The sequence below is a fragment of the Planctomonas deserti genome (assembly GCF_003067705.1).
Taxonomy (GTDB): domain Bacteria; phylum Actinomycetota; class Actinomycetes; order Actinomycetales; family Microbacteriaceae; genus Planctomonas; species Planctomonas deserti.
The window spans coordinates 167,178-574,845 of the sequence record NZ_QANL01000003.1 but is presented as its reverse complement, the minus strand read 5'-3'; the positions used below and the strand labels follow the sequence as shown (position 1 = coordinate 574,845).

Genomic DNA, 407,668 nt, shown 5'->3' with positions numbered 1-407,668 from the left:
ACACCTTCCCGTCGGTGACAGCGCGCGCGATCGGCGCGTGCCAGGGAATCTGCGGCGCGGGGAGTTCGGGGTGCTCGCGCTGTAGGGTCTCGACCGCATCGGTCTCGGCGAGCATCTTGCCAACCTCCACGATGGACACAGCGCCACCCTTCGTCGTTCCGGTGATCGCCTCGACCATCGCCTGCGGGGTGCGATAGCCCTCCTGCTGCGCCAACCCGGCCGAGCCGAGGTCAGGCAGCGAACGCTGGTTCAGCTCGCCCGCGATCCAGGCGGAGAAGGTGTCGCAGGACTGTCGCAGGTCGGCGATAGCGTGCAGCGCGTCGAGGAGGTCCTGCTTCTGCAGGGTCACGAACGCCGCTGGCGAGGAACCGAGGCGCGCGACGGTGTCCGCTGTGCGGAGGAGCGTCGCTGCCGGGGTTCTCACAGCACAGATTCTAACACATCGAAAGTTTCTTCGACATAGAACTTCTGACCTGTGGAGAACTTTCACGAGCCCGATCAACGGAGCGGCCAGCGTCCCTTCGACAAGCTCAGGGACCGTAGCGGTGCTCTCTCCGGGTCCGGCTGGCGTCCCTTCGTCAAGCTCGGGGACCGTAGCGGTGTTTCCTCGGAGTCTGGCCGGCGCCTCTGCGGCGACCCCAGAGATCGCGCACCTGCGGTCGCCCTACGGCGTCGCCACGCTGCGATCGCGGCGGGCGGACGTTGCGCGGACCACGATCGTCGACACCACGACGAGCACGACGCCGACGACGGCAGCCGCCGCCAGGACGGCGTAGCCGCCTCCGCCGGACGAGATGGCCACTCCCACGAGCGCGTAGCAGGAGGCCACCGCGTACCAGGCGGAGCCGCGGCTGGCGAAAACGAACGCGATAGCGGCGCCGGCGGCGGCCGCGACCACCAGGAGCTGCCAGGTCGTGCCCCACGTTCCATCGATGGGCGCGCCGGTGCCCTGCACCACCGTGGCGATGTTGACGAAGAAGGCCATCGATGTCCATCCCGCGTACAGCCCCTGGGAGACGTAGAGCACGACCCGGTCGATTGGCTTCCACTGCGCGGTCTCCTCGCGGGCCGCCGAGATGCGCCGCCACGCCACGTAGTGCGCGCCCACCATAACGACGAAGACCACGAGCGTGAGGGGCGACTGCTGCCCCAGGGACGCTGCGGCCAGCCACAGCGCGAAAGTGGCGTAGACGATGGCGAGCGGCACGACCAGGCGATCGCGCAGCCCCGCCTGCTGCGCCGAGGGGCGGACCTGCAGGATCGCCCACAGCACGCTGACCGTGATGATGGCGGCCCAGATCGAGAACATCGGTCCCGGCGGAATTAGGGGTGAGAACTCGGTGCCGGACTGCAGGTCCCGTGGGGACCAGAGCGTGAACATCAGGTTCGACACGAGCTGACCGAGGGCAAGGATCAGCACGACCGCCCGGCCGGCGAAGGAGTTCGTCGACGGGGCAGTAGACGAATGGGCAGCGGCTGTGCTCATCTTTCCCTCCGGACAGGACAGTTAGAACTTCGGATTGCTAGAACTTCTAATGAAAATAGCACTAGGATGGGAGCTGTGCAAGAAGCCGCCGCTCAGGAAAGCGCTCCGGCGGGGGAGCGGAACGACCGTCGCCCCCCGTTCCGTGACGCGACGATGCTCCTGCAGGACTTCCTGCAGTTGAGCGACCAGTTCGCGCGTCGGCTCGGCGGCGAACTCGACGTCAACGCCACGGACTACCGCGCCATGGAGCATCTCCTTCGAGCGGGTCCGCTCGCGCCGGGCGAGCTCGCTCGTCGGCTCGGGATCACGAGCGCCGCCGTCACGACCTCGGTCGACCGGCTGGTCAGCCGTGGCCACGTGACCCGCGAGCCCGATCCGGGCGACCGCCGGCGCATCCGGGTGATCCCCGCGCAGGCCTCGTCGGAGCGGGCGTCCGCCATCGTCTCGCCCATGGTTCGTGCTCTCGATGCCGAGCTCGACCGTTTCACGACCGCAGAGCAGGATGCGATAACCGAGTACCTCCGGCGTGTGGTCGAAACCATGCGCGTCCACTCGTCGGGCGAGGCTAGTGATGCGGACGGCGCGGGCAATACGGGCGACGCGCCTGGCGTTCAGCCGGTCCCCTGAGTCGACCTCGACCTTCCGCGGCCAAATTCGCCCCGAACGCCCGGTCGCGCCGCCGGTGAGATCCGGACGCCCCGCATCACTGAGCGCGACGCCGGCCGTCAGCGACCCACGGGCAGCACCGAGCGATTCTGCAGGTGCTCGTACACGATGGACGTGCGGACATCGGCCACCTCGCGCCGCAGGGTCAGCTCGTCGATGACGAAGGCGTACAGGTCGTCGTTGCTGCCCACCGCGACATGGAGGATGAAGTCCTCCGATCCGCTCGTCACGAACACCCCGAGGGTCTGGGGGAGTGCGGCCGCCCAGTCCCGGAACGACTCGATCACGTCTCGTGACGGGGGCCGGATGCGGACCGCGACGAGGGCCTGCACACCTCGTCCGATGGCGGCGAGATCGAGGTCGAGCCTGGCGCCGCGGATGACACCGCGAGCGCGAAGGGCACGTGTGCGCTCCAGCGCGGTCGTGGGGGAGATCCCCACGGCGGCTGCTACGTCGCGGTTCGTCTTCCGCGCATCCGACTGCAGTTCCCGCAGGATCGCCGCATCAAGTTCGTCCATGACCGGAACACTAGCCCCTGAGCCGGATGAAGTTCGGATGTCAAGCAGGGCCGCCGTACGTCGTCGTAGCGTTCTCCCATCGAACCGGATGATTCGCAAGGAGAGCGAGAATGAGCATGACCGTCGACCAGCCCGTCGGATTTGCCGCGGAGGAGGTGGATACGTCCGCGCCCACGCGTTCGGCGCGGTTGAAGTGGGTCGTCGTCGTTGACGCGAATCTCCCGAGCGGGCGCGCGGTGAACGCAGCCGTGTGTGTTGCCGCCGCAACGGCGGACGCCGTCACGGGGGTGCTCGGCCCCGGCGCCACCGACGCGGACGGAAGCGCTCACCCCGGGCTGCCCTGGGCGGGCTGCACCATCCTCACAGCCGACGCCGCGACCCTCCGCACCATCCGCACGAAGGCTGCCGCGCATCCCGGCACGTTCGTGGCTGACATGCCGGCCGCGGCGCAGGCCACCCGCGTCTACGACGAGTACATCGACGCGGTTGCTGGTACTCGGGGGGAGGAGCTCGAGTACCTGGCGGTCAGCATCATCGGACCGAGAAACAGGGTGGACAAGATCGTGGGCAGAGTCCCGTTGATGGCGTGAGAGAATCGCCAACCCCGTCGCGCTGCACCCCGTACTGTGGCAGCCGTGACCCTGACGCTGATGTGCGGACTCTCGTTCTCCGGCAAGTCCACGCTGGCGCGCGGCCTCGCGGAGGAGCTCGACGCACACCTGGTCAGCCTGGACGCGATTAACCACGAGCGCGGCCTGCGCGGGGGAGAGGGCATCCCTCTCGACGAGTGGGCGACGACCAATGGCATCGCCCACGAGCGGGCCGGGGCGCTGCTTGCGGCCAGGAGGGAAGTGGTGGTCGACGACACGGGTTCGCCGCGATTCATCCGCAATGAGTGGCGCGAGACGGCGAAACGAGCGGACATGCCTCTGTTGATCGTGTGGGTGCAGATCGACCCGGATCTGCAGCGGGAACGCGTCCGCGCAAATCGAGCCGATGGACACCGGGACGACGTCACTGATGCTGTCCTCACGGACCACGCCGCGCACTTCGAGCCACCCACCGAGGACGAGCGTCCGATACTCGTCGACGTGCGGGAGACGACGGATCCCGTCCGCATCCGTGCCATCGCCGCTGCCATCCGGGCGGCCTGACACGGTTGAGGGGTTACTACCCTCCGAACACGTTATGTCAAGTAGCAAGGGTCGTACTGTGGGCCTGTGATCGTCGAGGTGACCGTGGGCGGGTGGGAGCACGAGTGCTGCGGGTCGGAGGTCGTGCGCGGGCTGCTCGTGGATTGGACGTGTCGAGACGCCGACGGGACGCTTGAGGAGACGCATCACGACCTAGGCGGGTCGCACCAGTCGAGCGTCTCCGGGGTCGTGACGGACGTCTTCGCGTTGACGCCCGACGGCGATCGGGTCCGTGTCAGCCGAATCCCAGCTGGCGCCGCGCTGTGCGGAAACGATCCCGACGACGCCGGCGACGTCGAGGACCTGGACACCGGGGTGTCGGTGCAGCCGGTGCCTGAGTGGTTTCTCGTCCACGTCGCCGCGCAGGATCCCGTGTCGCGCTCGTGACGAGAACAAGGGCTTCGCGTCACTCCTGCTGACGCCCCACGCGACATCCGATAATGCACATTATGTCAAGTAGCAGGCGGAAGACGAGTGAGGATCTCCTCCTCGACCTCACGTAGCACCTGGTCCAGGTCCGTGAGATCCCGCCATTCCCGCCACTGCTCACCACGGGTCCCGGTGGAGAGCGAGATGTCACGGTCGAGGCCATCGAACCAGATCCGCACGACGAGCGCGCACTCGCCGGTCGAGGTGATCGCTGTCCCCCACCCGTACACGGACTCCCGCCCATTCTCCGAGCTCCAGAAGCGGTCCTCGTGACCGCACCGCAACCGGCCGCCACTTTGCAGCGCCATGGCGTCCAACCGATGACGCAACGCCCTCTGCTCCGGAGGCATTTCGGGCGGAGTCAGGTCAGGCACGGGGAAACACCAGTTCGGGGATGGACCTAGGAAATCGAGGCGACGAGAGCGAGCCACCGACCTCACATCGTGAAGAGGTGAGGGCTCACCGTCTACAGGACGAAGTGGCCGAGCGCGGCGGCGGCCGGCAGGCTCTCCGCGTTCTCCAGAGCGGTTTGGAACACGGTGAAGAAGAAGATCGCGGCGACGATGCTGCAGACCAGTCCGACGATCGACAGGATCAGCCCGGCGATGGCCATGCCGCGCCCGCCGGTGTGATTCTTCTTGATGCGGGAAAGCGCCATCGGGCTGATGATCAAGCCAGCGGGCCAGAAGAGCAGGCCCGTGATGAGCGCGGCGATGGCGAGGCCTTCGGTCGGCGCGGCCTGGTGCTGCTGGAAGTTCTGCTGCGGGTATCGGGTGTCGGTGCTCGACATGGAACGGCTCCTGAGCTGTGGTGTTGTAGGCGCGCCGATCGGGTATCAGCGGGCGAGCCTCACCGTATGTCAGAAAGACGTCGCGGCGGCGCCCCAGGTTCGGCAGACTCCGCGCCCCCGCCGTCCTGGATCCATCACGCCGAGCACGAACGACACGACACGATCGACCCCGCCCTCCCCCGCCGCCCGAACTGGGGTCATTGGCGAGGTGACCGGCGGCACAGGGCCGCCGATAGTTCGGTGCACAGTGTTGTTCGACCGACCAGCACCCCAGGCGGGATGCGGCGTTCAACCACACGTCCAGCACGCGATCACTGACGGGACGAGAACATGAACTTCGTAACTGACGTCATCAACGACGACGTTGCTGTCATCCGGGGCGACGGCCGCATGAACATGCTTGCTGCATCCGGCCTCCGAAGGACAATCCAGTCGGCGATGAGCAAGGGTGCCTCGAGACTCGTCCTTGACCTGTCGGCGGTGGAGTTCCTCGACACGACGAGCCTCGGTTCGATCGTCGCCGGGATGAAGGCCGCCCGTGATGCCGGCGGCGACCTGCGCATCACGGCGCCCCGCCCCCAGCCTGCGCTGCTGCTGGAGATGTCCCGGCTGAATCGGGTCCTGCTGTCCAGCGTCGACGCCCGTTCGGCCTACAGCGGCTGAAGCAAGCGGGGCGAAGCCGCCTCGCCGGGCGCTGCCCAGGCCGACCTCGGAAGGCGCGGTAGCGGCGTCAGTCGTCGTACGTGTCGGTCCACGAAGCGATGTCCACGCCGTGGTTGTCGGGTGACGCGAGCGACCACCACGCGGGAGCGTGGGTACCGTCGGCGAGCCGCCCTCCCGCGGCGAGCGCCGCGTCCACCCGCGTCTGGGCCTGATCGGCCGGCACGAAGACGTCGACGTGGGTCCGCCCTCTCGAGGGCGAGTCCCCGGTGATCGGATTGAAGGCCAGTTGCGGACCGCAGCGCAGCGGGTCCACAGCATCCGTGTCGCCGAGCGGCTCGTAGCCGAGGGCGGCCACGAAGAACGGGCGCACATCGGCGCGCGAGTGCTGGGCGACGTAGATGCCGATCGACTGGGCGAGCGAGGGCTCGGGCGTCAACGCCAGTTCGCTGGCCGCCCGGGACACCAGGGCCGCGAAGGGCGCGGCGGCCGCGGGGATCCCCTCTGGGCCGCGGATCGGGACGCGCACGACCACCGCCTCCGGGCGCAGGTCGACATCCGGCAATACGCGGTGTCGCTCCGCCGCATCCACAATCGGCTGCACCAGTCTCGCCGCGTGTGCGAGGGAGGTCGCGGAGAAGACCGCCTGCGGCCCCGTGCCGGTGACGCGCCAGTCCGTGACACCCGGGAACCGGTGAAAAGCCGCCGGGGAGACCCATCCCGATGCACTGGCAGACTCACCCATGAGCGCTCCTTCGGAGAGGTGGAGTCCAGCCGCCGATGGCGGGACTTACGCGGGACACACGCTACTAGGGATATAAGGGGGCGCACGGAGGGCGCGTCCGCAGCCCATCGGGATGCGGGCTGGGGGTCGCGCGCCTGCGCCGAGTCAGCGAGGAGGGGACGCTCACGGGCCCTCTTCCACCTCCGCGCCGGCGGCCCGAGAAGCCCCCGGACAGAGCTCTGGGCCCCTCGCTGTTGCGAGGAGCCCAGAGCGCGGTTCGGCCGGAGCCGTGGCGACGCGAGTCGCGGTGCCGGCGTTAGAGCAGGTTGCCGGATGCGCGACCGTCGTTGCCGCGGTCGAGCGTCGGGTCCTCGTCGACGGCGAGTTCGCCATCGATGGCCGGGTCACCGGTGAGGGTGGAGCCGGTCGCCCCGGTCGTGGTGGTGGGGAGCGACGTGTCGTAGTCGGCGGCCGTCGTGCTCACGCCGGCCGTCTCCGTCGTCTCGACGGGGGTGTAGGTCTCCGTCGGCGTCACCGCGATGGAGGCATCCTCCGGCGTGGTGTCCTCGGTGTCCTTGCTCTTGCTGACGGCGGCGATACCGGCAGCGGCGGCTGCGACCGCAGCGACACCGGCGGCGGCAGCCACCTTGCCGGATACGCCGGCCTTGCCGGAGTCGCCGCGCGATGCGTCGGCGTGCTCGACACCGGGCGCGCCGGCCGTGGCGCCCTCGTTGATCGTGCCGCGCCAGGCGCCGGTCGCGTAGCCCTCGGCCTCGATGAACGCCTTGAAGCGCTCGAGGTCGCCCTCGGTCTGGTTGTCGACGACGTTGAGCTTGTCACCGATCTTCTCGACGAGGCCCTCGGGCTCGTACTCGAGGCTCAGGTTGACGCGGGTCTGGCCGCCACCGAGGTCCTCGAAGGTGACCTCACCGGCGTTCGTGGCGCCCTCGGTCGCAGCCCACGCCACCTTGCGGTCGGGCACCTGCTCGAGGACCTTGGCCTCCCACTGGCGCTTGACGCCGGCGAGCTCGGCGACCCACTCGAGGCGGTTGTCGCTGAGCTGGGTGACCTTCTTGATGCCGTTCATGAAGTGCGGGAAGTCTTCGAACTGAGTCCACTGGTTGTACGCCACGCTGACCGGGACGTTGACCAGGATGCTCTTTTCAACTCTCGTGCTCACGGAATTTCTCCTTCACATCGTTAGAACCGGCGGCCGACATTCTCCGCCGTTGATGCGATGCTACTGACGGCGATGGCTGCACGTGGAGCTCCCAAGGAATTCCCACCTGGCTTCCGGTTGGAGGTGCACCGGGGTATTAGGGCCAGGTGTGCGCGAGGCGGTCGAACACCTCCGGATCGGAGTGCACCGGGATCACGCAGACGAGCTGACCGCCCGGCACACGGAGGGTGTGGCAGTCCAACCACCGGTTGATCTCGACGGCGCCGAGGGCCACCAGGCGCGCGGTCTCGGCGTTGTGATCGTCCGTCTCGATGTCCACGTGGTATCGCGGCGCATCGTCGACGCCTTGCACGGCGAAGACGAGATCGGGATGGACGCCCGGCAGCGACGTGAACTGGGGCTCGTCGGGCACCGGGCTCGCCGGCACGCCGAGCGCGGCCGACCAGAACGCCGCCGAGCGTGCCGCCTCTGCGGCGGGCGTGTCGATCAGGAACGTGGACAGGCGGCTCCGATGCACGACGCCGACGCTACTCCCCCGCTGCGGATGGACTGAAGGCGGACGCGCCGCGGCCACGACACCGGGCACACTGAGTGCGTGACCAGAACCACGCGCAGCGTCCGCTCTACCCTGATCCGCCCCGCGATCACTTTGCTCGGCTACCAGCGCGAGTTCCGGTCCGGCGAGAGGACCCTCGGCGGCGCGATGGACCGCGTCGTGCGCCCTGAGCCGTTCGCACCGCCGCGGTTCCTGGACCGATCGGTGCGGATCTCCGCCCGCCGGGTGCAGGGCTGGCCGGTGTACACCGTGACCCCGAAGGCGGGCCGGACGCATCGACGGGCGGTGTACGCGCACGGTGGCGCCTGGGTGCACGAGATCTCCTTCTGGCACTGGCGACTTGTGGCGGAGCTCGCCAGGGCGACGGGCACGGAGTTCGTGGTGCCCATCTATCCCCTGGTTCCGCTCGGCACCGCCGGGAGCGTGGTGCCGGTCTTCGCCGACCTCGCGGAGGAGCTGGTCGACGAGGTCGGCGGGGAGTACGTCGCCCTGCTGGGCGACTCGGCCGGCGGCACCATCGCGCTCGCCACGGCGATGCTGCTGCGCGATCGTGGCGTTCCGGCGCCCCGGGACGTCGTCCTCATCGCCCCCGCGCTCGACCTGAGCTTCACCGACCCGCTCATCCCCCGCATCCAGCCCACCGATCCGTGGCTCGCGGTACCCGGCGGTCGCGCGGCGGCTGAGCGCTGGCGAGGCGAGCTGCCCCTCTCCGACCCGCTGGTGAGCCCCATTCACGGATCGCTCGACGGGCTCGGGCGGATCACGCTGTTCAGTGGCACCCACGACATTCTCAATGCGGACGCCCTGGCGCTCGACCGAAAGGCGCGGGAACGACGGCATCCGCTGGACTTCCACCAGGTGCCGAACATGCTGCACGTCTACCCGCTGCTGCCCATCCCGGAGGGAGCCGCGGCGCGTCGAGCCATCGCCGCCGTGCTCACCCACTGAGCCGCGTCGGCGCGATCGCCCGCCACGTCAGCGTCCGGGGTGCGTCCACTCCAGCAGACGGTCGACCGGCCACGTGGTGATGATGCGGTCGACGGGCACGCCGTTCGCCTCGGCTCGCTCGGCGCCGTAGGCGAGGAAGTCGAGTTGGCCGGGTGCGTGCGCGTCCGTGTCGATGCTGAACAGGCAACCGGCATCGAGTGCCATCTTGATGAGGCGGCCGGGCGGATCCTGACGCTCGGGTCTCGAGTTGATCTCCACCGCCACATCGTGCTCCGCGCAGGCGGCGAACACGCGCTCCGCGTCGAACTCCGACTCCGGGCGCGTGCCCCGCGACCCGGTGACGAGCCGGCCCGTGCAGTGCCCCAGCACGTTCGTGTGCGGGTTCGCGATGCCGGCGAGCATCCGCTGGGTCATCGTGTCCCGGTCCGACCGCAGCTTGGAGTGCACGCTGGCGACGACGACGTCGAGGCGGTCGAGCATCTCGGGGGTCTGGTCGAGCTCGCCGGTCTCGAGGATGTCCACCTCGATGCCGCTGAGCAGCCGGAAGTCGCCGTCCCCGGCGGCGTTGATGTCCGCGACGACGTCGAGCTGCCGCTCCAGCCGCTCCACGCTCAGGCCGTTGGCGATGGTCAGGTTCGGCGAGTGGTCGGTCAGCGCCTGGTACTCGCGTCCCAGGGCGCGGGCCGCCTCCACCATGAGCTCGATGGGCGACCCGCCGTCGGACCACTCGCTGTGGCTGTGCAGGTCGCCGCGCAGGGCCGCCCGGATCTCCCCGCCTCCCTCGGCGAGCGGCTTCGCCCCGCGCTCGCGGAGGTTCTGCAGGTAGTCGGGCACGATGCCGGTGAGGGCCTGCTGAATCACCTCGAGCGAGCGCGCCCCGATCCCCTTCGTTCGCTTCAGCCGCCCGTCGGCGGCCCGCTCCCGCAGCTCCTCGGTCGGCACACCGGCGATCGCGGCGGCGGCCTTGCGGAACGCCTGCACCTTGAAGGTCGGGGCGAGCTCCCGCTCGAGCCAGAAGGCGATCTCGTTCAGGGCGTCGACGGAGTGCATGCCCCCATCCTGCCGCGGACGTGGGGGCGACGCGTGACGCCCCGACCAGTCGGGTCAGACGTCGATGCGATCGCGCGATAGCCCGGAGGAGCCCTGGACGATGAAGTCCTTGCGCGGGGCGACGTCGTTGCCCATGAGCAGCTCGAACACCGTCTCCGCCGCGGAGGCGTCCGCGACGTTGACGCGGCGCAGGGTGCGGTGTGCGCGGTCCATGGTCGTGCTCGCCAGCTGGTCCGCGTCCATCTCGCCGAGGCCCTTGTAGCGCTGGATCGGGTCCTGGTAGCGGCGGTTGCTGCGCTTGAGGCTCGCCAGGAGCGTGTTCAGCTCGTTCTCCGAGTAGGTGTACACCGTCTCGTTCGGGCGCGATCCCGGGTTCTGAATCACGACACGGTGCAGCGGGGGTACCGCGGCGAACACGCGCCCGTCCTCGATCATGGGGCGCATGTAGCGGAAGAACAGCGTGAGCAGCAGGGTGCGGATGTGGGCGCCGTCCACGTCCGCGTCGCTCATGAGGATGACCTTGCCGTAGCGGGCGGCCGAGAGGTCGAAAGTGCGACCGGATCCGGCGCCGATGACCTGGATGATCGAGGCGCACTCGGCGTTCGAGAGCATGTCCGAGATGGACGCCTTCTGCACATTCAGGATCTTGCCGCGCAGGGGCAGCAGCGCCTGGTACTCGCTGTCCCGCGCGAGCTTCGCGGTGCCGAGCGCGGAGTCTCCCTCGACGAGGAAGAGCTCGCTCATGGCCACGTCGCTCGACCGGCAGTCGACCAGCTTCGCCGGCAGCGTCGAGTTCTCGAGCGCGTTCTTGCGGCGCTGCGTCTCCTTGTGCGTGCGGGCCGAGATGCGCGACTTCATCTCGGCGACGATCTTGTCGAGCACGACGGCGGTCTGCGCCTTGTCCTCGCGCCGGGTGGACGCGAAGCGCTCGGCCATCCGGTCCGCGACGACCTTGGACACGATGGCGCGCACAGCCGGGGTGCCGAGGATCTCCTTCGTCTGGCCCTCGAACTGCGGCTCGGGCAGGCGCACCGTCAGGACGGCGGTGAGGCCGGCCAGCATGTCGTCCTTCTCGAGCTTGTCGTTGCCGGCCTTGAGGCGCCTGGCGTTGAGCTCGACCTGCTGGCGGAGGAACTTGAGCAGCCCCGCCTCGAAGCCGGCCTGGTGGGTGCCGCCCTTCGGTGTGGCGATGATGTTCACGAAGCTCTTGAAGGTGGTCTCGTACCCGGTGCCCCAGCGGAGCGCGATGTCGACGTCGCACTCGCGCGACACCTCGGTCGGCACCATGGCGCCGCCCGGGGACAGCACGGGAACGGTCTCGGTGAAGGTGCCGCTGCCCTGCAGGCGCCAGGTGTCGGTGAGCGGGGCGTCGGTGGAGAGGTGCTCGACGAACTCGGCGATGCCGCCGTCGAACTGGAACGAGTCGCCCTTCGGCTCCTCGCCCCGCTCGTCCTGGATGTCGATGCGCAGGCCGGGGATAAGGAACGCCGTCTGCCGCGCACGGTCGAACAGTTCCTCGGTGCGGAACTCGGCGCCCTTGGTGAAGATCTGGCGGTCAGCCCAGTAGCGCACGCGCGTGCCGGTGACGCCCTTCGCGACCTTGCCGACGACGCGCAGCTCACTGCCGGACACGAACGGCGTGAACGGTGCGTCCGGGGTCGGCTCGCCCTCGTCGGCGAAGATGCCCGGCTCGCCCCGGTGGAACGACATGGCCCAGGTCTTGCCCCCGCGGTCGACCTCGACGTCGAGGCGCTCGGACAGGGCGTTCACGACGCTCGCGCCGACGCCGTGCAGTCCGCCCGATGCGGCGTAGGACCCGTTGCCGAACTTGCCGCCGGCGTGCAGCTTGGTGAACACGACCTCGACGCCGCTGAGACCGGTCTTGGGCTCGATGTCGACGGGGATGCCGCGGGCGCGGTCGCGCACCGCGACGCTGCCGTCGGCGTGCAGACGCACGGAGATCTCGTTGCCGTGGCCGCCGAGCGCCTCGTCCACCGAGTTGTCGATGATCTCCCAAAGGCAGTGCATGAGGCCGCGGGAGTCGGTGGAGCCGATGTACATGCCGGGCCGCTTGCGGACGGCTTCGAGCCCCTCGAGCACCGAGAGGTGTCTGGCCGAATAGTCCGAGACCGCCACGAACGCTCCTTATCTTGCGGGGCCGACGCCCCACCGGCGGAAGCCCCGCACAAGCGTAAGCCGCGCCGCCGACACCGGACGTCAGCAACTCGCTCCCCGGCCGCTCCTCTACGCGCAAAGCGAAATGCCAGGCAATACCGGGTCACCTGCGGTGCAAGCATGCTTTGATGGAGCGAGTTCAGATAGAACGCCTACCGAGGGGAGCATCACATGTCACCGATCGCTACCGAGAACAGTGCCGTGGATGAGCTCGAACCTCACAACCACCAGCTCACCGCGGCCGACCGCTGCGACAGCTGCGGAGCCCAGGCTTACGTCCGCGTCGTCGTGAACAACAGCGAACTTCTCTTCTGCGCCCACCACGGCAAGAAGTACCAGGAGAAGCTCTCGACCATCGCGACCAGCTGGCACGACGAGTCCAGCCGCCTGTTCGACGAGCAGCGCGCCTAACAGCAGCGCAGCGAAGAACGAGAAAAGGGCGTGACCGTAGCGGTCACGCCCTTTCTCGTGCCCACGGCACGGGAGCCGTACGGTCCCTGAGTCTGTCGAACGGCCGCGTCGGGTGCGGGTCGCGTCGCGTCGCTTCGACGAGCTCAGCGACCGTGGGGTCGGCGGTCGCGGTCGCGGCACCGTACGGTCCCTGAGCCTGTCGAAGGGACGGGACGGGTGCGGTCGCGTCGCTTTGACGAACTCAGCGACCGTGTACCGGCCCTGCGCCGACACGGCACCACTCGGTCCCTGAGCCCGTCGAAGGGACGTCCCTCAGTAAGAGGAGGGGTGCGCGGCCACGGTCTCGCGGGCGAGACGGGCCCACTCGTCGATCCGCCCGATTGTCTCGTCCGCGCTCGCGCCGAGCGCTCCACCGCGACGGGCGATCGCGGCGGTGAGCAGCTCGTCCGCCAGTGCCGGATTCAGGGCGAGCACGGGACCTCCGAGGTGCGTGCCGATCGCGGAGCCGACGCGGACGCCTTCTCCCCCGCCGGCGCCGCCGTTCCCGAAGCCGCTGCGGACCGTGCCGAGCGGTTTCGCGCCGCCCTCGAGCGTGACGAGCGATCCGTGGTTCTCGTAGCCCACGAGGGTGCCTGCCGGGGTCTCGACGACGAGGTCGCCCACGGAGCGCTTCGCGGTGAGCACCGAGCGGAGAGGCAGCACGCCCGCGCCCTCGAGCACCGTGCCGTCCTCCAGTTCGATCTTTGCGCCGAGAAGGTGCATGCCGCCGGACACGGCGAGGAGCGCCGCGCCCCCGGACACGAGGTCCCGCAGCCGCGCCGCGTGTGAGAGGAGGTCGGCATGCACCGAGCGCATGGCCGACAGGGGTCCGGAGCCGACGACGATGATGTCGGCGTCCGGCAGCTCGCCGGATCCGGGAGAGTGCTCGACGACGGTCGCGTCGATCCCCCGCCAGCCGGCCCGGCGGGCGAGCACGGTCACGTTGCCGCGGTCGCCGTTGATGCCGAGCTCGCGCGGGTAGAGGTGGAGGATGGTGAGCCCGGTCATGACTGCCCGCCCTCGAGGTCGGTGTAGCCGAGGATTTTGCGGATGAGCATCATCTGCTCGTAGTTCACGATCATGGTCTTCCGTCCCGTCGCCGGGCGCCGCAGGGCGAGGAAGCGGCGCACGGCGGCGCGCAGCTCGGGCTCGACGACGCCGACGGGCAGTCCGTCGTAGGCGAGCCGCACGGCGAGCTGGTAGCCCTTGGTGCCCGAGATGACGTCGGCGTGCGAGAGCCGCGACAGGTCGATGTCGTACAGCCAGGACGGGTCGGGCGTGCCGTTGTCCACGGCCAGGAACACCTGCTCCGGCGTCGTGCCGAGCGAGTCCAGGTTCAGCTGCAGGCTCGCCGGATTCTTCATCATGATGATCTCGATGTCCTCGCCGTTGGCGGACAGCGTCTCGCCGCGGCCGTAGACCGTCTCGAGCTCGGCGAGGGCCGATGCCGCGGTGGCGGCGGAGAACCGCTCCCCCAGCGCCGCGCGCGCGGCGGCGACCGCGGCGGCGGCGTCGACCGCGTAGTGCACGCCGCGGGCGGGCAACCGCACGCTGGTCGGCACGCCGTCCACCTCGATGGTCGCCTCGCGGCCGTCGAGCGCGGTGGCGACGACGTCCGGGGTGGTCGCGGTCGCGGTTGCGGCCGAGCCGAAACGCGGCGCGGACAGCATTCCCTGAGACACTGCGCCGAGCAGTTCGGGAGCGGTCGCGAAGTAGGACACCCGGGCGGAAGTCCCGGCAGGCAGTGCCTCGCCGAGGCCGACGAGGTGCTCGTCGTCCGCGTTCAGCACGAGCGCGCCGGTCGCGGTCGACGCGATCTTCGCGAGCATGCCGGCCACCCGGTCCGGCTCGAAGAATCGGTTCAGCTGGTCGATCTGCACGTTCAGGAGGAGGACGGTGCGCGGCTTCAGCAGCTGCGAGAGCTGCACGCCGTACGCCTCGTCGATCTCGAGCACGGCGACGTCCGCGGCGAGGCGGCCGGAGCCGGACGCGTCGGCGAGCACCGCCGACGCGATGCCCTGCGGCAGGTTACCGCCGGACGGGTTCGTGAACACGCGCAGCCCGTGGGCGCGCAGGATCGCGGACACCATGTTCGTGGTCGTCGACTTCCCGTTCGAGCCGGAGACCGCGACCACCCCGAGGGGGAGGTCGGCGATCGTCCGCTCGAGGAAGTCCGGCGCGATCTTCATCGCCACGAGTCCGGGGAAGGCCGAACCACCGCCGCGCCTGCGCGCGGCCCATCTCACCAGTCGTCCGGCGCCAACCGCCAGGCGAACCCGCACCTGTGCGGGCCTACTCGAGGTAGTCGCGCAGCGACTGCGACCGGGACGGGTGGCGCAGCTTGGCCATCGTCTTGGACTCGATCTGACGGATCCGCTCGCGCGTCACGCCGAAGGTGTCGCCGATCTGGTCGAGGGTCTTCGGCATGCCGTCGCCCAGGCCGAAGCGCATGCGGATGACGCCTGCCTCGCGCTCGGACAGGGAGTCGAGCAGCGACTCTAGCTGCTTCTGGAGCATGGTGAAGCCCACCGCGTCCGCGGGCACGACCGCCTCGGTGTCCTCGATGAGATCGCCGAACTCGCTGTCGCCGTCCTCGCCGAGCGGGGTGTGCAGGGAGATCGGCTCGCGACCGTACTTCTGCACCTCGACGACCTTCTCGGGCGTCATGTCGAGCTCGCGCGACAGCTCCTCGGGCGTGGGCTCACGGCCCAGGTCCTGGAGCATCTGGCGCTGCACGCGGGCGAGCTTGTTGATGACCTCGACCATGTGCACGGGGATGCGGATGGTGCGGGCCTGGTCCGCCATGGCGCGGGTGATGGCCTGACGGATCCACCAGGTCGCGTACGTGGAGAACTTGAAGCCCTTGGTGTAGTCGAACTTCTCGACGGCGCGGATCAGACCGAGGTTGCCCTCCTGGATCAGGTCCAGGAACTGCATGCCGCGGCCCGTGTAGCGCTTGGCGAGGCTGACCACGAGGCGGAGGTTCGCGCCGAGCAGGTGGCTCTTCGCGCGCTGGCCGTCGCGGGCGACCCAGCGCAGCTCGCGCTCGGCCTCCTTCGACAGGTTCGGCGTGTTCGCGAGCTTGTCCTCGGCGAACAGGCCGGCCTCGATGCGCATGGCCAGCTCGACCTCTTCGGCCGCGTTGAGCAGCGCGACCTTGCCGATCTGCTTCAGGTAGTCCTTGACCGGGTCGGCGGTGGCGCCGGTTATGGCCTGGGAGTAGACGGGGATGTCGTCCTCGTCGTCCACGGCCCGCAGCACGAGAGCACCGGTGGGCAGCGGCTCAGCGACGGCCTCGGGCTTGCCCTCCTCCGTCTCGTCCTTGGCGTCGGTCGACTCCTCGTCGGTCTCGGGCGTCTCGACGTCGTCCTTGACGTCCTCCACCACGACCTCGTCCTCGTCGGTCACGTCGACGGGCTCGTCGACCTCGGTCTCGTCGACAGCGCCGGCAGCCTTAGCCGACGCCTTCTTGGCGGCGGGCTTCTTGGCGGCGGCGGTCTTGGCGCCTGCGGCGGTCTTCGCAGCGGGCTTGGCGGCGGCCTTGGTACCGGCTGCCTTCTTCGCGGGGGCACGCTTGGCGGGCGCCGCTGCGGTCGACTCGTCGACGGCAGCGTTCGCCTGGTCCGCCTCTAGAGTGGCGGACTTGGTCGGAGTGGAAGCCATTCGAACACCTTTCACACCCGCGGCCGGTAAGGGTGCATCGCGATCGTTCGGGGATCGGCGATACCGGCGGAGGGTCCGGGTTGAAAATTGACATTACTAAGACCCATGTCAAGTCCGGGCTGCGGCTTCGCGAAAGGAAGGTACGCCTCAGGGACAGGAACGGGTCTCTGTATTGATTATTGCACGGAAACTGCCACGCACTGGCCATTCACCCCTTGCGCCGGGCGCGTGCTTCTACTAATGCAACCCAGAGGGGCCCCACCTGTATTCCCTCATCCTCGGCGAGGCGGCGACGGGTGCGTCGGCGGCTGACGAACAACATGATCACGCCGAGCCCGACGACCACGTACTGCACCAGGAATGCGAGCCGGAAGGAGTCGAGAGCGTAGAGCTCGCTGGGCGCTCCGCCCGCGATCCGGGCGGCGTTCGTGGCGTCCAACACGACGCCGATGAGGAACATCATGACGAAGCTCGCGAGGAACCCGCCGACGTTCACGAAGCCCGTGGCCGAGCCGAGACCGCGCCGCGGATTGAAGGTGCGGGCGAAGTCGAAGCCGATCTGCGAACCCGGGCCGCCGACACCGAGGGTCATGAGCAGCAGGACCACGAGCCACAGGGGCGGCTGGCCCGGCCACGCGAGCACGGCGGCCCACGCGACCCCCATGGCCACGACGATGGCGATCACCAGGTTCGAGCGGCGGAACGGGTAGCGGGCGGTGAGCACGCCGAGCACGGGCCCGGCCACCATGCCGGACAGCACGATCACGATGATGAGGGTCGACGCGAGTCCGGGGTCGTAGCCGAGGGCGGACACCATGAAGGGGTACCCCCAGAGCAGCGTGAACACCACGCCGGACGACTGGGTGACGTAGTGGGACCAGAAGCCCAGCTGGGTGCCGGGGCGGCGCAGGCTTCGACGCAGCTCCTTGAAGGCGTCCGACCATGACTCGACCCGCTCGGACTCCGCGCCGCCTCCCGCGCTCGCGTCCGAGATGGCCACGACGATGAGCACGAGGGCGACGGCCGACGCCGCGGCGGCGCTCACGAAGGCGGGCGACCAGCCGAAGTCGTGCAGCACGAGGGCGAACGGCAGCGCGGACATCACCTGACCCAGCTGACCGATGTTGCCGAACCACTGGGCGAGCAGCGGCACCTGGCGTCCGGCGAACCACGTGTTGATGAGGCGGATGACCGAGACGAACGCCGTGGCGTCCCCCGCGCCGACGAGCACCCGGCCGAGGATCGCGATCCCGATCGTCGGGGCGAAGGCCAGCGTCAGCTGGCCGATGGTCATGAGGGCCGCGCCGGCGATGAGCAGCCAGCGCGCGCCGACCCGGTCGAGGATCACGCCGATCGGGATCTGCAGACCGGCGTACACGATGAGTTGCACGACGGCCAGGCTGGAGAGCACGGACGCCGAGATGTCGAACCGCTCGGTGGCCATGACGCCCGCCACGCCCAGCGTCGTCCGCTGGGTCACCGCGATGAGATAGGCGAACGTGCCGACCGCGTAGATGACCCACGAGCGACGGCTGTTCACCCCTCAACGGTACCCGCGCGGCGGCGCGGGCTTCCCCGCGGGCCGGATCGGGCGGGGTCAGGGGCGGCTGCGCGCGTCCGCTGCCGTGATGAAGGCGGAGAGGCCGTCACGCAGCGTCTCGAGCTCGGCGAGCTCGAGACCGAGGGTCTCGACGACCCGGCCCGGAACCTCGAGCGCGCGCTCACGGAGCGCCGTGCCCTCGGCGGTGAGCGACACCACGACGACGCGCTCGTCCTCGACCGAACGGGCGCGCCGCACCAGGCCCGCCGCCTCCAGCCGCTTGAGCAGCGGCGAGAGCGTGGCGGAGTCGAGCCGCAGCGCCGTGCCGAGGTCCCGCACCGAGCTGCCCCCGTTCTCCCACAGCACGAGCATCACGAGGTACTGGGGATGCGTCAGCCCGAGCGGTTCGAGGATCGGGCGGTAGACGCCGAGCACACTGCGCGCGGCGACGGCGACCTGGAAGCAGACCTGGTTCTGCAGGGCGAGCGGGTTCTCGACCATCGTCGTCATCCGGCGTCCCTTGAGATTGTGTAGCGCACGATTGAATAGTACGCTGCTGGTATGCGAAAGCGCACCCCTGCCGACCGAGTGAGCAGCTTCGTCAACGGACTGAACCGCTCCCTGCGCCCCTTCATGGGCCCGGCTCAGCTCGGCGACCCGAACGAGCCGCTCGCTCCCCCGCCGCCCCGCGGCGGTGCCTGCCCGCTCTGCGGCCTTCCGATGGACGAGCACGTCGTCGACCGCTCGGGTCCGCGCACGTACATGAGCTGCCCGAGGCCGCAGGCCGGCTAGACCGGAGGCCCTCTGAGCGGGCTCTGAGCGGGACCGGACGCTCCGCGATTCAAGACGGACGCGCTTAGGAGCGCGGCTGCTCGTCGTCGCCGGTGCGCCGGTGGGCCAGGAACTTCTCGAGCTCCGCCGCGATCTCGTCCGCGCTCGGCAGCAGGCCGTCCTCGTCCGTGAGCGGCGAGCGCAGCGGGGAGTCCTCCATATAGCTGTCGTGACGCTGCTCGAGCGTCGAGACGAGCCGCCCGAGCTCCTGGTTGGTCGCCACCTGCTCGTCGATCTTCGCGATGAAGTCGCGGCCCTCCTCGCGCAGCCGGTCCGTGGGGAAGATGAGCCCCGTCGCCGCACTGATGCTCTCGAGGGACGCGACCGCGGCCGACGGGTACTCGGTGTCCGCGAGGTAGTGCGGGATGAGGAGCACGAACCCGGTCACCGGGTGACCCAGGTGGTGCAGCCGGAACTCCACGAGGTGCAGCGCGTTCGCGGGCACCTGGGTGTGCGGCTTCCACACCGAGAGCGAGTCGATGAGCTCGGTGCGGTTGCCGCTCACTGTGACGCTGATGGGGCGCGTGTGCGGAACCGGCATCGGGATCGCGTGCACCCACGTGGTGGTCGAGACCTGGAAGCGGTCGACGAGCCCGAGCACGGCGGCGGTGAACCGCTCCCACTGGAAGTCGGGCTCGAAGCCCGCGAGAAGCAGGAACTGCTGACCGAGCTCGTCACGGGCGAGGTAGAGGTTCAGCTTCGCCGGCCGGTAGTCGGTCAGGTGGTCCTGGTCGAAGTACATGGTGGGACGACGGGCGCGGTAGTCCAGCAGCGTGTCGACGTCGAAGGACGCGACGACGCGGTGCTCCAGGGTGTCGAGCAGGTACTCGGTGAACTGGGTGACCGCGGAACCCGCATCGGCGAAGCCTGTGAGACCGGCAACGAGGTGCAGCCCGGCGGGCACGTCATGCGCCGCGGGGTCGAGGTCGTACAGATCCGACGGGTCCATGCGCTCAACTCTAAACCGCGGGCGTCTGGGCATCCCCCCGGACGCCGCCATACCGGTGGTGCCATCAGCGAACACTCGGCCCTCTCCTCGAGGTCGACGTTGGCCCCGGCCCAGGACGGCCCCGACGCCCGGTCTAGGCTTTTCCCCATGCCGTTCTCCTCCGTGTCGCTCTCGTCCGCCTCCCCCTCCGATGTCGAAGCAGACGTCCTCGTGCTCGCCGTCGCACCGGACGGCGCGGGCGTGTCGCTGCTCGGACCCGGCGGCTCGGACGACTTCGCCGGCCTGGCGGGCGCATTGTCCGCTCTCGGCGTCCGCGGCGGCGAGGACGAGCTCACCCGCGTGCAGGCCGACGGCATCGCAGCGTCGAGCATCGCGCTCATCGGTCTCGGCTCCGCGCCGGTCACGCCGGACACTCTGCGCTACGCCGCGGGCTCGGCCGTGCGCCAGCTGACCGGCGTCGAGTCGGTGGCGCTCGCGCTGCCCACCGACGCCGACGGTGCCCTCGGCGCCGTGCTCGAGGGCGCGGCCATCGCCGGCTACTCCTACACCGACTACCGCGGCACGTCGAAGAGCTCGACGAAGACCCCCGCGCCCCACATCACGGTGGTCGGCGGTGCCGACGGCGAGGCTGCGGACGCCCTGCTCGCCCGCACCGCGGCCGTCGCTGGCGCGGTGCACGCCATCCGCGACCTCGTGAACACTCCCCCGCGGGACCTTCCGCCCGCCGCGCTCGCCGACGCCGCCCGTGCGCACGCGGCCGGCCTTCCCGTCGAGGTCCGGGTGTGGGACGAGGAGGAGCTCGCGGCCGAGGGCTTCGGCGGCATCCTCGGCGTCGGCGCCGGCTCCGCCCGGCCGCCGCGGCTGGTCAAGGTCAGCTACTCCCCCGAGGGCGCGACGAAGCACCTCGCGCTGGTCGGCAAGGGCATCACCTTCGACTCCGGCGGCCTGTCGCTGAAGCCGGCGGTGCCGATGATCGGCATGAAGTTCGACATGACGGGTGCGGCGACCGTGCTCGAGGTCGCGCTCGCCGTCGCCCGCCTCGGTCTCCCGCTGCGGGTCACCGCGTGGCTCTGCGTCGCCGAGAACATGCCCTCCGGCACGGCGATGCGCGTCGACGACGTGCTGACCATCCGCGGCGGGAAGACCGTCGAGGTGCTCAACACCGATGCGGAGGGGCGGCTCGTGCTCGCCGACGGGCTGGTGGCCGCGAGCGAGGAGCGCCCCGACTACATCGTCGACGTCGCCACCCTCACCGGCGCCCAGATCGTCGCGCTCGGCTACCGCACGACGGGCGCCATGGGCGACGAGGCCTTCGTCTCCCAGGTCGCCGAGGCCGGACGCCGCTCGGGCGAGGCGATCTGGCCCCTCCCGCTCCCCGGGGAGTTCCGCGCGCTGCTCAACTCCGATGTCGCGGACCTCGCCAACGCGAAGCCCGGCAACACCGCGGGCGGCATGCTGCTCGCCGGCACCTTCCTCAAGGAGTTCATCGGCACGACGGGTGACGGCGAGGACGCTCCGCGCATCCCGTGGGCGCACCTCGACATCGCCGGCCCGTCGAACAACGTCGGGTCGCCCTACGGCTTCACCGGGAAGGGCCCGACGGGAGTCACCGTGCGGTCCCTGATCACCCTGGCCGAGGACATTTCACGCGCGTAGTAGGCTCGTAACCGGCTCAAAAATCACGGGTCGAATGACGCGCCAGCGGTGGCGCCAGACGCATGCACAACCTGATGCAGACAAGGGAGTAACTCAAGTGTCGGAACAGAATTTTGACATTGTGGTGCTCGGCGGAGGAAGTGGTGGCTACGCGGCAGCGCTGCGCGCGAGCCAGCTCGGATTCACTGTCGGACTGATCGAGAAGAACAAGCTGGGCGGCACCTGTCTGCACTGGGGTTGCGTCCCCACCAAGGCACTCCTGCACGCGGCCGAATTGGCCGACGGCGCCCGCGACTCCGCGAAGTACGGCATCACCGCCTCGTTCGACGGCGTCGACATGCCGGCTCTCAGCGCGTACCGCACGGGCATCATCACGAGCAAGTTCAAAGGCCTGGTCGGGCTCATCAAGGCGCGCGGCATCACCGTCATCGAGGGTGAGGGCAAGCTCGTCGCGCCGAACACCGTCCAGGTCGGCGAGGACCGCATCGTCGGCAAGAACATCATCCTGGCGACGGGCTCGTACTCCCGCTCGCTCCCCGGCCTCGAGCTGGGCGGCCGCGTCATCACCTCCGAGCAGGCGCTCGAGCTCGACTACGTGCCCAAGCGCGTGGCGGTGCTCGGCGGCGGCGTCATCGGCGTCGAGTTCGCGAGCGTGTGGAAGTCCTTCGGCGCCGAGGTGACCATCATCGAGGCTCTCCCCCACCTCGTGCCGAATGAGGAGGAGAGCATCAGCAAGCAGCTGGAGCGGGCCTTCCGCAAGCGCGGCATCAACTTCTCCACCGGCGTCCGCTTCCAGGGTGTCACGCAGGACGACAACGGCGTCGTCGTGACGCTGGAAAACGGCAAGACCGTCGAGGCGGAGCTCCTCCTCGTGGCGGTCGGGCGCGGCCCCGCCACCGCCGGCCTCGGCTTCGAGGAGGTCGGGGTACAGATGGACCGCGGGTTCGTCCTCACCAACGAGCGCCTGGCCACCAACGTGCCCGGCGTCTACGCCGTCGGCGACATCGTCCCCGGCCTGCAGCTGGCCCACCGCGGGTTCCAGCAGGGCATCTTCGTGGCCGAGGAGATCGCGGGCCACAACCCGCAGATCGTCGAGGACGTCAACATTCCCAAGGTCACCTACTGCGACCCGGAGATCGCCTCCGTCGGCTACACCGAGGCGAAGGCCGCGGCGAAGTACGGGGCCGACAAGGTCTCCACCTACGAGTACAACCTCGGCGGCAACGCCCGCAGCTCCATCATCGGCACGGCCGGCTTCGTCAAGGTCGTCCGGGTCAACGACGGCCCGGTCGTCGGAGTGCACATGATCGGCGCCCGCATGGGCGAGCAGATCGGCGAGGCGCAGCTCATCGTGAACTGGGAGGCGTACCCCGAGGACGTCGCGAGCCTGATCCACGCTCACCCCACTCAGAACGAGACGCTGGGTGAGGCGCACCTCGCGCTGTCCGGCTTCCCCCTGCACGCGCTGTAATCCAGAAGTCGAGACAGACCCAACACGAACGACAGTCGCGCACGACGCGTCTAGAGGAGACATAACCAATGAGCGAATCCGTCAACCTTCCCGCACTCGGCGAGAGTGTCACCGAGGGTACGGTCACCCGCTGGCTCAAGAACGTGGGCGACTCCGTCGAGGTCGACGAGCCCCTGCTCGAGGTGTCGACGGACAAGGTGGACACCGAGATCCCGTCGCCCGTCGCCGGCGTGATCGAGGAGATCCTCGTGCAGGAGGACGAGACCGTGGAGGTCGGCACCGCCCTCGTGCGCATCGGTGACGGATCCGGTGCCGCGGCCGAGGAGCCCGCCCCCGCGGCCGAGGAGCCCGCCCCCGCCGCGGAGCCCGCGCCCGCCACGGAGGAGACGCCCGCTCAGGAGACGCCCGCCGCCGAGGAGGAGCCGGAGGAGGCCGTCGTGCCCTCCAACTACGCGGAGCCCGGCGACCCGGTGCCCGCCCCCGCCGAGCCCGAGCCTGCCCCCGCCGCCGAGCAGGAGCAGCCCGCCGCGTCCGAGCAGCCCATGCCCGCCGCCCCGGCCGCGCCCGCCGCTCCCCCGGCACCGGCTGCGGCCCCTGCCGCGCCCACTCCGGCCGCGGCTCCCGCCGCTTCCACCGAGGCCCCGTCGGGCGGCTCCAACGCCGGTTACGTCACCCCGCTGGTCCGCAAGCTCGCGCACGAGAAGGGCGTCGACCTCTCCGGCATCACCGGAACGGGCGTCGGCGGCCGCATCCGCAAGGAGGACGTGCTCGCCGCGGCCGAGAAGGCCGCCACCCCGGCCGCTGCCGCCCCCACCGAGGCCAAGCCCGCCGTCGTCGAGATCTCGCCCCTGCGCGGAACGACCGTCAAGATGTCCCGCCTGCGCAAGGTCGTGGCGGACCGTGCGGTCAAGTCGATGCAGGCCTCGGCGCAGCTCACCTCGGTCGTCGAGGTGGACGTGACGAAGGTCGCGGAGTTCCGCAACTCGGTGAAGGACCGCTTCGCCAAGGAGACCGGCTCCAAGCTGTCGTTCCTGCCGTTCTTCGCTCTCGCGGCGACGGAGGCGCTGAAGTCCTACCCGATCGTCAACGCCACGATCGACGTCGAGAACAGCAGCATCGTCTACCCGGACCACGAGAACATCAGCATCGCCGTCGACACCGAGCGTGGCCTGCTGACCCCCGTGGTGAAGAACGCCGGCGACAAGAACCTCGCCGACTTCGCCAGGGAGATCGCGGACCTCGCGGCACGCACGCGGGACAACAAGCTGACCCCGGACGAGCTTGCCGGCGGCACCTTCACGCTGACCAACACCGGATCGCGTGGCGCGCTGTTCGACACGCCCGTCGTCTTCCTGCCGCAGGTCGCCATCCTCGGCACCGGAACGGTCGTGAAGCGGCCCGTGGTGATCTCGCAGGGCGGCGTCGACGCGATCGCCGTGCGCTCCATGGTGTACCTGGCCCTGTCCTACGACCACCGCATCGTGGACGGCGCGGACGCCGCCCGCTTCCTGGTGCAGGTGAAGAACCGCCTCGAGGCGGGCGACTTCGCCGCCGACCTGGGCATCTAACTCCGCCCGCACGCAGGGACCGGGACACCGGGTCTCACAGCACGTCGCGGATGCGCCATCCGGCCTCGCTCCTGATCAGCAGGAGCGAGGCCGGTGGCGTATCCGGCGTGGAGTCGCCGAGCGACGAGGCGGGAACCGACACGATCGCCGTGCCGCCCAGTCGTTCGACGAGGACAGGCGCATCCGCGGGCTCGGCGGCGTCGGTGCTCGTCTGCAAGTCCGTTTCCGCGCCGGCACCCGGCCTGTCGAGTCGCTCCAGTTCCGCCAGGTCCGCCGCCAGCGCGACCGACCCGGGTTGATCCACGCCACGCAGGCAGGCCGCGGACCGCACCCGCAGGCACTCCGCGCGCAACCGCAGCAGGGCGGACGCCGCAACGACGGGATCCTCGCCGGCGATCGCCGACTCCAGTGCCGCTGTGTCCATCTCCTCCTGCGACGGAGGCGTCGTGGGTGACATCGGCCCCGGCGTCGACCGGCGCGGTGGCTCCGCCGGAAGCGGGCCGGCAGCCGCCGTACCTCCCGGCGCCGGGGCGCCCGAGGGCACGGCGGGCGGCCCGCCGCTTAGGAGCGAGAGGGTGGCCGCGAGGACTGCGGCCATCACGGCCAGACCCGCCGCGAGCCAGACCCGCCTCCGCACCGACCGCACCGCGACGCGGATCCTCTCGAGGACCGCGGGCGCCGCCCCCTCCGTGGGCGCGCCGGGGGTGCGCCGGTGGCGACCGGTGGCTTGACTGCCCGACCCCGGGCGTGACGGTGGGCGGGACACCCGCGACGAAGGGCCAACGCCACTACCGCTCCGGTCGGGCGGCACGAACTGAACGGGGAGCGGCTCGGCGAAGTCGAACAGGGCGTCGGACAGCCGGCCTTCGGTGTCGGAGTCCGGCCGCGCGGTGAGCTCCCGCACGGTGGCGGCAAGGCGGCTTCCGCCCTCGACCTGCGCGAGCACGGCGTCCGCGACGGCCGCAAACCGGCGCAGGTCCTCGGCCACGGCCGGCGTCGCCGCGAGGCGCTCCAGCCCCGGCGGCCGCCCCCGGTCGTCCCGCAGCGAGACGCCGTGCCCCCACCCGACCACCACCGGGGCTCCCGAACCATCGAAGAGCACGGACGGCAGCCGGAGCGCGCCGTGGGTGAAGCCGGCACGGTGCATGCAGGCGAGGGCCTCGAGGATGGGCGCGAGCACGGTCACGGCCTCCCCCGCGGTGATGCTTCGGCGCCGCTCGAGCAGAGCGGGAAGGGAACCGCCGTCGCAGCGGGCCAGCACGAGGCAGACCGGCCCGTCGGCCACCCGCGCGACGTCGAGCAGACGGACGACGTGGCGCGAGGGAGCCGCCGACAGCGTCGCGAACTCGCGATCGATGCTCTCGGCGGACGCCTCTGATCGGAAGACCTTCAGTGCCACCTCCACCGGCAGGCCGTACGTGTGGCGCCTTTCGTCCGCGCCCTGCGCCAGTCCCTCGTCGGCCTCGGAGCGGCGTGCGGCAGGCTCAGGCCACGTCGGCAGCCGGCCGAGGTACACGTCGGCCCGGCTGCCCCTGCCGAGCAGTCGCAGGACGCGGTAGCCGCCGATGGTGCGGGCGTCGTCCTCGCCGCCGAGCCGGAAGGGATCGTGCGGTGGTCCGGGAAGCGGGCGTGTCGCGAGCTCGGTCAGCGTCTCCGCGGCGCTGTGGTCGTCTCGGCCGTGCTCGTGCTCCGCCCGCCGCCTCCGTCGCGATCCCCGCATGCGGCCAGTCAACTGCTCCAGCACGGCCTTCCGCGGGAACGCTTCGCACCGGTGCAACCGACGCCGTGACCGCCGGGTGGGAGCGAGAGGCGAGCCTCAGCGAGCGCCCTAGGCGCGGTCCGAGGCGGGGTCGTCGACCGGTATCCTGGAGCCATGGCACGTGCCCAAGCCTCCCCCGCCTCTCCCGCCAAGGAACCCGGCCGCATCAAGCAGATGCTGCAGGTGTTCCAGATGACCCGCCGCTACGACAAGTCGTCGGTCTGGTGGATGGCCCTCGGCTTCTTCGGCCCCATCATCGTGGCCGTGCTGCTGTCGATCTTCGTCGGCGGCGGCGTGCTCGCGATCATCCTGTACATCATCACCGGCATCCTCGCCGGCATGCTGCTGTTCCTCATCATCCTCGGCCGGAAGGCCGAGAAGGCGGCGTACTCGCAGCTGAAGGGCCAGCCGGGCGCCGTCGGCGTCGTGCTTCGCAGCTCCCTCAAGCGCGGGTGGCGCGGCAGCGAGATGCCGGTGGCGGTCAACGGCAGGACCCAGGACGCGGTCTACCGCGCCGTCGGTCGTGGTGGCGTCGTGCTCATCGGTGAGGGACCCAAGAGCCGCACGAAGCGCATGCTCGAAGACGAGCGGCGTAAGGTGCAGCGCGTGCTCCCCAATGTGCCCGTCGGCTTCGTGACCGTCGGCCCCGACCCGGACTCCGTCGAGCTGCACAAGCTGGCGGGATCACTGCGTCGCTTCAAGAAGACGCTCACCAAGACAGAGATCCTCGCCGTCAGCAACCGTCTGGACAGCCTCGGACAGAGCTCGATGCCCATCCCCAAGGGTGTCGATCCGTTCAAGGTCCGCGCCCAGCGACCGCGGTGATCTGACCCGCGAGCCGTGCCATGACGCGCGAGCAGGCGGCCGAACTCCTCGGGCTGGGCGATGCCGCCTCACGCTCGGACATCCTGCACGCCTTCTCGCGGAACGCGAGGCTGACCCACCCGGACCTGCTCGCGGATCCCACCCCCGAGGCCATCCGCGCGGCCAACGAGCGCTTCATCCAGCTCACGACGGCACGTGACCTCCTCCTCTCGGCGCCCGCCCCCGGTGGGTCGACCACCTCTGCTGCACGAGCGGCCTCGACCGCCCCGGACGCCGAGGACGCGCAGCCGGACGACGCCGAGGAGCCCGAGCGGTCCCCACGGGTCGCCTACGCCTACCAGGGGCCGGGCCGGAGGAAGCCCCACGGCATGGGGTCGTCGATCGCCACCGTGATCGCGCTGGCGCTCGTGCTCGTGTCGGTCGTGAGCTGGCAGGACGCCTGGCGCATCGACCTCCTCGGCGCCGCAGAGCGCGACCTCACCGCCGAGACGGTCGTCACCGCCGTGACCGACCCGCTCGCCGACCGCGCGGGGTGCGCCGACAGCGGCGCCTGCGTCGTGCTCGACCTCACGACCCCCGAGGACTGCGTGAGCGCGTCCGCACGCTTCGAGGTGACGCCGACGGGATCCGGCGAGCCGACCACGGAGACCCGCGAGCTCAGCGGTGTGCGGGCTGGCGTGCCCGTCGTGGTCGCGTTCCCCGGGCGCCGCGCCGAGCTGCTGTTCCTCGGCTGCGGCGAGTAGCGCCGACGGTCCGCGTCCTGTCGCGTTGCCGGGCGCGCAGTGCTGCCGCGTGCGGAGTGCCGTCGGCGGGCGTCAGCGGCGGACCAGCACCGTGCCGGAGAAGACGTCGTGCAGGCCGCGCTGGTCGCTGTTCCAGATGAGTGCAGGGATCAGGAGGCAGAGCAGGGCGGTGCGCAGGATCGGGCGCCACACGCCGCAGTGCTCCCCCTGCAGGGTCACGAGGCGCATGCCCAGCAGGAGGTGCCCGACGCCGCCGCCGAGAGTGATCAGCAGGACGATCTGCTCGACCGCGAAGATCGCGAGGGAGGCGAACTCCACCCCGAAGAAGAAGACCCACGAGATGATCGCGCAGAGCAGCAGATCGATCGAGATGGCCGCAATTCGCCGCCCCGCCCGGGCCACCGATCCCCGGCCCTCCTGGGGCAGACCGAGTCGCCACCCGGGCCAGAGATTGCCGGCCGGATCGCCGTGGGGGACTGAGGACGGGGTCGCTGCGGGCACCAGGAGAGTCTAGATCGGCACGCCGCCCGTAACATGGCGGAAACATGAGGGAAAGAACGGGGTAACCGGGCCTCGATAAGGTCGGATCCGGCTGTGTACGACAGTCGCCCCGTTCTACAACCCCTTTGGAGCTCATCACATGTTCAGTGATTCATCCGAGGTGCTCGCGTTCATCAAGGACACCGACGTCAAGTTCCTTGATATCCGGTTCACCGACCTCCCCGGTGTTCAGCAGCACTTCAACATCCCCGCTTCGACGGTCGATGAGGAGTTCTTCTCCGTCGGTCAGCTGTTCGACGGGTCTTCCATCCGGGGTTTCGCCTCGATCCACGAATCCGACATGCAGCTGATCCCGGATGTCACCACGGCGTACATCGACCCCTTCCGGGCCGAGCGCACGCTCATCATGGTGTTCGACATCTACAACCCGCGCAACGGTGAGATCTACGGCCGCGACCCGCGCCAGGTTGCCAAGAAGGCTGAGAAGTACCTCGCCTCAACCGGCATCGCCGACACCGCGTTCTTCGCCCCCGAGGCCGAGTTCTACATCTTCGACGACGTGCGTTACGAGGTGAACCAGCACCGCAGCTTCTACTCCGTCGACTCCGAGGAGGGTGCCTGGAACTCCGGCCGCGAGGAGGAGGGCGGCAACCTCGCCAACAAGACCCCCTACAAGGGCGGCTACTTCCCCGTCAGCCCCGTCGACAAGCAGGCCGACCTGCGCGACGACATCAGCCTCAAGCTGATCGAAGCCGGCCTCATCCTCGAGCGTGCGCACCACGAGGTGGGCACCGGCGGCCAGGCCGAGATCAACTACCGCTTCGACACCATGGTGCACGCGGCCGACGACATCCTGAAGTTCAAGTACATCGTCAAGAACACCGCTGATCAGTGGGGCAAGACGGCGACGTTCATGCCCAAGCCCCTCTTCGGCGACAACGGCTCGGGCATGCACACCCACCAGTCGCTCTGGAACGACGGCAAGCCGCTGTTCTACGACGAGGCCGGCTACGGCGGCCTCTCCGACCTCGCCCGCTGGTACATCGGCGGCCTCCTCAAGCATGCGCCCGCCGTGCTCGCCTTCACGAACCCGACGGTGAACTCGTACCACCGCCTGGTCCCCGGCTTCGAGGCCCCCGTCAACCTGGTCTACTCGGCCGGCAACCGTTCCGCCTCGATCCGCATCCCGATCACGGGCACCAACCCGAAGGCCAAGCGCATCGAGTTCCGCGCGCCCGACGCCTCCGGCAACCCGTACCTCGCGTTCGCGGCCCAGCTCATGGCCGGCCTCGACGGCATCCGCAACCGCATCGAGCCGCACGAGCCCGTGGACAAGGACCTCTACGAGCTGCCGCCCGAGGAGGCGAAGAACATCCCCCAGGTTCCGTCGTCGCTCGAGGGCGCGCTTGCCGCGCTCGAGGCCGACCACGAGTTCCTGACGGCGGGCAACGTGTTCACCGAGGACCTCATCGAGACGTGGATCGAGTACAAGCGCGAGAAGGAGATCAAGCCCCTCGCGCAGCGCCCGCACCCGTTCGAGTTCGAGCTCTACTACGGCGTCTAGTCGTCGCCGGTCCCGGTTCCCGGGATGAGAAGGGCCCCGTCGCACCCGCGGCGGGGCCCTTTCCCGTTCTCCGGGCCCGATGCGGCGCCGGATGCGGGGTGTGGTGCCGCCGGATGGGGGGTGCGACCTGGCGCCCCTGCCCAGGCAGAAGGCTCCTGCCCAGCTTCAAGCTGCGCAGGATCCTCCTGCCTGGGCAGGAGCGACCCACCCACCGCCGCGTCCGGGCCGGGCCCGGGCGATCACGTCGCGAGGTCACTCACGGCGCGAGGCGGTCAGGCGCGCGACGGGGACTCGATCGCGCGCCGGATCTCCTCACCGAGCATCGGTGCGAGGGAGGTGACGTACAGCCCGGTGAGGTGGTTGGCGTCGCGGTACACGAGCACCTGACCGATGACCGTCTGGCACTCGTCGCCCGGGCAGAGGAGGCGGGTGGAGTCGATGAATGTGGCCCCCGATCGCCGTGCCGCCTCGGCAAGCGGGTCGTCCGCCATCGCCAGGTCGCGCTCGAACGCACAGGCGGATGCGCCTCGCAGCTCGACGCACTCCGGCGGGGCGACGATGCCCGCGGACGACGGGGACGGGGTGTCACCCAGGACGATGACGTGAGCGCCGGCCTCCTGCAGGAGCCTCCACGCTTCCACGTACCCCGCCACGGCCTCTTCCGTGCCGCCCGCGAAGTCCGTCGACGACAGGGCGGAGACGATCACCACGTCGAACTCGCCCTGCAGGCGGTCGCGGACGGCCTCCACCCACGCGGCGCAACTCCAGTGCCCCTGGGGCACGGCGTTGAGCGGGCAGACCGACTTGAAGTAGGTGGAGACGCTCCAGTCGTCGTCCTTGGCGATCTCGAGGATGGCCGGCATCCACTGGTTGGCGTGGGAGTCGCCGACCACCGCGACCTTCAGGGCGCCCGGGGATCGAGCCCCGTGCGTGCACTCGAGCGGCTCCGGAAGACTCGCCCTCTGCTGACAGCCCTGGGCCACCACGTTCGTTGCGGCGATCACCGGGTCCGGGTGGATCTCCTGTCCGTCGCCGCACGACCGGACGAAGGACGCCGCGCCGAAGCAGTCGCTGGACGACGCGAACGAGACGAGCGACGCCTCCGCGTCCGACATGCGCTGAGTGACGGACGTGGTGATCGCCGAGCCGGTGGCGAGCACGACGACCATCGCCGCAGCGATGCCGATGAGCGCCCGGCGAGGCCGCACGCCGGGGGAACGCCGCAACCCGTCGCGGAACCGGTCCTCGACGTATCGCTTGCTCAGCCAGGCGACGAGGAAGGCGAGCGTCGCGGCGGCCAGCTTCAGGGGAATGGTCAGTCCGGCGACCGATCCGTGGATGAGGACGGGCAGCAGGATGATGATCGGCCAGTGCCAGAGGTAGAGCGAGTACGAGATGTCGCCGGTGAACTGCACGGGCCGCAACCGGTAGATCCAGCTGGGCGACCATCGCGAGTCGGGTGCGCCGGCGTAGATGACGAGTGCGGTCGACAGCACAGGCAGCAGGGCGGCGTATCCGGGGAACGGGGTGTTGCCGGTGAAGGTCACGACCGACACCGCGATCCCGAGCAGGCCCACCCAGGCCAGGAGGGCCTTCAGAGCGGCGCGGCCACGGGTGGCGCTCGGGGCGAACAGGGCGAGCAGGCCGCCCGCCGCGAACTCCCACATCCGCGTCGGCGTCACGAAGTACGCGACGGACGGGTCGCGGCTGGTCTCGTACACCGAGTAGGCCAGCGAGAGGGCGAACACCGACGCCATGCAGATCGCGAGATTCCTCCGCCGGTCCCGCCCCCGTGCCGCCCGGTACGTCGCCGCGATCAGGAGGAGGGGCCACACGAGGTAGAACTGCTCCTCGACGCTGAGCGACCAGAAGTGCTGGACCAGGCTGCCGTCGATTCCGGTCGTGAGGTAGTTGGTCGACAGGGCGGCCAGCAACCAGTTCTGGACGTAGAAGGAGGATGCGATCAGCTGCGCCCCCGACGAGCTCCACAGGGTCTGAGGTACGGCGACGATCGTGACGATCGCGACGACGACCAGGACGAGCATCGAAGCCGGAAGGAGACGCAGTGCCCGTCGGAGATAGAACTCACGCAGGCTCAGGCCCGACCTCCCCTCGAGCCGGCGCACGAGGTGCGACGTGATGAGGAAGCCCGAGATCACGAAGAAGACGTCCACGCCGACGTACCCGCCCTCCACCTGCCTGGGCCACAGGTGGTAGAGCACGACCGCGATGACGGCAAACGCCCGCAGTGCCTGGACCTCGAGGCGTACCTTCGGATCCGGCTTGACGAAGAGCGATTTCGGCACACTGCACCTCGAGCCATCGGAGTGTTCGCGACGGGCGACGGGCGAGGACCCGCTACGGCGCGGACGGTGCAGTCAGCCTAGGGTAAAGATGAGTAATGCTCACAGACAATTAGGTGTCCAGCGGATGAACTCCGGCTGTGGACGCGGGCTACACCGCCGTGGGTGTCGGGCGGTCCTGCTGGCCATAGAAGCCGCGCTCGAAGACCGCGCGGGCCCGGCGCGTGACGCCGAGGTAGTCCTCCTCGAGCTGGGTCGCGGAGCGCGGCGGGTAGGCCATCAGGCGTGCGATGCCGTCGAGCTGCTGCCGGTCGGTCGGCAGCACGTCGGCCGTGCGGTTGCTCCACAGCGTCATCGCCGATCGCGCACGGGACGCGAAGATCCACGCGGCCCGCAGGCGCGCGGCGTCAGCGGCGGGCACCAGGTCGGCGGCGACAGCGGCGTCGAGCGCCCCGAGGGTGGACGTCGTCCGGAGTCCGGGCACGCGGTGGGCGTGCTCGAGCTGGAGCAGTTGCACGAACCACTCGACGTCGCTGAGGGAGCCGCGGCCGAGCTTGAGGTGCCGCGCCGGGTCGGCGCCCTGCGGCAGCCGCTCGTTCTCCACGCGCGCCTTGATGCGCTTGATCTCGCGCACGTCCGCCTCGGGCACCTGCACCGGGTAGCGGTAGGAGTTCGCGAGCTCCATGAAGGCGTTCACGAGGCCGAGGTCGCCCACGACCCCTCGGGCGCGGAGCAGGGCCTGCGCCTCCCAGGTCAGCGACCAGCGCTCGTAGTACGCGCGGTACGACGCGAGCGACCGCACCACGGGGCCGTTCTTGCCCTCCGGCCGGAGTCCCGCGTCGAGGTCGAGCGGCAGGCGGTTGTCCTCGGTCAGTCGATTCAGCTCGGAGACGATGAACTGCGCTCGCCGGTGGGCGAGGTCGGGGTCCATGCCGGCGATGGGTCGGTACACGTACATGACATCGGCATCCGAGCCGAAGCCGAGCTCCCCTCCCCCGTATCGCCCCATGGCGATGATCGCGAACTCGGGCCACGGGCCCTCCTCGCGCCGGATGCCCCTCACGACCCCGCGCAGGATCGCCGTGGTGATGTCGGACAGCCCACGGCCGAGCTCCTCGACCGTGAGCATGCCGATGATGCCGCTGATCGCGAGCCGCAGCACCTCGCGGCGTCGCGCCGTGCGCAGCGCGGTCGCGGCCGCCTCCAGGGTGGAGTGCCGGTTGACCGTGGCCACCGCCTCCTCCTCGAGCGCCCGCCAGGACCGCGGCCGCAGTTCCTCGTCCTCGTCGAACCAGGCGGCGGCCTCCGGGATGCGCTCGAGCAGGTCGCCGACGAAGCGCGACCCGGACAGCACCTGGGTGAGGCGGTGCGCGGCGCCCGACGAGTCCCGCAGCATGCGCAGGAACCAGCTCCGGTCGCCGAGCGCCTCGCTCAGGCGGCGGAACGTGAGGAGGCCGTGGTCGGGATCCGCTCCGTCGGCGAACCACTGCAGCATGATCGGCAGCAGGTTGCGCTGGATCGTCGCGCGCCGGGACACGCCCTGGGTGAGTGCGCCGATGTGGGCGAGCGCGCCGCGGGCGTCGGTGAACCCGATCGCGGCGAGGCGGGCGGCGGCCTGGGCGCTGGTGAGGGCGAAGTCCTCCTCGGGCAACTGGGCCACGGCGGCGAGCAGCGGGCGGTAGAACAGGCGCTCGTGCAGGGAGCGCACTGCGGTCTTCGTGGCGCTCCAGCGCTGGGTCAGCTCGGCGGCGCTGGTGGCGAGCCCGGTCGCGCGCGCGAGGATCCGCAGGTCGTTCTCGTCCCGCGGCATGAGGTGGGTGCGCCGCAGCTTCTGCATCTGCAGCCGGTGCTCGAGCAGCCGCAGGAAGCGGTACTCCTCCGCGAACTCGGCGGCCTCCCGCCGGCCGATGTAGCCCTGCTCGGCCAGCGCATCCAGCGCCCGCAGCGTGCCGGCCTGTCGCACGGTGTCGTCGTTCTGCCCGTGCACGAGCTGCAGCAGCTGCACGGTGAACTCCACGTCGCGAAGGCCGCCGGGCCCGAGCTTCAGCTGGATGTCGACGTCCGAGGGTGGGATGTTCTCGGTCACGCGGCCGCGCATCTGCTGCACGGACTCGACGAAGTTCTCCCGGCTCGCGCTGCTCCACACGCGGGGCGCGACACCGGCGACGTAGCGTGCGCCGAGGCCCGGGTCGCCCGCCAGGGGCCGCGCCTTGAGCAGAGCCTGGAACTCCCACCCCTTGGCCCAGCGGTCGTAGTAGGTGAAGTGGGAGTCGAGCGTGCGCACCAGGGCGCCCGCCTTGCCCTCCGGGCGGAGGTTCGCGTCCACCTCCCACAGTCCCGGCTCGATCCCGGGCTCGTCGATGCCGCGCATCGTGAGCACGGCCAGCCGGGTGGCGACCTCGATCGCCCGTCCCGTGCCGAGCTCGCTCCCCTCCGCGGGCTCGCCGACGAAGATCACGTCGACGTCGCTCACGTAGTTGAGCTCGCGGGCACCGGCCTTGCCCATGCCGATGATGGCGAAGCGCGTGGCCTCGACCTCCTCGCGCGGGAACCGGCCGGGACCGCGCCCCCCGGCCGACACCTGCGCGCGGGCGACGGCGAGGGACGCCTCGAGCGCGGCGCCGGCGAGGTCGGCGAGGAAGGCCGTCACGTCGGCGACGGCGGCCAGGGGCTCGGGGCGAGACAGGTCGTACGCGGCGAGGCGGGTCAGGTGCCGGCGATAGCGCACCCGGAGGGCTTTGCGACCGGCGTCCTCGCTGAGCGCGGCGAACCCGTCGACCGCGCCGACGGCATCGAGCAGGTCGGCGCGGAGCATCGCCGCGTCGGGCAGCCCCTCCAGCGGCTCGGCGAGTGCGGCGAGCTCGTCCGGGTGACGCTGCAGGAAGTCCGCGAGGCCGATCGAGGCCCCGAGCACCGACACCAGGCGGCGCGCGGCGTCGGCGTCCGCGAGCAGCGCGCGCACGGGCTGACCCCGCATCCGCAGCAGCGCCGACAGGGCGCGCAGGGCGCCGTCCGGATCCGCCGCCCGCGCGAACAGGGGAAGGAGGTCCTCCATCGGCAGCCCGGACAGCTCTGCCGCCTCGCCGAGCCCCTCGCGCGCGCCGCTCAGGTCGGCGAAGCCGGCCTTCGCGAGCTCACTGAGCCCCGTGGAGTCGCGCCGCATCACCGTGCTCGGAACGGGATCGTCAGAGCATCTCGAGGTTCGAGCGCAGTTCGAACGGCGTCACCTGGGCGCGGTAGTCGCGCCACTCCTGCCGCTTGTTGAGCAGCACGTAGTTGAACACCTGCTCTCCCAGCGTTTCGGCGACGAGCTCGGACTCCTCCATGATCTGCACGGCGTGATCGAGGCTCGCGGGCAGGGGGTTGTACCCCAGCGCGCGACGCTCCGAGTCGCTGAGCGTCCACACGTTGTCCTCGGCCTCCGCCGGGAGGTCGTAGCCCTCCTCGATGCCCTTAAGGCCCGCCGCGAGCAGCAGCGAGAAGGAGAGGTACGGGTTCGCCGCGGAGTCCATGGCGCGGTACTCGACGCGCGAGCTCTGGCCCTTGCGTGGCTTGTAGAGCGGCACGCGCACGAGCGCCGAGCGGTTGTTGTGGCCCCAGGTGACGAAGCTCGGAGCCTCGCCGCCGCCCCAGAGGCGCTTGTACGAGTTCACGAACTGATTGGTGACCGCGGTGATCTCGGGAGCGTGCCGGAGCAGGCCGGCGATGAACTGGCGGCCGATCTTCGAGAGCTGGTACTGCGCGCCCGCCTCGTAGAAGGCGTTGGTGTCGCCCTCGAACAGGGACATGTGGGTGTGCATGCCGCTGCCGGGCTTGTCGGAGAACGGCTTCGGCATGAACGTGGCGTAGACGCCCTGCTCGATGGCCACCTCCTTCACCACGGTGCGGAAGGTCATGATGTTGTCCGCCGTCGTCAGCGCGTCCGCGTAGCGGAGATCGATCTCGTTCTGACCGGGGCCCGCCTCGTGGTGGCTGAACTCCACCGAGATGCCGAGGTCCTCGAGCATCCGCACGGACCGGCGGCGGAAGTCGTGCGCCGTTCCACCGGGAACGTTGTCGAAGTAGCCCGCCGAATCGACCGGCTGGGGGCCCTCGGCGCCGAAGCGCGAGGACTTGAGCAGGTAGAACTCGATCTCGGGGTGCGTGTAGAACGTGAAGCCGCGGTCGGCGGCCTTCGCGAGCGTCCGCTTCAGCACGTTGCGCGGGTCCGCCACGGCGGGCTGGCCGTCGGGCGTTGTTATGTCGCAGAACATGCGCGCGGTCGGGTCGATCTCGCCGCGCCAGGGCAGGATCTGGAACGTCGTAGGGTCCGGGTGCGCGAGCATGTCCGCCTCGAACGACCGGGTCAGGCCCTCGATGGCCGAGCCGTCGAAACCGAGGCCCTCGCTGAAGGCCCCCTCGACCTCTGCCGGGGCGATGGCCACCGACTTGAGCGTGCCCGTGACGTCGGTGAACCAGAGGCGGATGAACTTGATCCCGCGCTCCTCGATCGTGCGAAGAACGAAGTCCCGCTGCTTGTCCATTCCTACCCTTTCTGTCCCCTCACACAGGCTAGTGGTTAGCCCGTCGCTTCCGGTGCCGCGGGCCGTCCGCGGCGGGCGGCGGCGCCCCGGCCCGGCCGGGGAGGCCGCAATAGACTGGCGCCATGCCTGAGCAGCCGGTCATCAAGCGCGTGCGCACCCGCCACTTCCAGAGCGCGAAGGAGCAGGGCATCAAGATCACCGGGCTCACCAGCTACGACACGCTGACGGCCGGGATCTTCGACGAGTCTGGCATCGACTTTCTGCTCGTCGGAGACTCCGCGGGCAATGCGGTGCTCGGCTACGAGACCACCGTGCCCGTGACCGTCGACGAGCTCATCCCGCTGGCCCGCGCCGTCGCCACCACCGTGCGCCGCGCCTTCGTCGTGGCCGACATGCCGTTCGGGTCGTACGAGTCGGGTCCCGAGGAGGCGCTGCACACCGCGTTCCGTTTCATGAAGGAGGCGCAGGCGCACGCGGTGAAGCTCGAGGGCGGCACGCGCAGCGCGGAGCAGATCCGGCGCATCGTCGAGGCCGGCATCCCCGTGATGGCGCACATCGGCTTCACCCCGCAGAGCGAGCACGGGCTCGGCGGACACATGATCCAGGGCCGTGGCGCCGGGTTCGAGCAGCTGATCGCGGACGCGCGGGCGGTCGAGCAGGCCGGCGCGTTCGCCGTGGTGCTCGAGATGGTGCCCGCGGATGCCGCTGCCAAGGTCACGGCCGAGCTGCGCATCCCAACGATCGGCGTGGGCGCCGGCCCGGACGTCGACGGCCAACTGCTCGTGTGGACCGACTTCGCCGGCTTCACGGCCGGGCGCATCCCCAAGTTCGTGCGGCAGTACGCGGACCTCCGCGGCGTGCTGGCGGACGCGGTCACGGCCTTCCGCGCCGACGTCTCCTCGGGCAGCTACCCGAACGCGGACGAGTCCTACTCCTAGCGCTCCGGCAGGCGGCGGCGGGACCTGGTCAGTCGCGCCAGTTGTCGTTGCGCGCCTCCTCGGCCGCCCAGCGGGCCGAGCGCTCGCGCACGACGTCCATGGCATGAGCCGCCTCCTCGCGGGTGGCGAAGGGGCCGATCCGGTCAGGCGCCGGTGAGATCGCGCCCTGCTCCACTGCGCCGGTGCGGGAGTTGTACCAGAACTGCGTGTCTTCCTTGTCGCTCATGGGGTCAAGATTAGGCCTCGTCCCCTTCCTCGGTAGGGTCTACTCATGACTGAGCCAGCCACGACGGCAATCGGAATCGACATCGGTGGAACGGGTATCAAGGGCGCCATCGTCGACGTCCTCTCCGGTGAGCTGCTGACCGAACGCATCAAGAAGGCGACCCCCGAGGGCGGCGAGCCCGACGACATCGTCTCGACCGTCAAGGAGCTCATCGCCGAGCTCGGAGACGTGCCGGAGGGCACCCCGGTGGGCGTCTGCTTCCCCGCCGTGGTCGAGCACGGGCGCACCATGTCGGCCGCGAACGTGTCGAAGAACTGGATCGGGCTCGAGGCGGAGAAGCTGTTCGAGCAGCACCTCGGCGTGGACATCACCTTCGTGAACGACGCGGATGCCGCGGGCGTCGCCGAGGCGCACTTCGGCGCGGCGAAGGATGTGAAGGGACTCGTCATCATGACGACGCTCGGCACGGGCATCGGCTCCGCCCTCATCTACGACGGCGTGCTCGTGCCGAACTCCGAGCTCGGCCACATGGACATCGGCGGGCGACGCGACTTCGAGAAGCGCGCGTCCTTCGCCGCAAAGGAGCGAGGCAAGCTGAGCTGGACCCGCTGGACGGTGCGCCTGCAGGCGTTCTACTCGCAGCTGGAGAAGCTGCTCTGGCCGGACCTGTTCATCGTCGGCGGCGGCGTGTCGAAGCATCACAAGCAGTTCCTGCCGCTCTTGAACCTGCGCACGCCGATCGTGCCGGCCATGCTGCGGAACAACGCGGGCATCCTGGGTGCCGCCGCCCTCGCGGCGCATGCGGCCAGGAACACGGGCGACCGCACGACGGGCGATCTGCTCGCGAAGACCGAGGACCGGTGACCGTCTCGCCCCCTCCCTCGGGAGGGGGCGAGACCGTTACGCGTCAGGGCGAATGGGCCGACTGATACGCCGGGTTCTGTCCGGGCACTCTGTCGAGTGCCGTGGACGGCCATCTATCTACGGGATGCGTTGCCGCAGCCCTCTAGCGGTCTACCCGAAGACTCGGCGAGCAGCCTCAGCGTCTTCTGTCTGACCTTGCTCCGGGCGAGGTTTACCGAGCCGGCCAGGTCACCCTGGCCGCTGGTGGTCTCTTACACCACCGTTTCACCCTTACCCGTCGCCGAGGCGGCGGGCGGTCTGTTCTCTGTGGCACTGTCTCGCGGGTTGCCCCGGGTGGGTGTTACCCACCGCCCTGCTCTTTGGAGCCCGGACGTTCCTCGGCGCCCGCGGTTTCCTTGCGGACCTGCCGGGCGACGCGACCGTCTTGTCGACCCATTCGCTTGGCTCGATTCTACCGGCACCGGTGAGCGGCCCGATCGACGGGTGGCACCGACGGCGGAAGCGGCGCCGCGCTCGGCCGCCTGCGGCCGCGCCGGCGGATCAGAGGCCGGACTCGTCCGTTCGCACGAGGATGGCGCTGCTGTCCGGGCAGATCACCACGTCGTCCGGCGCGGCGCGGCGCACGGCCTCGAGGTCGGATCCGGTGAGCCGCACGTTGCTCGCCAGGGACACTCCGCCGCGCAGGAGCGCGGCGCCAATGCCGTAGCGGGCGCGCTGACGCTCGTACAGCTCGAGCAGTTCGCGGGAGAACGCGTCGGAGAGACGGCTTCGCTCGCCCGCCACCTCGTCGCGGTCGGCACGGAGACGGGCGAGGGCGGCATCCCGGGCGGCGGCGGCCTCGCTGATCTGCGCGTCCACCGCGTCCCGCTCGGCGACGGTCTCGGCGTGCGCGGCCTCCAGCTCCTCCACGCGCTCCATGACGGTGAGCTCGATGTCCTCGAGGTCGCTGCGTCGCTTGCGCAGCGAGGCGAGCTCCTGCTCCAGCGCCTGCACGTCCTTCATCGAGCTGGTCGCGGCGACGCGCTGCTGATCCCGCGCGATGCGTGCCTCGACAACGGCGACGTCGGACTCGATGCGCTTCAGTTCCGTGCGTGCGTCCTCCAGCGCGCCGGTGCGCACGGCGAGGCGCTGCCGGATGGGCGACAGCTGCGCCTCGAGCGCGGCGATCGCCTTGATCTCGGGCAGGGTCTTCGCGGCGTGGTCCAGCTGCTGCAGCCGGGTGTCCATGCTCTGCAGCCGGAGCAGCTCCTTCTGGGTCTCGGGAGTGGCTTTCATGGTCTCCTGGTCTCTCGTATGTGTTGCGCGTCGGTCACTGGGTGACGACGAAGTCCCACGGGTCGGTGCGCAGTTCGCTGACGGTAACGGTCAGCTCGGGCAGGGCGGATCGCAGGGCGGCCGCCGCGGCATCGAGCCACAGCCACTCGCTCGCCCAGTGCGAGACGTCGATGAGGTACGGGGTGCCGTTCCCGTGCAGGGCGGCCTCGCGGGCCTCGGAGGCGGGATGGTGGCGGAGGTCCGACGTGATGTAGACGTCCGCGGAGGTCACAGCCGGTGCCGCGAGCAGCGAGTCGCCGGCGCCGCCGCAGAGCGCGACCGTCGACACTGATCCCTCGTAGTCCCCGGACACGCGCACCCCGGTGGCGGTGGCCGGCAGGATGCGCGCGAGCTCGGCGGCGAGGCGCCCGAGCGTCGTCGGCGCCGGAAGCACGCCCACCCGGCCGATGCCCTGCCCGGGCTGGCCCTGCTCCTCGATGGGGCGCTGGTCGCGCAGGCCGAGGAGGTCGGCGAGCACGGCGGACGTGCCCTGCTCGACGACGTCGGCGTTGGTGTGCGCCGCGACCAGCGCGCAGTTCGCGCGGATCAGGGTGGCGATGAGAGCGCCCTTGTAGCGGTCCTCCGCCACGGAGGTCACGCCGCGCAGCAGGAGTGGATGATGCACGATCAGCAGGTCCGCGCCCGCCTCGGTCGCCTCGGCCACGGTGTTCATTACGGCATCCACCGCGAGGTGCACGGACGACACGGCGGCCCGGGGGTCACCCACGAGCAGCCCGGGTGCGTCCCACGGCGAGGCGCCACCCATGGGCCAGAGCGACTCGATGGCGTCGTTCACGTCGGCGAGGGAGTACGGCACCGCACCAGCCTACTTCGCGGCCGACCGCGCCCATCCCCGCTCGGCAACCGTCAGGGGGCTCACGGGACCCGCGTGAGGAGGTCCTGGAACCGTACGTCGAGGGCGGCCGGAGCCCCGCCCGTGAGGTATGTCCCGACCGCCGTGGTGCCCGAGCCCTGAAGGCCGGTCGTCGCGTCCTGGGCGGTCTGCAGCCACCCGGGCTCGACGGTGCCGGACAGCCAGGCCCGGGTGCGCACCGTCGTGGGCGCGGATCCGGTCGCCTCGACTCGGACCTGGACCTGTTCCCCGCCGCGCAGCGGCGCCGTCGCGACGGGAACGGGCGTGCCCAGCGCCGTCTCCGCCCCGGTCGCGCCCGTGCGGACGAGCTGCACCGTGGTGGCCTCGCCGGGCGCCACGCGGAGCTTGGCCCAGTAGCCGCCCGTGCCGGGCACGAACTTGGGCGAGGTCGACACGTACAGGCGGCTGCCGCTGGCGACGCTCGGCACCGTGACGCTGCTGGTCAGCATGGCCTGCGGGGCGAACGCGTTCGACAGGTACGCGTCGGGGCTCCTCCCCGGGGGTGTGAGGACAACGCCCTCCGTGCCCGCGGTCGAGAACCGGGTGTCGGAGTCCGTCGTCCAGGTACCACCGGCGTCGGCCGTGCCCCAGCCGGTCGCCGTGGTCCGAGCGAAGTCGTCGGCCGCGATGGTCGCGGTCGCGCGGGTCGGCACGTTCATGGTCCGGGAGGTCGTCGCCGTGGCGCCGTCGTCGTCCGTGACCCGGAGGCTGACGCGGTGGTCGCCGCGCGGGAAGACGTGCGCGACGCTCGGTCCGGTCGCCGTCGTGCCGTCACCGAACGTCCAGTCGTACGACCGGATGCTGCCGTCGCTGTCGCGCGAGGACGAGGCGTTGAACGAGCAGCTGAGGAGCGGGCAGCTCGCGCTGAAGGCGGCCGTGGGTGCCGCGTTCACGGGTTCCGGGGCCGGTGGCGGCGGGGTGCTCTCCTCATCCTCGGCCCGCAGCACGAACCCGTCGGAGAACGTGCCGCCGGAGGCGCGTACGAACCGGGCGGAGAGCTCGCTCTCCGACACCGTCACGTCGAGCACGCCGTGCGTCGGCGTCGCGTTCATGCCGGACCAGGCGGCGTGGTAGCGCGCCTCGGCGTCGGCGGGGTACACGTCGCGGAGTCCGACACCGCCGGTGCCGACGGTCGTGAACACCGTGCCGTCGCCCTTGTCCATGGTGGAGTCGCCGTCGGCGACGCAGTCGGGATCGAACGATCCCTGCACGATGCGCGCGCAGCCATCGGCGAGCGCGAGCTGGTGGGTGCGCTGGTAGATGTGTTCATGACCGCCCAGCACGAGGTCCACCCGCTTCTCGACCAGGAGGTTCATGATGTCCGGTCCGGCGGCGCAGCCGTACCGGCCGACGGACAGGCAGGGATTGTGCATGCCGACGACCACCCAGGGGATGTCGGACTCGCGTGCGCCGTCGATGGCGCGCTCCGTCCAGTCGTATCGCGGCGTGCCGGCCGCGTAGGACCACTGCCCGTCCGGGTAGTAGATGCCGGGCGAGATCATCACGTACCGGACGAGGGGGTTCTCCGCCGGGACGTCCACGTAGTACTGACGGGCGTAGGTGCCCTCCATGCCCGGCAGGCGGTTCGGGAGGCACTTGGCGAACTCGTCGATGAAGCCGTTGCGGCCGTCGCTCTCGTGGTTGCCGGCCAGCAGCTCGAAGGGCAGGTCGTCCCCGACGATGCCGGTGACGAGATCGCACCAGGCGGGCTCGGCTCCCGGTGCGCCGTAGGACAGGTCCCCGAGGGCGATGTGCAGGTCAGGGTCGAGCGAGGCGATGCTCCTGAGCACGGCCTCCGCGTCGGACGACGTCGAGTAGTCCCCCGCTGCCGTGAAGTGCACCGTCCGATCAGAGGGATACCCCGGATTCTCGGCGGACGCCGCCGCGGATGCGGCCCAGCCCGGCAGCAGTGCAATGGCGGCAACGGCCGCGATGATGGCTCGCCTGGATCTCATTGAGAACACCCCCGTGTCAATGCGGACCGCTCCCGTCGCGGATCCCCCTCCTGCAACTTAGCGTGACGCGGGGCGCGGCCGGGACCGTTTTTCCTCGGTGGTCGATGACCGCGCCTCGTCCGCACGGTCCACGCGGTTCGCACCGGAACGAGCGCGTGCCCGCCGGGTCGCGCCGCGCGACGTCAGCAGCGCGAGCGCGATGCCGATGAGCACCATGCCCGTCCAGCCGAGCGGTGCGAGCCGCTCCCCCACCACCAGGACGGCCAGCAGCGTCGCCACCACGGGCTCGAGGAGGGTGAGGGTCGTCGCGCTGCTGCTCCGCACGTGCCGGAGGCCCGCGCCGAAGAGCAGATAGGCGAGGAACATCGGACCGACGGCCAGGTACCCCGCGATGGCGAGGGATCCGGCGGACTCCGTGAGCGGCGCCCCCGACGCGATCAGGACAGGCAGGAGCAGAACGGCGCCCACGCCGAACACGGCGCCCATGGCGGCTCGGGATCCGCAGCCGAGCTGCATCGCCCGGCGCGAGCAGTACGTGTAGCCGGCGTAGCTCGCGCCCGCGACGAGGCCGAGCGCCAGTCCCGCCGTCGCCTCCGCCCCGCCTGCCGTGCCCCCGCTGCCGGAGTGAGCGGGTCCGGCGAGCGCAAGCAGCACGATGCCCGCGACGGCCAGACCCGTCGTCGCCCACCACTCGGGCCGCAGGCGGTGCCGCTCGATGGCCCGTTCCAGCACTGCCGCGAACACGGGCGCCGACCCCAGGGAGACGACGTTCCCCACCGCGACGCCGGCGAGGGACATCGAGCTGTAGAACGCCAGCGGGTAGGCGACGACGCACGCTCCGCCCGCGAGCAGCCATCTGCGGGCGGCCCGGTCGCGGAGCGCCGCCCACGAGGTCCGAGGGCTCACGGTGAAGAGCAGCAGGCCGCCGATCGCCATCGTCGCGGCGCCCGTGGCGACCGGCGGGACCCCGGGCGGAAGGAAGCTGGCCGCCGTGCCGGTCGTGCCCCACAGCACGGCGGCGACGAGGATGGCGAGCATGGCTGGCAACCCTACCGAACGCGCCGCCCCCACATCGCCGGGCCCGGCTCGGCCGGGTGGCGGAGTCAGTCGCCCTTCACGTTGATGATCTGCCGCAGCGTGTGCCTCACCCGCACGAGGTCCGCCGCGTCGGCCATCACCCGGTCGATGTCCTTATACGCCTGCGGGATCTCGTCGAGGAAGGCATCGGAGTGCCGCCACTCGATGCCGTGCATCGCCTCGTTGAGCTGCCGGCGCGTGAAGGTGCGGCGCGCGGCGTTGCGGGAGTACTCGCGACCCGCGCCGTGCGGCGAGGAGTTGAGCGAAAGCGGGTTCCCCAGGCCTTCGACCACGTAGGACGCCGTGCCCATCGAACCGGGAATGAGTCCGGGTCGGCCCGCCGAGGCGTCGATCGCGCCCTTGCGCGAGAGCCACACGTCGCGACCGAAGTGATGCTCCTTCTCCGTGAAGTTGTGGTGGCAGTTGATGCGCTCGCGTTCCTCGACGGGGCCGCCCACCCAGTCCGCGAAGGCCGCCGCGACGCGGTCCATCATCTCCTCGCGGTTAAGCAGGGCGAAGCGCTGGGCCCAGCGCAGCTCGGCGATGTACCGGTCGAACTCCGCCGTGCCTTCGACGAGATAGGCCAGGTCCATGTCGGGCAGGGGCACCGAGGTACGCCGCGCATACTCCTGGGCAGCTCGGATGTGGCGCTGGGCGATCTTGTTGCCGACGCCCCGGCTGCCCGAGTGGAGGAACAGCCAGACGCGTCCCCGCTCGTCGAGGCTCACCTCGATGAAGTGGTTGCCGGATCCCAGGGAGCCGAGCTGCTCGCGCCAGTTCGCCGCGTAGGACGCGGGGTCGAAGCCGGCGACGCTGGCCGCGCGTTCCAGCTCGGCGATGCGGGTGGCCGCGGTCGCCGTGATCGAGCGGTTGTACTTGCCGGCGGACAGGGGCACCGCCCGCTCGACGGCCTCGCGCATGGGCCGCCGATTCGCCGGGAGGTCCGCGGCGTCGTACTGCGTGCGCACGGCGATCATGCCGCAGCCGATGTCCACCCCGACCGCGGCGGGGATGATCGCCTCAAGGGTGGGGATCACGGAGCCCACGGTCGCGCCCTTGCCGAGATGCGCGTCCGGCATGAGGGCCAGGTGAGGATGGATGAAGGGCAGCTCCGAGGTGCGTCGAGCCTGCGCGAGTGCGCCCTCGTCGAGGATCGATGCCCAGTTGATCAGTCGGTCGGTGATCCGTTGCACCGTGTCCCCCTTAGGTCCCGCGCCACGGGGTTCGAGGAGAACGTGCCGACGAGCGCGGGTTTCCATCCTTCTCCGCGCTCGGCATGAATTCCAGCTCGCTCCGCCGATGCCCCGCAGCGCGGGCGCGACGGCAGCTTCCGTTCCGCTCGGCCCCGAAATGGGGGCGTTGAGCGCCCCCGTTCTCGCGCCCCCGAAATCACACGGATCCCCGAATGTCAAGGCGCCTATAAATCCTTGAGTTTCGCTCAGTACGTCGGCTACGGTCGCCGAGACACCGAGGGACGATCGCGCCCTGGAGCTCTCCGCACGGTGTATCAGCGAAGGTGACATAGAGCATGAGCATGCGACCCAAGCTTCCCGCCCAGCACGACCCCCGTCAGGACCGTCCGGCCGAATCCCTCGGCCGTCGACTCCCGCGGGTAGCCTCAGCCGCCGGGCTGGCTATCGCCCTGGCTGCCGGGCCCCTGCTCGTCGCGTCGCCCGCGAGCGCAGCCACGACCCAGACTCGCGCGGTCGAGTCCCTCGCCGTTCAGCAGCTGGTGACCCGGTGGGACGACAGGGGCAACGACCGCGGACGAGGCTGGGACGACGACAACGGTCGTGGGAACGGCCGTGACCGCGACGGCCGCGGCAACGGGTGGCGCGACGATGACGACGACCGCCGCGGCGGCGGATGGGACGACGACCGGGACCGCGACGATCGATGGGACGACGGGCGGGACGACGACGACCGCCCGGAGCCGCAGCCGGCGCCCGCACCCCCGCCTGCCCCGCGCCCCGAACCCGCTCCGCGCCCGGAACCGGCACCGGCACCGCGTCCACAGCCTGCACCGGCACCGCGTCCCGAGCCGGCACCGGCACCGCGTCCTCAGCCGGCGCCCGCTCCGCGCCCCCAGCCCGCACCCGCTCCACGCCCCCAGCCGGCGCCCGCGCCTGCCCCGGCGCCCGCCCCCGCACCGGCATCGCGGCCCATCCCTGCCCCGGCGCCGGCTCAGGCCCCCGCGCCGGCGCCCGCCGTCCAGCCGGCGCCCGCAGCGGGCCCGGTCACGGCTCCCGCACCCGCGGCGGCCCCTCCGACCGCTCCGGCGGCAGAGCCGGGAGCGGCCGTCGTGCCGCAGCCCGCCACGGGCGCGGCCACCGGCCCCGCGAGTTCGGCGGGAAGGACCGCGGCCATCGTGTCAATCCCGACTCTCACGAGCGCCAGCCCCATGGCGGGCAGCACGGACGGCGGCACGCGCGTCCGCATCATCGGGACCGGATTCGCCGGCGCCACCCAGGTGCAGTTCGGCGGTGTGCCCGGGACGGATCTGACGGTTCTCTCGAACACCGAGCTCGAGGTCACGGCGCCCGTGCGCAGCGAGACGGGCACGGTCAACGTCCGTGTCTTCACGACGACCGGCCGCAGCGCCGGCAACTCCCCCGTCGACTTCCGCTACGTCCGCACGCCGCTTCTCACGAGCATCACCCCGGCGACCGGATCGGACGCGGGCGGCATGCTCGTGGCCGTCCACGGCAACTACCTGGAGGGCACGTCCGAGGTCACCTTCGGCGGCACCCCCGGTGAGATCGTCACCGTCGGCCAGACCCTGGTGCGCGTGATCGCCCCGCCCCGCGAGGGCGCCGGGCCGGTGGACGTGCGGCTCACGACGCCGGGCGGCACGACCGCGGTCATCCCCGACGCGAGCTTCACCTACGCCGCCACCCCCGGCATCACGAGCATCAGCCCGAGCACCGGCTCCACCGACGGTGGCACCGAGGTCCGGATGCTCGGCACCCACCTCGCCGACGTCACCTACGTGGGCTTCGGCGACCGTGAGGCGACGAAGCTGACGGTCGTGTCCGACCGCGAGCTGATCGCCGTCGCCCCCGAGCGCACCGCTGTCGGCGAGATCTTCCTCACGGTGCGCACCGCGGCCGGCATCACCGCCGAGATGCCCGCGTCAGTACGGTTCGAGTACCTGCCGCCGGAGCCCGTCGAGCAGGCCTCCGTGCACAGCTACTGGCCGCTCGGCGTCATCGGGATCCTGTCCTGGTCCGTCTGGTTCATCCGGCGTTACCTGTCCCGGCACCGCTACCGCCCGGTTGAAAACGACTTCCGCACTACCACCTCCATCGTCGTCCCGGTGTACCGGGAGGACCCGGACGTGCTGGAGCGCTGCCTACGCACGTGGCTGCGCGAGGACCCGGATGAGGTCATCCTGGTCGTCGACGACCGCGACGACGCTCTGCTCGGACACCTGCGTCGGCTCGACCTTCCCCGCGTCCGGATCCTCGAGTGGCGGCACACCGGCAAGCGCGGTGCGCTCGGAGCGGGCGTCCGCGAGGCGACCGGCGAGGTCGTGGTGTTCGCCGACTCCGACACCGAGTGGCGTCCCGGCATGCTGGCATCGCTGCAGATGCCGTTCGTCGACCCCCAGGTCGGCGGCGTCGGCAGCCGGCAGCACGTCTACCTGCCGCAGACCAACCTCTGGCGCCGGGTCGCGTACTGGATGCTCAACACGCGCTACCTCGACTACGTGCCGGCCATGTCGCGCCGCGGCGGCGTCGCCTGCCTGTCCGGGCGCACGGCCGCCTACCGGCGGTCTGTGATCACCCCGCTGATGCCGGCGCTCGAGCGCGAGATCTTCCTCGGCCGCGAGTGCGTGGCCGGCGACGACGGCCGGCTCACCTGGCTCGTGCTCGCATCCGGACACCGCACCGTGCACCAGGAGACCGCGCAGGCCGACTCGATGTTCCCGGCCGACCTCGGCGCATTCATGCGTCAGCGGGTGCGCTGGAGCCGCAACTCGTACCGCTGCTACCTCACAGCACTGGCCAACGGGTGGCTGTGGCGTCAGCCCTTCATCACCCAGGTGACCGTCATGCAGGTCCTGCTGACGCCGCTGTCCATGGGCGCGGCCGTCTGGTACGGGAGCACCTGGATCCGCGAGGGCGGCTGGATCGCGGCTCTGATCGTGCTCGGCTGGGCGGTCATCGGTCGTGCCCTGCGCGCCACCTCGCACCTGATGGAGAACCCGCGCGAGATCGTGCTGGCGCCGCTCATGGCCCTCGTGATCGCGTTCATCGCCCTGCCCATCAAGCTCTGGGCCGGCGTCACGATGAACCGCCAGGGCTGGCTCACCCGCCAGGAGGGCCAGCGCGTGCAGGGCCAGCAGGAGATCACGACGCCGACGATCCGGACGGAGGTGCCCCTGCATGCGGGTCAGGGCTGAGCTCACCAGGGGACGACTCGTCGTCGCCCTGCTTCTCGTGGCGATCCTGCCCGCCCTCCTGGCGTTCGGCGCGGTGCTGTACGACCGGCCGGCCCCACCGCCTGGACCGCCGGCCTACAACCCGGTTCCGCTCGCCCGGCAGGGCCTGCTCACCGCTCTCCAATCCCGTGAGCTGGCGCGGAGCAGGAGGGTCACCACCGACGCCGCGCTGCAGCAGACCCCGTGGCTCGAGCCGCCGCGGTTCCCGGAACGGCTGCCCACCATCGGGCTGACCGCGCGGCCCACCCCGTACACGCTGCCCGAGCTCGCGACACTGTTCCCGACCGCGATCGACGCGAGCGGACCGGCGGTGCTGGTGTCGGCGAGCATCGAGGTGGCCAACGGTGCGCAGCTCGCGATCGACGGCACGACGCCGGACGTGCGCCTCCTCAGCGCCCCTGACGGTTTCGCCGCCATCATCGCTCGTGGCGGCGGCATCTCCATCACCGGTGACAGCCGCGAGCAGGTGCGTCTTTCCTCCTGGGATCCGGCACGCAGCAGCGTCGACAGCGACCCCTCCGATGGGCGGTCCTTCCTCCTCACCATCGGTGGACGGATGGACATCGCGAACGCGGACATCGGGCACCTCGGGTTCGGCACCGGATCGAGTTCCGGTGCCGCCTGGCGCGGCGGGCACCACACGCCCGGCCTGCCTCCGGCCCCCGCGGAAGGAGACGTCACGGACTCCGTGCTCCATCACAACTGGTTCGGGGCCTACACGTTCGAGGCCGAGAAGATGCAGTGGGTGGGCAATACCTTCGCGAACAACTCCGCCTACGGGTTCGACCCGCACGACCTGAGCAACGACTTCCTCGTCGAGGACAACATCGCCCACGGCAACGGCCGGCACGGCTTCATCTTCTCCCGGGGCTGCGAGCGCAACGTCCTGCGGAACAACATCGCCTACGACAACCGCGGGCACGGCTTCATGATCGATGACGGACGCTCGGTCGACAGCCCGACCGCCGAGGCGGCGCGCCTCCCCTCGAACGACAACCTGCTTGTCGGCAACCACGCGCACGACAACGACGGCACGGGCATCGAGCTCGAGGGCGGCACGGGCACGGTCGTCGAGGACAACCTGCTCGAGCGCAATCACGTGGGCATCCGGGTGAAGGACCAGGCGGCGGCACGCGTGAGTGGCAACACCATGATCGACAACGCGCTAGCGGGCATCGACGTCCTCGCCGGCGTCGACAGCGTGCAACTGACCGAGAACACGATCGAGGGCGGCTGGGCGGGAATCGCGCTCGGCGAGAGGAACGCGGCTCGCCTGACGGGCAACGAGATCAGCGGCTCGTCGACGGTGCTGGCCGTCGAGGGCGAGGCGGAGCGCGAGGAGAGCATCGCCGACGTGGTCGGCCGGGTCTTCCGATGGAATCCGATGCTCGTGCTCTGGGTCGCGATCCTCGGCGTGCCAACGGTCGTGGGCGTGCGCGGCATCGTCCGGGCCGTCGGCAGGCGACGCACCACCGCGGCCGCCTCATAGCCGGGACGCCCTCGGGCGGACGGGCTAGATGAGGCGGCGCAGTAGGTCCTCGGGACTGCTGCCCACGGCGCGGGAGCGCAGCAGCAGCCGCGCGTACTCCTCGTCGGTCAGCTGCAGCGTCACCTCGTGCAGCGAGGACTCCTCGGGCTCTGCTTCATCGTCCAGGTCGAACAGGGTGGCCACTCCCCCGGGCGCGCGCGTCTCCGCGGGCAGAACATCCGCAAGGGGCGGCACGGAGGCGCGCACCAGCGCCGGATGGCGCTCCCCGGCCGCGCTCTCGCTCGCACCGGTGTCGGCGCCGTCGACTCCCCCGAAGCCCGGACCGGTGGGCACCTCTCGGCCCCGCTGGTAGGCCTCCGCGGCCGCACGCGCACGGGAGTCCGCCGCCTCGTTCAGCACGTGACCAACGTGGCCCTTCACCCATTCGAAGCGGTAGCGACGGCCCACGATCGCCTCGTCGATCTCCTGGAGCAGGTCGAGGTTCATCACGGGCTTGCCGTCGCCCTTGCGCCAGCCCTTCCGCTTCCAGCCGGGCATCCACTTCGTCACGCAGTTGATGACGTACTGGCTGTCGCAGAGGATCAGGAGGTCGTCGTCCACGTCCTGGGTAGCACGGAAGAGCTCGAGCACCGCCTTCAGCTCGCCCATGTTGTTGGTGCCGTGCTTCCAGCCCCCGGCCGCCCACCGGTCGTCGTCGATGTACCAGGCCCACCCGGCGGGACCGGGGTTGCCCAGGGCGGACCCGTCGGCGGCTGCTGTGATCGTCACCGGTCCATCGTAGGGAACGGCGGCGACACGCTAGACCTGGAAGCGCCGCACGTAGTGCTTGTGCCCGTGCACGCGGTGGTAGAGCGGCGCCGCGGCGAGGACGATGATCGCGAGCACGAGGTACATGCCACGGAACCCCGCGAACGGGATGAGCACGCCCAGCAGCAGCGGCCCCAGGCCCGTGCCCGCGTCGAGGAGCAGGTAGAAGGTGGACGTCGCCGTGCCGACCCGGGGAGCCGGGGCCTCCGTCACGGCGATGGCCTGGGTGCTGGGCAGAAGGGCGCCGAAGCCGAACCCGACGAAGGCGCCGGCGACCAGGACGCCCAGCGCGGACGGTGCCACGGCCAGCAGGAGCAGGCCGAACGCGAAGGACAGCAGCGTCGGGTACACCACGGCGTTGTCCCCGCGGCTGTCCTGGATCCTGCCCATCACCAGGCGGGAGAGCAGCACCACGACCGCGTAGACGAGGAAGAACCCGCCCGCCGCCGTGGACAGGTCCTCGGACGCGGCGTAGGACCCGAGGAAGGTGAGCACGCCCGAGTAAGCGAATCCGGCGACGAGCATGAGGGTGGCGATCGGCAGCGCCGCGGGATCCACCATGTCCGACAGCCGGAGCCGCCACATCCGTTCACGCTCCTCGGGGGTCGGGGTGCGCTCGGGCAGGCGGAGGAAGAGCGCCAGGATCAGCCCGACCAGCGAGCAGGCGGCGCTGAACCAGAACAGGGCGCTGTAGTCGGCGCGGTCGGCGAGCAGCACGGCGAGGAACGGTCCCGCCGCCGTGGACAGGGTGGAGGAGATCCCGAAGTAGCCGATGCCCTCGCTGCGCCGGGCGGCGGGGATCAGCCGGATCACCGAGGCGGTGATCGCGGTGTTGCCGGTGCCGAACGCCACGCCGTGCACGAAGCGCACGAGGATGAGCAGCGTCAGGTCGCCCACGGGCAGGTACAGCGCCGACATCAGCACGAACACGGCGAGACTCAGCGCGAGCGTGCGTCGGCGACCCACGAAGTCGAGGAACTTCCCCGCGAAGATGCGGGCGACCAGAGCGCCGATGAGGAAGGAGCTGGAGGCGAGGCCCGCGGTGCTGTCCGACGCGGAGAATCGGTCCACGGCGTAGAGTGCCATGGAGGTCATCAGCAGGTAGAAGACCATCGACATGCAGAGGTTGGTGACGATGGCGAGCACGAAGCTGCCGCTCCAGAGCCTCCGTGAGTCCTCACCGCTGTCGATCGTCACGCCGTCTCCGTTCCGCGACCGGGCTGCGACCGCGTCGGGTCGCTCCGGCGCCGAACAAGCTTAGGGGCGCCGGACGAGGCAGCGGCACTTTGTGGAGTGTCCTCGGGCCGCAGAGGCGTCGGTAGGGTGAGCACTCGTGAGCGGACGAGTGAGTTGGCGCGGCGTGATCCCCTGGTGGTACGTCGGCGGCGCGGTCGTCACGCTCGTCGTGGGGGTGTTCCTGCACGACTCCCTCAACGTCTCGACGAGTCCGGTGCTCATGTGGGGACCGATGATCGGGATGGAGGTGCGCCAACGGCGGCTCGCCGCTAAGACCGATCAGACCAGCCGGCGGTCGCCCGCAGCGATGCCTCAACGGGCGGAGGCGATCTTCGCCGGACTCTTCACCTCGCTCGCCCTGGGCGTGGGAATCCTGCTCGGGTTCCTGTTCTCTCTTGACGACGCAAGGCCGGGGGACGGAAGGGCCGCAGTGGCGGGCACAGTGTTGGTGCTCATTCCCCTGATCGTGGTCGCCGGCATCCTCGCCAGGCGCCGGATGACTTCGTGAAGCGTGCCTCCGAGGGAATGATCCGGGACTCGCTCGAGGGGAAGGAAGCAATCCGGAACCTAGCGTGTCAACGGAGAAGGTGGAATGGTGACCTCTGAGCATCCGTTCCCGAGTGAGGTGGGTGGGCAAGTGACCCGGTTCGTCGTCGACTCCGGGGCGGTGCTGCAGCTCGTGAGCGGTCCGTACGAGGTGGGGGCGGAGCACGAGATCCTCGCGCCGACGCTGCTCCGGTCGCAGGCCCTCTCGGCGCTGCACGAGGCAGTGGCGCGCGGAGAGCTGACCGCCGACGTCGCCCGCGAGCGGCTCGACCGGATCCGCCGCCTGCCGATCCGGCTCCTCGGTGACGCCGTGCTCCGGCGTCGCGCTTGGGACCTCGCCGATGAACTGGGGTGGGCGAGTACCTACGACGCCGAGTACGTCGCGCTGACCCAACTGCAGGCGGACGCGCTGGTGACGCTGGACCCGGCGCTCGCCGCGGCCGTCGCCGGCGTCGTGGTCACCGCGAGCCTCGAGGATCTCGGCTGAAGCGATCGGTCGGCCACGTCGGTATCGCCCATTGCGACCTCCCGGGGCGTCGCCCGCCCTCGTGCTACCAGCGGAGATCGAGGTAGGCGTCCCGCGAGTCGGCGAGAAGCCGGAGCGCGGTGCCCGGCGGGGGCTCACCGTCGAGGAAGCTGAGCTGGCAGCGTGCGTTGTACGCGAGGGTCCACGCGGTGGCTGCGGCCGCCTGCCGCTGTTCGGCCGGGTCGAAGGGCGACTCCCGTGCGCTGTCGTAGTTGACGAGGAAGTCCAGGACCTCCTCCGGCCGCGGCAGGTCCTGCACGTCCGTGCCGCCGTCGGTGAATGCAGCGGCCGCGAAACCCGCGATGTGCGGCTCGGGCGCCGCGACGAGATCCCAGTCGAAGGTGCCGACCAGGGCGCCGTCGCTGAACCGGGCGTTGCCGACGTACCAGTCGGCGTGCCCGACGGCACGATGCTGCGGATCCGCCTCACGCAGTCTCGACGCCGCCTCCGCCGCGTACTCGTCGAGCCACTCGAAACCGGGAGGCGTGTCGGTGAAGTCGAAGATGGAGTCGTGCGGCTCCGGCCACGGCCCGTCCTGGTACCGGCACCACGCCGGTCCCGGGCCGGCCGCCGCCCCGATCTCGGGCATCGTCCGCAGGATGGCGACGTGCGAGGCGAGCCCCTCGGCGAGCGAGCGACGGACGGCGGGCACGCGGCCGTCGCCCCGTGAGCCGGCCGTAACGAGTTCCTCGGTGGTGAGGACGAGTCCCTCGAACTCGGTGGTGTCGCAGAGCGGGCGCGGTGCGGGGAACCCCGCGTCGGCGAGAACCCGCTGCGCCTGGACGGTGGCGAGCCGCGCGGCAAGGTCCGCCGGCTGCCGATGCGCCTTGATGAGCACCGAGCGATGGTCACCCAACGTCACGGCCCACACGGCGTCGATGCGACCCGCGCGGAAGATGACGTCCGCCAGCCCTGACCCGAGACGCGTCTGCGCGTACCGGTCCAGCACTCCCCGGATCTGGTCGGCATCACCGGTCGAGAAGATGACCTGTTCAGTCCCCGATACCCCGCCAACGGCCATGCTTCAAACTAGACCTCGCCGGGCGCCGGTGAGCAGGAGGGCTCGCGCCCCCGTTTCGTTGACCAGCGAGACCTGATTCTCTGCCCATCGATAACCTCCACTCATGATTGAACGGCGGCGCGACGCAACGGGAGTCCACAGGCCTGGACAACCCCTTTCTCGTTTCGATCCTCGACCGGAAGACGTGCTGCGTGTCGCTCGGATCCAGGTCGCTTCAGTACTCGGCTTCGGGCTGCATGGAGTCCTACTCATCTACGCTCTCGAAGCGCCGGGCGACGGGTGGCGATGGTTCTTCTATGGCGGGTACGTGCTTGTTTTCGTCGCGGCGTTGATCACGGCGACGCGGCGAGAGCGACGATTCAGACGTGAGCGCGAGGAGCGTGAAGAGCGCGAGCGCGCGGCATGGAGGACCGGCAGGACGGAGTGATCGCCACGCCACTCATGCCGGAAGCTGCGTGAGGAACCGATGAACGCGAATACGCGCACCGCCCTGCTCCGGGCGGAGATGATGCGCCGCATGAATGACGGCTGGGTCGTGGTCGAGCGGAACGCGTTCGACCTGGTCATGGTCCACCCTGTGCCTCCGCCTTGGTGGAGGATCGTGCTGGAGGCCCTCAACCCCTTCGTCTGGGTCGGCGGCATGACGCCGCTGTTCGACCGCGTCGAGCGTCGGCTGCACGTCTCGGTCGACGAGGACGGCGCCTTGTTCCGCGTGACCGTAGGAGAGGTGCCTCCGTCGTGGCGGCGCCGCTTCTCCTGGGAGGTTGCGGACGGTAGGTCAGGTGGAGGTAATTTCTAAGTGCTCGTCGGACCCGGACCCGGATTATCTCGGTGCCGGTCCGACGGATTCCACTCGAACGAAGTAGGGCTCGTCCTCGCCCACGACGGTGAAGCGCAGTGTCGACCCAACCCCGTAGCGGTTCCTCAGCTCACGCGGTGCTATCTGCGTGACCTTCATCACGACGTCCGCAGGGAAGGGCCCCGCACCACAGCCGAAGGTGGGCTCCACCCTTGTGTTCTCCCGACTGGCGACGAGCTGCACACAGCCGCCGTCGTTCGCCTGCGAGGTGGAATCGGGACGCAGGTAGATTGCAGTCAGACCATGGAAGTCCTCCGTCACCAGCACGTCTCGATAGAACTCCGACTGGTGGGCCGGCAGTTCCTGATCCTCGCTGAGGGAGAGCATCGCGACCTCGGAGCCCGGAGAGGCGTGCAGCCATGAGATCACCACGGCGGTGACGAGCACAGCGACGAGAACGGACACGACCCACAGCACACGTAGCCGACGACTCGGAGCATGAGGAGGCCGTTCGGTGTTGGGCAGAGCCGCTCTCTCCGGCGCCTCACGCGGGCTCGCACCATCTTCCGCACCGGCGCTCGCACCGCCACCGGCGCCGGCGTCGGGCTCCGGCGCTGCTGGAGTCGCGCTCCCCGGTTGGCCTCGACCTCGGCCCGCCTGTACTTCGTGCAGCTGCCTTAGACGAGCCACAGCGGCCGGGTCACCGATAAGGTCCCCGCCCCGGCCGTAGACCCGTCGCCGCAGGTCGGAGAGCTCGTCATGCCGCGTGTCGCCCGGCAGGGCGTCGTCGTCCGCGTGAGTCATAGCCCGTGGCGACGGCGGATCTCCGCGTCGCTTCCCGCGCCCACGCCGTGCTCGCGCTCGAGTTCCGCGACATCTCGACGGTGCTTACGAATGGCGTGTATCCCGGTGGCGATCTGGAGTATGGCGAGGCACCCGACGGTCCAGGACCACACCGCGGACGGATCTTCGACGACTCTGACCGCGGACACCGCGGCGAGAAGAACCCCGATGACGAGCATGGAGACGCCGAAGGTCCGCTCCTGACCGATGGCCAGCCGCCGCTGCACGGGTGAGGTCATGGGCTACGGGGCGAGAAACAGGTTGAGGACGGTGATCGCGACGAGGCTCCCGCCTAGCGAGCCGGTGATCACTGCCGCTAGCCACGGCCCGCTCATCACCCGCATGCCACCCCGCCTGCGCAGTCGAAGGCTCATGGCGAGCCCGACTAGGAAAAGCCCTATGCCGATGATCAACGTGAGCATCGGCGCGGCGTACATGACGCCGATCCTAGGGTGATGTCGGGCCTGGTCCGCCGGATGGGACGCCCCAGTACGCTGACCCCGTGACTGCGAAGGACCGGTTGATCGGGAAGCCCCGCACGTCACGTCGCCTGGCGCTGTTCTCGACAATCGGCGGTGGCGTCGTGATGCTGCTCGCGCTCGGCCTCGCGGTAGTCGCTTTCAATCAGCCCGCGAGCTGGCTTCCGCCGTTGCTCGTCACGCAGCCCCCGTTCTGGCTGGGCGTGCGGACCCTGCGGGACCAGCAGCGGAGGAAGCGCGGCGAGGCGAGCCCGAAGGCCTGACGCCGCTAGCCACGCAACGCATCGTTGGGCGTCGGGATCGTCGGATTCGTCGCGGCGAAGGCGCCGCTCTCCCACGGTCCTCCTCTGCGCCGTCGGTGTGACGTTCCGTGCCTGCTGATGTCGGCGGCACCGCTCGATACGCTGAGCACGTGAGCAGCAGGGATCGACTGATCGGCCCTCCGTACAGGTCGCGGGGCATGGCCCTCTTCGTCACGATTACCGGCGGCGTGCTGATGCTGCTCGCCCTCGTCGTCGCGGTCGTCGCGTTCGATCGACCCGGGGCGTGGTTGCCGCTGCTGGTCATCATGCAACTCCCGTTCTGGGGCGGCATTTGGAGTCTGCGCGAGCAGCGGCGTTCCAAAGGTTCCAACAGCGCGAGCGAGCCGGGGCTGTGAACGAAAACACCATCGGTTTCATCATCGGCATCATCGGCATCGTCGGGATGGTGGTGATCGCGCCGTTCGCCCTGCGCTCCTTCAACCAGCAGCGGAAGAAGTTCGGCGCCATACATCGCGAACGTGCCCGCACGCAGCAGTAGTGCCCCGGGTGGCCTGCGACCTGACCACCGATCGGTACGCTGAGCCGGTGCGTTGGGATCGCATTCTGGGGCCGCCGCTTCGAACGCGACGACGGGCATGGTTCATAACCCTGTTCGCCGGATCCGCCACGCTTCTTGCGGCCGTGTTCGCCGTAACGAGGTTCGACCAGCCGATGCTGTGGGCGCCGTTGCTGATCATCCCCCAGCATCCGCTCTGGCACGGTGTCTACTCGCTGCGCGTCCACCAGCAGCAAAGCGGATCGATGGACTCGGGATCCCGGTGAGCGAGCGCGCTGAGCGGAAGGGACTGGTCGCCGCCCAGTTCGAGGCGCTCCAGTTCTTCCGCGGTGCCGGCGGGGCACTCATGAGCGCCGACGACCGCGCGCAGTACGAGCAGATGCGTGCGTGCGTCGATGTCGCCGAAGCGCGCCTCCGTGCTGCTCTGGAGACCGACTGACACAGAACCAAGCCACGCGAGACGGCGGTAGTCTGCCGACCCGAGGACCTCGATGCTCGAGTGCCGTGACAACGACGGAAGCACGGCCACCGCCCGGGGGTGCGGTTGGAAGACTTCGGCTCGTGACGCACGTTGCGTCGTGATGGAGGCGGACCGGAGGCCTAGCGCCGCCAGGCGGGGAACGCGTCGTTCGCCGCATGATTGGTCAGGTTCGTCGTGGCCAGTGTGTCCAGGTCCACGACAGCGATCTCACCCACCCGATCCACCCCATCAGCCGTGAAGGCGATCTGGGTGCCGTCGGGCGACCATGACGGAGGCCAATGATCGTGTCCCGGCAACGTTGTGAGCCTGCGGTGAGGACCGCCTTCGGCGGGCATCACGTAGATGTCCTCTCGAGTGCGGGACATGACGAAAGCGATCGTCAGCCCATCGGGGGACCAAGATGGCTCCGTCATCTCGGTCGAGTCTTCTGCCAATAGCTTTCGATCACTGCCGTCCCTATTCATCACCCACAGGTCCTGACCGGTGTCGCTCCCCCGGGGCGTGCTGTAGACGATGCGCTCGCCATCCGGCGACCAGCTCGGCCAGTTGCCGTTGTCGGTGAGGAGTCGCTTGTCCTGACCATCGCTCGTCATCGTGAAGATCTTGTTCGACGTGTCCTCCCACACCCCGTACGCGATGCGCTCGCCATCCGGAGACCAGACCGGGGTCGTCTCATAACGGTCGGCGGTGCTAGTGAGATTCCGCAGGCCCGTGCCATCGGCGTTGATCACGCAGATGTCACCTTTGCTCTCCAGGTCGGCTGCCGCCATGAATGCGAGCTGGGCGCCACTAGGAGACCAGGTCGGCAAGCCCTCGGCCTCGTCGTCGCGCGTTAGTCGAACTGGATCCGAACCGTCAGCAGCCATCAACCAGAGGTCGAAGCTGCCGGCGCGATCGGAGGTGAACGCGATCGGGCGGGCCTCTGGATTCTCGACCGTCGGAGAACTCGCGGGCGTGGCACACAGCCCGGACCCAGCAGGGGCGCAGCCGCTAGCCCCGAGAAGCACGACCGCGACCAGGGCCCCGGTCGCCAGTGACCTTCGCATGCCCGCTCCGTCGCCGTGGTGCAATCACTCGTTCGGCAGGGCAGGCCGAGCACCGGCCGCAGCCCCGACCCACCTCATGCTCGTCCTGCCGCCCGCGCGCTTGCAAGGGCCGGCGGAGGTAAACCGCGCTACCGGTGTAGCGGTCGTCGATACTCAACACGGCGGGCGCGACTCTGCGAGCGAGTGAGCGGGGACATCCCTTCGTCAGAGAGGCGGCGCTCCGCGGCGCCGTTCGATGAACCCGAGGACGATCATCATCCCTCCGCCGAAGATACTGGTCACGGAGATGAACCCCACGCCCTGCGCGGCGGAGAGTACGGCGATGAGGAGAATCGATCCGCCGAGCACCCAGAACCAGCGGTACGGGATTTTCCCGGGCGAGTTCAGGTCAGGCTCCCTCATCTGCTGATTCTCACCCGCCTGCCGCGGGAGGAACAACCGATGCCTGCTCGGCGGCATGCCTCCGCAACGCTGCGAGCACCGCCGACCGGATCACGAAGTAGAGCAGGGCTGCTATGAGCGCGACCGGGAGGATGAAGATCGCAGCGATGACGAGCAGGTTCGAGACGTCCATGGGCTCACCCTAGGGCCGTCCCCGAAACCACCTCGGCACCTGCAGGCCGCCCGCCCACCACGGGCAAGGCGTACTGACGCGGGCGTCACGGGCTGATTCTGAAGCTCGAATTCCCCCACACGTTGAGCCCGAAAGCATCAGGGACTCGCGAGCGAGCAGCGGCGTTCACAGGGCAGGTAGCGGTCAGACGCGCGTGATCGGGTGAGGCGCAACGAGCCGACGTCGACCCCTTCTGGGGGTCTCGCCCCGAGGGCGCCCGCGGCTAAGCTGACGCCGCCGGGTCGCCAGGGATCACCCGTGCCCGGCACCCGCTGTGCGGCACGTTCCCGGTCCCACCCCGAATCGATCGACCGGACCGCCCATGCCCTTCCCTCTGCGCCGCCGTCAGCGGGAGCTCAAGCATGCGGCAGGCTCCGGCGGCGAACCTCTGTCTGCGGTCCTTCCATGTGGCAGCTGACGCCGGCTGATCTCCCCGAGCTTCCCGCGCCAGGGCTGCCGTGGTGGGGCATCGCCGGGATCATCACGCTCCCAGTGTTGATCCTTCTGAGCGTGTTCAGCGGACCAGTACAGGCCGACACAGCCGGGACGTACGTGTGGAGCCGCGGCCGTCACCGAATGTTCCGAGTCGCCGTGTGCCTGTTGGTCGCTGCGGCTCTCAGCATCCTGTCCAGCTTCATAGTTTGGGTAATTGCGAACTCCAACAGCGGCGAGATCAGCGCCCGGGTACAGAAGTGGATAGTCGAGGACTACGGGCTCGAGGCCGGTGAGTTCGAGGCGCGTGCCATCGTCCCGGACGAGCGGAGCGTCCGGAGACCCAGCTTCTTCCGTGACGAGGTGGGAGGCGAACTTGTCAGCATCTACATGAAGCTGGACCACGATACTGGCGAGTACTACCTCGAGACACGCGACGGGAACGTCATCCCACCGCTGCCGGAGCCCTCGTGATGCCAACACTCTCCCCCGCCGACCTTCCGTCCGTGCCCATGCCGGTGATGACCGTCGTCGGTGTGGCGGTCGTACTGATCGGTGCCGTGCTCATGGCGGTGACCGTCGGTATCTATCGATTCACCGACACCCCCGTCACTCGACGAGGCTTCCTGGCGTTTTGCTCGGGCCTGGCGACCCTCATTCTCGGCTTCACCGTCGCGACAGTCGCCGATGCTCCCGCCGAGAAGGCGGAGGGTGAGTTGTACGAATCCATCGTTCGGTCATGGCTCGCCGCGGACTACGGGGTCAGGGTCACCGGATCGACGGCCAGAACGCTCATCGAGGAGTCCGATTGCGGCATCCCCGGACGCGATGAGGACGGCGATCGATGCGGCGCGTTCTTCATGGCGGAGGTGAACGGCGAATCCCGGCATGTGGCCGTCCACCTCGACGAGGAGCACGGCAGGTACGTGCTCCGCGAGATCGACGGGACCCTGGTGCCCCCGCGCTCTGATGCGACGGAGCCGGATGAGTGACGCGCCGCCAGAAATCTCAGCTGGCGGCTCGAACGGTGCGGAGGGTGGGCCCTGCCGGGCTCGAACCGACGACATCCACGGTGTAAACGTGGCGCTCTACCAACTGAGCTAAAGGCCCCTCGCGCGCCGAGCGCGCGGCACCCATGCTACAGGCTGTGCGGCGCCGGTCCGCGGCGGCTCCTCGTGCTCAATACCCGCCCAGCGGTACGCAGTACAGGCTCCGCGGGACTTGCGCTCGGCCGGATCCTCGACTGGTGCCGGCCACTCCTGTGAGGGAGCCTGTGTTGGGAACACGGGAGCGACGGAGCGTGCCGAGCGAGGCGCGCCGTGCCCGGGTCGCGTCCCTTCGACACGCTCAGGGACCGTGTGGGTCCGGGTCGCGTCCCTTCGACAAGCTCAGGGACCGTACGGCCGGGCCCGCTACCGGGCCCCAGCCGCTACGCCGCGACCGGCGCGCGGAGCTCGCGCAGGGCGCTCTCGTAGGCCTCGATCGAACGGGCCTCGCCCGGAGCCGTGACGAAGCTTCCGCGGATCACGCCGGCCTTGTCGATGAGGAAGGTCGCCCGGGTTGCGAAGCCCTTCTCCTCGAGGAACACGCCGTACTCCTTCGCGACGCCACCGTGCGGCCAGAAGTCGGCCAGCAGATCGAAGTCGTAGCCCTGCGACTCCGCCCACGCCCGGAGCGTGTGCTTGGAGTCGACGGAGATGCCGAGCAGCTCGACGTCGTGGCGGACGAACATGTCGAGGTTGTCGCGCAGCGCGCACAGCTCGCCGGTGCAGGTGCCCGAGAACGCGAGCGGGAAGAATACGAGGGCCACCGCGCGGCGGCCGCGGAACTCGCTGAGTCGGATCCGCTCACCGAACTGGTTGGCGAGCTCGAAATCCGGAGCCAGCGTGTAGTTCTCCAGAGGCATGATGCCTGACGTCCTTTCAACGCCGGACCGAGGCGGCCCGGCACACACGACTGCTGATCATACGCTCGCCTGAGGCAAGCGGGCCCTCTGTTCTCTCGGGGCGTTGCGCTCCCGTTCGCACCTCCCGTCTGTGGAGGAACGACCGCCCGGGCTGGCAGGCCTTTGGAGAAACCGACCAATAGAATTAGTAGGCTCGTCAGGTTGCCGAACCCGTCGCCCCCACCCTGGGCGCTCACGGATGGCGCGAGACGAATCTGTCCAAAACAGAAAGAGGTCGAGGGTGACTGTCAACGATCAGGACCCGTACTCGGTGCACGCGGACGACATGGATCCGCAGGAGACCGCCGAGTGGAATGAGTCCCTCGATGCGCTTGTCGCGGCCCGCGGTCACGGGCGTGCGCGCGAGATCATGCTGAGCCTGCTGAAGCGCTCGAAGGATCTGCACCTCGGCGTGCCGATGGTCCCGACGACGGACTACATCAACACCATCGCCTCGGAGAACGAGCCCCAGTTCCCGGGCAACGAGGACCTCGAGCGCCGCTACCGCGCGTGGATCCGCTGGAACGCCGCCATCACGGTGCACCGCGCCCAGCGTCCCGGCATCGCGGTCGGCGGGCACATCGCCACCTACGCGTCGTCCGCGGCGCTGTACGAGGTCGGCTACAACCACTTCTTCCGCGGCCAGGACCACCCGGGCGGCGGCGACCAGGTCTTCGTGCAGGGCCACGCCTCCCCCGGCATCTACGCGCGCGCCTTCCTCGAGGGACGCCTCTCGACCGAGCAGCTCGACGGTTTCCGCCAGGAGAAGTCGCAGGCGCCGCACGGCATCCCGTCGTACCCGCACCCGCGCCTCATGCCGGTTTTCTGGCAGTTCCCCACCGTCTCCATGGGCCTCGGCCCGATCAACGCCATTTACCAGGCGCAGGTCAACCGCTACCTCACCAACCGCGGCATCAAGGATGCGTCGGACCAGCACGTCTGGGCGTTCCTCGGCGACGGCGAGATGGACGAGGTCGAGAGCCGCGGCCAGCTCCAGGTCGCCGCGAACGAGGGCCTCGACAACCTCACCTTCGTCATCAACTGCAACCTCCAGCGCCTCGACGGCCCGGTGCGCGGCAACGGCAAGATCATCCAGGAGCTCGAGAGCTTCTTCCGCGGCGCCGGCTGGAACGTCATCAAGGTCGTCTGGGGCCGCGAGTGGGACGACCTGCTCTCCCGGGACAGCGAGGGCGCCCTGCTCGACCTCATGAACCGCACGCCCGACGGCGACTACCAGACCTACAAGGCCGAGAGCGGCGCCTACATCCGCGAGAACTTCTTCGGCCGCGACCCGCGCGCCCTCGAGCTCGTGAAGGACTACTCGGACGACCAGATCTGGAACCTGAAGCGCGGCGGGCACGACTACCGCAAGGTCTACGCGGCGTTCAAGGCGGCGTCCGAGCACAAGGGCCAGCCCACGGTCATCCTCGCGAAGACGGTCAAGGGCTACGGCCTCGGCCCGTCGTTCGAGGGCCGCAACGCGACCCACCAGATGAAGAAGCTCACGCTCGACAACCTGAAGCAGTTCCGCGACGAGATGCGCATCCCGATCACGGACGCTCAGCTCGAGGAGAACCCGTACCAGCCGCCCTACTACCACCCGGGCGAGAACGACGAGGCGATCCAGTACCTGCAGGAGCGCCGGCGCGCGCTCGGCGGCTACTCCCCCGAACGTCGCACGAAGCACACGTCGGTCACCCTGCCCGACGACTCCGCCTACGCGATCATGAAGAAGGGCTCCGGCACGCAGGAGATCGCCACCACCATGGCGTTCGTGCGACTGCTCAAGGACCTCACGCGCAGCAAGGGCTTCGGCAACCGCATCGTGCCGATCATCCCGGACGAGGCGCGCACCTTCGGCATCGATGCCTTCTTCCCGACGGCGAAGATCTACAACCCGAACGGCCAGCACTACACGTCGGTCGACCGCGAGTTGCTGCTCTCCTACAAGGAGAGCCCGCAGGGCCAGATCCTGCACGTCGGCATCAACGAGGCGGGCGCCCTCGCGGCGTTCACCAACGTCGGCACGTCGTACTCGACGCAGGGCGAGCCGCTGATCCCGATCTACGTCTTCTACTCGATGTTCGGCTTCCAGCGCACGGGCGACGCCCTGTGGGCGGCGGGCGACCAGATGGCGCGCGGCTTCCTCATCGGCGCCACCGCCGGTCGCACGACGCTGACCGGTGAGGGTCTGCAGCACGCGGACGGCCACTCGCCGCTCCTCGCCGCCACCAACCCGGCCGTGGTCAGCTACGACCCCGCGTTCGGCTACGAGATCGGGCACATCGTGCGCGCCGGCCTCGAGCGGATGTACGGCGGCAACCACGCCGACCCGAACGTCATGTACTACATCACCGTGTACAACGAGCCGCTCGTGCAGCCGAAGGAGCCCGAGGGTGTCGACGTCGACGGCATCGTGCGCGGCATCTACCACCTGAAGACGGCGGAGATCGAGGGCCCCCGCGCCCAGCTCCTCGCGTCGGGCGTCGCCGTGCCGTGGGCGCTCGAGGCGCAGAAGCTGCTCGCCGAGGACTGGGGCGTGTCCGCGGACGTCTGGTCCGTCACGTCGTGGAGCGAGCTGCAGCGCGACGGTCTCGCGGCGGAGGAGCACAACTTCCTGAACCCCGACGACGAGCCTCGCGTGTCCTACGTGTCGAACAAGCTGTCGGGTTCCGACGGCCCGTTCATCGCGGTGAGCGACTTCTCGCACGCGCTGCCGGAGATGATCCGTCCGTTCGTGCCGGGTGACTACGCGACGCTCGGCGCCGACGGCTTCGGCTTCTCGGACACGCGTCCCGCGGCCCGCCGCTTCTTCAAGATCGACGGCCCGAGCATGGTCGTCCGCACCCTCGAGTCGCTCGTCAAGCGCGGTCTCGTCGACGCGGGTGCCCCGGCCCGGGCGATCGAGAAGTACCGCCTTCACGACGTGAGCGCGGGCACGACCGGATCGGCGGGCGGCGAGAGCTAGGGCTCTCCCGCCGGCCGCGCGGACGAGAGGACGAGACGCCTTCGTGCCCAAGACCAAGGAGCAGACGCTCGCCTGGCTGCGCTCGCTCTCGGGCGAGCTGGCCACGGCGACGCTCAAGCGACTCGAGGACACGCTGCCCTGGTACGGCGACATGCCGCCGGGGCGGCGGTCCGCGGTCGGTCTCGTGGCGCAGGCGGGCATCACCTCGTTCATCAGCTGGTACGAGGATCCCCGCGCCACGCCGTGGATCGCGGCCGACGTCTTCGGCGCCGCGCCCCGCGAGCTGCTGCGGTCGGTGAGCCTGCAGCAGACCCTGCAGCTCATCCGCGTCACTGTCGAGGTGGTCGAGGAGCGCATCAAGAACGGCGATGCGACGCTGCGGGAGTCAATCCTGCTGTACTCCCGGGAGATCGCCTTCGCCGCCGCCGACGTCTACGCCCGCGCGGCGGAGGCTCGAGGGCTGTGGGACGCCCGGCTCGAGGCGCTCGTGGTCGACTCGATCCTGAGTGGCGAGTACGACGACGAGCTCCCGTCCCGCATCGCGGCACTCGGCTGGCACGGCCACGGCGAGGTGAGCGTGCTCGTCGGCACCGCCCCGAAGATGCTCGACGTCGACCAGCTGCGCCGCACGGCCAGGCACTCGCTCTCGGACGTGCTCATCGGCGTGCAGGGCAACCGGCTCGTCCTCGTGATCGGACGCGCGCGCCCCCGGCCCGGCGACGGCGAGGAGCCCGGCGAGACCGAGGTGCTCAGCTTCCTCGACATCGCGCGCCAGCTGGAGCCCGGCTTCGGCCCCGGTCACCTCGTGCTCGGGCCCGAGGTGCCGAGCCTGGTGGACGCGTCGCGCAGCGCACGCGCCGCCCTCGCCGGGTTCGCCGTGGCGCGCTCGTGGCGCAACGCGCCCCGGCCGCTGCTGGCGGACGACCTGCTCCCCGAGCGCGCGCTGGCCGGTGACCCGCTCGCCCGGGCCACTCTCATCAATCGCGTCTACCGGCCGCTGCAGGACCACTCGACCGAGCTGCTTGCGACGCTCTGGTGCTACCTCGACAACGGGCGCTCCCTCGAGGGGACCGCGCGGGAGCTGTTCGTGCACCCGAACACCGTGCGCTACCGCCTGAAGCGGGTCTCCGAGGTCATCGGCTGGGACGCCACAGGGGCGCGCGAGGCGCTCATCCTGCAGGCGGCCCTGATCCTCGGCTCGATCGCGGAGCCGGGGCACGGCGATGTCCGCATCCCGGTTCCCCGCCCGAAGCGACACCGCGACCCGCAACGCTGACGCTGCCGGTGGTCGCGCAGTCCCGCCGAGGAGCGGTTCCGCGGCCGGGTATGGTCCCTGCGCCGGGTACCGTCCCTGAGCCTGTCGAAGGGGCGCGCGCTCCTACGGATCCGTCACGTCGCTTCGACAAGCTCAGCGACCATGGGAGGAGCCCAGCGACCGTGGGAGGACGCAGCGACCGTGGGAGGACGCAGCGACCGTGGGGAGACCTCCGCGACCTCTAAAGGGTCCGGCGACGCACGACGGCGACGACCCGGACACTGTGGCACTCTCACAAAGCTCTTCGCGGATCTTGGTCGTGTCACAACACAGGAGCGGCACGGGAACCGGGCAGGATTGGACGGTGATCGTTCTCGCCTGCCCGGGACAGGGCTCCCAGACCCCCGGCTTCCTCTCCCCCTGGCTCGAGCACGACGAGTACCGCGGCATGGTCGAGCGCTTCAGTGAGGCGTCGGGCGTGGACATCGCCCGCCACGGCACGGAGTCGGACGCCGACACCATCCGGGACACCGCGGTCGCGCAGCCGCTCATCGTCGCCGCCGGCCTGTTGGCCCTCGAGGCCCTGCTCGCGGACGGCCGCAGGGACCGCATCGCGGGCATCGCCGGCCACTCCGTCGGCGAGATCACGGCCGCGGCCGGCGCGGGCATCCTCGGCCACACCGAGGCGATGACGCTGGTGAGCGAGCGCGCCCGGGCCATGGCGGAGGCGGCCGCCCTGGAGCCGACCGGCATGAGCGCGGTCCTCGGTGCGGACGAGGAAACCCTTCTGGCCCGCCTCGCGGAGCTGGGGCTCGAGCCCGCGAACTTCAACGGCGGCGGCCAGATCGTCGTCGCCGGCGCCCTCGACGCCCTCGAGGCGCTGAAGGCGGAACCGCTGCCCGGCAGCCGCGTCATCCCGCTCCAGGTGGCCGGTGCCTTCCACACCCGCTACATGGAGCCCGCCAAGGAGGCCCTGGCCGCCGCCGCGGCACGGGTGCAGCCGGGCACGCCGGACACCACGATCTGGACCAACAGGGACGGATCCGTCGTCGACGACGGCCAGCGGTTCCTCGACCTCGTGGTGGGCCAGGTGTCCTCGCCGGTACGGTGGGATCGCTGCATGGAGGCGTTCGCCGCCGCCGGGGTCACCGGCATCGTGGAGCTCGCCCCCGCCGGGGCGCTCGTCGGGCTCGCCCGGCGCGGGCTCAAGGGCCTGCCGACCGTCGCCGTGAAGACGCCGGACGACATCCCCGCGGCGCTCGACCTCATCGACCAGCACGCCTAGCCCGCCCGCGTCATCCCACTCCCCCTCGCCAGCCCGCACGATAGCTCGTCACACGACAGACAGGGTTCCATGACTCTTCCCACCCTCACCCAGGCCACCGGTCCCGCGTTCACGCGGATCCTCGGGCTCGGCGCCTCCCGTGGCGACCTCGTCGTGCCGAACGAGGACATCGTGGCGCCCATGAATTCCTCCGACGAGTGGATCCGTCAGCGGACGGGCGTGATCGAGCGGCGCCGCGCGAGCAAGGAGCGCGGCGTGATCGACATGTCCGTGGAGGCGGCGAACGAGGCGATCGAGAAGTCGGGCATCGACGCGTCCCGGATCGGCGCGGTGATCGTGTCCACGGTGAGCAACACGGTCACGACGCCCTCGGTCGCCGCGATGCTCGCGGACCGGGTGGGCGCCACCCCCGCGGCCGCCTATGACATCTCCGCCGCCTGCGCCGGCTACACCTACGCGATCGCGCAGGCCGACTCCCTGGTGCGCACCGGCCTGGCCGAGTACGTGCTCGTCGTCGGGGCGGAGAAGCTCTCGATGTTCGCGAAGCCCACCGACCGCACGATCTCCTTCCTCCTCGCCGACGGCGCGGGCGCGGCCATCGTCGGTCCCAGCGAGACGCCGGGCATCTCCAAGACGGTCTGGGGCTCTGACGGTTCCAAGTGGGATGCCGTCGGCATGGACGCCACCTACGAGCAGTACCGCGACGGCGAGGCCGAGTGGCCCATGATGCGCCAGGAGGGCCCCACGGTCTTCCGCTGGGCGGTCTGGGAGATGGCGAAGGTCGCGAAGCAGGCGCTGGAGGCCGCGGGCGTCACCGCTGACCAGCTTGCCGCGTTCATCCCCCACCAGGCGAACATGCGCATCATCGACGAGCTCGCGAAGCAGCTGGGCCTCCCGGAGAGCGTCGTGATCGCCCGGGACATCGCCACGACGGGCAACACGTCCGCCGCGTCGATCCCGCTCGCGACCCACCGGCTGCTCGAGGAGAATCCCGAGGTCAGCGGCGGCTTGGCCCTGCAGATCGGCTTCGGGGCCGGGCTCGTCTTCGGCGCCCAAGTGGTCGTCCTGCCCTAAACTGTCCCACGGTCACTCGACACCCCAAGGAGAAAACACATGGCATTGTCCACCGAAGAAGTCCTCGCCGGCCTGGCCGAGCTCGTCAACGATGAGACCGGCATCGCCGCCGACACGGTCGAGATGGACAAGTCGTTCACGGACGACCTCGACATCGACTCGATCTCGATGATGACGATCGTCGTCAACGCCGAGGAGAAGTTCGACGTCAAGATTCCGGACGAAGAGGTCAAGAACCTGAAGACCGTCGGCGACGCAGTGCGGTACATCACCGCGGCGCAGAGCTAGAAGCTTCTAGCCGATGGCCGGCCCCTCGCTCGCGACGGGCCGGCCTTCTTCGTATCAGCCCGCACCACCCCCAGGGAGTCGCCGCACATGACCAAGACCATCGTCGTCACCGGAATCGGTGCAACGTCGCCGCTCGGCGGCACCGCCGAGGAGACCTGGCAGGCGCTCCTCGCGGGCCAGTCGGGCGCCCGTCCGCTCGAGCAGGAGTGGGTGGCGAAGTGGGACATCCCGATCACCTTCGCCGCGCAGGCGAAGGTGCCGTCCTCCGAGGTGCTCGAGCGCATCGAGACCAAGCGCCTCGATCCCTCGAGCCAGTTCGCCCTCACCGCCGCGCGTGAGGCCTGGGCCGACGCGGGAGCGCCCGAGGTCGAGCCCGAGCGTTTCGGCGTGGACTGGGCCACCGGCATCGGCGGCGTGTGGACCCTGCTCGACGCGTGGGACACCCTGCGCGAGCGCGGCCCGCGGCGCGTGCTGCCCATGACCGTGCCCATGCTCATGCCGAACGGCCCCGCGGCCGCGATCGAGATGAGCCTCGGCGCCCGCGCCGGCGCGCGCACGGTCGTCTCGGCGTGCGCATCCAGCACCGAGTCGATCGCCAACGCCTACGACCACCTCCAGGCGGGCCTGGCGGACATCATCATCGCCGGCGGATCCGAGGCGGCCATCCACCCGCTGCCCATCGCGTCCTTCGCCGCGATGCAGGCGCTCTCGAAGCGCAACGACGAGCCGGCCACGGCCTCGCGCCCCTACGACGTCACCCGTGACGGCTTCGTGCTCGGCGAGGGCGGCGCCGCCGTCGTGCTCGAGACCGAGGAGCACGCCAAGGCGCGCGGCGCGAAGATCTATGCCGTGCTGCTCGGCGGTGCCGTGACCAGCGACGCGTACCACATCACCGCTCCGGACCCCGAGGGCTCAGCGGCCGCGCGCGCGATGATCGGCGCCGTCAAGGCGGCGGGCGCCGACCTGTCGGACGTCGCCCACATCAACGCGCACGCCACGAGCACGCCCGTCGGCGACATCGCCGAGTACCACGCGCTCCGCCGCGTCTTCGGCGACGACGTCGAGGGCATCCCGGTGTCGGCCACCAAGGCGTCGACCGGTCACCTCCTCGGTGGCGCCGGCGGCATCGAGGCGATCTTCACGATCAAGGCCCTGGCCGAGCGCGTCGCCCCGCCGACGATCAACCTCACCGAGCAGGACCCGGAGGTGCGCCTCGACGTCGTGACGTCTCCGCGCAAGCTCGGCGACGGCACGCTGCTCGCGATCAGCAACTCCTTCGGCTTCGGCGGCCACAACGCCGTCGTCGCCTTCGCGACCGCCTAGGCCCGACCGCCCCTCGTCGCGGCCGTTTAGCACCTCGCGCCCCTGCCCAGGCAGGAGGATCCTGCGCAGCTAAAAGCTGGGCACGATCCTCCTGCCTGGGCAGGGGCAGCTCGAATGCGCGGGTGGGAGGCACGGTTCCTGAGCTCGTCGAAGGGATCACAGGAGGATCGGTCGCGTCCCTTCGACAGGCTCAGGGACCGTAACCGGCCGGCGCCGTTGTAGGGCGCGGTGGGGAGCGGCGGGGTCAGCCGACCTTGTGCAGCCAGACCACCGAGTTGAGGTCGCTCGCGTGGCGGAACGGCTCCAGCTCGTCGTCCCACGCCTGGCCGAGCGCGAGGCGCAGCTCGCGGTGCAGCTCGAGCGTGTTCGAGCCGGCCACCTCGATGGCGTAACGGATGCGGTCCTCGGGCACGACGGTGTTGCCGGCCGTGTCGGTCTGCGCGAAGAAGATGCCGAGATCGGGCGTGTGCATCCAACGGCCGCCATCGGTGCCGAGCCCCGCATCCTCGGTGACCTCGAAGCGCAGGTGCTCCCACCCGCGCAGCGCGGACGCCAGAGCGGCACCGGAGCCCTGCGGGCCCTCCCAGTAGAACTCCGTGCGCTGGGCGCCCTTCAGCACCGGCTGCTCGATCCAGTCGAAGTTCACGGCAGCACCGAGAGCGCGACCTGCTGCCCACTCGACGTGGGGGCAGAGCGCGCGGGGGCTGGAGTGCACGAACAGCACTCCCCGTGCCTTCAGTTGTGATCCGCTTCCCGCGACCATGCTTCCTCCGTTCGATCAGGTACGTCTTCCCCAACGACCTACTGAACGGATGAACCGGTGGTCCCGGTACATCGGTGGTGATGCCGACATTGCTGCCGTTGATTGAATTATGCCCAGGCTAGGGGCGAATGACAAACGTGTGATGCGCGGGAGGCGGCGTGTCCTCCGCCGGGGAGCGCTCGACCGGACGCACTATCTCTGTACAGGGGAAACCCCGGTGGTCCAGGAAGGGGGTGCACGATGTCGGTGCGCCAGAGCCTCCTCGCGATCCTCGACCAGGGTCCCTGCTACGGCTATCAGCTGCGTGCGGAGTTCGACCGGCGCACGGGCGGCACCTGGCCCCTCAATGTCGGCCAGATCTACAACACGCTGGATCGACTCGAGCGGGACGGCCTCGTCGTCAAGGGTGATTCGGATGACGAGGGCCACGTCTACTACGCCATCACGGACGACGGCCGGGCCGAGGCCGGCGAGTGGCTGTCCACGCCGGTCGACCGCTCGGCCGCGGCCCGGGACGAGCTCGCGATCAAGCTGGCCCTCGCCGCCACCCTGCCCGGCGTAGACGTGCGCGTGCTCATCGCTCAGCAGCGGGCGGCATCCCTCGCCCGGCTCGAGGCCCTCGTCGCCGAGCGGGCCGTTCCGTCCGGCCCCGCGGGCAGCACGACCGCGCCGGTCGGACGCGTCACGGTCGGTGCCGGTGCGGGAACCGTCGCCCCTGATGGCATGGCGGAGGATCTGGCGGCGGCGCTCGTGTCCGACGCGCTCGTGGAGCACGCCAAGGCCGAGGTGCGCTGGCTCGACAGCGCTGCGGCGCGACTGGAGCGCAGCGGCCCGGGTGCCGCCGCCGTGCCGCTCCTCAGCACGCCGCCCCGCCGCGGCCGCCCTGTCCGCGACGCCGCCGCCTCCTGACCCGCGCCGCCCGTTTCTGAGCTCAGAGGCAGACGGATTCCGGGTCTAGTGAAGCAGCTCGCCGGAGCGGGCGAGCACGTTCTTCTCCCCCGCCTCGATCGGCACCGCGAATCGGTTCTGCTTCGGCGGGATCGGGCAGTTGAAGTGGTAGCTGAAGGCACACGGCGGCAGGTACGCGCGGTTGAAGTCGAGGGTGATCGTGCCGTCGTCGTTCGGCAGCACCTTGAGGAAGCGGCCGACGCCGTACGTGCTGTCGCCGTTGGTGGCATCGCCGAACACGAGCAGCAGCTTCTGCTCGTCCCAGTAGGCGGCGAGCGTGTATGAGACGCCGTCCTTCTCGAAGCTGATGTCCGCCGGGATTACGCGCTCGCGGGTCCGGCCGTCGTCCTTGACGTGCTCGAAGCCGACCGCCCTCACCTCGTCGAGGGGCGTGAACGTGGCCCGTACGACCCAGTCCGGGTTGTACGGGAAGGCGTCGATGCCGCCGAAGTCGCGGATCGCCTCGGACTCCGCGTCCCACACCCGGAGGGCGTAGCCGCCGTCCTCCCCCGCGATGACGAAGCCGGTGACGGTGTCGCTGAACCGTACCTCCGACGGGTTCTCGTCGTCCCGGCCGCGCACGACCACCTCGCCCTGGGCGAGACGCCCGTCGACGAGGATGTCGTCCGCGAGTTCTGCGGTGAGCAGAAGGCCCGACTCGCCCTGTTCGCGCGGTGCCCAGAGACCCGGGACGCCCCAGATCGGCTGCCCGACTCCCGACTCCCCGGTGATCCACTGGGTGTTCACGAGGGCGAGGACGCCCTGCGGCTGACGGACCGTGCGCTCGCGAGCCTCGCGGTAGGCGGCGAGGCTGCGCGCCGCGGTGTCGGTGTCGGTGTCGGTGCCGGTCATGGGATGTGCTCCTGCCCTCGTGTCGCGTCCGTGCACCCCAACGTCCGGCCCCTCGGCTTTATGCCGCCCCGCCGGCCGTCAGGCGGCCTCGCCGGCGGGCACGTGGCCGGGTCACTTGGCATCTGCATAGGAGTCCACGACCGCGGTGGTGACGGCGAATTCGATCGGGAAGCCGCCGAAGAGCAGGCGGCCGGCCTCGGCCGCCGCATCGAGCACCGCGCTCCGCACCTGCTCCGCCTGGTCGACGGGCGCGTGGACGATGACCTCGTCATGCAGGAAGAACACGAGGTGAGGTCGCCGCTCGCCGTCGGCCATCGCCGCCAACCGACCGCGTAACCCGGCCATCCAGCACAGCGCCCACTCGGCGGCGCTGCCCTGCACGACGAAGTTCCGGGTGAATCGTCCCCACTCCCGCGCCTCGCCGCGGGCGCGCTGCGCGTCGGCCGGTGCCGCGTCCTCCGCCGCCGCCCTTCCCTGCGTCGCCAGCCACCCCTCGCCCGGCCGCGGCGAGCTGCGCCCGAGCCGCGTGGTGACCTTAAGGCCGCGCTCCCCCGCCCGCGCCGCGTCCTCGACGAGGCCGATGGCCCGCGGATACGCGCGTGCGAGCCGCGGCATCAGCCGTCCGGCCTCGCCCTGGGTCGCGCCGTACATCGCGCCGAGCATCGCGCTCTTGGCGTGCGCCCGGCTGTCCACGACCCCGCGGTCGACCAGCCCCTGATAGATGTCCGTTCCGCGACCCGCCTCCGCCAGGGCGAGGTCGCCCGATAGCGCTGCGAGCACCCGGGGTTCCAGCTGGGCCGCGTCGGCGACCACGAGCGTCCATCCGGGGTCGGGCACGACGGCGCCGCGCACCTGGCGCGGCAGCTGCAGAGCGCCACCGCCGCGCGTCGCCCACCGCCCGGTCACCACCCCGCCGGGCACGTAGTCCGGCCGGAATCGGCCGTCGTGGATCCAGGCGTCCATCCAGGCCCAGCCGTTGGCCTGGAGCAGCCGACTCAGCCGCTTGTACTCAAGCAACGGCTCGATGGCCGGGTGCCGGAGCTCCTTCAGCTCCCATTTGCGGGTCGACGTGACAGTGAGCCCGACCCGGCGGAGCGCGCGCAGCACGTCGGCGGGCGAGTCGGGATTCAGCTCCGGGGCGCCGAGCGCGGAGCGCACGGACTCCGCGAGCTGCTCGAGCTTGCGCGGACGCTCGCCGAACCGCGGCCGCGGGCCGAGGAGTTCCGTCAGCACCCGGTCGTGCACCTCGGCGCTCCAGGGCAGCCCGTCGTACGTCATCTCGGCGGCGATGAGGGCGCCGGCGGACTCCGCCGCGAGAAGCAGCCGGATGCGTCCGGGCTGCTCGGTGCCGGCGACGGCAGCCAGCTGGGCGCTGAGCTCCTCCCGCATCTCCTCCGGTCGGGCCCGGTCCTCGGAGCCGAGCGCGTCCGGAGCCGCGAACAGGGCGAGGCCCTCGTCCGCGGCGGCGGCGGACGGCTCCGCCGCGTCGTCCCAGGGACCCCGCGGTGCCGCCGCCAGCCGTGACTCTGCCGTGAGTTCCGACTGGCGCAGGATCGCGTGGCAGAGCCGGAGGTCGTGGCACCGGTCCACCCGCACCCCTGCGGCGAGCAGAGGCGGATACCACCCCGCCGTGTCGTCCCAGACCCACCGTGGGCGCTCTCGGGACTCCAGGTCCCGCACGACGGCCGGCAGCTCCGCGCGGGCCACTACCCGGGCGTCCGACAGGGCTGCGCCGTCATCCCCGAGCAGATCGAGGCATGCCCCGTCCGGGACACGGGACAACACGGCGTACACCGTTCCATTGTCGCCGCACCCACCGTCATCGCCGCCCACCGGGGACTAGCGCGGGCCGCAGCGGACCGGGACAGCACCGGATTCGGGAGTCCGTTGAAGCTTCCGGAAGGCCGGTGTGCGACTCGCCAGAAAATGTGCATACCGCGCGGCCCCCTGTCTGGGCTATCCTCAACGAAGTAGTTGTTGTGTCTCGCACGTCTTGAATGCTTGCGGCCATGGCCTGAGCGCCTAGTCCCCGTCGGGGTCTGGCGACGAGCACCGCGACGAGCGGCTCCGGGAAAACGGGACCGATCTAACTTCCTTGGAGGAAAAAGAAAAATGACAACAGGCACCGTCAAGTGGTTCAACGCCGAAAAGGGCTTCGGCTTCATCGCCCCCGAGGACGGCAGCGCTGACGTGTTCGCCCACTACTCGGCCATCAACTCGAGCGGCTACAAGTCGCTCGACGAGAACCAGCGCGTCGAGTTCGACATCGCCCAGGGCCCCAAGGGACCCCAGGCCGAGAACATCCGCCCGCTCTAAGCGCGCAGGACTCGCCGATTCCTCACTGATGTGAGGAATCACGAACGGCGGGTGACCGGGTTCCAACCCGGTCACCCGCCGTTCGGCGGTTAAGCGCTCGCCGCACGAATAGTCTCTGCGCGAGCACTCAGTAGACGAAGAAGTCGAGCCACTGCCGGTTATGGGCGTGGACGAGCACGAGGAACAGCACGAGATCGAACAGCAGGTGCACGCTGACGACGTAGGTGAGCGACTTCGTGCGCTTGAACGTATAGCCCTGCAGCAGGGCGAACGGATACGTGAGCAGCGGCCCCCAGGCGTGATAGCCGAGCTCCCACAGGAACGACGAGAACACGAAGGCCTGCAGCACGTTCGCCAGCCAGTCGGGGAAGTGCCGCCTGAGCAGCGTGAACGTCGTGCAGACGAAGAAGAGCTCGTCCCAGATGCCGACGGCGTTGACGCCGATGAAGAGGCGGATCATCGCGTCCGGCTCCGACACGTTCGGCCAGTTCTGGTACACCCCGGTGCTGATCATGTAGAACGGCAGGATCGCGTAGCCGAGCGCGACGATGAACACCAGGTACAGGCGCTCCGCCCGGCTCCAGCGCTGCCCCGTGTTCACCGGGAACCGCACCGCGTGATCGTGATAGACCCAGCGGGAGACCGCATACGGCACGAGGACGGCCAGCGCGAGGGCAGACCCCATCTGCGCCATGTGGCCGATGCTGATGTCGGAGTCGAGCGGCACGGCGCTGATGATGATCATGCCGGCGGCGATCAGCACGAGGTCCTTGAAGAGCCGGCGGTCGATCACGGCGGCGGTCACCAGGGCCGCGGCCAGCGCGCCGTACCCGCCGAGGTCCGTGCCGAAGCCGTAGAGCAGCACACCGGACACGGACAGGAGCACACCGGGCAGCAACCGCCACGACAGGGCCTGGCGCCGGTCCCGTTCCGGGATCGCGACCGGCTGCGCGGTCATCCGGCGTCCGTGGACGCGTGCGCAGCCTCAGCGCTCGGCAGGAGGGGCGTGCCGCGCTGAGCAAGATCCCGCACCCGCGCATCGCCCGGGTCGTCGAGGAGCACCTCGACGGACGCGTCGAGCAGATCCTCCACCTCGACGGCGAAGCCGCTGAGGTCATGGGGCGCGGCCGATGGGGCGAGGGACACGATGAGGACGGGATCCCCGCCGGGCTCGGGCTCCGCGACGAGCACCCGCGTGACGGAGTGCCGCCTGCCGATCGCGGCGATGCGCTCGGTGTTCTGGTGCAGCACGGCGCCCGGCCGCGGCTTGGCCGCGCGGAGTATCCGCTCGGCCACGTCGTCGTTCGGGCGCACGATGCCGCGCTCGTACAGGCTGATCTGCGCCTGGTTGACGCCGCCTGCCGCGGCGGCCAGCGCCTCCTGCGTCAGTCCGCTGCGCTCACGGGCAGCACGTAACTTCTGAGCGATGGAGATCATCGCAGCCTCCCGTTCGGATCCGGTGCACTCGTAAAGATATCCGAGAGCCGACCATCAGCGGGTCCTTTCCCGTGTCCTGTGGGCTGCGGATAGGGGCGGCGACATGGGAACGAGGAGCGGCCGGTGCACTTCGTGAGGTGCACCGGCCGCCCAGTCAGGATGCCGCTGCGACGAATCTCAGCCGCGGCGGTGGGACCACGTCACTCGGTCTCGGCCTCGCTCTCCGTCTCAGCCGAGGCGCTGTCCTCGTCCGAGAACGAGTGGTAACCGCCTCCCCGGTACTTCTCCTTCAGGGGCACGATGACCACCTCTCCGGCGTCGGGGGCGAACACGTTGGTCGTGACGTACAGCTTGCCCTTGCGCAGCTCGATGGCGGCGGGGCTCGGCAGCGCGATCAGCGGCGTCGGGGTGGTCGAACCGCGGGTCAGCACGGACACCTGCCCCGCGCCTCCCTCTCCCCCGAACAGCTCGGCGACGTAGATGTTGCCGGTCCGGGTGGAGACGGCGAGGTTCGTCGCGCCCACGAAGCCGGTGGCAACGGTGACCACCTCTCCGCTCCAGGGGTTCACCTTGAGCACGGAGCCGCGGGCGCCGAGGCTGGCGTCCTCCGGACCGCCCGGGAGGGAGGTGACGTAGAGCCAGCCGTCCGGACCCCACTCGACGTCCGTGGGCACCGGCTCCGCCGTGAAGGTGCTGCCGACGACGCAGTCGGGCAGCTCCTGAGAGGTCGCGATCTCGGCCGTAACCGTGACGGGCGCGAGCGCGGGAAGCACCGCCACCGTCGACACGGTGCCGTCGTGCTGCACCCTGAGGATGGCGTTGGCGCCCGCATCGGCGACGAAGATGCCGCGGCGGGTCGGCAGCGTGGCGAACGGGTGCGAGTCGATCCTGCCCTCGTACGGCTCGGCCACGGCGGCGAACTGCGGGTTGACCTCACTCACCTGGGCGACGCACTCCTCCGTGAGCCCATCGAACCCGTACGTGTTGACCTGGTCCGGGTTCGACTCCGTCTCGTAGGCGAAGATGTCGGCGACCTCGCGCGGTTCGCCGTCCCCCTCGAGCGCCATGAGCGCGGAGGCGGTGTAGCCCTCCGGACCGCCCGTGAGCTGTGCGTAGTAGACCGTGCCGCGGCTCGACGACACTGCGGAGATCTCTTCTCCCGGCGCGCTGACCTTCGTGGTGACGCTGCCGTCGCGGCCGATCCGGGACAGCTCGCCGGCGAAGTTCTCGGTGACGAACGAGACGCGACGCCCGTCGACCTCGAGGCTGAGTGGTCCGTTCAGACCGGTCGCGATGGTCTCGGGCTCGCCGGCCTTCGGGGGCCGGGGTTCATAGTCCCCGTGCGCCGTGGCCGGCGCTGCGACGGAGACGGATGCGAGGAGGGTTCCGCAGGCGAGCGCGGTGAGGATCCGGTGTTTCACTATTGCTCCTTTGTCCATGACGACGATGTCGGGAGGAGGTCAGTGCGTGCAGAGAAGGTCGTGGCTGTGGACGTCGGCGAACCGACCGCGACGAAAAGTGCAGGAGCACAGATCTCGCCAGGTGTCGGCACAGTGCCGACGTGCCGAACGCTAGCGGTATTCCCACCGACTTGTCGAGAGTTTTTCATGTTCATGGATCGGAACCGGCCGCCGGGGCGCGCGCGCATCCGGGTTGGGCCCTCGGACGCGCGAAACGGGGGCACCGGTCGCGCGGTGCCCCCGTTCCCTGCCCAGTCGCCTAAGCGGCGGGCTTTGCGGTGAGGTCGTCGATGGTGACGATGAGGGGGCTGATGGTTCCGCCGCTGCTGAAGTAGCTGTGGACGCCGATGGATCCGGCGGCCTGCAGTGCGGCGGTGGTGTCGGTCCTGGTGATCTGCCAGGCGGCCGGCTCGGTGGTTCCTGCCTTCCAGACCTTCGCCCGCAGGGTCGTGGGCGAGGTGCCGGTGACCTGCATGCGGAACACCAGGCTGTCGCCGGTGTTGTAGGTCAGGCCGGGGATCGTCGCGGACTGCAGTGTCGTGCCGGTGTTCTGCACCTGCAGCTGGACGGTGCCGGTGGAGCCGATGACCGCGCGGGTGCGGTAGTCGACGGATCCGACCCGGCGTCCGATCAGCCCGACGTAGGCGCTGCCGCTGGTCGGTCGGGTGAACGAGGCCGTCGCCTGCACGTCGGTGTCGCTGGACGAGACCGCGTTCAGGAACGCGGTCCGAGAGCTGCCCTGTGCGGTGGAGAGGCGAGCGGCCCCGTTGGTGACGGAGTAGTTCGCCGCCGTGCCCGAGACCGTCCACGCACCACCGGTCTCGGCGCTGCCGAGCCCGTTCGACGCCGTGCGACCGAACGCATCCGCCGCGAACACCGAACCCGCAGGAGGCGTCACGACGCTGCCCGTGGGCTTTGCGGTGAGGTCGTCGATGGTGACGATGAGGGGGCTGATGGTTCCGCCGCTGCTGAAGTAGCTGTGGACGCCGATGGATCCGGCGGCCTGCAGTGCGGCGGTGGTGTCGGTCCTGGTGATCTGCCAGGCGGCCGGCTCGGTGGTTCCTGCCTTCCAGACCTTCGCCCGCAGGGTCGTGGGCGAGGTGCCGGTGACCTGCATGCGGAACACCAGGCTGTCGCCGGTGTTGTAGGTCAGGCCGGGGATCGTCGCGGACTGCAGTGTCGTGCCGGTGTTCTGCACCTGCAGCTGGACGGTGCCGGTGGAGCCGATGACCGCGCGGGTGCGGTAGTCGACGGATCCGACCCGGCGTCCGATCAGCCCGACGTAGGCGCTGCCGCTGGTCGGTCGGGTGAACGAGGCCGTCGCCTGCACGTCGGTGTCGCTGGACGAGACCGCGTTCAGGAACGCGGTCCGAGAGCTGCCCTGTGCGGTGGAGAGGCGAGCGGCCCCGTTGGTGACGGAGTAGTTCGCCGCCGTGCCCGAGACCGTCCACGCACCACCGGTCTCGGCGCTGCCGAGCCCGTTCGACGCCGTGCGACCGAACGCATCCGCCGCGAACACCGAACCCGCAGGAGGTGTCACAGGAGGCGTCACGACCGCTCCGGTGTTGCCGACACCGGGGGTGCCCCCGGTGGTGGACGTCGCCCGCCAGTTCGCCGGATCCGCGTTGTCCGCGGTCGGTGAGGTGAGCTCGAGCGACGGGCCCGTGCCCGCCGCGGCTGCGGGCCACGGTGCCGTGGCGGAATAGGTCACCGTGTCGACGACACGGTCGCCGTCTCGCACGGTCACAGTCTCACCCGCGTCGTCGAGGGAGCCGGTGAACTGGCCACCCACCAGTCGGTTGGCGCCCGGGTAGGCCTGACGGAAGGCGGTGTCCGCGCTGACGAACACGACGCTGCCGCCCGCCGGGATCACGGTGCCCGGCTGGATGGTGAGGTCGACCGCGTCGATGGCCCATCCCGAGACGTCGACCGACGACGAGGAGGGGTTCGTGAGCTCGATGAACTCACCGCCCGATCCGGCGGGCTGGTACTGCAGCTCGTTGATCACGACGGACGCGTTCGCCGACTGCGACGCCGGGACGGGCTTGCCCGCGCCCGTGTTGTTGGCGATCACGTTGCGGCGGTCAGCCAGGCCGGCGAGGAACGCGGTGCGCCCCGAGGTCGGGGTGTAGCCGCCCCACCGGGCCCGGTCCTGGTTCCAGTCGGACAGCGTGCGGGCCGTGATCGCGTCCCACTGGGCCTCCATCTTGCCGGGGGTCAGGAACTCGTCGGCCAGCGTGCGCAGACGACGGAAGTACATCTCCCTGATCGAGGGGTAGTTGAGCATCGCGACGTGGAAGCGGTTGTTGGAGTCCGGCGTGAGGTACTCCCCCTTGCCGTCCTTCTCCGGGGTGGTGAAGGTCAGGTCGAGGTCCCAGAACCACATCTCCCAGCGCTGCGTCCCCTCGGTGTCACGCGCGACGTACCAGTTGTGCCAGCCGCTGTCCGCGTGCCGGATGAGCGAGTTGATCGCCAGATAGTTGACCATCTCCGGAACGTTGACGTTCTGGTAGATCCACGCCTCCTGAGCGGCCGAGGCCGGAGCGTCGATGGCGTTGGTGAGGTTCCACACGTCGGTGAAGTCCTCGTCCTCGCGCGTCTTCTTGTCCAGCCAGAGCGAGTCCTCGTACGCCTGGGCGGAGGGAAGCCGCCCCACCCGCCCGCCGTCGCCCTTGTAGATGGCCCAGTCGTCCACGCCCTGGTCGTCGCGCCACGTGCCGTCCTGGGTCTCCATGATGCGGCCGAGGCTCCAGAAGGCACCGTTGCGCTCGGTCCGGACCGGCTGGATGCCGAGGCCGCGGGCTCCCGCCGACAGTACGGTGGCCCAGGAGACGTCGGCGAAGTTGTGATTGAAGTTCTGAAGGGCGAACTCGTCGAGGGGGTACGGCATGCGGCCGCCGAGATCGAACGTGTACCCCTTGGGGAACTCGACCTTCCAGTTCACCTTGGCGGCCTCCCGGGAGACGCCTCCGCGCACGTTCATGAGCACGCCGTCGACCACGTTGCCGTCGAAGGCCCACACGGCCTCGCCCTGGAAGTCGTCCTGGCGGTGGTTGGCGAGGATGTCGTTGTAGACCGCGTCGTCCATGAACCACTGCACGGTGGGCAGCTGACTCGTACCCGCCGCCGGGACTACAACCCCGCGGTAGCGCACGGAGTCCCCCTCCGCGGGCGCCGAGTACTGCACGCCACCCGAGGTCGCGTCGATCCGGTACCGGGTCAGCGTGCCGGCCGGCTGGCCGGGAAGGGTGGCCGCGTAGACGCCGTCACCGGCGCCACCGGGGCTGGCCGCGTCATCGAGGAACGGAATGGCGACGTCCTGACCGAACATGACCTTGTAGGACAGCGTCGCTGTCGATCCTCGAATAAGGCGTGCAGACACCACGACCGACTCGTTCGCGGCGGGGCGTGCAGGAGCGGCCGCCAGATCCGTGATCACGGGTGCGACGGCGGTGCCGTTGAGGGAGTTGACGGCGTTCGGCGTTCCACCCGTGACGGTGCTCGCCCCCCAGTTCTCGGCGACGCTGTTGTCGGACATCAGGTCACGGAGTTCGAGAGTGGGGCCGCCCGCGTCCGGGCTCGTCGGCCAGGGCGGGAGGTCGGCGTACGTGACGGTGTCGACGACATTGGCGGCCGCGTCGACGAGCGTCACGGTCTCTCCGCCATTGCTGAGGTTGCCCCCGTAGAGCGCGTTCGGGGCGAACCGGTTGGTCGCCTCGAAGCGGACCGCCTCCTTGGCGACGACGAAACGACCGCCGGCGGGGACGACGCTTCCAGCCGGCAGAATGCCGCTGACCCCGGAGGTGAATGACCAACCCGACATGTCGATTGCGGTCGTGCCCGTGTTGGTGAGTTCGAGGAAGTCGTCCTCGTCGAGGTCCGAGACGGCGTGGTAATTGAGTTCGGATAGGACTATTCCGCCGGGTTCAGCAGAGGCGGATGCTGCGCCGAGAACAACTGTTCCCGATGTTGCAAGTGTCGTAAGGACCAGGGTCGCGACGACCCGCGACCTACATCTGGGCAGAATGGAATGACCGGTTTCGGGATTCAACGAGGATTCCTTCGTCTTCGGAGGAGACGCGGAAAGCTCGACGGGGGGAAAGAGCTTTCCGCCACTGTGGGGGGCAGTGTTGCGTCACCTTATCGCGCGCTTATCGAATGACAACGCCCCCCGAACAGGGGTCATCACGGAATTGAATCGGAAAAGTGCCACACGGCAAGAAGATGTGCCGTCAGGCCCAGATTCCGGCGCTTCTGCGTGGTCATTAGAGAATCGCGCAGGCGCTTCCGAATAAGGGTTGTCACGGGACGCGGGTCGGAGTGGGGCGGGTGATTGGGGCGTCGCGTGAGGCGCCGGCCGCCCCGGTGCTTGCCCGGGGGACGTTCAGCTCGGGCATCCGCGTCCGCACCACCTGGATACGCGACGACGACCGCGGTATTGTCGCGCTTTCGCTTCCTCCCCCTAGGACCGCGGGCTGCCCTGCGATTGACTTCGCGCATGGAAACCACCGATGACGCTGGCACCACTCAAGAGCCGACCGGAGAAAATACCGACGCCGACCGGGAACGGATTCTTGATGCGGCTCTCGACGCTCTCGCGGACGCCGGCCCCCATGACGACGTCTACGGCGAGGTCACCCGCGCCGCAGGCGTGAGCAGGGATGCCGTCAGGGAAGCGTTCCCCGCGGAGCACGATCTGCTCCTCGCCGTGCTCGATTTGCGTGACGCGCGAGCCGAGCGGCTCATGGCCGGACCCGACGACCCCGGGGTCGATCAACTGCGCGGGGTGGTTCGGCTCGTCGAGCACAACGCGACCACTCCCGGTCTCGTCGCTTTGCACTGTCGGCTCTCGGCGGAGGCCACCGTTGGGGACCATCCCGCACACGCCTATTACGCGGAGCGCTACCCGGCGGTCATCTCCGGCACGGCGGAGATTCTCCAGCAGATGGCGGACGACGGAGAACTCGCAGACGGGGTGGAGCCGACGGCCGCAGCGCACGCCCTCATCGCGGTGCTCGACGGCATCCAGCTGCAGTGGCTGATCAACCCGGCACACGTCGACATGGCGGCGGTTGTCCGCAACTACATGGCGACCCTGCTGCCGGCCGGTACGTCGCTGTGACCGGTGCGAAGCGTGGCGCAGTGCCTGGTGCGTCGCTCCGGCGCGCGGACCGCCGCATCCCGGCGTCAGCGCGTGGGAGTTCCGGCTACTCGGTGGAGCCGGTTCCCGGCCACTCCCCGTAGTGCTCGGTCACGGGATCCTGATCCTCGATCTGGGGGTTGGGCGGACGTAGCCGGGCGATGTTCGTGCGGATGGTGGCCACGACCTCCGCATCCTCAAGGTCGACCGCGCGGTCCAGGGCGGGGGCCGCGAACAGCTGACTGGCCGGCCCGAGCAACAGGGTGGTCTGCCCGCGGGCGCCCTCGTCCGAGAGGGCGGGGACCTCGACGACGTCGGACTTCCCCACCTCCGCGAGGGCGTGGGCATAGTCGAGCACGGCGGCGCACACCGTGTCACTCAGGATCACGAATCCGCTCGCGTAGTAAAGCTTTCGCATCCCGCCTGTCTAGCACGCCGCCTTGATTGTGAGGCGACCCCGGCGGACCCGAGGACAGGCGGATGGTGATCGGGGCGCTGTCGTCCGGTCGTCTATAGGCTTGTTGTCTATGCGCGCCCGGCCCAGCACCAGTTCCGAAACCGCCGAGACGCAGAACGTGCACCTCGGCACCGGTCTTCGGTCCTACGGCCGACTGCTGGCTCACGGCCCCGCCTCGCGCCCGTTCGTCTGCGCCGCGCTTGCCCGGCTCACCCTGGCCATGATCCCCCTCGGCATCCTGATCCTTGTCGAGCAGGAACGGCACTCCTATGTGATCGCCGGAGTCGTCAGCGGGGCGTACGCGGTCGGTGCGGCCATCGGCACCCCGGTGTGGGGACGTTTGATGGACAGGGTCGGCCAGGTACCGGTTCTGCTGCCCACCTCGCTCGCGAGCGGTTTGCTGCTGGTCGCGCTCGCCCTGGTCACCCCCACCTCTGCGCCGGACTACGTGCTCGTCGCCCTTGCGGTGGGCGTGGGCCTCGCGTACCCCGCCATCAGCCCGGCCCTGCGCTCCAGCTTCCGCATCGTGCTTCCCGATCCGGAGTCGCGGCGGGTCGCCTTCGCACTCGACGCGACGTCGGTCGAGCTCGCCTTCGTCTGCGGGCCGCTGCTGCTGTCGGTCCTGCTGCTGCCCGGCATCCCGGTCCTGCCACTGTTCGTCACGGCCGGGCTGCTGGCTGCCGGCGGCGTGGGCTACTGCCTCACCGGCGTGGCTAGGCGCGCCACCCCCGCCCGCCAGCGGGAAGCGTCCGGACACACCGGGGCGACGACCGGGGCACGCATCGGCCTGGTGTCGACCGGTGTGCTTGCGGTGCTCGCCGTCATGCTCATGGTCAGCATCGGTTTCGGTCAGCTCGACACCTCGATGGCCGCGACCGCCGACCTTGCCCTGGGCGGAACCGCCCAGGTGGGCATCCTCTTCGCCGCGATCGCCGGCGGCAGCACGGTCGGCGGACTCGCGTACGGCGCCCGGTCCTGGCGCTTCGCCGAAGGGAACGCGGTGCCCATCCTGCTCGCGTTCTTCGGAGGGTTCCTCGCACTGCTGGCCTGGCTGCTCGACTCGGGCGACGTGAGTCTGTTCGCGCTCCTGCCCGTGCTCTTCCTGACCGGGCTGACCATCGCCCCCACCCTGATCATGCAGCAGGCACTGCTCGACCGGGCGGCCCCGGCGCACCGGCTCAACGAGGCGCAGGCTCTGCTGTCCGCGGCGAACACCACCGGGGCGGCCATCGGCACGGCGATCGCCGGTGTGGTGATCGATGGGGCAGGTCTGTCCTGGTCCTTCGGCGGGGCCGCCCTGGGCACGCTGCTGGCAGCGGTCATCGCCCTCGCCCACGTCGGCCGCCGCCGGCCGACCGTGGTGCCCGCCGTCAGTCGCTGAGCGGGGGCCCGGCCGAGTAGGCGCCGGCCGAGCGGATGTCGGCCGACCAATCCGCCTGTGTCGCCGGCTCGTGCCGCTGTCTCGCGAACGCCGGGCACAGCCGACGCGGACTAGGGTGACGAGCGTCGCCGGGGGCAACTCCCGAACCGTGGCAGGTCAGGAGCACCCATGAGAGTCGGCATGCTCGCCCCCATCGCCTGGCGCACTCCCCCCGTGCACTACGGGCCGTGGGAACTCGTCACGAGCCTGCTCACCGAGGGTCTGGTACGCCGCGGCGTCGACGTCACCCTCTTCGCGACCGCGGACTCCGTCACGGCTGCCACCCTCGACTCGGTCGTACCGCACGGGTACGCCGAGGATCCCGAGCTCGACGGCCGCGTGTGGGAGGCCATCCACGTGGCGCACGCCCTGGAGCGGTCCGGGGAGTTCGATCTTCTGCACAACCAGCTCGACTGGCTCCCGCTCGCGTTCTCCCGGCTGTCGCGTGCACCGCTCGTCACCACCGTGCACGGGTTCTCCGGCAGCAACATCCTCCCGGCGTACGCGCGGTCCCGCTCGGCATACGTCTCGATCTCCGATTCCGACCGATCCCCGGACCTCGACTACATCGCCACCATCCATCACGGCATCGACTTCCGGGAGTTCACCGCTCGGGAGACCGCGGACGAGGACGGACACCTGGTGGCGTTCGGCCGAATGCACCCGGACAAGGGCATCGACACCGCGATCGAGATCGCCCGACGATCGGGCAGGCGGATCGTGCTGTGCGGCATCGTGCAGGACGCCGACTACTTCCGCGAGCGGGTGCTCCCCCACGTCGACGACGACCGCGTGGTCTACCTCGGCTCGGTGGGCCCGGACCAGCGCGACGAGGTGCTCGGCGGGGCGGCGGCGCTGCTCCACCCGGTGCGCTTCGCGGAGCCGTTCGGTCTGTCGGTGGTCGAGGCGATGGCGTGCGGCACGCCGGCCGTCGCTTACCGAACCGGCTCGATGCCCGAGATCATCAATGACGGCGTGACCGGCTATGTGGTGAACGATCTCGAGGAGGCGGTCGCCGCCGTTGAGCTCGCCGCGAGCCTCGACCGGGGCGCGGTGCGGGCGCGCGCGTTCGATCGCTTCGAGGTCGAACGGATGGTGGACGGCTACCTCGCCGTGTACGAGGAGCTCCTGGCGCGCACCGGTTCCTGAGGGTTGCTCCGGAAGCGGTGGTAGAGTCCGCACAACCGCGTCGCACCGGCCAGGAGGCCGCGACGCGAACCGGATCACGGCAGGGTCGACGTGCTCCCACGAGGGATGCCGGCCGGCAGACGTCTCGCCGTTGCCCGCCGCCTGCCGCCGCGGGCACAGGAAAGGTCCCCGTGACGCAATTCGGTCTCCTCAGCACGTATCCGCCCACTCGGTGCGGGCTCGCCACCTTCACCCAGTCCCTGGCCACTGCCCTGGTTCGTCCGGGGGACCCGGCCGCCAGCATCGTGCGGGTACTGGATGAGCCCGAGGCCCGCCCGGGCGCCGCCCTGGGCGCCTCCGCCGTCGTCGCCGCGGAACTGGTCGGCGGCGTCCCGTCCGATCGCGTGATGGCGGGCCAGATCCTCAACGCCAGCGATGTCGTCATCGTGCAGCACGAGTACGGCATCTACGGCGGGCCGGACGGCGACGAGGTCCTCGACCTGCTGGAGACCATCGACGCCCCCTGCATCGTGGTGCTGCACACCGTGCTCCCGAACCCCACCCCGTCCCAGCGACGCGTTCTCGACGCCGTCGGCGCCCTCGCGTCCGCCGTGGTCGTCATGACCGAGAATGCGTGCGGGATCCTGGAGTCGACGTACGGCATTCCCATGGCCAAGGTGTCGGTGATCCCCCACGGCGCTCCGGTGCGGGCACCGGCACAGAAGCACGAGCTCCGTGCCCGCCGTCGCGTGCTCACCTGGGGCCTCATCTCCCCGGGCAAGGGCATCGAGTGGGGCGTCCGCGCCATGGCGGAGCTCACCGACCTCGACCTCGAGTACGTCGTCGCCGGGCAGACCCATCCGAAGGTGCTGGCCACCGCCGGAGAGAGCTACCGCGAGAACCTGGGCGCACTCATCGAGGACCTGGGCCTCGAGGCGAGGATCTCGCTCGACGGCCGCTACCTCGACGACGACGAGCTCACGGAACTCGTGGACAGCGCCGATGTCGTCCTGCTGCCCTACGACTCCCGCGACCAGGTGACGTCCGGCGTGCTCGCGGAAGCGGTAGCGGCCGGGCTTCCGGTCGTCGCCACAGGTTTCCCGCACGCGGTCGAGCTGCTCGCCGGTGGTGCCGGCCTCATCGCCGCGCACGAGGACCCGCACTCGATGGCCGAGGCACTCCGCTCGGTCCTCACCCGGTCCGACGTGGCGGCGCAGATGCACGAGGCGGCGCTCCGGGACACCGAGAAAACGTCGTGGCCGGACGTCGCGCAGCGGTACCGGGTACTCGCGGCAGAGCTGATCGCGGCTCAGGCCGCGTGATGCCTCTCGCCGCCCCCTCGTTCCACCATCTGCTGGCGCTCTCCGACGACACAGGGATTTTCGAGCACGCGAGGCACGACGTTCCACGCCGCGAGCACGGTTACTGCGTGGACGACGTCTCGCGCGGCCTGATCGTGATCGTGCGCGAGCCGGACACGACGGCCGAGCTCGATGCGCTCGGCGAGACGTCGCTGCGGTTCCTCGAGGGTGCTCTCGCCCACGACGGATCGTCCCGCAACCGGATGGATGCGGCGGGCGCCTGGACCGACCCGCCCGCCCTGGGCGACTGGTGGGGGCGTTCGGTGTGGGCGCTGGGCACCGCCGCCGCCGGTGCCGGTGGTCCCCTGCCCCGCAAGCGCGCCCTCCGCGCCTTCCACCTCGCGGCGTCGCGGCGCTCGCCGCACCTTCGATCGATGACCTTCGCCGCCCTCGGCGCCGGGGAGGTGCTCCTCCGTCTCCCGGACGACGAGGTCGCGCACCTCCTCCTGCGCGACGCCGCCGACAGGATCATGGCCGCGTCCTCCGATGCGCCGTGGCCGTGGCCCGAGCCGCGTCTCACCTATGCGAACGCGGCGATCCCGGAAGCGCTGATCCTCGCCGGCACGGTGCTCGGTGCGCCGGAGGTGACGCTGCGCGGGCTCGCCCTGCTGGACTTCCTCCTCGAGCTGCAGTCCCAGCCCGGGCATCTCTCGGTGAGCGGAAGCGCCGGTGGAGGCCCCGGGGATCGGGGTCCGCAGTTCGACCAGCAACCCATCGAGGTCGCCGCGCTCGCCGACGCCTGCGCCCGCGCCTACGCGGCGACCGGCGACGCGTACTGGCTGGACGGCGTCCGCCTGGCGTGGGAGTGGTTCGAGGGTCGAAACGACTCGGACACGGTGATGTTCGACGCGCTGACCGGCGCAGGGTACGACGGGCTGGAACGCGAGGGCCGCAACGCCAATCGCGGGGCCGAGTCCACCCTCGCCGTGCTGAGTACGCACCAGCAGGCGCGCCGGCTGGGCGTGCTGGATCTCGTCAGGGTTGCGGGGTGATCGGGAGCGAGCACGACGCGGAGCTCCTTGCCGATCCCGGCCGAGTGGTGGCCCGTCTCTTCCTTCCGGGTGAGGGCGTCGCCTCCAGCCACTCGCGGGCAGCGGAGATCGTGCGGCGCGTGCTGGAGATCCCCTCGCCCGACGTGGAGGACCTTGCACGCGATCTGCTCGAGGTCTTCTCGGCCCGGGTCGGTGACGCCTCCGAGCTCTTCGCGAGCCATACCGAGGCCGTCAGCTCCCGCCTGCGCAGCGAGTCGACGGTCAGCCCCGCGCAGAGCGTCGTGCTGGGCGCGAGCTTTACCGCCGAGTACGCCGTCGAGGGTGCCGCCCTGTGCAACCCGAGCGCCGTGCAGCATCCGGACCAGAGCGGCCTGGAGGACGGTCAACTGCGGGTCGCCGTCGCGCTGCGCGCCATCGGCGAGGGACACATCTCCTCCATTGGCTTCGCCGAGGCCGTGATCGGTCCCGGGGAGAGGTGGGAGTTCGTCGAGCGTGTGACGCCGCTCACGACGCCGGTGATCGCTGATGGCCAGTGGGGTCGGATGCAGTTCGAGCAGGCCCTCGAACACGACCACTACCTCAACGAGCTGACGAGTGCCGTTCTGGGCCGCCTCCCGGAGCGTTTCACCCCATCCGACCTGGAGGATGCCCTGGCGGCTCTGCCGGATCAGCTCACGAGACACCGTGACAGCAGGGTCGATCGCGAGACGCTGCGGCGCATGGCCGCATCGGCCTACGTCTCGCGCTTCGACGAGGATTCGGCGCTCAGCCAGCGCATCCTGCTGCCCGTCGCCGACGAGGAGGACCACGGGATGGAGGACGCGCGTTTCGCGCGAACCACCGCGGCCGATGGTTCCACCGAGTACCGCGCCACCTACACGGCGTACGACGGGCACGCGATCGCACCCCGCCTGATCACCTCCCCCGACCTGGCCACCTTCTCGATCCACCGCCTCTCCGGGTCTGCCGCCCGGAACAAGGGCATGGCCCTGTTCCCGCGACTCATCGGCGGGGAGCACCTCGCGCTGAGCCGCACCGACGGGCAGAACATTTCCCTGGCGCGCTCCGCCGACGGGTTCGACTGGTCGGACGCCGGCATGGTGCATCGACCCGTGGAGCCGTGGGAGATGATCCAGACCGGCAACTGCGGCTCCCCCATCGAGACGGAGCGCGGCTGGCTCGCCCTCATCCACGGCGTGGGGCCCATGCGCACGTACTCGATCGGAGCGCTCCTGCTCGATCTCGACGACCCACGGAAGGTCCTGGCGCGCTCGGCTACGCCGTTCCTCGTACCGACCGGGGAGAGGCGCAACGGCTACGTGCCGAACGTGGTCTACTCCTGCGGAGGTATCGTGCATCAGAACACCCTCTGGGTGCCGTTCGGAGTCGGTGACCACCGTATCCGCGTCTTCTCGGTGACCGTCGACGAGCTGATCGAGTCTCTCACCCCCTGCTGAGACGTGCGCTCGGGCATGGGAAATGCCCGCCGTTTCGGTCGTGTGGAATCACGGCTATTCGCTTTCTGACCCCTTTTGGGGAGGCGTGACAAGACACGCGAGACGGCATTCCTGTGCCCGCGTTGTTCTTTATCGTCCTGGTGAATTCGCCTAGCGATCGTTTTCTGCGCGTTGAGAAATGACCGTATCGATCAATACGGCGGCACCGCCGCTGGGCGGCGAATGGAGGACGGCGCAGGTCGAATGGCTTCCCAGCTTGTCACTCGTCTTTGGTTCGGTCGGAGCTGCCCGACGCCCGGAATTCCGGCCTAGAAGCACGCCTCGGAGTGCCGGCGGAAGGATCGCGAAGGCGCCGATTGCTGTCGGAATTCGTCACCACAACGCATCGGGATGCCTTTCCGCTCTTTTCGAAAATACCCCCGTAAAGGGTTATTCGTTCTCCTCGATGGAGCATCACCGCCCCCATTGGGGGGATTCCCATAAGTGGGGGCACTAGCGCCCCCATACGGGGGAATGTAACCAATTGTTCACCTCGCTTATGTTTTGGATAAGACATTCCGGGGGGAATCCATAATGAAGAAGCACATTGCTTTCGCTATCGCACCGGTTATCACTGCCGCTGCTCTCACTTTCACGCTCGGCGCTGCGCCGGCTCAGGCCATCACGGAGCCGTTCACGGTCGGGGTCACCCAGCCGAGCGCATCCAACACCGGTGTCGGCATCGTCCGCGCCAAGCCGACCGCCGTGCATACCTCGACGAACTTCACCGTCACCAAGGACAACCAGGTCGTGAAGGACCTCATCGTCAACGGCATCATCGACACGAACGGCTACGACGACGTGGTCATCGAGAACGTCATCGTCAAGGGCCAGGGCGCCAACACGGGAGCGCCCTTCCTCATCAAGACGGGCAAGTCCAACCGTGTGACAATCCGCTACAGCGAGATCTACTCGTCGATCGGCTACCCGGCGATGGGCATCGGCTCCGGCAACTACAAGTCGTACCGCAACAACATCCACCACGTTTCGGATGCCCACCGGGTGAACCTCTCGGGCTCCGCGACGCCGGACGCGATGCTTGCCGTCATCGAGGGCAACTACGTGCACGACACGATCATGTGGTCCCCGGACCCCGCTCAGGCCCGCGCCGACAACAAGACGCACTCCGACGCACTCGTTCAGCTCGAGGGTGGCAAGAACATCCGCATCACGGGCAACCGCGCGACGGGTCTGCACTCGACCGACGGCACCTCCTCGGTCACCCGCACGACCACGGCCGCGCCGTTCATCCCCGTGACCTCCGGGGGCATGGCGTACGCCGTGACGACCTCCTCCATCATGGTCAGCCCTGCGGCGGACTGGACGATCTCGAACGTCACGATCGACAAGAACTGGCTCGGCGGCGGTGAGGTGACCATCAACGGCGCCGACGACCTGCTCGGCACGTCGTCGATCTCGGGCAACGTGTTCGACGCGAACTCGCTGCAGAACGTGGCCATCTGGCCGAAGAGCGTTGCGGGCCTCAGCCTCACCGGCAACATCCTCAAGACCGTCACCTACTGATCTCCGCCGCTCCCGCATCGGCCAGTTCCGAAGGCCCTCACCCGTACCGGGGCGGGGGCCTTCGTGCGTGCGGTGTGCGGGGGCGGCGTGGGGAGTGGGTGCGCATCCTGGGAGCCGGAATCGGATGAGGTCCACGCACCCGACGCTCGGGAGGACGCGCAATTCAGCAGATCCCGGGCGACACGCCGTCACGGGGCCGCGACGCGCCGGCAGGCGTCGGCGATCTGCTGAGTTGCGTCGGGTCGGGCGCGGAACCTGCCGGGTGCCGCTTCTGGTTTCAGGCATTGACCGCAATACAGGCTCACGGCACCCAACACAGGCTCTGGTGGCGAGCTCAACGCGGAGACTGGCGAGAACCCGCGGCCGCGGGTGTGAGGGAGCCTGTGTTGGGAGAGGTGCGGCCTGCGTTGCGCGCCGGCACGGGGTCCGCGACCGGGATCGAGTGCTCCCACGGTCCCTGAGCCTGTCAAGGGACGAAGGGATCGCGCTCGCTGTCCGGATGCTCGGTGCAGGTTGTGTCGCTTCGACAGACTCAGCGACCGTGTAGGCCGACCCGCGACATCTCAGCGACTTGGCGAGCGAATCGGGCTACGCCGAGGGCCGCGCATCCGTAGGGCGTGCGGCCCAAGCCCACAGTCAGCGCGCGGACGGGATCGAGTGGTTCGGTGCCGCGACCAGATGCACCCCTGGCACCGACACGGGCGAGCGCGCGCCCCGCCTTGGGCTACCCCTCGTTGCTGCGGGACTGCAGGATCTGCAGCCAGTCGCTCGGTACCCGCTCGGCGGGGCCGGGAGCGGTCTGCTCCGCGGGCCGGCTGTGCGGGGCGGCCAGCTCGGGACCCGCCAGGAACCGGGACGCCCTGAAGTCCCGGAACCAGTCCTCAGCGGGTTCGAAGCTCTGAATGACGGGATGCCCGGTGTCGCGGGCGTGGGCGGACGCGTGGCGGTTGAGCGAGTCGTCGCAGCAGCCGACGTGCCCGCACTCAGCGCATCGCCGGAGGTGCACCCACCAGCTGCCGGTCGCGTCGCACTCGACGCAGCCGGTTCCGCTGGGCGGAACGCTCGTATCGATCTCCGTCATGGTGCCTCTCCTTCTCAAGGACTCGGGTTATGGCTGCGAGGGGGGCCCTCGGGCTCTGCCTCGGGTCGGCCAGCGTCGGAATGACCGTCGCGCACAGCATCAGTATCCGGGACGAGGCCGCTACGAGTTGCCCGAGGCAGGGCGAGGCGGCGTCTCCTTCCCCTCACCGGCTCCGAGGTGGCACACGGGAAGGGGCCCCGACGCCGTGGCGGCGTCGGGGCCCCTCGAGGGTGATCGGTGGATCAGCCGTTCGCTACCGCGAACGGTCCGGCCACTCCCCCGTTGCTGGACACCACGTAGATCCGGCCCGGGTTGGTCGTGGGCACGTTGGTCCGCAGCCGGATGCTGTAGTCACCGATGCCCGGAGGTGCTGCGGCCACGACCGCGGCGGTTGCCCCGGTGATCGCCGCGCCGCGGGAGCCGTCCGCGTTGACGCGGAAGACCTGCACGCTCGCGCCCACCGTGGAGCCGGTACCGACGACCCGGAAGTCACCGGTCTTCCATTTCGCCGTGGTGATCGTGATCCGGTCCGTCGCCGTGTCGGTGGCCTTGATCAGGCGCTCCGACTCGGCGCTCGTTCCGCCGGCGTTCTTCGCCGCGACAGTGAACTGGTAGGTCGTACCTGCGGTCAGTCCGGTCACGTTCTGGCGAGGCACCGACGAGACCGGCGGCTGGGTGGCCAGCTTGGTGCCGTTCGTGTCGTACACCGTCACCTGGTAGGAGATGTCGGTGCCGGTCACCGCGTTCCAGGTCAGCGCCATGGAGTTCTGCGTCTGGGTTCCTGCCAGGCCGGTCGGCGTGGCGGGAGCCGCCACCGAGACCGGCTTGTAGTCACCGCTCTCCTGCAGGTGGTTGCCCGCCTGGTCGAAGGTCGCGATGTTGACGTGGGTCGGCGCGGTGATCGGGATCGGCCCGGTGTAGGGCTCAGCCGTCAGGCTGGGGCCGTCACCCTCGATCACGGAGCTGCCGTCGGTGGTGAAGAAGACCTCCCCGTTGCTGGCCACGGAGACGGAGTTGGCCTCGACCGCCTCCTCGGGAGTCGTACCACCGACGGGGGTGACGGTGAGGGTGGGCAGCGTCTCGTCACGGGGACCCGCGGCGGTGGCGGGACCGAACGGTACGCTCATCTTGCTTCCCGCCATCGACCGCACCTCGAAGGTGTAGGTCGCAGCCGAGTCGAGCCCGGTGAGCGTCGTGCCGGAGGCGGTCGCGCCGAGGCGAACGCCCTGGACCGTGCTGGTCGCCGAGTTGACGGCCTCGACGCTGTAGCCGGTCACCTTGTCGGCGTCGGGCAGTGCTGCCGCGGCGGTCCACTTGATGACAGCCGACGTCTTGTCCGCCGAGCGGACCACCGAGGCAGTGCCCGCGGGGGCGCCCTGCTGACCGGGACCGGAGGGGCAGCCGCCCATGCCGGGTCCGCCGAACTCGCCGTACTCGGCGATCGTCAGTCCCTGACGGTTGCCGTCGGCGTCCTCCTCCTGCCAGTACATCGCGCGCTCGCCGAGGTCCGCGGCGGCGGCGGTGGTCGCAGCCTCGAGGGTGTCGAACTGGTACGTCGCCGTGAAGGTGCGGTCGGCTCGCACCTCGAGTCCGGAGCTGTAGCCCCCCTTCGCCGCCGGGACGATGGGGCCGGGAATAGCGCGGATGTCACGCTTGCCGATCACGTCGACCAGGTCGGGGTTGATGATCCGCTGCTCCATCCGAGCCGGGTCCACCTCCGGACCGAACTTGCCCTGAACGGTGATGGTCGTGCCGTCGCGAACCATGTCTCCGGTGACGGTCGCGGATGACGTCGTGGTCTCGTCCTTCGTCCCGTCAGCGAAGCTGATGGAGACGACGTCGCCGGCCTTGATGTCCGGCGTGACGTTGAGTCCCGTGCCCGCGCCCCAGCAGACCCCACCGGGGTGGTTGACCTCGAACGCGACACCGGAGTCGGAGACCACGGCTTTCGCCGATCCCACGACCCCGACGTTCGCGCGGGTCACCTGCAGGGTCGCCGTCTCCCCGGCGTAACGCTCGTATCCCTCGACCGACACGAAGTCGCGGTCGGGGAAGACGACGACGTTGTCGGGGAATGCGGGAACGGCCGCGAATGCGGCGGGGGCGGTGACCACCAGTCCGGCGGTCGCGACGCCGAGTACAGCACCGATCCCGACGGTGCGGCGCATCCGACGGCGCCTGTCTCCTGTCCGATCTAACAACATTGTTTTGCCTCCTCATGGCCAATGGGTACCGAGCGTCGATGCGCCAGCAGCAGAGACTCCTCGATGGGAGTCACAGTCCACGGTCGGCCTTGGGAAAGTCTTGGGCTCTCCGGATCCATGACCTCGGGCGGGGTCCGGATCCGACGGGATGGTACGAGGAAGGACGGGAGGAAGGGAGGGCTGAAGAGGTCAGGCCGGCGTCACGATGTAGGTCGCCACGTGCGCGTCGCCGTCCTTCGCGACGGTGAGGACGACCCGATACGCCGAGGAGGTGAAGATGCCGAAGCCCGCGTCCGCATCAGCGCTCACCCCGGACGCGGAGTAGCCCGCGTCCTCGAGCCGGGCCTGCGCGTCGGCGAAGGCGGAGGCGTCGGCGACCCGCACCTGCGCCGCCCATCCGGCGTTCTCGGCGGCCGTGCCGCCGCGGAGAACGTCGTCCGAGACGAGGGGGACCTCCGCCGGGAATCCCAAGGGCAGTGTGCCGTCGGTCGTGAAGTCGATGCCACCGAGAGCCTCGCGCAGCTGCTCCTGCGCGCCCTCGCTGAACTGCTCCACCTGGCTGCCGACGACGCCCTGCACGACGTTGTCGGCGAGGCCGCCGCAACCGGCGAGCGACAGCACGAGTCCGGTGGAGAGCAGGGCGGCGGAGGTCAGGCGAAGCACGGGACGCATGCCGACATTCTCCCGAGGCCCGGTGCTGCGAACCTGAACGCCGACGAGGGCGCCTGTGACGGGACGCGGAGGCGCCGACCGCGGCCGGTCACTCCGACCGGCCGGCGCGCCGGTGCGCCACGCGAAGCGGCTTGCGAAGCACGGGGATGGCCCGTCGGTCCAGCCACGGCTCCGTGCTGCGTTCGGCGTGTTCGACGTCCAGCTGCGCGACCACCTGCTCGATGGCGGACAGGACGGAGCCGTGCAGCAGCCAGAGCTCGGTCTGGCCGCGCGGGTCGACGTCGAGGAGGGTGAGCTCCGTCAGCACCGCGCGGGCCTCCCGCACGGCGTCGAGGGTCCGCTCGAATGCCTCGTCGGCACGGTCCGCCTTCACCCGCCCGTACTCCGCCAGGATGAGGTCGCCGAACGCCCGGAGGCAGGTCGCGACGTCGTCGAGCACGACGGCGAAAGCCCGCCTCAGGTCGGCCTCCGACGGGCCAGAGGGCGTCAGGGCGTCGGCGGGCGCGCGTCCGCCGATGGTGATGACGAGGACGCGCTGCGCGGCGAGGGCCCGGTCGAGCCTCTCGACGGCGGACGCGAGGCCCGGGTGCACGGTCGCGGTCGTGAGCGCCCGCGGGTTCAGACGCCGGCCCTCCCGAGCCGCGTCCACGGCGGCCGACGCGGCCTGGAGCTCCGCGGCGATGTCGCCGGTCCACTCGGTCCACGCGGCCACCTCATCCGGATGCGGGGCGCGCTCGCCGAGCGTGCTCGCGATCTCGTTGAAGAGGGCGGCCTGGGACCGGGTGACCCGCCGCACCGCCTGGCTGGCCTGCGCGTTCTGGATGGCGATCGGCACGACCAGGCTGAACACGATGCCGACGACGGTGCCGATGAGCGTGTTGGCGACGCGCACCTCCGCCGCGACGCCGGGAGCCGAGACGGCCAGGATGAGCATGGCGCTGATGGGCGCCTCAAGCGTCTGGTGGCCGAGTCGCAGGAGGTTGGCGATCACGAGCGAGGCCGCGATCACGAGGGCGAGGCTCCACCAGGAGAGCCCTAGGTACGTCGTCGTCACCACGGCCACGAGCACGCCGGTCAGCACGGCGCCGACCCGGACGACACCCATGAGCAGGGTGCCCACGGTGGAGGCCTGCACGACGAGGAGCGCGGTCAGGGGTGCCGTCAGGTCGAGGATCCCCGGGAAGACGGAGTCGGCGACCACGTACGCGACGACCGCGGCGATCGTGAGCCGGGCGATGTTCCTGGCCGATGGGAGCAGGCGTTCCGGCACCTGAGCCCACGAGGCCGGAAGCTCCGGCCAGAGCCACAGCAGCAGCCGGCGTGGGTGCAGGCGCGAGGGGACGCGCCGCTGGTGAGGCCGTGCACCCATACCGGATCCTTCGACGCGGGCCGAACCTGAGGCAGTCCGCCGGGGGGCTCCTCGAAGTCGTGCCAGAAGTGCTTCTCCTCAAGTATGGGGACCGCGGAGACTGCGGGGTGGGCGGAGGAGGGAGCGGATCCGGTGGTTCGATGCCGCAGCGGGAGCGCGAGTCTCCGAACTCCCGCTGCGGACTCGACGAACCAGGCGGACTAGGCCGACTTCGGCCCGTAGTACGAGGTGATCTCGGCGAGCTCGAGCTCCGCCGTCTCTTGAATCAGCGCGAGAAGGCTCGCGTCGAGGCCGGGGGCGAACTCCTCGAGGCGCTCCGGCGCGATGAAGGACGGCACGCCCTGCGGAGCCTGCTCGGTGGCGTCGAGCGTCGTGCCGTCATTGGACGGCGACGCACCGCGGAAGATCTTGCCGGCCTCCGACTTGTCATCGAGGTCGAAGCTGTACTGCTTGCTCTGCAGGCCCAGGTCGAGCAGCTTCTTGACCTCGGGGAACTGCTCCGCATTGGTCTTCGGAATCGGCAGCAGAGTGGACCAGTTCACGCCCAGCGTCTCGAGCGCCCGCGCGTACGCGTTCTCGTGCGCCTGGTCGCGCACGATGAGGTACGCGATGGTGCTGCGCGCAGTGGGGTTGTCCGTCATCTCGTAGATGCGGCATTTCTGCAGGCGACCCGTCGACTCCAGCATGAGGTTGTACAGCAGGTCGAGCGGGAGGTTGCCGGAGTTGTAGACATAGCTGCCGCTCCACGGGTTGCCCGCGGAGTCGACGGGCAGCGCGCCCTGGGCGCCCACGAGGTAGTGGTGGATGTTGCTCGTATCGAGCGCGATGTTCAGCGGGATGGCTCCACCGGCACCGGGCGTGTCCAACGGGTCGGTGAGCTTGCCGCTGTACTCGGGCGAGCCGTCGAGCAGGCGGGAGATGGTGGTGCCGATGAGCTCGACGTGGCTGATCTCCTCCGTGCCGACGCCCTGGATCAGGTCGCGGTAGGGCTTCGCGGCGGGACCGCGGAAGTTCATGGCCTGGAAGAGGTACTGCATCATCGTACGCATCTCGCCGAACTGTCCGCCGAGCCCCTCCTGCAGAGCGTTCGCGGCTGCGGGGTCGGGCTCGCCGTCGGCGATCTCGTTGATCCAGGTCTGGGCATGGAAGTACATGGGGCCTCCTCGGCGATCCAGGCGACGGGCTGTCGCCGTGGTCAGCCTCGTCTCACGGACCGGAAACTGAGCCGGCAGGCTCCCCCTTCCCAGGAGATGGACGGGAGACCCGGGCTTCTACTCCATGTACTCGTCGAAGCTCTCGAGCGCGAACGGGGACCGCAGGTCGCCGTCGTCCCGTGGATCGTCGGCCACGGTCTCCGATTCGAAGGTGATCGGGATCCCCGGAGTCACGAGCACGTCGAGTTCCCTGTTGCCGACCACCGTCACCCTGACCATGTCGGCGCCATCGCGCGCCGCCTGGACGACGGCGCCCTTGATGCTCTCCGGGTCCTGACCCTGGGCGAGGAGGTGCGACGCTCCGTCGACGTGCATCGTGATTCGTTCCATGGTTCTCCGCCCGTCGGTTTTCCTCATTGAACACCGCCGACCCGCCAGAAGCCCGCAGGAGCCACCGCCGTGTCGGTCGAGGCGTGCGAACCTGGCTCAGCGCGCGAACGTGACGTGCAGAACTCCGCTCTCGGCGACCTCCGACGTGACGGCGTAGTCGCGATCGAGGTCCCGCAGGTCCTCCCACAGCCGGACACCCCGGCCCAGCACGACCGGGGCGATGGCGACGTGGAGGCGATCCACGAGGCGCGCCGCCAGGAAGGCCCGCGCTACTCCCGCTCCCCCGCCGACCCGGACGTCGTCCCCGCCGGCCAGATCCCGCGCCCGGCCGAGTGCCTCGCCCGGACTCGCGGTCAGGAACTCGAAGCGGGTGCCGTTGGCGAAGTCGATCGGAGCGCGCTTCTCGTGGGTCAGGACGAGCACCGGAACGCCGAACGGCGGCTCATCGCCCCACCAGCCCCGCCACTCGGGGTCGTCCGAAAATGCGTGCAGCCCGAACATCCCGGCTCCCATGATCTCCGCACCGATTCCCTCGAAGTACGCCGCGGCGTAGCGATCATCGACGCCCGTCGTGCCCCGTCCCGAGCTGTCGTGCAGCACGCGTTCCTGGAAGGTCCTCGTGGCGGCATAGTGCTCGACGAGCCTCCCCCAGTCCTCACCCATCGGGTTCTCCGGGGACTGGCCGGTCGGCATCGCGACGCCGTCGAGCGAGATGTTGAGGTCGAGGCGAACCGCCACGGGACCGTCGCCCTACTGCTCGGCCGCCGCGCCGGTCTTCTTCAGGCGCTTGCGCACGGCTCGCTCGGTCAGGATGGAAAGGTACGAGCTGACCGGCCGCCCGGACAGCGCCGAGAACTCCTCGCGCACCATGTCGTCGAGCTCCGTCCTCGAGGCGTCGGGATACCTGCCCGCCAGCTTCTCCGCCACCTGGCGCATCACGTCTTCATCGCTTGCATCGTTGACCATGGTTGGAGTGTCTCTGCCCGGAGCACCCCGAGTCAACTCGCGCTCGCGTCCACCGCGACGGCGTCGTGGACGGGGTCGTTAACGGCGGGGGCGGGCTGCGCCCGACTGTGGTGGGCGAGAAGCAGTGCAAAGGCGACCTCGAGGGAGGTCGCGTCCCTCAGGATGAGCCGCTCGGACGCATCGTCGGTCAGGGCGTAGGTCTTGTAGACCGCCTGCCCCGCGGAGCCGATGCGCGTGATCACCCCTTTCGCCGGCTGCCGCCGCGACCTCCGCGCCACCCATCGGTTCGCGTGCGTCCTCTGCAGGATCACGTTCCCTCACCCGCTTATGCCCATTGCTCCCGTGCAGTCGTTCCGAGTCTGCAGAGCGGACGTTCCGGGCGTGAAACAGGCGTGTTACAGGCAGTTGAAGAAATCGCGTAGCCGTGGCCGCGCGCTAGTCCACCGGCGGACGGAGCAGGGTCTCGAGCGCGCCGAGGATCTGCTGCAGATTCACGGAGGGCTCGAGCAACCACTGGATCTGCAGGCCGTCGGACGCCGCGACGATGAGGGCGGCGATCTGCTCGGGATCGACGTCCTGGCGGATCACGCCACGCGCCTGCTCGGCCCGCAGCCGGTCCGCGAGTCCGCGACGCACCCGGTCGAAGCGCTCGGTGAAGTACGCCCGGCTGGTGGCGTTGCCCGCCTCGAGGGCCGCCGCGACAAGGGTCGTGTACAGCACGACGAGCCCGGGAACGCGCACGTTGGCCGTCGCCGCCAGCGTCATGACGTCGACCGCGCTCTTCGGCTGAGGTGCCGCCTGGTCCGAGTTGCGGATGAGCTCGGCGTGCTCGTACACGGCGAGCAGCAGCTGCTCCCGCGAGTCGAAGTAGTGCAGCAGCGCCGCGTGGGAGACGCCGATGGCCTGGGCGATGCTGCGCAGGGATGTGCCGTACCCGCCGCGCTGGGCGAACACCTCGATCGCGCGGTCGAGGATCTCCTGCCTCCTCGCCACGCCTTTCGCGTAGGACCCGGCTCGCCCGATGACCGGATTGGCGTCGTCATGGGTCATGCCGAGAACCTACTGCACAAATACCTCCACGCGGAGCTTTCTTCTGTTAGCGTCTCCTCAGCGCCTCCTCGGACGGAGACGCTTTCGACAACGACGACGTACGAAAGAAGGCACCGTGGCCCTGCCCGAAGCATCCGTTCAGCTCTATTCGCTGGCGAAGGAGTTCTCCGCCGACATGCAGGGCTCGCTCGACAGGTTGGCGGCCGCGGGGCTCTCCAACGTCGAGGCGTTCGATTTCGTCCGGCGCGCGCCCGAACTGCGTGCCGCGCTCGACGCGAGCGGTCTATCCTCCCCCACCGGTCACGCTCCTCTGCTGTCGGACGAGCTGTGGACGCCGGACGGGTCGATCCCGACGCCCGCACCCGAGGTCGTGTTCGAGGCGGCGGCGACGGCCGGCATGCGCACGGTGATTGACCCCTTCGTCGACCCGCAGCGGTGGCTGACCGAGGACGGCGTGGCCGACATCGCGGAGCGGCTCAACTCTGCCGCCGAGGTCGCTGCCGGGTTCGGTCTCACGGTCGGCTATCACAACCACGCGCAGGAGTTCATCGCGGACTTCGACGGCGTCAGCGCGTACGAGCGCTTCGTCTCGCTCACGGATGAGCGCGTGGCCCTCGAGCTCGACCTCTTCTGGGCGATGGCCGGCGGTCAGGACGTGCCCGCCCTCGTGCAGAAGCTCGGCTCCCGCCTCGTCGCGGTGCACGTGAAGGACGGCGTCGTGCCCGCGAGCAACCCCTGGGCCCCCGGCGCCCCCGCATTCGGGTCGGACAGCCTGGACCAGCGGCACGCGGGCACCGGCGAGGTGCCCCTCGACGCCGCCCTGCGCGCCGCGTCGTCGCTGCAGTACGCCGTGATCGAGTACGACCGCGCGCCCGGCGACGTCTTCGACGACGTCGCCGCGAGCCTGGCCTTCCTGCGCGACGGCGGATACGTCAAGTGAGCGCCGTCGGAGTCGGCTTCATCGGCGTCGGGGTCATCAGCGACACCTACCTCGAGAACCTCACCTCGTTCCCCGACGTTCAGGTACTCATCCTGGGCGACATCGACACCGACCGTGCCCGCGCGCAGGCCGACAAGTACGGCGTGCCCGCATCCGGCACGGCGGAGGACGTGCTCGCTCACCCCGGTGTGGAACTCGTCGTCAACCTCACGGTGCCCGCCGTCCACGTGCAGGTGTCCGCCGCGGCCGTGGCCGCCGGCAAGCACGTCTGGACGGAGAAGCCGCTCGGTCTCGACCGGGAGAGCACCGCGGCGCTGTTGCAGGACGCCACCGCCGCGGGCGTGCGCATCGGGTCCGCCCCGGACACCGTGCTCGGGCCCGGCTTCCAGACCGCCAAGCGCGCCATCGCCGAGGGCGTCATCGGGCAGCCGCTGTTCGCGCAGACGGCGTTCCAGACGCAGGGCCCCGACCTCTGGCACCCCAACCCGGCGTTCCTCTTCGCGCACGGCGCGGGCCCGCTGCTCGACATGGGCCCGTACTACTTCTCCGCCCTGGTCAGCCTGTTCGGCCCCGTCGACAGTGTCGCGGCGCTCGGCATGAAGGCGCGCGAGGAACGGCAGATCCACGCCGGACCGAACACGGGGAACACCTTCCCCGTGCAGGTGCCATCGACCATCCAGGTGCTCACCTCGTTCGCGGCCGGGCAGCAGGCTCAGAGCCTGTTGAGCTTCGACTCGGCACTCGAGCGCCACGGCATCGTCGAGATCCACGGCACGGAGGGCAGCATCGTGCTGCCCGACCCGAACCGCTTCGAGGGACGCACCGCCTACGTCAAGCCCCTCGGGGTCCTGACCGACGGGATGTCGTTCGAGCAGCCGTGGCAGGAGGTCGAGCAGCAGGGCGTCGTCGTCGGCCGCGGCCTCGGAGTGCTCGACATGGTCCGCGCCATCGCCGAGGACCGACCCCACGTCGCGACGGGCGAGCTCGGCTACCACGTGCTCGACATCATGCTCTCCGCTCAGGAGTCGGCCGAGCACGGACAGTTCGTGGAGGTTGCGAGCACGGTCGCGCCGGTTCCTGCCGTGCCCGCCGACTTCGACCCCCACGCCAGGACGCTGTAGTCGTTCGGCGGGATCCGACCACTCGGAGTACGACCCAGTCGCGGCGAACGGAGCACACGCTCCGTGCGCCGCGACTGTGCTCCGCCCATCACGGGCATGCGCTGAGCCCCGGGCAGCGCGGGCCCGAGCGCTAAAGCCGCGCAACACTGGAGAGCGTCGTCGGTCGGCACGTTCGGAACGGGCGTCGTGTCCCCTTTTTTGGGGACCCGCCGTGTCCTCCAATATGCGGACACGGACTGTAGTGTCGAGTCATCGCCGGAACACCCCCGACCGGCGAGCAACACCGGAGCCGGCACCCCCTGATCTGCACGCCGCTCCGGAAACCCGATAGAGCGCTTGATGTCCCCCTAGCGTCGCGCTCTTCTCGGCCCAGCCTCGCTTCCCCCGGCGAGGCTGGGCCGCCCTTCTCCCTCGTCCCGAGGTCGGTGCCTCGTCGGCCTAGCTCTCCCCGCCGCGCGCACTGCGCGGCTCCCGCGCGCGGCCGCGGGGGTGTCACACGGCGAGTGCGTCCGCTGGGTCGAGCCGGTCGTCGCCCGGCAGGGGACGATTGAAGTACGACCGGGCGTCCGGGGGACGGATGTCGGCGACGGCGTCCTGGAAGATGCGCATCGGGTGCGGCGTGTACGGGTGGTCGGCGATCGCGTCGAAGTCCAGCTCGATGCCGAGCCCGACGCCCTCGGGGATCATGACGTCGCCGTCGGCCGTCAGCTGCAGGCGCTCGTCGGAGATGTCCGATCGCCAGGGCACGTCGATGGCCATGATCTCGAGGTACCGGAAGTTCGGCAGCGTCGCACCGAGTTGGAGGGTCGCCGCGGTGCTCAGGGGTCCACTCGGGTTGTGCGGCGCGAAGGGCACGTAGTGGTGGGCCGCGAGGGTGGAGATGAAGGACAGTTCCAGCAGGCCGCCCGCGTGCGTGACATCCGGCTGGACGAAGTCGACGGCGCCGCGCTCGAGCGCCGAGACGAAGCCCTGCCGGCCGTACCACCGCTCCCCCGCCGCGATCGCGACGGGAGAGTGCCGGCGGATCTCGATCATCGCGTCCACGCCCTCCGGCGGGCACGGCTCCTCGAAGAACACGGGGTTGAACTGCTCCAGCCGCCGGGCGACGCGGATGGCCGTGGGCACGTCGAACCGGCCGTGTCCCTCGATGAACAGCTCGACGTCGCTTCCGACCGCGTCCCGCACGGCCGCCACGGGCTCCAGCATGCGGTCGATGTCGCGATCGGTGAGGTGCAGGTCCGACGCCTCGAACGGGTCCCACTTGAGCCCCCGGAACCCGGACGCGACGGTCGCGACGGCGGCCTCGGCGAAGTGCTCCGGCTTGGACGCTCCCGAGAACCACCCGTTGGCGTACGCCCGGACGCGATCGCGGATGGCCCCGCCGAGCATGCGGTGAACGGGCACCCCGAGAGCGCGGGCGGAGATGTCCCAGAGGGCCATCTCGAGAGCGCTGAAGGCCGTACCCGTGACCGGCCCGCCGCGCCAGTACCCGTTGCGTGCCGTCTCGTAGATGAGCTGCGAGATGCGGGTCGGGTCCTTGCCCACCACCGCCTGCTCCAGCAGCCGGACCGCCCCGTGCACGGCGAGTTCCTGCCCCTCCAACGTCGCCTCCGCGACGCCGGTGATCCCCTCGTCCGTCCGGACCACGAGGAAGATGAGGTTGGTCCGATAGAAATCGACCGTGACGGTGTCGAGCTTGGTGATTCTCATAGGGGTTCCTATCCCTTGACGGCGCCGGCCGTCATTCCGGAGACGACGTACTTCTGAGCGAAGAGGTAGAACGCGACGGCGGGGAGCGTGAACATGAACGCCACCGCCATGATCGTCTGGATGGCTGTTCCCTGTTCGCCGACGAAGCCGGCCAGGCCCACCGACGCGGGCTGCAGGGCTTTGTTGAAGATGAACGTCACCGCGAAGACGTACTCGTTCCAGGCGTGGAAGAACGCGATCACGGCGGCGGCGGCGATCGCCGGGGCGATGATCGGAACGTTGATGCGCAGCAGCACGGTCAGCGGACGGCTCCCGTCGACCCGCGCCGCCTCCTCCAGCTCGCGCGGGACGCCGTCGATGGCGCCCTTCAGCACGAGGGCGACGATGGGCAGGACGAACGCGGTGTTCGCGAGGACGAGGCCGACGAGCGAGTCGAGCAGCTCGAACCGGCGGTACAGGGAGAACAGCGGCACGACCATGAGGGCCTCGGGCAGCATCTGCGTCATGAGGAGCAGCAGACCGACGGCGACCTTCCCCCGGAAGGAGAAGCGGGAGAGCGCGTAGGCGAGCGGGATGCCGAGGACGATGGACAGTGCGGTGGTGCCCACGGCGACGATGGTGCTGTTCCTGAGCCAGGTCAGCGTGGGGCCGTCGGCGAGAGCATCGACGAACACGCCGAACTGACCGAAGTCCGGCACCAGCCGGGGCTGGGCGGCGAACAGATCCGCGTCGCTCGACAGCGCCGTCGTGAACATCCAGTAGATCGGGAACACCGCGATCCCGAGGACGACCAGGACGCCGATCATCCGGCCGACGACGCCGATTCTGACCCGACGCATCAGGCACCTCTCTCTGCGGCCCGGCTGACCAGGCTGCTGCCGACGACGACGATCAGGGCGATGACGATGCCGACCATGCCGATGGCGGCGGCGTTGCCCAGTTGCTTGGAGTCGAACGCCTGCGAGTACAGGTCGATGACGAGAGTCCTGGTGGTGCCGAGGGGGCCGCCCCGGGTCATCAGCCAGATGAGCTCGAAACGCCGCAGGGACCAGATCGTCATCAGCAGCGCGACGAGTCCGACCGTGGGCTTGATGACTTGCCACGTCACCACACGGAACGACCACCAGCGGTTGGCCCCGTCCATCTCCGCGGCCTCGGTGAGTTCCGCGGGCACCGACTGCAGCGCCGACAGGAGCACGACGGCCACGAACGGGAACAGCTGCCAGATGGTCGTGGCGAGGATGGCGACCAGCGCCAGGTCGGGATTGTCGAGGATGCCGCTCTCACCGACGTCGACGCCGATGGCGCGGAGCACCCGGGTGATGATGCCGTACTGCGCGTTGAGCATCCAGGTCGCGATGAGGGCGGTGGCGATCCCCGGCGCCGCCCACGGCACGGTGACCAGGGCGCGCGCGATCCCTCGACCCGGGAAGCGGCCGTTGAGCAGCAGCGCGACTCCGAGACCGGAGCCGACGGCACCGACCACGCAGGCGATCACGTAGCCGAGGGTCGTGAGGAGCGTCTGCTGGAAGCCGGCGCTGGCGAAGATCTTCTCGTAGTTCTCCAGGCCGACCCAGACGCTCCGGGTCGGGTTCAGCAGATTCGTGCGGGTGAAGCTGAGGTAGATCTCCTGGACGAGCGGGATGGCCTGGAAGAGGAAGATGTAGGCGGCCGCCGGGAGCAGGAAGATGTACGGGGTCCACCTGCTCCCCAGCGGGCTGCGCCGACGTCGCCGAAGGGCGACGCCGGCGCCGGCCTGCTCAGCCGACAAGCTGCTCCGCCTCGTCCTGAGCCTTGTCCATGGCCTCCTTCATCGTCTGCTGACCCTGGAGGGCGGCGATGACCTGGGTCACGACGATCTTGCGGATGTCGGCGGTCTGCGGACCGAAGCCCACGACGATCTGCGGAGCACTGGAGTTCGTGAGCTCGTCGTAGACGGGCAGGAAGGGCGTCTCGGCCAGCTGCTCCTCGGTGCGCTCGGTCTTGGTCGCGACGCTGGACGCGCCGAGTGCTTCCTGCAGGGCGACCTGGTTCTCCTCCTCGAGCACCCAGTTGATGAAGTCCATGGCCGCGTCCTTGTGCTCGCTGTTCGCGTTGATCACGATCGGCGCCATGATCGCCCCCTGCGCACGCACGGGGAACGGGATGGGGGCGACGCTGAACTTGAGGTCGGGGTTCGTCCCGCGCGTGGCGACGAGGTAGCCGCCGTTGTTCAGTTCCATGCCGACCTTGCCCTGCGCGAACATCTTGCGGAAGGTGGCGGCGTCGGCACCCTTGGGGATGACGTTGGCGTCGTACAGCGACTGGTACGCCTCGAGGCCCTCGACGTTCTTGGGGTTGTTGAGGGTGAGCTTCTCGCCGTCCGACCACTCGCCGCCGAAGCCGTAGACGTAGTTGAAGATGTCCTGCCACACCCCGTTCTCCTCCGCCTGCGTCTGGCGGAAGGCCAGGCCGTAGACGTCGCCCTGGGTGGTGGCCTTCGCCGTCGCCATGAACTCGTCGAACGTGGTCGGCGGCTCGGGGATGAGGTCAGTGTTGTAGTACATGACGTAGTTCGAAGTGTCGAAGATCACGCCGTAGCGGGAGTCGTTCACCGTCATGTACTCGTCCGGGCCGGGCTGGAGGCCGAGCTCGTCGGCATCGATCAGGTCGTCGAGCGGCTCGAGGAGGCCGGCGTCCGCGGCCGAGGTGAACTCCGGCATGTCGAAGCGCACCAGGTCGGGTCCCTCGCCCCCACCCATCTGGGTGAGCACGGTCTGCCCGAAGGTGGGGAACGGCACCGCGGCCGGCTCGATGGTCACGACATCCTGGCTCGAGTTGTACGTGTCGATAAGGCCCTGCAGGCGCGGACCGAGACCGGGGTCTCCGAAGGTCGACGCCGCGAACGTGATGGTCGCGGGCTCGACGGCCTCGCCCTCGGAGGGCGAGTCGGAGCCGGCGGGAGACGAGCAGGCGGCGAGGACGAGACCGGATGCGAGGGCCAGAGCTACTGCTGCGCGGCGCGAGCGCAGCGACGTCGAATGTGCCATCTATTACTCCTTCGTAAGACGAGACGAGCTCGGGCGGGCTCTCTTTATAAAATACTAAGAAATGAAAACAAAGCAACCCCGCGTCGGGTTAACCGGGCGCTGCGCTAGGGTCGGACGCATGGCGGTGTACCCGGGCCGCGGCCTTCACGGAGAAGTGGTCGCCCTGCTCGGTCTGCGGATCATCCGCGGCGACTACCCGCCGGGATCGATCATCGACATCGACGGTCTCGAGCCGGAGTTCGGCGTGAGCAAGACCGTCGTGCGGGAAGCGCTGCGCGTGCTCGGCGCGAAAGGCCTCGTCGATTCCCGTCCGAAGCGCGGCACCTTCGTGCGCAGCCGTGATGCCTGGAGCCTCCTCGACAGTGACGTCATGCGGTGGCGACGAGAGGCCAGGAGGGACGACGACCGCCTCCTGGCCGACCTCTCGGAGCTCCGCGATGCCATCGAGCCGGCGGCGGCGCGGCTGGCGGCGATGCGTCGGACGGACGACGACCTGGTTGCGCTGCGATCCGCCTTCGACGCGTTCGCTGCCGCGGGGCAGGACATCGAGCGCCTCGTCGCCGCCGACCTGGAGTTCCACCTGCGCCTTCTCACGGCGACCCACAACGAGCTCTACACGCGCCTGGACGTCGTGATCACGCACGCCCTGGAGGCCCGCAACCGCATCCAGCATCACCCCGAGGCGCGGTGGATGGACCCGGTGCCGGACCACCAGGCGGTGCTGGAGGCCATCCGCGACGGCGATCCGGACGCCGCCGAGCGCACCATGCGTTACGCCCTACGCGACTCGGACGAGGACCTCCGGTCGGGCGAGCCGCCGTTCGACTCGACGGTCTGATCGGCCGGCGCGGCACGCCCTGACCCCGTACGCGGCTCGGTCATGAGGCGTCCCGCGAACGACGCAACTCAGCAGGACTGGATCAGGGACCGGCGTGTCGCGACCGCGGAGCGGCGTGTCGGCAGGGATCTGCTGAATTGCGTTCTCGACGCGTCCTCTCCGACCGCGACCCGACCGCGCCCGCGCCCGGGGCTGCCGCCTTAGAGAAGACCCCGCGATGCGAGGTTCCGCATCAGCGCTCTCGCGCCGAAGGTCCACGGCTCGCACTCCTCCGAGTGGCTGACGCGATTGGCGAGCAGTCCGAGCTCGGGCGACGAGATGCGGACGATGTCGCCCCGCTTGTGGGTGAACCCACCGCCCGGCGCGTCCCGGTCGTCGATGGGCGCGAACATCGTGCCGAGCATGAGGAGTGCACCGTCGGGGTAGGAGTGATGGTCGCCGATCAGCTGGTCCACGAGTGCCCGCGGGTCACGCGAGATCGCCGACATGTCCGACACCGCGTTCAGCTCGAAGCCATCCACGCCGTGAACCGTGAGTGCGACTTTCAGCGTGCGCACGTCGTCGAGGCCGAATCCGGGGTCGAAGAGCCGGAGGAAGGGGCCGACAGCAGCCGACGCGTTGTTGTCCTTCGCGCGACCCAGTAACAGCGCTGATCTGCCCTCGATGTCCCGAAGATTGACGTCGTTCGCCAGCGTTGCGCCCACGATCCGTCCGGTCGACTGCACGAGCAGCGCGACCTCCGGCTCCGGGTTGTTCCAGTGCGACGCGGCGAGCACGCCGACGTCCGTCGCCGGTCCGACCGTCGACAGCACCTGCGCCTTCGTGAACACCTCCGCGTCCGGCCCGATGCCGACCTCGAGGTACTGGCTCCACGTGCCCTGCCGCACCATGTGGTCCTTCATCCGTGCGGCGTCCGCCGACCCGGGCACCACGCCCGCGAGGTCGGTGCCGACGAGGGCGACGAGCTCGTTCCGGATCGCTGCCGCCGCGTCGGCATCTCCTCCGGCGCGCTCCTCGATGACCCGCTCGATCAGGGAGGCCGCGAACGTGACGCCGGCCGCCTTCACGGCCTGGAGGTCGATCGGGGACAGCAGCCACGGCAGATCCGAAGTCCGCGACTCCGGCGGGGTGTTGCGGAGGGCGTCGGCGACCGTCGCTATCCGCTCCCCCGGCGCGTTCCGAGCCGCGGCCGCGGGATCCTCCGTCTCGCAGAGGTCGCTGATCGTGGGGAAGGTCGCGCTGATGTCCCAGAGCTCGCCGTCCCGGACCACAACGGGAGAGGGGCCGCCCGAACGCGGGTCCCATATCCGGCCTACGAGCGTCGCCCTGTCGGCGCCCCGGGGCAGCACCTGCTCCGGCGTTCCCTGCCACGCGGGGGCGGCATCCTCGAGGTACTCGGGTGGCGTCGTTGTCACTGCGCTCGTCCTTCTTGTTCCGGGTGCAGCGGCGACGCCGGTCGTCGTCCGGGCTGATCTGCATCCCGAAGTAATCATAATTTATGCCCTTGCGATCGCGTCCGCTTCCTCGTGCTCAGGAGAAGCGGCGGGATGCCGGGCGAAGCAGGAGCGCGACGGCGGCCTCGACGGCTGCGGCGAGGAGGACGAACAGCCCCAACGGGATCAATGACACCTCGGCGTACGCGCCCATGACCGGCATGACCAGCCCCGCCACCGTGAAGCTGACCGTGCCGAGGATCGCCGTGACGCTTCCGGCCTCACCCGCCGGGCCCTGCAGCGAGAGGTACTGCACCGCCGGCGCGCCGATGGATCGGCCGGCCAGCGCGACGGTGAGCGCGGCCACGACGACGAGCAGGGGCGGCGTGCCTCCGAGGGCGAGCAGGACGATCCCGACTGCACCGAGGGCGGTGATCACCGAGGACAGCACCATCGCCCGCCGCGCGCCGAAGCGCGGCACGATCAGCCGGCCTGCCACCTGGCCGGACGCGATCGTCACGAGGGACGTCGCGAGGAACAGCAGGCCGTAGCCGTCGGCGTTCACGTCGTAGACGTTGGTGTACAGGAAGGGCGCGGTCGCGAGATAGCTGAAGGCGACCGCCCAGCCGGCCGCGGAGGCCGCGGAGAGGGCGAGGATCCGTGGTCGGCGGAGCAGCCCGACGGAGTTCCGCAGCGACGGCAGGAGCCCGCCCTGGTGCCGGCGCTCGGGCGGCAGCGTCTCGGGGAGGACGATCAGCGCCACCGCCGTGGCGACGGTGCCCCACACCGCCACGGCCAGGAAGGAACCCCGCCAGTCGATGACCTTCGTGAGCTGCGCTCCCACCGAGGGCACGAGGATCGGGAAGACGCTCACGATGACGGCGAGGTTCGCCAGCATGGTGATGAGTCGCTTCCCGCCGTAGAGATCGCGGACGATGGCGACGACCACCACTCCCGCCGCGGTGCATGCCGCACCCTGCACGACCCGCGCGGTAAGGAGTACGGCGGTGTCTGCGGTCGTCGCCGCGATCAGGCTCGCCGCGATGTGCAGGACGGCGGACACGCCGAGCGGCCACCTCCGTCCCACCGCGTCGCTGAGCGGGCCCGCCACGAGCTGGCCCGCGGCGAAGCCGAAGGTCGCACCCGTGATCACGAGCTGAGCGGTCGCGACCGGAATCCCCAGATCGGCCTGCAGCATCGGCAGGAAGGGCAGGACGAGGTCGATCGTCAGCGGCCCGAACCCGACGAGCATCGCGAAGACCGGGAGCAGGAGCATCGACCGGGGCACCGCGGCCTCCCGGGCGACGGCGGCGGTCATGAACGCATCGAGTCCCCGCCCGTGCTCGTCTCCACCCCGCCGACGATCACTCGCCCACCGCGCCGGCGACGGGGAAGTAGAGCGAGAACGGCTCGTCCCGGATGTCGTACAGCGGGCGGAACCGGATCGACGTCGGCTGTCCGACGGTGCGGTAGCCGGGCAGCCACTGGGTCCACTGGCGCTCGTTGTCCGGGGCGAGGAGTGCCGGCGCGTCGGACAGGTCGCCGCGGAGGCTCACCTCGCGGTCCACGAGCCCCGCGAGCACGATGGGCCCCTCCACGAACGCGACGGTGGCCGGCTCGTCCGGGATCGGCACCGCGGTGAGGACGAACGGGAACGCGATGTCCACGCTCGTCCGGCCGCCCGGGTGCGCGATGACGAGGGCACCGTCGACGCGCTCCACCCGCTGGTCCCCGGCCAGCGCCGGCTCCGCGGACGCCCACTCGGGGATGCGGACGCGCACGCGGTGGGCGACGCCATCGGCGGAGGTGATCTCGATGCGCAGTCTCAGGGCGGACGGCCGATGCGGGTCGCCCGCGTCGCCGGCGTTCGAGTCCGGGCCGACGTAGCCCGCGTTGTCGAGCACCTCGACCCTGGCCAGCACCTCCCCCGTTGGCGTCGCGATGCTCGCCCGGGCGTCGATGTACTGCGCCACGACGAGCTCGTCGTCGCCGGAGTAGAACACGAGGCCGGAGTGGCGGGCGTGCGCCTGCACGAGGGTGCCGTGGCAGCACCAGAAGTCCTCGGTCGGGGAGCCCCAGTGCTTGCGCGCGCCGCCCTCGAGCGGCAGGAAGTAGGCGACCATCCCGGTGCGCGGGTTCTGCTGAGCGAGTATGCCGTTGTACAGGTTCCGCTCGATGTAGTCGGCGTAAGAGAGGTCCCCGGTCCACCGCAGCAGCACGTCGGCGAGCCGGATCATGTTGTAGACGGTGCAGTGCTCCTGGGTCTTCTCGCCCCTGCGGGCGGCGAACTCGAACGGCGGGGTCCATATCTCGCCCGAAGTCTGTCCCCCGGTGCAGAAGGTGCCGCGATCCGTGACCGCCTGCTTCCAGTAGGCCTCGACCAGCGTGCGCCACCGGTCCTCGCCGGTGACCTCGTAGGCCCGTGCCGCCCCCAGAATCTCGGGGATCGTGGTGTTCGCGTGCATGTTGGTGAGCACGTCACGGCCCGCGAGCAGCCCGTCGAACAGGGAGCGCCGGTAGTAGCGGTCGAGCAGTTCCGAGTAGACCGGGTCGCCCGTCGCGGCGAGCAGGTCGGCCCAGACCTCGAGCATCCCACCGGTCTCGACCTCGAGGATCTTCTGGAAGGAGTCGTCGTCGAAGCCGCGCACCCAGTCGAGGATCGGAGCGGTCGCGGCTCGGGCGAGCTGCAGCGCCCGCTCGTCGACGAGGTCACGATGCACGTCGACCAGGCCCATGAGCGTCTTGTGCATGGCGTACTGCGGAGCCCAGACCGGAAGCCCCTCGGCGAGTCGGCGCAGGAAGGTCGGCGGGATCGCCCAGATCCAGCCGTTCCCGTTCTCGAGCTGGCACCGCTCGAGCCCGTCGAGCACGGTGCCGATCCGGGCGCGGAGCAGGGCGTCGCCCGTGGCCGCGACCTCGCGGGCGGCACCCGAGAGCCAGTGCCCGAGGAAGTGCCCGCGCAGGAGCGCGCCCGGCGTCTCCCAACCCCAGTGGCGCTCGAGTCCCCGCGATGCGACGGAGTCCTGCGACGGCTGCAGGTGCCAGCTCTGGTCACCGATTCCGGCTTCGAGGAGGAAGTTCTGCAGCAGGGCGTCATCCTGCAGCGAGGCGAGGTAGGCGCGGTTCAGACGACGGCGATCATCGAAGACACCAGGGTCGAGGCGGACCGTACCGAGCTCGAGCGGGGACAGCGTCATGCGACCCCCAACCCGAAGGAGTCGTAGATGCGGTTGCGCTTCTCCCGCTCGTCCGGAGGCAGACGTTGCGCGTCCGCGATCTCGTAGACGCCGAAGGTGTCGTAGAGCCGCGACGCGGGGTCCACCTCCACGAACGTGCACCAGGGCAGCCAGTGGTAATGGCTCTGCAGCGTCTGGCTCGCGAAGTTGCCGCTCTCGTGGCCGAGACCGGGCATGGCGTAGCCGATGCTGCCGTCGACGTCCGTGGACTGCCGGGTGTTGTTGTGCAGGAACTCCGCGAAGTCCAGGTAGTGCCCGTCGCCGGTGATCAGGTACAGCCGGTAGTAGGTGTAGGAGCAGGCCGCCATGTAGACGTCGGCGCCGCCGCCGATCGTGATGATGCTCTGCCCGCTGATGGAGTACCGGTTGAACGGATGCTTCGGCCAGATGGTGCGCACCGGGAAGGACCAGGCGTAGGTCCAGGTCTCCGTGTAGTCGGCGGCGCCGATCGCGCCCTCGAGCCATCGGTCGTCGCCCGTCAGGTCGTACAGGGCGAGGAATCCGAACAGGGCGTAGATGCCGGCCTCCTTGTCCTGGATGTCGGCGTTGTCGCAGGTGCCGCCCCGGTACTCCAGGTTGCGGTAGTTGTTGTCGAACGACCACTCGCCGGCCCGGACCGCGGCATCCCGGTAGCGGGGGTCGCCGGTCACGAGGAAGAACTGCACGAGGAACCGGATCACGCTCGGCGTGTTCGATTTCGAGTCCATCCGGATCGAGCCGTCGGCGTGGTAGGCCCGGTAGAAGCTGCCGTCCTCGTTCTGGGCTCCTACCAGCCAGTCGGCCGTCCGCCGGCAGAACTCGTACCAGTCGGCCCGCTCGTCCCCGATCCCGCGCAGGTCCAGGTACGCGTCGAGGATCGCCTCCACCCCGTCGGCCAGCATCCGGATGTAGTGCGGGTACGGCTCGAATCCCCCGAGGGTCGGGTTGTAGCACATGCGCGGCAGCCCGGACTCGGTCAGGGCCGACCGTGCCCAGAAGTCAATGACCCCGACGCCCTTGGCGAAGGTCTCCGGATCGTTCTCCCGGTCGCCGTAGCGGAGGAGCTGGTAGCCGATGCCCGGCTGCTGCCCCACGAACCCGAACTGGAAGGAGACGCTCGACACATCCATGTCGGGCAGCTGGCAGGCGAAGGGCAGACCGAGCGCGTCGCCGTACTGTCGGGTGTACCGATTGAGGATGGCGATGCCGTTGTGGAAGTGCCGCTCGTTGTCGACGTCGAACAGGGCGTCGCGGAGCCGCGAGTAGGTGCGGCGCCAGACGTCCCGCATCATCGGCTGGAACCCGTCGTACCGGTCGAGGGTCAGGGCGACCGCGTACCGCTGGGTGAATCCGACCGCCACGGGATGGTTCAGGCGCTGGAATGCCTTCGGCTTCTCGCTGTAGTCGAGGCCCGCATACGGGTTGTGCACGGGCAGCTGCCCCTCCGCACCCGGGTACACGTAGTCGATCGACAGGCCCGCGGCCTCCGCACCGAGCTCCTTGCGGATGCCGTAGCCGTAGTACATGTAGTTGAGCGTCTTGCCGGTCGGCCGGCTCATCCCGATGGCGCCGACCGTGCACGCCGGGTCCGTGAGGTTCTCCGACCGCACGATCTCCGTGTTCGGCAGCGTCACGTCGGCGGCCCAGCGCGACAGCGCGGCCGTCTCCCCCGATGCGATGCTCTGCATGGCGAACAGCGGCAGGGCGTAGCGGGTCTCCATGGCCCAGAAGTACTCGTTGTCGAGGTCCTTCCCCATCGCGGAGTCGGGCGCGAACTCGTTCTGCCGGTACCAGAAACCCGGCGCGAAGCAGTTGTAGTCCCGCACGTTCTCTGACTCCGTGACGCCGAAGGAGATCGTGGTGGAGAAGCCGAGGTCGTCACCCGCCGAGAGGACCTCCACGGTGCGGCTCACCCGAAAGCCCCCGTCCACGGCTTCGTAGGCGTCCGTGAAGGCGAACTCCGAGCCAGAGGGCAGCGCGATGGTGCCCCGCGCCTCGACCGCATCGCCTGCCGCGGCGATGTCGTCGTACGCGGCGTCGTGGAACTCACTGACGGCGAACGCGGTCTTCACGGTTACGAACATGGGCCGCCTGGTGAGGTAGAGCAGCCTGTCCTGCTTACGCACCTCGACGCCTCCGTCCGGGAAGGACAGGACGTAGCCGCCGGTCTCCAGTCGCACGGGTCGTGTCTCCTCCATGAGATCCTCTCGGTTCGGCGATGTCATGCGGACCACGGGGTGCGCAGCGCGCGCTCGGTGAGCAGTCGCCGCTCGCCGACGACGTCGACGTCGGTCGACACGGCGGAGTCCGCGGCGCTGGGGCCCGCGACGAGGCGCAGCGGGCCGGGATCCACGGCGAGTGCCCCCTCCTCACCGGTCGCGGCGAGCCGGGCGGCCTCGACGTGGAACCGGACCGTGATCGACTCGCCGGACCCGACGGGCACGCGGGCGTAGCCGAGCAGCTGCGCGGTCGGGCGCACCACGGGGGACGACGGGAAGGACGCGTAGAGCTGGACGACCTCGACGGTCGACACCCCGTCGTTGCGGATGGTCACCGCAACCTCGAGCGAACCCGTCGTGCTGAGGGTCGTCGGCGCGGTGATCGCCTCGTAGCTGATCGCGCCCCGGGTGAGACCGAAGCCGAAGGGGAACAGCGGCGTGTTGTCCAGCGCCGTGATGCCGGGGTTGGTGCGCCCGAGCGCCGGTTGCAGGTACGTGGTCGACGCGTAGGGGTGCCGCGGGACCTGCACGGGGAGACGCCCGGTGGGCGCGACCCGTCCGGAGAGTACGCCCGCGACGGCGGCGGCGCCGTCGGCACCCGGAAAGAACGCCTGCACAATCCCCCGCGCGTCTCCGTATGCCCCGAGGGCGTACGGGCGGCCCGACAGCACGACGAGGATGGTGGGCACTCCGGTCTCGAGCACCGCCGTGACGAGGGCATCCTGGGCGCCGGGCAGCCGGAGGTCGGCCGCGTCGCAGCCCTCCCCCGAGGTGCCGTCGCCGAACAGGCCCGCGACGTCACCGACGACCACGACGGCGACGTCGCTCTGCCGGGCGGCCTCGACCGCGGCCGGAATGGCCGAGGTGTCGGCGGTCGCGATCTCGCCGCCGGCCTCGAACCGCACGCGCTTCGCCCCGAACTCGTCGCGGATGGCGTCGAGCAGGGTCGGAATGGCGATGCCGAGGTCGTGCCCGGGGTGCTTTGAGAGCACGTGGTTCGGGAAGGCGTAGCACCCGACGAGGCTGCGGAACTGGTCCGCCGCGGGGCCGACGACCGCGATGCTGCCGGCCGCCAGAAGGGCGAGAGCGCCGTCGTCGCGCAGCAGCACGACGGACTCCTCCGCGATGCGCGATGAGATCGCCCGGTTGCGGTCGCTGTCCAGATCGACCTTCTCGGCGTCGACAGGGACGAGCGGGGCGCCGTCGAACAGTCCGGCCTCGAACTTGTGGCGGAGGTGCCGCTCGACGGAGCGATCGAGGTCGCGCTCGTCGACGATCCCCGCACGGATAAGGCGCGGCAGCTCGCCGTAGGCCGCGGTCTGCGGCAGCTCGACGTCGAGGCCCGCGCGCAGGGCGAGCCGGCCGGCGTCCGCCGTGTCGGCCGCGACATGGTGCATGACCGAGAGGAACGGCACGGCCCAGTAGTCGGCGACGACGGTCCCCTCGAACCCCCACCGGTCGCGGAGGATCGTCGTCAGCAGGTGCCGGTTGGAGCTGCTCGGCACGCCGTCGACGTCGGTGTAGGACGTCATGACGCTGCGCGCGCCCCCGTGGCGGAGCGCCGCCTCGAAGGGCGGCAGCACCGTGTCGGCGAGCTCACGCGGCCCCATGCTGACCGGCGCGTGGTTGCGCGCCCCGCGCGACGCCGCGTATCCCGCGAAGTGCTTGAGGGTCGAGATGATGCCCGAGCGCTCGAGGCCCGCGACGTAGGCGACCCCGAGCTGCGAGACCAGGTAGGGGTCCTCCCCCATGGTCTCCTCCACGCGGCCCCAGCGGTAGTCCTTCACGACATCGACGACGGGGGCGAGCCCCTGGTGGATGCCGAGGGCGCGCATGTCGGAGCCGATCGCCTCCGCCATCTCGCCGACGAGGTCCTCGTCGAAGGTGGCCGCCCAGGCGAGCGGGGTCGGGAACGCCGTCGCGCCGTAGGCCGCGAGGCCTGTGAGGCACTCCTCGTGCGCGATCGCCGGGATGCCGAGGCGGTTCGAGGCGACGACGCGCTCCTGCAGCTCGCGCAGGCGGCGCACCCCCTCCTCGACGGTGACCGGCTCGGTGCCGAAGACGCGGGTGAGCTGACCGAGGCCGTTGGCGAACGGGTCGACGGGTGTCTCTGGCCCGCCCTCGAGCTTGGGCGCGAAGTCGTCGGCCGACTCAGTGAGCCAGACCGATCCCAGCTGGGCCGCCTTCTCCTCGAGGGTCAGCTCGGCGGTGAGCAGCTGCGCCCGCTCGGCCGGGGACAGCGAGGGGTCGCGCCAGTCCCGGTCGGGGGTGGGCACGGCCTGCGTCGTGGCGGCCTGCGTTGTGGTGGAGCCGGCCACGCTCGGTGCGGCGGCTATCAGGGTGCTGGTGCGGAGATCCTGTTCCATCAGCCCTTGAACGCCCCGTCCATGATTCCGGAGACCATGCGTCGACCGACGAAGAAGAACACGATCAGCAGCGGCAGGGTGGCCATGAACGACCCGCCCATCGCGAGCGCGACGTCGATGGAGCGGTTGGCCTGCAACTGCTTCAGCGCGATCTGCACCGTGAACAGCTCGGGCGACTTCAGCACGATGAACGGCCACATGAAGTCGTTCCAGACGGACGTGAACGTGATGAGGCCGAGGACGAACGCTGCCGGGCGCACCACGGGGAAGGCGATGCCCCAGAACAGCTGCCAGGAGTTCGCGCCGTCGATGCGCGCGGCCTGGATGAGCTCGTCGCTCACGGTCGTCGCCATGTGCTGGCGCATCCAGAAGATGCCGAAGGCGCTCGCGAGGCCCGGCACGATGATCGCCTGCAGCGTGTCCACCCAGCCGAGCCCCGACACGATGAGGTACTGCGGGATCACGCTCAGCTGCGCCGGCACCGTCATCGTCAGGAGCACGATGAGGAACAGCAGGTTCCGGCCCGGGAAGTGCAGCTTGGCGAACGCGAAGCCCGCCATGGCGCAGAGGATGGCCGAGAGCACGGCCACCGACAGCGACACGAACGCGCTGTTGATCAGCGAGGCGACGAACGGAACGGTCTCGAACACCTTCGCCGCGACGGTGAAGAAGTTGCCGCCCGGGTACAGGCGCGGCGGAATCGACGTCACGGCCGTGGCTCCGACCGACGCGACGACGAGCATGTAGTAGAGCGGGAACACCGACACGAGCACGGCGATGCCGAGGAGGACGTAGACGCGCCAGCCGACTCCCCCGCCCTTACCGCGGCGCCTGGGGAGCGCGGAGCGCGTCGCAACGGGAGCCGCGACGGCCTGCGGGACGGCCTGGTCGATCACATCGGACATCAGCGGGCCTTTCTCGTGCGGGTGGAGAGGTAGAAGTTGAGGAGCGACACCACGACGACGATCACGAACAGCACGACGCCGATCGCGGAGCCGTAGCCGAACTTGAACTGACCGAAGCCCTGCTCGTAGAGGAAGAGGGCGAGCGTCTGGCACTGGCGGCCGGCCCCACAGGTGAGTCCCGACTCGGGCGACGCGAGCAGCGGCTCAGTGAAGATCTGCAGGCCGCCGATGGTGGACATGATCACGGTGAAGATGATGATCGGGCGCAGGGCGGGGATCGTGAGGTGGCGGAACTGCTGCCAGCTGGATGCGCCGTCGACGGAGGCCGCCTCGAACATCTCGCGCGGCAGCGCCTGCAGGCCGGCCAGGTAGAGCAGCGTGTTGTACCCGAACCAGCGCCACATGACCATGGCGGAGATCAGGATCCAGGAGCCGTAGTTCGTCGCCAGGAAGTTGATCGACGGCAGCCCGAACAGGCCGAGGACCCAGTTGATGAGACCGAAGTTCTTGTCGAAGATCTGCGCGAACACGATCGCGGTCGCGGCGACGGAGGTGATGTAGGGCACCAGAAGCGCCATGCGGAAGAAGTTCGCCCACCGCAGTCGCGCGTGGTTCAGCAGGTGCGCGAGGAAGAGAGCCAGGAGCAGCTGTGGAATCGTCGAGATGAGGAAGATCGCGAAGGTGTTGAGCAGCGCATTCCAGAACCGGCCGTCGGCGAACAGCGACTCGAAGTTCTTGAGGCCGACGAAGGTTTGCTCACCGATGGGGTTCCAGTCGAACAGCGAGACGTAGAACGTGAAGAGCAGGGGGAAGAGTCCGAAGACGATGAAGATGATGAAGAAGGGCGCGACGTACGCGTAGGGGGCGATCCGCTCGGCGAGCGAGTTCTGGATCCGCCTGGCCTTCTGGATCGGTGCTTTGGGTGCTTTACGGGCTTTGCCCGAACTGCGGGGGCGGGTGGCTGTCGCCGTTGACATGGGGTACCTCCGTCGGTGGGGTGGCCCGGCGCGGTCCGCGCCGGGCCACCGGGGTGGGTGGAGCGATCAGTCGCCGATGGCCTCCTTGGCCTTCTCCAGACCGGTCGTCCATGCCTTGTCGGAGGTGACGTTGCCCGCCTCGAGCTCGACGAGGGTGTTCAGCAGGGCGCCGTTGATCGGCGTCGTGTCGGGCCCGTTGTAGAACGACGGGAACTTCTCGACCGACGTGGCCATGACCTCGCCGATCTTCGAGTCGCCGAAGAACGGGTCGGTGTAGGCGCGGACGGCCTCGCTCGCCACGGCCTCGGACGCCGCCGGGAAGGTGCCCGACTTCTTGAAGTGGTCCTCCTGGCCCTCGGCCGACATCATCGTCTCGATGTACTGCCAGGCGGCCTCGGGGTTCTTGGCGCGCGCCGGGATGGCGATGACGCTGCCGCCCCAGTTGCCGCCCACCCCGGGCACCGTGGTGACGCGCCAGTTGCCGGCCGTGTCGGGGGCGTCGGTCTTGATGCCGGAGAGGATCCACGACGGGGCGACGGTCACCGCGAAGGCGCCGTTGGCGCGGCCCGGGGCCCAGCCGGAGGACCAGGCGGCGATGCCGGCGCTGATGCCGGCGTCCTTGGTGTCGACGGCGACCTGGAAGGCGTCCTTCACCTGCGGGTTCTTGTCGTACACGAGCTCACCGTCCGGCGAGTAGTACTTCTCGCTGACCTGGTTGACGGTGGAGAAGAACACGCTGGTCTCGATGTTGTCGACGAAGGGCTTGCCCGTGGCGGCGGTGTACTTCTTGCCCATCTCGATGAAGGCGTCCCAGTCGCTCCACATCGCGGCCACCTCGTCGGGCTCGGTGGGCAGACCGGCCTGCTCGAACAGGTCGGCGCGGTAGGCGAAGCCGAGTCCGCCGACGTCCGTCGGGATGCCGACGACCGAGCCGTCTTCCGCGGTTGCGGCGGACGCTGCCCAGGGCAGGTAGCCGTCGGCGACGTCGTCACCGCCGAGGGTGCGGAGGTCGACGAAGTTCGAGCTGTTCGCCACGAACTGCGGCAGGTCGTCGTTCTGGATCATGACGAGGTCCGGCACCTTGCCGCCCGCGAGGGCGGCGGTCAGGGCCGTCGCGGTCTCGGTGGTGCTGCCGACCTCGGTGAGCTTGACCTTCGCGTCGGGCTGCTTCTCGAGGTACTCCTTGACGCCGTCCTTCGCGTTGATCCCGGTGAAGGACCAGAAGGCGACCTCGGCGTTCGGGTCGTCACTCGATGCGCCGCCGCCGGATGAGCATCCGGTCAGGGCGAGGGCGATTGCTGCTGCTGCGGCGGTTACGGCCGTCACGCTTTTTTTCACGAAAATTCCTCTTCTTTGGGGACTCGCCGGGGTGTTCTCGATGATCGGGGACGCGCCCCAGAGAACGATCTCTGGCGCAAAGGTAGCCTGCAGTTCCCGCGAAACACAAGAGGACGCGGCGAAACGTTCTTATCGCGAGATGACCGCACTCTCGGCTAGGATCGTCAAAAGTTTCGCAACAACGCTGTTCCGTTCCCCGAACCGCTCCTTGTCTCGCGACAATGGGGTGGTCGACCGCCGCCCGTCCGTCCCGCCGGGGCCGAGGCCGGCGCTCCCCTCGGCGCTCTCGAGAAGGATGCACAATGACCCGACCCACGCTCGTCGATGTCGCACGCGCGGCGGGCGTCTCCCGCGCCACGGCAGCACGCGTGCTCGCGGGCGGATCGAGAGTCGACGTGCGGATGTCTGCCGCAGTCGAGGTCGCCGCCAAGCAGCTGGGATACGAGGCCAACAGCGCGGCGCGAATGCTGCGTGGGGGCCGCGCGGGAGCGATCGCGCTCATCGTCGCGTTCAACGAACTGGACAGCCTGGGCGGGACGTTCTTCACCTCGGTACTCAAGGGCGCAGCGAAGGGCCTGTACGACGGCGAGGTACAGCCCGTCCTGCTCCCGGCGGATCAGGACGACAGCGATCGCATTCCGCGGTTCCTGCGTTCCCGCGCGGTGGACGGCGCGATCATCATCCTCCAGCACGAGATCACGCACCTCGCCCAGGCGCTCGTCGACTCCCCCGTGCCGATCGCCTGGGTGGGGCGGCCGCGGATCGAGCTCGCCCCGCACGCGATCGTCGTGGACTCGGACAACTATGCCGGTGGGCGGCTTGCCGCTCGCGCCCTGGTCGAGGCGGGCCGACGCCGGCTCGCCATCATCGCCGGTCCCCACGACATGGAGCCGGCCCGGGACAGGATCCGGGGCTGGCGTGACGAGCTCGCGGAACTCGGCGTCGACCGCGGGCCCACCGCGTACGGCGAGTTCACGCTCGAGAGCGGCTCCGTCGCGATGGCGCAGCTCCTGCAGGGGCACGGCGACATCGACGGGGTCTTCGCCTCGTCCGACCTGATGGCGAACGGAGCGATCCGGGTGCTGCAGGCCTCAGGTCGCCGGGTCCCGTCGGACGTCTCCGTCATCGGCTTCGACGACGTCGTCATCGCGACGACCTCCGACCCTTCGCTGACCACGATCCGGCAGCCGCTGGAGGACATGGGCCGAGTGGCCGCCGAGACGGTCGTCGCGGTCGTGCAGGGACGCGACGTGGACCGGCAGCCCATCCTGCCGACGACGCTGGTCCGGCGGGAGTCGGTCTGACCCGGGACTGATCAGCCGGAGGATCCCCTGCGGCCCTGGGGCGGAGGTGCGACGGAGTCGCGGCGGATCAGGCGCGTCTCGAGGTCCACCCGCGTCGCGCTCGACGACACGGGACGGGTGTTCCGACGCGCCTGATGCAGCATCCGGAAGGCGGCCCCGCCCATCGCCGCCATGGGCTGCTGGACCGTGGTGAGGGGCGGCGTCGCCCAGGCCGACTCCTGCACGTCGTCGAAGCCGACGACGCTGACGTCCTCGGGGATCCGCAGTCCGGCGTTGCTCACGGCCTCGTAGACGCCCATGGCCATGAAGTCGGAGCACGCGAAGAAGGCGGTCGGCCGCTCGGTGCCGTCCGTCAGCATCGCCGTCGTCGCAGCCTTGGCTCGATCCCTGTCCCAGTCGCAGAAGGCCATCCGGTTGCGCGGCACGTCGAGCCCCGCGCCGCGCAGGGCGGTCAGGAAGCCGTCGGTGCGCGCGTTGTTGTAGAGGTGCGTCCGGGCGCCGCCCACGATCCCGATCCTCGTGTGCCCCGCAGCCAGCAGGTGCTCCGCCGCCATCCGGCCACCGTCCCAGTTGGTCGCTCCGACGCTGGAGACGTCCGCCGGAGGACGGGTGGTCGGGTCGACGACCACGACCGGGATGCCGGCGCTCGTCAGCAGATGCAGTTGCGCCGCGGTCGCCTCGACCAGGACGACGATGACACCCAGGGTCGGTCGCCGAAGGAGCCGGCTGACCCAGCCACCGTCCTGTCGGGCGACGGTGAGCACCAGGTCGACGCCTGCGACGGACGCCTCCTCCTCGATGCCGCCGAGGACCGGACCCATCCAGCTGCCGCCGATGTGACCGAGCACGACGTCGACGATGCTTGCGGCGTGCGGATCCTCGACCGCGGACTGCATCCTCGGCCGGCGGCGGTAGCCGAGCTCGTAGGCCGCCTGCATGACGCGGGCCCTCGTCGCCTCCGAGACGTCCGTGCCGCCGTTCAACACCTTCGACACGGTCGGCACGCTCGTCGCGGCACGCTCGGCGATGCGGGCCATGGTGGGCTTGCCCGGGGCACCTGCGCTCTTCACTCGACCACCGTAACGCACCGCCACTTGCGCAAGGCTTCTCCGCTCGCTCGCCCTTTCGACGCCGCTGATGCCCGTGTCACCGGCGGAGCTCACGGTCGCGGACCGGACGGGCGCCACGGACGGGATCGCAGCTTGCGCAAACGTCGCGGGCTTCCATGCGACGCCTCGGAGTGCTTCCCCGTGTCCGCGCGAGACCTGTCCGGTCAGTCCGCGTCCGGTCGGCGGACCAGGTGAACGACCACCGGTTCCGCACCGACCTCGAGGAGCGTCTCCTCCTCGGACCCCCCGGTGAACCGGAAGGAGGACCGTGCCCGGAGGCGCACGAGCTTCTCTGGGCGCAGCCAGCCGGCATCCGGGCGCCTGCGTAGCAGGGCCACGGCGCCGTCCTCGTCCCACGACAGGCGGTCGACGACGATCCCGCCTCGCGCGGCGAGTCCGGTGATGGAGCCCCTCGCACCCCAGGCGTCGGGCAGTGCGGGGAACAGGGTGACGGACTGCAGGTCGGAGGCGACGAGCATCGCCGCCACGAGCGCGGGGAAGCCGCCGCTCGCATCGAGGTTGAAGATCCGGCCTGCGTCGTGGGTCGTGGTGAGGGCGGGGCGCCAGTGCTTGACGGCGAGCCACTCTGCGCAGGTGAGGGCCGACTCCGCGTCGCCGAGCGCCGCCGCGGCGAGCCCGAGCTGCACGAGACCGAAGGCCATCTCCATGCGGCCGGGGGGTGCCGTCGGGTCCTCGGCCCGCCAGGCGATCTTCCGGGCGATGGTCGTCGCCGCAGCCTGCCGGAGGGAGCGCGCGGCCTCCGTGTCGCCGAGGAACGCGGGGTCCGGCTCGTACCAGAGCGGATACAGCTGCGAGGCGTGGCGGTGCGCGTGGTTCTCGGGCCAGGCCTCATCGATCCACTCGGCCAGGCTCCCGTCGGACGCGACGCGGTACGGCGGAAGGCCGGCGACGACCCGGTCCCATCGATCGTCCAGCCCGTGATCGCCTCGCGCGTCCGCCAGCAGGCGGGCGCACCTCGCCGCGTCGCGCAGGATGGCGACGTCCATGGTCGGGTCGCTCGTGATCGGCGACCCGTCAGGAATCGGCGCGTTCTCGGGCGAGTACCCGGGCACCAGGTGCCGTACGCCGTCGCTCACGACCGTTGCGGTCTCGGCGAACTCGAGCACCCCGGTCACGAGCGCCCACAGTTCGTCGTCCACGATGGTGCGATCGCCGGTCGTGGACACCAGATCGGCGGCGAAGCGCAGCACCCATCCCCCGCAGCCCACCCAGAAGATGTGCGGGTAGGACGGCACGAAGTGGTTCGCGCTCCCGCTGTCCGACATCCGCGCGGGCAGCAGCATGCCCTCCGCGCCGAAGATGTTCCGGGCGTTGGCTCGGTAGTCCTCCAGGTGAGGCAGCACGAGCCGGAGCAGCGATCGGGCCAGCTCGGGGGTGCCGGTGGGGATGAGGCCGGCCATGCCGCCGTTCTGCACGTTCCCGTTCATCGTGTAGTCGGCGGACCAGGCGGGCGTCCAGGTGCCCTGCCACACGCCCTGAAGGGTGGGCGGAAGCAGCCCGGTCGAGCTGATGGCGTTCGCGCGTCCCGAGAGGTAGGCGATCTCCGCGACCCTGCGCCGCAGTGCGGCGTCTCCGCGGCGGGCGCCACGCCAGATCTCGTCCGTCGTCATCGAGGACCGATCCGCGCCGAGGGTGAGCACGGAGCGACGGAGGAGCTCGCCGTGGGACGCCGCCTGGCCGGCGCGAAGGTCCTCCCAGTCCGCCCCGGTCGCCGTGGCCGGCGCGCCCGCCGCGTTCGCACTCGTGGTGGGGGTCGGGGTTGCAGTGGTCGCCGACCGGGACGCCACGGCCACCGTCGCGGTGACCAGGGCCCGCCCGCCCGCCGGCACCTGCACGACCGTCGTGAGATGTGCACCGGACTCGTGCAGCGTCCACTCTCCCCCGCTCTCGACGTCCGTCGTCGCGGAGATGGCCGCGTCCTCGCCGCCGGCCGACGCCACGACGCGACCCACCGCGCCGGGCACGAGCGAGCTCTGCACGACGCCGGAGTAGTCGGGGGCGCCGGTCACGGCGCTGGCCGCGGCCTCGTGCGAGAGGCCGAGGTCGACCGTTGCGGTGATCGCCCGCTCCGACTCCAGTGCCAGGCACACGGTCTCCCCATCCCGGGGGGCGACGGCGCGGAGCCGCACCCTGCCGCCCTCGGGGTGCTCCCACTCGACCGCTATCTCTCCGTGCTCCAGGTCGATGCTCCGGCGAACGGGCGCGTCGTCACCGGCCTCCGTCCGCACGACGAGCGTCGCGCAGATGCCGAGCGGGTTCGTCCAGATGAGGCCGTCGCCGTACCCGGACGCCGCGGCGCCCCGCATCATGAGGTCGCCGGCGCGAGATCCGTCGCCGTCGAGGACGGCGCGGCGGATCTCCTGCAGCTCCGGCGCGATCAGCGGGGCGGGCGGCGTGGGATTCGCCGGCAGGAAGAAGAGCTCGTGCGAGAGGGAGACCGTCTGCACGCCGGCGGGGCCGAAGACCAGCGCGCCGACGCGTCCGCTCCCGGTGATCGCGCCGTCCTCCCAGGTGGGCGACGGGGAGTCGGTCTCGAACGGACCGAGGAAGTCCTCGGAGGAATGCCCGGCCACCTTCTCGGGGACGGTTGCTCGGCTCGTGCCGGCGGGTGTCGAACTCATGATGCGGTGGCCCTTCCTCGGGTGCTCGTCATGGATCGTAGACGCTCGGTCGGTCGTCCCCGGAAGACGAGCTACCCCATCGCCTGCAGGATGCGTTCTCCCACGACGGGCGCGAGCGTCCGCGCGAAGGTGGCCGTCATGTGGTGGGTGTCGAAGTAGGCGACGAGCCCGCCGATGAGGGTGTGGCACTCCTGGTCGTCGCAGAACACGTCGTCGATGTCGATGGCGGTCACCGTGCCGGAGGCCGCCGCGGCGAGCAGCACGGGGTCCGCCGCCCGCGGGAGGCCCGCTCCGGCGAGCGGGGTGGCGCACGGGTCGTCCTCGTCGAGATGCTGCGCGATGCAGTCCGGAACGTTGACGTTTCCCGCGTTCGGCACGTCGCGGAGCGCGATCACCTTCTTGCCGGCCGCGTCGAGCCGGGCCCACGCCTGCTCGAAGTCGGCCGGGGTCACCGGTCGGCCGAAGCCGTTGCTCGCCGGTGCGGAGTAGCCCTGGGTGAAGTTGGTGAAGACGGCGGCCTCGATCGCGGGATCCGCCGCGACGGTGTCCAGCACGGCATTGCCCCAGCGGGCGCAGCTCTCGTTGCCCGCCGCGGTGCCGTAATCCCGGGGGCCGACCCCGCTCGCCCCGGTTCCCGCGCACCACGTCTTGACGTAGGTGAGGATCTTGACCCCGTTGTCCCGGCCGTAGAGGTCGAGCGCTTCGAGGAAGGCCCCTGCGTGGGAGTCGCCGATGAGCGCGATCGTCCGGGACGGCTCTGTGGTGTCACCGACGGTGCAGCTGAGGATGGCGGCCTCCTCGAGCGTCTGCTTGCACTCGTCCGTCATCTGCACGCCCCTGCCGATGTCGCCGGCGGCCACCATCGGATTGGTGAGCCCGTTGGGCGCGTGCGGGTCGGCGCAGCCGGAGACGACGGCCATGGCACCCGCGCACGCCCGGTCCTGCTCGAGCTGCTGCTCGGCGGCGACGGCGGCGGCGGCGATGTCCTGGCCGGTGCGCACGTATCCCGTTCCGGTGACACCGACGACCATCAGCGTCGCGGTCACGGTCGCGGTCAGCGTCACCCGCGCCGGACGGGCGGTCAGCACCCTCGCGTTGCGCACGGGATCCTCCACCAGCACCTTCGTCACCCACGCCAGCAGGAAGCTGGCCGCGAGGATCAGGAGGGAGCTGCGGAGTCCGAGGTCGTGTCCGAGCGCATAGGGAGCGATGACGAGCAGCGGCCAGTGCCACAGGTAGAGCGAGTACGAGACGTCACCCACCCACTGCACGGGACGCAGGCGCATCAGGGCGCTCGGACCCCATGCGATGCGCGGCGTTCCGGCCCAGATGACAGCCAGAGCACCCAGCACGGGCAGCAACGCGGCCCAGCCGGGGAACGGCGTCTCGGCGGTGAACGCGAGCACGGTGACGGCGAGTGCGGCGATGCCGAGCCAGCTGACGACCGCCCTGACGGCGGGCCTGTCCACGCGCTCCGCCGACGCCACGAGCGCGAGGATGCCGCCGGCGCCGAACTCCCAGGCCCGGCTCTGGGTGACGAAGTAGGCCGCCGCGGGATCGTTCGCGACGCCGGCGACCGAGGAGGCGAATGAGGCCGCGGTGAGCAGGACGAGCACCACCGCGATCGACCGCCGCGCGGGAACGGCGGGGTACCGCCGGCTGAGCGCAAGCAGGAGCACGATCACGATCGGCCAGAGGATGTAGAACTGCTCCTCGACCGAGAGGGACCAGAAGTGCTGCACGGCGGACGGATCGTTCTCCGCACCGAGATAGTCGACCGCGTCGAGGGACAGCACCCAGTTCTGCACGTACACGGCGGAAGCGGCGATCTCCTTGAACCACTGCTGCCACAGCGTGGTGGGAACCCAGAGGACGGTGGCCACGCCGGTGACCACGAGGACGACAAGGCTGGCCGGAAGCAGCCGCCTGGCCCGCTTGGCCCAGAACCGGGTCAACGAGACCCGGCCGTTGCGCTCGATGTCCCGGAGCAGGTGACCGATGATCAGGAAGCCGCTGATCGCGAAGAACACGTCCACCCCGACGTAGCCGCCGGGAAGACGGCCGGGCCAAAGGTGGTAGAGCACGACCGCAAGCACGGCGAACGCCCGGAGTGCCTGGATCTCCGCACGCATGGGCGGGCGTCCGGTGCTCGGGCGTGATGCGTCAGAAATCGGTCGCTCCTGTCGAGGTGTGCCGCCTCCACGCAGGTGTTCGACCTGGAGGATGCGGCAAGCCGGCGTGGATCCTCGAGGACCGACCGAGCGGAAAACTCGGCTCGACAGGCCCCACCAGCCCTCGAATGCCCCCGCGTCGATCCTATGCACGCCCCCGCACAGCACCGATTGACACTCCGGCGGGTGCCGAAAAGGGGTGTGCGGAATCTCCTCCGCGCGTCCGCGCTCCCCTCGCCCCGGTCAGCGCGCGAGCGTCTCGCTCGGGTGGGGTGCGCAACACAGGCCACGCGTTTCCGAACGCAGGCTCCCTGGCAGCGGCGATAGGCCGTTCCCGGCACGAGCCGCGTCCGGCGAATCACGTAAACCTGCGTTGTGTACGGGCGGAGCCTGTATTGCTACCGGCCGTACGGCGACCGGAACGCAATTCAGGAGAGATCCGGCTGCCGGGCCATCGCGACTTAGCAGAATCGGGTCACCCACCCACGCAACTCAGCAGATACGGGTCACCTGGCGACGCAACTCAGCAGAATCGGGTTACCTGCCGACGCAACTCAGCAGAATCGGGTCACCTGCCGACGCAACTCAGCAGAATCGGGCCGACCATCGGCGCGTCCTGCCCCTGGAACGGCGTGTCGCCCGGGATCCGCTGAATTGCGTCGATGCCCGTACCCCTGCCCAGGCAGGAGACGATCAGCAGTACGTCCGGCGCGCGGTCCACGTCCGTGTCGCCCGGGATCTGCTGAATCGCGTCGATGCCCGTACCCCTGCCCAGGCAGGAGACGATCAGCAACACGTCCGGCGCGCGGTTCACCTCCGTGTCGGCGGCCTCGAGATGGATGCGTGCTCGCTCGTCGAAGGGGCTGACGCAGGCGTCGGCCCGGGCGAAGCTTGACCCGGACCGACGCCCGACAAGATCGACGCCTACGGGGTCGGCGATCCGCCGTTCACGTTGAGGGTCTCCCCGATCACGTAGCTCGACTCGCCCGACGCCAGGAACACGTAGGCGGGGGCGAGCTCGGCGGGCTGACCCCAGCGGCCGAGCGGGGTGCCCGAGCCGACCTCGGGCAGGTCCTCGGGAGGCTGTCCGCCCGCGGTCTGCAGCGGCGTCCAGATCGGGCCCGGCGCGACCGCGTTCACGCGGATCCCCTTCGGGGCCAGCTGCTGAGCGAGGCCCTTCGTGAAGTTGTTGATCGCGGCCTTGGTGGAGGCGTAGTCGACGAGGGTCTCCGACGGCGCGTACGCCTGGATGGACGTGGTGTTGATGATCGCGGAGCCCGGCTGCAGGTGCGGCAGGGCGGCCTTGGTAATCCAGAACATCGCGTACACGTTGGTCTTGTACGTCTCGTCGAACTGCTCGTCGGTGATGTCGAGCAGGTCGGACTGGTTCTGCTGCTTGCCGGCGTTGTTGACGAGGATGTCCAATCCGCCCAGTCCCTCGACGGCGGCGTCGACGAGCTCCCGGCAGAATTCCGCCGAGGTGATGTCGCCGGGCAGTGCGACGGCGGTGCGGCCGGCCTCCTCGATGAGAGCGACGACCTCGCGCGCGTCCTCCTCCTCCTCAGGCAGGTAGGAGAGGGCGACATCCGCTCCCTCACGGGCGAAGGCGATCGCGACGGCCGCGCCGATGCCGGAGTCACCGCCGGTCACGAGGGCCTTGCGCCCCTCGAGGCGCCCCGCCCCGCGATACGTCTTCTCGCCGCGGTCGGCTTTTTCCTCGAGGTTCGCGTCGAGGCCCGCACCATCCTGGTACTGGACGGGCGCCTCGAAGTTCGAGTACTTCTTGCTCGGGTCTTCAAAGGTGTACTGGTCGGTGGACATGGTCTCCCTCAGGTAGTCGGTATGCCTACGTTTCGAGCCTAGGCACGGTTTCCCGTCGACGCGGGGGCTTGCCACGGCGGCGACCGCGTGAGTGAGATCCTGGACGGCTATCGGTGACCGGCGCCCGCGAGGAGGTCCGCGGAGATGGTCTGGAGGTGGGCCAGGACGGCCCGCACGCTCGCCCGCTCGAGGGCCTCGGGCCGGGCGAGGCAGTCGATGTGCCTGCCGAGTCCCGGCAGCTGCAACGGCCGGAGGACCAGCTCGGGGCGCCTGTGCAGGTCGTTCGTGTGGCGCGGCAGGAGCGCCACCCCGTTTCCGGCCGCGACGACGGCGGCGGCGACGGAGAAGTCATTGATGCGGTGGCGGATCCGCGCCTCGAGCCCGCCGATGGTGGCGATGACGCTGACGGCCTGTTCGAGCGGGAAGCCCTCGTGCACCGCGACCCAGTCCTCATCCCGCAGGTCCTCGGGAGCGATGCTCGCGCGTTCGGCCAGCGGGTGGTCGCGTCGAAGGGCGATGTCGAGAGGCTCGAAGAGGAGGGGCTCCGCCCGCACCCAGGAGGGCCACTTCCGACTGCCGGCAAGGCGGTGCGCGATGACGAGGTCGTGATCCGCGGTCAGCCCGGGGAAGTCGGTCTGCGCAACGTCGAAGTCCGTCAGCGCCACGTCCGGCTGCCGACCTTCCCAGCCTCTCGCGACGGCCGCGAGGAGCGGTCCGAACATGGCCAGCCCCGCGCTGTGGAAGGCGGCGACCGACACGGTCCCGGCCGCGCCCGCCTCGAAGTCCGCGATCGACTGCTCGGCCCGTTCGAGCGCGACCTCCACGCCGATCGCCGCCGCGGCGAGCGCGCGACCCGCCGCCGTGAGGGCTGTTCGGCGTCCGTCCCGGTACGTCAGTGGCGTGTCCGTGTGGCGTTGCAGCGCGCTGATCTGCTGGGACACCGACGAGGGCGTCACGTGCAGAGCCGCCGCGACCGCGGCGATGCTGCCCCGCTCCCCCAGCTCGCGGAGCGCTCGCAACTGCCCCAGTTCCATAAGTCATAACTTACCCGTTGAGGTAGGAATCGGTGTCTTGTCTTACCCTTCCGAGCGACCGACGATGGGCCGTGCTCACTTTCCTCGCCCGGTCCCGAGTCGATCTGCTCCTTCTTCTGGTCGCCGCGTCCTGGGGGTCCACCTACCTCGCCGCGAAGGAACTGGTGTCGGACGGCTCCGTGGTGGCACTGCTCGCTGCGCGGATGACCCTCGCCGCCGCCATCCTCGCCGTCCTCGTCGCGCTGCGGAGAAGCCGGATCACCCCCGCCGAGTGGCGCGTCGGCGGGACCCTCGGAGCCCTGCTCGCCGCAGTATTCGCGCTCGAGACGTTCGGGATCGCCCACACGTCGGCCACCAATGCCGGCCTGATCATCAGCCTGACGATCGTGTTCACCCCGCTCCTGGAGTCCGCGGTCACGAGGCGACGGCTGCCGCGCTGGTTCCTCCTGGCGTGCGCCACCGCCGTCGGAGGGGTGGCGCTGCTGGCCGGTAACGGAGCGCTCCGCCCTCCAGCGCTGGGTGACCTGCTCATCCTGGCGGCGGCGATCGTGCGCGCGGTCCACGTCACGACGATGCACAGGCTGACGGGGCGGCAGTCGATGGACTCGCTGCGTCTGACGACCGTGCAGCTCGGCACCTGCGCGGCCGTGTTCGCGGCAGCGTCGCTGTTTTACGGGGTTCCGGTGCCCGTCTATATGGCCGGTCTCGGCCTCGGCGGCGGCATGCTCTTCCTCTATCTGGTCCTGGTCTGCACCGTGTTCGCCTTCCTTGTGCAGACGTTAGCGGTGCGCCGCACCTCGCCCTCGAGGGTGAGCCTCCTCCTCGGCACCGAACCCGTGTGGGCGGCGGTGGTCGGGGTCACGCTCGCAAACGACGTCGTGACGCTCCCCGGGTACGTCGGGATCATCCTGATCCTCGCGGGGACGGCCTGGGGTCGCACCCTCGAGCAGCGCGCCTCGGAGCGCGTGGTGATCCCCGACCCTGACGGGATTCCACAGCCGGAGGCACCCGGGACCGCGAAAGTGATGTGAGGATACGAGGTACCGGATCCCTGCCGTCGTGTCCTACGCCCTCGGGTCGGTCCCGATGGCGGCGCCGACGCTGTTCTTGTTCGTGCGCACCCGCGCTACCGCTGGTCAGGCTCAGGGCCTGTCACGGCCTCCAGGAGCGTTTGAGCGGCAGGCGCCTCCTCAGTCGTGCGTCGCGACGATCGTGTAGGTGGTCGGGAGCCGGTCGCGCTCGTCCTCCGGCCAGGCCCACGAGCCGTCGCCGGTCGGTTCCATCCGCTGACTGAACCGCCACGGCAGGGTGCGGCCCTCGTCGAGGCGGCGAATGCGCAGGCCTGCGCCGAGCAGGGCGTTCACGATCTCGGACAGCGGGTGCGGCCATTCGTAGGTGCGGGGGTGTGCCACTGTTCCCTCTCCCACGTAGGTGCCGGGATCGTCCCACTCCTGCGCTGTACCGTCGGGGAAGTACCGGTATCGCGTGACCAGTTCGGCGGCATCCTCATCGAGCGCGTACAGCGCGGGGTGCCCGTCGCGGATGTAGAAGACCCCGCCCGGCCGGAGTAGCGCTGCCACCTGGGCGGCCCAGCGGTCGAGGTCGGCGAGCCAGCAGATCGTGCCGATGCTGGTGTAGACGACGTCGAAGTCGCCGGGCACCGACGCTCGCGCATCCAGCACGTCCGTCTCGACCCACGTCACCTCCAGGCCGAGCCGCTCGGCGAGCGCCGCCGCGGAGGCGAGGGCCGGGCGGGAGAAGTCGACGCCCGTCACCCGCGCCCCTTCCCGAGCGAGGGACACCGTGTCCGTGCCGATGTGGCACTGCAGGTGACAGACGTCGAGACCGGCAAGAGAGCCGCCCGGCAGCCACGGCGTGAGGGCCGGAAGGTCGTCGCGGACCACGTCCGATCGGTGGTCGGGGTCGGCGAAGGCTTCCACGCCGTAGGCGCCCTCGTGGATGGGCACCCGATCGTCCCAGTTCGCGCGGTTCGCCTCGCGCGCATGCTCCCAGTCGATGTCCACATGGTCGCTGCCCATGCGCAGGACCCTAGCGGCGCCACGGAACGGGTGGAAGTTGATCGTCCCGGGATTTCCTCTCAGTGGAATACCGGCTCACGAGTGGCCGTTCCCCAGAGGGTGCACCCACGGCACACCCCTCACGAATCGGAGACCAACGCCATGACTCACTCCATGACCTCGCTCGGCGCCTCGGAGCTGTCCGTCTTCCCGCTCAACCTCGGCGGGAACGTGTTCGGCTGGACGGCGGACCGCGACACGTCGTTCGACATCCTCGACCGGTACAGCGCGGCGGGCGGCAACTTCGTCGACACCGCGGACGGCTACTCCTCGTGGGTGCCCGGCAACACGGGTGGCGAGTCGGAGCGGATCATCGGCGAGTGGCAGCAGTCGCGGGGGAACCGGGACGGCCTCGTCATCGCGACCAAGGTGAGCCAGCACCCGGACTTCCCCGGCCTCGCCGCCGCCAACATCGCCGCGGCGGCGGACGCCTCCCTCGAGCGACTGGGCACGGACCGCATCGACCTCTACTACGCCCACTTCGACGACGCATCCGTGCCCCTCGAGGAGACGGCGACCGCGCTCTCCGCGCTCGTCGACGCCGGCAAGGTGCGCTACATCGGAATCTCCAACTACAGCGCCACCCGCATCGCCGAGTGGTTCGCGATCGTCGAGGCGAAGGGCCTGCACCGTCCCGTCGCCCTGCAGCCCCACTACAACCTGGTCGAGCGCGGGTACGAGGGTGAGCTCCGCTCCATCGCGGAGCGGGAGAACCTCGCCGTGCTCCCGTACTACTCGCTGGCCTCCGGCTTCCTCACCGGCAAGTACCGGGAGGGAGCGAGCGTCGACAGCCCGCGCGCCGGCGGTGCTCAGGCGTACCTCGCGCAGCACGCGGCGCTTCTGCCCGTGCTCGACGAGGTGGCGGCCGCGCACGGCGTCTCCGTTGCGACGGTCTCCCTCGCCTGGCTCCGCTCGCAGCCGACGGTCGTCGCCCCCATCGCGAGCGCCCGCACGGTCGAGCAGCTGCCCGACCTGATCGCCTCGGCCACGCTCGACCTGTCCGCGGACGAGTTGAGCGCGCTCTCCGACGCGTCCCTCGGCGTGCCCGCCACGGCCTAGGCCCCGCTCGGCCGGGCCGCGCCCTGCGGGGTCGGCCCGGCCCCGGAGCGCGCGGCGGGAGGAGCCGTCCTCGGCCGGCAACCTGAGAATCAGCACGGCGGGACGAATTCCGGAGCCCATAGGCTCTTGTGTCATGGACGATCCTCCCTCACACATGCCATCGCCCCTCCCGACCCTGACCGCTTCTGTGGTCGACACCGGTGAGGAGGGGCTCCATGAATGAGTGGGTTCTGCTCGCCATCGGCCTCGTCCTCACGGTGGGCACCGGATTCTTCGTCGCCAGCGAGTTCTCCCTGGTCAACCTCGACCGCAGCGATCTCGAGGCGCGCCAGTCCCGGGGCGAGAAGCGCCTCGGCCCGACGATCAAAGCTCTGCGCATCACGTCGACTCATCTGTCCGGGGCGCAGCTCGGCATCACGCTCACGACCCTGCTCACGGGGTACACCTTCGAGCCCGCGATCAGCTCACTGCTCGAGTCCCCTCTCACCGGCCTCGGCATCCCCGAGGCAGTGGTGCCCGGCATCGGTGCCGTCGCCGGCATCGCCCTGGCCACGCTGTTCTCCATGGTCATCGGTGAGCTCGTGCCCAAGAACTTCGCCCTCGCCCTGCCTCTGGCCACGGCCAAGTTCGTCGTTCCGTTCCAGGCCGCCTTCACGACCGTCTTCAAGCCTGTGATCCTGCTCTTCAACAACACCGCGAATGCGGTCATCCGGAAGATGGGGATCGAACCCAAGGAGGAGCTCTCCGGTGCGCGGTCGGCCGAGGAGCTCAGCTCGCTCGTGCGCAGGTCCGCCCTGGAGGGCCTGCTCGACGACGACCACGCGACGCTGCTCGGCCGCACGCTCGCCTTTTCCGATCACACGGCCGGCGACGTCATGACACCGAGGGTGCGGATGACGACGGTGCGCCTCACCGATTCGGCCGAGGACGTCGTCGAGACGTCGCTCGCCAGCGGCTTCTCCCGCTTCCCGGTCATCGGGGAGGACAGCGACGACGTCGCCGGCGTGGTCCACATCAAGCAGGCGTTCGCCCTCCCTCCCGAGGAGCGGGCGGGCGTGAGCGTGTCGGCCCTGGTGTCGGACGCGCGCTTCGTGCCGGAATCGATGGGCACGGACACGCTTCTCGGACTCCTGCGACGTGAGGGCTACCAGATCGCGATCGTCGCGGACGAGTTCGGCGGTACCGCCGGCCTGGTCACCCTGGAGGACCTCGTCGAGGAGCTCGTCGGCGAGCTCGAGGATGAACACGACCGGGCCCGGGTTGGAATCGTCCGCTCTAAGGGCACGGTCGTCTTCGACGCGTCGCTGCGGCCGGACGAGCTCCTTGAGCGGGCCGGGGTCCGCGTCCCCGACGAAGGCGACTACGAGACCGTCGCCGGCTTCGCCATGGAGAAGCTGGACCGCCTGCCCGAGATCGGCGACGAGGTGGGAATCGACACGGGCACCCTGCGCATCGAACGGGTCGTCGGACAGCGGGTCGAGCGCATGCGCTACATCCCGCACCCCGTCGAGCTCCCGGTCCGAGCCGCCCCCACCACCCAGCACGACCGCGTTCTGACCGCACTGAGAGGGGACCAGGCATGAGCGAGTATCTGCCCGGCATCATCTGGCTCGTCATCCTCCTGATCGTCAACGCGTTCTTCGTCGGCGCCGAGTTCGCCGTCATCTCCGCGCGACGGTCGCAGATCGAACCCCGAGCGGAGGCGGGCAGCAAGGCGGCCAAGAAGACCCTCTGGGCCATGGAGCACGCCACCCTGATGCTCGCCACGAGTCAGCTGGGCATCACCGTGTGCTCGCTCGTGATCCTCAACGTCTCGGAACCCGCGATCCACCACCTTCTCGAGATCCCGCTCGCCGCGACGCCGCTCAACCCCGAGGCCATCGGCGTGATCGCGTTCGTGATCGCCCTCGTCCTCGTCACGTTCCTGCACGTGGTCGCCGGCGAGATGATCCCGAAGAACCTGTCCTTCTCGGTACCGGACCGGGCGGCACTGCTGCTCGCGCCCCCGCTGGTGTTCGTGGCGACCGTGCTCAAGCCGGTCATCTGGGCGCTGAACGGCATCGCGAACGCGGTTCTGCGGCTGTTCCGGGTCGAGCCGAAGGACGAGGCCACGAGCACCTACACGCTCGACGAGGTGGCCACCATCGTGCGCCAATCCACCCGCGAGGGCGTGCTGAACGACGCCTCCGGCACGCTCACCGCCGCTTTCGAGTTCACGACGCGCAAGGTCAGAGACGTCGAGGTGCCCGTCGGAGACATGGTCCGGCTCCGCACGGGAGCAACACCGCGCGACATCCAGCGCGCGGTCGCCGAGCACGGGTACTCCCGGTACGTCCTGGCCGACGAGGCCGGGCAACCGACCGGCTACCTCCACCTCAAGGACGTTCTGGATCTCACGGCTCCCGAGGTTTTGGACGCGCCCGTGCCCGACAAGCGCATCCGCCGGATGGGCGCGGTACCGCACGACGCCGACCTCGAGGACGCCCTCGCCTCGATGCGCCGGTCCGGTGCCCACGTGGCTCGCGCCGTATCGGTCACGGGGGGAACCACGGGTGTTCTGTTCCTCGAGGACATCATCGAGGAACTCGTCGGCGAGGTCGACGACATCACCACGGTGTGACGGGCGCCCTCCGAAGGAGGGCGCCACGGCTATGCGGTGCACAGGATCGGCGGATCAGGGACACGTAGGATCGGCGGTTCGCGCGCGCCCCGCGTCGGGCGGAGGTCATCATGGAACTCGACGACAGGATCAGGAACGCCGCGCGGGACATCGCCGGTGAGGCGCAGGAAGCCGTCGGCGAGCACCAGAACGACCAGTACCTGACGCCCGAGGGCGAGAAGAACCAAACTCCCGCCTCAGCCGAGAAGGCCGGCGAGAAGAACACGTAGCACGCACCAACGGTGGTGGCCCGCCCGGGTAGGGCAGGCCACCACTGTCATGTCACCGACCTGTTCCACCGAACACACCGAGAGGCCCCATGAGCATCACGATCCCCACGGCACTGCTGCAGGTGCAGCCCAGCGAGGGTTACGACGGATTCGTCGGCTGGGTCCTCAGCCTCATCGAGGTGCTCGGCGAGGTGGGCGTGGGGCTGGCGGTCTTCATCGAGACGTTCGTGCCCCCGATCCCGTCCGAGGCGATCCTGCCGGTCGCGGGCTTCCTCGCTTACGAAGGGCGGATGAGCGCCTGGGGAGCGTGGCTCGCCGCGACCCTCGGAGCACTCGCCGGCGCCCTCGTCTGGTACGCGATCGGCGCCGCCCTCGGCCGCGATCGCGCCCGTCGTCTGATCGGACGCATCCCCCTGCTTGACCACGCCGACTTCGACAAGGCCGAGGCCTTCTTCGTCCGATGGGGTGGCACGGCGGTGCTCGTGGGGCGGTGCGTTCCGCTGGTGCGCTCGTTCGTGTCGATCCCCGCGGGCATCGAGCGGATGCCCCTGGGGCGGTTCTCGCTCTACACCTTCGCCGGATCCGCGGTCTGGAACGGCATCTGGGTGGGACTCGGCTTCGCATTCGGCCCGGCGATCCGGCCCATCCTCGAGGAGTGGAGCGGGTTGATCTCCTACATCGTCGTCGGCGTGATCGCGCTCCTCATGCTCTGGTTCGTCACGCACCGGGTCGTCGGCCGCCTGCGCTCCGCGTGATCCCCTCGCCGGGTCGCTCCTCGGGAAACCCGTCGACCACCCCGGCCGCGATCAGCCGGCGGCGACCGCCAGCGATCCCGCGTGAGCGGAGCTGCCGAGGTCGCTCCCCTCGAGAGCCTGCTGCGTCTCGAGAGCAGCCGTCCACGCCGCCGTCGAGGCCACGCGTGCCCAGTTGGAGTTCAGCAGGGTCATCACCGTCTCGTGCACGGTCCGTGCCTCTGCGGCGCCGGCCTCGTTGGCGAGATTGATCGCGCCGGTCGCATCCGCGAGCACCTCGGACGTGAAGCCGAGGTACTCCGCCTCCACCGCGGAGGCGAGCACGCAGTTGTTGGTCATGTAGCCGGCGAGGGTCACGGTGTCGACCGACTGCTGACGAAGCCAGTCCGCGAGGTCGGTGCCGGCGTAGACGGATCCGAACCGCTTGATGATCCCCTTCCAGGTGTCCACCGCCCGCGCCGCGACATCCGGGTGCAGGTCGAACTCCGGCGTGCCCGGAGCGAAGACGGGCGCACCCTCCCCGGACGTGTGCTTAACGGCGACGATCGGGATGCCGGCGGCCGTGGCCGCGTCGATGGCCTGCAGGATGTTCGGCAAAGACTCGTCGAGCGGCGGGTACTGGATCTCCAGCAGTCCGTCGAAGTACTGCTGCTGCACGTCGATGAGCACGAGAGCGCGGCGGGGAGGGTTAGGCATCGTGTCTGTCCTTTGGTTGGGGCGCGCCGTCGCAGGTGAGCGCGCCATCCCATCGTCGCGAGGACGCGCGGAGTGCACCAGTGGCACGGATGCCGCCTTACGATGTGTTCGGGCCAAAGGACGGGGACCGATGCGCATCGCGATCTACGCCTTCGAGGGCGTCACTCTCTTCCATCTCGCGGTGCCGCAGATGGTCTTCGACGAGGTGCGCAGACGGGGGCTCGCGGACTGGAACACCGTGGTGTTCTCGGACCGTGCCGGCGCAGTCCGCACCGTGGAGGCGTTGCGGATCGACGGCGTCGTCGGTCCCGATGGAGCCGCCGATGCGGATCTCGTGGTCGTGCCGTCCTGGTACGAGGACGGTCGGGTGCCCGGTTCCGAACTGCGGCGCGTCCTCGTGTCGGCGCGCGACAAAAGGGCGGCGATCGCGGGGCTCTGCCTCGGAGCCCTGCCGCTCGCCGATGCCGGTCTCCTGGCGGAAAGGACCGCTGTGACGCACTGGCGGGCATTCGACGCGCTCACGACGAGGCACCCCGACGTCCACCTCGACGAGAGCGTGCTGTACATCGACCACGGCGACGTACTCACCTCCGCCGGGACCGCCTCCGGCCTGGACGCCTGCCTGCACATCGTCCGCGCCAGACTCGGCGCCGATGCCGCCAATCAGGTCGCGCGGAGCCTGGTGATCGCCCCGCACCGCGAGGGCGGGCAGGCCCAGTACATCGAGCGGCCCATCGCGGTCGAGCCGTCCGATCACGCGATCGCGGCCGTCCTCGACTGGGCTCAGGCGAACCTCCGCGAGCCGCTCACGATCGACGACCTGGCCGCGCGTGCCCGGCAGAGCCGCCGCACGTTCATTCGCGCTTTCCGGGCGTCCACCGGCACCACGCCGGCCGCCTGGATCCGGTCGCGCCGGCTGGACGAGGCGCGTCGCCTGCTCGAGACGACCGACTCCTCCATCGACCGCATCGCCGCCGACTGCGGCTTCGGCAGCGCAGTCACCCTCCGGCAACGGTTCGAGGCCGAGTACGGCACCCCGCCGTCGCAGTACCGGCGGCGCTTCTCCGTCTTCTGAGCAGCGGGGTGACTCTCCGGCCGGGAAGCGAAGCGAGAGGAGCGCCGACCGGAGGAGGGGGTGGGTGGAGGAGCGGGTCGTCGTCAGGCGGTCGCGGGGAGCAGTTCCGCCAGGAGCGCCCGCACCCGGGACTTGATGTCGTCGCGGATCGGACGGACCTCGTCCAGGCTCTTGCCCTTCGGGTCGGTCAGCTCCCAGTCCTCGTAGCGCTTGCCGGGGAAGATCGGGCAGACGTCGCCGCAGCCCATGGTGATCACGACGTCGGACTCACGCACCTGGTCCGTCGTCATCAGTTGGGGAACGGCGTGGGAGATGTCGATGTCCTCCTCGGCCATCGCCGCGATCGCTACGGGGTTGATCTGGTCCCCGGGTTCGGACCCGCCGGAGAGAACCTCGACGGCACCACCGGACAGGGCACGCGCGTATCCGGCGGCCATCTGGGACCGGCCCGCGTTGTGGATGCAGACGAACAGGACGGTGGGCTTATCGGTCACGAGTGTTCCTTTCTCGAACACCAAAAACCATAGACCGCGGTCCACCGGCGTTCCGGCGCCGCCGCCGCCGCCGCCCACTGTCGGACGTTGAACGGCTCCTCACGCCGCCTGGGTGGACGCTTCGGTCGCGTCCCGCGGTGCGCGGCAGTGCGTGCCCGACGGGTTGAGCGTGTACTCGATCACCTCGTCGAGCCGGTCGCGGGCCGCCTCGAGGCCGGCGAGCTGCGCCGTGATCCGGTCGCGCTCCGACACCAGCAGCGCGAACGACTCCGCGGTCGCCTGGCCGAGGTCCACGCACGGCAGAAGCTGCGCGATCGTGCGGCTCGAGAGGCCCGCGCCGAACAGTTGCTGCACGAGGTCCACCCGCTGGATCGCCGCCGGCTCGTACACCCGCTGTCCGCTGGACGTGCGCGAGGACGCGAGCAACCCCTGCTCCTCGTAGTAGCGCAGCGACCGGACGCTGACGCCGGTCCTGCTCGCGAGGTCTCCGATGCGCATGCCCACTCCCGACTTGCCTCTGACACTGATGTGAGGTCTTAGCGTAACCGAGCGCCCGCGGGATGGACCCGCCGGCGGAAAGGAACATCATGGACATCGCCGGTTCTGTCGCCCTGGTCACCGGGGCCAATCGCGGCATCGGACGACGCTTCGTCGAGCAGCTCATCGAGCGTGGCGCGAGCAAGGTCTACGCCACCGCCCGGCGTCCGGAACTCGTGGACATCCCGGGCGTGGAGGTGCTGGCCGTGGACATCACCGACGGCGCGACGATCACGGCGGCCGCGGCTGCGGCATCGGACGTCACCCTGCTGATCAACAACGCCGGGATCGCGACCGGCGGTTCCCTTCTCACGGACGACCTCGCCGATGTGCGCCGGGAGCTGGACACGCACTTCTGGGGCACCCTCGCGATGATCCGCGCGTTCGCTCCGGTCATCGAGCACAACGGTGGCGGCGCGATCCTCAACGTGCTCTCGGCGCTCAGCTGGTTCGCCTCACCGGGGGCCGGCGGCTACTCGTCGGCCAAGGCGGCGGAGTGGAACATGACCAACGCCGTCCGGCTCGAGCTGGCGCCCAGGGGCATCAGCGTGCACGGCGTGCACGTGGGCGCCGTGGACACCGATCTCATGGCCGACTACGACGGCCCGAAGATGGATCCGACCGCCGTCGCCCGGGTGTCCCTCGACGGCGTCGAGCGCAATGCCGCGGAGATCGTCGCGGACGACTGGAGCAGGATGGTGAAGGCGTCCCTGGCCGGCGAGCCCGAGGAGTTCTACGCGCGGCTGTCGGCATAGCCGAGCGGGGGTGCGTGCCGAAGGCCGGCCGGCTTCGGCGGGCACCCCGTCCGGCCGTCGGCCCCCCGGGACAGCCGACACCACCGCGATCAGCGCTCAGCGGCTTGCGGCACTCTCGATCCGGCTCACGATCGCCTCGGTGGTTCCTGTCGCGTCGACGACGCTCCAGCCGTGAGCCGCGGCGAGCTCGAGGTAGACCGCCCGCGTGGCGCAAAGGAACGGGAGCGATTCGATGTCCTCCCCGCGGGAGCGGATGCGGTCGAACGCCACCTCGGCCGGGACGTCGAGCACGACCACCACGTGGGCGGCCAGCAGCCCATCGGCCATCTTCGGCAGCAGGCGACCCCGCGGCAGGCCGCGGACCCTCCGCAGCACCACCTGGCAGATCAGGTGGCGATCCATGATCGACACTCCGCCCGCGAGTCGAGCCCGCGCTTCGGAGGCAAGGACGTTGACGACGCGCACCACAGTCTCGAAGCGATCCGTCCATCCCAGCGAGGGCGCCAGCCCGTAGCGGGCCGATACCCGGCCGAGCCACCGCCGACCGGAGCGATTGCGGAGCACAAGGCCGGGCCGGGCCGAGCGGCCCTGGGCCCGGGCGAGCACCCGTGCCGTCGTCGTCTTGCCCGAGCCGTCGATACCGAGGAGCACGGTGGTGCGGGAAGGGTGAGCGGCGCGCGTTCCCGTTCGGGTCGGGCGTCTCCCCTCCCCCGGCGCCGCCGCCCGCCGGTCTCTCCCCGATCCTGGGCAGGCGCGGGCGGTGCGGCTCGCCGGGTCAGGCACCGAAGCTCTCGTCCGCGGGGCTGCCGGCGGCGCTGTGCGAGACACTGCTGATCACCGCGTCGTCGGCCCACTCGTGCAGTCCGATGGCGCTCGCCAGCACGATGCCGAGCACGCTGAGCGCACCGACCAGCGAGCGCCGGATGCGGGTGATCGGGGGAAGGGTCGTCATGGTGGCTGCCGTTTCTTTCGGGGTGGTCCGATTCTGTCGCGACAGCCTCGCCGTCACCCTGGCACCTCCTATGAGCCCGCTATGAGCGGCGCTTCGGAAGCGGGTCGTCGGCTTGGCGGACGCATGCCGGTCTCACGCCGCCTCCCCATGCCGTGCAGGGCGTATCGATAGTCGCGCGACCGAGGCTGCAGCAGCGCACTCAACCGGTGTGCACCCACAACAGGACAGGAATCACTCATGACGAAGCGCAGGACGAAGATGATCGCGGGGCTGTCGGTCGCGGCCGCCCTCACCGGAGGAAGTCTCGCCGTGGCCGCTCTGCCCGCCATGGCGGAGACGATCGCCTCGACGGATGCGACGACGCCGCCGACGCCCTCCAGCGAGGACGACGCCACGACCGGCGAGCACGGTCACGGTCCTCGGGGTGAGGAGCTCACCGGCGACGTCGCCGCCGAGGTCGAGGCGGCGGTGCTCGCCGAGTACCCGGATGCCACGATCGAGCGTCTGGAGACCGACCCGGACGGGGCTTACGAGGCCCATCTCACGCAGGCGGACGGTACGCGGGTGACCGTCGAGCTCGACGAGGCCTTCGCCATCACCGACACGAGGACCGGCGGACCCGGGCACGGGCCTCGGGGTGAGGAGCTCACCGGCGACGTCGCCGCCCAGGTCGAGGCGGCGGTGCTCGCCGAATACCCGGATGCCACGATCGAGCGTCTGGAAACCGACCCCGACGGGGTTTACGAAGCCCATCTCACGCAGGCGGACGGTACGCGGGTGACCGTCGAGCTCGACGAGGCCCTCGCCATCATCGACACGAGAACCGGCGGGCCCGGGCACGGGCGCGGAGGGCGCCCCGACCGGGACGCGGCGACCCCGGAGACCGAGGACTCGAGCGACTCCGACGCGGGGGGCTCCGCGGCCTCCGGCAGTTGACCGGGCGCGCGGGGTGACGGTCGGGGCGCGGCGGTCACCCCGCGTGACGCTCTTCCCCGGTGCTGGTCATGTCGCCGACCGGCGGCTCGGCTCCGACGACCCGGTAGCGCAGCTGCACGATGCCGCCGGGCGAGGTGGCGGCCGGCTCCACCAGCTCGAGGATCGCGGGGGCGGCGCCACCCGCGAACACCCTCTTACCCGCCCCGAGCAGGATCGGATGGACCCACAGCGTCATCTCGTCGACGAGACGCTCGGCCAGGAGGGTCTGCACGAGGTCCAGGCTGCCGATGACGTGGATCCGCTCGTGACGCTCCCGCAGCTCAGCGACCGCGGAGCGGAGGTCCGAGCCGAGCCGCACCGATCCCGCCCAGGGAAGAGCAACGTCGTGCCGCGACGCGACGTACTTCGGGATGCGATTGAAGAGCTGCGCGATCGCGTCGTCCTGGTGGGGCCAGTACGCGGCGAAGATGTCGTAGGTCCGCCGGCCGAGGAGCAGGGCGTCCATGCCCACCATCCCCGACTGCACCCAGCCGCCGGCGACATCGTCGAGGATCGGCGCCTGCCACCCGCCGAACGCGAAGCCGCCCTCGGGGTCCTCGTCGGGGCGGCCGGGAGACTGGGCCACGCCGTCGAGCGTGGTGAAGAGATCGATGCGGACGAAACCCATGGCGCACTCCCTCGATGGCACCCGTCACCGATGACGGGACGAACGCGACGCTGCCACATCTCCCGCGGCTGCGGCAACCGTCGACCGCCGACCGTCGACTGCGGCCGTCGACCGTCGACCGTCGACCGGTGGCGCGGAGCGGCGCCCTGCCGCCGGCCGATGAGTACCTGAGTACAGTTTCAGCGACGGCGACAGCGCCAACGCCAGCGAACGAAGGGGGAACGACGTGGATGATGAGGCTCCGGGCACCGCGGAGGTGACGACGGGCGGCACCGAGCACGACCCGTCCGAGATCACCTACGACGAGCAGCTGTACCCGGCTCGTCCGCGACGCCTGCGCCCCAGATCCAACCTGCGCGGCGGCAGCCTGCGCCGCTCGTTCGCCGACCCCCGCGCCGCGAACGGCCAGAACCCGGCGTACGTGGAGTGGCTGGTGCGGCAGTCGATGCTGAAGGACGCCGACGTGCTCAGCCGGCAGCTGTCCGGCCAGCCGAGCATGTGGCGCAACCCCTACGCGCGGCCCGACGCCCGGCGTGCGGTGTCGACCGCCGACGTCTGGTTCACCGCCTACCCGATCTCCATCATGACCCGCCCGGGCGAATCGTTCCTCGCGGCACTGGCGGAGCCCGAGCTGTGGGAGGCGTTCCAGGCCATCGGCATCAACGGCGTGCACACGGGTCCGGTCAAGCGGGCCGGCGGCATCGTCGGCTGGGCGGAGACCCCGAGCGTCGACGGACACTTCGATCGGATCAGCACCCAGATCGACCCCGCGTTCGGTGACGAGGAGACCTTCCGCAGGCTCACCGACGTCGCGGAGGAGCACGGCGGCAGCGTGATCGACGACATCGTGCCCGGTCACACGGGCAAGGGCGCGGACTTCCGGCTCGCCGAGATGGCGTTCAAGGACTACCCCGGCATCTACCACATGGTCGAGATCCCGCCGGAGGACTGGGAACTCCTCCCGACCGTGCCGCCCGGCCGCGACTCGGTGAACCTGGACGCCGACACCGAGGCGGCCCTCGCGGGTCACGGCTACATCATCGGCGAACTCCAGCGGGTGATCTTCTACTCCCCGGGCGTGAAGGAGACCAACTGGAGCGTGACGGCTCCGGTCATCGGCGTCGACGGGGTCACCCGTCGCTGGGTGTACCTGCACTACTTCAAGGAGGGTCAGCCCTCAGTCAACTGGCTCGACCCGACCTTCGCCGGGATGCGGTTGGTGATCGGTGATGCTCTGCACTCCCTCGGTGACCTCGGCACGAGTGCGCTCAGGCTCGACGCCAACGGCTTCCTCGGGGTCGAGAAGAGCGCGGAGGGCCTGCCGGCGTGGTCCGAGGGGCACCCGCTGTCGCACGCCGCGAACCACGTGATCGCAGGCATGGTGCGCAAGGTCGGCGGGTTCACCTTCCAGGAGCTAAACCTTACGGTCGAGGACATCCGGGACACCGGTGCCGTCGGCGCCGACCTCTCGTACGACTTCATCAATCGACCCGCGTACCACCACGCGCTGGCGGTCGGCGACACGGAGTTCCTGCGCCTGACCCTGCGCACCTCCCTCGAGCTCGGTGTCGAGCCGGTGAGCCTCGTGCACGGCCTGCAGAACCATGACGAGCTCACCTACGAGCTCGTGCATTGGTCCACGCTGCACAGGGACGACCCGTACACCTACCGCGGTCGCGAGGTCACGGGTGGCGAGCTCGCCGACTCGGTGCGCTCGGACCTCACGCGCGCGCTGACGGAGCCCGCCGCCGACTACAACCTCGTCTTCACGACGAACGGCATCGCCTGCACCACGGCGTCCCTGATCGCCGCCACCCGCGGCCACGCAACCCTCGACTCGATCGAGGAGTCCGACGTGGAGCCGATCCGGGACGCGCACCTCCTGCTGGCCGCGTTCAACGCCTGGCAGCCCGGGGTGTTCGCCCTGTCCGGCTGGGACCTCCTCGGCATGCTCACCCTGCCGCGTGACGAGGTCGCCGACCTCATCGCCGAGGGCGACACCCGGTGGATCGAACGAGGCGCGCACGACCTGGTCGGACTGTCGCCGGACGCCGACCGGTCGGCATCCGGGATGCCGAGGGCCCGCTCGCTGTACGGGTCGCTCCCCGACCAGCTCGCGCAGCCCGGTTCCTTCGCACAGCGCCTGCGCGCGTTGCTGGCGATCCGCGCCGAGCACGGGATCGCCACGGCGACGCAGGTCGACATCCCCGACGTCGCGCACCCGGGGATGCTGGTGATGGTGCACGAGCTCGACCCGGCGGACGACGGCGAGCTGCCCGTCGTGCAGGTCACGGTGCTGAACTTCACCGACCAGACCATCGACGGCACGGTCCACTCCGCGTCGCTGCCCGCCCGGGCAACGGTCATCGACGCGGCGGCGGCCGGCGAGGAGATCGGACACGTGGACGACCTCTGCAGTTTCCCCATCAGCCTGCCGCCCTACGCCGCGAGGTTCCTTCTGCTGCGGAGGGCGGAACAGGCTCAGCCTGCGGCGGAGTGACGGGGAGACCCGTGGGACGGACCGGCGTTCGTCCCACGGGCCCCGTAGTCACTACGCGGATCGGGCGGCGGCGACGTCGAGGATCCATGTGACGCCGAAGCCGTCGGTGAGCATCCCGAATCCCGGGCTCCACGCGGATGCGGCAAGCGGCTCCACGACCGTCGCCCCGACCGCGAGGGCGCTCCAGTAGCCCTGGACCTCCTCGAGGGAGTCGCCCCGCACCGAGACGAAGAACGGCTGATCCGTGATCGTCATACCGTGCTCCCGGCGGGTGGTGCCTGCGGTCGCCGACGCACCGGCGCTGCCAGGGACGTCGTACGCCATCACTCGGAAGCCGGCCGAGGTCTCCACGCTGCCGAACACGACGTCGTCGGCGCCCGGGGCGTCCTTCGGCATGCCGAAGTCGCCGTAGGTCGCGATGGTGGCGCTGCCGCCGAAGACCGAGGCGTAGAACTCGAGGGCCGATCGCGCGTCGCCGCCGAAGTTGAGGTGAGTGGTCGTGGTGATGCTCATGTCTGTCTGCTCCAGGGGATCGTGCCCGGGGCCTGTCCCGGGCAGCTCGAGCATGGCAACCATGTAGGTCAGAATCGGTCCTAGACGCGGAATACGATCGCAGCGTGACCACGACCACGTCCCGGCTGCTCGCTCTCCTGTCGCTGCTGCAGACGAGGCGGGACTGGCCGGGCGCCCTGCTCGCCGAGCGGCTGCAGATCAGTCACCGCACCGTCCGCCGCGACATCGACCGGCTCCGGGAGATGGGCTACACGATCCGGGCGACGATGGGGCCGGACGGTGGCTACCGCCTCGACGCCGGCACCGAACTCCCGCCGCTGCTCTTCGACGACGAGCAGGTGGTCGCCCTCGCCGTCGCCCTGCACGCGGCGAGCCAGTCCGGTGTCGGCATCGAGGAGGCCGCGGTCCGTGCGCTGACCACAGTGCGGCAGGTGATGCCCTCCCGGCTTCGCCATCGCCTTGACAGCCTCGCATTCGAGACCGTCCCGGCGCGGCCCGGCGGAAGTGCGGGCGCGAGCGTCGCTCCACAGGTGCTCGTCGCCCTGTCGACCGCCGTGCGCGCCCGGGAGGTCCTGCGCTTCGACTACGCGAGACCCGGCGGGGCGAACGCCACGCACGATGACCATGGCGACGGCGACGGCGACGGCGACGAGGCCGGCACCGGCACCGGCTCCCGCCCGGCAGACGGCAGGGCGCCCCGGCGAGTCGAGCCGCACTCGCTGGCGACCTCCCTGGGGCGCTGGTACCTCGTGGGCTGGGATCTCGACGCCGAGGACTGGCGTACCTTCCGCGCCGACCGGATCGCCCCGCGGACCCCGACGGGCCCGCGATTCCGTCCGCGCGAACTCCCGGGCGGTGTCGATGCCGCGAGCTACCTCGCGGGCCACTTCCGCGGGTCCGACCGCGCCGGCGGTTGGCCCTGCACGGGCAGGGTCGTCCTCCATCAGGCCGCAGCCGAGGTGCTCCCGTTCGCCGGTGACGGCGTCGTCGAGGACCTGGGGCCCGACCGGTGCATCCTCCAGTCCGGCTCGTGGTCCTGGATGGCACTCGCCGCGTCCCTCAACCGCTTCGACACCGACATCGACGTTCTCGACCCGCCCGAACTGAGGCAGGCATTCGCGCGGCTCGCGGCCCGCAACGCCGCCACCGGGAGTTCGGGACCGGGGCACTCCGACCCCGATCTGTGACGGCAGAACGCCAAGGAGTCACGGCTGGATCCGAGCTGGGTGAGTCCTACGCTTCGCCGCGAGGATGTTGACGCTACAACCACCTGCCGTTACCGTGTTGATTGAAGCGACAAGTAACGCCGTGGCGGTACCGGTGCTCACACCCCGGTCCCCAGCCTCCAGCCCCGACAGACAGAAAAGGATCTTCCATGTCTCCTCAGGCTCACGCCGCTCGCACCCAGTCCACCCTCGCGCTCACCGTTCTCCGCGTCGCCCTGGGCGTCGTCTTCCTCGCCCACGGCTGGCAGAAGGTCTTCGAGTTCACCATTCCCGGTACCCAGGCTGCCTTCGCAGAGATGGGCGTGCCGTCAGCGCAGCTGATCGCCCCGGCCATCGCCTTCCTCGAGCTCCTCGGCGGCGCCGCGCTCATCCTCGGCGTTCTCGTGCGTCCGGTGGCCGCGCTCCTGGCGTTTGACATGCTCGCGGCACTCTTCCTGGTGCACGCTCCCGCCGGTCTCTTCGTCGACAACGGCGGATACGAGCTCGTGCTCGTGCTTGCCGCAGGCGCGGCCGCGCTCGCCCTGGCCGGCGCCGGACGCTTCTCCCTCGACGCCCTCATCTTCGGGCGCAGCAGGAACCGCGCCCTGGCGGCGCTCGCCTGACGGGGCGCGCCGGGCACAGCCTCACCGGCTCCCTTCCGGTGGCCGTCAGTCGCGGCTGCGCCGGAACCAGCCGGCGATGCGCGCCGTCAGCCGGTCGGTGAAGTCGTTGGACAGCCGGCTGGCGGTTCCCGCGATGTCCTCGCCGTCGGCCATCGCGCTGATGTGACGGAGGGCCCGCTGTTCCTGGGTCTCCTCCTCGGGGTTCTCCGCGGGATCAGTCATGGCTCGCTCCATCGTGGATCGCGCTCCGGACCGCGTGCACCGCGGAGTGCACCGCCCGTTCGCGGGCCGCGGCGTCGTCCTGCTCCGACTCGTTCACGAACACCGTCGCGCCTCGGCGGCTGCCGCAGTAGTCGATGACGCCGTGCTCGATCTGCGTCCGCAGTGACAGCTCGTAACCGTGGCGTTCGTACAGGTCGGCGTCGTCCCCCGCGACGGGCACCAGGTGGATCGTGAGTGCGCCGAGGTTGCGGCGCATCCCCCCGCTCGCGTCCACGTCGAATGCCCAGCCGTTGACGAACACGCGATCGATCCACCCCTTGAGCAGCGCGGGCATCGACCACCAGTAGACCGGGAACACCAGCACCAGGTGCGCCGCCGCAGCCAGCCGCTGATGCTCGCGTGCCACGTCCGGGGCGAAGTCTCCGCCGACCCGGTACGTGTGCCGGTCGGCAAGCGTGAACCTCGGGTCGAATCCCTCGGCCGCGAGATCCGCGACGATGACCGTCCCGGGCTGCAGCGCGTGCTCGAGGCGGCGGGCGATGCCGCTGGTCAGCGAGTCAGGATCGGGGTGGGCCGTCACGATGAGTGTCTGCACACTCCATTCTGCCCATTCCGGCTGATCGAGCGGGTGCTCGCTAGCGCTGGTCGGTGTTCCCCTCCGCCGGCAGGCTGTGCCAGATGTCGAACGTCACCGACTCTGCTCCCTGAGCGTCGCCCGCGGCGAGGAGTTCGATCAGTTGCTCGTGCCGCTCTACGGACTCGTGCGCGTCGCCCGTGAACCGCACCAGTTCGGCCCGGCGGATCAACGGACCGAACTGTTCCAGCACGGCCTCGAGAGCGCGATTGCCGAGCGCGGCCACGGGGATCCCGTGCAACTCGTCGTCGGCGTCGAGCGCGGCGGCTACGTCGCCGGCGTCGAGCGCCTCGGCGAAGCGGCGATTGGCGTCCCGCATGCGGTCGAGCGCGTCGGCGGGAAGCCGGCCGGTGGTCTCCCGGACGGCGAGTCCGTGCAGAGCCGCGATCACGTCCCGCGCATCCCGGACCGCCCGCGGGTCGATCGTGCTCACGGCCGTCGACCGGCCGGGCACCGCCACCACGAGCCCACTCGCCCCGAGGCGCAGCAGGGCCTCGCGCACAGGCGTGCGGCTGACCCCGAGCCAGGCCGCCAGGTCGCCGTCCTTGAGCTGCTCCCCCGGCGCGAACGTGCCGTCGACGATGGCGTCCCGCAGTCGCCGGTAGATGTCGTCCCGGAGGAGGGAGCGGTCGACGGCGGCGGCGTTCGGAGGAATCGGCATGTAATACATTGCGTACAACATCGTCGGGGCTGCAAATCGACGCGCGCTCGGCCGGGTCTTCTGCGCCTCCCACTCCCCCTTGCATCCGTTGCCGATACGCAATATATTGCGTATCGGCATGCGGCGCCGCCGCCTCCACAAAACAAGTCGCGCCGCCCCGCGGCGCGAGAACGGAGAGGAACAAGCACCATGAGCAACGCTTCCGAAGACATCTCCAACGTCGTGCTCGTGCACGGCGCGTTCGCGGACGGATCGGGCTGGCGCGGCGTGTACGACGCGCTGGTGGCCCAGGGATACCACGTCACGATCGCCCAGATCCCGCTCACCTCGCTCGCGGACGACGTCGCGGCGACCACCCGGGTGCTCGACAGGCAGGACGGCGCGACGATCCTCGTCGGCCACTCCTGGGGCGGCACCGTCATCACCGAGGCCGGCGTGCATCCGAACGTCGCCGGCCTGGTCTACGTGTCGGCCCTGGCGCCCGACGCCGGTGAGACGACTGCGCAGCAGTACGAGGGCTTCGGCCCGACTCCCCACTTCGTCATCGACGTGGGCGACGACGGATTCGGCTTCCTCAACCCCGAGAAGTTCGCCATCGGCTTCGCCGCAGACCTCGGGAAAGCGGACGCGGCCTTCCTCCGGGACTCGCAGGTGCCCATCAACATGTCGGTCTTCAGTACCCCGGTGGGGAACGCGGCCTGGCGGGACAAGCCGAGCTGGGCCGTGATCGGTACGGAGGACAACGCGTTCGATCAGGCGATGCTGCAGCACATGGCCACACGGATCGGCGCGAGCATCACGACCGTGCCGGCCAGCCACGCGCTGTTCGTCTCGCAGCCCGCCGCGATCGCCGAGGTCATCGTCACCGCCGCGCGGAACGTGCCCGTCAGCGTCGGCTGACGCTCCCTCCGATGTCGCACCCCTCGGGCCGGCTCACGCTCCGTGAGCCGGCCCCGTTCGAGGAGGAACCCGCATGACCGTCACCCCGTTCTCGGTGACGCTCTGGGTCGAGCTCCTCGCCGCCGGCCTGGGCGGCCTCCAGGGCGCGCTGTTCGCCGCGGGGCTGCGAGAGCGCCGCATCGATGTGCTCGGGGTCATCGTGATCGGTCTCGCCGTGTCGCTCGGCGGCAGCGTGCTTCGCGACATCGTGCTCGATGAACGGCCCGTGGTCTTCTGGATGAACTGGTACGTGACCGTGGCCGGAGCATCCGCCATGCTCGGCATGGCCGTGCAGCCGGTGCTCGCTCGGGCGGAGTGGGGCATCACGACGCTGGACGCCGTCGTCATGGGACTGTTCGGGGCGATCGCCGCCTCGAAGGCCCTGTCTCTCGGCGTCGGCGAGGTCGGCGCCCTCGTGGTCGGCGTCATCGGGGCCATCGGCGGCGGGATGCTGCGGGACGTGCTGCTGAACCTCCCGATCTCCTTCCTCCACGTCGGTACCCTGTACGCCGTCGCCGCGGCGGCCGGCGCCGGCACCCTCATCGTGCTCGTGTCACTCGGCACGCCGGTGCCGATCGCGGGGCTGGTGTGTGTGACCGTGACCGCCGCCGTGCGCCTCGCGTCGGTCTACTTCGGCTGGACCTTTCCGGAGCAGCGCCCCCTGAGGGCGAGACGGCGGGAGGCGCCTCAGCCCTCGGACGGCACCACCTGAGGATCAGGACCGGCGGTGGTCCTCGACGTCCGGCTCAGCGCGACCGATGTCGGCGATCTCCTCCTCCGGCCGCGGGGCGACGGTCTCGTCGACCTCGAGCTCGGGGATGGCCGATTCGTCAGGGCCCGGAATGTGCTGATCCATGTCGAAACCCTAGCGAACGGTGCCGGTGGACCAGGAGTCCCCGTGACCGCGGTCTGCTCGATACCCCTACCTCCGCCACGATCAGAACGGATGACACCACCGTGCTTGCATCGCACTCCGACCCGGCCACCACCATCAGCGAGCTCACGACCTCGTCGATCGTCGCGGCCGCCCTTGCATCCGCTCTCCGTGACGGGCGAGCAGGCAGCCCTGCCGAGGCTCTCCGGGTGGACCCCGCGCGCGCCGCCGTGCTGGAGACGCTGCCCGGAGGCGCGGAAGGCGTCCTGGACGCCCTGTGGCGGGAGCGACAGCCGCGGGGGAACAACCTCGTCAGCCTTCTGAACCAGGCCGCGGCCGCGGGTGCGGGTGCGACAGAGACGTGGTCGGATCTGAGCGACGACGTTCTCGTGGCGCAGGGGCGCTCGTCCGTCCTCATGGCTCGCGTGCTGCTGTCGCGCATCGGACCGGCCTACGGGTTCCTCGAGCCCGGATCACGCGCGCGCGTGCTCGACGTCGGTACGGGCATCGGGGCGATCGCCTCCGCTCTCGCCGAGTCGCTGCCGCGGGTCGAGGTGACCGGGATCGACATCGCGGACCGGCCGCTCGAGATCGCCCGGGAGCGACTCACCGCCGCTCCGGGTGAGGTCTCGGCCCGCATCCACTACCGCCGCCAGGACGTGACCGAGCTCGACGAGCTGAAGCGCTACGACGTCGTCTGGATGCCCCTGCCGTTCCTTCCGGACGGCATCGTCGACCAGGCGGTGACGCGGGTGACCGCCGCCCTCCGACCGGCGGGCCTGCTCGTCCTCGGCACGCAGCCGGACGTCGAGGATCGGCGCGCCGCCGCGGCCGGTGCCTGGCTCGCATCGCTCACGGGCGGGGGCACGCTCACGGCGAGCGAGGTGGTGCGGCGGCTGAGCCGGCGAGGCTTCGAAGACGTGAGGCGCTTCGAGACGGTGCCGGGCGGACCGATCCTGGTCGGGGCCCTGGCGCCCTCCTGACGGCTGGCGGGAGAGGATGCCCCCATGCACCTGCAACAGATAACGTCACGGCTGCACTTCGCCAGGACGAAGCACGCGAACTGGACGATCTATCGCGGCCCGGACGGCCTGGTCCTCCTTGACTCGGGCTATCTCGGTCAACGCGCCGAGCTCGAGGAGTCGCTCGGGCGGGTGGGACGGAGCCCCGGCGATGTCGACGCGGTCCTGGTGACGCACGCACACGCGGATCACCTGGGCGGCGCCTCCTGGCTTGCCGACGAGTACGGGGTGCCCGTGTTCGGCGGGGAGCGGGAGGTGCCGCACCTGAGGCGCGAGTTCCTCGAGCAGGTCGGCCCACCCGACGTGCTGCGCAACGCGTTCCGTCCCGGGGTCCTGGCCTGGGCGGTGGAGATCCTGCCGCTTCTTCGCGGGCAGCCGGGGTTGGCGGTGCCCAGCGCTCGCGCCGTGCCCGATTGCGGCGGCAGGGTCGACGTGCCGGGCAGGCCGGCGGCGGTCGCCGCGTCCGGACACACCACCGGCAGCACGATGTTCCATTTCGAGGGCGAGGGCGCCGTCGTTGTCGGGGACGCGCTCGTGACCGGGCATCGCACCTCGCGGCGCTCCGGACCCCAACTGCTGCTCCCGATGTTCCACGCCGACACCGAAACGGCGCGACGGTCACTGGTGCACCTCGCCGCGCTCGACGCCGAGGTGCTGCTGCCGGGACACGGGCAGAGCTGGGCGGGGAAGCCCGCCGACGCGGTCGCCCGCGCGCTGGTGGCGTAACGCGCGCTCCAGCCCCGAACCGGAACGGCGGTGCCCGCATGCGTTCTATAGGGGAGGAAGGGGCTACCGGCAAGCCACTGTCCCGCCCTCCTCGACGGCGGGACAGTGGAGAAATGAGAAAGCTCTTCTACGCGGGCGATCACATCCTCGTCGGTGATCTCACGTGCAAAGCGGTCCTGCGATACTCCCGGGCGTTGGCGAACGCGGGCCAGTCCGACGTCGTGTCCATACCGATGCTCGCCGAGGGCGGCACCCCCGTTCTCGCCCATCTCATCATCGGCCCCGCGAGCCAGATCTATTCGATCCCCGTCGAGCAGCCCGCGAGCGATCTCGATGACCCGGTCATCATCGAGCGGCTCGAGGCGATGACGCGCGAGTTGGAGCCGGGTCGGCCGTCGTGGCCGGACGAGATGGAGGACGTCCCGGACCTCGACGACTTCGGCATCTTCAGCGACTACTGATCGCACCGCCCCTGCGGCGCAGACCTGTCGATGGTGGCGGATGAGGTCGAAACCGGGTCAGCTTCACGGCCGGCTGATGGGGCTGGGCTGGCAGTGGCGGGTCGCCTGGGTGGGGTCCTCCCTCGGCCCGCCGGGATCACTGCTCCCCCGGCTCCCACCGGGTCGCCCCGGTACACTGGCGACATGTTCCCGTTCACCGCATCGGTCCCGCGCGCCCGCGCGCGGGCGGCGGCGGCGTTTCCGAACCGGCTGCTGCTGACCAAGCGCGCCTCGGGCACGAACGGATGGCTGAGCTCCTGGGGCACCAACGCGCACGGCGAGATCGCCGGCTGCCCGCCGCCGCGCCGCTGATCCGCGACCGCCCCTCCTTCTGAGAGATAGCGGCCGCGCATCCCCGCGTTCGCCTCCCCTCAGGATGGATCCCCCATGTCGCATCAGCACGCCGACCTGCCCGCCGATCAAGCTCCTCACGCCCTCTGGCGCGGAATTCACCAGACGCTCCGCGAGGACACCGTGGGAGGAGCCATTCTCCTCGCGGCGACCCTGCTCGCGCTGGTCATCGCCAACAGCCCGGCCGCCGGGCTGTACGAGTCGGTCCGGGACTTCCGCTTCGGACCCGAGGCCCTGCACCTGAATCTCAGCGTCGGTGCATGGGCCGCCGATGGCCTGCTCGCCATCTTCTTCTTCGTCGTCGGCCTCGAACTCAAGGAGGAGTTCGTTGCGGGCAAGCTCCGCAACCCCCGCACGGCCATCGTGCCGATCGTCGCCGCGGTGGGCGGCGTCGTCGTGCCCGCCCTGATCTTCGTGGCGGTGAACCTGCCCCGAGGCGGCAGTGCGCTCGCCGGCTGGGCCATCCCGGCCGCGACCGACATCGCGTTCGCGGTCGCCGTCATCGCCGTCGTCGGGAAGTTCCTGCCGCCTGCGCTGCGCACGTTCCTGCTCACTCTGGCCGTGGTCGACGACCTCATCGCCATCACGATCATCGCCGTCTTCTACACCGCGGGCATCGATCTGCTGATGCTCGGTCTCGCGCTGATCCCGCTCGCCGTCTTCGCCGTGTGCGTGCAGCGGGGTGTGCGCGCCTGGTGGATCCTGATCCCCCTCGGCGTGATGACCTGGGCGCTCGTGCACGCCGCCGGCATCCACGCGACCGTCGCCGGCGTACTCCTGGGATTCGTGGTTCCGGTCATCGCCACGAAGCGGGCCCGCGTGAAGGTCGGCACGGACGGCAGCGGCCGTCCCCTCTACGACGGACTCGCTGCGCACTTCGCCGACCGGTGGAGCGTGCTCTCCACGGCGTTCGCCGTTCCCGTGTTCGCCTTCTTCTCCGCCGGCGTCACCGTCGGCGGCTTCGCCGGCCTGCTCGAGTCGTTCCAGGACTCGATCGCGGTCGGGATCATCGCCGGCCTGGTCATCGGCAAGGCGGTCGGCATCACCGGCAGCACGTTCCTCCTCACCCGCTTTCGCGGGATCGCCCTCGATCCGGCGCTCCGCTGGATCGACGTGGTCGGCATGGCGTTCGTCGCCGGCATCGGCTTCACCGTCTCCCTGCTCGTCGGGGAACTCTCCTACGGCGCCGGCAGCGCGTCCGACGATCATGTGAAAGTCGGCGTGCTCGCGGGCTCATTCCTCGCTGCGGTCATCGGAGGCACCATCCTCGCCGTCCGGAACCGTCACTACCGCAAGGTCGGCACGGGCACCGATCCGCACGCCGACGGCGTCCCGCGCACGGCGACCGGCGCCTGATCCCCGTCGTCATCACTGCGACCGGAACGGCACCCCACCGGCAGCCGTGAGCGCCGGTTCGAGACGACGGCCGTTGTCGACCGCGGGAGTGCGACCAGGAGCCAGCAGGGGCAGAATGGAGGGCAGGGGTTCACACAGCATGGGGGTGCGTGATGATCAAGGAACGCGTGAGTGACTGGGGCGGCATCGTTTCACCGGGCCGGCGGCGGTCGAGCGGGGATCCGGCGGCTGTGACCACGGCCGACTGGCAGCCGTTGCCGCGGCGGGTCGTGCGGGCTCAGGCGAACATGTGGTGGCTCGGTGTCCACGCCGGAGCCGGAGAGACCACGCTGGCGGAGTTGACGGCGGGCACGCGCGCGGCGGACCACGCGTGGCCCCTCCGATCGGTGTCCGGCGCCTCGCACGACGTGACGCTGGTGGCCCGGCTGACGGAGGAGGGGGTGGCGGCCGCTCACCGAGCCGCTCTCGAGGCGAGAGGCGACGAGCTGAGCACGCACGTGCGCCTGCACGGCGTGGTCCTCATCCCGGAGCGGCGAGAGTCTCGCGGCGCACAGGTCCGTCTGCTCGAGCGCCAGCTGGGAAAGGTGGTCTCGCGGCTCTGGGTGCTGCCGTGGATGGAGGGCTGGCAGCACGGCCAGCGGCATTTCGACGGCAAGGCGCCTGCGACGTACCGGCAGCTGTGTCGCGACCTGGCCCTCGACCTGCGGTCCGCCGCCTGAGTGACCCGGTAGCGCGTTCCTCGTGACGGGTCGCTGCTGGCCATCGCCAAGGAGTCCCGCTCGGCCGCGGAAGGCGTCCTGCCGCTCTACGCGGCGCCCGCGCTGGCGATGATCGGTCTCGCCATCGCCACCGATCTTGACGTCGTGCGGTGGCTGCACCTTCTTGCGGCCGGGTTGTCCTCCTGGCGGCCGTTCTGATGACGATCGACCACCGCCGATGGGGTGCCTTCATCGACAGGCACGACGAGGTGTTGCACCCCAACCCCGCGTGACGCAGCGGGCGGCCGGACCGATAGCGTCGGAGCACGCAGAGCTCGCTGCGCGAGGAGGAGGGCCGCGATGGACACCGTGGACCCCGTCGACACCGTGGACCCCGTCGACACCGTCGACACTGTCGTGATCGGTGCCGGCGTGGCGGGCCTGACGGCAGCCCGCCTCCTGACGAGGGCCGGCCGACGCGTCGTGGTGCTCGAGGCTCGCGACCGGGTGGGCGGGCGGGTGTGGACGGACCGCGCGGGAGGGCGTGTGACCGACCTCGGCGCGTCCTGGATCCATGGCATCGACGGCAGTCCCGTCGCTGCGGCTGCCGCGGCGTTCGGGCTGCGCACCACGGAGTTCACGGTGGGCGGGTACCAGCCGGACAGTCGCCCTATCGCCTATTACGGCCCGGATGGGCAGCCCCTCTCAGCCCCAGCGGCGCACCGGTTCGCGGAGGACATCCGCGCCGTCGACGCTCGGCTCCTCGGCGCGATCGCGGAATCGGCCCCTCACGCCTCGTACCGTGACGTCACCGAAGCGGCGCTCGGATCCACGAGCTGGGACGAGGATCGGACGGAGCGCGTCCGCGAGTTCCTTCAGCATCGCACCGAGGAGCAGTACGGCGTGTGGATCGAGGATCTCGCCGCGCACGGCCTCGACGACGATTCCATCGACGGCGACGAGGTCGTGTTCCCGGACGGGTACGACATGCTCGCCGCGCACCTGGCGACCGGACTCGACATCCGCCTCGAGCACGTCGTGTCGCGGGTGCACTGGTCGGGCGCCGGCGTCATAGTCACAACCGAGCACGGAACGCACGCTGCCGCCGGCGCCGTCATCACGGTGCCGGTCGGCGTGCTCCGGTCGGAGGACTTCGTCGTCGAACCGCCGCTGCCCGACCGCGTCGCCGGTGCCCTGGGCCGGCTGGCGATGAACGCGTTCGAGAAGGTCATCCTGCGGTTCCCATCGAAGTTCTGGGACGACGAGGTCTACGCGATCCGCCAGCAGGGCCCCGAGGGCGCCTGGTGGCACTCCTGGTACGACCTCACTCCCCTGCACGGCACGCCGACGCTCCTCACCTTCGCCGCGGGTCCGGCCGCCCTCGCGATCCGGAATTGGACCGACGAGCGCGTCGTCGAGTCGACCCTCGCGCAGCTGCGACGGCTCTATGGCGACCGCGTCGAGCACCCCGTCTCCGCGCACGTCACCGCCTGGCAGGACGATCCCTTCGCTCGCGGGTCGTACGCGTACATGACCGTCGGTTCGACCACGGAGGACCACGACGCCCTCGCTACGCCGATCGGCGGAGTGCTCCACATCGCCGGCGAGGCGACCTGGTCGGACGACCCGGCGACGGTCGCCGCCGCCATGTACTCGGGCCATCGGGCAGCATCGAACGTCCTCGGCCGACCCGTAGCACTCGACGAGATCTGGGCGAAACGCTGACCGCATGATTCGCGCGGAAGCGGCGGCGGGGCTTCTTGCGGCGTCAGCTCACGACGACGCGAACGAATCGGACCAGCGTGTCGCCGGGGTTCACGTACGCGTATCGCTGCGCGGTCGGGAAGGCGAGGTGGTCGCCGACACCGAGTTCGGTCGTGCCGCCGTGCTGCTCGATCCGGAGAGACCCGGCGGTGACGAGGATCATCTCCGACCATCCGGCCGGGTCGGGCTCGGCGTCGTACCGGTCCCCGGGCCCGAGCGTCCAGGTCCAGAGCTGGGCTTCCGAGGCGGCGGGAACGGAGGCAAGCAGCATCGCGACACTCTCCGGTCGACTCCCCCGCCAGGCGAGCTCGTTGATGTCCACGCGCCGTGCCGTCGGTGCCGCCACGAGATCCACGAACGTGACGCCCAAGGCATCGGCGAGATGATCGAGCCCGGTCAGGCTGATGTTCGCCTCGCCCGCCTCGAGCTTGAGGATCGTGCGCCGGCTGACTCCCGACCGGTCGGCGAGGGCGACCTGGCTGAGGCCCGCCTCCGCTCTGTAGCGTCGGACGTTGCCGCCGACGTGCGCCAGGACTGCCGGTGTACCCGCGGTTTGCATGTGCACTATCCTGCACCATAGAGTGTGCAGCATGTTGCACTCCCTGCCGAAGCGTCGCGTGATCTCCCGGCAGGAACTGGCCCTCGTCCTCATCACGGCCGTGTGGGGGTCGACCTTCCTCATCGTCCACATCGCCGTGCAGTACAGCGGGCCGTGGTTCTTCGTCGGCACGCGTTTCGTGACGGCCGGCATCATCAGCGCTATCCTCTTCGCCCGCGTCCTTCGAGGCATCACGGGTCGGGAGGTGCTGGCGGGAGCCGCGATCGGCGTGATGATCTACCTCGGGTACGGTCTGCAGACCGTCGGGCTGCAGACGATCAACAGCAGCACGTCGGCGTTTCTCACCGCCCTCTACGTGCCCCTCGTCCCGATTCTGCAGTGGCTCGTCTTCAAGAAACCGCCCCGGCTGTTCACCTGGATCGGTGTCGCTCTCGCTTTCATCGGTCTGCTGCTGATCGCCGATCCCGGCAGCGTCGGCTTCAGCTTCGGCGCCGGCGAGATCGCGACGATCATCAGTACCCTGCCGATCGCGGCGGAGATCATCCTCATCGGCTGGTTCGCGGGCAAAGTGCACCTCGGGCGGGTGACCGTCGTCCAGCTGTTCGTCGCCGGCCTGCTCGGATTCGTGACCGTGCCGGTCGTCGCGGAGCAGCCGCCCGCATTCTCGTGGATCTGGGTGGGAGCGGCCGTCGCCCTCGGCGCCGCCAGCTGCCTCATCCAGCTGACCATGAACTGGGCGCAGAAGTCGGTCTCCCCCACCCGGGCGACGATCATCTACGCCGCAGAGCCCGTCTGGGCGGCGTTCATCGGCCGGGCGGCGGGAGACCGACTCCCCCCGATCGCGATAGCCGGCGCGGCGTTCATCGTCGCCGGCGCCCTCGTCAGCGAGCTCAACCCACGAAAGCGCGCCCGCAGCACCGCGGCCGGCGAGCCCGATCGAGAGACCGCCGCGGGCACCACCCCCGTCCCCGTTGCGGCTCGCGCCGGAGACGGCGAGACCCACTAGGGGCGGGACCGCAATCACCTGCCCGCCGGACGGAGCGGGGATCCATATCGCGCGAACCGGCGAAACCGCATGTGGTGCGCGTAGCGTGGGATCATCGCGGCTGCTCCAACGCAGCCGCGAGGTATGGGCTTGGACTCCCGACGAACCATGCGTCTGCTCGACCGTCCGAAGACGCTGAACGGATCCACGCCGACCTCGTGCCGGCATTTCTCCCTCATTGGGGTCGCTCGTGCTGTTGCCGAAAATCATCGTCCGTCCGCTTGTCGAACTCTGGCTGGCCACCAATCCCGACTCCTGGCGCAGACAGGTCGTCGCCGGGGATTCTCCTCACGTCCACGGGCCAGGCATCACGCTCGACCGGATCCTGCTGACCGGAGACGGCGTGGCAACGGGGCGCGGCGTTCGCACGCACGACCTCGGGCTACCCGGTCACCTTGCGCGCCAACTGTCGGCTCTGACCGGCCATGCGACCGATATCGACGTGGTGGTCGACCAGGAGATGACCGTCCTCAGTTGCGAAGCTGCCATCGACGGGGTCGACCTGTCCCGATACGACGTCATCGTGTTGTCCCTGGGCCACAACGAGGCGCTCGCTCTGATGAGCGTCAGGAAGTGGGAGAGCGGGCTGAGGACGTTGCTCGCCGAGGTCGCCGAGTGCGCCTCGAGCGAGGCCAGGGTCTTCCTCCTCTCCGTCCCCTCGTTCGGTCCGCGTACCCATCTCCCCCCTGCGCTTGCGGCGGTCGTCGACCGGCACGCGGAGGCGCTCAATGCCGTGACGAGCACCGTGATCGCGGGAATCCCGCAGGTGACCCTGATCCCGGTGAGTGCCGCGAACGAGTTCGAACGGGAGACCGCGACCCTGTACAGGCGGTGGGCCGGCGGCATCGCCGCACGGATCAGTGAGGAGCTCACCCTGCATCGGGTTCCCGTTGCGGCGTTCGCAGAGCCGACGGTCGAGGCAGGCGCCGAGCACGTTCTCTGACGACCTCTGGAACGGGTGCTGACGAGCACCGCTCCGACCGAGGCTCAGGAGACCGTGATCGGCTTGAATCTGCTTGTCCGCGAGTCCGCCTGAGACGCAGACCACGATTCGTGTGGCCTGCGCCTCGGCGTCGAGCAGAGGCGCGCGAGATCAGTGCTGGTCTCGGGACGAGCCGGCGGTGATGATGTCCTTGCCCTGCGTCGACTCGTCGTCGTTCTCGCCCTGACCACCGCGGGTCTTCAGCAGACTCGCGACCGTCGCGACGGCGATCGTCGCGCCGATGAAGAGGAGCGAGAACCAGATCGGGATCTCCGGCACCCACAGCAGCGGCTCGCCTCCGTTGACGAACGGCAGCTCGTTCACGTGCAGAGCATGGAACACGAGCTTCACACCGATGAAAGCGAGGATCACGGCGAGTCCCTGCGCGAGGTACACCAGGCGCTCCAGCAGCCCGCCGATCAGGAAGAACAGCTGCCTGAGCCCCATGAGCGCGAACGCGTTCGCGGTGAACACGATGTAGGCCTCGTCCGTCAGGCCGTAGATCGCGGGAATCGAGTCGACCGCGAAGATGAGGTCGACGAATCCGATCGCGATGATTGTGAGCATCATCGGCGTGACGAAGCGCCTGCCGTCCTTCTTCACGGTGAGCTTGTCCTCGTGGTACTCGTCCGTGATGGGGAGCACACGGCGCACCCACGTCATGAATTTGCCGTCGGCCGGGTTCGAGTCGTGGCCGCCGAACGCCTGCCGGTATGCGAGCACGAGCAACAGGGCACCGAAGATGTAGAACACCCAGGAGAAGTTCTCGATGAGAGCCGCCCCGATCGCGATGAAGCCGCCCCGCAGCACGAGGGCGATGATGATGCCGATCATCAGCACCTTCTGCTGGTACACCTTGGGCACCGCGAACCCGGCCATCACGATGAGGAAGACGAAGAGGTTGTCGATCGACAACGCCTTCTCGGTCAGGTAGCCGGCGAAGTACTCCCCGCCGAAGGTCCACCCCGACGTCATTCCGATCCCCACCCCGAACAGCAGGGCAAGACCGATGTAGAAGGCGGACCAGCGCGCCGACTCGGCAATGGACGGCTCGTGGGGCTTACGGACGTGCGCGAAGAACTCGTACACGAAGAAGAGGATCGTCACGGCGATCGTGATGACCCAGATCAGGGGTGAAACCTGCATAGGGGTACTCCAAGGGGCTCAGGCGGTCGATGAACACGCCAAGGTCTTCTCCGCCCCAATGGAACCGGGACCGTTGACCCGGGACGCTTCGGTGCATCCGTACTGACGGGCCAATCACTGACGGGAGTACTCCCCTTGATGGGAACGAGGATACCGAACTCGCTTGATGCTTCCTGAGTGCTCGCCTCGACCAAGCGGGCAGTTCGTCGTGGACACTGCAGCGCATCGCGAGCACGATGAGGGCGTGGAAACCGATCTGGAGACCGTGCGCGAGGCGCTCGAATCGGCAGCGTCCGACGTCGAGGCGGACAAGATTCGCGGGCGCCTGACCGACGGCCGGACGCAGGTGATCGGCGTCCGGATGGGAACGGTGTTCGACATCGCGAAGCGCAATGCGGGGATGCCCCTTGCCGAGGTGGAGCGTCTGCTCGCCTCCGGGGTGTACGAGCTGAAGATGGTGGGGGTCAGCGTGCTCGATTTCCGCGCACGGGCCAAGGACGCCGACCGGGAAGCGCTGTACGACGTGTGGATGCGGAACCTCGACCTCATCGACACGTGGGACTACATCGACCGCGCAGCGCCGCGGGTCATCGGGACATATCTCGTCGACCGGCCACGGGACGTGCTCTTCGAGCTCGCCTCGTCAGCCGATCGATGGCACCGGCGGACGGCCATCACCGCGGCGTTCTCGATCATCCGTGCGCGAGACCTCGCCGACCCGCTCGCCCTGTGCGAGATCCTCGCCGACGATCCCGAACACCTCGTGCAGACGAATGTCGGCGTGGCGCTTCGCGAGATCGGACGTGTCGACGCCGCCGTGCTCGAGGAGTTCCTCGCTCGCCGCGGTGGCGACCTGAGTGCACACGCGCGGCGGACGGCGCGCACCGCTCTCGCCGAGTAGTGGAGGCAGGCTGAGGATGAACGATCCCGCCAGGTCCGTCGCTTCCGAGGAGACCCATGCCATGAGACCGCTCCGATACTCGATCAACGTGACGCTCGACGGCTGCTGCCATCACGAGGCAGGGCTTCCCCCTGATGCGGAGTCGATGCGCTACTGGACCGATCAGATGGAGCGGGCCGATGCCCTGCTGTTCGGGCGGGTGACCTACCAGATGATGGAGTCGGCGTGGCGGAAGCCCGCGGCCGGCACCTGGCCGGACTGGATGGACGATGCGCAGATCCCGTTCGCCGAGGCCATCGACGGGGCGAAGAAGCACGTCGTGTCGAGCACGCTGAGCACGGTCGACTGGAACGCCGAGCTCGTGCGAGAGGACGTGGGCCAGGCGGTGCGGCGGCTCAAGCAGCAGCCAGGCGAGGGCCTGTGGGTGGGGGGCGTGACGCTCCCCCTGGCGCTAGCGAATCTGGGACTGATCGACGAGTACGAGTTCGTCGTGCAGCCGGTCCTCGCCGGTCACGGTCCGACGTTGCTCGCCGGCCTGCGACAGCGCGTCCAGCTGGAGCTCGTGGGCCGCCAGGACTTCCGATCGGGAGCGATGGCGCTGCGATACCGGCCGATGGGAGCCCTGGCTTAGCTTCGATTCCGGCGTCCCCGAGTCGAACGCCTGCACCCGGTCCCGCTGCTCACGCTCCTGGTACCGCAGGATCACCCGGCCACATCGCCGGTCAGCCGCGGGCAACTGGGCCGCGCATGGGGTCGGGCCGAGTGTCCGGTCACACGCGTCAGCGCTGGTCCAGCACCTCGCGGAGTTTGGCGGCGAAAGCCTCGGGCTGCCCCGCGTAGCCGAACTCGCCACCCATGAAGCCGCCGTGGTGGCTGGGGAAGACCGTTGCCTGCTGGTCGAGTCGTTCGGCCAGCGCGATCGCGGCTCGTCCGGTGTAGACCTTCAGCGACTCCTCCCCGACGGCGACCACGATCCGGGTCGGCGCGGCCTTCAGTGCCTCGAGGTCCGGTTCGTAGAGGGGTACCGCCCAGGAACGTTCCGACAGCAGCGGGTCGTCTCGTCGGCCGTCGTCCTCGGTCGGCATGCCGAACGCCGCCGGATCCGGCGCCGGCCGGGCGAGGTGCTCCTCCGTGATCTCGCCCTCCCACGAGGTCATCGCGATGAATGCGGCCATCCCGGCGCCCCAGCCCTTGTCCTGGTACACCCGCGTGTAGGCCGCCCGGGCCCTCTGAACCGCTTCCGCGTCCGGGAGCACGCAGTCGATGGGGGGCTCGTGTGCGACGAGGGTCGACACGTCGTGCGGATGAGCGGTGACCAACGCAAGCGCGGTCACCGCGCCGCCACTGCTGGCGAGCATGTCCACCGGGCCGGCCCCGAGCGCCTCGATGATCGCGTGGACGTCCTCGGCCTGCGTTTCGGGCTCATTGGTGACACCGCCGTCCTTGCGCGTGCTCCGGCCCAGACCGCGCGGGTCGTAGGTGACGACCGTGCGGTCGGCGAACAGCTTCACCTGGGCCTGGAACCCGCTCGCGTCCATCGGCTGGCCGATCATGACCAGCGGCGGGCGTCCATCCGCGGTGGGCAGTGGTCCATGGACGTCGTAGACCAGATCGACCTCCGGTAGCTCGAGCGTGTGCTGCGTCACGGGAGGCCTCCTTTGGCATGGACGGAACTCCCCGGATGCTATGGCGCGGAGGCGGCCGTGCGCCAGAGGCTCAGCCGAGCTGACGCTGCTGGGCCTCGATCATCTCTGCATAGCCGGCCTTGAAGGTCGGGTATTGCAGGTTCCCCAGCAGTTCGAGAAGACGGGCGCCGTCGAGGACGGTGCCGGAAGGTATCCCGGGCTCGGTGCGCGGCGGCGGCTGGCGTCCGAGCAGGTGAGCGATGTACGTGACCACATCGCCGAGGGGGGTGGGGGCCTGATCGACGGCGTGAACGAGTCGTGGCGGCTCGTGCACCTGGAGCATCGTGTCGATTGCCCGGGCGAGGTCGATCTGATGGATGCGATTGGTTCGTCTCGCGTAGTCGACGGGTGTGCCGCCGACCACGGTGCGGAGCAGCATCTCCCTGCCGGGTCCGTAGATCCCCGCCGGCCGGACGATGTAGGAGTCGAGGAGCTCCCTGGCGAGGAGTTCGCCGGCGAGGACCACTCGGCCTCGTTCGGTGACCGTTGCCGGTGCATCCTCCTCGGTGAGCGGCCGTTCGTCGGTGCGTCCTTCGAAGACCCGGGTGGAGGACACGAATACCACCCGACGGGGAAGGACGGGGAGCGCGGCAGCGAGGTTTCTGATCTTCACCAGGTAGTCGTCAGGGTGGTCGGCGCTCGCCGAGGAGCTGGGGGTGAGGGTGACGACGAGTTCGTCGACCTCCGGCAATGGGGCGGGCAGCGAGATGCTGAGGTCAGCCGCCACGGGGGTGAAGATTCCCGGTAGCACAGCGGTGGTGCGGCGGAGAGCGAACACCGTCGCACCGCGTGCGACCAGCCGCTCCCCCAGGAGTATTCCGAGCTTTCCGCAACCGGCCAGCAGGATGCGGCGCTGTGAGCCCGGCTCGGCCGGTGGCGTGGTCTGCAATGTCCTAGGACCTCCCTGGTCGATCAGTCTAGGGAGGGGCTCACCAGGCCAGTGGCCCTCGGAGGTGGCGTACCTCCGGGTGGGCCGGTTTCGCATAGCCTTCGTTGAGGGACGGGCGCGTTGTGCCCCCGATCCAGTACCGCCAGTCGAGGCCGGACGCTGTTGTCGAGGCTTCTTGACCGAGGAGCACCGATGACCGAAACACATCGTGTCCTGTTCGAGGCATACCGTCCGGGCATCCCGCTCCGCCCCTGGTCGCTTCAGCCCGAGGTTGAGACGGCCATGGCGGCAGACCTCACCGTGCAGTCCGGCGGCGCGGTCGACGCCCTTCGACACCTGATCGCGGGCGATCCGTTGTCTCACGACGACCTGCTCGCGTTCGGCCGGCTCAACTTCCACGCGTTCCTGAAGGGATGGGAGCCGATGGTCGCGCTGTTCGACGAGGTCCCCATACTCGACCCGGCTGTCGGACCCCTGCTGGTGAGGCATTCGAAGCGCTTTCGGTGAGGGAATGCTGTTGTCAGGACGGCGGTGACGGTCGCGAGTGCGAGGAACCTACGCACTGACCGTTATCCGCCGGTGAAGCCCTCGGCGAAGAGCTGGTAGCCGGCTGCGTCGCAGGCCGCGGCGGGGGAAGTTGCGGTCGCATTCCATTCCGCGTCACCGATGCTGGTTGCGCCGTCCGATCCGGAAGGGATCGGAGGTGCGGCCGCTTTCAGGGCTGCGACGGCTTCGCTCACGGCGCCTTCACCTCGGGTGGGAACGCGGTCCAGGACTCGCGTCGCCAGTCTCATCCAGCCGTTGAACTCCCGCTGCGTCATGCGTCCTTCGCGAAGGGCGACCGTCCCGTTCAGAAGGATGGTCGAGACGTCGGTGAACGCCTCGCACGTTTCGACATCGGTTACGATCGGGGCGGTCGATACCGGGGCGGGCGTGGGGGCAGGCGCTCCGGCACCCGTCGTCGAGCCGGCGGAATCCGCAGCACACCCGGAGATCCCCACAACGACCGTGACGGCGCACATCGCGAGCACCGCCCGGGTCGCGAGGAATTGGGCGGAGGACGTGATCATGGCCGCAGCCTAGCGCCCGCCTGATCGTCAGTTCGGGTCCCTCACCCCCTCTCAGCAGGAGGGTCGATCTCCCTGACCACCGGGACCGACTTGCCGCGATGACACCTCTCACACCCCGTCCCTGTCCGGTGCCGCCCCCGAAGCTGGGGCGTTGTCCTGCCGGCATCGCTCCGAAAGGCTGGCTCCGACAATCCGACCCGGAGGACCGATGACCGAGGACCAGATCGCGGCGGTGATCTTCTCCCCGCTCTGCATCATCTGGGGAACCTGTTTCATCCTGTTCCGCAGGCACATCTCTGAAACAGCCCAACGGCAGATGCACGCCCGCGGGCACCATGCCTCTGCCGCGACCCAGACTCCCACCGTGATGGCTCTCGGCGGTGCGGTGTTCGTGATCGTCGGGGTCGTTCTACCGATCGCGGTCTTCACCGGGGTGTTCGAAGGCAACTGACCGGCACGGGCCGCCAACCGCGCGGGCACATCGAACGGCAGTGACGAACCGGCACTCCGCAGGAGACCGGGAGCCTGGTTAGCCTGATGGTGCGGCGTCCACCAGCTTCGGCGGATCCGACACCCGACTTCGGCAGATGAGGAACTTCATGACTGACACCACTCCGCCCGACAGCACCACCGCACCCGACGCGACCGCCCCGCTCGAGGCAGCCGCAGAATCCGAAGTGGCCGCCGCTCCGGACACGGCCAGCGTCGAGGAGGCGGTCGTACCCTCCGCTCCCGCTGCGGAGGAACCGGCCGCTCCCGCGGCTGAGGAGCCGGTCGCTCCCCCGGTCTCCGCACCGGAGGTACCCGTGGTTCCCGTGGTCCCGCCGCAGACCAGCCTGGCGTCTCGTGGGGTCAGCTACTCGGTCGACATCGTCTTCTGCATCGATGTGACGGGCAGCATGGACCCGATCCTCGACGCGGTGAAGGCAAACGCCCTCGGCTTCTACGACGACGTGCAGACCAACCTCGTCGCCAAGGGCAAGAACGTCACTCAGCTGCGGGTTCGCGTGGTCGCGTTCCGTGACCTCTACGCGGACGGCGACGCGGGCATCGAGGAGTCCCCGTTCTACGCGCTTCCCGACGACCGCGCACACTTCTCCGAGTTCGTCGGCGGGCTCACCGCCGAGGGCGGCGGCGACGCCCCCGAGTCGGGACTCGAAGCTGTGGCTCTCGCCATCAACTCGCCCTGGACCCGCGTCGGCGACCGCCGCCGCCAGGTGATCGTGGTGTGGAGCGACCAGCCCACGACTCCCCTCGACCCGTCGGTGGTGCCTGCGGACCTGTCCTCGCGCATCCCCGCGGACTTCAGCGCGCTGACGGATGCGTGGGAGGACGAGCAGGGCGTGATGGGGTCGAGCTCAAAGCGACTCATCCTCTTCGCACCCGACGGTCCCGGATGGAGCGACATCTCCGCCGCGTGGGAGAACGTCGTGCACAACCCCTCCACCGCCGGCGGCGGTCTGTCCGACGTCGACTACGGCACGATCATCGACTCCATCGGTAACTCGGTGTGAGCGACCCGCGCTCCACGGTCGAAGCGGTCACCGGACCGACGGTCTCCTTCGGGTTCAACCTCGGCAAGATCCCGGACCACGGGGAGGACTCCGACCCGATCCTGCGTGACGGGCCGGATCTCGGACTCGCCGCGGTCTTCGACGGGATGGGCGGTGCCGGCGGCACCGTCTACGACACCCCGGACGGGCAGCGGTCGGGCGCCTACCTCGCGTCCCGCATCGCGCGGGACGTGGTCGAGCGGCACATGCTCGGGCTCCTCACGCCCGATCGCGCGCTGCCGGGTGATGCCACTGCAATCGAGTTGCATGATGTCCTCGAGACCGCGTTGCAGGGCGCACTGACCGACCTGAAGGCACCGACAAGCCGGCTGCGATCAAGGCTGCTGCGTGCGCTGCCGACCACCATGGCGCTCGGTGCGCTGCAGCGCACCGACGACGCCGGCGGACGGTGGGCGTGCCACGTCTTCTGGGCGGGCGACTCCCGGGTCTACGCGCTCACGCCGGACGGCATGCATCAGCTCAGCATCGATGACCTCCGCGACCAGGGCGACGCGATGGAGAATCTGCAGCGCGACTCCGTCGTCAGCAACGCCATCTCGGCCGACACCGAATTCCACATCAACCACCGCCGGGTGACCCTGGTCGCCCCGTTCTTCCTGGTCTGCGCGACCGACGGCTGCTTCGGATACCTGCGCTCGCCCATGCACTTCGAGGAACTGGTCCTGCGCACCCTCGCTTCCGCGAGCACGGAGGAGGACTGGTCGTCGGCTCTGCAGACCGAGATCGCCGCGGTGACCGGTGACGACGCGGCCATGGCGACGATCGGGGTCGGAGCCGATCTCGAGACGTTCAAGGACCTGTTCGCACCCCGCCTCGCGGACCTGACGGAGAACTACGTCACCCCCCTGGACCGATCGCTCGAGCAGGTCGAACGAGCGGAGCAGGCCCTCGTGGAGCTGCAGCAGCAGCGTGCCGCGGACGTGTCGGCGCGCTGGCACCGATACAGCACGGGTTACGAGCGGTTCCTGCAGGACGGACCGGAACCGGAGGGCGAGGTGGAGGAGGACCGCCCGGAGAGGCGGATCTGGAATCCGCCGCGGCGCATCAGCACCGGTCCCTCCACCGTGACGGCACGCACCGGGGCGGCCTCGGCGGCCTCAGCGGCTGAGGAGGACGGGTCCGCTGACGGCGGGGCCGAAGGTGAAGCAGAACACGACACGCAGGAGGAGACGCTGTGAAGGCCGGGGAGGTTCTGAACGGATACACCCTCCTCGCCGACTTCAGCGTGGTCGGCGCGGGACTCAGCCGGTGGACCTTCGCCCGGAAGGACGGCCGGGAGTACTTCCTCAAGGAGTTCCTCAGCCCCACCTACCCGGAGGCGGATGCGCCCGGCAGCGAGAAGATCAAGGCGAAGAAGCGGGCGCGGTGCGCGGTGTTCGAGAACCAGCACCGCTCCATGCAGACCGCGCTCGCCCCGCTGTCGGCGTTCGGCGGCAACCTCATCGTCACCCACGAGTTCTTCCGCGCCGGCGCCAAGTACTACAAGACCACGGAACGGGTCGAGGCCGAGGACTTCGACGTCGCCCGCATCGCCGCGCTGCCGTTCCGGCAGCGGCTCGTCCTGTTGAAGTCCGTCGCGCACAGCCTCAAGATCCTGCACGACCTCAGGATCGTGCACGGAGACTTGAAGCCCGACAACGTGCTGATCAAGCGGACCGAGCTCGGCTACACCAGCAAGTTGATCGACTTCGACAACTCCTACATCGCCGGTCGACCGCCGGCCGCCACGGAGATCGTGGGAACGATCAACTACTACTCCCCCGAGCTCCTCAGCTACATCCAGGAGGACGGCACCGTCGCGGCGACCGACCTCGGCACCGCCGCGGACGTGTTTGCGCTCGGCCTGATCTACAGCGAGTTCCTCACCGGCCGCCTGCCGCAGTACGACCCGGCGTACGGGGAGCCGGCGGTGGCGGCACGTTCCGGCGTGGTGCTGAGTGTCGACCGGACGGGACTCGATGCAGGCCTGGCCGACCTGGTGGACCGGATGATGCTGGCCACACCCGCAGCCCGTCCGACCATCGGTGAGGTGCACGCCACCCTGATGGGCATCCGCGTCGCCGGCGAAGCCCCGGCACCGGCGGTCGCTCCTGCGCCGTCCGGGGCGCTGCGAGGAAAACTCGTGGGTGCTCCCTCCGCGCCGCCCGCCCCGTCCGCGCCGCCCGTCCCGTCCGCGCCGCCCGCCCCGTCCGTCGCACCACGAACCCCGGCCGCACCAGCCGCCGCCCCGACGAGCGGACTGAAGGGCAAGCTGATCCGGCGGCTCCGCGGCGAAGGCAGATCCTGAGATGGCGGCTGACTCCGCCGCGTGGCTGTGCCCGATCTGCGAAGGCGTGAACCACGGCAACGGCCGCGTCTGCACGACCTGCGGTGAACGTCTGCCCGACGGCTTCGTCCCGCGGAGCGCCACGAGACACGCCGTCAGGCCGGCGGCCCCGCCCGCCGTGGTGCCGGTGCCTCGGCCTCCCCGGTCGCCCACTTTCGATGATATCTTCGGCCCGTACTGATCCGTCACCGGTGCAACGGCGTGCCGCAGCAGGCGCGTCCGTGGTGACCCGACGCTCCACAGCTCGTACTGATGGCGTCGCCGGTCGCACACCCGTGGAGGGCGTCGAGTAGGTCGAGGACGGAGGCGGCGGCTCGACTGGCGGATCAGAGATGGGCAGTGACGGGAGGGCTTCAGGTGCGCGAACTGGTCTATTACGTGGCGGTGTCGCTGGACGGTTTCATCGCTGCCCCCGATGGCTCGTACGACCCGCTCATGCGTGATGGCGACCATATGGACGTGCTGACGACAACGTACGCCGACGCGATCCCCGCGCACGTCCTCACCGCGATCGGCGGGACCGCACCGGGCACGCTCTTCGACACCGTCATCCAGGGGTGGAACAGTTACGCGCACGCGTACGACGTCGGCATCACCCGCCCCTACGCCCACCTCCGCGAGTACGTCGCCACTCGGACGCGGGGCGACGCACCCGATGGCGTCACGTACACGAGCGATCCGGTCGCGACCGTTCAGGAGTTGAAGGCGCAGGACGGGCTGAACATTTACCTCTGCGGTGGCGGGGACCTCGCCGGCGCACTCCTTCCGGAGATCGACCGGCTCATCCTGAAACGCCATCCCGTGGCGATGGGAGCCGGCATCCCGCTGTTCGGCAACAGCAGCTACCAACCGCACGCCTTTCAGCGCGTCGATGAGCAGGAGTTCACCTCCGGCGTCTGCATCTCGGAGTACACCCGCGCTTGACTCCCGAGTCGCGACTCCCCTGGAGCTTCCGGACCGGTCGCGCTGTCTCCGTCGCCGAGCACGGGTTGGCGTCGGAGAACGACACCATCCTCGGGCTCCCCATGCGACTGCTCGCGCCGCGGGGCATCAGCCGCCGCCCAGCAGCCGGGCGATCTGGGCCTGGAAGGTGAGCACCGACAGCGTTCCGAACAGCAGGATCGCCCAGACCAGCATGACGAGCCGGAACCCGCGGATCCGGATGGGCCGGGGCAGGGTCTTGCGGTTGATCAGGATCAGCAGCCCGGAGTAGATGAACATCATGAAGCCACCGACCACGGCCGCGATCACCAGGAGGACGATCGGCTGGTCGAAGCCGAATAGCAGCACGAGGATGCCGACGCCGATCAGGCCCCAGACCAGGCCGGCATAGATCTTCGACTCGTTGGCCTCCCGGAGGTAGCTGGTCTTCAGCACGTCCGCGGCGAGACGACTGGTGTAGTCGACGATGCCCAGTGCGGCCGCGAACAGCGAGAACGAGCCGATGATCCAGAAAAAGTACTGGAACCAGGAGCCGACCCGCTCCCCCAGCACGTCGCCCTCGGTCCTGATGAACTCGATGCTGTTCTCCAGCCCCTCCCGGCCGAACACGGTGGAGTACGCGAGCATGGAGGTGAACACGATGGTCAGGAAGGTGATCAGCACGAAGGTGAAGATCTGCTCGAGGTTGGCGAACTTCCACCACCCCCTCCAGCGCGACAGGTTCGCCTCGGTCGGCTCGAACACGTAGCCGGTCGACGGCGCGGCCTCGGGCTGACCGGTGATCGGGCTGACGAGCCGCGGCACGTAGGCGCCCATCCCGAAGCCCTTGTCCCGGATCCAGTTGGACTGCACGAGGTTCTGCCCGCCGCCCGCCCCGGCGAACGCCAACGCCCCGAGCAGCGTCGCGATCCCGAGCTCGATGGGGATCCCCGGCCGGGTGATGATCTGGGGCGCGTCGGCCCATGCGTCGGCCCCGACCGCGACGATCGCCCCGACCACGAAGAGCAGCAGCACCGCGGCGACCTTGACCATCTGGGCACGTTCGAGGGCCACGTAGACCACGGGGGCGAGGGTCAGGATCAGGCCGATCGCCACGAGCATGCCGATCGCGATGTAGCGCGGCGTGCCCCCGAAGACGTACGACGCGAGGGTCGCGCTGCTGGTCGCCCAGCCCGGCCAGAGGTTCGCGAAGTAGGTCAGCAGCGCGAACACGAGGCCCCAGTGCCTCCAGTAGCGGCTGAAGCCGGTCAGCGCCGTCTCCCCGGTGGCGAGGGTGTACCGCTCGATCTCCAGGTTGATGAAGTACTGCGTCACGAGCCCGACCAACGCGGCCCAGACGAATACCAGGCCGACCTGAGAGGCGATGTAGGGGAAGAGGATGAACTCTCCCGACGCCAGTCCCACGCCGGCGGCGATGATGCCCGGGCCGATCAGCTTGCGGTACTTGGCGGGCGCCTCCGGCAGGTCGCGCACCTCGGGTCGTCGGAGGTGCTTGGCGGGAAAGGCGTCGGCGGCCGAGCGGCCGTTCCGGTTCTGCGTGCTGTCGTCGTTGAAAGTCACGCGCCTTTTCTTATCAGACGATGAGTGGACCACAAAGCCCTTCCCGAATGCCGGGCATCCCGAAGTCATCGATCCCTGCCTCGAACTCGTCGTCAGCCGTCGTGCCGGCCTAGTCGAATCCACTCCGGGTCATCCGTGCTCAGCGCACGGCTCAGCGGCAAGCAGGGCCCGCGCCCACGCGAGGTACAAGTCCGAGAAACCCGTGTCGCACGCTTGGTCGAGATCGGTGACGCTCTGCTCACTGAGGACCACCGTTCGTGCGCCATGGTGCGTGTCGACCACGCTTCGGGTGGCACCGTTGAGGTCTTTCGCATGCGCGGCGATGAGTCGGCGAACACATGGCGGGACGCCGGGATCGAGTTCGAGGGGCGGAATCTGGGCGACCGTGATGGTTGCCGCCGTAGGCAGACGCGAGCGCATTGTCGTCAACATCTCGTCGAGCAATCGTGTCCACGTCGCCACCGGCATCAAGCCGACCGCATCCCCGGATCCCGCAATGACAACGACCTCGTCCACTTCGCGCCAGAACCACGCGTGTGAGAGGAATTCCTTCGCCCCGTGCAGCGTGAATCCCGGGAAATGCGCGGTGGACCACTCCACACCCCGGCAATCACGACGGCTCAACAGTCGCGCGTAGTGGGCGGCGACACCGAGTTGCCGGGACACCGTGCCGTACCCCACCGCAGCCGCGTCGCCGACGAAGGCCACCCGAAGCGGATCTCGACCCGTGACCGTGCCTCGTGCTGAGTCCCGCGGGACGGGGAGATCATGCAATCGGCGCAATCGGGCGAAAGCGAGTCCTCGGGCCAAGGGCCGAGCAAGCGAGCGAGCAATACGGCTCGGCGCCGCGTGTTCATTTGTCCTCGTCCGGCGCTCGAGTTCTCGGTCACGGAAGACCGGATACGGGGATCGCCTGGGCGGCCGGAGGGCTGGTCGTCGTCCCTCGGCCTGGCGTTCGCGCATCCTCCCGATGTATCTCGCGTGCACTATGACTGCGCTGGTGTAGCCGGCGCGGGAGGGCTGGGGCGGAAGATGGTGAGTCCCCCCTCCAGCAGTGGTGCCGCCGCGGTCAGGAACTCCGCGACATGCGGCTGCGCGTTGTGCGCCTCCCAGGCCTCAGCACTTGTCCACTCCTCATGAAGCACGAACGTGCTCCACGAATCCTCGTGCCGGAAGACGGTGTAGTCGAGACAGCCGGTGTCCCGACGACTGGCGGCCTGCAGATCGGTGACGAGTCGCCTCACCTCCTCGTCGTGGCCGCGCTTGGCCTCGAGGATAGGGAGGAGGCGTACGGTTGCGGCTGGCGTCGTGCTGTGTCTGGTGTCGGTCATGACTATTCCCTCGTTGCGTTGGCGATTTCCGCTGGGAGGTGCACCGCTGCCATTGCGGTGCACCTCCCATGTCGTGCAGGCGCTAGGAGTCGATCGTCGGGACGTCGACCCAGGCGCCGGTCTCAGCCGAATCGATGATCGCGTCATCGATCAGAGCCGTCTGGTAGCCGTCCGCGAAGTTGGGGCTGACGGTGCCGCCCTCGGCGATCGCCTTGAAGAAGTCGTAGGCCTCGATGATCTTCGTTTCGCCGTAGCCGATGCCCAGAGCCGGGATCGGCCACAGTCCCTCGCCGTACGGGGTGGCGGGGCCGGTGTACACGGTGCGGAAACCGCTGCGGTCGGCCTGGTCGCCGGCGAAGGCGACCTGGAGCTCGTCGCGGCGCTCGTAGTTGAAGAGGATGCTGCCCTCGGTGCCGTGGATCTCGAAGGTGAGGAAGTTGTTCCGGCCGTGCGCGTTGCGCGTCGCCTCGATGGAGCCGATCGCGCCGTTCGCGAACTTGATCATGGTCAGTATCTCGTCGTCGACGTCGACCGCGCCGCGCGGGCCCCCTCCCCCGGAGACGGTGCCCAGCTTGTCCGCACCGCCGGACTGCACCGGGCGGTCGGCGATCCAGGTGGACATGATCGAGTTGACCGAGCCGAACTCGCCCACGAGGTAGCGGGCCAAGTCGATCACGTGGGTCCCGATGTCGCCCAGGGCACCGGATCCCGCTATCGACTTCTGGAAGCGCCACGAGAGCGGGGAGTTCGGGTCGGCGCTCCAGTCCTGGAGGTAGGTGCCGCGGAAGCTGATCACCCGGCCGATCGCACCCTCCTCGATGTACTTCTTGGCCAGGGCGACCGCGGGCGTGCGGCGGTAGTTGAACGCCACCATGTGGACGAGTTCCTTGGTCCTGACCGCGTCGTACATCCGCTTGGCCTCCTCGCCGGTTCGCGCCAGGGGCTTCTCGCAGATGATGTGCTTGCCGGCCTCGGCAGCGGCGATCGCGATCTCGGCGTGGAGGTGGTTCGGGGTGGCGATGTCGACCACGTGGATGTCCGGGTCGTCGATGATGCTTCGCCAGTCGGAGGTGGAGGTCTCGAAGCCGAAGCGGCGAGCGGCCTGAGCGGCGAGGTCGTCGGTGGCTTCCGCGATGACCTTGCGCACGGGCATGGCGGGGGCCGGCCAGAAGAACATGGGCATGGCCGCGTACGCGAGGGAGTGGGCCTTGCCCATGAAGCCGCCCCCGATGAGTCCTACGTTGAGGTTCTGCATGTGACTGTTCCTTTTCGATTAGACGCCGGAGTCGGCGAGGATCGTGTCGAGGTACTTCTTGCTGATCTCCGCGGCGGCGCGAGGATCGCCGGCATAGTCATCCAGTTCGACCATCAGCCAGCTGTCGTATCCGCTCTCCTGCACGGCGCGGAGGATGTCCGGGAGGTCGAGGTCTCCTTCGCCGAGCGGGAGGAACCGGAACGGCTCGGCTCGGAAGTCCTTGAGGTGGACGTGGCGGATGCGGTCCCGGTACCGGCGGATGGCAGCGGCCGGGTCGCCGCCACCGGCGGCGAGGTGCGCGGTGTCCGGGCAGAAGCCGATGCGCGTGCACTTCATCAGCCGATCCAGCTCGGTCGGGTTCTCGACGATGGTGGACAGGTGCGGGTGGAAGCTCGCGGTCAGGCCGAAGCTCTCCGCGATGTCGGTCACCTGGTCCAGGGCGCGGCCGAGCAGCACGTAGTCCTCGTCGGTCGTTCCGGCGGCCCGACGGGCGCCGCCGCCGACCACCAGACGCTCGGCGCCGAACGTGGCGGCGAGCTCGGCGGCGCGGGTGATGCGGTGCAGTTCTTCGGGCAGGACGTCGGCGAAGATGAAGTTGGCCCCGGAGTACACGGAGACGAGCTTCACGCCCGTCTCCGACAGCAGATCGCGGAGCTCGTCCGGGCGGTCCGCGTACTCCGCGAGGTTGCCGTCGAACATCTCCGTGCCGGTGTAGCCGGCGGACGCGATGTCCCGCACCGCCGCCTCCATGGAGCCGTTCGTCCGGTAGAAGAGGTCCTTGATGCTCGTGACCCCCGTGGCGTCGCCGACGACGCCACCCCAGGTGATGGTGTGATAACCGAGTTGCATTGCTATTTCCCTTTCCGAAGTCGGTGCGGCGTCGCCGCCCCCGATGGTTGGTGCAGTCCGGCCGACGTCCCGCACGTCGATCCAGCCGCCGGTCGCCGCCGACTCGACGGCGGCATCGGTGATGAGGACGGCCCTGAGGCCGTCGCGGAGTTCGGGCAGCCCCCCGGCCCGCGCCGCTCAGCGCGGCGCGGACGTCGGCGACGAACGCCCGAGCCTGCGCGAGGCCGGCATCACTTCTTCCGCGCCAGCGCGACGGCGAGGATGATGATCGCCCCGCGCACCACCTGCTGCTGGCTGCTGTCCAGGCCGGCGAGGATGAGGCCGTTGTTGATCAGGCCGATGAGCAGAGCGCCAAAGAGGGTTCCCACGACCGAGCCGGCCCCGCCGAAGAGGCTCGTGCCGCCGAGGATCACCGCCGCGATGGCGGAGAGCTCGTCCCCGGCGCCCCACTGGAACCGTCCCGACTCGAGCCGTCCCGCGTACAGCATGCCGGCGACGCTCGCGACCAGTCCGGAGATCAGCAGGACCTGGAACTTGATGCGCTTGGTGTTGATGCCGGTGAAGTCCGCGGCGGTCCTGTTTCCGCCGGTGGCCAGCACCTGGCGGCCGAACTTGGTGCGGGAGAGCACGACCGCACCGATCGCCACGAAGACGGCGCTCCACACGAGCAGGCCGGGAACGGGGCCGAAGTTCCCCGATCCGAAGATCATGTTGAAGGTGTCGTTCAGGATGGGCTGGGGAGCCGACGCGGTGATCCACTGCGCCACCCCGACCGCGATCCCGAGCATGCCCAGCGTGACCAGGAACGACGGAATCCCTAGGAGGCTGACGAGGGCGCCGTTGACGGATCCGACGACCAGTCCCACCGCGAGGCCCGCCAGGATGCCAGGGATGATCCCCCATTGGGAGAGGGCCATGGCGGTGCAGACACTGGACAGGCCCGCCGTCGACCCCACGCTGAGGTCGATCTCGGCACAGGCGATGACGTACGTCATCCCGACGGCGATCACGGTGATGGTCGCCGTCTGCCGGAAGATGTTCAGGAGGTTATTGGGCGACAGGAAGCCCTGGTCGCGGAGGAGGACTGCGAAGAAGGCGAAGACGACGACGAACCCGATGTAGATGACGTACCGACGCCAGTCCAGCTCGCCGAACCAGCCCCTGACCGCGGCCAGGCCGCCCGGCTCGGGCGCGATGGTGGAAATGGTCCTGTTGTTCATGATCAGACTCCCTGGACTGCGAGTTGCAGTGATTCTTCGTCGGCGATCTCGTTTCGTCCGAGTTCGCGGGTGATGGATCCATCCCTCAGAACCAGGACCCGGTCGCTCACGGCGAGCAGCTCGGGGTACTCCGAGGAGATGACGATGACGGCCTTGCCTGTGTCGGCGAGCTCTCGGATCATGGCCAGAATCTCGCTCTTGGTGCCGATGTCGACGCCGGCCGTCGGCTCATCGAGGATGAGAACGTCCGGTTCCGTGCCGAGCCACTTGGCCAGCACGACCTTCTGCTGATTCCCGCCGGACAGGAGTCGCACCGGCTTGTTCGGGTGCGCGACCTTCACCGCGAACTTCTGGATGAGCGAGTTGGACAGTTTCCTACCCGCTGCCGCGTCGAGCAGCGGACCGCGCGCGATCTTGTCCAGCAGCGGCAGCAGCAGGTTGTCCCGGACGGAATGGTCGAGCACGAGCCCCTGGTCCCGCCTGTCCTCGGGGATGAGCGCCAGTCCCGCGGCGATGGCTCGCCGGGGATTGGTGATCTGCGCCTTAGTGCCCCTGATGAGGATCTCCCCGCTGTCGAGCGGGTCGATGCCGAACAGGACCCTGGCAAGCTCGGTGCGGCCGCTTCCCATGAGCCCGGCCAGGCCGAGGATCTCGCCCGAGTGGAGGGTGAAGGAGACATCGCGCACCCGCTTGCCGGAGGTGAGGCCCCTGGCCTCGAGGATGGGCGCGGCCGAGGCTGCGTCTCTCCCCCGCTGCTGGTAGCTGAGCTGCCCCTCGATCTTCTTCCCGACGATTCCCTCAACGATCTGCTCGGGAGTGACGTCGCTCAAGGACTCGGTGAGCAACCGGCGGCCGTCGCGGAGGATGGTGATGCGATCGGCGATCCGGTACACCTCGTCCATCCGGTGGGAGATGTAGATGATGGATATCCCCCGCTTCTTGAGCCTCTCCACGAGGTCGAACAGTGCGTCCGTCTCGTGCCGGGCGAGGCTGGCAGTCGGCTCGTCCATGATCAGGACCCTCGCGTTCTGGGCCAGGGCCTTCGCGATCTCGGTCAGCTGCCAGTAGGCGGTGCCCAACGCGGAGACCTGAGCCCGTGGGTCGACCACGATCTCCATCTCCGCGAACACCTCACGGGCACGGCGCACCGCTTCCTTGTCATTGATGAGGCCGCTGCGGCCCTGCGGTTCCGCGCCCAGGAAGATGTTCTGCGCGACGGTCAGGCTCGGCACCAGGCTGAATTCCTGGAACACCATGCCGATGCCGACGGCCTTGGCGTCCTGGATCGAATTGATCTGAACCGGTCGTCCGCCGACGAGGATGGCGCCGGAGTCGGTCTGATACACGCCCTGGAGGATCTTCATCAGCGTCGACTTACCGGCGCCGTTGCCCCCGGCGAGGGCATGCACCTCTCCTGAGCGGACCTCGAAGTCCACGTCGTTCAGGACGTTGACGCCGTTGAATCCCTTGGAAATCGACCGCATCTCGACGGCTGTCTCGCTTGTGTTCATGATGAGTCCTTTTTCGGGGCCGGGGCAGGCCCTGCGGCCTGCCCGAGCCACTACTTCTTGAAGGAGTCCTTCACATCCTCGGGGGCGTCCTCGTGGTAGACCTGCTCCCACGCTTCGAGGACGTTGTCGTGCTCAACGGGCACGGCGCTCAGCGCGACGTACGGCGGCGGGGTCTTGCCCAGCAGGGCCTGTGCGGCGAGCCGCGCTTCCGTGACGCCCTGATCGAACGGCACCTGCGCACCGAGACCGACGATGAGCTGGTTCTTCGCCAGCGCGATCGCCACGTTCTTGCCCAGGTCCTCGGTCGCGATCTTCAGATCGGTGCGGCCGGCGGCGCGCGCTGCGGCCATGACCCCCTCGGCGGGAACGTCCCAGACGGCCCAGATCCCGGAGAGGTCGGCGTACTTGCTCAGCATGGCGTTCGCCGCGCCCTGTGCGTCACCGGCGAAGTCGGGACCGGCGATGCCCTTCTCCTCGACGATCTCGATGTCCGGGTACTCCGCCTCGATGGTGTCCTTGAACCCCTGGTACCGCTGCTGGGTGACGAAGAAGTCGGCCTCGTGGAAGATCATGCCGATCTTCCCCTTGCCGCCGAGCGCCTTCGCCATCAGGTGGGCGGAGACGACGCCGTTGCCGAAGTTGTCGGCCGAGACGACGGACACGTAGTCCTTGCCGGCGGTGAGCCCCTGGGGGACGTTGTCCATGAAGACGAGCTTCGCTCCGGCCTCGGCCGCCTCCTTGTACGCCGACGCGGTGGCGACGGGATCGGTGGGGATCGAGACGATCACATCGGGATCGCGGGTCATCACCGTCTCGAGGTCCGAGACCTGCTTGTCGGGCTTGAAGTTGGCGTCCGTCGTGGCGATGACCTCGACTCCGAGGCGCTCGAACTCGCTCTTCAGGCCCGCGATCTGGGCGTTGGCCCAGTCGTTGCCGCCGTAGTGCATGACGATCGCCGCGGTGGCGCCCATCTCCTTGACCTGGGCGACCTCCTCGTCGGTGAGGTCGGCTACGGAGGCGGGGGAAGGCTCCTCGCCGCCCGGTCCCTTGCTGAGGACCTGGCCCTTGATCTTGGCCAGGGCCTCATCGGCGCTGGCCGACACGCCTGTGTCCTGCGTTGCTGTGGTGCTCGTAGCCGAGCTGCACCCCGCGGTGGCGAGAGCGATCGCCGCCGCAACGGCGACCAGTGTTGTCCTTCGCATCATGACGTTCTCCAGTTCTGGTTCGAGATGTGGGCGATGAGCCCGTGAGGGTGTGGTTGAGCATCGTTCGACCCACGGGACGATCGATGCGTATGAGGTATGAGCGGCGGAAAGGATGTCAGCTGATCGAAATTGCCGCGGGAGAGGGAACCGGGAGCGGGAGGAGGCCAGCAACAGCCGAGGTCGTACGGATCGCCTCAAGCCTTCCGGAGGCGTTCCCGCCCTCGTCCGCAGCAGGTTCACCACGGTTGAGGACACGTGTGCCGAGCAGAAGATCGGCATGGATCACGAGCGCTCCGCCGCAGACTTCCCCGTGCAACCGAACCTCGTCTCTTCGTTGAGTGCTGATCTTCCGTGACCGGTCACGGAATTCCCTAATCGTGACCGGTCACGGAAACGATGTCAAGTCACGCCTGAGGAAATACCGGGGAGAAGGTTTCGCCGAGCGACGGGTCGTCAGCGGTGTCGGGCGGGGGCGGCGCTCGCGCGAGCAACCAGGGTGGGTGCGCTGGGTGCGCGGTCCACTTCGCGGCCCTCGATCGCCCCCAGGAGCACCTCTATGCTGGCGTTGGCCAGCGCGGCGAAGTCCTGCCGCACGGTGGTCAGGGGCGGAAGGAAGAACTCCGAGCCCTCCACGTCGTCGAAGCCGACGACGCTGACATCTTCGGGAACGCGGATGCCGGACTCGGAGAGGGCGCGGATGAGACCGAGGGCGGTGTGATCGCTGGCGGCGAAGATCGCCTGCGGCACCCGTCCCTCCTCGACCAGTCGGAGGCCCGTCTCATAAGCCCACCCCGGGCTCCAGTCCCCCTCGAGGCACAACCCGGGCGAGAGGCCCGCGTCGCGAAGCGCGGCCTCCCAGCCGGCCTTCCGCACCCGCCCGTCAAACCAGGCCATGGAGCCGGCGAGATGGGCGATGTCGGTGTGGCCAAGATCGATCAGGTGTTGAGTGGCCATCCGTGCACCCAGTTCCTGGTTCTCCGAATACGTGAACAGATTCGGGGTCGATGAGGCGCCGGCGGCGATCATCTCCACGGGTACCTGGATCGAGGCACTCCTGACCGCCGCCGCCATGGAGAGGAGCGGTGCGATGACGATGATGCCATCCACCTCGATCTCGTCCAGGCTGTCCAGCGCCTGCGGGATGGAGTCCGCGTACGGTTCCTCGACGGTGATGACGGTGGTGAAATAGCCCTTCTGCCGGGCGACTTTCTCGAGGGCCATGAGCGTCCCGACCGGACCGAAACGCGGCGATCCGTCGGTCAGGATGCCGATGGCGGTCGAGCGGCTCGTCGACAGGGCGGTAGCTGTCCGGCTGCGGCGGTACCCCATGTCCTTAATGATCTGCTGGATCCGCTCACGCGTTGCAGCACTCACGTCCGGGGCGTTGTTCAGCACACGGGATACGGTCTGGTAGGACACTCCCGCTGTCTGAGCAACGTCACTGATGTTCGGCTTGCGTGGCCGGGTGGGGTGGGCGGGCGCTGCTTTCGAATCATTACCTCGCGCTGATCCCGCCACCGGCTCCCCTGCCTCGCCACCACCAGCCCCTCCGCGGGGGCGGTTCCGTCCGATCAACCTTACGCGGCTGCGCCGGGTGGCTTTCGGACTGCGGGGTCGCGTCGGTCAGCAGCGCCTGTCCCGGCGCGATGAACACCGGGACAAGCGCCACAGCGCCTCACGAGCGGCTGATCCGGAGCGCTTCCTATGGCGGTGGGATGCGGACGGCCGTGCGTGGGCTTCTGCGGTCAGGGGCGGAGGACGGCCCGCACGCACCCGTCGGTCTTTTCCTTGAACATCGCATAGCCGTCGGGACCGTTCTCCAGCGGCATGATGTGCGTGGCGAGGTGCTCCGTCCTGAGCTCGTCGCGCGCCATCCGCTCCAGCAGCATCGGGATGTAGCGGTGCCCGTGCTGCTGCGCGGAGCGGAGGGTGAGCCCCTTGTTCATGACCGCACCGAGCGGGAACTTGTCGACGAACCCCCCGAACACGCCGAGGACGAAGATGCTCCCGCCCTTGCGCGCGGCGAAGACGGCCTCGCGCACCGCGGTGGGCCGGTCGGTCTGCAGTCGCAGCTGTTGCTTGAGCTGGTCGTATGCGAAGTCGGGACCGTCGTGGTGCGCCTCCATGCCGACCGCCTCGATGCACACGTCGGGCCCGCGGCCGCCGGTGATCTCGCGCAGTTCCGGGAGCACCTCGCTCGTCTCGTAGTTCATCGTCTCCGCGCCGATCACCTGCTCCACCTGGGCCAGGCGCTCCTGGTACCGGTCGATGACGATGACGCGCTCGGCGCCGAGCAGGATAGACGCTCGTGCCGCCATCTGGCCCACCCCGCCGGCGCCCCACACGGCGACGGTGTCGCCGGGCTGCACCCCGCCGAGGTCTGCTCCCATCCAGCCGGTCGGGGCGGCGTCGGACGCGAAGAGCGCCCGTTCATCGCTGACCCCGTCCGGAACAGGGAAAGCGCCCTGGTCGGCGTACGGGACCCTGATGTACTCGGCATGACTGCCGGCCCACCCGCCGAGGGCGTGCGAGTAGCCGTAGCATCCGCCCGGTGCCTGACCCCACAGCATCTCGGGGATGCCGGCGTTGGGATTGCCGTTGTCGCAGAGCGAGTACAGCTCGTTCTTGCAGTACCAGCACCGTCCGCAGCTGATGAACGAGCAGACGACCACGCGGTCGCCGACCTTGTGCTTCGTGACGGCCGACCCGACCTCGACGACCTCGCCGATGAACTCGTGACCCAGCACGTCACCGGCCCGCATGGTGGGAACGTACCCGCCGAGCAGATGCAGGTCGGATCCGCACGTGGTGCTCAGCGTCACACGGACGATCGCGTCCTGAGCGTTGACGACGACGGGGTCATCGACGTTCTCGACCGCGAGCTCGTTCACCCCCGTCCAACACAGAGCCTTCACAGCACACCCTCGCCCTTCGCCTTGTCTTCTGCCTTGTCGACTGCTGTGCCGAGCAAAGTGCTCGGCCGGTGACCGTGTGGCCGGGGAGTGGCACTGAGCACCTCTCCCGTCTCGAACAGCTCCTTCGCGTCGCGCAGCGCCTCGCGCAGCGTCCGCTCGGGGTCGTCCTCCCCCACCGTGGCCTTGAGGTCGGCCCCCTCCCGGAAGCGCGCGTGCACCTCGAACCCCTTGTCGCCGGGGGCCGGGTCCAGGCGCAGCTCCAGCGCGGGCTCGATCCGCCTGAGCGGCTCGGGGTATCCGTTCGCCGCGAACTCCGCGGGATCCCCCAGAACCGTGACCGCCTTCCAGCCGCCGGGATGCCTCCCGTCGCCGTCCGCTTCACGCTTCTCCCGGACCAGCGTTCTTGCCACCAGCCCCGCCGCCGCGACTCCGGCCGCTCCTACGACGACCGCTGCCTTCACATCCATTGCCTCTCCTCTGCTTCGGGGTCCCCGGTCATCGCCGGGGCACCCTGGGGGATCCGGACGCAGTTGTCCGACCCTGCGCCGAAGCGCATCTCTCTGGCGGTGGGCGTCCGGTGCCGCGGGATTCGCAGCATCGGACGCCGACCGAACGGCCGGCTTGCCCCCCTCGCGGAGGCGCGCGCCGGTGCCTACGTCGCGCTGGCCGCGTCGGCGGTCTGCGGTGCGCGCGAGAACTCCTGCACGATGCGTTCGCAGAACGCCGGAAGGTCGTCCGGCGACCGGCTCGTGGTGATGTTGCCGTCGGTGACGACCTGTTCGTCGACGACCTCGGCTCCCGCGTTGCGCAGGTCGGTGCGCAGGCTCGGGTACGACGTCAACCGCCTTCCTTCCACCACGCCGGCCTCCACCAGCGTCCACGGCCCGTGGCAGATCGCGGCGACCGGTTTGCCGGACCGGACGAAGTTCCGCACGAACTCGACCGCCGCCGGCTGCATGCGCAGCTGGTCGGGGTTGACCGTACCGCCCGGCAGGAGCAGCGCGTCGTACTCGTCGACCGATGCTCCGTCGACCAGCCGCCCGACCGGGAACGTGCCCGCGTCCTCCAGATCGTTCTTCCGCGCCGCGATCTCCCCCTCGTGAATCGACAGCAGCTCCGTCCGCGCCCCAGCCTCCTCGAGGGCGCCGCGGGGCTGCTCGAGCTCCACGCGCTCAACGCCGTCGGCCGCGAGGATGGCGACGCGCCGCCCGTCCAGTGCGCCGGCCATGTCAGGCCGCCTTACCCGGACGGAGGACGACCTTGGTCCAGCCGTCGTCCCGGTTGTCGAAGTGCTCGTACGCCTCCGGGGCCTGGTCCAGCGGCAGCTCGTGGCTGACGATGAACGACGGCTTCGCCTTGCCCCCGACGATCAGATCGCGCAGCTGCCGGTTGTACTTCTTCACCGGCGCCTGGCCGGTTCCCATCTTCTGGCCCTTGAACCAGAACAGCCCGAAGTCGAATGCGATCTGCCCCTGCTTGGCCAGCTCGTCCGAGGCCCCGGGGTCCTGGGGGATGAACACCCCGACCGTGCCGATCTTGCCGGTGAACCGGACCGACTGCACCAGCCTGTTCAGGGTCTCGTTCGGGTGCTCGTTCCCCTGCGGATCATGCGCTTGATACCCCACGCATTCGCAGCCGTTGTCCGCGCCCAGCCCCATGGTCTGTTCGAGCACCGCCTCGACGGGGTCGACTTTCGAGTCGTCGATGGCGATCGCCCCGATCGACTCGGCGAGCCGGAGCCGATCCGGATGGCGGTCGACGACCATGACCTTGCTCGCACCGCGGATCGTGGCCGAGAGGGCCGCCATCAATCCCACCGGACCCGCGCCGTAGATGACGGTCTGATCGCCCGGCGAGACGCCGGCCATCTCCGTGGCGTGGTAGCCGGTGGGGAAGATGTCCGCCAGCATCACGTAGTCGGTGGATCTCTCGTCGGCGTCCTCCCCGAGGCGCAGGCGGTTGAAGTCCCCCCAGGGCACCCGCAGCAGCTCGGCCTGCCCACCGGCCCAGGGTCCCATGTCCGCGAACCCGTACGCTGCGCCAGCGAACTCCTTGACCGGTTGCGCGGTGAGACAGTAGTTCGTCAGCCCGCGCTCGCAGTTCTTGCAGTGCCCGCACGCGACGTTGAACGGCAGGACCACGCGGTCGCCCACGGCGATCTTGTCGACGCCGTCGCCGACCTCGATGACCTCGCCCATGTTCTCGTGGCCGAACCATCGTCCCGTCTCGAAGCTCGTCCGGCCCTCGTACATGTGCAGGTCCGAACCGCAGATGTTCGTGGTGGTGATCCGCACCAGCACGTCCGTAGGGCGCTCGATCCGCGCGTCCGGCACATCCTTGACGCTGACCTTGTTCGGTCCCTCGTACACGACTGCCTTCATGGTCTGCTCCTCAGTTCTCGCTGATCTCGGTGGACCTGTCCGTGCACCGTTTCGGCGGGGCAGGCACCTCCATACGACGCTTTGCCGGAGCGTCGCGCCATCGGCAGGACTGCCCATCTCCGTGCACCCCTCGCGCCGCCGCCCGCGAAGGTGCTAGACCTGACCCAGGTGCAGGTCCGAGGACGCCCCCGCATCGGGCGTCCAACCCGTTAAACCCGAGGGAAGTGGATCTGCATGACCGAGAACGCCGCACTCCGTCTCGCTGACATCGCAGCGAGCCCGGCGCACGTCCGGGAACGCGCAGAGGCGCTGCTGGTCGAGCTGGGCCGGCACATCCCGTTCGACGCCTCCTGGATCGCGCTCGCCGAGCCGGACGGAGTCCGGTACACGTCCCTCGCGAGCACGTCTCTGGATGAGTCGACTCTCCGATACCTGAGCGGTCCCCGGATGGCGGCCGACATCGAGCTGTCCGGGGCTGATCGCGCGCGTCCCCCCTTCAGCGGGGCCGACCTGCCGTATCCGCTGGAGGAGTTGCAGACCTGGGCCGACTGCCTGCTTCCGGCCGGGTTCCACCAGGCGCTCTCGGTTGCGCTCTTCGGACCCGGGATGGGACGTCACGTCGGATTCGTGACGCTCCTCTTCAGGCGCGAGGAGTCGCCAACCGCCGTCGTGCGGCGCGCGCTCTCACGCCTCCTGCCGACCCTGACCCTCGGAATCGATCCGGTCAGGTCGATGGCGGCCGCGGCTCTCCTGGTGCGCGGCTCGGACGCGGGCGTAGTGCTGCTTCCGGGGCGCATCGGCATCGGCCTCATCCCCGGCCTGCCGGGCCACGCGCTGTTCGCCGCCGGCTCGGAACTGCTGAGCTCTGCTCGCGCGGTGATCGACGAGGGACAGACGTACGCATCCTTCCTGTGGCCCTGGGGAGGCCGGCACGCGCCGGGCGGCCATGTGCGTGTGACGGTGATGGGCGGCGACGACGGCCTCCGGGCCGTGCTCACCGGCATCGTCGTCCTCTCGCCGGCCGGAGACCTGCGCGGCCTCACGCCGCGGGAGCTGGAAGTGCTGGGCCTGGTCATCGACGGGCGTTCCAACAACGAGATCGCCCATGAGCTCGTCGTGGCGACGCGGACGGTTGCGGCGCACATGGAGCACATCCTGGCCAAACTGCAGGCCGGGTCACGCACCCTCGCCGCTATCCGGGCCGAGCGGGCGGGGCTGTACGTACCCGCACCGCGACCACGGCCCGCCTGAGCGACATGCCGCGGCACGAGTCAGCCAGAAGGCACGACCGACCAGCAGCGAAGGAGACCGCGTTCCCATGTCACACCTCTCACTGAAGGCAGGCGTCTCGGCGATCGTCGGCCTCCTGACCGCTCTTGTGCCGGTGTTGCTCGGTGTTCCCGAACTCGCACCCCTCATCGGCTGGGCGGTCGCCGCGGGCGTCTTCCTGACGTGGGCGTGGGCGAAGGCATGGCCCGCCGGTCCGGAGAGGACCCGCGACCTGGCGCTGCACGAGGACCGATCCCGAAGGCTGGTCGACACGCTCATCATCCTCTCGACATTCCTCAGCCTCGTCGCGGTGGTTCTTGCGCTGATCCGGAGCCAGCAGAAGGACCCCGTCGGCGCGGCAGCCGCGATCCTCGCGGTGCTCGGCGTGATCGCGGCCTGGGCGCTGGTCAACACGGTCTACGCGTTCAAGTACGCCCGCATGTACTACATCGACGAGCGCCACCGCTTCGAGTTCAATCAGGACGAGGACCCGTCGTACAGCGACTTCGCCTTCACGGCCTTTTCCATCGGCATGTCCTACAGCGCGAGCAACGTGAGTCAGTCGTCCACCCCGTCCCGCCGGATCGCCCTGGGGCACGCCCTGCTCTCTTTCTTCTTCGGGACCTTCGTGGTCGCGGTCGCCATCAATCTGATCACCAGCCTGGCCCAGGGGGGCTGACCGAGGCACCGGCTCGGGCACGTGAGGTCCCGGACGAAGCGTCGGGTCCTCGACCAGTGCACTATCCGAGCGGAGGAACGTCCACGCCGGCTGTCGTCACGACACCGACTCAGGAGACGGTGGAGGTCGCCGGTCGGTTCCGTCGACGAGGTCACCAATGCGTCCTCGGGTGACCACTTCGCCGGGCGCGGATCGGGCACGGCTGGTCTTCGGCGTCCCCTGCCGGACCGTGAGCCGTGGCACTCACGCGACGCCGCCTGTCCGTACGACGCGACGAACGATCGGGTCGTCGTGCACGGCGTCAGCGGGGTCGGGCGGTGGAGCCGCGCACGATCAGTTGCGCCTCCAGGGTCGCGGGGGTCCGCACCGCGTCGCCCGCGATGGCCTGCAGGAGCATCTCGACGCCGAGCGAGCCGCAGCGGTCGATGGCCTGCTTCACGGAGGTGAGACCGGGCTGACGGATCGACGCCATCTCGATGTCATCGATGCCCACGATGCTGAGGTCGGCCGGGCAGCTCTTGCCGAGGGGGGCGATCCCGGCCTCGATGCCGAGGGCGACCAGGTCGTTGTAGGCGATGACGGCGGTCGCTCCGCTGGCGAGCACGGTGGCCGCCGCGGCCAGGCCGCCGTGGATGGACGCGGCCTGGTTGGTCAGGCGGGTGAAGCGGATGCCGAGCGACTCGCAGGCGGCGGCGATGGCATCACCCCGGCGCGAGTCGGCCCAGGACAGTCGAGGACCCGCCGCGTAGGCGACGTGGCTGTGACCGAGGGCGGCGAGATGCTCGACGGCCTGCCGAGGCCCGCTTCCCGTCTCCATCACGACACTCGGGATGCCGTCGATGATCCTGTTGAGCACGACGACCGGTGAGTCGCCGACGAGCTCCCGGATCTCGTCGTCGGGAAGTCGCGGGGAGCACAGCAGTATCCCGTCGAGCTTCCGTGACAGCTGGATCTGTTCGCGCTCCCGATGCACGTCCTCGTCCGTGTCGAACAGCACCGGCCTGTGCCGGCCGTGCCAGGTCTGGGCGTGAATGCTCTTGAGAAGAGTCGCGTACACCGGGCTGGCCGCATCCGGAAGGATCACGCCGATGGTCTTCTCCGCGGTGGCCACGCTCGTCGCCGCGTACCCCAGCTCCCCCGCAGCGCTCAGAACGCGCTCGAGAGTGCCCCTGGCCAGGCGGTCCGGTTCTCCGAACGCACGCGACGCGGTCGCCAGGGACACCCCGGCGTGCCGGGCGACGTCGGTAAGGGTGGCGGTCACGGTCGTCCTTCTGTGGCTGGTGCTGTCCCATCATTCTGCATGAGTCGTCGTTACAACTGTTTGACAAACTTGTACAACCTGTTCACAATCATCTCATGCTGATCACTGCTGATCCGGGACTCGTCCGGCCCGACCACGACGGGGCCGCCGCATGAGCGACTCGACGCCTCGTCTCGGGGCCCACACCGTAGGGTCGGCCGGATCCGCGGCCGCAGCCGGCGTCCTGCACCTCGGGCTCGGCAACTTCCATCGCGCGCATCAGGCCGTGTACACCGCGGCAGCCCTCCGCGCCGCCGGCGGGGACTGGCGCATCGTGGGCGTCGCGTCCCAGTCCCGCTCCGTCGTCGACGCGATGCGCGCTCAGGACCTCCTGTACTCGGTCGCCGAGATCTCCCCGGACGGCACCTCCCTCAGCATTCCCGCCGTGCACAGCGACGTCTTCGTCGCCGCGGAGGAGCCCGGCCGGGTCGTCGACAGCATCGCCGCGTCAGACATCCGCGTCGTCACACTCACGGTGACCGAGAACGGCTACAGCTACTCCCCCTCGACCGGCCACCTCGATCTCGCCGACCCGCGGATCGTCGCCGACCTCGGCGGACGGCCGCCCCTGACGACGATCGGTCAGCTCGCTCGGGGCCTGCAGCGGCGCGCCGCGCGGAGCGGTGCTCCGATGACGATCCTGAGCTGCGACAACCTCACCGAGAACGGCGCTCACACCGAGCGGCTCGTCCGCGAGTTCCTCACCGAGCTGCCCCGCTCCGAAGGGGCGGAGGCCCTCGCGTTCCTCGACAACGCCGTCACGTTCCCGTCGAGCATGGTGGACCGGATCGTGCCCGCCACGACGGCGGAGCTCCGCGAGACGGTGGCGGCGCAGCTCGGAGCGTGGGACGAGGTGCCCGTGCCCGCAGAGCCGTTCACCATGTGGGCGATCGAAGACCGCTTCGCCGCGGGTCGCCCCGCCTGGGAGGCCGGCGGGGCCGTGTTCACCGACGAGGTCGGTCGGTACGAGCAGATGAAGGTCCGCCTGCTCAACGGTACCCACTCCCTCATCGCCTACCTCGGCGCGCTCCACGGTGTCGCCACGATCTCGGAGGCGATCGCGCTCCCCGACATCGAGGCGGCGGCCGTCACCGTCCTCCGTTCCGAGTACGAGCCCTCGATCACCGTGCCCTCGGGCGTCGACATCCGGGCGTACGAGCGACAGCTCTTCGAGCGCTGGGGGAACAGCGCTCTGGGCCACCGCACCGCGCAGGTGGGAACAGACGGCTCCGTCAAGCTGCGGCAGCGCATCCCGGAGCCCGCGCTCGCCTCCCTCGACGGCGGCCGGATGCCGCAGATGATCGCGCTGACCACAGCCGCCTACCTGTCGTCCATCGCTCCGCTTCCCGGGTTCGACCCGGGTCCTCACGCCCGTGCCATGGTCGATGGCGCCCGGGCGCCGCTCGCCGAGATGGCGGCCTCGGCCCGCGACGGGGCAGAGCTCGCGCGACGGGCGATCGCCGAGCTGCATCTCTTCGGCCAGGGGCTCGCGGAGAGGCCCGAATTCATCGCGCGCGTGGGCGAGCTCGTGGACACCATCACGCACCACGGCATCGACGCGGCCCTCCGCGACAGCATCTCCGCATCCAACGATCGACCCATCCCCACGAGAGGGGCCCACCGATGAAGAAGCTGGCCATCCACGGCAAGGAGGACATCCGGTGGGAGGACGCCGAACGGCCCGAGCCCCAGGAGGGTGAGGTGCGCCTGAGCGTCAAGTACGTCGGGATCTGCGGCTCCGACCTGCACTACTACTTCCACGGAGCCAACGGCGAGTACTCCATCCGTGAGCCGCTGACCCCGGGACACGAGCTGTCCGCGGTCGTCGACTTCGATCCCTCAGGGCGCCTCGCGACGGGGACGCCGGTGACGGTACACCCGGCCCGGTACGGGGCGTCCGTCCCCGGGCTCGAGGAGCGGCCGCACCTGCGCCCGGGCGGCGACTACCTCGGCAGCGCCGCGGCCTCGCCGCACCGCCAGGGCGGTGCCGCCGAGTACCTCCTCGTCGGCGCCGACATGGTCCGCGTACTTCCGGAGGGGCTGCCGCTCGAACGCGCCAGCCTGGCCGAGCCTCTTGCGGTCGCCCTGCACGCGGTCAACCTCGCCGGTGACGTCGCCGGAAAGCGCGTGCTCGTCACCGGGGCAGGACCCATCGGGCTGCTCACCATCGCCGCCGCGGCGCGGGGCGGCGCCGAATTGATCGCCGCGAGTGACGTCCGCGAGGAGGCGCTGGGCCGCACCGCGGCGCTCGGTGCGTCCGAGCAGATCCTGGTGGGCCGCGACAGCGTGGCGGACGAGTCGTACGACGTCGTGTTCGAATGCTCGGGCGCGCCGGTGGCGCTGTCCCTCGCGGTGCGGGCAGCCCGACGAGCCGGCATCGTCGTCCAGATCGGGATGCTGCCCAACACGGACATCGCCGTCAACCTCGCCCCGATGCTGGCGAAGGAGCTGACGGTGCGCGGCGCCTTCCGCTTCTCCACGGAGATCGACGACGCGATCGCACTCCTCGCCGAGTCGGACACGCTCGACGCCGTCGTGACCCATGTCATCGCCGCGAGCGACGCCGTCGAGGCGTTCACCGTCGCGCGCGACTCCGCCCGCTCTGCAAAGGTGCTCCTCGCACTCTGACGAATCCCGTCAGGTGACCGTCCGGCAGACGCCGGTCCCGCTCCCCCGCACTCACTTCCCGCACGTCCCTTTCCGCACGCCCAACCCCGGTCCGAAGGAGTACCCCATGTCACAGACTCAGGCGACGCTGGTCGCCGATCCCACATCCAAGCGCTCGGTGCGCGATCTCGTTCGCGCGGCGATCTCCGGCTGGCTCGGCACGGCTCTGGAGTTCATGGACTACCAGCTGTACTCGTTGGCCGCCGCACTCGTCTTCGCCGAGATCTTCTTCTCGGACGAGGACCCGGCGATGGCGGTCGTCGCGGCCATGGCCACCTACGGCGTCGGCTACGTCGCCCGCCCGGTGGGCGCGTTCTTCTTCGCTCGACTGGGCGACAAGACCGGACGCACGAAGGTCCTCTTCTACACGATCCTGCTGATGGGGCTGGCGACGACGCTGATCGGCGTGCTCCCCACCTACGGGCAGGTGGGCATCCTCGCCCCGATCCTCCTCGTCCTGCTGCGCATCGCGCAGGGCTTCGGCGCGGGCGCGGAGATCTCCGGCGCCGGCGTGATGCTCGCGGAGTACGCGCCGGCGCGGCGACGCGGCATCATCGCCTCCCTCGTCGCACTCGGCACGAACTGCGGCACGCTGCTGGCGTCCGGGCTGTGGGCGGTGCTCCTGCTGGTGTACAGCGAGCAGGAGGTCATCGACTGGGCGTGGCGCATCCCCTTCCTCGGCAGCGCCGTCATCATGCTCTTCGCCGTGTGGGTGCGGTTCAACCTCAAGGAGAGCCCCGTCTTCGAGGAGCGCGAGGACGTCGTGGACGGTCGTGCGCTCTCGAAGAAGGAGACGATCCAGCTCGCCACCGAGACCGGCAACATGCACGCGATCGAGGCCATCAACCGCAAGCCCATCAAGGCGTTCGCCATCGCGCTGATGCTGCGATTCGGTCAGGCCGGTAACTCCGGCATGATCCAGACCTACCTGATCAGCTACATCACGGTCGTCCTCCTGCTGGACCGCACGATCGGCGTGAACGCGGTGATCGTCTCCTCGCTCGTCGCGTTCATCACCGTGCCGCTGTCGGGTCTGCTCGGCGACCGTTTCGGCCGCAAGCGCATGTACATGGTGTGGGCGATCGTCGCCCTGATCGTGATCGTGCCGACGATCCTCATGATCAGCAGCAAGGACACCACGCAGGTGTTCATCGGATACGTCATCCTGCACAACCTCGCCGTGATGAGCTTCGCGTCGCTCGAGAACCTCACCCTGCCGGAGCTCTTCGGCTCGAGGAACCGCTACACCTACACCGCGATGGCCCGCGAGATCGCGGCGATCGTCGCCACCGGTGCCGGTCCGGTTATCGCCGCCGCGTGGGTGTCCGCCGTCACCGGATCGTTCATCCCGATCATCGTGATGCTCATGATCTTCACGCTGAGCACCCTCATCGCGTCGATCTGGATGCCGGAGGTCGCCGGCCGTGACCTCACCGACCCGCGCGACGCGATCTGACCCCCCTGCTTCCCTGCACCCCTGCACCAGGCCGAAAGGACGCCCCATTTGAGCATCGAACGCGCCGACGTCGTGATCACCAGCCCCGGTAGGAACTTCGTGACCGTCAAGGTCACCACGAGCGACGGCATCGTCGGCTGGGGCGATGCCACGCTCAATGGCCGCGAGCTCGCCGTGGCGTCCTACCTCAGCGACCACGTCGCGTCCACCCTCATCGGACGCGACGAGGACCGCATCGAGGACACGTGGCAGTACCTCTACCGCGGGCCGTACTGGCGCCGCGGGCCGGTCACGATGGCGGCGATCGCCGCCGTCGACATGGCGCTGTGGGACATCAAGGCGAAGAAGGCGGGCGTGCCGCTATACCAGCTGCTGGGCGGGGCGAGCCGTTCCGGCATCCGCACGTACGCGCACGCCTCGGGCACCGACTATCAGGCGCTGGCCAACGCCATCACCGGGTACCGGGAGCTCGGCTTCACCGCCGTGCGGGTGCAGACGGGTGTTCCCGGCCTCGGCGAGATTTACGGCGTCTCCGCGACGGGGCCCGGGGTGCGATACGACTACGAGCCCGCCAAGCGTGCGGCCGACGGGCTGGCGGCGACCGCACCGACGGAGGAGTCCTGGGACACGCAGGCGTACCTCACGCACATGCCCTCGGTCTTCGAGAAAATCCGCGAGGACTTCGGCTCGGAGCTTCGCGTGCTCCATGACGGGCATCACAGGATGTCGCCGATCGAGGCGGCACGCTTCGCGAAGGACATCGAGCCGTACAACCTGTTCTGGCTCGAGGACTGCACGCCCGGCGAGGACCAAACCGCCCTTCGGCTCGTGCGTCAGCACTCCACGACGCCGCTCGCGATCGGCGAGGTGTTCAACTCCGTCTACGACTATCAGACGCTGATCACGGAACGGCTGATCGACTACGTGCGATCCGCGGTCACCCACACGGGCGGCATCACGGCGATGAAGAAGCTCCTCGACTTCGCCGGGATCTACGGCATCAAGTCGGGCATCCACGGCCCGACCGACATCTCCCCCATCGGGATGGCCGCCGCGCTGCACCTGGACCTTGCGATCCACAACTTCGGGATTCAGGAGTACATGCCGCACAACGAGAAGACGCTGGAGGTGTTCCGCACCACCTTCACTTTCGACGAGGGCTTCCTCCACCCCGGGGAGCAGCCGGGCCTGGGCGTGGAGCTCGACGAGGAGGCCGCGGCCGCGTTCGAGTACACGAAGGCGTACCTCCCGGTGAACCGCCTCACCGACGGGACCGTCCATGACTGGTGAGTTCTCGGCGTCAACGGCGTCAACCTCGTCAACGGCGTCGCTGTTCGATCATCGGGTCGTGCCCCTGGCCTCGGTGGCTGATCCCGCGCACGTGGACGCGATCGGCGACGGCCTCGTCACCGGGGGTCTGCCGGTCGTCGAGGTTGCCCTGCGCGGCGAGCACGGGCTGGCGGCCGTGCAACGCCTCGCGGAACGCGGCGATCTGCTCGTCGGGGCGGGCACGGTGCTTACCGTCGATCAGGCGCGGCACTCGCTTGACGCCGGCGCCTCCTTCATCGTCACGCCGGGACTCGACGCGGACGTGGTGCGCTTCGTGCAGGACGCCGGCGTGCCGATCGTCCCCGGGGTGCTCACGCCGACGGAGGTGCAGGCGGCGATCGGCCTCGGCCTGTCCAGGCTCAAGCTCTTCCCCGCGGGGGTCTTCGGCGGGCTTCGCCTGCTCTCCGCCTACGCCGACGTCTATCGCGACGTCCGCTTCATGCCGTCGGGCGGCATCCGCCAGGACAACCTCGCCGAGCACCTCGCGCACCCGGCGGTCTTCGCCGCAAGCGGCAGCTGGATCACCGCACTCGCCGCCCAGGGCGCCGATGCGGTGAGCGCGGCCGCCCGGGTGGCCGTGTCCGTGGCGACGGACCGATGACCGCGATCGACGTTCTCACGATCGGTGAGAGCCTGGGCCTGCTCGTGCCCGAGCAACCCGGCCGCCTCGCACACGTGCGGGGCGTAACGCTCGGCTTCGGGGGCGCGGAGAGCAACGTCGCCATCGGCGTCGCACGGCTCGGCGGGTCCGCCGCCTGGGTGAGCCGCGTCGGATCAGACGGACTCGGTTCCCTCATCGTGCGGGAGATCCGAGCGGAGGGCGTCGAGGTCCACGCCGCGGTCGACGAGGACGCGGCGACAGCGCTCATGATCAAGGAGCGGCCGCGGCCCGGCGTCTCCCGCGTCACCTACTACCGCTCCGCCCAGGCGGGGAGCAGACTCACCGCATCGGATGTCCCGCCAGGAGTCGTGGAGCGGGCACGGATCCTGCACGTCACGGGTATCTCGGCGGGACTCGGGAGCGGGCCGCTGGCGGCGATCCACTCCGCGATCGATCGAGCGAAGGCCGCGGGCGTGCGGGTGTCCTTCGACGTCAACCATCGCAGCGCGCTGTGGCGGGACGGGCGTGACGCGGCGGCCGCCTACCGAGCGCTCGCATCGCGGGCGGACATCGTATTCGCCGGCGACGACGAAGCGGCGATCCTCACCGGTGCAACGGATGCTCGCGACCAGCTCGACGCCATCCGCGCGCTCGGAGCCGAGACCGCCGTCATCAAGCTCGGCGCGAACGGAGCCATCGCGTCGCAGGGCGACCGCGTGGTCACCCGTGGGGCGAAGCCCGTCGAGGTCGTCGACACCGTGGGCGCGGGTGACGCGTTCGTCGCCGGTTGGCTGGCCGAAAGCGCCCTGTCGTCGCCTCTGGATCGATGCATCGACGTGGCGATCTCCTGCGGAGCCCTCGCCTGCACGGTCGATGGCGACTGGGAGGCAGCACCGTCCCGGAGCGATCTGGCTGCGTTCCACTCCTCGGCCGTAGACCCGGTCCAACGCTGACGCGCGGGGCGCTCCGCTCGTCGACGCGTTGACGAGCGGACCATCGATTCTGGCGGCGATATCGCCGCGTATCCGCAGATGTCCATGGTTCGCGGCGCGGGTCGAACGTGGCGGCGGACGCAGATGACCGCGGGGAACACGTGTCCAAGCACGAGAGCGAACTGACTTCGGCCTCGCCGAGGCCAGCGTCGCACCCTAAAGGACGACGACACGCCTATCGACCGTAAGAACGCGCAGAGCCGGTTCTACTGGTGGTGGCGGTCGAATAAGTCGATCTTGTTACATCTGTGTAAATCCGTCGCGTTATACGCCCTGCGGGTCGGTGTATTTCAACTGCGTGTGGCATCTTCGAGTCAATCGCTCGCTCGTTCTCGCTTCCGTTGAGATGTCGGGCCGGGCGCATCACTCGACCGAAGGGCATGCCCATGCGCATTCAGACCTCCCCCCGTCTCGCGGCCCTCACCGGTGCCGCCGTCGCCGTACTGGCGCTCACCAGTTGCACGGCGGCAGGCACCGGCGACGCGGCTGCGAGTGACACCGAGGTGGACTCCGCCATCTCGGCTCTCGTACCGGAGGACATCGCGGCCACCGGCAAGCTGCGCGTCGCTATGGACGGCGCGAATCCCCCCTTCGAATCGCTCTCGGAGGAGGACGGCACCACGTACGTCGGCCTCGACCCGGACCTTGCTCGCGAGATGGGCGCCCTCATGGGCCTCGAGGTCGAGTTCGTGCCCACCTCGTTCGATGGCATCATTCCCGGACTTCAGGCTGGCGCCGCCGACATCGCCATGAACTCGATCGGCGACACCAAGGAGCGCGAGGAGGTCGTGGACTTCGTGACCTACTATCACAACGGGAGTGTCGCGCTCGTGGCGAGCGGCAACCCGATGGACCTGACTGCTTCGGCGCTCTGCGGCGCGAAGGTCGGGGTTCTGCGCGGCTCGTTGCAGCAGAACACCATGCTGCCGGCGCAGGCGGAGACGTGCCAGGCAGACGGGAAGGAGGCCCCCGTCGAGTCCGCGTTCCAGCAGACGCCCGACTCACTGCTCGCCTTGCAGAGCGGTCAGGTGGACGCTGTGCTTGCCGACGTTCCCACCCTCGTCAACGCGAAGAACGCCAACCCGGCCTTCGAGATCGCCGGACCCGCATTCAAGAACCCCAACCCGGGCGGCGTCGCGTTGCCGAAGGACAGCGAACTGGTCGCGGCCGTTCACGCCGCGGTCACGAAGCTCATGGAGGACGGCACCTACGACGAGCTCATCGAGAAGTACGACCTCGGTGACATCGCGATCGAGGAGTCCGTGGTGAACGGCGCGGTGAGCTGATGACCGACACGCGTTCCCGACCGGCCGTCTCCGCGCACGTGCCCGCCCCCAGCTCCGCACCGGAAGCCGATGCCAGGGATATGAAGGTCGTGTCGGTCCGGCACTATGGGCGCTGGGCGGTCGCCGCGGTGATCGTGGTCGCCCTCGCCGCCTTCGTCGAGACGCTCTTCACGAACCCCAACTACCGCTGGGACGTCGTCGGCCGCTTCTTCTTTTCGCCCCGGATCCTCGACGGGCTACTGCACACGCTCGAGCTGACCGTCATCGCCATGGTCATCGGGATCGTGCTCGGCCTTGTCGTGGCGATCATGCGGCAGTCACCGAACCCGGTGCTCTCGGGCGCGGCCGGCCTCTACATCTGGTTCTTCCGTGGCACGCCCGTCTTCGTGCAGCTGCTGTTCTGGGGCTATATCGCTGCGCTCTACCCGACGGTCAGTCTGGGCATCCCTTTCACGGGGATCGACCTCGCCTCGGCGGACACGCGCACCCTGATGACTCCGTGGCTCGCGGCGGTGCTCGGCCTCAGTCTCAACGAGGGCGCATACATGGCGGAAATCGTCCGCGGCGGGTTGAATGCGGTCGATCAAGGACAGCGAGAGGCCGGTCAGGCGCTCGGCATGAGCAAGGCCCGCATCATGCGCCGCGTTGTGCTCCCACAGGCGATGCGCGTCATCCTGCCGCCCACCGGCAATAACGTCATCTCGATGCTCAAGACCACTTCCGTGGTCAGTGTGCTCGCGTTCCCGGAGCTGCTCTATTCGGCACAGCTCATCTACGCCGTCAACTACCTGACGATCCCGCTGCTGATCGTCGCGTCCATCTGGTACCTCATCGTCACCACCGTGTTGACGGCAGGGCAGTACCAGCTCGAACGGCACTTCGGCCAGGGCCATGCGCATGCCCCCGAGGAGCCCATGTGGCGTCGCCTTACGCGGATGCAGCGGCGGACGCCCGCACGCAGCACCGCCCCGATTCCTGCGTCCGAGAAGGAGGACACCCGTGCCTGAGTCCCGAACCGTTTCGTCGCCGCAGCCTGCCGCCGCGCGCGAGGCAGCCCGGCCCATGGTCGAGCTCCGCGCCGTACGCAAGTCGTTCGGTTCGACGGAAGTGCTGTCCGGCATCGACCTCGAGGTCGCGGAGAGTGAGGTGATGTGCCTCATCGGGCCGTCCGGCTCGGGCAAGTCCACGTTGCTGCGCTGCATCAATCACATCGAGCGCCTCACGAGCGGTCGGATCTACGTCGACGGTCAGATGATCGGCTATGACGAGCGCGGCGGACGCTTTCACGAGTTGCGCGAGCGTGACATCGCCCGCCAGCGCCGCGACATCGGAATGGTGTTCCAGGGCTTCAACCTGTTCCCGCACATGACGGTCGAGCAGAACATCATCGAGGGCCCCGTCGGGGTTCGCGGAGCGACACCGGCCGCGGCGAGGGAGGAGGCGCGTGCCCTACTGGAACGGGTGGGCCTTGCCGACAAGATCCACGCGTACCCGAACCAGCTGAGCGGCGGGCAGAAGCAACGCGTCGCCATTGCCCGGGCCCTCGCAATGCACCCGAAGGTGATGCTCTTCGACGAGCCGACCTCCGCCCTCGACCCCGAGCTCGTCGGCGAGGTGCTGGAGGTGATGCGCGACCTCGCCGCAAGCGGCATGACGATGATCGTCGTCACCCACGAGATCGCGTTCGCCCGGGAGGTCGCGGACCGGGTCGTGTTCATGGCCGACGGTGACATCGTCGAGCAGGGCACACCGCGGGACGTGCTCGTGACTCCCAGCCACCCGCGGACGCGGGCCTTCCTCCGCGGCGTGCTTGTGGAGGCGAACGGGCAGGACAGGGGTAGTTCCGGTCCCGCGGTCCCGACCCACGTCGACGGTATACACGAAGGAGCAATCTCATGAGAGCAGCAGTCATCGGTGCCGGAGTTGTGGGTCTCTCGGTCGCCGCGCACCTCGCGCAGCGCGGGGTCGACGTCGTCGTACTGGAGGCGGGTGGGGTCGGATCGGGCACCACGTCGACCTCATACGCCTGGGCCAACTCGAACGGCAAGGAACCGCGCCCGTACTTCGACCTCAACCTCGCGGGGCTCGGCGAGATGCACGCGCAGGGCACCGGATCGCAGTGGTTCGTGCCGTCGGGCCACCTCGAGTGGGCGGCCGACCCGGAGCACGCGAAGAGTCTGCAGGCGAGGGTCGCACGCCTGCAGGAGCGGGACTACCCGGCCGAGTGGATCACGGCCGCGCGAGCCCGAGAGATAAGCCCGGCGCTCCGCGTGCCGGACGACGCAGACACCATCGCGTACTTCCCTACGGAGGGGTACGTGCACGCGACGCTGCTCGCGGTCGAGCTGCAACGGAGGGCGCTCGCGCACGGCGCGACGATCCTGACCCGGACGCCGGTCATCGCGATCGACGACCGCGGCTCGGGCGCGACCGTGCACGCCACGGGGATCGACCCGATCGACGTGGACGTCGTCGTGAGCTGCGTGGGCCGCTGGACCGACGAGGTCAGCGGGCTCATGGGCACCCGCATACCGATGGTGCCGATGGACGTGGTGGGCGGCGCGGGGGTCGGCTTCCTCGCGACCACCGCGCCGGTCGCCGTCGACCATCCCGCGCTCCTCAGTACGACCGTCCTCAATGCGAGGCCGGCGGGGGGCGGGCGCTTCCTTCTTCAGTCGACCGTCCTCGACGCCACCGCCGATGCGTCCCGCTCATACGCGGTGGATGCTGAGGTCGCCCGTGAGCTCCGCGACCGCTTCGGGCGGCTCTTCCTCGGAGGCGAGGATGCGCGCATCGAGTCGTTCGTGGTGGGTCAGCGTGCCATGCCCGCCGATGGCCTTTCCGTGATCGGGCACCTGGACGCGGAGTCGCGCTATGTCGTGGCCACGCACAGCGGCGTCACGATGTCGCTCGCGCTTGGGAAGTGGGTAGCAGCCGAGGTGCTCGGCGAGCGTCTGCCCCAGCTCGACGCGTTCCGCCCGGAGCGTCTGCTCGACCCGCAATTGTCCTTCGCGGCGCCAGTGCCGCGGCTCCCGGGACAGCAATGATCAATACACCCCACGCTCGGATCACCGAATCCACGACACGGAAGTCGAGAACCACCGCATGACGAAGATCGCCCTGCTCGGAGTCGGCCGCATGGGCCACGAGCTCGCCGTCCACCTGCTCGCCGCCGGACACGACCTCACGGTCTGGAACCGCACGACCTCAGGAGCGGATCGAATCGTCGCCGCCGGCGCATCCCGCGCGGTCGCGCCCGCAGCGGCCGTTCACGGTGCAGAGGTCGTGATGACCGCGCTGTTCGGACCGGACGCCGTGCGCGAGGTGGTCCTCACGGGTCTCCCCATCCCTGAGGGAGCTGTGTGGCTCGATGTGACGACCGTCTCCCCCGCCGACGCAGACGAGTTCGCAGGCTGGGCACGGGGTGCGGGCGTCCGTTACGTGCACGGGCCGGTCGTGGGATCCCTGGCCCCGGCGCGAGCAGGTGCGCTCGGTGTCCTGCTCGGCGGCGCCCCCGCCGACGTGGCCGTGGTGGAGCCGCTAGCCGCATTGTGGGCGGATCCCGAGCGACTCCGCGTCGTGGATGCTGCGCGCACGGCCGCTTCCGGCAAGTTGCTTGCGAACCTCGCCCTCGGGGTCAGCCTGCAGGGACTTGTCGAGGCACTGCGCCTCGGGAATTCCGTCGGCCTGGACACCGACACCGTGCTCTCGATGCTCCAGGGCACGGGTTTCGGCTTCATCGCCGGGATGAAGGGCCCCATGATCCGCTCCCAGGACTTCGATGACACGCAGTTCTCCGTCGATCTGCTCGCCAAGGACGCGCGGCTCGTCCTCGCGTCGACGGGCGCATCCATGCCCGCGGTCTCCGCAACGCTCGAGACGCTCGACGCCGCGCGAGCGGCCGGCCGGGGAGACAGCGACATCTCGGTGGTGGTGGAACCCGAGCTGGCGGCGCCTACGCTGTCAGTGCCCGCGAAGACGTCGGCGTAGGACCTCGAGCAGGAGGAGACCCGTGAGCATCGACGAGGTTCAGCCTCAGACGAACGTCCCGACCATGCCGGCTGAGGGCTTTCACGTGCCGCGCACCGTCGACGGCCAGCGGCTTGTGCAGATCTTCCGGGCGCTGGTCGAGCCCATCGCGCGGGCCCTGCCGTCGTCCACCGAGGTGGTGCTGCACGATCTCAGCCTCGTCCCCAACTCCATAGTCGCGATCAGCGGGAACGTCACGGGCCGCGCGGTCGGCGACCCGCCGACCGACGTGCTGCTGCGTCAGGTGAGCCAGGGCTTCGACGACTACAACCTGAACTACGAGTCGACCCTGCCGGACGGTCGGCGCATGCGGTCCTCAACCATGCTCATCCGCGACATCGACGGCAACCCGGCGGCCGCGCTGTGCATCCACACCGACCTGTCATCCTGGCTGGCGGTCGATCAGCTCGTGTCGCAAATGATTCGCGGGTCGGGCGAGGCGGAGTCAAGGCAGGCGCCGACAACGACGGCGGGTGAGGTCTTCCCCCGCGACGTTGACGAGCTTGCGGCGCACCTGATCCACGAGGCCATCGCCGACGCCGGTGTGCCGGTGGCGGCGATGAAGAAGAAGCACAAGCTCGCCGTGGTGGCGGAGCTGCAGGCGCGCGGTGTGTTCCTGCTGCGGGACGCGGTGGAAATGGTCGCGGAGTCGCTGAGCGTCTCCAAGTTCACCATCTACAACTACCTGAACGAGCTGTCCGCCGGCATGGGGAACCAGCAACCATGAGGAAGCGCTCGATCCGGGCCGCCGCCGGCTCTCCCGCTGTGCGGTTCTGAGCGGGAGACCCATCGAGTCCGAAAAACCTGCACCGGCCCCGGGTGTCGTAGCTCATTCCGAAAGCCGTGCGCCGAGGATGCGAGCCGCGTCGGCAAACGCGGCCGGATTCGGCCCTGAGTAGTTGAGACGGATGCGGGGTCCTTCCGGCTCGGCCGGGTACCACTCGTCGCCGGACGCGATGATCAGACCGTCGGCTTCGCAGTCGCGGACGAGTCGGCGAAGGTCGACCCCGTCCGGCAGTCTGACCCAGAGGTTCAACCCGCCGCGGGGAATCCCGTCGACGTGCGCGTCGGAGGCGTGCTCTCGCAGGCTGGACACCAGCAGATCACGTCGGGCGCGGAGACTGTGCCGGAGGTGACGCAGGTGTGTGCCCCACCCGGGCTGTGTCACCACGTCGAGGGCGGCCCTCTGCAGGACGCCGCTGACGTACATGCTCTCGGCCGCCCTGTCGTTGCGTATCCGCTCACGGGCCGGGCCGCGTGCGATGATTCCGGCGACCCGGATAGAGGGAGAAACGCTCTTGGTCAGGGATCGGAGGTAGACAACGTGGCCGTGTGCGTCCTGGGCCGCGAGCGGGGTGGCGTCGGTGTCGATACCGAAGTCGTGTGCCCAGTCGTCCTCGATGAGGAACGCCGACCGGGCCCGGACGATCTCGAGTATCTCCCCCGCCGCCTCCCGGGACCACTGCGCCCCGGTGGGATTGGCGAAGTTGGGCTGGGCGTAGAAGGCACGGGCGCCCGTCTCGTCGAATGCGCGCGCGACGTCGCGAGGATCCGGTCCCTGCCTGCCGCTGGGTACAGGGACCACGTCCGCGCCCGCTTGTGCGGCCGCGGAGATCGCTCCCCAGTACGTCGGCGACTCCAGAAGCACGGGCTGCCTGGGACCGACCAGCGCACGGAACACGGAGCTGAGGCCGCTCTGGCTGCCGGGAAGGACCGTCACGTCACTGGCGGCCGGCGGCGTCAGACCGGACGGCGTCGCGTCCGCCAGCTCGGAGGCGAACCACGCCTGCAGCTCGGGCAGCCCCGAGACCGGCGGCCGCGCGAAGGCTGCGTCGCTGCGCGCGGCGCGCGTGAGGGCTGACCGCACCAGTCGCTCCGGAAGCAGCTCGCGGTCCGGATAGCCGGCATGCAGGGCGATGTGATCGTTCGATACCGTTCGCATAGTCGCCGAGACGTCAATCGCTGCGGCCATGGGGGTCCGAAGCGCAGCGGTCTGCCAGCCGTAGTCGGCGGGCCGGGCCGTGCGGGTGATCCGCACGAACGTTCCGGTGCCGGGACGGCTCTCGATGAGGCCCCGCCGGGTGAGCTCACGGAGCGCCTTCTGCACGGTGACCGGGCTCGCGCCATACCGGGCGACGAGAGCACGGGTCGAGGGCAGGCGGGCACCCGGATCGGAGGTGCTGATCAACACCGTCAGGTCCTGAACGATCCTGGTGCTGCTATCGTGTTCCATGACAGGCAACAGTAGCGCTACTACCCGCGTCACCCCGGTGATACCGTCCCGCGCGGGTTTGTGGTGGGGCCTTCTCGGTGTCCTCGCCTTCTCCTTCACGGTGATCTTCACCCGCATTGCGGTCGGTGGCCTCTCGCCGCTGTTCATCGGTTCGGGACGTGCGGTCGCGGCCGCGTGTCTCGCTGCCGTGGCGCTGGCGGTGACCCGGCAGCGCTTCCCCCGCGGCGCCCAGTGCGGCCGCCTGGTGATCGTCGCCGGCGGCGTAGTCGTCGGATTCCCGCTGCTCACTTCATTCGCGTTGCAAACCGCGCCGGCCAGTCACGGCGCGGTCGTGATCGCGCTCCTGCCCGCCGCCACCGCCGTGATGGCCGTCCTTCGCGGCAGGGAACGACCGCCACTCGCCTTCTGGGTCACGGCCGTCATCGGGTCCATCGCCGCTGCTGTCTTCGGGTCGATCCAGGGCGGCGGAATCGCGGGTACCAGCTGGTCGGATCTCCTTCTCTTCGGAGCCGTGATCGCCGCGGCGGTCGGTTACGCCGAGGGTGGTCTGCTCGCCCGCGAGCTCGGCGCCTGGCAGACCGTCTCCTGGGCGCTCGTCCTCATCTCGCCGCTGATGATCCTGCTGACGATCATTGCCAGCACCCTCGAGCCGCCACGGGCCACGGCCGTGGAGTGGTCCGCGTTCGCGTACCTCGCCATCGTGAGCATGTTCCTGGGGTTCTTCGCCTGGTACAGGGGCTTGGCGATCGGCCCGATGGCACAGGTGAGTCAGGTGCAGCTCGCGCAGCCCGTGTTGAGCCTCGCCTGGGCAGCGCTCATCCTTCACGAGCACCTGACCTGGACAACCCTTGCTGGAGGCCTCGCCGTGATCCTCTGCGCCGGTGCAGCCGTCCGCACCCGTCTCAACGATCCCCGCACGCCCGTCACAGCCACCCAACCGGAGTGAGGCACGCGCGATTCAGTAGAGCGGACGGGAGTCGGACCCGTAACCGACGGCTACCTTGCAGCGCGAGTCAGTTGTCGGAGATGTGGGCGTGGGTGCGACGTCCGGTTTTCGTTGTTGCCCGGGTGCTCCGGCTGAGGGGTGCTCTGTCAGGGCATCCCATCGCGACCCGCATCCTGCCTACGCTCGGAGACGGAGAACAACACGGCGTGCCCAACAGCCGGGCGCTTCCCGTACCTCCCCGACAACGGCCGGTGTCGGCAGGCCCCCGTTCGCGCGAACGAGACCACGAGGATCACCGATGAAGAAGCGCACCCTAGGAATGAGCGGCCTGGAGGTCTCGGCCATCGGGCTCGGCTGCATGACTATGACCGGCGGCTACAGCGGACACCCCGACCGCAACGAGATGGTGGCCCTCCTCAGCGACGCCGTCGATCGTGGTGTCACCTTCTTCGACACCGCCGGGACTTACGGGCCGCACCTCACGAGGAGTGGTGCGCCGCGCTGACATTTCCTATTGTCGACTCGCGAGGAATGACCTGGAACTTACTGAGGTGTCGCCGGGGCGGCAGGCTTTCGTCCCGATTCTTGATTCGGTCGAGAAGGAAGGTCACGGCAGTCGAAGCGATCTCATCACGGCCAGCATCTACCGAAGACAGAGTGGGATGCGAATACCGCGTCTCGTCCGTGTCGTCGAAGCCGATTATGGCAACGTCCTCTGGAATCCTCAGGCCGGCATGTTGCAGGGCGCTCATGGCCCCCAGAGCGAGCGTGTCGCTGAAGGCAACTACGCCATCGAAAGCTATGTTCCGCGCGATCAGGTCGGCGATGCTTGCAGCACCATCGGCGCGGTGCCAGCTCTGTGTCGTTCCGATCAACTCAGGGTCGTGGGGTAACCCCGCCGCTTCGAGGGCGTCGAGGTAACCCCGGAAACGGAGCCCTGACGATCCAACCACTTCGCCACGTCGGGCTCCGAGAGCGACTATCCGTTTCCTCCCGATCGACAGGAGGTGCTCTGTCGCGGCCCGCGACGCTTCGACATTCTGCATGGTCACGTGATCAACAGGGGCATTGAAAATCTGTTCGCCGAGCAGAACGGTGGGTATCGAAGTATCGATGAGGTGAGCGTCGTCTTCTCCGAGAGCGAGTGCGCTGAAAAGGATGCCGTCGACCATCTTCGCTTGAGGGCCGCGGAGCACTTGTAGCTCACGATCCCGGTCGAAACCCACCGGTTCGATGAGCACGAAAACGTTGTCCAGGGCGGCGGCGTCCATCACAGAAGTGGCCAGTTCCGCGAAGTACGCATTCCGAAGGTCCGGAATAACCAGGGTGATCACACCCGTTCGGCCAAGTCGCAGGCCCCGTGCAGTGAGGTTCGGTTGGTACCCGAGCGCGGTTACCGCCTGAAGCACCCGCTCCCGAGTCGCCGGGCTGACGAAGGGGTACTGGTTCACAACATTCGATACCGTTCTGACCGACACCCCAGCAGCTCGAGCAACATCGTGCAGAGTTGTTGAAGCGGGCACGGAACTCCTCCTCTGATCGGGAACCACCCTAGACGGTGCCAGCCGTTGCACTTTCGATCGCTTGGTATCCGTCACCGTGGAGGACGACCCCGTGGTGACCGAGGTCTGGCTACGCTGACGCGTTCTGTTCTGCAGGGGCTCGTCGCGGTTGCCGCCCGGATCGACGAGCGTCCGTGGTTGCTCGAACAGGGGCGCGATGACCACCCCTCGAAAGCAGACTGTTGATTTTGCACAGGCGGCAGATTCGATTGATTGACCGCGGGGAACGAGAAAACAGTAAGACCGGCGTCGGTTCGGCACCGTCGCACTCTCCCCCACCCGGCCGCGCTGCTGCGCCTGGCCGGCCACGTGCCGCTGGAGGAGCACGACGAACGGGTGACGCGAGGTGCCTCATCGTCAGGGCGCAACGAACGAAGCCGCGACCGCCCTCCGCGAGGTGGCCGCATCCTCGGGGGGCTCGACAGCAACTCGGCTCTCGCGCGGTGAATTGGTTCGTGTACCTTGACGGCCCGCTTTCCTGCGGATTATGGTTTGCAACGTTGCAAGTCGCAGTTTTCCTGCAGTCCACGTGGAGGCCAGCGACTCACAGCTCGCTCGACACACAGCCCCGTGGACGTGGCACCCGCTCAGCGTCCGCACTCCAAGTGAGGAGAAACAATGAAGTTTCCTGCAACGAAACGCCGGCGTGCCATAGCGACTGCCATGGCAGGGGGCGCGGTTCTCGCGGTCGCCCTCACCGGTTGCGGCGGCGGTCAGGCCGCTCCCAGCGATGGCGGATCAGCTACCGAGGGCACCATCAACTGGTGGAGCTGGACACCCACCAACGACGTCGCCAAGGGTGAGATCGCCGCATTCAATGAGGCATATCCCGACATCAAGGTCATCTACAAAAAGGTGCCGATCGAAGACTACGCAGCCTCATTGAAGCCCGCGCTCGCGTCGAACGACGGTCCGGACGTCTATACCGTCTACAACAGCGGCGCGTTCGGCGCGGCAACATTCGCACCTTACGCAACCGACCTCACCCCAGCCGTCGAGAAGATGCTCGGCGAGGACTGGGAGTCGAAGGTGTATGACGGCGGCGTGAAGGCGTTCACCATCGACGACCGACTGGTCGCGGCGCAATACGCCAAGGCGGGCGCCGGGATGATGTGGATCAACCAGGGCATGTTCGACCAGTACAACCTCGAGCCGCCGAAGACGCTCGACGAGTGGGTCTCAGTGTGCAAGACCTTCCGTGCGAACGGGCTCGGTTGCTTCCGCGAGGGCATGGCGAGCAACGGCTTCGGTGCCGACACGCTGCACTCGATCATGGACAGCTTCAAGCCGGGTGCGTTTGCGGACGCACTCTCCGGCGATGGTAAGTGGTCGGACCCCACCGTGGCGCAGTCCCTGGAGATGCTGCGGACCTTCTCTGACGAGGGCATCCTCGACGAGGGCTCGGTCGGCCTCCAGCAGTATCCGGACGTCAACAACGACTTCCTCACCGGCAAGGTACCCATGATCCAGATGGGCACGTGGTACCAGCAGAACGCCAGCCTCCCCACCCTCACTGCCGCCCTTGAGGGAGCTGGCGTGCCGGCGGAGACGCCGAAGATCACCCTCATGCCCATGCCCTTCCCGGACGTGGCCGGCAAGGGCAACCCATCGACGGTGTTCGCAGACGTCGACGCGGGCAATTCGGTGAACGCCAAGTCGAAGAACATCAAGGCCGCTACCACCTTCGCAGTCTGGCTGGGCCACTCCGAGGAGGGCCAGCAGGCGGTCACGAACAGCCTGGACTCGCTGGCGACGCTCAATGGCATCACGCCGCAATGGGACAAGATCGAGCTCGTCGACCCCGAACGGCAGCAACCCGCGCTGGAGGAGGTCACGAAGCAGCTCACCACAGCGAAGGACCCGCGGTCCTTCGGAATGGATGCCGAGGTGAGTCAGGCGATAGTCGACGCGATCCAGGCGATGCTTATCAGCGACAAGTCCGGGCAAGACGCGGCGAACGACATTCAGGCGGTCGCCGAGGCTGCGAAGAACCGTTGAGTGCCTCGCTGATCATGGGGACGGATCAGTGACGACGGGAACGACGACTGCGGTGCAGAGGGCCGGCGTGAGCTCCGAAAGGGGCTCCCGCCGGCCCGGCCGAAGCTCCGAGCGGGGCTCCCGCCGGCCTGGCCGGCTCCACTCGCCTGCCGGGTTGCCGTGGATCCTGCCGGCGATGGTCGTTTCGGTCGGCCTCCTTTATTACTGCATCGCGTACACGGGATACATCTCGACTCTCAGCTGGGACGGGGCCAGCCCGCTGCAGCAGCCCGTCGGCGCCGACAACTTCACCCGCATGCTGCAAGACCCGGTCTTCTGGCGGGCGCTCGGCAACACCGTCGCGTTCTTCGTCGTCACCTTGATCGTGCAGGTGGCGCTCGGCATCCTCCTCGCTTGCCTACTGCACTCCCAGCTGTATCTCAGAACCCTGCACAAAGTACTGATCTTCATCCCGGTGGTCCTCGCTACCGCGACAACGGCGCCAGTGTTCCGTCAGATGTACGCTCCCGACGGCACCGTGAACGGCGTGCTCGAAGTCGTGGGTCTGGGCGCTTTCGCGCAGCCGTGGTTGTCGAATGGAACCGCCGCGCTGATCATCATCATGTCGGTGCAGATCTGGCAGTCGACCGGGATCGTGTTCGTGCTGTACTACGCGGCGATCGGACAGATTGACACCGAGGTTCTGGAGGCGGCGCGCCTGGACGGCGCGGGGAACTTGCGGATCATCGGCTCGATCGTCTGGCCCGGTGTGCGGGGAACGACCATTGCGATCGCGATCTTGACCGCGATCGGGTCGCTGAAGACCTTCGACATCCCATTCCTCATTACCGGAGGTGGACCTAGCTACGCGACCGAGTTCCTGGGGACCATGATCTACCGGGTCAGCGTCGCGTTCTCCCAGGTCGGCTACGGCGCCGCCATCTCGGTCGTGCTGCTCGTTCTCGCGATTGGCACAGCAATCATCATCAGAGTCTCGAGCACGGAGAGAGAAAAAGCCGATGTTTGAAACCAAGACGCTTCGTTCCCGCATCCTCCTTCAGATCTTGCTCGGCTTGATCGTTCTGCCGTTCGTCTTCCCACTCATCGCGATGGTGCAGGGGTCGCTCGCGGGCTCGGGCTGGAACAACTACCGGACGGTGCTCTCGTTGCCGCTCCTGCCAGGCTTCTTCATCAACAGTGCGCTGCTCTCAGCGGCGGTGATCCTCATCGTGCTCGTGTGCACGACGATGGCGGCATTCGGCTTCTCGAAGCTGCACATCCGGGCCAAGGAAGTCTACTTCTGGATGCTGATGGTGGCGCTCACGCTACCGGGCGTCGTGCTGATTGCACCCCTGTTCGCCACTATCACGCGAATCGGTGCCTACAACACGCTCTGGTCCGTCATCCTTCCGGTCGCGGCGCTGCAGATTCCGTTCACCGTCCTGCTCGCTCGTAACTTCGTCGACGGCATCCCGAACGAGCTCGTTGAGGCAGCTCGGGTTGATGGAGCGAACACGATACGCACCTTCCGGCACGTCATGATGCCGCTGATGAAGCCGATCATGGCCGCGGTCCTGGTGCTCGTCTTCATCAACTCGTGGAACGAGTTCTTACTCGCGCTGCTCTTTCTGCAGACGCCGGAGCAGCAGACGATCACGCTCGTGCCGCAGTTCTTCGTCGGCCAATACAACAACGATCAGACCAAGGTCCTCGCGGCTGCCGTGCTGACAGGGCTACCCGTCGTCATCGCGTACATCTTCCTCCAGCGCTTCTTCGAACGCGGCCTCGCGGCCGGTGCGCTGAAGTAACCGGACTTCAAGTCAGGTCCACCCGAGCGGGGCGGGCTCGTCAACCAGCGGACGCCTACCGGCATCCGTCCCAACGAAAGGACAACGATGCCTCACGCCCGTATCGACCTGCACAAGGTGCACGAGCCACGGTTGGCCGAATACAGCAAGGCCATCCTCGACGGGATGGTGCGCGGTTTCGACATGCCGGAGGACGATCTTTTTCAGACGTTCCGGTTGCACGAGCCGGGCGAGCTGTTCTACTCGTCGACGTTCCCCAATCAGCAGCGCGATGACATCATCTTCGTCGAGTTGGTTGCGCAGATCGGGTACACCGACGAGCAGAAGCAAGCGGCGATGAGCGCCATAGCGGACGGGCTGGCGGCTCTCGGGGTGAAACGGGACAACGTTCTGTGCGTCACTCTCGAAGTGAATGGAGCAGCCTGGTACGCGGCCGAGTCCCGGAACCCGTGACGGCCGCTCACCTCGGGAGCGATACACATCCTCCCTGCCAAACGTCAACGTCGCCTCAGCGGGGCGCATCCGGTGGCACCGCCACCTCGTAAGCAAATCACCACTCGGAAAGAGGAATACATGCTCAAGGTTCTGTTTATCGGCGGCAACGGAATCATCAGTTCGGCGTGCAGCCGACTGGCGGTTCAGCGAGGTTTCGAACTCACTCTGCTGAATAGAGGCCGCGAGACATCGCGACCTCCGATCGACGGCGTCGAGACGTTGATTGGCGACTCGACGGATGCAGGGAGTGTGCGGGACGCGGTCGGCGAAAGAACCTTCGACGTGGTGGTCAACTTCCGCGCTTTCACCCCGGATCAGGTGAAGGCAGATATCGACCTTTTCCGTGACCGAACCGGCCAGTACGTCTTCATCAGTTCCGCCTCGGCCTACCAGAAGCCCGTCACCCGGTTCCCCATCCTCGAGTCGACGCCCCTCAAGAACCCGTTCTGGCAGTACTCGAGGGACAAGATCGCATGTGAGCGAGTGCTCATGGAGGCGTTCGACGAGAACGACTTCCCGGTCACGATCGTGCGCCCGTCCCACACCTATGACCGCACCCTGGTGCCCTTGGACGGCGGATGGACGGCCATTGCACGGATGAGGGAAGGAAAATCGACGCTGGTGCACGGGGACGGCACCTCGTTGTGGACCCTCACGAACCACCGGGACGTGGCCCGCGGCCTGGTTGGACTCCTGGGCCTCGAGCGCAGTGTCGGCGATGCCATCCACATCACCAGCGATGAAATCCTCACCTGGGACATGATCGCGAATGAACTAGCGGCCGCCGCCGGCACCAAGGCGAACATCGTGCACGCCGGTTCCGATGCGGTGGCGCGGGCCTTCCCAGAGTGGGCGGACGGTATCTTGGGCGACAAAGCCCATTCTCTGATCTTCGACAACAGCAAGATCAAGAGCCTGGTTCCGGACTTCGTGGCCGGCGTGCCGTTCTCCCTCGGCGCCCGCGAGATCGTCGGCTGGTACGACGAGGACCCGAGTCGACAGGCGGTCGACCGAGATCTCGACGCTCGTATCGACAAGTTCCTGGACCAGGAGCCGATGCGCGGCTAATCCTCGTTGGCCCGCCGGAGCAACTGGCGAGTTCGGCGAGGAACGTACCGGTGCCGTCCCGACGATCGCAGACGACCCCGTGCCTGCTCACCGATTTCCCAGCCTCATCGCGGAGGCGGCCGGGCTGCAACTAGACGCTGTCCCATGACTGAAACAACCGAGACGGCACCGCCGCTACGGCAGACAGGTGAGACCTATGACAAGCTCCGACTCGACGACCAAGTCAACTGTGACGCCAGACTCATCTAACTGGATGCGACCATTCGGGAACATCGGTCTCCTAGTGTCGGCGGTAACCCTAGGGGGCAGTCCCCTCGGCAGCATGCCACGACTGTTCGGCTATGACACCCCCGAAGAGCAGGCGATTGCCCTCGTGGCGGACGTCTGTGCGAGTCCAATCCGGTCAATCGACACAGCGAACATGTATGGCGAAGGGCGAAGCGAGACGCGCATCGCCGCAGGCCTCAAGCGTGCGGGCGCTGCCGCGGACGGCATGCTCATCGCCACCAAGGTCGATGGAAAGGATGGGGACTATTCGGGCGACCGCGTCTTCGAGTCCATCAAGGAGAGCCAGGCGCGGCTGGGGATGGAGTACTTGCCGCTTGTGTACCTGCACGACCCCGAGTACGCCCCGGACGCCGGTTTCGACCGTCCCGGCGGGGCGATCGAAGCCTTGATCGAGCTCAAGAATCGCGGCGTTATCGGACACCTCGGGATCGCCGGCGGCCATGTACCCACCATGGAACGGCTCATCGATACTGGTGCATTCGAGGTCTTGCTGACCCACTCACGGGCGTCACTCGTCGACGGGAGCGCGAACGACCTCATCGACCGTGTGAAGGCGGAGGGTATGGGAGTCGCGAATGCTGCGGTGTACGGAGGCGGGCTGCTCGCTGCGCGCACAGCGCCCCCGCTCTACAGCAACTTCAAGCCCGCCCGTCCGGAGATATTGGCTGCCGCCTCAGCACTGTTCGATCTCGCCGATGTATTTGGGATCAAGCTCGCTGATGCCGCCGTGCAACACTCGCTTCGCGACCCGCGAATTGACACCACCGTTGTCGGCATCTCGAAGCCCGAACGCATCCCTCTGCTCCTCGCCGGGCTGGCGGTTCGCATCCCTGACGAGTTCTGGGAACGCGCCGCCGAGTTGATGCCTGACGAGTCTGTGTGGGTCGACGCACATGCGGAATGACCTCGACAAGCGGGCGCGGGCGGGGTCTCGCGAGTCCGTTGCGGGTGCTCTCCTCCGGTGCTGACGGAGCAGTACCGTCGTCGTATGGTCCCCCCGCCCGTTCCCAGGGTCGACGCGCACTCTCCGGGCACTGCCGACGACATCAGCCTGGTGGTCCGATCGGTCGCCTCACCGCTGGCGGTCGTGCACCTGGTCCGGACGCTCTGGTCGCTCGACGCCAGGGAGGCCGTGCTGATTCGTTCGCTCGTCAACGACGTGTGGAGAGTCACTGCTGAGGAACGGCACTTCGCGCTGAAGGTGTACCGGGCCGGCCGGTGGTCTGTGAACGAGGTGGCGTGGGAGCAGGACCTTGCTCGTCTCCTGCGTGCTGAGGGACTCACGGATGCGGAACCGGTACCGCTCGCAGACGGTCGCCTGGCCGGCACCGTGTCAGCGCCCGAGGGCGACCGGCCTGTCGTATTGACGACCTGGGCCGCTGCCGCCAAACCGCACCCGCCGTTCGACGACGCGCTGTACGCCGAGTTCGGCGCCCTGGCCGCCCGGTTCCACGACACGGCAGCCACTATGAGCAGCGTGCACGACGCCCGTGTCTTCACGCTCGAGTCGGTACTCGCTGCTCCTGCGGAGCGGGTGGGACGGGCGCTGCAGGGTTTGGGCCGGCACGCGGACGCGGTGATGGTCGGAGAGCGAGCTGACCGCGCACACCGCGAGATGCTGGGCCTGATGTCTGCGGGTCTGCGCCACGGGGTCCGGCATGGCGACGTCAGTCTCGACAACGTGCTGGTGACGGCTTCTGGCCTCACCCTGCACGACTTCGACCTCAGCGGTCACGGCTGGCCGGCCGCGGATCTCGTCGGTGCCCTGTCCACGCCGCACTCCGACGCGTTCCTCGAGGGCTACGAAACGATCCGGCCGCTGCAACCCGTCGAGCGTCGCGCGCTTCCGCACCTGAGAGTCGCAGAACTGGTCCGCAACCTCGACTTCCATCTCACCGACAAGGCCGCCATCCGGGGCGTCGAGTCGGTGGGCGAGGGCTGGGTAGACGCCGAGCTTGCAGCGCTGCGGGTGTCCGATGAGAGGTGAGAGTCGCCGTCGGTGAGGTCACGCTTCTTGTTTGTGCGTCCCGACGACGGAGAGCAATTCCAGCTTGTCGTAGCTGTCGCTGCCGGGGACCGCGGTGTAGACGAGCAGCAGGTGCGACTGCTGCGGATCCAGCAGGGTCTGGCAGTGCAGTTCTAGTCGGCCGACGGTCGGGTGCATGAAGCGTTTAGTCTCGTGCGGGCGAACCCCTACCTCGTGGGTGTCCCACAGCTGTCGCAGTTCCTCGCTCGCGGCAAGCGCGAGATCGGCGAGGTGTGCGGCGCGAGAGCCGGGGCCGCGGCGAGTGACGACCTCGCGTAAGTGCGAGGCGTAGAGGCGGGACAGGAACGCGTGGTCCTCGGGCGCGTACAGGCTCCTGGTCCCGGAGTCGGTGAACCACCGGTATCCCAGGCTCCGAGCCGGGCCGGTGTGCCGGGAGGCGTCACCGGTGAGGGCGACGCCGAGCGGGGTCTGACGGAGTGTCTCTCCGAGCTCCGTGACGATCTCCGCGGGGGTATCGATCATGCGGTCCAGGATGCGCAGCAGGCCCGGGCTGACGTGGTCGCTCCCCGCTCCCCTCGCCGGCGCGTGGTGGCCGGCGAGGCGGAAGAGGTGGTCGCGCTCGTCCAGACTCAGGTGCAGGCCCTGGGCGATCGAGGCGACCATCTGCTCCGAGGGTTGCGGGCCGCGCTCACGCTCGAGCCTCGCGTAGTAGTCCGTCGACATGTTCGCCAGGGAGGCGACCTCCTCCCGCCGCAGCCCGGCGGTGCGTCGGCGTTGACCGCGAGGGAGGCCGACGTCCTGGGGCTGCAAGGCCTCTCGCCGTTGGCGGAGGAACTGCGCCAGTCCGGTCCTGTCGATCGCCACGTCTCTCCTCCTGCTCGGTAGCCCCTTTCTACCTCGCCCTCCACCCGGTGAGCCACGACCTCCCGGTCCCCCCTTACGGATCGCGATTGCGGCAGCACGGTGGCCAAGAGGCGGATCGTCAGGCCCTGGCTACGTCTGACCCATTCGTCGACGCTCGTGTCACGGCCCCTTGACCAGGAGGAACACGTGAACCACTCATCCATCAGCCCCTCGGAAGGGCACCTGCACGACGCGTCCGACACGGCGTCGAGTGCCAGCACCAGAACCGCCGACTTCTCGGCCTCCCCGAACCGATCGGACACTCAGTGGCTCGAGCCACGGCAGAGCGGACGCTGGAACGCGTCGGCGGACCGCTCGGGCTCGCGTCCGCCGTAGCACCGACCATCGCCTTCGTGATGACCGACCTTGTCGCCGGGCTCGCACCCGCGCTCCTCGCGCTCGGAGTCACCGCCGTGGTGGCCTGTGCGCTGCGCCTGGCGCGACGAGAGTCGCCGGCGGCAGCAGTCGCCGGCCTGGTGGTCGCCGCGGTATGCGCGGTGGTCGCGGCGTTGGCCGGCGAGGCCCGCGCCTTTTTCCTGCCCAGCATGGTGCTACCCGTCCTCTTCGTCGTGGCCTACACCGTCTCGCTCATCGCGCGGCGACCCCTGATGGGCCTGATCGTCAATCCGCTCTCCGGCGCACCCCGCCGCTGGCGCACCCACGGTTCCCTCCGACGTCTGTACATCGTCAGCACGCTCGTGGGCATGGTCCTGGCCGTGGGAAACCTCGGCGCACGGATCGTCTTCTACACCGCCGATCAGCCCGGAGCCCTGGCGGTGGTCCAGGTGGCAGCCACCTCGATCTTCGCGCTCCACTTCGCCATCACGCTGGTGCTGGCCCGCCGGTACGCCGGCACTCCTGGCCTATCACCTGGCACGCCCCTCACTACCAACGCCTGACCCCCCACTGTCCGTCGACAACATCATCGAACTCAAGGAGAACGACATGCCCCGCACCCCCCACCTCACCCTCCCCGACCTGACCGGTCGCCGCGCTCTGGTCACCGGAGCCAGTGACGGCATCGGCATCGGCATCGCCCGCCAGCTCGCCGCGGCCGGGGCCGACGTGATCCTGCCCGTACGGAACCGGACTAAGGGAGAAGCGGCCCTCGATCGGATCCGCGCTCAGCATCCGTCGGCCCGGGTGTCCCTCCGCGACCTCGACCTGTCCTCGTTGGCGTCCGTTGCCGCCCTGGGCAGGCAACTGCTCAGTGAAGGAAGCCCGCTGCACCTGCTCGTGAACAACGCCGGCGTCATGACGCCGCCGGAACGGCAGACGACCGCCGACGGCATCGAGCTGCAGCTGGGCACCAACCACCTGGGACACGTCGCCCTGGTCGCACACCTGCTGCCGCTGCTACGTGTGGGAAAGGCACGGGTGACCTCGCAGATCAGCGTCGCGGCCAGGAGCGGTTCGATCAACTGGGCCGACCTGAACTGGGAGACCAGCTACCACGGCATGCGCGCGTACAGCCAGTCGAAGATCGCCTTCGGACTGTTCGGCCTCGAACTGGAACGGCGCAGTCAGGCCGAGGGATGGGGCATCACCAGCAATCTCTCCCACCCGGGCGTCGCCCCGACGAGCCTCCTCGCCGCCCGCCCGGAACTGCGGCGGGAGCGCAACACCCCGCAGATCGCCGTCATCCGCAGACTCTCCCGAGCCGGGATCCTGGTCGGCACCGTGGACAGTGCACAGCTGCCCGCCCTGTACGCCGCAACATCCCCGCACTCGCACGGCGGACGGCTCTACGGCCCCACCGGACCGGGCAATCTCGGAGGCGGCCCCGGCGAGCAGCCGCTCTACCGTCCGCTGCGCGACCTGGACGAGGCCGACCGCGTCTGGCGGGTCTCCCAGGAACTCGCCGGAGTGTCCTTCACCACCGGGTCGCTCAGCCGCGGCGAGTAGGTCCCGAAGAGTGGGTGAGCGATAATCAGCAGAATCGGAGTGGCGGACAAACACGCTTCTCGCTAGGAGGCTTGATGGCCGAACGCTTCTGAGCAAGGAGCGCCGCCGGTATCCGCTCGCGACCGTGGTGCTCATGGGCGTTGCCATGGCCCTGATGCTTCTCCTGTTCCTTGTCGTTGCTGTTCTCCCTTACCTACCGGAATTCTTCTTCCAGTACGGGGCAGTTCTCCCACTCCTGCCGCCAGTTCTGTTCTTTGTCGGCGCTCTTGTCGCTCCGTTCAGCCGGTCGGCTTCCCAGGGAGCCCAGGCTGGGTGGCTATTCGCTTCAGGAGCATGCGCGCTCCTATCCGTCGGCGTCACCTGGAGGCTCGGCGTGCTGATATTCGGGCCCTAGGTGCCCGGCAGAGCCGTACGGGCACCATCCTGCTCGATCGATCGATGAGCGGGATCGATCGCTGAGCGGGATCGCCGTGCTCCTGATCTCGCCGGTGGTGCGGGGCGTTCGACCTTAAGGCTGCTCAGTCAACGTGGTCTCGCGGATCGCTTGTGCTGTGGAGATGGGCTCCAGGCCGTGATCGGCGGCGTCGGCGAGGGTGTGCAGCTTGGCGTGGGGCAGCATCCGCACGAGCTCGTCCGCAGCGGTGGCCAGGCTCGGCCAGGTCCGCCCACCACGCATCACGACTGTCGGGGTTCGAACCGCGGCCATCGCTGGCGTGGGCACCGAGAGGGTTCCGGTGATCACCGCGTCGTAGACAACGGACTGGGCCATCGCCTGCAGTTGTGGGAAGAACGGCGCCTGTCGGATGCTGGCCACCACCTCCGGGGGCAAGCCGACACCTTCGAGTTGGAAAGTGCTGACGACGTCGGCGGTGCGTCCTTCATCCATCATCTGCTGCAGCCGATCCGGCAGATCCGCGGGCGATGCGTCATCAGTGTCGAACCTGAACGGGGGTTCGTAGAGGAACAGCCGGTCGATCGGCAACCGCTCTGCTGCGGCGCGCAGTGCAAGGACGCCGCCGGACGAGTAGCCGAAGACGGTGGCACGGCCACCGGCGACCTCGAGGATGGCCTGTAGGTCCTCGACCTCTCGCTCGACGGCATACGGCCCGGTGTCAGAGCTATCGCCGCGTGCGCGACGGTCATACGTGTAGGACGTGAAGGTATCGGCGAGTTGCGCCGCGATAGGTGCGCAGGTATCACGAAGATTGGACACCCCGGGCACGAAGATCAGCGCGGGTCCGCGGCCGACCCGGTCATAGGCCAGGGTCGTGCCGTCCGTCGAGGTGGTGGTGTCCATGATTGGTCCTGTGGTGGTGTCGTCAATCGCCGCGGTGCTGGACCCACCATGGCGGATCGGTCGGCCGTCAGCAACGAACCGGTCGAGCAAACCCTCGGTGCGAAGCGGGGCGCTCCTATCCGGGAGCGCGCCGCTCCTAAGCGGATACCTGGCTCCTAGGCTGAATTCATGAGTGATGACCTACTCGCCCGTGCAGTGATCTTCATCGTCATGGTTAGTGCCGGCGGTGTGATCCTCTGGACGGCTCAAGCAGCGGCCAGTGGGCGCCTCGGACGGAATTCGGTGAGCGGAATACGCCTGCCCGTGACTATGGCGAGTGACAGAGCCTGGCTCGTCGCGCACCAGGCGGCGAGACGCCCAACCGCGCTAGCAGGCTGGATCGCGATCGCATCCGCTGCGCCTGCTCTCCTCCCACTGCCCTTGGAGTTCGTCGTCGCCTCGATTCTGGTGGGCGCTGTGACGATGCTGATTTTAGTCCTTCACGGGGCAGCGGTCGGCGCCCGTGCCGCGTATGCCCTGGAGGACGAAGGCTAGCTCGGATCGCCGAGCCCTCCAGGCACCGGCCCCCACCCGGACACCTTCGGGCGCTGCCGCGAGCGGCTACTGCGGCGCCTGGATCTCCCGAATACCGTTGCCTGCGTCTGGGGCCTGCGTCCCGAGGTTGAACACCTGCACAGGATTACGGCGCTGAGCCTCCTGGTATCGGAGGATCAGTCCGACGGCGAGCAGGCTCGCACCGAAGGGCGGCAGCACAAGACTGAGGAATCGCAAGACGCCGCTGAAGAGCAGGAACGTCTGCTGCCCCAGAGGCGACGTAATTCCGAATTGTTCGTAGAGCATGGGGACGATGGTCGTGACGATCGCGGAGAGCAGGATGAGCGCTGCCCCGAGGATGGTGAGGCGTCTGGGCATCGGAGTCCGTTCTCGCGGTTCGGCATCCCGCACCAGCTCCGCTCGCTGGTCGGTAGAAGGCCATGTCGACCCTATTTCCCCAGTCGGCGATTTCCAATAGCCTGCTCAGCGAGGTGTCACGCTCAAGATCACCGTCGACGGCGTCCAGAACATCGTGTTGCCGTTCGTTCCAACCGAAGTGCCTGTCCGAAGGAACGCGCCCGGCGGAGCGCACGAGCTCGCGGAAGTTGCGCCGTCGTCCAGAGCGATGATCGCGCAGTAGTCGCCGTCGAGGTTCCGTGCGATCCACGCACCGGCATTAGTGCCGATTCGGCCGACATATCTGGAGCTAGCCGGTTCGATGTCTTCCAGTTCGATCGGAAGGGCGTCCTGCCCTGTCTGCTGACGTGCGAACCAGCGGTCCACCCTCGCCGGGTCTGCTGCAGTTTCGGATCCGGGTACCTGGTAGAGCGTCTCGTTGCTGCCGGTGTCGACGACTGACGTCGTCGTGCTGGACATATTGCCGCCAAGGCCGTTTCCGTTCGCATGGCCTTGATTTCCGGCCTGGTAGAAGCCGACGGTCCCCGCAATGCCAATGCCGCAGCCGATCGCCAGGGTCGCGACGAGGCGCAGCCGGTTCCCGCGCTGCACTCGGAATGTCGGCGCGACGGCTGGGTCCCCTGTTGAGTCGACCTCGCTGACGTTGGCGGGCGTCGTATCGGTAATGTGCTCCTGTGCCGGTGCGACGGTGTCGATAGAGCGTCGCTGCAATTCCTCGGACGCGGCCCGAATCTGCTCCGGCGACGACCCTCTACCGAACAAGATCCTGCGAAGCATCTCGTCGGAATTGTCAGACACCATGGTCCATCCTCACATGAGGCCGAGTAGTAGCGGCCACTACAGCGCTTCGCCTGTACAAGGGTGTCGGGTAGCACTTTTTTGATGAATGCCGGTCCGTTGCAGAGTCGCTTCTCGGACGCCGCTTCGGCCTGGCCGGATCGATCGAATGGGGCCGATCATGCCGATATATGCCCGAGCAACTGCTCCCCGTCTGGCTGGCGCGCGAATGCGATGCTCTCCTCAATGAGGGACAGCACGACGTCGAGTTCCGGCGCGCAGCGTAGACCGTAGATGAGGAACTCCGTTCCGAAATCTGCGTATTGGTGTGGGGTAGCCCAGCCGAGCTCGGTCAATTCGGCGCCGCGGGCCGCCGGAAGGCAGAGGTGGACGGAGGTGTCACCGACACCGTGGATATGAACAGGCTCGAGGCTGCCGTCGGGAGCCAGCGAGGTCCACGGCGCCACTGGCATCTGCTGGTTCCGCAGGAACAGCGCCCTTGATGAGGCCGGTGACACCTGACTGTGCCCCTCAACCACATCCGCAGCGCGAAGGCGCGGGCGACGAGGCGACCCCAGAGTTCGGGTGTCGCCCGGTCCGTGAGTTGACGCTGCGGCCCCTCGTCAGAGACGGACGGGCGGTGGCCAAGGCGCGGGGTGGAGATCACCGGCCGAACTTAGCGTTTATCGAGCCGAAGAATCGATACCCGGTCGAGCAGGACGTACTCGAGGAGCTCGCCCTCCTCACACGAAGTTGCCCTCCCGATCCGAAACGCCAGAAGGAAGACGCCCGCGACCACTGGGGCGAGTGCCAACTGGCCCTGGGCTCAGCCCGAGCGCGAGCTGTTGAGTCGGCGTGAAGATTTCGCCAATGCCCCGCTCGCAGTACGCGTAGATGGACGATTGGCCAGGCGAGCGGGGTAAGGCTTGTCCTCTTCGAAGATTCGCTCGAGGCACCCGAAACCGTTGCCGGTAGCCGGTGGCTCCCCGGACACCAAGGGCCAGGCCCGAGATCCTGCTGCACGCTGCTTCAGGCGCAGCGCGTCGTATTACCTTCGCCACCGAGATCCTTCGCCGCGCGCTGACCTCCTCATTTTCGTTGGGGTTGTTCTCTCTGCAGCCGCGTGACTTACTTCGGTCATGGCAAGAGCAGCACGCGTCTTATTCACCGTCCCATGTGCCACGGTGCTGGCGCTGGCCGGATGCGCAACAGTTGACTCTGCCAGTTCGAACTTGCAACATGTCACCGCGATCGAATACGAGTGCGTCCTGCAGTCCGACGGCGGGAAGTCGAGCCTGGAGAGACCATCTCCGTCACGCGGGGACCGGAGGGCGAATGCGACGGGTTGAACCTCGGCTCTGTGCAGACGTTCGAGCTCCGCTCCGCCCACGTCGCCGACGTGGTGAAGGCCGTCGCTGACGTCGCCGTGGCTGAGGACGGCTCCTTCTCGTTCGAGGTGCAGGTTCCGCTCGAACTGCGACTGGGCCGCGCTATCGTGCAAGCGATACCTGACACTGGCAGTTGTTTAGATCCGGAAGCGCTGGACTGCCCAGCACCGACCGTGAATCTCGACGTCCGGCATCCCGCGTCAGCGTTGCGGGACGTGAACGTGCTCTCCACCGGTCTCGCCACACCGCCGTTGCCGGCCCATGCGCTCGAGGACTGGTCCGATCCCTACTACCTGCCCGGGCCGGCCGACGGGCAACTGACTCTCGTCCTCCCAGGGAGCGGATGCGAAACGCGCCCCAACTCGTTCGTCGTTACCGCACCCTCGAAGAGACTCGAGATCGTGAGCGAGGTGCAGGGCGACGCATGTCCGGAGATCGCGATGCGCTGGACCAGCATCATCGAAGTCCCCGACGAGTACGCCGCGTTCGACTCCGTGACAGTCGACAACCTGCCGGCCAAACTCGCGGCGGCGAGCCGATGAGAGCGTTTATCAGCCTGTGGTGCCGCTAAACCTCGAGGGTCTGTGAAGGAGCGGCTACTCGGAGACCAGTCGACTGCGGACTCGAACTACCCAACCGACTACGTCGCCGTCGTGTGCTCGTGACGTCTGCAAACTCGTCACCTGATGCTGGATCGCTTCGCCAAGCTGCAACCCCTGCTCTTCCGCGGCGTGGTCGGTGGGCACCGCTTGCTGACGCGGCATTGAGACCTGATCAATGCGCGCAATGCCGCCGACCAGTCGAGTCCAGGAAGGATCGTCACTTCCTCTTGTGGCGGCGGCGTAGGTGTCGAGCTGGAGGTGGATTGCGCGACGGTTCCCGAACAAGCGTTTCGTCCACGCCTCATCCATCGGTATGAGTGCCCAGCGGACCTCTTCACCTTCTTCGAAGATGATTTCTTCCTCGGCGATCTGCCACTGGCTCAACCAGACATCCGTCTCGTGGGGACGAAGCTCAGGCACAACATCGGGAGCGTCGGCGACCATCGGCTCGGCAGGCGTCAGCGGATCGAACGAGAACGCCGAGAACGCGCGAGTGGACCCGGCAGCCACCTCTCCCCCGCCCGTCACCTCGGCCATTCGACACAATGACTCAGCACAGCCCCAGGATACGTATCCAGGGCGACCGGCTCGACCCCGGATCACCGCCTGGAGAATCCGTAACTGACGTCTCTCACGTGTCCATCGATACGCGTCCGGTGCGTCGATCCTCAACTGTGCGTCGTGTGCTGTCTTATCTCCTCGATGCTCATCTCCGGTGCGCCGCCAGCCGCGGCCGCGGGGTCCATCCAGACGAAGTCCCAGTGGTGGCCGTCGAGGTCGTCGAAGCTCTTCGAGTACATGAATCCGTGGTCCTGCTCGCCGGCTGGCGTCCCGCCCGCTGCGATGGCTTTCTCGTGAATCGCGTCGACCTCCTCTTTGCTCTCCGCGCTGAGGGCGAGTTGCACCTCGGTCGAGGTAGTGGCGTCGATGATCGACTTGCTCGTGAACTCGGCGAAGAACTCGCGCGTGAGCAACATGGCGGTGATCGTGTCGCTGATCACCACACTGACGGCGTTCTCATCGCTGAAGCCCTCGTTGATGGAGTACCCGAGAGTCTCGAAGAACGCCCGGGATCGGGCCAGATCACTGACAGCCAGGTTGACGAAGATGGTGGTGGGCATTGATGCGCCGTTTCTGTTCGGGTACCGGCGGCCCGCCGCCTCCGGTCGTGACTGAATGATGGTGAGCGCCCAGCGACAGTGTCAAGTGACTGCGGCGGCGCAACCCAAGAATTGCGAGATAGACGGGTCGAGGAGCCTTTGAACGCGTTAGTCCGGAAGGGCCTTACCCATCGCAAGCCGCTCCGGCAGTGACTCCGTGGCGCGCTCTCGTCCCATCTCTTTATGCAACGGGGAGCCATCACCTTGAAGGCCGCAAAGCCGGCGTGCGGATAGGAAGCATCGCATCAGTGGATGACCAGCTTCAGGGCGACGACGACAAGCCCAAGTATCCCGATGACGGCGCATGCGACGAGCTTCTGCCAGACGGGCACGCGGAGCCGCCGAATGGGAATCACGGTGACGACGACGAGCGTGGCGACCAGTACGAACGACGTCATATCAAGCGCCCAGGACAGGGTCACGACATCCAACGCGGCCAAAGCAAGGAGGAGCATCGGCACGAACAGAACGAGTAGCGCTCCAGCGCTGATGCTCGCCATCCGACGCACCTCTTCCCTATCGGGCAGGGCGGAGTGGACGGCGACGTGCGCGATGATGTCTGCGACGAAAGTGGCCAGTAGCGTCCCGACAACGGTCAGTGCCAGAGTCGCTGCTGTCGCGGCGACGGAATCGCTGTGCTGGCTGAGCGGAATGCTGACCGCCAGAGCAATGAACGTTGCATAGATGCGTTCCTTGAGCGCCGACGCCCGCCTCTCCGGGTCACCTCTGCCACGTTCCGGCAAGGGGTCGCTCACTGGCCACCGCCGAGCGCGTCCCGGCGCTCACTGTCCACGTCGACGTCGAGAGCGCCCATAGCCCGGTCGAGGTATTCTCCGAACGGCTCCGACTGGTCCGAGCTGAGCCACGACGCCCGGGCGGCCTGCATGCAGGCGAACGCCGCGCCGACGATAGCGGCGGGGCGCGGGTCGCTCGCCGATGCGGAGGAACCGAGGCGTGCGGCAACCCGCCCGATGAGAAGGGCCTGCACGCGCTGCAGCTTTTCGAGATACCGCGCGGTCAACTGCGGCGTACTCTGCACGATCCGGTCCATGGCGTCGTTCCGGGCACGAGCCTGGCTGTCTTGAACGTAGTCGAGGGTGATGTCGAACACCCGTCGCAGCGACTCCCACACCGGTTCGTCAGCAGGCCGCGCGTCCAACGCGTCCGCCATCCGGTCGCCGAAAAGGTCGTACTTACCGATGACGAGGTCGTCCTTGGAGGGGAAGTAGCGGAAGAACGTGCGCTTCGACATGCCGGCGGCCGCCGCGATCTGATCGACGGTGGTCTCCTCGTACCCATGCTCGAGGAAGAGATCCTGCGCGACCGTCGTCAGCTCAATCTGCGCGAGTCGCCGCGTGCGCTCACGGATCGGTGTCGGACTGCCATCGCTCATACCGTCAGCATACGCCCAAGACGCGAACATGGCACCCGGTGTCATTTAGGGCGTATGGTCTACTCACTGGCACAAAGACGCCTCAATAGAAGGAGCATCATGAGCAAGGTTTGGTTCGTCACCGGAGCATCGAAAGGCTTCGGCCGCACGTTCGTTCTGGCCGCCCTGGAGCGCGGTGACAAGGTCGCCGCGACGGCCCGGAACACCGACACCCTCAACGACCTGGTCGAGAAGTACGGCGACGCCGTCCTCCCCCTCCAGCTCGACGTCACAGACCGCGACCAGGTGTTCGCCGCCGTCAAGAGCGCCCACGAGAGCTTCGGACAGCTCGACGTCGTCATCAACAACGCCGGCTACGGCCTCTTCGGAACCGTCGAGGAGATCACCGAGCAGCAGCTCCGGGACCAGCTCGAGACGAACCTGTTCGGTGTCCTCAGCGTTACGCAGGCGGCCCTACCGATCATGCGGGAACAGGGTTCGGGTCACATCATCCAGATCTCCACGATCGGCGGCGTCGCCGCGTTCCCGAGCCTCGGCGGCTATCACGCCTCCAAGTGGGCACTCGAGGGTCTCACCGAATCTCTCGCCCAGGAGGTCGCCGGCTTCGGCATCAAGGTCACTCTGGTCGAGCCCGGCGGCTTCGCGACCGACTGGGCCGGCGCATCCGCAACCGTCGCGGACGCCCTGCCCGCCTACAAGCCGCTGCACGACGCGATGGCGGAGCGCATGAGCGGGAACACCAGCCCCAAGCCGGTCGGCTTCGGCTCTGCCATCCTCAAGGTCGTCGACGCCGACAAGGCACCCCTTCGCGTGTTCTTCGGCGAGCAGCCCACGCAGATCGCCCCGCACATCTACCAGCAGCGCCTCGCCGAGTGGGCCGAATGGGCCCCCGTCTCCCGTGAGGCCGAAGGCAAGTAGCACGCAGCACCGGCCGGGCAGGGGCGCCTTTCGAGGAACCCCTGCCCGGCGACGACCGCTCCGACTTCGTCGCCCTCGCACACCTCGAACGTGTGCGCGCGATTACCCGGGTCAGTCCGGGAGCGCAAAGGTTGCCGCGGCGTCCCGCAGCACCTGCATGACGTCTTCTTCGGGCACCTCACACGGCTTGAGGACGGAGCCCTCAGACAGCATCCATATGTTTGCGCCGAGCTGCTCCTTGTCCCCAAGGCGTCCGGCATCGAACGAAATCACTCTTCCGCCAGCACGCGTCGTTCGCGTTATGCCCCAGACGTGACCAGCGATCTGCACGCGGGTCCAGCCTTCCGGTATCGCCCTGATCAGCGCGTCAAGCTCCTGATCCGGTTCTTCATTCACGCGTCCCATTCTCACCCGCGAGTTGGGCGATCGGTTGTCCTCACCGACATCAGATCATCGGGTACCTTCTCCGGCCGCTGCGCGACCCCCTTCCGCCGGATCTTCCGCGTCCGACCGGTTGCCGTGGCCGCCGTTGGCTCCTACGTATGCCGTCTCCTGCCGTCGAGGGAGGTGACGGCGACCGCCAGAAGGGTCAGCACGATCCCGATGATGCTGGAAGCCTGCACTCCGGCCGTGGGCACCACCATCTCGAGGACCAACGCTCCGACCAGCTGTCCGGCCACCATCCCCAAGCCGAGGAGCAGCACGCCCAAGGTGTGGACGAGGATGGCTCCGACCGCGACCCCGATCGGGCCGATGACGCCGCCGATGAAGAGCCACGGCTCGGAAGGAAACGGGGACCCCGTGAGGCTTTCGGGGGCGATGATGAGCAGAAGCGCGACTATCACGGCTAGGCCGACCAGGTGATTCAGCATGCCCGCGGTGATGACGCTGCGTGCGACCGAGTGCACCCGACCCGTTACACCCGACGCCGCTGCAAGCCCGAGGCCCGCCAGGAACGCCATGGCAATGAGGCTCACGTCGATGTTCGAGTCATCCCCCGCGATGGCGCCCCAGCTGACCGCAGCTATCGCGAGCACTGCGCCGAGGACGCGGAAACGAGTGGGAGAGCGGCGCTCCCCGCCGGCGAGGCCGATCCAGTCGAAGACGAGCCCGCCGACGACCTGACCAGCTACCACGGCCATGCCGAACATCGCCAGTCCGAGCACTCCCGCGGCGGCGCCCTGCGTGACGACGAAAAACATGCCCGCCAATCCGCCAGAGAGCGCCCACCACGGCAACGAACCGGACTTCACGGCCGTCGCCACCCTGCCGAAGCCGCTCCGAGCGTGTGGGGACCCCACGAGGACCACCAGGAGGATCAGGGTGCCGGTGACGACTGTTACCCAGGCCGCACTGTAGACGTCGGACCGCTCGGCGAGGTCCGCGCTCACCCGAGCCTGAACCGAGACCAGGCAGCCGAGACCGACGGCGGCCAGCAGTTGAAGTAAGCGGGACGCCGTGCCGTCCCCCGTGTTCGTCTCGACGTCTCCTAGCTGCACGCCAGCCTCCTCCGCTCGTCTCGCGGCGAAGCTACCGAAGAGACGCCGTAAGAGCGGGGGGCTTTACAAGGGGGGCGCCCGTGCCTTAGCGCGTCGAGGATCGTGCAGTCGATTCGATAGAAGGACCCATTGCGGATCTCTTTCTGTTGGCGCTCCAGCGCACGAAGTACTGAATGCGTTCGGCTCTGCAGTCACATCCCCGAGGCGTGACAGTCGTCAGCGATCCCTGCGGGCGTGTGTTCTCGGCATCGGCGACCGGCGTGCGGCGTGTTCACCAGCAGCCCGTATTGGTCGGCGGCAGCAGTCCTCGCAGGGGTTCGTCAGTCGCGTTGTCGCTCCGGCTGTGGAACCTGGAGCTTGTCCGGTGTCGACCATGCGGCGAGCAGACGCAGGGCGTCTGCGGACGGGCTGCCGGGCTCGGCGGCGTTGACGTACATCATCAAGCCGGGCTGTCCGGGCAGTGCGAGGGTCTCGTACGTCAGCTCGAGGTCACCGACGAGGTGGTGATGGACGTGCTTTACTCCCGCCTGGTGCTCGTGGACGTCCCGGGAAGCCCAGCGGACGCGAAAGTCGGCAGAGCGGGTTGCGAGCTCGCCGATGAGGGCGGTCAGGTCCCTGTCGTAGGGGTCCTTCGCGGCGGCCACGTGGAGCATCGCCGCGCTGTTGCTCGCGATCTCGTCCCAGTCGACGTAGAAGTCCCGCGACCGCGGGTCGAGGTGGATGTAGCGGGCGTGGTTTGGCGTCGACGTCGCCCCGGCGAGTAGCTCCGAGTAGAGGGCGCGCCCCATGGCGTTCATTGCCACGATGTCGGACCGGTCGTTCTGGACGATGGCCGGCAGCTCGGTCATCTGATCGAGGACCAGCTGCAGGGTCGGCCGGATCACCCGCGACGCCGGACGTCGTCCGGCAGGTTGCACCCCGTCACCGGTGGTGCCACGCGTCAGCTGAAACAGATGGCGGCGCTCCAGCTCGTCGAGTTGCAGGGTCCGGGCGATTGCGTCGAGGACGGAGTCGGACGCGCCGACCGCGTCGCCGCGCTCGAGCCTGGTGTACCAACTGATGCTCACCCCGGCGAGGACCGCGAGCTCCTCGCGACGCAACCCCGGGACCCGGCGGCCGCCGCCTGCAGGCAGACCGGCGTCCTCGGGGCGGATCCTCGCCCGGCGGGAGACGAGGAACTCCCGCAACTCGGTCCTGGTGTCCATGCCCTCGACTCTAAGCACGTCGAGCCGGCTTAAACAGTCACTGCCAGTGACACCATCAACCCGCACTGCCGCACGCGCGGGATCGGCTGTTGCCTGGGTACATGACCACCGCACGCGCCTACGCCGCCACATCCGCCACCGACCCGCTCACCCCCACCACCATCGAGCGCCGCCCCGTCGGCCCGCACGACGTCCTCATCGACATCGCCTACTCCGGCATCTGCCACTCCGACATCAGCACCGTCCGCGGTGACTGGGGCCCCGCCGCGTACCCGCTGGTCCCTGGCCACGAAATCGTCGGCACCGTCGCCGAGATCGGCTCCGCGGTCACCCTCCACAAGGTCGGCGACCGGGTCGGAGTCGGCTGCATGGTCAACTCCTGCCGCGAATGCGCCAACTGCCTCGCCGGCCAGCAGAACTACTGCCTCAACGGCGCCACCTACACCTACGGCAGCACCGACCGCGACGGCACCACCACGCAGGGCGGATACGCCACGCAGATCGTCGTCGTCGACGACTTCGTCGTCCGCGTCCCCGACAGCATCCCCTTCGACGCTGCCGCCCCGCTGCTGTGCGCCGGCGTCACCACCTACGCGCCCCTCGCTCACTGGAACGCGGGCCCGGGCAAGAAGGTCGCCATTGTCGGCATGGGGGGCCTTGGCCACATGGCCGTCAAGTTCGCCCACGCCATGGGCGCCGAGGTCGCCGTCCTGTCGCAGACCCTCAGCAAGAAGGACGACGGCCTCCGCCTCGGCGCCGACCACTACTACGCCACCAACGACGAGTCCACCTTCGCCGACCTCTCCAACACCTTCGACCTCATCATCAACACCATCAGCGCGCCCATCGACACGTGGTCGTACCTGTCGCTGCTCACCTTCGACGGCACCATGGTCAACCTCGGCGCCCCGGCAGAGCCGCTCCCGGTGTCGGTGTTCGCCCTCATGGGCAACCGCCGCTCGCTCGCGGCGTCCGCCATCGGCAGCATCGCCGAGACCCAGGAGATGCTGGACTTCTGCGGCGAGCACGGCATCGCAGCCGACATCGAGCTCATCGACGCCGCCGACGTGAACGCCGCCTACGAGCGCGTCCTCAAGTCCGACGTCCGCTACCGGTTCGTCATCGACGCCGCCACCATCTGACACCCGACGGGAGGGGTGCCCGTCCCGGCGCCCCTCCCGTTGCCCTTCTCCAACGCACCGCGAGACGACGACCCGAGGACGACCATGCCCGTCACTGACCCGCACAGATTGACCCAGGAAGCCCGGACGATGCTCCTCGGGATTCAGTTCGCTGGCAGCTTCGGAGCACACCCGGGCGCCTGGCGGATGCCCGCCGCGGACCCGGCCGGCTACAGCGACATCGACCAGATCGTCCGGCACGCGCAAGTTGCCGACCAGGGCGGCATCCAGTACATCTTCGTGCCCGACCGGCCCCTCCTCGACGCGGATCTCGCCGAGGGCCCGCCCCGGTTCCAGATGGAACCGACCCTGCTGCTGACCGCGATCGCCCGCGCCACCACCAGGATCGGCCTGATCCCCTCGGTATCGACATCGCTCGTCGAGCCCTACACGATCGCCCGGCAGCTGAAGGCGCTCGACGTCATCAGCCACGGACGGGCGGGCTGGAACGCAATCGGCACCAACGACCCGGCCGCGTTCGCGAACTACGGCGTCCCCATGCCGCCGCGAATGGAGAAGTACGAGCGGCTACACGAGACCATCCAGATCGTCCAAGCCCTCTGGGGCAGCTGGGGGCACGACGCCGGCAGCCCCGACAAGAACGGACGCTTCGCCGACCCGACCCATGTACGGCCCATCGACCTGGCCGGTCGACACGTCGCCGCGCGTGGTCCGCTCCCGATCCCCCCGTCCGAGCAGGGGCAACCTGTGATCGTCCAGGCCGGTGGCGGAGGGCTCGGGCTCCAGGCCGCCGCCCGCTACGCCGACGTCATCGTCGGAATGGCGATGACCATTTAGGACGGCACCGCGTACCGGAACGCGATCAGGCAGGCCGTGGTCGACGCCGGCCGGGATCCCGACGACGTCAAGCTCGTCATGTTCGTCACCTTCAGCCTTGGCACCACCGTCTGCGAGGCCCTCGACCGTCGACGCGCACTCGACGCGCGCGTGGACGAGGCACCCCGGATGGCCGAGCTCGCGGCACTCCTAGGAATGCCGCTGCACCCGGACCGGCTCGAGGACCCCGTCGATGCCAGCACCCTGGGAGTTGACTCCTCGACTCGGGACCCTCGTGCCCTCGAAGCGACCCGGTTGGCGCGCGACGGCTGGTCGCCGCGCGACCTACTCGCGCACGGCGTCCTCGATCACACCCCGGGCCTTGCGGGCACCGCAACCGACGCGGCTGACTTCCTCGAGCAGTACCTCGACGCCGGCGCCGCTGACGGGTTCATCCTCTCCCTCGATGACCACACCGACGGCATCGCCGCCTTCACCGAGACCGTCATCCCTCTGCTCCGAGCACGAGGTCGCCTTCGCGACAGCGACGCCACCCTGCGTGAACGGCTTGGCGTTCCACCGCAGTACGGGCTCCGAAGCACGTCACGACCCTGACCTCAGCACCACAGCACACCACTCCCCGTACCCCACGAAGAAGCACGCACCCCACGAAGAAGGACAACATGCCCACCATCGCCATCGTCGGAGCCGGCCCCGGCCTCGGACTCCCCATCGCCCGCGAGTTCGGCTCCCACGGCTTCGACGTCGCCCTCATCAGCCGCAACCCTGACAAGCTCGCCGCCTCGAGCGCGCCCTCCGAGCCGACGGCATCACCGCTGCGTCCTTCCCGGCCGACGTCACCGACCGTGACGGGCTCACCGATGCCCTCGCGGACGCGTCCGCGCACTTCGGCGGCATCAATGTCCTCGAGTACTCCCCCGCCGCCCGGAACGCTGTCGACATCCGCGAGGTGACTCGCGCCGACGTGGCCGCCCAGCTCGACCACCACCTCTACGGCGCCATGAGCGCCGCGGACGCGGTCCTGCCGGCGATGCTCGACGCCGGAGCCGGCACACTCCTCTTCACCACGGGCATCACCAGCGTCGACCCCTGGCCCGAGTACGGGAATGTCGGTATCGGTGCCGCCGCCCTCCGCAACTGGTCCGTGAACCTCGGCAAGGGCCTGGCAGGCACCGGGGTCACCGTCGCCCACGTCGCCATCGGCGTCTGGATCGGCGATAGCGCTCCAGACGGCTATGGGCACCTCCCCGCGACCGAGATCGCGAGCCGGTTCTACGCGCTGCATCAGGCCCAGACGTCGAACGACCTGATCATCAGCTGACCGGGACGCTTAGGGGCGCTCCCACCGGTCTCAAGAGGGGGTCCTCACCCGGACGCAGTATCAGGGGTGGCGCTGAGCAGCGTGAGTCCGTCGAGATGGTTGTGGCCTAACAGCAGGCGGGCGATGCGGTCGTGGGCCATGTTGCGCACCTCAATGTCAGGATGGTGCGCGTAGATCGCGAGCTCCACGTAGATGTCGTAGAAGTTCAGCCGAGTACGCAGATGCTCGCGGTCGAACAGCTCTGGGTACGCGCCGCGCAACCAGCCGGGAACCTCGACCAGTCCGGACGCGTCGAGCCCCCGTCCGCAGGGCGTGGGCGGGAATTCCCACGCCCTCGCGCACCAGCGCAGGATCGTGTCGAGCTCCGCATCAGCGGGCTGAGCCAACGCCTCCGCGAAATCGATGAGACCGGTGACCCGCCCGTGGTCCACCATGACGTTCGACCCGTGCAGATCACCGTGGACGAGGACAGGGTCGTCCGCGGTGAACAACGGCAAGCGCTCCCGAATCCACACTGCGACGTCACCGAGGAGGCGGGCATCATGCCCAGGCGATCGCCGGGCCGCTTCAACCTGCTCGAGCGTGGCGCTCACCACCGGTGGATGGTATGCCGGCCATGATCCACCAGCAAGCGCGTCGGCAAGCCAGGGCGGCGTCAGCTGGGCTGGCACCGGAACGCGGTGAAGCGCGCGCAGGGCAGCGCCGAGACTTTCGACGATGGTATGGCGTGTGTGCACGTCTGCGTGCGGCCACACATCGTGCAGCGTTCGGCCGGGCAGACGTTCCGAGACGTACCACGACCCGTCCGGACCGGCACCGTGGGCAATGTGACGGGCGTGGGGAACATCGCTGCCGGCCAGCAAGGCGACGACTTCAGCTTCGTGACCGTACGCGTCGCGCGCTTGTCCGTTACTCAACCGAACGACGTACTCGTCACCTACCCACGCCCGGCTCGCCCAACCGCCCTTTGGAAAGAATCGGCCGGTCGCTGGCAGACCAACGGCCGCTAGCGTTCTTCGCAATAGCGGTTCGTCAACGGACGGTGCAGATCGGTCGTCCACGTACGGAGCCTCGCACACATCAACCCAAGCCGGTCTCCGGCCGAACTACTCGGATGGAATCAGCACGCTGCGTTTCAACGGACGGGTCTCTTGCCGGACGCGACACTGGTGCGGACCGTTTCGCCGCACGTTGTCAGCTAGTCGCGGCCCCCAACAGCTATCCATCCCAACAGACCCGTCCGGCAACGAGTCCGGCGAAGGAGGGCTGATCAAGACATCCCTCAGCCCGATCAGCTTGTGGTCGCTGCTGCCGATTCCGCTCGCTGGATGGTTTCGAGTCGCCGGCACAAGCTCGCTCTCGACATGTCCAGGTCGCGAGCGACCTGGGCTCGCTCGCCGGCATCAATCAGCCGCGCCGCGTTCGTGACCTGACAGTCGGTGAAGACCTGGCGCCGGTCACCAAGGTCCTTGCCGGCGTCCCGCCGCTGTGAAAGCACCAGCCGCAGTCGCTAACACCGCCTCGGGACTGCACGTGACGGATGAGGGCACGGTCACACTTCTCGAGTGAACATGCGCTGTGGGCGGTGAGAACGGCCCTGTTGCGTCCCGGGTCGCCGGAGCGAGTCTGATCGACGCTCGATAGCGCGCTCCCCCAGTCGCCGATGGCGTGTCCGTTCCCGCCGCCAGCCCTACACAGGTTGATTCGCGCCGCCGCAAGTCGTCTGCAAGGGATGGGTGGGGCGGCCAAGGTGGTGTTCGGGTTGTGCTGCAGCTTCCCAACGACGCCGGCGTTTCATGAGTCGCTGGACAGCAGCGGCGAATGGCTGTAAAGACACCGCAGGGTGTTAAGACCAGAATCGCGTGGACTCTTCGCGCACGGTTATCTGCAGCACACGGACAGCGTCATACGCCGGTGTGGACGGAGCCGGGTTGTACACCATGAATGACAGCCCAGGGTCGGCGTCCACGCGCATGTGCTCGTACGGGAGCACGAGGTCGCCAACCAGGGGGTGCCTTATCCGCTTCGCTCCCGTGGAGTGCCGGTGAACGTCGTGCCGGTTCCACCGACGATCGAACTCGGCGCTGGTCCGGAGGTCTGCGATGAGTCGAGCGTTTTCGGCGTCATTCGGGTCGACTCCGAGCTGTGCCCGCAGGATGGCGACGCCGCTGTCGGCGACCTCGTCCCAGTCGATCCAGAAGTTCCGTGACGCCGCTTCTTCCAAGAACTGGAACCGTGCGGTATTCACGAGCTCCCATTCGAGTTCGTACATGGGTGAGTAGAGTGCGCGGCCCAACTCGTTCGAGGCGACGATGTCGAGGCGGCGATTGACGACGAACGCCGGCACATCAGAGAGCGCGTCTAGGAGTCGCTGTAGCTCAGGGCGTACGACGGTCACAGCACGGACCGGACTGACGTTGGTGTCGGTGCTGGCGAGGAACAGCCGGTGGAGGTGCTCTCGTTCGATGTCGTTCAGGCGGAGCACTCGAGCAACCGCATTGATGACGGAGGGGGACGCGCCTGTTGCGTCGCCGCGTTCCAGGCGCGTGTAGTACTCGACACTGATGCCCGCGAGAAGGGCGGCTTCCTCCCGTCGGAGCCCTCTGACTCGGCGGCGACCATTGAAGACTGGAATGCCCACGTCCCCCGGCGCGATGTGCTCGCGTCGCGTGACTAGGAAGTCCCGGATCAGAGTTCGTGTGTCGCTCTCGGTGGCCATGATTCCGAGACTAGAAGGGCAACTGAAGCGGATCCAGGGCCTGTGAGTGACCCTCTTACCCCGTGCTGTGCCGTGGGGAAGGGACTTGCGTGTCAGCACTGTGGAGTGGAAGTCCCGGCTCAACCCATTTTGTCGTCAGGCGCATCAGTCGAAGCCCGTCACTCTCAGTGCCTGGATATACGACGCGGGGTGTTCTGAAACTGGTCGAGGGGAAACGACCGACGGCAGTGCGTGGTCGTCCCTCGGAACAATCGATCGGAGCGCTTTTGACAACTCGACATTCGGCCACGATGACGCCCGGGCGAACCCTGCTGTTCGCGGTTGGCACAGGGCTGGCCGTGGGGAACCTGTACTGGGCGCAGCCGTTGATTGCACAGATCGCTGCGTCACTCGAGGTGTCGCCATCCAGCGCTTCCATGCTCGTCACCGTGACGCAGATCGGATACGCGATCGGGATCTTCCTGGTCGCTCCGCTCGGCGACGTGCTGAATCGCCGTCGACTGATTCCTACGATGTTGGCACTGTCCGTGGTGGCGCTCCTCGGAGCAGCTGCCGCGCCTGACTTCTCCGTGCTCCTAGCCGCGCTCGGCGGACTTGGGCTCACCACTGTGTCTGGCCCGTTGCTCGCGCCCCTGGCGAGCGAGTTAGCCGCTCCGGGACGACGCGGGCGCGTGGTCGGCTCCGTGGCCTCCGGTGGCCTGCTCGGGGTGCTGCTTGGTCGAACGATCAGTGGCGCAGTCGCCGAGGCTTTCGGCTGGCGTGCCATCTACCTGTTCGCGGCCGTCGCAGTCGTCGTCCTCGCCATCGTCTTGCATCGCCTCATTCCGGACCTGCCCCCTCGACATCCAGTCCCGTATGGGCGGCTACTGTGCAGCGTTTTCGTCGAGGTTCGACGCCATCCTGCTGCGACGCCGACGATCGTGATCAGCGCCGCGGGATTTGCGGTTTTCTCGTTGTTCTGGACCTCGCTGACCTTTCTGCTGACGGCCCCTCCATTCTCCTTCTCGGTTGCGCAGGTCGGGCTGACTGGTCTCGCTGGCCTCGCCGGAGCGCTCGGGGCACGACGTGTCGGCGCGGCCCACGACCGCGGATGGTCAGTGCATTCGACCGGTGTTGTGTTGGTACTCATCGCCGTTTCCCTGATAGCGGCACTACTGTTCCAGCGCTCGGTCATCGGGCTGATCGTGGTGATCGTCGTGCTCGACTTCGCCGCCCAAGCCAATCTGGTTCTCAGTCAGATGCGCCTGCTTGCTTTGCCCGGATCGGCCTCGAGCCGGCTGAACACGGCAGTAGTGGTAGCGAATTTCATCGGCGGGGCGGTTGGTTCCGCCGCCGCCGGCGCGATCTGGGCCGCAGCAGGGTGGCCCGGCGTAACGGTCACCGGTGTCGGTGTCATCCTGTTCGCGCTGATCGTGTGGATCTCATTCCGCCACACCCGGCTCGCTGACCAAACCTGACACGCAGTCTCGGCGCTCGGCTAATCGTGCCGTGAACCTCTGCAGCCGGCCTATTCGGCAGGCAGAGCTTGATCGTTCCGTGGGCGAGCGCGGCGATAGCACAACCAAACTGTCGATTCCGGTCCCGTGCATGCTGCGAGCGAGGCTTGCGATCAGCACCACTGACGACGCCGGTAGAGGGGTACTCCCAGTACACCCTCTCGTCAGGGTCTGTTCCGGTCCGAGAAATCACGGTGTGCTGGGTATTGCCAGCTGGGCTACCGACGGGCGGAGCCAGCTGGTGCACCACGACTGGCGAAGGAGATGTGCAATTCGCACCCGTCGTTCTTTTGTCCTCGGCTGGGTTCACTCCGGCCCGCTGGCTGCCTATCCGTTCACGCGCCATCCCCTACAAGTTAGAAAGAGTCACCGATGAATACATCGTTCGAGAATCAGGTCGCATTCGTCACCGGAGCTGCGTCGGGGCTTGGGCTCGCCACGGCGCGAGCCTTCGCGGAGGCCGGCGCCGCAGTCGCCCTCGCGGATTTCGACGCTCACTCCGTCGAGGCGGCAGCCGCAGAACTGACCGCATCCGGGCAGCAGGCGATCGCTATCCGCTGCGACGTCGCCGACGAGGCAAGCGTCGCCGCAGCAGTGGCCCGCACAGTCGAGGTCTTCGGAAGACTCGATGTCGCGTACAACAACGCGGGCGTGCAGGCTCCCGTCAGCGAAACCGCCGACGCCGATAGCGACGAGTTCGACCGCGTCATCGCAGTAAACCTTCGCGGCGTGTGGAACAGCATGAAGTACGAGTTGCGGCAGATGCGCGAGCAGGGGACGGGAGTAATCGTGAATTGCTCCTCAACGGGCGGCGTCGTCGGGACAGCCGGGCTCGGCGCTTACAACGCGTCCAAGCATGGCGTCATAGGTCTCACCCGCAGCGCGTCTCTCGAGTACGCCGGTCAGGGAATCCGAGTGAATGCGGTCTGCCCCGGAGTCATCGAGACTCCAATGGTTACCAAGGCGATCGAGGAGGTACCTGAGCACATGGCTCGCATCATCGACAGCATCCCCATGAAGCGCGCAGGACGACCCGAAGAGATTGCGTCCGCGGTCCTATGGCTGTGCTCGGCTGGCGCCGGCTTCACCACGGGCCAAGCTATGGTAGTGGACGGTGGATTCACCGTCCTCTGATAGAGTCCTTTCGCCAGTCGGTCAGGCGATTGCGCGGCCGGCAACGTTAGCGAAACGTCGGGCTGATCATCGCCTGGCGCGGCGTGTTGCTCGCCTCGACCACCATGGCGGGGCACGCAGTGAAGGCACATGCGGACACCCTTCCGTCGCTGGCGCCAGCACCCTGCCGGGTGGCGTACGGGCGCGCCGCTACCTTCGCCTGCCGGGTCCGGCTTTGGGGAGATCGGTGTCATCCGCCTGTTCGGCGGCCGGAGCATTTTGACCACCCACCTACGCCCTTCCTGGAAGCAGTGGCGGGGTTCACGACCAACGGCGTCAAGCTTTCGCTGCTCGTGTTCCGGGTCGCTAACTTCCTCGGCACATTGAAAGCACCGGCTCTCCTGGGTCGAAGCACAAGGACCAGGACGGGTCGGCGCTCGGCGCTCGGCGCTGTAGGCAATCGTGCGTCGGGTGGACGTCACACGCCTGTTCGGAAGGTTCGGGAGCGCAGCTGAAGTCGCGCAGCATCGCTCAGCAGCCCCTCAAAGAAATTCGAGATCAGGTCGGCTGCTGACGTCGGTGCGGAATGGTAAAGGCGCTGAAGTCCTTGTCCTTTCGATTAGACAAGTAAACCTGCTCGACGTGATCCTCCAGTAGGGCGGACGGGACTTGAACCCGTGACCGACGGATTATGAGTCCGCTGCTCTAACCAGCTGAGCTACCGCCCCGAGCGCCCGCGAGAGGCGCGGCCGCCGCTACTCCTTCGCCCGGGCGGAGGAGGCATCGGTGACCGGATCCGTCACCGGCTCACCACGATACAGGCTCTCGAACGTGCGGAGAGTGCGCTGGATGTCGTGCGCCGCGACGACGTTCAACGACTCGCGCTTGAACCTCAGCAGCTCGTCGTGGGGCATCTCGAGCACCCGGCGCAGCTTGTCCGCCAGATCCTGTTCGTCGCCCGGACGGAAGAGGAAACCGTTCTCGCCGTCGTGCACCAGGTGCGGGAGCGCCATCGCGTTGGCGGCCACGACGGGGAGCCCCGAGGCCATCGCCTCCATGGTCGCGATGCTCTGCAACTCCGCGATGCTCGGCATGGCGAAGAGCGTGGACCGCGTGTAGGCGCGGCGCAGCTCCTCCTCCGACACGTAGCCCGTGAAGGTCACGTTGTCGGCGATGCCGAGGTCTATCGCGAGCTGCTCCAGGTTGCGCTTCTGGTCGCCGCCGCCCACGATGTCGAGCTTGACGTCTAGCTCGGCCGGGAGCAGTTTGACGGCCTTGAGCAGCACGTCGATCTGCTTCTCCCCCGTGACCCGCCCGACGAAGGTGATGCGGTTCTCGGTGCGCGGGCTGAAGTCGGGCGTGTAGTTGTGCGCCTCGATGCCGCAGGAGATGGCGTGCACGCCGGACAGGCCGGTGTACTGCTCGAGGAACTGCGCGGCCTTGCGGGTCGGCGTGGTCACGGCCTCGGCGCGGCCGAAGGTGCGTCGTGCGGCTCGCCAGGCCATCTGGATGGCCTTCTGCTGCATGCCCTTCGGCAGCAGCGTGTGGTCGAGCATGTTCTCGGGCATGAAGTGATTCGTGCCGATGATGCGGATGCCGCGCTTCTGCGCCTCGATGCTGAGTCCGCGGCCCGTGATGATGTGGGACTGGAAGTGCACGACGTCCGGCTGCACCGCATCCAGGATGCGCGCGCTGTTCTGGTTGATGCGCCACGGCAGCGCGAATCGCAGCCAGTCGTGGGGGTACCAGCGCCAGCTCCGCAGCCGGTGCGCGGTCATCTCCTGGCCCTCGTGCACCTCGGTCCACGTCCCGTGCTTGCGGGACGGCGCGGGCGCCATGATGTGCACCTCGTGCCCACGCTCCACCATGCCGGCCGCCAGACGCTCGGCGAACTTGGCGGCGCCGTTCACGTCCGGTGGGAAGGTGTCGGCACCGATCAGGATGCGGAGCGGCTTCGAGGCCGCCGCATCGGTGGCAGTCGAGTCGCGGAGGTCAGGCACTGATGCTTCCTAGCTACGGGGGACGGTTACGCCGATCTAACCCGGAAGGGGTTCGATCGCCTTGCTCTCCACGGTAGCGCACCCCCTCGCGGAGCCTCGGTGACTCTCCGCAGGGCGTCATTCGGGGGCAGACGCGGCCGGAACGGGGCCGTCGGCGTGCGCGGTGAGGAGACCGGTCGCCTACTTGATCTGCGGGTGGAACTTGGCGAGCTGGAAGACGCCGAAGATGGCGACAGCCGCGGAGACGACGAACGCGATGACCGCGTAGAGGGGCGCCTCGGACGCCTCGCCGAGAACGATGACCCCGATGCCCACGGCGACGAGCGGATCAACGACGGTGAGTCCCGCGATCACGAGGTCCGGCGGGCCGGATGCGTAGGCGTTCTGCACGAAGTAGGCGCCGAGGGCCGCTGCGGCGAGCAGCGCCAGAACGCACACCAGGGTGAGCAGTTCGAAGTCGCCGGTCCGGATCCGCACGATCACGACCTTGGCGAGCGTGGCCACGAACCCGTAGAGCACGCCGGCGCCGAGGATGTAGGCGATCGCCTTGAAGCGCCTCCGCAGGTAGGCGTAACCGGCGCCGAAGAGCAGGAGGACGACGGCCAAGATCACGAGGATGATCACCAGTTGCCGGTTGCTGATCGGCGTCTCTTTCGCGAACAGCGCGGCGAAGAGCACGAACAGGCCGACCCCGCCGACGCACAACGAGATCGCTCGGATGCTGAGCCGGTCGATGGGTGTCTTCGTCATCCGGGCGTTCACGACGGCGGTGATCACGAGGGCGACGGCACCGAGCGGCTGCACGACGATGAGCGGCGCGATCCCGAGACTGATCAACTGCAGCACGATGGCGAGGCCGAGCATCAGCGTGCCGGCGACCCAGGAGGGGCGCGAGAGCAGCGCGAGCAGGTGGGCGCTCGTGAGCCCACCAGATGCTTCGATCCCGGTGCGCTGCTCCACCTTGCTGACCCCGCGCGACTGGAACTGCGCGCCGAGCGCAAGGAATACAGCGCCGACCAGGGCGATCGGGATACCGAGCGCCTGGAAGGGGGTGAGCGAGATCTGATCGGTGATGTCGTTCAGGTCGGGCGGCACGCCACGACTTTACCGGCTGGCCCGCCGATATCCTGGGCGAATGGCCGTGCTCCCGATCCGGATTTCCGGAGACCCCGTTCTGCATTCCCCCGCCTCCCCCGTCACCGATTTCGGCGCCGACCTGCACAGGCTTGTAGAGGACATGTACGAGACGATGGACTTGGCTCCCGGGGTCGGACTCGCCGGGCCGCAGGTCGGCGTGCCGCTGCGGCTGTTCGTGTACTCGTACGAGACCGACGAGGGCGAGCCTCTGCGCGGCGTCGCCATCAACCCGGAGCTCTGGATCAGTCCGCCACCGGTCGGCGAGGCGGACGAGGATACCGAGTCGGAGGGCTGCCTCTCCTTCCCGGGCGAGCGGTTCCCGCTGCGGCGCTCGGAGCGTGCGCTGCTGCGGGCAGTCGACCTCGACAACCGGCCGTTCGAGATCGAGGCCGAGGGCTGGTTCGCGCGCATCTTCCAGCACGAGTACGACCACCTCGACGGCATCCTGTACACCGACCGCCTCGAGTACGGCTACACGAAGGCCGTCGCGAAGATCACCCGGCGGAGCGGCTGGGGTGTCCCGGGCGTCAGCTGGACCCCGGGCATCGACCACCTGGAGGACTAGTCCGCGGGATCGGGTGCGGCGGGGTGCGGGCCCACGATTCGGTCCCGTCACGATTCCTGAGCTTGTCGAAGGGACGCGCGGTGCGCCTGCACGATGTGCCGGTCGCGGGTCCTGAGCTGCTGATGGGGCGCGCAGTGTTCCTAGAATCGCGTCCCGTCACCGTCCCTGAGCCCGTCGAAGGGACGCGCTGCACACGGCTCCGGAGGTATCCACACCCTCCACATTGAGCAGAAAAGTGATGTCGGTGGTTCCTGGTTCACTGTCGGCATGGAAACAGCGACGTTCCCACCCAACCCGAATCCGCCCGACACCCCGCCACCGGCGGGCGCAGCCGTGATGGACACCTTTCACGCGTTGATCGACGCCGTCACGTCAGCCGAGCGGCTCGCCCGTTTCGCCCATGCCCTTCGCGCCGAGGCGATCGACCGCGCTCGCCAGTGGACCGAGGCCACCGACCTCTCCGTCCCCGCGACGGGCGGCCCGCGCTGGTCGCCCGAGGTCGCAGGCCGGCGTGTCCTCGTGACCGAGCTCGCCTGTGCGCTCCGCATCTCGGAGCGGGCGGCGGAGAACCTGGTTGCGGAGAGCGAGGCGCTGGTGCACGACCTTCCCGCCACCTGCGACGCGCTCCGGGATGGCAGGATCGGCTATCGGCACGCGCAGGTCCTCATCGACCACACGAACACCCTTCCGCCGGCCGCGGTGGCGGTGGTCGAGGAGGCGGTGCTGCCCAGAGCGGAGATGCTGCCGGTCACCAAGCTCGACAGGGCCGCACGGGAGCTGCGGGAGCGGTTGCACCCGGAGTCGATCAAGGAGCGGCACGCCACGTCGGTCGCGGATCGTCACGTCGAGACCTGTCCTGCGAAGGACGGCATGGCGTGGCTGAACGCCTACCTGCCGGCGCCCGAGGTCACGGGCATCGCGAACCGGCTGCGAGACATCGCCGAGCAGCTCAAGGGCGAGCCTGGCGAGGAGAGGACGCGGACGCAGCTGATGGCCGACGCCTTCACCGACCTGCTTCTCGACGGCACCACCACCGCAGCGCCTGTCGGTGGCGGTGATCCTGTGGAGGAGAAGTCGTCGCGCCACATCGACTCACCGATCGGCGTCGGCATCCGGCCCCGCGTGCTCGTTACAGTGCCGGTGCTCACGCTCCTCGGGAAGAGTGAGGAGCCGGGCACGCTCGAGGGTTACGGACCGATCGACGCGGACACCGCCCGCAGGATTGCAGCGAGGGCGCCGAGCTTCACCCGCATCCTGACCCAGCCCGAGACGGGAGCCGTTCTCTCAGTGGGCCGCGACCGGTACGCGGTGCCGAAGGACCTGCGCACCTGGCTGCGCGTTCGCGATGAGACGTGCCGCTTTCCCGGCTGCAACCGCAGCGCCGCCCGGGCGGACGTCGATCATGTGACGGACTGGCAGTACGGCGGAGGAACGGACTACGGCAACCTGGTGCACCTGTGTCGATCACACCATCGGGTGAAGCACCACACCGGTTGGTCCTCCACCTCAGCGGGCGGTGGGCGAGTGCGCTGGCTGGCGCCGAGCGGACACGAGTACGAGACGCACCCGGCGGTGCACATCCGGCCGTCGAAAGCGAAGCGGCTGCAGGTGCAGGGACCCGTGACGCCCACTCCGGACGACCCGCCGTTCTAGCGCCGGCGTGCTCCAGCTCGGAGGGAACGTCGAGTCGCTTCGACGAGCTCAGCGACCGTGAGGCGGGCTTCGGCGCGCCACCATACGGTCCCTGAGCTTGTCGAAGGGGCGGAAAGAATTCAGTGAATGACTGGACGTCACGTCGCTTCGACAGGCTCAGTGACCGTGTTGTCAGTTGCTTCGCGCGGCACCATACGGTCCCTGAGCTCGTCGAAGGGACGGGACGCACGCGGATCGGTCAGTACCGTTGCGTCGCTTCGACAGGCTCAGCGACCGTGTGCGGTGTCCGACGCCCCGCGCTGAGCGCGCCAGCGCCTAGGAGACCTGCTAGACGAAAGCTCGGATGGCTGCCGCCACCGCGGCGGCCGCGATCACCACGACGATGAACGGGACCCGGAGGGCGAACAGGAGGGCCGCAACGAGGAGTGCGGGGACCCGCGCATCGAGGACGATGGTCGCGGCCTGCCCGAGCGTCTGCACCGCGATGAGAGCGGAGAGCAGGGCGACCGTGAGCAGGTTCGCGATCCGCGCGGGCGCCGGCTTCTCGAGCACGGCGGGCGGAACGGCGTAGCCGATCAGCTTGATTGCCGCGCAGGCGATCGAGGCCAGCAGGACGATGTGCCAGGCCGTCACCGGTCCTCCTCCCCTGCGTGGCCGGCGCCTGTGGCGATCGATCGGTCCGTGTCGGACTCGGCGGAGCCCGACGAGTCTGGGGCCTCCGCCGCGGTACCGGCTGCAGTGTCGCGATTCCCCGCGCGAGCGTCAGCGCTGGCGGCAGCACGCAGGGTCTCCGCGGGGCGGGAGAACCAGTTGAAGGCGCCCACGAGCACCGCGACGAGCGCGGCGGCCAGGACCGGAAGGCCCGAGGGCACGACCGGGGTGAGAACGGTCGCGACAACGGCGGCACCGACCGCGACGGCGATCGGCTGCACCTCACGGAGCCGCGGCCACAGCAGCCCGAGGAACGCGGCCGCCGCAGCCGCGTCGAGGCCGTACTGCCGCACGTCGCCCAGCTGGTCGCCGATGAGCGCCCCCACGGCGGTCATCGCGTTCCAACCGACGAACACGGCGAGTCCGGTGACCCAGAAGCCCAACCGCTGCGCCCGCGGCTCCGTTTGTGCCGTCGCCACGGCTGTCGACTCGTCGATCGTGATCCACGCCGCTGCGATCCGGCGCAGCAGCCCGCTGCCGATGATCGGGGACATGCGGATGGAGTACAGCGCGTTCCGGGATCCGAGCAGCACGGCGCTCGCGATCGCGGCGGGCCCGGCGGCGAGGCCGCCCGACGCCAGCACGCCGACCAGGGCGAACTGCGAGCCGCCGGTGAACATCACCGAGCTCAGGACGACGGTCTGCCAGAAGTCGAGCCCGGCGGCGACAGAGAGCGCGCCGAACGAGATGCCGTAGGCGCCGGTCGCCACGCCGACGGCGATGCCGGCCCGCACGGCCGCCCGCTCGGCTTCGCTGCGTGCCACTCACACCACCTCGGCTGTCGGAGTTCCTCGTCGCCGCCCGCGTCGGCGGCCCACCGGACCACGCACTCGGTGATCCGCGGGACACGCCGAGACGCAACGCCAGACCCGCTGCCCGCTGGCCGACGGCGACCCGATCGACTCTAGTTGCCCTGCGCGGACGCCGTGAGCACCGGCCGGCAGCTGTCCGAATCTGGTCGGAATCCGGCGAGAACGAGGGGTGCACCCGCGGAAGCGCCGTCCCGATCGCGCTGCCGCTGCCCCGCTATCTGATGGCGCTGCCGCTGCCCCGCCTGATGGCCTAGCCGCCTGCTACCGCTCGACGTTGAGCAGGACGCCGGAGTTGGAGCCGTCCGTGACCACGAGGTTGCCCGCCGCGGCGAGCTCCTTCAGCGTGTCGAGGTAGCGCTGCTGCAGGATCTGCGGCGAGAGGGACGCGTTGAGCAGCGCGTTCGCGTCTGCCTCCGCCTGGGCGTTCACGACCTTCTGCTGCGCCTTGACCTCCTGCGCCTGCAGGTTCGCCTGCTCCTTCGTGACGTTGATCTGCGCCTCCTGGGCGGCGGCGTAGCTGGCCACGACGGACTCCGGCGGGCGGATCTCCTGCAGGGAGATGCTGTCGACCACGACGCCGTCGTCCTCCCAGCGGGCCTCGAGCGCCTCGAGCACGGCGGTCTCGACCTCGCCGCGCTTGGTCAGCAGGTCGATGGTAGAGAAGCTGTTCGGCACGAGCCGCACGACGGAGCGGACGTCCTGCTCGATGAAGGACTTCTTGAAGTTGTCCTCGTTGAGGAACTCGCGGTAGATGTCCGTGACCGCGTTGGGGCGGATGGAGTAGCGGAGGGCGATGTCGACGTTGCTCGAGACGCCGTCCCTGTCCTGCACCGTGATCTGCGGGCCGTTCGTCGCTCCGCCGGAGTTGTCGGAACCCTCGCCGTTCTTGCCAGCGAACACGACCTGCTGGTTGCGAATGTTGAACGTGACCGTCTCCACCCAGGGCGCCTTCGTTTGCAGGCCGGTGCTGTTGTTCTGTCCCACGATGTTGCCCGTGATGTCCTTCAGCACCTTCGCCTCGCCCGCGTCCTGCGTGTACAGGGACGAGCCGGCGAGGAAGATGACCGCGATGACGGCGAAGGCGGCGCCGGTGAACGCGGCGATGCGGTTCGGCTTGCGCGACGGCTCAGGTGTCTTGGACAGTCCGCCCGCCGTGGTGGTGAACTTCCCGAAGCGGGCGACGAGGAACGCCACCACCGCGAGAATCACGAAGATGAGCCCGCCGACCATTGCTACTCCCTCTGATGCTTGCCTACGTGGCTATTTCCCCACGTGCGGGGGCGCCCCTCGCACTATAGGGGCCGGAAGGAGCAGACCTCGGCCGCCCGGCGGCAGCGCGCGGCGTCGACGAAGAACTGGGGCGCGGGGGGCGAGCTGAACAGCACCACGGGGGCGCGGACCGCGCTGAACCAGAGGCCGGCGCACTGTGCAGCCCGGGCAACACCGAGGGCGTCCGGACAGCAAAAAGCCCCCAGCCGTGGAGGACTGGGGGCTTCGCTCCCCGAGTTGGACTCGAACCAACAACCTGCCGGTTAACAGCCGGCTGCTCTGCCAATTGAGCTATCGAGGATCGCTGAAACAGCTTCGCTAGTTTACCCAATTCCCCGCGCTCACCAAATCGGCGGTCCCGCTCGGCGTGCCGCCGCGGAAGGGACGGGGCGGATGCCGGCGAGCGAGCGGGGCACCGGCCGGGCGCCGAGCACGCACCGATCGGGGCACCATCCCCGCGGGTCAGGCCCGCAGCAGGTAGGTGGGCGAGGGAACGGGCTCGGCGAGCCCGAGCTGGGTCGGCACGCCCGTGGCGGGGTCGAGCCGGAACGTCGTGACGGTGCTCGAGAGCTGATTGGCAACGTGCAGCAGCTCCCCGTCGATCACGTGGTGCCGCGGCCAGTTGCCGCCGCAGGACGCGTCGTCGACGTGCACGAGCTCCGCCCCGGTGCCGAGCACCGCGAGCGTGCTGAGCCGGTTGCTGCCCCGCAGCCCGACGTGCACGAAGCGCCCGTCGTCGGTCACCGTGATCTCCGCCGCCGTGTCGTCGTCGACCGGATCGGTGGTGACGGGCGTCGAGAACAGGACCCGCACGTCGGTGCCTCTCGACTCGATCACGAACACCTCGCGGCTGTGCTCCGAGAGGAGGTAGACGAGGCCGGACGGGTGACGGCGCAGATGACGCGGGCCGGTGCCGCCCGGGAAGGCGAGCGAGTTCACCCGACTGAGGTGCCCGGTCCCGGGGTCGGTGGTGTGCACGTGCAGGCGGTCCGCACCCAGGTCCGTCGTGAGCACGATGCCGTCGTCGAGCACCAGCGACGCGTGCGCGTGCGGACCGTCCTGGGACGGGTGCGGGCCGCTTCCCTCTCCCGGAAGCGCCTGCTCGAGCGGCTGGGGCACGCCGTGCGCGTCGAGCGGGTGCACTCGCACGGAGCCGTCGCCATAGCAGGCGACGATGGCGGCGGACGCGTCCGGCCGCACGCTGATGTGGCACGGCCCGGCGCCGGAGGTCTGCTGCACGCCGAGCGGCGTGAGCGAGCCGCCGCCCCCGGCGAGGTAGGCCTCCAGCCGGCCGCTCGCCTCCCCGACCGCGTAGACGATGCGCTCGTCCCTCGGATCACGGGCCAGGAAGGAGGGCGAGTCGGTGCGAGCGGCCACGCCGATGTACTCGAGCGTGCCGTCCTCACGCCTGCGCAGTGCGCCGATCCCGTCGGCCTCGCCGCCCATGTCCTCGGTATAGGAACCGCACCAGAAGTCGGCGCCCCGGGTGTCCGTCACGATCGCTCCCCCTAGTACCCGGCCGACGGATCGACGATGCCGACGAACCGGCCGGTCCCGAGGAAGGCCTCGACATTGAGCCGGATGCGCTCGGCGAGCAGGGGCGTCGTCATCTCGGGCGTGTCCGCGGTGTGCGGCGTGATGAGGCAGTTGTCCAGCGACCAGAGCGGATGCCCGTCGGGCAGCGGCTCGGGGTCCGTCACGTCGAGCGCGGCGCCCGCGATCGTGCCGTCGGAGAGCGCAGCGACGAGCGCCTCCGTGTCGATGAGCGGACCGCGAGCGATGTTCACGATCACCGACGAGGGCTTCATCGCCGCGAGTCGCTCGGCGCCGAGGAGGTGTCGGGTGCCGTCCGTGCTCGCGGCGGCGAGCACGACGACGTCGGCGTCCGGGAGTACCTCGTCCAGGCGGTCCGACGTGACCGTGCGGTCGGCTCCCGGCAGCTCTCCGGGGCTCTTGCGGACCACCGTCACCGTGACGCGGAAGGGCTTGAGGAGGCGCAGCAGCTCGACCGCGATGCCACCGGCGCCGACGACGACCACGTTCATGCCGTACAGGGACTGCCCGTCCGACGACCCCCAGCTCGTGGCCCTGGCCCGGACGACGAGCATCCGCAGGGCCGCGAGGGCCAGCGTGAGCGCATGCTCGGCCACCGGCTCGGCGTACGCCCCCTTGGCACTCGTCCAGACCAGGTCGTCGCGGTCGTAGTCGCGCAGCGACTCCGAGAACGCGTCGACGCCGGCGAAGGGCAGCTGCACCCACTGCACCTGCGGGTTGGCGGAGAGGGCGTCCGTGAGCTCCCTCGCTCGCGAGACGGAGGTCCAGATGATGCCACGCGTGTCCTCGCCGAGCTCGGTCACCTCGCCCCCGGCCGACCGCACCGCGTCGACGAACTCGTCGAGGGGCTCCGGCAGGATCGTGATGGGTCCGGGCGTCGGCCGCCGGTCCTCGGGCAGCGCCGGGTCGGGCGCGCCCTGCACCGCCTGATGCTGACGGGTGGCGGGCCGGCGTGTGTCGGTCATGTGGCGGGTCTCCTGGGATGCGGCAGTCGGTCGGGGGCGGGGGGCCGCGGCTTCTTGGGCGGGGGCACCGGGAGCGCATCCGCCGTCGCCTGCACGGCCTCGTGCAGCCACTCGCGGTCCTCGAGGAGGTCTCCGGGCACGCGGTGGTAGTCCTTGGCGCCAGGATACGGGGGCGCAAGCTCCGTGGCGCGGAACAGCTCGGGGTCGGCTGCCGAGGGCTTGAGGTAGAAGTCGTCGTCGCAGATGAGGCCCACGACCTTGTTGTCGACGTAGACGGCGTACTCGCCGAACATCTTGCCGGTCCGGACGTCGAGCCCGGCCAGCTGGTCCTCGAGGAAGTCAGCCGTCTCCGGGCTACTCGACACGCGGCGCCTCGGGCCCGTTCCGCCGGGCAGGAGGCTCCCCGCCCGGGATGGTCTCGATCTCGCCCGTCAGGAAGCGCGAGGCGGCGAGCCCGCTCACGAACGGATGGGTCGGATTGCTGAGGACCTGCTCGACCGGGCCGAGGCCCACGAGCATGCCGCGGTGCATCACGGCGATGCGCTGCGTGATCCGCGCCGCGACGGCGAGGTCGTGCGTCACCATGAGGGCGGCGAACCCGCCGCGCCGCTGCAGGTCGCCGAGCAGGTCGAGGATGGCGCCGCGGCCGAACACGTCGACGCCGGACGTCGGCTCGTCCGCGACGAGCAGCCGGGGACCGAGCACCAGCGCCCGTGCGATGGCCACGCGCTGCCGCTGGCCGCTGCTCAGCTCGTGCGGGAACTTCTCGATCACCGTCGTGGGCAGGGCGACCGCGTCGATGAGCGTGTACACCCGCTTGCCCGCGACGTTCTGATCGAAGCGCCGGTCACGGGAGAAGATCGGCTCGGCCACGTTCTCTCCCGCCGTCAGCTGCGGGTTGAGCGTCTGCCCCGCGTCCTGCGGCAGGTAGCCGATCGAGTAGGTGAGCCGCGTGCGCTGCCTGCGGCTGATGCGCCGCAGCTGCTGCCCGAGCACCGTCGCGTCGCCCCCGGTGACGAGCGGCGATCCCGGACTCCCGTCCCCGGCGAAGCCGGCGATGGTGCGCAGCAGTGCCGACTTGCCCGAGCCGGTCTCCCCCACCAGCCCGACGATCTCGTCCGGGCCCACGTCGAAGGTCACGCCCCGGACGGCGGCGAAGGTGTCTCTCGCCGTGCGCCCCGGATACGTGATGCTGATGTCGCTGAGCGACACCGCGGGCGCCGTCGCATCGGCGCTCGCCCGGTCGGGAAATGCGGAAACCACGCTGTTCTCCGTCTCTGTTCGCGGCGGCCTGGAACGCCTACTCGGCGGCGCGCAGGCTCCGCAGCTCTTCCCTGCGGCGCTCCTGCTCGACAGGGTCCGGCACGGGCAGCGACGCGAGGAGGCGCTTCGTGTAGGGATGCTGGGGGCTGCCGAGCACGGCGCTCCCCGATCCCTCCTCGACCAGCTTGCCCTGGTACAGCACCGCGATGCGGTCCGCGAGCAGGTCGACGACGGCCAGGTCGTGGCTGATGAACAGGGCAGCGAAGCCGAACTCGCGCTGCAGCTCCGCGAAGAGCTCGAGCACGCGGGCCTGCACCGAGACGTCGAGGGCCGACGTGGGCTCGTCGGCGATCAGCAGCCGGGGCTCGAGCGCGAGGGACCGCGCGAGGCTGGCGCGCTGGCGCTGGCCACCGCTCAGCTCGTGCGGGAAGCGCTCACCGAAGGTGCGCGGCAGCTGCACCGCCTCGAGCAGCTCGTGCACGCGCGGCTTCGCGGCCGCGGCGTCGCGGGCCCGGCCGTGCACGATGAGCGGTTCGGCCACGCACTCGGCGATGGTCATGCGGGGGTTGAAGCTCGTCGCCGGGTCCTGGAACACAAAGCCGATCTCGGATCGGGCGCCGCGGAAGTCCCGCTGGCGGATGCCGAGCATCTCCCGGCCCAGCACCGTGAGCGATCCGCCGGTCACCGGCGTGAGCCCGGCGATGGCGCGGCCGATCGTGGTCTTTCCCGACCCGGACTCGCCCACGAGGCCGAGCACCTCGCCCTGGTGGATGCGCAGGTTCACGCCCTGAACGGCGTTGAAGGCGGGGCTGCCGAGGCGTCCCGGGTAGATGATGCGCAGGTCGCGCGCCTCGACCACCGGGGTCGGGTCCGCGTGGTCGGGCTGCCGGTCGCGCATCCGGTCGGACACCACCGGTGCCGCGGCCTTGCCCGCCCCGAGCTTCGGCACGGAGGCGAGCAGGTTGCGGGTGTACTCCTCGCGCGGAGCGGTGAAGAGGGTGCGCACGTCCGCCTGCTCGACGAGCCTGCTCTGGTACATCACCGCGACGCGGTCCGCCAGGTCGGCGACGACGCCCATGTTGTGGGTGATGAGCACGATCGCGGTGCCGAACTCGTCGCGGCAGCGGCGCAACAGGTCGAGGATCTCGGCCTGCACGGTGACGTCGAGGGCCGTGGTCGGCTCGTCGGCCACGATGAGGCCGGGGTCGAGCACCAGTGCCATGGCGATGACGACGCGCTGCTTCTGCCCGCCCGAGAACTGGTGCGGGTAGTAGTCGACGCGCTTCTCCGGCTCAGGGATGCCGACCCGGCGCAGGATGTCGACCGCCCGGGCCTTCGCCGCCCGCTTGCTGATCTTCTCGTGGGCGCGGATGCCCTCCGCGATCTGCCAGCCCACGGTGTACACGGGGTTCAGCGCGGTGGACGGCTCCTGGAAGACCATCGCGACGTCGCGGCCGCGCACCTCGCGCAGGCGGTCGCCGGTGAGCTGCACGACGTCGTGCGCCCCCGCGCCGTGGCGGTCGCTCAGCAGCACGGCGCCCGAGGTCATCGCCGTGTCCGGGAGCAGCCCGAGGATGGTCTTCGCCGTGACGGACTTGCCCGAGCCGCTCTCACCGACGATGGCGAGGATCTCGCCGGGCGAGACCGTGAGGCTCACGTCGTTGACGGCGGTGACGTTGCCCGCGTCCGTCGCGAAGGTCACGTCGAGATTGCGGATGTCCACGACGGTGCTCACGCGGGCACTCCCTTCGTCGGGCGCTTGCGCGTTCGCAGGCGCGGGTCGGCGATGTCGTTGATGCTCTCGCCCACCAGAGTGAGCCCGAGCCCGAGCAGCACGATGGAGATGCCCGGGAACACGCCGGTCCACCAGATGCCGCTCGCCGTGTCGGACAGGGCGCGGTTCAGGTCGTAGCCCCACTCCGCCGCGGCCGTGGGCTGGATGCCGAAGCCGAGGAAGCCGAGGCCGGCGAGGGTGAGGATGGCCTCCGACGCGTTGAGCGTGACGATGAGCGGCAGGGTCCGGGTCGAATTGCGCAGAACGTGCAGGAACATGATGCGCGCCGTGCTCGAGCCGATCACCTGCGCGGACTCGACGAACGCCTCCGCCTTCAGCCGCACGACCTCCGAGCGGATCACCCGGAAGTACTGCGGGATGAACACCACCGTGACCGCGACCGCCGCCGCGAGCACGCCGCCCCAGAGGCTGGACTCGCCGCCGGTCAGCACGATCGACACGACGATGGCGATGAGCAGCGTCGGGAACGGGTAGATGGCGTCCGCGATGACGACGAGGATGCGGTCGAGCCAGCCGCCGAGGTAGCCGGACACGAGCCCGAGCACGACGCCGGCGAAGATCGAGAGCAGCACCGAGATGATCACGACGAGGAGCGCCGTCTGGGCGCCCCAGATGACGCGCGAGAACACGTCGTAGCCGCCGACGGTCGTGCCCCAGATGTGCTCCGCCGACGGCGGCTGCTGGCGCCCGAACTGCACGCCGTCGACGCGCGACTCCGCGAAGCCGTAGGGCGCGATAACCGGCGCGAGGATCGCGGCGAACACGATGACGGCGGTGATGACCATGCCGACGACGAGCATGCCGCGCTGCAGGCCGATGCTCTGCCGCAGGTGCGAGACGAGCGGGAGCCGCTGCCAGAGCGTCGGCTTGATGGTGGGGCGGGCACTCACGGGGGTTGCCGTTCCGGCCATGATCAGTACCTCACCCTCGGGTCGATGAGCGCGGCTATGACGTCCACGACGAAGTTCGTCACCGCGACGATGACGGCGAGCAGGGCGACGATGCCCTGCACGGCCACGAAGTCGCGTGCGTTCAGGTACTGCGTCAACTGGAAGCCGAGGCCGCGCCACTCGAAGGTGGTCTCGGTGAGCACGGCGCCACCCAGCATGAGCGCGATCTGCAGGCCGATCACGGTGATGATCGGGATCAGCGCGGGCTTGTAGGCGTGCTTCGTGACGAGCCGGAACTCGCTCACGCCGCGGGAGCGGGCCGCGGTCACGTAGTCGTTGGAGAGCGTGCTGATGACGTTCGTGCGCACGAGCCGCAGGAAGACGCCGGCGGTGAGCAGGCCGAGGGCGAGCGCGGGCAGCACGGCGTGCGCGAGCACGTCGCCGATCGCGGTGGGGCTGCCGAGCCGGATTGCGTCGATCAGGTAGATGCCGGTGGGATCGTCCATCCGACCGAGCGCGAGCGCGACGCGCGTGTCCGCGCGGCCGGACAGGGGAAGCACGCCGAGCCAGACGCCGAAGACGAGCTTGAGCAACAGGCCGGCGAAGAAGACGGGCGTCGCGTAGGCGAGGATCGCGAGCACGCGCAGGATGGCGTCCGGCGTGCGGTCCTTCCGGTACGCGGCCACGAGGCCGAGCGGGATGCCGATGAGGAACGCGACGATCAGCGCGTAGATCACGAGCTCGAGGGTGGCGCTGCCGTACTGCAGCAGCACCTCGGTGATCGGCCGGTTGTCGGTGAGGGTGCGGCCGAAGTTCCCGGTGAAGATCTGGCCGATGTACTCGAAGTACTGCACGAGGATCGGGCGGTTGAAGCCCGCGGCCGTGAGCCGCTCCTCGAGCTGGGCCGGCGTGAGGCGGTCGCCGACCGACGCGGAGATGGGATCGCCCACGACGCGCATGAGGAAGAACACGAGCGTGACCAGGATGAGCACGGTGGGGAGGATCAGGACCGCGCGGATGGCGATGTACCGGCCGAGGCCGATGCCCTGCTTCGACTTCTTGGCGGAGCCGGCCGGTGGCGGGGTGATGGGGGCTTCGGCCGCGGGGAGGAGTGTCACGTCGGGTGAGACCTTTCGGGGAACAGAACGGGTGGGATGCGCCGCTCGGGCGAGCGACGCATCCCACCGGGGAGGGCCGCCGGCGAACCGGCGGCCCTCGGTGCTACTTCGTGAGCGGTGCGTAACGGAACTTGAACGACGCGTCGAGCGTTACGCCGTCGACGTCCGTGCCGGAGACCGCGACCTGGGCGCCCTGGAGCAGCGGCACGGTCGACAGGTCGGCGGCCACCTTGTCCTGGATCTCGCCGATCAGCTCCGCGCGCGCATCCTCGTCCGTCTCGGACAGCTGAGCCGTGATGAGCTCGTTGACCTCGGGGTTCGAGTAGTGGTTCAGCAGGAAGCCGCCGTCGAGGAAGAACGGAGTCAGGTAGTTGTCCGCGTCCGAGTAGTCCGGGAACCAGCCGAGCTGGTACGCCGGGTAGGCGTCGTCGACGCGCTCCGCACGGTACACGTCCCACAGCGTGGACTGCAGGTTGACGGTGAACAGGCCGGACTCCTCCAGCTGCTCCTTGACCAGCGCGTACTCGTCGCCGGAGGAGTTGCCGTAGTGGTCCGGGCTGAACTGCAGGTCGAGCGTGACCGGCGTCGTGACGCCCGCCGCGCTCAGCCGCTCGGCCGCCTTGTCGGCATCCGGGCCGCCGTCGCCGTCGCCGTAGATTCCCTCGAGGGCCGTGTTCGCGCCCGTCAGACCGTCCGGCACGTAGGAGTAGAGCGGGGTGAACGTGCCGTTGTACACCTCTTCGGACAGCGCGTCGCGGTCGACGAGGTCGGCCACGGCCTGGCGCACCGCGAGGGCCTTCGCCGGGTCGGCGTCGGGCTGCGTCGCGCCGTACGGCTGCGTGTTGAAGTTGAACACGATGTAGCGGATCTCGCCGCCGGGCCCGTCGTGCACGACGACGTTGTCGTCCTGCTTCAGGTCGGCGATGTCGGTCGGGCTGAGGCTGCGGGTGGCGACGTCGATTTCGCCCTCCTGCACGGCGAGCTTCATGCTCGTCTCGTCGGCGAAGTACTGGGCCGTGACCTCGTCGTTCTCGGCCTCGGGGAGCAGGCCCGCGTACTCGGGGTTCTTCTCGTAGCGGATGATCTCGTTCGCGGTGTAGTCCGTGATGACGTACTGACCGGCGAACGGCTTGCCCTCCACGATGTCGGCGGGGTCGGCCAGCGCGTCGGCCGGGAAGACCTCCTCGTCGACGATCGGGCCGGCGGGGCTGGAGAGCACCTGCTCGAAGGTCTGGTCGTTCTCGGTCTTCAGCGTGAAGACGACGGTCGTGTCGTCGGGCGCCTCGACGGTGTCGAGGTTGGCGAGCAGCGAGCTCGGGCCGTTGCCCTGGTCCGCGCCGTTCTCGGCGATCGTGCGCACGCGGTCGAACGTGAACTTCACGTCGCTCGCGGTCAGCTCGTTGCCGTTCGCGAAGGTCAGGCCCTCCTTGAGGGTGACGGTGAACTCGGTCGGCGAGGTGAACTCGCCGGACTCGGCGATGTCCGGCTCGACGTCGGGCGAGCCGTAGGGGCTGTTGTAGAGGAACGGGAAGACCTGGTTCTGCACGGCGAAGGAGCCGTTGTCGTACGAACCGGCCGGGTCGAGCGACGTGATCGTGTCCGTGGTGCCGACGATGATGCTGCTGCCGTTGTCGGCGAGCGGGTCGCCTCCACCATCGCCGTCACCGCCGCCGCCGGAGCACCCGGCGAGGGCGAGGGCGGAAGCCGTGAAGCCGGCTCCGGCCATGAGAACACGCCGACGGCGTGAGTGTGCGGATGTCATCCGTCTACCTCATTTCTTGGGGGCAAAGGGGTGCGCAGCGTCGATCGCACGCACGCGGGATTGCTGTGGGTTATTACTAACACACGCTCAGCCCGGCGCCGGTGCGCCGGGCGCGGCCGTAACCCCCCGGTTACATAGCCGGGGCAGGGATGAGGTGCCCGGGACACTCGGCCGGGCGTCGTCACTGCGCTCGGCCTCACCTGCGTCGAGCAGCGATCTACTCGGCCCGCAGCTCCCGGCGCTGGCGCTCGACGTCGAGCAGCTCGCGCTGGATCTCCCGGTAGCGCTCCGGCTCGGCCGCGGCATCGGTGCGCTGGAGCCGCCCGAGCAGCTCGGACTTGCGGGCGAGCAGGTCCCGGTCGATGAGGGAGGACGTGATGCCGAGCACGTAGGCGCGGAGCTTCTCCTCGGCGCCCCGGTTGGGGATGGGTGCGACGCCGAGCTGCTTCACGAGCCCGGCGAAGGGCTCGGGCACCTCGAGGGCCACGCGGGACAGCCACTCCGGCCCGCTGGCCGCGTCGATGCTGCCGACGATGCCGTCGCGCACGACCGCGAGCGAGGGGTTCGAGAAGCGCACCTGCGCGGCCCGCGCCAGCAGGTCCTTGCCGATCAGGTCGGGGTGCTGCAGCATCGCCTGCAGCGCGTCCCGCTCGAGCCGGGTGGCGATGTCCGTCGGCAGCTGCATGAGCGAGCGGTCCGGCTGCGGACCGTCGTCGAAGGAGTCGTCGCCGCCCCCGTGGTCGCCGTACCGGGGGTCTCCGCCGCCGCGGCTGTCCCCCCGGGAGTCGCCGCCCCGGTGCTCCGTCCTGTCTCCGCCGCGGCCGTCCGCGCGCCTGCCGTCGGAGCGGGAGTCCGAGTGGCGGCCCGCAGTGCGCTGGCCCGCCGCGGCGACCGCGCGACCCACCTCGGAGAGCTCCATGCCCAGCCAGCCGGCGAGCTCGCGGGAGTACCCGGGCCGGAGCGCAGGGTCGCGGATCTCTGCCACGACGGGAGCCGCGGCCCGCAGCGCCGCGACCCGGCCCTCGACCGTGTCGAGGTTGTGCGCGGCGAGGATCTGACGCAGGACGAACTCGAACATGGGCTTCTTCGTCGTGAGCAGCCGGCGCACGGCGTCGTCGCCGCGGTTGAGCCGGAGGTCGCAGGGATCGAGCCCCTCGGGCGCGACGGCGACGTAGGTCTGAGCGGCGAACCGCTGCTCCTCCGAGAAGGCGCGCATCGCGGCCTTCTGGCCCGCGGCGTCCGGGTCGAACGTGAAGACGACCTCGCCGAGCCCGCTGTCGTCGCCGAGCACGCGTCGAAGGACCTTGATGTGGTCGACGCCGAAGGACGTGCCGCAGGTCGCGACCGCGGTGGTCACCCCCGCGAGGTGGCATGCCATGACGTCGGTGTAGCCCTCGACGACCACGACCTGCCGGCTGCGGCTGACGTCGCGCTTGGCGAGGTCGAGGCCGTAGAGCACCTGCGACTTGTGGTAGATCGCGGTCTCGGGGGTGTTCAGGTACTTCGGGCCCTTGTCGTCCTCGAGCAGGCGCCGGGCGCCGAAGCCGACGGTCGATCCGGTGAGGTCGCGGATGGGCCAGACGAGGCGGCCGCGGAAGCGGTCGTAGACGCCGCGGTCGCCGGAGCTCACGAGGCCGGATGCGATGAGCTCCGCCTCGGTGAAGCCCTTGGCGCGCAGGTGCTTCGTGAGCGTGTCCCAGCTCTTCGGGGCGAAGCCGACGCCGAAGCGGGCGGCGGCGGCCTGGTCGAAGCCGCGCTCGCCCAGGAACGCGCGGCCGGGCTCGGCCTCGCTCGAGCCGAGCTGCTCGACGAAGAACTCCGCGGCGGCGGCATTGGCGCCGAGCAGGCGCACCCGGTTGCCCTGGTCCGCGGCCTCCTGGCCGCCCTCGTAGTGCAGCTGGTAGCCGACGCGGCCGGCCATGCGCTCGACGGCCTCGGCGAACGTGACGTGGTCCATCTTCTGCAGGAAGGTGTAGACGTCGCCGCCCTCACCGCAGCCGAAGCAGTGGTAGAACCCGACCTGCGGCCGCACGTGGAAGCTGGGGCTGCGCTCGTCGTGGAAGGGGCAGAGGCCCTTCAGCGAGCCGACGCCGGCACTCTTCAGCGTGACGTACTCCCCCACGACGTCCGCCAGGTTCACCCGGGAGCGCACCTCGTCGATGTCGCTCTTGCGGATGAGTCCTGCCATGGCTCGATTCTAGTTTCGGCCGGCGACAGCTCCGGACGTGTTCGCCCTCGGCACCTCGCCGCCACCGCGCTGAGGGGTGGGAGGGATGGGAGCGAGCGGACGCCGGGGTGCGCGGGCCAGGATCAGAGGGGCGTGCCGGGCACCAGGCGCTCGTACCAGGCGAGCGCCGACTGGTCGGTGAGGCTCGCCACCTGGTCCACGACGACGCGCTTGCGGGCCGTGTCGTCCTCGGCGATGTGCCAGTCCGCCGCGAAGCCGGGGTCCATCTCGCTCGGGCCCAGGTAGAAGAGCATGCCGGCCAGCGCGGTGAGGACCTCGCGCTGCTGCAGGTAGATGGGCTGACGCGTGGTGCGCGACATGACGAACGCCGCCGTGATGCCCTTGAGCACCGCGATCTCGGCCTGGACCTCGCGCGGCACGACCACGTCCGCGCCGAACCGGGTGATGCTGGTCAGCGGGTACGCGCGCCGGGTCGCGACCGTCGCGGCCCGGGCGAACCGGCCGATCAGCTCGCTGGTCAGGTTCTTCAGCCGGCCCTGCGCGGCGCGGCTGCCGTCCCAGTCGGTCAGCCAGTTCTCGAGCGACTCCAGCCGGTCGAACGCGGCGAGCAGCTCGTCGCGGCTGACCTCGCCGCCGACCCACGAGTGCATGGACTCGACGAGGGACGCGTGATCCACCCGGGCCGTCAGCGCGCGCACGTCGACGTAGCCGCCGAAGATCGCGTCCTCGAAGTCGTGCACCGAATAGGCGATGTCGTCGGAGAGGTCCATGACCTGCGCCTCGATGCAGCGGCGGCGGTCGGGCGCGCCCGCCCGCATCCACTCGAAGGCCTCGAGGTCGTCGTCGTAGAAGCCGAACTTCTGCCGGCCGCTCGGGTCGGGCACCGCCTGCTGCGACGGCCAGGGGTACTTGCAGCTCGCGTCGAGGCTGGCGCGGGTGAGGTTGAGGCCGTAGGTGCGCCCGTCCGGGCCGAACACCTTGGGCTCCAGGCGGGTGAGGATGCGGAGGGTCTGCGCGTTGCCCTCGAAGCCGCCCACGTCGGCCGCCCACTCGTTCAGGGCGCGCTCGCCGTTGTGGCCGAACGGCGGGTGGCCGAGGTCGTGCGCCAGGCACGCCGTGTCCACGACGTCGGGGGCAAGGTGCAGGCTCGTCGCGAGCTCGCGACCCACCTGCGCGACCTCGAGCGAGTGGGTGAGGCGGTTCCGGGCGAAGTCGAGCCCCGCCGTCGGGCTCAGCACCTGCGTCTTCGCCGCCAGCCGCCGCAGCGCGCTGGAGTGCAGCAGGCGGCCGCGGTCGCGCGCGAAGTCGGTGCGGCGCGAGCTGTGCTGCTCGGGCAGCCAGCGCTCCTCGTCGGCCGGGGTGTAGCCGACCTGGCGGCCGGGATCGAACGGACCGGCTCCGACGGAGTCCACCTCGAGCGCTCCCGTTCCGATCGGATCGAGGTCGGGCGACGCGACGCGGCTATCCGCCACTGGTGCTCAGCTCCGCCTCGGCGAGCTCGCCGCGATGCGTGGCGCCGAGGTCGCGGGACTCGAGCCAGCGGTCGGGAAGGGCGGGTCGCTTGGGCGATCCCGCCCTGCCGCGGGCGCCCTCGGCGGCCTCGCCCGGGTAGGGCTGGTCGACGTCGAGGGTGGCGAGCAGGTCGTCGAGCTGCTGCAGGCTGCCGACGGTCGCGAGCGCGGCTCGGAGGTCGCCGCCCACCGGGTAGCCCTTGAAGTACCAGGCGACGTGCTTGCGGATGTCGCGGCAGCCGCGGTCCTCGTCGTCGAAGAACTCGACGAGCAGCTCCGCGTGCCTGCGGAACGCCTGCGCGACCATGCCGAGAGACGGGCGGTGCAGCGCGGAGTCGTCGAGGGTCTCGCCGTTCTCCCGGGCGCGGAACGCCGCGGCCAGGTCGCCGAACAGCCACGGCCGGCCGAGGCAGCCGCGGCCGACCACGACGCCGTCGCATCCGGTCTCGTCGACCATGCGGAGCGCGTCCTGGGCGGACCAGATGTCGCCGTTGCCGAGCACGGGGACGGTCGTGACGGTCTGCTTGAGGGTGGCGATGGCCGACCAGTCCGCGGAGCCCGAGTAGAACTCGGCGGCGGTGCGGGCGTGCAACGCCATGGAGGCGACGCCCGCGCCCTCCGCGGCCTTGCCCGCCTCGAGGTAGGTCAGGTGGTCGGAGTCGATGCCCTTGCGCATCTTCACCGTGAGCGGGATCGGCCCGGCGGCGGCCACGGCGCGCTCGACGATCTCGCGGAACAGGCCGAGCTTCCAGGGCAGCGCCGCTCCCCCGCCCTTGCGGGTGACCTTGGGCACCGGGCAGCCGAAGTTCAGGTCGATGTGGTCCGCCCGGTCCTCGGCGACGAGCATCGTCACGGCCTCGGACACCGTCTTCGGGTCCACGCCGTAGAGCTGGATGGACCGGGGCGTCTCTGACTCGTGGTGCGTGATCAGCCGGAGCGACTCCGGGGTGCGCTCGACCAGGGCCCGGCTGGTGATCATCTCGCTCACGTAGAGGCCCGCGCCGAACTCGCGGCAGAGCCGGCGGAACGCCGTGTTCGTGATGCCGGCCATGGGCGCGAGCACGACGGGCACGTCGAGCGCGATGGGGCCGATCGATAGGCTGGGCGCGGCGGGAGCGAGGGTTGTCACCCCTCGATTGTCCCAGATGAGGCTGAGCCGGACGGGCACGCCTCCCCAGGAGGTGGAATGTCGTCGGTCGTAGGGCGTGAACGGGTCGTGGTGGATGCCGCGGCACGGGGTCTCGACATCGAGCTCCGCAGGCGCCCGGAGGCGGACGACCTGCCGCACGCGGCGCGGCTGCTCGGCGTCGAGCCCCGCGAGCTGGTGAAGTCGCTCGTCGTGCGACGTCACGACGGCGAGTACCTCTTCGCCCTCGTGCCCGGCGACCGGCGCATCAGCTGGCCGAAGCTCCGGGCCGTTGTGGGCGTGAACAAGCTGCGTCTGCCCGAGCCGCACCTGGCGCTCGAGGCGACGGGGTACGAGCGAGGCACCATCACCCCGCTCGGCAGCACGACGGCCTGGCCGGTGTACGCGGACGCCGGCATCGTCGGCCGCCGGATCGCGATGGGCGCGGGCGAGCACGGCTACAGCCTCTTCGTGGACGCCGACGCGCTCCTCGAGTCGCTCGGCGCCACGGTCGCGGAGATCACCGACCCGCTCTAGGCGCTTGGGGACGTGCTTCCAGGGACGCCCTACACGGTCCCTGAGCCTGTCGAAGGGACGGGAGGGGTTCGCAACTAATCGCGGCTGTCGTCCCCGGCGTTCGAGGGCACGGGGATGATGCACGCGTCGTCCACGCACACGGGCACGAACGCGTCCCCGAGCATCCGCAGTGGCGACGCGGCGACCGCGACGACCTCCGGGTCGCTCACGCGCCCGCTCCCGAGGGGACCGACGCGCCGTCGGCGCGCTCGGCCGCGACCTGATCGAGCGCCTGGGCGAACACGGCCGGGTCCTGGGCGCCCGAGATGCCGTAGCGCCCGTCGATGACGTAGAACGGCACTCCGTTGATGCCGTACGCGGCCGCCTGCGCGACGTCGGCCTTCACGGCGGCGAGGTGCTCGCCGGACTCGAGCGCCCTCACGGCGTCCTCGCGGTCGAGCCCGATCTCCGCGGCGAGGTCCGCGAGGTCCGCCACCCGCCCGACGTGCGCGCCCTCCACGAAGTAGGCGCGGAGCAGCCGCTCCTTCATCTCGGCCTGCAGCCCCTTGGACTTCGCGTGGTGCAGGAGCTGGTGAGCGAGCACCGTGTTGGTCTGGTGCACGGCGTCGAAGTCGTAGTCGAGCCCGACGCTCGCCGCGATGCCGGTCACGTGCTCGAGCATCCGGTCGACGTCCGCCGCCGGCAGCCCCTTACGCGCGCTCAGGTAGTCGCGGGTACTGCCCTCGTAGTCCACCGGGGTGTCCGGCGCGAGCTCGAAGGAGTGGTACTCGACGTCCACCGCGCCGCCGAAGCGCTCGACGCCGGCCTCGAACTTCCGCTTGCCGATGTAGCACCAGGGACACTGCACGTCGGACCAGATGTCGACCTTGATGGGCGGGTTGGCGGGGAGGGAATCGGTGCTCACGAAGGGGGCAACCGCTCTGGCCTCGACCGGTATTCCCGGCGAGGGAAAACGGGCTACGCGCGGACGCACTCCACGTTGGCCAGGCCCTCGTCGCCGCCGGTGGCCCGGTTGCTGCACTCGACGACGTTGTCGAGCACCGGGGTGAGCGCGTAGCCGAAGCCCGGTCCGTTCACGGTCGCGGTGTTGTCGCGGAAGACGTTGTCGGTGCCCCAGCCGTCCAGGATCTCGTGGGTCTGGAAGCCGTCACCCGGCGAGTTCGTGCCGGTGTTGCCCTCGATCAGCCAGCCGTTGCCCTTCACGTCGACCCAGGAGTCGGCGGCTGAGATGTCCGAGCCGTCGAACGTGTTGCCGCGGATGATGCCGCCGGTCGTGCCCTCCTTGACGTCGACGCTCTCCGCCGTGGTTCCGGAGATGCGGTTGTCCTCGACGATGTTGCGGTCGCTCAGGTCGGGGTCGCAGTCGGTGATGTCGCACCAGTTGCTCTCGGCGGAGCCGATGTAGATGCCCTCGCCCGACTTCTTCTTGCTCCGACCGGTGTCCGAGACCGTGTTGCCGCGGACGACGTTGTCCGTGCTGAAGTTGCGGAGGTGGATCGCCTCGTCGCCGATGGCGAAGACCGTGAGCCCGCGGATCACGGACCCGACGGTTCCGTCCGCCATGACGCCCTTCTGCCCGTTCGTCACGGAGAAGCCGTCGAGCACCCAGTACTGCGCGTGGTCGAGGTGGAAGACGTAGCCGTCGCCATCGTCGTCGCCGTCGAGGACCGCGTCCGCGGTGCCGCAGAGATGGATGGGCTGCTCCGGCGTGCCGGAGGCACGGGCCACGAAGTTGCCGACGTACTCCCCGGGCCGGATGCCGATGACGTCGCCCGGGCGCGCCGCCGTCAGCGCATCCTCGAGCTCGTCGGCCGTTCCCACCTCGACGGTGGGATCGGGGCACTCCTCGCCCGCGTTCGCGGGCGGGGCCGGGGAGCTCGACGCATCCGGCGAAGCCGTGCTTCCGCCCGGGGACTCCGACGGACCGGCCTCGGCCGGGCCGGGATCCGCTCCCCGGACGCGATCGACGGTCGCGACGGCAACCCAGGCGACCGTGACGACGAGCGCCCCGGCCAGGAAGGCGAGCACGACGGCGAGCCAGGGGCGGGCCTGAATTGCGTGCTTCACGTCGTCGATCCCGATTCTCCGGTGCGCCGGTTGTCGGGGAGGTCGAGGGCGGAGCGGGGCCGCCGCCCGCCCGTCGACTCCTCCGGGTTCGATTCACCTTCGCCGACGGAGGCGGGCAGCGCAAGATGCGGCCCACCTCTTCGGGCGAGCGCGCCCGGTGTGGCGGCGATCAGCGCGCGTGCACGCGCGCTGATCCGCCGCCCGGATCCGCCGTCGCCCTGTGTCAGGCGCCGAGCAGCTGCTCCGCCAGGTAGCCCTTCAGCCGGTCGAGCGAGATGCGCTCCTGGCCCATGGTGTCGCGCTCGCGCACGGTGACGGCGCGGTCGTCGAGCGAGTCGAAGTCGACCGTGACGCAGAACGGGGTGCCGATCTCGTCCTGCCGGCGGTAGCGGCGGCCGATGGCGCCCGCGTCGTCGAACTCGATGTTCCAGTGCTTGCGCAGGTCGGCGGCGACCTCCCGGGCCAGCGGGGAGAGCCGCTCGTTGCGGGACAGCGGCAGCACGGCGACCTTGACCGGGGAGAGCCTGCGGTCGAGTCGCAGCACCGTGCGCTTGTCGACGCCGCCCTTCGCGTTCGGCGCCTCGTCCTCGGAGTACGCGTCGACCAGGAACGCCATGAGCGAGCGGGTGAGGCCGGCCGCGGGCTCGATCACGTAGGGGATCCAACGCTCGTTCTTGTTCTGGTCGAAGTAGGACAGCTCAGTGCCGGAGGCGGCGCCGTGCGTGCGGAGGTCGTAGTCCGTGCGGTTCGCGATGCCCTCGAGCTCGCCCCACTCGCTGCCCTGGAAGCCGAAGCGGTACTCGATGTCCACCGTGCGCGTCGAGTAGTGCGACAGCTTCTCCGCCGGGTGCTCGAACAGGCGCAGGTTCTCGGGATCGATGCCGAGGTCGGTGTACCAGGCGAAGCGCTGGTCGATCCAGTACTGGTGCCACTCGGCGTCCGTGCCCGGCTCGACGAAGTACTCCATCTCCATCTGCTCGAACTCGCGCGTGCGGAAGATGAAGTTGCCGGGCGTGATCTCGTTGCGGAAGCTCTTGCCGATCTGGCCGATGCCGAAGGGGGGCTTCATGCGCGCCGCGCCGAGCACGTTGGCGAAGTTCACGAAGATGCCCTGCGCCGTCTCGGGGCGGAGGTAGTGCATGCCCTGCTCGTTGTCGACGGGCCCGAGGAAGGTCTTCAGAAGGCCGGAGAAGTTCTGGGGCTCGGTCCAGGCGCCCGGCTGACCCGTCTCGGGGTCGCGGATGTCGGCGAGGCCGTTGGCCGGCGGGTGGCCGTGCTTCTCCTCGTAGGCCTCGAGCAGGTGGTCGGCGCGGTAGCGCTTGTGGGTGTGCAGCGACTCGACCAGCGGGTCGGTGAAGACGTCGACGTGGCCGGACGCCTCCCAGACCTGGCGGGGCAGGATCACCGAGGAGTCGAGGCCGACGACGTCGTCGCGGCCCTGCACCATGCTCTGCCACCACTGGCGCTTGATGTTGTCCTTCAGCGCGACGCCGTGCGGCCCGTAGTCCCAGGCGGAACGCGAGCCGCCGTAGATCTCACCCGCCTGGAAGACGAATCCGCGCCGCTTGGCGAGGTTGATGACGGGATCGAGACGCGATGCGTTGGCCACGTGTGTTGCACTCCAGTTGTTTCCGCCGAGCTGGATGCCCGGCCCGAGAAAAAGTCTCGCCAAGTCTATGGGGGCGGCGTCGGCCGCCCCGACCGGGCGGACTTCCCCGCCAGCCTCCGGACCCCAGCCGCCCGCCCCCGGCCCCGTCCCCTCCCCTGCCCGTCCCCGTCCCCGTCCCGTCCCGTTCCGGATTCAGGCTGTCCTGCGACACGCCGCGTATGAAGGCCCTCAGATGCGGCGTGTCGCAATGGAACCTGAATTCGGAACGTGCTCGCGGGGCCCTGCGTCCTCGGTCAGGCCTTCGGGGCGTCGACGGCGCCGCCGAAACGGCGGGAACGCGACGCGTACAGCTGGATGGCGTCCCACAGCTGCTGGCGCGTGAAGTCCGGCCACAGGGTGTCGAGGAACACCATCTCGGCGTAGGCGCTCTGCCAGAGCAGAAAGTTGCTCGTACGCTGCTCCCCCGAGCTGCGCACGAAGAGGTCGACGTCGGGAAGCTCAGCCGTGTACAGGCGGCTCTGGATGGTCTTCTCCGTCACCCCGGACGGCTTCAGCCTGCCCGCGGCCACGTCCTCCGCGATGCCGCGCACCGCATCCGCAATCTCGGTGCGGCCGCCGTAGTTCACGCACATCGTGAGCGTCAGGGTGTCGTTGTGCTCCGTGAGGCGCTCCGCGAACTGTAGCTCCTTGATCACCGAGGACCACAGGCGCGGCGACCGCCCGGCCCAGCGCACGCGCACTCCCCACTCGTTGAGCTGGTCACGCCTGCGGTGCAGCACGTCGCGGTTGAAGCCCATAAGGAAGCGCACCTCGTCGGGCGACCGCTTCCAGTTCTCGGTCGAGAACGCGTACACGCTGAGGTGCTTCACCCCGATCTGGATGGCGCCCGCGACGACGTCGAGCAGCGACGCCTCCCCCGCGCGGTGGCCCTCGATGCGGGTGAGGCCGCGTCCGTTCGCCCACCGGCCGTTGCCGTCCATGACGATGGCCACATGCTCGGGCACCGCGCCCGCGGGCAGCTCGGGCGGGTAGATGCCGGTCCAGTCGAGCGGGCGGAAGTCGACGGCGTCGCGGTGGGTCTTGCGCACCGGGCTCACGCGGAAGCTCCCGGCGCCGGCGCCACGGGCGTCACCCCGGGGGGCTTGCTGGCACCGCCCGAGATGGGTGTCGTTGCCGAAACCCGGTTCGGAGCGGCGACCGGGAGCGCCTCCGGCACCACGACGACGGGCCCGATCACGACCGTGGGCGGCGTGGCGGCGGCGGCGGTGGCGGCGGCGGCGGAAGCAGGCGCGGCAGCGGCCGGAAGGGCGGGCCGGGCGGAGCGGTCGACATGCCCGAGCGACCGCAGGCCGCGCTCGAGGTGCCACTGCGTGTAGGCGGCGACGAGCCCGCTGGCCTTCGACCGGGTCTGCTCCCCCGCTGCGTCGACGACGGCCCAGTCGCCCGTAAGCAGTGCGGCGAGCAGCCCGATGGTCGCGGCGTCGGGCCGCGGTGATCCGGTGGGCGCGCAGGCGTTGCACACCACGCCGCCGAGCTGAACCACGATGGCGTCGTGCGGACCCGGCGCGCCGCAGCGGGCGCAGTCCGAGAAGCTGGGTGCCCAGCCCGCGAGCGACAGCGCCCGCAGGAGGTAGGAGTCGAGCGTCGCGGCCGAGCTGTGGTCGCCGCGGGCCAGGGAGCGCAGCGCGCCGACGAGCAGCAGGTACTGCTGCAGCGACCCCTCGTCCTCGGTCACGCGGTCGGCGGTCTCGACCATTGCGCTCGCGGCGGTGTAGCTGCCGTAGTCACGCGTGATCTCCGCGCCGTAGGAGCCGATCGTCTCGGCCTGCGTCACGATGTCGAGGGTGCGGCCCTCGTAGAACTGGGCGTCCGCGACCATGAACGGCTCGAGCCGGGCGCCGAACTTCGACGCGGTTCGGCGCACGCCCTTGGCGACCGCGCGGATCTTGCCGTGCTGCCGACTGAGCATCGTGACGATGCGGTCCGCCTCACCCAGCTTGTGGGTGCGCAGCACGACGACTTCATCACGATAGAGCGGCACCCCTCGATTATCCCCGGCCCACCCGGGCGTCGCGGTCAGGTGCGGCCGTTCCGACCGGCGCGGCGATTCCGCGCGCGGCGAACGCCCGGTTCAGGAGCGCGGTCAGCAGGTCGGGATAGCCCATCCCGGCGGCGGCCCACATCCGCGGGAACTGGCTGCGGCTCGTCAGGCCCGGCATGGTGTTCACCTCGTTAAGCAGCACCCGGCCGTCGGTGGTCACGAAGAAATCGATGCGCGCGAGCCCCTCGCAGCCGAGGGCCTCGAAGGCGAGCAGGGCGAGCGCGCACACCCGGTCCGCGACCGTGGTCGGCACCCGCGCCGGGATCTCGAACTCGACGGACCCCGGGCTGTACTTGCTCGCGTAGTCGAAGTACGACGCGTCCGTGCTCAGCCGCACGCGCAGCGGGGGTGCGACCGCGAGGGACCCATCTGGCCGTTGCAGCACGGCGACGTCGACCTCGTCCCCGGCCTGGAACGGCTGCAGCAGCGCCGCGTCGTCGTGGGCCAGGGCTGCGTCGACGGCGGCCGACAGGTCGGCCGGGTCCTCGACCCGGGTCGCGCCGACGCTCGAGCCGGATCGGTTCGGCTTCACGAACAGCGGGTAGCCCAGGACCGCCGCCCGGTCCACCAGCCTCTGCGCGTGCGCCCGGTTCGCGCGATCGATCACGACGGTGGGCACCGTCGGGATGCCGCTGCCGCCGAGCACCTGCTGGCACCGGAACTTGTCCATCGCGATGGCGCCGGCGAGCACGCCGTTACCCACATACGGGGTGCCGGAGAGCTCGAGCAGCCCCTGCAGAGTCCCGTCCTCGCCGAAGCGGCCGTGCAGCACGGGCAGGACCATGTCGACGCCGGCGAGGTCCGGGAGCCGTCGCCCCTCGACGGGGTTCACGGCTGCGAGGTCGCGGACGCGATCGACGCGGTGCCACCCGCCGTGCCGGTCTGCCCCGAGGAAGACGGGGTCAAAGCGACCGCGGTCGAGGTGCTCCTCGACGCTGCGCGCGGACGAGCAGGACACCTCGTGCTCCGAGTTGGCCCCGCCGAACAGCACGGCCACCGTGGGCCGGGCCGCGCTCACGCGGGCACCCCCACATGTCGGCGCACGACGCGCCGGCCGAGGCCGGTGAGGATCTCGTGCGGCAGCTCGTCGGCCAGCGCAGCCCACTCGCCGACGCCGGGCTCGCCGGCCGCCGGGTCACCGAGCAGTACGGCCTCGTCCCCGAGCTGGACAGGCGCATCGCCCACGTCCACGACGAGCTGATCCATCGACACGGCGCCGACGACCGGCCGGCGGGTGCCGCCCAGCGTCACCGTGCCCCCGGCGGACAGCGCCCGGGGCACGCCGTCCGCGTATCCGGCCGGCAGGAGCGCGAGGGTCGTCGCGCGGGGGGTCACGTAGGCGTGGTCGTAGGAGACGCCGACGCCGGCGCCCACCCGGCGCAGTTGCGTCACGCGGGTCGTCAGCCGGAGCGCGGGCCGCAGCCCGTGCGGCCGACCGGTGACCGTGTCGATGCCGTAGACGCCCGCCCCGCAGCGGGCGAGGTCGAACGCCGCCTGCGGATGCGCGAGGGTGGCGGCGGTGTTGGCGAGGTGCAGCACGGACGGCGCGAGTCCCTCGCCGCGGGCGAGCTCGACAGCCGCGACGAACGCGCGGTGCGGGCGGGCGACGGCACGCCAGCCGGGGGTGCTCGCGGAGCCGAGGTGCGACCACACCCCGGTCACCGTCACCGGGCCGAGGTACTGCACCTGGGCGGCACGCCGGCAGAGCTCCGGCCAGTCCTCCCGCGCACATCCGCCTCGAGCCATGCCCGTGTCCACCTCGAGGTGCACCTCGGCGGGCGTGCCCGTCCTGCGGACTGCGGCGAGCACGGACTCCAGCGTCGGCACGTTCGGGCAGGAAAGCGTGACGCGCGCGGCGACCGCGGCGTCGAGATCCACCCACGGGTCGACGAGCCAGGCCAGGATCGGCGCGGTGATGCCGCCGCGGCGCAGATCCAGCGCCTCGTCGACGGTCGCGACCCCGAGCCACTCGGCGCCCGCCGCCAGCGCGGTCCGCGCCACCGCGATCGCTCCGTGCCCGAAGCCGTCCGCCTTGACGACGGCGAGGAGCGGGGTGCGCGCGTGCCGCCGCAGCACGCGCAGGTTGTGCGTGATGGCCGCGTGGTCGATGCGGGCGACGATGGACGCGTCGGGCTGCACCAGGCGCAGCGGCCCCGGTACGCGTGCGGGACCGGTGTCGGCCGGGCCCGTCCGGCCGAGGAGATCGGGTCGATTCATGCTGCCGACGCTACGGCCGGCGGGGCCCCAGAATCGTCGGCCGCGGGTCGCTGCCGCCTCGTCCTCGCGATGTATCCGTGTGCTATCAAGGAGGGATGGCCGCTCCGTTCACGATCCCTCTGTGGGCGGACATCCTGGCCGTTGCGATCGGCAGCCTCCAGGGCGCCATTTTCGCCGCGGGCTTCCGCGACCGGCGGCTCGACCTGCTCGGGGTCGCGATCATCGGCACCGCGTCCGGGCTCGGCGGCGGGCTCCTGCGCGACGTCTTCGTGAACGTCACGCCCGCGGCGCTCAGCAACAACTGGCTGCTGCTGGCCGCGGTCGGCGCGGCGCTGGCGGGCATGCTGCTCGAGCGGATCTTCGTGCGCCTCGACACCGTCATCACCGTGCTCGACGCGCTGACGATCGGGTTGTTCGGCGCGATCGGGGCGACCAAGGCGCTCGCGCTCGGCATGCCCGAGGTGCCCGCCGTGTTCATCGGCGTGATCTCCGCCGTGGGCGGATCCGTCGTGCGCGACATGCTGCTCAACCTGCCGATCGCGCTCATGCACGTGGGCTCGCTCTACGCGGTCGCCGCGCTGGTCGGCACGGCGACCCTTGTGGTCGCGGTCTCCGTCGGCCTGCCCATCGAGATGGCGGCGACCATCGGCGTCGCGGTCACGACCGTGATCCGGATCCTCGCCGTGCGGTTCGGCTGGAGCCTCCCGGAGCAGCGCGCGCTCGGTCCGCTGCGCTTCCCGGTGCGGCGGCTGCCGCTGTGGCACCTGCCCACCCGCCGCCGCTAGGACGACGGTCGGGCTGGCGCACCGGTACGGTCGCTGAGCCTGCCGAAGCGACGTCCCGTGCGTCGCGTCCCTTGGACAGGCTCAGCGGCCGTGATGCCGCGTCCCTACCCGGTGCTCAGACGGAGGTGACGAGCTCGCGCTCCTGCGCCTCCGCGCGGATCGCGCGGTTGACGGCGGAGACGATGGCCTTCAGCGATGCCGTGGAGATGTCGGCGTCGATGCCGACGCCCCAGAGGCGCTTGCCGTTGACCTGCAGCTCCACGTAGGAGGCTGCGAGGGCGTCGCCGCTCGCGCTGAGAGCGTGCTCCGAGTAGTCGAAGAGCTTCACCTCGACGCCGCGCTGGGCGAGCAGGTGCAGGAACGCGTCGATCGGACCGTTGCCGTCCGCGCGCGCCTCCTCGACCCCGTCGCCGTCGCGCAGCTCGACCTCGAGCGACACGCTGCCGCCCAGGTCGCTCGCGGTGCGCGTGCGGGTGAGCTCGAACCGGCCCCACTTCTCGTCGGCGCGTTCCACGGGGGCGGGCAGGTACTCGTCCTGGAAGATCGCCCAGATCTGCGCGCTCGTGACCTCGCCGCCCTCGGCATCCGTCTTCGCCTGCACGACGCCGGAGAACTCGATCTGCAGCTTGCGGGGAAGGTCGAGAGCGTGGTCCGTCTTCAGCAGGTACGCGACGCCGCCCTTGCCGGACTGCGAGTTCACCCGGATGACCGCCTCGTACGAGTGGCCGAGGTCGCGCGGGTCCACCGGCAGGTAGGGCACCGCCCAGACCATCTCGTCGAGGCTCCTGCCGCTGGCATGCGCGTCCTCGGCCATGCGCTCGAAGCCCTTCTTGATGGCGTCCTGGTGGGACCCGCTGAACGCGGTGTAGACCAGGTCGCCCGCCCACGGGCTGCGCTCCGGCACGGGCAGCTGGTTGCAGTACTCCGCCGTGCGCTTGATCCCGTCCAGGTCGGAGAAGTCGATCTGCGGGTCGATGCCCTGGGTGAACAGGTTGATGCCCAGCGCGACGAGGTCGACGTTTCCGGTGCGCTCGCCATTACCGAACAGGCAGCCCTCGATGCGGTCGGCCCCGGCCAGGTAGCCCAGCTCCGCGGCGGCGATCGCCGTGCCGCGGTCGTTGTGCGGGTGCAGCGACAGCAGCACGTTCTCGCGGTGGTTCAGGTGTCGCGACATCCACTCGATGGAGTCGGCGTAGACGTTGGGCGTCGCCATCTCGACGGTCGCCGGCAGGTTGATGATGACGTTCCGCTCGGGCGTCGGCTCCAGGACCTCGAGCACCTGGTTGCACACGTCGAGGGCGTACTCGAGCTCCGTGCCGGTGTAGCTCTCGGGCGAGTATTCGTAGTAGACGGCCGTCTCGGGGATGGTCTTCTCGAACTCGCGGCACAGCCGGGCGCCCTCGAGGGCGATGTCGATGATGCCCTGCCTGTCCGTGCGGAAGACGACGTCGCGCTGCAGCACGCTCGTCGAGTTGTACAGGTGCACGATGGCCTGCTTGGCGCCGGCGATCGACTCGTACGTGCGGCGGATGAGGTGCTCCCGGGCCTGAGTCAGCACCTGGATGGTGACGTCGTCCGGGATCGCGTCCTCCTCGATGAGGCTGCGGACGAAGTCGAAGTCGGTCTGGCTCGCGCTCGGGAAGCCGACCTCGATCTCCTTGTAGCCCATCCGGACCAGGAGGTCGAACATGATGCGCTTGCGCTCGGGGCTCATCGGATCGATGAGGGCCTGGTTGCCGTCGCGCAGATCGACGGCGCACCAGCGGGGCGCGGTCGTGATGCGCTTCGTCGGCCACGTGCGGTCGGGCAGCTCGACCCGGATCTGCTCGTGGTACGGACGGTACCGGTGGATCGGCATGGACGAGGGGGTCTGTGTGTTCTTCATCATTGCTCCAGCTGGGAGCGAGCCTCTGCTCGCGCTACGGGGTGGTCAGCCGACGACGAACTCCGCGACGAGGGAGGCCTGAGAACTAGGACTCGTCGCGGCAGCTAAGAAGGAGCAGACCGAACAGCACGAGAACAGGGTAGCACCCGCCCCCGCTCCCGCCCCCACGCGGTGCCGGGTGCGGGGTGCCTCAGTGCCGAGTGCCGGGTGGCGGGCGTCTCACGCGCTCCTGCCCAGGCAGGAGGATCCTGCCCAGCTAAAAACTGGGCAGGATCCTTCTGCCTGGGCAGGGACTACGGGTGCGGGTCAGTCGACCGCAAGGGCCGCGACGGGTGACACGGCCGTGGCCCGCCGCGACGGCGCCAGCGCGGCGAGCCCGGCCAGCAGGGCCGCTCCGGCGACCAGGATCGCGAGCAGGCCCCAGGGCATGGTCGGCCAGACGAGTCCCGTGCCCGAGAGGCTGCCGAGCAGGGACTGCGCCGCCGCCCAGCCGTACACGATGCCGAGCGCGAGGCCCAGGCCCACCGACGCGACGCTCATCTGGGCGCTCTCCGCGAGGATCATGCCGCGCACCTGGCGCGCGGTGAAACCGAGCGCGCGCAGCAGGCCGAGCTCCCGCGTGCGCTGGAGCACGCTCAGCGAGAGGTTGTTGACCATGCCCACGGCCGCGATGACCCCGGAGAAGCCGATCAGCGCGCTGAGCACGCCGACCGTGACCGCGAGGACCCCGTCGACGTCCTCGCCGCCGAACTCGCGCAGGAGGATCGTCCGGTAGGTCGCCATGGCCACCGCGAACGTGGTCACGAGGGTCACGCCGATGACGAGGCCGACCGTCGTGCGCGTGCTCCGCTCCGGATACCGGACGGCGTTCGCCGCGGCGAGCGTCGCGGGGGCCGAGCGGCCGAGAGCGCGGCCCACCAGCCGCAGCACGGCGGGCAGGATCCAGTGCGCGCCGAGCACGACGCCCGTGAACGAGCCGACCCCGCCGAAGAAGGCGACGACGATGCCGAACGGGCTCACGAGCCCGAGCAGGATCCCGAGCGCGAGCAGGCTGGCACCGCCGACCAGGAACAGGATCGCGAACACCGTGCGCACGGGGCGCCGCACCGACTCCTCGTGGCTCCGCTCCTGCGCCGCCCCCGTCGCCTGCATCGGGGTCACGGACAGCACAGCCCTCGACCCCACGTGCGAGGCGGTCCACGTCGTCAGCACCACGAGCACGACGGGGAGCAGCACCAGCGGGTCCACCGAGCGGTAGGCGGCCTCCGGCATGACCCCGGATGCCACGCCCCAGGCGAGCGCGGCGTGGCTGACGCCGACCCCCACGATCGCGCCTCCGAGCGCGCCGACGAGTCCGACCACGAGACCCTCGCGGGCCACGTCCCGCCGCAGGGTGCGCGCGCTCGCCCCGACGAGCCGCAGCAGAGCGACGGTGCGGGCACGCCCCGCGATGATCGTGCCGAACGTGTTGGCGGTCACGATGGAGGCGACGTACAGCGCCAGGAGGATGAAGACCATCGCGACGGCCACGAGCGCGGTCTGCGTCTCGCCGCCGCCCTCCTCGTCGCGGTACAGGTCGTTGACGAACCCGGTCGCCTGGATGAGCCCGGCGCCGAACGCCGCGCTCAGCGCCGTGACGAGCAGGCTGGAGACGTGCTCCCGGCCGCGCCGGAGGGAGATGCCGGCACTCACGCGGCCGCCTCCATGCCCAGCATGAAGCGCGAGATGTCCTCGGCGCTGGAGCGAGCCCGGTCGTCGACGACGCTGCCGTCGGCGAGGAAGATCACCCGGTCCGCGGCGCTCGCAGCGAGCGGGTCGTGAGTCACCATTGCGATGCTCTGCCCGTACTCGCGCGCGGCGGTGGCGAGCAGCGCGAGCACCTCGCGGCCGCTCCTCGAGTCCAGGTTGCCGGTCGGTTCGTCCGCGAACACCAGGTGAGGGCGCGTGCCGAGCGCCCGGGCGATGGCCACGCGCTGCTGCTGGCCGCCGGAGAGCTGGTGCGGCCGGTGGCCGAGCCGGGCGGACAGGCCGAGGCTGCCGATCAGATGGTCGATCCAGTCCTGCTCCTCGCGCGTCGGCCGGCGACCGTCCAGCTCGAACGGCAGCAATATGTTGCCGCGCACGTCGAGGGTGGGCACGAGGTTGAAGGACTGGAAGACGAAGCCGACGTGACGGCGGCGCAGGAGGGTGAGGGCGCTGTCGTCGAGCCCGGTGATGTCGGTGTCGCCGAGCCACACCCGGCCCGTCGTCGGGGTGTCGAGGCCCGCCATGATGTGCATGAGGGTCGACTTCCCGGATCCGCTCGGCCCCATGACCGCGGTGAACTCGCCGGCCCGGATGCCGAGGCTGACGGAGTCGAGGGCGGTGACGGTGTTCGAGCCGACGCCGAAGGACTTGGTGACGCTGTCGACGCGGGCGACGAGCCGGGCGCCGGGAGCTGTAGTGTTCATGCCTCAACGCTAGGAAGCGGCCCCGTTTCCCCGCGTCGGCCCGGGGTCTCGCCCCGGTCATCCTGCCGACTGATTCGGCGTGCTACCCGGGGTGGGCCGGCACCGACCCGGGGTGCCGGACCGGCCCGGAACGGGCGCGGACGGAGCGCTAGGCGACGAGGCGGTGCTCGAAGGCGAAGACGACGAGCTGCACCCGGTCACGGAGGCCGAGCTTGGCCAGGATGCGGCTCACGTGAGTCTTCACCGTCGCCTCGCTGAGGAACTCGCTGCCCGCGATCTCCGAGTTGCTGAGTCCGCGTGCGGCGAGCAGGAAGATGTCCCGCTCCCGGGCGGTGAGCGTGCCGAACGCCTCGGGCTGCACGCGCGGCGGCTCGCCCGGGCCGAAGTGCTCGAGCAGCTCCTTGGTCGCCGACGCGGCGATCACGGAGTTGCCCGCATGGACGGTGCGGATCGCGGCGAGCAGGAACTCGGGATCGGCGTCCTTGAGCACGAAGCCGCTCGCGCCGCCCCGGATCGCCCGGGCCGCGCTCTCGTCGAGGTCGAACGTGGTGAGCACGACGATGCGCGGCGGGGTCGTGCCCGCGGCCTCGGCGGCGGCGAGGATGCCCTCCGTCGCGGCGATGCCGTCCATGACCGGCATCCTGATGTCCATGAGGATCACGTCCGGCCGGGCCTCCGCGGCCATCTCCATGCCCTCGACGCCGTTGCCGGCCTCGCCGACGAACTCCAGATCCGGCTGTGACGACACGAGCATGCGGATGCCCGTGCGGAAGAGGGCCTGGTCGTCGACGAGGCCGACACGGATGGCGGGGGGCGGTGTCACGGGGAGAACTCCTGGCTTGAACGGGATCGGGGGGAACGGTCGCGCGACGCGCTCGGCGTCATGCCACCGGACAGGGCGGGCGGCGTGTACGGGTGGGTGCCGCGGGGTACGGCGGGCGCGGGCGCGGACCACCCGGGCGGGGACGGGAGAGGCACGGCGCCGGTCGGCGCGTAGGGCAGGTCGGCGGCGACGACCCAGTCCTCGCCGGACCGGCCGGACTGCAGCACGCCGCCGGCCAGCTGCGCCCGTTCCCGCATCCCGGCGATGCCGTGGCCGGCGCCGACGATGGGCACGGGCGTCGTCGCCGCCTGCACGGGTCGGACCCGGTTGACGACCCGCAGGGCCAACCCGCCGCGGTGCCAGTCCAGCTCCACGCGAGCGGGGAGCGAGCGGTCGCCGTGCCGGAGCGCGTTGGTGAGCGCCTCCTGCACGATGCGGTACACCGCGAGCTGCTGCCCGCCGCCGAGAGCCGCGGGCTCGCCCGTCTCCACGAGGTCGATGGGCAGCCCGGCCGCCCGCACCTGGCCGATCAGCTTGTCGAGGTCGGCGAGCTCGGGGGCGGGCGCCGACCCCTCGCTGTGCCGCAGCTGGGTGAGCAGCACGCGGACCTCGCCCAGCGCCTCGCGCGCCGTGCCGGAGATCGTGCGCAGGGCTTCGTCGACCGCGTCCGGGTCGACGTTCTTGGCGTAGCGGGCGCCGTCCGCCTGCGCGATGACGACGGCGAGGGAGTGCGCGACGATGTCGTGCATGTCCCGGGCGATTCGGTTGCGCTCCTGCTCGATGGCGACGATCTCGAGCGCCCGTTCCTGCTCGACCTCGGCGATGCGTCTGCCGCGCTGACTCTCGACGGCGGCCCGCCGGATGCGCACGAGCTGGCCCGCCGTCCAGGACAGGCCGAGCACCGCCCAGGTGGCGACGAGCACGAACAGGAACCACAGGAGGCTGTCGAACGCCGTCGTCGAGTCGCTGGGGAAGAGCCCACCGAGGCGGTACGCCGTCAGGTAGGAGGCGGACACCAGGCCGCCGACACCGACCGAGGCGAGCCCGAACCAGCGCACGGTCCGGGTGCCGTAGGCCGCGGTGGCGTAGAGGACGGCGAGAATGGCGACGTCGTAGAGATCGGCCGACTGTCCGGCGACCATCTGCGCGAAGGCGCCGAGCCACGCCAGGGCCAGGGAGAGCGCCGGGGAGAGGCGCCGGAACGCGAGCGCGGCTCCGAGGCACAGCACCGCGAACACGACGAGACCGCCGTTCGCGCCCATGATCGCGCTGAAGAACAGGACGAAGAGCGTGGCGAGGATCGCGTCGCTCGCGAGCTGGTACCGCCCGATCCTGCGCATCACTCCCCCACCGTAACCGGCGTCCGAGCCGGGGCGCTCCCCGCGAGACCGGAATCCCTCCCGCGGCCGATCCGGATCATCCTCGCGATGTACTCCGGGCGACGGGGAGTGGGGCCGCCGATTGCCGGCCGCGGATCCGGTTCCCCCGCCGGCCGCGGTACTCGGCCGCCCCGCCGGCTCAGAAGCCGAGGCGCCCCAGCTGCTTCGGGTCGCGCTGCCAGTCGCGGGCAACCTTCACCCGAATGGACAGGAACACCTTCTTGCCCACGAGGGGCTCGATCTGGGCGCGGGCCCGCACGCCGACGTCGCGGAGGCGGCTGCCGTTGTGCCCGATGATAATGCCCTTCTGGCTGTCCCGCTCCACGAACAGGTTCGCGTAGACCTCCACGAGCTCGCGGTCGTCGCGCTCGATGATGTCGTCGATCGTCACGGCGAGGGAGTGCGGCAGCTCCTCGGTGACGCCCTCGAGCGCCGCCTCTCGGATGAACTCGCTGATCCGCGACTCGAGCAGCTCGTCGGTCACCGCGTCGGCGGGATAGAGCGGTGGCGAGACCGGAACGAGCTTCAGCAGCTCGGACACGAGCGTGTCGAGCTGGATGGAGCTCGTGGCGGAGAGCGGCACGATGGCCTCCCACTCGCGCAGCTCCGACACGGCAATGAGCTGCTCGGCCACGGTCCGGCGGGACGCCGCGTCGACCTTGGTGACGATCGCGACCTTCTTGGCCCGCGGGTAGGCGTCGAGCTGCTCGTTGATGAAACGGTCGCCCGGGCCGACCTTCTCGTTGGCGGGAACGCAGAAGCCGATGACATCGACGTCGCCGAGGGTCGACTGGACGAGCGAGTTGAGCCGCTCCCCGAGCAGTGTGCGCGGCCGGTGAATGCCGGGCGTGTCGACGAGGATCAGCTGCCCGTTCTTCTGGTGCAGGATGCCGCGGATGGCGTGCCGCGTCGTCTGCGGTTTCGGGCTGGTGATCGCGACCTTCTGGCCGACAAGAGCGTTCGTCAGCGTCGACTTGCCGACGTTCGGGCGCCCGACGAAGGACACGAAGCCCGCGCGGAACTCGCCGCCAGCACCGCCGACACCGCCGGACGCATCGCCGCCCGCCGCTCCGCCGGGCATGTCGCCGTTCGTGGGTTCAGTCTCAGCCGTCACGTTCCGTGTCCCCTCCATTGCCCGCGTCCGAGAACGCGGCCTGCGCCTCCTGCAGGGCCAGATCCCGCGTCACCAGCACGGTGCTGATGCGTCGGCGCCGGCCCTCGAAGCGGTCCGCCGTGAGCACGAGCCCGGAGACGGTCGCCTCGGAGCCTCGTACGGGCAGCCTACCGAGCGCCTTGGTCAGCAGTCCGCCGACCGAGTCCACGTCGTCGTCGTCCAGCTCGAGGTCGAACAGGTCGCCGAGCTCGTCGACCGGCAGCCGGGCGCTGACCCGGAAGGTTCCGTCGCCGAGGTCCTCGTACTCGTCGACGTCGCGGTCGTACTCGTCCGAGATGTCGCCGACGAGCTCCTCGATCAGGTCCTCGAGCGTCACGAGGCCGGCGATGCCGCCGTACTCGTCCACGACCATGGCGAGGTGGTTCGACTCCTCCTGCATCTGCCGCAGGAGCGCATCCGCCTTCTGCGACTCCGGGACGAACATCGCGGGGCGAGCGAGCTCGCTCACGCGCCGCTCCGTACCGCGGGAGGATCGCTCGTAGATCTGCCGGGCCAGGTCGCGGAGGTACAGCACGCCCTCGATCTCGTCGGAGTCCTTGCCGGTGATGGGGGCCCGGGAGATGCCCTTGCTGAGGAACAGCCCCATGCCGTCGTCGATGCTCGCTGTCGCCTCGATCGTGACCATGTCGGTGCGCGGGATCATGACCTCGCGCACCACGGTCTCGCTGAACTCGAAGATCGAGTGGATCAGCTCGCGGTCGTCCTCCTCGAGCACGTCGAGCTCGGTGGCCTCGTCCACCATGCTGAGGAGCTGCTCCTCGCTGGTGAACGTCGCGGCGGCCTTCGGCCGGCCCGGGGTCACGCGGTTGCCGAGCGCGACGAGCGCGTTGGCGATCGGGCCGATGAACACGCGGAGTCCGTGCACGATCCAGGCGGTGAAGCGCAGCATGCCTCGCGGGTGGAAGCGCCCCACGCTGCGCGGGCTCGCGCCGACGAGCACGAACGACGCGGCCGTCATGGTGAGCGCCGAGAGCAGGAGGGCCAGCCAAACCCGCTCGATCACGGAGGCGAGCGCGAGCGTGACGAGCACCGCCGCGGTCGTCTCCGCGACGATGCGCATGAAGTTCAGGGCGTTGAGGTGCGCGTCCGGTTCGCGGGAGATGGCCTCGAGCGATCGCGGCGTGCGGGATCCCTCGGCCAGCTCGTGCACGTCGGCGCGCGAGAGCGTCGAGATGGCGGCGTCCGCGGCGGCGAACAGGCCACCGAGCGCCACCAGCACGATGGCCAGGGCGAGGAAGAGAGCGAACACGCGCGCCGCCTAGGGGTGGCGCTCGCGCATGGCGTTGCCGATGAGGATGTCGCGCTGGATGGCGAACATCTCCCGCTCCTCGTCCGGCTCGGCGTGGTCGAAGCCGAGCAGGTGCAGGATGCCGTGCGCGGTGAGCAGGAGCATCTCGTCGAGCGGGCTGTGGCCCGCGGTCTCGGCCTGCGCGATGGCGACCTGCGGGCACAGCACGATGTCGCCGAGCAGTCCGGCCGGGGTCGGCTCGTCCTCCGTGCCGGGCCGCAGCTCGTCCATCGGGAAGCTGAGCACGTCGGTGGGTCCGGGCTCGTCCATCCACTGCACGTGCAGCTGCTCCATGGCGCCCTCATCGACGAGCACGATGGCGAGGTCGGCGTCCGGATGCACGTGCATCACGTCGAGGGCGTAGCTCGCGAGCCGCTGCAGCGCCGCCTCGTCGACGGGGACGGCCGACTCGTTGTTGATCTCGATGCTCAATGCGGTCCTATCGGTTCCTGGCGCGGCCGTCGCCGAAGCGTCCGGGATCCTGGGAGCGGCGCTCCGCCCGATTCTGCGGCGGCCGGTAGTCGGTGGGCGTGCGGGCCCCCTCCGGCTCGGTGCGGCGCTCCTCGCGCCGGGCGAACTCCCGCGCCTGGCGCTCGGCGTCGAACTTCGTGTAGGCGTCGACGATGCGACCGACGAGCGTGTGGCGCACGACGTCGTCGCTCGTCATCATCGCGAAGGAGATGTCGTCGATGTCGCGCAGCACGCGGGTGACCAGCTGGAGTCCGCTCGCGCCGGTGGGCAGGTCGACCTGGGTGATGTCGCCGGTGACCACCATCTTCGAGCCGAAGCCGAGGCGGGTGAGGAACATCTTCATCTGCTCGGGTGTGGTGTTCTGCGCCTCGTCGAGCACGACGAACGAGTTGTTGAGCGTGCGACCGCGCATGTAGGCGAGGGGCGCGACCTCGATGGTCGACGACGCCATGAGCTTCGGCACGAGCTCCGGGTCCATCATCTCGTTCAGCGCGTCGTACAGCGGCCGCAGGTACGGGTCGATCTTCTCGGTGAGCGAGCCCGGCAGGTAGCCCAGGCGCTCCCCCGCCTCGACGGCGGGGCGCGTGAGGATGATGCGCTCCACCTCCTTGCGCTGCAGCGCCTGCACGGCCTTCGCCATGGCGAGGTAGGTCTTGCCGGTGCCGGCGGGGCCGATGCCGAAGACGATGGTGTTCTCGTCGATCGAGTCGACGTACTGCTTCTGGCCGAGCGTCTTCGGGCGGATGCTCTTGCCGCGCGTGGTGAGGATGGCCTGGCTCAGCACCTCGGCCGGGTTGGACCGGCTGTCCTCGCCGAGCATGCGGGCGCTCGTGTTCACCTCGGCGGGGCCGAGGTCGTGGCCGTTGCGCACGATCTGCAGCAGCTCCTCGACGAGGCGGCGCGCGGCGTGCACCTGATCCGGCTCCCCGGCGAGCGTGATCTCGTTGCCGCGGACGTGCACCATGGTGCGGGGGAACTGGTTCTCGATCTGCTTCAGCAGCCGGTCCTGGGGGCCGAGCAGTCGCACCATGGCGACGCCGTCGACCTGGATGCGTACCTCGACGGAATCGCCTCCGTCGGCGGGTCCGTTCGTGGGGCGGGTGGTATCAGTGGGCAAGGGTGCCTTCCTCCAGCGAGCCCGCGAGGACGTGGGCGTGCACATGGAACACGGTCTGTCCGGCGCTCGCGCCGGTGTTGAAGATGAGTCTGAACTCGCCGTCCGCTCGTTCGGCGGCGATGTGGGAGGCGGCGGTCACCATCTCCGCAAGGAGCGCGGGGTTGCCCGCGGCGAGCTCGACGACGTTCGCGTACCGCTCGGTCTTGGGCACGACGAGCACGTGCACGGGGGCCTGGGGCGCGATGTCCTCGAACGCGAGGAGCGTTTCGGTCTCGTACACGATCGTCGCCGGGATCTCCCGCGCGATGATGCGCGAGAAGATCGACGGCTCGCGTGTGGGTTCGGTCATGGGGTCCAGCTTAATCTTCCGGGGGTTCCCGTGCCGGTCACCATCGGGCCAGGGCGACGTTGAGCACGGCGATGGCGGCGGGGCCGGCCGTCGACGTGCGCAGCACCTCGGGCCCGAGGCGGACCGCCGTCGCTCCGGCGCGCGTCAGCGTCTCGAGCTCCTCCGGCGCGATGCCGCCCTCGGGGCCAACGACCAGCACGATGTCGCGGTCGGGATCGGCCTCTGCATTACGGCCAGCACCGTCGGCGTCGGCGAGACGGAGGTCCGAGATGGCGCTCGTCGCGGTCGGCTCGAGCAGCAGCATCCGCGTGCTTCCGGCGAGCTCGGCGAGCTGCCGCGTCGTCATCAGCTCGCCGACGGTCGGCAGCCAGGGCCGGATGGACTGCTTCGCCGCCTCGCGCACGATGGCGGCCCAGCGCTCGCGACCCTTCGCCACCTTGTGGCCCTGCCAGCGCGAGATCGACCGGGCCGCAGACCACGGCAGCACTCCGTCGACGCCGAGCTCGGTCGCCGCCTGCACGGCGAGCTCGTCCCTGTCCCCCTTGGCGAGCGCCTGGGCGAGCTGGATGCGGGGCGAGCGCGGGGGGACGCGCTCGACGGACTCGACCTGGAGCACGAGCTCGGCCGCGTCGGCGCGCGTCACAATGCCGCGCGCGAGGGTTCCCGCGCCGTCACCCAGCTCCAGGGTCTCCCCCACCCGCACCCGGCTCACCGTGACGGCATGCTTGGCCTCGGCGCCGACGAGCGACACCCAGGCGCCGACGGTCCAGTCCGCTCCTCCGCCCTCGGCGAGGTAGAAATGCGCCACCCGGGGTCAGACGTTCAGGAAGCGGTCGCGCAGCTTGGCGAACAGTCCCTGCTGGAAGTGGCCGAGCGTCGGCTCCGGCTGCCTGTGCCGCTTGGCGAACTGCTTGATCAGGTCGCGCTCCTTGTGGTCGAGCCGGGTCGGGGTCACGACCTGCACACCGATCTTCAGATCGCCCCGGCCGGTGCCGCGCAGCCGGGTGACGCCGCGGGACTTGACGGTGAGGATCTCCGCGCTCTGCACCCCGGGCCGGAGCTCGAGGTCGATGTCGCCGTCCAGACCCGGGACCGTCACCGTGGTGCCGAGGATGGCGTCGGCCATCGACACCTCGAGGGTCGCGAGCAGGTCGTCACCGTTCCGGCTGAACACGTCGTGGTGGCGCACCTTGATCTCGAGGTACAGGTCGCCGTTCGGGCCGCCGGCCTGGCCGACCTCGCCGGAGCCGGGCATCTGCAGGCGCAGACCGGTCTCGACGCCCGCCGGGATGTCGACGGGAACGGTGCGGCGGGCGCGGACGCGACCCTGGCCCTGGCAGGTGGGGCACGGCGACGGGATGACCGTGCCGTAGCCGCGGCAAGTGCCGCAGGGGCTCGAGGTCATGACGTTGCCGAGCAGCGAGCGCACCTGGCGCTGGATCGAGCCGGAGCCGTGGCAGATGTCGCAGGTGACCTCGGACGTGCCCGGCGCGGTGCACGCGCCGTTGCAGGTCTCGCAGAGCACGGCCGTGTCGACCTCGAGGTCGCGGTGGGTGCCGAAGATGACCTCGTCGAGGTCGACCTCGACGCGCAGGAGCGCGTCCTGGCCGCGCTCCCGCCGGGAGCGCGGTCCGCGTCCGCCGCCGCCACCCGCGGCACCGCCGAAGAACGTCTCAAAGATGTCGCCGAAGCCGCCGAAGCCCTGGCCCCCGAAGCCCTGGCCGCCGAACCCGGCCTGCGGGCCGAGGTCGTACTGCTGGCGCTGCTGCGGGTCGGAGAGCACGTCGTAGGCGTGGGTGACGAGCTTGAAGCGCTCGGACGCGTCCGCACCCGGGTTGACGTCGGGGTGCAGCTCTCGGGCAAGCCGGCGGTAGGCCTTCTTGATCTCGTCCTGGGATGCTTCACGGCTCACGCCGAGTACTTCGTAGTGGTCAGCCACTCATGGCCTTTCGTGGAGGGTCGGGTCTCAGTTCTCGCCGAGCAGGCGTGAGAGGTAGCGGGCGACCGCGCGGACGGCGGCCATGTTGTTGGAGTAGTCCATGCGCAGCGGGCCGAGCACGCCCACCCGGGCGAGCGCGCCGCCCGAGGAACTGTAACCACTCGTCAGCACGGAAGTCTCACCCAGGCCGAACTGCGCGTTCTCCCGGCCGATGCGGGCGGCGACGCCGTGCTGATCCGCGGCCATCTCGCCGAACAGGCGCAGCAGGGCCACCTGCTCCTCGATGGCCTCGAGCACCGGGAAGATGCTGCCCGGGAAGTCCTGCTCGGTGCGGGCCAGGTTCGCGGCGCCCGCCATGACGAGGCGCTCCTGGCGGTTCGCGAAGACCTGCTCGATGAGGGTGTCCACGACGGGCGCGACGACGTCGCGGCGGTCGGCGGGGAACGCGGTCGTCATCTCGTCGAGCGCGGTGGCCGCCTGGGCGAGGCCCAGGCCGCCGAGGCTCGCGTTCAGCCGGGCGCGCAGCTCGGCGACGAACTCCTGATCCAGGTCGACGGCCGTCTCGACGACGCGCTGCTCCACGCGTCCGGAGTCGGTGATGAGCACGGTGAGGAGCCGGTTCGGCGCGAGGGGCACGAGCTCGACGTGCCGCACGTGCGAGGTGGACAGCGAGGGGTACTGCACGAGCGCAACCTGGTTGGTCAGCTGGGACAGCAGGCGCACGGTGCGGCTGAGCACGTCGTCGAGGTCGACGGACTGGCCGAGGAAGGTCTCGATCGCCTGGCGCTGGGCGGCGGTCAGCGGTCGCAGGTCGGCGAGCTGGTCGACGAACAGTCGGTAGCCCTTGTCCGTCGGCACGCGACCGGAGGACGTGTGCGGCGCGACGATGAGCTCCTCGTCCTCGAGGAGGGCCATGTCGTTGCGGATGGTCGCCGCCGACACGCCGAAGCCGTACCGCTCGACGATGGACTTGGACCCGACGGGCTCGCGCGAAGCGACGTAGTCCTTCACGATGACGCGGAGCACCTCGAGACTGCGTTCCGAAACCATGAGACACCGCCTCTCTCGTTCGATCCCGGCTTCCTGGTCCGGGTGCCATTCCGGCGATTGGCACTCGCCGGACCGGACTGCCAATTGTACCGCCCGCTCATGGGAGCGGGACGCATTGCACTCGGCGGAGAGCGAACGATACTTTGTGAACTGGTGCGAGACGCGCCCCGCCCTCCTGGCCCGTCAGGCCGTCGGCGGCTCTTCGGGCTCCGTTGGAGGACGACCATGACCGATCCGAACCCCCCTCAGTACTCCATGCAGCCCGCCCCGCCCCTCAGCCCCGCGGAGGACCGGCAGTGGGCCTCGCTCGCTCACTTCGGCGGCATCCTCGGCTGGCTGCCGCCGCTCATCCTCTGGCTCATCTTCAAGGACCGCGGCCGCCTGACGAACCAGGAGGGCAAGGAGTCCCTGAACTTCCAGATCACGGTCTCCCTGGCGGTGATCGCCCTCTACGTCGTGGGCGCCGTCCTCATGATCATCCTCATCGGTGGCCTCTTCTTCGCGCTCGCCTGGGCGGTGCAGATCGCCGGCGTCGTGTTTGCCATCATCGCGGGCGTCAAGGTCAACGCCGGCGGCTCGTACCGCTATCCGGTGGCGTTCCGCTTCATCAAGTAGCTGCGCGGGAGCGGCCGCTGCGCCCGTACGGTTTCTGAGCCTGTCGACGGGACGTTTCTTCGACGAGCGCGCCGATCGCGACCTAGTCCAGGAGCCGGCGGACCACCGCGTCGGCGAGGAGCCGGCCCTGCAGGGTGAGGACGATGGAGCCGCGCAGCGCGGCGGCCGGCTCGACCAGCCCGTCCGCGATGAGGCCGGCGACGGCGGTGCGGGCTGCCGCGGGCAGCGATGCGGTCCGCAGGCCCCCGCGCACCCGGGTCGCGAGCAGCACACGCTCCACCTCGCGCGTCTCCGCGTCGAGCGTCTCCCGCCCGGCCGCGGGCGACACGCCCGCGTGCATCCGGTCGGCGTAGGCCGCGGGGTGCTTGACGTTCCACCAGCGGACCCCGCCGACGTGGCTGTGCGCGCCGGGGCCGACGCCCCACCAGTCGTGTCCCTGCCAGTAGGCGAGGTTGTGCCGTGACACCCGACCGTCCCTGGCCCAGTTGCTGACCTCGTACCACTCGTACCCGGCGCTGCCGAGCAGCGCGTCCGCGAGCTCGTACATGTCGGCCTGCAGGTCCTCGTCGGGCTCGGCGACCTCGCCGCGCTTGATCTGCCGGGCCATCTTGGTGCCCGGCTCGACGATGAGCGAGTAGGCGGAGACGTGGTCGGGCTCCTGGGCGACCGCCTGCTCGAGCGAGGCGCGCCAGTCCTCGAGCGACTCCCCCGGCGTGCCGTAGATGAGGTCGAGACTCACCTGCAGGCCGGCCTCGCGGGCCCAGCGCACGACGTGCGGGATGCGGTCGGGGTCGTGAGTGCGCTCGAGGGTGGCCAGCACGTGCGGCACGGCCGACTGCATGCCGAAGGAGACGCGGGTGAAGCCGGCCTCGGCGAGTCGCCCGAGGTACGCGGCGTCGACGGAGTCCGGGTTCGCCTCGGTCGTGACCTCGGCGCCCGGCTCGAGGCCGAAGGTGTCGCGCACGGCGCCGAGCATGCGCGCGAGGTCGTCCGCGGGCAGGAGGGTCGGCGTGCCGCCGCCGAAGAAAACCGTGCTTGCCGGGCGCCGGGGAGCACCGGACGCCCCGAGCACACCGCCGGCCAGCGCGACCTCCGCGACGGCCTCGCTCGCGTAGTCGGACTGCTTCACGCCGCGGACCTCGGCGGCGGTGTAGGTGTTGAAGTCGCAGTATCCGCAGCGCACGCGGCAGAACGGGACGTGCAGGTAGACCCCGAGGTTCCGGGCGTCGGCGCCGTCCGCGACCGACGACGGCAGGAGACCGTCGAGCGGGGCGGGATCCGCGATGGGCAGTGCGCTGGGCATTGCCTCATTCTCCCACCGGTGGCTGCGAGCTCGGAACCGTGTGCCCGGCCGCCGCTAGCTCCTCGCCGCGGCGCGCAGCACGCGGAGGTAGTGCGCCGCGCCCAGACGCTGGGCGACGCGGAGTGCCGGGGACGCGACGCGGGAGTACCACCTGCCCGGGCGGGAGAACTGCCGGAGCGTGAACCACACCTCCCCGGTGCCGGTGCGCTCGACGACGAAGCTCTCCTCGCCGCTGATCGGATTGCCGGTCAGCGTGCCGTAGGCGAAGCCGACCCGGTCGGGCTCCTCGGTCAGGGACACGACCCGCGCGGGTGCCCGGAGCGCGAACGGGCCGAGCGGCATCAGCAGCACGATGCTCGTGCCGAGGGTGAGGGCGGGCGTGCCGTCGTCCCCCACGATCCCGCTGGGCGCGCCGGTGCCCTGACGGATGTCGGTCACCCGCAGTCCGCTGCCGCGCTGCACGCCCCATGTCAGCAGCGAGGTGACCGCGCGGCGGAAGCACTCGTCGCCGGCGCCGATGCGGCCTCGGTGCTCGGACGACCGGTAGCCGCGCGGCGGGTTGCCGAGCAGGTCGGGGGCCGACGTGCCGCCGACGGGCGCGTAGTTGAGCGGCCCGGGCTCGTGCGCGCGCCGCCCCACGGGCTACTTCTTCTCTTTGGTCTCGGTGTCACCGGAGAGCGCGGCGATGAACGCCTCCTGGGGCACCTCGACGCGGCCGACCATCTTCATGCGCTTCTTGCCCTCCTTCTGCTTCTCCAGCAGCTTCCGCTTGCGCGTGATGTCGCCGCCGTAGCACTTGGCGAGCACGTCCTTGCGCATGGCGCGGATGGACTCGCGGGCGATGATCCGCGCGCCGATCGCGGCCTGGATGGGCACCTCGAACTGCTGCCGCGGGATCAGCTTGCGGAGCCGCTCGGTCATCAGGGTGCCGTAGGCGTAGGCCTTGTCGCGGTGGACGATCGCGCTGAACGCGTCCACCTGCTCGCCCTGCAGCAGGATGTCGACCTTCACGAGGTCGGCCTCCTGCTCGCCGACGGGCTCGTAGTCGAGCGAGGCGTAGCCCTGGGTGCGGCTCTTCAGCTGGTCGAAGAAGTCGAACACGATCTCGCCGAGCGGCATCGTGTACTTGATCTCGACCCGGTCCTCGCCGAGGTACTCCATGCCGATGAGGCTGCCACGGCGCCCCTGGCAGAGCTCCATCACGGTGCCGACGTAGTCCTTGGGGGTGAGGATCGCGGCGCGGACGATCGGCTCGCTCACGCTCGAGATCTTGCCGCCGGGGAACTCGCTCGGGTTGGTGACCGTCGTGCGCTTCTTGTCCTCGGTGGTGACCTCGTAGATGACGGAGGGCGCGGTGGCGATGAGATCGAGGTTGAACTCGCGCTCCAGCCGCTCCGTGATGATCTCGAGGTGCAGCAGGCCGAGGAAGCCGCAGCGGAAGCCGAACCCGAGCGCGACGGAGGTCTCGGGCTCGTAGACGAGGGCGGCGTCGCTCAGCTTGAGCTTGTCGAGCGCCTCGCGCAGCACCGGGTAGTCGGAGCCGTCGATCGGGTAGAGCCCGGAGAACACCATGGGCTTCGGCTCGGAGTAGCCCTTGAGCGCGACGGTGGCGGGCTTCGCGGAGCTGGTGACGGTGTCACCGACCTTTGACAGGCGCACGTCCTTCACGCCCGTAATGAGGTAGCCGACCTCGCCGACGCCGAGGCCCTGGGAGGCGACGGGCTCGGGCGAGCTCACGCCGATCTCGAGCAGCTCGTGGGTGCTCTTCGTGCTCATCATCATGACCTTCTCGCGGGGCGAGAATGCGCCGTCGATCATGCGCACGTACGTGACGACGCCGCGGTAGGCGTCGTAGACGGAGTCGAAGATCATGGCGCGGGCGGGCGCGTTCGCGTCGCCGACGGGGGCCGGGATGAGCTCGGTGATGCGGTCGAGGAGCTGCTCGACGCCCTCGCCGGTCTTGCCGGACACCCGCAGCACGTCCTCGGGCCGGCCGCCGATCAGGCTCGCGAGCTCCTTGGCGTACTTCTCGGGGTCCGCGGCGGGGAGGTCGATCTTGTTCAGCACCGGGATGATCGTCAGGTCGTTGTCGAGCGCGAGGTAGAGGTTCGCGAGTGTCTGGGCCTCGATGCCCTGGGCCGCGTCGACGAGCAGGATGGCGCCCTCGCAGGCGGCGAGCGAGCGGCTGACCTCGTAGGTGAAGTCGACGTGCCCGGGGGTGTCGATCATGTTGAGCACGACGGGCGCGCCGTCGAGGCTCCACGGCATGCGGACGGCCTGGCTCTTGATCGTGATGCCGCGCTCGCGCTCGATGTCCATGCGGTCGAGGTACTGGGCCCGCATCGACCGCTCGTCGACCACGCCGGTGATCTGCAGCATCCGGTCGGCCAACGTCGACTTGCCGTGGTCGATGTGGGCGATGATGCAGAAGTTCCGGATGGCCGAGGGGTCGGTGGAGGCCGGCTGCAGGACCGTGGTTGCGCGAGGTGACATCGTGCGGCAATTCTCCCATGCTTCCGGCGCCCTTCCGGGCCAGCCCTGCGTGGGTCCCCCGGGACGGGCGGTGTGCGGTCCCTCGGGGTGTCGAGAGCGGGCTGAAACACACGGTCCCCGAGCCTGCCGAAGGGACGGGACCGGGCCCCCGAGGCACGGAGCGTCGCTTCGACAAGCTCAGCGACCGTGGCTCAGCGACCGTGGGCCGGTTCGGCGAGCGGGGTCAGCGGCGCACGATGTCCCGGATCGCCGGCTCCAGCCGCGGGTGGCGGAAGACGTAGCCCGCCTCGGTCAGCCGCTCGGGCAGCACCCACCGGCTCTTGAGCACCAGTTCGGACTCCGAGCGCAGCACGAACATGCCGAGCTCGAGCATCCAGCGGAAGGCGGGCAGGCCCACCGGACGCCGGGTGACCCGCCGCAGGATCGCCATCAGCGTGCGGTTGTCCTCCGGGTTCGGGGCCGACACGTTGACCGGCCCCTCGAGCTCCGGGTGGTCACGGACGAACCGCACGATCCCGAGCACGTCCTCGATGTGCACCCAGCTGAAGCGCTGGCGGCCGCGCGTCGGCGCGTACCGGTGGAAGGTGCCGGCCCGGCGACGGGCTCGCGTCGCGAACCAGGGACCGTCGAGCTGCGGGCCGCCGAGTCCGAACCGGGCCAGGGCGAGCAACGGCGTCAGGGCGGATCCGTTGCCGAGCACGATCGCCATCCGCAGCGCGACCCGCCGGGTGCCGGGCAGCTCGGGCTCGAAGAACGCGCGCTCCCAGCGGCGGGCGACCTCCACGGAGAAGCCGTCGCCGATCTCCCCGGTCGACTCCGTCATCGGGCGGTCGTCGGCGTGGCGGTAGATGGTCGCGGTGCTCGAGTTGATCCACAGTGCGGGCGGCGTCTCGCAGGCGGCGATCGCCTCCGCCAGTTCCCGCGTCGTCTCGAGCCGGGAGCGGAGGATCTCCGCTCGATTCCGGGCCGTGTACCGGCAGTTGACGCTCTTCCCGGCGAGATTCACGACGAGATCGACCCCGTCGAGCAGCCGGCGGATGCCCTCGGGGTCGCCCCAGCGCGCGTCCGGACCGGAGCGGCCGATGGCGAGCACCCGGTATCCCTCGGCCTCGAACTCCCGGCGCAGGTAGGAGCCGAGGAAGCCCGACGCGCCCGCCAGGACGACGCGACGCGCGGATGCCCCCGCGGACGCGCCGAGCTCGGCCGCGCTCACCGGGGCCTCAGCCGGATCAGCGGTACTCGGATCGTCGGCGTCGGTCACAGCCGGCCCTCGGCGGGCTCGGACGTGACGGTCGCCGAGGCGAATCGGCTCGAGCGCTCTACCACGGCGCCGTGGCCGTTCTCCCAGCGGTAGACCTCCGCCCCGTCGATGAAGACGAGCTCGGCGCGCGAGTTCACGTCGAGCGGGTCGCCGGACCAGATCACGACGTCGGCATCGAGGCCCTCACGCAGGGCGCCGACCCGGTCGTCGAGGCGCAGGAAGGATGCCGGGTTCACCGTGATCGCCTCGAGCGCCGTCTGGCGCGGCAGGCCCTCCTTCACGGCGAAGGACGCCTGGTGCACGAGGAAGTTGATGGGCACGACGGGCGCATCGGTCGTGATGGCGACGCGCACGCCGGCCGCGGCCATGGCCACGAGGTTCGGGATGCCGCGGTCGCGCAGCTCGACCTTCGAGCGCGAGGTGAACATGGGTCCGTAGATCACCGGGACGTCGCGCTCGGCCAGAACGTCGGCCAGCTTGTGGCCCTCCGTGCCGTGATTGATCACGAGCCGGTAGCCGAACTCGTCCGCGAGGCGCAGGGCCGTGGCGATGTCATCGTGACGGTGCGTGTGCTGGTCCCAGGCGAGCTCGCCCTCGAGCACCCGGACGAGCGTCTCCTTGGTCAGGTCGCGGGTGAAGGGCTTGCTCTCGGCGGCGGCGTGATCCCGGGCCGCGCGGTAGTCCTGGGCGGCGACGAATGCCTCGCGGAGAACGAGCGCGACGCCGAGGCGGGTGCTCGGCGTCTGCTTCTTCTCGCCGTACACGCGCTTCGGGTTCTCGCCCAGGGCCGACTTGACGCTCACCGCGTCGCTGATCACCTGCTCGTCGATGGTGCGGCCACCCCAGGTCTTGATGGCGACCGTCTGGCCGCCGATGGGGTTACCGGAGCCCGGCTTCACCACGATGGAGGTGATGCCGCCGGACAGGGCGTCGCGGAACCCCTCGTCGTCGATGTCGATCGCGTCGATCGCCCGCACGGCGGCCGTGTTGGGGTTGGTCATCTCGTTCGTGTCGTTGCCGGCGGGGCCGTTGGCCTCCTCGTGGATGCCCACGTGGCCGTGCGCCTCGACGAAGCCGGGCAGCACCCACCTTCCCGCCGCGTCGACGACCCGCGCACCCCCCGGGATCGTCACATCGGTGCCGACGGCGAGGATCCTGCCGTTCTCGAACAGCACGGTGCCGTGCTCGAGCGGAGGACCGGCGACCGGCACGACGGTTCCATGGATGATGGCGGTGAGCGGCGAGGATTTCGTCATCCCTCGAGCGTACGACCGGCTGCCCGCCCGCTCGCGCATGCCCAGCTACCGCTCGCGCATGCCCGCCGCCCGCTTGCGCGCGACACCGCCACGCGGGGAAGGGCCCCCGCCTGGTGACGGGGGCCCTTCGTTGCTCTCGCGGCGACTACAGGAACGCGACGAACGGGAGTGCCGCCAGCGCGGCCACGCCGCCGACGATCAGGGCGACGAGCCAGCCGAAGGCCATGACGAAGCCGAGCACGATGCCCCACGTCGCCCAGGTGCGGCCGCCGGGCTCGCGGTTGCGCGCCATGAAGCCCAGCACGATGGCCGCGACGGGCACGAGCACCGTGGGGCTCAGCACGACGGATGCGACGCCCAGCCAGAAGCTCACGTAGCTGAGCATTTTCTCGCCGAAGGGGGTGGGGTAGCTGCCGGGTCGCGGCTGCGGGGCGGTGTAGCCGGACTGCCCGTAACCGCCCTGCTGGTAGCCGGCGCCGGTGTAGTCGGACTGCGGGTAGCCGGTCTGCGGGTAGCCGGTCTGCCCGTAGCCCGGCTGGCCGTACCCGGACTCGGTGTAGCTGGACTGCGAGGACACCGGCTCGCCGGTGCGCTGGGAGGAGGCCTGGTCAGAGGAGGCGTCGTTGGGGCTGTAGGGGGAGGCTGTCGAGGTCATGACTACAGGCTAGGAATCGCGGGGGGCCGGGACCATGGGGCTATCCCCCGTCGGATGGGCGGGCGGGTCCCCGGATTACTCTTCGGGTCCTGTCGACCGCCGTCGGACATCCCCGCCACGACCGGATGGAACGGTCAGCGTGCGACCGCGTCCACCGCGGCCGGCACCGGCAGCCGGGAGAGCCCCGCGCGCAGGGTCTCGACGTCCGCCGCGAGGCAGATCCGGATCCACCCCTCGCCCGACCTCCCGAAGGCGCGGCCGGGCGCGACCGCCACCCGCTCGGTCAGCAGCAGGCGCTCCGCCCACGCCGACACGTCGCCGTTCGTGGCGTGGGACATGTCGATCCACAGGTAGAAGGCACCGAGCGGCTCCAGGTAGCGGATGCCCCGGTCGTCGAGCATCCGCGTGGCGAGGCGCAGGTTCTCCTCGTAGTGGCCCCTCGCCTCGGCGACGTGGGTCTGGTCGCCCTCGATCGCGGCGACGCCGGCGTACTGAGCCGGGGTGTTCACGCAGCTGATCGCCGCCTCCTGGGCGCTGCGCATGATCGGCGCGAGGCCCGGCGGGGTGACGAGGTAGCCGACCCGGGCGCCGGTGAGCGCGTACGTCTTGGACAGGGAGAAGACGCTGAAGACGCGGTCGTCGGCGTCCAGCGTGCCGACGCTGACGTGCTCGGCCGAGCCGTAGGTGAAGTACTCGTAGACCTCGTCGCTGATGATCCAGAGGTCGTGCCTCCGGGCGAGGTTCACGAGCGACTGGAGCACCTCCCGCGGGAACACGGTGCCGAGCGGGTTCGACGGCGAGTTGATGAGCAGCACCCGCGTGCGCGGAGTGATGAGCCGCTCGAGCTCGTCGAGGTCGGGAAGGAAGCCGCCCTCCGGCCGCAGCGGGTAGTAGACCGGCTCGGCCTGCAGCATCCGGGCGTTCATGGTGAATGTGGGGAAGCCGGGGTCGGGCAGCAGGATCTCGTCGCCCGCCCCGAGGGTCAGGCTCATGGCCTGGTAGAGGGCCTGCGACGCGCCGATGGTCACCCAGACCTGCTCGCGGTCCACGACGAGCCCGTTGACCCGTGCGAGCTTCTTCACGATGGCCGCGCGGAGCGGCGCGATGCCGCCGTTCGGGCCGTAGTTGGTCTCGTCGGCGGCCCACGCGTCGATGGCGGCGCGGGTGATGTGCGGCGCGACGGGCACGTCGGGCTCCCCCACGCTGAGCGCGATCACGTCGTCGAGCTCGAACGACAGCTCCAGGATGCGGCGGATGCCCGACGGGGGCACGGAGGCGATGTGCGAGGCGAGTTCCGGCATGAGAACCACAGGGTATCCGACCGGCTCTCTTGGCTACGATCGGGGGATGCCCGCCCCGGTCGTCCTCGTGCACGGCCTGCGCACGTCCGCGACCATGTGGCGATACCAGGTGGAGCGACTCACGGCCCTCGGGATCCCCGTGCGCACCGTCGAGCTGCCGGGACACGGCACCCGCATCGGGGAGCGCTTCACACTCGAGGGGGCGCTCGCCGCCATCGACGATGCGGTCCGCGAGGCCGCCGACGCGCAGGGAGCGCCGGCGTTCCTGGTCGGCTTCTCCCTCGGCGGCTACCTCTCCCTCCGCTATGCGGGCGCGGCCCACGCGCGGCCCCCGATCCGCGGCCTCCTCGCCGCCAGCTGCGGCACGTCGCCCGCCGTCGCCGTACTGGAGCCCTACCGGCTCGCCGCCAACCTCATCCATCGTCTGCCGGACCGCGGCGCCAGGCTCAACGAGTTCTTCGTGCGCGCCTTCATCCCCCGGCCGGGCGCGGACGACGTGCTCGCGGGTGGCGCGGCGCTCGACGTGATGGACGACGTGCTCCGGGCGCTGCGCGGGCTGGCGCCGACGACCAGCGTGCGCAGGATCACGGTGCCGATCTGGTTCGTGAACGGACAGTTCGACCACTTCCGCCTGCAGGAGCGTCGCTTCGTCCGCGCGGCCCGAGATGCCCGCCTCGTCCACATCCCGGGGGCGAACCACATGGTGAGCGTCACCCGCCCGGTCGAGTTCACCGACGTGCTCCTCCGCGCGCTCGCAAACACCGGGGGCGCCGTGCCGCCGCGGCCGAGCGCGCCGCAGGGACACCCGTGAGCGCGCTGATGCCGGGAGCGCGTGACCGTGATGGCGTGATGCCGTGAGGGCGTGAATGCCGACGCTCTGATGCCCTGACGCTGTGGCGCCCTGACCGACGAGGCCGATCCCCACCAGCCGCTCTGATCACACCAGCCGCCCTTGATCCCCGAACCCCCGATGCCCGAGGAGCCTCCCCGATGCCGATCCCGCCCTTCATCGTCGCCCTGCGCGAGCACATCGGTCATGCCCCGCTCTGGCTGCTGGGCACGACCGCGGTGATTCTGAACGAGGACGCGGATCGCGTGCTGCTCGCCCGGCGGGCGGACACCGGGCGGTGGGCGCCGATCAGCGGCATCGTCGAACCCGGCGAGCATCCGGGCTCGACCGCGCGGCGGGAGGCGCTGGAGGAGGCGAGCGTGCACGTCGAGGTGGAGCGCCTCGTCGAGGTGACCGTGACGGACCAGTACGAGTACCCGAACGGCGATCGTGCCCAGTACCTGAACCACACCTTCCGCTGCCGCTACCTCTCGGGCGAGCCGCGCGTCGGCGACGACGAGAACCTCGAGGTCGCCTGGTTCGACGTGCACGATCTGCCCGTCATGAACGAGGAGGGCCGCGCCCGCATCCGGGTCGCCCTGCTCGACGAGCCGGAGACCCGCTTCGTCTCCTGACGCCGCTCCCGCGTGTCCCGGTGCGCGATTGCCCGTTTCTTCCGCCGGCTGGTAATGTTGTTGGTTGGCTTGCGTGTGGATGTGTACATCCCACGATCTCGCCGCGAGGCGCCCTCTCTCGCTGAGCGGCACAGGTACTTACCCATTCACACGAACGAAAGACGATATTCACGTGGCAAACATCAAGTCGCAGATCAAGCGCATCAACACCAACAAGAAGGCTCAGGAGCGCAACAAGGCGGTCAAGAGCCAGCTGAAGACGGTCGTCCGCTCCACGCGCGAGGCCATCGCCGCCGGTGACGCCGACAAGGCCGCCAAGGCTCTCGCCCTCGCCGGCAAGCGTCTGGACAAGGCTGTCAGCAAGGGTGTCATCCACAAGAACCAGGCCGCGAACCGCAAGTCGGCCCTCGCGAAGCAGGTCGGCGCGCTCACCAAGTAGTCCGGCTCGACCGGGGCCCCGTGCCCCCGGCGAACAGAAGAAGGCCCCGCTTCGGCGGGGCCTTCTGCTTTGCGGGCGGGCTGGTCGTCAGCGACCGCGCGTCGGGCGGATGCGCCGCGTCCGGCGAGAGCACGGCGTGCTGCAGGTGCCTCGCTCAGTCGGGGGCGCCGCGCCGGGCGATGACGCTCACCATGCGCTCCAGCGCGTACACCGGATCGCGGCCCGCGCCCTTGACGCTGGCGTCCGTCTCGGCGAGAACCTCGATCGCGCGGCCGATGCCCTCGTCGCTCCACCCCGCGAGGTCGCGGCGCGCGCGGTCGACCTGCCACGGGGCCAGGCCGAGCGAGGACGCGATCTGGTTCGCGCCGCCGCGAGCGCCCGAGACCCGGGCCATCGTGCGCATCTTGGTGGCGAACGCGGCGACGACGGGAACGGGGTCCGCCCCGGTCGCGAGCGCGTGCCGCAGCAGGATGAGGGCCTCGCCCATCCTGCCGGCGAGGGCCGCATCCGCGACCTTGAACGCGTTGGTCTCGACGCGCCCGCCGTAGTACTTGTCGACGGTCGCCTCGGTGATCTCGGCGGCGGAGTCGGAGATCAGCTGCTGGCAGGCGGAGGCGAGCTCGCTGAGGTCGTCCTGGAAGGCCGCGACGACGGCGCGCAGCGCGCTCGGCGTGATCTTCCGCCTGGCCGTGCGGAACTCGGCGACGGCGAAGTCGAACTTCTCGCTGTCCTTCTTGAGCTCGGTGCACACGACCTCGATGCCACCGCCCGCTCCGCCGCGGATCGCGTCGAGCAGCTTCTTGCCCCGGACCCCGCCGTTGTGCCGGAGGATCACGTAGGTGTCCTCCGCCGGCGCCGCGACGTAGGCCAGCGCCTCGGTGAGGAAGACGTCGTTGCACTTCTCGACGTTCGTGATGCGCAGGAGCCGCGGCTCGCCGAACAGCGACGGGCTCGCGAGCGTCAGCAGCTCGCCGGGCGCGTAGTCGTCCGCGCGGATGTCGCTGACCTCGAGGCTGGGGTCCTCGGTCTTCAGGATGTCGCGCAGCTGCCGCATGGCGCGGTCCGCGAGGAAGGCCTCCGTGCCGGACACCAGCACCACGGGTGCGGGGCGCACCTGATCCCAGGGCAGCTGCGGGATGGCGACGGCCGACTTCGATGACGTTCTCGCTGCCACTGCTCTCCCGTTCCCTCGCACCGCCACCCGACGTTCCCGGGTCGACCGCACCTCCAAGGGTGCCATGCCCCACCGACCCTCCCGCACCGCGCCCGAGGCTCGGCGCCGGTCACGTCCCTTCGACGGGCTCAGGGACCGTGGAAGCGGCTCCCGCGGGCCGGGAATGGTGCCGAGACGCGAGGACCGTGAGCACACGGTCGCTGAGCCTGTCGAAGCGACGCGAGGTGAGCTCCCGTCCCTTCGACAGGCTCAGGGACCGTAGAAGGCTCAGGGAGCGAGGGGGGGCTCAGGGAGCGAGCGTAGAAGTCTCAGGGACCGTAACAAGCGCAGGGACCGCGGGGCTCAGGGAGCGTGGGAGTCCGGGCGCTCGGACCAGACTCGGATGGTGCCCGGGTCGGGGCCGGGGGCGAGGACGGTGAGGCCGCCGCGGTCGGTGCGGAGGACCGCGGTGCCCGCCGAACGCAGGATCGACAGGACCGAGTCGGTCGGGTGCCCGTACGTGTTGTCGGCACCGACCGAGATAATGCCGGCCGTCGCCCTCACGCGGTCGTACAGCCGGGCGCTCTGGTCGGCGGAGCCGTGGTGCGCGACCTTGACGACGTCGACCGGCTCCGGCGAGGCGGTCCGGAGGACGGCGTTCTGCGACTCCTCGCCTAGGTCGCCGAGAAGCAGACCGCTGAGGCAGCCGGTCGAGCAGCGCGCGGGCGCCTCGCACCGCATCGTCACGCTGCCCTCGTTGCCGGTGAGCGTGCGCTCCCCACGGTCGCGCGGCCAGAGCACGGTCCAGTCCAGCGAGCCGAGCCGGCCGAAGAGCCCCGCGGTCGCGACCGTCACATCCGCGCCGTGCGAGCGCAGCCGGTCGACGAGCCGCTTGTCCTCCCGGTTCTCCGTCGGCCCCACCAGCGCGGTGCTCACGCGCCCGAGCACGGCCGCCGCTCCCCCGACGTGGTCGAGGTCGTAGTGGGTGAGCACCAGCAGATCGATGCGGCCGATGCCGAGTCGCCTCAGGCAGGCTTCGAGGGGGTCCGGCTCCGGCCCGACGTCCACCAGGGCGACCTGGGAGCCGGACCGCACCAGGAGGGCGTCGCCCTGACCGACGTCGCAGGCGGCGTACTGCCAGTCGGGCGGCAGGCTGAGCCGGTCGCGCAGGCTCGACCCGGCCAGCGTGCCGACGTAGGCGCCGACCGCCACGACGGTGGAGGCCGCGCACAGCCGACGCACGCGGCGATGCTCGCGGCTCCCGTCGCCCAGCACGGCGACGAGGACCAGCACCGTGACCACGGCGAGCAGCAGAGCGCCGGCACCCCCGTCGAGCCAGGGCACCCGCGCCTCGGGCAGGCGCGAGATCGTGACCGCGACCGCAGAGATCCAGGCGGCCGGCGCCCAGGCCACCGACATCGCGGCCATCGCCACCGGCGGCGCGACCGGCAGGAGCGCGATGGCCAGCATCCCGACGATGGTCGCCACGGGCACGGCCGGCGCCGCGAGGATGTTCGCCGGCACGCCGTACAGGGGCAGGGTCGGGGCGAGCAGGATCAGCACGGGCTGGCACGCCGCCTGTGCCGCGATCGGCAGGGCGACGATCGCGGCGACCGGGGTGGGCAGCACCCGGCCGACGGATCGCGTGAGCGGGCCGGAGAGCACGAGGAGCCCCGCGGTGGCCAGGGCCGAGAGCGCGAAGCCGTAGCTGCGCGCCAGCCAGGGGTCGATGGTCAGCAGCACGATCACCGCGAGGGCCAGGGAGGGCACGCCGTGCAGGGGCCGCCCGGACGCGACGGCAGCCAGGGCGATGCTCGCCATAACGGCGGCGCGGAGCACACTCGGCTCCGGCGTCACGAGCACGACGAAGCCGGCCAGCGCGACGAGGCCGGTCGCGATCCGGACACCGCGGCGGCAGCCCAGCGCGGACGTGACGGCGAGCACGGCCCCGATCACGATCGCGCAGTTCGCCCCGGACACAGCCGTGAGGTGGGTGAGCGAGCTCTGCTTGAGGGCAGCATCCAGCCGCTCGTCCACGGCGGCGGTGTCGCCCACCACGAGACCAGGGAGCAGGTTCCCGCCGTCGCCCGGCAGGCGCTCGGCGGCGGACGAGAAGTCCGCGCGGAGCCGCGACGCCCAGTCGAGCCACCACGGCGGTCCCTCCACCACCTCGGCCCGTCCGCGCACGAACACGAGTAGCGACACGTCGTCCTCCGGTGCGGTGCCTCTCACCGTTCCGTGGACCCTCAGGACCGTGCCGATGGGTGGCGCCACTGTCGATGCCGCCGTCGCCTTCGCGCGGCCCGACCGCGGAGCGTCGCCTCTCCCGGCGGAGCCGAGGAGCCCGCCGGAGGAGAAGAGCAGCACGGGCACGGCCATCGACGCCACGGAGGGGCCCGGTTGGGCGGGGCGGACGGGCGCGGTCGCGAGGAAGGTCGCCCGCGTGCGCTCGCGGGCCATCAGCTCGCCCGAGAGGGATGCGCCCGTGCCGGCGTGGGGCGGACCGTCGATCCGCACGGTCAGCGCCACCGCTCCCCCGGCCTCGATCGCCTCCCGCACCGGTGGCGGACGCCGGGCGGCACCGTGCGCGACGACGGACGTGGCCGTCAGGGCGGCGACCAGCACCACGAGGCACACGATCATCCACCAGTGCCGCATCAGGGGACCGCCCGGCGCGACGAGGACCACGACGACCGCCAGCAGGATCGCAAGGAGCCACAGCCCGACGGCGGTGCCCATCCTCAGGTCGGGCGCCGCCACGAGCAGAAACGCCGTGGCCCACCCGGCCACCGCCGGAATGGCGAGCCGCAGCAGGATCACACCCTCACCCGCTCCCGCAGTCCCTCGAAGGTCCGGTCCCCTATGCCCGGTACCTCGAGCAGGTCCTCCGGCTCGCTGAACCCACCGTTCGCGCTGCGCCAATCGAGGATCCGCTGCGCCAGCCCCGGACCGATCCGAGGCAGCGTGTCCAGGTCGCCCAGGGTCGCCGTGTTGAGGTCCACCACGGCGGGTGGCGCCCCCGTGGCGGCACCGCCCGGGCCGCTCGCCGTCGCCCCGGGCGGCACGACGGCGAGCGGGATCACCTCCCCCACCGCCGGCACGTACAGCTGCTCGCCGTCGGTGACGACGCGGGCGAGGTTGAGCCGCGCCTGATCGGCTGCGGGCGCCAGTCCGCCGGCCGCAGCGACGGCATCGACGGCGCGGGCGCCGGCGCCCAGCTCGAAGAGTCCCGGCGCCGCGACGGCCCCGAGCACGTGCACCAGCACCGGCCTGGCCTGGGCATCGGTCGCCGGCGCTGCTGTGGCACCGGGATCGGCGGGGCCCGCCTCAGCCGGAGGCGTCGGCGAGCCCGGCGCGTTCGGATCCCCCTGTCGCGGTCCCGCCGGCGCCCCGCCCTCGGCCGTCGCCGCGGGCCGCTCAAGGGTCGCGCTCGCCCCCGCCGGGGTCAGCAGCGAGACGAGGACCGCCGCCGCGAGGGCGAGCAGGAGCAGCACGACGACCGCGCCCGCGCCGCGCCTCAGCCGGGCGGCGACACCCGGAGGCACCCACGAGCGATCCTCCGGTCGAGGGAGCATGGGTCGATCCGGTACGGGGTCGACCGGGACCGGGGCGGGGGAATCCATGCCGGGAGGCTAGGAGGCCCGCGCGGTGCGTCGGCGCGAGGGCGGGAGGTCCGTGCGCTGCGGCAGGGGGCGGTCCGCTGAGAGGGAGTGGTGCGTCCCTTCGACAGGCTCAGGGACCGTGGTGGCCGCCGGCCGAGCGCCTCCCGTCCCTGAGGTGGGCAGAGGCCGTGAGCGCCGCGGCGGGGAAGCTTGTGTCCCTTCGACAGGCTCAGGGACCGTAGGTGCCTCGCGTCCCTTCGACAGGCTCAGGGACCGTGGTGCCTCGCGTCCCTTCGACGGGCTCAGGGACCGTGGTGCCCCGCCCCGCTCAGAAGCGGGGCGGGGCGGGGACGGGTCAGGCGGTGGGGCGGGTCGCGATGTTGACGAGGCGCGGGGCGCGCACGATCACGTTCACGATTTCGCGGTCGCCCACCGAGCGGGTGACCGCCGCGGACGCGCGGGCCAGCGACTCGAGCTCCTCGCGGGAGATCTTCGGGCTCACCTCGAGGCGGTCGCGCACCTTGCCGTCCACCTGAACGACCGCGGTGACGCTCGTCTCCACGAGCAGCGTCGAGTCGGCCTTCCGCCAGCCGGCGTACGCCACGAAGCCGGTGCGACCGAGGCGCGCCCACATGTCCTCCGCCGTGTACGGCGCGAACAGGCTGAGCCCCACGGCTACGACCTCGACCGCCTCGCGGACGGCCGGATCCGCGCCGCCGGGGCCGGTGTCGATCGCCTTGCGCACCGCGTTTACGAGCTCCATGAGGCGCGCGACCACGACGTTGAACTTGAAGGCCTCGATGAGTCCGGGCGCATCGGCGAGGAACCGGTGCGTGTGGCGGCGGAGCGCCTCGTTCCCGGTCGCCGGGTCCGCGTCCACCGGGCTCGTCACGGCCTGGGTGAGCCGCCACGCGCGGGCGAGGAACTTGCCGGACGCGGCGGGCGAGACGTCAGCCCAGTCGATGTCGTCCTCCGGCGGACCGGCGAACGCCATCGTGAGCCGCACGGCGTCCACGCCGTGCTCGTCGAGCTGCTCGGATAGCCGCACGAGGTTGCCCTTGCTCTTCGACATGGCCGACCCGTCCATCTGCACCATGCCCTGGTTGAGCAGCGCGGAGAACGGCTCGGTGAAGGTCACGTAGCCGAGGTCGAACAGCACCTTCGTGATGAAGCGCGCGTACAGCAGGTGCAGGATCGCGTGCGTCACGCCGCCCACGTACTGGTCGACCGGGGCCCACTTCTCCGCGTCCTTCGGGTCGAACGCCTTGGTGTCGTCGCCCGGGTTGAGGAAGCGCAGGAAGTACCAGGAGCTGTCCACGAACGTGTCCATGGTGTCCGGGTCGCGCCTGGCCGGGGTGCCGTCGATCGGGTTGGGCACGTTGACCCAGTCCTCCGCGCCGCCGAGCGGCGACGAGCCCTTCGGCCGCAGGTCGAGGCCCTCCGTCGGCGGCAGCACGACGGGCAGCTGATCCTCGGGGACCGGGATCTCCTCGCCGTTCTGGCCGTGGATGATCGGGATCGGCGTGCCCCAGTAGCGCTGGCGCGAGATGAGCCAATCGCGCAGGCGGTAGTTCTTCGCCGGTCGCCCGGTGCCCTCGGCCTGCAGCGTCTCGATGATCCGCTTGATCGCGTTCTGCTTGCTCAGACCGTCGAGGCGCCCGGAGTTGATGAGCCGCCCCTCGCCGGGCAGCGCAACGCCGGTGGCGACCGGGTCGAGCTCGTCGAGCGTCGGGGCCTGCACCTCCGCGTCCGCCTGGACGATCGGGATCGCGCCGGTGGCCGGCTGCGTCGTGTCGACGACGACCCGCACCGGCAGGCCGAACGCGCGGGCGAAGTCGAGGTCGCGCTGGTCGTGCGCGGGCACGGCCATCACCGCGCCGGTGCCGTAGTCGGCCAGCACGTAGTCCGCGGCCCAGATCGGGATGCGCTCACCGTTGGCGGGGTTGATCGCGTAGCGCTCCAGTGGCACGCCGGTCTTCTCCCGGTCGGCCGTCAGGCGCTCGATGTCGTTCGACTTCTGCACGCGCTGCAGGTACTCGCCGAACGCGGCCTGCACCTCGGACGTGGATCCCGCCGCCAGTTCGGCGGCGAGGTCGGAGTCGGGCGCCACGACCATGAAGGTCGCACCGAACAGCGTGTCCGGACGCGTCGTGAACACAGTGACGGGCTCGTCGCGGCCCTCGATCACGAAGTCGACGTCCGCTCCGACCGAGCGACCGATCCAGTTGCGCTGCATGGCGATGACCTTGGAGGGCCACTTGCCCTCGAGCTGGTTCAGGTCGTCGAGCAGCCGGTCCGCGTAGTCCGTGATCTTCAGGTACCACTGGGTGAGCTTCTTCTTCACCACGAGTGCGCCGGAGCGCTCCGAGGTGCCGTCCGGCAGAACCTGCTCGTTCGCGAGCACGGTCTGGTCCACCGGGTCCCAGTTGACCCAGCTGTCCTTCCGGTACGCGAGGCCCTTCTCGTACATCTTGAGGAACAGCCACTGGTTCCACCTGTAGTACTCGGGGTCGCTCGTGTGCAGCACCCGGCTCCAGTCGAACGACGGCGCGTACCGCTTCATCGTGCGCTTCTGCTGGTCGATGTTGTCGTAGGTCCAGCCCACCGGGTCGATGCCCCGCTTGATGGCGGCATTCTCCGCGGGCAGGCCGAACGAGTCCCAGCCGATGGGGTGCAGAACGTTGAAGCCCTGCTGACGCCAGTACCGGGCGATGACGTCGCCGAGCGCGTACGCCTCCGCGTGGCCCATGTGCAGGTCGCCGGACGGGTACGGGAACATGTCGAGCACGTACTTGCGGGGACGCGAGTCGTCGCTGAGGGTCACGTCGAAGGGACGCTTCTCCTCCCAGATCGGGAGCCATCGGTCCTGGATCGCCCGGATGTCGTATCCGTCGGCGCCGGCGGTGTCGTTCTCTGCCACGTGTCTCGCTTCTCGTCTCGCTGGGGACCGCACCCGGGCCGCCACAGCGGCGGCGTCGAAACGGACGGCGGCGCGGAAGGGCCGCTCGACCACGGCGGGCGCGGACACCAATCGTATCGAGTGGCGCGGGGACTGCAGGACGCCGCCGCCCCTGGCCATCCCCTTATGACTCGCGGCCTCGGCGCGTACGGTGTGCACCACGGAAAAGGAGAGCCATGTCGAAAGCACTACGCACCACGTTCCTACTCGCCGGCGTCGCAACCGTGGGCGTCGTCGCACAGAAGGCCGCTCAGGTGGTGGACAAGCACATCGAACAGGACCAGGACCGGTGGCGCGTCGTCACCATCGGCCGCACCCAGGATGAGATCGCCCCGGGCGGATCCCTTCCCCGTCCGCTCGCCGCGCTCGCGGACCGCATCGAGGTGCAGTTCCGCCACGCTCCCGGCGGCCGTGGCACGGAGGTCGCCGCTCGCCTGGTCCGCGGGTCGTCGTCGCGCGGCGCACGCGGTGCGGAGTCGTTGCGCGAGCTGCGCTCCGCCCTGCGGGAGGCCAAGGAGCTCGCCGAGGTCGGCGAGGTGATGGTCGGGCATCCGCGGCCGCACGGCAAGCGGGCCGCGACCGTGATGGGCGCGATGGTCGATGCCGCCGAGGAGCGCGCAGAGGGCGAGGGCGTGCTGTGAAGGCCCTGACCTGGCGCGGCGTGAACAAGCTCGCCGTCGAGAACGTCGACGACCCCCGCATCCTCAACTCCCACGACGTGATCGTGAAGATCCTGCTCACCACCTCGTGCGGCTCCGACCTGCACCTCCTCGGCGGATACGTACCGACCATGCGGGCGGGCGACGTGATCGGGCACGAGTTCATCGGCGAGGTGGTCGAGGTCGGCTCCGGGGTGCAGAAGCACCGCGTCGGCGACCGCGTCGTCGTCGCCTCGTTCATCAGCTGCGGCACCTGCTACTACTGCCTCAACGACATGTACTCGCTCTGCGACAACACGAACCCGAACCCGGGCATCCCGGAAGCGCTGTGGGGTGCTTCACCCGGTGGCATCTACGGCTACTCGCACGCGCTCGGCGGCTTCGCCGGCAGCCACGCGGAGTACGTGCGGGTGCCCTTCGCCGACATCGGCGCGTTCACGGTGCCGGACGGCGTGAGCAACGAGCGCGCCCTGTTCGCGTCGGACGCCGTGCCGACCGGCTGGATGGGTGCCGACCTCGGCGGGGTCGGCCCCGGTGACGTCGTGGCGGTGTGGGGCGCCGGCGCGGTGGGTCAGATGGCGGCCCGCGCGGCCATGCTCCTCGGCGCCGAGCGCGTCGTCGTGATCGACCGCATCCCCGAGCGGCTCGAGCAGGTGCGCGACTTCATCGGCGCCGAGACGCTCGACTACGAGGACACGTCCGTCCTGCCCGAGCTGCGCGAGCTCTCGGGCGGGCGCGGGCCCGACGTCTGCATCGAGGCGGTGGGGATGGAGGCGCACGGCACGGGCGCCGACTACCTCTACGACCAGGTGAAGCAGCAGCTGCGCATGCAGACGGACCGGCCCACCGCGGTGCGGGAGGCGATCATGGCGGCGCGCAAGGGCGGTAACGTCTTCGTGCTCGGGGTGTTCGGTGCCGTGGTCGACAAGTTCCCGCTCGGTGCCGTCATCAACAAGGGGCTCACGGTGCGGGGCGCCCAGCAGCACGGCCAGCGCTACATCCCGATGCTGCTCGAGCGGATGCAGCGCGACGAGCTCACGACGGAGCACCTCGCGACCCACGTGATGCCGCTGGACGACGGCCCGAAGGGCTACGACATGTTCAAGAACAAGAAGGACGGCTGCGTGCGGGCGGTGTTCCAGCCCTAGAGCACTCTGGACGGGCCATGAGCTGACCCGGATCGGCCGCGGAGGTTCCGCCGGTCGGTCCGGGTCAGTACGTGAAGGGCGGCTGGGACGCGGGAGCGGCGGAGGCCGCCGGCGCCCCGGCGGTCGCGGAAGTCGCGGCGGCCGCGGGAGTCGCTGGAGTCGGGGCGATCGAGGCTCATTCGCCCAGAGCGCGAAGGAGCGGCGCGGACTTCAGCCGCACCTCCTCGAGCTCCTCACGAGGCTCGGACAGCGTCGTGATGCCGCCGCCCGCGCCGACGGTCGCGCCCGACGGACCGAGCACGACGCTGCGGATGACCATGGCGAGGTCGAGCGCCCCGTCCACCCCGAGGTACCCGAACGCGCCGGAGTACGTGCCGCGCGGCCCGCCCTCGAGCGCAGCCAGGATCTCGATGGCCCGCAGCTTCGGTGCGCCCGTCATGGAGCCCGCGGGGAAGAGCGCGCGCACCGCGTCGACCGCGGTGATGCCCTCCGCCAGCCTGCCCTCGACGGTGCTGACGAGCTGGTGCACCTGGGCGTACGACTCCACCTGCAGCAGGGCGGTCACCCGCACGGAGCCGAGGCGGCACACCTTCGACAGATCGTTGCGCATGAGGTCGACGATCATCAGGTTCTCGGCCCGCTCCTTGTCGCTCTCGACGAGCTCCCGGCGCAGGCGGCTGTCCTCCCGCTCGTCGGCGTCGCGACGCCGGGTGCCCTTGATCGGCCGTGTCGTGGCGATCCCGTCGGGCGTGATCCGCAGGAAGCGCTCCGGCGACGCACTGACCAGGGTCGACTCCCCCAGCCGGAGCAGCCCCGCGTGCGGTGCGGGGCTGATCGAGCGCAACCGCCGGTGCACCGCGAGCGGATCGAAGGTCCCCGGAACGGTGGCGGTGTTGGTGAGGCACAGCTGGTACGCGTCGCCGGCACGGATGGCCGTGCGACAGCGCTCGATCAACGCGAGGTACTCGGCGTCCGAGTGCCGCCAGGTGGCGACGCTCGGCGCCGAAGTGGGCGCCGGAGGGGCGGCGGAGGTGGGAGCGGCGGCAGAGGCGGTGGCGACGGCCGCTGCGTCCGTTCGGTGACGGCTGAGGGCGGCGAGCACCCCCTCCGCATCCGCGAGCCACCGGATGCCGTCCGCCGTGTCGAAGGCCACGAGCCAGGCGCGTCCCGCGCCGTGATCGAGCGCGAGCATGCGGTCCGCCGCGAGGAACGCGCCGCCCGGCGAGCCCTCGAGTTCCGGGTGCCGTGCGGCGGTGCGCCGCCAGAGCTCGTAGTCGAGCCGGCCCACCCAGCCGAGCCGGAACGCCATGCCGTCCGGCGCCTCGGACACGTCGACGGCCCCCGGCCCTCCGGCCGACTCCAGCGCGTCGGCGAGGGCGTCGAGCACGCCGCCCGATCCCGTCGGGAGGGGGTCCCCGGCGCCCAGGTAGCTCCATCCCGAGCCGTCAGAGGAGTCGAGCCAGAAGGCGGCGGCAGCGGCGCCGAACAGTGCCTCGAAGGCGGCGGGCGCGTCCACGGGGTGGCCGAGGCGCCGCGCGATCAATCGCTTCGTCATGTGCCCGTTCCGTCCCGACCCGTCCCCCGGTGCGATCCGCCCGCCGGGCCGGGTTAGCCTAAGCCTATGAGTGCGCTCCTCCGCTGGAATCCCGGCGAGGAGCGCCTGGACCCCGCCGACGCGGATGCGACGTCGTTCGGCGACGTGCTGGCCGCCGACTCCTGGCTCGTGTCCGACGGTGCCGTGCTCGGGCTCGCGCTGCACCGTGACCGCTTCCTCCGGTCCGCCGACGCCCAGGGCGCGTCCGTCGATCTCTCCCCGTTCTGGGATGCCGCCGTGGCCGCGCTTCCGCGCACCGGCGACTGGTTCCCTCGGGTCGACCTGTGCGCGGGCGCCGCGCACGATCCCGAGCTGCTGCTGCACGTGCGGCCCGCCCCGGACCGCACCGCGTCGGTCGTCGTCACCACCCACGACGGCCCCGACCCGAGGCGCACCCCGTCGATCAAGGGTCCGGACCTCGAGCGCCTCGGGCTGCTGCGGGCCGCCGCCGCCAAGCGGGGCGCAGGCGAGGTGGTGCTGACGGCGGACGACGGCAGCGTGATCGAGGCCGCGTACAGCGCGATGCTCTGGTGGCGGGGCGATGCGCTCTGCACCCCGGCCCCGGAGCTCGCCCGGGTGGACAGCGTGACGTCGCGGTCGGTGCTCACGCTCGCCGCGGCGCTCGGGGTGGAGGTGCTGCACGAGCGCCGCGCGCCGGCCGACCTCGACGGGCTCGAGGTGTGGGCGGTCAACGCGGCGCAGGGCATCCGCATCGTGCGCGAGTGGCAGGAGGGGCCGGCCCTCGCCGCCGAGCCGGGCCGCCTCGCCCTCTGGCGTACGCGGCTGCAGGCCCTGCGCCGGCCGCTTCCCGGCGGCCCCAGGGAATCCTGACCTCCGACCGCCTACAGTCGGAGACGTGAACGAAGCGCTCACGTGGATCCTCGAGCTCGTCCAGAGCGTCGATCCTGTGCTGCGCACGATTCTCACCGGTGTCGCGGTGCTTCTCGAGACCTCGGTGCTCGTCGGCCTCATCATGCCGGGCGACACCGTCGTCATCGTCTCCAGCACCGCGGTGGACGGATCGGTGCAGTACTTCTCGCTCGTCGCCGCCATTATCGTCGGCGCGCTGTGCGGCGAGAGCATCGGCTTCGCCCTCGGCCGCTACTTCGGCCCGTGGATCCGCGCGTCCCGGCTCGGGGCACGGATCGGCGAGCGGAACTGGGTGCGGGCGGAGAACTACCTCGCCCGTCGCGGCGGCATCGCGGTGTTCATCTCCCGCTTCCTGCCCGTCCTGCACTCGCTGATCCCGCTCACCGTCGGCATGAGCGGCATGCGCTACCGGCAGTTCCTCGCCTGGACGGCCCCGGCATGCGTGCTCTGGGCGTTCGCCTACGTGTCGGTGGGCTCGGCCGCGGCCGGGAGCTATCGCGAGCTGTCCGACCAGCTGCACTACGCGGGCTACATCTTCGTGGGGATCGTCGTCGCCTTCGTTCTGCTGATCGTCGTGGTCAAGAAGGTCCTGTCGCACTTCGAGGAGAAGTACATGGCCGGGCGTGACGAGACCCGGACGGACGGCGGGGCCCGGAAGCCGTAGCCCCCGGACCCCGCCGCGTGGATCGGTCGGTTAGTCGACCAGGCCCTTCTCGGTGAGCCAGTCGGTGGCGATCTTGTCGGACGACTGCTCCTCGTCGACGCTGAGGGCGTTCAGGGCCGCGAGACCCTCGGGCGTGAGCTCGGCGTTCACCGCGTTCAGCACCTCCTCCACGTCCCCGGCCACGTCCTCGCTCACGATCGGCACGACGTTCGACGCGAGGAACAGGCCCTCGGGGTCCTCGAGCGTCACCAGGTCCTCCGAGGCGATGCGGGGGTCGGCGCTGTACACGTTGGCGATGTTGACGGTGCCCTCCACGAGCGCGTCGACCGTCGTGTCGCCGGTCGCGCTGAACGCGACCTCCGCGCCGTAGACGTCGGCCAGTCCGCTGGGCCCGTAGGGGCGCTCCTCCAGCTCAGCGTTGCCGCCGAGGGTGAGGGGCACGGTGACGTCGGCCAGGTCGGCGAGCGAGGTCACGCCGTTCTCCTCGGAGAACTGGCGCGTCACGTTGTAGGAGTCCTGGTCGGTCGCCGGGGACTGCTCGAGCACGGTGAGCCCGTCCGGCACCGCCTCCTGGAGCTCGGCATACACCTCGTCGGGAAGGGTCGCCGTCGTTTCGGGCGAGAAGTACTGCAGCAGGTTGCCCGTGTACTCGGGGAACACGTCGACCTCGCCGCCCTCGAGGGCGGGGATGTAGGCGTCGCGCTGCCCGATCTGGAACTTGCGCTCGACCTCGAGACCGGCGTTCTCCAGCGCCTGCGCGTAGATCTCCGCGATGATCTCGTTGGAGTAGTAGGTCTGCGAACCGACGACGATGGCGCCTGAGCCGCCGTCGCCGCCGGCCGAGGAGTCGGCGGGCTCGAGCGGGTCGCCCGACGCGCACCCTGCCAGGGCCAATGCGGCCCCGACCGCGACTGCGCCAAGGGCGAGCCGGCCTTTTTTCCGTGCTGTGAACATCATCATCCTTACTTGTAGGCGATGGGCGACCCCATCGGTGCTCGCGGCCCAGGTGTGGACCCGCGGGTTCGGGTGGCCCTGCCGGCGGTGATGCCGCGGGGCACGGAGAGGCGCTGGAGAAGCGCGAAGACGGCGTCGACCACGAGGGCGAGCACCACGATGAGGATGGCGCTGCCCAGCATCTCGTCGTACCGGCGCAGCGGGATGGCGCGGAAGATGTAGATGCCGAGTCCGCCGAGGCCGATGTAGGCGGCGAGGGTGACGGTCGAGACCACCTGGAGCGCGGCGTTGCGCAGGCCGCCGAGGAGGAGCGGCAGGCCGAGCGGAACCTCGACGCGGAGCAGGATCTGCCACTCCGTCATCCCCTGAGCTCGGGCGGCGTCGATGATCCGGCGGTCGATCGCCTCGATGCCCGAGTAGGCGCCGGCGAGCACGGACGGGATCGCGAGGAGCACGAACGCGACGACCGCCGCGAGCGGCGCGCGGGTCGTGCCGACGAGCAGCACGACCACGAGCAGAAGGCCGAAGGAGGGCAGGGCGCGCGCGGCGCCCGAGATGCTCACGGCGAGCTCCCGTCCGCGGCCGGTGTGGCCGATCAGGTAGCCGACGGGGATCGCGATGAGCGCCGCGACCAGCACGGAGATGCCGGTGTAGAAAAGGTGCTCCAGCAGCCGGGTGGGGATCGCGTTGCTGCCGGTCAGGCGCTCCGGGGAGAACAGCCAGGCGAGCGCGTCGAGGACGAGGGTCATCGGCTCACCACCCCCGCAGCCGGGCGGCGCCGACGGGAACGTCGGGAGTCGACGCGCGTCCAGGGCATCAGCGCTCGGCCGAGGAGCACGAGCAGCAGGTCGATCACGAGCGCGATGACCACGGTCATCACGAGCCCGGACGCGACCTCGGCGAGGATGCGTCGCTGCAGCCCGTTGATGAACAGATAGCCGAGGCTCTCGACCCCGACGAAGATGCCCACGGTCACGAGGCTCACGGTGCTGACCGCGGCGACGCGCAGCCCGGCGAGCACGACCGGCCCCGCGAGGGGCAGCTCGACGACCCAGAACCGGCTCCACCCGGAATAGCCGATTGCGGTCGCCGCCTGGCGCACCTCGGCGTCGACGGAGCCGAGCGCGTCGGCGACCGAGCGCACGAGGATGGCGACGGCATAGATCGTCAGGGCCACCGTGACGTTGACCTCGCTGAGGAAGCCGACGCCGAGCACGGCGGGCAGGATCACGAAGAGGGCGAGCGACGGGATCGTGTAGAGCAGGCCGATGACGGTGAGGATGGCCGGCCGCGCGCGCCGGTACCGGTGGGCGAGCCAGCCGATGGGCACGGCGATGAGGAGGCCGAGCACGATCGGCGGGACGCTGAGCCGCACGTGCTCGAGCGACAGACGCCCGATGAGGTCGAGGTTGTCCCAGACCCAGGTCACGTCGCTGTCCCACCCTGCGCCGAAGCACCCGCGCCAGGCGCGGCCTCTACTGTCGATTCGAGCACACCGATGGGCCGGCCGTCCCGGTCCACCACGAGCGGACGGTCGTCGCCCGGGCGGTGCTGCAGCTGCAGCGAGCGGCGTCCGGCATCCGCACCGACGAAGCTGGCGACGAAGTCGTCCGCCGGGTGGGCGAGGATCTCCGCGGGCGTTCCCGCCTGCGCCACGACGCCGCCCTTGCGGAAGATCACGACCTGGTCCGCGACCGTGAACGCCTCGTCGATGTCGTGCGTCACGAACACGATGGTCTTGCCGAGCTCGCGCTGCAGCCGGTTGAGCTCCAGCTGGAGGTCGGCGCGCACGATCGGGTCGACGGCGCCGAACGGCTCGTCCATCAGCAGGATCTCGGGGTCGGCGGCGAGGGCGCGGGCCACCCCGACGCGCTGCTGCTGACCGCCCGAGAGCTGGCTCGGGTAGCGCTCACCGAGCGCGCGGTCGAGGCCGACCTTGTCGAGCAGCTCGTAGGCACGCTCCCGGGCCTCCGCCTTGCGGACGCCGTTCAGCACGGGGACGGTCGCGACGTTGTCGATGACGCGGCGATGCGGCAGAAGGCCGGCGGCCTGCAGCACGTAGCCGATGCTCCGGCGCAGCCTCACGCGGTCCAGCTTGGCCACGTCGGTGCCGTCGATGAGCACCTGGCCGCCCGTCGGCTCGACCATCCGGTTGATCATGCGTAGGAGGGTCGTCTTGCCGCTTCCCGATGATCCGACGAGCACAGTTGCCTTGCCCGTGGGCAGGACGTGGCTGAAGTCGTCGACGGCGACGGTGCCGTCCGGGAACTGCTTCGACACCGAGCGGAACTCGATCATCGCGGTCGCTCATTCCTCGTCGGCGAACATGGGCTTTGCAAATGCCTACATAAGCACCGATGGCCGGAAGATCACAACACCGACTCGCACGCCCGGGATACGCACAGGCTCCGCTCAGACGGCGACGGGGAGGTGACGGGTGAGGTACTCCCGCATGACGACGCGCGCCTCCTCGATGAATCGCTCGTCCCCGTTCGGATCGACGCTGAACGCCCGGTAGAGCAGCGCGTCCATCATCTCCACGGCCACCTCGAGAGCGAACATGAGGGCCTCCGACGTCGAGTCGAAGCGCTCCGCGAGGATGCGGGCGATCTCGTTCGCCAGCATGCGGTTGTTGTCGAGGGCCCCGCCCTCCGCGCCGAGGTCCAGCGTGTCGCCGAAGCGGATGGCTCGGAATCCGGGCTCGGTGCGGAACATCTGAGCGTAGGCGTCGACGGCCAGGTCGACGGCGTCGTCCCACGAGCCCGAGAGCAGCCGGTCGACGCCACCGGCGACCGAGTCGACGTAGCGCTGGAAGGACCGCCCGCTGAGGGCCCGGAGGAGGGCGATCCTGTCCGGGTAGTACCGGTACACGGTGCCGATGGAGGCGCCCGCGCGCTCGGCGACCATCGCCGTCGTCAGCCGCTCGTAGCCGACTTCGTCGACGATCGCGGCCGCGGCGTCGAGCAGCGCCTCCAACCGAGCAGCGCTCCTGGCCTGCACCGGCTCGTTACGGACGGTCGGCGAACGATCCGGCTGCGGCTCCCCTGGCCTTTCGCTCAACGTGGTCGTCCTTTCACGGCTTCCCCGCCGAATGCGGCGGCTGTCGGATCTCGAACCCGAACTGATGAAGCGTCACCTTAGGCTAAACCTTTCGGAGGTACCCCCGCAGTCCGCGAAACGGTGGACACGCCGTTCTCTGACAAACTGATCAGGTGGCAGCCCTACGGAAGAAGTCCCCGCTCGTGCAGACGACCGCGGCGCCCCTCATGCACCGCGCGGCCCGCATCGAGAATGCGTTCCACGAGTTCCGGGAGAAGCGCGCCCGCGCCCAGGGACACCTCCCCACGGTGATCCCGTACGCCGGGTACGGCACCCCGCACCGCATCCGCGTGCTCGGCCGGGTGCTGCTCGCGGCCCCGCGGAGCACGAGGAAGGCGCGACAGGAGAGCGTGCGGGGCTGGCGCAGCTTCACCAGCGTCCCCATCGCGAACGCGCCCGTGACGGTGGAGGTCGACGGCGTCCGCACCACCGTCCGCGCCGACCGCGGCGGCGTCATCGACGTGACCATGGAGGCGTCGCTCGAGCCCGGCATGCGCACGATCCGCATCCAGGCCGAGGACTCGGAGTTCGTCGAGGCGCCCGTCTTCATCGTCGGCGACGAGGTCCTCACCGGCATCGTCTCCGACATCGACGACACCGTCATGGTGACGGCGCTCCCCCGGCCCTTCCTCGCCGCCTGGAACACCTTCGTGCTCAACGAGCACGCCCGCACGCCGACCCCGGGGATGGCCGTGCTCTACGAGCGGCTGCGGCTCTCCCACCCCGGGTCGCCGATGATCTACCTGTCCACCGGGGCGTGGAACGTCGCGCCGACGCTGACCCGCTTCCTCTCCCGCAACCTGTACCCGTCCGGCGCCCTGCTCCTCACCGACTGGGGCCCCACGCACGACCGCTGGTTCCGCAGCGGCAGCGAGCACAAGCGCAACAACCTGCTGCGGCTCGCGGAGGACTTCCCCCACGTGCGCTGGATCCTGATCGGCGACGACGGACAGCACGACGAGGAGCTCTACGGCGAGTTCGTGCGGAGCAACCCGGAGAACGTCGTCGCGGTGCTCATCCGTCAGCTCTCCCCCGGCGAGGCGGTGCTGGCCGGCGGTCGCGCCAAGGGCGACGGGCAGGACCAGGGCATCGTGCCCTGGCTCTACGCTCCCGACGGCTCGGGGCTGTCCGAGCAGCTGCACGCGCTCGGGCTGCTCGAGGCGGCCCCGTCGCAGCCCGAGGTGCCCACCGAGTAACGGACGCGGCGACCGGTCGGGTCGTCAACCCCGCCAGGGTGGCCCGTCGGGGTGGCCGTGCGGAATGCGGCCCGCGCCGGGTGCACAATGGTGGGGTAACACGTGCTCCGGGGACGGTGGAAATCCGTACCGGCGGTGATAGTCCGCGAGCTCCTGTCCGAGGCGACTCAGGCGGGGGCTGAACCGGTGGAATTCCGGTACCGACAGTCAAAGTCTGGATGGGAGAAGCACGCGTCCGTGAGCGGGCGCGCCGATTCGGCGCACCCGTCGCGCGCCGCACCCCCGTAGCCGATCGACTCGACGAACGGACGGGACAACGGCACATGGATCTGCTTCGATGGCTCTTCGACGCACAGCTGGTGATCGGTGATCAGGTCGTGCTGTGGCGTGAAGTGCTCGGCAACCTCTTCGGCCTCGCCAGCGCCCTCGGGGGCATGCGCCGCCGGGTCTGGGCGTGGCCGGTCGGCATCCTGGGCAACGTGCTGCTGTTCACGGTCTTCCTGGGCGCCGTCTTCGGCACGCCGAACCCGGTGAACCTGCTGGGTCAGGCGGGACGGCAGCTCATGTTCATCGCGGTCTCCGTCTACGGCTGGTACCGCTGGCGGCAGAGCAAGCACGCGGGCGGGGCTGCCGTGACGCCTCGCTGGGCTTCGGGCCGGGAGCGGGCGCTGCTCGTCGTCGCGCTCGTCGGCGGCACCGCGGTGCTCACCCCGATCTTCAGCGCGCTCGGCTCGTACGAGCCCGTGTGGGCGGACGCCTGGATCTTCATGGGCTCCCTGCTCGCCACGTACGGCATGGCCAAGGGCTGGGTCGAGTTCTGGCTCATCTGGGTCGCCGTCGACATCGTGGGCGTGCCCCTGCTCCTCAGCGCGGGCTACTACGCCTCCGCGATCATGTACCTGTTCTACGGGGCCTTCACGCTCGCCGGCTTCTTCGTCTGGGCGCGGGCACGCCGACGCGAGCGGGCGGACGACACCGGGGTGTTCACGCCCGAGGCGCCGGTGCGATCCTGAGCGCAGCGGCCGGGTCGGGGTCTTCCGGCCTACCGGCTGGGGACTAGCTCCAGGAGGACGGGCCGTCCGATCCGGCCGGGTACTCGTCGAGCGGCACGCGATCCTCGCGCCAGGCATCGAGCACCGGCTCGACGATGCGCCAGCAACGCTCCGCCACATCAGCCCGCACCGACAGGGTCGGGTCGTTGTGGAGGATGCCGCGCAGCACCTCGCCGTACGGCGTGAGATCGGCGCCGCGCAGCTCCGTCCGGAGCGAGGCCTGCTCCAGGGTGAACGGGTCCTCGCTTCCGTTCATGGTGAGCTCCAGCTCGACCGTGTGCTGCTTGAGGTCGATGACCATGCGATCCGGCTGCGCGTGACCCTTCAGTCCGCGGGGCAGCGAGGGCACGGGTGCGAAGGTCACCACAATGTTCTTCCGGTTCGACTTCAGTGCCTTGCCGGAGCGCAGGACGAACGGCACGCCCGCCCAGCGGCGGTTCTGCACCGCGAAGGTCACCTCGGCGAGTGTCTCCGTGTTGCGGGAGGGGTCGACGCCCTCCTCGTCGGTGTAGGAGGGCACGTCCTCCCCGTCCACCGTCGCCTGGGTGTAGCGGGCGCGGCGGCTCGCGGCGACCGGGTCGCCCCCCTGCACCTCCGTGGCGCGAAGCACCTGGGCCATGACCGAGCGCAGATCGGCGGGGTCGAGACTCGCGGGCGGCTCCATGGCGAACACGGCGAGCACCTGCAGGAGGTGGGACTGGATCATGTCGACGAGGGCGCCCGCGCTGTCGTAGTACGCCGCGCGCCCCTCGAGCGCGAGGTCCTCGTCGTAGGTGATCTCGACGCGGTCGATGTTGCCGGCGTTCCAGACGGGCTCGAAGAGCCGGTTCGCGAACCGCAGCCCGAGAAGGTTCAGCACGGTGTCGGTGCCGAGGAAGTGGTCGATCCGGAAGATGCGCTCCTCGGGCACGATCCGCACGAGCTGCCGGTTCAGCTCCGCCGCGCTCTCGCTGTCCGAGCCGAAGGGCTTCTCGAGGGCGAGGAACGTGCCCTCGGGCAGCTCCAGCTCCTCGAGGACCGCGCAGACCTTCATGGTGATGGTCGGCGGGAGCGCGAAGTACAGGATGGGGGCGCCGGTGCAGGCGTCGAGGAGGCGCTGCAGGTCCTCCTTCTCGGTCGGATCCGCCTGCAGGTACTCGGTGCTGTCGAGCACGGCGGCCGCCTCGGACCCGGTGGCGCCGGCGTCGTCGAACGCCTTCCGCACGGTGTCGCGCCACTCATCCTGACCGCGCTCGCTGCGCCCGGTGCCGAGCAGCTGCAGGGGGCGGGTGCCTTCGCCTGCGAGGAGGCTCGCCAGACCGGGAAGCAGGAGCCTCTCGGTCAGGTCGCCGCTTGCACCGAGTACGACGAGGGATGCGGGATCAGCAGTCATCCTCCGAGCCTATTCCTCCTATTTCCGCCCCTGTCGAGCACCGTTCGGGCCGCGGGACGCGTCCTTGCCCTCGTTTGCGCAGCGCTGGTACGTTCGGAACGTTGTCCCGCGTGTCCTCCGTTTGGGGGACACGCCCAAGCAGGCGCCGGTACCCGTCGGCGCCCACTCGTTCCAGCCCGAACGGAACGACCCCCGATGGCCCCCGCAACGATGCCGGGTCCGGACCGCCCGCCGGCTGACGCCGATCGTGAGCGGGTGGAGCGGCTCGGCATCCTGCGGGGCCGTCGTGGCGGGGCGTGCGCGGGCGCGGGCACCCTGGCGTCCCGGACGATGCCGCGTATACGGCTGCTTCCTGGGGCCGCGTCGCGGGCGTGCACGGGACGATACTGGGACCATGACGCTGGTGGGGACGGTTCGCGACCTCGCCCGGCTTCGACTTCGCAACCAGCGCCTTCTGAACGCCCCCGACGCCTCTCCCGCCGACGCGGTGCGCTGGATGCTGGCGATGCAGGCGCAGGACTACGCCGGCGCGCTCTGGTCGGTGGGCGTGCGCGCCCCGGGGAGCCGCGTCGCCGACGTGTCCGCCGCCCTCGACGAGGGGCGGATCGTGCGGTCCTGGCCCATGCGCGGCACGCTGCACGTCACGGCACCGGAGGACCTGCCCTGGATGCTCGAGCTGATCGGCCCGCGCATGCTCGCCACGATCGCGCCCCGTCGGCGCCAGCTGGGCATCACCGACCACACCCTCGATGCCGCGGCCGACCTGATCCGTGGCGAGCTGGAGGGCGGCAGAGCAGCGACCCGGCCCGAGCTCTTCGCGGTGCTCGAGCGGGCCGGCGAGCCGACCGGGGCCCAGCGGGGTATCAACCTGCTCGGTGCACTCTGCCAGTCGCGGGTGCTCTGCCTGGGGCCACGTCGAGGCGCCCAGCACACGTTCGTCCTGTTCGAGGAGTGGCTGCCCGCGGTGCCGCCGCGCGACCGCGACGACGCGCTGCGCGAGCTGGCGCTGCGCTACTTCCGCTCCCACGGCCCCGCGACCGCAAAGGATCTTGCCTGGTGGACCCAGCTCCTCGTGCAGGACGTGCGCGCCGCCGTCGCATCCGCCCGGAACGATCTGGAGGAGCTCGAGGTGGACGGCGTTCCCTACTTCCAGGCGGCGGACTCGCCGGCTGCCCTCGGCGAGGATGACGGGCGGCCCGTCACGCTCGCGCTTCCCGGCTTCGACGAGCTGTTGCTGGGCTACCGGGATCGCGCTGCATCCCTTAGACCGGAGGAGGCCGAGCGCGTCGTCCCCGGCAAGAACGGGCTGTTCCTCCCCACCATCGTCGACGACGGACACGTGGTCGGCACCTGGCACCGCACCAGGCGCAGCCGGGAGACGGTGGTCGAGACGACCGAGTTCACGGAGCTCGACGACCCCGTGCGCGAGCGTTTCTCCGCGGCCCTGCAGGACTACGGCCGGTTTGTCGGCGAGACCGTGCGGGTGGCGTGATGGCGCTCACCGCCCGACTCCGCGCGGACAGCCGCATCCCGCTGCTCCAGGCGCTCAAGACCTCGATCGCCGCGGTGGTCTCCTGGTTCGTCTGCCTGGCGATCCTGCCCAACCAGCTGCCGATCTTCGCCGCCATCGCGGCCCTCCTCGTCGTGCAGCCGTCCGTGAACCAGTCGCTCGGTCGGGCGATCGAGCGCAGCGCGGGCGTCGTGGTCGGCGTGATCCTCGCCTACGGGGCCGGGCTCCTCTTTGGCGGAACCAGCTGGATCGTGCTCGCCTCCATCGTGGTGGCCGTGCTGATCGGCTGGGCGCTGCGACTGACTCCGGGTTCCGCCGCGCAGATCCCGATCAGCGCCATGCTCGTGCTCTCGATCGGCGCCCAGTCCCCCGAGTACGCCGCGGCCCGGATCGCCGAGACGCTCATCGGGGCGGCCATCGGGGTTGTCGTCAATCTCCTGGTCGTGCCGCCCGTGATCCTGCAGCCGGCGCGGCTCGCGGTGGCTCGGCTGGCCCGCGACACGGCGGTCATCCTCGAGGACATCGCCGAGGCCGTGCAGGGACGCCGCACGCTCGAGGAGGTCGAGGCGCTCCTGGTGCGGGCGAGGGACCTGCGCGACGCGCGCACGAGGGCGGAGGCCTCGGTGGAGAAGGCGCGGGAGAGCCTGATGCTGAACCCGCGCCGCGCCCGGTACCGCGGCAGGCTCGAGCGGGACGAGGAGATGCTCGCGCGACTCACCGTGCTCACCACCCGCGTCGTCGGCATGGCCCGGGCGCTGCGCGACCACTACGACGAGAGCATCGGCGAGGAGCCCATGGCCCGCGCGATCGGCACCGAGCTGCGCCGGGCCGGCCACGACCTGCGGCTGCTCGTCGTCAACGACCCCCGCCACGCTGGCGACGTGTCCGCGGAGCTCCGGCTCGACGTCCCCGAGGACGAGCAGCCCGCGTTGACGAAGCCCATCCAGGTGGCGACCCCCAGCGAGGAGCACTGGGTGCTGATCGGCGCGCTGCTCGAGGACCTCCGCCGTGTCCGCGAGGAGATCGTGGGTGCGGACTCCTCCTAGCGCCGGTGCGGGTGCGGGTGCGGGTGCGGGTGCGGGTGCCACGGTCCCCGAGCCTGTCAATGGGACGCTCGTTGGCGCGCCCATGAATCCACGGTCCCTGAGCCCGACGAAGGGACGCCGCCTGCTCGCCCATAAACCTACGGTCCCTGAGCCTGTCGAAGGGACGCTCGCTTCCCTCGATCGGGCTCCTGGAAGTTCTTCACGAGGCCGAAGTTCTTCATCGAAGAAACTTTCGACGTGGTAGAATGTGTGCTATGGCAAACCCGGCAGCGACGCTCCTCCGCACAGCGGACACCGTCGCGCGCCTGGGCTCCTCCACCACTTCTTACGCCACGCTTCCGAAGCAGGAACTGCTCGACGCGCTGCAGGCTATCTCCGACGCACGACACTGCTGCGACACCATCACCGCCGCAATAGCCGCAGAACTGTGCCGCCGCTCGACGCCGGACCTCGGCTCGGCAGGGCTGGCTCAGCAGGAGGGTTACCGAACGCCCCAAGCCATGGTCGAGGCGATCACCGGGACCACCAAGGGTGGCGCTGTCTCCATCGTCGAGGTCGGCAAGATGCTCGCCGAGACCGACGCAGTCGAGACCCTTCAGCGCGAGCACCCGGAACTCCCGGCGCCGCAGATTCCCTGGCAGGCGCCGATTGCTCACGCCGTCACGGAGGGGCGAGTCTCCGTCGCCCAGGCGGACGCAATCCGCGCCGGCCTCGGCGTGCCGACCGACTCGGTGCCCGCGGAGGCGCTGTCCGAGGCCGCGATCGAGTTGGTCACCGATGCCGCCACCCTCACGGCGGGTCAACTGCACCGCCGGGCACGCCAACTGCGCGACGACCTGAACGACACCGAGGTCGCCGACCGCGAGAAGGCTCAGCTGGAGCAGCAGCACTTGAAGGCCTGGAAGCGCCCGGACGGCATGGTGGAGGGCAAGTTCCTCTACGCCCCAGAACCCGGTGCCTTCCTCCTGTCGGTGCTTGATGAGCTCACCAATCCCCGCCGAGGCGGGCCCAGGTTCGTCAAGGAAGAGGACCGCGCCCGGATCGACGCAATAGTCAACGACCCGCGGCCAACCGACCGCCTCGCGGCCGACGGCTTCCTCGAGCTGCTCCGCATCGGAGCGGACGCCGACCCAGGCCAGGTGTACGGCTCGCGTAGGCCCGCTGTCAGGGTGATCGTGACGAAGGAGACGCTCGACTCCGGCGAGGGCCACGGCTCGATCGAGGACACCGGCGAGGCGGTCTCGATCGCCACCATCCGGCGCGAAGTCTGCAGCACGGGAACGGTCGCGGTGGTCCTCGACGACGACGGCCAATGCGTGAACGTGGGTCGCGAGCAGCGCCTCTTCACGACACGCCAGCGCATCGGACTCGCGGTGAGGGATGGCGGGTGCATGTGGCCCGGCTGCGACCGACCACCATCCTGGTGCGAAGCCCATCACATCAACCAGTGGAAGAGGGACCACGGCAAGACGGACATCGCCGACGGCGTGCTGCTCTGCAAGCACCACCACCTGCTCCTGCACAACAACGGCTGGGACATCCGCCGCACGGGTGGCAGTTACACGCTGGTGCCGCCACGCTCGATCAGCCCGACCCGCGAAGCCCGCCACCTGGCGACGAAGAGCCGAGCCGTTCAGGACTGGAACGCCCGCCGACACCGCCTCCGATCGCACGACCGAGACCGCTTCCCCGAACCGAACCCACCCAGCGGTTGACCATGCCAATCCTGATCCGGCGCCCGGTTCCACGGTCCCTGAGCCTGTCGAAGGGCCGCGACGCACCTCACGTCGCTTCGACAAGCTCAGCGACCGTGTGGGGCTTCTCGTTCGGTGCCTGACGTCACGTCACCTTGACCAGTTGAGCGACCGTGTACGGATCCCAGCGGATCCCAGCGGCCGCACCACCCACGTTCCGTCGCTGCTCGCGAAGCTCTCGAGAACGACCAGCGCAGGCGGACGGCACCATCACGGTCCCGGAGCCTGTCGAAGGGACGGGACGTCGCCTCGCGTCGCTTCGACAAGCTCAGCGACCGTGTGGGGAACGCCAGCGGATCCCGGCGTCAGCACCACCCGCATACCGTCGCTGCTCGCGAAGCTCTCGGAAACGACCAAGCGCAGGCGGACGGCACCATCACGGTCCCTGAGCCTGTCGAAGGGACGCGACTCAACCTCACGTCGCTTCGACAAGCTCAGCGACCGTATACGGAGGGCTGACATCACCGCCGCCACCCGCATCCCCCGCAAACGCAACCGCGCCGCCGTCCTCGGGACGGCGGCGCGGGTGGGACGGGATTCCCGTCGGTGCTGCGTGGTGTTGCTCTGGCGCTACTTGCTGAGGACGGCCTGGAGCTCCAGCGTGATGGTGACCTTGTCACCCAGCAGGAAGCCGCCGGTCTCGAGCGCGGCGTTGTAGAGGAGGCCGAAGTCCTCGCGGTTGACGACCGTCTTGGCGGTGGCGCCGGCCTTCGAATTGCCGAACGGGTCGGTCGCGAAGCCACCGAACTCGAAGTCGAAGGTGACCGGCTTGGTGACGCCGCGGATGGTGAGGTCGCCGTCCACCTTGAAGTCGCCGTCGTCGACGCGCACGCCGGTGGAGACGAAGTCGATGGTCGGGTAGGTCTCGGCGTCGAAGAAGTCGTTCGTGCGCAGGTGCTGGTCGCGGTTCGGCTCGTTCGTGTCGATCGAGACGACGCGCGCGGAGGCGGTCACGGAGGAGTCCAGCGGGTTCTCACCGGTGATGATGGTGGCGTCGAAGTCCTTGAAGGTGCCCTTGACCTTGCTGATCATGATGTGACGGATGCTGAACCCGACCTCGGAGTGGGTCTTGTCGATGGTCCAGGTGCCGGCCACGTATCCGGGAATGTCCGTCGCGGTGGTGATGCTCATGTGCTGCTGCTCCTTCTAGAAGTTTGTGGCGGGACTGCGCGTCCCAGTTCCATGCAAGTGCATTGATCGCGAAGTTATTCCGCATCTCCCCAAAAACTTCTGCGGGTAGCGTTGGCGGATGCGAGCCTGCGTGTACGAGGGCGCGGGCGACGCGTCCGTGCTGACCATCCGCACCGTCGAGGACCCGGAGCCGGGACCGGGCCAGGTGCTCGTCGAGGTCGCGGCCGCCGGGGTCAACCGTGCCGACATCGGGCAGCGTCAGGGCAGCTATCCTCCTCCCCCGGGTGCGTCGCCGCTGCCCGGCCTCGAGGTGAGCGGCGTCGTCGCCGCCATGGCGGACGATGTCACGCGGTTCCGCGTCGGCGACCGCGTGTGCGCCCTGCTCGCGGGCGGCGGATACGCGGAGCGGGTCGCCGTCGACGCTCGGCACGTGCTGCCGGTGCCGGACTCGGTCGACCTGATCGACGCGGCCGGGCTTCCCGAGGCCGTGGCAACCGTCTGGTACAACGTCTTCCAGCGCGGACGGCTCGCCCCGGGTGAGCTGCTGCTCGTGCACGGCGGGTCCAGCGGCATCGGCACGATGGCGATCCAGCTCGCGTCAGCGCGAGGATCGCGCGTCGCCGCCACGGCGGGCAACAGAGCCAAGCTCGACGCCTGCGCGGCCCTCGGCGCCGACATCCTCATCGACTACCGCGCGCAGGACTTCGTCGCCGAGCTGCTCGCCGCGACGGACGGCGCGGGAGCGAACGTCGTGCTCGACGCGATCGCCGGACCCTACGTGGAGCGGGACATCCAGGCCCTCGCCCTCGAGGGCCGGATCGTGCTCATCGGCAACCAGAGCGGAGGCGAGGCCGCGCTGCCGGTGGGTCGCCTCATGGCGAAGCGGGGCGAGATCCACGGCACGACCCTTCGAGCTCAATCCGCGGACGCGAAGGCCGCGATCCTCCAGGCGGTGCTCTCCGACGCGTGGCCGCTCGTCGCGTCCGGCGCGGTGCGCCCGATCATCGACAGCCGCTTCCCGCTCGAGCGGGCCGCGGACGCGCAGCTCCGCATGGAGGGCTCCGAGCACGTCGGCAAGATCCTGCTCACCATGTGAGCGGGTCCCCTCACCCAGGACACGAACGGCAGGCGGCAACCACGCCGCACCCGACCCCCGCCCCACTCCGGAGCGAGCGTCAGGCGGCGCGGGCCACCGAGGCCGCGACCGCGTCGAGCACGGTCGGCGCGGCCAGGATGCGGAAGTGCCCGCCGATCTTCATCTTCATGTTGCGCGCGTTCACGAGCGCGCTGCCCTCGGGGATGTGCGGATCGAACTCGGCGAAGATCGACGTGATGCGGGGGTTGATCTCCTCGCGCTTGGCGAGCGCGAGGAGCGTCTCGTTCGTCGACACGAAGGCACGGATGGCCCGCCCCGGGAAGAAGCGCGCGTAGCGCGAGCCGCCGAAGGGCGTGTTGATGGCCACCATGGAGTCGATGCGCTGGTCCGGGTCCTCGAACGCCATCAGCTGCTTGCCAATGAGCCCGCCCTTGCTGTGCGCGACGATCACGACGCCGCGCAGGTCGTGCTGCTCGAGGTAGGTGCGCGCGAGCTTCGCCCCGGCCGTGACCTCGCCGCGGTTGTAGCCGAGCGTCGTCACGACATGGATGGGGTGCCCCTCGCGGTGGAGGCGCTCGATCACGGGCCGCAGGAACTGCCAGCGCTCGTAGATGCCGGGCAGGATCAGGATCGGAGCCAGGCCCTCGCGGCCGTCCCGGTACCGGCGCGGGTTCAGCCGCAGGAAGAACCCGACGACCTGCCAGAAGCCGACGTAGGCGTAGTCGAGCACCCAGCTGTACCCGTTCCGGATCAGCGTGATCATCGGTGCGCGTGCTCCCGCACGAGTTCGGAGATCTGCTCGGGCGCCGTGAACATGACGACGTGGGGGCCGGGCACCTCCGCGAACCGACCGTCCTGCGCCAGCGACGCGAGATGCGTCGCCCACGGCCGGGACACCACGGGGTCGCGATCGCCGCGGATCACGAGCACGCGCGCCGAGATGCGCGGGACGCGCTCCTCGATGCGATCGCGCAGAAGGTGCGGCACCTGCATCGCGTACCAGACCGGGCCGCAGCGGAAGAGGTAGTCGGTGAGCACGGTCCAGTTGCCACGGAGCGGTTCGCGGGTCATGTCGACGCCGAGGCGGAACGCGGCGCTGAAGAAGGTGCGCTCGGAGGGCGACATGGTGGGACCCATCAGCACGACAGAGTCGGTGAGGTCCGGATCCTGCGTCACCGCCTCGGTGACCATCTGGCAACCCATCGAGTGCCCGATGAGCACCGGGTTCTCGATGCCCTCGGTGCGCAGCACGGTGGCGAGCACCTCGCCGTGCTCCGCGATGGAGATGTTGCGGCGCGGACGCGGCGAGCTGCCGTACCCCGGCATGTCGAGCAGGTGCACGACGCCGCGCTTCGCGAGCTCCTCGGCGAGCGGCTCGAAGTAGCGGAAGGACACGCCGATGCCATGCACCAGGACGAAGACCGGAGCACCCGGCCGCACGGTGCCGAACGTGCGCACGACGACCTGAAGGTCGTCGACGGCGACCCTCCGCACCTGGAACGCGGGGATGGTGCGCGAGAAACGGGGGCGGGTGGCGTCGGGGTCACGGGGGCGGTCGAGGGTACGGGTCACCCTGCGACGTTACTCGATGGCCACTGAGCAGGCTCTGAGGCGGCATGGCGGGCAGGCCGCCTCCATAGCGCGGGCGCGGTCCTACAGCGCGTTCACGCCCGTGACCCGCACCACGGCGACGCCCTGCTCGTCCGACTCCGCGAGATCGACCTCGGCGCTGATGCCCCAGTCGTGATCACCCTCGGGGTCGTCGAAGATCTGGCGCACGTGCCAGGCGCCCGGGCGCTCCTCGATGATGAGCATGGCCGGCCCGCGGGCATCCCCGCCCGTGCCGAGGTCGTCGTGCTGGCTGAAGTACGCGTCCATCGCGTCCGCCCAGGTATCGGCGTCGAAGCCGGCCGCCGCGTCGAGCTCGCCGAGCTCGTCGTAATGCTCGAGCGCGGCGAGTTGCACGCGCCGGAACATCTCGTTGCGCACGAGGATGCGGAAGGCGCGCACGTTCGTGGTGACCCGGTGCGGCGCGGGCGGCACGATGGCCTCGTCCGCGTGGGTCGCCTCCGTCGGGTTCGCCAGCTTCTCCCACTCGTCGAGGAGGCTGGAGTCGACCTGGCGGACGAGCTCGCCGAGCCACTCGATGAGATCGCGGAGGTCCTCGGTCTTCGCCTCGTCCGGGATGGTCTGCCGGGCCGCGCGGAACGCGTCGGACAGGTAGCGCAGCACGACGCCCTCGGAGCGCGCGAGCTTGTAGAAGCTGACGAACTCGCCGAACGTCATGGCCCGCTCGTACATGTCGCGCACCACGGACTTCGGGTGCAGCTCGAAGTCGCCGATCCACGGCTGCGAGGCCGAGTACGTCGCGAACGCCTCGCCCAGCAGACCGGCGAGCGGTTGCGGGTGGGTGACCTCCTCGAGCAGCTCCATCCGCTGGTCGTACTCGATGCCCTCGGACTTCATCGCGGCGACCGCCTCGCCTCGGGCGAGGAACTGCTGCGCGGACAGCACGGGTCGCGGGTCGTCGAGGGTCGCCTCGAGCACGGAGATCATGTCGAGCGCGTAGGTGGGCGATTCCGGTTCCAGAAGCTCGAACACCGCGAGGGCGAACGGCGAGAGCGGCTGGTTGAGCGCGAAGTTGGCCTGCAGGTCGACGGTGACGGTGATGTGGGCCGGTCCCCCGTCGGGATCCGAGCGCTGCTCGACGACGCCCGCGGTGCGCAGCGTGCGGTAGATCGCGAGCGCCTGCCGGATGAGCGCGCGCTGGCGCGGGCGCGGCTCGTGGTTGTCCTCGAGCAGCGTGCGCAGGTCGGTGAAGGGATCGTGGCCGCGCGCGATGACGTTGAGGATCATCGCGTGAGTCACCTGCATGCTCGAGCGGAGCGTCTCCGGCTCGGCGTCCACCAGCTTGCGGAAGCTCGGCTCGCCCCAGGAGACGAAGCCCTCGGGCGCCTTCTTGCGCACGAGCTTGCGCCGCTTCTTCGGGTCGTCACCGATCTTCGCGAGCGCCTTGATGTTCTCGGTCTCGTGCTCGGGCGCCTGCACGATCACGGTGCCCGCCGTGTCATAGCCCGCACGACCGGCACGCCCGGCGATCTGGTGGAACTCGCGCGCGTTGAGCTGCCGCATGCGCGTGCCGTCGTACTTGGTGAGCGCCGTGAGCAGCACCGTGCGGATCGGCACGTTGATGCCGACGCCGAGGGTGTCCGTGCCGCAGATCACCCTAAGCAGGCCGGTCTGCGCGAGCTGCTCCACCAGCCGCCGGTACTTCGGCAACATCCCGGCGTGGTGCACGCCGATGCCGGCCCGCACGAGCCGGGACAGGGTCCGCCCGAAGCCGGTGGTGAAACGGAAGCCGCCGATGAGCTCGGCGATGCGGTCGCGCTGCTCGCGGTCGACGATCTTGAGACTCATCAGCGACTGGGCGCGCTCGAGCGCCGCGAGCTGGGAGAAGTGCACGATGTAGATCGGGGCCTGATTGGTGGAGAGCAGCTCCTCGACCGTCTCGTGCACCGGGGTCGTCGCGTAGTAGTAGTGCAGCGGCACCGGGCGCTCGACGCCGGTGACCCGGGCCGTGCTGCGCCCCGTGCGGCGGCTGAGGTCCTCGGCGAGGCTCGTCACGTCGCCGAGGGTGGCGGACATCAGGATGAACTGCGCCCGGGGCAGCGTGAGCAGCGGCACCTGCCAGGCCCAGCCGCGCTCCGGGTCGCCGTAGAAGTGGAACTCGTCCATGACGACCTGCCCCACGTTCGCGTCGGCGCCCTGACGGAGGGCGAGGTTCGCGAGGATCTCCGCGGTGCAGCACACGATGGGCGCGTCGGCGTTGACGGACGAGTCGCCGGTCACCATGCCGACGTTCTCCGGCCCGAAGATGTCGACGAGCGCGAAGAACTTCTCCGACACGAGCGCCTTGATGGGCGCGGTGTAGTACGTGCGGCGGCCCTCGGCGAGTGCCGCGAAGTGCGCGGCGACGGCGACCAGGGACTTGCCCGTGCCGGTGGGCGTGCTCAGGATCACGTTCGCGCCGGAGACGATCTCCATGATCGCCTCGTCCTGCGCGGGGTAGAGCGTGAGACCCAGGCCGGTGGTCCAGTCGACGAAGCGCTCGTACACCTCGTCCGGGTCGAAGCGCTCGGGGATGCTCCGCGTCAGGTCGGTGCGCGCGTCGGCGAGAGTGGGGTCCGGAATCGTCATGTCCCGTCGATCCTGACAGACTCCGCACCCGCCTTCGCCCTCTCGCCCCCCATCCCCCGTCTGGCCCCCGTACGCGGGTCGTGCGGCGCTTCCTGTTCGCGACGCCCCCGAAAGGGTGCAAGTATCGTCTTCGAGGGCGCGACGGCGCGTCCGAAGGGGGACCAGCATGAGCAACGCCATTGCACACCACGGCCGCGATGACCTCGACGGCCGGGACGTCCGCAGCGAGGCACTCTCGCTCGACCGCCACGAGGAGCGCCGCCGCGGCGCCATCGTCCTCGTCACCGCGAGCGCGGGCATCTGGGCCGGCATCGCGATCGTCGCCTGGGGGGCGCTGCAGACCCTGATCTGACCCGGCAGCCGCTGACGGGTTCCTCGATGTCGGTGGCGGAGCCTAGGGTGACGCCATGGACACGCGTGGCGCACTGACGGGCCGGATCGCACTGGTGACGGGGGCGACCCGCGGCGTGGGCCGCGGCATCGCACGGGGGCTCGGGGAGGCCGGGGCGACCGTGTACGTCACGGGCCGCACAACCGTCGAAGGAACGTCGCGGTCGCGCCTGCCCGGCACGATCCACGCCACGGCCGAGCAGGTCACCGAGCTTGGCGGTACGGGCATCGCCGTGCCGCTCGATGCCGGGGACGACGCCGCGCTCGAGGCCCTCGTCGCGCGCATCGAGCGGGAACAGGGGCGGCTCGACGTCCTCGTCAACAGCGCCTGGGGCGGGTACGAGCGGTTCACGGACGGCAGCGAGTTCAACCCCGGCCCGTTCTGGGAGCAGCCGCTGTCGCTGTGGGACTCCATGCACCGGGTCGGGCTGCGCGCCCACTACGTCACGTCGAGCCTCGCCGCGCCCCTGCTGCTGCGCTCGGACCACGGTCTCGTGGTCAGCCTGTCCTCCTTCGCCGCCACGGTCTTCGTGCCGCCCGTCGCGTACGGGGTGGCGCACGCCGCCATCGACCGGCTCGCGAAGGACATGGCGGAGGAGCTTCGGCCGCACGGGGTCGCATCCGTCGCGCTCTACCCCGGGCTCGTGCTCACCGAGGGCGTTCTGCGCAACATCGAGTTCTTCCAGGACGAGACGAACTTCGAGACACCGCTGTTCGTCGGTCGCACGGTCGCCGCGCTCGCCGCCGATCCCCGGATCCTTCGGCTCACCGGGCGCCCGCTCGTCGCCGCCGAGGTCGCCGCGGCCTACGGGATCACCGACGAGAACGGCGTGCTCCCCGCGTCCAACCGCGAGAAGATCACGGGCGTTCCCGTTCCGCCGTTCGAGCCCGACGACGGCGACGCGGGCGAGGAGGGCCAGGCGGGCGAGGGGCGGTAGCGGGGTCGCGCCGCATCCCTTCGACAGGCTCAGGGACCGTGCAGCCCCCGTCCCTTCGACAGGCTCAGGGACCGTGAAGCCCGCGTCGCGATGGGCTCAGCGACCGTGTGCCGCCGACCCCGTAGGCTCGTCCGGGCGCCGGGCGGTGCCCGGACGAGGAGGACGCCGGCGATGGCATCGTGGACCGAGCACGCGATCTGGTGGCACGTGTATCCGCTCGGCTTCCTGGGCGCGGAGCAGACGACGGAGGCGGACGGCGGCACCCGCCACCGGCTGCCGGCCCTCGTCGGCTGGCTCGACTACCTCGTGCAGTTCGGCGCGAACGGCCTCGCGCTCGGACCGGTGTTCGCCTCCGAGACGCACGGCTACGACACGACCGACCACCTGCGCATCGATCCCCGCCTCGGGAATGACGACGACATGGACGGGCTGCTGGCCGCCGCCCGCGAGCGCGGCGTGCGGGTGCTCCTCGACGGCGTCTTCAACCACGTCGGGCGGTCGCATCCGCGCTTCCGAGCCGCCCTCGAGCACGGCCCCGACTCCCCCGAGGGTCGCTGGTTCCGCTGGACCGATCGGGGAGAGCCGGTCGGGTTCGAGGGACACGGTGCGCTCGTGACGCTCAACCACGACAACCCGGAGGTGGCCGACCACGTCGCCGACGTGATGATGCACTGGCTCGACCGTGGCGCGGCGGGCTGGCGCCTGGACGCGGCGTACGCGGTGCCGCCCGAGTTCTGGCGCCGCGTGCTCCCCCGCGTGCGCGAGCGGCACCCGGACGCGTGGTTCCTCGGCGAGATGATCCACGGCGACTACGCGCACTACGTCGAGCGGTCCGGGCTGGACTCCGTGACGCAGTACGAGCTCTGGAAGTCGGTGTGGAGCTCGCTGCGCGACCGCAACCTGTTCGAGCTCGAGTGGACGCTGCGCCGCCACTCGGAGTTGCTCTCGCGCCTCGTGCCGTACACCTTCGTCGGCAACCACGACGTGACCCGCATCGCGTCGACGCTCCCTGCTGACACGCTCCCGGCCGCGCTCGCGCTGCTGTTCGTGCTGCCCGGCATCCCGAGCGTCTACTACGGCGACGAGCGCGGCCTGCGCGGCGTGAAGGAGGACCGGGCGGGCGGTGACGACGCCGTGCGTCCGGCCTACCCGGCCGCGCCGACGGATTTGTCCGCCGAGGGCGAGGGCCTGCTCGACCTGCACCGCCGCCTCATCGGCCTCCGCAGGCGGCACCCGTGGTTGACCCGCGCGGAGGTGCGGGTGGAGGACCTCGCGAACGAGAGCAGCACGATCGTCCTCACCGAGCGGGGCGGCGCCGGTCGGGTCGTCCTCGCGCTGAACCTCGGAGGGACCCCGGTGCCCGCGCCCCGCGTCGGCGGGCTCACCGTCGACGTGTCGAGCACGGGTGGCGACTTCGGGTCGACGGTGCCCCCGCGCGGCTGGGCGGTCTACGCCGGCTGAGACGCCGGACGGAAGCGACGGACCGCTCGCGCCGCGCCGGCGGCGTAGTGGGGCAGCAGGTCCGGCCGCACGTCCATCGCCCAGCGCGCCAGGTCGAGCGCGTGGAGCAGCACGAGCGTCTCGAGCAGCGGGGTGACGGTGGCGAGGTCGACGCCGCAGCCGCGCGCGAAGGCCGTCACGTCCCCCGCGGTGACCGGGGCCTCGAAGCCCTCGGGCAGGTCCGCGAGGTGCCAGCGGTAGACCGTCTCCAGGTCGGTCCAGGGCGCCGGGCCGGCCGACGCGCCGCCCCAGTCGATGAGCACCCCTTCGCCGTCGTCCCGCACGATCAGGTTGCGCGGCGCGAGGTCGCCGTGACTGAGGCCGAACGTCAGCCGCTCGTCCCGCAGCCCGCCGATCGCCGCCGCGAGGGCCGGTGCCTGCGAGACCGCGTAAACGCCCAGGGCGATCAGCGGGTCGTCCTCGCCCAGCGCGCCGATGTTGTAGTCGAGGTGGGCGCGCCAGGCGTTCGGCAGGTCGCGCCCGAAGCGGGAGAACAGCCCCCCAGGCGCGTCGTCGCCGGGCACGATGCGGGACACCGCGGCGGCCGATCGGCCGAGGCGTTCCCACGCGTCGGCCGCGGGAAGCGCCGTGCCCGGCATGCCGGGCACGAACTCCTGGATCGAGTACGGCACGCCCTCGAGCACGCCTCGCGCGAGGGGGGACGCGACGGCGATGCCAGCCTCTCCCGCCCGCTCCTGGCACCACTGCTCCACCTCGAACTCGTCGGGGCGCGCGGGGTCGAGCGCGAAGCGGATCACCACCCGCCTGTCCCCGGAACCCGCGAGGTGTACCGCATTCACCCGGCCGGACGCCGCGGCCGACACCGTTGCCGGATCGACCCCGTGGCGCGCGGCGATGCGGCGGGCGAGGTCGGCGTCTCGCCGCGTCGTGGTCACCGCGCCAGCCTAGGAGGCGTGCGCAGCGCCGCCGGCCGTCACCCGGCGTACACGGGGGGCTGGCGGTCCCGCCAGGGCAGGGCCTCCTCCAGCTGCGCGGCGACCTGAAGCAGCAGGTCCTCGCGGCCGACCGCGGCCACGAGCTGCACGCCGATGGGCAGGCCCTCCCTGCTCTGCCCGAGCGGCAGGCCGATCGCCGGGTGACCCGAGACGTTGAAGGGCGCGGTGAACGGTCCGACCTCCAGGATGCGCCGCAGCCAGTCCCGTGCGCTCAGACCCTCGACGTCCTGGTCGAGCGCGCCGTGCGGGAGCGGGAGCCGGCCGAGCGTCGGGGTGACCAGCAGGTCGTGCTCGGCGAGGAACAGCCCGATGGGCCGGGTCACCCGGTTCTGCGCGTCGACGGCGGCCAGCACGTCGAGAGCCCGCGCGGCGGCGACCTCGCGGAGGACCTCGCGGGAGACCGCCTCGAACAACGCGGGGTCGGGTTGGCGCGGTGCGCGGAGCATGGCCCCGCCGGTGGCGTAGACGTTGAGCATCTGAGCCTCGACCACGTCCTCCGCCTCGATGCGCGGGGCGGCCTCGACGACGGTGTGCCCGATCCACTCGAGCGTCTCGGCCGCGCGCACCGTCGCCGCCACGACCTGGGGGTCGACGGCCGCGCCGGACCACGCGGCGTGCATCAGGGCGACCCGCAGCCGTCCGGGGTCCGTCCGGAGCGCGTCGCGATAGGGGCGGGCCGGGGCCGCGGCGACGTACTTGTCGCCGACCGGCGGCGCGCCGACCGCGTCGAGCAGCGCCGCCGCATCCCGGACGGTCCGGGTCAGGGCGAATTCGATCGTCAGCCCGAATCCCGCCTCGCCCGCCAGCGGCCCGCTCGGCGTGCGACCCCGGCCCGGCTTGAGCCCGACGACCCCGCAGGCGGACGCGGGCACCCGCAGCGACCCCGCCCCGTCGTTGCCGTGCGCGACCGGCACGGCCCCGGCCGCGACGAGAGCGGCCGAGCCTCCGCTCGATCCGCCGACGCCGCGCGCGAGGTCCCACGGATTGCGGGTCGGCCCCGTGCGCAGCGGCTCGGTCACGAAGCTGAAGCCGAGCTCCGGCGCGGTGGTCTGACCGAGGGCGACGAGGCCGGCCGCCCGGAACCGCGCCATGAGATCGTGGTCGACCGTGGTGACCGCACCGCGGACGGCGCGGCTGCCGAGGGCGAACGGGACACCCCGGGCGAAGGGCCCGCTGTCCTTGATGAGGAACGGCACCCCCGCGAGGGGACCGCGCGGGTCCGCGGTGAGCGCGGGATCGAACAGCGGCCGGGCGAGCGCGTTGAGGTCGCCGTTCACGCCCTCGATGGCCGACCGCGCCGCGGCCTCCACCTCCGCGGCCGTGACCTCCCCGGCCGCGATGAGCTGGCGGAGTCCCGTCGCGTCGTGGCTCGCGTACTCGTGCAGGTCCATCCCGTTCCCCTTCTCGTTCCTCACGCCCGCACGTCCCCAAGTCGGCCCTGGCCGCACCCGGCGGCCCCTCCCCTCGGCCGGGCGGCGCACGGGCGGTACCCTCGGATCAGCAGAACGGAAGCTTCCCTCATGACCGACAACCGGCCCTCATCGCCTCCCCCGCGACCCGCGCGCCGCCCCACCCAGGAGTCGCCCCTGGTCTGGGGACTCCTCGTCGCCGTGATGTTCCTCGCGTTCGTCAACTTCCTCTTCGTCGCGATCGCCGCCCCGTCGCCGTACCGGGTGGGGCTCGCTGTTGCCGCGGGCGCGTTCCTCGTGCTCAGCGTCGTGCTTTTCGTCCGGTCGTCGCGACAGCGTCGACGCGTTCGCGGCGCTGCGCCGGACGTGCCGGATTCCACGAGTGACGCCGCTCGGAGGGCCGACGGCAGAACCGGGCGGGCTGCCCCGCGCGACGCCGACGGTCGCCGGAGCGGCACGGACACCGATCCGGGTTCCCCAGGGAACGGGCCAGGGGCCTAGCCGGAGGCGGATCCGGCCCGCCCGCGGCGCTCACTGCTGCTGGTTGGCCTCCTGCTGGGACCGGTACAGGCGGGCCTGGGACAGCGCGACCTCGACGGTCGGCCACTCGTTGTCCGCCACGAGCTGCTCGGCGGCCCGCTGCGACTCCGCGGCGTTGCTGCTGGCTGCGGCAGCGAGCAGCTCCGCATAGCGGGCACCGGCGAGAGTCGTACCGGTGGCGATGGCGTCGAGCTCGGGGAACAGCGTGGTCATTCGTCTGCCTCTCGTTCGCGCGGGACGCGTGTGGTGGAAACGTACAGGCTCCGAGCGCGCCGCCGCCACTCCCCAAGCGCGCGCCGCGCGGCACCGCGACGTCAGGAGTGGCAGGAGTGTCAGGGGCGCTGCCTACGCTGGGGGGATGCTGACCGCCGTCGCCGTCGAGGGGTACCGCTCCCTGCGCAGCCTGGTGCTGCCGCTCGAACGACTCAGCGTCGTGACCGGCGCCAACGGCAGCGGCAAGTCGAACCTGTACCGGGTGCTCCGCCTGCTCGCCGCGGTCGCCCGCGACGGCGCCGTGGCCGCGCTCGCGGCGGAGGGCGGGCTGCCGTCGACCCTGTGGGCAGGCCCGGAGACCACTTCCGGCGGGATGCGGCGGGGCGAGGTCCCCGTGCAGGGCACCGTGCGCAGCGGTCCGGTTGCCCTGCGGCTCGGCTTCGCCTCGGACACGCTCGGCTACGCGGTCGACCTGGGCCTGCCCCTGCCCGCCACGACCATGTTTGGCCGCGACCCGGAGATCAAGGCGGAGGCGGTCTGGCACGGGCCGTACCTGAGACCCGCCGGCCTGCTGGCCGAGCGGCGCGGACCGGCGCTGCGCATCCGCGGCGACGACGGCTGGGAGAGGCACGACTACCGGCTGCCGCCCTGGGCGAGCATGCTCAGCGAGGCCGCCGACCCGCGCTCCGCGCCGGAGCTGCTCGCCGTGCGCGACGATCTCCGCTCGTGGCGGTTCTTCGATTCCCTGCGGACCGATGCCGACGCCCCCGCCCGGCGCGCGGCCGTCGGCACGCGCACCCCGGTGCTGGCCGCTGACGGGGCCGACCTGGCCGCCGCCCTGCAGACCATCCGCGAGGCCGGTTCCGGGGACAGCCTGGATGCCGCCGTCGAGCGCGCCTTCCCCGGCAGCCGCCTCAGCGTGGAGGACCAGGACGGCCGATTCGCACTGCGGCTGAGACAGCCGGGGCTGCTCCGCCCGCTCGGCGCGGCCGAGCTGTCCGACGGCACCCTCCGCTTCCTCATCTGGGTGGCGGCCCTGCTCAGCACGAGGCCGGCGCCGTTCCTGGTGCTCAACGAGCCGGAGACGAGTCTGCACCCCTCGCTCTTCCCGGCGCTCGCGGACCTGATCCTCGACGCGACCGCCGACTCGCAGCTCCTCGTCGTCTCGCACTCGGAGGCGCTCGTGGCGCGGCTCGCGGATTCCGCACTCGTGCACACGCTGCGGAAGGAGACCGGGGAGACGCGGGTGGAGGGACTCGCGCCGCTCGAGCAGCCACCCTGGCACTGGCCGTCGCGCTGAGCCCGCGTTCGCTGCGCGGGCGGCCCGTCACGCCCATCCGCTGCGACGATCGGGTGCGTCGCTCGCCCTTAGGCTGGTAGCCATGTCAAAGGTACTGAGCAGTCTTCCGGTGGGCGAACGAGTCGGAATCGCGTTCTCGGGAGGGCTCGACACCTCCTGCGCCGTGGCGTGGATGCGCGAGAAGGGCGCGGTGCCGTGCACCTACACCGCCGACATCGGCCAGTACGACGAGCCGGACATCGGGGCGGTCCCCGGCCGGGCGAAGGAGTACGGCGCCGAGATCGCGCGCCTCGTCGACGCGCGTGCCGCCCTCGTCGAGGAGGGCTTCGTCGCCCTCCAGTGCGGCGCCTTCCACATCCGCTCCGGCGGCAAGACCTACTTCAACACGACGCCCCTCGGCCGCGCCGTGACCGGCACCATGCTCGTGCGCGCCATGAAGGAGGACGACGTCGACATCTGGGGCGACGGATCCACCTACAAGGGCAACGACATCGAGCGCTTCTACCGCTACGGCCTGATGGCCAATCCGCGCCTGCGCATCTACAAGCCCTGGCTCGACGCGAGCTTCGTCGGCGAGCTCGGCGGTCGCACGGAGATGAGCGAGTGGCTCGTGGCGCGCGGCTTCCCGTACCGCGACTCGACCGAGAAGGCCTACAGCACCGACGCGAACATCTGGGGCGCCACCCACGAGGCGAAGCGCCTCGAGGAGCTGAGCTCGGGTCTCGACCTCGTGCAGCCGATCATGGGCGTGGCCGCCTGGCGCGACGACGTCGACGTCCAGACGGAGGAGGTGACCGTCCGCTTCGACTCCGGCCGCCCCGTCGCCATCAACGGCACCGAGTACGACGACGCGGTCGCCCTCGTGCTCGAGGCGAACGCCATCGGCGGCCGCCACGGCCTCGGCGTCTCCGACCAGATCGAGAACCGCATCATCGAAGCGAAGAGCCGCGGCATCTACGAGGCCCCCGGCATGGCGCTGCTGCACATCGCCTACGAGCGCCTGCTGAACGCCATCCACAACGAGGACACGGTCGCCAACTACCACGCGGAGGGCCGCCGCCTCGGCCGCCTCATGTACGAGGGTCGCTGGCTGGACCCGCAGTCGCTCATGCTGCGCGAGTCCCTCCAGCGCTGGGTCGGCTCGGCGGTCACGGGCGAGGTCACCCTGCGCCTGCGCCGCGGCGACGACTACACGATCCTCGACACCACCGGGCCCGCCCTCAGCTACCACCCGGACAAGCTGTCGATGGAGCGCGTGGGCGACTCCGCCTTCGGCCCCGACGACCGCATCGGCCAGCTGACCATGCGCAACCTCGACATCGCCGACTCCCGCTCGCGGCTCGAGCAGTACGCCGCCGCCGGCCTCATCGGCGGCGCGACGGCGGAGCTGGTGGGCCGCCTCGAGCTGGGCGCGGCTGAGGAAATCCTGGAGATCGGCGGCGGGGACTCCGCGGCCGACGCCCTCCTGCACGCGACCGACCTCGCCTCCGAGGGCGCCGCGTTCGACTCCGGCACCGACTGATCCCTCGGCGGATGCCCGGGCGACCGTCGCCCGGGCCCGCCCGGATCAGCGCCGGGGTGCGGGGCCGTCGCCGGTGTGGATCTCCATCGCGTCCGCCGTCGGAGCCGGCGGACGCGCCGCCGTCGGCCTGTCCAGGTAGAAGTACGCCGTGGAGGCGATGTCGTCCTGCAGCGGGAGGTAGCGCCCGCCGCTCCGCCAACCGAGCGCCTGGATGTCCACCCGCAGCCGCTCGGCGAAGTGGATGGGGTCGGGCAGGTGCCAGCGGTACATACCGAAGCGCTGCTGGCTCGCGTACAGCCCGTCGGGCCGGAGAACCTGCGGCAGTCCCAGGAAGGCCGTCGAGTACGGCGTGTAGCCCTGCCCGGGCACGTCGAAGTTCCACGCGCCGCCGAAGTAGTCCTCGGTCCCGGTCCCGTTGATGGTGGGGTGATCCTCGTCGGAGTCCAGGAAGAAGCGGACCTCGCCCTCGCCCCACCACCCGCTGCTGTGGACGCCCCAGGCGAGGTAGGTGCCGACGTAGTGGCCCCTGCCCTCGACGGTGCCGAGAATCGGATGCGTCGTGAGGAGGGGAAGCGGGTTGCTGCGGCGCCACTGCGCGTGCAGGTATCCCTCGCCGGCGTAGTCGCCGCCGGTCTCGTAGGTCACCTGGTAGTAGACGACGGCATCGCGATCCGCGGTGTTCTCGATCGTGAGCCGCGCGGCGGCGCGGAACGGCATCGGCCAGTAGGAGTTGAAGCCGCCGTGCGGGTTCACGGCGACGACCTGGGAATCGACCTGCGCGAACACGCCCCAGCCCTGGCAGAAGAAGTCGCCGAGCGGCACCTCGATCGCCGGCTCCGCCGCGCCGTCCCAGTACGCCCGCAGGATCAGACTGCGCCAGCCGTCGGCGTGCGTCGTGAGCCAGACGTGCGTGATCGTTCCCGGCTCGTCGATGCGGGCGAGGTAGTATGTCGCTCCAGCCCCGACCACGACGCTGGGACTGATCTTCCAGCCCGGGCCGAGGTCGCGGGCCGCGTCGGCGCCGGTGCCCTCGACGGCCCTGCCGCCCCCGCCCGGTGAGCCGTCCGGGTTCTCCGGGCTGATGGAGCGCGTCCGCACGGACCGCAGCGCCGAGATCGAGTGGAGACGCGAGGCCGAGCGGTACGGGGTGTCGGACATGAAGCTCTCCTGCACGTCGTCGTGCTCTCGCGGGACGGGCCGGACGCCGCCGCCTGCAATCGATTTCAGCACTGTAGGGTGATGCCCCGAAGGTGTCAAACGACCGGTGCGCGCCGGCACGGGGTCCAGGCCCGGAGGCGAGTCGCGTCGGGAAACCACGTCGAGGAGAGCATGGCGACCATCTACGAGGTAGCCGCCGCCGCGGGCGTCTCGCCGGCGACCGTGTCCCGCGTCTACAACGGCGTTCCCGTCTCCGCGGAGAAGGCCGAGCTGGTGCGCGCCGCGGTCGCCGAGCTGCGCTTCACCCCCAACCGCACGGCCCGGTCGTTGCGCCGCAAGAACGCCGAGGTCATCGCCCTCGTGATCCCGGACATCGAGAACCCGTACTTCACCTCGCTGGCCCGGGGCGTGGAGGACGTCGCGCAGGAGGCGGGCTACTCCGTCGTGCTCTGCAACACCGACGAGGACCCGGGCAAGGAGGCGAGGTACCTCGAGATCGCCGTCGCCGAGAACATGGCCGGCGTCATCCTCGCCGAGGCCGACGGACGGGCCGACCTGAGCGAGCTCATCGCGCGGTCGAGGCCCGTCGTCGCCGTGGACCGCAGCACGCTGTTCGACCTCGACAGCGTCATCCTGGACAACCGGGCGGCCGGTGTCGCCGCGGCGAGAACGCTGATCAATTCGGGCTACCGGCGCCTGGCCTGCATCACCGGCCCGGCGGAGATCGACACGGCCGAGGAGCGCGCGGAGGGCTGGCGGAGCGTCGTCAGCCCTTCTGGCTCCCTCGAGCGGCCCGACGATCACCTGCGATACTCCTCCTTCCGGGTGGAGGGGGGACGGGACGCGATGGCCGAGCTGCTCGCCCTCGACCCGGCGCCCGACGCCGTCGTGGTGACGAACAACCTAATGGGCGTCGGCGCGCTGCAGGTGCTCTCCGAGGCGGGCAGGGTGCCGCCCGCCTTCGGCGTCGCCGTCATCGGCGACCTCCCCTTCACGACGCTCACCCCGAACGCCACCAGCATCGTGCGTCTCCCGGCGCGGGACATGGGCACCACCGCGGCACGGATGCTCATCGAGCGGATCAACGGCGACACGGAGCCCGCGCGGACGGTGATCCTCCCCCACGAGGTCGTCGCCGCCGCCTCGGGTGCACCTGCCCTCTGACCCCCGCCAGGCACGAACCGGGGCGTCCATCCCGCCCCCGCGGCCACTGCCCGCGGACACCCCTCGGTATGAGCTGTCCCACCCGTGGCGGTGATCCGATGCCGGTCGCATACTGAGCGGGAGGGAACGAGGGACGGGGGGGGAGGGGGAGCACGTGCAGCTGCACCACGTCGAGCACGGCAGCGGGCTGCCCCTGCTCGTGCTTCATGGCGCGAACGTCGACCACCGCGAGACCGAGGCGTGCTTCGAGCCCGCGCTCCACGACGTGCCAGGACTGCGACGGATCTACCCCGATCTTCCCGGTATGGGCCGCTCCCCCGCACCGGACACCATGCGCAGCGCCGATGACGTGCTCGACGCCCTGGTCGGATTCGCGGACGAGGTCACGAACGGCGCGCCGCGTCTGCTCGTCGGCCACTCCGTGGGGGCGTACTTCGCGCGGGCGATGGCCGCGCGGCAGCCGGAACGGGTGGCCGGGCTGGCGCTCGTCTGCCCGCTGCTGCCGGACGCTCGGGACGTGCCGCGGCATCGCGCCATCGCCGGCTCCGGCAGCATAGGCAACGAGGACTTCCGCAGCTACTTCGTGGTGCAGACGCGTGAGATGCTCGAGCGGTACGACCGCTACGTCGCCCCCGGGGTCGACCTCGCCGACGTGGACGCGATCGAGCGCATCAGTCAGCGGTGGGAGCTCACCGACATCCCTGGCCCGGCGTACCCGGGTCCCACCCTGCTCGTGGCGGGCAAGCTCGACTCGACCGTCGGCTACGCCGCAACAGCCGATCTCCTCCGCCACTACCCCCGGTCGACGCTTGCCGTGCTCGACGAGGCGGGACACGCGCTGCCGCACGAGCAGCCGGAACTGCTGCGCGTCCTCCTCCGGCAGTGGCTCGAGCGAGTCGACCGCAATCGCTGACGGAACGAGCGCGACGCCCTGGAAATGCGAGAACCCCCGGTATCCCGCACCGAAGTGCGACATACCGGGGGTGTGGGTGGATCTGAGGGGACTCGAACCCCTGACCCCCTGCATGCCATGCAGGTGCGCTACCAGCTGCGCCACAGACCCGGACGGATGCCCTAACACCACAGTCCCGGAATCTGGGCTCGAGCCTCGGTCCCGGGTGGTGCAGTCAGTCTATCCGAGCCGTGCCCGGCACCTGACCGGGCCGTCGGCGGACCGCCGGCCCCCGGGCTGCCGTGCCAGGACGGGCGCGTTCAGTAGTCGTACAGGCCGCCGAATGGTTGCTGATCATTCCCGGTGTCGCGGGGGTCGAACTGCACCGTCTCAATGGAGAACACGACCTGGCTTCGAGGAGAGATGAGCACGCTCACGGATCGATTGCCGACGATCACGAAGTCCACGAACCGCCCAGGCGTGCTCATGGCCGCCTCTATGCGTCGCTTCAAGTCGTCGAGGTCCTGGCCCTGGGCGAGGAACGAGCTCCTGCCGTCGATCGCGACCTCGGTTCGCACCATCGTCTGCATGTCGCTCAACTGACGGCACCCCCGCGTCGTTCCTCACCCGCGGAACGGATCGGCTGCGTGAGAATCGGGTCGTCCGTATGCCTGCCCATGTGTCTCCTGCCGTAGAGGCACACGCTACGCCCCTTCACCTGGTGATGAGGGAGGGCCTAGAGCGACGAGCCGAGACTGGACGACGCGCGACCGATGAGGGCGGGCCCGGCCGGTCCGCCGTCGGTACGAGGCTCCGGGAGAACGACCAAGCCGACAGGGGAATCCGCCGAGTCAGACAGGATGCGTAACCAGTCCGGATTGATGGGCGGCACTTTCCCGGCCGTGTACGTGAAGTGCAGGGGCATACGGGGGCTGATCCAAACGGTGCATCTGCCGTCCCCGGCCTTCGGGTCGTTCTTTCACGAGAAGTAGAACGACTGCCCGAAGCGGATCTTCCGCCCGATGACGATCTGAAGGTGCGCCAGAAGGCGGTCCTCGAAGTCGACGATGTTCGTCGAGTCGTACGTGAGCCTGCCCATGGAAGGGCCTCCTGCCGTATTGAGCTGACCTTACGCGCTTCTAGGCCTCGTTGTAGAGATCGTTGAGGGCGGCGGTCTCCGGGTCGAGCTCGGTCTCGACGGCGGTGGGCACGAGGCGACCCATGCGCTCCGTGATCTGCTGCACCGCTCCGGTGTTGTCCGGCTCGGGCACGGTCGAGTGGGTGGTCTCGGTCATCAGCGGCGCACCTTCGCCGAGGAGGAACGTGGCGGTGACCTCGTCCCCGTCCGAGCTGATGGCATGGACGTCGACGGTGTCCGCGACGCCGGAGCTGGCGAGCCGAGCGGCATACTGCAGTAGCAGGTCCGCCACCTCGTCGCCGACCAGCAGGTTCTTGTCCGCGTAGGTCAGGTGCTTCATGCCGCAAACCTACGCCGACAAGCCGCGAGGACGCGGAGAGCACGGGGCCCCTGACCCGCCATTCCGCGTCAGAAGTCGAACGACCGATCCCCGCCCTCGTGCGCCCTCTCGGATACCGGGCTCGGCGGTTCGAGACTGGCGATCTTCTGCCGCATGGAAGCGACGGCCTTCTCGTCCTCGAGGTTCACCCCGCGATCCAGCGCGGGAGCGGCGAACAGCGCGCTCGCTGGTCCAAGAAGGAGGGTGGTCATCCCCCTCGCCCCCTCGTCGGACAGGGCGGGAATGGTCACGAGATCGGACCGCTGCACCTGCGCGAGCTGGTGAGCGTAGTCGAGCACCGCGTCGCAGACGGTGTCATCGATGATCACGAATCCACTGGCGTAGTAGAGCTTCTGCATCGCTCCTGTCTATCACCCAGCAGACCGGGGCCGGAGAACGACCGGCCGCGCACCGGGTCACCGGAAGCTCCGCTGCTCGGAGCGTGGGGACCCGCCGGTTATCCCATCGTCGCCGAGCCGGTGCGGTCACCCGCCGCCGCCCCCAGCAGCGCCCCCCGGTCGATCAGCAACCGGTCGCCAGGCAGCGACTGCTGGGATCACTGAGATTCCTTGTCCTCCTCTCGAACCCATGATCTAATCGGCATTCTTGACGAGGGAGTTGAGGAATGTTCGCCATTGTGATCGCGGCAACGTTGGGCGGGCTGCTGCTGCTCGCCGGCGTTTCCAAGCTGCACGATCGGGAAGGCGGGTTGGCGGCGGTACAGGGGTATCGGCTGCTCCCGAGGGTGGCGGAGCGGATCGTCGCGATCACCCTCCCGTACGTGGAGATCCTGATCGGCGTCCCGCTCCTCCTGGGTCTCGGAGCACCGGTCGTGCCCGCGGCTGCGGCCGTCCTGTTCCTCGTCTTCTTCGCGGCTCTCTCGATCAATCTGCTGCGCGGTCGCCGCGAGCTCGACTGCGGCTGCTTCGGCTTCGCGGGGGCGACGGAGTCCGCGCCCCGTATCACCTGGTTCCACGCCGGGCGCGCCCTCGCGCTCGCGGTGCTCGCCGCGGCACTCCTCCTGATTCCGGGCGGGTACGGCATCGGTGCCACGCCCCTCGTCGAACACCTCCTGGGTGTCGCGCTTGCCCTCCTGATCGTCAGTATCGGGCTGGCGACATTCGCGGTGCGAGCGGTGGTCCACCCGCGTCGCCACCGCGTCGACGTCCACCTGTCCCGGGCTCGGGCACACCTTCATGCCGGGTCGTCCCTCCGACCGTGAGCGCCAGCGCCCCGGACCCCAGTCCTTCCGCCAACGAATCGAGGAATCCCTGATGTCGACCTTCCTTCTCGTCGCCGTGATCCTCCTCGCCCTCGCCGTTGCTTTTCTCTTCCTGATGAACCTCGCCCTGGCTCGCGAGCTCGGGCGGGTGCAGGTGCGCCTCGGTCCCCTCGGCGCCCGGATGATGGACGGCGGTCCGAGGATCGACGAGGTCGGCCCGGCGTTCCAGGGGCTCACGGACCATCTCGGTCGCAGCACAAGCGTCGGCGGACACCGGGAGAAGCCACAGTTGCTTCTCTTCACCGGGCCGAACTGCTCCACCTGCAAGAGCCTTCTGCCCGGCATCCGAGCCCTGGCCAAGGCCGAGCGCAGGAATCTCGACGTGGTGATGATCTCCGACGGCACCCCCGAGGAGCACGCCGAGTTCCTCGCCGGTGCGAACATCCGCGACGAGTTCCCCTACGTCGACGCCCGTGACGTGGGTATCGCCTACCAGGTGGGCACCACCCCGTACGGCGTGATCCTCGACGAACACGGAAGGATTCGCGCGAAGGGTCTCTGCAATCACATGGCCCACGTCGAGAGCCTTCTCAACGCCCTCGAAACCGGAACGCCGTCCCTGCAGCACCTGCACGAGCAGGCCAGCACACAGATCGCAAGCCGCTGAGGTCGGAGGGGGGAACCGCTGATGCCCGAGAACCAGTACCCGATCGACGAGTCGGCCAGTCGGGACCAGGCCGATTGGCTGGCGGGACGCGGCGGCACTCCCGTCAGCCGGCTCGGCCGCCTCCTGTCCGAGAGGATGTCCCGTCGCTCGCTCCTCGGCCGCATCGGCCGCTGGAGCATCGGCGCCGCCGGCGTGGCGATCATCGGCAGCCTCCCGGTGACGAGAGCGGCCCTGGCCTCCGAGACCCCGGACGCCGGCGACGAGCTCTTCCCCCCGTTCGACGAGACGGACGACTCGTCATCGTGCGAGTACTGGCGCTGGTGCAACATGGACGGCACCCCGTGCACGTCCTGCGCCGGAGGCGGCGTGACCACCTGCCCGCCAGGGGCCAGACCGGGCGCGGAATTCTGGGTCGGCTGCTGCACCAACGTCGACGACGGGAAGACCTACCTCATCGGGTACTACGACTGCTGCGGTGCTCCCGGCTGCTCGAACACCTTCTGCGGCCAGCCGGACAGCCAGGCGGTGATGTACAACCCGATCAACGGGTCCTACGATCCGGACATCGTCTGGTGCGTCTCCGACGAGTCGCAGACCTACACCTGCACGATGGCGCCCATCATCGGCACCGACTGCCAGGTCACTCCGGCCGCCCGGCCGAAGGCCGGGGCGGGAGCCTCATGAGCAGGCCCCGGATGGAGCGCCGGACCGCGGTGGTGGCTCTCGTCCTCGCGTCCACGGCCCTCCTGGCGGGCTGCACGGCGACGGCGGACCCGGACGACCCGACTCCCACCAGCGCCCCGGACGACGTGCCCGTGAATCCGGACGGGAACCTGGCGGTCGATGACCCCGACGAGGAGGTCCCCTCCGCCGACGGGATACCGCAGGAGTTGCACCAGGCGCAGATCGAGCCGATCACCGCGACGGACATCGTCCTCGTCGACGACGGCGACCTGGAGTACTCGCTGCAGGTCGTCGACCCGGCCACCGGCGCGGCCAAGACGAAGATCGTGACGGGCCCCGGCATCGACGGTCCCGTGATCCACCCCTTCGTCGGCGAGAGTTCGGACGACCCGGCCGTGCTCGCCGCCGAGGTGTGGCGGCCGCGAGGCTCGCGGGGAGCCGCGGAGTTCACGATCTCGACCTATTCGGGCACGCTGCTCGAGCCGCGGGAATTGGCTCTGGCCGAGAACACGCGCCTGCACTCCAGCCCCGGATCCAGTGCGGTGACCGACGACGGCGCCTACTTCGTGGCGTGGGACGACGGACTATACGGGGTTCGGGTGTTCGATCTCGAGGCCGGGGAGGCCACCGGGGAGCTGGCGCTTCCCGGCTGCGGCCCGTTCACCTGGCCGGTCGGCCGGAACATCTTCTCGGTCTGCGAGAACTCCCGCGAACTGCTCCACCTCGCCATCCAGGCCGACGGGTCGATCGAGGAGGTCGAGCGCGCGGCGGTGCTGCCGGAGGACTTCGTGAGCAGCCGCGAGGGGAGCTTCGGTCGCGGAGCGGACACGGCCCTACTGGTCGGCGGGAACGGGGACGCGTACGTGTTCGACTTCTCCGGGGGGAAGCTGACGGACGAGGTGCGCCCGATCGGCAACGCCGGTCAGGACAGCGGCCGCTTCGATGAGGCCGTCATCAACAACCCGGGCACGAGCATGGCGGTGAGCTACACGGACTCCCCCGTGCATCCCGACTCCGAGGACGCCGGTGACATCATGACGATCACCCTCTACGACCCGTCCTCCTTTACGACCATCGAGACCCTCTCGGCGGAGTCGAACGGACTCTTCTCGTTCGACGGCTTCGGCTACTCCGTCGACGGTTCCACGCTCTACGTGCAGGGGACGGCCGACGACGAGGACGAGGAGGTCACGCTCATCGGCTTCGATGCCGCCACCGGCGCGCAGACCTCCCGGGTCACCGTGCCGGACTTCGTCGGCGACGCCGAGCGCATCCTCACCCCTCAGGTGATCGAATGACGCCGTCCCGCTGCACTCCCCGCCACAACGCCCGCCACCGGGCACCAGAAACGATCGCGCTCCTTCCAGCGCATCCCGTGAAAGGAAGCACCTCATGAAGCACACAGCGCTCGTTCAGCGGTCAGCGGCCGTCCTCGCGGTGGTCGGCTCGCTCGCGCTCGCCGGATGCAGCACCGGCGCCGGCAACGCCTCCACCACGTCGGCCGAACCCGCCGCGACCGTCATCGTCACCGACATGGACTATCAGCAGACCGAGGTCACGATCCAGGCGGGCGAGACCGTCGAGTGGGTGTTCGACGACGGGAACATGCCCCACGACGTTGCGGGTGAAGGGGAGCTGGAGGGTGAGCTGCAGAGCCCGCTCCTCACCGAGGACACGTTCAGCTACACCTTCGAGGAGCCGGGGACCTACACGTATCACTGCACCCCGCACCCGTGGATGGTCGGCACCGTGATCGTCGAAGGGTGATGACGACCATGAGAACGCTTGGAGCGCCGGCCCCTCACCCGCTCGCGCAACCGTTGCCCGGTGGGGACGCCGCGCACCTGCGTCCGACGGTCCGGGAAGCGGTTCCGCGTCGCACGCGCATTGCCCTGCCGCTCGTCGCCGCCGCGGTGGGAGTCGCGGCGGCAGCCGTCGCCGCACCGGCCGGTGCAGCCGCGCTCACGACCGCCGTGGTGGGGGCGGGGCTTCTCACCGCAATCGCCGCCAACTGGTCCACCTGCGGCATGTCCGTGGCGGGAGTGGTCGCGGCCCCCAAGCAGCCCGAGCGCAGGGGCTCGTCGACGCCGGTACGCCGGCTCGGGTGGCACGCTCTCGGCTCCTTCCTGACGGGCGCGCCCACCGGCGCCCTGATCGGCGCCGTCGGGATGCTGGCGGCGCCCGTGATCGCGGTCGGCTGGGCCGTCGCGGTGTGGACCCTCGTGGCACTGCTGTACGGACTTCACGAGCTCGGCGCCATCCGCATGCCCACGCCCATGCGCCGCCGCCAACTCCCCCGCCACCTGCGACGGACGGAGGAACCGTGGAAGGTCTCGTTCCTCTTCGGAGCTATCGTCGGCCCGGGCTTCCTCATCTTCATCCGCTCGAGCGCCTACTACCTCCTCGTCCTCGGTCTCCTGCTCGCCGGGAACCCGCTGCTCGGGGCAGCGCTCTTCACGCTCGTCTCGCTGGGGCGCTGCCTGCCCAGCGTCGCGGCCATCCTCCACACCCGAGCCGGTGGCACTATGCCCGGCTTCCTCGCCGCGATGTGCCTCGTGGACCGTCGAGTGCAGGTGGTGGCGGGCGCGGGCCTCATCGGCCTCGCGGCATTCGCCGCCGCGTCCTCCGTGCTCTGAGCCGTCGCCGCGCCGCTGGTGGAACGATCGGCGGTTGAGTGAGGGGTCGCGATCGGTGGCGTCAGTTCGGCGCCACTCTCCCGGTCGCGACGACCCGCGCGATGTCGGCCAGCGACCGGTCCATGGGCGGGAAGGCCGGGGTGCGATTGAGGTGGCCGTGCAGAACGCCCTTCACGAGCACGCGCTCGACACGGCCGCCCGCGGCGCGCGCCTGACGCACGTAGAGGTCCGCCGAGGTGCGCAGGTCGTCGTACTCCGCCACGAGGACGAGCGTCGGAGGAAGGGCGGCCAGCTCCGCCGGATCCGCGGTGTCCACGAAGGCGAATGAGGCGCTTGGGGTCTCGCCGAGGTAGCCCGCGTTTAGCTGCTCGACCGTGGCTGGTGGGTACCGGAACATCGGCGGCACGCCCGCCATCGCCGCGTCGAGGTCGGCGTCGACGCCCCAGCGACGATGGGCCACGGGGTAAGCCAGGACGAGCACCGCCGGGTGCTCGCCCTCGGCCGCGAGCTCCCGTGCAGCAGCCAGCGACAGCGCACCACCGGCGCTCGCCCCGCCCAGGCCGATCCGGTCGACGTGGACGCCGAGTGCCTCGGCGTGCTCCCGGGTCCACCGCCATGCCGTCATGACCTGGTGATGCGGGACCGGGTAGGTCACCGCGGGCACGAGCGAGTAGTCCACCGCCACCACGACCCCGCCGATGCGGACGGCGACCTCCCGCGCCACGAGGTCGGACTCGCGCATCTCGAGGTCACCGGCCAGGAACCCCCCGCCGTGCACCCACACCAGCGCGGGTGCGGAGCCGTCGCCGGTGCCGTAGACCCGAACGCGGAACGGATGGCCGGCGGCGTTGAGCGGGACGTCGTGGTGAGGCACGTCCGGCGCCGCCCAGGGCGCGTCGTCGGCCTCGAACGCATCCATCCTTGCGCGCGCTCCGGGTACGGTGTCGATCGCGTCCCAGCTGTCGATGCCCTCGAGCAGCGGAAAACGGGACGTGAGAGCGGCGTCGATCGGCATGTCAGCCATCCTGCCAGGACACGGGTCGCGAGTCCGCGACCGAGCTGTCAGGCGAGGGAGAGCACGAACGACAGGAGGAATCCGGCGGTGGTGCTCAGGGCGACGGCGGGGCCGCCGTGTTCGAACGCCTCGGGCATGAGGGTGTCGGCGAGGGAGGCGATCACGGCGCCGGCCGCGAACGCGAGCGGTACAGACACCACCGCCGGGCCGCTCTGCGTGAGGAGACCCGCTCCAGCGATGACCGCGATGGTGAGCAGAACCGCGCAGGTCGTCCATAGGCCGATGATCTGAGCGGGCCGGCGTCCCTGCTCGCGCATGGACGCGGCTCCGACGAGTGCTTCGGGGAGGTTCGAGATGAAGATCGCCGCCAGCAGCGCGAGGCTTCCGCTGTCCTCCTCCAGTGAGATTCCCAGCGCCAGGTTCTCCGGCACGCCGTCGAGGGTGACGGCCGCGAGCAGCGCCAGACCGGCCGCGCCCTTCGTTGTCGCCGTGGTGCCGGAGCGGGACGAGGCTGCCGCGTCGGTGTCCAGTTTCGCGCTGCCCTGCACCTGGTCGGCCGGCTTGGACTCCCCGGCGGGTTGCGCCCACCGATCGAGCAGTGCGCTGAGAACGGTGAAGACGAGTGCGCCCGCGGCGAGGCCGACCGCAGCGAGCCAGATGCCGCCGCGCTCGTAGGAGTCCTCGAACAGTTCGAACGTCAGCGCGGTGATCAGGGCACCGGCGGCGAACGCGAGAACCATCGCGAGCAGACGCTTCGGCAGCTCGAACCTCACGCCGACCAGCGCGCCGATCACGAGAGCACTGGACGCGACAGCACCGAACAACACGACCATGCCCACTGTCGACTCCCGCCGTTGACGTCGAGCTCGGGCCTCGCCCGATGCGATGATCCTGGCACCAGAACCAATGCGCCGAACAGGGGGCGTGGGCCTCCAATCGGGAGCGCTCCGGGATTCTCATCCCGTCGCTCGCCTCGGTGCAGCAGGGCCACCTCCCCCACCCGTGGGGAAGGTATCTTCACGGCAGAGTCCGCACCGGATCCGTTCCCCCAGGAGCGAAGGAGCTTTGTGTCTTCTCGAGCAACAAGAGTCGCGACGGTCGTTGTCATGTTGGTGGCATTGAGTGCGTGCTCGACCGCGGAAAGCACCGATGCGGAATCCTCTCCGAGGACCGGAGCAATCGAGTTGGCCGTGTCTGAGACCTGCAGCGATGAGTCCGACGGGCAGTGCGAGTCCGTCAACGGCGAGAGCGTACTGTCCCCCTCCGCCTTCGTTCGAGCCGGAGTCGAGGATGCTGTCGTAGTCGAAGGCGACGGGCAGAACGTGATCGACGTGACGTTCGATCCCGACGGGGCGGAGGTATTCCACCAACTCTCGAAGGAAGCATCCGAGGCTGAGGACACGGCGCGCTTGGTCATGAAGGCGGGTGATGAGGTACTGGCCGCCGTTGCGGTGATGGAAGTCGCGGAGGGCGCTCACGTCCGAATAGGGTTGCCCCCGGAGAAAGATGCGCATGATCTGGTGGCGCTGATCAGCGAAGGCTGAAGCAAGGCTGCGCTTGCACGGGGGAGATCCTGGTCACACCGGTTCGACGGCGGGTCCCACTCCCCTGAGGCGAATGCAGAGGGCGTCCGCGCAGGGATTTCACCTACTCCGCACCTCCGCATGAGCGGGCCGTTGAAGCGGCCGGTGCTAGTCGGCTTTCCGCGAGGGTGGGGACGCACGCTTCCTGCTCTCGGAGGGGTCGGGGGTAGCTTCGGCGACAGGGTGGGGCGCTGTTTCGTCATTCGTGGCCGCCCAGTTCGCGAGCAGTTGCAGGCTGTCGTGGGAGACGGTTCCCGGGGTGGCGGTGTAGGCGATGAGCAGGAGTCCCCTGTGGGAGCTGAGCTCCATGGACTCGAAGACGAGGTCCATGTCGCCCACGGTCGGGTGCCGGACCTGCTTATGGCCGGAGCGGTGCTCACGGACGGTGTGGCTGGCCCACAGCGACCGGAACTCGGGGCTGGCCATGGAGAGCTCCCCGACGAGCTTCGTCAGCGATCGATCGGATGGGGTGCGCCCTGCGGCGGTGCGGAGAAGGGCGACGCTCTGCTCAGCGACCGCGTCCCAGTCGCGGTAGAACACGCGGGCCTGCGGGTCGAGGAATACGAAGCGGGCGAAGTTGACCGGCCGCTCGGGAGTGATGCGCATGTCGAGGTAGAACGCTCGGCCGAGGCGGTTGGAGGCGATCACGTCAAGGCTGGCGTTCTGGACGACGGTGGGCATCGCGTTCATGCCGTCGACGATCTGCTGCACGACGGGTGAGACCTGCTGCATCTTCGGAGCTGCGCGCCGGGCACGGAGGGTCGTGGCGCTGGTGGCGGCGCGGACGAGGTCTGCCAGGTGAGCGGACTCGACGTCATCGAGCTTCAGGGCACGGCTGATGCCCTCGAGCACCGCCTCGGATACCCCTGACGCGTTCCCCCGCTCCAGGCGGGTGTAGTACTCCACGCTGATCCCCGCGACGAGCGCGACCTCCTCCCGTCGCAGTCCCGCCACTCGGCGGCGGCCGCCGAAGTCGGGCAGCCCGATACTGCCCGGAGTCAGACGAGACCGCCGCGACATCAGGAACTCACGAATCTCGTTGGAGGTGTCCACGTCAGCGACGCTACGTCAGTTGCCCGCCCAGAGGGGGTCCCTGGCATTAACCGGATAGACCGGGCCTGCCTCCCTGATCCGCCGTTCCGTTGACTGGAGGCACCGCAACAGAAAGGCGAGAGACATGAGCCAGAACAGGGTCTACTTCATCACCGGCGCAGCACGCGGCATGGGCATCGACATCGCCCGGGCCGCCCTCGACGCAGGCCACTCCGTCGTCGCTACGGCGCGGGACGCCAGCAAGGTCACCACGGCACTGGGCGAGCACGAGAACCTCCTGCCGGTGTCGCTCGACATCACCGACGAGAACGCCGCTCGGGCTGCAGCCGACGCCGCGGTCGAGCGCTTCGGCCGCATCGACGTCCTCGTCAACAACGCCGGCATCTTCGTCGCCGGGTTCTTCGAGGAGATCAGCCCAGCCCAGCTGCGCCAGCAGATGGAAACCAACTTCTTCGGTCCCCTGAACGTGACTCGCGCGATCCTGCCCGTGATGCGGAAGCAGCGCAGTGGTCAGGTCATCACGCTCAGCTCCACCGCGGGACTCGTCGGGCAGGAATTCGTGGCCGCGTACTGCGCCTCCAAGTTCGCCCTGGAGGGGTGGATGGAGTCCATCCGCTACGACCTGGCCCCGTACGGCGTCACGACCATGATCGTGGAGCCCGGATTCTTCCGCACCGAGCTGCTGGTCGAGGGCGCCTCCACGACCTGGCCCGAGCTGACCATCGACGACTACGCCGACCGCACGGCGGCGACCATCGAGGCGTGGAAGGGCATGAACGGCAAGCAGGGCGGCGACCCCGCCAAGCTCGCCGGAGCCCTGATCACCCTGGCCGACTCCGAGCAGCCGCCGCTGCGCTGGGTGGCCGGCGCCGACGCCGTCCAGACCGGCCTCGACAAGGCGAACCTCCTCATCGAGCAGATCACCGCGCTCAAGGAACTGTCCTCCTCCCTCGCCCACGAGGACGCGTAACCCGGAGCACGCTTTTCACCCGTGGGCGTGGTGATCGGTGTCCGCACCAGCGCCACGCCCGCGGGTGCCTCACGTGCATCCACGCATCGCCGGCGGATCGTCGAGCCGAGGACCTTGACGGCAGTACTTTCATTTTGGAAGTATGACGGCATGAGCCTCTTCATCACCTGTCCCGTCGAGAGCGTCGAGCGATCCACCGCCTTCTACACCGCTCTCGGCTGGACCCTCAACACTGAGATGTCCGACCACAACGTGTCCTGCTTCGCGATCGCGCCCGAACAGTACGTGATGCTCGGCAGCCGCGAGATGTACGCGAGCGTCGGCGGCACCGAGGAACTGATCGGCGGGCCCGGCACCCCCTCGAAGGTGACGGTCTCGTTCGACCTCGGCAGCCGCGAGGCGGTCGATGAGCTCACCGAGCGGGCCGGCACCGCCGGCGGCCGGATCGGCGACACCGACGACTACCCCTTCATGTACCAGCGCCAGTTCGACGACCCCGACGGCTACCACTACTCGCCGTTCTGGATGAAGCCGGATACCGAACCGACTCCGTGAGCGACCTCGCCGCAGCCCTCGACGTCGTCGGATCACGGTGGGCTCTCCTCATCGTTGAGCGGTTGCTCGACGGGCCGCAGCGCTACAGCGATCTGCAGCGCGACCTGGGGATGGGCACGAACATGCTTGCGACCCGCCTGCGCGAGCTGGAAGCGGCCGGCGTCCTCCGCCGATTGCCGCTCCGACACAACACCCGGGCTTACGCTCTGACCGACCGCGGGCGCGCCCTGCGCGACGCGATAGAGGCTCTCGGCCGCTGGGCCGCGGAGCAGAACGTCGCCGCGCACACGCGCGACGAGACGCCTCGTGAACCGGGATGACGTGAGCCAGAAGTCAGCGCCGACGGCATGACGTGGCTGCCGCCCTCGACAGGGGACGGGAGCGGGGTATCCGGTTCTCACCGGGTAATTGGGTGGATCTGAGGGGACTCGAACCCCTGACCCCCTGCATGCCATGCAGGTGCGCTACCAGCTGCGCCACAGACCCATTGTGCTTTCCGTTCCCGGAAGACAACTCCACAAGATTACTACATGTTGAGGGGTGCTTCGTACACATGGACGCCTCGCACGGAGAAGCCGGGCAGCGATGCGGTGCCCGGCCCAGGCGCGTCAGTCGAAGAGCTCGCTGAGCCAACTGTCCTTGCGCTTGCGCCGGTACTGCCCCTGGCCGGGGCGGTCGCCGTAGCCGCCGTACGAGCGGTCGTCGCCGCGCCGGTCGCCGTACCCGCCGTACGAGCGCTCGTCGTCCCGGCGATCGCCGCGGGACTCCGGGAACGGCTCGGAGTAGCGGGAGCGGTACTCGGGCTCCGCGGGGAAGGGCGCCGGTTCGGTCGGGAACGACGCGTGGGCCGGCGGAGCGGCGGGTAGCGACTCCGCGGCCGCCCGATCCAGGATCTTGTCGAGCTCGCCGCGGTCCAGCCACACGCCGCGGCACTCCGGGCAGTAGTCGATCTCGACCCCGCTGCGTTCGCTCATCACGAGCGTGGCTGCGTCGTTCGGGCACTTCATGTCGTTCTCCCTCGAGCGGCGATGACGATGGTGCCGGCCGAGCGGCCAGCTCGATGAACGAGCCTAAGCGGGTACCTGGGGAAGTTCGATGGGAACGACCGGGCAGTCCTTCCAGAGGCGCTCCAGTGAGTAGTAGGCGCGGTCCTCCTGGTGGAAGACGTGCACGACCAGGTCGCCGAAGTCGAGCAGCACCCAGCGGGCCTCGTTGCGGCCCTCCCGGCGCAGCGCCTTGGTGCCCGCCTCTGCCAGCTTGTCCTCGACCTCGTCGGCGATGGCAAGGACGTTCCGCTCGTTCCGGGCGGAGGCGAGCAGGAAGATGTCGGTCAGCGGGAGAGGGCCGGAGACGTCGAGGGCCACGAGGTCCTCGGCCTGCTTGGAGTCGGCGGCCTTCGCGGCCACCTCGAGAAGCTCAACGGCGTGTGCAGATGCGGTCACGGGATCCTTCGGGTGAGGTGAGGTGAGGTGAGGTAAGGGGGGTAGGTGGAGTGTCGCGAAGATCAGCGGATGCCGAGCGCGACCACGAGGAGGGCTCCGACGCCGACGAGCAGGACGCCGCCGGTGCTGGCGAGCACGTAGGGAAGGGTCACGCCGCGGCGTGGCGCCACGCGGACCGCACCGCCATAGGCGGGCCGGGCGGTCGCGGACCGGACGGCGCGGACGGGCTCCGCCTCGGCCTCGAACTGATCGACGCCGTCGGCGGCGTCGATGAGGCGGTCGATCTCCGCCGAGTCGTAGCGGTCGGGATGGCCGCCGGTGGCCGCGAGACCGCGGGGCAGGTCGATGGTTCCGGTGACGATGACCTCGTCGGCGACGACGGGGGTGTGCTGCGCCTCGCCGGTGCCGGACGGGGCGGGCAGCACGATGGTCGACGTCGACACGGCGAGCTCCTCGTCGGCGCTCGACCAGTGCTCGGGCGTCGATCCGTACACGACCGGCGACGTGATGAGCCGGTCACCGTCGCCGTCGGCGGCGTCGAGCACCGGTTCGACGGGATCGGTGTCCGGGTGGGCGTCGGCATCGCGGTGGCCGTCGGCGCCGGGGATCGGCGTCAGCGGCGGAGCGGCAGGGCGCTCGAGGCCGGCGGCGAGGTCGGGAGCGGGGGCATCCGGCGACCCGGTGTCGCGGAGCAGGGCGTCGTGCTCGGCCTCCGACTCGGCCTCCCGCTCCGCGGCGGTCGCCGGCGGCGTGCCCCCGAGCAGGGCTTCGTGCTCCGCCTCCGTCTCGGTGTCCTCGGTGTCCTCGGTGTCTCCGGTGTCTCCGGCGTCTTCGGCGTGCTCGGCGTGCTCGGTTTCGATGGGATCGGACGCGGCGCCGGTCGGGGCGGCGTCCACGGATGCGCGGCGCTGGGCCTCGCGCGCCTCCGACAGGGCGCGGAGCTCGCGGCGGCTGAGCATGCGATCGGGCGTCAGCTCCCGCGTCAGTTCCTCGTAGCCGGCCGAGACGGAACGCACGTCGTCCGTGTCGACCCCGGGGTACGCCGTAGGGCCGTCGCCCTCGGCGGGCGCGGCGCTACGGACGGCGGCCTCGGGCGCATCCGGGTCCATGCCGGCCTCCTCGAGCGCCCGGCGGCGCTCGAGCTCACGCAGCTGGCGACGGCTCAGGGGCGTCACAGTGCCGCCCCCTGGCTCGTTCACCGTCATGAAGGACTCCGATACAGGTGGTGCTTCGAGATGTACTGGACGACACCGTCGGGAACCAGGTACCACACGGGGAAGCCCCGCCCGACCCGCGTCCGGCAGTCGGTCGAGGAGATGGACAGCGCCGGAACCTCGAGCAAGCTTACGTCGCCGTCCGGGAGCTGGCTGACCGTGAGGGCATGGCCCGGCCGGGTGACCGCGACGAAGTGCGCGAGCGACCAGAGCTCGTGCGCGTCCTTCCAGCTGAGGATCTGCGAGATCGCGTCGGCGCCCGAGATGAAGAACAGGTCGGCCTCGGGGCGCTCCTTCTGCAGGTCCCGGAGCGTGTCGATCGTGTAGGTCGGACCCTTGCGCTCGATGTCGACGCGGCTAACCGTGAAGCGGGGGTTCGCCGCGGTGGCGATAACCGTCATCAGGTAGCGGTGCTCGGCAGAGCTGACGGCACGCTTCTGCCACGGCTCCCCCGTGGGCACGAAGATGACCTCTTCGAGGTCGAACGATTGAGCGACCTCGCTCGCCGCAACCAGATGGCCGTGATGGATGGGATCGAACGTCCCGCCCATCACTCCGATGCGGGGCCGGTGGCTGTTCGTCCGGTTCAGCGACACGGGCGGAACGCTAGTGGCCCGTTCCGGAACCGTGTCCCTGCTCAGGGGCGGGACCACGGTCGAACTTCGCGCGGTGCCGGTTGGCGACGTCGCGGTAGGTGAACGTCACGAACCCGAACACGAAGAAGAGCACGAGCGCGATGACCCCGAAGACCCAGGCGGGGAACGGCAGCTCGCGGGCGAACTCCGATTCGGCTGCGAGGACGTAGAGCAGGTGCATTCGATGACTCCGTTCGAGTGGCGGCGCGCGCGGGCGTCCGAGGACAAGCCTAGAGCACGGTCAGGGGCGGACGTGCCCCGCGCCACGCACGAGCCACTTGCTGCTCGTGAGCTCGCTCAGCCCCATCGGGCCGCGGGCGTGCAGCTTCTGGGTGGAGATGCCCACCTCCGCGCCGAAGCCGAACTGGCCGCCGTCCGTGAAGCGGGTCGACGCGTTGACCATGACCACCGCCGAATCCACCTCGGCGAGGAACCGCTCCGCGTTGGCGTGGTCGTTCGTGATGATCGACTCGGTGTGGTGCGTGGAGTACGCCGCGATGTGGTCGAGCGCCTCGTCGAGCCCGTCGACCACGGCGACCGCGAGATCGAGCGTGTAGTACTCGGCACGCCAGTCGTCCTCGGTCGCGGGCACCGCATCCGGGAACAGGGCGCGCACGCGCTCGTCACCGTGCACCGTCACGCCGGCCTGGGCCAGGGCGCCGAGGACGGGTGGAAGCAGCCGGTCGGCGGCGCCGGCGTGCACGAGCAGCGTCTCCAGCGCGTTGCAGACGCTGGGGCGCTGGACCTTGGCGTTGCGCACGATGTCGACGGCCCAGTCCTCGGCCGCGCTCTCGTCGAGAAACACGTGCACGACGCCTGCGCCGGTTTCGATGACGGGAACGGTGGACTCGGCGACCACGGTGTTGATGAGGTCGGCGCTGCCGCGGGGCACGAGCACGTCGACGAAGCCGCGGGCGCGCATGAGGCGGTTGGCGCCCTCGCGACCGAAGTCGTCGACCGTTTGCACCGCGTCGGACGGGAGCCCGACGGAGGCGAGAGCGTCCTGGATGAGCTCCACGAGCACCCGATTGGTGTTCTCGGCGGCACTGCCGCCGCGCAGCACGGCGGCGTTGCCGCTCTTCAGCGCGAGCGAGGCGATGTCGATGGTCACGTTGGGCCGGGCCTCGTAGATGGCGCCGACGACCCCGAACGGCACGCGCACCTGGCTCAGCTTCAGGCCGTTGGGCAGCGTCTTGCCGCCGAGCACCTCGCCGACGGGGTCGACGAGCGCCGCGATCTCGAGCACGGCGTCCGCGAGCGCGCCGAGGCGGGCCTCGTCGAGCGTGAGCCGGTCGAGCAGCCCGGTGGAGAGCCCCTTCTCGCGGCCGTTCTCGAGGTCCTGCCGGTTCGCGGGCGTGATCCGCTCGATGTTGCCGCGCACCGCATCCGCGATGGCCCGCAGCGCGCGGTTCTTCTGGTCTGCGGTCGCCGTGGCGAGCACCGTGGACGCCGTCTTGGCGGCCTGCAGGCGCTCGTCAATGGAGGTGCGCACGAGGGTGTCGGACATAGCAGCATTTTAGGCGCCGCGGCAGGCGTGCCGTTCCGGATTCAGGCCGTGCTGCAACAGGCCGTAGTACGGGGCACCCGAAACGCGGCGTGTCGCCGCTGAACCTGAATCCGGAACCGAACGGCGGGTCCCCGAGGGAGTGGACTACACCGAGGAGGAAACCGGGGACGAGACGGGCGCGACGGCGGGAGCGGCGTCGAAGAACGTACCGACGTGTCCGCCGGCAAGGGCCTCGCCCACCTGCGGCGTCGCGGCGAGCAGCACGGCGGCGCCGGCCGCGGTCGCCAGGCGGGCGGCGGCGACCTTGGTGGTCGCTCCCCCGGTGCCGAGCCCGGTGCCGACGCTGCCGATCTTCACGCCCTGCAGCGCGTCGCCGTACGGCACGCGCGCGATGCGCTCCGCGCCCGGCTCGAGCGGCGGCCGGGTGTAGAGCGCGTCGACGTCGGAGAGCAGCACGAGCAGGTCGGCGCCCACGAGCTGCGTGACGAGGGAGGCGAGCCGGTCGTTGTCGCCGAAGCGGATCTCGTGCGTCGCGACCGTGTCGTTCTCGTTGATGATCGGCAGGATGCGCAGCCCGAGCAGGCGGTGCAGGGCGCGCTTGGCGTTGCTGCGGGGCGTGGGGTGCTCGAGGTCGCCCGCGGTGAGGAGCACCTGACCGGCGACGATGTCGTACCGGTCGAGGCTGTCCTGGTAGCGGTAGATGAGCACGTTCTGGCCCACTGCCGCGGCGGCCTGCTGGGTGGCGAGGTCGTCCGGCCGCTCGTCGAGCTTGAGGTACGGCATGCCCGTGGCGATCGCGCCGGACGAGACGAGGATGACCTCGGTGCCCCGCCCATGCATCTCGGCCAGGGCGGTGACGAGGGGCTCGATCTGCCCGGCGTTGTCCCCGCTGATGGACGAGGAGCCGACCTTGACGACGACCCGGCGCGCGGCCGGGATGTCGCTACGACTGAGTACCGTCATCGTCCGCCCAGAGGCCGGCCGCGCGCTCGCGCTCGAGCTCGGCGCGCGCCTCCGCCTTCGCGTCCATCCGCTCGGTGTACGACTGGCGCCGCTTCACGTTGGTGCGACGGCTCGACGGGTCGATGCGCGCATCCGTGCCGCGCGGGCTCGTGATGAGCTCGGCCGTCGAGCTGAGCGTGGGCTCCCAGTCGAACACGACGCCGTCGCCGGGGCCGATGATGACGGTGGAGCCGGTGGACGCGCCCGCCTTGAAGAGCTCGTCCTCGATGCCCAGCTTCGCCAGCCGGTCGGCCAGGAAGCCGACGGCCTCGTCGTTGGTGAAGTCGGTCTGCTGCACCCAGCGCTCCGGCTTGGTGCCGAGGATGCGGTACACGTTGCCGTAGGTGCCGCCCTCGACGCGCACGACGAAGCCCTGCTCGTCGACGGCCTTGGGTCGCAGCACGATGCGGGGAGCCGCCGGGGTCAGCGCGCGCTGGGCGCGGTCGGCCTCGACGAGCTCGGCCAGCGCGAAGGACAGCGATCGCAGACCCTCGTGCGAGGCGGCGGAGATCTCGAACACGCGGTAGCCGCGGGACTCGAGTTCGGGGCGCACGAAGGAGGCGAGCTCCTTGGCGTCCGGCACGTCGACCTTGTTGAGCGCGATGAGCTGCGGGCGCTCGAGGAGCGGCAGCTGACCGTCGGGAACCGGGTAGGCGGCGAGCTCGTGCAGGATGATGTCGAGGTCGGAGATGGGATCGCGACCGGGGTCGAGGGTCGCGCAGTCCAGCACGTGGAGCAGCGCGGTGCACCGCTCCACGTGGCGCAGGAACTCGAGGCCGAGTCCCTTGCCCTCGCTCGCGCCCTCGATCAGGCCGGGAACATCCGCGATCGTGTAGCGGGTCTCACCGGCCTGGACGACGCCGAGATTCGGGTGCAGGGTCGTGAAGGGGTAGTCGGCGATCTTCGGCTTCGCGGCGGACAGCGCCGCGACGAGGCTGGACTTGCCGGCCGACGGGTAGCCCACGAGCGCGACGTCGGCGACGGTCTTCAGCTCGAGGACGACGTCGCCCTCCCAGCCGAGCGTGCCGAGGAGCGCGAACCCGGGCGCCTTGCGCTTGGTGGTCGAGAGGGCCGCGTTGCCGAGGCCGCCCTGGCCGCCGGGGGCCGCGACGAAGCGCATGCCGGGCTCGTCCATGTCGAGGAGCTCGTTGCCGTCGGCATCCTTCACAACGGTTCCGACGGGCACGGGGAGCTCGAGCAGCTCGCCGTTTGCGCCCGCGCGGTGGTCGCCCATGCCGGGCCCGCCGTTCGAGGAGGAGCGGTGCGGTGCGCGGTGGTAGCCGAGCAGCGTGGTGACCTGCGGGTCGCTCACGAGCACGATGTCACCGCCGTGGCCGCCGTTGCCGCCGTCGGGTCCGGCCAGCGGCTTGAACTTCTCGCGTCGGACGGACACGCAGCCGTTCCCGCCGTTGCCCGCCCGGAGGTGGAGGGTCACTGTGTCGACGAAAGTCGCCATGGGGTTCCTCACCGTCCTTTCATTCGGGTGTGGCGGCCGTTGCTTGGCACGCCAGCGGGTTAAGCACTGAACGGGCGGGCCGAAGCCCGCCCGTTCAGCAGAGGATCGAAAGCCGGGTCAGACCGCGGCTGCGACGATGTTGACGACCTTGCGGCCGCCCTTGGTGCCGAACTGCACCGAGCCCGCCTCGAGGGCGAACAGGGTGTCGTCCCCGCCGCGGCCGACGCCGGCGCCGGGGTGGAAGTGGGTGCCGCGCTGGCGAACGATGATCTCGCCCGCGTTGACGACCTCGCCACCGAAGCGCTTCACGCCGAGGCGCTGAGCGTTCGAGTCACGACCGTTGCGAGTGGAGCTCGCTCCCTTTTTGTGTGCCATGTCTTATCTCTCTTCTAGTGACGCGGACGCGCGTTACGCGATCTCGGTGACCTTGACGCGCGTGAGCTCCTGACGGTGGCCCTGGCGCTTCTTGTAGCCGGTCTTGTTCTTGAACTTCTGGATCACGATCTTGGGGCCGCGGAGGTCACCGAGGACCTCGGCCGTGACCTTGACGTTGGCCAGCGCCGCGGCGTCGGACGTGATGTTCTCGCCGTCGACGAGCAGCACGGCGGGAAGCTGCACGTTGCCGTCCTTGTCAGCCTTCTTGCGGTCCATCGTGACGATGGTGCCGACCTCGACCTTTTCCTGGCGGCCACCGGCGCGCACTACTGCGTAAACCACTTCTCGTACCTAATTTCTCTTGGGGTCCTGATGTAAAGGACATGCCGATCCTCGAACCGGAGAGTCCGATCGAGACGTTCATGTCTCAACTCAAGGAAGTCTGCTGGCGTTTCCGTGGGCTCAGCCCAACGCACACCAGCGGTCAACTTTACTTGATCGAGGCTAGCCGGTCAAACCCGCTCCGCCTGGCAGCGGCGCCGCGTGTCGCGCACCGGGCGGCCCACCGCGCGTTCGCGCGGACGCGCCCTGACGATTCTAGGATCTCCCCATGACCGTGCTTCTCGACCGCCCGATGTGGCCGGCTCACGGCACGCTCTGGTCCCACCTTGTCAGCGACGCGACCCTCGACGAGCTCCACGACTTCGCGGCGCGTGCCGGCGTCCCTCGCCGGAGCTTCGACATCGATCACTACGACGTGCCGCAGGAGCGGTACGACGAGCTGGTGGCGGCGGGCGCGCTGCCCGTCAGCAACCGCGAGCTCGTGACCCGGCTCGTCAGGAGCGGGCTCCGGGTGCGGCAGCGGGACCGCCGCTGATCGCGACGGTCCCGCCCGTTCGTCCTGTCACCGGCGTCGTGCCGGCTCTCGCTACTCGCCCGAGGGGGGCAGGATCGGCGCGGACAGCGTCGCCGTGCTCACCCGGCGGCTGCGCGAGCGCCCCTTGCCCGGCTCCTTCGGCTCCGGCAGGGCGTCGAGCACGGAGCCGAGCAGCTGCTCGGCATCCTGCCTGCTGACCTTGGGCTGAGCGTGGTGCGCGGGCGCCAGCGGGATGTCGAGGATCGCGACGGGCGCGTCGGCGGGCGCGTCCGACGTGTCCGATCCGGCGCTTTCGCCGTGAGCACCTTCGCCCGAGTTCCCGGCCGTCGGCGCGACGGGCTCGGCGGTCGTCACGGGCGTGGTGATGACCTCGGCGGTCAGGCCCTGCGGGCTGCGACCGGAGGCCGACGCGCGGCGGTTGCGTCCGCCGCGGCGACCCGATCCGCTCTGCGGCGCCTGGGCGGTGGGGGCGCCCTGGGCGGGCTGCACGCGGGGCTCCCCCTCCGCCGCCTGGTCGGCGGGCGCAGGGGCGGCCGAGTCCGCGCTCGGCGCGGCGGCAGCGGGCGCGGCGGCAGCGGGCACCACGGCGGGCTCCTCGACGGCCACGTCGGGCACCGTGGGGTCCTCCGCGTGCTTCTCGTGCTGCACGGCGATGGTGCTCGTGGCGATCTTGGCCAGCGCGTTGCGGGCGTCCTCGGTGATGGCGTGGGTGGCCTTCGGCGCCGGGGCGGAGTCCCCACCGCGGCCGCCGTTGCCGTTGTTCCCGTTCGAGCCACCGTTGCCGTTGCCGTTGCCGGTGTTGGCGCCGCCACCGTTTCCGTTGCCGGCTCCGGTGTTGCCGCCCTTCCCGCGACGACGCCCGGTCATCTCGGGCTGCGGGGTCTGGCGGTGCTTGGTCACGGGGTCGTGGTGCACGATGATGCCGCGGCCGGCGCAGACCTCGCAGTTCTCGCTGAAGGACTCGAGCAGGCCGAGGCCGAGCTTCTTGCGCGTCATCTGCACGAGGCCGAGCGAGGTGACCTCGGCGACCTGGTGCTTGGTGCGGTCGCGGCTCAGGCACTCGAGCAGGCGGCGCAGCACGAGGTCCCGGTTCGTCTCGAGCACCATGTCGATGAAGTCGACGACGATGATGCCGCCGATGTCGCGCAGCCGCAGCTGGCGCACGATCTCCTCGGCCGCCTCGAGGTTGTTCTTGGTGACCGTCTCCTCGAGGTTGCCGCCGGAGCCGACGAACTTGCCGGTGTTCACATCGACGACCGTCATGGCCTCGGTGCGGTCGATCACGAGGGAACCGCCGGAGGGCAGCCACACCTTGCGGTCCAGCGCCTTCTCGATCTGCTCGCTGATGCGGAACTGGTCGAACGCGTCGACCGAGCCCTCGTAGCGCTCGACACGGTCGATGAGGTCGGGCGCCACCGAGCGGAGGTAGTTCTCGATCGTGGCCTGGGCGTCGTCGCCGGCGATCACGAGCTTCGTGAAGTCCTCGTTGAAGACGTCGCGGATGATCTTGATCAGCAGGTCGGGCTCGCTGTGCAGCGAGTAGGGCGCGGACTGCGTCTCGACCTGGCGCTGGATCTCGGCCCACTGCGAGGTGAGGCGGTTCACGTCGAGGGTCAGCTGCTCCTCGGTGGCGCCCTCGGCCGCGGTGCGTACGATCACGCCCGTGTTCTCGGGGAGCACCTCCTTGAGGATCTTCTTCAGCCGGGCACGCTCCGTGTCGGGCAGCTTGCGGCTGATTCCGTTCATCGATCCGTTCGGCACGTACACGAGGTAGCGGCCGGGCAGCGAGATCTGGCTGGTGAGGCGCGCGCCCTTGTGGCCCACCGGGTCCTTCGTCACCTGTACGAGCACCTTGTCGCCGGGCTTCAGCGCCAGCTCGATGCGGCGCGGCTGGTTGCCGGTCTCGGCGGCATCCCAGTCGACCTCGCCGGAGTAGAGCACGGCGTTGCGCCCGCGCCCGATGTCGACGAACGCGGCCTCCATGCTGGGCAGCACGTTCTGCACGCGCCCCAGGTAGACGTTGCCGATGAGGGACGCCTCCTGGGCGCGGGCGACGTAGTGCTCGACAAGCACGCCGTCCTCGAGTACGCCGATCTGGATGCGGTCGTCCTTCGAGCGCACGACCATGGTGCGGTCGACGGACTCGCGGCGGGCGAGGAACTCGGCCTCCGTGACGACCGGGCGGCGCCGGCCGGCGTCGCGGCCGTCGCGTCGGCGCTGCTTCTTGGCCTCGAGGCGGGTCGAGCCCTTGATGCGCTGCGGCTCGGTGATGAGCTCGGGCTCGCGCTCCCGCGGGGTGCGCACCTTGATGACCGTGTTCTCGGGGTCGTCGGTGCCGGAGCGGTCCTCGCCCGAGCGACGGCGCGACCGGCGGCGCACGCGCGACACGTCCTCGTCCTGGCTGTCGCGCTCCTCGCGGACCCGGTCGTCGCGGTCCTCGATGTCGTCGCGCTCGTCGCGGTCGTCACGGTCGTCGAAGTCGTTGCGGCCGCGGCGGAGCGGCGGCAGCGGCTGGATGTCCGGTGCCTGGAACAGCAGCGTCGTGGTGGACAGCGGCCGCACGGGAAGCTTCTGCTGCTGCTCCGCCACCGGCGCCGACCCGGGCTCGCCCTGCGTGCCCTGCTGGTCGCCTCCGCCGTTGGCCACCGTCGCGTCGTCGGCCGTGATGTCGTCCTGGTTCGCGTTCGTGAACGCGTCCTTCATGGTGTCGTCCTGCACGGAATCATCCGCCTTCTTGGCTGGGGCGCCCTGCTCGAGGGCGCGCGTGTGGAGGTCGTCGGGGGACGCGGGAGCCGGGCTCCCCTGCGCGCCCGGAACTCGGGGCGCCGCGCTGGCCTGCCCGTCCTCGTTCCGGGACTGCCCCGTCGACCGTCGTGCGGTCTTGCGCCCGAAGAGCCGGGCGCGGAACCTTCCTACGTTCTCGTCTTTCTCCACCACTGCTGGTGCACTCCTAGACCGCTCCCGTTGGCCGCGCCATCGGTTGCGGTTACTCTCTCGCGTGCGTCCTGCTGTGCAGGAGCACTAATCCTTTTTTCAGGATCCGCCTGCTGCGGGGATCCCAAGCCTGTTTCGTTTCGTCGTGCTCTCGCGGTCCGGCACAACTGCTCCGGACCCGGAAGTCGACACCGGCAATGCCTAAGTGGTCCGGTACCTGCCCGGAAAGACTCTCGTCGGGCCGTCACTCGCGGTGTGCCGACCAGCAGCCATTATCGCACGCCTTCCCAGTCGGGACGGATTCCGCCTGTGGCATACTCGCTCGCATGCACTCCCCGGCCGCCTTGAAGCGGCCCCTGGCCTACGCCCTGCTGCTGATTCTGACCGGCCTCGTGGGCGCATACAGCTCGTTCGTGCTCGTGCTGGATCGCATCCAACTGCTCCGCAACCCGGGCGAGTCGCTCGGCTGCGACTTCAACCCCTTCGTGTCCTGCGGCACCGTCATCGAGAGCTGGCAGGGGTCGCTGTTCGGGTTCCCCAATCCCCTCCTCGGCGTCGCCGGGTTCGTCGCCCCCGTCGCGGTCGGCGTCGGGCTGCTCGCGGGCGCTCGCTTCGCGCGCTGGTTCTGGGCGCTCTTCGTGCTGGGGCTCACCCTCGCCTGGCTGTTCGTGACCTGGCTGTTCACCCAGACGGTCTTCTCGATCGGCACGCTCTGCCCCTGGTGCATGCTCGTCTGGGCGGTCACCATCCCGCTCTTCTGGATCTCCCTGGTCTACACGGCGGCGCGCGGTCTCACGCCGGTCCCGCGCCGGATCCGTCGCCTGGCGGGAGCCGCCCTCCCCTTCACCTGGGTGCTTGTGGTGGTGAACTACGCGGCGATCGTGCTGGTGATCCTCGCGGTCTTCCCGCGCCTGCCGCTCGTCCTCTTCGGCTGACCCGACCGCGCTCCCCGCTGCTGCACTCGCGCCCCTGCCCAGGCAGAAGGATCGTGCGCAGCTAAAAGCTGGGCAGGATCCTCCTGCCTGGGCAGGGGTGGAGCGGCCGGGGTGCGCGTCCCTCTCGCCCCTGCCCAGGCAGAGGCGCCGCGCCCAGGTTGAACTTGGGCAGGATGCCGCTGCCTGGGCAGGGGCGTTCACGAACGGGTGGGGTCAGTCGAACCAGAGGGCGAGCTCGCGGGCCGCGGACTCCGGCGAATCGGATCCGTGCACCAGGTTCTGCTGCACCTTCGCGCCCCAGTCGCGGGCGAGGTCGCCGCGGATCGTGCCGGGGGCGGCCGTGGTGGGATCCGTCGTTCCGGCGAGCGAGCGGAAGCCCTCGATCACGCGGTTGCCAGCGAGGCGGATCGCGACGAGTGGCCCGGACTCCATGAACTCGACGAGCGGCTCGTAGAACGGCTTGCCCACGTGCTCCTCGTAGTGCTGGGCGAGCAGGTCGCGGTCGGCCTGCACCAGCTTCAGGTCGACGAGCTTGTAGCCTTTCGCCTCGATGCGCCGGATGATCTCGCCCGTCAGGTTGCGGGCGACGCCGTCCGGCTTCACCAGGACGAGCGTTTCCTCCACGGGTGCGGTCATGAGTTCTCCTTAGATTGTTTCCGTCGGTCCATCGACCGTTGGTCCTGCGTCCGGCTGCGCGCGCAGCGCCGCCGCCTTCTCGCGATCGATCCGCGCCCCCTGGATCATGCAGTACACCCAGAGAATGGCGAAGAACCCGCCCACGATGAACATGGCCTGCAGCACGAAGCCGGTGGCCACGATCGCCAGCTCGACCAGCCAGCCGAGGGCGAATCCCCAGCGGTAGCGGAGCAGGCCGACGGTCACGAGCATCACCGCGATGAGCGCGGCGCCGCCGCCCAATGCCGTTGCCGCGGGCAGCGCGCGGAGCCCGAAGGCCACGAGCGCGGCGAGGAAGACCACGATCACCTCGAAGCCGAGCACGATCGAGCCGAGGGACTCCTGCGTGGAGCGGGTCCTGCGCCTGCGCGCCGGGCGGGATGCGCGCCCCGGCTCGGGCGACGGGTCCGGCGTTCCGACGGTCATGCGCCCTTCCACCCCTCGTCAGCGGCGATGCCGATGGCCTCGCCCACGAGGAGGATGGATCCGGCCACCACGACGGCGCCCTTGTCGGTCTCGCCGGCCAGGTCGCGCGCCGTCTCGAGCGCGGTGCGGACGTTGGGCTCGACGGTGACACGGTCGGGACCCACGACGGACACGGCGGTCGCGGCGAGCTCGTCGACGTCCGACCCGCGGTCCGACGGCGCCTGCGTGATCACGAACTCGTCCACGACGGGCTCGAGCGCCGCGATGATGCCCTTGGCGTCCTTGTCCGCGAGCACACCGACCACGGCGATGACGCGGTCGAAGGTGAAGTACAGCGGGATCGAGGCCGCGAGCGTCTCGGCCCCGCTCGGATTGTGCGCCGCGTCCACGAGCACGGTGGGCTCGACGCCCACGACCTGGAGGCGCCCGGGCGACGTCACGGTCGCGAGGCCCTCGGCCACGACGTCCTGGGCGAGCGCGTGGTCGCCGCCGCCGATGAAGGTCTCGACCGCCGCGATGGCGACCGCGGCGTTCTGGGCCTGGTGGTCGCCGAACAGCGGTAGGAAGAGGTCCTCGTAGCGCCCGGCGATGCCGCGCACCGTGAGGACCTGCCCGCCGACGGCCACCGTGTTGGACTCGAGCGCGAACGTCTCGCCCTGCACCGAGAAGGTCGACTCGGTGAGCTCGGCCGCACGACGCAGCTCGTCGAGCGCCTCCGCGGGCTGAGTCGCGGACACGACGTCGGTGGACGGCTTGACGATGCCGGACTTGGTGCGGGCGATCGCGGCGACGGTGTTGCCGAGCCGGGCGGTGTGGTCGAGGGAGATGGGCGTGAACACCGACACCTGGCCCTCGACGACGTTGGTGGAATCCCACTCGCCGCCCATGCCGACCTCGATCACGCCGACGTCCACCGGCGCGTCCGCGAAGCAGGCGAACGCGAGCACGGTGAGCGCCTCGAAGAACGTGAGGCGCGGCTCCCCCGCGGCCTCGAGCTCGTCGTCGACCATGGTGATGTACGGCTGGATCTCGTCCCAGTTCCGGGCGAGCGCCTCGTTCGAGATGGGCTCGCCGTCGATGACGATGCGCTCGTTGAACCGCTGCAGGTGCGGGCTGGTGAGCAGGCCCGTGCGCAGCCCGAAGGCGCGCAGGATGCTCTCGCTGATGCGGCTCGTCGACGTCTTGCCGTTCGTGCCCGTGATGTGGATCACCGGGTAAGCCCGGTGCGGATCGCCGAGGACCTCGACCGCGCGGCGGGTCGCGGTCAGCCGCGGCTGGGGCGCGCCCTCGCCCGCGCGCTGGAGCAGCGCCTCGTAGACCTCGTCGGCGGCGCGCTCGTACAGCGCGTCCTCGGAGTCGTCGAACGTGTTGTCCGTCATCGCTTCGCCACCTCGATCCGCACCTGCGAGCCCTGGCCCACAGCCTTCCAGGAGTCCCCGCTGACAGCATCCTCGCGCAGAACCCGGAGCTCCTCGCTCAGGGTTTCGGCGGAGATGAGGCCGCCGTGCTCGCGGATGGCCTCCTCGCTCGCCGCATCGCTCGCGGCGAGCGACAGGGAGATGCGGTCGCTCACCTCGAGCCCCGCCGCCTTCCGCGCGTCCTGAACGGCCCGGATGACGTCGCGGGCGAGCCCCTCGGCCTCGAGCTCCGGGGTGACCACGGTGTCGAGCAGCAGGAATCCGCCGCTCGGCAGCAGCGCGAGCGCCGAGCCGGACGCCGAGCCGGACGCCTCGAGCTTCAGCTCGTACTCGCCCTCCTCGAGGGCGATGCCGCCCGCGACCACGGTGCCGTCGGTCTCGGTCCAGTCCCCCGCGCGGGCGGCCTTGATGACCGTCTGCACGTTCTTGCCGAGTCGCGGACCCGCGGCGCGCGCGTTCACGGTGAGCCGCGAGGTCACGCCGAAGCGCTCGGCGCTCGACTCCTCGAACTCGACGAGCCGGACCGACTTCACGTTGAGCTCCTCGCGCAGGATCGCCTCGAACGGGACGAGCCCGGTGGTGTCGGTGGTCACGACCGTGAGCGTCGACAGCGGCAGGCGCACGCGCAGGCCCGACTGCTTGCGCAGCGAGAGCGCCGTCGAGCTGATCGCCCGCACGGAGTCCATCGCGGCGACGAGGTCGTCCTCGCGCGGGAACGCGGACGCGTCCGGCCAGTCCGTCAGGTGCACGCTTCGGCCGCCGGTGAGGTCCTTCCAGATGCGCTCCGCCACGAGCGGCAGCAGCGGGGCGGCGACGCGGGTGAGGGTCTCCAGCACGGTGTACAGCGTGTCGAAGGCCCCGGTGTCCGCGCCGTCCGCGCCGACGCCCGCCCAGAAGCGGTCGCGGGAGCGCCGCACGTACCAGTTCGTGAGCACGTCGCCGAAGTCGCGCAGCTTCGCCGAGGCCAGCGAGCTGTCGAGCGCCTCGAGGTCGACGGTGACGTCCTCGACGAGCTGGCCGGTCTTCGCGAGGATGTACCGGTCGAGCACGTCCGTGGAGTCGGTGCGCCAGGCGGCCTCGTAGCCGGTGCCGTCGGGCCCCGCGGTGTTGGCGTAGAGGGAGAAGAAGTACCAGGTGCTCCAGAGCGGCAGCAGCATCTCCCGCACGCCCTGGCGGATGCCCTCCTCGGTTACGACGAGGTTGCCGCCGCGCAGCACGGAGCTCGCCATCAGGAACCAGCGCATGGCGTCGGACCCGTCGCGGGTGAACACCTCGTTGACGTCGGGGTAGTTGCGCAGCGACTTCGACATCTTCTGGCCGTCGGAGCCGAGGACGATGCCGTGGCTCACGACGTTGCTGAAGGCGGGGCGACCGAACAGCGCCGTGGACAGCACGTGCAGCGTGTAGAACCAGCCGCGGGTCTGGCCGATGTACTCGACGATGAAGTCCGCGGGGTTGTGGGTGTCGAACCACTCCGAGTTCTCGAAGGGGTAGTGCACCTGCGCGAACGGCATCGAGCCGGAGTCGAACCACACGTCGAGCACGTCGGTGATGCGACGCATGGTCGACCGCCCCGTCGGGTCGTCCGGGTTCGGCCGGGTCAGCTCGTCGATGTAGGGGCGGTGCAGGTCGGTGGGGCGCACGCCGAAGTCGGCCTCGAGCTCGTCGAGCGAGCCGTAGACGTCGATGCGCGGGTACGCGGGGTCATCGCTCTTCCACACCGGGATGGGCGATCCCCAGTACCGGTTGCGGGAGATCGACCAGTCGCGGGCGTTGCCGATCCACTTGCCGAACTGCCCGTCCTTCACGTTGTCCGGCACCCAGGTGACGTCCTGGTTCAGGCGCACCATGTCGTCGCGGAAGTCGGTCACGCGCACGAACCAGCTGGAGACCGCCTTGTAGATGAGCGGATTGCGGCAGCGCCAGCAGTGCGGGTAGGGGTGCTCGTAGCTCGCCTGGCGCAGGAGCCGGCCCTGCGCCTTGATCATCTGGGTCAGCGTGCGGTTCGCCTCGAACACCTGCAGGCCGGCCACCTCCTCGATGAGCGGCAGGAAGCGCCCGCCCTCGTCGACGGAGAGGAGAACGGGGATGCCGGCCGCGGCACAGACGACCTGGTCGTCCTCGCCGTAGGCCGGTGCCTGGTGCACGATGCCGGTGCCCTCGGTGGTCGTGACGTAGTCGGCCACCAGGATCTGCCAGGCGTGCTGCGTGCCGTACTTCTCGGTGTCCGCGTAGTAGTCCCAGAGCCGGTCGTACTGCACGCCGTTCAGCTCGGCGCCGCGGATGGTGAAGGCCACCCCGGCGCGCGCCTCCTCGGCGGAGTCGTAGCCGAGGTCCTTCGCGTAGCCGGCGAGGAGGTCGGATGCGATGAGGTACTCGGCGCCCCGCACCTCGGTGTCGGCGTGCGCGGGGTGGTGCTCCGCGAGGCCGTCCGGCGCCTCGGAGTCGTGGGTCGCGTTCGGGCCGCTGCGCACGACGGAGTACTCGATGTCCGGCCCCACGGCGAGCGCCATGTTGGTCGGCAGGGTCCACGGGGTCGTCGTCCAGGCGAGGGCGCGCACGCCCGTGAGCCCGAGGGCCTCGGCGCGCATGCCGACGAGCGGGAACGTCACCGTCACGGTCTGGTCCTGGCGCGTCTTGTAGACGTCGTCGTCCATCCGCAGCTCGTGGTTCGACAGCGGGGTCTGGTCACGCCAGCAGTAGGGCAGCACGCGGTAGCCCTCGTAGGCGAGGCCCTTGTCGTGGAGCTGCTTGAACGCCCAGATGACCGACTCCATGAAGGTGATGTCGAGGGTCTTGTAGTCGTTCTCGAAGTCGACCCACCGGGCCATGCGCGTGACGTAGTCCTGCCACTCGCCGGTGTAGCGCAGCACGGCGTCTCGGGCGGCGCCGTTGAACGCGGCGATTCCCATCTTCTCGATCTCGCTCTTGTCGCTGATGCCGAGCTGCCGCTCGGCCTCCAGCTCGGCGGGCAGCCCGTGGGTGTCCCAGCCGAACCGGCGGTGCACCTGCTTGCCCCGCATCGTCTGGAAGCGCGGGAACAGGTCCTTGGCGTAGCCGGTGAGGAGGTGGCCGTAGTGCGGCAGGCCGTTGGCGAACGGCGGGCCGTCGTAGAACACCCACTCCGTGCAGCCCTCGCGCTGGTCGATCGACGCCTGGAAGGTGTCGTCGCCCTTCCAGAACGCGAGGATGCCCTCCTCGATCTCCGGGAAGCTCGGGCTCGGGCTCACGGCCCGCTGCCGAGCGGCGTCTGCGCGCGCGGCATCGGACGGATCCGAGGGGCTCGATTCGTAGGGCGGGCGGGGGTACGTCATGGCTCTCCTGGCAGGACAGAATCTGCACGAGGACGCCGTCCGCCGGTTCTCCGGCGGGCACCGCGGTACCACCCCGCTTGCCGCGGCGCTCTTCGTTCAGCGCGCCGGGCCGCTTGTTCATTGGCTGTGACGGGCCAGCCCCGTTCGGTTCTACTGAGCACCACCACGCCGGAACGCGAAGCTGCTGTTCTTCCGAAGGCTCCCCGGTGATGGCCGGATCGACACCTGTCCCCCCAGTGTAGCGAACCCGTCGCGGCGGGGGTGGCCCGTGCGCGGGTCGCCCCCTAGGCTGCGGCGATGACCGAGATCCTGCCGTCCGGCGAGGTCCTGCTGTCCCTGCCGTTCACGGGTCGGTGGCTCGTGCAGAACAGCCCGGCCCGCCGGGTACCGAGCCACGGCACCGACCTGCTGGGCGAGCGGTACGCGATCGACTTCGTCGGCGTGGACGCCCGCGGGCGCACCGCCGCCCGTCGGGACTGGCGGACGGCGCTCGCGACCGAGCCCGCCGATCGCTTCGTCGGCTTCGGCCGGCCGATCCTCGCGCCGGCGGACGGGGTCGTCGTCGTGGCGCACGACGGGGAGCCGGACCACGAGGCGCGGCGTTCGCAGCTCGCGCTCGTGCCCTACGCGCTCGGGCAGCGGAACCGGCTGCGCGAGGGCGCGTCCGCCATCGCCGGCAACCACGTCGTCCTGCGGTTGCCCGGCGGAGGCCCGTTCGTCGCCCTCGTGCACCTGCGCGCCGGGTCCCTGCTGGTGCGGGCGGGCGAGACCGTGCGCGGGGGGCAGAAGCTCGCCGAGTGCGGGAACTCGGGCAACTCCACCCAGCCCCACCTGCACGTCCAGGTCATGGACAGCGCCGACCTGTCCGTCGCCCGCGGGGTGCCGATGGCGTTCCGGCGCTACCGGGAGTGGCGGCGCGGGCGGGGAGAGCCTGCACCCGTCGAGTCCGGCGTCCCTGCCGAGGCCGCCATCGTCGAGCCCCTTCCCTAGTCCGAGGTTCCCTCGCCCCCGACCGGTCGTCCGCCGTTCGCCGGTCCCCCGATCGCTCAGCCGGGCGACCGCTCAGTCGGCCTGCCGCTCGTCCGACCGGTCGAATGCGGCGTCGAAGCCGGCGCACACCGGGGACAGGGCCTCGTCGACGTAGTCGCGCAGGGGACGGCGCCCGACGCCGTCGCCTGCCCAGGCCCCGGCCGCCGCAGCAACCGCGCCGAGGGCCGCGAACGCGGCCGACTGCACCCGCGCGTCGGATGCCGGAAGGCCCGTGCGCCCCGCGAGGAAGCGGCGCAGCACGGCCGCCTGCTCCATGAAGCGCCGGAGGCCGGAGGACTCGAGCACCTCCCGGGTGCCCATGAGCTCCTGCTGGGTGAGCGCCCACGGCACCGACTCCGGCCCGATCGGCGCCACCACCCGAAGGAACGCCGCGCGCACGGCCGCCATGGCGGGTGTTCCCTCCGCAGCGTCCGCGAGGCACTCCGTCAGCCGGCCGATGTGGGTGTCGAACGTCGACCAGAGCACGTCGCTCTTCGCCGTGAAGTAGTTGAAGAAGGTTGTGCGGGAGACCCCGGCGCGCTGGGTGATGTCCGCAACGGAGGTCGCGGCGTAGGTGCGCTCGAGGAACAGCTCGGCCGCGGCATCCTCGAGGTCGGCCCGAGAGGATGCCGTGGGTCGCCCGCGGCGGGGCGCTCGGGTGTCCGGCATGCACGCTCCGTTCCGTACGATGGACCTCGACGGAATAAATGTACCGCGTACATCAATTGTGTCCTGTAGACGGAAGCCCGGTTCGCATCGGGCGAACAGCCCCGACGGAAGAAGACGCATGACCCGCCCCAGACGCTCCTCAGCCCTCACCGGGGCGGCCGCAGCCGCCGCCCTGCTGCTCCTCTCGGGCTGCTCCTCGCCCGCGCCCTCCGGCGGCAGTGCGGAGCCGGTCGAGGGCGGCACCCTCACCTACGCCTCCGGTGACGCGGAGCCGACCTGCCTCGACCCGCACGTGGGCGGCAACTACCCGCAGGCCCTCGTGAGCACCCAGTACCTCGAGTCCCTCGTGTCGCTCGACGAGGACGGGAAGATCCTGCCCTGGCTGGCGAGCGACTGGGAGCAGAGCGACGACGGCCTCACCTGGACGTTCACCATCCGCGACGGCGTGACCTTCACGGACGGCACTCCCCTGGACGCGGAGGCCGTGCGGGCGAACATCGCGCACGTGCAGGATCCGGCGACGCTCTCCTCCACCGGGTACCTCGCGCTCGGCAAGGTCGCGAACGCGGAGGCGGTGGACGCGCGGACGCTGCGCCTCACCCTGAGCGCACCGGACAGCGCGCTGCTCGAGTCGCTCTCGCAGCCCTGGCTGGCCATCCAGTCCCCCGAAGGCATCGCCCGGGGCATGGACGCGAACTGCGCCGCGCCCATCGGCACCGGACCCTTCGCCGTCGAGGCGTGGGATCGGCAGAGCTCCATCACCCTGGTGCGCAACGACGACTACAGCTCGCCGCCCGGCGACGCCAGCCATGAGGGCCCGGCGTATCTCGAGCGCATCGAGTGGCGCTTCCTGCCGGACTCCGCGTCGCGGTACGCCGCCCTGCAGGCGGGCGAGGTCGACGTGATCGACAACGCGCAGCCTGACACCATCGTGCAGGCGCAGAACGCCGACGGGCTGCAGGAGCTGGATGCCCCCCGGCCCGGCTCCTCGAACCGGCTGGAGCTCAACTCCGGCAAGCCGCCGTTCGACGACGTGCGGGTGCGCGAGGCGTTCATCCGCGCTGTGAACGTCGACGACGCCGTGCAGGGGCTCTTCCTCGGAACGGCCGAGCGGTCGTACTCCCCGCTGTCCAGCGTCGAGCCGCTCGCCTACTCCCAGCCCGACCTCTTCGAGTACGACCCGGAGGCCGCGAACGAGCTGCTCGACGCGGCGGGCTGGACGGAGCGCGACTCCGACGGCTACCGGGTGAAGGACGGCGAGCGCCTGACCCTCCGCCTTCCCGTGAGCACCAACCAGTCCATCCCGGCGGAGCAGTCCCTGTTCGAGCAGCTCCAGGCGGGCGCCAAGGACGCCGGATTCGAGGTCGTGCTCGACCCGCTCGACCTCAGCAGCTGGTACGGCGCACTCGGCGAGAACGACTACAACCTGGTGAGCGCCCCGTACACGAAGGTGGGACCGGACGTGCTGCGGATCCTCTACGAGAGCTCGGGCACCACGCCCGCACCGAGCGGCTACTTCGCGAACCACGCCCAGGTGCGCGACCCCGCGCTCGACGACCTCCTGATCCGCGCATCCCAGGTGTCCGATCCCGACGAGCGGGCGGCCCTCTACGAGGACGCCCAGCGCATGGTGCTCGAGGGGTTCTACATCCTGCCGCTCTACGACCAGCAGAACACCTATCTGCTGCGGGACGACGTGCAGGGGCTTCGGGCGCTGCCCACCGTGTCCGCGCCGACGCTGTACGACACCTGGCTCGACCGGTGAGCGGGGTCGGCGCCCCCGATCGGGGAAGCGCCGCCGCCGCCGCTCCCGGCCCGGCTCCCGCGGGCGGCCGCGGGCGCGGGCCGGGCGACGCGGGACGGATCGGTGCCGCCGCGCGGTGGTGGGCGTCCCGGGTCGCCGGTGCCGCATTCGTGCTCTGGGCGGTCGCGACCCTCACGTTCTTCGCGATCCGGCTGATCCCCGGGGACCCGGCCGAGGCGATCCTCGGCGGTCCCGGGTCGCAGGCCTCGGACGAGGCGCTCGCCGCCGTCCGCGCCGAGTACGGGCTCGACCAGCCGATCGCCGTGCAGTACGTCCGCCAGCTCGGCCGGCTGGCCGTCGGCGACCTCGGCACCTCCTACTCGCTCCGGGAGGACGTGGCGGCGCTGCTCGGCGCACAGCTGCCGGGCACGCTGCTGCTCGCCGTGCTGGCCCTCGCGGTGGCCTGGCTGCTCGCCCTCGCCCTCGCCACGTGGTCGACGCGGGGCGGCCGCGTCTCGGCGGCCGTCGGCTCCGGCCTCGAGGTGATCGCCGCCGCCCTGCCGCACTTCTGGATCGCGATCGTGCTCATCCTCGTGTTCAGCACGGGTCTCGGCTGGTTCCCGCCGATCAGCACGCCCGGCGTCGCCGGGCTCGTGCTCCCCGTGGTGACCCTGGCGATCCCCCTGGCCGGCTTCCTCGGCCAGGTGATGCGGGAGTCGCTTCTGGACGCGCTCGAGGCGCCGTTCACCGTGTCGGCCCGGGCGCGCGGCGAGAGCGAGGCCGGCGTCCGCCAGGTGCACGTGCTCCGGCACGCGGCCCTGCCCGCCGTCAGCCTGTCCGGCTGGGCGTTCGGCTTCCTGGTGAGCGGCGCGGTCGTGGTGGAGACGATCTTCGCCCGACCGGGGCTCGGCCGCACGCTGCTGAACGCGGTGACGCTGCGCGACATCCCGCTCGTTCTCGGCGTCGTGCTCGTGGTCGCCGCCGCCTACATCGTCGTCACCCTGCTCACGGACGCCGCCCAGCGGCTGCTCGACCCGAGGACGCGGGCCGCGTGAGCGATCTCGAGGTATCCGCCCGCCTCGCCCGGTCCGGCGTCGAGCGTCGGCGTGCCCGCGGTGGTCCCGGGGGTGGCCGCGCCGCGCGCCGGCTGCCCGGCGCCGGAGAGTCTGCGGCGGCGCTCGTGCTGCTGTTCCTCATCGCGTCCGCGCTCGTGCCGCAGGTGGTCGCCCCGGTCGATCCGCTCGCGATCAGTCCGCTCGAGGCCTTCCGGCCGCCGTCCGCGGCCCACCCCTTCGGCACCGACGAGTCCGGGCGTGACATCTTCAGCCGGGTCGTGCACGGGACGGGGCCGTCGCTGCTGCTCGGCATCGCGGCGACGCTCATCGGGCTCGCCGGCGGGGTCGTGCTCGGCACGGCGGCGGGCATGCTCGGCCGGGTCGTCGACTTCGGCGTGAACCGGCTGCTCGAGGTGCTCTTCGCGTTCCCCGGCCTGCTGCTCGCGCTCTTCTTCATCGTGATCTTCGGTCCCGGCATCGTGACCGCCACCATCGCGGTCGGCGTGTCAACGGCGCCGGGCTACGCCCGCATCATCCGGGGACAGCTGCTCACCGTGCGCCGATCGGCCTACGTCGAGGCCGCGACCGTGCTCGGCCGCGGTCGCTGGCGCGTGCTCGTGCGGCACATCCTGCCAAACACCCTCGCGCCGCTGTTCGTGCTCGGCACCCTCGGCGTCGGCCAGGCCATCGTCTGGGCCGCGTCGCTCAGCTACCTCGGCCTCGGGGCGGTGCCGCCGGCCGCGGAATGGGGCGCGATGCTGGCCGCCGGCCGCACCTACATCTCGACGGCGTGGTGGCTCACGTTCTTCCCGGGGCTGTTCATCGTGCTCACCGCCACCGCGACGACGGTCCTCGGCCGGCGGCTGCAGCAACGCGTGCGGGAGCAGGGATGAGCGGGGCGGCGGCAGCGGGCGGGACCGAGCCCGTCCTGCGCATCTCGGGCCTCCGGGTCGCGTTCGGCTCGGGCACGCCCGTCGTCGACGGGGTGTCCCTGTCCATCGCGCCCGGCGAGTGCCTGGCCCTCGTCGGCGAGTCCGGCTCGGGCAAGAGCGTGACGGCGCGCACGGTTCTCGGGCTCGCGGGCGAGCGGGCGACCGTCACGGCCGACGCCCTCGAGCTGCGCGGGCGGTCCCTGCTCGGCCTGTCCGACCGCGCCTGGCGGGGCATCCGCGGGCGCGAGGTCGGGCTCATCCTGCAGGACGCCCTCGCCTCGCTGGATCCGCTGCGCCCGGTCGGCCGCGAGATCGCGGACGCGCTTCGACTGCACACGCCGCTGCCCCCGCGGCAGCGGGGCGACTGGGTGCTCGACCTGCTGCGCTCCGTCGGCATGCCGGAGCCGGAACTGCGGGCGCGGCAGCGCAGCGGCGAGCTGTCCGGCGGGCTGCGCCAGCGGGCGCTCATCGCGTCGGCCATCGCCCTCGACCCGCCCCTCCTCATCGCCGACGAACCGACGACGGCGCTCGACACCACGGTGCAGGCGCGGATCCTCGACCTGCTCGGCGAGCTCCGCGCCGCGGGGACGGCGATCCTCCTCATCAGCCACGACCTCGCGGTCGTGCGGGGCATTGCCGACCGGGTGGCCGTCATGGCGGAGGGGCGCATCGTCGAGACCGGTTCCGTCGCGGACGTGCTCGAGCGCCCGCGGGAGGAGTACACCCGCCGGCTCGTGCGTGCCGTGCCTGCCGGGAAGCCCCGCGGCGAGCGCCTGTCGGCGGATGCCCGGCCGTCGGACGCGACCGACGCGCGCGGCGCCTCCGGTGCACTCGACACTCCCGGCGCCTCCGTCGCGGTCTCCGCCAGGGCGCGCCCGGCGGAGGCCGCGGCGTCCGCCCCGCTCCTCACCGGGCACGGCCTCACGCGCGCCTTCCGCGGGCCCGACGGGTCGCGCCGCCTCGCGGTGCAGGACGCGTCCTTCGAGCTCCGCGCCGGAGAGACGCTGGGACTCGTGGGCGAGTCCGGGTCCGGCAAGACGACGCTCGCGCGCCTCGCGCTGGGGCTGCTCGAGCCCGACACCGGCACGGTCGAGCTCGACGGCCGACCCTGGAGCCCGCTCCCCGAGCGGGAGCGGCGGACCCGGCGCAGCCTCGTGGGCGCCGTCTACCAGGATCCGCTCGCCTCATTCGATCCGCGGCTGAGCGTCGGCCGCATCCTCGCGGACGCCCTCAGCGGCGGCCGGCACGCGCGCCCCGCCCGCGTCTCGGACGAACTCGTGTCCCTCCTCGCGTCGGTCGGCCTTCCCCCGTCGGTGCTGGCGCGCCGTCCGCTGCACCTCTCGGGCGGCCAGCGGCAGCGGGTGGCGATCGCGCGGGCCCTCGCGCCGCGGCCGCGCGTGCTCATCTGCGACGAGCCCGTGTCCGCGCTCGACGTGTCCGTGCAGGCGCAGGTGCTCGACCTGCTCGACGACCTGCAGGAGCGCCTCGGCCTCGCCTACCTGTTCATCTCCCACGACCTCGGGGTAATCGGCCACGTGAGCGACCAGGTCGCGGTGATGTCGGAGGGCCGCATCGTCGAGACCGGTCCGACGGCGGACGTGCTCGCGGCACCGAGGCACCCGTTCACCCGGGCGCTGCTCGCGGCCGCACCCACGCTGAGCGCGTGAGGCACGGTCGGTTCCTAGGCGACGACGCGCTCGGTGGTGAGGTCCTGCACGCGGCGCCGGAGCTCGTCGATGTCGACCGGCTGAGTCGTGTCGACCCGCACGACCGGGCTGATGCCGAGCGGCTCGGCCCCCGCCGACCACTCGGACCACTTCGCGTCCACGTCGCCGATGATCGAGTGCACCGGACCCCGCTCGCGGCTCTCGAAGCGGCTGCGGGCGAGCGTCGGCGGCACCTCGCACCACACCTCGATGACCGTCTCCACGCCGGCGACCTCGAGCCCGCTCATCGCGAACTCCAGATCGCGCGGGCGGAACCACCAGGACTCGGCGACGAATGCGGGCAGCCCGGCCGCCTGCCGCCAGAGCTCGCGCATCGCCACGGCCCCGACGATGTTGCTCGCGTCGTGCGGGTTCTGGGCCGCGAGGCGCTCCTTGATGGCGTCGCGGGACAGGCAGGGCCAGCCCAGTTCCGCCGCCAGCGCCATGGCAAGGCTCGTCTTCCCGGAGCCGGGCAGACCGTTCACCAGCACGGCCATGCTGGTGGGAAATCCGTTGTTCATGAGCGTGGCCCCCTTCTTCGTCGTCCGACCGCGTTGTCAGGACGATGCGCGCGAACCGCCTCGTGCCGCATCCGCTAACTTAGAGGCATCCGACACTCAGGCAGTTCTCCACTGACACGCTGCCGTATACATCGAACTGGAGCGACCCCCTTGACGTCACGAATTCCGGAGAAACCAGCACTCGAGGGCCTCGAGGCCAAGTGGGGCCCCGAGTGGCAGACGCGCGCCACGTACCGGTTCGATCGCCAGGGCGCGACCCGCGACTCCATCTACTCCATCGACACGCCGCCGCCCACCGCCTCCGGCTCGCTGCACATCGGCCACGTCTTCTCCTACACGCACACGGATGTCGTGGCCCGCTACCAGCGCATGCGGGGCAAGACGGTCTTCTACCCGATGGGCTGGGACGACAACGGCCTGCCCACAGAGCGCCGGGTCCAGAACTACTACGGCGTGCGCTGCGACCCGTCGCTCCCGTACGACCCCGACTTCACCCCGCCCTTCGAGGGCGGCGACAACAAGAGCTCCAAGGCGGCGGACCAGCTGCCCGTCTCGCGCCGCAACTTCATCGAGCTGTGCGAGCGCCTGACGGTCGAGGACGAGAAGGCGTTCGAGAAGCTCTGGCGCGACCTCGGTCTCAGCGTGGACTGGAGTCAGAGCTACCGCACGATCGGCGACGAGTCCCAGGTGGCCTCGCAGCGTGCGTTCCTGCGCAATCTCGCCCGCGGCGAGGCCTACCAGGCGGACGCGCCCACCCTGTGGGACGTGACGTTCCGCACCGCCGTCGCCCAGGCCGAGCTCGAGGACCGCGAGCAGCCCGGCACCTACCACCGCATCGCGTTCCACGCGCCCGACGGCTCCGACGTGGTCATCGAGACCACCCGCCCGGAGCTGCTCCCGGCCTGCGTCGCCCTCGTGGCGCACCCGGATGACGAGCGGTACAGGGCGCTCGTGGGCACGACCGTGACGACGCCGCTGTTCGGCGTCGAGGTGCCCGTGGTCGCGCATCACCTCGCGCAGCCGGATAAGGGCTCCGGCATCGCGATGATCTGCACCTTCGGCGACGTCACCGACGTGACCTGGTGGCGCGAGCTGCAGCTGCCGACCCGCGCCATCCTCGGGTTCGACGGCCGCATCCTGCGCGAGGCGCCCGAGGCGATCACCTCCGAGAGCGGCCGCGCGGCCTACGAGCAGATCGCGGGCAAGACCGTCTTCTCGGCCAAGGCGGCCGTCGTCGACCTGCTCCGCGAGAGCGGTGAGCTGCTCGGCGAGCCGCGCAAGATCACGCACCCCGTGAAGTTCTACGAGAAGGGCGACAAGCCCCTCGAGATCGTGTCGACCCGTCAGTGGTACATCCGTAACGGCGCCCGTGAGGACGAGCTGCGGGCCCGCCTGCTGCAGCGGGGCACAGACATCACGTTCGTGCCCGACTTCATGCGCGTGCGCTACGAGAACTGGGTGAACGGCCTCTCCGGCGACTGGCTGATCTCCCGCCAGCGCTTCTTCGGCGTGCCCATCCCCGTCTGGTATCCCCTGGACGACGAGGGCAACCCAGTCTTCGACTCCCCTCTCGTGCCCACCGAGGATGCGCTGCCCGTCGACCCGTCGTCCGACGCCGCCCCCGGGTACACCGAGGACCAGCGCGGCGTCGCCGGCGGCTTCGTCGGCGAGCTCGACGTCATGGACACCTGGGCCACGTCGTCGCTCACCCCGCAGCTGGCCGGCGGCTGGGAGCGCGACCCGGAGCTCTACGACCTCGTCTTCCCGTTCGACCTCCGCCCGCAGGCGCAGGACATCATCCGCACCTGGCTGTTCTCGACCGTGCTCCGCGCCGAGCTCGAGCACGGCGAGCAGCCCTGGAAGACGGCGGCGATCTCCGGCTTCATCGTCGACCCCGACCGCAAGAAGATGTCGAAGTCGAAGGGCAACGTTGTGACGCCCGCCGCCATGCTCGACACGCACGGCTCGGACGCGGTGCGCTACTGGGCCGCCTCCTCCCGCCTCGGCACGGACGCGGCGTTCGACCCGCAGAACCCGACCCAGATCAAGATCGGGCGCCGCCTGGCGATCAAGATCCTCAACGCCTCGAAGTTCATCCTGAGCTTCAGCGCCGGCGAGCACAGCACCGGCGCCGGCGGCACCGACGCGGCCATCACGAATCCGCTGGACCGCAGCATGCTCGCCGCCCTCGCCGGGGTGATCGGCACCGCGACGCAGGCGCTGGACGACTACGACCACGCCCGTGCCCTCGAGGTGACCGAGAGCTTCTTCTGGACGTTCTGCGACGACTACCTGGAGCTCGTCAAGGAGCGCGCGTACGGCCAGTCCGGCGACACGGCGGACCAGGCGTCCGCCGTGTCCGCCCTGCGCACCGCTCTCGACGTGCTGCTGAGGCTCTTCGCCCCGTTCGTGCCGTTCGCCACCGAGGAGGCGTGGTCCTGGTCGCACGAGGAGTCGGTGCACACCGCGGGCTGGCCTACCGCCGACGAGGCGGGCACCGAGGGATCGGCGGAGCTGCTCGCGCTCGCCGGCCGCGCCCTCATCGGCATCCGTCGCGCCAAGACGGATGCCAAGGCATCGCAGAAGACCCCGGTCGCGTCCGCGGTGATCACCGGCCCCGCCGAGCAGCTGAGCCTGCTCGAGCAGGCCGCCGGCGACATCAAGGCCGTGGGCCGCGTAGCCGACCTGACCTTCGCCGAGGGCGACGAGCTGGCCGTGACCGAGATCGTGCTCGCCCCCAGCGAGCAGTGACCCGCGCGGTGCGCCTTACCCCGACGACGTCGGCGGGAAGGCGCACCGGCAGACCGAGAAGAACGAGGCCCTGACATGCAGCTCGGAACCCGCTGGAGCGTCGGCGAGAACGCCCCCGCAACCCTCCCCGAGGTCGTGCTCCTCGCCGTGAAGACGGTGGAAGACGACCTCGTCAAGCTGGGCACGGACACGACCGCCTGGAAGTGGACGCTCACCTGGCTCGAACGGAAGCCCGTGGTCGAGCTCGACGACGGCACCGTCATCCGTTACGACGACCGGGAGGACGCCGCGACGATCACCCTGCCGGCGGACGCGGTCGACGACCCGTTCGACGACGAGGACTGACCCCGATCCTCGGCCCTACTCTCTGACGCCGGGGTTCGCCCCTACTTCGCCGGGGTTCGCCCCTACTTCCGGGCGAGGATCTCGCCGTGCGGCATGCCGAGCCAGCCGTCGTCGTCCGCGGCCCACCGCAGCCAGCCGTCGCGGATGAACTCCAGGTCCTCGCGGGTCGCCAGGCCCGCCTCCAGCGCCTGGTCGGCGAACGACGACTTGGTCGCACGATCCGCCCAGGCGCCGCCCCACCAGTCCCGCTCCTCCTGCGAGGCGAAGCACCAGATGGACGCGGACGACGTGACGTCGGTGAAGCCGGCGGCGTGCGCCCAGGAGCGCAGCCGCGGGCCGGCGTTGGGCTCGCCGCCGTTGCCGCGGTGCACCCGCTGGTACAGCGCTGCCCACGCCTCGAGCCCGGGCAGCCGGGGGTGGGTGGACACGTTGACGTAGTCGACGTCGCGCGCGGCGACGACGCCGCCGGGCTTCACCACCCGTCGCATCTCCTTCAGCACGGCGACGGGATCGGCCACGTGCTGGAGCACCTGGTGGGCGTGCACGATGTCGAAGGTGTCGTCCGGGAAGTCCAGCGCGTACGCGTCGGCCACCCGGAACTCAGCGGGAGAGCCGGCCTCCGCGGCGCGGTCGCGGGCCTGCGCGACGACGTCGTCCGACGCGTCGATGCCGACCACCCGTCCGGGCGCGAGACGCTCGGCGAACTCGATCGTGATGGTGCCGGGGCCGCTGCCGACGTCGAGGAGGGACAGGCCCGGCCGCAGGTGCGGCACGAGGTAGGCGGCGGAATTGTCCACCGTGCGCCAGGCGTGCACGCGCAGCACGCTCTCGTGGTGACCGTGGGTGTAGCGCTCCTGGGGAGGTGATGCGTCGGCGTGCTTGGTGCTCATCCGGCCACTATAGGTCGTGCCGAAACGGCTCCCCGCCGTGTTACGGGGGCGCGCCGCCCGCCGACCGTAGGGTGGATCCATGGCAGACACGTCCAACCCCTTCTTCGCGCCCAGCACGCTCCCGTACCAGCTCCCGCCGTTCGCGGACATCCGCGACGAGCACTACCTGCCCGCCTTCGAGCGCGGCTTCGAGGAGCACCTGGCAGAGATCGCGGGCATCGCCGACAGCGCGGACGAGCCGACCTTCGAGAACACGATCGCGGCGATGGAGCGCGCGGGCGGCACGCTCGAGCGGGTCGCCCACGTCTTCTTCAACAAGAGCTCGTCGGACAGCTCGGACTTCACCAACGAGCTCGAGGAGCAGATCGCCCCGCGCCTGGCCGCGCACGAGGACGCCATCCGCCTGAACAGCGCGCTCTACTCCCGCATCAGGGCGGTCCACGACGCCCGCGCCGAGGCCGGCCTGGACGCCGAGTCCGTGTACCTCGTCGAGCGCATCTTCACCGAGTTCACCCTCGCCGGTGCCGGGCTTGAGGATGCGGACAAGGAGAAGCTCCGGGACTACAACCAGCGGCTGTCCACCCTCACGACCCGGTTCGAGAAGAACCTGCTCGCCGACACCAACGACCTCGCCCTCGTGTTCGACTCCGCCGAGGAGCTCGACGGGCTGAGCGACGGCGAGCTGTCCGCCGCGGCCGAGGCCGCCAAGGAGCGCGGGCTCGACGGCAAGTTCCTCGTGACGCTCGTGCTGTTCACGGGACACCCCTACCTCGCATCCCTCACCGACCGCGATGTGCGCCGCCGCATCATGGAGGCCTCGCGCTCCCGCGGCAGCCGCGGCAACGAGCACGACAACCGCGCCCTCGTGCTGGAGATCACCGCCCTGCGGGCCGAGCGCGCTGCGCTGCTCGGCTTCGAGAACCACGCCGCGTACGTGACGGCCGACGAGACGGCGAAGACCCCGGAGGCCGTCGCGGCCATGCTCGGCCGGTTGGCGCCCGCCGCGGCGCGCAACGCCCGCGCCGAGGCCGCGGACCTGCAGGCGCAGATCGACGCCGCCCAGGACGCCGCGGGCGAGCCCCGCTTCGAGCTCGAGGCGTGGGACTGGGCCTTCTACACGGAGAAGGTGCGGTCCGCGAAGTACGACGTGGACACCGCGGCGCTACGCCCGTACTTCGAGTCGGAGCGCGTGCTGCGGGACGGCGTCTTCGCCGCCGCGACGCGCGTCTACGGGATCACCTTCGAGGAGCGCCCCGACCTCGTCGCCTACCACCCGGACGCGCGGGTCTTCGAGGTGTCTAACGAGGACGGCTCCCCCGTCGGCCTCTACATCCTCGACCTCTACACGCGCGACTCCAAGCGCGGCGGCGCCTGGATGAACCCGCTCATCTCGCAGAACACGCTGCTCGACCAGCCGACCGTCGTGGTGAACAACCTCAACGTGCCGAAGCCGCCCGCCGGGCAGCCCACCCTGCTCTCCTACGACGAGGTCAACACCCTGTTCCACGAGTTCGGGCACGCGTTGCACGGGCTCTTCGCCCAGGTGACCTACCCGAAGTTCGCGGGCACCAACGTGTTCCGCGACTTCGTCGAGTTCCCGAGCCAGGTCAACGAGATGTGGATGCTCTGGCCCGAGATCCTCGAGAACTACGCCGTGCACCACGTCACGGGTGAGCGCATCCCGCAGGACGTGATCGACCGCCTGCAGGCCGCGTCCTCGTTCAACGAGGGATTCTCGACGAGCGAGTACCTGGCCGCGGCGCTGCTCGACCAGGCCTGGCACCGCATCGGCGTACACGACGAGGTCACGGACGTGGCGGCGTTCGAGGCGAAGGCCCTCGCCGACGTCGGGCTCGACAACCCGGCCGTGCCGACCCGCTACTCGAGCACCTACTTCGCCCACACCTTCTCGGGCGGCTACGACGCGGGCTATTACTCGTACATCTGGAGCGAGGTGCTCGATGCGGACACCGTAGAGTGGTTCAAGGAGAACGGCGGCCTCACGCGGGCGAACGGCGACCGCTTCCGCGAGCGTCTGCTCGGCGTGGGCGGGCGAATGGACCCGTTGGCGGCCTACCGCGACTTCCGCGGCCGGGACGCGGTGATCGAGCCCCTCCTCGCCCGCCGAGGCCTAAACTAGCGCCTCGCGGCGCGCGGGACCTCCACGGTCCCTGAGCCTGTCGAAGGGACGAAACCCGCCCCGGCGGTCCAGCGTCGCTTCGACGAGCTCGCCGACCGTGAACGACCGCGCCCGACGGCAGCGCGCGTCACACGAGGTGGCGGCGGACCACCTCCGCCGCCGCATCCACGTCGTCCTCGGTGTTGTACACGTGGAAGGCGAGGCGGAGGCGGCCGGCGCGCATCGCCGCCGCGATCCCGGCCTCACGCAGCGTGTCCGGGGTGGCCTCGTCCACGGCGAGGCTCACGATCGCGGAGCCCGCCGGCTCGATACCGACCGCCGCGCAGAACCGGTCGGACAGCCCGACCGCGTGGCGGTGCAGCGCCTCGACCCCGACCTCGGTGAGCAGCTTCATCGACGTCGCCGCCCCCACCCAGGAGTGCCAGGCCGGGGAGACGTCGAACCGCCGCGCGTCGGCCGCGAGCCGCAGCGGCGATCCGTAGATGCTCGTCCACGGGTTCTCCCCCGCGTACCAGTTGGCGGTGTGCGGGATGAGCTCGTCGAGGAACTCCTCCCGCACGGTGAAGAACGCGGTGCCGCGGGGCGTGAGCAGCCACTTGTACCCGCCGCCGACCGTGTAGGCGAAGCGTCCGGCGTCGACCGGCAGCCAGCCGGTGGACTGCGTCGTGTCGAGCAGGACGCGCGTGCCCGTCGCCGCGCAGGCCGCCTCGAGCCCGTCCAGGTCCACCATGCGCCCGTTGCTCGACTGCACCGCGGAGACGGAGACGAGGGTCGTGCGCGGCGTCACGGAATCCGGGATGCGCTCGAGCGGCACCTCCCGCACCGTGACTCCCCGCCGCTCCTGCGCGAGGAAGGGGAACAGGATGCTCGTGAAGTCGCCCTCGGCGGTGAGCACCTCGCTGCCGTCGGGCAGGTTCGCCGCCACGAGGCCGGCGAACACCGACACTTGGCTGCCGACCGCGACGCGACCGCTCGGGACGCCGACCATGTCGGCGTAGTGCGAGCGCGCCTCCTCGAGCGGGATGTCGAAGTCCATGGGGTTCGACGTGCCGTGCCCCCAGTCCTCGAGCACCGAGACCAGCGTGGTGGTGGTGCGCACGGGCGGCAGCCCCAGCGACGCCGTGTTGAGGTAGACGACCTCGGACTCGAACTCCGCCGCCGCCCGCGAGACCCGTGCGGCGCCGTCCCCGTCAACCTCGAAATCCACCATGCCCCCGAGTCTGTCGGTCCGACGGCGGCGGGGTCAAAGGGCGACGGCGCGATTTTCTCCGCGTGCAGAGACGCGGCCCAGCACGAGTGCTGGGGCTAGGCGGACTTCTCCGCGCGGAGCGGCTTGCGCGGCACGATGGTCGGCGCGGCGTTGTCGAGAACCGCGGCGCGAGTCACGACGACACGGGCGACGTGGTCGTCCGACGGGATGTCGAACATGATCGGCCCGAGCACCTCCTCCATGATCGCGCGGAGCCCGCGGGCACCGGTCTGGCGCAGGACCGCGAGGTCGGCGATCGCCTCGAGGGCGCCGTGGTCGAACTCGAGCTCCACGCCGTCCAGCTCGAACATCTTCTGGTACTGGCGCACGAGCGCGTTGCGCGGCGTCGTGAGGATGTCCATGAGCGCGGTGCGGTCGAGCGGCGTGACCGTGGTGACGACGGGGAGGCGACCGATGAACTCGGGGATGAGCCCGAACTTGTGCAGGTCCTCCGGCAGCACCTCGCTGAACAGGTTGAGGTCGTCGCCCTTGCTGTGCAGCGGGGCGCCGAAGCCGATGCCGCGCTTGCCGGCCCGCTGGCTGATGATGTCCTCGAGGCCCGCGAAGGCGCCGGCGACGATGAACAGCACGTTCGTGGTGTCGACCTGGATGAACTCCTGGTGCGGGTGCTTGCGGCCGCCCTGCGGCGGGACGGAGGCAACGGTGCCCTCGATGATCTTGAGCAGCGCCTGCTGCACGCCCTCGCCCGACACGTCCCTCGTGATGGACGGGTTCTCGGCCTTGCGGGCGATCTTGTCGACCTCGTCGATGTAGATGATGCCGGTCTCGGCGCGCTTGACGTCGTAGTCGGCCGCCTGGATGAGCTTCAGCAGGATGTTCTCCACATCCTCGCCCACGTAACCGGCCTCGGTGAGGGCCGTGGCATCCGCTACCGCGAACGGCACGTTGAGCCGCTTGGCCAGCGTCTGCGCGAGGTAGGTCTTGCCGCAGCCGGTGGGGCCGATGAGGAGGATGTTGGACTTCGCCAGTTCGACGTCGTCGCCGAGCGTGTCGGCGGAGGAGATGGTGTTGCGGGCGCGCACCCGCTTGTAGTGGTTGTAGACGGCGACGGACAGGGCACGCTTCGCGGCCTCCTGGCCGATCACGTACTCCTCGAGGAAGCCGTAGATCTCCTTCGGCTTCGGTAGGTCGAACTCGCTCGTCGTCTCGTCGCTCGCCTCGGCAAGTCGCTCCTCGATGATCTCGTTGCATAGCTCGACGCACTCGTCGCAGATGTAGACGCCGGGGCCCGCGATCAGCTGCTGGACCTGCTTCTGGCTCTTGCCGCAGAACGAGCACTTGAGGAGATCAGCGCTTTCTCCGATGCGTGCCATTGGTTCCTCCAACTAGTTCAGCGGCTGCCACGAGCCTAACCCGTGCGGACGACAACGCCGAACCGATGTCGGCGTGTGAAGATTCTTCCGCACGCCCCCTTTCGGGGCATCGGTGGACGGGCCGAGGGACGACGAACGGGACGGCGCCCGAGGGCGGCCGTCCCGTTCGTGGAGTCGCTACTTGACGAGCGCGGGGACGTTCTTGCGCGAGCCGAGCACCTGGTCGATGAGCCCGTAGTCGAGAGCCTCGGCCGCGTTGAGGATCTTGTCGCGGTCGATGTCGCGGTTCACGGTCGCGATGTCGCGGTTCGTGTGCTTCGCGAGGGTCTCCTCGAGCCACACGCGCATGCGCAGGATCTCGGCGGCCTGGATCTCGATGTCCGACGCCTGGCCCTGGCCGGCTCCGCCGAGGGCGGGCTGGTGGATCAGGATGCGGGCGTTGGGCAGCGCCAGGCGCTTGCCGGCCGTTCCGCCGGCGAGCAGCACGGCGGCGGCGGAGGCCGCCTGACCGAGGCAGACGGTCTGGATCTGCGGACGGATGTACTGCATCGTGTCGTAGATCGCCGTCATCGCGGTGAACGAGCCACCGGGCGAGTTGATGTACATGACGATGTCGCGGTCCGGGTCCTGGCTCTCGAGCACGAGGAGCTGGGCCATGACGTCGTCGGCCGACGCGTCGTCCACCTGGACGCCAAGGAAGATGATGCGGTCCTCGAAGAGCTTCGCGTAGGGGTCCTGACGCTTGTAGCCGTATGCCGTGCGCTCCTCGAAGCTGGGGAGGATGTAGCGCGACGACGGGGTGGCCAGGCCGGACCCGCCCGCGGACGGGAGGAAGGAGGGTGTGTTCATGTCTTGTCTGTTCCTAATCTGAGAGGGTCCGGTGCGCCTACTGGTCGGTTCCGCCGCCGCCGGTCACGTCCGCGGCCGAAGCGCGGAGGTGGTCGACGAAGCCGTACTCCAGGGCCTCCTCGGCGCTGAACCAACGGTCGCGGTCGCCGTCCTCATTGATCTGCTCGACCGTCTTGCCGGTCTGGTTCGCCGTGATCTCGGCGAGGCGGCGCTTCATGTCGAGGATGAGCTGAGCCTGGGTCTGGATGTCGGAGGCGGTGCCGCCGAATCCGCCGTGCGGCTGGTGCAGAAGCACGCGAGCGTTCGGCGTGATGTAGCGCTTGCCCTTGGTGCCCGAGGTGAGCAGCAGCTGGCCCATGGAGGCGGCCATGCCGATGCCGACGGTGACGATGTCGTTCGGCACGAACTGCATCGTGTCGTAGATCGCCATGCCGGCGGTGATCGAGCCACCGGGCGAGTTGATGTAGAGGTAGATGTCCCTCTCGGAGTCCTCGGCGGCGAGGAGGAGGATCTTGGCGCAGATCTCGTTCGCGTTCTCGTCGCGCACCTCGGAACCCAGCCAGATGATCCGGTCCTTCAGCAGTCGATCAAAAACACCGGGGACGAGTGTCGGTTCGGCCATTGTGTCGCGCTCCATTCAGTTATCGCTTCGACGTCGAATCTATAGGAGCCGACGAGCGCGTTCGGCCGTGTTCGCCGTGGGCAGATGATGGGCGACAGTCTGCCCGCGCCCGGCGTGTCGCGCGGACGCTCCGCCCTCTGCCGTCCGGCACTCACACGTTCGCTGAGGGTGCCGAAGCACAGCACCATCACGGCCGCTGAGCCATACGGTCGCTGAGCTTGTCGAAGCGACGCGAGGTGCATTGCGTCCCCTCGACCGGCTCAGGGACCGTGGGGTGGCGTCGACCTGCGCTGATCGTTCCGGGAGCTTCGCGAGGAGCGACGGGATGTGGATGGCCGTGCTACCGAAGCGGGCCTGCGTCCCCTGCACGGTTGCTGAGCCATACGGTCGCTGAGCCTGTCAAAGCGACGTGAGGTTTGTCGCGTCCCTTCGACAGGCTCAGGGACCGAGGTGGTGCCGTCGGTCCGCGCTGGTCGTCCCGGAGAGCTTCGCGAGCAGCGACGGAATGTGTATGGCCGGGCTACCGAAGCCGGCCCGCGTCCCCTATACGGTCGCTGAGCCATACGGTCGCTGAGCCTGTCGAAGCGACGCAGGTGAGTCGCGTCCCTTCGACAGGCTCAGGGACCGTGGAACCGGCGTCAGAGAACAAGGGGAGCACGGTCAGCCACCGGGTGGGGCCGGGTCGTGCGAGTGGACAGGGTCTTGCGGTCGGAGGCGGTGTCGGCGGGCGTTCCAGTCCTGGACCGCTCTGCTCTTGGTCGCCAGGTGGCGCCCTTCGCGGGTCGGGCTGATCGATCGTGGCGGGAGCAGTGTGTAATGGCCGCCGGTTCTGGTGATGTCCCAGCCGTGGTTGTGAAGCAGTAGATGGTGGTGCTTGCACAGAAGAACACCGTCGGCGATGTCGGTCTGGCCGTGCTCCCGTTGCCACTGGTTGATGTGGTGGGCCTCGCACCACAACGGTGGCCGGTCGCAGCCGGGCCACATGCACCCGCCGTCCCTGACCGCGAGTCCGATGCGCTGCCGGGTGGTGAAGAGCCGCTGCTCGCGGCCCACGTTTACGCACTGGCCGTCATCATCGAGGACCACGGCCACGGTTCCCGTGGTGCAGACCTCGCGGCGGATCGCACCTATCGAGACCGCCTCGCCGGTGTCCTGTATCGACCCGTGACCTCCGCCGGACTCGAGCGACTCCTTCGTCACAATCACCCGGACCGCGGGTCGTCTCGAGCCGAAGACCCGCCCAGGGTCGGCGTCCGCGCCGATGCGCAGCAGCTCGAGGAACCCGTCGGCTGCGAGCCGCTCGGTCGACCGCGGGTCGTTGACAATCGCGTCGATGCGCGCCCGATCCTCCTCCTTCACGAACCTCGGTCCGCCGCGGCGAGGGTTGGTCAGCTCGTCGAGCACCGACAGGAGGAAGGCGCCGGGCTCTGGTGCGTAGAGGAACCTACCCTCCACCATCCCATCAGGCCGCTTCCACGCCTTGAGGTGCTGCTGCTCCAACTGCGCCTTCTCCCGGTCTGCGACCTCGGTGTCGTTCAGGTCGTCACGGAGCTGGCGCGCTCGGCGGTGCAGCTGTCCAGCAGTGAGGGTCACCGCGTCTTCTAAGAGTTCCCGTGCAGCTTCGGACAGCGACGCGGGCGGTACCGAGTCCGTCGGGAGTCCCAGTCCGGCTCGGATCGCGTCTGCCTGCGCGATCGACACCCTCCCGTCTGTGACCGCGTGGGCGATCGGGGCGTGCCACGGGGTCGGAGGGGCAGGCAGCTCAGGGTGCTCTCGCTTCAGCGTCTCCACCGCGTCGGTCTCTGCAAGCATCTTGCCGACCTCGACGATCGACACCGCCCCACCCTTGGTGGTCCCGGTCATGGCCTCGACCATCGCCTGAGGCGTCCGGTAGCCCTCCTGCTGCGCCAACCCTGCCGAGCCCAGGTCAGGCACCGAGCGGCGGTTCAGTTCACCGGCGATCCAGGCGGAGAAGGTGTCGCAGGACTGTCGCAGGTCGGCGATAGCGTGCAACGCGTTCACCAGATCCTGCTTAGGAAGCGGAGCAAACGCGGCGGGCGAATCGCCCAGGCGCGCGACCGTATCCGCTGTGCGGAGGAGCGTCGCTGCTGGGGTTCCCATAGCACACATTCTAGCATGTCGAAAGTTTCTTCTACGAAGAACTTTGGTTCTGTGGAGAACCTTCCCGCGCCGAGTCGAAGCGGTGGCGAGCGTCCCTTCGACAAGCTCAGGGACCGTCGGGGTCCCCCGCCCGAGTCCGGCTGCCTCCCTTCGACAATCCCAGCACCGTGGACCCCGCGCACGCAGAAGGGCCCGGGATCGTTGCGATCCCGGGCCCTTCTCGTGGTGCGTGTGTTAGTCCTTCTTCGCCTTTGCGCGGGTGCGCTTCGGCTTGGCCTCGGCGGCGGGGGCCTCCTCAGCAGCGGGCTCGTCGGCAGCGGGCTCCTCGGCGGAGGCAGGCGCCTCCTCGGCGGCGGGTGCCTCGACGACGGGCGTCTCCGCGACGTCCGCGGCCGTGGGCTGCGCGACCTCGTCGGCCTCGAGCTCCTCGGCGTCCAGGTCGTCCACCTCGGCGTCGGCGCCAGCACCGGCCTCGACGACGGGCTTCGTGAACTCGGACACGTCGACGGCGTTGCCGTTCTTGTCCACGACGTTGGCGCGGTCGAGCACGATCGCGAGGGCCTTGTTGCGGGCGACCTCACCGACCATCGACGGAATCTGGCCGTTCTCCTGCAGGATCTGCACGAACTCCTGCGGCTGCATGTTGTACTGCTGCGCGCCCTGGATGATGTACTGGCTCAGCTCGTCCTGGCTGACCTTGATCTCTTCCTTCTCGGCGATCGTGTCGAGCAGGAGCTGCGAGCGGAAGCTCTTCTCGCTGGCCTCCTTGACCTCGGCGCGGTGCTCGTCGTCCTCGAGGCGGTTCTCGTTCTCCAGGTGACGGTGCACCTCGTCCTCGACGAGCTTCTCGGGAACGGGGATCTCGACGGACTCGAGCAGCTTGTCCACGATCTGGTCGCGGGCCTCGGTCACCTGACCGAAGACCTTGGACTTCTCGACGGTGCTGCGGAGGTCGGCGCGGAGCTCCTCGAGCGTGTCGAACTCGCTGGCCATCTGGGCGAAGTCGTCGTCGGCGTCGGGAAGCTCGCGCTCCTTGACGGCGATCAGCGTGACGGTGATCTCGGCCTTCTGGCCGGCGCTCTCGCCACCCAGCAGCTCGGACTCGAACGTGGTGGTCTCGCCGGCGCTGAGCGCGTCCAGCGCCTCGTCGATGCCCTCGATGAGCTCGCCGGAGCCGATCTCGTAGGAGATGCCCTTGGCGGAGTCGACCTCGGCGCCGTCGATGGTGGCGACCAGGTCGATCTGCACGAAGTCACCGGTCTTGGCCGGGCGGTCGACGGTGCTGAGCGTGCCGAAGCGGGCGCGGAGGGTGTCGAGCTCCTTCTCGAGCTCCTCGTCCGTCACCTCGACGGGCTCCACCTCGAGGGTCAGGCCCTCGTAGCCGGGGAGCTCGATCTCGGGACGCACGTCCACCTCGATGGCGAGCTGCAGGTCGCCGGAGAAGTCCTTCTTGTTGGGCCACTCCACGACGTCGGCCTCGGGGCGGCCGAGCGGGCGGATCTGCGTCTCCTCGATGGCGGCGCGGTAGAACCCGTCCATGCCCTCGTTGACGGCGTGCTCGATGACGGCCTCGCGACCGACGCGCTGGTCGATGATCGCCGGCGGCACCTTGCCCTTGCGGAAGCCGGGGATGTTGATCTGCTCGGCGATGTGGCCGTAGGCGTGCTCGAGGTGCGGCTTCAAGTCTTCGGCGGTAGCGGAAATGGCGAGCTTGACGCGCGTGGGGCTCAGCTGTTCGACCGTGGTCTTCACGTTGTGGGGATCTCCTGATTCGCGGTGCACGCCCCGGGTGGGACGGCAGGTCTTTGAGGGGTTGTGGTCGGGGCGACAGGACTCGAACCTGCGATCTTCCGCTCCCAAAGCGGACGCGCTAGCCACTACGCTACGCCCCGGACTGTGGCAACAACCCGGCTGGCTTTCCTCCGCTCGAACGCATGCAGAAGCGCGCGTGCGGGCGAAATGGCCTCCGCAAGTCTAGCGGAGGTCCCGGGAGCGCCGTGGTCCGGGCACGCCGGAGGCTGTACTAAGCTGGCTCGCGCACGTCAACGGGCCGGGCTCCTCCACCGAGGGTCCGAACCGGCGAGGCGATCGTCAAGGATCGCGTCCCACGGCGCTGCGGGGATGTAGCTCAATGGTAGAGCCTCAGTCTTCCAAACTGATTACGCGGGTTCGATTCCCGTCATCCCCTCCACACGGAGGCCCCTACAGGTAGCGCGGCGCCCACTTCACCCGGCACTTCCCCCTAGAGGCGCGGCGTCGCTGGGACCACAATGGGCCCGTGGCCGGGGATGGCGCCGTGCCGCCCGAGGACGGGCAGGCACCGGGTTTCGGCGACGGGGTCGCTCCCCCGCCGCCTCCGTCCGTGCGCGCCCAGCTGCTCGCGACTGAGCACTGGGGCCTGCTCGCGGCTCGGTCGTCGACGCAGTCCGAGGTGCTGACCCGCATCACCATGTTCCTGACCCTGGTGTCCGCCGGGCTCGTGAGCCTGGCCCTCATCGGTCAGGCGACGGACTTCTCGGAGGGCTTCGGCATCTTCGCGATCGTCGTGCTGGCCTTCGCGGTCCTGGTCGGCGTGCTCACGCAGATCCGGGTGTTCAACGCCGCCATGGACGACCTCATGTACGTCGTCGCCATGAACCGGCTGCGGGCGGCGTACGCGGAACTGGATCCGGGCATCGAGCGGTACTTCATGGCCTCCACGCACGACGACGCCGCCGGCGTCACACAGACCTACTACTTCCTGGGCTCGCGCCGCACCCAGGTGGCCGGCAGCAGCATGGTGTTCATGGTGGCGGTGAACAGCGCCCTGCTCGCGCTCCTCGTCGCCGCGATCGCCATGGCCCTTGGCGCAACGACGCCCGTGGTGGTCGGCATCGGCGCACTGTGCGGGATCGTGTTCCTGCTGGCGTCGCTGTGGTGGGGGTCGCGGCCCTTCTTCGCCTTCGTGCGCGACGGAGTGCCGATGTTCCCGACGCCCGCCGGCTGACGGCGGAACGGCGGCAAGTCCGGGGCGGGTCAGGTCACGGGATCCGCGACCGCGAGCTCGTCCTCCGCGAGCGGGATGACCGGCGTCCCGGCCACGACGAGGGTGGCACGCTCCCACGGGCGGTCGGCCGCAAGAAAGGGCAACTCCTCGCTCATCCACAGGTCCCAGAACTCGCGGGTCTCGTCCTCGTCGCCATTGACGCCGAGCGTCGCGTCCCGGACCAGGCCCCGCCGTTCCGCCTCGACGAAGTCCGACTGCACCCAGACCGACAGGTCGAGGAAGCCCGTGAGCTCCCGTCGGCTGGCGCCGACGCCCTCGAGGAGCACGAGATCGACCGAGGCCGGCACCTCGATCGCCCCCTCCCGACCGCGGTCCACCCAGGCGGACGGACGGTAGCGCACGCCGAGCCCGGCGTGCAGCGGCACGAGCACCCCGTCGGACATCAGCGGCGCCCAGCCGAAGAAGGACTCGTACCAGGCGACGTCGTCCGTGTGCACGACGGCCACGCTGAGACCGATCGTCTCCGCCGCCGCCTGCAGCCGGACCGTCAGGGTCGTCTTGCCGCCGGCGCTGCGCCCGTCGACCGCCACGATCGCGGGTCGCCCCCGCCGGGGTCCGATCCTCTCGGCGATCACGGCAGCGACGTCGGTGATCCTCTCAGCCCGCCATGACGCCGCTTGCGGCTCATCCTCCGGCAACACGAGTCCCGCGAGGGGTTCCTCCGCCCCGGTGCCGCTCGGCATCGCTTCCACGCCCTTCAGCCTGGCAGCGCCGGGCCACGCGCGCGAGACCGGCGGCGCCCGACCCTTCGGTCAGCCCGCTCAGCCGATGCGGATCGTCCTCGCCACGCTGGGCACGCCGGCGGCGTCGAACGCGAACAGCAGATACGGCCCGGGCACGACGACGCCGGGATCGGTCGGCAGCGTCAGGGTCGCGGTGTTCCCGCTCGTCGACGTGGCGGTCAGCGGGATGCGGCGCTGGTCCGTGTTCACGGTGTGCGTCACCGAGCTCATCCGCACGAGGGCGAAGCGGCTGATGGGAGCCGACGTGGTCACCGCGATGCGGGCGCCGAGCGCGGCCGTCGTCGGCGCCGCGGTGATGCCCGGGCGGGCCTTCGCGCTGCCGTCGGCGTTGAGCAGGTAGGGCGGGGTGAAGATCTCGCCGTTCGGGTGGTTGGTCGCGCAGGTGCCGCACAGCCCGCCGCCGCCCACGAACACCCGGGCGTCCGGGAGCAGCACCGCAACGCTGTGGTACGTGCGCGGCACCGCCATGGGCGCGAGCGAGGTGAACTGCCCCGTGGCGGGGTTCCACAGCTGCGGGGCCATGGCGGCGCCGGTGTCCGTGAACGGCACGGGGCGCGCCTGACCGCCCGCGACGAAGACCTGACCGTCGGGTAGCACCACGCTGCTGGAGTATGCGCGCCGACTCGCCATGTCGCCGACGCGGGTCACCCGCAGGCCGCCGTTGAGGTCGATGGCGTACGCCCGGGCCGTCGCGTCGGCGTTGTCGTACGCCGTCGCTCCGCCGAGAGTGAGGATCTTGCCGACGTCGTACATCACCGCGTTGCCGTTCATCGCGTCTGCGCTGTCCGCCCGGAGCCCGGCCGAGGTGATGGTGCCCGTGCCTGTGGTCGTGATCCAGTTCATCCGTCGGCTCGGTCCGGCGTGGAAGACGCGCCCGCCGGATGCGGCGAACAGCCAGGCGTGATTGTCGGAGCGGTACTCCCCCGCCGGGTCGGCGGTGAGGATCGGCGTGACCGGCACGGTGGAGAGGCGCCGCCAGGCGTTCGTCGCGGGCGACCACACCTCGCCGCCCTTGCCGCCCACCCCGCCGCTCCAGGAGCCGCCGATCGCGAACACCTCACCGGTCGAGAGCGTCACGCTGGACTGGTAGGCGCGCGGCACGACCATGCTCGGTCCGGCCGCCCAGGTGTTGGTCGCCGGGTTGTAAATGGTCGTGCTGGCCGCGTTGCTGCCGCCGTTGACGAGGAGGCGCCCGTCGGCGAGGAGCGACGTGCCGGGGCAGAACATGTCGTGTCCCGTGTTCACCTGGGTGGGCCCGCTCACGGCACCGGTGTTGAGGTCGAGGATCGCGGTCTGCGTGTACCCGCGGCTGCCGCCGAACTGGTACCGGTCGTACGCCGACCAGGTCATGATGCGGTTGCCGGGAAGCACCGCCGCGGCCGCCGGAACGATCGGGAAACCGATCGTCGGCCCCCAACTGCCCGCCGAGGGCCCGGGCGTTCCGCCTCCCCGGCCGAGGACATTGATCTCCGCGGCGCTGCTCCACACCCCGCGGTTGCCGGCCTCGCTCCTGGCGGTCAGCCGCACGTACCGGGCGGACACGGACGTGAACGACACGCTCTTCTCGGCGCTCGTGTCGGCCCAGGTGCCAGAGGCGACGGGAGCACTCCAGGTGGTTCCGTCCGCGCTCACCGTGATCGTGTACGACCCGATCCGCCCGTTCGCGTTAGTGGACGGGCGGGGCAGGTAGCGCAGGCCGGACACCTGCTGCGTCGCGCGCATGTCGATCGTCAGCGTGTGCGGCAGGGGAAGCGCGGAGGGCGAGTACTGGCTGTGCCAGATGCTCGCGGCGTTGCCGTCGAGCACATTCTGTGCCCGGCCGTTCTCCGCGACCGTCTCCTGGTCGCTCGCCGTGGCCACCCAGCCCGTCCGAGGCAGCACGGCGTCCACCGGGGCGGCAACGTCGGCGAGGAGATTCAGCTCGGCGGCGCTGGTCCACGGGCCGCGGTTGCCCGCCTCGGTGAGAGCCCGGAGGCGCACGTAACGCGTCTGCACGGAGGCGAAGGTCGCGGTCTTCTGCACCGCGTCGTCCGCCCACGTGCCCGTCGCGAGCGCGGCACCCCAGGTGACGCCCTCCGCGCTCGCGTGCACTTCGTAACGGCCGATCCGCCCGTTGGCGCTGCCCGAGCGGGGCAGGTAGCTGAGCCCGGAGACGGCCCGGGTCGCGTGCATGTCGACGGTGATGGAATGCGGCAACGGCGCCGCGGTGCCGCTCCACCTGCTGTGCCAGATGGTGGAGGCGTTGCCGTCGAGCACGTTCACCGCCCGGCCGTTCTCACCCACCGTCTCCTCGTCGCTCGCCGTGACGGTCCAGCCGGTGCGCGGAAGAGGCGCCGACGTCGCCGCGAACGCGGCCTCGGGCAGGTCTGCGGCGTGGAAATGCTCGGCAGGCTCGGATCCGCCGTCCGCGCGCGGGATGACGCCGCCCCGCCCGGCGCCCTCGCCCGGCCCCGGCGCGGCCGGATCTGCGCCGTGCGCGGTCGCGGCGGTGGCGGCCCCAGCATGTGCGTCGGCGACATGCGCATCGTCGCCACCACCCCGGCCGTCGAGTTGCGGGAAGACGTAGACGAATCCGAAGAGCACGATGCAGACCAGGGCGAAGGCCAGTCTGGTGACGTTTGCGAGCGGACTGCCGATCATGTTCGTGCCTGCTTCCACGCGACGGTGCGTATGAGGCAGTGATACCGCAGAACCGGGCTCAGGCGCCAGCCGTTCGTGAGGATTCCTCGCAAGAGCTACGACCCGACGCGAACCGCGGTCATGCATTTGACAAGTGACGCCGTCGTGCGTGCAATATATTGCATGCGATCGGTTTTCGAGCCGGCGTAAGCGCGCCGCACCGGGCGCTCGCAACTCCAGACCTCACTCTTAGGGAGCACCATGCCGCTGTCCGACTTCGAGCGTTACCCCCTCACCTTCGGGCCGTCGCCCATGCACCCGCTGACGCGGCTCAGCGAACACCTCGGTGGCGCCCGGATCTGGGCGAAGCGAGAGGATGTGAACAGCGGCCTGGCCTACGGCGGCAACAAGACGCGCAAGCTCGAGTACCTCGTGCCGGACGCCCTCGCGCAGGGCGCCGACACCCTCGTCTCCATCGGCGGCCTCCAGTCGAACCACACCCGTCAGGTCGCCGCCGTGGCGGCGAAGCTCGGTCTCAAGGCGGTGCTGGTGCAGGAGAACTGGGTGGACTGGCCGGACTCGCTCAACGACCGCGTGGGAAACATCCTGCTGTCCCGCATCATGGGCGCCGAGGTGCGCCTCGACCCCGCGGGCTTCGGCATCGGCATCAAGAGCAGCTGGCAGAAGGCGATCGACGACGTGCGCGAGCGCGGCGGCACCCCCTATGCCATCCCGGCCGGCGCGTCGGATCACCGGCTCGGCGGCCTCGGCTTCGCCAACTGGGCGTACGAGGTGGAGCAGCAGGAACGCGAGCTCGGCGTGTTCTTCGACACCATCGTCGTCTGCAGCGTCACCGGGTCGACGCACGCCGGCATGATCGCGGGTTTCGCCGGTCAGGATCGCCCGCGCAGGGTCATCGGCATCGACGCGTCGGCGAAGATCGACGAGACGCGCGAGCAGGTGGCCCGCATCGCGCGGAACACCGCCGCCCTCATCGGCCTGGACCGCGACCTGAGCGACGACGAGATCACCGTGCTCGAGGGCTGGGCGGGCGACTACTACGGCATCCCGGTCGAGTCGACGCTGGAGGCGATGCGGCTGAGCGGCGGGCTCGAGGGCATGATCATCGACCCCGTGTACGAGGGGAAGTCCATGGCGGGCCTCATCGACCTCGTGACGTCCGGGGACATCCCGAAGGACAGCACGGTGCTGTACGCCCATCTCGGCGGACAGCCCGCGATCAACGCGTACAGCGCCCTCTTCCGCTGATCCCAGCCCACTGTTGCGAGCCCAGCGATCCAAGCCTGGGCCCGGAGCCGGCGGGTCAGCCGCGCCAGCCGGCGCCGCCCCTTCGGAGGAGGCGAAAGCAGGTCAGGCGGAGGTGCCCGCCAGCTCGGGCTCCGGCACGGCCCAGAGCCCGCGCGGGCTGTACGCAGTCTTGGTGAGCACGTCGATCCACTCCGGGTTGAGCTTGTCGTGCCGCGTGCCGTCGTAGCGGAAGTAGAGCTGCGAGGCCTGCGAGATCCAGATGGTCCCGTGCGCGGCGTTCGGGTGCATGATGTCCTCGCCGACCCCGGGCTCGGCGTCCCAGTTGAAGGCGAAGGGCTCGTCCCTCCGCAGCTTCATGATGATCACGGCCTGCAGGTGCTTGAGGGTGCGGTCCTCGATCGAAATGGCCGGCGCTGCGCCGTACACGAGCGTCCCCATGACGTCGGTCCTTCCTGGTTGATCCTGGTCACCCGGAAGGTATCACGCCGTGGGCTCAGCGTTGCATCCAGGCGAGCACCGCGAGCACCCGCCGGTGGTCGGATCCCGAGTCCTCGAGCGCGAGCTTCGCGAAGATCGACGTGACGTGCTTCTCGACCGCTCCGACGCCGACGAACATCTTCGCCGCGATGCCGGCGTTCGTGCGCCCCTCGGCCATGAGCTGCAGCACCTCGCGCTCGCGGGCGGTGAGGGTGGCGAGCGGGTCGTTCCGGCGGCCGAGCAGCTGGCTGACGACCTGCGGGTCGAGCACCGTGCCGCCGGCGGCGATGCGGGTGACCGCGTCCTTCAATTCGTCGAGCGAGCTGACGCGGTCCTTCAGCAGGTACCCCATGCCGCCCGTGCCCGCCGAGAGCAGCTCCTGGGCGTAGGTGCCCTCCACGTACTGGCTGAGCAGCAGCACGCCCAGCCGCGGCATCCGGCGGCGCAGCTCGATCGCCGCTCGCACGCCCTCGTCCCGGAACGTGGGCGGCATCCGCACGTCGAGGACGGCGAGATCCGGGGTCAGCCCTTGCACGCCGGCCAGGAGGTCGTCGGCGTTGCCGTAGGCCGCGACGGTCTCGAACCCGGCCTCGTCGAACAGCCGCACCAGCCCCTCGCGCAGGAGCACGGAATCCTCCGCGAGCACGAGACGCAACGGGGGTGCCGGGCTGATCGGAGCGCTCACCCCACCAGCCTAGGGCCGGCGTCGCCGCCGGCCCCTCAGCCGCAACCCGGACTCGACCGCTCGATCCGGCCGCTCAGCCGGTCCCTCGGCGGGCCCGTCAGATCAGCGGCGGATGAGCGGGCGGCGGCACGGGGATGTGTGCCGCCAGGACGGAGGGCCCACCCGCGGGGCTGTCGACCGTGAGCACCCCGCGCAGCCCGCGGAGCCGATCGGCCAGCCCGGCGAGGCCGTGCCCGGGGACGAGCGCCGCTCCCCCGCGCCCGTTGTCCGTCACGGTGATGTCGAGCCAGCGGCCGCCGTCCTCGCTCTGTCGTAGCGCTGAGTGCAGCACGGAGTCGGTGGCGCCGGAATGCTTGGCGACGTTCGCGAGCAGTTCGGCGGCGACGAAGTAGGCGTTGCGCTCGATCTCCGGGGGCAGCGCCGCGGCCGGGTCGAGGTCGGTGGACACGCGCACCGGCACGGCGCTGGTCGCGGCCAGGGAGGCGAGCCCTGCCACCAGCCCGCGGTCCTGCAGGATGGGCGGCGCGAAGCCCCGGGACAGGGCGCGCAGCTCCTCGAGCGTGTCGCGGGACTGCTGCATGGCCTCGCCGAGCAGGCGGCGTGCGCCGTCGGGGTCCGTCTCGAGCCGGCGTTCGGCGCTCGCGAGGTCCATCTGCAGACGCACCAGGCGCTGCTGCGGGCCGTCGTGGATGTCCCGCTCGAGCCGGCGGAGCGACTGGTCCTCGGCGACGAGCGCCGCCCCCCGCGAGGCGCTGAGGTCGGCGACCTCGCGCTGCAGGAACTCAGACCGCCAGGCGCCGAGCATGCTGCGGCCGATCACGTCGTGCAGGAGGGTGAACCCGCGCGTCACCAGCGGCAGGCTGGCCAGGAAGAACAGTCCCACGAGCAGGAAGAAGAGATTCTCGAGCACGCCGGGCTCGAGGGCGCGCTCGACAGCGGGCACGGCGTCCGGGGAGAACCAGCCGAGCACGACCCGGTAGAGCCAGAAGTCGCCACGGTCGCCGTCGGGCACGAACGCGTCCCAGATCCAGTACGTCGTGCCGCTCAGGCCGATGGTGAGCCAGGTGAACGTGATCGTCCAGGTGACGAGGCTCACGAGGAAGTTCACCACGATCGCGTGCAGCAGGTGCAGCCAGTAATGCCCGTTCGCGAGCACCCGCAGCAGGGCGGGCCAGAAGCCGACGGCGTCCCCCGCCCGGGTCCACAGCGGCCGCGAGATGGCGGGGCGGCCCGCCCACTCCAGGCGCGCCATCTCCAGCGTGCCGAACGCCCGGGCGACGATGAGGGCGCCGATCACGAGGAACACGCCGACGAACACGGCGAGGAGGCTGAGCCCGGTCGAGAACAGCGTCAGCACGACGGTGAACGACACCAGCGCCAGCGGCAGCGCGAGGAGCAGGAAACCGAGCTCCCGGGGGACCGATCGCCACAGGCCGAGGTACGTCGTGCGGCGCTCGGCGGCGGCCGGGGATGCGGGAGAGGCGGGGATCGCGGGGGCGGGTGTGTCAGTCACGGCACAAGCGTCTCAGAACGACCCGGCCGGGTCGCGGGGGTTCGCCCCCGCCTTCGCCGGGGCCAACCCACCCGTCCCGGTGGGGTCCGTCCGAGGGTCGAGCGACGCCGGATGCGGTGCCTCCCGAGGTCGCGCCTCCCGAGTCCCGCCACCGTCCCGACCGTGCGGGCAGCGGGCGGCGTGACCGCGAGGTCGCGGGCGGTGGGCGGTGGGTTCAGAGCGCGTCGTGGGTGAGGCGCCCGCCGAGCAGGGTCGCGGCGACGGGCATCGCCGTGAACTCCTCGAGGCTCGCGGTGAACGGATCCGCATCGAGCACGGCCAGGTCCGCCACAGCCCCGGCCTGGACCGCGGTGATCCGCGTGGACGCCTCGAGCGCCGCCTGCACGGAGATCGCCTGCTCGGGATGCCAGGGCGGCAGGCCGTCGCGGGTGCGCCAGACCGCCGCCGCCATGGTGCGCCACGGGTCGAGGGGCGACACCGGGGCGTCGGATCCCAGAGCCAGCGTCGCGCCGGCCGCCGCCAGGCTGGCGAGCACGAAGGCACGGTCGGTGCGCCCCGCCCAGTAGGCGTCCGCGACGTCGCGGTCGTCGAGCGCGTGGTCCGGCTGCACGCTGGCCACGACGCCGAGCTCGGCGAAGCGGGGCACGTCGGCCCAGGTCAGCAGCTGGGCGTGCTCGATCGAGCCGCGGGCACCCGTGGCCGCGAAGGCGTCCAGCGCGAGGCTGTTCGCCTCGTCGCCGATGGCGTGGACCGCGCAGGCCAGGCCGGCGCGGGTGGCCACGGCCATCCAGTCGATCAGGTCGTCGGTCGGCACCGTGAGGAGCCCGCGCGGATGCTCGGGCGAGCCGCCCGGGTACTCGTCCACGCAGTAGGCGGTGCGGGTGTTCAGCGACCCGTCCGTGATCACCTTGAACGGACCGACGCTGACGAGGCCCCCGGTGCCCTCGACGACCGCACCGGAGCGCAGCCCGAGCGACACCGCCCGGTCGAGGTGCTGGCGGTAGGTGCCGAACTCGACGCGGAGGTCGCGCTGGCCGCCGGCCACCCGCCGCACCCACGTGTCGAGGTTCCAGGTCATCTCCAGGTCGACGACACCGACCACGCCGCGGGCGGCCGCCGCGGCGGATGCCTCCCGCGCCCAGGCGTCGAGCGTGTCGTCCGGCACGACGTCGAGGCGGCGGACGACCTCGAACGCATCCTCCTCGCGCAGCAGACCGGTCTCCGTCGCGCCCGCGTACCCGTAGCGCTGCAGGGCCGCGGAGTTGAGCCAGACGCTGTGCAGGTCGCCGCTCAGCAGCACGACCGGGGTGCCCGGCAGCGCGGCGTCGAGCAGCGGCAGGGACGGCGCGTCGGGCCAGAGCGCGTCCCGGAAGCCGTAGCCCACCACGGGTGACCCGGGCGACGCCGTGCCCTCCCCCGCCGCGGCGACCATCCGCGCGGCCTCGGCCGCGGAGGTCGCCGACTCGACGTTGATGCGGCGGCGTGCCAGCGTCCACTGGCTGAAGTGCACGTGGTTGTCCCAGAGGCCGGGAATGACGATGCGGCCATCCAGCTGCAGGTGCCGGTGCCGCCCGGTGGCCGCCGCCGCGCTGCCCGGCCCGACCGCGGCGATGCGGCCGCTCTCGATCACGACGTCCACCGGCTCCGCGCCCGACGCGAGCCGGGCGTCGAGCAGCACGAGGCCGTCCTCCTCCTCGGCGGCCCGCCCTGCGGCGCCGCCCGGAACCGCCGCGCTCACCGGTCGAGTCCGTGGGCCAGGCGCATCTCGCGCGCCAGCTCTGGGTTCGCGTACTCCTCGCCGTGCTCGAGGCGGTCGATCACCGTGTGCACGACCTCGGCGGTCTTGTTCTGGCTGAGCTTCGCCTTCGCGGTGAAGCGGGTCGCGGTGAGCCGGAAGCCCACCGTGCCCTTCACGATCCGCTTGGCGTACTCGGCGGAGTCCGCCAGGCGCCGGGGGTTCGGCATCCGGTCCTCGAAGCGGTCCACGAGCAGGCCGAGCACGCGATAGTTCTCCTCGTCGGTCAGGATCTCGGGCACGCCGTAGAGGTGCGCGGCCAGGAAGTTCCAGGTGGGCACGGCCGGGCCCTCGCCGTACCAGCCGGGCGACACGTAGCCGTGCGGGCCCTGCACGATGAGCAGCACCTCGTGCCGGCCCAGTTCGTGCAGCCCCTCGTCCGGCCGGCCCACGTGGCTGAGCACGGAGATGCCCTCATGCTCCTCGTCGAGGATGACCGGGTAGTGCGAGGCGACCAGACCGTCCGCGGTGTGGCTCACCAGAACGACCCACGGGTTCTCGCGGATCCACCGCTTCACCTCGTCCGGGTCCTCCATCGCGAAGGACGGGTTGCTCCTCACCCGCTACGCCTGATCCTGCGGACACCAGTACAGGTTGCGGCCGCCCATCTCCTCGATGACGATGTTCGTGCCGCAGAGCCGGCAGGGCAGCCCCTGCCGGCGGTACACCCAGTGCCGATCGTCGCGGTTGGCGAGCGCCCTCTCGAGCTTCGCGCCGCGGAGCCCGTCCATGGTGAGCATCTGGCCGCGCTCGACGCCGATCTTGAGCAGCTTCTTCCAGTCCCGCCAGAGCGCCCGCACGGTCTCCTCCGGCACCTGCTTGCCCGGCGTGTGCGGGTTCAGCCGGGCGCGGAACAGCAGCTCGGCGCGGTAGACGTTGCCGATGCCGCTGACGACGCTCTGATCCATGAGCAGCAGACCGATCGGCGTCTGCTTGCTCCGGACGGTGCGCGTGAACAGGTCCTCGGCCTTCTGTCCGCGATCGACGAGGGGATCCGGCCCGAGCTTCGCCATGGCCTTCTTCACACCCTGAGAGTCGATGACCTCGCAGGCGGTGGGACCGCGGAGGTCCGCGACGGCATCCTCGGTCAGCAGGCGCAGCCGGACGGCGCCGATCGGCTCCGGCGGCCACTCCTCGAACTCGTCGTGCAGTGCCTCCTGCTCCGCCATGCGCAGCCGGGTGTGCCGGGGAGCGCCGATGCTCGTCATCGAGTCCTCCGCGGCCGTGTCGATGGGCACGTCACCGCGCATGCCGGTCTGGCCGAAGCGCTTGGCGAGCGTCGAGACGGCACCCGCGAAGTCCCACGCCCCGTAAAGGCCGAGGTGCACGCGCAGCCAGTGGTCGTTCTCGAACTCCACGAACAGCTGCTTGCCCACGGCCTTGGCGTCGAGCATCCGGAGGCCGGAGAGCTGCTCGGCGCCCGCGGCGAACCGCCCCTGCGGCGACGACGCCTGCACGACGTGCCCCACGAAGTGCTCGCGGAACTGCCTGGCGATCCGGTGGATCGAATGCCCCTCGGGCACGGCTCCTCCTACTCGGCGGCGGCGTCGACGTCGCGCCCGGCGATGAGGCCGGTGCGCTCGTACTCCGCCAGTTGGGCGATGCGGCGGACGTGCCGCTCCTCGCCGGTGAACGCGGTGGCGAGGAAGGCGTCGATGAACGCGGTCGCCTCCTCGAGGCTGTGCTGGCGGGCCCCGATGGAGATCACGTTGGCGTCGTTGTGCTCGCGGGCGAGCACTGCGGTGTCGTGGCTCCAGACGAGCGCGGCGCGGGCGCCCTTCACTTTGTTCGCCGCGATCTGCTCGCCGTTGCCGGATCCACCGAACACGACGCCGAGCGCCTGGATGCCGGCGGCCTGGTCGTTCACGACGGCCTGGGCCGCGTTGATGCAGAACGACGGGTAGTCGTCGAGCGGCTCGTAGGAGTCCGGTCCGTGGTCGATGACCTCGTGCCCCGCCTCGGTCAGGTGCTCGGTGAGCTGCCTGCTGAAGTCGAGGCCGGCATGGTCCGTGGCGATGTGGACGCGCATGCGTACGCCTTCCTGTGTCGGCTCGGTGGTGAAGAGGGAAAGGGGAGTCAGTCGAAGACGGGGCCGGTGGTGCGCGAGCGCTTGAGCTCGAAGAAGCCCTCGTAGCCCGCGGCCGCGACGACGCCGTCCCAGAGTGCCAGCGCCTGCTCGCCCTTGGGGGCGGGCGAGATGACCGGGCCGAAGAACGCGACGCCGTTGACCGCGATCACGGGCGTGCCGACGTCCTGGCCGACACGGCCGATCCCGTCGAAGTGCGAGGCCCGCATGGGCTCGTCGTACTCGTCCGTCTCCGCGAAGGCGGCGAGCTCGGCGGGCAGTCCGGCCTCGGCGAGCGCCGCGGGGATGACCTCGTCGGGATCCGTGCTTCCGCCCGGGTGGATCCGCGAGCCGAGCGCGTCGTAGAGCGGCTTGACGCTGTCCTGGCCGTGCAGCTCCTTCACCGCGGCGACGAGCCGGGTGTAGCGCAGGGCGCGGGGGAAGAATGCGCGGTAGTCGTCGCTCACGTCGTTGTCCTCGTTGAGCACGGCGAGGCTCATGATGTTCCAGGTCACGTCGAGGTCCCGGTGCTTGGCGACCTCGTCCACCCAGCGGGACGTCATCCACGCCCAGGGGCAGGAGGGATCGAACCAGAACTCGACGGACGTGCGCGTGGACGTGTCAACAGCCATGCCGTCCACCCTAACCGCGCGCCCGACCGCGAGCCGCGCGGACGGCCTCAGCCGTCAGCCCAGCCACTCGAGGGAGGCGCCGTGCGGCTGGGTGAACGCGAGGGGCTCGCCGTCCCGGGCGAGCACGAATGCCGGCGTCTCGCTCCTGCGGGGCAACCGCTCGCCGATGCCCGGCGTCACGTCGTCGCCCTCGTTGGAGAGCCAGACAGCGTCGAGGCCGCTCACCGTGTCGACGAAGCGCTGCCGGGCGGCGCGGTCCAGGTACAGCAGCACCGCCGTGTGGAAGACGACGAGGGTCGCGTCCTTCGGTGCCTCCGCGGCGAGCGCCGGCAGCAGCTCGTTGAGGTCGCCGCGCTCGATGCGCGGCGGATCCTGCCGGGCGATCGCGACGGCGGCGGTCAGCCGCTCCCGGCGGTCCTCGTGCTCTGGCCAGGTCAGGGCGGAGAGCCAGCGCACGTCGTCGTCGTTGCGCACGTCGAGCGGATTGAGATCGATGCCCGCGCGCCAGGTGACGGTGGGCACCGCGGTCGGGAGCGGCACCGGCCCGCTGGTCGCGCAGGAGAGCAGCACGGGGCTCGGCCCGGACGCCGGATGCAGCGGCGGCGCGTCGTCGTACCGATAGCTGTACCGGTCGGGATAGAGGCAGAGACCGGCGCTGGCTCCCACCTCGATCAGCGCGAGCGGGCCGGGCAGCGACGCGAGCACCGGCAGGAGCACGGCCGCGCGGCGCGGCTCGTTTGTCTGCGTCGCGTGCGTCAGTGCTATGTCGCGCACCTCGGGCCAGTGCCGCACGAACCAGTCCCGGAATGCGCCGTAGCCCGACATGGGCGCGGACAACAGCCTGGCGCTCGAGAACACGAGGTTCACCTGCCGCTTCGGCACGGGCAGCTCGTCGATGAGCGCGACCACCTCGGGGTCGTCCGCGACGCCGAGCGCGAGGGCGTCGTACGTGGGTGAGAGCCCGTGTGCCTCGACCTCGGCGAAGGCTCGGTACTTCTCCGCCGTCGTGCGCTCGGAGTCCGGGATTGCCTGCATGCCGTCAGTCAATCGCACGTCCCGGGCCGTCACTAGGCTGAAGAACGGACTTCGGGGACACCATCCCCGCCACGCCGGGCCGCGGCCCGTCCCTCCCCCACATCACCACACGAAGGAGCCCACGTGCCAGGAGAGAACCTCACCCGGATCGAGGCCGAGGAGCGCGCGGCGCTGCTGTCGGTGCACGACTACGACGTCACCCTCGACCTGACCACCGGCGACGAGACGTTCCGCAGCACCACGACCGTGCGCTTCAGCGCCGAGGACGGCGCGTCAACGTTCATCGACGCGATCACCCGCACGGTGCACTCCGTGACCCTGAACGGGCAGGAGCTCGACCCCGCGCAGGTCAGCGACGGCGTCCGCATCCAGCTCGACGACCTGAAGGCCGAGAACGAGCTGACCGTCGTCGCCGACGCGATCTACACCAACACGGGCGAGGGCCTGCACCGCTTCGTCGACCCCGTGGACGACGAGGTCTACCTCTACAGCCAGTTCGAGGTGCCCGACTCCCGCCGCATGTACGCGGTGTTCGAGCAGCCCGACCTGAAGGCGACCTTCCGCTTCACGATCACGGCGCCCGGTCACTGGGAGGTCGTGTCCAACTCGCCGACCCCCGAGCCGGTGGACGCCGGGAACGGCGCGAAGACCTGGGCGTTCGAACCGACGCTCGTCATGTCGAGCTACATCACGGCGCTCATCGCCGGCCCGTACGGCGTCGTGCGCTCCGAGCTCACCTCGAGCGACGGCCGCACCATCCCGCTCGGCGTATTCGCCCGCAAGTCGCTGATGCAGTACCTGGACGCCGACTACATCTTCGAGAAGACCCGCCAGGGCTTCGAGTTCTACGAGGAGCGGTTCGACTACCCGTACCCGTTCCCCAAGTACGACCAGCTGTTCGTGCCGGAGTTCAACGCCGGCGCCATGGAGAACGCGGGCGCGGTCACCTTCCTCGAGAGCTACGTCTTCCGCTCCAAGGTGACCGACGCGATCAAGGAGCGCCGCGTCGTCACGATCCTGCACGAGCTCGCCCACATGTGGTTCGGCGACCTCGTGACCATGAAGTGGTGGAACGACCTCTGGCTCAACGAGTCGTTCGCGGAGTACATCTCCACGCTTGCGACCGCGGAGGCCACGGAGTGGCACGGCGCCTGGACGACGTTCAACGCGCTCGAGAAGAGCTGGGCCTACAACCAGGACCAGCTGCCCTCCACCCACCCGATCTTCGCGAGCATCACCGACCTCGAAGACGTGCAGGTGAACTTCGACGGCATCACCTACGCCAAGGGCGCATCCGTGCTCAAGCAGCTCGTCGCCTGGGTCGGCCAGGACGAGTTCCTGGCCGGCGTGGCGCAGTACTTCAAGAAGCACGCGTTCGCGAACTCCACACTGCCCGACCTCATGCGAGAGCTCGAGGCGACCAGCGGTCGCGACCTCTCCGCGTGGACCTCGGCCTGGCTCGAGACGGCGGGCGTCAACACGCTCCGCCCGGAGATCGAGACGGACGATTCGGGCGTCATCACCGGCTTCGCCGTGCTGCAGGAGGCCGCTGCCGACTACCCCACGATCCGGCCCCACCGACTCGCGATCGGCTTCTACTCGCTCGAGGACGGCCGGCTGACGCGCACCCACCGCGTGGAGCTCGACGTCGCCGGTGAGCGCACGGAGGTCGCCGACCTCGTCGGCATGCAGCGCCCGGACCTCGTGCTGCTGAACGACGACGACCTGGCCTACGCCAAGATCCGCCTCGACCCGCAGTCGCTCCAGGTCGCGACCGAGCACCTGGCCAGCATCGAGAACCCGCTGGCCCGCTCCCTCGTGCTCGGCTCGGCCTGGGACGCGACCCGGGACGCCGAGACTCGCCCCCGTGACTACGTGCGCCTCGTGCTCGGCAACATCGCGACCGAGACCGAGTCGACCACGCTGCGCACCGTGCTCGGGCAGCTGCAACTGGCGGTCCTCAACTACTCCGCCCGCGACCACCGCGACGAGCTGCTGCAGCACGTCACGGACGAGCTCTGGAGCCTCACCAGCGGGGCCGAGGCGGGATCGGACGCGCAGTTCCAGTTCCTCAAGGCCTTCGCCGGTCTCGCCACCGCGGGCGCTCACCTCGACACGATCGCCGCCCTGCTCGACGGCTCGACCACCCTTCCCGGGCTCGAGATCGACACCGACCTGCGCTGGGAGCTGCTCGCCGCCCTCGTGGCCGGCGGCCGCGCGGAGCAGGCGGACATCGACGCCGAGCTCGAGCGCGACAGGACGGCGACCGGCCGTCAGAACGCGGCCCTGGCCCAGGCGGCGATCCCCACCGCCGCAGGCAAGCAGGCCGCGTGGGCCTCGCTCGTGGACGAGGACAGAGCGCCGAATGCGATCGTGCGCTCGACCGCCCAGGGCTTCCGGCGCGCGGCGGACACGTCGCTGCTCGAGCCGTTCGTGCCGACGTACTTCGACTCGCTCCAGCGCATCTGGAAGGAGCGCAGCTACGGCATCGCCTCCGCGCTGATCAACGGCCTTTACCCCTCGCCGCTCGCGAGCGAGGACCTGCGGTCGGCGACGCGGGCCTGGCTCGACGCGAACCCGGAGCCCCCGGCGCTGCGCCGCCTCGTCATCGAGAACCTGGCGGGCGTCGAGCGTGCTCTCACGGCCCAGGCGAGGGACGCCGAGTAACGCCACCGCGCGAGCGAACACGACGGGCGCGGCTGTCATCCACTGGGATGGCGGCCGCGCCCTCGTTCGCTCCGGGCGCGCGCCCGGCGTGCGTCGCTTCCGGGAGCGGCGGAGGCGCCTCGCTTACCATGGAGGGGACGACGGTGTCGGAACCTTTCCGTACCCTCCCTCTGGAGCCGCCAGCTGATGCCCCTTGCCGAAGACTTCCTGACCGCCGTGGACTCCGTGTTCAACATGCCCTTCGTCGGGCCGTTGCTCGGAGTGCTGCTCATCCTCGTGATCGCCGTTGTCGTGCGCTGGGGGATGCAGTTCGGCATCCGCCGCGTCGTCGACAAGATCGTGAACGGCGTCAAGAAGCGGCAGAACGTCGAGGACACGCAGTCGATCGCCGCGTCCCCCCTCGCCGCCGTGCGGCTCGTGCAGCGCACCCGCACCCTCGGCAGCGTTCTCTCCAACGTGGTGACGGTGGTCATCGTCGTGATCGCGCTGCTGCTGATCCTGACGACCATCAACGAGAACATCCTCGGCTCCCTCGCCCTGCTGACCGCGGCCCTCGGCGCCGGTCTCGGCTTCGGCGCGCAGAACATCATCAAGGACGTGCTCAACGGCCTGTTCATGGTCGCGGAGGATCAGCTGGGCGTCGGCGACGTCGTGGACACCGGCTTCGCCACCGGCGTCGTGGAGGCGGTCGGCATCCGCGTCACCCAGGTGCGCGACGTGAACGGCACCCTCTGGTTCGTGCGCAACGGCGAGATCCTGCGCGTCGGCAACATGTCGCAGGGCTGGGCCCGCGTCATCATCGACCTCGGCGTGCCCTACGAGGCGGACGTCGAGGCCGTGCAGGAGCGGATGCTGGCAACGGCGACCGAGCTCGCAACGTCGACCAAGTGGCGCACCCGCGTGCTCGACAAGCCCGAGGTCTGGGGCCTCGAGTCCATCTCCGCGGACGCGGTCGTTCTGCGGATCGTCGTGAAGACGCGCACCAGCGCGAAGGACGACGTCGCCCGCGAGCTGCGGCTGCGACTGAAGAAGGCGCTCGACGACATGGACGTGAAGCTGCCGTCGCTCGGCAGCGTCGTGCTCACCGGGTTCGAGGGTGCGGCCAGCGTCACCGGATCCCGCCCGCCGAAGACCAAGCCGAGCCCGCTCGTGGGCAGCACCGCGGGCACCCCCGCGCAGAAGACCGCACCGAAGCGGGCGCTCCGCCACCCCCGATCGCAGCAGCTGCCGTGAGCGACGCACCGAAGCGGCCTCCCCTGCTGCCCCTGTCCAACGCGTCGACGAGCGGCCCGTTCGGGTCCGGCGTGTCCGCGTCCAGCGTGTCCGCGTCCGGCGCTTCGGTGCCCGGCGCATCGTCGCCCGGCGTCGCGCCCGCCCCGCTCACCCTGCGGGCTTCCGCCGGTGGCGAGCGGCCCGACGGCAATTTTTACGAGTCCGTCGGCGGCCGCGCGACGTTCGAGCGGCTGGTCCGGGAGTTCTACCGCGGCGTCGCGACCGATCCGGTGCTCGCTCCGATGTACCCGGAGACCGACTACGAGGGCGCGATCCAGCGCCTCACCGGCTTCCTGGAGCAGTACTGGGGCGGGCCGACCACGTACAGCGAGCAGCGCGGACACCCCCGCCTGCGCATGCGGCACATGCCGTTCCGGGTGAATCCGGACGCCCGCGACCGCTGGCTGCTGCACATGCGCGAGGCGCTCGACACGCTCGGGCTGTCGCCGCTGCAGGAGTCGACGCTCTGGGGCTACCTCGAGCGCGCCGCGCACGCCATGGTCAACACCTTCGAGGAGTGACGACGGATCCGGCGTAGCGCTCGTCCGGCCGCCGACGCCCGTCCGTCAGCTGGTCGTCGGCTGCACCGGCTCCGCCCGCTCCGCCTCGCTGCGCTCGAGACAGAACTCGTTGCCCTCGGGATCCGCGAGCACGACCCATCCGGTCCCGTCCTCCTCCCGGCGGTCCTGCAGCACGGAGGCGCCGAGGCCCAGGAGCCGCTCCAGCTCCTCGTCCCGGGTGCGGTCCGTCGGTGCGACGTCGAGGTGCACGCGGTTCTTGCCCGACTTGCCCTCGGGCACGCGCTGGAAGAGCAGCACCTGCGGGCCGTTCGGGGCCGCGAGGTAGGCCTCGTCGCCGTCCGGTTCGTTCGGCTCGTCCGGATCCTCGAGGTAGCCGGTCGCCTCCGCCCAGAACCGGGCGAGCGCGAAGGGATCCTCGCTGTCGATGGTGATGTGGGTGACGGTCACGGTCATCCCCGCAGCATGACACGCGCCGCCCCCGCGTGCGCCCCCCTGTCGCCCCGACACCTGCCGGGGACGGAGAATCTCCACCGTCGCGGTCGCGGCGACGGTCGGTGAGCCCGTCGAAGCGACCCGCCGGAACCTCGGAAGTCCCGTCCCTTCGACAAGCTCAGGGACCGCATGGTCCCGTCCGCAGGACACTCCCCACGGTCGCTGAGCCGGTCGAAGCGATGCGACGGAACCCCGGAAGTCACGTCCCTTCGACAAGCTCAGGAACCGCATGGTCCCGTCCGCAGGGACACTCCCCACGGTCCTGCCCTGACTCCAGGAACGGCAACAACGGTCGCTGAGCCCGTCGAAGCGAACGCAACGAATCCTCGGAAGTCCCGTCCCTTCGACAAGCTCAGGGACCGTATGGTCCCGTCCGCAGGGACGCTCTCCACGGTCGCTGAGCCTGTCGAAGCGACGCTTCGGGACGCCGGCAGTCCCGTCCCTTCGACACGCTCAGGGACCGTATGGTCCCGTCCGCAGGACACCCTCCACGGTCGCTGAGACCGTCGAAGCGACGCGACGGAACCACGGAAGTCACGTCCCTTCGACAAGCTCAGGGACCGTATCGCTCAGGGACCTGGGAGGGCGTGACCGCCGGCGGATCAGCCGAGGAGGCCGCCCGCGCGGCGGACGAGGACGTGGCCCCGCGACGTGCTGAGACGCGACCACGGGCCGTTCTCGTAGACGAGCGCGGACTCGCCCGAAGCGAGGAAGCCCAGGCTGTACGCGGCGAACGCCGCACCGGCGGGCACGCGCGGGGCGCCCTCCACCTCGCGCCCCCACACCTCGGCGCGCACGCGGCCGACGATCTGCTCACCCGTGCCCGTCGGGATCACCCGGGCGATCTCGTCGATGCCGTCGCGGGCCGCGCGCTCCAGGGTGTCCGCCGGCACACCACCGTCGAGCTCGTCGCGCACGCGCCAGCCGGACCGCGGCGGCGAGATACCCGCCCAGACCGCCGTCCCCGACTCGAACGGCAGCGGCAGCTCCACGGGATCGGTCTCGGCGCGATCCGCCGCCTCGCTGGTCGCACGCGCGAGCCGGTCAAGCATGGCGCGAAGGGGCACCACGAGGTCGAACCGCTCCTGCCGGGGCAGGGCGAACGTGCGCAGCCCCAGCACGGTCGGGCTGCGGTCGAGGATGCCGGCCGGGTGCAGCACGCTGACGTACGCGGCAAGCACCCCCTGGGCGGCGATGAGCCGCACGAAGCCGTCGTCGACGCGTTCCGCGCGCCCGAGGAACACCGAGAGATCGCCCAGATCGAGGGCGTCCGAGAGAAGAAGAGAGGAAGTCATCCGGGTCCTAAACTATCTGACGCACCCCGCCCGGGCGATCCGGCGGCCCGCATCCCGGAAGGCCTCATGACGGACACCCCGACGGTCGGCGACGCCGACCCCCTCGCCAGCCTGCTCACCGCGCTCGACCTCACCGACACGGGCGCCCGCACAAGCGAGGACATCTACACCGGGCCGTCGCAGTGGATGCCGCTCGGCCGCGTCTTCGGCGGTCAGGTGCTGTCGCAGTCGCTCGTGGCGGCCCAGCGCACGCTCGACGACGACCGCACGGTCCACTCGATGCACGGCTACTTCCTGCGCCCCGGGGACGTGCACAAGCCGATCACCTTCTCGGTCGACCGCATCCACGACGGTCGCTCGTTCTCGACGAGGCGCACCCAGGCGTACCAGGACGGCCGGCCCATCCTGTCGATGATCGCGTCGTTCCAGCGCGAGGACGAGGGCCTCGACCACCAGACCGAGATGCCTGCCGACCTGACCCAGCCCGAGGACCTCCCCGCGGAGAAGGACTTCCTCGGCAGCATCGATCACCCGGTCGCGCAGTACTGGGCCAACGGGCGCCCCTTCGACATCCGGCACGTCAACGGTCCGGTCTACTTCGGGCACGGCGCCGAGCGCACCGCCCA

At 70.0% G+C, this 407,668-nt stretch carries 390 protein-coding genes, 7 tRNA genes, 1 other RNA gene, 2 pseudogenes and 1 riboswitch (1 of these 401 running past the window's edge); of the genes and pseudogenes, 165 read left to right on the top strand and 235 right to left on the bottom strand.

Going from position 1 to position 407,668, the window contains the following annotated elements; translation table 11 throughout:
* Both DAI20_RS13510 and DAI20_RS13505 read right to left on the bottom strand, forming a co-directional pair.
* On the bottom strand, window positions 1-424 hold a 424-nt coding region (locus tag DAI20_RS13510; RefSeq protein ID WP_159085061.1), incomplete at its 3' end, for a hypothetical protein.
* A 240-nt stretch (window positions 425-664) separates the two neighbouring features.
* Window positions 665-1,486 carry a TspO-related membrane protein gene (locus DAI20_RS13505; protein WP_159085060.1) on the bottom strand — a complete coding sequence of 274 codons (822 nt, stop codon included), beginning with the start codon at window positions 1,484-1,486 and terminating at the stop codon, window positions 665-667.
* Between the two features lie 75 nt (window positions 1,487-1,561).
* Here DAI20_RS13505 and DAI20_RS13500 point away from each other — a divergent pair, with 75 nt between their 5' ends.
* Window positions 1,562-2,113: a MarR family winged helix-turn-helix transcriptional regulator gene (locus DAI20_RS13500; protein ID WP_159085059.1), complete on the top strand. Its 552-nt coding sequence runs from the start codon at window positions 1,562-1,564 to the stop codon at window positions 2,111-2,113.
* 98 nt (window positions 2,114-2,211) lie between these two features.
* Here the strand turns inward: DAI20_RS13500 and DAI20_RS13495 are convergent, their stop codons facing one another.
* On the bottom strand, window positions 2,212-2,670 hold the full coding sequence (locus tag DAI20_RS13495; protein WP_108251643.1) for an Lrp/AsnC family transcriptional regulator: 459 nt from the start codon (window positions 2,668-2,670) through the stop codon (window positions 2,212-2,214).
* A 110-nt stretch (window positions 2,671-2,780) separates the two neighbouring features.
* On the opposite strand from DAI20_RS13495, the gene DAI20_RS13490 reads away from it, so the two are divergent.
* From DAI20_RS13490 to DAI20_RS13480, 3 genes are all read left to right on the top strand, one after another.
* A complete protein-coding gene (locus tag DAI20_RS13490; protein ID WP_240606070.1) occupies window positions 2,781-3,260 on the top strand; it encodes a DUF2000 domain-containing protein in 480 nt (159 codons plus the stop codon).
* 45 nt (window positions 3,261-3,305) lie between these two features.
* Window positions 3,306-3,824: a P-loop nucleotide/nucleoside kinase family protein gene (locus tag DAI20_RS13485; protein WP_205781447.1), complete on the top strand. Its 519-nt coding sequence runs from the start codon at window positions 3,306-3,308 to the stop codon at window positions 3,822-3,824.
* Between the two features lie 66 nt (window positions 3,825-3,890).
* Complete coding sequence (locus DAI20_RS13480; RefSeq protein ID WP_108251641.1) at window positions 3,891-4,250, top strand: hypothetical protein; 360 nt, start codon at window positions 3,891-3,893, stop codon at window positions 4,248-4,250.
* 65 nt (window positions 4,251-4,315) lie between these two features.
* Here the strand turns inward: DAI20_RS13480 and DAI20_RS13475 are convergent, their stop codons facing one another.
* A complete protein-coding gene (locus tag DAI20_RS13475; RefSeq protein ID WP_159085058.1) occupies window positions 4,316-4,600 on the bottom strand; it encodes a hypothetical protein in 285 nt (94 codons plus the stop codon).
* Window positions 4,601-4,758: 158 nt separating this feature from the next.
* On the bottom strand, window positions 4,759-5,082 hold the full coding sequence (locus tag DAI20_RS13470) for a DUF4190 domain-containing protein (protein WP_108251636.1): 324 nt from the start codon (window positions 5,080-5,082) through the stop codon (window positions 4,759-4,761).
* 330 nt (window positions 5,083-5,412) lie between these two features.
* On the opposite strand from DAI20_RS13470, the gene DAI20_RS13465 reads away from it, so the two are divergent.
* Window positions 5,413-5,745 (top strand): STAS domain-containing protein, encoded by a 333-nt coding sequence (locus tag DAI20_RS13465; RefSeq protein ID WP_108251634.1) that lies wholly within the window; start codon window positions 5,413-5,415, stop codon window positions 5,743-5,745.
* 67 nt (window positions 5,746-5,812) lie between these two features.
* Here the strand turns inward: DAI20_RS13465 and DAI20_RS13460 are convergent, their stop codons facing one another.
* From DAI20_RS13460 to DAI20_RS13450, 3 genes are all read right to left on the bottom strand, one after another.
* Window positions 5,813-6,487, bottom strand: a complete 675-nt coding sequence (locus DAI20_RS13460) for a VOC family protein (RefSeq protein WP_108251632.1) — start codon at window positions 6,485-6,487, stop codon at window positions 5,813-5,815.
* A 295-nt stretch (window positions 6,488-6,782) separates the two neighbouring features.
* Window positions 6,783-7,646 carry an SRPBCC family protein gene (locus DAI20_RS13455; RefSeq protein WP_108251630.1) on the bottom strand — a complete coding sequence of 288 codons (864 nt, stop codon included), beginning with the start codon at window positions 7,644-7,646 and terminating at the stop codon, window positions 6,783-6,785.
* A 136-nt stretch (window positions 7,647-7,782) separates the two neighbouring features.
* A complete protein-coding gene (locus DAI20_RS13450; protein ID WP_108251628.1) occupies window positions 7,783-8,163 on the bottom strand; it encodes a VOC family protein in 381 nt (126 codons plus the stop codon).
* A gap of 78 nt (window positions 8,164-8,241) precedes the next feature.
* Between DAI20_RS13450 and DAI20_RS13445 the strand changes: the two genes are divergently transcribed.
* Complete coding sequence (locus DAI20_RS13445; protein WP_108251626.1) at window positions 8,242-9,150, top strand: alpha/beta hydrolase fold domain-containing protein; 909 nt, start codon at window positions 8,242-8,244, stop codon at window positions 9,148-9,150.
* Window positions 9,151-9,177: 27 nt separating this feature from the next.
* Here the strand turns inward: DAI20_RS13445 and DAI20_RS13440 are convergent, their stop codons facing one another.
* On the bottom strand, window positions 9,178-10,200 hold the full coding sequence (locus DAI20_RS13440) for a PHP domain-containing protein (protein ID WP_108251624.1): 1,023 nt from the start codon (window positions 10,198-10,200) through the stop codon (window positions 9,178-9,180).
* Window positions 10,201-10,254: 54 nt separating this feature from the next.
* Complete coding sequence (locus tag DAI20_RS13435) at window positions 10,255-12,336, bottom strand: DNA gyrase/topoisomerase IV subunit B (protein WP_108251621.1); 2,082 nt, start codon at window positions 12,334-12,336, stop codon at window positions 10,255-10,257.
* A gap of 210 nt (window positions 12,337-12,546) precedes the next feature.
* Between DAI20_RS13435 and DAI20_RS13430 the strand changes: the two genes are divergently transcribed.
* A complete protein-coding gene (locus DAI20_RS13430; RefSeq protein ID WP_108251619.1) occupies window positions 12,547-12,786 on the top strand; it encodes a DUF7455 domain-containing protein in 240 nt (79 codons plus the stop codon).
* Between the two features lie 312 nt (window positions 12,787-13,098).
* Here DAI20_RS13430 and DAI20_RS13425 read toward each other — a convergent pair whose 3' ends face one another.
* From DAI20_RS13425 to DAI20_RS13405, 5 genes are all read right to left on the bottom strand, one after another.
* On the bottom strand, window positions 13,099-13,833 hold the full coding sequence (locus tag DAI20_RS13425; RefSeq protein WP_108251617.1) for a type 1 glutamine amidotransferase: 735 nt from the start codon (window positions 13,831-13,833) through the stop codon (window positions 13,099-13,101).
* A complete protein-coding gene (locus tag DAI20_RS13420) occupies window positions 13,830-15,071 on the bottom strand; it encodes a MurT ligase domain-containing protein (protein WP_240606069.1) in 1,242 nt (413 codons plus the stop codon). The genes DAI20_RS13425 and DAI20_RS13420 overlap by 4 nt, the downstream gene beginning before the upstream one ends.
* Window positions 15,072-15,117: 46 nt before the next feature.
* Window positions 15,118-16,488 carry an RNA polymerase sigma factor gene (locus DAI20_RS13415; RefSeq protein WP_108251613.1) on the bottom strand — a complete coding sequence of 457 codons (1,371 nt, stop codon included), beginning with the start codon at window positions 16,486-16,488 and terminating at the stop codon, window positions 15,118-15,120.
* Window positions 16,489-16,696: 208 nt separating this feature from the next.
* Window positions 16,697-18,028 (bottom strand): MFS transporter, encoded by a 1,332-nt coding sequence (locus tag DAI20_RS13410; protein ID WP_108251611.1) that lies wholly within the window; start codon window positions 18,026-18,028, stop codon window positions 16,697-16,699.
* A 57-nt stretch (window positions 18,029-18,085) separates the two neighbouring features.
* The gene (locus DAI20_RS13405) at window positions 18,086-18,538 is read right to left on the bottom strand and encodes a MarR family winged helix-turn-helix transcriptional regulator (protein WP_108251609.1); all 453 of its coding nucleotides are present in this window, start codon (window positions 18,536-18,538) and stop codon (window positions 18,086-18,088) included.
* 51 nt (window positions 18,539-18,589) lie between these two features.
* On the opposite strand from DAI20_RS13405, the gene DAI20_RS13400 reads away from it, so the two are divergent.
* Complete coding sequence (locus tag DAI20_RS13400) at window positions 18,590-18,820, top strand: hypothetical protein (RefSeq protein WP_159085057.1); 231 nt, start codon at window positions 18,590-18,592, stop codon at window positions 18,818-18,820.
* 64 nt (window positions 18,821-18,884) lie between these two features.
* On the opposite strand, the gene DAI20_RS13395 is transcribed toward DAI20_RS13400, so the two are convergent.
* Window positions 18,885-19,808 carry a proteasome assembly chaperone family protein gene (locus tag DAI20_RS13395; RefSeq protein ID WP_108251603.1) on the bottom strand — a complete coding sequence of 308 codons (924 nt, stop codon included), beginning with the start codon at window positions 19,806-19,808 and terminating at the stop codon, window positions 18,885-18,887.
* A gap of 147 nt (window positions 19,809-19,955) precedes the next feature.
* On the opposite strand from DAI20_RS13395, the gene DAI20_RS13390 reads away from it, so the two are divergent.
* The 3 genes from DAI20_RS13390 (at window position 19,956) to sucB (ending at window position 24,503) form a co-directional block, all read left to right on the top strand.
* A complete protein-coding gene (locus DAI20_RS13390; RefSeq protein WP_108251601.1) occupies window positions 19,956-21,464 on the top strand; it encodes a leucyl aminopeptidase in 1,509 nt (502 codons plus the stop codon).
* A gap of 97 nt (window positions 21,465-21,561) precedes the next feature.
* Window positions 21,562-22,935, top strand: a complete 1,374-nt coding sequence (lpdA, locus tag DAI20_RS13385) for a dihydrolipoyl dehydrogenase (RefSeq protein ID WP_108251599.1) — start codon at window positions 21,562-21,564, stop codon at window positions 22,933-22,935.
* Window positions 22,936-23,003: 68 nt separating this feature from the next.
* Entirely contained in the window at window positions 23,004-24,503 is a 1,500-nt protein-coding gene (sucB, locus tag DAI20_RS13380; RefSeq protein ID WP_108251597.1) for a 2-oxoglutarate dehydrogenase, E2 component, dihydrolipoamide succinyltransferase, read from the top strand.
* A 34-nt stretch (window positions 24,504-24,537) separates the two neighbouring features.
* Here sucB and DAI20_RS13375 read toward each other — a convergent pair whose 3' ends face one another.
* Entirely contained in the window at window positions 24,538-26,223 is a 1,686-nt protein-coding gene (locus tag DAI20_RS13375; RefSeq protein ID WP_108251595.1) for a protein kinase domain-containing protein, read from the bottom strand.
* A gap of 153 nt (window positions 26,224-26,376) precedes the next feature.
* Here DAI20_RS13375 and DAI20_RS13370 point away from each other — a divergent pair, with 153 nt between their 5' ends.
* Both DAI20_RS13370 and DAI20_RS13365 read left to right on the top strand, forming a co-directional pair.
* On the top strand, window positions 26,377-27,087 hold the full coding sequence (locus DAI20_RS13370; RefSeq protein WP_108251594.1) for a DUF4191 domain-containing protein: 711 nt from the start codon (window positions 26,377-26,379) through the stop codon (window positions 27,085-27,087).
* Window positions 27,088-27,107: 20 nt separating this feature from the next.
* Window positions 27,108-27,830, top strand: a complete 723-nt coding sequence (locus DAI20_RS13365; protein ID WP_108251592.1) for a J domain-containing protein — start codon at window positions 27,108-27,110, stop codon at window positions 27,828-27,830.
* 72 nt (window positions 27,831-27,902) lie between these two features.
* Here DAI20_RS13365 and DAI20_RS13360 read toward each other — a convergent pair whose 3' ends face one another.
* Window positions 27,903-28,331, bottom strand: a complete 429-nt coding sequence (locus DAI20_RS13360) for an RDD family protein (RefSeq protein ID WP_108251590.1) — start codon at window positions 28,329-28,331, stop codon at window positions 27,903-27,905.
* Window positions 28,332-28,470: 139 nt separating this feature from the next.
* Between DAI20_RS13360 and glnA the strand changes: the two genes are divergently transcribed.
* Window positions 28,471-29,895 carry a type I glutamate--ammonia ligase gene (gene glnA, locus DAI20_RS13355; protein ID WP_108251588.1) on the top strand — a complete coding sequence of 475 codons (1,425 nt, stop codon included), beginning with the start codon at window positions 28,471-28,473 and terminating at the stop codon, window positions 29,893-29,895.
* A 272-nt stretch (window positions 29,896-30,167) separates the two neighbouring features.
* Here glnA and DAI20_RS13350 read toward each other — a convergent pair whose 3' ends face one another.
* The 3 genes from DAI20_RS13350 to DAI20_RS13340 all read right to left on the bottom strand — a co-directional run bounded on the left by DAI20_RS13350 (window position 30,168) and on the right by DAI20_RS13340 (window position 36,721).
* Window positions 30,168-32,201, bottom strand: a complete 2,034-nt coding sequence (locus tag DAI20_RS13350; RefSeq protein ID WP_159085056.1) for an acyltransferase family protein — start codon at window positions 32,199-32,201, stop codon at window positions 30,168-30,170.
* Window positions 32,202-32,349: 148 nt separating this feature from the next.
* Window positions 32,350-35,361, bottom strand: coding sequence for a bifunctional [glutamine synthetase] adenylyltransferase/[glutamine synthetase]-adenylyl-L-tyrosine phosphorylase (locus DAI20_RS13345; protein WP_108251585.1), 3,012 nt, complete (start codon window positions 35,359-35,361; stop codon window positions 32,350-32,352).
* 22 nt (window positions 35,362-35,383) lie between these two features.
* Window positions 35,384-36,721 (bottom strand): glutamine synthetase family protein, encoded by a 1,338-nt coding sequence (locus DAI20_RS13340; protein ID WP_108251582.1) that lies wholly within the window; start codon window positions 36,719-36,721, stop codon window positions 35,384-35,386.
* 122 nt (window positions 36,722-36,843) lie between these two features.
* On the opposite strand from DAI20_RS13340, the gene panB reads away from it, so the two are divergent.
* Window positions 36,844-37,659 (top strand): 3-methyl-2-oxobutanoate hydroxymethyltransferase, encoded by an 816-nt coding sequence (gene panB / locus DAI20_RS13335; protein WP_108251580.1) that lies wholly within the window; start codon window positions 36,844-36,846, stop codon window positions 37,657-37,659.
* 28 nt (window positions 37,660-37,687) lie between these two features.
* On the opposite strand, the gene DAI20_RS13330 is transcribed toward panB, so the two are convergent.
* Window positions 37,688-37,885, bottom strand: a complete 198-nt coding sequence (locus DAI20_RS13330; RefSeq protein ID WP_108251578.1) for a hypothetical protein — start codon at window positions 37,883-37,885, stop codon at window positions 37,688-37,690.
* Window positions 37,886-37,930: 45 nt separating this feature from the next.
* On the opposite strand from DAI20_RS13330, the gene ppgK reads away from it, so the two are divergent.
* Window positions 37,931-38,749, top strand: coding sequence for a polyphosphate--glucose phosphotransferase (gene ppgK, locus DAI20_RS13325; protein ID WP_108251576.1), 819 nt, complete (start codon window positions 37,931-37,933; stop codon window positions 38,747-38,749).
* A gap of 49 nt (window positions 38,750-38,798) precedes the next feature.
* On the opposite strand, the gene rnpB is transcribed toward ppgK, so the two are convergent.
* From rnpB to DAI20_RS18730, 7 genes are all read right to left on the bottom strand, one after another.
* An RNA gene (gene rnpB, locus DAI20_RS13320) (RNase P RNA component class A) lies at window positions 38,799-39,184 on the bottom strand.
* Window positions 39,185-39,289: 105 nt separating this feature from the next.
* Window positions 39,290-40,024 (bottom strand): zinc ribbon domain-containing protein, encoded by a 735-nt coding sequence (locus DAI20_RS13315; RefSeq protein ID WP_108251574.1) that lies wholly within the window; start codon window positions 40,022-40,024, stop codon window positions 39,290-39,292.
* Between the two features lie 34 nt (window positions 40,025-40,058).
* A complete protein-coding gene (locus DAI20_RS13310; RefSeq protein WP_108251572.1) occupies window positions 40,059-40,880 on the bottom strand; it encodes a Nif3-like dinuclear metal center hexameric protein in 822 nt (273 codons plus the stop codon).
* Window positions 40,881-40,939: 59 nt separating this feature from the next.
* A complete protein-coding gene (locus tag DAI20_RS18580; RefSeq protein WP_159085055.1) occupies window positions 40,940-42,892 on the bottom strand; it encodes a PKD domain-containing protein in 1,953 nt (650 codons plus the stop codon).
* A gap of 57 nt (window positions 42,893-42,949) precedes the next feature.
* The gene (locus DAI20_RS13300; protein ID WP_108251570.1) at window positions 42,950-43,930 is read right to left on the bottom strand and encodes a DMT family transporter; all 981 of its coding nucleotides are present in this window, start codon (window positions 43,928-43,930) and stop codon (window positions 42,950-42,952) included.
* A gap of 65 nt (window positions 43,931-43,995) precedes the next feature.
* On the bottom strand, window positions 43,996-45,162 hold the full coding sequence (locus DAI20_RS13295) for an RtcB family protein (RefSeq protein WP_108251568.1): 1,167 nt from the start codon (window positions 45,160-45,162) through the stop codon (window positions 43,996-43,998).
* Window positions 45,163-46,153: 991 nt separating this feature from the next.
* Window positions 46,154-46,336, bottom strand: coding sequence for a hypothetical protein (locus DAI20_RS18730; RefSeq protein ID WP_168927693.1), 183 nt, complete (start codon window positions 46,334-46,336; stop codon window positions 46,154-46,156).
* A 1-nt stretch (window position 46,337) separates the two neighbouring features.
* Here DAI20_RS18730 and DAI20_RS13290 point away from each other — a divergent pair, with 1 nt between their 5' ends.
* Both DAI20_RS13290 and DAI20_RS13285 read left to right on the top strand, forming a co-directional pair.
* A complete protein-coding gene (locus DAI20_RS13290) occupies window positions 46,338-48,374 on the top strand; it encodes an IPT/TIG domain-containing protein (protein ID WP_159085054.1) in 2,037 nt (678 codons plus the stop codon).
* Window positions 48,358-49,902, top strand: coding sequence for a right-handed parallel beta-helix repeat-containing protein (locus DAI20_RS13285; RefSeq protein ID WP_108251565.1), 1,545 nt, complete (start codon window positions 48,358-48,360; stop codon window positions 49,900-49,902). Before DAI20_RS13290 ends, DAI20_RS13285 begins: the two co-directional genes overlap by 17 nt.
* Before the next feature lie 24 nt (window positions 49,903-49,926).
* Here the strand turns inward: DAI20_RS13285 and DAI20_RS13280 are convergent, their stop codons facing one another.
* Window positions 49,927-50,670: a ribonuclease H family protein gene (locus tag DAI20_RS13280; RefSeq protein WP_108251563.1), complete on the bottom strand. Its 744-nt coding sequence runs from the start codon at window positions 50,668-50,670 to the stop codon at window positions 49,927-49,929.
* Between the two features lie 30 nt (window positions 50,671-50,700).
* Entirely contained in the window at window positions 50,701-51,906 is a 1,206-nt protein-coding gene (locus DAI20_RS13275) for an MFS transporter (protein ID WP_240606068.1), read from the bottom strand.
* 136 nt (window positions 51,907-52,042) lie between these two features.
* Between DAI20_RS13275 and DAI20_RS13270 the strand changes: the two genes are divergently transcribed.
* Together DAI20_RS13270 and DAI20_RS13265 are read left to right on the top strand one after the other, a co-directional pair.
* The gene (locus tag DAI20_RS13270; RefSeq protein WP_159085053.1) at window positions 52,043-52,453 is read left to right on the top strand and encodes a hypothetical protein; all 411 of its coding nucleotides are present in this window, start codon (window positions 52,043-52,045) and stop codon (window positions 52,451-52,453) included.
* Window positions 52,454-52,582: 129 nt separating this feature from the next.
* Window positions 52,583-52,978 carry a type II toxin-antitoxin system VapC family toxin gene (locus DAI20_RS13265; RefSeq protein ID WP_108251559.1) on the top strand — a complete coding sequence of 132 codons (396 nt, stop codon included), beginning with the start codon at window positions 52,583-52,585 and terminating at the stop codon, window positions 52,976-52,978.
* A gap of 64 nt (window positions 52,979-53,042) precedes the next feature.
* Here the strand turns inward: DAI20_RS13265 and DAI20_RS13260 are convergent, their stop codons facing one another.
* Window positions 53,043-54,038: a protein kinase family protein gene (locus tag DAI20_RS13260; RefSeq protein ID WP_108251557.1), complete on the bottom strand. Its 996-nt coding sequence runs from the start codon at window positions 54,036-54,038 to the stop codon at window positions 53,043-53,045.
* 466 nt (window positions 54,039-54,504) lie between these two features.
* On the opposite strand from DAI20_RS13260, the gene DAI20_RS13250 reads away from it, so the two are divergent.
* Window positions 54,505-54,837: a hypothetical protein gene (locus tag DAI20_RS13250; RefSeq protein WP_108251553.1), complete on the top strand. Its 333-nt coding sequence runs from the start codon at window positions 54,505-54,507 to the stop codon at window positions 54,835-54,837.
* A gap of 24 nt (window positions 54,838-54,861) precedes the next feature.
* Here the strand turns inward: DAI20_RS13250 and DAI20_RS13245 are convergent, their stop codons facing one another.
* The 3 genes from DAI20_RS13245 to DAI20_RS13230 form a co-directional block, all read right to left on the bottom strand.
* Window positions 54,862-55,302, bottom strand: coding sequence for a hypothetical protein (locus DAI20_RS13245; RefSeq protein WP_159085052.1), 441 nt, complete (start codon window positions 55,300-55,302; stop codon window positions 54,862-54,864).
* Window positions 55,303-55,637: 335 nt separating this feature from the next.
* Window positions 55,638-55,919 carry a hypothetical protein gene (locus tag DAI20_RS13235; RefSeq protein ID WP_159085051.1) on the bottom strand — a complete coding sequence of 94 codons (282 nt, stop codon included), beginning with the start codon at window positions 55,917-55,919 and terminating at the stop codon, window positions 55,638-55,640.
* Window positions 55,920-55,922: 3 nt separating this feature from the next.
* Window positions 55,923-56,117, bottom strand: coding sequence for a hypothetical protein (locus DAI20_RS13230; protein WP_108251545.1), 195 nt, complete (start codon window positions 56,115-56,117; stop codon window positions 55,923-55,925).
* Between the two features lie 65 nt (window positions 56,118-56,182).
* Between DAI20_RS13230 and DAI20_RS13225 the strand changes: the two genes are divergently transcribed.
* The 5 genes from DAI20_RS13225 to DAI20_RS18565 all read left to right on the top strand — a co-directional run bounded on the left by DAI20_RS13225 (window position 56,183) and on the right by DAI20_RS18565 (window position 57,417).
* Complete coding sequence (locus tag DAI20_RS13225; RefSeq protein WP_159085050.1) at window positions 56,183-56,422, top strand: hypothetical protein; 240 nt, start codon at window positions 56,183-56,185, stop codon at window positions 56,420-56,422.
* Between the two features lie 197 nt (window positions 56,423-56,619).
* Window positions 56,620-56,817 carry a hypothetical protein gene (locus DAI20_RS13220; protein WP_108251541.1) on the top strand — a complete coding sequence of 66 codons (198 nt, stop codon included), beginning with the start codon at window positions 56,620-56,622 and terminating at the stop codon, window positions 56,815-56,817.
* Window positions 56,814-56,960: a hypothetical protein gene (locus DAI20_RS18575; RefSeq protein ID WP_159085049.1), complete on the top strand. Its 147-nt coding sequence runs from the start codon at window positions 56,814-56,816 to the stop codon at window positions 56,958-56,960. The genes DAI20_RS13220 and DAI20_RS18575 overlap by 4 nt, the downstream gene beginning before the upstream one ends.
* A 47-nt stretch (window positions 56,961-57,007) precedes the next feature.
* Complete coding sequence (locus DAI20_RS18570; protein ID WP_159085048.1) at window positions 57,008-57,244, top strand: hypothetical protein; 237 nt, start codon at window positions 57,008-57,010, stop codon at window positions 57,242-57,244.
* A complete protein-coding gene (locus DAI20_RS18565) occupies window positions 57,241-57,417 on the top strand; it encodes a hypothetical protein (protein WP_159085047.1) in 177 nt (58 codons plus the stop codon). Before DAI20_RS18570 ends, DAI20_RS18565 begins: the two co-directional genes overlap by 4 nt.
* 161 nt (window positions 57,418-57,578) lie before the next feature.
* On the opposite strand, the gene DAI20_RS13215 is transcribed toward DAI20_RS18565, so the two are convergent.
* The 3 genes from DAI20_RS13215 to DAI20_RS18560 all read right to left on the bottom strand — a co-directional run bounded on the left by DAI20_RS13215 (window position 57,579) and on the right by DAI20_RS18560 (window position 59,079).
* Complete coding sequence (locus DAI20_RS13215; RefSeq protein ID WP_108251540.1) at window positions 57,579-58,505, bottom strand: TolB family protein; 927 nt, start codon at window positions 58,503-58,505, stop codon at window positions 57,579-57,581.
* A 204-nt stretch (window positions 58,506-58,709) separates the two neighbouring features.
* Window positions 58,710-58,907 carry a hypothetical protein gene (locus DAI20_RS13210; protein WP_159085046.1) on the bottom strand — a complete coding sequence of 66 codons (198 nt, stop codon included), beginning with the start codon at window positions 58,905-58,907 and terminating at the stop codon, window positions 58,710-58,712.
* Between the two features lie 10 nt (window positions 58,908-58,917).
* Window positions 58,918-59,079 (bottom strand): hypothetical protein, encoded by a 162-nt coding sequence (locus tag DAI20_RS18560; RefSeq protein ID WP_159085045.1) that lies wholly within the window; start codon window positions 59,077-59,079, stop codon window positions 58,918-58,920.
* Between the two features lie 444 nt (window positions 59,080-59,523).
* Here DAI20_RS18560 and DAI20_RS13205 point away from each other — a divergent pair, with 444 nt between their 5' ends.
* Both DAI20_RS13205 and DAI20_RS13200 read left to right on the top strand, forming a co-directional pair.
* On the top strand, window positions 59,524-60,024 hold the full coding sequence (locus tag DAI20_RS13205; protein WP_108251536.1) for a hypothetical protein: 501 nt from the start codon (window positions 59,524-59,526) through the stop codon (window positions 60,022-60,024).
* Complete coding sequence (locus DAI20_RS13200) at window positions 60,024-60,542, top strand: hypothetical protein (RefSeq protein WP_159085044.1); 519 nt, start codon at window positions 60,024-60,026, stop codon at window positions 60,540-60,542. Before DAI20_RS13205 ends, DAI20_RS13200 begins: the two co-directional genes overlap by 1 nt.
* Before the next feature lie 45 nt (window positions 60,543-60,587).
* Here the strand turns inward: DAI20_RS13200 and DAI20_RS13195 are convergent.
* Together DAI20_RS13195 and DAI20_RS13190 are read right to left on the bottom strand one after the other, a co-directional pair.
* A tRNA-Val gene (locus tag DAI20_RS13195) sits at window positions 60,588-60,660 on the bottom strand.
* A gap of 319 nt (window positions 60,661-60,979) precedes the next feature.
* Window positions 60,980-61,456 carry a peroxiredoxin gene (locus DAI20_RS13190; RefSeq protein ID WP_108251532.1) on the bottom strand — a complete coding sequence of 159 codons (477 nt, stop codon included), beginning with the start codon at window positions 61,454-61,456 and terminating at the stop codon, window positions 60,980-60,982.
* Between the two features lie 280 nt (window positions 61,457-61,736).
* Here DAI20_RS13190 and aceE point away from each other — a divergent pair, with 280 nt between their 5' ends.
* The 6 genes from aceE to DAI20_RS13160 all read left to right on the top strand — a co-directional run bounded on the left by aceE (window position 61,737) and on the right by DAI20_RS13160 (window position 69,688).
* A complete protein-coding gene (aceE, locus tag DAI20_RS13185) occupies window positions 61,737-64,463 on the top strand; it encodes a pyruvate dehydrogenase (acetyl-transferring), homodimeric type (RefSeq protein WP_108251530.1) in 2,727 nt (908 codons plus the stop codon).
* 43 nt (window positions 64,464-64,506) lie between these two features.
* Window positions 64,507-65,739: a PucR family transcriptional regulator gene (locus DAI20_RS13180; protein WP_108251528.1), complete on the top strand. Its 1,233-nt coding sequence runs from the start codon at window positions 64,507-64,509 to the stop codon at window positions 65,737-65,739.
* A gap of 343 nt (window positions 65,740-66,082) precedes the next feature.
* Window positions 66,083-67,003, top strand: coding sequence for an ACP S-malonyltransferase (locus tag DAI20_RS13175; RefSeq protein ID WP_108251526.1), 921 nt, complete (start codon window positions 66,083-66,085; stop codon window positions 67,001-67,003).
* Window positions 67,004-67,072: 69 nt separating this feature from the next.
* Window positions 67,073-68,077: a beta-ketoacyl-ACP synthase III gene (locus tag DAI20_RS13170; RefSeq protein WP_108251524.1), complete on the top strand. Its 1,005-nt coding sequence runs from the start codon at window positions 67,073-67,075 to the stop codon at window positions 68,075-68,077.
* 39 nt (window positions 68,078-68,116) lie between these two features.
* Complete coding sequence (locus tag DAI20_RS13165) at window positions 68,117-68,365, top strand: acyl carrier protein (RefSeq protein ID WP_108251522.1); 249 nt, start codon at window positions 68,117-68,119, stop codon at window positions 68,363-68,365.
* 87 nt (window positions 68,366-68,452) lie between these two features.
* Window positions 68,453-69,688 (top strand): beta-ketoacyl-[acyl-carrier-protein] synthase family protein, encoded by a 1,236-nt coding sequence (locus DAI20_RS13160; protein WP_108251520.1) that lies wholly within the window; start codon window positions 68,453-68,455, stop codon window positions 69,686-69,688.
* A gap of 244 nt (window positions 69,689-69,932) precedes the next feature.
* On the opposite strand, the gene DAI20_RS13155 is transcribed toward DAI20_RS13160, so the two are convergent.
* Complete coding sequence (locus tag DAI20_RS13155; protein WP_108251518.1) at window positions 69,933-70,451, bottom strand: DUF3145 domain-containing protein; 519 nt, start codon at window positions 70,449-70,451, stop codon at window positions 69,933-69,935.
* A gap of 240 nt (window positions 70,452-70,691) precedes the next feature.
* On the opposite strand from DAI20_RS13155, the gene DAI20_RS13150 reads away from it, so the two are divergent.
* Window positions 70,692-71,360: a PadR family transcriptional regulator gene (locus tag DAI20_RS13150; RefSeq protein ID WP_108251516.1), complete on the top strand. Its 669-nt coding sequence runs from the start codon at window positions 70,692-70,694 to the stop codon at window positions 71,358-71,360.
* Window positions 71,361-71,405: 45 nt separating this feature from the next.
* On the opposite strand, the gene DAI20_RS13145 is transcribed toward DAI20_RS13150, so the two are convergent.
* Both DAI20_RS13145 and DAI20_RS13140 read right to left on the bottom strand, forming a co-directional pair.
* Window positions 71,406-72,251 carry a DUF1684 domain-containing protein gene (locus DAI20_RS13145; RefSeq protein ID WP_108251514.1) on the bottom strand — a complete coding sequence of 282 codons (846 nt, stop codon included), beginning with the start codon at window positions 72,249-72,251 and terminating at the stop codon, window positions 71,406-71,408.
* A gap of 111 nt (window positions 72,252-72,362) precedes the next feature.
* Window positions 72,363-74,045, bottom strand: coding sequence for a bifunctional 3'-5' exonuclease/DNA polymerase (locus tag DAI20_RS13140; RefSeq protein ID WP_108251512.1), 1,683 nt, complete (start codon window positions 74,043-74,045; stop codon window positions 72,363-72,365).
* Between the two features lie 318 nt (window positions 74,046-74,363).
* Here DAI20_RS13140 and DAI20_RS13135 point away from each other — a divergent pair, with 318 nt between their 5' ends.
* The gene (locus tag DAI20_RS13135) at window positions 74,364-74,567 is read left to right on the top strand and encodes a cold-shock protein (RefSeq protein WP_108251510.1); all 204 of its coding nucleotides are present in this window, start codon (window positions 74,364-74,366) and stop codon (window positions 74,565-74,567) included.
* Between the two features lie 127 nt (window positions 74,568-74,694).
* Here the strand turns inward: DAI20_RS13135 and DAI20_RS13130 are convergent, their stop codons facing one another.
* The 4 genes from DAI20_RS13130 to DAI20_RS13115 form a co-directional block, all read right to left on the bottom strand.
* Window positions 74,695-75,525, bottom strand: a complete 831-nt coding sequence (locus DAI20_RS13130; protein ID WP_108251508.1) for a CPBP family glutamic-type intramembrane protease — start codon at window positions 75,523-75,525, stop codon at window positions 74,695-74,697.
* Window positions 75,522-76,004, bottom strand: coding sequence for a helix-turn-helix domain-containing protein (locus DAI20_RS13125; RefSeq protein ID WP_108251506.1), 483 nt, complete (start codon window positions 76,002-76,004; stop codon window positions 75,522-75,524). The genes DAI20_RS13130 and DAI20_RS13125 overlap by 4 nt, the downstream gene beginning before the upstream one ends.
* A 200-nt stretch (window positions 76,005-76,204) precedes the next feature.
* Window positions 76,205-77,425 carry a ScyD/ScyE family protein gene (locus DAI20_RS13120; protein WP_159085043.1) on the bottom strand — a complete coding sequence of 407 codons (1,221 nt, stop codon included), beginning with the start codon at window positions 77,423-77,425 and terminating at the stop codon, window positions 76,205-76,207.
* A gap of 298 nt (window positions 77,426-77,723) precedes the next feature.
* Window positions 77,724-81,515: a lamin tail domain-containing protein gene (locus tag DAI20_RS13115; protein ID WP_108251502.1), complete on the bottom strand. Its 3,792-nt coding sequence runs from the start codon at window positions 81,513-81,515 to the stop codon at window positions 77,724-77,726.
* Window positions 81,516-81,962: 447 nt separating this feature from the next.
* Between DAI20_RS13115 and DAI20_RS13110 the strand changes: the two genes are divergently transcribed.
* On the top strand, window positions 81,963-82,586 hold the full coding sequence (locus DAI20_RS13110; protein WP_108251500.1) for a TetR family transcriptional regulator C-terminal domain-containing protein: 624 nt from the start codon (window positions 81,963-81,965) through the stop codon (window positions 82,584-82,586).
* A gap of 85 nt (window positions 82,587-82,671) precedes the next feature.
* Here the strand turns inward: DAI20_RS13110 and DAI20_RS13105 are convergent, their stop codons facing one another.
* Window positions 82,672-83,022 carry a hypothetical protein gene (locus DAI20_RS13105; protein ID WP_108251498.1) on the bottom strand — a complete coding sequence of 117 codons (351 nt, stop codon included), beginning with the start codon at window positions 83,020-83,022 and terminating at the stop codon, window positions 82,672-82,674.
* Window positions 83,023-83,131: 109 nt separating this feature from the next.
* On the opposite strand from DAI20_RS13105, the gene DAI20_RS13100 reads away from it, so the two are divergent.
* The 6 genes from DAI20_RS13100 to DAI20_RS13075 all read left to right on the top strand — a co-directional run bounded on the left by DAI20_RS13100 (window position 83,132) and on the right by DAI20_RS13075 (window position 90,982).
* Complete coding sequence (locus DAI20_RS13100; RefSeq protein WP_108251496.1) at window positions 83,132-84,442, top strand: MFS transporter; 1,311 nt, start codon at window positions 83,132-83,134, stop codon at window positions 84,440-84,442.
* A gap of 168 nt (window positions 84,443-84,610) precedes the next feature.
* On the top strand, window positions 84,611-85,630 hold the full coding sequence (locus DAI20_RS13095) for a glycosyltransferase family 4 protein (RefSeq protein ID WP_108251494.1): 1,020 nt from the start codon (window positions 84,611-84,613) through the stop codon (window positions 85,628-85,630).
* A 170-nt stretch (window positions 85,631-85,800) separates the two neighbouring features.
* On the top strand, window positions 85,801-86,931 hold the full coding sequence (locus tag DAI20_RS13090; protein ID WP_108251492.1) for a glycosyltransferase: 1,131 nt from the start codon (window positions 85,801-85,803) through the stop codon (window positions 86,929-86,931).
* Window positions 86,932-87,038: 107 nt separating this feature from the next.
* Window positions 87,039-87,962: a glycosyltransferase gene (locus DAI20_RS13085; protein WP_240606067.1), complete on the top strand. Its 924-nt coding sequence runs from the start codon at window positions 87,039-87,041 to the stop codon at window positions 87,960-87,962.
* On the top strand, window positions 87,959-89,419 hold the full coding sequence (locus DAI20_RS13080; RefSeq protein WP_205781445.1) for a glycoside hydrolase family 130 protein: 1,461 nt from the start codon (window positions 87,959-87,961) through the stop codon (window positions 89,417-89,419). Before DAI20_RS13085 ends, DAI20_RS13080 begins: the two co-directional genes overlap by 4 nt.
* A gap of 573 nt (window positions 89,420-89,992) precedes the next feature.
* Window positions 89,993-90,982 carry a hypothetical protein gene (locus DAI20_RS13075; protein ID WP_108251488.1) on the top strand — a complete coding sequence of 330 codons (990 nt, stop codon included), beginning with the start codon at window positions 89,993-89,995 and terminating at the stop codon, window positions 90,980-90,982.
* Window positions 90,983-91,706: 724 nt separating this feature from the next.
* Here the strand turns inward: DAI20_RS13075 and DAI20_RS13070 are convergent.
* The 10 genes from DAI20_RS13070 to DAI20_RS13025 form a co-directional block, all read right to left on the bottom strand.
* Complete coding sequence (locus tag DAI20_RS13070; protein ID WP_108251487.1) at window positions 91,707-92,063, bottom strand: UBP-type zinc finger domain-containing protein; 357 nt, start codon at window positions 92,061-92,063, stop codon at window positions 91,707-91,709.
* A gap of 242 nt (window positions 92,064-92,305) precedes the next feature.
* Window positions 92,306-94,231 carry a fibronectin type III domain-containing protein gene (locus DAI20_RS13065; RefSeq protein WP_159085042.1) on the bottom strand — a complete coding sequence of 642 codons (1,926 nt, stop codon included), beginning with the start codon at window positions 94,229-94,231 and terminating at the stop codon, window positions 92,306-92,308.
* A gap of 225 nt (window positions 94,232-94,456) precedes the next feature.
* The gene (locus DAI20_RS13060; RefSeq protein ID WP_108251483.1) at window positions 94,457-94,939 is read right to left on the bottom strand and encodes a hypothetical protein; all 483 of its coding nucleotides are present in this window, start codon (window positions 94,937-94,939) and stop codon (window positions 94,457-94,459) included.
* Window positions 94,940-95,027: 88 nt separating this feature from the next.
* Window positions 95,028-96,308 carry an FUSC family protein gene (locus tag DAI20_RS13055; protein WP_108251481.1) on the bottom strand — a complete coding sequence of 427 codons (1,281 nt, stop codon included), beginning with the start codon at window positions 96,306-96,308 and terminating at the stop codon, window positions 95,028-95,030.
* Window positions 96,309-96,508: 200 nt separating this feature from the next.
* Entirely contained in the window at window positions 96,509-97,462 is a 954-nt protein-coding gene (locus DAI20_RS13050; protein WP_108251479.1) for a manganese catalase family protein, read from the bottom strand.
* A 117-nt stretch (window positions 97,463-97,579) separates the two neighbouring features.
* On the bottom strand, window positions 97,580-97,852 hold the full coding sequence (locus DAI20_RS13045; protein WP_159085041.1) for a hypothetical protein: 273 nt from the start codon (window positions 97,850-97,852) through the stop codon (window positions 97,580-97,582).
* A gap of 96 nt (window positions 97,853-97,948) precedes the next feature.
* Window positions 97,949-98,590 (bottom strand): dihydrofolate reductase family protein, encoded by a 642-nt coding sequence (locus DAI20_RS13040; RefSeq protein WP_108251475.1) that lies wholly within the window; start codon window positions 98,588-98,590, stop codon window positions 97,949-97,951.
* 12 nt (window positions 98,591-98,602) lie between these two features.
* Entirely contained in the window at window positions 98,603-98,818 is a 216-nt protein-coding gene (locus tag DAI20_RS13035) for a three-helix bundle dimerization domain-containing protein (RefSeq protein ID WP_159085040.1), read from the bottom strand.
* Between the two features lie 32 nt (window positions 98,819-98,850).
* Window positions 98,851-99,060, bottom strand: a complete 210-nt coding sequence (locus tag DAI20_RS13030) for a hypothetical protein (RefSeq protein WP_159085039.1) — start codon at window positions 99,058-99,060, stop codon at window positions 98,851-98,853.
* A gap of 193 nt (window positions 99,061-99,253) precedes the next feature.
* Window positions 99,254-99,868, bottom strand: coding sequence for a TetR/AcrR family transcriptional regulator (locus DAI20_RS13025; RefSeq protein ID WP_108251469.1), 615 nt, complete (start codon window positions 99,866-99,868; stop codon window positions 99,254-99,256).
* Between the two features lie 115 nt (window positions 99,869-99,983).
* Here DAI20_RS13025 and DAI20_RS13020 point away from each other — a divergent pair, with 115 nt between their 5' ends.
* Both DAI20_RS13020 and DAI20_RS13015 read left to right on the top strand, forming a co-directional pair.
* Entirely contained in the window at window positions 99,984-100,808 is an 825-nt protein-coding gene (locus DAI20_RS13020) for a sugar phosphate isomerase/epimerase family protein (RefSeq protein ID WP_108251467.1), read from the top strand.
* Window positions 100,805-101,929, top strand: coding sequence for a Gfo/Idh/MocA family protein (locus DAI20_RS13015; protein ID WP_108251465.1), 1,125 nt, complete (start codon window positions 100,805-100,807; stop codon window positions 101,927-101,929). Before DAI20_RS13020 ends, DAI20_RS13015 begins: the two co-directional genes overlap by 4 nt.
* Before the next feature lie 492 nt (window positions 101,930-102,421).
* On the opposite strand, the gene DAI20_RS13010 is transcribed toward DAI20_RS13015, so the two are convergent.
* The 4 genes from DAI20_RS13010 to DAI20_RS12995 are packed head-to-tail and all read right to left on the bottom strand — an operon-like array spanning window position 102,422 to window position 106,668.
* Window positions 102,422-103,639 carry a mandelate racemase/muconate lactonizing enzyme family protein gene (locus DAI20_RS13010; protein ID WP_108251463.1) on the bottom strand — a complete coding sequence of 406 codons (1,218 nt, stop codon included), beginning with the start codon at window positions 103,637-103,639 and terminating at the stop codon, window positions 102,422-102,424.
* An 8-nt stretch (window positions 103,640-103,647) separates the two neighbouring features.
* Window positions 103,648-104,478, bottom strand: a complete 831-nt coding sequence (locus DAI20_RS13005) for a carbohydrate ABC transporter permease (protein ID WP_108251461.1) — start codon at window positions 104,476-104,478, stop codon at window positions 103,648-103,650.
* Complete coding sequence (locus DAI20_RS13000; RefSeq protein WP_205781444.1) at window positions 104,478-105,410, bottom strand: carbohydrate ABC transporter permease; 933 nt, start codon at window positions 105,408-105,410, stop codon at window positions 104,478-104,480. The genes DAI20_RS13005 and DAI20_RS13000 overlap by 1 nt, the downstream gene beginning before the upstream one ends.
* On the bottom strand, window positions 105,400-106,668 hold the full coding sequence (locus DAI20_RS12995; protein WP_108251459.1) for an ABC transporter substrate-binding protein: 1,269 nt from the start codon (window positions 106,666-106,668) through the stop codon (window positions 105,400-105,402). Before DAI20_RS12995 ends, DAI20_RS13000 begins: the two co-directional genes overlap by 11 nt.
* A gap of 118 nt (window positions 106,669-106,786) precedes the next feature.
* On the opposite strand from DAI20_RS12995, the gene DAI20_RS12990 reads away from it, so the two are divergent.
* The gene (locus DAI20_RS12990) at window positions 106,787-107,506 is read left to right on the top strand and encodes a FadR/GntR family transcriptional regulator (RefSeq protein ID WP_108251457.1); all 720 of its coding nucleotides are present in this window, start codon (window positions 106,787-106,789) and stop codon (window positions 107,504-107,506) included.
* A gap of 200 nt (window positions 107,507-107,706) precedes the next feature.
* Here the strand turns inward: DAI20_RS12990 and DAI20_RS12985 are convergent, their stop codons facing one another.
* The 8 genes from DAI20_RS12985 to DAI20_RS12950 all read right to left on the bottom strand — a co-directional run bounded on the left by DAI20_RS12985 (window position 107,707) and on the right by DAI20_RS12950 (window position 119,947).
* Window positions 107,707-108,921, bottom strand: coding sequence for a fumarylacetoacetate hydrolase family protein (locus DAI20_RS12985; protein WP_240606066.1), 1,215 nt, complete (start codon window positions 108,919-108,921; stop codon window positions 107,707-107,709).
* Window positions 108,922-109,036: 115 nt separating this feature from the next.
* Window positions 109,037-110,257: an MFS transporter gene (locus DAI20_RS12980; protein ID WP_108251455.1), complete on the bottom strand. Its 1,221-nt coding sequence runs from the start codon at window positions 110,255-110,257 to the stop codon at window positions 109,037-109,039.
* A 46-nt stretch (window positions 110,258-110,303) separates the two neighbouring features.
* Window positions 110,304-112,136 carry a beta-L-arabinofuranosidase domain-containing protein gene (locus DAI20_RS12975; RefSeq protein ID WP_108251453.1) on the bottom strand — a complete coding sequence of 611 codons (1,833 nt, stop codon included), beginning with the start codon at window positions 112,134-112,136 and terminating at the stop codon, window positions 110,304-110,306.
* A complete protein-coding gene (locus tag DAI20_RS12970) occupies window positions 112,133-114,352 on the bottom strand; it encodes a hypothetical protein (RefSeq protein WP_205781443.1) in 2,220 nt (739 codons plus the stop codon). Before DAI20_RS12970 ends, DAI20_RS12975 begins: the two co-directional genes overlap by 4 nt.
* 23 nt (window positions 114,353-114,375) lie before the next feature.
* A complete protein-coding gene (locus DAI20_RS12965) occupies window positions 114,376-116,739 on the bottom strand; it encodes a beta-glucosidase family protein (RefSeq protein ID WP_108251451.1) in 2,364 nt (787 codons plus the stop codon).
* Window positions 116,739-117,644 carry a carbohydrate ABC transporter permease gene (locus tag DAI20_RS12960; RefSeq protein WP_108251449.1) on the bottom strand — a complete coding sequence of 302 codons (906 nt, stop codon included), beginning with the start codon at window positions 117,642-117,644 and terminating at the stop codon, window positions 116,739-116,741. Before DAI20_RS12960 ends, DAI20_RS12965 begins: the two co-directional genes overlap by 1 nt.
* Window positions 117,644-118,621, bottom strand: coding sequence for a carbohydrate ABC transporter permease (locus DAI20_RS12955; RefSeq protein WP_108251447.1), 978 nt, complete (start codon window positions 118,619-118,621; stop codon window positions 117,644-117,646). Before DAI20_RS12955 ends, DAI20_RS12960 begins: the two co-directional genes overlap by 1 nt.
* 66 nt (window positions 118,622-118,687) lie before the next feature.
* Entirely contained in the window at window positions 118,688-119,947 is a 1,260-nt protein-coding gene (locus DAI20_RS12950) for an ABC transporter substrate-binding protein (RefSeq protein ID WP_108251445.1), read from the bottom strand.
* Window positions 119,948-120,261: 314 nt separating this feature from the next.
* On the opposite strand from DAI20_RS12950, the gene DAI20_RS12945 reads away from it, so the two are divergent.
* A complete protein-coding gene (locus DAI20_RS12945; RefSeq protein WP_108251443.1) occupies window positions 120,262-121,263 on the top strand; it encodes a LacI family DNA-binding transcriptional regulator in 1,002 nt (333 codons plus the stop codon).
* Window positions 121,264-121,274: 11 nt separating this feature from the next.
* On the opposite strand, the gene DAI20_RS12940 is transcribed toward DAI20_RS12945, so the two are convergent.
* From DAI20_RS12940 to DAI20_RS12915, 6 genes are all read right to left on the bottom strand, one after another.
* On the bottom strand, window positions 121,275-122,333 hold the full coding sequence (locus DAI20_RS12940; RefSeq protein WP_159085038.1) for a LacI family DNA-binding transcriptional regulator: 1,059 nt from the start codon (window positions 122,331-122,333) through the stop codon (window positions 121,275-121,277).
* A gap of 203 nt (window positions 122,334-122,536) precedes the next feature.
* On the bottom strand, window positions 122,537-125,014 hold the full coding sequence (locus DAI20_RS12935; RefSeq protein ID WP_108251439.1) for a glycosyl hydrolase family 95 catalytic domain-containing protein: 2,478 nt from the start codon (window positions 125,012-125,014) through the stop codon (window positions 122,537-122,539).
* A gap of 71 nt (window positions 125,015-125,085) precedes the next feature.
* Complete coding sequence (locus DAI20_RS12930; RefSeq protein ID WP_108251437.1) at window positions 125,086-127,146, bottom strand: acyltransferase family protein; 2,061 nt, start codon at window positions 127,144-127,146, stop codon at window positions 125,086-125,088.
* Window positions 127,147-127,753: 607 nt separating this feature from the next.
* Window positions 127,754-127,999, bottom strand: coding sequence for a hypothetical protein (locus tag DAI20_RS12925; protein ID WP_108251434.1), 246 nt, complete (start codon window positions 127,997-127,999; stop codon window positions 127,754-127,756).
* Window positions 128,000-128,109: 110 nt separating this feature from the next.
* Window positions 128,110-129,006: a glucose 1-dehydrogenase gene (locus DAI20_RS12920; protein WP_108251432.1), complete on the bottom strand. Its 897-nt coding sequence runs from the start codon at window positions 129,004-129,006 to the stop codon at window positions 128,110-128,112.
* Between the two features lie 107 nt (window positions 129,007-129,113).
* The gene (locus DAI20_RS12915; protein WP_108251430.1) at window positions 129,114-130,040 is read right to left on the bottom strand and encodes a LysR family transcriptional regulator; all 927 of its coding nucleotides are present in this window, start codon (window positions 130,038-130,040) and stop codon (window positions 129,114-129,116) included.
* 71 nt (window positions 130,041-130,111) lie between these two features.
* Here DAI20_RS12915 and DAI20_RS12910 point away from each other — a divergent pair, with 71 nt between their 5' ends.
* Window positions 130,112-131,071 (top strand): DMT family transporter, encoded by a 960-nt coding sequence (locus tag DAI20_RS12910; RefSeq protein ID WP_108251428.1) that lies wholly within the window; start codon window positions 130,112-130,114, stop codon window positions 131,069-131,071.
* 159 nt (window positions 131,072-131,230) lie between these two features.
* Here DAI20_RS12910 and DAI20_RS12905 read toward each other — a convergent pair whose 3' ends face one another.
* Window positions 131,231-132,079 (bottom strand): class I SAM-dependent methyltransferase, encoded by an 849-nt coding sequence (locus tag DAI20_RS12905; RefSeq protein WP_108251426.1) that lies wholly within the window; start codon window positions 132,077-132,079, stop codon window positions 131,231-131,233.
* A gap of 141 nt (window positions 132,080-132,220) precedes the next feature.
* Between DAI20_RS12905 and DAI20_RS12900 the strand changes: the two genes are divergently transcribed.
* From DAI20_RS12900 to DAI20_RS12880, 5 genes are all read left to right on the top strand, one after another.
* Window positions 132,221-133,177 (top strand): aldo/keto reductase, encoded by a 957-nt coding sequence (locus DAI20_RS12900; RefSeq protein ID WP_108251424.1) that lies wholly within the window; start codon window positions 132,221-132,223, stop codon window positions 133,175-133,177.
* A 215-nt stretch (window positions 133,178-133,392) separates the two neighbouring features.
* Window positions 133,393-134,760: a hemolysin family protein gene (locus tag DAI20_RS12895; RefSeq protein ID WP_108251422.1), complete on the top strand. Its 1,368-nt coding sequence runs from the start codon at window positions 133,393-133,395 to the stop codon at window positions 134,758-134,760.
* Window positions 134,757-135,797, top strand: coding sequence for a hemolysin family protein (locus DAI20_RS12890; protein WP_108251420.1), 1,041 nt, complete (start codon window positions 134,757-134,759; stop codon window positions 135,795-135,797). Before DAI20_RS12895 ends, DAI20_RS12890 begins: the two co-directional genes overlap by 4 nt.
* A gap of 110 nt (window positions 135,798-135,907) precedes the next feature.
* Window positions 135,908-136,066 (top strand): CsbD family protein, encoded by a 159-nt coding sequence (locus tag DAI20_RS12885; RefSeq protein WP_108251418.1) that lies wholly within the window; start codon window positions 135,908-135,910, stop codon window positions 136,064-136,066.
* Window positions 136,067-136,155: 89 nt separating this feature from the next.
* Window positions 136,156-136,821, top strand: a complete 666-nt coding sequence (locus DAI20_RS12880) for a DedA family protein (protein ID WP_108251416.1) — start codon at window positions 136,156-136,158, stop codon at window positions 136,819-136,821.
* Between the two features lie 51 nt (window positions 136,822-136,872).
* Here the strand turns inward: DAI20_RS12880 and DAI20_RS12875 are convergent, their stop codons facing one another.
* Window positions 136,873-137,514 carry an isochorismatase family protein gene (locus DAI20_RS12875; RefSeq protein ID WP_108251414.1) on the bottom strand — a complete coding sequence of 214 codons (642 nt, stop codon included), beginning with the start codon at window positions 137,512-137,514 and terminating at the stop codon, window positions 136,873-136,875.
* A gap of 130 nt (window positions 137,515-137,644) precedes the next feature.
* On the opposite strand from DAI20_RS12875, the gene DAI20_RS12870 reads away from it, so the two are divergent.
* Window positions 137,645-138,589: a GlxA family transcriptional regulator gene (locus DAI20_RS12870; RefSeq protein WP_108251412.1), complete on the top strand. Its 945-nt coding sequence runs from the start codon at window positions 137,645-137,647 to the stop codon at window positions 138,587-138,589.
* An 83-nt stretch (window positions 138,590-138,672) separates the two neighbouring features.
* Here the strand turns inward: DAI20_RS12870 and DAI20_RS12865 are convergent, their stop codons facing one another.
* Both DAI20_RS12865 and DAI20_RS12860 read right to left on the bottom strand, forming a co-directional pair.
* Window positions 138,673-139,083, bottom strand: a complete 411-nt coding sequence (locus DAI20_RS12865) for an arsenate reductase ArsC (RefSeq protein ID WP_108251410.1) — start codon at window positions 139,081-139,083, stop codon at window positions 138,673-138,675.
* 99 nt (window positions 139,084-139,182) lie between these two features.
* A complete protein-coding gene (locus DAI20_RS12860) occupies window positions 139,183-139,581 on the bottom strand; it encodes a MerR family transcriptional regulator (protein WP_108251408.1) in 399 nt (132 codons plus the stop codon).
* A gap of 89 nt (window positions 139,582-139,670) precedes the next feature.
* On the opposite strand from DAI20_RS12860, the gene DAI20_RS12855 reads away from it, so the two are divergent.
* Window positions 139,671-140,375, top strand: a complete 705-nt coding sequence (locus tag DAI20_RS12855) for an SDR family oxidoreductase (protein WP_108251406.1) — start codon at window positions 139,671-139,673, stop codon at window positions 140,373-140,375.
* Window positions 140,376-140,471: 96 nt separating this feature from the next.
* Here DAI20_RS12855 and DAI20_RS12850 read toward each other — a convergent pair whose 3' ends face one another.
* Window positions 140,472-141,026 (bottom strand): dTMP kinase, encoded by a 555-nt coding sequence (locus tag DAI20_RS12850; protein ID WP_108251405.1) that lies wholly within the window; start codon window positions 141,024-141,026, stop codon window positions 140,472-140,474.
* 124 nt (window positions 141,027-141,150) lie between these two features.
* Entirely contained in the window at window positions 141,151-141,327 is a 177-nt protein-coding gene (locus DAI20_RS18555; RefSeq protein ID WP_159085037.1) for a hypothetical protein, read from the bottom strand.
* Between the two features lie 237 nt (window positions 141,328-141,564).
* Between DAI20_RS18555 and DAI20_RS18820 the strand changes: the two genes are divergently transcribed.
* On the top strand, window positions 141,565-142,263 hold the full coding sequence (locus DAI20_RS18820; protein WP_205781442.1) for a hypothetical protein: 699 nt from the start codon (window positions 141,565-141,567) through the stop codon (window positions 142,261-142,263).
* 34 nt (window positions 142,264-142,297) lie between these two features.
* Here DAI20_RS18820 and DAI20_RS12840 read toward each other — a convergent pair whose 3' ends face one another.
* Entirely contained in the window at window positions 142,298-142,930 is a 633-nt protein-coding gene (locus DAI20_RS12840) for a dihydrofolate reductase family protein (RefSeq protein ID WP_108251403.1), read from the bottom strand.
* 256 nt (window positions 142,931-143,186) lie between these two features.
* Between DAI20_RS12840 and treS the strand changes: the two genes are divergently transcribed.
* Entirely contained in the window at window positions 143,187-145,430 is a 2,244-nt protein-coding gene (gene treS, locus DAI20_RS12835; protein ID WP_240606079.1) for a maltose alpha-D-glucosyltransferase, read from the top strand.
* A gap of 51 nt (window positions 145,431-145,481) precedes the next feature.
* Here the strand turns inward: treS and DAI20_RS12830 are convergent, their stop codons facing one another.
* Window positions 145,482-145,943 (bottom strand): VOC family protein, encoded by a 462-nt coding sequence (locus tag DAI20_RS12830; RefSeq protein WP_108251733.1) that lies wholly within the window; start codon window positions 145,941-145,943, stop codon window positions 145,482-145,484.
* Between the two features lie 104 nt (window positions 145,944-146,047).
* Here DAI20_RS12830 and DAI20_RS12825 point away from each other — a divergent pair, with 104 nt between their 5' ends.
* Window positions 146,048-147,130: a helix-turn-helix transcriptional regulator gene (locus DAI20_RS12825; protein WP_108251399.1), complete on the top strand. Its 1,083-nt coding sequence runs from the start codon at window positions 146,048-146,050 to the stop codon at window positions 147,128-147,130.
* Window positions 147,131-147,318: 188 nt separating this feature from the next.
* Window positions 147,319-147,771, top strand: a complete 453-nt coding sequence (locus DAI20_RS12820) for a DoxX family protein (RefSeq protein ID WP_108251397.1) — start codon at window positions 147,319-147,321, stop codon at window positions 147,769-147,771.
* A 45-nt stretch (window positions 147,772-147,816) separates the two neighbouring features.
* Here the strand turns inward: DAI20_RS12820 and DAI20_RS18550 are convergent, their stop codons facing one another.
* From DAI20_RS18550 to DAI20_RS12810, 3 genes are read right to left on the bottom strand one after another with little or no spacing between them, the layout of a single operon-like run.
* Window positions 147,817-147,993, bottom strand: coding sequence for a hypothetical protein (locus DAI20_RS18550; protein ID WP_159085036.1), 177 nt, complete (start codon window positions 147,991-147,993; stop codon window positions 147,817-147,819).
* Window positions 147,986-148,588: an NAD(P)H-dependent oxidoreductase gene (locus DAI20_RS12815; protein WP_108251395.1), complete on the bottom strand. Its 603-nt coding sequence runs from the start codon at window positions 148,586-148,588 to the stop codon at window positions 147,986-147,988. The genes DAI20_RS18550 and DAI20_RS12815 overlap by 8 nt, the downstream gene beginning before the upstream one ends.
* A gap of 40 nt (window positions 148,589-148,628) precedes the next feature.
* Window positions 148,629-149,288: a GntR family transcriptional regulator gene (locus DAI20_RS12810; RefSeq protein WP_108251731.1), complete on the bottom strand. Its 660-nt coding sequence runs from the start codon at window positions 149,286-149,288 to the stop codon at window positions 148,629-148,631.
* A gap of 189 nt (window positions 149,289-149,477) precedes the next feature.
* Here DAI20_RS12810 and DAI20_RS12805 point away from each other — a divergent pair, with 189 nt between their 5' ends.
* Window positions 149,478-150,188, top strand: a complete 711-nt coding sequence (locus tag DAI20_RS12805) for an alpha/beta fold hydrolase (protein ID WP_108251393.1) — start codon at window positions 149,478-149,480, stop codon at window positions 150,186-150,188.
* A gap of 73 nt (window positions 150,189-150,261) precedes the next feature.
* The gene (locus DAI20_RS12800) at window positions 150,262-150,939 is read left to right on the top strand and encodes a trimeric intracellular cation channel family protein (protein ID WP_108251391.1); all 678 of its coding nucleotides are present in this window, start codon (window positions 150,262-150,264) and stop codon (window positions 150,937-150,939) included.
* Window positions 150,940-150,942: 3 nt separating this feature from the next.
* Here the strand turns inward: DAI20_RS12800 and DAI20_RS18545 are convergent, their stop codons facing one another.
* Window positions 150,943-151,083 carry a hypothetical protein gene (locus tag DAI20_RS18545; RefSeq protein WP_159085035.1) on the bottom strand — a complete coding sequence of 47 codons (141 nt, stop codon included), beginning with the start codon at window positions 151,081-151,083 and terminating at the stop codon, window positions 150,943-150,945.
* 101 nt (window positions 151,084-151,184) lie between these two features.
* Between DAI20_RS18545 and DAI20_RS12795 the strand changes: the two genes are divergently transcribed.
* The 7 genes from DAI20_RS12795 (at window position 151,185) to DAI20_RS12765 (ending at window position 157,479) form a co-directional block, all read left to right on the top strand.
* Window positions 151,185-152,084, top strand: coding sequence for a class I SAM-dependent methyltransferase (locus DAI20_RS12795; RefSeq protein WP_108251389.1), 900 nt, complete (start codon window positions 151,185-151,187; stop codon window positions 152,082-152,084).
* A gap of 24 nt (window positions 152,085-152,108) precedes the next feature.
* Window positions 152,109-152,849, top strand: coding sequence for an MBL fold metallo-hydrolase (locus DAI20_RS12790; protein ID WP_108251387.1), 741 nt, complete (start codon window positions 152,109-152,111; stop codon window positions 152,847-152,849).
* Window positions 152,850-152,962: 113 nt separating this feature from the next.
* Window positions 152,963-153,310 carry a hypothetical protein gene (locus tag DAI20_RS12785; RefSeq protein ID WP_108251385.1) on the top strand — a complete coding sequence of 116 codons (348 nt, stop codon included), beginning with the start codon at window positions 152,963-152,965 and terminating at the stop codon, window positions 153,308-153,310.
* A 183-nt stretch (window positions 153,311-153,493) separates the two neighbouring features.
* Complete coding sequence (locus tag DAI20_RS18540) at window positions 153,494-153,661, top strand: hypothetical protein (RefSeq protein ID WP_159085034.1); 168 nt, start codon at window positions 153,494-153,496, stop codon at window positions 153,659-153,661.
* Between the two features lie 75 nt (window positions 153,662-153,736).
* Window positions 153,737-155,056 (top strand): Na+/H+ antiporter NhaA, encoded by a 1,320-nt coding sequence (gene nhaA / locus DAI20_RS12775; RefSeq protein WP_108251381.1) that lies wholly within the window; start codon window positions 153,737-153,739, stop codon window positions 155,054-155,056.
* Window positions 155,057-155,286: 230 nt separating this feature from the next.
* Window positions 155,287-155,775 (top strand): hypothetical protein, encoded by a 489-nt coding sequence (locus DAI20_RS12770; protein ID WP_159085033.1) that lies wholly within the window; start codon window positions 155,287-155,289, stop codon window positions 155,773-155,775.
* Between the two features lie 339 nt (window positions 155,776-156,114).
* Window positions 156,115-157,479 (top strand): flavin monoamine oxidase family protein, encoded by a 1,365-nt coding sequence (locus DAI20_RS12765; RefSeq protein WP_108251377.1) that lies wholly within the window; start codon window positions 156,115-156,117, stop codon window positions 157,477-157,479.
* A 43-nt stretch (window positions 157,480-157,522) separates the two neighbouring features.
* On the opposite strand, the gene DAI20_RS12760 is transcribed toward DAI20_RS12765, so the two are convergent.
* Complete coding sequence (locus DAI20_RS12760) at window positions 157,523-158,077, bottom strand: helix-turn-helix domain-containing protein (RefSeq protein ID WP_108251375.1); 555 nt, start codon at window positions 158,075-158,077, stop codon at window positions 157,523-157,525.
* A gap of 31 nt (window positions 158,078-158,108) precedes the next feature.
* Here DAI20_RS12760 and DAI20_RS12755 point away from each other — a divergent pair, with 31 nt between their 5' ends.
* Entirely contained in the window at window positions 158,109-159,083 is a 975-nt protein-coding gene (locus DAI20_RS12755; RefSeq protein ID WP_108251373.1) for a DMT family transporter, read from the top strand.
* A gap of 229 nt (window positions 159,084-159,312) precedes the next feature.
* Window positions 159,313-160,065 (top strand): SGNH/GDSL hydrolase family protein, encoded by a 753-nt coding sequence (locus DAI20_RS12750; protein ID WP_159085032.1) that lies wholly within the window; start codon window positions 159,313-159,315, stop codon window positions 160,063-160,065.
* Window positions 160,066-160,215: 150 nt separating this feature from the next.
* Here the strand turns inward: DAI20_RS12750 and DAI20_RS12745 are convergent, their stop codons facing one another.
* A complete protein-coding gene (locus DAI20_RS12745) occupies window positions 160,216-161,250 on the bottom strand; it encodes a TerC family protein (protein WP_108251369.1) in 1,035 nt (344 codons plus the stop codon).
* Between the two features lie 244 nt (window positions 161,251-161,494).
* On the opposite strand from DAI20_RS12745, the gene DAI20_RS12740 reads away from it, so the two are divergent.
* Both DAI20_RS12740 and DAI20_RS12735 read left to right on the top strand, forming a co-directional pair.
* Complete coding sequence (locus DAI20_RS12740; protein ID WP_159085031.1) at window positions 161,495-162,151, top strand: DNA alkylation repair protein; 657 nt, start codon at window positions 161,495-161,497, stop codon at window positions 162,149-162,151.
* Between the two features lie 61 nt (window positions 162,152-162,212).
* Window positions 162,213-162,782, top strand: a complete 570-nt coding sequence (locus DAI20_RS12735) for a dihydrofolate reductase family protein (RefSeq protein ID WP_108251729.1) — start codon at window positions 162,213-162,215, stop codon at window positions 162,780-162,782.
* 148 nt (window positions 162,783-162,930) lie between these two features.
* Here DAI20_RS12735 and DAI20_RS12730 read toward each other — a convergent pair whose 3' ends face one another.
* Both DAI20_RS12730 and DAI20_RS12725 read right to left on the bottom strand, forming a co-directional pair.
* Window positions 162,931-163,797 (bottom strand): alpha/beta fold hydrolase, encoded by an 867-nt coding sequence (locus DAI20_RS12730; protein ID WP_108251365.1) that lies wholly within the window; start codon window positions 163,795-163,797, stop codon window positions 162,931-162,933.
* 70 nt (window positions 163,798-163,867) lie between these two features.
* Window positions 163,868-164,563, bottom strand: a complete 696-nt coding sequence (locus DAI20_RS12725; protein WP_240606065.1) for a sugar nucleotide-binding protein — start codon at window positions 164,561-164,563, stop codon at window positions 163,868-163,870.
* Between the two features lie 354 nt (window positions 164,564-164,917).
* Between DAI20_RS12725 and DAI20_RS12720 the strand changes: the two genes are divergently transcribed.
* Window positions 164,918-165,232, top strand: coding sequence for a hypothetical protein (locus DAI20_RS12720; protein ID WP_108251361.1), 315 nt, complete (start codon window positions 164,918-164,920; stop codon window positions 165,230-165,232).
* Between the two features lie 62 nt (window positions 165,233-165,294).
* Here DAI20_RS12720 and DAI20_RS12715 read toward each other — a convergent pair whose 3' ends face one another.
* Window positions 165,295-165,795, bottom strand: a complete 501-nt coding sequence (locus DAI20_RS12715) for a hypothetical protein (protein WP_108251359.1) — start codon at window positions 165,793-165,795, stop codon at window positions 165,295-165,297.
* Between the two features lie 208 nt (window positions 165,796-166,003).
* Here DAI20_RS12715 and DAI20_RS12710 point away from each other — a divergent pair, with 208 nt between their 5' ends.
* The 5 genes from DAI20_RS12710 to DAI20_RS12690 all read left to right on the top strand — a co-directional run bounded on the left by DAI20_RS12710 (window position 166,004) and on the right by DAI20_RS12690 (window position 170,619).
* Window positions 166,004-166,246, top strand: a complete 243-nt coding sequence (locus DAI20_RS12710) for a hypothetical protein (protein ID WP_108251357.1) — start codon at window positions 166,004-166,006, stop codon at window positions 166,244-166,246.
* Window positions 166,247-166,394: 148 nt separating this feature from the next.
* Window positions 166,395-167,309 (top strand): vWA domain-containing protein, encoded by a 915-nt coding sequence (locus tag DAI20_RS12705; protein WP_205781440.1) that lies wholly within the window; start codon window positions 166,395-166,397, stop codon window positions 167,307-167,309.
* Window positions 167,306-168,547, top strand: coding sequence for a PP2C family protein-serine/threonine phosphatase (locus DAI20_RS12700; RefSeq protein WP_108251355.1), 1,242 nt, complete (start codon window positions 167,306-167,308; stop codon window positions 168,545-168,547). The genes DAI20_RS12705 and DAI20_RS12700 overlap by 4 nt, the downstream gene beginning before the upstream one ends.
* The gene (locus tag DAI20_RS12695) at window positions 168,544-169,656 is read left to right on the top strand and encodes a protein kinase domain-containing protein (protein ID WP_108251353.1); all 1,113 of its coding nucleotides are present in this window, start codon (window positions 168,544-168,546) and stop codon (window positions 169,654-169,656) included. The genes DAI20_RS12700 and DAI20_RS12695 overlap by 4 nt, the downstream gene beginning before the upstream one ends.
* A gap of 396 nt (window positions 169,657-170,052) precedes the next feature.
* Window positions 170,053-170,619 carry a dihydrofolate reductase family protein gene (locus DAI20_RS12690; protein WP_108251351.1) on the top strand — a complete coding sequence of 189 codons (567 nt, stop codon included), beginning with the start codon at window positions 170,053-170,055 and terminating at the stop codon, window positions 170,617-170,619.
* Window positions 170,620-170,745: 126 nt separating this feature from the next.
* Here the strand turns inward: DAI20_RS12690 and DAI20_RS12685 are convergent, their stop codons facing one another.
* The 13 genes from DAI20_RS12685 to DAI20_RS12625 form a co-directional block, all read right to left on the bottom strand.
* Window positions 170,746-172,197: an Nramp family divalent metal transporter gene (locus DAI20_RS12685; protein ID WP_108251349.1), complete on the bottom strand. Its 1,452-nt coding sequence runs from the start codon at window positions 172,195-172,197 to the stop codon at window positions 170,746-170,748.
* Between the two features lie 129 nt (window positions 172,198-172,326).
* Window positions 172,327-172,905, bottom strand: a complete 579-nt coding sequence (locus DAI20_RS12680) for an SGNH/GDSL hydrolase family protein (RefSeq protein ID WP_108251347.1) — start codon at window positions 172,903-172,905, stop codon at window positions 172,327-172,329.
* Between the two features lie 278 nt (window positions 172,906-173,183).
* Complete coding sequence (locus DAI20_RS12675; protein ID WP_108251345.1) at window positions 173,184-173,528, bottom strand: putative quinol monooxygenase; 345 nt, start codon at window positions 173,526-173,528, stop codon at window positions 173,184-173,186.
* An 82-nt stretch (window positions 173,529-173,610) separates the two neighbouring features.
* A complete protein-coding gene (locus DAI20_RS12670) occupies window positions 173,611-174,783 on the bottom strand; it encodes a levoglucosan dehydrogenase (protein WP_108251343.1) in 1,173 nt (390 codons plus the stop codon).
* 18 nt (window positions 174,784-174,801) lie between these two features.
* The gene (locus tag DAI20_RS12665; RefSeq protein WP_108251341.1) at window positions 174,802-175,632 is read right to left on the bottom strand and encodes a sugar phosphate isomerase/epimerase family protein; all 831 of its coding nucleotides are present in this window, start codon (window positions 175,630-175,632) and stop codon (window positions 174,802-174,804) included.
* A gap of 230 nt (window positions 175,633-175,862) precedes the next feature.
* Window positions 175,863-176,852, bottom strand: coding sequence for an ABC transporter permease (locus DAI20_RS12660; protein WP_108251339.1), 990 nt, complete (start codon window positions 176,850-176,852; stop codon window positions 175,863-175,865).
* A gap of 2 nt (window positions 176,853-176,854) precedes the next feature.
* A complete protein-coding gene (locus tag DAI20_RS12655) occupies window positions 176,855-178,363 on the bottom strand; it encodes a sugar ABC transporter ATP-binding protein (RefSeq protein WP_108251337.1) in 1,509 nt (502 codons plus the stop codon).
* A gap of 50 nt (window positions 178,364-178,413) precedes the next feature.
* A complete protein-coding gene (locus tag DAI20_RS12650; protein WP_240606064.1) occupies window positions 178,414-179,466 on the bottom strand; it encodes a substrate-binding domain-containing protein in 1,053 nt (350 codons plus the stop codon).
* 555 nt (window positions 179,467-180,021) lie between these two features.
* Entirely contained in the window at window positions 180,022-181,086 is a 1,065-nt protein-coding gene (locus DAI20_RS12645; protein ID WP_108251333.1) for a LacI family DNA-binding transcriptional regulator, read from the bottom strand.
* A 227-nt stretch (window positions 181,087-181,313) separates the two neighbouring features.
* Window positions 181,314-182,483, bottom strand: coding sequence for a zinc-dependent alcohol dehydrogenase (locus DAI20_RS12640; RefSeq protein ID WP_108251331.1), 1,170 nt, complete (start codon window positions 182,481-182,483; stop codon window positions 181,314-181,316).
* Entirely contained in the window at window positions 182,480-182,950 is a 471-nt protein-coding gene (locus tag DAI20_RS12635) for a hypothetical protein (protein ID WP_108251329.1), read from the bottom strand. Before DAI20_RS12635 ends, DAI20_RS12640 begins: the two co-directional genes overlap by 4 nt.
* Before the next feature lie 185 nt (window positions 182,951-183,135).
* Entirely contained in the window at window positions 183,136-183,711 is a 576-nt protein-coding gene (locus DAI20_RS12630) for a type 1 glutamine amidotransferase domain-containing protein (RefSeq protein WP_108251327.1), read from the bottom strand.
* A 1-nt stretch (window position 183,712) separates the two neighbouring features.
* Window positions 183,713-184,864 (bottom strand): glutathione-independent formaldehyde dehydrogenase, encoded by a 1,152-nt coding sequence (locus DAI20_RS12625; protein ID WP_108251325.1) that lies wholly within the window; start codon window positions 184,862-184,864, stop codon window positions 183,713-183,715.
* Window positions 184,865-185,098: 234 nt separating this feature from the next.
* Here DAI20_RS12625 and DAI20_RS18990 point away from each other — a divergent pair, with 234 nt between their 5' ends.
* Window positions 185,099-186,115 carry a response regulator transcription factor gene (locus DAI20_RS18990; RefSeq protein ID WP_108251323.1) on the top strand — a complete coding sequence of 339 codons (1,017 nt, stop codon included), beginning with the start codon at window positions 185,099-185,101 and terminating at the stop codon, window positions 186,113-186,115.
* 67 nt (window positions 186,116-186,182) lie between these two features.
* Window positions 186,183-186,812 (top strand): DUF1345 domain-containing protein, encoded by a 630-nt coding sequence (locus tag DAI20_RS12615; protein WP_108251321.1) that lies wholly within the window; start codon window positions 186,183-186,185, stop codon window positions 186,810-186,812.
* Window positions 186,813-187,113: 301 nt separating this feature from the next.
* On the opposite strand, the gene DAI20_RS12610 is transcribed toward DAI20_RS12615, so the two are convergent.
* On the bottom strand, window positions 187,114-188,073 hold the full coding sequence (locus tag DAI20_RS12610) for a LacI family DNA-binding transcriptional regulator (protein ID WP_108251318.1): 960 nt from the start codon (window positions 188,071-188,073) through the stop codon (window positions 187,114-187,116).
* Window positions 188,074-188,224: 151 nt separating this feature from the next.
* Between DAI20_RS12610 and DAI20_RS12605 the strand changes: the two genes are divergently transcribed.
* The 12 genes from DAI20_RS12605 (at window position 188,225) to DAI20_RS12550 (ending at window position 201,199) form a co-directional block, all read left to right on the top strand.
* On the top strand, window positions 188,225-189,739 hold the full coding sequence (locus DAI20_RS12605; RefSeq protein ID WP_108251316.1) for a mannitol dehydrogenase family protein: 1,515 nt from the start codon (window positions 188,225-188,227) through the stop codon (window positions 189,737-189,739).
* Window positions 189,736-190,740 carry an L-idonate 5-dehydrogenase gene (locus DAI20_RS12600; RefSeq protein ID WP_108251314.1) on the top strand — a complete coding sequence of 335 codons (1,005 nt, stop codon included), beginning with the start codon at window positions 189,736-189,738 and terminating at the stop codon, window positions 190,738-190,740. The genes DAI20_RS12605 and DAI20_RS12600 overlap by 4 nt, the downstream gene beginning before the upstream one ends.
* 106 nt (window positions 190,741-190,846) lie before the next feature.
* Entirely contained in the window at window positions 190,847-192,235 is a 1,389-nt protein-coding gene (locus DAI20_RS12595) for an MFS transporter (protein WP_108251312.1), read from the top strand.
* Between the two features lie 48 nt (window positions 192,236-192,283).
* A complete protein-coding gene (manD, locus tag DAI20_RS12590) occupies window positions 192,284-193,525 on the top strand; it encodes a D-mannonate dehydratase ManD (protein ID WP_108251310.1) in 1,242 nt (413 codons plus the stop codon).
* Window positions 193,515-194,165, top strand: a complete 651-nt coding sequence (locus tag DAI20_RS12585; protein WP_108251308.1) for a bifunctional 4-hydroxy-2-oxoglutarate aldolase/2-dehydro-3-deoxy-phosphogluconate aldolase — start codon at window positions 193,515-193,517, stop codon at window positions 194,163-194,165. The genes manD and DAI20_RS12585 overlap by 11 nt, the downstream gene beginning before the upstream one ends.
* Window positions 194,162-195,118, top strand: coding sequence for a sugar kinase (locus DAI20_RS12580; RefSeq protein WP_108251306.1), 957 nt, complete (start codon window positions 194,162-194,164; stop codon window positions 195,116-195,118). Before DAI20_RS12585 ends, DAI20_RS12580 begins: the two co-directional genes overlap by 4 nt.
* A 425-nt stretch (window positions 195,119-195,543) precedes the next feature.
* A complete protein-coding gene (locus tag DAI20_RS12575) occupies window positions 195,544-196,443 on the top strand; it encodes an ABC transporter substrate-binding protein (RefSeq protein WP_159085030.1) in 900 nt (299 codons plus the stop codon).
* Window positions 196,443-197,450, top strand: a complete 1,008-nt coding sequence (locus DAI20_RS12570) for an amino acid ABC transporter permease (RefSeq protein ID WP_108251302.1) — start codon at window positions 196,443-196,445, stop codon at window positions 197,448-197,450. Before DAI20_RS12575 ends, DAI20_RS12570 begins: the two co-directional genes overlap by 1 nt.
* Before the next feature lie 55 nt (window positions 197,451-197,505).
* Window positions 197,506-198,342 carry an amino acid ABC transporter ATP-binding protein gene (locus tag DAI20_RS12565; protein WP_108251301.1) on the top strand — a complete coding sequence of 279 codons (837 nt, stop codon included), beginning with the start codon at window positions 197,506-197,508 and terminating at the stop codon, window positions 198,340-198,342.
* Window positions 198,339-199,490 (top strand): NAD(P)/FAD-dependent oxidoreductase, encoded by a 1,152-nt coding sequence (locus DAI20_RS12560; protein WP_108251299.1) that lies wholly within the window; start codon window positions 198,339-198,341, stop codon window positions 199,488-199,490. Before DAI20_RS12565 ends, DAI20_RS12560 begins: the two co-directional genes overlap by 4 nt.
* A gap of 58 nt (window positions 199,491-199,548) precedes the next feature.
* Entirely contained in the window at window positions 199,549-200,433 is an 885-nt protein-coding gene (locus DAI20_RS12555) for an NAD(P)-dependent oxidoreductase (protein ID WP_108251297.1), read from the top strand.
* A gap of 22 nt (window positions 200,434-200,455) precedes the next feature.
* Window positions 200,456-201,199, top strand: a complete 744-nt coding sequence (locus DAI20_RS12550) for a helix-turn-helix transcriptional regulator (protein ID WP_205781439.1) — start codon at window positions 200,456-200,458, stop codon at window positions 201,197-201,199.
* A 102-nt stretch (window positions 201,200-201,301) separates the two neighbouring features.
* Here the strand turns inward: DAI20_RS12550 and DAI20_RS12545 are convergent, their stop codons facing one another.
* Complete coding sequence (locus DAI20_RS12545; RefSeq protein ID WP_108251295.1) at window positions 201,302-202,705, bottom strand: aminotransferase-like domain-containing protein; 1,404 nt, start codon at window positions 202,703-202,705, stop codon at window positions 201,302-201,304.
* On the opposite strand from DAI20_RS12545, the gene DAI20_RS12540 reads away from it, so the two are divergent.
* Both DAI20_RS12540 and DAI20_RS12535 read left to right on the top strand, forming a co-directional pair.
* The gene (locus DAI20_RS12540) at window positions 202,704-203,651 is read left to right on the top strand and encodes a DMT family transporter (RefSeq protein ID WP_108251293.1); all 948 of its coding nucleotides are present in this window, start codon (window positions 202,704-202,706) and stop codon (window positions 203,649-203,651) included. The two genes, DAI20_RS12545 and DAI20_RS12540, sit on opposite strands and share 2 nt — an antisense overlap.
* A 298-nt stretch (window positions 203,652-203,949) precedes the next feature.
* Complete coding sequence (locus tag DAI20_RS12535) at window positions 203,950-204,156, top strand: aldo/keto reductase (protein WP_108251291.1); 207 nt, start codon at window positions 203,950-203,952, stop codon at window positions 204,154-204,156.
* Here the strand turns inward: DAI20_RS12535 and DAI20_RS12530 are convergent.
* Window positions 204,131-205,378: a LacI family DNA-binding transcriptional regulator gene (locus tag DAI20_RS12530; RefSeq protein ID WP_240606061.1), complete on the bottom strand. Its 1,248-nt coding sequence runs from the start codon at window positions 205,376-205,378 to the stop codon at window positions 204,131-204,133. The two genes, DAI20_RS12535 and DAI20_RS12530, sit on opposite strands and share 26 nt — an antisense overlap.
* Window positions 205,379-205,831: 453 nt before the next feature.
* Between DAI20_RS12530 and DAI20_RS12525 the strand changes: the two genes are divergently transcribed.
* From DAI20_RS12525 to DAI20_RS12495, 7 genes are all read left to right on the top strand, one after another.
* On the top strand, window positions 205,832-207,211 hold the full coding sequence (locus tag DAI20_RS12525) for an ABC transporter substrate-binding protein (RefSeq protein ID WP_108251287.1): 1,380 nt from the start codon (window positions 205,832-205,834) through the stop codon (window positions 207,209-207,211).
* Between the two features lie 154 nt (window positions 207,212-207,365).
* Window positions 207,366-208,217 carry a carbohydrate ABC transporter permease gene (locus DAI20_RS12520; RefSeq protein ID WP_205781438.1) on the top strand — a complete coding sequence of 284 codons (852 nt, stop codon included), beginning with the start codon at window positions 207,366-207,368 and terminating at the stop codon, window positions 208,215-208,217.
* The gene (locus DAI20_RS12515) at window positions 208,210-208,998 is read left to right on the top strand and encodes a carbohydrate ABC transporter permease (RefSeq protein WP_108251283.1); all 789 of its coding nucleotides are present in this window, start codon (window positions 208,210-208,212) and stop codon (window positions 208,996-208,998) included. Before DAI20_RS12520 ends, DAI20_RS12515 begins: the two co-directional genes overlap by 8 nt.
* 87 nt (window positions 208,999-209,085) lie before the next feature.
* The gene (locus DAI20_RS12510; protein ID WP_108251281.1) at window positions 209,086-209,451 is read left to right on the top strand and encodes a tautomerase family protein; all 366 of its coding nucleotides are present in this window, start codon (window positions 209,086-209,088) and stop codon (window positions 209,449-209,451) included.
* A 120-nt stretch (window positions 209,452-209,571) separates the two neighbouring features.
* Entirely contained in the window at window positions 209,572-210,561 is a 990-nt protein-coding gene (locus tag DAI20_RS12505) for an NAD-dependent epimerase/dehydratase family protein (protein WP_108251279.1), read from the top strand.
* A gap of 322 nt (window positions 210,562-210,883) precedes the next feature.
* The gene (locus tag DAI20_RS12500) at window positions 210,884-211,753 is read left to right on the top strand and encodes an aldo/keto reductase (RefSeq protein ID WP_240606060.1); all 870 of its coding nucleotides are present in this window, start codon (window positions 210,884-210,886) and stop codon (window positions 211,751-211,753) included.
* Between the two features lie 57 nt (window positions 211,754-211,810).
* Window positions 211,811-212,836, top strand: coding sequence for a phosphotransferase enzyme family protein (locus DAI20_RS12495; RefSeq protein WP_159085029.1), 1,026 nt, complete (start codon window positions 211,811-211,813; stop codon window positions 212,834-212,836).
* Between the two features lie 18 nt (window positions 212,837-212,854).
* Here DAI20_RS12495 and DAI20_RS12490 read toward each other — a convergent pair whose 3' ends face one another.
* Window positions 212,855-213,700 (bottom strand): helix-turn-helix transcriptional regulator, encoded by an 846-nt coding sequence (locus tag DAI20_RS12490; RefSeq protein ID WP_108251273.1) that lies wholly within the window; start codon window positions 213,698-213,700, stop codon window positions 212,855-212,857.
* A 305-nt stretch (window positions 213,701-214,005) separates the two neighbouring features.
* Here DAI20_RS12490 and DAI20_RS12485 point away from each other — a divergent pair, with 305 nt between their 5' ends.
* Both DAI20_RS12485 and DAI20_RS12480 read left to right on the top strand, forming a co-directional pair.
* A complete protein-coding gene (locus DAI20_RS12485; protein ID WP_159085028.1) occupies window positions 214,006-214,638 on the top strand; it encodes a DUF3159 domain-containing protein in 633 nt (210 codons plus the stop codon).
* Between the two features lie 46 nt (window positions 214,639-214,684).
* On the top strand, window positions 214,685-215,644 hold the full coding sequence (locus DAI20_RS12480) for an SDR family oxidoreductase (RefSeq protein WP_108251269.1): 960 nt from the start codon (window positions 214,685-214,687) through the stop codon (window positions 215,642-215,644).
* A 508-nt stretch (window positions 215,645-216,152) separates the two neighbouring features.
* Here DAI20_RS12480 and DAI20_RS12470 read toward each other — a convergent pair.
* Complete coding sequence (locus DAI20_RS12470; RefSeq protein WP_108251266.1) at window positions 216,153-216,941, bottom strand: alpha/beta fold hydrolase; 789 nt, start codon at window positions 216,939-216,941, stop codon at window positions 216,153-216,155.
* A 168-nt stretch (window positions 216,942-217,109) separates the two neighbouring features.
* Between DAI20_RS12470 and DAI20_RS12465 the strand changes: the two genes are divergently transcribed.
* Window positions 217,110-217,475 carry an SdpI family protein gene (locus DAI20_RS12465; RefSeq protein WP_108251264.1) on the top strand — a complete coding sequence of 122 codons (366 nt, stop codon included), beginning with the start codon at window positions 217,110-217,112 and terminating at the stop codon, window positions 217,473-217,475.
* A 66-nt stretch (window positions 217,476-217,541) separates the two neighbouring features.
* On the opposite strand, the gene DAI20_RS12460 is transcribed toward DAI20_RS12465, so the two are convergent.
* The 3 genes from DAI20_RS12460 to DAI20_RS12450 form a co-directional block, all read right to left on the bottom strand.
* The gene (locus DAI20_RS12460) at window positions 217,542-217,853 is read right to left on the bottom strand and encodes a hypothetical protein (RefSeq protein WP_108251262.1); all 312 of its coding nucleotides are present in this window, start codon (window positions 217,851-217,853) and stop codon (window positions 217,542-217,544) included.
* 105 nt (window positions 217,854-217,958) lie between these two features.
* Window positions 217,959-218,693: a hypothetical protein gene (locus DAI20_RS12455; RefSeq protein WP_108251260.1), complete on the bottom strand. Its 735-nt coding sequence runs from the start codon at window positions 218,691-218,693 to the stop codon at window positions 217,959-217,961.
* A 155-nt stretch (window positions 218,694-218,848) separates the two neighbouring features.
* Entirely contained in the window at window positions 218,849-219,136 is a 288-nt protein-coding gene (locus DAI20_RS12450) for a luciferase domain-containing protein (RefSeq protein WP_240606059.1), read from the bottom strand.
* Between the two features lie 893 nt (window positions 219,137-220,029).
* Between DAI20_RS12450 and DAI20_RS12445 the strand changes: the two genes are divergently transcribed.
* Window positions 220,030-220,599 carry a hypothetical protein gene (locus DAI20_RS12445; RefSeq protein WP_108251256.1) on the top strand — a complete coding sequence of 190 codons (570 nt, stop codon included), beginning with the start codon at window positions 220,030-220,032 and terminating at the stop codon, window positions 220,597-220,599.
* 54 nt (window positions 220,600-220,653) lie between these two features.
* Here the strand turns inward: DAI20_RS12445 and DAI20_RS12440 are convergent, their stop codons facing one another.
* From DAI20_RS12440 to DAI20_RS12425, 4 genes are all read right to left on the bottom strand, one after another.
* Window positions 220,654-221,196: a hypothetical protein gene (locus DAI20_RS12440; protein WP_108251254.1), complete on the bottom strand. Its 543-nt coding sequence runs from the start codon at window positions 221,194-221,196 to the stop codon at window positions 220,654-220,656.
* Between the two features lie 131 nt (window positions 221,197-221,327).
* Window positions 221,328-221,780 (bottom strand): VOC family protein, encoded by a 453-nt coding sequence (locus DAI20_RS12435; RefSeq protein ID WP_108251252.1) that lies wholly within the window; start codon window positions 221,778-221,780, stop codon window positions 221,328-221,330.
* A 284-nt stretch (window positions 221,781-222,064) separates the two neighbouring features.
* Window positions 222,065-222,574, bottom strand: coding sequence for a hypothetical protein (locus DAI20_RS12430; RefSeq protein ID WP_108251250.1), 510 nt, complete (start codon window positions 222,572-222,574; stop codon window positions 222,065-222,067).
* Window positions 222,571-223,212, bottom strand: coding sequence for a TetR family transcriptional regulator (locus DAI20_RS12425; protein ID WP_159085027.1), 642 nt, complete (start codon window positions 223,210-223,212; stop codon window positions 222,571-222,573). The genes DAI20_RS12430 and DAI20_RS12425 overlap by 4 nt, the downstream gene beginning before the upstream one ends.
* Window positions 223,213-223,311: 99 nt before the next feature.
* Between DAI20_RS12425 and DAI20_RS12420 the strand changes: the two genes are divergently transcribed.
* Complete coding sequence (locus tag DAI20_RS12420) at window positions 223,312-224,130, top strand: SDR family oxidoreductase (protein WP_205781437.1); 819 nt, start codon at window positions 223,312-223,314, stop codon at window positions 224,128-224,130.
* A gap of 111 nt (window positions 224,131-224,241) precedes the next feature.
* Here DAI20_RS12420 and DAI20_RS18535 read toward each other — a convergent pair whose 3' ends face one another.
* The 3 genes from DAI20_RS18535 to DAI20_RS12410 all read right to left on the bottom strand — a co-directional run bounded on the left by DAI20_RS18535 (window position 224,242) and on the right by DAI20_RS12410 (window position 226,834).
* Window positions 224,242-224,526: a peptide methionine sulfoxide reductase gene (locus DAI20_RS18535; protein ID WP_159085026.1), complete on the bottom strand. Its 285-nt coding sequence runs from the start codon at window positions 224,524-224,526 to the stop codon at window positions 224,242-224,244.
* Window positions 224,527-224,666: 140 nt separating this feature from the next.
* Entirely contained in the window at window positions 224,667-225,629 is a 963-nt protein-coding gene (locus tag DAI20_RS12415) for a DMT family transporter (RefSeq protein ID WP_108251246.1), read from the bottom strand.
* A gap of 320 nt (window positions 225,630-225,949) precedes the next feature.
* Window positions 225,950-226,834 (bottom strand): helix-turn-helix transcriptional regulator, encoded by an 885-nt coding sequence (locus tag DAI20_RS12410; protein ID WP_108251244.1) that lies wholly within the window; start codon window positions 226,832-226,834, stop codon window positions 225,950-225,952.
* A gap of 101 nt (window positions 226,835-226,935) precedes the next feature.
* On the opposite strand from DAI20_RS12410, the gene DAI20_RS12405 reads away from it, so the two are divergent.
* The 4 genes from DAI20_RS12405 (at window position 226,936) to DAI20_RS12395 (ending at window position 230,134) form a co-directional block, all read left to right on the top strand.
* Entirely contained in the window at window positions 226,936-227,976 is a 1,041-nt protein-coding gene (locus DAI20_RS12405) for an NAD(P)-dependent alcohol dehydrogenase (protein WP_108251242.1), read from the top strand.
* A gap of 129 nt (window positions 227,977-228,105) precedes the next feature.
* Window positions 228,106-228,813, top strand: a complete 708-nt coding sequence (locus tag DAI20_RS18810) for an LLM class flavin-dependent oxidoreductase (RefSeq protein WP_205781436.1) — start codon at window positions 228,106-228,108, stop codon at window positions 228,811-228,813.
* A gap of 36 nt (window positions 228,814-228,849) precedes the next feature.
* Complete coding sequence (locus DAI20_RS18805) at window positions 228,850-229,407, top strand: LLM class oxidoreductase (protein WP_205781435.1); 558 nt, start codon at window positions 228,850-228,852, stop codon at window positions 229,405-229,407.
* 214 nt (window positions 229,408-229,621) lie between these two features.
* Window positions 229,622-230,134, top strand: coding sequence for an SDR family oxidoreductase (locus DAI20_RS12395; RefSeq protein ID WP_240606078.1), 513 nt, complete (start codon window positions 229,622-229,624; stop codon window positions 230,132-230,134).
* 44 nt (window positions 230,135-230,178) lie between these two features.
* Here DAI20_RS12395 and DAI20_RS12390 read toward each other — a convergent pair whose 3' ends face one another.
* Together DAI20_RS12390 and DAI20_RS12385 are read right to left on the bottom strand one after the other, a co-directional pair.
* The gene (locus tag DAI20_RS12390; protein WP_108251725.1) at window positions 230,179-231,195 is read right to left on the bottom strand and encodes a phosphotransferase family protein; all 1,017 of its coding nucleotides are present in this window, start codon (window positions 231,193-231,195) and stop codon (window positions 230,179-230,181) included.
* Window positions 231,196-231,980: 785 nt separating this feature from the next.
* Complete coding sequence (locus DAI20_RS12385; protein ID WP_108251240.1) at window positions 231,981-232,853, bottom strand: helix-turn-helix transcriptional regulator; 873 nt, start codon at window positions 232,851-232,853, stop codon at window positions 231,981-231,983.
* A gap of 290 nt (window positions 232,854-233,143) precedes the next feature.
* Between DAI20_RS12385 and DAI20_RS12380 the strand changes: the two genes are divergently transcribed.
* Window positions 233,144-234,310 (top strand): MFS transporter, encoded by a 1,167-nt coding sequence (locus DAI20_RS12380; protein ID WP_108251238.1) that lies wholly within the window; start codon window positions 233,144-233,146, stop codon window positions 234,308-234,310.
* A 411-nt stretch (window positions 234,311-234,721) separates the two neighbouring features.
* Window positions 234,722-235,483 (top strand): glucose 1-dehydrogenase, encoded by a 762-nt coding sequence (locus tag DAI20_RS12375; protein WP_108251236.1) that lies wholly within the window; start codon window positions 234,722-234,724, stop codon window positions 235,481-235,483.
* A gap of 633 nt (window positions 235,484-236,116) precedes the next feature.
* Here the strand turns inward: DAI20_RS12375 and DAI20_RS12370 are convergent.
* The 3 genes from DAI20_RS12370 to DAI20_RS12360 all read right to left on the bottom strand — a co-directional run bounded on the left by DAI20_RS12370 (window position 236,117) and on the right by DAI20_RS12360 (window position 238,557).
* Window positions 236,117-236,190, bottom strand: a tRNA-Ile gene (locus DAI20_RS12370).
* A gap of 27 nt (window positions 236,191-236,217) precedes the next feature.
* Complete coding sequence (locus tag DAI20_RS12365; protein ID WP_240606058.1) at window positions 236,218-237,462, bottom strand: glycosyltransferase; 1,245 nt, start codon at window positions 237,460-237,462, stop codon at window positions 236,218-236,220.
* 180 nt (window positions 237,463-237,642) lie between these two features.
* Window positions 237,643-238,557 carry a DMT family transporter gene (locus tag DAI20_RS12360; RefSeq protein ID WP_108251234.1) on the bottom strand — a complete coding sequence of 305 codons (915 nt, stop codon included), beginning with the start codon at window positions 238,555-238,557 and terminating at the stop codon, window positions 237,643-237,645.
* 40 nt (window positions 238,558-238,597) lie between these two features.
* Between DAI20_RS12360 and def the strand changes: the two genes are divergently transcribed.
* Together def and DAI20_RS12350 are read left to right on the top strand one after the other, a co-directional pair.
* A complete protein-coding gene (gene def / locus DAI20_RS12355; RefSeq protein WP_108251232.1) occupies window positions 238,598-239,164 on the top strand; it encodes a peptide deformylase in 567 nt (188 codons plus the stop codon).
* 267 nt (window positions 239,165-239,431) lie between these two features.
* Window positions 239,432-240,817 carry an HNH endonuclease signature motif containing protein gene (locus DAI20_RS12350; RefSeq protein WP_108251230.1) on the top strand — a complete coding sequence of 462 codons (1,386 nt, stop codon included), beginning with the start codon at window positions 239,432-239,434 and terminating at the stop codon, window positions 240,815-240,817.
* A 327-nt stretch (window positions 240,818-241,144) separates the two neighbouring features.
* On the opposite strand, the gene DAI20_RS12345 is transcribed toward DAI20_RS12350, so the two are convergent.
* The 15 genes from DAI20_RS12345 to dusB form a co-directional block, all read right to left on the bottom strand.
* Window positions 241,145-241,450: a branched-chain amino acid transporter AzlD gene (locus DAI20_RS12345; RefSeq protein WP_108251227.1), complete on the bottom strand. Its 306-nt coding sequence runs from the start codon at window positions 241,448-241,450 to the stop codon at window positions 241,145-241,147.
* The gene (locus DAI20_RS12340; protein ID WP_108251225.1) at window positions 241,447-242,292 is read right to left on the bottom strand and encodes an AzlC family ABC transporter permease; all 846 of its coding nucleotides are present in this window, start codon (window positions 242,290-242,292) and stop codon (window positions 241,447-241,449) included. The genes DAI20_RS12345 and DAI20_RS12340 overlap by 4 nt, the downstream gene beginning before the upstream one ends.
* Window positions 242,293-242,601: 309 nt before the next feature.
* The gene (locus DAI20_RS12335) at window positions 242,602-243,570 is read right to left on the bottom strand and encodes a prohibitin family protein (protein WP_108251223.1); all 969 of its coding nucleotides are present in this window, start codon (window positions 243,568-243,570) and stop codon (window positions 242,602-242,604) included.
* Between the two features lie 267 nt (window positions 243,571-243,837).
* A tRNA-Asn gene (locus DAI20_RS12330) sits at window positions 243,838-243,910 on the bottom strand.
* A gap of 161 nt (window positions 243,911-244,071) precedes the next feature.
* Window positions 244,072-245,106 carry a lactonase family protein gene (locus tag DAI20_RS12325; protein ID WP_159085025.1) on the bottom strand — a complete coding sequence of 345 codons (1,035 nt, stop codon included), beginning with the start codon at window positions 245,104-245,106 and terminating at the stop codon, window positions 244,072-244,074.
* 11 nt (window positions 245,107-245,117) lie between these two features.
* Complete coding sequence (locus DAI20_RS12320; protein WP_108251219.1) at window positions 245,118-246,128, bottom strand: D-isomer specific 2-hydroxyacid dehydrogenase family protein; 1,011 nt, start codon at window positions 246,126-246,128, stop codon at window positions 245,118-245,120.
* Window positions 246,125-246,493 (bottom strand): TfoX/Sxy family protein, encoded by a 369-nt coding sequence (locus DAI20_RS12315; RefSeq protein ID WP_108251217.1) that lies wholly within the window; start codon window positions 246,491-246,493, stop codon window positions 246,125-246,127. Before DAI20_RS12315 ends, DAI20_RS12320 begins: the two co-directional genes overlap by 4 nt.
* Window positions 246,483-247,391, bottom strand: a complete 909-nt coding sequence (locus DAI20_RS12310) for an ABC transporter ATP-binding protein (protein WP_108251215.1) — start codon at window positions 247,389-247,391, stop codon at window positions 246,483-246,485. The genes DAI20_RS12315 and DAI20_RS12310 overlap by 11 nt, the downstream gene beginning before the upstream one ends.
* 37 nt (window positions 247,392-247,428) lie before the next feature.
* Window positions 247,429-249,126 (bottom strand): dipeptide ABC transporter ATP-binding protein, encoded by a 1,698-nt coding sequence (locus tag DAI20_RS12305; RefSeq protein WP_108251213.1) that lies wholly within the window; start codon window positions 249,124-249,126, stop codon window positions 247,429-247,431.
* Window positions 249,123-250,097 carry an ABC transporter permease gene (locus DAI20_RS12300; protein ID WP_108251211.1) on the bottom strand — a complete coding sequence of 325 codons (975 nt, stop codon included), beginning with the start codon at window positions 250,095-250,097 and terminating at the stop codon, window positions 249,123-249,125. The genes DAI20_RS12305 and DAI20_RS12300 overlap by 4 nt, the downstream gene beginning before the upstream one ends.
* A gap of 2 nt (window positions 250,098-250,099) precedes the next feature.
* Complete coding sequence (locus tag DAI20_RS12295; RefSeq protein WP_205781433.1) at window positions 250,100-251,194, bottom strand: ABC transporter permease; 1,095 nt, start codon at window positions 251,192-251,194, stop codon at window positions 250,100-250,102.
* A 103-nt stretch (window positions 251,195-251,297) separates the two neighbouring features.
* Window positions 251,298-252,956 carry an ABC transporter substrate-binding protein gene (locus tag DAI20_RS12290; protein ID WP_108251209.1) on the bottom strand — a complete coding sequence of 553 codons (1,659 nt, stop codon included), beginning with the start codon at window positions 252,954-252,956 and terminating at the stop codon, window positions 251,298-251,300.
* Window positions 252,957-253,173: 217 nt separating this feature from the next.
* Window positions 253,174-255,144: a DNA primase gene (gene dnaG, locus DAI20_RS12285; RefSeq protein WP_108251207.1), complete on the bottom strand. Its 1,971-nt coding sequence runs from the start codon at window positions 255,142-255,144 to the stop codon at window positions 253,174-253,176.
* Window positions 255,145-255,266: 122 nt separating this feature from the next.
* The gene (locus DAI20_RS12280; RefSeq protein ID WP_205781451.1) at window positions 255,267-256,556 is read right to left on the bottom strand and encodes a deoxyguanosinetriphosphate triphosphohydrolase; all 1,290 of its coding nucleotides are present in this window, start codon (window positions 256,554-256,556) and stop codon (window positions 255,267-255,269) included.
* Window positions 256,557-256,605: 49 nt separating this feature from the next.
* A complete protein-coding gene (gene dusB / locus DAI20_RS12275) occupies window positions 256,606-257,784 on the bottom strand; it encodes a tRNA dihydrouridine synthase DusB (RefSeq protein WP_108251205.1) in 1,179 nt (392 codons plus the stop codon).
* Window positions 257,785-257,841: 57 nt separating this feature from the next.
* Between dusB and DAI20_RS12270 the strand changes: the two genes are divergently transcribed.
* Window positions 257,842-258,318 (top strand): aminoacyl-tRNA deacylase, encoded by a 477-nt coding sequence (locus DAI20_RS12270; protein WP_108251203.1) that lies wholly within the window; start codon window positions 257,842-257,844, stop codon window positions 258,316-258,318.
* A 74-nt stretch (window positions 258,319-258,392) separates the two neighbouring features.
* On the opposite strand, the gene DAI20_RS19100 is transcribed toward DAI20_RS12270, so the two are convergent.
* The 8 genes and pseudogenes from DAI20_RS19100 to alr all read right to left on the bottom strand — a co-directional run bounded on the left by DAI20_RS19100 (window position 258,393) and on the right by alr (window position 266,312).
* On the bottom strand, window positions 258,393-258,527 hold the full coding sequence (locus DAI20_RS19100; RefSeq protein ID WP_306766476.1) for a hypothetical protein: 135 nt from the start codon (window positions 258,525-258,527) through the stop codon (window positions 258,393-258,395).
* Window positions 258,524-259,222 carry a DsbA family oxidoreductase gene (locus tag DAI20_RS12265; RefSeq protein WP_108251201.1) on the bottom strand — a complete coding sequence of 233 codons (699 nt, stop codon included), beginning with the start codon at window positions 259,220-259,222 and terminating at the stop codon, window positions 258,524-258,526. Before DAI20_RS12265 ends, DAI20_RS19100 begins: the two co-directional genes overlap by 4 nt.
* Before the next feature lie 53 nt (window positions 259,223-259,275).
* Entirely contained in the window at window positions 259,276-260,385 is a 1,110-nt protein-coding gene (locus DAI20_RS12260) for a right-handed parallel beta-helix repeat-containing protein (RefSeq protein WP_240606057.1), read from the bottom strand.
* A 223-nt stretch (window positions 260,386-260,608) separates the two neighbouring features.
* Window positions 260,609-261,994, bottom strand: a complete 1,386-nt coding sequence (locus DAI20_RS12255) for a glycine--tRNA ligase (protein ID WP_108251199.1) — start codon at window positions 261,992-261,994, stop codon at window positions 260,609-260,611.
* 293 nt (window positions 261,995-262,287) lie between these two features.
* The gene (locus DAI20_RS12250; protein WP_108251197.1) at window positions 262,288-263,091 is read right to left on the bottom strand and encodes an isoprenyl transferase; all 804 of its coding nucleotides are present in this window, start codon (window positions 263,089-263,091) and stop codon (window positions 262,288-262,290) included.
* 218 nt (window positions 263,092-263,309) lie between these two features.
* Window positions 263,310-264,035: pseudogene (gene recO, locus DAI20_RS12245) on the bottom strand (DNA repair protein RecO); the annotation flags it as partial.
* 7 nt (window positions 264,036-264,042) lie between these two features.
* Window positions 264,043-265,113, bottom strand: a complete 1,071-nt coding sequence (locus DAI20_RS12240; RefSeq protein ID WP_108251193.1) for a D-alanine--D-alanine ligase family protein — start codon at window positions 265,111-265,113, stop codon at window positions 264,043-264,045.
* Window positions 265,110-266,312 (bottom strand): alanine racemase, encoded by a 1,203-nt coding sequence (gene alr, locus DAI20_RS12235; protein ID WP_108251191.1) that lies wholly within the window; start codon window positions 266,310-266,312, stop codon window positions 265,110-265,112. Before alr ends, DAI20_RS12240 begins: the two co-directional genes overlap by 4 nt.
* A 95-nt stretch (window positions 266,313-266,407) precedes the next feature.
* Here alr and DAI20_RS12230 point away from each other — a divergent pair, with 95 nt between their 5' ends.
* Entirely contained in the window at window positions 266,408-267,097 is a 690-nt protein-coding gene (locus tag DAI20_RS12230) for a trimeric intracellular cation channel family protein (RefSeq protein WP_108251189.1), read from the top strand.
* A gap of 115 nt (window positions 267,098-267,212) precedes the next feature.
* Here DAI20_RS12230 and leuA read toward each other — a convergent pair whose 3' ends face one another.
* The 13 genes from leuA to hrcA all read right to left on the bottom strand — a co-directional run bounded on the left by leuA (window position 267,213) and on the right by hrcA (window position 281,022).
* Entirely contained in the window at window positions 267,213-268,982 is a 1,770-nt protein-coding gene (gene leuA / locus DAI20_RS12225; protein ID WP_108251716.1) for a 2-isopropylmalate synthase, read from the bottom strand.
* 306 nt (window positions 268,983-269,288) lie between these two features.
* Window positions 269,289-270,674 carry an ABC transporter permease gene (locus DAI20_RS12220; protein WP_108251187.1) on the bottom strand — a complete coding sequence of 462 codons (1,386 nt, stop codon included), beginning with the start codon at window positions 270,672-270,674 and terminating at the stop codon, window positions 269,289-269,291.
* Window positions 270,671-271,432 (bottom strand): ABC transporter ATP-binding protein, encoded by a 762-nt coding sequence (locus DAI20_RS12215; protein WP_108251186.1) that lies wholly within the window; start codon window positions 271,430-271,432, stop codon window positions 270,671-270,673. The genes DAI20_RS12220 and DAI20_RS12215 overlap by 4 nt, the downstream gene beginning before the upstream one ends.
* 148 nt (window positions 271,433-271,580) lie before the next feature.
* Complete coding sequence (locus tag DAI20_RS12210; RefSeq protein ID WP_108251184.1) at window positions 271,581-272,255, bottom strand: response regulator; 675 nt, start codon at window positions 272,253-272,255, stop codon at window positions 271,581-271,583.
* Window positions 272,252-273,595 carry a histidine kinase gene (locus DAI20_RS12205; protein WP_240606075.1) on the bottom strand — a complete coding sequence of 448 codons (1,344 nt, stop codon included), beginning with the start codon at window positions 273,593-273,595 and terminating at the stop codon, window positions 272,252-272,254. Before DAI20_RS12205 ends, DAI20_RS12210 begins: the two co-directional genes overlap by 4 nt.
* Before the next feature lie 178 nt (window positions 273,596-273,773).
* Window positions 273,774-274,715 (bottom strand): GTPase Era, encoded by a 942-nt coding sequence (gene era / locus DAI20_RS12200; RefSeq protein WP_108251180.1) that lies wholly within the window; start codon window positions 274,713-274,715, stop codon window positions 273,774-273,776.
* 22 nt (window positions 274,716-274,737) lie between these two features.
* Window positions 274,738-276,057: a hemolysin family protein gene (locus DAI20_RS12195; protein ID WP_108251178.1), complete on the bottom strand. Its 1,320-nt coding sequence runs from the start codon at window positions 276,055-276,057 to the stop codon at window positions 274,738-274,740.
* A 9-nt stretch (window positions 276,058-276,066) separates the two neighbouring features.
* Window positions 276,067-276,528, bottom strand: a complete 462-nt coding sequence (gene ybeY / locus DAI20_RS12190) for an rRNA maturation RNase YbeY (RefSeq protein ID WP_108251176.1) — start codon at window positions 276,526-276,528, stop codon at window positions 276,067-276,069.
* A 7-nt stretch (window positions 276,529-276,535) separates the two neighbouring features.
* A complete protein-coding gene (locus DAI20_RS12185) occupies window positions 276,536-277,597 on the bottom strand; it encodes a PhoH family protein (RefSeq protein WP_240606074.1) in 1,062 nt (353 codons plus the stop codon).
* 76 nt (window positions 277,598-277,673) lie between these two features.
* A complete protein-coding gene (locus DAI20_RS12180; RefSeq protein ID WP_108251172.1) occupies window positions 277,674-278,033 on the bottom strand; it encodes a histidine triad nucleotide-binding protein in 360 nt (119 codons plus the stop codon).
* 37 nt (window positions 278,034-278,070) lie between these two features.
* The gene (locus DAI20_RS12175; RefSeq protein ID WP_108251170.1) at window positions 278,071-278,841 is read right to left on the bottom strand and encodes a 16S rRNA (uracil(1498)-N(3))-methyltransferase; all 771 of its coding nucleotides are present in this window, start codon (window positions 278,839-278,841) and stop codon (window positions 278,071-278,073) included.
* Between the two features lie 6 nt (window positions 278,842-278,847).
* A complete protein-coding gene (dnaJ, locus tag DAI20_RS12170) occupies window positions 278,848-279,972 on the bottom strand; it encodes a molecular chaperone DnaJ (RefSeq protein WP_108251168.1) in 1,125 nt (374 codons plus the stop codon).
* A gap of 27 nt (window positions 279,973-279,999) precedes the next feature.
* Window positions 280,000-281,022, bottom strand: coding sequence for a heat-inducible transcriptional repressor HrcA (hrcA, locus tag DAI20_RS12165; protein WP_108251166.1), 1,023 nt, complete (start codon window positions 281,020-281,022; stop codon window positions 280,000-280,002).
* Window positions 281,023-281,247: 225 nt separating this feature from the next.
* On the opposite strand from hrcA, the gene DAI20_RS12160 reads away from it, so the two are divergent.
* Window positions 281,248-281,637 (top strand): DUF4870 domain-containing protein, encoded by a 390-nt coding sequence (locus tag DAI20_RS12160; protein ID WP_108251164.1) that lies wholly within the window; start codon window positions 281,248-281,250, stop codon window positions 281,635-281,637.
* A gap of 82 nt (window positions 281,638-281,719) precedes the next feature.
* Here the strand turns inward: DAI20_RS12160 and hemW are convergent, their stop codons facing one another.
* From hemW to DAI20_RS12125, 7 genes are all read right to left on the bottom strand, one after another.
* On the bottom strand, window positions 281,720-282,940 hold the full coding sequence (gene hemW, locus DAI20_RS12155; protein ID WP_108251162.1) for a radical SAM family heme chaperone HemW: 1,221 nt from the start codon (window positions 282,938-282,940) through the stop codon (window positions 281,720-281,722).
* 54 nt (window positions 282,941-282,994) lie between these two features.
* Complete coding sequence (locus tag DAI20_RS12150; protein WP_108251160.1) at window positions 282,995-283,579, bottom strand: DUF1990 domain-containing protein; 585 nt, start codon at window positions 283,577-283,579, stop codon at window positions 282,995-282,997.
* Between the two features lie 3 nt (window positions 283,580-283,582).
* On the bottom strand, window positions 283,583-285,433 hold the full coding sequence (gene lepA, locus DAI20_RS12145) for a translation elongation factor 4 (protein WP_108251158.1): 1,851 nt from the start codon (window positions 285,431-285,433) through the stop codon (window positions 283,583-283,585).
* A gap of 223 nt (window positions 285,434-285,656) precedes the next feature.
* Window positions 285,657-286,646: an epimerase gene (locus DAI20_RS12140; protein WP_108251156.1), complete on the bottom strand. Its 990-nt coding sequence runs from the start codon at window positions 286,644-286,646 to the stop codon at window positions 285,657-285,659.
* Between the two features lie 44 nt (window positions 286,647-286,690).
* Window positions 286,691-287,950 carry an amidohydrolase gene (locus DAI20_RS12135; RefSeq protein WP_108251154.1) on the bottom strand — a complete coding sequence of 420 codons (1,260 nt, stop codon included), beginning with the start codon at window positions 287,948-287,950 and terminating at the stop codon, window positions 286,691-286,693.
* Between the two features lie 145 nt (window positions 287,951-288,095).
* On the bottom strand, window positions 288,096-288,605 hold the full coding sequence (locus DAI20_RS18985) for a DUF4190 domain-containing protein (protein WP_240606056.1): 510 nt from the start codon (window positions 288,603-288,605) through the stop codon (window positions 288,096-288,098).
* A 134-nt stretch (window positions 288,606-288,739) separates the two neighbouring features.
* Window positions 288,740-289,906, bottom strand: a complete 1,167-nt coding sequence (locus DAI20_RS12125) for a pyridoxal phosphate-dependent aminotransferase (protein ID WP_108251711.1) — start codon at window positions 289,904-289,906, stop codon at window positions 288,740-288,742.
* 46 nt (window positions 289,907-289,952) lie between these two features.
* On the opposite strand from DAI20_RS12125, the gene DAI20_RS12120 reads away from it, so the two are divergent.
* From DAI20_RS12120 to rpsT, 3 genes are all read left to right on the top strand, one after another.
* Window positions 289,953-290,717 carry an alpha/beta fold hydrolase gene (locus DAI20_RS12120; RefSeq protein WP_108251152.1) on the top strand — a complete coding sequence of 255 codons (765 nt, stop codon included), beginning with the start codon at window positions 289,953-289,955 and terminating at the stop codon, window positions 290,715-290,717.
* A 179-nt stretch (window positions 290,718-290,896) separates the two neighbouring features.
* A complete protein-coding gene (locus tag DAI20_RS12115) occupies window positions 290,897-291,370 on the top strand; it encodes an NUDIX hydrolase (protein WP_108251150.1) in 474 nt (157 codons plus the stop codon).
* A 172-nt stretch (window positions 291,371-291,542) separates the two neighbouring features.
* Window positions 291,543-291,809 (top strand): 30S ribosomal protein S20, encoded by a 267-nt coding sequence (gene rpsT, locus DAI20_RS12110; protein ID WP_108251148.1) that lies wholly within the window; start codon window positions 291,543-291,545, stop codon window positions 291,807-291,809.
* Window positions 291,810-291,963: 154 nt separating this feature from the next.
* Here rpsT and holA read toward each other — a convergent pair whose 3' ends face one another.
* The 4 genes from holA to leuS form a co-directional block, all read right to left on the bottom strand.
* Complete coding sequence (holA, locus tag DAI20_RS12105) at window positions 291,964-292,983, bottom strand: DNA polymerase III subunit delta (protein ID WP_108251146.1); 1,020 nt, start codon at window positions 292,981-292,983, stop codon at window positions 291,964-291,966.
* 342 nt (window positions 292,984-293,325) lie between these two features.
* Entirely contained in the window at window positions 293,326-295,782 is a 2,457-nt protein-coding gene (locus DAI20_RS12100; RefSeq protein ID WP_108251143.1) for a ComEC/Rec2 family competence protein, read from the bottom strand.
* Window positions 295,779-296,585, bottom strand: coding sequence for a helix-hairpin-helix domain-containing protein (locus DAI20_RS12095; protein ID WP_240606055.1), 807 nt, complete (start codon window positions 296,583-296,585; stop codon window positions 295,779-295,781). Before DAI20_RS12095 ends, DAI20_RS12100 begins: the two co-directional genes overlap by 4 nt.
* A 334-nt stretch (window positions 296,586-296,919) precedes the next feature.
* Window positions 296,920-299,484 (bottom strand): leucine--tRNA ligase, encoded by a 2,565-nt coding sequence (gene leuS, locus DAI20_RS12090; RefSeq protein ID WP_240606054.1) that lies wholly within the window; start codon window positions 299,482-299,484, stop codon window positions 296,920-296,922.
* A gap of 215 nt (window positions 299,485-299,699) precedes the next feature.
* Here leuS and DAI20_RS12085 point away from each other — a divergent pair, with 215 nt between their 5' ends.
* Window positions 299,700-300,164, top strand: coding sequence for a hypothetical protein (locus tag DAI20_RS12085; RefSeq protein ID WP_108251137.1), 465 nt, complete (start codon window positions 299,700-299,702; stop codon window positions 300,162-300,164).
* Window positions 300,161-301,330: a zinc-dependent alcohol dehydrogenase gene (locus tag DAI20_RS12080; RefSeq protein ID WP_108251135.1), complete on the top strand. Its 1,170-nt coding sequence runs from the start codon at window positions 300,161-300,163 to the stop codon at window positions 301,328-301,330. The genes DAI20_RS12085 and DAI20_RS12080 overlap by 4 nt, the downstream gene beginning before the upstream one ends.
* Window positions 301,331-301,505: 175 nt before the next feature.
* Here the strand turns inward: DAI20_RS12080 and DAI20_RS12075 are convergent, their stop codons facing one another.
* On the bottom strand, window positions 301,506-302,885 hold the full coding sequence (locus tag DAI20_RS12075; RefSeq protein ID WP_108251133.1) for an anthranilate synthase component I family protein: 1,380 nt from the start codon (window positions 302,883-302,885) through the stop codon (window positions 301,506-301,508).
* 66 nt (window positions 302,886-302,951) lie between these two features.
* Between DAI20_RS12075 and DAI20_RS12070 the strand changes: the two genes are divergently transcribed.
* Window positions 302,952-303,755: an aminotransferase class IV gene (locus DAI20_RS12070; protein ID WP_108251131.1), complete on the top strand. Its 804-nt coding sequence runs from the start codon at window positions 302,952-302,954 to the stop codon at window positions 303,753-303,755.
* A 25-nt stretch (window positions 303,756-303,780) separates the two neighbouring features.
* On the top strand, window positions 303,781-304,458 hold the full coding sequence (locus DAI20_RS12065; RefSeq protein ID WP_108251129.1) for a DedA family protein: 678 nt from the start codon (window positions 303,781-303,783) through the stop codon (window positions 304,456-304,458).
* 30 nt (window positions 304,459-304,488) lie between these two features.
* On the opposite strand, the gene DAI20_RS12060 is transcribed toward DAI20_RS12065, so the two are convergent.
* From DAI20_RS12060 to DAI20_RS12040, 5 genes are all read right to left on the bottom strand, one after another.
* Window positions 304,489-305,412 carry an ABC transporter substrate-binding protein gene (locus DAI20_RS12060; RefSeq protein ID WP_108251709.1) on the bottom strand — a complete coding sequence of 308 codons (924 nt, stop codon included), beginning with the start codon at window positions 305,410-305,412 and terminating at the stop codon, window positions 304,489-304,491.
* Window positions 305,413-305,420: 8 nt separating this feature from the next.
* Window positions 305,421-306,161 (bottom strand): ABC transporter permease, encoded by a 741-nt coding sequence (locus DAI20_RS12055; protein ID WP_108251127.1) that lies wholly within the window; start codon window positions 306,159-306,161, stop codon window positions 305,421-305,423.
* Window positions 306,158-306,841 (bottom strand): ABC transporter permease, encoded by a 684-nt coding sequence (locus DAI20_RS12050; RefSeq protein WP_108251125.1) that lies wholly within the window; start codon window positions 306,839-306,841, stop codon window positions 306,158-306,160. The genes DAI20_RS12055 and DAI20_RS12050 overlap by 4 nt, the downstream gene beginning before the upstream one ends.
* Window positions 306,838-307,710: an ABC transporter ATP-binding protein gene (locus DAI20_RS12045; protein ID WP_108251123.1), complete on the bottom strand. Its 873-nt coding sequence runs from the start codon at window positions 307,708-307,710 to the stop codon at window positions 306,838-306,840. The genes DAI20_RS12050 and DAI20_RS12045 overlap by 4 nt, the downstream gene beginning before the upstream one ends.
* A gap of 114 nt (window positions 307,711-307,824) precedes the next feature.
* Window positions 307,825-308,472 (bottom strand): TetR/AcrR family transcriptional regulator, encoded by a 648-nt coding sequence (locus DAI20_RS12040; protein ID WP_108251121.1) that lies wholly within the window; start codon window positions 308,470-308,472, stop codon window positions 307,825-307,827.
* A 152-nt stretch (window positions 308,473-308,624) separates the two neighbouring features.
* Here DAI20_RS12040 and DAI20_RS12035 point away from each other — a divergent pair, with 152 nt between their 5' ends.
* Both DAI20_RS12035 and pnuC read left to right on the top strand, forming a co-directional pair.
* Complete coding sequence (locus DAI20_RS12035) at window positions 308,625-309,707, top strand: App1 family protein phosphatidate phosphatase (RefSeq protein WP_438501986.1); 1,083 nt, start codon at window positions 308,625-308,627, stop codon at window positions 309,705-309,707.
* A gap of 99 nt (window positions 309,708-309,806) precedes the next feature.
* A riboswitch (FMN riboswitch) is annotated at window positions 309,807-309,941 on the top strand.
* A gap of 89 nt (window positions 309,942-310,030) precedes the next feature.
* Window positions 310,031-310,720 carry a nicotinamide riboside transporter PnuC gene (gene pnuC / locus DAI20_RS12030; RefSeq protein WP_108251119.1) on the top strand — a complete coding sequence of 230 codons (690 nt, stop codon included), beginning with the start codon at window positions 310,031-310,033 and terminating at the stop codon, window positions 310,718-310,720.
* A 43-nt stretch (window positions 310,721-310,763) separates the two neighbouring features.
* On the opposite strand, the gene DAI20_RS12025 is transcribed toward pnuC, so the two are convergent.
* A complete protein-coding gene (locus DAI20_RS12025) occupies window positions 310,764-312,131 on the bottom strand; it encodes a glucose-6-phosphate dehydrogenase (RefSeq protein ID WP_108251117.1) in 1,368 nt (455 codons plus the stop codon).
* A gap of 394 nt (window positions 312,132-312,525) precedes the next feature.
* Between DAI20_RS12025 and DAI20_RS12020 the strand changes: the two genes are divergently transcribed.
* From DAI20_RS12020 to DAI20_RS12010, 3 genes are all read left to right on the top strand, one after another.
* Window positions 312,526-313,623: a winged helix DNA-binding domain-containing protein gene (locus tag DAI20_RS12020; protein WP_108251115.1), complete on the top strand. Its 1,098-nt coding sequence runs from the start codon at window positions 312,526-312,528 to the stop codon at window positions 313,621-313,623.
* Window positions 313,623-314,687, top strand: a complete 1,065-nt coding sequence (locus tag DAI20_RS12015; protein ID WP_108251113.1) for an FUSC family protein — start codon at window positions 313,623-313,625, stop codon at window positions 314,685-314,687. The genes DAI20_RS12020 and DAI20_RS12015 overlap by 1 nt, the downstream gene beginning before the upstream one ends.
* A gap of 254 nt (window positions 314,688-314,941) precedes the next feature.
* Window positions 314,942-316,402 carry an HNH endonuclease signature motif containing protein gene (locus tag DAI20_RS12010; RefSeq protein WP_159085024.1) on the top strand — a complete coding sequence of 487 codons (1,461 nt, stop codon included), beginning with the start codon at window positions 314,942-314,944 and terminating at the stop codon, window positions 316,400-316,402.
* 609 nt (window positions 316,403-317,011) lie between these two features.
* On the opposite strand, the gene DAI20_RS12005 is transcribed toward DAI20_RS12010, so the two are convergent.
* On the bottom strand, window positions 317,012-317,572 hold the full coding sequence (locus tag DAI20_RS12005; RefSeq protein ID WP_108251109.1) for a YceI family protein: 561 nt from the start codon (window positions 317,570-317,572) through the stop codon (window positions 317,012-317,014).
* A 118-nt stretch (window positions 317,573-317,690) separates the two neighbouring features.
* On the opposite strand from DAI20_RS12005, the gene DAI20_RS12000 reads away from it, so the two are divergent.
* A complete protein-coding gene (locus tag DAI20_RS12000) occupies window positions 317,691-318,668 on the top strand; it encodes an NAD(P)H-quinone oxidoreductase (protein ID WP_108251107.1) in 978 nt (325 codons plus the stop codon).
* 79 nt (window positions 318,669-318,747) lie between these two features.
* On the opposite strand, the gene DAI20_RS11995 is transcribed toward DAI20_RS12000, so the two are convergent.
* The 3 genes from DAI20_RS11995 to DAI20_RS11985 form a co-directional block, all read right to left on the bottom strand.
* Complete coding sequence (locus tag DAI20_RS11995) at window positions 318,748-319,431, bottom strand: esterase/lipase family protein (protein ID WP_108251105.1); 684 nt, start codon at window positions 319,429-319,431, stop codon at window positions 318,748-318,750.
* Window positions 319,428-320,240: an alpha/beta fold hydrolase gene (locus tag DAI20_RS11990; RefSeq protein ID WP_108251103.1), complete on the bottom strand. Its 813-nt coding sequence runs from the start codon at window positions 320,238-320,240 to the stop codon at window positions 319,428-319,430. Before DAI20_RS11990 ends, DAI20_RS11995 begins: the two co-directional genes overlap by 4 nt.
* Before the next feature lie 81 nt (window positions 320,241-320,321).
* Window positions 320,322-322,865 (bottom strand): DEAD/DEAH box helicase, encoded by a 2,544-nt coding sequence (locus DAI20_RS11985; protein WP_108251101.1) that lies wholly within the window; start codon window positions 322,863-322,865, stop codon window positions 320,322-320,324.
* A 166-nt stretch (window positions 322,866-323,031) separates the two neighbouring features.
* Between DAI20_RS11985 and DAI20_RS11980 the strand changes: the two genes are divergently transcribed.
* The 3 genes from DAI20_RS11980 (at window position 323,032) to DAI20_RS11970 (ending at window position 325,654) form a co-directional block, all read left to right on the top strand.
* On the top strand, window positions 323,032-323,217 hold the full coding sequence (locus tag DAI20_RS11980; protein WP_108251099.1) for a hypothetical protein: 186 nt from the start codon (window positions 323,032-323,034) through the stop codon (window positions 323,215-323,217).
* 55 nt (window positions 323,218-323,272) lie between these two features.
* Complete coding sequence (locus tag DAI20_RS11975) at window positions 323,273-324,193, top strand: SDR family NAD(P)-dependent oxidoreductase (RefSeq protein WP_108251097.1); 921 nt, start codon at window positions 323,273-323,275, stop codon at window positions 324,191-324,193.
* Window positions 324,194-324,364: 171 nt separating this feature from the next.
* The gene (locus DAI20_RS11970) at window positions 324,365-325,654 is read left to right on the top strand and encodes an alpha-amylase family glycosyl hydrolase (protein WP_108251095.1); all 1,290 of its coding nucleotides are present in this window, start codon (window positions 324,365-324,367) and stop codon (window positions 325,652-325,654) included.
* Here DAI20_RS11970 and DAI20_RS11965 read toward each other — a convergent pair.
* Both DAI20_RS11965 and DAI20_RS11960 read right to left on the bottom strand, forming a co-directional pair.
* Window positions 325,642-326,589, bottom strand: a complete 948-nt coding sequence (locus DAI20_RS11965) for a phosphotransferase family protein (RefSeq protein WP_108251093.1) — start codon at window positions 326,587-326,589, stop codon at window positions 325,642-325,644. The two genes, DAI20_RS11970 and DAI20_RS11965, sit on opposite strands and share 13 nt — an antisense overlap.
* A gap of 38 nt (window positions 326,590-326,627) precedes the next feature.
* Entirely contained in the window at window positions 326,628-328,040 is a 1,413-nt protein-coding gene (locus DAI20_RS11960; protein ID WP_108251091.1) for an amidase, read from the bottom strand.
* A 129-nt stretch (window positions 328,041-328,169) separates the two neighbouring features.
* On the opposite strand from DAI20_RS11960, the gene DAI20_RS11955 reads away from it, so the two are divergent.
* Window positions 328,170-328,559, top strand: a complete 390-nt coding sequence (locus DAI20_RS11955; RefSeq protein ID WP_108251088.1) for a hypothetical protein — start codon at window positions 328,170-328,172, stop codon at window positions 328,557-328,559.
* A gap of 30 nt (window positions 328,560-328,589) precedes the next feature.
* Here DAI20_RS11955 and DAI20_RS11950 read toward each other — a convergent pair whose 3' ends face one another.
* Complete coding sequence (locus tag DAI20_RS11950; RefSeq protein WP_108251087.1) at window positions 328,590-328,811, bottom strand: hypothetical protein; 222 nt, start codon at window positions 328,809-328,811, stop codon at window positions 328,590-328,592.
* 145 nt (window positions 328,812-328,956) lie between these two features.
* Here DAI20_RS11950 and DAI20_RS11945 point away from each other — a divergent pair, with 145 nt between their 5' ends.
* On the top strand, window positions 328,957-330,111 hold the full coding sequence (locus DAI20_RS11945; RefSeq protein WP_108251085.1) for an AAA family ATPase: 1,155 nt from the start codon (window positions 328,957-328,959) through the stop codon (window positions 330,109-330,111).
* A gap of 82 nt (window positions 330,112-330,193) precedes the next feature.
* The gene (gene argG, locus DAI20_RS11940) at window positions 330,194-331,633 is read left to right on the top strand and encodes an argininosuccinate synthase (RefSeq protein WP_108251083.1); all 1,440 of its coding nucleotides are present in this window, start codon (window positions 330,194-330,196) and stop codon (window positions 331,631-331,633) included.
* A 45-nt stretch (window positions 331,634-331,678) separates the two neighbouring features.
* Here argG and DAI20_RS11935 read toward each other — a convergent pair whose 3' ends face one another.
* Window positions 331,679-332,791: a glycoside hydrolase family 172 protein gene (locus tag DAI20_RS11935; protein WP_108251705.1), complete on the bottom strand. Its 1,113-nt coding sequence runs from the start codon at window positions 332,789-332,791 to the stop codon at window positions 331,679-331,681.
* A gap of 171 nt (window positions 332,792-332,962) precedes the next feature.
* On the opposite strand from DAI20_RS11935, the gene DAI20_RS11930 reads away from it, so the two are divergent.
* Complete coding sequence (locus DAI20_RS11930; protein ID WP_108251081.1) at window positions 332,963-333,955, top strand: LacI family DNA-binding transcriptional regulator; 993 nt, start codon at window positions 332,963-332,965, stop codon at window positions 333,953-333,955.
* Between the two features lie 154 nt (window positions 333,956-334,109).
* A complete protein-coding gene (locus DAI20_RS11925) occupies window positions 334,110-334,868 on the top strand; it encodes an alpha/beta fold hydrolase (protein ID WP_108251079.1) in 759 nt (252 codons plus the stop codon).
* A gap of 77 nt (window positions 334,869-334,945) precedes the next feature.
* Here the strand turns inward: DAI20_RS11925 and DAI20_RS11920 are convergent.
* The 5 genes and pseudogenes from DAI20_RS11920 to DAI20_RS11900 all read right to left on the bottom strand — a co-directional run bounded on the left by DAI20_RS11920 (window position 334,946) and on the right by DAI20_RS11900 (window position 336,723).
* Window positions 334,946-335,018 (bottom strand) — tRNA-Ala (locus DAI20_RS11920).
* A gap of 149 nt (window positions 335,019-335,167) precedes the next feature.
* Window positions 335,168-335,428 (bottom strand): hypothetical protein, encoded by a 261-nt coding sequence (locus DAI20_RS11915; protein WP_240606053.1) that lies wholly within the window; start codon window positions 335,426-335,428, stop codon window positions 335,168-335,170.
* 155 nt (window positions 335,429-335,583) lie between these two features.
* Window positions 335,584-335,946: pseudogene (locus DAI20_RS19145) on the bottom strand (DUF7882 family protein).
* A 40-nt stretch (window positions 335,947-335,986) separates the two neighbouring features.
* Window positions 335,987-336,325, bottom strand: a complete 339-nt coding sequence (locus DAI20_RS11905; protein ID WP_108251075.1) for a hypothetical protein — start codon at window positions 336,323-336,325, stop codon at window positions 335,987-335,989.
* A 68-nt stretch (window positions 336,326-336,393) separates the two neighbouring features.
* Window positions 336,394-336,723: a hypothetical protein gene (locus tag DAI20_RS11900; RefSeq protein WP_108251073.1), complete on the bottom strand. Its 330-nt coding sequence runs from the start codon at window positions 336,721-336,723 to the stop codon at window positions 336,394-336,396.
* A gap of 266 nt (window positions 336,724-336,989) precedes the next feature.
* On the opposite strand from DAI20_RS11900, the gene DAI20_RS11895 reads away from it, so the two are divergent.
* From DAI20_RS11895 to DAI20_RS11870, 6 genes are all read left to right on the top strand, one after another.
* A complete protein-coding gene (locus DAI20_RS11895) occupies window positions 336,990-337,586 on the top strand; it encodes a MauE/DoxX family redox-associated membrane protein (RefSeq protein ID WP_108251071.1) in 597 nt (198 codons plus the stop codon).
* Between the two features lie 52 nt (window positions 337,587-337,638).
* Entirely contained in the window at window positions 337,639-338,253 is a 615-nt protein-coding gene (locus DAI20_RS11890) for a redoxin domain-containing protein (RefSeq protein WP_108251068.1), read from the top strand.
* 21 nt (window positions 338,254-338,274) lie between these two features.
* Window positions 338,275-338,937 carry a methylamine dehydrogenase light chain gene (locus tag DAI20_RS11885; protein ID WP_108251066.1) on the top strand — a complete coding sequence of 221 codons (663 nt, stop codon included), beginning with the start codon at window positions 338,275-338,277 and terminating at the stop codon, window positions 338,935-338,937.
* On the top strand, window positions 338,934-340,235 hold the full coding sequence (locus DAI20_RS11880) for a lactonase family protein (RefSeq protein ID WP_168927691.1): 1,302 nt from the start codon (window positions 338,934-338,936) through the stop codon (window positions 340,233-340,235). Before DAI20_RS11885 ends, DAI20_RS11880 begins: the two co-directional genes overlap by 4 nt.
* Window positions 340,236-340,329: 94 nt before the next feature.
* Window positions 340,330-340,704, top strand: a complete 375-nt coding sequence (locus DAI20_RS11875) for a cupredoxin domain-containing protein (protein ID WP_108251062.1) — start codon at window positions 340,330-340,332, stop codon at window positions 340,702-340,704.
* A gap of 8 nt (window positions 340,705-340,712) precedes the next feature.
* Window positions 340,713-341,573: a hypothetical protein gene (locus DAI20_RS11870; protein ID WP_205781432.1), complete on the top strand. Its 861-nt coding sequence runs from the start codon at window positions 340,713-340,715 to the stop codon at window positions 341,571-341,573.
* Between the two features lie 61 nt (window positions 341,574-341,634).
* Here the strand turns inward: DAI20_RS11870 and DAI20_RS11865 are convergent, their stop codons facing one another.
* Complete coding sequence (locus DAI20_RS11865; protein WP_159085023.1) at window positions 341,635-342,588, bottom strand: alpha/beta hydrolase; 954 nt, start codon at window positions 342,586-342,588, stop codon at window positions 341,635-341,637.
* 47 nt (window positions 342,589-342,635) lie between these two features.
* On the bottom strand, window positions 342,636-343,421 hold the full coding sequence (locus tag DAI20_RS11860) for a ZIP family metal transporter (RefSeq protein WP_108251056.1): 786 nt from the start codon (window positions 343,419-343,421) through the stop codon (window positions 342,636-342,638).
* A gap of 489 nt (window positions 343,422-343,910) precedes the next feature.
* On the opposite strand from DAI20_RS11860, the gene DAI20_RS18530 reads away from it, so the two are divergent.
* Window positions 343,911-344,132: a hypothetical protein gene (locus DAI20_RS18530; protein WP_159085022.1), complete on the top strand. Its 222-nt coding sequence runs from the start codon at window positions 343,911-343,913 to the stop codon at window positions 344,130-344,132.
* A 147-nt stretch (window positions 344,133-344,279) separates the two neighbouring features.
* On the opposite strand, the gene DAI20_RS11850 is transcribed toward DAI20_RS18530, so the two are convergent.
* On the bottom strand, window positions 344,280-345,224 hold the full coding sequence (locus DAI20_RS11850; RefSeq protein WP_108251053.1) for a helix-turn-helix transcriptional regulator: 945 nt from the start codon (window positions 345,222-345,224) through the stop codon (window positions 344,280-344,282).
* A 124-nt stretch (window positions 345,225-345,348) separates the two neighbouring features.
* Between DAI20_RS11850 and DAI20_RS11845 the strand changes: the two genes are divergently transcribed.
* The 3 genes from DAI20_RS11845 to DAI20_RS11835 all read left to right on the top strand — a co-directional run bounded on the left by DAI20_RS11845 (window position 345,349) and on the right by DAI20_RS11835 (window position 347,069).
* Complete coding sequence (locus DAI20_RS11845) at window positions 345,349-346,194, top strand: SDR family oxidoreductase (RefSeq protein WP_108251051.1); 846 nt, start codon at window positions 345,349-345,351, stop codon at window positions 346,192-346,194.
* Between the two features lie 150 nt (window positions 346,195-346,344).
* Window positions 346,345-346,749, top strand: coding sequence for a VOC family protein (locus DAI20_RS11840; RefSeq protein ID WP_108251050.1), 405 nt, complete (start codon window positions 346,345-346,347; stop codon window positions 346,747-346,749).
* Window positions 346,746-347,069 (top strand): winged helix-turn-helix transcriptional regulator, encoded by a 324-nt coding sequence (locus tag DAI20_RS11835; protein ID WP_108251047.1) that lies wholly within the window; start codon window positions 346,746-346,748, stop codon window positions 347,067-347,069. Before DAI20_RS11840 ends, DAI20_RS11835 begins: the two co-directional genes overlap by 4 nt.
* A gap of 93 nt (window positions 347,070-347,162) precedes the next feature.
* On the opposite strand, the gene DAI20_RS11830 is transcribed toward DAI20_RS11835, so the two are convergent.
* From DAI20_RS11830 to rplU, 11 genes are all read right to left on the bottom strand, one after another.
* Window positions 347,163-347,235 (bottom strand) — tRNA-Ala (locus DAI20_RS11830).
* Window positions 347,236-347,357: 122 nt separating this feature from the next.
* Window positions 347,358-347,756: a TFIIB-type zinc ribbon-containing protein gene (locus DAI20_RS11825; protein ID WP_108251045.1), complete on the bottom strand. Its 399-nt coding sequence runs from the start codon at window positions 347,754-347,756 to the stop codon at window positions 347,358-347,360.
* A gap of 63 nt (window positions 347,757-347,819) precedes the next feature.
* Entirely contained in the window at window positions 347,820-348,191 is a 372-nt protein-coding gene (gene rsfS, locus DAI20_RS11820; protein WP_108251043.1) for a ribosome silencing factor, read from the bottom strand.
* A 62-nt stretch (window positions 348,192-348,253) separates the two neighbouring features.
* Window positions 348,254-349,396, bottom strand: a complete 1,143-nt coding sequence (locus DAI20_RS11815) for a hypothetical protein (protein ID WP_159085021.1) — start codon at window positions 349,394-349,396, stop codon at window positions 348,254-348,256.
* Window positions 349,393-349,995: a nicotinate-nucleotide adenylyltransferase gene (gene nadD / locus DAI20_RS11810; protein ID WP_108251703.1), complete on the bottom strand. Its 603-nt coding sequence runs from the start codon at window positions 349,993-349,995 to the stop codon at window positions 349,393-349,395. The genes DAI20_RS11815 and nadD overlap by 4 nt, the downstream gene beginning before the upstream one ends.
* Before the next feature lie 16 nt (window positions 349,996-350,011).
* Window positions 350,012-350,221, bottom strand: a complete 210-nt coding sequence (locus DAI20_RS11805) for a hypothetical protein (protein WP_108251039.1) — start codon at window positions 350,219-350,221, stop codon at window positions 350,012-350,014.
* Window positions 350,222-350,281: 60 nt separating this feature from the next.
* Window positions 350,282-351,547, bottom strand: a complete 1,266-nt coding sequence (locus tag DAI20_RS11800) for a glutamate-5-semialdehyde dehydrogenase (protein ID WP_108251037.1) — start codon at window positions 351,545-351,547, stop codon at window positions 350,282-350,284.
* Between the two features lie 144 nt (window positions 351,548-351,691).
* Window positions 351,692-352,510, bottom strand: a complete 819-nt coding sequence (gene proB, locus DAI20_RS11795; protein WP_108251035.1) for a glutamate 5-kinase — start codon at window positions 352,508-352,510, stop codon at window positions 351,692-351,694.
* A complete protein-coding gene (gene obgE, locus DAI20_RS11790; RefSeq protein ID WP_108251033.1) occupies window positions 352,491-354,005 on the bottom strand; it encodes a GTPase ObgE in 1,515 nt (504 codons plus the stop codon). The genes proB and obgE overlap by 20 nt, the downstream gene beginning before the upstream one ends.
* A 117-nt stretch (window positions 354,006-354,122) precedes the next feature.
* Window positions 354,123-354,380, bottom strand: coding sequence for a 50S ribosomal protein L27 (rpmA, locus tag DAI20_RS11785; RefSeq protein ID WP_108251032.1), 258 nt, complete (start codon window positions 354,378-354,380; stop codon window positions 354,123-354,125).
* Between the two features lie 33 nt (window positions 354,381-354,413).
* Window positions 354,414-354,722: a 50S ribosomal protein L21 gene (gene rplU / locus DAI20_RS11780; RefSeq protein WP_108251030.1), complete on the bottom strand. Its 309-nt coding sequence runs from the start codon at window positions 354,720-354,722 to the stop codon at window positions 354,414-354,416.
* 268 nt (window positions 354,723-354,990) lie between these two features.
* Between rplU and DAI20_RS11775 the strand changes: the two genes are divergently transcribed.
* Window positions 354,991-355,257 carry a DUF4031 domain-containing protein gene (locus DAI20_RS11775; RefSeq protein WP_108251028.1) on the top strand — a complete coding sequence of 89 codons (267 nt, stop codon included), beginning with the start codon at window positions 354,991-354,993 and terminating at the stop codon, window positions 355,255-355,257.
* 51 nt (window positions 355,258-355,308) lie between these two features.
* On the opposite strand, the gene DAI20_RS11770 is transcribed toward DAI20_RS11775, so the two are convergent.
* Window positions 355,309-357,960, bottom strand: a complete 2,652-nt coding sequence (locus tag DAI20_RS11770; protein ID WP_108251701.1) for an Rne/Rng family ribonuclease — start codon at window positions 357,958-357,960, stop codon at window positions 355,309-355,311.
* Between the two features lie 557 nt (window positions 357,961-358,517).
* Between DAI20_RS11770 and DAI20_RS11765 the strand changes: the two genes are divergently transcribed.
* On the top strand, window positions 358,518-359,126 hold the full coding sequence (locus tag DAI20_RS11765) for a vitamin K epoxide reductase family protein (protein WP_108251026.1): 609 nt from the start codon (window positions 358,518-358,520) through the stop codon (window positions 359,124-359,126).
* Window positions 359,127-359,339: 213 nt separating this feature from the next.
* On the opposite strand, the gene ndk is transcribed toward DAI20_RS11765, so the two are convergent.
* Genes ndk through ileS form a run of 4 tightly spaced genes read right to left on the bottom strand, consistent with a single transcriptional unit; the run spans window position 359,340 to window position 364,959 of the window.
* Window positions 359,340-359,762, bottom strand: coding sequence for a nucleoside-diphosphate kinase (ndk, locus tag DAI20_RS11760; protein ID WP_108251024.1), 423 nt, complete (start codon window positions 359,760-359,762; stop codon window positions 359,340-359,342).
* A 9-nt stretch (window positions 359,763-359,771) separates the two neighbouring features.
* Window positions 359,772-360,227: a DUF4233 domain-containing protein gene (locus DAI20_RS11755; RefSeq protein ID WP_108251022.1), complete on the bottom strand. Its 456-nt coding sequence runs from the start codon at window positions 360,225-360,227 to the stop codon at window positions 359,772-359,774.
* Window positions 360,224-361,606 carry a bifunctional folylpolyglutamate synthase/dihydrofolate synthase gene (locus DAI20_RS11750; RefSeq protein ID WP_108251020.1) on the bottom strand — a complete coding sequence of 461 codons (1,383 nt, stop codon included), beginning with the start codon at window positions 361,604-361,606 and terminating at the stop codon, window positions 360,224-360,226. Before DAI20_RS11750 ends, DAI20_RS11755 begins: the two co-directional genes overlap by 4 nt.
* A complete protein-coding gene (gene ileS / locus DAI20_RS11745; protein ID WP_108251018.1) occupies window positions 361,603-364,959 on the bottom strand; it encodes an isoleucine--tRNA ligase in 3,357 nt (1,118 codons plus the stop codon). The genes DAI20_RS11750 and ileS overlap by 4 nt, the downstream gene beginning before the upstream one ends.
* A gap of 297 nt (window positions 364,960-365,256) precedes the next feature.
* Here ileS and DAI20_RS11740 point away from each other — a divergent pair, with 297 nt between their 5' ends.
* On the top strand, window positions 365,257-365,949 hold the full coding sequence (locus tag DAI20_RS11740) for a M23 family metallopeptidase (RefSeq protein ID WP_108251016.1): 693 nt from the start codon (window positions 365,257-365,259) through the stop codon (window positions 365,947-365,949).
* Window positions 365,950-366,021: 72 nt separating this feature from the next.
* On the opposite strand, the gene DAI20_RS11735 is transcribed toward DAI20_RS11740, so the two are convergent.
* Window positions 366,022-366,657: a TetR/AcrR family transcriptional regulator gene (locus tag DAI20_RS11735; RefSeq protein ID WP_108251014.1), complete on the bottom strand. Its 636-nt coding sequence runs from the start codon at window positions 366,655-366,657 to the stop codon at window positions 366,022-366,024.
* Window positions 366,658-366,775: 118 nt separating this feature from the next.
* Between DAI20_RS11735 and DAI20_RS11730 the strand changes: the two genes are divergently transcribed.
* The 4 genes from DAI20_RS11730 (at window position 366,776) to DAI20_RS11715 (ending at window position 372,055) form a co-directional block, all read left to right on the top strand.
* Window positions 366,776-368,422 (top strand): ABC transporter substrate-binding protein, encoded by a 1,647-nt coding sequence (locus DAI20_RS11730; RefSeq protein WP_108251012.1) that lies wholly within the window; start codon window positions 366,776-366,778, stop codon window positions 368,420-368,422.
* A gap of 98 nt (window positions 368,423-368,520) precedes the next feature.
* Window positions 368,521-369,456, top strand: a complete 936-nt coding sequence (locus DAI20_RS11725) for an ABC transporter permease (protein ID WP_108251699.1) — start codon at window positions 368,521-368,523, stop codon at window positions 369,454-369,456.
* Window positions 369,457-369,548: 92 nt separating this feature from the next.
* Window positions 369,549-370,349: an ABC transporter permease gene (locus DAI20_RS11720; RefSeq protein WP_205781450.1), complete on the top strand. Its 801-nt coding sequence runs from the start codon at window positions 369,549-369,551 to the stop codon at window positions 370,347-370,349.
* Window positions 370,346-372,055 carry a dipeptide ABC transporter ATP-binding protein gene (locus DAI20_RS11715; protein WP_108251008.1) on the top strand — a complete coding sequence of 570 codons (1,710 nt, stop codon included), beginning with the start codon at window positions 370,346-370,348 and terminating at the stop codon, window positions 372,053-372,055. Before DAI20_RS11720 ends, DAI20_RS11715 begins: the two co-directional genes overlap by 4 nt.
* Window positions 372,056-372,069: 14 nt before the next feature.
* Here the strand turns inward: DAI20_RS11715 and DAI20_RS11710 are convergent, their stop codons facing one another.
* The gene (locus DAI20_RS11710; RefSeq protein ID WP_108251006.1) at window positions 372,070-372,615 is read right to left on the bottom strand and encodes a P-loop nucleotide/nucleoside kinase family protein; all 546 of its coding nucleotides are present in this window, start codon (window positions 372,613-372,615) and stop codon (window positions 372,070-372,072) included.
* Between the two features lie 150 nt (window positions 372,616-372,765).
* On the opposite strand from DAI20_RS11710, the gene valS reads away from it, so the two are divergent.
* Window positions 372,766-375,366 carry a valine--tRNA ligase gene (valS, locus tag DAI20_RS11705; protein WP_240606051.1) on the top strand — a complete coding sequence of 867 codons (2,601 nt, stop codon included), beginning with the start codon at window positions 372,766-372,768 and terminating at the stop codon, window positions 375,364-375,366.
* Window positions 375,367-375,441: 75 nt separating this feature from the next.
* Entirely contained in the window at window positions 375,442-375,711 is a 270-nt protein-coding gene (locus tag DAI20_RS11700; RefSeq protein WP_108251004.1) for a hypothetical protein, read from the top strand.
* Window positions 375,712-375,773: 62 nt separating this feature from the next.
* Here the strand turns inward: DAI20_RS11700 and DAI20_RS11695 are convergent, their stop codons facing one another.
* Entirely contained in the window at window positions 375,774-376,601 is an 828-nt protein-coding gene (locus DAI20_RS11695) for a class I SAM-dependent methyltransferase (RefSeq protein WP_108251002.1), read from the bottom strand.
* 79 nt (window positions 376,602-376,680) lie between these two features.
* On the opposite strand from DAI20_RS11695, the gene DAI20_RS11690 reads away from it, so the two are divergent.
* Window positions 376,681-378,741, top strand: coding sequence for a M3 family metallopeptidase (locus DAI20_RS11690; RefSeq protein WP_108251000.1), 2,061 nt, complete (start codon window positions 376,681-376,683; stop codon window positions 378,739-378,741).
* Window positions 378,742-378,868: 127 nt separating this feature from the next.
* Here the strand turns inward: DAI20_RS11690 and DAI20_RS11685 are convergent, their stop codons facing one another.
* The 7 genes from DAI20_RS11685 to DAI20_RS11655 all read right to left on the bottom strand — a co-directional run bounded on the left by DAI20_RS11685 (window position 378,869) and on the right by DAI20_RS11655 (window position 386,808).
* A complete protein-coding gene (locus tag DAI20_RS11685; protein ID WP_108250998.1) occupies window positions 378,869-379,951 on the bottom strand; it encodes an aminotransferase class V-fold PLP-dependent enzyme in 1,083 nt (360 codons plus the stop codon).
* 95 nt (window positions 379,952-380,046) lie between these two features.
* Window positions 380,047-381,324, bottom strand: a complete 1,278-nt coding sequence (gene clpX, locus DAI20_RS11680; RefSeq protein WP_108250996.1) for an ATP-dependent Clp protease ATP-binding subunit ClpX — start codon at window positions 381,322-381,324, stop codon at window positions 380,047-380,049.
* Window positions 381,325-381,501: 177 nt separating this feature from the next.
* Entirely contained in the window at window positions 381,502-382,173 is a 672-nt protein-coding gene (locus DAI20_RS11675) for an ATP-dependent Clp protease proteolytic subunit (RefSeq protein WP_108250995.1), read from the bottom strand.
* Between the two features lie 37 nt (window positions 382,174-382,210).
* Entirely contained in the window at window positions 382,211-382,795 is a 585-nt protein-coding gene (locus DAI20_RS11670; protein WP_108250993.1) for an ATP-dependent Clp protease proteolytic subunit, read from the bottom strand.
* A gap of 660 nt (window positions 382,796-383,455) precedes the next feature.
* Window positions 383,456-384,916 (bottom strand): HNH endonuclease signature motif containing protein, encoded by a 1,461-nt coding sequence (locus DAI20_RS11665; RefSeq protein ID WP_159085020.1) that lies wholly within the window; start codon window positions 384,914-384,916, stop codon window positions 383,456-383,458.
* A gap of 234 nt (window positions 384,917-385,150) precedes the next feature.
* The gene (gene tig / locus DAI20_RS11660; RefSeq protein ID WP_159085019.1) at window positions 385,151-386,668 is read right to left on the bottom strand and encodes a trigger factor; all 1,518 of its coding nucleotides are present in this window, start codon (window positions 386,666-386,668) and stop codon (window positions 385,151-385,153) included.
* Between the two features lie 64 nt (window positions 386,669-386,732).
* Window positions 386,733-386,808 (bottom strand) — tRNA-Pro (locus DAI20_RS11655).
* A gap of 225 nt (window positions 386,809-387,033) precedes the next feature.
* On the opposite strand from DAI20_RS11655, the gene DAI20_RS11650 reads away from it, so the two are divergent.
* Both DAI20_RS11650 and DAI20_RS11645 read left to right on the top strand, forming a co-directional pair.
* Window positions 387,034-387,107: transfer RNA gene (locus DAI20_RS11650), tRNA-Gly, on the top strand.
* A gap of 87 nt (window positions 387,108-387,194) precedes the next feature.
* Entirely contained in the window at window positions 387,195-387,902 is a 708-nt protein-coding gene (locus tag DAI20_RS11645; RefSeq protein WP_438501985.1) for a hypothetical protein, read from the top strand.
* Between the two features lie 29 nt (window positions 387,903-387,931).
* Here DAI20_RS11645 and DAI20_RS11640 read toward each other — a convergent pair whose 3' ends face one another.
* Both DAI20_RS11640 and DAI20_RS11635 read right to left on the bottom strand, forming a co-directional pair.
* A complete protein-coding gene (locus DAI20_RS11640) occupies window positions 387,932-388,654 on the bottom strand; it encodes a uridine kinase family protein (RefSeq protein WP_205781431.1) in 723 nt (240 codons plus the stop codon).
* A 69-nt stretch (window positions 388,655-388,723) separates the two neighbouring features.
* A complete protein-coding gene (locus DAI20_RS11635; RefSeq protein WP_205781430.1) occupies window positions 388,724-391,363 on the bottom strand; it encodes a galactose oxidase family protein in 2,640 nt (879 codons plus the stop codon).
* Between the two features lie 222 nt (window positions 391,364-391,585).
* Between DAI20_RS11635 and DAI20_RS11630 the strand changes: the two genes are divergently transcribed.
* A complete protein-coding gene (locus DAI20_RS11630) occupies window positions 391,586-392,593 on the top strand; it encodes a 1-aminocyclopropane-1-carboxylate deaminase (RefSeq protein WP_108250983.1) in 1,008 nt (335 codons plus the stop codon).
* Between the two features lie 102 nt (window positions 392,594-392,695).
* Here the strand turns inward: DAI20_RS11630 and DAI20_RS11625 are convergent, their stop codons facing one another.
* The 9 genes from DAI20_RS11625 to DAI20_RS11585 all read right to left on the bottom strand — a co-directional run bounded on the left by DAI20_RS11625 (window position 392,696) and on the right by DAI20_RS11585 (window position 400,795).
* Window positions 392,696-393,031 carry a DUF7882 family protein gene (locus DAI20_RS11625; protein ID WP_108250981.1) on the bottom strand — a complete coding sequence of 112 codons (336 nt, stop codon included), beginning with the start codon at window positions 393,029-393,031 and terminating at the stop codon, window positions 392,696-392,698.
* Window positions 393,032-393,086: 55 nt separating this feature from the next.
* Entirely contained in the window at window positions 393,087-393,755 is a 669-nt protein-coding gene (locus DAI20_RS11620; RefSeq protein WP_108250979.1) for a response regulator, read from the bottom strand.
* Window positions 393,756-393,852: 97 nt separating this feature from the next.
* Window positions 393,853-395,268: a sensor histidine kinase gene (locus DAI20_RS11615; RefSeq protein WP_240606050.1), complete on the bottom strand. Its 1,416-nt coding sequence runs from the start codon at window positions 395,266-395,268 to the stop codon at window positions 393,853-393,855.
* 214 nt (window positions 395,269-395,482) lie between these two features.
* Window positions 395,483-397,006, bottom strand: coding sequence for an amidohydrolase (locus tag DAI20_RS11610; protein ID WP_240606049.1), 1,524 nt, complete (start codon window positions 397,004-397,006; stop codon window positions 395,483-395,485).
* A complete protein-coding gene (locus tag DAI20_RS11605) occupies window positions 397,003-397,623 on the bottom strand; it encodes an FMN-binding negative transcriptional regulator (RefSeq protein ID WP_108250977.1) in 621 nt (206 codons plus the stop codon). Before DAI20_RS11605 ends, DAI20_RS11610 begins: the two co-directional genes overlap by 4 nt.
* 3 nt (window positions 397,624-397,626) lie before the next feature.
* Window positions 397,627-398,586, bottom strand: a complete 960-nt coding sequence (locus tag DAI20_RS11600; RefSeq protein ID WP_108250975.1) for an Fpg/Nei family DNA glycosylase — start codon at window positions 398,584-398,586, stop codon at window positions 397,627-397,629.
* An 8-nt stretch (window positions 398,587-398,594) separates the two neighbouring features.
* The gene (locus tag DAI20_RS11595) at window positions 398,595-399,092 is read right to left on the bottom strand and encodes a ribose-5-phosphate isomerase (RefSeq protein WP_108250973.1); all 498 of its coding nucleotides are present in this window, start codon (window positions 399,090-399,092) and stop codon (window positions 398,595-398,597) included.
* A gap of 47 nt (window positions 399,093-399,139) precedes the next feature.
* Window positions 399,140-399,760 carry a mycothiol-dependent nitroreductase Rv2466c family protein gene (locus DAI20_RS11590; protein ID WP_108250971.1) on the bottom strand — a complete coding sequence of 207 codons (621 nt, stop codon included), beginning with the start codon at window positions 399,758-399,760 and terminating at the stop codon, window positions 399,140-399,142.
* Between the two features lie 54 nt (window positions 399,761-399,814).
* A complete protein-coding gene (locus DAI20_RS11585) occupies window positions 399,815-400,795 on the bottom strand; it encodes a DUF2332 domain-containing protein (protein WP_108250969.1) in 981 nt (326 codons plus the stop codon).
* Window positions 400,796-400,918: 123 nt separating this feature from the next.
* Between DAI20_RS11585 and pepN the strand changes: the two genes are divergently transcribed.
* The 3 genes from pepN to DAI20_RS11570 all read left to right on the top strand — a co-directional run bounded on the left by pepN (window position 400,919) and on the right by DAI20_RS11570 (window position 405,255).
* Window positions 400,919-403,462: an aminopeptidase N gene (gene pepN / locus DAI20_RS11580; RefSeq protein WP_108250967.1), complete on the top strand. Its 2,544-nt coding sequence runs from the start codon at window positions 400,919-400,921 to the stop codon at window positions 403,460-403,462.
* A gap of 186 nt (window positions 403,463-403,648) precedes the next feature.
* Entirely contained in the window at window positions 403,649-404,695 is a 1,047-nt protein-coding gene (locus DAI20_RS11575; protein ID WP_108250965.1) for a mechanosensitive ion channel family protein, read from the top strand.
* 152 nt (window positions 404,696-404,847) lie between these two features.
* Window positions 404,848-405,255, top strand: a complete 408-nt coding sequence (locus tag DAI20_RS11570; RefSeq protein ID WP_108251689.1) for a globin — start codon at window positions 404,848-404,850, stop codon at window positions 405,253-405,255.
* Window positions 405,256-405,300: 45 nt separating this feature from the next.
* Here the strand turns inward: DAI20_RS11570 and DAI20_RS11565 are convergent, their stop codons facing one another.
* Window positions 405,301-405,708: a VOC family protein gene (locus tag DAI20_RS11565; RefSeq protein WP_108250963.1), complete on the bottom strand. Its 408-nt coding sequence runs from the start codon at window positions 405,706-405,708 to the stop codon at window positions 405,301-405,303.
* 641 nt (window positions 405,709-406,349) lie between these two features.
* Complete coding sequence (locus DAI20_RS11560; RefSeq protein ID WP_108250961.1) at window positions 406,350-407,042, bottom strand: DUF8185 domain-containing protein; 693 nt, start codon at window positions 407,040-407,042, stop codon at window positions 406,350-406,352.
* A 66-nt stretch (window positions 407,043-407,108) separates the two neighbouring features.
* Here DAI20_RS11560 and DAI20_RS11555 point away from each other — a divergent pair, with 66 nt between their 5' ends.
* Window positions 407,109-407,668, top strand: the 5' portion of a protein-coding gene (locus tag DAI20_RS11555; RefSeq protein ID WP_108250954.1) for an acyl-CoA thioesterase. The gene runs 355 nt beyond the window's last position; only the first 560 of its 915 coding nucleotides appear in the window; the start codon lies at window positions 407,109-407,111; its stop codon lies off the right edge, out of view.

Excerpts from the sequence above, each read along its gene's own strand:
- DAI20_RS13505 (WP_159085060.1), bottom strand. The coding sequence starts at position 1,486 with ATGAGCACAGCCGCTGCCCATTCGTCTACTGCCCCGTCGACGAACTCC.
- DAI20_RS13495 (WP_108251643.1), bottom strand. The coding sequence starts at position 2,670 with ATGGACGAACTTGATGCGGCGATCCTGCGGGAACTGCAGTCGGATGCG.
- DAI20_RS13490 (WP_240606070.1), top strand. The coding sequence starts at position 2,781 with ATGAGCATGACCGTCGACCAGCCCGTCGGATTTGCCGCGGAGGAGGTG.
- DAI20_RS13475 (WP_159085058.1), bottom strand. The coding sequence starts at position 4,600 with ATGGCGCTGCAAAGTGGCGGCCGGTTGCGGTGCGGTCACGAGGACCGC.
- DAI20_RS13470 (WP_108251636.1), bottom strand. The coding sequence starts at position 5,082 with ATGTCGAGCACCGACACCCGATACCCGCAGCAGAACTTCCAGCAGCAC.
- DAI20_RS13465 (WP_108251634.1), top strand. The coding sequence starts at position 5,413 with ATGAACTTCGTAACTGACGTCATCAACGACGACGTTGCTGTCATCCGG.
- DAI20_RS13460 (WP_108251632.1), bottom strand. The coding sequence starts at position 6,487 with ATGGGTGAGTCTGCCAGTGCATCGGGATGGGTCTCCCCGGCGGCTTTT.
- DAI20_RS13440 (WP_108251624.1), bottom strand. The coding sequence starts at position 10,200 with ATGCACTCCGTCGACGCCCTGAACGAGATCGCCTTCTGGCTCGAGCGG.
- DAI20_RS13430 (WP_108251619.1), top strand. The coding sequence starts at position 12,547 with ATGTCACCGATCGCTACCGAGAACAGTGCCGTGGATGAGCTCGAACCT.
- DAI20_RS13425 (WP_108251617.1), bottom strand. The coding sequence starts at position 13,833 with ATGACCGGGCTCACCATCCTCCACCTCTACCCGCGCGAGCTCGGCATC.
- DAI20_RS13415 (WP_108251613.1), bottom strand. The coding sequence starts at position 16,488 with ATGGCTTCCACTCCGACCAAGTCCGCCACTCTAGAGGCGGACCAGGCG.
- DAI20_RS13405 (WP_108251609.1), bottom strand. The coding sequence starts at position 18,538 with ATGACGACGATGGTCGAGAACCCGCTCGCCCTGCAGAACCAGGTCTGC.
- DAI20_RS13400 (WP_159085057.1), top strand. The coding sequence starts at position 18,590 with ATGCGAAAGCGCACCCCTGCCGACCGAGTGAGCAGCTTCGTCAACGGA.
- DAI20_RS13395 (WP_108251603.1), bottom strand. The coding sequence starts at position 19,808 with ATGGACCCGTCGGATCTGTACGACCTCGACCCCGCGGCGCATGACGTG.
- DAI20_RS13390 (WP_108251601.1), top strand. The coding sequence starts at position 19,956 with ATGCCGTTCTCCTCCGTGTCGCTCTCGTCCGCCTCCCCCTCCGATGTC.
- sucB (WP_108251597.1), top strand. The coding sequence starts at position 23,004 with ATGAGCGAATCCGTCAACCTTCCCGCACTCGGCGAGAGTGTCACCGAG.
- DAI20_RS13375 (WP_108251595.1), bottom strand. The coding sequence starts at position 26,223 with ATGCGGGGATCGCGACGGAGGCGGCGGGCGGAGCACGAGCACGGCCGA.
- DAI20_RS13370 (WP_108251594.1), top strand. The coding sequence starts at position 26,377 with ATGGCACGTGCCCAAGCCTCCCCCGCCTCTCCCGCCAAGGAACCCGGC.
- DAI20_RS13365 (WP_108251592.1), top strand. The coding sequence starts at position 27,108 with ATGACGCGCGAGCAGGCGGCCGAACTCCTCGGGCTGGGCGATGCCGCC.
- glnA (WP_108251588.1), top strand. The coding sequence starts at position 28,471 with ATGTTCAGTGATTCATCCGAGGTGCTCGCGTTCATCAAGGACACCGAC.
- DAI20_RS13345 (WP_108251585.1), bottom strand. The coding sequence starts at position 35,361 with ATGCGGCGCGACTCCACGGGGCTCAGTGAGCTCGCGAAGGCCGGCTTC.
- DAI20_RS13340 (WP_108251582.1), bottom strand. The coding sequence starts at position 36,721 with ATGGACAAGCAGCGGGACTTCGTTCTTCGCACGATCGAGGAGCGCGGG.
- panB (WP_108251580.1), top strand. The coding sequence starts at position 36,844 with ATGCCTGAGCAGCCGGTCATCAAGCGCGTGCGCACCCGCCACTTCCAG.
- DAI20_RS13330 (WP_108251578.1), bottom strand. The coding sequence starts at position 37,885 with ATGAGCGACAAGGAAGACACGCAGTTCTGGTACAACTCCCGCACCGGC.
- ppgK (WP_108251576.1), top strand. The coding sequence starts at position 37,931 with ATGACTGAGCCAGCCACGACGGCAATCGGAATCGACATCGGTGGAACG.
- DAI20_RS13315 (WP_108251574.1), bottom strand. The coding sequence starts at position 40,024 with ATGAAAGCCACTCCCGAGACCCAGAAGGAGCTGCTCCGGCTGCAGAGC.
- DAI20_RS18580 (WP_159085055.1), bottom strand. The coding sequence starts at position 42,892 with ATGAGATCCAGGCGAGCCATCATCGCGGCCGTTGCCGCCATTGCACTG.
- DAI20_RS13300 (WP_108251570.1), bottom strand. The coding sequence starts at position 43,930 with ATGCTCGCCATCCTCGTCGCCGCCGTGCTGTGGGGCACGACCGGCACG.
- DAI20_RS18730 (WP_168927693.1), bottom strand. The coding sequence starts at position 46,336 with ATGGCCGCGGTCCTTCCCGCCGAACTCGCGGGGCCGGTGGCCGCGCCC.
- DAI20_RS13285 (WP_108251565.1), top strand. The coding sequence starts at position 48,358 with ATGCGGGTCAGGGCTGAGCTCACCAGGGGACGACTCGTCGTCGCCCTG.
- DAI20_RS13260 (WP_108251557.1), bottom strand. The coding sequence starts at position 54,038 with ATGGCCGTTGGCGGGGTATCGGGGACTGAACAGGTCATCTTCTCGACC.
- DAI20_RS13250 (WP_108251553.1), top strand. The coding sequence starts at position 54,505 with ATGAACGCGAATACGCGCACCGCCCTGCTCCGGGCGGAGATGATGCGC.
- DAI20_RS13235 (WP_159085051.1), bottom strand. The coding sequence starts at position 55,919 with ATGACCTCACCCGTGCAGCGGCGGCTGGCCATCGGTCAGGAGCGGACC.
- DAI20_RS13230 (WP_108251545.1), bottom strand. The coding sequence starts at position 56,117 with ATGTACGCCGCGCCGATGCTCACGTTGATCATCGGCATAGGGCTTTTC.
- DAI20_RS13220 (WP_108251541.1), top strand. The coding sequence starts at position 56,620 with ATGGCCCTCTTCGTCACGATTACCGGCGGCGTGCTGATGCTGCTCGCC.
- DAI20_RS13215 (WP_108251540.1), bottom strand. The coding sequence starts at position 58,505 with ATGCGAAGGTCACTGGCGACCGGGGCCCTGGTCGCGGTCGTGCTTCTC.
- DAI20_RS13210 (WP_159085046.1), bottom strand. The coding sequence starts at position 58,907 with ATGAGGGAGCCTGACCTGAACTCGCCCGGGAAAATCCCGTACCGCTGG.
- DAI20_RS18560 (WP_159085045.1), bottom strand. The coding sequence starts at position 59,079 with ATGGACGTCTCGAACCTGCTCGTCATCGCTGCGATCTTCATCCTCCCG.
- DAI20_RS13205 (WP_108251536.1), top strand. The coding sequence starts at position 59,524 with ATGTGGCAGCTGACGCCGGCTGATCTCCCCGAGCTTCCCGCGCCAGGG.
- DAI20_RS13200 (WP_159085044.1), top strand. The coding sequence starts at position 60,024 with ATGCCAACACTCTCCCCCGCCGACCTTCCGTCCGTGCCCATGCCGGTG.
- DAI20_RS13190 (WP_108251532.1), bottom strand. The coding sequence starts at position 61,456 with ATGCCTCTGGAGAACTACACGCTGGCTCCGGATTTCGAGCTCGCCAAC.
- DAI20_RS13170 (WP_108251524.1), top strand. The coding sequence starts at position 67,073 with ATGACTCTTCCCACCCTCACCCAGGCCACCGGTCCCGCGTTCACGCGG.
- DAI20_RS13165 (WP_108251522.1), top strand. The coding sequence starts at position 68,117 with ATGGCATTGTCCACCGAAGAAGTCCTCGCCGGCCTGGCCGAGCTCGTC.
- DAI20_RS13160 (WP_108251520.1), top strand. The coding sequence starts at position 68,453 with ATGACCAAGACCATCGTCGTCACCGGAATCGGTGCAACGTCGCCGCTC.
- DAI20_RS13155 (WP_108251518.1), bottom strand. The coding sequence starts at position 70,451 with ATGGTCGCGGGAAGCGGATCACAACTGAAGGCACGGGGAGTGCTGTTC.
- DAI20_RS13150 (WP_108251516.1), top strand. The coding sequence starts at position 70,692 with ATGTCGGTGCGCCAGAGCCTCCTCGCGATCCTCGACCAGGGTCCCTGC.
- DAI20_RS13145 (WP_108251514.1), bottom strand. The coding sequence starts at position 72,251 with ATGACCGGCACCGACACCGACACCGACACCGCGGCGCGCAGCCTCGCC.
- DAI20_RS13135 (WP_108251510.1), top strand. The coding sequence starts at position 74,364 with ATGACAACAGGCACCGTCAAGTGGTTCAACGCCGAAAAGGGCTTCGGC.
- DAI20_RS13130 (WP_108251508.1), bottom strand. The coding sequence starts at position 75,525 with ATGACCGCGCAGCCGGTCGCGATCCCGGAACGGGACCGGCGCCAGGCC.
- DAI20_RS13125 (WP_108251506.1), bottom strand. The coding sequence starts at position 76,004 with ATGATCTCCATCGCTCAGAAGTTACGTGCTGCCCGTGAGCGCAGCGGA.
- DAI20_RS13110 (WP_108251500.1), top strand. The coding sequence starts at position 81,963 with ATGGAAACCACCGATGACGCTGGCACCACTCAAGAGCCGACCGGAGAA.
- DAI20_RS13105 (WP_108251498.1), bottom strand. The coding sequence starts at position 83,022 with ATGCGAAAGCTTTACTACGCGAGCGGATTCGTGATCCTGAGTGACACG.
- DAI20_RS13100 (WP_108251496.1), top strand. The coding sequence starts at position 83,132 with ATGCGCGCCCGGCCCAGCACCAGTTCCGAAACCGCCGAGACGCAGAAC.
- DAI20_RS13095 (WP_108251494.1), top strand. The coding sequence starts at position 84,611 with ATGAGAGTCGGCATGCTCGCCCCCATCGCCTGGCGCACTCCCCCCGTG.
- DAI20_RS13075 (WP_108251488.1), top strand. The coding sequence starts at position 89,993 with ATGAAGAAGCACATTGCTTTCGCTATCGCACCGGTTATCACTGCCGCT.
- DAI20_RS13070 (WP_108251487.1), bottom strand. The coding sequence starts at position 92,063 with ATGACGGAGATCGATACGAGCGTTCCGCCCAGCGGAACCGGCTGCGTC.
- DAI20_RS13065 (WP_159085042.1), bottom strand. The coding sequence starts at position 94,231 with ATGCGCCGCACCGTCGGGATCGGTGCTGTACTCGGCGTCGCGACCGCC.
- DAI20_RS13060 (WP_108251483.1), bottom strand. The coding sequence starts at position 94,939 with ATGCGTCCCGTGCTTCGCCTGACCTCCGCCGCCCTGCTCTCCACCGGA.
- DAI20_RS13055 (WP_108251481.1), bottom strand. The coding sequence starts at position 96,308 with ATGGGTGCACGGCCTCACCAGCGGCGCGTCCCCTCGCGCCTGCACCCA.
- DAI20_RS13050 (WP_108251479.1), bottom strand. The coding sequence starts at position 97,462 with ATGTACTTCCATGCCCAGACCTGGATCAACGAGATCGCCGACGGCGAG.
- DAI20_RS13045 (WP_159085041.1), bottom strand. The coding sequence starts at position 97,852 with ATGGAACGAATCACGATGCACGTCGACGGAGCGTCGCACCTCCTCGCC.
- DAI20_RS13035 (WP_159085040.1), bottom strand. The coding sequence starts at position 98,818 with ATGGTCAACGATGCAAGCGATGAAGACGTGATGCGCCAGGTGGCGGAG.
- DAI20_RS13025 (WP_108251469.1), bottom strand. The coding sequence starts at position 99,868 with ATGACCCATGACGACGCCAATCCGGTCATCGGGCGAGCCGGGTCCTAC.
- DAI20_RS13010 (WP_108251463.1), bottom strand. The coding sequence starts at position 103,639 with ATGAGAATCACCAAGCTCGACACCGTCACGGTCGATTTCTATCGGACC.
- DAI20_RS13005 (WP_108251461.1), bottom strand. The coding sequence starts at position 104,478 with ATGCGTCGGGTCAGAATCGGCGTCGTCGGCCGGATGATCGGCGTCCTG.
- DAI20_RS12995 (WP_108251459.1), bottom strand. The coding sequence starts at position 106,668 with ATGGCACATTCGACGTCGCTGCGCTCGCGCCGCGCAGCAGTAGCTCTG.
- DAI20_RS12990 (WP_108251457.1), top strand. The coding sequence starts at position 106,787 with ATGGCGGTGTACCCGGGCCGCGGCCTTCACGGAGAAGTGGTCGCCCTG.
- DAI20_RS12980 (WP_108251455.1), bottom strand. The coding sequence starts at position 110,257 with ATGACCGCCGCCGTCGCCCGGGAGGCCGCGGTGCCCCGGTCGATGCTC.
- DAI20_RS12975 (WP_108251453.1), bottom strand. The coding sequence starts at position 112,136 with ATGACGCTGTCCCCGCTCGAGCTCGGTACGGTCCGCCTCGACCCTGGT.
- DAI20_RS12970 (WP_205781443.1), bottom strand. The coding sequence starts at position 114,352 with ATGGAGGAGACACGACCCGTGCGACTGGAGACCGGCGGCTACGTCCTG.
- DAI20_RS12965 (WP_108251451.1), bottom strand. The coding sequence starts at position 116,739 with ATGGAACAGGATCTCCGCACCAGCACCCTGATAGCCGCCGCACCGAGC.
- DAI20_RS12960 (WP_108251449.1), bottom strand. The coding sequence starts at position 117,644 with ATGTCCGATGTGATCGACCAGGCCGTCCCGCAGGCCGTCGCGGCTCCC.
- DAI20_RS12955 (WP_108251447.1), bottom strand. The coding sequence starts at position 118,621 with ATGTCAACGGCGACAGCCACCCGCCCCCGCAGTTCGGGCAAAGCCCGT.
- DAI20_RS12945 (WP_108251443.1), top strand. The coding sequence starts at position 120,262 with ATGACCCGACCCACGCTCGTCGATGTCGCACGCGCGGCGGGCGTCTCC.
- DAI20_RS12935 (WP_108251439.1), bottom strand. The coding sequence starts at position 125,014 with ATGAGTTCGACACCCGCCGGCACGAGCCGAGCAACCGTCCCCGAGAAG.
- DAI20_RS12930 (WP_108251437.1), bottom strand. The coding sequence starts at position 127,146 with ATGCGTGCGGAGATCCAGGCACTCCGGGCGTTCGCCGTGCTTGCGGTC.
- DAI20_RS12920 (WP_108251432.1), bottom strand. The coding sequence starts at position 129,006 with ATGTCCACCGACCAGTACACCTTTGAAGACCCGAGCAAGAAGTACTCG.
- DAI20_RS12915 (WP_108251430.1), bottom strand. The coding sequence starts at position 130,040 with ATGGAACTGGGGCAGTTGCGAGCGCTCCGCGAGCTGGGGGAGCGGGGC.
- DAI20_RS12905 (WP_108251426.1), bottom strand. The coding sequence starts at position 132,079 with ATGGGCAGCGACCATGTGGACATCGACTGGGAGCATGCGCGCGAGGCG.
- DAI20_RS12900 (WP_108251424.1), top strand. The coding sequence starts at position 132,221 with ATGACTCACTCCATGACCTCGCTCGGCGCCTCGGAGCTGTCCGTCTTC.
- DAI20_RS12895 (WP_108251422.1), top strand. The coding sequence starts at position 133,393 with ATGAATGAGTGGGTTCTGCTCGCCATCGGCCTCGTCCTCACGGTGGGC.
- DAI20_RS12890 (WP_108251420.1), top strand. The coding sequence starts at position 134,757 with ATGAGCGAGTATCTGCCCGGCATCATCTGGCTCGTCATCCTCCTGATC.
- DAI20_RS12885 (WP_108251418.1), top strand. The coding sequence starts at position 135,908 with ATGGAACTCGACGACAGGATCAGGAACGCCGCGCGGGACATCGCCGGT.
- DAI20_RS12880 (WP_108251416.1), top strand. The coding sequence starts at position 136,156 with ATGAGCATCACGATCCCCACGGCACTGCTGCAGGTGCAGCCCAGCGAG.
- DAI20_RS12875 (WP_108251414.1), bottom strand. The coding sequence starts at position 137,514 with ATGCCTAACCCTCCCCGCCGCGCTCTCGTGCTCATCGACGTGCAGCAG.
- DAI20_RS12870 (WP_108251412.1), top strand. The coding sequence starts at position 137,645 with ATGCGCATCGCGATCTACGCCTTCGAGGGCGTCACTCTCTTCCATCTC.
- DAI20_RS12860 (WP_108251408.1), bottom strand. The coding sequence starts at position 139,581 with ATGCGCATCGGAGACCTCGCGAGCAGGACCGGCGTCAGCGTCCGGTCG.
- DAI20_RS12855 (WP_108251406.1), top strand. The coding sequence starts at position 139,671 with ATGGACATCGCCGGTTCTGTCGCCCTGGTCACCGGGGCCAATCGCGGC.
- DAI20_RS18555 (WP_159085037.1), bottom strand. The coding sequence starts at position 141,327 with ATGACGACCCTTCCCCCGATCACCCGCATCCGGCGCTCGCTGGTCGGT.
- DAI20_RS18820 (WP_205781442.1), top strand. The coding sequence starts at position 141,565 with ATGACGAAGCGCAGGACGAAGATGATCGCGGGGCTGTCGGTCGCGGCC.
- DAI20_RS12840 (WP_108251403.1), bottom strand. The coding sequence starts at position 142,930 with ATGGGTTTCGTCCGCATCGATCTCTTCACCACGCTCGACGGCGTGGCC.
- DAI20_RS12830 (WP_108251733.1), bottom strand. The coding sequence starts at position 145,943 with ATGAGCATCACCACGACCACTCACCTCAACTTCGGCGGCGACGCGCGA.
- DAI20_RS12820 (WP_108251397.1), top strand. The coding sequence starts at position 147,319 with ATGTCTCCTCAGGCTCACGCCGCTCGCACCCAGTCCACCCTCGCGCTC.
- DAI20_RS18550 (WP_159085036.1), bottom strand. The coding sequence starts at position 147,993 with ATGACTGATCCCGCGGAGAACCCCGAGGAGGAGACCCAGGAACAGCGG.
- DAI20_RS12810 (WP_108251731.1), bottom strand. The coding sequence starts at position 149,288 with ATGCCGATTCCTCCGAACGCCGCCGCCGTCGACCGCTCCCTCCTCCGG.
- DAI20_RS12805 (WP_108251393.1), top strand. The coding sequence starts at position 149,478 with ATGAGCAACGCTTCCGAAGACATCTCCAACGTCGTGCTCGTGCACGGC.
- DAI20_RS12800 (WP_108251391.1), top strand. The coding sequence starts at position 150,262 with ATGACCGTCACCCCGTTCTCGGTGACGCTCTGGGTCGAGCTCCTCGCC.
- DAI20_RS18545 (WP_159085035.1), bottom strand. The coding sequence starts at position 151,083 with ATGGATCAGCACATTCCGGGCCCTGACGAATCGGCCATCCCCGAGCTC.
- DAI20_RS12790 (WP_108251387.1), top strand. The coding sequence starts at position 152,109 with ATGCACCTGCAACAGATAACGTCACGGCTGCACTTCGCCAGGACGAAG.
- DAI20_RS12785 (WP_108251385.1), top strand. The coding sequence starts at position 152,963 with ATGAGAAAGCTCTTCTACGCGGGCGATCACATCCTCGTCGGTGATCTC.
- DAI20_RS18540 (WP_159085034.1), top strand. The coding sequence starts at position 153,494 with ATGTTCCCGTTCACCGCATCGGTCCCGCGCGCCCGCGCGCGGGCGGCG.
- nhaA (WP_108251381.1), top strand. The coding sequence starts at position 153,737 with ATGTCGCATCAGCACGCCGACCTGCCCGCCGATCAAGCTCCTCACGCC.
- DAI20_RS12765 (WP_108251377.1), top strand. The coding sequence starts at position 156,115 with ATGGACACCGTGGACCCCGTCGACACCGTGGACCCCGTCGACACCGTC.
- DAI20_RS12760 (WP_108251375.1), bottom strand. The coding sequence starts at position 158,077 with ATGCAAACCGCGGGTACACCGGCAGTCCTGGCGCACGTCGGCGGCAAC.
- DAI20_RS12755 (WP_108251373.1), top strand. The coding sequence starts at position 158,109 with ATGTTGCACTCCCTGCCGAAGCGTCGCGTGATCTCCCGGCAGGAACTG.
- DAI20_RS12745 (WP_108251369.1), bottom strand. The coding sequence starts at position 161,250 with ATGCAGGTTTCACCCCTGATCTGGGTCATCACGATCGCCGTGACGATC.
- DAI20_RS12735 (WP_108251729.1), top strand. The coding sequence starts at position 162,213 with ATGAGACCGCTCCGATACTCGATCAACGTGACGCTCGACGGCTGCTGC.
- DAI20_RS12720 (WP_108251361.1), top strand. The coding sequence starts at position 164,918 with ATGACCGAAACACATCGTGTCCTGTTCGAGGCATACCGTCCGGGCATC.
- DAI20_RS12715 (WP_108251359.1), bottom strand. The coding sequence starts at position 165,795 with ATGATCACGTCCTCCGCCCAATTCCTCGCGACCCGGGCGGTGCTCGCG.
- DAI20_RS12710 (WP_108251357.1), top strand. The coding sequence starts at position 166,004 with ATGACCGAGGACCAGATCGCGGCGGTGATCTTCTCCCCGCTCTGCATC.
- DAI20_RS12705 (WP_205781440.1), top strand. The coding sequence starts at position 166,395 with ATGACTGACACCACTCCGCCCGACAGCACCACCGCACCCGACGCGACC.
- DAI20_RS12675 (WP_108251345.1), bottom strand. The coding sequence starts at position 173,528 with ATGACCGACACCAGACACAGCACGACGCCAGCCGCAACCGTACGCCTC.
- DAI20_RS12670 (WP_108251343.1), bottom strand. The coding sequence starts at position 174,783 with ATGCAGAACCTCAACGTAGGACTCATCGGGGGCGGCTTCATGGGCAAG.
- DAI20_RS12665 (WP_108251341.1), bottom strand. The coding sequence starts at position 175,632 with ATGCAACTCGGTTATCACACCATCACCTGGGGTGGCGTCGTCGGCGAC.
- DAI20_RS12660 (WP_108251339.1), bottom strand. The coding sequence starts at position 176,852 with ATGAACAACAGGACCATTTCCACCATCGCGCCCGAGCCGGGCGGCCTG.
- DAI20_RS12655 (WP_108251337.1), bottom strand. The coding sequence starts at position 178,363 with ATGAACACAAGCGAGACAGCCGTCGAGATGCGGTCGATTTCCAAGGGA.
- DAI20_RS12635 (WP_108251329.1), bottom strand. The coding sequence starts at position 182,950 with ATGGATGTGAAGGCAGCGGTCGTCGTAGGAGCGGCCGGAGTCGCGGCG.
- DAI20_RS12630 (WP_108251327.1), bottom strand. The coding sequence starts at position 183,711 with ATGGCCGGCGCACTGGACGGGCGGCGCGTCGCCATCCTCGCGGCCGAC.
- DAI20_RS12625 (WP_108251325.1), bottom strand. The coding sequence starts at position 184,864 with ATGAAGGCAGTCGTGTACGAGGGACCGAACAAGGTCAGCGTCAAGGAT.
- DAI20_RS18990 (WP_108251323.1), top strand. The coding sequence starts at position 185,099 with ATGACCGAGAACGCCGCACTCCGTCTCGCTGACATCGCAGCGAGCCCG.
- DAI20_RS12615 (WP_108251321.1), top strand. The coding sequence starts at position 186,183 with ATGTCACACCTCTCACTGAAGGCAGGCGTCTCGGCGATCGTCGGCCTC.
- DAI20_RS12605 (WP_108251316.1), top strand. The coding sequence starts at position 188,225 with ATGAGCGACTCGACGCCTCGTCTCGGGGCCCACACCGTAGGGTCGGCC.
- DAI20_RS12600 (WP_108251314.1), top strand. The coding sequence starts at position 189,736 with ATGAAGAAGCTGGCCATCCACGGCAAGGAGGACATCCGGTGGGAGGAC.
- DAI20_RS12595 (WP_108251312.1), top strand. The coding sequence starts at position 190,847 with ATGTCACAGACTCAGGCGACGCTGGTCGCCGATCCCACATCCAAGCGC.
- DAI20_RS12585 (WP_108251308.1), top strand. The coding sequence starts at position 193,515 with ATGACTGGTGAGTTCTCGGCGTCAACGGCGTCAACCTCGTCAACGGCG.
- DAI20_RS12580 (WP_108251306.1), top strand. The coding sequence starts at position 194,162 with ATGACCGCGATCGACGTTCTCACGATCGGTGAGAGCCTGGGCCTGCTC.
- DAI20_RS12575 (WP_159085030.1), top strand. The coding sequence starts at position 195,544 with ATGCGCATTCAGACCTCCCCCCGTCTCGCGGCCCTCACCGGTGCCGCC.
- DAI20_RS12570 (WP_108251302.1), top strand. The coding sequence starts at position 196,443 with ATGACCGACACGCGTTCCCGACCGGCCGTCTCCGCGCACGTGCCCGCC.
- DAI20_RS12565 (WP_108251301.1), top strand. The coding sequence starts at position 197,506 with ATGGTCGAGCTCCGCGCCGTACGCAAGTCGTTCGGTTCGACGGAAGTG.
- DAI20_RS12560 (WP_108251299.1), top strand. The coding sequence starts at position 198,339 with ATGAGAGCAGCAGTCATCGGTGCCGGAGTTGTGGGTCTCTCGGTCGCC.
- DAI20_RS12555 (WP_108251297.1), top strand. The coding sequence starts at position 199,549 with ATGACGAAGATCGCCCTGCTCGGAGTCGGCCGCATGGGCCACGAGCTC.
- DAI20_RS12540 (WP_108251293.1), top strand. The coding sequence starts at position 202,704 with ATGACAGGCAACAGTAGCGCTACTACCCGCGTCACCCCGGTGATACCG.
- DAI20_RS12545 (WP_108251295.1), bottom strand. The coding sequence starts at position 202,705 with ATGGAACACGATAGCAGCACCAGGATCGTTCAGGACCTGACGGTGTTG.
- DAI20_RS12535 (WP_108251291.1), top strand. The coding sequence starts at position 203,950 with ATGAAGAAGCGCACCCTAGGAATGAGCGGCCTGGAGGTCTCGGCCATC.
- DAI20_RS12525 (WP_108251287.1), top strand. The coding sequence starts at position 205,832 with ATGAAGTTTCCTGCAACGAAACGCCGGCGTGCCATAGCGACTGCCATG.
- DAI20_RS12515 (WP_108251283.1), top strand. The coding sequence starts at position 208,210 with ATGTTTGAAACCAAGACGCTTCGTTCCCGCATCCTCCTTCAGATCTTG.
- DAI20_RS12510 (WP_108251281.1), top strand. The coding sequence starts at position 209,086 with ATGCCTCACGCCCGTATCGACCTGCACAAGGTGCACGAGCCACGGTTG.
- DAI20_RS12505 (WP_108251279.1), top strand. The coding sequence starts at position 209,572 with ATGCTCAAGGTTCTGTTTATCGGCGGCAACGGAATCATCAGTTCGGCG.
- DAI20_RS12500 (WP_240606060.1), top strand. The coding sequence starts at position 210,884 with ATGCCACGACTGTTCGGCTATGACACCCCCGAAGAGCAGGCGATTGCC.
- DAI20_RS12480 (WP_108251269.1), top strand. The coding sequence starts at position 214,685 with ATGCCCCGCACCCCCCACCTCACCCTCCCCGACCTGACCGGTCGCCGC.
- DAI20_RS12470 (WP_108251266.1), bottom strand. The coding sequence starts at position 216,941 with ATGGACACCACCACCTCGACGGACGGCACGACCCTGGCCTATGACCGG.
- DAI20_RS12465 (WP_108251264.1), top strand. The coding sequence starts at position 217,110 with ATGAGTGATGACCTACTCGCCCGTGCAGTGATCTTCATCGTCATGGTT.
- DAI20_RS12460 (WP_108251262.1), bottom strand. The coding sequence starts at position 217,853 with ATGCCCAGACGCCTCACCATCCTCGGGGCAGCGCTCATCCTGCTCTCC.
- DAI20_RS12455 (WP_108251260.1), bottom strand. The coding sequence starts at position 218,693 with ATGGTGTCTGACAATTCCGACGAGATGCTTCGCAGGATCTTGTTCGGT.
- DAI20_RS12440 (WP_108251254.1), bottom strand. The coding sequence starts at position 221,196 with ATGGCCGAGGTGACGGGCGGGGGAGAGGTGGCTGCCGGGTCCACTCGC.
- DAI20_RS12435 (WP_108251252.1), bottom strand. The coding sequence starts at position 221,780 with ATGCCCACCACCATCTTCGTCAACCTGGCTGTCAGTGATCTGGCCCGA.
- DAI20_RS12425 (WP_159085027.1), bottom strand. The coding sequence starts at position 223,212 with ATGAGCGATGGCAGTCCGACACCGATCCGTGAGCGCACGCGGCGACTC.
- DAI20_RS12420 (WP_205781437.1), top strand. The coding sequence starts at position 223,312 with ATGAGCAAGGTTTGGTTCGTCACCGGAGCATCGAAAGGCTTCGGCCGC.
- DAI20_RS12410 (WP_108251244.1), bottom strand. The coding sequence starts at position 226,834 with ATGGACACCAGGACCGAGTTGCGGGAGTTCCTCGTCTCCCGCCGGGCG.
- DAI20_RS12405 (WP_108251242.1), top strand. The coding sequence starts at position 226,936 with ATGACCACCGCACGCGCCTACGCCGCCACATCCGCCACCGACCCGCTC.
- DAI20_RS18810 (WP_205781436.1), top strand. The coding sequence starts at position 228,106 with ATGCTCCTCGGGATTCAGTTCGCTGGCAGCTTCGGAGCACACCCGGGC.
- DAI20_RS12385 (WP_108251240.1), bottom strand. The coding sequence starts at position 232,853 with ATGGCCACCGAGAGCGACACACGAACTCTGATCCGGGACTTCCTAGTC.
- DAI20_RS12380 (WP_108251238.1), top strand. The coding sequence starts at position 233,144 with ATGACGCCCGGGCGAACCCTGCTGTTCGCGGTTGGCACAGGGCTGGCC.
- DAI20_RS12375 (WP_108251236.1), top strand. The coding sequence starts at position 234,722 with ATGAATACATCGTTCGAGAATCAGGTCGCATTCGTCACCGGAGCTGCG.
- def (WP_108251232.1), top strand. The coding sequence starts at position 238,598 with ATGGCCGTGCTCCCGATCCGGATTTCCGGAGACCCCGTTCTGCATTCC.
- DAI20_RS12350 (WP_108251230.1), top strand. The coding sequence starts at position 239,432 with ATGGAAACAGCGACGTTCCCACCCAACCCGAATCCGCCCGACACCCCG.
- DAI20_RS12335 (WP_108251223.1), bottom strand. The coding sequence starts at position 243,570 with ATGGTCGGCGGGCTCATCTTCGTGATTCTCGCGGTGGTGGCGTTCCTC.
- DAI20_RS12320 (WP_108251219.1), bottom strand. The coding sequence starts at position 246,128 with ATGACCGACACACGCCGGCCCGCCACCCGTCAGCATCAGGCGGTGCAG.
- DAI20_RS12300 (WP_108251211.1), bottom strand. The coding sequence starts at position 250,097 with ATGGCCGGAACGGCAACCCCCGTGAGTGCCCGCCCCACCATCAAGCCG.
- DAI20_RS12290 (WP_108251209.1), bottom strand. The coding sequence starts at position 252,956 with ATGACATCCGCACACTCACGCCGTCGGCGTGTTCTCATGGCCGGAGCC.
- dnaG (WP_108251207.1), bottom strand. The coding sequence starts at position 255,144 with ATGGCAGGACTCATCCGCAAGAGCGACATCGACGAGGTGCGCTCCCGG.
- DAI20_RS12270 (WP_108251203.1), top strand. The coding sequence starts at position 257,842 with ATGTCGTCGGTCGTAGGGCGTGAACGGGTCGTGGTGGATGCCGCGGCA.
- alr (WP_108251191.1), bottom strand. The coding sequence starts at position 266,312 with ATGAATCGACCCGATCTCCTCGGCCGGACGGGCCCGGCCGACACCGGT.
- DAI20_RS12230 (WP_108251189.1), top strand. The coding sequence starts at position 266,408 with ATGGCCGCTCCGTTCACGATCCCTCTGTGGGCGGACATCCTGGCCGTT.
- leuA (WP_108251716.1), bottom strand. The coding sequence starts at position 268,982 with ATGAAGAACACACAGACCCCCTCGTCCATGCCGATCCACCGGTACCGT.
- DAI20_RS12215 (WP_108251186.1), bottom strand. The coding sequence starts at position 271,432 with ATGAACACTACAGCTCCCGGCGCCCGGCTCGTCGCCCGCGTCGACAGC.
- DAI20_RS12205 (WP_240606075.1), bottom strand. The coding sequence starts at position 273,595 with ATGCGCAGGATCGGGCGGTACCAGCTCGCGAGCGACGCGATCCTCGCC.
- era (WP_108251180.1), bottom strand. The coding sequence starts at position 274,715 with ATGCCCGGCGGAGCGGCGGGCGGCGATGCGTCCGGCGGTGTCGGCGGT.
- DAI20_RS12185 (WP_240606074.1), bottom strand. The coding sequence starts at position 277,597 with ATGGTGCGACTGCTCGGCCCCCAGGACCGGCTGCTGAAGCAGATCGAG.
- DAI20_RS12180 (WP_108251172.1), bottom strand. The coding sequence starts at position 278,033 with ATGACCGAACCCACACGCGAGCCGTCGATCTTCTCGCGCATCATCGCG.
- hrcA (WP_108251166.1), bottom strand. The coding sequence starts at position 281,022 with ATGGTTTCGGAACGCAGTCTCGAGGTGCTCCGCGTCATCGTGAAGGAC.
- DAI20_RS12160 (WP_108251164.1), top strand. The coding sequence starts at position 281,248 with ATGACCGATCCGAACCCCCCTCAGTACTCCATGCAGCCCGCCCCGCCC.
- hemW (WP_108251162.1), bottom strand. The coding sequence starts at position 282,940 with ATGCCCAGCGCACTGCCCATCGCGGATCCCGCCCCGCTCGACGGTCTC.
- lepA (WP_108251158.1), bottom strand. The coding sequence starts at position 285,433 with ATGTCACCTCGCGCAACCACGGTCCTGCAGCCGGCCTCCACCGACCCC.
- DAI20_RS12135 (WP_108251154.1), bottom strand. The coding sequence starts at position 287,950 with ATGACGAAATCCTCGCCGCTCACCGCCATCATCCATGGAACCGTCGTG.
- DAI20_RS18985 (WP_240606056.1), bottom strand. The coding sequence starts at position 288,605 with ATGACCTCGACAGCCTCCCCCTACAGCCCCAACGACGCCTCCTCTGAC.
- DAI20_RS12125 (WP_108251711.1), bottom strand. The coding sequence starts at position 289,906 with ATGCCGGAACTCGCCTCGCACATCGCCTCCGTGCCCCCGTCGGGCATC.
- DAI20_RS12120 (WP_108251152.1), top strand. The coding sequence starts at position 289,953 with ATGCCCGCCCCGGTCGTCCTCGTGCACGGCCTGCGCACGTCCGCGACC.
- DAI20_RS12115 (WP_108251150.1), top strand. The coding sequence starts at position 290,897 with ATGCCGATCCCGCCCTTCATCGTCGCCCTGCGCGAGCACATCGGTCAT.
- DAI20_RS12095 (WP_240606055.1), bottom strand. The coding sequence starts at position 296,585 with ATGGATTCCCCCGCCCCGGTCCCGGTCGACCCCGTACCGGATCGACCC.
- DAI20_RS12085 (WP_108251137.1), top strand. The coding sequence starts at position 299,700 with ATGTCGAAAGCACTACGCACCACGTTCCTACTCGCCGGCGTCGCAACC.
- DAI20_RS12075 (WP_108251133.1), bottom strand. The coding sequence starts at position 302,885 with ATGACGAAGCGATTGATCGCGCGGCGCCTCGGCCACCCCGTGGACGCG.
- DAI20_RS12070 (WP_108251131.1), top strand. The coding sequence starts at position 302,952 with ATGAGTGCGCTCCTCCGCTGGAATCCCGGCGAGGAGCGCCTGGACCCC.
- DAI20_RS12060 (WP_108251709.1), bottom strand. The coding sequence starts at position 305,412 with ATGTTCACAGCACGGAAAAAAGGCCGGCTCGCCCTTGGCGCAGTCGCG.
- DAI20_RS12055 (WP_108251127.1), bottom strand. The coding sequence starts at position 306,161 with ATGACCCTCGTCCTCGACGCGCTCGCCTGGCTGTTCTCCCCGGAGCGC.
- DAI20_RS12045 (WP_108251123.1), bottom strand. The coding sequence starts at position 307,710 with ATGATCGAGTTCCGCTCGGTGTCGAAGCAGTTCCCGGACGGCACCGTC.
- pnuC (WP_108251119.1), top strand. The coding sequence starts at position 310,031 with ATGGATCTGCTTCGATGGCTCTTCGACGCACAGCTGGTGATCGGTGAT.
- DAI20_RS12025 (WP_108251117.1), bottom strand. The coding sequence starts at position 312,131 with ATGACTGCTGATCCCGCATCCCTCGTCGTACTCGGTGCAAGCGGCGAC.
- DAI20_RS12020 (WP_108251115.1), top strand. The coding sequence starts at position 312,526 with ATGACGCTGGTGGGGACGGTTCGCGACCTCGCCCGGCTTCGACTTCGC.
- DAI20_RS12015 (WP_108251113.1), top strand. The coding sequence starts at position 313,623 with ATGGCGCTCACCGCCCGACTCCGCGCGGACAGCCGCATCCCGCTGCTC.
- DAI20_RS12010 (WP_159085024.1), top strand. The coding sequence starts at position 314,942 with ATGGCAAACCCGGCAGCGACGCTCCTCCGCACAGCGGACACCGTCGCG.
- DAI20_RS12005 (WP_108251109.1), bottom strand. The coding sequence starts at position 317,572 with ATGAGCATCACCACCGCGACGGACATTCCCGGATACGTGGCCGGCACC.
- DAI20_RS12000 (WP_108251107.1), top strand. The coding sequence starts at position 317,691 with ATGCGAGCCTGCGTGTACGAGGGCGCGGGCGACGCGTCCGTGCTGACC.
- DAI20_RS11995 (WP_108251105.1), bottom strand. The coding sequence starts at position 319,431 with ATGATCACGCTGATCCGGAACGGGTACAGCTGGGTGCTCGACTACGCC.
- DAI20_RS11985 (WP_108251101.1), bottom strand. The coding sequence starts at position 322,865 with ATGACGATTCCGGACCCCACTCTCGCCGACGCGCGCACCGACCTGACG.
- DAI20_RS11980 (WP_108251099.1), top strand. The coding sequence starts at position 323,032 with ATGAGCAACGCCATTGCACACCACGGCCGCGATGACCTCGACGGCCGG.
- DAI20_RS11975 (WP_108251097.1), top strand. The coding sequence starts at position 323,273 with ATGGACACGCGTGGCGCACTGACGGGCCGGATCGCACTGGTGACGGGG.
- DAI20_RS11970 (WP_108251095.1), top strand. The coding sequence starts at position 324,365 with ATGGCATCGTGGACCGAGCACGCGATCTGGTGGCACGTGTATCCGCTC.
- DAI20_RS11960 (WP_108251091.1), bottom strand. The coding sequence starts at position 328,040 with ATGGACCTGCACGAGTACGCGAGCCACGACGCGACGGGACTCCGCCAG.
- DAI20_RS11955 (WP_108251088.1), top strand. The coding sequence starts at position 328,170 with ATGACCGACAACCGGCCCTCATCGCCTCCCCCGCGACCCGCGCGCCGC.
- DAI20_RS11950 (WP_108251087.1), bottom strand. The coding sequence starts at position 328,811 with ATGACCACGCTGTTCCCCGAGCTCGACGCCATCGCCACCGGTACGACT.
- DAI20_RS11945 (WP_108251085.1), top strand. The coding sequence starts at position 328,957 with ATGCTGACCGCCGTCGCCGTCGAGGGGTACCGCTCCCTGCGCAGCCTG.
- argG (WP_108251083.1), top strand. The coding sequence starts at position 330,194 with ATGTCAAAGGTACTGAGCAGTCTTCCGGTGGGCGAACGAGTCGGAATC.
- DAI20_RS11935 (WP_108251705.1), bottom strand. The coding sequence starts at position 332,791 with ATGTCCGACACCCCGTACCGCTCGGCCTCGCGTCTCCACTCGATCTCG.
- DAI20_RS11930 (WP_108251081.1), top strand. The coding sequence starts at position 332,963 with ATGGCGACCATCTACGAGGTAGCCGCCGCCGCGGGCGTCTCGCCGGCG.
- DAI20_RS11915 (WP_240606053.1), bottom strand. The coding sequence starts at position 335,428 with ATGGTGCGAACCGAGGTCGCGATCGACGGCAGGAGCTCGTTCCTCGCC.
- DAI20_RS11905 (WP_108251075.1), bottom strand. The coding sequence starts at position 336,325 with ATGAAGCACCTGACCTACGCGGACAAGAACCTGCTGGTCGGCGACGAG.
- DAI20_RS11900 (WP_108251073.1), bottom strand. The coding sequence starts at position 336,723 with ATGCAGAAGCTCTACTACGCCAGTGGATTCGTGATCATCGATGACACC.
- DAI20_RS11895 (WP_108251071.1), top strand. The coding sequence starts at position 336,990 with ATGTTCGCCATTGTGATCGCGGCAACGTTGGGCGGGCTGCTGCTGCTC.
- DAI20_RS11890 (WP_108251068.1), top strand. The coding sequence starts at position 337,639 with ATGTCGACCTTCCTTCTCGTCGCCGTGATCCTCCTCGCCCTCGCCGTT.
- DAI20_RS11885 (WP_108251066.1), top strand. The coding sequence starts at position 338,275 with ATGCCCGAGAACCAGTACCCGATCGACGAGTCGGCCAGTCGGGACCAG.
- DAI20_RS11880 (WP_168927691.1), top strand. The coding sequence starts at position 338,934 with ATGAGCAGGCCCCGGATGGAGCGCCGGACCGCGGTGGTGGCTCTCGTC.
- DAI20_RS11875 (WP_108251062.1), top strand. The coding sequence starts at position 340,330 with ATGAAGCACACAGCGCTCGTTCAGCGGTCAGCGGCCGTCCTCGCGGTG.
- DAI20_RS11870 (WP_205781432.1), top strand. The coding sequence starts at position 340,713 with ATGAGAACGCTTGGAGCGCCGGCCCCTCACCCGCTCGCGCAACCGTTG.
- DAI20_RS11865 (WP_159085023.1), bottom strand. The coding sequence starts at position 342,588 with ATGCCGATCGACGCCGCTCTCACGTCCCGTTTTCCGCTGCTCGAGGGC.
- DAI20_RS11860 (WP_108251056.1), bottom strand. The coding sequence starts at position 343,421 with ATGGTCGTGTTGTTCGGTGCTGTCGCGTCCAGTGCTCTCGTGATCGGC.
- DAI20_RS11845 (WP_108251051.1), top strand. The coding sequence starts at position 345,349 with ATGAGCCAGAACAGGGTCTACTTCATCACCGGCGCAGCACGCGGCATG.
- DAI20_RS11840 (WP_108251050.1), top strand. The coding sequence starts at position 346,345 with ATGAGCCTCTTCATCACCTGTCCCGTCGAGAGCGTCGAGCGATCCACC.
- DAI20_RS11825 (WP_108251045.1), bottom strand. The coding sequence starts at position 347,756 with ATGAAGTGCCCGAACGACGCAGCCACGCTCGTGATGAGCGAACGCAGC.
- DAI20_RS11815 (WP_159085021.1), bottom strand. The coding sequence starts at position 349,396 with ATGACGGTGAACGAGCCAGGGGGCGGCACTGTGACGCCCCTGAGCCGT.
- DAI20_RS11805 (WP_108251039.1), bottom strand. The coding sequence starts at position 350,221 with ATGCACCTGCTCTACGTCCTCGCAGCCGAATCGGAGTTCGCCCGCGAG.
- DAI20_RS11800 (WP_108251037.1), bottom strand. The coding sequence starts at position 351,547 with ATGTCCGACACCCTCGTGCGCACCTCCATTGACGAGCGCCTGCAGGCC.
- proB (WP_108251035.1), bottom strand. The coding sequence starts at position 352,510 with ATGACGGTACTCAGTCGTAGCGACATCCCGGCCGCGCGCCGGGTCGTC.
- obgE (WP_108251033.1), bottom strand. The coding sequence starts at position 354,005 with ATGGCGACTTTCGTCGACACAGTGACCCTCCACCTCCGGGCGGGCAAC.
- rpmA (WP_108251032.1), bottom strand. The coding sequence starts at position 354,380 with ATGGCACACAAAAAGGGAGCGAGCTCCACTCGCAACGGTCGTGACTCG.
- DAI20_RS11775 (WP_108251028.1), top strand. The coding sequence starts at position 354,991 with ATGACCGTGCTTCTCGACCGCCCGATGTGGCCGGCTCACGGCACGCTC.
- DAI20_RS11770 (WP_108251701.1), bottom strand. The coding sequence starts at position 357,960 with ATGAAGGACGCGTTCACGAACGCGAACCAGGACGACATCACGGCCGAC.
- DAI20_RS11765 (WP_108251026.1), top strand. The coding sequence starts at position 358,518 with ATGCACTCCCCGGCCGCCTTGAAGCGGCCCCTGGCCTACGCCCTGCTG.
- ndk (WP_108251024.1), bottom strand. The coding sequence starts at position 359,762 with ATGACCGCACCCGTGGAGGAAACGCTCGTCCTGGTGAAGCCGGACGGC.
- DAI20_RS11755 (WP_108251022.1), bottom strand. The coding sequence starts at position 360,227 with ATGACCGTCGGAACGCCGGACCCGTCGCCCGAGCCGGGGCGCGCATCC.
- DAI20_RS11750 (WP_108251020.1), bottom strand. The coding sequence starts at position 361,606 with ATGACGGACAACACGTTCGACGACTCCGAGGACGCGCTGTACGAGCGC.
- ileS (WP_108251018.1), bottom strand. The coding sequence starts at position 364,959 with ATGACGTACCCCCGCCCGCCCTACGAATCGAGCCCCTCGGATCCGTCC.
- DAI20_RS11740 (WP_108251016.1), top strand. The coding sequence starts at position 365,257 with ATGACCGAGATCCTGCCGTCCGGCGAGGTCCTGCTGTCCCTGCCGTTC.
- DAI20_RS11735 (WP_108251014.1), bottom strand. The coding sequence starts at position 366,657 with ATGCCGGACACCCGAGCGCCCCGCCGCGGGCGACCCACGGCATCCTCT.
- DAI20_RS11730 (WP_108251012.1), top strand. The coding sequence starts at position 366,776 with ATGACCCGCCCCAGACGCTCCTCAGCCCTCACCGGGGCGGCCGCAGCC.
- DAI20_RS11715 (WP_108251008.1), top strand. The coding sequence starts at position 370,346 with ATGAGCGGGGCGGCGGCAGCGGGCGGGACCGAGCCCGTCCTGCGCATC.
- DAI20_RS11710 (WP_108251006.1), bottom strand. The coding sequence starts at position 372,615 with ATGAACAACGGATTTCCCACCAGCATGGCCGTGCTGGTGAACGGTCTG.
- DAI20_RS11700 (WP_108251004.1), top strand. The coding sequence starts at position 375,442 with ATGCAGCTCGGAACCCGCTGGAGCGTCGGCGAGAACGCCCCCGCAACC.
- DAI20_RS11695 (WP_108251002.1), bottom strand. The coding sequence starts at position 376,601 with ATGAGCACCAAGCACGCCGACGCATCACCTCCCCAGGAGCGCTACACC.
- DAI20_RS11690 (WP_108251000.1), top strand. The coding sequence starts at position 376,681 with ATGGCAGACACGTCCAACCCCTTCTTCGCGCCCAGCACGCTCCCGTAC.
- DAI20_RS11685 (WP_108250998.1), bottom strand. The coding sequence starts at position 379,951 with ATGGTGGATTTCGAGGTTGACGGGGACGGCGCCGCACGGGTCTCGCGG.
- clpX (WP_108250996.1), bottom strand. The coding sequence starts at position 381,324 with ATGGCACGCATCGGAGAAAGCGCTGATCTCCTCAAGTGCTCGTTCTGC.
- DAI20_RS11675 (WP_108250995.1), bottom strand. The coding sequence starts at position 382,173 with ATGAACACACCCTCCTTCCTCCCGTCCGCGGGCGGGTCCGGCCTGGCC.
- DAI20_RS11670 (WP_108250993.1), bottom strand. The coding sequence starts at position 382,795 with ATGGCCGAACCGACACTCGTCCCCGGTGTTTTTGATCGACTGCTGAAG.
- DAI20_RS11665 (WP_159085020.1), bottom strand. The coding sequence starts at position 384,916 with ATGGGAACCCCAGCAGCGACGCTCCTCCGCACAGCGGATACGGTCGCG.
- DAI20_RS11630 (WP_108250983.1), top strand. The coding sequence starts at position 391,586 with ATGCCGCTGTCCGACTTCGAGCGTTACCCCCTCACCTTCGGGCCGTCG.
- DAI20_RS11625 (WP_108250981.1), bottom strand. The coding sequence starts at position 393,031 with ATGGGGACGCTCGTGTACGGCGCAGCGCCGGCCATTTCGATCGAGGAC.
- DAI20_RS11595 (WP_108250973.1), bottom strand. The coding sequence starts at position 399,092 with ATGCGCGTCCACATCGCCACGGACCATGCCGGCCTCGACTTCAGCAGG.
- DAI20_RS11590 (WP_108250971.1), bottom strand. The coding sequence starts at position 399,760 with ATGGCTGTTGACACGTCCACGCGCACGTCCGTCGAGTTCTGGTTCGAT.
- DAI20_RS11585 (WP_108250969.1), bottom strand. The coding sequence starts at position 400,795 with ATGCAGGCAATCCCGGACTCCGAGCGCACGACGGCGGAGAAGTACCGA.
- DAI20_RS11575 (WP_108250965.1), top strand. The coding sequence starts at position 403,649 with ATGCCCCTTGCCGAAGACTTCCTGACCGCCGTGGACTCCGTGTTCAAC.
- DAI20_RS11565 (WP_108250963.1), bottom strand. The coding sequence starts at position 405,708 with ATGACCGTGACCGTCACCCACATCACCATCGACAGCGAGGATCCCTTC.
- DAI20_RS11560 (WP_108250961.1), bottom strand. The coding sequence starts at position 407,042 with ATGACTTCCTCTCTTCTTCTCTCGGACGCCCTCGATCTGGGCGATCTC.